The organism is Pseudomonas sp. JE3303 (assembly GCF_056312565.1).
The window spans coordinates 110,077-562,608 of the sequence record NZ_JBWGIF010000001.1; the positions used below are offsets into that span (position 1 = coordinate 110,077).

416 protein-coding genes, 1 tRNA gene, 6 pseudogenes and 2 riboswitches (2 of these 425 cut by a window edge) are annotated in these 452,532 nt (G+C 63.1%); of the genes and pseudogenes, 221 read left to right on the plus strand and 202 right to left on the minus strand.

Features of this window, described 5'->3' with window-relative positions; translation table 11 throughout:
• The 20 genes from rnpA to glmS all read left to right on the plus strand — a co-directional run.
• Positions 1-36: the end of a ribonuclease P protein component gene (gene rnpA, locus AC0ZZU_RS00550; RefSeq protein ID WP_191622473.1), read on the plus strand. It extends 369 nt beyond the left edge of the window; the window shows 36 of its 405 coding nt (coding positions 370-405); its start codon lies beyond the left edge, outside the window; its stop codon occupies positions 34-36.
• Positions 29-274 carry a membrane protein insertion efficiency factor YidD gene (gene yidD / locus AC0ZZU_RS00555; RefSeq protein WP_476338253.1) on the plus strand — a complete coding sequence of 82 codons (246 nt, stop codon included), beginning with the start codon at positions 29-31 and terminating at the stop codon, positions 272-274. The genes rnpA and yidD overlap by 8 nt, the downstream gene beginning before the upstream one ends.
• A 2-nt stretch (positions 275-276) precedes the next feature.
• A complete protein-coding gene (gene yidC / locus AC0ZZU_RS00560) occupies positions 277-1,959 on the plus strand; it encodes a membrane protein insertase YidC (RefSeq protein WP_476338255.1) in 1,683 nt (560 codons plus the stop codon).
• A gap of 86 nt (positions 1,960-2,045) precedes the next feature.
• Positions 2,046-3,416, plus strand: coding sequence for a tRNA uridine-5-carboxymethylaminomethyl(34) synthesis GTPase MnmE (gene mnmE / locus AC0ZZU_RS00565; RefSeq protein WP_476338257.1), 1,371 nt, complete (start codon positions 2,046-2,048; stop codon positions 3,414-3,416).
• Positions 3,417-3,968: 552 nt separating this feature from the next.
• The gene (gene mnmG / locus AC0ZZU_RS00570; protein ID WP_476338259.1) at positions 3,969-5,861 is read left to right on the plus strand and encodes a tRNA uridine-5-carboxymethylaminomethyl(34) synthesis enzyme MnmG; all 1,893 of its coding nucleotides are present in this window, start codon (positions 3,969-3,971) and stop codon (positions 5,859-5,861) included.
• Positions 5,858-6,508 (plus strand): 16S rRNA (guanine(527)-N(7))-methyltransferase RsmG, encoded by a 651-nt coding sequence (rsmG, locus tag AC0ZZU_RS00575; protein WP_476338261.1) that lies wholly within the window; start codon positions 5,858-5,860, stop codon positions 6,506-6,508. Before mnmG ends, rsmG begins: the two co-directional genes overlap by 4 nt.
• Positions 6,509-6,526: 18 nt before the next feature.
• Positions 6,527-7,318, plus strand: coding sequence for a ParA family protein (locus AC0ZZU_RS00580; protein ID WP_476338263.1), 792 nt, complete (start codon positions 6,527-6,529; stop codon positions 7,316-7,318).
• Between the two features lie 9 nt (positions 7,319-7,327).
• Positions 7,328-8,200 carry a ParB/RepB/Spo0J family partition protein gene (locus tag AC0ZZU_RS00585; RefSeq protein WP_476338265.1) on the plus strand — a complete coding sequence of 291 codons (873 nt, stop codon included), beginning with the start codon at positions 7,328-7,330 and terminating at the stop codon, positions 8,198-8,200.
• A 149-nt stretch (positions 8,201-8,349) separates the two neighbouring features.
• Positions 8,350-8,757 (plus strand): F0F1 ATP synthase subunit I, encoded by a 408-nt coding sequence (locus AC0ZZU_RS00590; protein ID WP_476338267.1) that lies wholly within the window; start codon positions 8,350-8,352, stop codon positions 8,755-8,757.
• A gap of 16 nt (positions 8,758-8,773) precedes the next feature.
• Positions 8,774-9,643 carry a F0F1 ATP synthase subunit A gene (gene atpB / locus AC0ZZU_RS00595; RefSeq protein ID WP_476338269.1) on the plus strand — a complete coding sequence of 290 codons (870 nt, stop codon included), beginning with the start codon at positions 8,774-8,776 and terminating at the stop codon, positions 9,641-9,643.
• Positions 9,644-9,785: 142 nt separating this feature from the next.
• Positions 9,786-10,043, plus strand: coding sequence for a F0F1 ATP synthase subunit C (gene atpE, locus AC0ZZU_RS00600; protein WP_003097235.1), 258 nt, complete (start codon positions 9,786-9,788; stop codon positions 10,041-10,043).
• 61 nt (positions 10,044-10,104) lie between these two features.
• A complete protein-coding gene (locus AC0ZZU_RS00605; protein ID WP_158460828.1) occupies positions 10,105-10,575 on the plus strand; it encodes a F0F1 ATP synthase subunit B in 471 nt (156 codons plus the stop codon).
• A gap of 12 nt (positions 10,576-10,587) precedes the next feature.
• Positions 10,588-11,124: a F0F1 ATP synthase subunit delta gene (locus AC0ZZU_RS00610; RefSeq protein ID WP_158460827.1), complete on the plus strand. Its 537-nt coding sequence runs from the start codon at positions 10,588-10,590 to the stop codon at positions 11,122-11,124.
• Positions 11,125-11,145: 21 nt separating this feature from the next.
• A complete protein-coding gene (gene atpA, locus AC0ZZU_RS00615) occupies positions 11,146-12,690 on the plus strand; it encodes a F0F1 ATP synthase subunit alpha (RefSeq protein WP_324123175.1) in 1,545 nt (514 codons plus the stop codon).
• Positions 12,691-12,738: 48 nt separating this feature from the next.
• Entirely contained in the window at positions 12,739-13,599 is an 861-nt protein-coding gene (gene atpG / locus AC0ZZU_RS00620; RefSeq protein ID WP_324123174.1) for a F0F1 ATP synthase subunit gamma, read from the plus strand.
• A 27-nt stretch (positions 13,600-13,626) separates the two neighbouring features.
• Entirely contained in the window at positions 13,627-15,003 is a 1,377-nt protein-coding gene (atpD, locus tag AC0ZZU_RS00625; RefSeq protein ID WP_324123173.1) for a F0F1 ATP synthase subunit beta, read from the plus strand.
• A gap of 43 nt (positions 15,004-15,046) precedes the next feature.
• Complete coding sequence (locus AC0ZZU_RS00630; RefSeq protein ID WP_476338273.1) at positions 15,047-15,466, plus strand: F0F1 ATP synthase subunit epsilon; 420 nt, start codon at positions 15,047-15,049, stop codon at positions 15,464-15,466.
• 119 nt (positions 15,467-15,585) lie between these two features.
• Positions 15,586-16,953 (plus strand): bifunctional UDP-N-acetylglucosamine diphosphorylase/glucosamine-1-phosphate N-acetyltransferase GlmU, encoded by a 1,368-nt coding sequence (gene glmU, locus AC0ZZU_RS00635; RefSeq protein ID WP_476338275.1) that lies wholly within the window; start codon positions 15,586-15,588, stop codon positions 16,951-16,953.
• Positions 16,954-17,093: 140 nt separating this feature from the next.
• Complete coding sequence (locus AC0ZZU_RS00640) at positions 17,094-17,861, plus strand: DeoR/GlpR family DNA-binding transcription regulator (protein WP_476338277.1); 768 nt, start codon at positions 17,094-17,096, stop codon at positions 17,859-17,861.
• 12 nt (positions 17,862-17,873) lie between these two features.
• Complete coding sequence (gene glmS, locus AC0ZZU_RS00645) at positions 17,874-19,709, plus strand: glutamine--fructose-6-phosphate transaminase (isomerizing) (RefSeq protein ID WP_476338279.1); 1,836 nt, start codon at positions 17,874-17,876, stop codon at positions 19,707-19,709.
• Between the two features lie 243 nt (positions 19,710-19,952).
• Here glmS and AC0ZZU_RS00650 read toward each other — a convergent pair whose 3' ends face one another.
• Positions 19,953-20,714: a CbtA family protein gene (locus tag AC0ZZU_RS00650; protein ID WP_476338281.1), complete on the minus strand. Its 762-nt coding sequence runs from the start codon at positions 20,712-20,714 to the stop codon at positions 19,953-19,955.
• A gap of 14 nt (positions 20,715-20,728) precedes the next feature.
• On the minus strand, positions 20,729-20,947 hold the full coding sequence (locus AC0ZZU_RS00655) for a CbtB domain-containing protein (RefSeq protein WP_476338283.1): 219 nt from the start codon (positions 20,945-20,947) through the stop codon (positions 20,729-20,731).
• Positions 20,948-20,983: 36 nt separating this feature from the next.
• A riboswitch (cobalamin riboswitch) is annotated at positions 20,984-21,109 on the minus strand.
• A 14-nt stretch (positions 21,110-21,123) separates the two neighbouring features.
• On the opposite strand from AC0ZZU_RS00655, the gene AC0ZZU_RS00660 reads away from it, so the two are divergent.
• Positions 21,124-21,672: a histidine phosphatase family protein gene (locus AC0ZZU_RS00660; RefSeq protein ID WP_476338285.1), complete on the plus strand. Its 549-nt coding sequence runs from the start codon at positions 21,124-21,126 to the stop codon at positions 21,670-21,672.
• 101 nt (positions 21,673-21,773) lie between these two features.
• Here the strand turns inward: AC0ZZU_RS00660 and AC0ZZU_RS00665 are convergent, their stop codons facing one another.
• Positions 21,774-22,190: a DUF3597 domain-containing protein gene (locus AC0ZZU_RS00665; protein WP_476338287.1), complete on the minus strand. Its 417-nt coding sequence runs from the start codon at positions 22,188-22,190 to the stop codon at positions 21,774-21,776.
• 74 nt (positions 22,191-22,264) lie between these two features.
• Positions 22,265-23,632, minus strand: a complete 1,368-nt coding sequence (locus AC0ZZU_RS00670; protein ID WP_476338289.1) for a DUF2382 domain-containing protein — start codon at positions 23,630-23,632, stop codon at positions 22,265-22,267.
• Positions 23,633-23,821: 189 nt separating this feature from the next.
• Here AC0ZZU_RS00670 and cfaB point away from each other — a divergent pair, with 189 nt between their 5' ends.
• Positions 23,822-25,006, plus strand: a complete 1,185-nt coding sequence (gene cfaB, locus AC0ZZU_RS00675) for a C17 cyclopropane fatty acid synthase CfaB (RefSeq protein WP_476338291.1) — start codon at positions 23,822-23,824, stop codon at positions 25,004-25,006.
• Between the two features lies 1 nt (position 25,007).
• Here cfaB and cls read toward each other — a convergent pair whose 3' ends face one another.
• On the minus strand, positions 25,008-26,447 hold the full coding sequence (cls, locus tag AC0ZZU_RS00680; protein WP_476338292.1) for a cardiolipin synthase: 1,440 nt from the start codon (positions 26,445-26,447) through the stop codon (positions 25,008-25,010).
• A gap of 126 nt (positions 26,448-26,573) precedes the next feature.
• On the opposite strand from cls, the gene AC0ZZU_RS00685 reads away from it, so the two are divergent.
• From AC0ZZU_RS00685 to AC0ZZU_RS00695, 3 genes are all read left to right on the plus strand, one after another.
• Positions 26,574-27,101 (plus strand): DUF3617 domain-containing protein, encoded by a 528-nt coding sequence (locus tag AC0ZZU_RS00685; protein WP_476338294.1) that lies wholly within the window; start codon positions 26,574-26,576, stop codon positions 27,099-27,101.
• A gap of 179 nt (positions 27,102-27,280) precedes the next feature.
• Positions 27,281-28,420: a GTP-binding protein gene (locus AC0ZZU_RS00690; RefSeq protein ID WP_476338295.1), complete on the plus strand. Its 1,140-nt coding sequence runs from the start codon at positions 27,281-27,283 to the stop codon at positions 28,418-28,420.
• A gap of 77 nt (positions 28,421-28,497) precedes the next feature.
• Complete coding sequence (locus AC0ZZU_RS00695) at positions 28,498-29,469, plus strand: CobW family GTP-binding protein (protein WP_476338297.1); 972 nt, start codon at positions 28,498-28,500, stop codon at positions 29,467-29,469.
• Here the strand turns inward: AC0ZZU_RS00695 and AC0ZZU_RS00700 are convergent, their stop codons facing one another.
• On the minus strand, positions 29,470-29,862 hold the full coding sequence (locus AC0ZZU_RS00700; protein ID WP_476338299.1) for a DUF3301 domain-containing protein: 393 nt from the start codon (positions 29,860-29,862) through the stop codon (positions 29,470-29,472).
• Positions 29,863-29,960: 98 nt separating this feature from the next.
• Complete coding sequence (locus tag AC0ZZU_RS00705) at positions 29,961-30,446, minus strand: acyl-CoA thioesterase (RefSeq protein WP_476338300.1); 486 nt, start codon at positions 30,444-30,446, stop codon at positions 29,961-29,963.
• Between the two features lie 323 nt (positions 30,447-30,769).
• On the opposite strand from AC0ZZU_RS00705, the gene AC0ZZU_RS00710 reads away from it, so the two are divergent.
• A complete protein-coding gene (locus AC0ZZU_RS00710; protein ID WP_476338302.1) occupies positions 30,770-32,530 on the plus strand; it encodes a cation:proton antiporter in 1,761 nt (586 codons plus the stop codon).
• Positions 32,531-32,607: 77 nt separating this feature from the next.
• Here the strand turns inward: AC0ZZU_RS00710 and AC0ZZU_RS00715 are convergent, their stop codons facing one another.
• The 4 genes from AC0ZZU_RS00715 to AC0ZZU_RS00730 all read right to left on the minus strand — a co-directional run bounded on the left by AC0ZZU_RS00715 (position 32,608) and on the right by AC0ZZU_RS00730 (position 36,770).
• Complete coding sequence (locus AC0ZZU_RS00715; RefSeq protein WP_158460963.1) at positions 32,608-33,015, minus strand: SMI1/KNR4 family protein; 408 nt, start codon at positions 33,013-33,015, stop codon at positions 32,608-32,610.
• A gap of 113 nt (positions 33,016-33,128) precedes the next feature.
• Positions 33,129-33,977, minus strand: a complete 849-nt coding sequence (locus tag AC0ZZU_RS00720; RefSeq protein WP_476338304.1) for a Tim44 domain-containing protein — start codon at positions 33,975-33,977, stop codon at positions 33,129-33,131.
• Between the two features lie 166 nt (positions 33,978-34,143).
• Positions 34,144-36,327 carry a DNA helicase II gene (gene uvrD / locus AC0ZZU_RS00725; RefSeq protein WP_476338305.1) on the minus strand — a complete coding sequence of 728 codons (2,184 nt, stop codon included), beginning with the start codon at positions 36,325-36,327 and terminating at the stop codon, positions 34,144-34,146.
• Positions 36,328-36,446: 119 nt separating this feature from the next.
• Positions 36,447-36,770, minus strand: a complete 324-nt coding sequence (locus AC0ZZU_RS00730) for a hypothetical protein (protein WP_476338306.1) — start codon at positions 36,768-36,770, stop codon at positions 36,447-36,449.
• 283 nt (positions 36,771-37,053) lie between these two features.
• On the opposite strand from AC0ZZU_RS00730, the gene hexR reads away from it, so the two are divergent.
• Together hexR and AC0ZZU_RS00740 are read left to right on the plus strand one after the other, a co-directional pair.
• Complete coding sequence (gene hexR, locus AC0ZZU_RS00735; RefSeq protein ID WP_476338308.1) at positions 37,054-37,920, plus strand: transcriptional regulator HexR; 867 nt, start codon at positions 37,054-37,056, stop codon at positions 37,918-37,920.
• Positions 37,921-38,027: 107 nt separating this feature from the next.
• On the plus strand, positions 38,028-38,246 hold the full coding sequence (locus tag AC0ZZU_RS00740) for a PA3496 family putative envelope integrity protein (protein WP_476338309.1): 219 nt from the start codon (positions 38,028-38,030) through the stop codon (positions 38,244-38,246).
• Here AC0ZZU_RS00740 and AC0ZZU_RS00745 read toward each other — a convergent pair.
• On the minus strand, positions 38,188-39,150 hold the full coding sequence (locus tag AC0ZZU_RS00745) for a LysR family transcriptional regulator (RefSeq protein WP_476338310.1): 963 nt from the start codon (positions 39,148-39,150) through the stop codon (positions 38,188-38,190). The genes AC0ZZU_RS00740 and AC0ZZU_RS00745 overlap by 59 nt on opposite strands.
• A 189-nt stretch (positions 39,151-39,339) precedes the next feature.
• Between AC0ZZU_RS00745 and AC0ZZU_RS00750 the strand changes: the two genes are divergently transcribed.
• Together AC0ZZU_RS00750 and oadA are read left to right on the plus strand one after the other, a co-directional pair.
• A complete protein-coding gene (locus AC0ZZU_RS00750) occupies positions 39,340-40,755 on the plus strand; it encodes an acetyl-CoA carboxylase biotin carboxylase subunit (protein ID WP_476338312.1) in 1,416 nt (471 codons plus the stop codon).
• A gap of 10 nt (positions 40,756-40,765) precedes the next feature.
• Entirely contained in the window at positions 40,766-42,574 is a 1,809-nt protein-coding gene (gene oadA / locus AC0ZZU_RS00755) for a sodium-extruding oxaloacetate decarboxylase subunit alpha (protein ID WP_476338313.1), read from the plus strand.
• Positions 42,575-42,628: 54 nt separating this feature from the next.
• Here oadA and AC0ZZU_RS00760 read toward each other — a convergent pair whose 3' ends face one another.
• Genes AC0ZZU_RS00760 through AC0ZZU_RS00770 form a run of 3 tightly spaced genes read right to left on the minus strand, consistent with a single transcriptional unit; the run spans position 42,629 to position 44,403 of the window.
• Positions 42,629-43,300, minus strand: coding sequence for a GNAT family N-acetyltransferase (locus AC0ZZU_RS00760; RefSeq protein ID WP_476338315.1), 672 nt, complete (start codon positions 43,298-43,300; stop codon positions 42,629-42,631).
• 14 nt (positions 43,301-43,314) lie between these two features.
• The gene (locus AC0ZZU_RS00765) at positions 43,315-43,761 is read right to left on the minus strand and encodes an N-acetyltransferase family protein (protein ID WP_476338317.1); all 447 of its coding nucleotides are present in this window, start codon (positions 43,759-43,761) and stop codon (positions 43,315-43,317) included.
• A 12-nt stretch (positions 43,762-43,773) separates the two neighbouring features.
• A complete protein-coding gene (locus tag AC0ZZU_RS00770) occupies positions 43,774-44,403 on the minus strand; it encodes an FMN-binding negative transcriptional regulator (protein WP_476339090.1) in 630 nt (209 codons plus the stop codon).
• 107 nt (positions 44,404-44,510) lie between these two features.
• Here AC0ZZU_RS00770 and pdxR point away from each other — a divergent pair, with 107 nt between their 5' ends.
• The gene (pdxR, locus tag AC0ZZU_RS00775; protein WP_476338318.1) at positions 44,511-46,025 is read left to right on the plus strand and encodes a MocR-like pyridoxine biosynthesis transcription factor PdxR; all 1,515 of its coding nucleotides are present in this window, start codon (positions 44,511-44,513) and stop codon (positions 46,023-46,025) included.
• A 301-nt stretch (positions 46,026-46,326) separates the two neighbouring features.
• On the opposite strand, the gene AC0ZZU_RS00780 is transcribed toward pdxR, so the two are convergent.
• Positions 46,327-47,718 carry an alanine/glycine:cation symporter family protein gene (locus AC0ZZU_RS00780; protein ID WP_476338320.1) on the minus strand — a complete coding sequence of 464 codons (1,392 nt, stop codon included), beginning with the start codon at positions 47,716-47,718 and terminating at the stop codon, positions 46,327-46,329.
• Positions 47,719-48,007: 289 nt separating this feature from the next.
• Positions 48,008-49,432, minus strand: coding sequence for an aspartate ammonia-lyase (aspA, locus tag AC0ZZU_RS00785; protein WP_158464758.1), 1,425 nt, complete (start codon positions 49,430-49,432; stop codon positions 48,008-48,010).
• A gap of 179 nt (positions 49,433-49,611) precedes the next feature.
• On the opposite strand from aspA, the gene AC0ZZU_RS00790 reads away from it, so the two are divergent.
• The 5 genes from AC0ZZU_RS00790 to AC0ZZU_RS00810 all read left to right on the plus strand — a co-directional run bounded on the left by AC0ZZU_RS00790 (position 49,612) and on the right by AC0ZZU_RS00810 (position 53,230).
• Entirely contained in the window at positions 49,612-50,550 is a 939-nt protein-coding gene (locus AC0ZZU_RS00790) for a LysR substrate-binding domain-containing protein (protein ID WP_476338322.1), read from the plus strand.
• Between the two features lie 171 nt (positions 50,551-50,721).
• Positions 50,722-51,213: a 5-(carboxyamino)imidazole ribonucleotide mutase gene (gene purE, locus AC0ZZU_RS00795; RefSeq protein WP_158464759.1), complete on the plus strand. Its 492-nt coding sequence runs from the start codon at positions 50,722-50,724 to the stop codon at positions 51,211-51,213.
• Between the two features lie 10 nt (positions 51,214-51,223).
• On the plus strand, positions 51,224-52,306 hold the full coding sequence (locus AC0ZZU_RS00800) for a 5-(carboxyamino)imidazole ribonucleotide synthase (protein ID WP_476338323.1): 1,083 nt from the start codon (positions 51,224-51,226) through the stop codon (positions 52,304-52,306).
• Between the two features lie 94 nt (positions 52,307-52,400).
• The gene (locus AC0ZZU_RS00805) at positions 52,401-52,646 is read left to right on the plus strand and encodes a GlsB/YeaQ/YmgE family stress response membrane protein (RefSeq protein ID WP_476338324.1); all 246 of its coding nucleotides are present in this window, start codon (positions 52,401-52,403) and stop codon (positions 52,644-52,646) included.
• 50 nt (positions 52,647-52,696) lie between these two features.
• Positions 52,697-53,230, plus strand: a complete 534-nt coding sequence (locus AC0ZZU_RS00810; protein ID WP_476338326.1) for a DUF3299 domain-containing protein — start codon at positions 52,697-52,699, stop codon at positions 53,228-53,230.
• A gap of 30 nt (positions 53,231-53,260) precedes the next feature.
• Here the strand turns inward: AC0ZZU_RS00810 and AC0ZZU_RS00815 are convergent, their stop codons facing one another.
• Entirely contained in the window at positions 53,261-54,157 is an 897-nt protein-coding gene (locus AC0ZZU_RS00815; RefSeq protein WP_476338327.1) for a D-hexose-6-phosphate mutarotase, read from the minus strand.
• Positions 54,158-54,228: 71 nt separating this feature from the next.
• Positions 54,229-54,627, minus strand: coding sequence for an acyl-CoA thioesterase (locus tag AC0ZZU_RS00820; protein ID WP_101322846.1), 399 nt, complete (start codon positions 54,625-54,627; stop codon positions 54,229-54,231).
• 356 nt (positions 54,628-54,983) lie between these two features.
• On the opposite strand from AC0ZZU_RS00820, the gene AC0ZZU_RS00825 reads away from it, so the two are divergent.
• From AC0ZZU_RS00825 to AC0ZZU_RS00860, 8 genes are all read left to right on the plus strand, one after another.
• A complete protein-coding gene (locus AC0ZZU_RS00825) occupies positions 54,984-56,273 on the plus strand; it encodes an MFS transporter (protein WP_476338328.1) in 1,290 nt (429 codons plus the stop codon).
• 167 nt (positions 56,274-56,440) lie between these two features.
• Positions 56,441-57,439: a phosphate ABC transporter substrate-binding protein PstS gene (locus AC0ZZU_RS00830; protein WP_158460983.1), complete on the plus strand. Its 999-nt coding sequence runs from the start codon at positions 56,441-56,443 to the stop codon at positions 57,437-57,439.
• A gap of 137 nt (positions 57,440-57,576) precedes the next feature.
• Positions 57,577-59,865: an ABC transporter permease subunit gene (locus AC0ZZU_RS00835; protein ID WP_476338330.1), complete on the plus strand. Its 2,289-nt coding sequence runs from the start codon at positions 57,577-57,579 to the stop codon at positions 59,863-59,865.
• Positions 59,866-59,936: 71 nt separating this feature from the next.
• Positions 59,937-61,553 (plus strand): phosphate ABC transporter permease PstA, encoded by a 1,617-nt coding sequence (gene pstA / locus AC0ZZU_RS00840; RefSeq protein ID WP_476339092.1) that lies wholly within the window; start codon positions 59,937-59,939, stop codon positions 61,551-61,553.
• A gap of 97 nt (positions 61,554-61,650) precedes the next feature.
• Positions 61,651-62,484 (plus strand): phosphate ABC transporter ATP-binding protein PstB, encoded by an 834-nt coding sequence (gene pstB / locus AC0ZZU_RS00845; RefSeq protein ID WP_476338332.1) that lies wholly within the window; start codon positions 61,651-61,653, stop codon positions 62,482-62,484.
• Between the two features lie 122 nt (positions 62,485-62,606).
• Positions 62,607-63,377 (plus strand): phosphate signaling complex protein PhoU, encoded by a 771-nt coding sequence (gene phoU / locus AC0ZZU_RS00850; RefSeq protein WP_476338334.1) that lies wholly within the window; start codon positions 62,607-62,609, stop codon positions 63,375-63,377.
• Between the two features lie 80 nt (positions 63,378-63,457).
• Positions 63,458-64,336, plus strand: coding sequence for a response regulator (locus tag AC0ZZU_RS00855; protein WP_476338336.1), 879 nt, complete (start codon positions 63,458-63,460; stop codon positions 64,334-64,336).
• 95 nt (positions 64,337-64,431) lie between these two features.
• Entirely contained in the window at positions 64,432-65,076 is a 645-nt protein-coding gene (locus tag AC0ZZU_RS00860; protein ID WP_476338337.1) for a M23 family metallopeptidase, read from the plus strand.
• Between the two features lie 19 nt (positions 65,077-65,095).
• On the opposite strand, the gene AC0ZZU_RS00865 is transcribed toward AC0ZZU_RS00860, so the two are convergent.
• From AC0ZZU_RS00865 to phoB, 3 genes are all read right to left on the minus strand, one after another.
• Positions 65,096-66,436 carry a hemolysin family protein gene (locus AC0ZZU_RS00865; RefSeq protein WP_476338338.1) on the minus strand — a complete coding sequence of 447 codons (1,341 nt, stop codon included), beginning with the start codon at positions 66,434-66,436 and terminating at the stop codon, positions 65,096-65,098.
• Between the two features lie 113 nt (positions 66,437-66,549).
• On the minus strand, positions 66,550-67,824 hold the full coding sequence (gene phoR / locus AC0ZZU_RS00870) for a phosphate regulon sensor histidine kinase PhoR (protein WP_476339093.1): 1,275 nt from the start codon (positions 67,822-67,824) through the stop codon (positions 66,550-66,552).
• A gap of 84 nt (positions 67,825-67,908) precedes the next feature.
• Positions 67,909-68,598, minus strand: a complete 690-nt coding sequence (phoB, locus tag AC0ZZU_RS00875; RefSeq protein ID WP_324123096.1) for a phosphate regulon transcriptional regulator PhoB — start codon at positions 68,596-68,598, stop codon at positions 67,909-67,911.
• A 150-nt stretch (positions 68,599-68,748) separates the two neighbouring features.
• On the opposite strand from phoB, the gene AC0ZZU_RS00880 reads away from it, so the two are divergent.
• Positions 68,749-69,120, plus strand: a complete 372-nt coding sequence (locus AC0ZZU_RS00880; RefSeq protein ID WP_476338339.1) for a COG4315 family predicted lipoprotein — start codon at positions 68,749-68,751, stop codon at positions 69,118-69,120.
• A 36-nt stretch (positions 69,121-69,156) separates the two neighbouring features.
• On the opposite strand, the gene ubiA is transcribed toward AC0ZZU_RS00880, so the two are convergent.
• Both ubiA and AC0ZZU_RS00890 read right to left on the minus strand, forming a co-directional pair.
• On the minus strand, positions 69,157-70,047 hold the full coding sequence (gene ubiA / locus AC0ZZU_RS00885) for a 4-hydroxybenzoate octaprenyltransferase (protein WP_476338340.1): 891 nt from the start codon (positions 70,045-70,047) through the stop codon (positions 69,157-69,159).
• A complete protein-coding gene (locus AC0ZZU_RS00890; protein ID WP_476338341.1) occupies positions 70,047-70,607 on the minus strand; it encodes a chorismate--pyruvate lyase family protein in 561 nt (186 codons plus the stop codon). Before AC0ZZU_RS00890 ends, ubiA begins: the two co-directional genes overlap by 1 nt.
• A gap of 152 nt (positions 70,608-70,759) precedes the next feature.
• On the opposite strand from AC0ZZU_RS00890, the gene AC0ZZU_RS00895 reads away from it, so the two are divergent.
• The 4 genes from AC0ZZU_RS00895 (at position 70,760) to AC0ZZU_RS00910 (ending at position 73,104) form a co-directional block, all read left to right on the plus strand.
• A complete protein-coding gene (locus tag AC0ZZU_RS00895; RefSeq protein WP_023532601.1) occupies positions 70,760-70,927 on the plus strand; it encodes a rubredoxin in 168 nt (55 codons plus the stop codon).
• Between the two features lie 27 nt (positions 70,928-70,954).
• Positions 70,955-72,103, plus strand: a complete 1,149-nt coding sequence (locus AC0ZZU_RS00900) for an NAD(P)/FAD-dependent oxidoreductase (RefSeq protein WP_476338342.1) — start codon at positions 70,955-70,957, stop codon at positions 72,101-72,103.
• Between the two features lie 188 nt (positions 72,104-72,291).
• A complete protein-coding gene (locus tag AC0ZZU_RS00905) occupies positions 72,292-72,600 on the plus strand; it encodes an HU family DNA-binding protein (RefSeq protein WP_158460997.1) in 309 nt (102 codons plus the stop codon).
• Positions 72,601-72,729: 129 nt separating this feature from the next.
• On the plus strand, positions 72,730-73,104 hold the full coding sequence (locus AC0ZZU_RS00910; protein WP_476338343.1) for a helicase: 375 nt from the start codon (positions 72,730-72,732) through the stop codon (positions 73,102-73,104).
• Positions 73,105-73,110: 6 nt separating this feature from the next.
• Here the strand turns inward: AC0ZZU_RS00910 and AC0ZZU_RS00915 are convergent, their stop codons facing one another.
• From AC0ZZU_RS00915 to exbB, 6 genes are all read right to left on the minus strand, one after another.
• Complete coding sequence (locus AC0ZZU_RS00915; RefSeq protein WP_476338344.1) at positions 73,111-74,511, minus strand: HDOD domain-containing protein; 1,401 nt, start codon at positions 74,509-74,511, stop codon at positions 73,111-73,113.
• A 76-nt stretch (positions 74,512-74,587) separates the two neighbouring features.
• On the minus strand, positions 74,588-76,666 hold the full coding sequence (gene recG, locus AC0ZZU_RS00920; RefSeq protein WP_476338345.1) for an ATP-dependent DNA helicase RecG: 2,079 nt from the start codon (positions 76,664-76,666) through the stop codon (positions 74,588-74,590).
• Between the two features lie 9 nt (positions 76,667-76,675).
• Positions 76,676-77,596, minus strand: coding sequence for a LysR substrate-binding domain-containing protein (locus AC0ZZU_RS00925; RefSeq protein WP_476338346.1), 921 nt, complete (start codon positions 77,594-77,596; stop codon positions 76,676-76,678).
• A 93-nt stretch (positions 77,597-77,689) separates the two neighbouring features.
• Complete coding sequence (locus tag AC0ZZU_RS00930) at positions 77,690-78,424, minus strand: energy transducer TonB (RefSeq protein WP_158461002.1); 735 nt, start codon at positions 78,422-78,424, stop codon at positions 77,690-77,692.
• Positions 78,421-78,849, minus strand: a complete 429-nt coding sequence (gene exbD, locus AC0ZZU_RS00935) for a TonB system transport protein ExbD (RefSeq protein ID WP_476338347.1) — start codon at positions 78,847-78,849, stop codon at positions 78,421-78,423. Before exbD ends, AC0ZZU_RS00930 begins: the two co-directional genes overlap by 4 nt.
• 3 nt (positions 78,850-78,852) lie before the next feature.
• A complete protein-coding gene (exbB, locus tag AC0ZZU_RS00940; RefSeq protein ID WP_476338348.1) occupies positions 78,853-79,824 on the minus strand; it encodes a tonB-system energizer ExbB in 972 nt (323 codons plus the stop codon).
• A 190-nt stretch (positions 79,825-80,014) separates the two neighbouring features.
• On the opposite strand from exbB, the gene AC0ZZU_RS00945 reads away from it, so the two are divergent.
• Positions 80,015-80,869, plus strand: a complete 855-nt coding sequence (locus tag AC0ZZU_RS00945) for an NAD-dependent epimerase/dehydratase family protein (protein WP_476338349.1) — start codon at positions 80,015-80,017, stop codon at positions 80,867-80,869.
• Positions 80,870-80,900: 31 nt separating this feature from the next.
• Here the strand turns inward: AC0ZZU_RS00945 and AC0ZZU_RS00950 are convergent, their stop codons facing one another.
• The 5 genes from AC0ZZU_RS00950 to AC0ZZU_RS00970 all read right to left on the minus strand — a co-directional run bounded on the left by AC0ZZU_RS00950 (position 80,901) and on the right by AC0ZZU_RS00970 (position 85,590).
• Positions 80,901-81,635: a hypothetical protein gene (locus AC0ZZU_RS00950; RefSeq protein ID WP_476338350.1), complete on the minus strand. Its 735-nt coding sequence runs from the start codon at positions 81,633-81,635 to the stop codon at positions 80,901-80,903.
• A gap of 56 nt (positions 81,636-81,691) precedes the next feature.
• A complete protein-coding gene (locus tag AC0ZZU_RS00955) occupies positions 81,692-82,072 on the minus strand; it encodes a RidA family protein (protein WP_158461007.1) in 381 nt (126 codons plus the stop codon).
• Between the two features lie 23 nt (positions 82,073-82,095).
• Positions 82,096-84,204, minus strand: coding sequence for a bifunctional GTP diphosphokinase/guanosine-3',5'-bis pyrophosphate 3'-pyrophosphohydrolase (spoT, locus tag AC0ZZU_RS00960; protein ID WP_476338351.1), 2,109 nt, complete (start codon positions 84,202-84,204; stop codon positions 82,096-82,098).
• A gap of 60 nt (positions 84,205-84,264) precedes the next feature.
• Positions 84,265-84,528, minus strand: coding sequence for a DNA-directed RNA polymerase subunit omega (rpoZ, locus tag AC0ZZU_RS00965; protein ID WP_324123080.1), 264 nt, complete (start codon positions 84,526-84,528; stop codon positions 84,265-84,267).
• Positions 84,529-84,714: 186 nt separating this feature from the next.
• Positions 84,715-85,590 (minus strand): LysR family transcriptional regulator, encoded by an 876-nt coding sequence (locus AC0ZZU_RS00970; RefSeq protein ID WP_476338352.1) that lies wholly within the window; start codon positions 85,588-85,590, stop codon positions 84,715-84,717.
• Between the two features lie 288 nt (positions 85,591-85,878).
• Here AC0ZZU_RS00970 and AC0ZZU_RS00975 point away from each other — a divergent pair, with 288 nt between their 5' ends.
• A complete protein-coding gene (locus AC0ZZU_RS00975; RefSeq protein WP_476338353.1) occupies positions 85,879-87,426 on the plus strand; it encodes an APC family permease in 1,548 nt (515 codons plus the stop codon).
• 121 nt (positions 87,427-87,547) lie between these two features.
• Here the strand turns inward: AC0ZZU_RS00975 and gmk are convergent, their stop codons facing one another.
• Positions 87,548-88,168 carry a guanylate kinase gene (gmk, locus tag AC0ZZU_RS00980; RefSeq protein WP_476338355.1) on the minus strand — a complete coding sequence of 207 codons (621 nt, stop codon included), beginning with the start codon at positions 88,166-88,168 and terminating at the stop codon, positions 87,548-87,550.
• 12 nt (positions 88,169-88,180) lie between these two features.
• Complete coding sequence (locus tag AC0ZZU_RS00985; RefSeq protein WP_476338357.1) at positions 88,181-89,044, minus strand: YicC/YloC family endoribonuclease; 864 nt, start codon at positions 89,042-89,044, stop codon at positions 88,181-88,183.
• Between the two features lie 225 nt (positions 89,045-89,269).
• Here AC0ZZU_RS00985 and rph point away from each other — a divergent pair, with 225 nt between their 5' ends.
• On the plus strand, positions 89,270-89,992 hold the full coding sequence (gene rph, locus AC0ZZU_RS00990; protein WP_476338358.1) for a ribonuclease PH: 723 nt from the start codon (positions 89,270-89,272) through the stop codon (positions 89,990-89,992).
• Between the two features lie 68 nt (positions 89,993-90,060).
• Here the strand turns inward: rph and AC0ZZU_RS00995 are convergent, their stop codons facing one another.
• Positions 90,061-90,840, minus strand: coding sequence for an exodeoxyribonuclease III (locus AC0ZZU_RS00995; protein WP_476338359.1), 780 nt, complete (start codon positions 90,838-90,840; stop codon positions 90,061-90,063).
• An 81-nt stretch (positions 90,841-90,921) separates the two neighbouring features.
• Between AC0ZZU_RS00995 and pyrE the strand changes: the two genes are divergently transcribed.
• On the plus strand, positions 90,922-91,563 hold the full coding sequence (gene pyrE / locus AC0ZZU_RS01000) for an orotate phosphoribosyltransferase (RefSeq protein ID WP_476338360.1): 642 nt from the start codon (positions 90,922-90,924) through the stop codon (positions 91,561-91,563).
• 66 nt (positions 91,564-91,629) lie between these two features.
• Here pyrE and argB read toward each other — a convergent pair whose 3' ends face one another.
• From argB to coaBC, 4 genes and pseudogenes are all read right to left on the minus strand, one after another.
• A complete protein-coding gene (argB, locus tag AC0ZZU_RS01005; protein WP_476338361.1) occupies positions 91,630-92,535 on the minus strand; it encodes an acetylglutamate kinase in 906 nt (301 codons plus the stop codon).
• Positions 92,536-92,565: 30 nt separating this feature from the next.
• Positions 92,566-93,942: pseudogene (locus AC0ZZU_RS01010) on the minus strand (phosphomannomutase/phosphoglucomutase); the annotation flags it as partial.
• 133 nt (positions 93,943-94,075) lie between these two features.
• Positions 94,076-94,531 carry a dUTP diphosphatase gene (gene dut, locus AC0ZZU_RS01015; RefSeq protein ID WP_158461019.1) on the minus strand — a complete coding sequence of 152 codons (456 nt, stop codon included), beginning with the start codon at positions 94,529-94,531 and terminating at the stop codon, positions 94,076-94,078.
• A 9-nt stretch (positions 94,532-94,540) separates the two neighbouring features.
• The gene (coaBC, locus tag AC0ZZU_RS01020; protein ID WP_476338362.1) at positions 94,541-95,749 is read right to left on the minus strand and encodes a bifunctional phosphopantothenoylcysteine decarboxylase/phosphopantothenate--cysteine ligase CoaBC; all 1,209 of its coding nucleotides are present in this window, start codon (positions 95,747-95,749) and stop codon (positions 94,541-94,543) included.
• Between the two features lie 128 nt (positions 95,750-95,877).
• Between coaBC and radC the strand changes: the two genes are divergently transcribed.
• Entirely contained in the window at positions 95,878-96,564 is a 687-nt protein-coding gene (gene radC, locus AC0ZZU_RS01025; protein ID WP_476338364.1) for a RadC family protein, read from the plus strand.
• Here radC and AC0ZZU_RS01030 read toward each other — a convergent pair.
• Entirely contained in the window at positions 96,548-98,137 is a 1,590-nt protein-coding gene (locus AC0ZZU_RS01030; RefSeq protein WP_476338365.1) for an ABC transporter substrate-binding protein, read from the minus strand. The two genes, radC and AC0ZZU_RS01030, sit on opposite strands and share 17 nt — an antisense overlap.
• Positions 98,138-98,500: 363 nt before the next feature.
• On the opposite strand from AC0ZZU_RS01030, the gene rpmB reads away from it, so the two are divergent.
• Both rpmB and rpmG read left to right on the plus strand, forming a co-directional pair.
• The gene (rpmB, locus tag AC0ZZU_RS01035) at positions 98,501-98,737 is read left to right on the plus strand and encodes a 50S ribosomal protein L28 (RefSeq protein ID WP_150803776.1); all 237 of its coding nucleotides are present in this window, start codon (positions 98,501-98,503) and stop codon (positions 98,735-98,737) included.
• 11 nt (positions 98,738-98,748) lie between these two features.
• Positions 98,749-98,904, plus strand: a complete 156-nt coding sequence (rpmG, locus tag AC0ZZU_RS01040) for a 50S ribosomal protein L33 (protein WP_013793373.1) — start codon at positions 98,749-98,751, stop codon at positions 98,902-98,904.
• Between the two features lie 102 nt (positions 98,905-99,006).
• Here rpmG and AC0ZZU_RS01045 read toward each other — a convergent pair whose 3' ends face one another.
• Positions 99,007-99,369, minus strand: a complete 363-nt coding sequence (locus AC0ZZU_RS01045) for a cupin domain-containing protein (protein ID WP_476338367.1) — start codon at positions 99,367-99,369, stop codon at positions 99,007-99,009.
• 196 nt (positions 99,370-99,565) lie between these two features.
• Between AC0ZZU_RS01045 and AC0ZZU_RS01050 the strand changes: the two genes are divergently transcribed.
• Entirely contained in the window at positions 99,566-101,059 is a 1,494-nt protein-coding gene (locus AC0ZZU_RS01050) for an aldehyde dehydrogenase (protein ID WP_476338369.1), read from the plus strand.
• 63 nt (positions 101,060-101,122) lie between these two features.
• Positions 101,123-102,286: an MFS transporter gene (locus tag AC0ZZU_RS01055; protein WP_476339094.1), complete on the plus strand. Its 1,164-nt coding sequence runs from the start codon at positions 101,123-101,125 to the stop codon at positions 102,284-102,286.
• Positions 102,287-102,296: 10 nt separating this feature from the next.
• Here the strand turns inward: AC0ZZU_RS01055 and AC0ZZU_RS01060 are convergent, their stop codons facing one another.
• Both AC0ZZU_RS01060 and AC0ZZU_RS01065 read right to left on the minus strand, forming a co-directional pair.
• The gene (locus AC0ZZU_RS01060; RefSeq protein ID WP_476338370.1) at positions 102,297-103,850 is read right to left on the minus strand and encodes a phospholipase D family protein; all 1,554 of its coding nucleotides are present in this window, start codon (positions 103,848-103,850) and stop codon (positions 102,297-102,299) included.
• A gap of 60 nt (positions 103,851-103,910) precedes the next feature.
• Entirely contained in the window at positions 103,911-105,341 is a 1,431-nt protein-coding gene (locus AC0ZZU_RS01065; protein ID WP_476338372.1) for an aminotransferase-like domain-containing protein, read from the minus strand.
• A gap of 174 nt (positions 105,342-105,515) precedes the next feature.
• On the opposite strand from AC0ZZU_RS01065, the gene AC0ZZU_RS01070 reads away from it, so the two are divergent.
• Positions 105,516-105,725 (plus strand): DUF1127 domain-containing protein, encoded by a 210-nt coding sequence (locus AC0ZZU_RS01070; RefSeq protein ID WP_476338374.1) that lies wholly within the window; start codon positions 105,516-105,518, stop codon positions 105,723-105,725.
• On the opposite strand, the gene AC0ZZU_RS01075 is transcribed toward AC0ZZU_RS01070, so the two are convergent.
• Positions 105,722-107,005, minus strand: coding sequence for an NAD(P)/FAD-dependent oxidoreductase (locus tag AC0ZZU_RS01075; RefSeq protein ID WP_476338376.1), 1,284 nt, complete (start codon positions 107,003-107,005; stop codon positions 105,722-105,724). The two genes, AC0ZZU_RS01070 and AC0ZZU_RS01075, sit on opposite strands and share 4 nt — an antisense overlap.
• 132 nt (positions 107,006-107,137) lie before the next feature.
• On the opposite strand from AC0ZZU_RS01075, the gene AC0ZZU_RS01080 reads away from it, so the two are divergent.
• Entirely contained in the window at positions 107,138-107,491 is a 354-nt protein-coding gene (locus tag AC0ZZU_RS01080; RefSeq protein WP_476338377.1) for a YkgJ family cysteine cluster protein, read from the plus strand.
• 3 nt (positions 107,492-107,494) lie between these two features.
• Here AC0ZZU_RS01080 and AC0ZZU_RS01085 read toward each other — a convergent pair whose 3' ends face one another.
• Positions 107,495-107,983 carry an Lrp/AsnC ligand binding domain-containing protein gene (locus AC0ZZU_RS01085; RefSeq protein WP_158461032.1) on the minus strand — a complete coding sequence of 163 codons (489 nt, stop codon included), beginning with the start codon at positions 107,981-107,983 and terminating at the stop codon, positions 107,495-107,497.
• A gap of 155 nt (positions 107,984-108,138) precedes the next feature.
• Here AC0ZZU_RS01085 and dadA point away from each other — a divergent pair, with 155 nt between their 5' ends.
• From dadA to AC0ZZU_RS01110, 5 genes are all read left to right on the plus strand, one after another.
• On the plus strand, positions 108,139-109,434 hold the full coding sequence (dadA, locus tag AC0ZZU_RS01090; RefSeq protein ID WP_476338379.1) for a D-amino acid dehydrogenase: 1,296 nt from the start codon (positions 108,139-108,141) through the stop codon (positions 109,432-109,434).
• 66 nt (positions 109,435-109,500) lie between these two features.
• Positions 109,501-110,574 carry an alanine racemase gene (gene alr / locus AC0ZZU_RS01095; RefSeq protein ID WP_476338380.1) on the plus strand — a complete coding sequence of 358 codons (1,074 nt, stop codon included), beginning with the start codon at positions 109,501-109,503 and terminating at the stop codon, positions 110,572-110,574.
• Positions 110,575-110,680: 106 nt separating this feature from the next.
• Entirely contained in the window at positions 110,681-111,229 is a 549-nt protein-coding gene (locus tag AC0ZZU_RS01100) for a cupin domain-containing protein (protein ID WP_476338382.1), read from the plus strand.
• A gap of 156 nt (positions 111,230-111,385) precedes the next feature.
• A complete protein-coding gene (locus tag AC0ZZU_RS01105) occupies positions 111,386-111,790 on the plus strand; it encodes a c-type cytochrome (RefSeq protein ID WP_476339096.1) in 405 nt (134 codons plus the stop codon).
• A gap of 60 nt (positions 111,791-111,850) precedes the next feature.
• On the plus strand, positions 111,851-113,716 hold the full coding sequence (locus AC0ZZU_RS01110; protein ID WP_476338383.1) for an acetyl-CoA hydrolase/transferase C-terminal domain-containing protein: 1,866 nt from the start codon (positions 111,851-111,853) through the stop codon (positions 113,714-113,716).
• A 55-nt stretch (positions 113,717-113,771) separates the two neighbouring features.
• On the opposite strand, the gene xpt is transcribed toward AC0ZZU_RS01110, so the two are convergent.
• Together xpt and rep are read right to left on the minus strand one after the other, a co-directional pair.
• Positions 113,772-114,344: a xanthine phosphoribosyltransferase gene (gene xpt, locus AC0ZZU_RS01115; protein WP_476338384.1), complete on the minus strand. Its 573-nt coding sequence runs from the start codon at positions 114,342-114,344 to the stop codon at positions 113,772-113,774.
• Positions 114,345-114,407: 63 nt separating this feature from the next.
• Positions 114,408-116,417, minus strand: coding sequence for a DNA helicase Rep (gene rep / locus AC0ZZU_RS01120; RefSeq protein ID WP_158461038.1), 2,010 nt, complete (start codon positions 116,415-116,417; stop codon positions 114,408-114,410).
• 264 nt (positions 116,418-116,681) lie between these two features.
• Here rep and AC0ZZU_RS01125 point away from each other — a divergent pair, with 264 nt between their 5' ends.
• Positions 116,682-118,346, plus strand: a complete 1,665-nt coding sequence (locus AC0ZZU_RS01125; RefSeq protein WP_476338385.1) for a putative bifunctional diguanylate cyclase/phosphodiesterase — start codon at positions 116,682-116,684, stop codon at positions 118,344-118,346.
• Here AC0ZZU_RS01125 and AC0ZZU_RS01130 read toward each other — a convergent pair.
• Positions 118,336-119,706 (minus strand): NorM family multidrug efflux MATE transporter, encoded by a 1,371-nt coding sequence (locus tag AC0ZZU_RS01130; RefSeq protein WP_476338386.1) that lies wholly within the window; start codon positions 119,704-119,706, stop codon positions 118,336-118,338. The two genes, AC0ZZU_RS01125 and AC0ZZU_RS01130, sit on opposite strands and share 11 nt — an antisense overlap.
• Before the next feature lie 176 nt (positions 119,707-119,882).
• On the opposite strand from AC0ZZU_RS01130, the pseudogene AC0ZZU_RS01135 reads away from it, so the two are divergent.
• Both AC0ZZU_RS01135 and AC0ZZU_RS01140 read left to right on the plus strand, forming a co-directional pair.
• Positions 119,883-121,001: pseudogene (locus AC0ZZU_RS01135) on the plus strand (Cache 3/Cache 2 fusion domain-containing protein); the annotation flags it as partial.
• Positions 121,002-121,136: 135 nt separating this feature from the next.
• Entirely contained in the window at positions 121,137-121,865 is a 729-nt protein-coding gene (locus tag AC0ZZU_RS01140) for a methyl-accepting chemotaxis protein (protein ID WP_476339098.1), read from the plus strand.
• Between the two features lie 42 nt (positions 121,866-121,907).
• On the opposite strand, the gene hglS is transcribed toward AC0ZZU_RS01140, so the two are convergent.
• A complete protein-coding gene (gene hglS, locus AC0ZZU_RS01145) occupies positions 121,908-123,302 on the minus strand; it encodes a 2-oxoadipate dioxygenase/decarboxylase HglS (RefSeq protein ID WP_476338387.1) in 1,395 nt (464 codons plus the stop codon).
• A 101-nt stretch (positions 123,303-123,403) separates the two neighbouring features.
• Entirely contained in the window at positions 123,404-124,300 is an 897-nt protein-coding gene (locus AC0ZZU_RS01150; RefSeq protein ID WP_476338388.1) for a LysR family transcriptional regulator, read from the minus strand.
• 135 nt (positions 124,301-124,435) lie between these two features.
• Between AC0ZZU_RS01150 and amaB the strand changes: the two genes are divergently transcribed.
• The 8 genes from amaB to AC0ZZU_RS01190 all read left to right on the plus strand — a co-directional run bounded on the left by amaB (position 124,436) and on the right by AC0ZZU_RS01190 (position 132,557).
• On the plus strand, positions 124,436-125,926 hold the full coding sequence (gene amaB / locus AC0ZZU_RS01155; RefSeq protein ID WP_476338389.1) for an L-piperidine-6-carboxylate dehydrogenase: 1,491 nt from the start codon (positions 124,436-124,438) through the stop codon (positions 125,924-125,926).
• A 98-nt stretch (positions 125,927-126,024) separates the two neighbouring features.
• Complete coding sequence (amaA, locus tag AC0ZZU_RS01160; RefSeq protein WP_476338391.1) at positions 126,025-127,311, plus strand: L-pipecolate oxidase; 1,287 nt, start codon at positions 126,025-126,027, stop codon at positions 127,309-127,311.
• Positions 127,312-127,503: 192 nt separating this feature from the next.
• On the plus strand, positions 127,504-128,133 hold the full coding sequence (ycaC, locus tag AC0ZZU_RS01165; protein WP_476338393.1) for an isochorismate family cysteine hydrolase YcaC: 630 nt from the start codon (positions 127,504-127,506) through the stop codon (positions 128,131-128,133).
• An 89-nt stretch (positions 128,134-128,222) separates the two neighbouring features.
• On the plus strand, positions 128,223-128,789 hold the full coding sequence (locus tag AC0ZZU_RS01170) for an antibiotic biosynthesis monooxygenase (protein ID WP_476338395.1): 567 nt from the start codon (positions 128,223-128,225) through the stop codon (positions 128,787-128,789).
• Positions 128,790-128,844: 55 nt separating this feature from the next.
• Positions 128,845-129,663: an alpha/beta fold hydrolase gene (locus tag AC0ZZU_RS01175; RefSeq protein ID WP_476338397.1), complete on the plus strand. Its 819-nt coding sequence runs from the start codon at positions 128,845-128,847 to the stop codon at positions 129,661-129,663.
• A gap of 143 nt (positions 129,664-129,806) precedes the next feature.
• Positions 129,807-131,648 (plus strand): amidohydrolase, encoded by a 1,842-nt coding sequence (locus AC0ZZU_RS01180; RefSeq protein WP_476339099.1) that lies wholly within the window; start codon positions 129,807-129,809, stop codon positions 131,646-131,648.
• A gap of 396 nt (positions 131,649-132,044) precedes the next feature.
• On the plus strand, positions 132,045-132,290 hold the full coding sequence (locus tag AC0ZZU_RS01185; protein ID WP_476338398.1) for a hypothetical protein: 246 nt from the start codon (positions 132,045-132,047) through the stop codon (positions 132,288-132,290).
• Between the two features lie 15 nt (positions 132,291-132,305).
• Positions 132,306-132,557 (plus strand): DUF3077 domain-containing protein, encoded by a 252-nt coding sequence (locus tag AC0ZZU_RS01190; RefSeq protein ID WP_476338399.1) that lies wholly within the window; start codon positions 132,306-132,308, stop codon positions 132,555-132,557.
• 317 nt (positions 132,558-132,874) lie between these two features.
• On the opposite strand, the gene AC0ZZU_RS01195 is transcribed toward AC0ZZU_RS01190, so the two are convergent.
• Positions 132,875-133,786 carry a LysR substrate-binding domain-containing protein gene (locus tag AC0ZZU_RS01195; protein ID WP_476338401.1) on the minus strand — a complete coding sequence of 304 codons (912 nt, stop codon included), beginning with the start codon at positions 133,784-133,786 and terminating at the stop codon, positions 132,875-132,877.
• A gap of 123 nt (positions 133,787-133,909) precedes the next feature.
• Between AC0ZZU_RS01195 and AC0ZZU_RS01200 the strand changes: the two genes are divergently transcribed.
• Positions 133,910-135,697 carry a monovalent cation:proton antiporter-2 (CPA2) family protein gene (locus AC0ZZU_RS01200; protein ID WP_476338402.1) on the plus strand — a complete coding sequence of 596 codons (1,788 nt, stop codon included), beginning with the start codon at positions 133,910-133,912 and terminating at the stop codon, positions 135,695-135,697.
• 66 nt (positions 135,698-135,763) lie between these two features.
• On the opposite strand, the gene AC0ZZU_RS01205 is transcribed toward AC0ZZU_RS01200, so the two are convergent.
• The 3 genes from AC0ZZU_RS01205 to AC0ZZU_RS01215 form a co-directional block, all read right to left on the minus strand.
• Positions 135,764-137,065, minus strand: coding sequence for an Nramp family divalent metal transporter (locus AC0ZZU_RS01205; RefSeq protein ID WP_476338404.1), 1,302 nt, complete (start codon positions 137,063-137,065; stop codon positions 135,764-135,766).
• Positions 137,066-137,235: 170 nt separating this feature from the next.
• A complete protein-coding gene (locus AC0ZZU_RS01210) occupies positions 137,236-138,720 on the minus strand; it encodes a YifB family Mg chelatase-like AAA ATPase (RefSeq protein WP_476338405.1) in 1,485 nt (494 codons plus the stop codon).
• Positions 138,721-138,829: 109 nt separating this feature from the next.
• A complete protein-coding gene (locus AC0ZZU_RS01215) occupies positions 138,830-139,732 on the minus strand; it encodes a LysR substrate-binding domain-containing protein (RefSeq protein ID WP_476338407.1) in 903 nt (300 codons plus the stop codon).
• 241 nt (positions 139,733-139,973) lie between these two features.
• Between AC0ZZU_RS01215 and AC0ZZU_RS01220 the strand changes: the two genes are divergently transcribed.
• The 6 genes from AC0ZZU_RS01220 to AC0ZZU_RS01245 are packed head-to-tail and all read left to right on the plus strand — an operon-like array spanning position 139,974 to position 145,212.
• The gene (locus AC0ZZU_RS01220; protein ID WP_476338409.1) at positions 139,974-140,819 is read left to right on the plus strand and encodes a transporter substrate-binding domain-containing protein; all 846 of its coding nucleotides are present in this window, start codon (positions 139,974-139,976) and stop codon (positions 140,817-140,819) included.
• 13 nt (positions 140,820-140,832) lie between these two features.
• Positions 140,833-141,495, plus strand: a complete 663-nt coding sequence (locus AC0ZZU_RS01225) for an amino acid ABC transporter permease (RefSeq protein ID WP_476338410.1) — start codon at positions 140,833-140,835, stop codon at positions 141,493-141,495.
• A 7-nt stretch (positions 141,496-141,502) separates the two neighbouring features.
• A complete protein-coding gene (locus AC0ZZU_RS01230; RefSeq protein ID WP_476338411.1) occupies positions 141,503-142,222 on the plus strand; it encodes an amino acid ABC transporter permease in 720 nt (239 codons plus the stop codon).
• Positions 142,192-143,694 (plus strand): argininosuccinate lyase, encoded by a 1,503-nt coding sequence (gene argH / locus AC0ZZU_RS01235; RefSeq protein ID WP_476338413.1) that lies wholly within the window; start codon positions 142,192-142,194, stop codon positions 143,692-143,694. The genes AC0ZZU_RS01230 and argH (AC0ZZU_RS01235) overlap by 31 nt, the downstream gene beginning before the upstream one ends.
• Positions 143,691-144,431 carry an amino acid ABC transporter ATP-binding protein gene (locus AC0ZZU_RS01240; protein ID WP_476338415.1) on the plus strand — a complete coding sequence of 247 codons (741 nt, stop codon included), beginning with the start codon at positions 143,691-143,693 and terminating at the stop codon, positions 144,429-144,431. The genes argH (AC0ZZU_RS01235) and AC0ZZU_RS01240 overlap by 4 nt, the downstream gene beginning before the upstream one ends.
• A gap of 25 nt (positions 144,432-144,456) precedes the next feature.
• The gene (locus AC0ZZU_RS01245) at positions 144,457-145,212 is read left to right on the plus strand and encodes an amino acid ABC transporter ATP-binding protein (protein ID WP_476338417.1); all 756 of its coding nucleotides are present in this window, start codon (positions 144,457-144,459) and stop codon (positions 145,210-145,212) included.
• A gap of 17 nt (positions 145,213-145,229) precedes the next feature.
• Here the strand turns inward: AC0ZZU_RS01245 and AC0ZZU_RS01250 are convergent, their stop codons facing one another.
• Together AC0ZZU_RS01250 and AC0ZZU_RS01255 are read right to left on the minus strand one after the other, a co-directional pair.
• Positions 145,230-145,583 carry a gamma-glutamylcyclotransferase family protein gene (locus tag AC0ZZU_RS01250; protein ID WP_476338418.1) on the minus strand — a complete coding sequence of 118 codons (354 nt, stop codon included), beginning with the start codon at positions 145,581-145,583 and terminating at the stop codon, positions 145,230-145,232.
• A 5-nt stretch (positions 145,584-145,588) separates the two neighbouring features.
• Positions 145,589-145,864, minus strand: a complete 276-nt coding sequence (locus AC0ZZU_RS01255) for an accessory factor UbiK family protein (RefSeq protein ID WP_158458818.1) — start codon at positions 145,862-145,864, stop codon at positions 145,589-145,591.
• A gap of 362 nt (positions 145,865-146,226) precedes the next feature.
• Here AC0ZZU_RS01255 and glnK point away from each other — a divergent pair, with 362 nt between their 5' ends.
• The 3 genes from glnK to sutA all read left to right on the plus strand — a co-directional run bounded on the left by glnK (position 146,227) and on the right by sutA (position 148,735).
• Positions 146,227-146,565, plus strand: coding sequence for a P-II family nitrogen regulator (glnK, locus tag AC0ZZU_RS01260; protein WP_002555808.1), 339 nt, complete (start codon positions 146,227-146,229; stop codon positions 146,563-146,565).
• A gap of 43 nt (positions 146,566-146,608) precedes the next feature.
• Positions 146,609-147,931 (plus strand): ammonium transporter, encoded by a 1,323-nt coding sequence (locus AC0ZZU_RS01265; protein ID WP_476338420.1) that lies wholly within the window; start codon positions 146,609-146,611, stop codon positions 147,929-147,931.
• A 477-nt stretch (positions 147,932-148,408) separates the two neighbouring features.
• Positions 148,409-148,735 (plus strand): transcriptional regulator SutA, encoded by a 327-nt coding sequence (gene sutA / locus AC0ZZU_RS01270; protein WP_476338422.1) that lies wholly within the window; start codon positions 148,409-148,411, stop codon positions 148,733-148,735.
• Between the two features lie 66 nt (positions 148,736-148,801).
• On the opposite strand, the gene AC0ZZU_RS01275 is transcribed toward sutA, so the two are convergent.
• From AC0ZZU_RS01275 to lptM, 6 genes are read right to left on the minus strand one after another with little or no spacing between them, the layout of a single operon-like run.
• Positions 148,802-149,497, minus strand: coding sequence for an HAD family hydrolase (locus AC0ZZU_RS01275; RefSeq protein ID WP_476338423.1), 696 nt, complete (start codon positions 149,495-149,497; stop codon positions 148,802-148,804).
• Entirely contained in the window at positions 149,494-150,393 is a 900-nt protein-coding gene (gene xerC / locus AC0ZZU_RS01280; RefSeq protein ID WP_476338424.1) for a tyrosine recombinase XerC, read from the minus strand. The genes AC0ZZU_RS01275 and xerC overlap by 4 nt, the downstream gene beginning before the upstream one ends.
• Complete coding sequence (locus tag AC0ZZU_RS01285; protein WP_476338426.1) at positions 150,393-151,103, minus strand: DUF484 family protein; 711 nt, start codon at positions 151,101-151,103, stop codon at positions 150,393-150,395. The genes xerC and AC0ZZU_RS01285 overlap by 1 nt, the downstream gene beginning before the upstream one ends.
• Before the next feature lie 13 nt (positions 151,104-151,116).
• A complete protein-coding gene (gene dapF, locus AC0ZZU_RS01290) occupies positions 151,117-151,947 on the minus strand; it encodes a diaminopimelate epimerase (RefSeq protein ID WP_476338427.1) in 831 nt (276 codons plus the stop codon).
• A 4-nt stretch (positions 151,948-151,951) separates the two neighbouring features.
• A complete protein-coding gene (gene lysA / locus AC0ZZU_RS01295) occupies positions 151,952-153,199 on the minus strand; it encodes a diaminopimelate decarboxylase (RefSeq protein ID WP_476338429.1) in 1,248 nt (415 codons plus the stop codon).
• A gap of 9 nt (positions 153,200-153,208) precedes the next feature.
• On the minus strand, positions 153,209-153,346 hold the full coding sequence (lptM, locus tag AC0ZZU_RS01300; protein ID WP_158458810.1) for an LPS translocon maturation chaperone LptM: 138 nt from the start codon (positions 153,344-153,346) through the stop codon (positions 153,209-153,211).
• A 171-nt stretch (positions 153,347-153,517) separates the two neighbouring features.
• Between lptM and cyaY the strand changes: the two genes are divergently transcribed.
• The 3 genes from cyaY (at position 153,518) to rnk (ending at position 154,631) form a co-directional block, all read left to right on the plus strand.
• A complete protein-coding gene (gene cyaY / locus AC0ZZU_RS01305) occupies positions 153,518-153,850 on the plus strand; it encodes an iron donor protein CyaY (RefSeq protein WP_476338431.1) in 333 nt (110 codons plus the stop codon).
• Position 153,851: 1 nt separating this feature from the next.
• A complete protein-coding gene (locus AC0ZZU_RS01310) occupies positions 153,852-154,073 on the plus strand; it encodes a DUF1289 domain-containing protein (protein ID WP_476338433.1) in 222 nt (73 codons plus the stop codon).
• Positions 154,074-154,220: 147 nt separating this feature from the next.
• Positions 154,221-154,631: a nucleoside diphosphate kinase regulator gene (gene rnk / locus AC0ZZU_RS01315; protein ID WP_476338434.1), complete on the plus strand. Its 411-nt coding sequence runs from the start codon at positions 154,221-154,223 to the stop codon at positions 154,629-154,631.
• 50 nt (positions 154,632-154,681) lie between these two features.
• On the opposite strand, the pseudogene AC0ZZU_RS01320 reads toward rnk, so the two are convergent.
• From AC0ZZU_RS01320 to AC0ZZU_RS01330, 3 genes and pseudogenes are all read right to left on the minus strand, one after another.
• A pseudogene (locus AC0ZZU_RS01320) lies at positions 154,682-155,971 on the minus strand (class I adenylate cyclase); the annotation flags it as partial.
• A 106-nt stretch (positions 155,972-156,077) separates the two neighbouring features.
• Positions 156,078-156,323, minus strand: a complete 246-nt coding sequence (locus AC0ZZU_RS01325) for a TIGR02647 family protein (RefSeq protein ID WP_158458805.1) — start codon at positions 156,321-156,323, stop codon at positions 156,078-156,080.
• A 72-nt stretch (positions 156,324-156,395) separates the two neighbouring features.
• Positions 156,396-156,695, minus strand: coding sequence for a hypothetical protein (locus tag AC0ZZU_RS01330; protein WP_476338435.1), 300 nt, complete (start codon positions 156,693-156,695; stop codon positions 156,396-156,398).
• Between the two features lie 146 nt (positions 156,696-156,841).
• Here AC0ZZU_RS01330 and AC0ZZU_RS01335 point away from each other — a divergent pair, with 146 nt between their 5' ends.
• Positions 156,842-157,504, plus strand: a complete 663-nt coding sequence (locus AC0ZZU_RS01335) for a glutathione S-transferase family protein (RefSeq protein WP_476338437.1) — start codon at positions 156,842-156,844, stop codon at positions 157,502-157,504.
• A gap of 99 nt (positions 157,505-157,603) precedes the next feature.
• On the opposite strand, the gene argH (AC0ZZU_RS01340) is transcribed toward AC0ZZU_RS01335, so the two are convergent.
• On the minus strand, positions 157,604-158,998 hold the full coding sequence (argH, locus tag AC0ZZU_RS01340; protein ID WP_476338439.1) for an argininosuccinate lyase: 1,395 nt from the start codon (positions 158,996-158,998) through the stop codon (positions 157,604-157,606).
• Between the two features lie 218 nt (positions 158,999-159,216).
• Between argH (AC0ZZU_RS01340) and AC0ZZU_RS01345 the strand changes: the two are divergent.
• From AC0ZZU_RS01345 to rsd, 8 genes and pseudogenes are all read left to right on the plus strand, one after another.
• Positions 159,217-159,324, plus strand: a pseudogene (locus AC0ZZU_RS01345) (sensor histidine kinase); the annotation flags it as partial.
• Entirely contained in the window at positions 159,321-160,064 is a 744-nt protein-coding gene (locus tag AC0ZZU_RS01350; protein WP_476338440.1) for a LytR/AlgR family response regulator transcription factor, read from the plus strand. The pseudogene AC0ZZU_RS01345 and the gene AC0ZZU_RS01350, both read left to right, overlap by 4 nt.
• 107 nt (positions 160,065-160,171) lie before the next feature.
• Positions 160,172-161,113: a hydroxymethylbilane synthase gene (gene hemC / locus AC0ZZU_RS01355; protein WP_476338442.1), complete on the plus strand. Its 942-nt coding sequence runs from the start codon at positions 160,172-160,174 to the stop codon at positions 161,111-161,113.
• On the plus strand, positions 161,110-161,877 hold the full coding sequence (locus tag AC0ZZU_RS01360; RefSeq protein ID WP_476338444.1) for a uroporphyrinogen-III synthase: 768 nt from the start codon (positions 161,110-161,112) through the stop codon (positions 161,875-161,877). Before hemC ends, AC0ZZU_RS01360 begins: the two co-directional genes overlap by 4 nt.
• A gap of 45 nt (positions 161,878-161,922) precedes the next feature.
• On the plus strand, positions 161,923-163,020 hold the full coding sequence (locus AC0ZZU_RS01365) for a uroporphyrinogen-III C-methyltransferase (protein WP_476338445.1): 1,098 nt from the start codon (positions 161,923-161,925) through the stop codon (positions 163,018-163,020).
• Positions 163,017-164,255, plus strand: coding sequence for a heme biosynthesis HemY N-terminal domain-containing protein (locus AC0ZZU_RS01370; RefSeq protein ID WP_476338447.1), 1,239 nt, complete (start codon positions 163,017-163,019; stop codon positions 164,253-164,255). Before AC0ZZU_RS01365 ends, AC0ZZU_RS01370 begins: the two co-directional genes overlap by 4 nt.
• 242 nt (positions 164,256-164,497) lie before the next feature.
• Complete coding sequence (locus AC0ZZU_RS01375; protein ID WP_476338449.1) at positions 164,498-165,016, plus strand: disulfide bond formation protein B; 519 nt, start codon at positions 164,498-164,500, stop codon at positions 165,014-165,016.
• A 231-nt stretch (positions 165,017-165,247) separates the two neighbouring features.
• Positions 165,248-165,718: a sigma D regulator gene (rsd, locus tag AC0ZZU_RS01380; RefSeq protein ID WP_476338451.1), complete on the plus strand. Its 471-nt coding sequence runs from the start codon at positions 165,248-165,250 to the stop codon at positions 165,716-165,718.
• Between the two features lie 9 nt (positions 165,719-165,727).
• Here the strand turns inward: rsd and AC0ZZU_RS01385 are convergent, their stop codons facing one another.
• The gene (locus AC0ZZU_RS01385) at positions 165,728-166,345 is read right to left on the minus strand and encodes an FKBP-type peptidyl-prolyl cis-trans isomerase (RefSeq protein ID WP_476339101.1); all 618 of its coding nucleotides are present in this window, start codon (positions 166,343-166,345) and stop codon (positions 165,728-165,730) included.
• Positions 166,346-166,568: 223 nt separating this feature from the next.
• Here AC0ZZU_RS01385 and AC0ZZU_RS01390 point away from each other — a divergent pair, with 223 nt between their 5' ends.
• The gene (locus AC0ZZU_RS01390) at positions 166,569-167,492 is read left to right on the plus strand and encodes an AlgP family protein (RefSeq protein WP_476338452.1); all 924 of its coding nucleotides are present in this window, start codon (positions 166,569-166,571) and stop codon (positions 167,490-167,492) included.
• On the opposite strand, the gene AC0ZZU_RS01395 is transcribed toward AC0ZZU_RS01390, so the two are convergent.
• The gene (locus AC0ZZU_RS01395) at positions 167,468-167,950 is read right to left on the minus strand and encodes a TIGR02444 family protein (RefSeq protein ID WP_476338454.1); all 483 of its coding nucleotides are present in this window, start codon (positions 167,948-167,950) and stop codon (positions 167,468-167,470) included. The two genes, AC0ZZU_RS01390 and AC0ZZU_RS01395, sit on opposite strands and share 25 nt — an antisense overlap.
• Positions 167,951-168,000: 50 nt before the next feature.
• Between AC0ZZU_RS01395 and AC0ZZU_RS01400 the strand changes: the two genes are divergently transcribed.
• The gene (locus tag AC0ZZU_RS01400) at positions 168,001-169,911 is read left to right on the plus strand and encodes an ATP-binding cassette domain-containing protein (protein ID WP_476338456.1); all 1,911 of its coding nucleotides are present in this window, start codon (positions 168,001-168,003) and stop codon (positions 169,909-169,911) included.
• An 88-nt stretch (positions 169,912-169,999) separates the two neighbouring features.
• The gene (locus AC0ZZU_RS01405) at positions 170,000-170,632 is read left to right on the plus strand and encodes a LysE family transporter (protein WP_476338457.1); all 633 of its coding nucleotides are present in this window, start codon (positions 170,000-170,002) and stop codon (positions 170,630-170,632) included.
• A gap of 35 nt (positions 170,633-170,667) precedes the next feature.
• Here the strand turns inward: AC0ZZU_RS01405 and AC0ZZU_RS01410 are convergent, their stop codons facing one another.
• Positions 170,668-171,414, minus strand: coding sequence for a slipin family protein (locus AC0ZZU_RS01410; protein ID WP_476338459.1), 747 nt, complete (start codon positions 171,412-171,414; stop codon positions 170,668-170,670).
• A gap of 2 nt (positions 171,415-171,416) precedes the next feature.
• Positions 171,417-172,787: an NfeD family protein gene (locus tag AC0ZZU_RS01415; protein ID WP_476338461.1), complete on the minus strand. Its 1,371-nt coding sequence runs from the start codon at positions 172,785-172,787 to the stop codon at positions 171,417-171,419.
• Positions 172,788-172,881: 94 nt separating this feature from the next.
• Between AC0ZZU_RS01415 and AC0ZZU_RS01420 the strand changes: the two genes are divergently transcribed.
• The 3 genes from AC0ZZU_RS01420 (at position 172,882) to AC0ZZU_RS01430 (ending at position 174,352) form a co-directional block, all read left to right on the plus strand.
• A complete protein-coding gene (locus AC0ZZU_RS01420; protein WP_476338463.1) occupies positions 172,882-173,340 on the plus strand; it encodes an aminoacyl-tRNA deacylase in 459 nt (152 codons plus the stop codon).
• 62 nt (positions 173,341-173,402) lie between these two features.
• Positions 173,403-173,645 (plus strand): DUF2789 domain-containing protein, encoded by a 243-nt coding sequence (locus AC0ZZU_RS01425; RefSeq protein WP_476338465.1) that lies wholly within the window; start codon positions 173,403-173,405, stop codon positions 173,643-173,645.
• A gap of 68 nt (positions 173,646-173,713) precedes the next feature.
• Entirely contained in the window at positions 173,714-174,352 is a 639-nt protein-coding gene (locus AC0ZZU_RS01430; RefSeq protein WP_476338466.1) for an NADH:ubiquinone oxidoreductase subunit N, read from the plus strand.
• Here the strand turns inward: AC0ZZU_RS01430 and AC0ZZU_RS01435 are convergent, their stop codons facing one another.
• Entirely contained in the window at positions 174,353-174,790 is a 438-nt protein-coding gene (locus tag AC0ZZU_RS01435; protein WP_158458786.1) for a CBS domain-containing protein, read from the minus strand.
• 251 nt (positions 174,791-175,041) lie between these two features.
• On the opposite strand from AC0ZZU_RS01435, the gene AC0ZZU_RS01440 reads away from it, so the two are divergent.
• The gene (locus AC0ZZU_RS01440; RefSeq protein ID WP_476338469.1) at positions 175,042-175,788 is read left to right on the plus strand and encodes an SDR family oxidoreductase; all 747 of its coding nucleotides are present in this window, start codon (positions 175,042-175,044) and stop codon (positions 175,786-175,788) included.
• A gap of 62 nt (positions 175,789-175,850) precedes the next feature.
• Here AC0ZZU_RS01440 and AC0ZZU_RS01445 read toward each other — a convergent pair.
• The 3 genes from AC0ZZU_RS01445 to AC0ZZU_RS01455 all read right to left on the minus strand — a co-directional run bounded on the left by AC0ZZU_RS01445 (position 175,851) and on the right by AC0ZZU_RS01455 (position 178,494).
• Positions 175,851-175,927, minus strand: a tRNA-Arg gene (locus AC0ZZU_RS01445).
• A 132-nt stretch (positions 175,928-176,059) separates the two neighbouring features.
• Entirely contained in the window at positions 176,060-176,923 is an 864-nt protein-coding gene (locus AC0ZZU_RS01450) for an ABC transporter ATP-binding protein (protein WP_476338471.1), read from the minus strand.
• Positions 176,920-178,494: an ABC transporter permease gene (locus AC0ZZU_RS01455; RefSeq protein WP_476338473.1), complete on the minus strand. Its 1,575-nt coding sequence runs from the start codon at positions 178,492-178,494 to the stop codon at positions 176,920-176,922. Before AC0ZZU_RS01455 ends, AC0ZZU_RS01450 begins: the two co-directional genes overlap by 4 nt.
• Before the next feature lie 299 nt (positions 178,495-178,793).
• Here AC0ZZU_RS01455 and AC0ZZU_RS01460 point away from each other — a divergent pair, with 299 nt between their 5' ends.
• Both AC0ZZU_RS01460 and AC0ZZU_RS01465 read left to right on the plus strand, forming a co-directional pair.
• Positions 178,794-179,816, plus strand: a complete 1,023-nt coding sequence (locus tag AC0ZZU_RS01460; protein ID WP_476338475.1) for an ABC transporter substrate-binding protein — start codon at positions 178,794-178,796, stop codon at positions 179,814-179,816.
• A 68-nt stretch (positions 179,817-179,884) separates the two neighbouring features.
• On the plus strand, positions 179,885-180,790 hold the full coding sequence (locus AC0ZZU_RS01465; protein WP_476338477.1) for a TauD/TfdA dioxygenase family protein: 906 nt from the start codon (positions 179,885-179,887) through the stop codon (positions 180,788-180,790).
• A 43-nt stretch (positions 180,791-180,833) separates the two neighbouring features.
• Here AC0ZZU_RS01465 and AC0ZZU_RS01470 read toward each other — a convergent pair whose 3' ends face one another.
• A complete protein-coding gene (locus AC0ZZU_RS01470) occupies positions 180,834-181,748 on the minus strand; it encodes a LysR family transcriptional regulator (protein ID WP_476338478.1) in 915 nt (304 codons plus the stop codon).
• A 187-nt stretch (positions 181,749-181,935) separates the two neighbouring features.
• Here AC0ZZU_RS01470 and AC0ZZU_RS01475 point away from each other — a divergent pair, with 187 nt between their 5' ends.
• The 5 genes from AC0ZZU_RS01475 (at position 181,936) to AC0ZZU_RS01495 (ending at position 190,413) form a co-directional block, all read left to right on the plus strand.
• Positions 181,936-184,281 carry a TonB-dependent receptor gene (locus AC0ZZU_RS01475; RefSeq protein ID WP_476338480.1) on the plus strand — a complete coding sequence of 782 codons (2,346 nt, stop codon included), beginning with the start codon at positions 181,936-181,938 and terminating at the stop codon, positions 184,279-184,281.
• 17 nt (positions 184,282-184,298) lie between these two features.
• Positions 184,299-185,972, plus strand: coding sequence for an aryl-sulfate sulfotransferase (locus tag AC0ZZU_RS01480; RefSeq protein WP_476338482.1), 1,674 nt, complete (start codon positions 184,299-184,301; stop codon positions 185,970-185,972).
• Between the two features lie 203 nt (positions 185,973-186,175).
• Complete coding sequence (gene gabD / locus AC0ZZU_RS01485; protein WP_476338484.1) at positions 186,176-187,618, plus strand: NADP-dependent succinate-semialdehyde dehydrogenase; 1,443 nt, start codon at positions 186,176-186,178, stop codon at positions 187,616-187,618.
• A 182-nt stretch (positions 187,619-187,800) separates the two neighbouring features.
• On the plus strand, positions 187,801-189,081 hold the full coding sequence (gabT, locus tag AC0ZZU_RS01490) for a 4-aminobutyrate--2-oxoglutarate transaminase (protein ID WP_158458770.1): 1,281 nt from the start codon (positions 187,801-187,803) through the stop codon (positions 189,079-189,081).
• Between the two features lie 135 nt (positions 189,082-189,216).
• Positions 189,217-190,413: an HDOD domain-containing protein gene (locus tag AC0ZZU_RS01495; RefSeq protein ID WP_476338486.1), complete on the plus strand. Its 1,197-nt coding sequence runs from the start codon at positions 189,217-189,219 to the stop codon at positions 190,411-190,413.
• Positions 190,414-190,632: 219 nt separating this feature from the next.
• Here AC0ZZU_RS01495 and AC0ZZU_RS01500 read toward each other — a convergent pair whose 3' ends face one another.
• Together AC0ZZU_RS01500 and desA are read right to left on the minus strand one after the other, a co-directional pair.
• Positions 190,633-191,622 carry a GGDEF domain-containing protein gene (locus AC0ZZU_RS01500; RefSeq protein WP_476338488.1) on the minus strand — a complete coding sequence of 330 codons (990 nt, stop codon included), beginning with the start codon at positions 191,620-191,622 and terminating at the stop codon, positions 190,633-190,635.
• A 136-nt stretch (positions 191,623-191,758) separates the two neighbouring features.
• Complete coding sequence (gene desA / locus AC0ZZU_RS01505) at positions 191,759-192,943, minus strand: delta-9 fatty acid desaturase DesA (RefSeq protein ID WP_476339102.1); 1,185 nt, start codon at positions 192,941-192,943, stop codon at positions 191,759-191,761.
• 152 nt (positions 192,944-193,095) lie between these two features.
• Here desA and dibA point away from each other — a divergent pair, with 152 nt between their 5' ends.
• The 12 genes from dibA to AC0ZZU_RS01565 all read left to right on the plus strand — a co-directional run bounded on the left by dibA (position 193,096) and on the right by AC0ZZU_RS01565 (position 204,228).
• Entirely contained in the window at positions 193,096-194,991 is a 1,896-nt protein-coding gene (gene dibA, locus AC0ZZU_RS01510; RefSeq protein WP_476338490.1) for a phosphodiesterase DibA, read from the plus strand.
• A 156-nt stretch (positions 194,992-195,147) separates the two neighbouring features.
• On the plus strand, positions 195,148-195,330 hold the full coding sequence (gene oscA, locus AC0ZZU_RS01515; protein ID WP_016489716.1) for a sulfur starvation response protein OscA: 183 nt from the start codon (positions 195,148-195,150) through the stop codon (positions 195,328-195,330).
• A gap of 47 nt (positions 195,331-195,377) precedes the next feature.
• Positions 195,378-196,385 carry a sulfate ABC transporter substrate-binding protein gene (locus AC0ZZU_RS01520; protein ID WP_476338492.1) on the plus strand — a complete coding sequence of 336 codons (1,008 nt, stop codon included), beginning with the start codon at positions 195,378-195,380 and terminating at the stop codon, positions 196,383-196,385.
• 89 nt (positions 196,386-196,474) lie between these two features.
• A complete protein-coding gene (gene cysT, locus AC0ZZU_RS01525) occupies positions 196,475-197,293 on the plus strand; it encodes a sulfate ABC transporter permease subunit CysT (protein WP_476338493.1) in 819 nt (272 codons plus the stop codon).
• A gap of 12 nt (positions 197,294-197,305) precedes the next feature.
• Complete coding sequence (gene cysW, locus AC0ZZU_RS01530) at positions 197,306-198,178, plus strand: sulfate ABC transporter permease subunit CysW (RefSeq protein ID WP_476338494.1); 873 nt, start codon at positions 197,306-197,308, stop codon at positions 198,176-198,178.
• Positions 198,179-198,181: 3 nt separating this feature from the next.
• Positions 198,182-199,171, plus strand: a complete 990-nt coding sequence (locus tag AC0ZZU_RS01535; protein ID WP_476338496.1) for a sulfate/molybdate ABC transporter ATP-binding protein — start codon at positions 198,182-198,184, stop codon at positions 199,169-199,171.
• A 285-nt stretch (positions 199,172-199,456) separates the two neighbouring features.
• Complete coding sequence (locus AC0ZZU_RS01540) at positions 199,457-200,254, plus strand: energy transducer TonB (RefSeq protein WP_476338498.1); 798 nt, start codon at positions 199,457-199,459, stop codon at positions 200,252-200,254.
• Positions 200,255-200,290: 36 nt separating this feature from the next.
• A complete protein-coding gene (locus tag AC0ZZU_RS01545; RefSeq protein WP_476338500.1) occupies positions 200,291-201,013 on the plus strand; it encodes a MotA/TolQ/ExbB proton channel family protein in 723 nt (240 codons plus the stop codon).
• Position 201,014: 1 nt separating this feature from the next.
• Positions 201,015-201,416 (plus strand): ExbD/TolR family protein, encoded by a 402-nt coding sequence (locus AC0ZZU_RS01550; protein ID WP_324122966.1) that lies wholly within the window; start codon positions 201,015-201,017, stop codon positions 201,414-201,416.
• A gap of 249 nt (positions 201,417-201,665) precedes the next feature.
• A complete protein-coding gene (locus AC0ZZU_RS01555; protein WP_476338501.1) occupies positions 201,666-202,247 on the plus strand; it encodes an alpha/beta hydrolase in 582 nt (193 codons plus the stop codon).
• Positions 202,248-202,311: 64 nt separating this feature from the next.
• Positions 202,312-203,256 (plus strand): sigma 54-interacting transcriptional regulator, encoded by a 945-nt coding sequence (locus AC0ZZU_RS01560; protein WP_476338502.1) that lies wholly within the window; start codon positions 202,312-202,314, stop codon positions 203,254-203,256.
• A 186-nt stretch (positions 203,257-203,442) separates the two neighbouring features.
• Entirely contained in the window at positions 203,443-204,228 is a 786-nt protein-coding gene (locus AC0ZZU_RS01565) for a MetQ/NlpA family ABC transporter substrate-binding protein (protein ID WP_476338503.1), read from the plus strand.
• A gap of 71 nt (positions 204,229-204,299) precedes the next feature.
• On the opposite strand, the gene AC0ZZU_RS01570 is transcribed toward AC0ZZU_RS01565, so the two are convergent.
• Entirely contained in the window at positions 204,300-206,666 is a 2,367-nt protein-coding gene (locus AC0ZZU_RS01570; protein ID WP_476338504.1) for a penicillin acylase family protein, read from the minus strand.
• 143 nt (positions 206,667-206,809) lie between these two features.
• On the opposite strand from AC0ZZU_RS01570, the gene bipL reads away from it, so the two are divergent.
• Positions 206,810-207,730, plus strand: coding sequence for a phospholipase BipL (bipL, locus tag AC0ZZU_RS01575; protein ID WP_476338505.1), 921 nt, complete (start codon positions 206,810-206,812; stop codon positions 207,728-207,730).
• Here the strand turns inward: bipL and AC0ZZU_RS01580 are convergent, their stop codons facing one another.
• Positions 207,731-208,483 (minus strand): hypothetical protein, encoded by a 753-nt coding sequence (locus tag AC0ZZU_RS01580; RefSeq protein WP_476338506.1) that lies wholly within the window; start codon positions 208,481-208,483, stop codon positions 207,731-207,733.
• A gap of 114 nt (positions 208,484-208,597) precedes the next feature.
• Between AC0ZZU_RS01580 and AC0ZZU_RS01585 the strand changes: the two genes are divergently transcribed.
• Positions 208,598-209,230, plus strand: coding sequence for a 2OG-Fe(II) oxygenase (locus AC0ZZU_RS01585; protein ID WP_476338507.1), 633 nt, complete (start codon positions 208,598-208,600; stop codon positions 209,228-209,230).
• Positions 209,231-209,253: 23 nt separating this feature from the next.
• Here AC0ZZU_RS01585 and AC0ZZU_RS01590 read toward each other — a convergent pair whose 3' ends face one another.
• Together AC0ZZU_RS01590 and serA are read right to left on the minus strand one after the other, a co-directional pair.
• Positions 209,254-209,757, minus strand: coding sequence for a transporter substrate-binding domain-containing protein (locus AC0ZZU_RS01590; protein ID WP_476338508.1), 504 nt, complete (start codon positions 209,755-209,757; stop codon positions 209,254-209,256).
• 131 nt (positions 209,758-209,888) lie between these two features.
• Positions 209,889-211,118, minus strand: coding sequence for a phosphoglycerate dehydrogenase (gene serA / locus AC0ZZU_RS01595; protein WP_476338510.1), 1,230 nt, complete (start codon positions 211,116-211,118; stop codon positions 209,889-209,891).
• Positions 211,119-211,289: 171 nt separating this feature from the next.
• On the opposite strand from serA, the gene AC0ZZU_RS01600 reads away from it, so the two are divergent.
• From AC0ZZU_RS01600 to AC0ZZU_RS01615, 4 genes are all read left to right on the plus strand, one after another.
• Positions 211,290-212,687: an FAD-binding oxidoreductase gene (locus AC0ZZU_RS01600; protein WP_476338512.1), complete on the plus strand. Its 1,398-nt coding sequence runs from the start codon at positions 211,290-211,292 to the stop codon at positions 212,685-212,687.
• 30 nt (positions 212,688-212,717) lie between these two features.
• Positions 212,718-213,383: a fumarylacetoacetate hydrolase family protein gene (locus tag AC0ZZU_RS01605; protein ID WP_476338514.1), complete on the plus strand. Its 666-nt coding sequence runs from the start codon at positions 212,718-212,720 to the stop codon at positions 213,381-213,383.
• Between the two features lie 166 nt (positions 213,384-213,549).
• On the plus strand, positions 213,550-214,476 hold the full coding sequence (locus AC0ZZU_RS01610) for an SdiA-regulated domain-containing protein (protein ID WP_476338515.1): 927 nt from the start codon (positions 213,550-213,552) through the stop codon (positions 214,474-214,476).
• Positions 214,477-214,567: 91 nt separating this feature from the next.
• Positions 214,568-215,479: an SdiA-regulated domain-containing protein gene (locus tag AC0ZZU_RS01615; RefSeq protein ID WP_476338516.1), complete on the plus strand. Its 912-nt coding sequence runs from the start codon at positions 214,568-214,570 to the stop codon at positions 215,477-215,479.
• 57 nt (positions 215,480-215,536) lie between these two features.
• Here the strand turns inward: AC0ZZU_RS01615 and rpiA are convergent, their stop codons facing one another.
• Entirely contained in the window at positions 215,537-216,208 is a 672-nt protein-coding gene (gene rpiA, locus AC0ZZU_RS01620) for a ribose-5-phosphate isomerase RpiA (protein WP_476338517.1), read from the minus strand.
• A 144-nt stretch (positions 216,209-216,352) separates the two neighbouring features.
• On the opposite strand from rpiA, the gene ilvA reads away from it, so the two are divergent.
• From ilvA to ptsP, 4 genes are all read left to right on the plus strand, one after another.
• Complete coding sequence (gene ilvA / locus AC0ZZU_RS01625) at positions 216,353-217,867, plus strand: threonine ammonia-lyase, biosynthetic (protein ID WP_476338518.1); 1,515 nt, start codon at positions 216,353-216,355, stop codon at positions 217,865-217,867.
• A 38-nt stretch (positions 217,868-217,905) separates the two neighbouring features.
• A complete protein-coding gene (locus AC0ZZU_RS01630; RefSeq protein ID WP_476338519.1) occupies positions 217,906-218,331 on the plus strand; it encodes a DUF2269 family protein in 426 nt (141 codons plus the stop codon).
• 123 nt (positions 218,332-218,454) lie between these two features.
• Positions 218,455-218,934 carry an RNA pyrophosphohydrolase gene (locus tag AC0ZZU_RS01635; RefSeq protein ID WP_158458847.1) on the plus strand — a complete coding sequence of 160 codons (480 nt, stop codon included), beginning with the start codon at positions 218,455-218,457 and terminating at the stop codon, positions 218,932-218,934.
• Between the two features lie 22 nt (positions 218,935-218,956).
• Positions 218,957-221,236: a phosphoenolpyruvate--protein phosphotransferase gene (gene ptsP / locus AC0ZZU_RS01640; protein WP_476338521.1), complete on the plus strand. Its 2,280-nt coding sequence runs from the start codon at positions 218,957-218,959 to the stop codon at positions 221,234-221,236.
• 24 nt (positions 221,237-221,260) lie between these two features.
• On the opposite strand, the gene AC0ZZU_RS01645 is transcribed toward ptsP, so the two are convergent.
• The gene (locus AC0ZZU_RS01645) at positions 221,261-222,007 is read right to left on the minus strand and encodes an NRDE family protein (RefSeq protein ID WP_476338523.1); all 747 of its coding nucleotides are present in this window, start codon (positions 222,005-222,007) and stop codon (positions 221,261-221,263) included.
• A gap of 131 nt (positions 222,008-222,138) precedes the next feature.
• Here AC0ZZU_RS01645 and AC0ZZU_RS01650 point away from each other — a divergent pair, with 131 nt between their 5' ends.
• From AC0ZZU_RS01650 to AC0ZZU_RS01660, 3 genes are read left to right on the plus strand one after another with little or no spacing between them, the layout of a single operon-like run.
• Positions 222,139-222,921, plus strand: a complete 783-nt coding sequence (locus tag AC0ZZU_RS01650; RefSeq protein ID WP_476338524.1) for a sulfite exporter TauE/SafE family protein — start codon at positions 222,139-222,141, stop codon at positions 222,919-222,921.
• Positions 222,922-222,936: 15 nt separating this feature from the next.
• A complete protein-coding gene (gene lgt, locus AC0ZZU_RS01655; protein ID WP_476338526.1) occupies positions 222,937-223,746 on the plus strand; it encodes a prolipoprotein diacylglyceryl transferase in 810 nt (269 codons plus the stop codon).
• A 49-nt stretch (positions 223,747-223,795) separates the two neighbouring features.
• On the plus strand, positions 223,796-224,767 hold the full coding sequence (locus AC0ZZU_RS01660; RefSeq protein ID WP_476338528.1) for a thymidylate synthase: 972 nt from the start codon (positions 223,796-223,798) through the stop codon (positions 224,765-224,767).
• A gap of 23 nt (positions 224,768-224,790) precedes the next feature.
• On the opposite strand, the gene cadR is transcribed toward AC0ZZU_RS01660, so the two are convergent.
• The gene (gene cadR / locus AC0ZZU_RS01665; RefSeq protein WP_476338529.1) at positions 224,791-225,234 is read right to left on the minus strand and encodes a Cd(II)/Pb(II)-responsive transcriptional regulator; all 444 of its coding nucleotides are present in this window, start codon (positions 225,232-225,234) and stop codon (positions 224,791-224,793) included.
• 81 nt (positions 225,235-225,315) lie between these two features.
• Here cadR and AC0ZZU_RS01670 point away from each other — a divergent pair, with 81 nt between their 5' ends.
• Positions 225,316-227,616: a heavy metal translocating P-type ATPase gene (locus AC0ZZU_RS01670; RefSeq protein ID WP_476338531.1), complete on the plus strand. Its 2,301-nt coding sequence runs from the start codon at positions 225,316-225,318 to the stop codon at positions 227,614-227,616.
• 53 nt (positions 227,617-227,669) lie between these two features.
• On the opposite strand, the gene AC0ZZU_RS01675 is transcribed toward AC0ZZU_RS01670, so the two are convergent.
• The gene (locus AC0ZZU_RS01675) at positions 227,670-229,034 is read right to left on the minus strand and encodes a GTPase/DUF3482 domain-containing protein (protein ID WP_476338533.1); all 1,365 of its coding nucleotides are present in this window, start codon (positions 229,032-229,034) and stop codon (positions 227,670-227,672) included.
• Positions 229,027-230,406 (minus strand): DUF2868 domain-containing protein, encoded by a 1,380-nt coding sequence (locus AC0ZZU_RS01680; protein WP_476338535.1) that lies wholly within the window; start codon positions 230,404-230,406, stop codon positions 229,027-229,029. The genes AC0ZZU_RS01675 and AC0ZZU_RS01680 overlap by 8 nt, the downstream gene beginning before the upstream one ends.
• Positions 230,407-230,482: 76 nt before the next feature.
• Here AC0ZZU_RS01680 and AC0ZZU_RS01685 point away from each other — a divergent pair, with 76 nt between their 5' ends.
• Complete coding sequence (locus AC0ZZU_RS01685) at positions 230,483-230,995, plus strand: dihydrofolate reductase (RefSeq protein ID WP_476338537.1); 513 nt, start codon at positions 230,483-230,485, stop codon at positions 230,993-230,995.
• Between the two features lie 42 nt (positions 230,996-231,037).
• Here the strand turns inward: AC0ZZU_RS01685 and AC0ZZU_RS01690 are convergent, their stop codons facing one another.
• The 7 genes from AC0ZZU_RS01690 to AC0ZZU_RS01720 form a co-directional block, all read right to left on the minus strand.
• On the minus strand, positions 231,038-232,429 hold the full coding sequence (locus tag AC0ZZU_RS01690) for an L-cystine transporter (protein ID WP_476338539.1): 1,392 nt from the start codon (positions 232,427-232,429) through the stop codon (positions 231,038-231,040).
• 213 nt (positions 232,430-232,642) lie between these two features.
• A complete protein-coding gene (gene ilvD / locus AC0ZZU_RS01695; protein ID WP_476338540.1) occupies positions 232,643-234,484 on the minus strand; it encodes a dihydroxy-acid dehydratase in 1,842 nt (613 codons plus the stop codon).
• 387 nt (positions 234,485-234,871) lie between these two features.
• Entirely contained in the window at positions 234,872-236,062 is a 1,191-nt protein-coding gene (locus tag AC0ZZU_RS01700) for an MFS transporter (RefSeq protein ID WP_476339103.1), read from the minus strand.
• Positions 236,059-236,991, minus strand: a complete 933-nt coding sequence (locus AC0ZZU_RS01705) for a diiron oxygenase (protein ID WP_476338542.1) — start codon at positions 236,989-236,991, stop codon at positions 236,059-236,061. Before AC0ZZU_RS01705 ends, AC0ZZU_RS01700 begins: the two co-directional genes overlap by 4 nt.
• An 18-nt stretch (positions 236,992-237,009) precedes the next feature.
• Positions 237,010-237,378: a nitroreductase family protein gene (locus AC0ZZU_RS01710; protein WP_476338543.1), complete on the minus strand. Its 369-nt coding sequence runs from the start codon at positions 237,376-237,378 to the stop codon at positions 237,010-237,012.
• Positions 237,379-237,708: 330 nt separating this feature from the next.
• Positions 237,709-238,905: a class I SAM-dependent rRNA methyltransferase gene (locus AC0ZZU_RS01715; protein ID WP_476338545.1), complete on the minus strand. Its 1,197-nt coding sequence runs from the start codon at positions 238,903-238,905 to the stop codon at positions 237,709-237,711.
• A 78-nt stretch (positions 238,906-238,983) separates the two neighbouring features.
• Complete coding sequence (locus tag AC0ZZU_RS01720) at positions 238,984-239,523, minus strand: type 1 glutamine amidotransferase domain-containing protein (protein ID WP_476338547.1); 540 nt, start codon at positions 239,521-239,523, stop codon at positions 238,984-238,986.
• Positions 239,524-239,714: 191 nt separating this feature from the next.
• On the opposite strand from AC0ZZU_RS01720, the gene AC0ZZU_RS01725 reads away from it, so the two are divergent.
• Together AC0ZZU_RS01725 and mutM are read left to right on the plus strand one after the other, a co-directional pair.
• Complete coding sequence (locus AC0ZZU_RS01725) at positions 239,715-240,527, plus strand: HDOD domain-containing protein (RefSeq protein ID WP_476339105.1); 813 nt, start codon at positions 239,715-239,717, stop codon at positions 240,525-240,527.
• Position 240,528: 1 nt separating this feature from the next.
• Positions 240,529-241,341: a bifunctional DNA-formamidopyrimidine glycosylase/DNA-(apurinic or apyrimidinic site) lyase gene (gene mutM / locus AC0ZZU_RS01730; protein ID WP_476338549.1), complete on the plus strand. Its 813-nt coding sequence runs from the start codon at positions 240,529-240,531 to the stop codon at positions 241,339-241,341.
• Between the two features lie 18 nt (positions 241,342-241,359).
• Here the strand turns inward: mutM and AC0ZZU_RS01735 are convergent, their stop codons facing one another.
• Both AC0ZZU_RS01735 and coaD read right to left on the minus strand, forming a co-directional pair.
• Positions 241,360-241,611: a YfhL family 4Fe-4S dicluster ferredoxin gene (locus AC0ZZU_RS01735; RefSeq protein ID WP_476338550.1), complete on the minus strand. Its 252-nt coding sequence runs from the start codon at positions 241,609-241,611 to the stop codon at positions 241,360-241,362.
• Between the two features lie 109 nt (positions 241,612-241,720).
• Positions 241,721-242,200, minus strand: coding sequence for a pantetheine-phosphate adenylyltransferase (gene coaD / locus AC0ZZU_RS01740; protein ID WP_158458724.1), 480 nt, complete (start codon positions 242,198-242,200; stop codon positions 241,721-241,723).
• 125 nt (positions 242,201-242,325) lie between these two features.
• Here coaD and AC0ZZU_RS01745 point away from each other — a divergent pair, with 125 nt between their 5' ends.
• The gene (locus AC0ZZU_RS01745) at positions 242,326-243,180 is read left to right on the plus strand and encodes a sulfurtransferase (protein ID WP_476338551.1); all 855 of its coding nucleotides are present in this window, start codon (positions 242,326-242,328) and stop codon (positions 243,178-243,180) included.
• 4 nt (positions 243,181-243,184) lie between these two features.
• On the opposite strand, the gene AC0ZZU_RS01750 is transcribed toward AC0ZZU_RS01745, so the two are convergent.
• The 6 genes and pseudogenes from AC0ZZU_RS01750 to AC0ZZU_RS01775 form a co-directional block, all read right to left on the minus strand.
• Entirely contained in the window at positions 243,185-244,177 is a 993-nt protein-coding gene (locus tag AC0ZZU_RS01750) for a hydrolase (protein WP_476338552.1), read from the minus strand.
• Positions 244,178-244,241: 64 nt separating this feature from the next.
• Positions 244,242-245,615: a M16 family metallopeptidase gene (locus AC0ZZU_RS01755; RefSeq protein ID WP_476338554.1), complete on the minus strand. Its 1,374-nt coding sequence runs from the start codon at positions 245,613-245,615 to the stop codon at positions 244,242-244,244.
• Positions 245,608-246,918, minus strand: coding sequence for a M16 family metallopeptidase (locus AC0ZZU_RS01760; RefSeq protein ID WP_476338556.1), 1,311 nt, complete (start codon positions 246,916-246,918; stop codon positions 245,608-245,610). Before AC0ZZU_RS01760 ends, AC0ZZU_RS01755 begins: the two co-directional genes overlap by 8 nt.
• 100 nt (positions 246,919-247,018) lie before the next feature.
• On the minus strand, positions 247,019-247,609 hold the full coding sequence (rsmD, locus tag AC0ZZU_RS01765) for a 16S rRNA (guanine(966)-N(2))-methyltransferase RsmD (RefSeq protein ID WP_476338557.1): 591 nt from the start codon (positions 247,607-247,609) through the stop codon (positions 247,019-247,021).
• Positions 247,609-248,961 (minus strand): annotated as a pseudogene (locus AC0ZZU_RS01770) (M16 family metallopeptidase); the annotation flags it as partial. The pseudogene AC0ZZU_RS01770 and the gene rsmD, both read right to left, overlap by 1 nt.
• Before the next feature lie 118 nt (positions 248,962-249,079).
• The gene (locus AC0ZZU_RS01775; protein ID WP_476338559.1) at positions 249,080-250,435 is read right to left on the minus strand and encodes a M16 family metallopeptidase; all 1,356 of its coding nucleotides are present in this window, start codon (positions 250,433-250,435) and stop codon (positions 249,080-249,082) included.
• A gap of 231 nt (positions 250,436-250,666) precedes the next feature.
• Between AC0ZZU_RS01775 and ftsY the strand changes: the two genes are divergently transcribed.
• From ftsY to rpoH, 4 genes are all read left to right on the plus strand, one after another.
• Complete coding sequence (gene ftsY, locus AC0ZZU_RS01780) at positions 250,667-252,265, plus strand: signal recognition particle-docking protein FtsY (RefSeq protein ID WP_476338561.1); 1,599 nt, start codon at positions 250,667-250,669, stop codon at positions 252,263-252,265.
• A complete protein-coding gene (gene ftsE / locus AC0ZZU_RS01785; RefSeq protein ID WP_158458715.1) occupies positions 252,262-252,933 on the plus strand; it encodes a cell division ATP-binding protein FtsE in 672 nt (223 codons plus the stop codon). The genes ftsY and ftsE overlap by 4 nt, the downstream gene beginning before the upstream one ends.
• Positions 252,930-253,958: a permease-like cell division protein FtsX gene (gene ftsX / locus AC0ZZU_RS01790; protein WP_476338563.1), complete on the plus strand. Its 1,029-nt coding sequence runs from the start codon at positions 252,930-252,932 to the stop codon at positions 253,956-253,958. The genes ftsE and ftsX overlap by 4 nt, the downstream gene beginning before the upstream one ends.
• A 104-nt stretch (positions 253,959-254,062) precedes the next feature.
• On the plus strand, positions 254,063-254,917 hold the full coding sequence (rpoH, locus tag AC0ZZU_RS01795) for an RNA polymerase sigma factor RpoH (protein ID WP_158458713.1): 855 nt from the start codon (positions 254,063-254,065) through the stop codon (positions 254,915-254,917).
• A gap of 80 nt (positions 254,918-254,997) precedes the next feature.
• Here rpoH and mtgA read toward each other — a convergent pair whose 3' ends face one another.
• Complete coding sequence (mtgA, locus tag AC0ZZU_RS01800; protein ID WP_476339106.1) at positions 254,998-255,708, minus strand: monofunctional biosynthetic peptidoglycan transglycosylase; 711 nt, start codon at positions 255,706-255,708, stop codon at positions 254,998-255,000.
• A gap of 65 nt (positions 255,709-255,773) precedes the next feature.
• On the opposite strand from mtgA, the gene AC0ZZU_RS01805 reads away from it, so the two are divergent.
• The 4 genes from AC0ZZU_RS01805 (at position 255,774) to trmB (ending at position 258,023) form a co-directional block, all read left to right on the plus strand.
• Positions 255,774-256,145 carry a DUF423 domain-containing protein gene (locus AC0ZZU_RS01805; RefSeq protein WP_476338565.1) on the plus strand — a complete coding sequence of 124 codons (372 nt, stop codon included), beginning with the start codon at positions 255,774-255,776 and terminating at the stop codon, positions 256,143-256,145.
• Between the two features lie 102 nt (positions 256,146-256,247).
• Positions 256,248-256,448, plus strand: coding sequence for a sulfur carrier protein ThiS (thiS, locus tag AC0ZZU_RS01810; protein ID WP_324122920.1), 201 nt, complete (start codon positions 256,248-256,250; stop codon positions 256,446-256,448).
• Positions 256,449-256,496: 48 nt separating this feature from the next.
• Positions 256,497-257,291 carry a thiazole synthase gene (locus tag AC0ZZU_RS01815; RefSeq protein ID WP_476338567.1) on the plus strand — a complete coding sequence of 265 codons (795 nt, stop codon included), beginning with the start codon at positions 256,497-256,499 and terminating at the stop codon, positions 257,289-257,291.
• 9 nt (positions 257,292-257,300) lie between these two features.
• Entirely contained in the window at positions 257,301-258,023 is a 723-nt protein-coding gene (gene trmB, locus AC0ZZU_RS01820; protein WP_476338569.1) for a tRNA (guanosine(46)-N7)-methyltransferase TrmB, read from the plus strand.
• Positions 258,024-258,068: 45 nt separating this feature from the next.
• On the opposite strand, the gene AC0ZZU_RS01825 is transcribed toward trmB, so the two are convergent.
• The 9 genes from AC0ZZU_RS01825 to AC0ZZU_RS01865 form a co-directional block, all read right to left on the minus strand.
• Entirely contained in the window at positions 258,069-258,395 is a 327-nt protein-coding gene (locus AC0ZZU_RS01825; RefSeq protein WP_158458708.1) for a DUF3392 family protein, read from the minus strand.
• 10 nt (positions 258,396-258,405) lie between these two features.
• The gene (gene hemW, locus AC0ZZU_RS01830; protein ID WP_476338571.1) at positions 258,406-259,620 is read right to left on the minus strand and encodes a radical SAM family heme chaperone HemW; all 1,215 of its coding nucleotides are present in this window, start codon (positions 259,618-259,620) and stop codon (positions 258,406-258,408) included.
• Positions 259,617-260,213 carry an RdgB/HAM1 family non-canonical purine NTP pyrophosphatase gene (gene rdgB, locus AC0ZZU_RS01835; RefSeq protein ID WP_476338573.1) on the minus strand — a complete coding sequence of 199 codons (597 nt, stop codon included), beginning with the start codon at positions 260,211-260,213 and terminating at the stop codon, positions 259,617-259,619. Before rdgB ends, hemW begins: the two co-directional genes overlap by 4 nt.
• Complete coding sequence (locus AC0ZZU_RS01840; RefSeq protein WP_476338574.1) at positions 260,210-260,644, minus strand: DUF4426 domain-containing protein; 435 nt, start codon at positions 260,642-260,644, stop codon at positions 260,210-260,212. Before AC0ZZU_RS01840 ends, rdgB begins: the two co-directional genes overlap by 4 nt.
• Positions 260,645-260,668: 24 nt before the next feature.
• Positions 260,669-261,289, minus strand: coding sequence for a methionine biosynthesis protein MetW (gene metW, locus AC0ZZU_RS01845; RefSeq protein ID WP_476338576.1), 621 nt, complete (start codon positions 261,287-261,289; stop codon positions 260,669-260,671).
• Positions 261,290-261,296: 7 nt separating this feature from the next.
• Complete coding sequence (gene metX / locus AC0ZZU_RS01850; protein WP_476338578.1) at positions 261,297-262,436, minus strand: homoserine O-succinyltransferase MetX; 1,140 nt, start codon at positions 262,434-262,436, stop codon at positions 261,297-261,299.
• Positions 262,437-262,526: 90 nt separating this feature from the next.
• Entirely contained in the window at positions 262,527-263,117 is a 591-nt protein-coding gene (locus AC0ZZU_RS01855; protein ID WP_476338580.1) for a YggT family protein, read from the minus strand.
• 10 nt (positions 263,118-263,127) lie between these two features.
• Positions 263,128-263,946, minus strand: coding sequence for a pyrroline-5-carboxylate reductase (gene proC / locus AC0ZZU_RS01860; protein ID WP_476338582.1), 819 nt, complete (start codon positions 263,944-263,946; stop codon positions 263,128-263,130).
• A gap of 37 nt (positions 263,947-263,983) precedes the next feature.
• The gene (locus AC0ZZU_RS01865; protein ID WP_476338584.1) at positions 263,984-264,670 is read right to left on the minus strand and encodes a YggS family pyridoxal phosphate-dependent enzyme; all 687 of its coding nucleotides are present in this window, start codon (positions 264,668-264,670) and stop codon (positions 263,984-263,986) included.
• A 66-nt stretch (positions 264,671-264,736) separates the two neighbouring features.
• Here AC0ZZU_RS01865 and AC0ZZU_RS01870 point away from each other — a divergent pair, with 66 nt between their 5' ends.
• Positions 264,737-265,759 carry a type IV pilus twitching motility protein PilT gene (locus tag AC0ZZU_RS01870; RefSeq protein ID WP_476338586.1) on the plus strand — a complete coding sequence of 341 codons (1,023 nt, stop codon included), beginning with the start codon at positions 264,737-264,739 and terminating at the stop codon, positions 265,757-265,759.
• 12 nt (positions 265,760-265,771) lie between these two features.
• Here the strand turns inward: AC0ZZU_RS01870 and AC0ZZU_RS01875 are convergent, their stop codons facing one another.
• Positions 265,772-266,401 carry a C40 family peptidase gene (locus tag AC0ZZU_RS01875; protein WP_476338588.1) on the minus strand — a complete coding sequence of 210 codons (630 nt, stop codon included), beginning with the start codon at positions 266,399-266,401 and terminating at the stop codon, positions 265,772-265,774.
• Between the two features lie 168 nt (positions 266,402-266,569).
• On the opposite strand from AC0ZZU_RS01875, the gene AC0ZZU_RS01880 reads away from it, so the two are divergent.
• Positions 266,570-266,989, plus strand: a complete 420-nt coding sequence (locus AC0ZZU_RS01880) for an NINE protein (RefSeq protein WP_158458698.1) — start codon at positions 266,570-266,572, stop codon at positions 266,987-266,989.
• Positions 266,990-267,037: 48 nt separating this feature from the next.
• Here the strand turns inward: AC0ZZU_RS01880 and AC0ZZU_RS01885 are convergent, their stop codons facing one another.
• The 3 genes from AC0ZZU_RS01885 to AC0ZZU_RS01895 all read right to left on the minus strand — a co-directional run bounded on the left by AC0ZZU_RS01885 (position 267,038) and on the right by AC0ZZU_RS01895 (position 271,827).
• A complete protein-coding gene (locus AC0ZZU_RS01885) occupies positions 267,038-267,733 on the minus strand; it encodes an SPOR domain-containing protein (RefSeq protein WP_476338590.1) in 696 nt (231 codons plus the stop codon).
• 1 nt (position 267,734) lies between these two features.
• On the minus strand, positions 267,735-269,471 hold the full coding sequence (argS, locus tag AC0ZZU_RS01890; protein WP_476338592.1) for an arginine--tRNA ligase: 1,737 nt from the start codon (positions 269,469-269,471) through the stop codon (positions 267,735-267,737).
• A 136-nt stretch (positions 269,472-269,607) separates the two neighbouring features.
• Positions 269,608-271,827 (minus strand): primosomal protein N', encoded by a 2,220-nt coding sequence (locus AC0ZZU_RS01895; RefSeq protein ID WP_476338594.1) that lies wholly within the window; start codon positions 271,825-271,827, stop codon positions 269,608-269,610.
• 168 nt (positions 271,828-271,995) lie between these two features.
• Here AC0ZZU_RS01895 and rpmE point away from each other — a divergent pair, with 168 nt between their 5' ends.
• The 3 genes from rpmE to AC0ZZU_RS01910 all read left to right on the plus strand — a co-directional run bounded on the left by rpmE (position 271,996) and on the right by AC0ZZU_RS01910 (position 274,533).
• Entirely contained in the window at positions 271,996-272,211 is a 216-nt protein-coding gene (gene rpmE, locus AC0ZZU_RS01900; protein ID WP_158458694.1) for a 50S ribosomal protein L31, read from the plus strand.
• Between the two features lie 2 nt (positions 272,212-272,213).
• Positions 272,214-273,029, plus strand: a complete 816-nt coding sequence (locus AC0ZZU_RS01905; protein WP_476338596.1) for a thermonuclease family protein — start codon at positions 272,214-272,216, stop codon at positions 273,027-273,029.
• Between the two features lie 235 nt (positions 273,030-273,264).
• The gene (locus AC0ZZU_RS01910) at positions 273,265-274,533 is read left to right on the plus strand and encodes a malic enzyme-like NAD(P)-binding protein (RefSeq protein ID WP_476338597.1); all 1,269 of its coding nucleotides are present in this window, start codon (positions 273,265-273,267) and stop codon (positions 274,531-274,533) included.
• A gap of 84 nt (positions 274,534-274,617) precedes the next feature.
• Here the strand turns inward: AC0ZZU_RS01910 and AC0ZZU_RS01915 are convergent, their stop codons facing one another.
• The gene (locus tag AC0ZZU_RS01915; RefSeq protein ID WP_476338599.1) at positions 274,618-277,068 is read right to left on the minus strand and encodes a penicillin-binding protein 1A; all 2,451 of its coding nucleotides are present in this window, start codon (positions 277,066-277,068) and stop codon (positions 274,618-274,620) included.
• Positions 277,069-277,250: 182 nt separating this feature from the next.
• On the opposite strand from AC0ZZU_RS01915, the gene pilM reads away from it, so the two are divergent.
• From pilM to AC0ZZU_RS01970, 11 genes are all read left to right on the plus strand, one after another.
• Entirely contained in the window at positions 277,251-278,156 is a 906-nt protein-coding gene (pilM, locus tag AC0ZZU_RS01920) for a type IV pilus biogenesis protein PilM (RefSeq protein WP_476338600.1), read from the plus strand.
• Entirely contained in the window at positions 278,156-278,692 is a 537-nt protein-coding gene (locus AC0ZZU_RS01925; RefSeq protein WP_476338602.1) for a PilN domain-containing protein, read from the plus strand. Before pilM ends, AC0ZZU_RS01925 begins: the two co-directional genes overlap by 1 nt.
• Positions 278,689-279,714 (plus strand): pilus assembly protein PilP, encoded by a 1,026-nt coding sequence (locus AC0ZZU_RS01930; protein ID WP_476338603.1) that lies wholly within the window; start codon positions 278,689-278,691, stop codon positions 279,712-279,714. The genes AC0ZZU_RS01925 and AC0ZZU_RS01930 overlap by 4 nt, the downstream gene beginning before the upstream one ends.
• On the plus strand, positions 279,653-280,906 hold the full coding sequence (locus tag AC0ZZU_RS01935) for a type IV pilus secretin PilQ (protein WP_476339108.1): 1,254 nt from the start codon (positions 279,653-279,655) through the stop codon (positions 280,904-280,906). Before AC0ZZU_RS01930 ends, AC0ZZU_RS01935 begins: the two co-directional genes overlap by 62 nt.
• A gap of 4 nt (positions 280,907-280,910) precedes the next feature.
• The gene (gene aroK / locus AC0ZZU_RS01940) at positions 280,911-281,429 is read left to right on the plus strand and encodes a shikimate kinase AroK (protein ID WP_476338605.1); all 519 of its coding nucleotides are present in this window, start codon (positions 280,911-280,913) and stop codon (positions 281,427-281,429) included.
• 99 nt (positions 281,430-281,528) lie between these two features.
• Positions 281,529-282,626, plus strand: a complete 1,098-nt coding sequence (gene aroB, locus AC0ZZU_RS01945; RefSeq protein WP_476338607.1) for a 3-dehydroquinate synthase — start codon at positions 281,529-281,531, stop codon at positions 282,624-282,626.
• A 15-nt stretch (positions 282,627-282,641) separates the two neighbouring features.
• Positions 282,642-284,243, plus strand: coding sequence for an AAA family ATPase (locus AC0ZZU_RS01950; RefSeq protein WP_476338609.1), 1,602 nt, complete (start codon positions 282,642-282,644; stop codon positions 284,241-284,243).
• 373 nt (positions 284,244-284,616) lie between these two features.
• On the plus strand, positions 284,617-289,062 hold the full coding sequence (gene gltB / locus AC0ZZU_RS01955) for a glutamate synthase large subunit (RefSeq protein ID WP_476338610.1): 4,446 nt from the start codon (positions 284,617-284,619) through the stop codon (positions 289,060-289,062).
• Between the two features lie 123 nt (positions 289,063-289,185).
• Entirely contained in the window at positions 289,186-290,604 is a 1,419-nt protein-coding gene (locus AC0ZZU_RS01960; protein ID WP_476338612.1) for an FAD-dependent oxidoreductase, read from the plus strand.
• A gap of 118 nt (positions 290,605-290,722) precedes the next feature.
• Positions 290,723-291,787: a uroporphyrinogen decarboxylase gene (gene hemE, locus AC0ZZU_RS01965; protein ID WP_476338614.1), complete on the plus strand. Its 1,065-nt coding sequence runs from the start codon at positions 290,723-290,725 to the stop codon at positions 291,785-291,787.
• Positions 291,788-291,897: 110 nt separating this feature from the next.
• Positions 291,898-292,245, plus strand: a complete 348-nt coding sequence (locus AC0ZZU_RS01970; RefSeq protein ID WP_476338616.1) for a YgiW/YdeI family stress tolerance OB fold protein — start codon at positions 291,898-291,900, stop codon at positions 292,243-292,245.
• A 36-nt stretch (positions 292,246-292,281) separates the two neighbouring features.
• On the opposite strand, the gene AC0ZZU_RS01975 is transcribed toward AC0ZZU_RS01970, so the two are convergent.
• The 22 genes from AC0ZZU_RS01975 to AC0ZZU_RS02080 all read right to left on the minus strand — a co-directional run bounded on the left by AC0ZZU_RS01975 (position 292,282) and on the right by AC0ZZU_RS02080 (position 312,170).
• Positions 292,282-293,532 (minus strand): MFS transporter, encoded by a 1,251-nt coding sequence (locus AC0ZZU_RS01975; RefSeq protein ID WP_476338617.1) that lies wholly within the window; start codon positions 293,530-293,532, stop codon positions 292,282-292,284.
• 147 nt (positions 293,533-293,679) lie between these two features.
• Positions 293,680-294,126 (minus strand): excinuclease, encoded by a 447-nt coding sequence (locus tag AC0ZZU_RS01980; protein WP_476338619.1) that lies wholly within the window; start codon positions 294,124-294,126, stop codon positions 293,680-293,682.
• An 81-nt stretch (positions 294,127-294,207) separates the two neighbouring features.
• On the minus strand, positions 294,208-295,434 hold the full coding sequence (locus tag AC0ZZU_RS01985; RefSeq protein WP_476338621.1) for a beta-ketoacyl-ACP synthase: 1,227 nt from the start codon (positions 295,432-295,434) through the stop codon (positions 294,208-294,210).
• The gene (gene fabG / locus AC0ZZU_RS01990) at positions 295,434-296,162 is read right to left on the minus strand and encodes a 3-oxoacyl-ACP reductase FabG (RefSeq protein WP_476338622.1); all 729 of its coding nucleotides are present in this window, start codon (positions 296,160-296,162) and stop codon (positions 295,434-295,436) included. Before fabG ends, AC0ZZU_RS01985 begins: the two co-directional genes overlap by 1 nt.
• The gene (locus AC0ZZU_RS01995; protein WP_476338623.1) at positions 296,155-296,625 is read right to left on the minus strand and encodes a hotdog family protein; all 471 of its coding nucleotides are present in this window, start codon (positions 296,623-296,625) and stop codon (positions 296,155-296,157) included. Before AC0ZZU_RS01995 ends, fabG begins: the two co-directional genes overlap by 8 nt.
• Positions 296,622-297,815, minus strand: a complete 1,194-nt coding sequence (locus AC0ZZU_RS02000; protein WP_476338624.1) for a beta-ketoacyl-[acyl-carrier-protein] synthase family protein — start codon at positions 297,813-297,815, stop codon at positions 296,622-296,624. The genes AC0ZZU_RS01995 and AC0ZZU_RS02000 overlap by 4 nt, the downstream gene beginning before the upstream one ends.
• The gene (locus AC0ZZU_RS02005; RefSeq protein WP_476338625.1) at positions 297,812-298,297 is read right to left on the minus strand and encodes a hypothetical protein; all 486 of its coding nucleotides are present in this window, start codon (positions 298,295-298,297) and stop codon (positions 297,812-297,814) included. The genes AC0ZZU_RS02000 and AC0ZZU_RS02005 overlap by 4 nt, the downstream gene beginning before the upstream one ends.
• Positions 298,294-299,034, minus strand: a complete 741-nt coding sequence (locus AC0ZZU_RS02010; RefSeq protein ID WP_476338626.1) for a class I SAM-dependent methyltransferase — start codon at positions 299,032-299,034, stop codon at positions 298,294-298,296. Before AC0ZZU_RS02010 ends, AC0ZZU_RS02005 begins: the two co-directional genes overlap by 4 nt.
• The gene (locus AC0ZZU_RS02015) at positions 299,031-300,278 is read right to left on the minus strand and encodes an NAD(P)/FAD-dependent oxidoreductase (protein ID WP_476338628.1); all 1,248 of its coding nucleotides are present in this window, start codon (positions 300,276-300,278) and stop codon (positions 299,031-299,033) included. The genes AC0ZZU_RS02010 and AC0ZZU_RS02015 overlap by 4 nt, the downstream gene beginning before the upstream one ends.
• The gene (locus AC0ZZU_RS02020) at positions 300,265-301,425 is read right to left on the minus strand and encodes a sodium:proton antiporter (protein WP_476338630.1); all 1,161 of its coding nucleotides are present in this window, start codon (positions 301,423-301,425) and stop codon (positions 300,265-300,267) included. The genes AC0ZZU_RS02015 and AC0ZZU_RS02020 overlap by 14 nt, the downstream gene beginning before the upstream one ends.
• The gene (locus AC0ZZU_RS02025) at positions 301,422-303,743 is read right to left on the minus strand and encodes an MMPL family transporter (protein ID WP_476338631.1); all 2,322 of its coding nucleotides are present in this window, start codon (positions 303,741-303,743) and stop codon (positions 301,422-301,424) included. The genes AC0ZZU_RS02020 and AC0ZZU_RS02025 overlap by 4 nt, the downstream gene beginning before the upstream one ends.
• Entirely contained in the window at positions 303,733-304,335 is a 603-nt protein-coding gene (locus AC0ZZU_RS02030) for an outer membrane lipoprotein carrier protein LolA (protein WP_476338632.1), read from the minus strand. Before AC0ZZU_RS02030 ends, AC0ZZU_RS02025 begins: the two co-directional genes overlap by 11 nt.
• On the minus strand, positions 304,332-304,757 hold the full coding sequence (locus tag AC0ZZU_RS02035) for an acyl-CoA thioesterase (protein ID WP_476338634.1): 426 nt from the start codon (positions 304,755-304,757) through the stop codon (positions 304,332-304,334). The genes AC0ZZU_RS02030 and AC0ZZU_RS02035 overlap by 4 nt, the downstream gene beginning before the upstream one ends.
• A complete protein-coding gene (locus tag AC0ZZU_RS02040; RefSeq protein WP_476338635.1) occupies positions 304,750-306,294 on the minus strand; it encodes an HAL/PAL/TAL family ammonia-lyase in 1,545 nt (514 codons plus the stop codon). Before AC0ZZU_RS02040 ends, AC0ZZU_RS02035 begins: the two co-directional genes overlap by 8 nt.
• Entirely contained in the window at positions 306,275-307,213 is a 939-nt protein-coding gene (locus AC0ZZU_RS02045; RefSeq protein WP_476338636.1) for an LpxL/LpxP family acyltransferase, read from the minus strand. Before AC0ZZU_RS02045 ends, AC0ZZU_RS02040 begins: the two co-directional genes overlap by 20 nt.
• Entirely contained in the window at positions 307,210-307,944 is a 735-nt protein-coding gene (locus AC0ZZU_RS02050) for a glycosyltransferase family 2 protein (RefSeq protein WP_476338637.1), read from the minus strand. Before AC0ZZU_RS02050 ends, AC0ZZU_RS02045 begins: the two co-directional genes overlap by 4 nt.
• Positions 307,937-309,616: an ApeI family dehydratase gene (locus AC0ZZU_RS02055; RefSeq protein ID WP_476338639.1), complete on the minus strand. Its 1,680-nt coding sequence runs from the start codon at positions 309,614-309,616 to the stop codon at positions 307,937-307,939. Before AC0ZZU_RS02055 ends, AC0ZZU_RS02050 begins: the two co-directional genes overlap by 8 nt.
• Positions 309,613-310,158, minus strand: a complete 546-nt coding sequence (locus AC0ZZU_RS02060; protein ID WP_476338641.1) for a COG4648 family protein — start codon at positions 310,156-310,158, stop codon at positions 309,613-309,615. The genes AC0ZZU_RS02055 and AC0ZZU_RS02060 overlap by 4 nt, the downstream gene beginning before the upstream one ends.
• A complete protein-coding gene (locus AC0ZZU_RS02065) occupies positions 310,155-310,409 on the minus strand; it encodes an acyl carrier protein (RefSeq protein WP_476338642.1) in 255 nt (84 codons plus the stop codon). The genes AC0ZZU_RS02060 and AC0ZZU_RS02065 overlap by 4 nt, the downstream gene beginning before the upstream one ends.
• Positions 310,410-310,418: 9 nt before the next feature.
• On the minus strand, positions 310,419-310,691 hold the full coding sequence (locus AC0ZZU_RS02070; protein ID WP_476338644.1) for a phosphopantetheine-binding protein: 273 nt from the start codon (positions 310,689-310,691) through the stop codon (positions 310,419-310,421).
• A 1-nt stretch (position 310,692) separates the two neighbouring features.
• Positions 310,693-311,478 (minus strand): lysophospholipid acyltransferase family protein, encoded by a 786-nt coding sequence (locus AC0ZZU_RS02075; RefSeq protein WP_476338646.1) that lies wholly within the window; start codon positions 311,476-311,478, stop codon positions 310,693-310,695.
• Positions 311,454-312,170 carry a beta-ketoacyl synthase chain length factor gene (locus tag AC0ZZU_RS02080; protein ID WP_476338648.1) on the minus strand — a complete coding sequence of 239 codons (717 nt, stop codon included), beginning with the start codon at positions 312,168-312,170 and terminating at the stop codon, positions 311,454-311,456. The genes AC0ZZU_RS02075 and AC0ZZU_RS02080 overlap by 25 nt, the downstream gene beginning before the upstream one ends.
• 314 nt (positions 312,171-312,484) lie before the next feature.
• Between AC0ZZU_RS02080 and AC0ZZU_RS02085 the strand changes: the two genes are divergently transcribed.
• Positions 312,485-313,258: a ParA family protein gene (locus AC0ZZU_RS02085; protein WP_476338649.1), complete on the plus strand. Its 774-nt coding sequence runs from the start codon at positions 312,485-312,487 to the stop codon at positions 313,256-313,258.
• Positions 313,259-313,284: 26 nt separating this feature from the next.
• Here the strand turns inward: AC0ZZU_RS02085 and selO are convergent, their stop codons facing one another.
• From selO to betI, 6 genes are all read right to left on the minus strand, one after another.
• On the minus strand, positions 313,285-314,745 hold the full coding sequence (selO, locus tag AC0ZZU_RS02090; protein ID WP_476338650.1) for a protein adenylyltransferase SelO: 1,461 nt from the start codon (positions 314,743-314,745) through the stop codon (positions 313,285-313,287).
• Positions 314,746-314,803: 58 nt separating this feature from the next.
• A complete protein-coding gene (gene mscK, locus AC0ZZU_RS02095) occupies positions 314,804-318,106 on the minus strand; it encodes a mechanosensitive channel MscK (RefSeq protein WP_476338651.1) in 3,303 nt (1,100 codons plus the stop codon).
• A 40-nt stretch (positions 318,107-318,146) separates the two neighbouring features.
• Entirely contained in the window at positions 318,147-319,889 is a 1,743-nt protein-coding gene (locus tag AC0ZZU_RS02100) for a potassium/proton antiporter (RefSeq protein ID WP_476338652.1), read from the minus strand.
• Between the two features lie 154 nt (positions 319,890-320,043).
• On the minus strand, positions 320,044-321,741 hold the full coding sequence (betA, locus tag AC0ZZU_RS02105) for a choline dehydrogenase (RefSeq protein WP_476338654.1): 1,698 nt from the start codon (positions 321,739-321,741) through the stop codon (positions 320,044-320,046).
• Between the two features lie 76 nt (positions 321,742-321,817).
• Positions 321,818-323,290 (minus strand): betaine-aldehyde dehydrogenase, encoded by a 1,473-nt coding sequence (gene betB, locus AC0ZZU_RS02110; RefSeq protein ID WP_476338655.1) that lies wholly within the window; start codon positions 323,288-323,290, stop codon positions 321,818-321,820.
• Positions 323,291-323,319: 29 nt separating this feature from the next.
• Positions 323,320-323,982, minus strand: a complete 663-nt coding sequence (gene betI / locus AC0ZZU_RS02115; RefSeq protein ID WP_476338656.1) for a transcriptional regulator BetI — start codon at positions 323,980-323,982, stop codon at positions 323,320-323,322.
• A gap of 326 nt (positions 323,983-324,308) precedes the next feature.
• Here betI and betT point away from each other — a divergent pair, with 326 nt between their 5' ends.
• On the plus strand, positions 324,309-326,312 hold the full coding sequence (betT, locus tag AC0ZZU_RS02120) for a choline BCCT transporter BetT (RefSeq protein WP_476338658.1): 2,004 nt from the start codon (positions 324,309-324,311) through the stop codon (positions 326,310-326,312).
• Between the two features lie 147 nt (positions 326,313-326,459).
• Positions 326,460-331,154 (plus strand): hypothetical protein, encoded by a 4,695-nt coding sequence (locus AC0ZZU_RS02125; protein ID WP_476338660.1) that lies wholly within the window; start codon positions 326,460-326,462, stop codon positions 331,152-331,154.
• Between the two features lie 13 nt (positions 331,155-331,167).
• On the opposite strand, the gene AC0ZZU_RS02130 is transcribed toward AC0ZZU_RS02125, so the two are convergent.
• The 4 genes from AC0ZZU_RS02130 to gpmI form a co-directional block, all read right to left on the minus strand.
• Complete coding sequence (locus tag AC0ZZU_RS02130; RefSeq protein ID WP_476338662.1) at positions 331,168-331,941, minus strand: divergent polysaccharide deacetylase family protein; 774 nt, start codon at positions 331,939-331,941, stop codon at positions 331,168-331,170.
• An 8-nt stretch (positions 331,942-331,949) separates the two neighbouring features.
• Positions 331,950-333,257: a S41 family peptidase gene (locus AC0ZZU_RS02135; protein ID WP_476338664.1), complete on the minus strand. Its 1,308-nt coding sequence runs from the start codon at positions 333,255-333,257 to the stop codon at positions 331,950-331,952.
• A gap of 89 nt (positions 333,258-333,346) precedes the next feature.
• Positions 333,347-334,630, minus strand: a complete 1,284-nt coding sequence (locus AC0ZZU_RS02140) for a murein hydrolase activator EnvC family protein (protein ID WP_476338666.1) — start codon at positions 334,628-334,630, stop codon at positions 333,347-333,349.
• 224 nt (positions 334,631-334,854) lie between these two features.
• Complete coding sequence (gpmI, locus tag AC0ZZU_RS02145) at positions 334,855-336,390, minus strand: 2,3-bisphosphoglycerate-independent phosphoglycerate mutase (protein ID WP_476338668.1); 1,536 nt, start codon at positions 336,388-336,390, stop codon at positions 334,855-334,857.
• Between the two features lie 204 nt (positions 336,391-336,594).
• Between gpmI and AC0ZZU_RS02150 the strand changes: the two genes are divergently transcribed.
• Genes AC0ZZU_RS02150 through secB form a run of 3 tightly spaced genes read left to right on the plus strand, consistent with a single transcriptional unit; the run spans position 336,595 to position 337,792 of the window.
• A complete protein-coding gene (locus tag AC0ZZU_RS02150) occupies positions 336,595-337,008 on the plus strand; it encodes a rhodanese-like domain-containing protein (RefSeq protein ID WP_476338670.1) in 414 nt (137 codons plus the stop codon).
• A gap of 1 nt (position 337,009) precedes the next feature.
• Positions 337,010-337,264 carry a glutaredoxin 3 gene (grxC, locus tag AC0ZZU_RS02155; RefSeq protein ID WP_476338672.1) on the plus strand — a complete coding sequence of 85 codons (255 nt, stop codon included), beginning with the start codon at positions 337,010-337,012 and terminating at the stop codon, positions 337,262-337,264.
• 39 nt (positions 337,265-337,303) lie between these two features.
• The gene (gene secB, locus AC0ZZU_RS02160) at positions 337,304-337,792 is read left to right on the plus strand and encodes a protein-export chaperone SecB (RefSeq protein WP_158458661.1); all 489 of its coding nucleotides are present in this window, start codon (positions 337,304-337,306) and stop codon (positions 337,790-337,792) included.
• A 112-nt stretch (positions 337,793-337,904) separates the two neighbouring features.
• Here the strand turns inward: secB and trmL are convergent, their stop codons facing one another.
• A complete protein-coding gene (trmL, locus tag AC0ZZU_RS02165; protein WP_324122868.1) occupies positions 337,905-338,360 on the minus strand; it encodes a tRNA (uridine(34)/cytosine(34)/5-carboxymethylaminomethyluridine(34)-2'-O)-methyltransferase TrmL in 456 nt (151 codons plus the stop codon).
• Here trmL and AC0ZZU_RS02170 point away from each other — a divergent pair.
• Positions 338,359-338,796, plus strand: coding sequence for a hypothetical protein (locus AC0ZZU_RS02170; protein ID WP_476338675.1), 438 nt, complete (start codon positions 338,359-338,361; stop codon positions 338,794-338,796). The genes trmL and AC0ZZU_RS02170 overlap by 2 nt on opposite strands.
• A 209-nt stretch (positions 338,797-339,005) precedes the next feature.
• Here the strand turns inward: AC0ZZU_RS02170 and ntrC are convergent, their stop codons facing one another.
• From ntrC to glnA, 4 genes are all read right to left on the minus strand, one after another.
• On the minus strand, positions 339,006-340,442 hold the full coding sequence (ntrC, locus tag AC0ZZU_RS02175) for a nitrogen regulation protein NR(I) (protein WP_476338677.1): 1,437 nt from the start codon (positions 340,440-340,442) through the stop codon (positions 339,006-339,008).
• A complete protein-coding gene (gene glnL, locus AC0ZZU_RS02180; protein WP_476338679.1) occupies positions 340,439-341,524 on the minus strand; it encodes a nitrogen regulation protein NR(II) in 1,086 nt (361 codons plus the stop codon). Before glnL ends, ntrC begins: the two co-directional genes overlap by 4 nt.
• Positions 341,525-341,778: 254 nt before the next feature.
• Positions 341,779-342,321 carry a chorismate mutase gene (locus AC0ZZU_RS02185; protein ID WP_476338681.1) on the minus strand — a complete coding sequence of 181 codons (543 nt, stop codon included), beginning with the start codon at positions 342,319-342,321 and terminating at the stop codon, positions 341,779-341,781.
• Between the two features lie 150 nt (positions 342,322-342,471).
• Complete coding sequence (glnA, locus tag AC0ZZU_RS02190) at positions 342,472-343,878, minus strand: glutamate--ammonia ligase (RefSeq protein WP_476338683.1); 1,407 nt, start codon at positions 343,876-343,878, stop codon at positions 342,472-342,474.
• 333 nt (positions 343,879-344,211) lie between these two features.
• Between glnA and thiI the strand changes: the two genes are divergently transcribed.
• Entirely contained in the window at positions 344,212-345,666 is a 1,455-nt protein-coding gene (gene thiI / locus AC0ZZU_RS02195) for a tRNA uracil 4-sulfurtransferase ThiI (protein ID WP_476338684.1), read from the plus strand.
• 128 nt (positions 345,667-345,794) lie between these two features.
• Positions 345,795-347,615 (plus strand): translational GTPase TypA, encoded by a 1,821-nt coding sequence (gene typA / locus AC0ZZU_RS02200; protein ID WP_476338686.1) that lies wholly within the window; start codon positions 345,795-345,797, stop codon positions 347,613-347,615.
• A gap of 233 nt (positions 347,616-347,848) precedes the next feature.
• Here typA and AC0ZZU_RS02205 read toward each other — a convergent pair whose 3' ends face one another.
• Positions 347,849-348,253 carry a YkgJ family cysteine cluster protein gene (locus AC0ZZU_RS02205; RefSeq protein ID WP_158458653.1) on the minus strand — a complete coding sequence of 135 codons (405 nt, stop codon included), beginning with the start codon at positions 348,251-348,253 and terminating at the stop codon, positions 347,849-347,851.
• Positions 348,254-348,435: 182 nt separating this feature from the next.
• On the opposite strand from AC0ZZU_RS02205, the gene AC0ZZU_RS02210 reads away from it, so the two are divergent.
• The 5 genes from AC0ZZU_RS02210 to AC0ZZU_RS02230 all read left to right on the plus strand — a co-directional run bounded on the left by AC0ZZU_RS02210 (position 348,436) and on the right by AC0ZZU_RS02230 (position 353,637).
• A complete protein-coding gene (locus AC0ZZU_RS02210; RefSeq protein ID WP_476338689.1) occupies positions 348,436-350,886 on the plus strand; it encodes a glycogen/starch/alpha-glucan phosphorylase in 2,451 nt (816 codons plus the stop codon).
• Positions 350,887-351,030: 144 nt separating this feature from the next.
• Positions 351,031-352,041 carry a class 1 fructose-bisphosphatase gene (locus AC0ZZU_RS02215; protein ID WP_476338691.1) on the plus strand — a complete coding sequence of 337 codons (1,011 nt, stop codon included), beginning with the start codon at positions 351,031-351,033 and terminating at the stop codon, positions 352,039-352,041.
• A 3-nt stretch (positions 352,042-352,044) separates the two neighbouring features.
• The gene (locus AC0ZZU_RS02220) at positions 352,045-352,641 is read left to right on the plus strand and encodes a DUF924 family protein (RefSeq protein WP_476338693.1); all 597 of its coding nucleotides are present in this window, start codon (positions 352,045-352,047) and stop codon (positions 352,639-352,641) included.
• 178 nt (positions 352,642-352,819) lie between these two features.
• Positions 352,820-353,074: an outer membrane protein assembly factor BamE domain-containing protein gene (bamE, locus tag AC0ZZU_RS02225; protein WP_476338694.1), complete on the plus strand. Its 255-nt coding sequence runs from the start codon at positions 352,820-352,822 to the stop codon at positions 353,072-353,074.
• Positions 353,071-353,637 carry a lipocalin family protein gene (locus AC0ZZU_RS02230; protein ID WP_476338696.1) on the plus strand — a complete coding sequence of 189 codons (567 nt, stop codon included), beginning with the start codon at positions 353,071-353,073 and terminating at the stop codon, positions 353,635-353,637. The genes bamE and AC0ZZU_RS02230 overlap by 4 nt, the downstream gene beginning before the upstream one ends.
• Before the next feature lie 30 nt (positions 353,638-353,667).
• Here the strand turns inward: AC0ZZU_RS02230 and AC0ZZU_RS02235 are convergent, their stop codons facing one another.
• On the minus strand, positions 353,668-355,032 hold the full coding sequence (locus AC0ZZU_RS02235; protein ID WP_476338698.1) for a formimidoylglutamate deiminase: 1,365 nt from the start codon (positions 355,030-355,032) through the stop codon (positions 353,668-353,670).
• A 188-nt stretch (positions 355,033-355,220) separates the two neighbouring features.
• On the opposite strand from AC0ZZU_RS02235, the gene hutC reads away from it, so the two are divergent.
• The 12 genes from hutC (at position 355,221) to AC0ZZU_RS02295 (ending at position 370,197) form a co-directional block, all read left to right on the plus strand.
• Complete coding sequence (gene hutC, locus AC0ZZU_RS02240) at positions 355,221-355,889, plus strand: histidine utilization repressor (protein WP_476339109.1); 669 nt, start codon at positions 355,221-355,223, stop codon at positions 355,887-355,889.
• 78 nt (positions 355,890-355,967) lie between these two features.
• Entirely contained in the window at positions 355,968-357,647 is a 1,680-nt protein-coding gene (gene hutU / locus AC0ZZU_RS02245) for a urocanate hydratase (RefSeq protein ID WP_476338700.1), read from the plus strand.
• A 17-nt stretch (positions 357,648-357,664) separates the two neighbouring features.
• Positions 357,665-359,215, plus strand: a complete 1,551-nt coding sequence (hutH, locus tag AC0ZZU_RS02250; protein ID WP_476338702.1) for a histidine ammonia-lyase — start codon at positions 357,665-357,667, stop codon at positions 359,213-359,215.
• A gap of 31 nt (positions 359,216-359,246) precedes the next feature.
• On the plus strand, positions 359,247-360,470 hold the full coding sequence (hutI, locus tag AC0ZZU_RS02255; protein ID WP_476338704.1) for an imidazolonepropionase: 1,224 nt from the start codon (positions 359,247-359,249) through the stop codon (positions 360,468-360,470).
• Positions 360,455-361,255, plus strand: a complete 801-nt coding sequence (gene hutG, locus AC0ZZU_RS02260) for an N-formylglutamate deformylase (protein ID WP_476338706.1) — start codon at positions 360,455-360,457, stop codon at positions 361,253-361,255. The genes hutI and hutG overlap by 16 nt, the downstream gene beginning before the upstream one ends.
• Positions 361,256-361,356: 101 nt before the next feature.
• Complete coding sequence (gene pip / locus AC0ZZU_RS02265) at positions 361,357-362,328, plus strand: prolyl aminopeptidase (protein ID WP_476338708.1); 972 nt, start codon at positions 361,357-361,359, stop codon at positions 362,326-362,328.
• On the plus strand, positions 362,325-362,762 hold the full coding sequence (gene dtd / locus AC0ZZU_RS02270) for a D-aminoacyl-tRNA deacylase (protein WP_476338710.1): 438 nt from the start codon (positions 362,325-362,327) through the stop codon (positions 362,760-362,762). The genes pip and dtd overlap by 4 nt, the downstream gene beginning before the upstream one ends.
• A gap of 262 nt (positions 362,763-363,024) precedes the next feature.
• The gene (locus AC0ZZU_RS02275) at positions 363,025-364,746 is read left to right on the plus strand and encodes a glucan biosynthesis protein G (protein ID WP_476338712.1); all 1,722 of its coding nucleotides are present in this window, start codon (positions 363,025-363,027) and stop codon (positions 364,744-364,746) included.
• A complete protein-coding gene (gene mdoH / locus AC0ZZU_RS02280) occupies positions 364,739-367,312 on the plus strand; it encodes a glucans biosynthesis glucosyltransferase MdoH (protein WP_476338714.1) in 2,574 nt (857 codons plus the stop codon). Before AC0ZZU_RS02275 ends, mdoH begins: the two co-directional genes overlap by 8 nt.
• A gap of 317 nt (positions 367,313-367,629) precedes the next feature.
• Complete coding sequence (locus AC0ZZU_RS02285) at positions 367,630-368,427, plus strand: transporter substrate-binding domain-containing protein (protein ID WP_476339111.1); 798 nt, start codon at positions 367,630-367,632, stop codon at positions 368,425-368,427.
• A gap of 80 nt (positions 368,428-368,507) precedes the next feature.
• On the plus strand, positions 368,508-369,470 hold the full coding sequence (locus AC0ZZU_RS02290; RefSeq protein ID WP_476338716.1) for an amino acid ABC transporter permease: 963 nt from the start codon (positions 368,508-368,510) through the stop codon (positions 369,468-369,470).
• Positions 369,463-370,197 (plus strand): amino acid ABC transporter ATP-binding protein, encoded by a 735-nt coding sequence (locus tag AC0ZZU_RS02295; RefSeq protein WP_476339112.1) that lies wholly within the window; start codon positions 369,463-369,465, stop codon positions 370,195-370,197. Before AC0ZZU_RS02290 ends, AC0ZZU_RS02295 begins: the two co-directional genes overlap by 8 nt.
• 57 nt (positions 370,198-370,254) lie before the next feature.
• Here AC0ZZU_RS02295 and AC0ZZU_RS02300 read toward each other — a convergent pair whose 3' ends face one another.
• From AC0ZZU_RS02300 to ubiE, 10 genes are all read right to left on the minus strand, one after another.
• A complete protein-coding gene (locus tag AC0ZZU_RS02300; RefSeq protein WP_476338718.1) occupies positions 370,255-371,850 on the minus strand; it encodes a methyl-accepting chemotaxis protein in 1,596 nt (531 codons plus the stop codon).
• Between the two features lie 98 nt (positions 371,851-371,948).
• Entirely contained in the window at positions 371,949-372,656 is a 708-nt protein-coding gene (locus AC0ZZU_RS02305) for a 16S rRNA (uracil(1498)-N(3))-methyltransferase (protein WP_476338720.1), read from the minus strand.
• Positions 372,653-373,444 (minus strand): twin-arginine translocase subunit TatC, encoded by a 792-nt coding sequence (gene tatC, locus AC0ZZU_RS02310; protein ID WP_476338722.1) that lies wholly within the window; start codon positions 373,442-373,444, stop codon positions 372,653-372,655. The genes AC0ZZU_RS02305 and tatC overlap by 4 nt, the downstream gene beginning before the upstream one ends.
• Positions 373,441-373,815: a Sec-independent protein translocase protein TatB gene (gene tatB, locus AC0ZZU_RS02315; protein WP_476338724.1), complete on the minus strand. Its 375-nt coding sequence runs from the start codon at positions 373,813-373,815 to the stop codon at positions 373,441-373,443. Before tatB ends, tatC begins: the two co-directional genes overlap by 4 nt.
• A 3-nt stretch (positions 373,816-373,818) precedes the next feature.
• Complete coding sequence (locus AC0ZZU_RS02320) at positions 373,819-374,109, minus strand: twin-arginine translocase TatA/TatE family subunit (RefSeq protein ID WP_158458630.1); 291 nt, start codon at positions 374,107-374,109, stop codon at positions 373,819-373,821.
• A 25-nt stretch (positions 374,110-374,134) separates the two neighbouring features.
• Positions 374,135-374,470 (minus strand): phosphoribosyl-ATP diphosphatase, encoded by a 336-nt coding sequence (locus AC0ZZU_RS02325; RefSeq protein WP_476338726.1) that lies wholly within the window; start codon positions 374,468-374,470, stop codon positions 374,135-374,137.
• 1 nt (position 374,471) lies between these two features.
• Positions 374,472-374,864, minus strand: coding sequence for a phosphoribosyl-AMP cyclohydrolase (gene hisI / locus AC0ZZU_RS02330; RefSeq protein WP_476338728.1), 393 nt, complete (start codon positions 374,862-374,864; stop codon positions 374,472-374,474).
• Between the two features lie 70 nt (positions 374,865-374,934).
• Entirely contained in the window at positions 374,935-376,542 is a 1,608-nt protein-coding gene (ubiB, locus tag AC0ZZU_RS02335; RefSeq protein WP_158458627.1) for a ubiquinone biosynthesis regulatory protein kinase UbiB, read from the minus strand.
• Positions 376,539-377,168 (minus strand): ubiquinone biosynthesis accessory factor UbiJ, encoded by a 630-nt coding sequence (locus AC0ZZU_RS02340; RefSeq protein WP_476338731.1) that lies wholly within the window; start codon positions 377,166-377,168, stop codon positions 376,539-376,541. The genes ubiB and AC0ZZU_RS02340 overlap by 4 nt, the downstream gene beginning before the upstream one ends.
• Positions 377,168-377,938, minus strand: a complete 771-nt coding sequence (gene ubiE / locus AC0ZZU_RS02345) for a bifunctional demethylmenaquinone methyltransferase/2-methoxy-6-polyprenyl-1,4-benzoquinol methylase UbiE (protein WP_158458625.1) — start codon at positions 377,936-377,938, stop codon at positions 377,168-377,170. Before ubiE ends, AC0ZZU_RS02340 begins: the two co-directional genes overlap by 1 nt.
• Positions 377,939-378,064: 126 nt before the next feature.
• Here ubiE and AC0ZZU_RS02350 point away from each other — a divergent pair, with 126 nt between their 5' ends.
• The 3 genes from AC0ZZU_RS02350 to AC0ZZU_RS02360 all read left to right on the plus strand — a co-directional run bounded on the left by AC0ZZU_RS02350 (position 378,065) and on the right by AC0ZZU_RS02360 (position 379,625).
• Complete coding sequence (locus AC0ZZU_RS02350; protein WP_476338733.1) at positions 378,065-378,340, plus strand: polyhydroxyalkanoic acid system family protein; 276 nt, start codon at positions 378,065-378,067, stop codon at positions 378,338-378,340.
• Positions 378,341-378,436: 96 nt separating this feature from the next.
• Entirely contained in the window at positions 378,437-378,877 is a 441-nt protein-coding gene (locus AC0ZZU_RS02355; protein ID WP_476338735.1) for a phasin family protein, read from the plus strand.
• A 10-nt stretch (positions 378,878-378,887) separates the two neighbouring features.
• Complete coding sequence (locus AC0ZZU_RS02360) at positions 378,888-379,625, plus strand: phasin family protein (RefSeq protein WP_476338737.1); 738 nt, start codon at positions 378,888-378,890, stop codon at positions 379,623-379,625.
• A gap of 29 nt (positions 379,626-379,654) precedes the next feature.
• Here AC0ZZU_RS02360 and AC0ZZU_RS02365 read toward each other — a convergent pair whose 3' ends face one another.
• From AC0ZZU_RS02365 to gshB, 14 genes are all read right to left on the minus strand, one after another.
• Complete coding sequence (locus AC0ZZU_RS02365) at positions 379,655-380,269, minus strand: TetR/AcrR family transcriptional regulator (protein ID WP_476339114.1); 615 nt, start codon at positions 380,267-380,269, stop codon at positions 379,655-379,657.
• A gap of 13 nt (positions 380,270-380,282) precedes the next feature.
• A complete protein-coding gene (gene phaC / locus AC0ZZU_RS02370) occupies positions 380,283-381,965 on the minus strand; it encodes a class II poly(R)-hydroxyalkanoic acid synthase (RefSeq protein ID WP_476338739.1) in 1,683 nt (560 codons plus the stop codon).
• A 49-nt stretch (positions 381,966-382,014) separates the two neighbouring features.
• Positions 382,015-382,866: a poly(3-hydroxyalkanoate) depolymerase gene (gene phaZ, locus AC0ZZU_RS02375; RefSeq protein ID WP_476338741.1), complete on the minus strand. Its 852-nt coding sequence runs from the start codon at positions 382,864-382,866 to the stop codon at positions 382,015-382,017.
• Between the two features lie 58 nt (positions 382,867-382,924).
• Positions 382,925-384,604, minus strand: a complete 1,680-nt coding sequence (gene phaC / locus AC0ZZU_RS02380; protein ID WP_476338743.1) for a class II poly(R)-hydroxyalkanoic acid synthase — start codon at positions 384,602-384,604, stop codon at positions 382,925-382,927.
• Between the two features lie 296 nt (positions 384,605-384,900).
• Entirely contained in the window at positions 384,901-385,278 is a 378-nt protein-coding gene (locus tag AC0ZZU_RS02385) for a gamma-butyrobetaine hydroxylase family protein (RefSeq protein ID WP_476338745.1), read from the minus strand.
• 50 nt (positions 385,279-385,328) lie between these two features.
• On the minus strand, positions 385,329-386,672 hold the full coding sequence (hslU, locus tag AC0ZZU_RS02390) for an ATP-dependent protease ATPase subunit HslU (RefSeq protein ID WP_476338747.1): 1,344 nt from the start codon (positions 386,670-386,672) through the stop codon (positions 385,329-385,331).
• A 76-nt stretch (positions 386,673-386,748) separates the two neighbouring features.
• A complete protein-coding gene (gene hslV, locus AC0ZZU_RS02395; RefSeq protein WP_158458616.1) occupies positions 386,749-387,279 on the minus strand; it encodes an ATP-dependent protease subunit HslV in 531 nt (176 codons plus the stop codon).
• Positions 387,280-387,547: 268 nt separating this feature from the next.
• The gene (locus AC0ZZU_RS02400; protein ID WP_476338750.1) at positions 387,548-388,819 is read right to left on the minus strand and encodes a dihydroorotase; all 1,272 of its coding nucleotides are present in this window, start codon (positions 388,817-388,819) and stop codon (positions 387,548-387,550) included.
• Positions 388,816-389,820, minus strand: a complete 1,005-nt coding sequence (locus tag AC0ZZU_RS02405) for an aspartate carbamoyltransferase catalytic subunit (protein ID WP_476338752.1) — start codon at positions 389,818-389,820, stop codon at positions 388,816-388,818. Before AC0ZZU_RS02405 ends, AC0ZZU_RS02400 begins: the two co-directional genes overlap by 4 nt.
• A gap of 12 nt (positions 389,821-389,832) precedes the next feature.
• The gene (gene pyrR / locus AC0ZZU_RS02410) at positions 389,833-390,351 is read right to left on the minus strand and encodes a bifunctional pyr operon transcriptional regulator/uracil phosphoribosyltransferase PyrR (RefSeq protein ID WP_476338754.1); all 519 of its coding nucleotides are present in this window, start codon (positions 390,349-390,351) and stop codon (positions 389,833-389,835) included.
• 46 nt (positions 390,352-390,397) lie between these two features.
• Complete coding sequence (gene ruvX / locus AC0ZZU_RS02415) at positions 390,398-390,829, minus strand: Holliday junction resolvase RuvX (protein WP_476338755.1); 432 nt, start codon at positions 390,827-390,829, stop codon at positions 390,398-390,400.
• Positions 390,829-391,398 (minus strand): YqgE/AlgH family protein, encoded by a 570-nt coding sequence (locus AC0ZZU_RS02420; RefSeq protein ID WP_476338756.1) that lies wholly within the window; start codon positions 391,396-391,398, stop codon positions 390,829-390,831. The genes ruvX and AC0ZZU_RS02420 overlap by 1 nt, the downstream gene beginning before the upstream one ends.
• 50 nt (positions 391,399-391,448) lie before the next feature.
• Entirely contained in the window at positions 391,449-392,351 is a 903-nt protein-coding gene (locus AC0ZZU_RS02425) for a TonB family protein (RefSeq protein ID WP_476338758.1), read from the minus strand.
• 84 nt (positions 392,352-392,435) lie between these two features.
• Positions 392,436-393,389: a glutathione synthase gene (gene gshB / locus AC0ZZU_RS02430; RefSeq protein WP_476338760.1), complete on the minus strand. Its 954-nt coding sequence runs from the start codon at positions 393,387-393,389 to the stop codon at positions 392,436-392,438.
• A 264-nt stretch (positions 393,390-393,653) separates the two neighbouring features.
• On the opposite strand from gshB, the gene AC0ZZU_RS02435 reads away from it, so the two are divergent.
• From AC0ZZU_RS02435 to trhA, 7 genes are read left to right on the plus strand one after another with little or no spacing between them, the layout of a single operon-like run.
• A complete protein-coding gene (locus AC0ZZU_RS02435; RefSeq protein ID WP_476338762.1) occupies positions 393,654-394,055 on the plus strand; it encodes a response regulator in 402 nt (133 codons plus the stop codon).
• A 45-nt stretch (positions 394,056-394,100) separates the two neighbouring features.
• Positions 394,101-394,466: a twitching motility response regulator PilH gene (gene pilH / locus AC0ZZU_RS02440; protein ID WP_324122818.1), complete on the plus strand. Its 366-nt coding sequence runs from the start codon at positions 394,101-394,103 to the stop codon at positions 394,464-394,466.
• Positions 394,463-395,017, plus strand: coding sequence for a chemotaxis protein CheW (locus AC0ZZU_RS02445; RefSeq protein ID WP_476338765.1), 555 nt, complete (start codon positions 394,463-394,465; stop codon positions 395,015-395,017). The genes pilH and AC0ZZU_RS02445 overlap by 4 nt, the downstream gene beginning before the upstream one ends.
• A gap of 14 nt (positions 395,018-395,031) precedes the next feature.
• Positions 395,032-397,080 carry a methyl-accepting chemotaxis protein gene (locus tag AC0ZZU_RS02450; protein WP_476338767.1) on the plus strand — a complete coding sequence of 683 codons (2,049 nt, stop codon included), beginning with the start codon at positions 395,032-395,034 and terminating at the stop codon, positions 397,078-397,080.
• Positions 397,081-397,090: 10 nt separating this feature from the next.
• On the plus strand, positions 397,091-401,644 hold the full coding sequence (locus tag AC0ZZU_RS02455; RefSeq protein ID WP_476338769.1) for a hybrid sensor histidine kinase/response regulator: 4,554 nt from the start codon (positions 397,091-397,093) through the stop codon (positions 401,642-401,644).
• Positions 401,637-402,143, plus strand: coding sequence for a chemotaxis protein CheW (locus tag AC0ZZU_RS02460; protein WP_476338771.1), 507 nt, complete (start codon positions 401,637-401,639; stop codon positions 402,141-402,143). The genes AC0ZZU_RS02455 and AC0ZZU_RS02460 overlap by 8 nt, the downstream gene beginning before the upstream one ends.
• Positions 402,144-402,146: 3 nt before the next feature.
• The gene (gene trhA / locus AC0ZZU_RS02465) at positions 402,147-402,764 is read left to right on the plus strand and encodes a PAQR family membrane homeostasis protein TrhA (protein ID WP_476338772.1); all 618 of its coding nucleotides are present in this window, start codon (positions 402,147-402,149) and stop codon (positions 402,762-402,764) included.
• On the opposite strand, the gene AC0ZZU_RS02470 is transcribed toward trhA, so the two are convergent.
• Together AC0ZZU_RS02470 and AC0ZZU_RS02475 are read right to left on the minus strand one after the other, a co-directional pair.
• A complete protein-coding gene (locus tag AC0ZZU_RS02470; protein WP_476338774.1) occupies positions 402,761-403,480 on the minus strand; it encodes a 16S rRNA (uracil(1498)-N(3))-methyltransferase in 720 nt (239 codons plus the stop codon). The genes trhA and AC0ZZU_RS02470 overlap by 4 nt on opposite strands.
• A gap of 63 nt (positions 403,481-403,543) precedes the next feature.
• Entirely contained in the window at positions 403,544-404,950 is a 1,407-nt protein-coding gene (locus AC0ZZU_RS02475) for an adenosylmethionine--8-amino-7-oxononanoate transaminase (RefSeq protein WP_476338776.1), read from the minus strand.
• Positions 404,951-405,142: 192 nt separating this feature from the next.
• On the opposite strand from AC0ZZU_RS02475, the pseudogene AC0ZZU_RS02480 reads away from it, so the two are divergent.
• From AC0ZZU_RS02480 to AC0ZZU_RS02490, 3 genes and pseudogenes are all read left to right on the plus strand, one after another.
• Positions 405,143-406,717, plus strand: a pseudogene (locus AC0ZZU_RS02480) (flavin monoamine oxidase family protein); the annotation flags it as partial.
• 160 nt (positions 406,718-406,877) lie between these two features.
• A complete protein-coding gene (locus tag AC0ZZU_RS02485; RefSeq protein ID WP_476338778.1) occupies positions 406,878-407,429 on the plus strand; it encodes a cytochrome b in 552 nt (183 codons plus the stop codon).
• 31 nt (positions 407,430-407,460) lie between these two features.
• Entirely contained in the window at positions 407,461-408,039 is a 579-nt protein-coding gene (locus AC0ZZU_RS02490) for a YceI family protein (RefSeq protein ID WP_476338780.1), read from the plus strand.
• Positions 408,040-408,099: 60 nt separating this feature from the next.
• Here AC0ZZU_RS02490 and AC0ZZU_RS02495 read toward each other — a convergent pair whose 3' ends face one another.
• From AC0ZZU_RS02495 to ahcY, 4 genes are all read right to left on the minus strand, one after another.
• The gene (locus AC0ZZU_RS02495) at positions 408,100-409,998 is read right to left on the minus strand and encodes a DEAD/DEAH box helicase (RefSeq protein ID WP_476338782.1); all 1,899 of its coding nucleotides are present in this window, start codon (positions 409,996-409,998) and stop codon (positions 408,100-408,102) included.
• A gap of 222 nt (positions 409,999-410,220) precedes the next feature.
• Positions 410,221-411,006, minus strand: coding sequence for a substrate-binding periplasmic protein (locus AC0ZZU_RS02500; RefSeq protein WP_476338783.1), 786 nt, complete (start codon positions 411,004-411,006; stop codon positions 410,221-410,223).
• 116 nt (positions 411,007-411,122) lie between these two features.
• Positions 411,123-411,968, minus strand: a complete 846-nt coding sequence (metF, locus tag AC0ZZU_RS02505; protein WP_476338785.1) for a methylenetetrahydrofolate reductase [NAD(P)H] — start codon at positions 411,966-411,968, stop codon at positions 411,123-411,125.
• 114 nt (positions 411,969-412,082) lie between these two features.
• Entirely contained in the window at positions 412,083-413,492 is a 1,410-nt protein-coding gene (gene ahcY / locus AC0ZZU_RS02510) for an adenosylhomocysteinase (protein ID WP_476338787.1), read from the minus strand.
• A 21-nt stretch (positions 413,493-413,513) separates the two neighbouring features.
• Positions 413,514-413,609: riboswitch (S-adenosyl-L-homocysteine riboswitch) on the minus strand.
• 179 nt (positions 413,610-413,788) lie between these two features.
• Here ahcY and AC0ZZU_RS02515 point away from each other — a divergent pair.
• Complete coding sequence (locus tag AC0ZZU_RS02515; protein ID WP_476338789.1) at positions 413,789-414,187, plus strand: acyl-CoA thioesterase; 399 nt, start codon at positions 413,789-413,791, stop codon at positions 414,185-414,187.
• Positions 414,188-414,191: 4 nt separating this feature from the next.
• Here AC0ZZU_RS02515 and AC0ZZU_RS02520 read toward each other — a convergent pair whose 3' ends face one another.
• Positions 414,192-415,448: a cation:proton antiporter gene (locus tag AC0ZZU_RS02520; protein WP_476338791.1), complete on the minus strand. Its 1,257-nt coding sequence runs from the start codon at positions 415,446-415,448 to the stop codon at positions 414,192-414,194.
• Between the two features lie 168 nt (positions 415,449-415,616).
• On the opposite strand from AC0ZZU_RS02520, the gene AC0ZZU_RS02525 reads away from it, so the two are divergent.
• Both AC0ZZU_RS02525 and AC0ZZU_RS02530 read left to right on the plus strand, forming a co-directional pair.
• Positions 415,617-416,450, plus strand: coding sequence for an EamA family transporter (locus AC0ZZU_RS02525; RefSeq protein WP_476338793.1), 834 nt, complete (start codon positions 415,617-415,619; stop codon positions 416,448-416,450).
• A 27-nt stretch (positions 416,451-416,477) separates the two neighbouring features.
• Positions 416,478-416,864 (plus strand): MAPEG family protein, encoded by a 387-nt coding sequence (locus AC0ZZU_RS02530; protein WP_158458590.1) that lies wholly within the window; start codon positions 416,478-416,480, stop codon positions 416,862-416,864.
• A gap of 1 nt (position 416,865) precedes the next feature.
• Here AC0ZZU_RS02530 and mltA read toward each other — a convergent pair whose 3' ends face one another.
• The 5 genes from mltA to AC0ZZU_RS02555 all read right to left on the minus strand — a co-directional run bounded on the left by mltA (position 416,866) and on the right by AC0ZZU_RS02555 (position 422,720).
• Positions 416,866-418,023 (minus strand): murein transglycosylase A, encoded by a 1,158-nt coding sequence (gene mltA / locus AC0ZZU_RS02535; RefSeq protein ID WP_476338796.1) that lies wholly within the window; start codon positions 418,021-418,023, stop codon positions 416,866-416,868.
• Positions 418,024-418,067: 44 nt separating this feature from the next.
• The gene (locus AC0ZZU_RS02540) at positions 418,068-418,463 is read right to left on the minus strand and encodes a DUF1090 domain-containing protein (RefSeq protein ID WP_476338798.1); all 396 of its coding nucleotides are present in this window, start codon (positions 418,461-418,463) and stop codon (positions 418,068-418,070) included.
• Positions 418,464-418,529: 66 nt separating this feature from the next.
• Positions 418,530-420,257 (minus strand): NAD-dependent DNA ligase LigB, encoded by a 1,728-nt coding sequence (gene ligB, locus AC0ZZU_RS02545; RefSeq protein WP_476338800.1) that lies wholly within the window; start codon positions 420,255-420,257, stop codon positions 418,530-418,532.
• A 258-nt stretch (positions 420,258-420,515) separates the two neighbouring features.
• A complete protein-coding gene (metK, locus tag AC0ZZU_RS02550; protein ID WP_476338802.1) occupies positions 420,516-421,706 on the minus strand; it encodes a methionine adenosyltransferase in 1,191 nt (396 codons plus the stop codon).
• Between the two features lie 12 nt (positions 421,707-421,718).
• Positions 421,719-422,720 (minus strand): ArsR/SmtB family transcription factor, encoded by a 1,002-nt coding sequence (locus tag AC0ZZU_RS02555; protein ID WP_476338804.1) that lies wholly within the window; start codon positions 422,718-422,720, stop codon positions 421,719-421,721.
• 257 nt (positions 422,721-422,977) lie between these two features.
• Between AC0ZZU_RS02555 and tkt the strand changes: the two genes are divergently transcribed.
• The 9 genes from tkt (at position 422,978) to AC0ZZU_RS02600 (ending at position 432,351) form a co-directional block, all read left to right on the plus strand.
• On the plus strand, positions 422,978-424,975 hold the full coding sequence (tkt, locus tag AC0ZZU_RS02560) for a transketolase (protein WP_476338806.1): 1,998 nt from the start codon (positions 422,978-422,980) through the stop codon (positions 424,973-424,975).
• A 146-nt stretch (positions 424,976-425,121) separates the two neighbouring features.
• On the plus strand, positions 425,122-426,204 hold the full coding sequence (epd, locus tag AC0ZZU_RS02565) for an erythrose-4-phosphate dehydrogenase (RefSeq protein WP_476338808.1): 1,083 nt from the start codon (positions 425,122-425,124) through the stop codon (positions 426,202-426,204).
• Positions 426,201-427,364: a phosphoglycerate kinase gene (locus AC0ZZU_RS02570; RefSeq protein ID WP_476338810.1), complete on the plus strand. Its 1,164-nt coding sequence runs from the start codon at positions 426,201-426,203 to the stop codon at positions 427,362-427,364. The genes epd and AC0ZZU_RS02570 overlap by 4 nt, the downstream gene beginning before the upstream one ends.
• Positions 427,365-427,395: 31 nt before the next feature.
• Positions 427,396-427,614 (plus strand): hypothetical protein, encoded by a 219-nt coding sequence (locus AC0ZZU_RS02575; protein ID WP_476338812.1) that lies wholly within the window; start codon positions 427,396-427,398, stop codon positions 427,612-427,614.
• 64 nt (positions 427,615-427,678) lie between these two features.
• Positions 427,679-428,011 (plus strand): MliC family protein, encoded by a 333-nt coding sequence (locus AC0ZZU_RS02580; RefSeq protein ID WP_476338814.1) that lies wholly within the window; start codon positions 427,679-427,681, stop codon positions 428,009-428,011.
• Positions 428,012-428,113: 102 nt separating this feature from the next.
• Positions 428,114-429,178, plus strand: a complete 1,065-nt coding sequence (gene fba / locus AC0ZZU_RS02585; RefSeq protein WP_158458579.1) for a class II fructose-bisphosphate aldolase — start codon at positions 428,114-428,116, stop codon at positions 429,176-429,178.
• A gap of 197 nt (positions 429,179-429,375) precedes the next feature.
• Positions 429,376-431,505 (plus strand): putative bifunctional diguanylate cyclase/phosphodiesterase, encoded by a 2,130-nt coding sequence (locus tag AC0ZZU_RS02590; protein ID WP_476338816.1) that lies wholly within the window; start codon positions 429,376-429,378, stop codon positions 431,503-431,505.
• A gap of 30 nt (positions 431,506-431,535) precedes the next feature.
• On the plus strand, positions 431,536-432,036 hold the full coding sequence (locus tag AC0ZZU_RS02595) for a M48 metallopeptidase family protein (RefSeq protein WP_476338818.1): 501 nt from the start codon (positions 431,536-431,538) through the stop codon (positions 432,034-432,036).
• A gap of 18 nt (positions 432,037-432,054) precedes the next feature.
• Positions 432,055-432,351, plus strand: a complete 297-nt coding sequence (locus tag AC0ZZU_RS02600) for a winged helix-turn-helix domain-containing protein (RefSeq protein ID WP_476338820.1) — start codon at positions 432,055-432,057, stop codon at positions 432,349-432,351.
• 42 nt (positions 432,352-432,393) lie between these two features.
• Here AC0ZZU_RS02600 and yccS read toward each other — a convergent pair whose 3' ends face one another.
• From yccS to putA, 8 genes are all read right to left on the minus strand, one after another.
• Positions 432,394-434,574: a YccS family putative transporter gene (yccS, locus tag AC0ZZU_RS02605; protein WP_476338822.1), complete on the minus strand. Its 2,181-nt coding sequence runs from the start codon at positions 434,572-434,574 to the stop codon at positions 432,394-432,396.
• 120 nt (positions 434,575-434,694) lie between these two features.
• On the minus strand, positions 434,695-435,876 hold the full coding sequence (locus AC0ZZU_RS02610) for a BaiN/RdsA family NAD(P)/FAD-dependent oxidoreductase (RefSeq protein ID WP_476338824.1): 1,182 nt from the start codon (positions 435,874-435,876) through the stop codon (positions 434,695-434,697).
• A 46-nt stretch (positions 435,877-435,922) separates the two neighbouring features.
• Entirely contained in the window at positions 435,923-437,260 is a 1,338-nt protein-coding gene (gene dbpA, locus AC0ZZU_RS02615; RefSeq protein ID WP_476339116.1) for an ATP-dependent RNA helicase DbpA, read from the minus strand.
• 106 nt (positions 437,261-437,366) lie between these two features.
• Complete coding sequence (gene mdtD, locus AC0ZZU_RS02620) at positions 437,367-438,794, minus strand: multidrug transporter subunit MdtD (RefSeq protein WP_476338826.1); 1,428 nt, start codon at positions 438,792-438,794, stop codon at positions 437,367-437,369.
• 46 nt (positions 438,795-438,840) lie between these two features.
• The gene (locus AC0ZZU_RS02625) at positions 438,841-440,172 is read right to left on the minus strand and encodes a TldD/PmbA family protein (protein ID WP_476338828.1); all 1,332 of its coding nucleotides are present in this window, start codon (positions 440,170-440,172) and stop codon (positions 438,841-438,843) included.
• The gene (locus tag AC0ZZU_RS02630) at positions 440,172-441,614 is read right to left on the minus strand and encodes a TldD/PmbA family protein (RefSeq protein ID WP_476338830.1); all 1,443 of its coding nucleotides are present in this window, start codon (positions 441,612-441,614) and stop codon (positions 440,172-440,174) included. The genes AC0ZZU_RS02625 and AC0ZZU_RS02630 overlap by 1 nt, the downstream gene beginning before the upstream one ends.
• 159 nt (positions 441,615-441,773) lie before the next feature.
• Positions 441,774-442,814 carry a cell division protein ZapE gene (gene zapE / locus AC0ZZU_RS02635; protein ID WP_476338832.1) on the minus strand — a complete coding sequence of 347 codons (1,041 nt, stop codon included), beginning with the start codon at positions 442,812-442,814 and terminating at the stop codon, positions 441,774-441,776.
• A 153-nt stretch (positions 442,815-442,967) separates the two neighbouring features.
• Positions 442,968-446,921, minus strand: coding sequence for a trifunctional transcriptional regulator/proline dehydrogenase/L-glutamate gamma-semialdehyde dehydrogenase (gene putA, locus AC0ZZU_RS02640; RefSeq protein ID WP_476338834.1), 3,954 nt, complete (start codon positions 446,919-446,921; stop codon positions 442,968-442,970).
• A gap of 353 nt (positions 446,922-447,274) precedes the next feature.
• On the opposite strand from putA, the gene putP reads away from it, so the two are divergent.
• The 4 genes from putP to AC0ZZU_RS02660 form a co-directional block, all read left to right on the plus strand.
• Positions 447,275-448,756, plus strand: a complete 1,482-nt coding sequence (putP, locus tag AC0ZZU_RS02645) for a sodium/proline symporter PutP (RefSeq protein ID WP_476338836.1) — start codon at positions 447,275-447,277, stop codon at positions 448,754-448,756.
• Between the two features lie 126 nt (positions 448,757-448,882).
• Positions 448,883-449,719 (plus strand): 23S rRNA (adenine(2030)-N(6))-methyltransferase RlmJ, encoded by an 837-nt coding sequence (locus AC0ZZU_RS02650; RefSeq protein ID WP_158458563.1) that lies wholly within the window; start codon positions 448,883-448,885, stop codon positions 449,717-449,719.
• Positions 449,720-449,837: 118 nt separating this feature from the next.
• Positions 449,838-451,595, plus strand: a complete 1,758-nt coding sequence (locus AC0ZZU_RS02655) for a carbamoyltransferase family protein (RefSeq protein ID WP_476338838.1) — start codon at positions 449,838-449,840, stop codon at positions 451,593-451,595.
• On the plus strand, positions 451,579-452,532 hold the 5' portion of the coding sequence (locus AC0ZZU_RS02660) for a glycosyltransferase (protein ID WP_476338840.1). Its footprint extends 177 nt past the window's final position; only the first 954 of its 1,131 coding nucleotides appear in the window; its start codon is at positions 451,579-451,581; its stop codon lies off the right edge, out of view. The genes AC0ZZU_RS02655 and AC0ZZU_RS02660 overlap by 17 nt, the downstream gene beginning before the upstream one ends.

The window sequence follows — 452,532 nt, forward strand, 5'->3', positions numbered from 1 at the left end:
GCCGATTCTGCAGGGGTAGACAGTCACGATGCGTAAACTGGCACTCGTTCCGATCCAGTTTTACCGTTACGCCATTAGTCCACTGATGGCCAGTCACTGTCGTTTCTACCCCAGCTGCTCCTGTTACGCCCAAGAAGCCATCGAATTGCATGGCCTTCTGCGTGGCGGGTGGCTAGCCGTTCGTCGCCTGGGGCGTTGCCATCCGTGGAACGCGGGCGGTTTCGATCCGGTTCCGCCAGCTCCTTCCTCCCGAAATTCTTCGATAGCCGAGTAATCATGGATATTAAACGCACGATCCTGATCGTCGCCCTGGCAATCGTGTCCTACGTCATGGTCCTCAAATGGAACCAGGACTATGGGCAGGCTGCCCTGCCGACTCAGCATGCTGCCGCCAGCAACGGTGCCCCGGCACTGCCGGACACCGCGCGGGCCGGCAATTCCGGTGCAAATGCCGATGTGCCCAGCACCAATGCTGATTCCAGCCCAGCGGAGCTTGCGCCAGTTGCCGTAAGCAAGGACCTGATCCGGATCAAGACCGATGTCCTGGACTTGGCTATCGACCCTGTCGGCGGTGATATCGTCCAGCTGAACCTGCCCAAGTACCCACGCCGCCAGGATCATCCGGACATTCCGTTCCAGTTGTTCGACAACGGCAATGAGCGTACCTACCTGGCGCAAAGCGGCCTGACCGGCACCAACGGTCCGGATGCCCGGGCCGGTGGCCGTCCGCTGTACACCGCCGAGCAGCGCAGCTATCAGCTGGCCGATGGCCAGGAGCAGTTGGTCGTCGACCTGAAGTTCAGTGACAACGGCGTCAACTACATCAAGCGCTTTGCCTTCAAGCGCGGTGAATATGACCTGACCGTGTCGTATCTGATCGACAACCAGAGCGGCCAGGCCTGGAGCGGCAACCTGTTTGCCCAGCTCAAGCGTGATGCCAGCTCCGATCCGTCGTCGAGCACTGCCACCGGCACCGCCACCTACCTCGGCGCGGCCCTGTGGACAAGTTCGGAGCCGTACAAGAAGGTGTCCATGAAGGACATCGACAAAGGTAGTCTGAAAGAAAATGTGTCCGGCGGCTGGGTCGCCTGGTTGCAGCACTACTTCGTGACCGCCTGGATCCCGAAAAGCTCGGACAACAACGTCGTCCAGACCCGCAAGGACAGCCAGGGCAACTACATCATCGGCTTTACCGGTCCAGCGCTGAACGTAGCGCCAGGCGCCACGGCCGAAACCAGCGCCATGCTGTACGCCGGTCCGAAAAGCCAGGACAAGCTGAAAGAGTTGTCCCCAGGACTGGAATTGACCGTCGACTACGGCATTCTCTGGTTCATTGCCCAGCCGATCTTCTGGCTGCTGCAACATATCCACAGCCTGCTCGGTAACTGGGGCTGGTCGATCATCGTTCTGACGATGCTCATCAAAGGTCTGTTCTTCCCGCTGTCGGCTGCCAGCTATCGCTCCATGGCGCGCATGCGTGCCGTTGCACCGAAGCTCGCTTCGCTCAAGGAGCAGTTCGGTGACGATCGCCAGAAGATGTCCCAGGCGATGATGGAGCTGTACAAGAAAGAGAAGATCAACCCATTGGGCGGCTGCCTGCCGATCCTTGTGCAGATGCCGGTGTTCCTGGCGCTGTACTGGGTACTGCTTGAAAGCGTGGAGATGCGCCAGGCGCCGTGGATGTTCTGGATCACCGACCTGTCGATCAAGGATCCGTTCTTCATCCTGCCGATCATCATGGGCGCGACCATGTTCATCCAGCAGCGTCTGAACCCGACTCCGCCGGATCCGATGCAAGCCAAGGTGATGAAGCTGATGCCGATCATCTTCACCTTCTTCTTCCTGTGGTTCCCGGCTGGTCTGGTGCTGTACTGGGTTGTGAACAACTGCCTGTCGATCACCCAGCAGTGGTACATCACCCGCGGTATCGTGGGAGCGAGTAAAAAAGCTTCTGCGTGACGGGCTGATCCACTAGCCTGTGTATAAAAACGCCCCCTAGTGGGGCGTTTTTGCTATCTGTCGTTTTATTTGTTGAGGCATCCAGCATGAACATTGTGCGTGAAACCATTGCCGCGATCGCTACCGCTCAGGGACGTGGGGGTGTGGGTATCGTGCGCCTTTCCGGTCCTTTGGCGACCCAGGCGGGCCTTGCTCTTACCGGACGTACCCTGACCCCGCGGCATGCCCACTACGGGCCGTTTCGGGACGAGGCCGGACGTGTGCTGGACGAAGGCATCGCGTTGTTCTTCCCCGGGCCCAACTCATTCACCGGCGAAGATGTGCTCGAGCTGCAGGGTCATGGTGGGCCGGTAGTGATGGACATGCTGCTGCAGCAGTGCGTACAGCTTGGGTGTCGACTGGCGCGCCCTGGCGAGTTCAGCGAACGCGCGTTTCTCAATGACAAGCTCGACCTGGCGCAGGCCGAGGCCATCGCCGACCTCATCGAGGCCAGTTCCACCCAGGCTGCCCGCAACGCATTGCGCTCGCTCCAGGGGGAGTTCTCCCGACGCGTGGATAAACTAACCGAGGCGCTGATTGCCCTGCGGATCTATGTGGAAGCGGCGATCGACTTCCCGGAAGAGGAAATCGACTTTCTCGCTGACGGCCATGTGTTGAGCATGCTTGATGCCGTGCGCAGCGACTTGTCCACAGTGCAGCGCGAAGCCGGGCAGGGGGCCCTGCTACGTGACGGCATGACCGTGGTCATAGCCGGCCGTCCGAATGCGGGCAAGTCAAGCCTGCTCAATGTGCTGGCAGGGCGGGAGGCGGCCATCGTCACTGATATTGCCGGCACCACGCGGGATATCCTGCGCGAACATATCCACATCGACGGCATGCCGTTGCACGTGGTGGACACGGCCGGGTTGCGTGATACCGAGGACCATGTGGAAAAGATCGGTGTCGAGCGCGCCCTCAAGGCGATCGGCGAAGCGGACCGAGTGTTGCTGGTCGTTGACTCGACCGCACCCGAAGCATCCGATCCATTTGCCTTGTGGCCAGAATTCCTGGACCAGCGCCCAGACCCTGCCAAGGTCACTCTGATTCGCAACAAGGCAGACCTCAGTGGCGAACAGGTCGCGCTGGAACAGAGCGAGGACGGCCATGTCACGATCACCCTGAGCGCCAGGGATGCCGACACCGGGCTGGAGCTGCTGCGCGACCACCTCAAGGCCTGCATGGGCTTCGAACAGACAGCCGAGAGCAGCTTCAGTGCACGCCGACGGCATCTGGAGGCCCTGCGCCAGGCTAGCACGCATCTGGAGCACGGGCGTGCGCAGCTCACCCTTGCAGGCGCCGGCGAGCTGCTGGCGGAAGATTTGCGTCAGGCGCAACACGCGCTCGGTGAGATCACAGGCGCGTTCAGCTCCGATGATCTGCTTGGACGTATCTTCTCCAGCTTCTGCATCGGAAAATAGCAAAACCCGTCCACCGGCACGTCACGGCCGGTGGATAACCCTCCCTCGAAGCGGTTTCATGCCGTTTTCGCGAGTTTCATCCACAGGCGTATTGTCCGCCTGACCCCCAAATCCCAGTTTAACTCCCGTCGAGGCTTTTCCGAGCGCGACTCCGTTCGCCCGTGCACGGGATAAGCCCTGTGGAAAAGTCTATCTGAGCTCAGTTGATAACCACGCTCCAAAGTTGGAGATAAATCTGCCTGTGGGTAAATAGCCGTTTCATCCACAGGCTTAATCCGCTTATCCAGAACCCTCATCCAGGGTGCTGCACAGGGTTTTGAAACTCTGTACATCACGTAAAATACGGAGTGTAGAGATTTATCCACAGAATTGTGCCTGTGTAAGAATAAACATAAAAACAAAGCTTTTATAAATTTCTCTCTTTTTGTTTCTATTGCTCCACTCATCCACAGGCTGGTCAAATTTTGCGCAAAAGGTTCCTTTGAAGGGGGGTAAGTCCCTATACTTGTCGGCTTACCTTCTCTATTCGCAAAAACAGGCACGAGGTGCGTGGTGGATTTCCCTTCCCGTTTTGAAGTGATCGTCATCGGCGGCGGCCATGCCGGTACCGAGGCTGCGCTTGCGTCAGCACGCATGGGTGTGAAAACCCTGCTGCTGACCCATAACGTGGAAACGCTCGGTCACATGAGCTGCAACCCGGCTATCGGTGGCATCGGCAAGAGCCATCTGGTCAAGGAGATCGATGCGCTCGGGGGCGTCATGGCGCTTGCCACCGACAAGAGCGGCATCCAGTTCCGCGTGTTGAACAATCGCAAGGGCCCGGCCGTGCGCGCTACCCGCGCCCAGGCGGACCGGGCCATCTACAAGGCGGTCGTGCGCGAGATCCTCGAGAACCAGCCCAACCTGTGGATATTCCAGCAATCCTGTGATGACCTGATCGTCGAGCAGGACCAGGTACGCGGCGTGGTCACGCAGATGGGTCTGCGTTTTCTGGCCGACTCCGTGGTGTTGACTACAGGGACCTTCCTGGCCGGACTTATCCACATCGGGATGCAGAACTATTCCGGTGGCCGTGCGGGTGATCCTCCGGCAATGGCCCTGGCTCACCGCATGCGTGAACTGCCGCTGCGCGTGGGTCGGCTGAAAACCGGGACTCCGCCGCGGATCGACGGCCGCTCGGTGGACTTTTCAGTCATGACCGAACAGCCAGGCGATACTCCGATCCCAGTGATGTCCTTCATGGGCTCGAAGGAGATGCACCCGCGTCAGGTCAGTTGCTGGATTACCCACACGAACGCGCGCACCCACGAGATCATTGCCTCGAACCTGGACCGTTCGCCGATGTACTCCGGCGTCATCGAAGGGGTGGGGCCTCGGTATTGCCCGTCGATCGAGGACAAGATCCATCGCTTCGCCGACAAGCAGAGCCATCAGGTGTTCATCGAGCCCGAAGGCCTGAACACCCATGAGCTGTACCCCAACGGCATCTCCACCTCCTTGCCTTTCGATGTGCAGCTGCAGATCGTGCGGTCCATCCAGGGCATGGAAAACGCGCATATCGTGCGTCCGGGCTACGCCATCGAGTACGACTACTTCGATCCGCGCGACCTGAAGTACAGCCTGGAGACCAAGGTCATCGGCGGCCTGTTCTTTGCTGGCCAGATCAACGGCACCACCGGCTACGAAGAAGCTGGCGCCCAGGGCCTGCTGGCCGGCACGAACGCGGCGCTGCGCGCCCAGGGCCGTGACAGCTGGTGCCCGCGGCGTGACGAGGCGTACATCGGCGTGCTGGTGGACGACCTGATCACTCTGGGTACCCAGGAGCCGTACCGCATGTTCACCTCGCGTGCCGAATACCGGCTGATCCTGCGCGAAGACAACGCCGACCTGCGCCTGACCGAGAAAGGCCGCGAACTCGGCCTTATCGATGACCAGCGCTGGGCGGCCTTCTGCGCCAAGCGAGATGGCATCGAGCGTGAGGAACAGCGCCTGAAGTCCACCTGGGTTCGCCCGGATACCGCCCATGGCCAGGCCATCACCGAGAAATTCGGCACGCCGCTTACCCATGAGTACAATCTCCTGAGCCTGCTGACCCGGCCAGAAGTCGACTATGCAGGCCTGATCGAGGCGACCGGCGGTCAGCCCGCCGATGCGCAGGTGGCCGAACAGGTCGAGATCAAGACCAAGTACGCCGGTTACATCGACCGCCAGCAGGACGAGATTGCCCGGCTACGCGCCAGCGAAGATACCCGCCTGCCCGTGGACATCGACTACACCGGGATATCGGGGCTTTCCAAGGAAATCCAGGGCAAGCTCGGCCAGACCCGCCCGGAAACCCTGGGCCAGGCCTCGCGAATTCCTGGCGTCACTCCGGCGGCGATTTCCCTCTTGCTGATTCACCTGAAAAAACGCGGCGCTGGCCGCGAGTTGGAGCAAACCGCTTGAGTTCTCTGGTTTCCCCGCAACATGCCGAAGAGTTGTCCACAGGCGCCCGCCAGCTCGGCGTCGAGCTGACCGCCGTGCAACATGAACAACTGCTGGGCTACCTTGGCCTGTTGATCAAATGGAACAAGGCCTACAACCTGACCGCCGTGCGCGATCCCGACGAAATGGTTTCACGCCATCTTCTCGACAGCCTCAGCGTCATGCCGTTTATCCACAGCGACAGCAAAAGTTGGCTGGATGTTGGCAGTGGTGGTGGCATGCCCGGGATTCCATTGGCTATCCTGCATCGGGACAAGCAGGTGACCGTGTTGGACAGCAACGGCAAGAAGACCCGTTTTCTCACCCAGGTAAAAATGGAACTCAAGCTGGACAACCTTCAGGTTATCCACAAGCGGGTCGAGGAGTTCCAGCCAGCCCAGGCATTCAGCGGTATCGTCTCCCGAGCGTTCAGCAGCATGGAGAACTTCACCAACTGGACGCGGCACCTGGGCGACAATCAAACAGCATGGCTGGCAATGAAAGGCCTCCATCCTGCCGACGAACTGGTAGCATTGCCGGCAGACTTCACAGTAGAGAGCGAGCGTGCCTTGACCGTTCCGGGTTGCCAAGGCCAGCGCCATCTGCTGATACTGCGCCGCACGGCTTGATGGGGAACACACGCAACAATGGCTAAGGTATTCGCAATAGCGAACCAGAAAGGTGGTGTGGGCAAGACCACCACCTGTATCAATCTCGCCGCATCGCTGGTCGCGACCAAGCGACGCGTGCTGCTGATCGATCTCGATCCACAGGGCAACGCCACCACGGGTAGTGGCGTGGACAAGCACGACCTGGACCATTCGGTCTATGACCTGCTGATCGGTGAATGCGATCTCGCCCAGGCCATGCACGTCTCCGAGCACGGTGGTTATCAGCTGCTGCCCGCCAACCGGGACCTCACGGCCGCGGAAGTGGTGCTGCTGGAGATGCAGATGAAGGAAAGTCGCCTGCGCACGGCGCTGGCGCCTATCCGCGAGAACTACGATTTCATTCTCATCGACTGCCCGCCGTCGATGTCGATGCTGACCCTCAACGGCCTGGTCGCCTCCGATGGAGTGATCATCCCGATGCAGTGCGAGTACTACGCGCTGGAGGGCTTGAGCGACCTTGTGGACAACATCAAGCGAATCGGCGAACGGCTCAACCCGGAGCTCAGGATCGAAGGCCTGCTGCGGACGATGTTCGACCCGCGCCTGAGCCTGAACAACGACGTGTCCGCGCAGCTGAAGGAACACTTCGGCGAGCAGCTCTACGACACGGTGATCCCGCGCAACATCCGCCTTGCCGAGGCGCCGAGCTTCGGCATGCCTGCCCTGGCCTACGACAAGCAATCGCGTGGTGCGCTGGCCTACCTGGCCCTGGCCGGTGAGCTTGTACGCCGTCAGCGTCGACCCACTCGCACTGCGCAGACAACTTAAGGAATCCGCATGGCCGTTAAGAAACGAGGTCTCGGACGTGGGTTGGATGCACTGCTCAGTGGTCCTACCGTCAGCTCACTCGAAGAGCAGGCTGACAAGGTCGACCAGAAAGAACTGCAACATCTGCCGGTCGAGCTGATCCAACGTGGCAAGTACCAGCCGCGCCGCGACATGGACCCGGAAGCGCTCGAAGAGCTGGCTAACTCGATCCGCTGCCAAGGCGTGATGCAACCGATCGTGGTTCGTCCGATCGGCGACAACCGCTTTGAAATCATTGCCGGTGAGCGTCGCTGGCGGGCCACCCAGCTGGCTGGCCTGGATACCGTTCCGGCCATGGTCCGCGAAGTGCCCGACGAGGCCGCCATTGCCATGGCCCTGATCGAGAACATCCAGCGCGAAGACCTCAACCCGCTGGAAGAGGCCATGGCCTTGCAACGCCTGCAGCAGGAGTTCGAATTGACCCAGCAGCAGGTGGCCGACGCCGTGGGCAAGTCGCGGGTGACCGTGGCCAACCTGCTGCGACTGATTTCGCTCCCCGAAGAGATCAAGACGCTGCTCGCCCATGGTGATCTCGAGATGGGTCACGCGCGCGCTTTGCTCGGTCTGGGAGAAGATCAGCAGGTCGAAGGGGCGCGTCATGTTGTCGCACGTGGACTGACCGTGCGCCAGACTGAGGCACTTGTGCGCCAGTGGCTCAACGGCAAGCCTGAGCCGGTCGAAGCGGGCAAACCTGATCCGGATATCGCACGCCTTGAACAGCGTCTCGCAGAGCGCCTGGGCTCGGCTGTACAGATACGTCATGGGAACAAGGGCAAGGGCCAGCTGGTTATCCGCTACAACTCTCTCGATGAGTTGCAAGGTGTCCTTGCACACATTCGCTGAAACACTTCCTGTTGTAGCGCGCAGTCGGAAATCACTACCTGATAGTTGAATAGGGGTTAATCCACCCCTATACTCTGCGCGCATTTTGTCGGCACAAATTATGCCAAGTCATTGCTGACTGGAAGGTCGACTTACGAGGAGCAGTAGTGATGGAAACCCGCACGCCAAACCGCCTGCCTTTCCATCGCTGGGCAGTTTTCCCGGTACTGCTGACTCAATGCGTGGTATTTCTGCTGGCAACTTTGGTGTTGTGGCAGTGGCAAGGGGTGGTCACTGGTTATTCAGGTCTCTGCGGAGGGCTGATTGCCTGGCTACCCAATGTGTATTTCGCCTGGAAGGCATTTCGCTTCAGCGGGGCCAAGGCAGCACAGGCCATCGTCAGGTCGTTCTACGCAGGCGAGGCAGGCAAATTGATTTTGACGGCAGTGCTGTTCGCACTGACCTTCGCAGGAGTGAAGCCACTGGCGCCGTTAGCAGTCTTCGGCGTCTTCGTGCTGACCCTATTGGTCAGCTGGTTCGCGCCCCTGCTGATGAATAAAAGACTTTCGAGACCTTAGGGCGTTTGAGGCAACCATGGCAGAAGAAACCGCTTCGGGCTATATCCAGCACCACTTGCAGAACCTGACCTACGGTCAACTACCAGACGGCGGCTGGGGCTTTGCCCATTCGGCTGCAGAAGCCAAGGCAATGGGCTTCTGGGCGTTCCACGTGGACACCCTGGGTTGGTCCGTCGCACTGGGTCTGATCTTCATCCTGTTGTTCCGCATGGCGGCGAAGAAGGCGACCTCCGGTCAGCCTGGCGGCCTGCAGAACTTCGTCGAGGTGCTGGTCGAATTCGTCCACGGAAGCGTCAAGGACTCGTTCCACGGCCGTAGTGCCGTCATCGCTCCGCTGGCGCTCACCATCTTCGTCTGGGTGTTCCTGATGAACGCCGTCGACCTGGTACCGGTTGACTGGATCCCACAGCTGGCGATCATGATCACCGGTGATCCGCACATTCCATTCCGTGCGGTATCGACCACCGATCCGAACGCAACGCTGGCCATGGCCTTCAGCGTGTTCGCCCTGATCATCTTCTACAGCATCAAGATCAAGGGCCTGGGCGGCTTCCTGGGTGAGCTCACCCTGCACCCGTTCGGCAGCAAGAACATCTTCGTGCAGATCCTGCTGATCCCGGTCAACTTCCTGCTCGAGTTCGTTACCCTGATCGCCAAGCCGATCTCGCTGGCACTGCGTCTGTTCGGCAACATGTACGCCGGCGAACTGGTGTTCATCCTGATCGCAGTCATGTTCGGCTCCGGCCTGCTGTGGCTGAGCGGCCTGGGTGTGGTGCTGCAATGGGCGTGGGCCGTGTTCCACATCCTGATCATCACCCTGCAAGCTTTCATCTTCATGATGCTTACCATCGTCTACCTGTCGATGGCTCACGAAGATAACCATTAAGACCGCCTGGCGTGTCTGATAGCCTTCCCGCCCACATGGGGGAGGGCTTAAAAAGTCCGCAAGGGCAGTTGTACAAAACGATTTGTTTTACCGCTTCAAATTAAAAAACCTAACCAATACGACGTAAAAGTCGGGAGGAAAGATGGAAACTGTAGTTGGTCTTACCGCTATCGCTGTTGCTCTGCTGATCGGTCTGGGTGCTCTGGGCACCGCCATTGGTTTCGGCCTGCTGGGCGGCAAGTTCCTGGAAGGCGCTGCTCGTCAACCAGAAATGGTTCCGATGCTGCAGGTCAAGATGTTCATCGTTGCCGGCCTGCTCGACGCCGTAACCATGATCGGTGTTGGTATCGCACTGTTCTTCACCTTCGCGAACCCCTTCGTCGGTCAAATCGCTGGCTAATCACTCGTTTCCAACGAGTTGATTTGCGGTGTGATGGACTAAGAACGAGCGAGGTGTTGGCGTGAACATTAATGCAACCCTGATTGGCCAGTCCGTTGCGTTCTTTATCTTTGTGCTGTTCTGCATGAAGTTCGTGTGGCCTCCGGTCATCGCGGCTCTGCAAGAACGCCAGAAAAAGATCGCAGATGGATTGGACGCTGCCAACCGAGCAGCTCGCGACCTGGAGCTGGCCCAAGATAAAGTGGGTCAGCAACTGCGCGAAGCTAAAACTCAGGCAGCCGAAATCATTGAGCAAGCCAAGAAACGCGGTGCCCAGATCGTCGAGGAAGCCCGTGACCAGGCCCGCGTCGAAGCTGACCGTGTGAAGGCTCAGGCTCAAGCCGAGATCGAACAGGAAATCAACAGCGTCAAAGACGCGCTGCGCGCCCAAGTGGGTAGCCTGGCCGTCGGCGGTGCCGAGAAGATCCTGGGTGCCACAATCGATCGAAACGCGCATGCGGAGCTGGTTGACAAACTGGCCGCTGAAATTTAAGCGAGGGCGATCATGGCAGAACTGACCACGTTGGCCCGACCTTACGCTAAGGCAGCCTTCGAGCACGCCCAGGCCCATCAGCAACTGGCCAATTGGTCAGCCATGCTCGGCCTGGCTGCTGCGGTGTCGCAAGACGGCACCATGCAGCGCCTGCTCAAGGCCCCGCGACTGACGAGCGCAGAAAAGGCCGCCGCGTTTATTGACGTGTGCGGTGACAAGTTTGATGTACAGGCACAGAATTTCATTCATGTCGCCGCGGAAAACGACCGTCTCCTGCTATTGCCGGAGATTGCCGCCTTGTTCGACCTGTACAAGGCCGAGCAGGAAAAATCCGTGGACGTGGAAGTCACCAGTGCTTTTGCGTTGAACCAAGAACAGCAAGACAAACTCGCCAAGGTTCTCAGTGCACGGCTCAGCCGGGAAGTGCGCCTGCATGCGACGGAGGATGCCAGCCTGATCGGCGGCGTCGTTATCCGCGCCGGCGACCTGGTAATCGATGGCTCTGTTCGCGGCAAAATCGCGAAACTGGCCGAAGCATTGAAATCTTGAGTTTGAAGGGGCAGCAGAGCAATGCAGCAACTCAATCCTTCCGAAATAAGTGAAATCATCAAGGGTCGCATCGAGAAACTCGATGTCACCTCTCAAGCCCGCAACGAAGGTACCGTCGTCAGCGTTTCTGACGGTATCGTGCGGATTCACGGTCTGGCCGACGTCATGTACGGCGAAATGATCGAGTTTCCGGGTGGCGTGTTCGGTATGGCCCTCAACCTGGAGCAAGACTCCGTTGGTGCGGTAGTACTGGGCGCATACGACACCCTCGCCGAAGGCATGAGCGCCAAGTGCACCGGCCGCATCCTCGAGGTTCCTGTTGGTAAGGAACTGCTGGGTCGCGTTGTCGACGCACTGGGCAACCCAATCGACGGCAAAGGCCCACTGGGCAACACCGAGACCGATGCGGTCGAGAAAGTTGCTCCGGGCGTGATCTGGCGTAAGTCGGTAGACCAGCCTGTACAGACTGGTTACAAATCCGTCGACGCCATGATCCCTGTCGGCCGTGGCCAGCGCGAGCTGATCATCGGTGACCGTCAGATCGGCAAGACCGCCATGGCGATCGACGCCATCATCAACCAGAAAGACAGCGGTATTTTCTGTGTTTATGTAGCCGTCGGCCAGAAGCGTTCCACCGTAGCCAACATCGTTCGCAAGCTGGAAGAAAACGGCGCAATGGCCAACACCATCGTGGTGGTTGCCAGTGCTTCGGAATCCGCCGCACTGCAATTCCTGGCGCCTTACGCCGGTTGCACCATGGGCGAGTTCTTCCGTGACCGCGGTGAAGATGCGCTGATCGTCTACGATGACCTGTCCAAGCAGGCCGTTGCCTACCGTCAGATCTCCCTGCTGCTGCGCCGTCCACCAGGACGTGAAGCGTACCCAGGCGACGTGTTCTATCTCCACTCCCGTCTGCTGGAGCGTGCATCGCGCGTTTCCGAAGAGTACGTAGAGAAGTTCACCAACGGTGCAGTCACTGGCAAGACCGGTTCCCTGACCGCTCTGCCGATCATCGAAACCCAGGCTGGCGACGTTTCGGCGTTCGTTCCGACCAACGTGATCTCGATCACCGACGGTCAGATCTTCCTGGAATCGGCCATGTTCAACTCGGGCATCCGCCCAGCAGTGAACGCCGGTGTTTCGGTATCGCGTGTAGGTGGTGCCGCTCAGACCAAGATCATCAAGAAGCTGTCCGGTGGTATTCGTACCGCACTGGCTCAGTATCGTGAACTGGCTGCATTCGCCCAGTTCGCGTCCGATCTGGATGAAGCGACCCGCAAGCAGCTGGAGCATGGTCAGCGCGTTACCGAGCTGATGAAGCAGAAGCAGTACGCGCCGATGTCCATCGCGGACATGGCCCTGTCGCTGTACGCCGCTGAGCGTGGCTTCCTGACTGACGTAGAAGTCTCCAAGATCGGCAGCTTCGAGCAAGCACTGATCGCCTTCTTCAACCGTGATCACGCTGAACTGATGGCGAAGATCAACGTGAAGGGTGACTTCAACGACGAAATCGACGCAGGCCTGAAAGCCGGTATCGAGAAGTTCAAGGCCACCCAGACCTGGTAAGCCGCAGCGGGGGCCCAGGCCCCCGCTTGCTAACCTCATAGGTGATACATGGCAGGCGCAAAAGAGATTCGCAGTAAGATTGCGAGCATCAAAAGCACGCAAAAAATTACCAGCGCCATGGAAAAAGTGGCGGTCAGCAAAATGCGCAAGGCTCAAATGCGCATGGCTGCTAGCCGTCCTTATGCGGAGCGTATCCGCCAGGTTATCGGTCATCTGGCCAACGCCAACCCGGAATACCGCCACCCGTTCATGATCGATCGCGAAGTAAAGCGCGTCGGTTATGTCGTGGTGAGCAGTGACCGTGGTCTGTGCGGTGGCTTGAACACCAACCTGTTCAAGGCCCTGGTCAAGGACATGAACGCCAACCGCGAACAGGCCGTCGAAATCGACCTGTGCGTGATCGGCAGCAAAGGTGCGGCGTTTTTCCGCAGCTTCGGCGGTAACGTCGTCGCGGCAATCAGCCACCTGGGCGAAGAGCCATCGATCAACGATCTGATCGGCAGCGTCAAGGTCATGCTGGATGCCTACCTGGACGGTCGTATCGACCGCCTGTCCGTGGTGTCGAACAAGTTTATCAATACCATGACGCAACAACCGACGGTCGAGCAATTGGTACCGTTGGTGGCAACCCCGGATCAAGAACTCAAGCACCACTGGGACTACCTCTACGAACCCGATGCCAAAGAGCTGCTGGACGGCTTGATGGTCCGTTACGTGGAGTCGCAGGTCTACCAGGCGGTGGTCGAGAACAACGCTGCTGAGCAAGCGGCCCGGATGATCGCCATGAAGAACGCCACAGATAACGCCGGTGATTTGATCAAAGAGCTCCAGCTGATCTACAACAAGGCGCGTCAGGCTGCGATCACCCAGGAGATCTCGGAAATCGTCGGCGGCGCAGCCGCGGTTTAACGGTTCAAATATTCAGAGGATCCAGCTATGAGTAGCGGACGTATCGTTCAAATCATCGGCGCCGTCATCGACGTGGAATTTCCACGTGACGTCGTGCCGAGTGTCTACAACGCGCTGAAAGTACAAGGCGCGGAAACCACTCTCGAAGTCCAGCAGCAGCTGGGCGACGGCGTGGTTCGTACCATTGCCATGGGTTCGACCGAAGGCTTGAAGCGCGGTCTGGATGTCGTCGACACCGGCGCTGCCATTTCCGTTCCGGTTGGTAAGGCCACCCTCGGCCGTATCATGGACGTACTGGGCAACCCGATCGACGAAGCCGGCCCGATCGGCGAAGAAGAGCGTCGCGGTATCCACCAGCCAGCGCCTTCGTTCGCTGATCAGGCAGGCGGCAACGACCTGCTGGAAACCGGCATCAAGGTCATCGACCTGGTTTGCCCGTTCGCCAAGGGTGGTAAGGTTGGTCTGTTCGGTGGTGCCGGTGTCGGCAAGACCGTAAACATGATGGAACTGATCCGTAACATCGCCATGGAACACAGCGGTTACTCCGTGTTCGCTGGTGTGGGTGAGCGTACTCGTGAGGGTAACGACTTCTACCACGAGATGAAGGACTCCAACGTTCTCGACAAGGTAGCGCTGGTCTACGGTCAGATGAACGAGCCACCAGGAAACCGTCTGCGCGTAGCGCTGACCGGCCTGACCATGGCCGAGAAGTTCCGTGACGAAGGTAACGACGTTCTGCTGTTCGTCGACAACATCTATCGTTACACCCTGGCCGGTACTGAAGTATCCGCACTGCTGGGCCGTATGCCTTCGGCAGTAGGTTACCAGCCGACCCTGGCTGAAGAGATGGGCGTTCTGCAAGAGCGCATCACCTCCACCAAGGAAGGTTCGATCACCTCCGTCCAGGCCGTATACGTACCTGCGGACGACTTGACCGACCCGTCGCCAGCAACCACCTTCGCCCACTTGGACGCCACCGTCGTTCTGTCCCGTGACATCGCCTCCCTGGGGATCTACCCAGCGGTCGATCCACTGGACTCGACTTCGCGCCAGCTGGACCCGAACGTGATCGGCAACGAGCACTACGACACCGCTCGTGGCGTTCAGTACGTGCTGCAGCGCTACAAAGAGCTGAAGGACATCATTGCGATCCTCGGTATGGACGAACTGTCCGAAGCCGACAAGCAGCTGGTATCCCGCGCTCGTAAGATCCAGCGCTTCCTGTCCCAGCCGTTCTTCGTGGCAGAAGTCTTCACCGGTTCTCCAGGCAAATACGTTTCCCTGAAAGACACCATCGCAGGCTTCAGCGGCATCCTCAAAGGTGACTACGACCACTTGCCAGAACAAGCGTTCTACATGGTCGGCAGCATCGAAGAAGCGGTCGAGAAAGCCAAGAAACTGTAATCCCGGCGCCCCGCAAGGGGCGCTATCAGGTTGAGGCAAGCAGATGGCTATGACAGTCCATTGCGATATCGTCAGCGCGGAAGGGGAAATCTTCTCCGGTCTGGTCGAGATGGTGGTTGCGCACGGTAACCTGGGTGATCTTGGTATCGCTCCGGGCCACGCGCCGCTGATCACCAATCTCAAGCCTGGTCCGATCACGCTGACCAAGCAGGGTGGCGCCCAAGAGGTGTTCTACATCTCTGGTGGTTTCCTCGAGGTCCAGCCGAACATGGTCAAGGTGCTTGCCGATACCGTGCAACGTGCTGCAGACCTGGACGAAGCTCAGGCTCAGGAAGCCCTCAAGGCTGCCGAGAACGCCCTGAATGCAAAAGGCGCGGAGTTCGACTACGGCGCCGCTGCCGCACGACTGGCCGAGGCCGCAGCCCAGCTGCGTACCGTCCAGCAAATACGCAAGGGCAAGTAATCTGGCCCCGGTCGGATACTTTCATTGCGATTGAGTTAAAGGGTAGCCTCGGCTACCCTTTTTCTTTTCCGAATTTCATCCGGTCACTCAACTGACCGCCCAGGATTGGTAGCCAGTCAATGTCACTCGATATCGTTATTCTTGCCGCTGGCCAAGGGACTCGCATGCGCTCCGCGCTGCCCAAGGTACTGCACCCGGTTGCCGGCAACTCCATGCTCGGTCATGTTATCCACAGCGCGCGTCAACTGCAGCCTCAGGGCATCCACGTTGTGATCGGCCACGGTGCCGAGCGTGTGCGTGAGCAACTGAGCGCCGCTGACCTGAATTTCGTCCTGCAGGACAAGCAACTGGGCACTGGCCATGCCGTGGCCCAGGCACTGCCCGCATTGAGTGCCGAGACGGTATTGATTTTGTACGGCGATGTCCCCCTGATCGAAGTGGAGACCTTGCAGCGCCTGTTGGCCAAGGTCAATGACGAGCAGCTGGGCCTGCTGACCGTCACTCTCGCCGACCCTACCGGCTACGGCCGTATCGTGCGTGACGGGCAGGGCAACGTGGAAGCGATCGTCGAGCACAAGGACACCAGTGATGCCCAGAAGGCCATCAAGGAAGGCAACACCGGCATCCTCGCCGTACCGGCTGCGCGCCTGAGTGACTGGCTGGGCCGCCTGTCCAACAACAACGCCCAAGGCGAATACTACCTGACCGACGTGATCGCCATGGCGGTGGCCGATGGCCTGGTGGTGGCGACCGAACAGCCGCTCGATCCGATGGAAGTGCAGGGCGCCAACGACCGCCGCCAGCTCGCCGAGCTCGAGCGCCACTACCAGTTGCGCGAAGGCCGCCGCCTCATGGCACAGGGCGTGACCTTGCGCGACCCGGCGCGCTTTGACGTTCGCGGCGAAGTGATTGTGGGCCGCGATGTACTGATCGACATCAACGTCATTCTCGAAGGCAAGGTCGTCATCGAGGACGACGTGCAGATCGGTGCCAACTGCGTGATCAAGGACAGCACCCTGCGCAAGGGCGTGGTGATCAAGGCCAACAGTCATATCGACGGCGCCGTGCTGGGTGAAGGCAGCGACGCGGGCCCGTTCGCCCGTATTCGTCCTGGCACCGTACTGGAAGCCAAGGCCCATGTGGGTAACTTCGTCGAGCTGAAGAACGCCCATCTGGGCGAGGGTGCCAAGGCCGGACACCTGACCTATCTGGGTGACGCCGAGGTTGGCGCACGCACTAATATCGGTGCCGGTACCATCACCTGCAATTACGATGGCGCCAACAAGTTCAAGACCATCCTGGGCGAAGACGTATTCATCGGGTCGAACAACTCCCTGGTAGCACCTGTGGATATCCAGGCCGGAGCTACGACGGCGGCGGGATCGACCATCACGGAGGATGTTGAAACCCAGCAGTTGGCAGTGGCGCGGGCGCGTCAGCGCAATATCGACGGATGGGCACGGCCTGTGAAGATCAAGAAAGACTGAAGTTATCCACAGATCCAACCGGCCGGCTTATGAGAATAAGCCGGCTTTTTTGTACTCGCTGACTACCTCTCGACTTGACGAACTGCCCTGCATAGGTTTTGATTGCAACTATTATCTTTCGAAACGAAACTTAGCGCGCCATGTCGAAGCGTAACACCCCCCAACGTCGTCACAATATCCTCGCTCTGCTCAATGAACAGGGCGAGGTGAGCGTTGATGCCTTGGCCAAGCGCTTCGAAACTTCCGAAGTGACAATTCGCAAGGATCTGGCGGCGCTCGAAACCAATGGCCTGCTGTTACGCCGTTACGGAGGCGCTGTGACCATGCCTCAGGAGCTGATCGGTGATGCGGCCCAGCCTGTGTCTCTCTACAAGCAGGCCATCGCCAAGGCGGCGGTGGGGCGCATCCGCGAGCACGCGCGAATCATCGTCGACAGCGGCAGTACCACCGCCGCCATGATTCCCGAGTTGGGCCACCAGCCGGGGCTGGTCGTCATGACCAACTCGCTGAATGTCGCCCGCGCGCTTGGCGACCTGGAGCATGAGCCCGTTTTGCTGATGACCGGTGGTACCTGGGATCCGCATTCCGAATCCTTCCAGGGCCAGGTCGCCGAGCAGGTACTGCGCTCATACGATTTCGACCAGTTGTTCATCGGCGCTGACGGCATCGACCTGGACCGCGGCACCACCACCTTCAACGAGCTGCTGGGCCTGTCACGGGTGATGGCAGAGGTCGCCCGCGAAGTAATCGTCATGGTCGAGTCCGACAAGGTGGGGCGCAAGATACCCAATCTCGAGCTGCCGTGGAGCAGCGTGAACACCCTTATTACAGATGAACGCCTGTCCGCCGAGGCACGCGAACACATTCAAGCCCGCGGCATCAACCTGATCTGTGCCGCTATCAGCTAGGAGCAACATCATATGTGTGGAATCGTTGGTGCCGTCGCCGAGCGCAACATCACAAGCATCCTGATCGAAGGCCTGAAGCGCCTGGAGTATCGGGGTTATGACAGTGCTGGCCTGGCTGTCTTCAGCCAGCAAGGCGAGCTGGAACGCCGCCGCCGTATCGGCAAGGTCAGCGAGCTGGAAGCGGCCGTTGCCGCCGATCCCCTGACAGGCCAGCTGGGCATCGCCCACACTCGTTGGGCCACCCACGGCGCACCGAGCGAACATAACGCCCACCCGCATTTCTCCGGTCACCAGGTCGCCGTTGTGCACAACGGTATCATCGAGAACCATGAAGCCTTGCGCCATGAGCTCAAGGACCTGGGCTACGTGTTCAGCTCCGAGACCGATACCGAGGTCATCGTTCACCTGCTGCACCACACTCTCAAGTCCGTACCTGACCTGACCGAGGCCCTCAAGGCAGCGGTCAAGCAGCTGCACGGTGCCTACGGCCTGGCTGTCATCAACCTGGAACAGCCAGATCGCCTGGTCGCCGCCCGCAGCGGCAGCCCGCTGGTAATCGGCCTAGGTCACGGCGAGAACTTCCTGGCCTCTGACCAGTTGGCGCTGCGCCAGGTCACCGACCGCTTCATGTACCTGGAGGAGGGCGACATCGCCGAGATCCGCCGTGACCAGGTCACCATCTGGGACCAGGCCGGCCAACTCGTCCAGCGCGAAACCGTGCAGTACCACGAAGGTGCCGAAGCGGCCGACAAGGGCGCCTACCGTCACTTCATGCTCAAGGAAATCCACGAGCAGCCTGCGGTCGTCCAGCGCACCCTGGAAGGGCGCCTCGGCAAGGACCACGTGCTCGTCCAGGCCTTCGGCCCGCAAGCCGCCGAGTTGTTCGCCAAGGTGCGCAACGTGCAGATCGTCGCCTGCGGCACCAGCTACCACGCGGGCATGGTCGCCCGTTACTGGCTCGAAAGCCTGGCTGGCATTCCTTGCCAAGTCGAAGTAGCCAGCGAATTCCGCTACCGCAAGGTGGTCGTGCAGCCTGACACCCTGTTCGTCTCCATCTCCCAGTCCGGCGAAACCGCCGATACCTTGGCTGCATTGCGCAACGCCAAGGAGCTGGGCTTCCTCGGCAGCCTGGCGATCTGCAACGTTGGCATCAGCTCGCTGGTGCGTGAATCCGACCTGACCTTGCTGACCCTGGCCGGCCCGGAGATCGGTGTCGCCTCGACCAAGGCCTTTACGACCCAGCTGGTGTCTCTGATGCTGCTCACCCTGGCCCTCGGCCAGGTCCGTGGCACTCTCGAAGCGGGCGTCGAAGCCGAGCTGGTTGAAGAACTGCGCCGTCTGCCTACCCGCCTGGGTGAAGCGCTGGCCATGGACACCACGGTCGAGAAGACCGCCGAGCTGTTCGCCGACAAGCACCACACCCTGTTCCTGGGCCGTGGCGCCCAGTTCCCGGTGGCCATGGAGGGCGCTCTCAAGCTCAAGGAGATCTCCTACATCCACGCCGAAGCCTATCCGGCCGGCGAGCTCAAGCATGGTCCGCTGGCGCTGGTCGACAACGACATGCCGGTGGTGACCGTCGCGCCAAACAACGAGCTGCTGGAAAAGCTCAAGTCGAACCTGCAGGAAGTCCGTGCGCGTGGTGGCCAGCTGGTAGTGTTTGCCGATGAGCAGGCCGGTCTGTCCAACGGCGAGGGCACCTACGTCATCGAGGTCCCGCACATAATCGACGCCTTGGCGCCGATCCTGTACACGATTCCGCTGCAGCTACTGTCGTACTACGTCGCCGTGCTGAAGGGGACCGATGTGGACCAGCCGCGTAACCTGGCGAAGTCTGTGACGGTGGAGTAAGTCTCGGGGCAGCTGGAAGCGCGCTTTGGATTTCGACAATGAAGTCGGTACAGGCACACTGAAAACGGTCACCGGTGGGAGCCGATAGCGGCTCCCTACCTCGTCCTCCATTGCGGATCAGCGGCTACGGGTACCAACCCGAGGGCATTTTGCCGTGTCGAAGCATGTCTGGGTGAACCTGAATGAAAAAGGCGCCTGATGTTTCCATCAGGCGCCCTTCGTTTCTCCTTGGAAACTATGTAGTCAAGATTGCAGCCTGGCGTTGTGAAGGTTGCGAGGCGTCAGTACCGGGCCTTGGGCCAGCAAGCCGAACGCCAGGCCGAGGACTGTCCATAGCACCACGTGGATGCCAACCGAGGCGACACGGAAGTTCCACAGTAATGAGGCTGAGAACCCGGTTGGTACCTCGTTGATCGCCGGGAACAGCTTGCCGGCCACCGCCATGATCACCCCATAGAGCACGATGGCAAACATGGCTGCGCTCCAGCCGCCGTGACGGGCCAGCAGTTTGCGGAACAGGTTGATCGCCACCACAAGCGCGGAGATCGACACAATCATCATCAGGAAGAACAGCTTGGTGCGCTGGCGGATTGTTTCAGGATCACCCACGGCCGGCGGGTTGGCGGGATACTTGAGCCCTGGCACCAGAAACACACTGATGAATGCCAGCACCGCGAGGATCGCTGCCAACCCCCGTGGACCGACTTTCAAGCCGCCCATGCGTCCCATGGCAAACGCGAAGACCAGGGCGAAGATGCCTCCTATGGACACGCTGTAAATCACCACACCCGTGAATAGCCCTACGGTGCTCTGTACTTCGCGGCTGACCAGCTCTTCTTCCACGTCCGAGGTGCCGTCGCCATGATGATGGCTGTGGCCCATGCCTTCCTCGAACGCAATGGCTTGTTCCACCGAAGGTTCGCCGAACACTTTGGCAAAACCAAAGGCGAGGATGCCCGCCAACAGCCCGGCAAGCATGCCGCGCAGCAGGAGTTTTCCTATCATGTCACGCTCCTCGGTCAGTGGCAGGGGAAGCCCAGCAGGTGGCGGCCGTCATGCACGAACTCGTGCACATGGGTACCCGAGATCAGCGCAGTTGCGCCTTGTTCGGCACCGACGAAGTAGAGGGCCAGCAGCAGAAGCAGACCGGCGAAGATCGCCCATGGCAGGATCTCGCTGAGTGGAAGTGAGGGCAGCGACAGATCGCTTTCAGGGGTAGTGACAACGGTGGTGGACATGCGAAGCTCCTGGAGAATGACGCGTTCGGTCAGGATATTGTGATTGTTGACGAAACTGGGGGTCTGGCTCTCGATTGTCGATTACAGTGGCGCGACCGCGCCGGGCTTTCACCGGCTTCCCCATTCGTAAGAAAATGATACACCTAGTCGGCACTTCCGCTCACCAAGAGTCACCCATGAAGGCTACTCATCTCACGCTGATCAGCCATGCACCCACCGAAGCGCAGCGGTTGGGCCGGTTCCATGTCGATGCTGATGGAGTGCTCGGCTGTGCGGTCAAGTCCCTTTTATTCGAGAACGATACACATCTGCTGGCCGGCCCAGAGTTGCGTACTACCCAGACGGCGAGCATGCTGGGGCAGTGTCATACCGTTGAGGCTGCTTTGCGCGATTGCGATTTTGGTCGGTGGGACGGCCTGTCGCTGAAGGCGCTGCAGCGAGAGGAGCCGGTGCTTTTGGAGGAGTGGCTGACCAATCCTCACGCCGCACCCCATGGGGGTGAGTCAATTGCTGACGTTTGCCGGCGCGTTGCCCTCTGGCTGGACAGCTTTACCGAATCAGGGCACTGGCGGGCGGTGACACACCCGATGATTGTTCGTGCGGCGATGATGCATGTACTGCAAAGCCCATTAGCAGCATTCCGTCACATCGACGTTCAACCTCTGTCGCAGCTGCATCTCGCGCGATACGGTATGTGGCGAGTCAAACTGACAAGCATTGACTGAATGGCATGCCATTCCCGCTACGGACCGATGAAAAACGCCCCGCAGTTTGCGGGGCGTTTTCTATTCTGCGAGGTGCTTGAGACGCTCAAGCACGCTCAACTTCAGTCGAGCAGATCCTGCGGCACCTGCCCACCGTTCTGGGAAAGCTTGGTCAGAACCGCTTTATGCAGCCAGATGTTCATGGCGGCAGAGTCTTCGGTCGAGCCGGTGTAGTTGAGCTCTTTCGCCAGCTCTTTACGATTGGCCAGGCTGCTGTCGATATTCAACAGCTTCAGAAGATCCACGATCGAAGTTTTCCAGTTCAGCTTCTCCGCGCTTTGCGCCGCCAGACCGTCGAGCTTCGCACTGACATCCACTGGCGCAGCCGCAGTTTGCGTGGCCGCTGGCGCCGACGCGGGAGCAGCAGGGGAGGCGGGCGCTGTCCCAGCAGCGGTTGGCGCACCGGCCGGAGTTTGTGTGTCAGCCTTGGCGTGGTTGCCGATGCCGAGTTTGCTCAAGATGGTTCCGAAAAGACTCATGGGATGTTCCTCAAATTATCGGTTATGAACGGCCGCTTGCGTCATACGGTGACGCGGGCCCATTGGCTTTGCGATTAACGATTTCTCAGCGGATCGTTAGGGTTTTTAACGAGGGTCTCATGGTGCGTCACCGACCCAGGTTCGTTTTGCACATCGACATCGGTGCGGCGCACGGTGTCACGCACCGTTTCCTTGTGATCCGAAGACTGCTTGCCCACAGTCACTTCTTCGACCACGCGTGCCGACTTCTCGACCACGACTTCTTCAGCGGTTTCCTGGATCTCGATCGACCCTTCCTTGAAGCTGTTCAGCTCGCCTGGGGTAGCTGCACGATCCACCGGGCGGCGCTCGATGTGTGCATGTTCTTCGTGCAGATTGACGGTCTCTTCCACGGGGCGTTCGCTGATGCGTGACACAACTCGAACGCGACCGGTGTTCAGCTCGCGTTTGCCCACGCGCAGGTTTTCCTCGATCACGGGAATGGCGGTACGCCCGGTCAGGTCATCCGTCCGGCGATCCACTACCTCAGCGCGATCGGCACCCAGGTGGGTCCCCGCAACATGCATCGAACCCGTCTCCTCATTACCCCAGGCGGCAACGCGTTCGTCGATATCGATCGCACCGTTTCGCTCGAGGATCTCTTCGACGAGCTCTGCCTGCACTTCGGTCGCGGCAGTCACCGTCAACACCGCAGCGCCCCGGCGATACGCTTCAGGATAGGCAGTGGCGTAGCGGTGAGGCTTGTCACTGTCATCGTCATCGCTGCCAAAGAGGGAGCCGAAGAAGTGGCTGACCTTGTGCATGAACGAGTCATCGTGCGGCTCGGTGCGCACGGCAGCGCCGGCGCCCGATGCATGCAACTCGGACGATGACAGTTGAATATCGCTTTCCAGTACGCGCTGAGCCAGCAGCTGTGTCTTCGCGGTTTGTGCTTCAGCCAGGGTGTCGAATGCTGCAACCAGTGTATGAGTCATGGGTATCTCTCTCTCGTTGCTAAGGGGAAAAGGTTGGTCGTTAAGATCAGGAGTGTCCTCGGTTCGGTCAGCGGCACGTACTTCAAGGTGCTTCAGCACTACCGATTCAGACCGCAGTGTGACTACCTGAGCAGAAGGCGCTTCCTCCACATGTTGCCGAATATGCAGCTCTTCCTTGAGAACCAGACGCTTCTCAACGACAAGGATTTCTTCAAGGACAGGAATTATGGTGAGGCCATTTTCAGTTCGGACCTGAGGCGGGTTCGAAGCGTCCACCTCGGTACCGATTGGCACTCTTTCAACGGATGCGCTGTGAGTCCGCAGACTCTCGGACACCACATAGTCCTGAGAGTGAACCTGCTTTTCGACAGTGGTCACGCCTGTCGTGACAGTACGCTTCACGACAGTCGCGACTTCTTCCAGGACGGGTATGGGTTCGTCGCCAGGAGGGGTGTTGAAGTTGTCCATAAACCGCTCGTTACCTTTGATGAATCTCGGCTGCTATTAAGCTGAGTGGCACGCAAGCGGATCAGTTCCAACGAATTTCGGCTGCCCTGCGCAGCGGGCATGTGACATAGCCCGTCGACTCGCCCGGAAAGCTTTCCGGGATGGGCTACCATTCCTGCATACGTCCGAGATCGATGGGAGGGTTCATTGATGCTTGCGCAACTTCCCCCTGCGTTGCAAAGCTTGCAACTGCCACTGCGTCTGAAGCTATGGGATGGCAATCACATCGACCTCGGTCCTAGCCCGCAGGTGACAATCCTGATCAAGGAGCCGCAGCTCATTCATCAGCTGACACATCCAAGCCTTAACGAGCTGGGTGCTGCCTTCGTCGAGGGCAAGCTTGAGCTCGAAGGCAGCATCAGCGAAGTCATCCGCGTCTGCGATGAACTCAGCGAAGCGCTGCTCAAGGGTGAAGCCGATTCGAATCCGGAGCGCAAGGCCCACGACAAGCAGACTGACGCTGAGGCCATTTCCTATCACTACGACCTCTCCAACGAGTTCTACCAACTGTGGCTGGACCAGGACATGGCTTATTCCTGTGCCTACTTCAAGGAACCCGACAACACCCTCGATGATGCGCAGCAAGACAAGTTTGACCACCTGTGCCGCAAGCTGCGCTTGCAGGGCGGGGAGTACCTGCTGGACGTGGGCTGCGGCTGGGGCGGGCTGGCGCGTTTTGCCGCGCGTGAGTATGGCGCCAGGGTGTTTGGCATCACGCTTAGCAAGGAACAGCTCAAGCTCGCACGCCAGCGAGTCGAAGATGAAGAACTGACCGGCCAGGTCGAGCTGCAGATTCTTGATTACCGGGACTTGCCGCAAGATGGCCGCTTCGACAAGGTCGTCAGCGTGGGCATGGTCGAGCACGTTGGGCATGCCAACCTGGCGCTCTACTGCCAGCGCCTGTTTGGCGCCGTGCGCGAAGGTGGCCTGGTGATGAACCACGGCATCACCGCCAGGCATGTGGATGGCCGGCCGGTAGGGCGGGGAGCGGGGGCGTTCATTGGCCGCTATGTCTTCCCCCACGGCGAGCTGCCTCATCTGTCGATGATCGACGCGCAATTGTGCGAGGCGGGTCTGGAGGTGGTCGATGTCGAGAGCCTGCGGCTGCATTACGCCAAGACTCTGAATCTCTGGAGCGAGCGATTGGAAAACCAGCTGCACAAGGCAGCCGGGTTGGTTCCGGACAGGGCCCTACGCATCTGGCGTCTGTATCTCGCAGGCTGCGCCTACGCCTTCAGCAAAGGCTGGATCAACCTGCATCAGATCCTGGCCGTCAAAACCTACGCCGATGGGCATCACGACCTGCCCTGGACTCGCGAGGACCTGTACCGCTAGTTCAGAGTATCGGAGAAATCAGCCGGGCAACACGCATGCCCAGCTGCTGCAGGCGGTGAGTATCACGGGTGTCTTCGTGGGTTATTTCCCTGGACTGGTTGAAATCATGCAGGAGCATGGCTTCGACCTGATCGGCAAAAACTCGGTCGACGGTCAGCAGCATGATTTCGAAGTTGAGCCGGAACGACCGGTTATCCAGGTTGGCACTGCCGATCGCGCTGACTTCATCATCGATCAGCACCACCTTCTGATGCACAAAGCCGGGACCATAGCGGAACATGCGCACGCCAGCCCGCACCGCTTCGAAAGCGAAGAGACTCGAAGCCGCGTAGACAATTCGGTGGTCAGGACGTGATGGGATCAGAATCCTTACATCAACGCCGCGCAGCACCGCGAGGCGCAGGGCGGCGAAAACGGCTTCATCCGGAATGAAATAGGGGCTGGTTATCCACACCCGGCCAGTGGCTGAATGAATCGCTTCAACGAAGAACAACGCACAGGTTTCCTGAGGGTCAGCCGGACCGCTGGCGAGTACCTGGCAAAGGACGCCATCATCAGGATAAGTGTCCTGAAGTATCAGCGGGGGCAGTTGGCGAGTCGCCCAATACCAGTCCTCGGCAAAGGACTCCTGCAGGCAGGCGAGCACTGGCCCGCTCACTTGCACATGGGTGTCCCGCCATGGCGATAATTTCGGATTGCCGCCCAGGTACTCATCACCCACATTGAGCCCGCCAAGGAACCCCACCAGGCCATCGATCACGACGATCTTTCGGTGATTGCGGAAGTTGACCTGGAAACGATTGAACCAACCCCGCCTTGTGGAGAAGGCCCGGGCTTCGACGCCGCCTTCGCGCAGTTCCTGGACGTAGCGGCCTGGCAGGGCGTGCGAGCCGATGCTGTCATAGAGTACGAATACCCGCACGCCTTCGGCTGCCCGGCGCAGTAGTAGCTGCTGCAGCTCCCGGCCAATCGCATCGTCGTGGATGATGAAAAACTGCACCAGCACGGTTTCCCGCGCACTGGCAATCGCCTTGAAGATCGCGCCAAATGTTGCATCGCCGTCTATCAACAGTTGCACTTGATTATTGGCGAGGCAGGGCATGCGTCCAAGCTTGGGCATCGCACGCAACGCGGCATAGGAACTGGATTGCCTGGCCGCTAACGCTTCCTCTACCCACGGCCGCCAATTTAGGCTGGCCATGGCGACGTGCATTTCCTGGTTTGCCTGTCGCCTGGCCTGAATATAGGCATTGAACGACCGGGCGCCAAAAACCAGGTAGGGCACCAGCGTCAGGTAGGGAATGAATAGCAAGGACAGTGCCCACGCGATCGCACCTTGAGCGGTGCGCACGGTGAACACGGCATGCAGGGCGGCGACGCCCCCTAGCAGGTGAACCAGGCCTACGAGGTAACCGAAGAAGTAGGGGCTGTGGTAATCCATACGCTTCCTGCTGTCGATGAGCACTGCCGCTAACAGAGCATGTTCCTGATACCCGTTGCAACCGAAAGCGAAAATACTCGTCTAAGTTCCTGTCCGGCTTGGGGCCGGTATATCGAGGAGCTTCAGATGAATATTCGCCGTCCAGTGCTTGCCCTGATGATTGGTCTCTGCAGCCCATTGGTGAACGCGCAGATGTTGCAGCCGGGGCTTTGGGAGTTGACCACCAGCAACATGGAAGTGGACGGCAAGCCTTTGCCTGACATGGCGTTCATGTTGGGCCAGTTGAAGAATCTTCCGCCGGAGCAGCGGGCCAAGATGGAGAGCGTCTTGTCCAAGCAGGGGATCACGCTCGCCGGTAATGGTGTTCGCTCTTGCCTGACGCCTGAACAGGTGAAAACCAACGACATACCGCTGCAGGACCCGCAGTCGGGATGCACTCAACGCATCACCGAGCGCAAGGGCGATGTGTGGAGATTCGAGTTCAGCTGTCCCAAGGCTCAGGGAAATGGTGAAGCCACTTTTCTCAATGACCGCGAATTCAATACCCGGGTCAATGGCACTTTCAACGTGTCCGGCGTTCAGCAGCAGGGCAGCATGAACACTCGAGCTGTCTGGCTTGGGTCGGACTGCGGTGCAATCAAGCCACGCACCTGAGCTGGATCTAGCAGTTCCATCAACTTGTTGCGACAGCATCGTGGGCATGCAGACTTTCAGCATGTTCCACGTGGAACACTCTGATCATTACGCTTTTTCTCTCTTGGTAGACGTGTTTAGTTATAGTATAACATCCTAAAGCGCACCGCTCGTATGCGTTGCCCTGATGAGGATCCGCCATGCCACACCGTCTTCCCGTTACCGTGCTTTCTGGCTTTCTAGGAGCCGGGAAGAGCACGCTGCTCAATTACGTGTTACGAAACCGCGATAACCTGCGGGTAGCCGTTATTGTCAACGACATGAGCGATATCAATATCGATGCTAGTGAGGTTCAGCGCAACGTCCGCCTCAACCATGCCGAGGAAAAACTGATCGAAATGAGCAACGGCTGCATCTGTTGCACCTTGCGCGAGGACCTGCTCGAAGAAGTGGCGCGTCTGGCCAAGGAAGGCCGGTTCGACTACCTGCTGATTGAATCCACGGGTATCTCCGAGCCGCTGCCGGTCGCTGAGACATTCACCTTCCGTGATGACCAGGGGCGCAGCCTGTCGGACCTGGCGCGCCTGGACACCATGGTCACCGTGGTCGACGGGCTGAATTTCCTGCGCGACTTCAGCGCGGCTGACAGCCTCGCCACCCATGACGAAACAGTGGACGAAGCTGATGAGCGGTCAATCACTGATCTTCTCATCGAGCAGGTCGAATTTGCCGACGTGATCCTGCTGAGCAAGATCGACTTGATCAGCCAGCACGACCGCGAGGAGCTCATGGCTATCTTGCGTAGGCTGAATGCCAAGGCTCAGATCCTGCCCATGGTGATGGGTGAGGTCGCGCTGGGGCGGATCATCAACACCGGGCTGTTTGACTTCGAGGAGGCTGCCGCTGCTCCGGGATGGCTCAAGGTGCTGCGCGGAGAGCACGTGGCTGAGAGCGAGGAATATGGGATTGTGGCGGGTACCTGGCAGGCGCAGAGGCCGTTGCATCCGCAGCGTTTCTTCGAGTTTATCCACAGGCCCTGGGTCAATGGACGATTGCTGCGATCCAAGGGATTTTTCTGGCTCGCCAGCAAGCACAAGGATGCAGGCAGTTGGTCCCAGGCTGGCGGCATGATGCGTTATGGCTTCGCCGGACACTGGGCGCCTGACTTCAGTGATCGCCGGCAGGAGCTTGTGTTTATCGGCCAAGGTATCGTTTTTCAGACCCTTCATGACGAGCTCGAAGCCTGCTTGCTGAGCGATAGCGAGCTGTCCCAGGGCCAACAGGCCTGGGAAGCGCTAGCCGACCCGTTCGGGCCGTGGCAACTCGAGGATGCTGCCTGATGCATGCTGTGGCGCGAGGAGTCTTGACTGGCTGGCCTGAGGCGGCATAGTTAAACAAATCCCGAAGAATCCCCCTTATGCTGAAGCACATCCCGACTCATGTCATCGCCGGACCGCTCGGCGCGGGCAAGACCAGCCTCATCCGGCAATTGCTGGCGCAACGGCCTGAGGGCGAGCGCTGGGCAGTCCTGGTCAACGAGTTTGGGCAGATTGGCCTTGATGCGGCATTGCTGAGCCGCGATGCCGATGGCATTACCATCAGCGAGGTGGCTGGGGGGTGCCTGTGCTGCGTCAATGGCGTTCCGTTTCAAGTCGGACTAGGCCGATTGTTGCGCAAGGCCCGGCCGGACCGATTGTTGATCGAGCCCTCTGGTCTGGGGCATCCCGCTGAGTTGATCAGCCAGCTGGGGCAGTCGCCCTGGACGGATGTTCTCGACCTGCAGCCCTTGGTGATGGTGCTCGATGCCATGGCATTGGCAGCTGGCAGATCGCTCTCCGAGGCTCAGCGGCAGGCACTGGAACTCGCGGAACTGATAGTTATCAACAAATCGTCATCTGTTGATAAGTCTCAACGCGCGTTGATAAGTCGGCCACTACCTGAGGTTGCCAGTCTGTGGACAAATGATGGCTATCTGAATGTGGATAATTTGCCTCGCAATAAATATCAACAGACTGTTTTATCCACTGTTGATAAGTTGCCATGGTCCAGCGAAACGGGAGCTAAAGGAAGCCTGTGGATAAATCCCCAGATTCCAATGTGTGTTTTCCACCTCGGTGACGGTGGCTGGAGCATTGGGTGGCGATGGTACCCGTCCCAGCGTTTCAAATCCGCATCTGTGGATAACTTTTTGAAGCGTTGGAAGTGGCGGCGCGCAAAAATGGTTATCCACAGTACGGAGGGCTGGCGATCCCTCAATGCTCTGGATGGCCAGGCATCGAGCTGGCAATCCAGTGAGTGGCGGAAAGACTCGCGAATCGAGCTGATCTTCGACCAGCCCCAGGCGCCAGAGGCCTTGCAACAGGCCCTGCAAGGCTGTCTCGCCGACTGATCAGTGGCGCCAGCGGTTATGTTCCTGGCGCCACTGGTTCATTTCGATGACGTTATCGGTCCGTGGCGGCGTCTTGATCTCGAACGGGTAGGGCGCCAGCTCTATCTGCATCGTGTGAGCGCCGAACTGAGTGACGGTGCCCGGATGGCGTTGCTCGCCAGTCACGGTGAACTCGAACCCATAGATTCGGGCCAGGCGCTTGCGGCCATTGGCATCGCGGACAAGGCCGATGCGCTTGAGCGCCACGTTGCCATCGAGCAGCTCGAGTTCAAGCTTGGCGCAGTGCTGCTTGACCCTCTCCAACGCTTTTTCACGCAGCCCGTGGCTATGCCACAGCCAGGCACCCACTGTCGCCAGCACCATCAGCACGGAGAGATTCTCGAGGGTCAACATTTGCGTATGCTCCAACCAGGTCGATCCAGCTTAACTGCGTTGTCGGCCTGTCGTACAGGCCGCATTTGACCAGATGTCATGGGGCAGCGGCTGGCTTTCTAGAGTGTGTCGGTCTTGAGGTCCCGGTAACGCTTTTCCAGTTCCTGGCGAATCAGACGGCGTTGCTTGCCTTGCACGAAACGGCGCTTTTCCTCGCTGGTTTCGGGCTGACGCGGCGGTACTGGAACCGGCTTGCGGTTGTCGTCCACGGCGACCATGGTGAAGAAGCAGCTGTTGGAATGGCGCACCGAGCGCTCGCGGATGTTCTCGGTGACCACCTTGATGCCAACCTCCATCGAGGTGGTACCGGTGTAGTTGACCGATGCCAGAAACGTCACCAGCTCGCCGACATGCACCGGTTCGCGGAAGATCACCTGGTCGACCGACAGGGTCACTACATAGGTGCCGGCATAGCGGCTTGCACAAGCGTAGGCGACCTCGTCGAGGTATTTCAGCAAGGTGCCCCCGTGTACGTTTCCAGAAAAGTTGGCCATGTCCGGGGTCATCAGGACGGTCATCGACAACTGGGCGTTTCCAGGTTCCATAGTGTGCTCACGGTAGGGTTGCGCGGGTATGGGGCTGGCATCTGCGGACACTTCTATTCCCCTTGTTGATGCTTGCATCCAGAAACGGGACGCCGACCGACGCACTGTCGTCACTTGCATCGCGCCATTGCCTGAGACGGAACCGGCCGATCTGTTTCTGCATATTGCACCGGACATATGTAACAGGACGCGATGTTAACCTGAGTACGCCCACGTAGCAGGGCATTTACTACATTCAAAACAGTATGTACTCGCTGGCAGCCGGGGGTCTGGCTTACAGAGGAGCGGTCTGTCCCGTGCATTGAGACAAGGAGTACCACGCCGTGCATGCCATCAGCTTTATCCAGGACCTGGCAGTGATCATGCTGGTCGCCGGGGTGGTCACAATCCTCTTTCACCGTTTCAAGCAACCGGTGGTGCTCGGGTACATCGTGGCCGGCTTCATCATAGGCCCGCACACCCCACCGTTTGGCCTGATCCATGACGAAGACACGATCAAGACCCTTGCCGAGCTCGGGGTGATCTTCCTGATGTTCTGCCTGGGGCTCGAGTTCAGCCTGCGCAAGTTGTTCAAGGTGGGAGCCACGGCGTTTATCGCGGCATTCCTGGAAATCATCCTGATGATCTGGATTGGTTTCGAGATCGGCCGCTGGTTCGAATGGAGCACCATGGACTCGCTGTTTCTCGGCGCGATCCTGGCGATCTCCTCGACCACCATCATCGTCAAGGCGCTCAACGACCTGAAGATGAAGAACGAACGTTTTGCCCAGCTCATTTTCGGCGTGCTGATTGTCGAAGACATCCTGGGTATCGGCATCATTGCCCTGCTGTCGGGTATTGCCGTCAGCGGCACGGTCAGCTCCGGCGAAGTCTTTTCCACAGTCGGCAAGCTGTCGCTGTTCATGATCGTGGCGCTGGTCATCGGTATCTTGCTGGTTCCCAGGCTTCTCGCCTACGTGGCGAAGTTCGAGAGCAACGAAATGCTCCTGATCACCGTGCTGGGCTTGTGCTTTGGCTTCTGCCTGCTGGTGGTCAAGCTGGAGTACAGCATGGTGCTGGGTGCCTTCCTGATCGGCGCGATCATGGCCGAATCTCGGCAGTTGCTGAAGATCGAGAGCCTGATCGAGCCGGTTCGCGACCTGTTCAGCGCCATCTTCTTCGTTGCCATTGGCTTGATGATCGACCCGCAGGTATTGGTCGACTACGCCTGGCCGATCGTGGTGATAACGTTGGCGGTGGTCCTGGGCAAGGTGCTTTCCTGCGGTCTGGGGGCGTTTATCGCGGGCAATGACGGACGCACTTCGCTGCGGGTCGGTATGGGACTTTCGCAGATTGGCGAGTTCTCGTTCATCATCGCGGCGTTGGGGATGACGCTGCAGGTAACCAGCGACTTTCTTTACCCTGTGGCGGTGGCGGTGTCGGCGATCACCACCTTGCTCACGCCTTATCTGATCCGAGCGGCAGATCCGCTTTCGATCAAGCTTGGCCGGGCCATGCCGGGGCGGCTGTCCCGAGTGCTCTCGCTGTACGGGGAGTGGTTGCGCAGTATCCAGCCGCACGGTGAAGGGGCCATGCTGGCATCCATGATCCGGCGTATTCTGCTGCAGGTCGGGGTCAACCTGGCTCTGGTAGTCGCTATTTTCTTCAGTGGTGGCTATTTCGCCGAGCGACTCGGCACGTATCTGAGCGAATGGGTGACCGATATCAGCCTGCAGAAGGCGCTGATCTGGGGTGCTGCGCTGCTGCTGTCGCTGCCTTTCCTGATCGCTGCGTACCGCAAGCTCAAGGCGTTGTCCATGTTGCTGGCCGAGATGGGGGTGAAGCCGGAGATGGCCGGGCGCCACACGCAGCGTGTGCGCAGGGTGATCGCCGAAGTGATCCCTTTGCTGTCGCTACTGGTGATTTTCCTGCTGTTGTCCGCGCTGTCCGCAAGCATCTTGCCGACCAACGAGCTGCTGCTGGTGATCGCGGTCGTGGCGGCGGGCGTGGTGGCGCTGCTGTGGCGCTGGTTCATCCGCGTGCACACGCGCATGCAGATCGCGCTGCTGGAAACGCTTGAAAACAATCGGGACCAGACTCACTGAGGGACGCTGTGCATCGAGTAGCCAGGCTCGCGGAGCCTGGCTACTCTGATGTTCATCAACCGGCCTGGATCAGGCTGTCAGCTTTCCAGCCACACATCCCGCACCCAGTGCCATACCGATTCCCAGCTTTCCTCGGTGACGATTTCTTCTTCGCCCGACCACAGCACCACGGTGCCGTCTTCTTCCACGCAGTAGTAATCGTCGCCGTCCTGGCAGATCGGGATCAGGTCCCGAGGCACACCGGCATCCCAGGCGTTGGCTGCCACGTCGGGCAGGTGCGTATGGGCCTGGGGGTCGGTTACCGTTACCGGCTCCAGGCTGCCATAGACCACGTCGCTGACGGTCAGCAGGTATTCCTTGAAGACGAACGGAATATTGATGAACAGCTGCTCTTCGATTTCCACCAGCTGATCTTCGTCTGGAAGCTCAAGGGGAACCGGCACGGGTTCATTGGCTTCACGCAGTTGTTCGATCACTTCTTCCACGGTTCACGTCCTCTCTACCTAGATCACACGGGGCGGGTTATACCCTAGTAGCCCAGTCTGCTAAAAGCAAAAACCCCAGGCAGGCCCGGGGTTTTTTGTGCAACGCCTCAGGATCAGCCGTTCTGGCGGATACCTGCAAGCATCCAGGGCTGGTTTTCGCCTTGTGCACGTTCCATGTTCCAGCTTTCGCTGAATGGCTCGCCCTGGTCGAAGCGCGAAGTCTTCGACACACCATGGAAGGTCAGGGTAGCGAGCGTCTTTTCGGCACGGTCGTCGACGCCGTCCAGTTGTACCTGGAGGTTGTCGATATAGGTGGACTGGAAGCCGTCGCCCAGCTCGGCGCGCTCACGCTTGAGGAAATCAAGCATCTGCGGGGTAACGAACTCGGAGATCTTGTCCATCTCGTTGGCATCCCAGTGCTGCTGCAGCGACTGGAAGTGGTTGCGCGCGGCTGCCAGGAAGTTCTGCTCGTTGAACCAGGCCGGGGCATTGATCACCGGGGCAGCGGCAGGTGCGGCGGAGCCTCCGAAGATCGACGGCTGGGCCTGTGGGGCATGGGCTTCACGCTGGAACGGCGCGTGACCGGCAGCGGCCATCTTCGGCTGTTGCTGGCGACGGCGCGCGGCAATGAAGCGGAACACCAGGAAGGCGATCAGCGCCATGATCAGGATGTCGAAGATCTGCATGCCTTCGAAACCGTCGCCCATGAACATGGAGGCGAGCAGACCACCCGCGGCGATGCCTGCCAGTGGGCCCAGCCAGCGCGAAGCACCGCTGGCGGCAGCGGGGGCACGGCCAGGAGCAGTTGGAGCAGCGGCAGGAGAAGCCGGTGCAGCCTGGCGAGTCTGATGGGTCGGCGCGGCGCCCGAGCTCTTGCCGCCGCCGAAGCGCTTGGCGTTGGCGTCGATGCTCAGCGTCAAGCCGATGCACAGCGCCATGGCGATGCTAAGAAAACGTTGCATAGAAGGGTATTCCCGTTTTGTGGATTGCACGCGCGTCATGGTGCACAGGTTGTATGACACATGACCAGCAACATAATGTTTCCAGCTTTTGCCTGGATAGTGCTGGAGATGCTGAGGGCCTTTCCGCAATGGGTGTAGGAAAGACCCTGAAACCTAGTATGAAAAGTCAGATGGCTTCGAGCTTGGCGTAACCCAGCATCAGCCACTTGCTGCCCTCATCGAAATTGACCTGCACCCGTGCCTGGGGACCTGAGCCTTCGAAGTTGAGAATCACGCCCTCGCCAAACACCGAATGCGAGACACGCTGGCCCAGGTTGAATGCCGTCTGTGGAATGTTGGCATTGGCGAACAGGCTGCTGGCTTTCGTCTGGGTATTGCTGAAGGGGCGGCTGACGCTGTTGGACAGGCGCACTTCCTGCACCAGTCCAGGCGGAATCTCACGTACGAAGCGCGACACCTTGTTATAAGTCTCGCTACCGTATAAACGGCGCGTCTCGGCATAGGTCATCACCAGCTGGCGCATGGCCCGGGTAATGCCTACATAGGCCAGCCGGCGTTCTTCCTCGAGACGCCCCGGCTCTTCGAGGCTCATCTTGTGTGGGAACAGGCCTTCTTCCATGCCCACCAGGAACACATAGGGGAATTCCAGGCCCTTGGCGCTGTGGAGGGTCATCAGCTGGATGCTGTCTTCATGCTCGTCGGCCTGAGTGTCACCGGCTTCGAGCGAGGCATGGCCAAGGAAGGCGGAAAGCGGCGTCAAATCGGCGTCTTCCTCGGTGGTCTCGAAGTTGCGCGCGGCGCTGACCAGTTCCTCAAGGTTTTCTACCCGCGCCTGGCCCTTTTCACCTTTTTCTTCCTGGTGATAGACAATCAGGCCCGATTGCTCGATGACCGTCTGGGTCATCAGGTGCAAGGGCATGTCCTTGACCTTGGCCGAGAGATTATCGATCAGCTCGATAAAGGCGCCCAGCGCGCTGGCGGCGCGGCCCTTGAGGGCTTTGTTGGCCAGCAGCTGACACATGGACTCCCACATGGAGAGGCGGCCGTGACGAGCATGTTCGCGAAGGGCCTCGACGGTCTTCTCGCCAATGCCGCGCGGCGGCACATTGATCACACGCTCCAGGGCGGCGTCGTTGCCACGGCCTTCGAGCAAACGCAGGTAAGCCATGGCGTTCTTGATCTCGGCCCGCTCGAAGAAGCGCTGGCCGCCATAGATGCGGTACGGAACGCGTTCGCGCAGCAGGGCCTCTTCGAGCACCCGCGACTGGGCGTTGGAGCGATACAGGATCGCTATGTCATTGCGGGTGGCGCCGGCCTTGATGACGCTCTCGATGGTTTCCACCACGTAGCGGGCTTCGTCGTGCTCGTTGTAGGCCGCGTACAGGCTCAGTGGCTCGCCATCGCCGACGTCGGTCCACAGCTCCTTGCCCAGACGCCCGCTGTTGTTGGCAATCAGGGCGTTGGCAGCCTTGAGGATACCGGCGGTAGAGCGGTAGTTCTGCTCCAGGCGGATCAGCTCGGCGTCAGGGAAGTCTGCCGTGTACTGGTGAATGTTCTCGATCTTGGCGCCGCGCCAGCCGTAGATGGACTGGTCGTCGTCGCCCACGGCCATCAGGCTGTCGCCCCCGGCGGCAAGCAGGCGCAGCCAGGCGTATTGCACGGCGTTGGTGTCCTGGAACTCATCGACCAGCAGATGGCGGAAGCGCCGCTGATAGTGCCTGAGCAGGTCAGGCTGGTCTCGCCACAGGTCCAGCGCACGCAGCAGCAGCTCGGAAAAGTCGATGACCCCGGCGCGTTGGCACGCGTCCTCGTAGGCCTCGTAGACGCTGCGCATGGTGCCCAGGAACAGGTCGCCGTTGACCTGGATATGTTTGGGGCGCAGGCCCTCGTCCTTCTGCCCATTGATGAACCACTGGGCCTGGCGGGCCGGCCAGCGCTGCTCGTCAAGGCCCAGCTCGCGCATGACCCGCTTGACCAGGCGCTGCTGGTCGTCGCTGTCGAGGATCTGGAAGTTCTGGCTCAGGCCGGCTTCCTGCCAGTGCGCCCGCAGCAGGCGGTGGGCCAGGCCGTGGAAGGTGCCGACCCACATGCCCGCTGGGTTGATGCCCAGCAGTTGCTCGATCCGGTGGCGCATCTCGGCCGCCGCCTTGTTGGTGAAGGTCACCGACAGGATCGAATGGGGCGAGGCATGCTCGACCTGGATCAACCAGGCGATACGGTGCACCAGCACCCGGGTTTTACCGGAGCCGGCACCAGCCAGTACCAACTGACGCCCGACCTTGGCAGCTACTGCCTGGCGTTGGGCATCGTTGAGGGAGTTAAGGAGTAAGGAGAGGTCATCATCGCGCATCTCGCCATTCTATGGCGGGGGGCAGGGCAGGGGCAAACATCCCTCGGGAAAATCTTGCAGTGCAGGCAGGCCGCTCATCGGCTTGCCTGGCGTCGCGCCAGGCAAGTCACAAGGCGGTTTCAGTGGGTGGTCTGGATATCGGTGATCCGAACCAGGACCTTGCCGTCATGGATGACCGTTACCCAGGGGATGTTGCCGTGGTTTCCCTGGAGTTCGAGCACCACTTCCTTCTCAGTCACGACCTGCAGGAAAAAGCCTTCCTTCGTTTCCAGATTCAGGTCGACGTTCAGTGCTGCAGACTTGTCCTGGATCTTGCTCAGCGCAAGTACCGGTACGATACCTGGATGCGCGACCATCACGGTCCCGCGAAGGCGGAAAGTGCCGCCTTCAGGGCCCGGCATCAGATCATTTTGCGCGGTCCAGTTCTTGGTTTCGATGATCATGGTTCTGTTCCTTGAATGATGGGATGGAAACCGATGTTGCACTCCCATCTTCGGCGCGCCGGGATTGCCCTGGCAGTCAGAAAGCTTTCAGCTAGGCTGCGGGCTTCCCCGGCGCGCTCACAAGCGGCCCGCTCAGTGTCCGATAGGCCAGGACCATGACCCCCACGGCAGTGCGGTCAAACCACCCTGTTCCTGGATCGTTTAGCTGGGCGGGTTGTCGGTCATGTAGTATAACTACAAGAAAGCTACAACCCGGCCAGTCGAACATAACCGAGTCCAGCACGTGAATCTGTTGCAACACATCACCCAATCGCGCCACCTGCTGCGCAAATCGGAACTCAAAGTCGCCGATCACGTGCTGTTGGACCCGGCTGCGGTCATGCACAGTTCAATGGCTGATCTTGCCCATAACGTGGGTATCAGCGAGCCCACCATCGTGCGCTTCTGCCGTGCCATCGGCTGTACCGGGTTTCAGGATCTGAAGCTCAAGCTGGCCCAGAGCCTGGCCGCTGGCGCCAGCTTTGGCCAGTTCGCGATCCACGAGGACGACTCGGTCGCCGACTACAGCCTGAAGATCTTCGACACCACGTTGCACACTCTGATGGAGGTGCGTGAGCAGCTCGATGCCGCCGCCCTGCAACGGGCGGTGACTGCCATGGCCCAGGCGCAGCGCGTGGAGTTCTATGGTTTCGGCGCGTCGGGCGCGGTCGCGGCCGACGCCCAGCACAAGTTTTTCCGCCTTCTGCTCACTGCGGCGGCCTACTCGGATCCGCACATGCAGGCCATGTCGGCGGTCACTTTGAAACCGGGCGATGTCGCGGTCTGTATTTCCCAGTCGGGCCGATCCAAGGATCTGCTGATCACTGCGAACCTGGTGCGTGAAAGCGGCGCTACGCTGATCACTCTCTGCCCAAGCCAGACTCCATTGGCGGAGCTCTCGAGCGTCAACCTGGCGATAGATGTGCACGAAGACACCGAGATCTATACCCCACTGACCTCGCGTATTGCCCACCTGGTCGTGATCGACGTGCTGGCGATGGGCGTGGCCATGGCCCGTGGCCCGAGCCTGGTCAACCACCTGAAGAGCGTCAAGCGCAGCTTGCGCAGCCTGCGGCTGTCGCCCAAGTCGATCAAGGCGATGGACGACTGACCTGTCACGTAGCGCTTATATTTCACGGATTTGTCACCGGGTTTGCACCAAACCGTAAAATCCCCGCGCCAGTCTGAAGCTCCCGCACTCGACCAGGGAGACAGGCAATGGCTCGTGAATTCGATGGCTCGTACCAACCCGGCGCCAAGGCGCGCAAGCAACAGGAAAAAGACCAGCGCCGCATGGAATATCGCCGCGCGATAGAAACTTACTGCGAGCAACGCCAGCTGCTGCGAGAGCTGGCGGATTATTCGGAGTTCCGGGACTTCACGGTGTGGCAGGTATCGGCGGCAACGTCCCCGAAAAGCGCTCGACCAGCGCACTGATCCTTGCTCGTTCGTTACGAATGAAAGCCAGAAACGCCAAGGCCACCGGCGACTGCCGCTTGGCCTTGGACTGCACAACGCACCAGCTCCGGTACAACGGCAGCTCCTCGACCGGCAGTTCGCGCAGCATGCCGGTCGCCAGCTCCAGGTTGAGTGCATGGCGAGTAAGCAGTGCGATCCCCAGCCCTGCGATCACGCACTCGCGCTGTGCATCGGCCGAGGCCACCTCCAGCGTCTGGGTGAAATGCACGCGCTTGTCCTTGAAGTACTCCTCGCATGCCTTGCGCGTCCCCGAGCCTTGTTCCCGGATCAGCAGGGTATGAGGCTCCAGGTCTTGCAGGCGCAGGCGTTCGAGCTTGCACAGCGGATGATCGGGGGGCGCCACAGCAACTATGGGGTTATTGAGAAAGGGCAGGAATTCCAGGCCCATGTCCTGGGGCACCATGGACATGATGATCAGGTCGTCACGGTTGTCCGAAAGCCTGCGAATCGCCTGGGCACGGTTCACTACGGTAAGGGTGAGATTGACCTCAGGGTGAAGCTGCTTGAAGGCGGCGAACAGGTGTGGCACGAAGTACTTGGCGCTGGATTCGACCGCCAGTTTTAGCTGACCCTGCAGTGATCCCTGCATGTCCGACAACTGCATGTCGAGGTTCTCGAGCCGGCCGAAGATATCCCGGCTGGCTCGCTGCAGCGCTTCCGCGGCCTCGGTGAGGTACAGTTTCTTGCCGACATATTCGAAAAGGGGCTGCCCAACCAGCTCTTCGAGCTGGCGGATCTGTAGACTTACGGCCGGTTGTGTCAGCGACATCTCCTCCGCCGCACGGCTGTAAGAGCGTAAATCACACACCTCATTGAAGATCTGCAATTGACGCAATGTCATACGCATCAATGACTTACGCATTTTCCTCACTCTCCAGCAAAACTTTGTAACACCAGTATAAGTTTTTGCTTATGCAGCCTCTAACAAATATTGATTTTTGTTTATCCATCTTCAGCGCTAGGGTGAATATGCGACTGGCCAGCGACGTCTGGTCCCGCGCCGACCGGTGTTGCCGGCTCGTGTGTTCCATCGGCTTTGGGAAGAATCCAAGTGATAAAAAAAATCCTGATCGCCAACCGGGGTGAAATTGCAGTTCGGATCGTGCGCGCTTGCGCCGAAATGGGCATTCGCTCTGTTGCGATCTTTTCCGACGCCGACCGTCATGCCTTGCACGTCAAGCGTGCCGATGAGGCATACAGCATCGGGGCGGAGCCGCTGGCCGGCTACCTCAACCCGCGCAAGCTGGTGAACCTCGCGGTGGAGACGGGTTGCGATGCACTGCATCCGGGGTATGGCTTCTTGTCGGAAAACGCTGAACTGGCGGACATCTGTGTAGAGCGCGGGATCAAGTTCATCGGCCCGGCCGCCGAAGTCATTCGCCGCATGGGCGACAAGACCGAAGCGCGCCGCAGCATGATCAAGGCCGGTGTACCGGTGACCCCAGGCACCGAAGGCAACGTTGCCGACATCCACGAAGCCCTTCAAGAGGGGGAGCGCATCGGTTATCCGGTGATGCTCAAGGCTACCTCGGGCGGCGGTGGGCGCGGTATTCGCCGCTGCAACAGTGCCGAAGAGCTGGAGCAGGCCTTCCCACGGGTCATTTCCGAGGCCACCAAGGCCTTTGGCTCGGCCGAAGTGTTTCTCGAAAAATGCATCGTCAATCCCAAGCACATCGAAGCGCAGATCCTCGGTGACAGCTTTGGCAACGTGGTGCACCTGTTCGAGCGTGACTGCTCGATCCAGCGGCGTAACCAGAAGCTCATCGAGATTGCCCCGAGCCCCCAGCTGACCCCCGAACAGCGCGCCTACATCGGCGACCTGTCGGTGCGCGCGGCCAAGGCAGTCGGGTACGAAAACGCCGGTACCGTGGAGTTCCTGCTCGCTGATGGCGAGGTGTACTTCATGGAGATGAATACCCGTGTGCAGGTGGAACACACCATCACCGAGGAAATCACCGGCATCGATATTGTCCGCGAGCAGATCCGTATTGCCTCGGGCCTGGCGCTGTCGATCAAGCAGGAAGATATCCAGCACCGCGGCTACGCCCTGCAGTTTCGTATCAATGCCGAGGACCCGAAGAACAACTTCCTGCCAAGCTTCGGCAAGATCACCCGCTACTACGCACCCGGCGGCCCCGGGGTGCGTACCGATACCGCGATCTATACCGGCTACACCATTCCACCGTACTACGATTCGATGTGCCTGAAACTGGTGGTCTGGGCACTGACCTGGGAAGAAGCCATGGACCGCGGCCTGCGGGCCCTGGACGACATGCGTGTGCAGGGGGTGAAGACCACCGCTGCCTATTACCAGGAAATCCTGCGCAACCCGGAATTCCGTAGCGGCCAGTTCAATACCAGCTTTGTCGAAAGCCATCCCGAACTGACCAACTACTCGATCAAGCGCAAACCCGAAGAGCTGGCCCTGGCCATCGCCGCCGCCATCGCCGCCCACGCAGGCCTGTGAGGAACCCATAATGTCCAAGAAAATTTTCGTAACCGACACAATCCTGCGCGACGCCCACCAGTCCCTGCTGGCCACCCGCATGCGTACCGAAGACATGCTGCCGATCTGCGACAAGCTCGACAAGGTCGGCTACTGGTCGCTTGAATGCTGGGGGGGCGCGACCTTCGACGCCTGCTTGCGCTTCCTCAAGGAAGACCCGTGGGAGCGCCTGCGCAAGCTGCGCGCGGCCTTGCCCAACACCCGCCTGCAGATGCTCCTGCGCGGCCAGAACCTGCTCGGCTACCGCCACTACAGCGACGACGTGGTCAGGGCATTCGTAGCCAAGGCAGCGGTCAACGGCATTGACGTTTTCCGTATCTTCGACGCCATGAACGACGTGCGTAACCTGCGCGTGGCCATCGAAGCGGTCAAGGCCTCCGGCAAGCATGCCCAGGGCACCATCGCCTATACCACCAGCCCCGTGCACACCATCGACGCTTTTGTCGCCCAGGCCAAGCAGATGGAAGCCATGGGTTGCGACTCGCTGGCGATCAAGGACATGGCTGGCCTGTTGACCCCTTACGCCACCGGCGAACTGGTCAAGGCCCTGAAGGCCGAGCAGTCGCTGCCGGTATTCATCCACTCGCATGACACTGCTGGCCTGGCCGCGATGTGCCAGCTCAAGGCAGTCGAGAACGGCGCCGATCATATCGACACCGCCATTTCCAGCTTCGCCTGGGGCACCAGCCATCCGGGTACCGAGTCGATGGTCGCCGCGCTCAAGGGCAGCGAGTTCGACACCGGCCTGGACCTGGAGCTGCTGCAGGAAATCGGCCTGTACTTCTACGCAGTGCGTAAGAAGTATCACCAGTTCGAAAGCGAATTCACCTCCGTTGACACTCGCGTGCAGGTCAACCAGGTGCCGGGCGGGATGATTTCCAACCTCGCCAACCAGCTCAAGGAGCAGGGCGCGCTCAACCGCATGGGCGAAGTGCTCGCGGAGATTCCACGGGTGCGCGAAGACCTCGGTTTCCCGCCGCTGGTGACCCCCACCTCGCAGATCGTTGGCACCCAGGCGTTCTTCAACGTGCTGGCCGGCGAGCGCTACAAGACCATCACCAACGAAGTGAAGCTGTACCTGCAAGGCGGTTACGGCAAGGCGCCAGGCGTGATCAACGAGAAACTCCGCCGCCAGGCCATCGGCAGCGAAGAGTTGATCGACGTACGCCCGGCCGATCTTCTCAAGCCAGAGATGAGCAAGCTGCGCGGCGACATCGGCGAGCTGGCCCGTAGCGAAGAAGACGTGTTGACCTACGCCATGTTCCCGGACATCGGGCGCAAGTTCTTCGAAGAACGTGAAGCCGGCACCCTGGTCCCCGAAGTGCTGCTGCCGATTCCCGAGGCTGGCGCCGTGGCGTCGGCCGGTGGCGAAGGTGTACCGACCGAGTTCGTCATCGATGTGCACGGCGAAACCTACCGCGTCGACATCACCGGTGTCGGCGTCAAGGCCGAGGGCAAGCGTCATTTCTACCTGTCGATCGACGGCATGCCTGAGGAAGTGGTGTTCGAGCCGCTCAACGAGTTTGTCAGCGGCGGCAGCAGCAAGCGCAAGCAAGCCAGCGCGCCGGGGCACGTCAGCACCACCATGCCAGGCAATATTGTCGATGTGCTGGTCAAGGAGGGCGACACGGTCAAGGTCGGCCAGGCGGTGTTGATCACCGAAGCGATGAAGATGGAGACCGAGGTCCAGGCGGCCATTGCCGGCAAGGTCACTGCCATCCACGTGGCCAAGGGTGACCGAGTCAACCCAGGCGAGATCCTGATCGAGATCGAGGGCTGATCGAAGATCTCACCTGGAAATGTTTTACCTCTGGGGAGCGAATGCTCCCCTTTTTCATGGCTTGCGGCAACTTTCCAGAGACTTCAGCTGGCCCCCGGCAGCCTGGTTCTCCGGGCTCAGCCATGCTTCAAACCGTGCCGCGATTGCTGGCCACTCATCATCGGTAATCGAGTACCACGCGGTGTCGCGGTTACGGTCCTTGATGACCATGTGCTTGCGGAACACCCCTTCAAGAGTGAACCCACACCGCTCGGCCGTACGCTTTGAGCGGGCATTCTCGTTGTTGCACTTCCATTCCAGGCGCCGGTTGCCCAGCTCGAAGGCCAGCTTGCCGAGCAGGTAGATGGCTTCGGTCCCCTTGGGGGTGCGCTGCATGGCAGCGCCGAAGGTGACATGACCGATCTCGATCCGGCCTTGTTCCGGTACGATCGACATCAGGCTGAGTATGCCTTGGGCCTTGCCGCTCGCCAGGTCGATGACGCTGAAAAAAAGCGGATCACGGCTGGCAGCGTTGCTATCGATCCAGTCGCCGAAACCTTCCCGCTCGGTGAAGGGCCCATAGGCCAGGTACTTCCACAGCGCGGGGTCGGCATCCTCGCCCTGGAACACCTCCCACAACGCATCGATGTCGCGCCGCGGGTCGAGCTTTTCGAGACGGATGAAACGGCCGGCGAGGGTCTGTGGCTGAGGCACCTTCGCGGGTTTCCACTGTAACGCATCATTCATGATTGGCTCCTGGCTCAGATAGCTTTGCGAAACTGGATGAAGCCTGGGCGTTCGGCCACCTGTTCATAGAGTCCGATCGCCGTGGCATTGGTCTCGTGGGTCAGCCAATGCACCTTGGTGCACCCGAGGTCCTTGGCCTGCGCATAGACATGTTCGATCAGCTGACGGCCGATCCCCAGGCCCCGCGCCTGGCTGTCGACATAGAGATCTTGCAGATAGCAGGAGTTCTCGATGCTCCAGTTGGAACGATGATAGATCCAGTTGACCATGCCCACCGCCTTGCCATCGACCCAGGCCAGAGCAGAGTGGGTCGGTTCCGTGGGATCGAGCAGGCGTTGCCAGGTGCTGGCGCTGACTTCGTCCGCCAGGCGGGTTTCATAAAAGCGCAGGTAGGCTTGCCACAGCGGCAGCCAGGCAGCGTGGTCGTTGATATTGACCGGGCGGAGAGTGACTTCTGGCATTGGGTGGTTCCTTCACAGCGGGCGCATATGCGCCGAAAGTTGGTTGTCCAGTGGATCGGCGCTGGCGGCCAGCCCAGCGCGCACGCCTCCGATGTCGGCCGCAGAACGGTTCTGGCTGAGCTTGCGCGCGCCCTGCAGACGTTCGATGGGCAACCGCACGCCGACGATGGCGCGCAGCATTCCTTCAATGTAGTCGGTGGGCGCATCGCTGACCTGCCATGGATCGGGGCGGCCTTGCTCGTGGCGGTCGGTCAGGCGGTGGACGATATCCAGCAGGCGCGGGCCCTCCTGGATGACCTCGGCGTGGCCATAGGCGTGCACCGCCAGGTAGTTCCAGGTAGGCACTGTGCGTGGGTCCTGGGCTTTGCTGGGGTAATAGGCGGGGCTGACATAGGCGTCCGGGCCGGGAAACACCAGCAAGGTCTCGCCACCGCCTCCCAGTTCCAGCCACTGTCGATTGGCGCGGGCCAGATGAGCGTAGACCGTGCCATTGGGACCCTCATCGGGAACCAGCAGGACCGGTATATGGCTTGCCAGCAAGCCTTGCCCGCCATGGGTTACCAGTACGGCAAGTCGGGTCTGCAGCATCTGCTGGTGCAGGCTTTCGAGGTTGTTCTCTTTATGGGCCTTGGCGTTGTACATGAGCGTGTCCTTGTCGAATCGCTCCATGCTAGGCACGCTATTGGTTCTGGGTAAGATCCATTTACCGCTAATTTCATAGATCCAATGTCGTGACTGAGGCTTCCATCATGCTGCCGTTCGATCCTGCGGGTATCGTGCTGGACCGTCGCCGTGGCTTGAGCAACCAGCTGTATCAAGCTCTCCGCTTGCGGATTCTGGATGGGCGGCTGAGCAGTGGTACCCGTCTGCCTGCCACGCGCGACCTGGCGGCCATCCTGGGGTTGTCTCGCAATGGTGTGGTTCGCGCTTACGAGCAATTGTATGCAGAAGGCTTTGTCGCGAGCCGGGTAGGGGATGGCACCTATGTGAGCCAGCTGCCAAAACTATCCACACAACTGTCCACAGGGTTATACCCTGGGTTATCAACAAGTTTATCCACAATTTCTTCAGGCAATACTGAGGATTTATCCAGCTCAGTGGCATTCTGTGAGCCACTCGAGCGTCTGAAAAATCACCATTTGCCGTCACCTAAATCAGGTAGTCCCCGGGCATTCCGGGTGGGTGTACCTGCCTTCGATCTGTTTCCCTTTTCGATATGGGCCAGGCTACAGGCGGCTTACTGGCGAAATCCGGATCCTGCGCAGTTGGGTTATGGGGACCCGGCAGGGGAGCGGCTGCTGCGCGAGTTGATCGCCACGTACATGCGGCGATCTCGTGGCCTGTCATGTACCGCTGAACAAATTGTGATCACCAGTGGCGCACAGCAGGCCATCAGCCTTTGTGCACAGATGCTGCTGGTGCCCGGGGACCGGGTGGCGGTGGAGAATCCCGGCTATCGCGCTGCGGGCAATGCATTCGCAATGACAGGTGCGCACGTAAACGGTGTGCCTGTGGATAACGAAGGGTTGGACTGTGAGCGGTTGGCTGAACTGGGCGGGTGCCGGCTGGCGTATGTCACCCCGGCTCACCAGTACCCGACCGGGATAACCATGAGCCTGGGCCGGCGCCTGGCGCTGCTGGCCTGGGCCGAGCGCAACGATGGCTGGATCATCGAGGACGACTACGACGGCGAATATCGCTATACAGGCGCACCACTGGCGCCACTGGCCGCGCTCGATCGGCAGGGGCGAGTGATCTATGTCGGCACCTTTGGAAAAATCGCCTTCCCAGCGTTACGCCTCGGCTATCTGGTCCTGCCGCCGCAGTTGGCACAGCCTTTCTCCCAGGCACGGGCGTTGGCGGTCAGGCATTCAGAAGTCAGTACCCAAGTGGTGATGGCGCAGTTCATGGCCCAGGGGCATTTCCAGCGGCATATTCGCCGCATGCGCCGTGCGGCCTTGGCGCGGCGTGATGTGCTGAAGGCGGGATGGCCTACGCATATTACTGGGGTTGGGCCGATGCCGGCGGTAGACGCTGGACTGCACGTGAAAGTGGATGTGGATAACTTCAGCCGCGAAAAGGAGCTTGTGGCGAAGGCCGAAGCCGCAGGCGTGGAGATCAACCCGCTGAGCAGCTACTGGCTGGACAGCCCCGAGGCCCCTGTGGATAAGCGCGCCGGTCTGGTCCTCGGCTTTGCTGCGGTACCTGAGCGCGATATAGCCGAAGCTCTCCTGCGGCTGCGTAAAGCCTGGAACAAGGTGTAGAAAAATCCTCTATTGATTGACGAATTTTCCATGTTGTCAGAGGTGCCCTTCAGGCTTAACTTTCTGAAATTGGCAGATTTTAGGAGCAGCCTTGTGCCGGGACGCCGGGACGCCGGGACGCCGGGACGCCGGGACGCCGGGCCGCCGGGACGCCGGGCCGCGCGAACCGGGCCCGCGGGCGCCGTAAAACTTGCCAATTTAGTGTGTCAGGCACTCCGCGGGGGCAGGTTATACGGCCCCTAGGGCGCCGCTTCGCGCGGTCCGGCGTCCCGGCACGAGGCCGCTCCTACACAGGCCGCGCTTACCGCTCCGGCCAGGCGCGCTTGTCGAGGTCCAGGTCGCGGAACTGGGCCGCATCGAACACCGGCACCTTGATCCCGGCGGCACGCTGGTTGTCGTAGTCTCGCAGCACGCGCATGGCGATGCCGAACAGCAGCGCCAGGGCGATCAGGTTGACGAACGCCAGCATGGTCATCGTGATGTCGGCGAAGGCGAATACCGTGCCCAGGTCTTCCACAGCACCCCAGCAGATCAACACCAGCACCAGGGCGCGGAAACCGATCAGCGCCATGCGGTTTTCACCAATCATGAACCGCAGGTTGCTCTCGCCAAGGTAGTAGTTGTAGAGAATCGAGGTGAACACGAACAGCGCCAGGGCGACGCTGATGAAGATCCGGCCCCAGTCACCCACTACCGCCGCCAGGGAATTCTGGGTCAGGGCGATGCCGTCCCCTTCGAAGCCTGGAGTGTAGAAGCCCGACAGCAGGATCAGCAGCGCCGTGCAGGTGCAGATGATGAACGTGTCGAGGAACACGCTGAACGCCTGGATCACACCCTGGGCCACCGGATGCTCGACCTGGGCCACCGCCGCGACGTTGGGCGCGCTGCCAAGGCCGGCTTCGTTCGCGAATACACCGCGCTTCACGCCCATGACGATGGCAGCACCGATAAGGCCGCCAAACGCCTGGTCAAGACCGAAGGCGCTCCTGACGATGGTCATGAGCATGGCCGGCACCTGGTCGAACTGCAGCACGATGACGTACAGGGTGACGGCGATGTACGCCAGCGTCTTGATCGGTACCAGCAGGTCGGCCACTGCGGCGATGCGCTTGATGCCGCCAACGAAGACCAGCCCCAGCAGGACAGCCAGGCCAATGCCGGTATAGGCGGTGGGCAGGCCGAAGGCGTCGTTAAGCGAATGAGTGACGGCATGAGCCTGCAACCCGTTGAAGGCGAGGCCGAAGGTCACCAGCAGCAGGAACGCCATGACCAGGCCCAGCCAGCGCTTGCCCAGGCCATGCTGGATGTAGAACGACGGACCGCCGCGATACTGGCCATCACTGTCGCAGCGCTTGTAGAGCTGGCCGAGCGTGCATTCGAAGAAGCTGCTGGACATGCCGACGAGTGCCGTGACCCACATCCAGAAGACAGCCCCTGGCCCGCCGAGGGTCACGGCGATGCCCACCCCGGCGATGTTACCTGCGCCAACCCGGCCGGCCAGGCTCAGCATCAGCGCCTGGAACGAGCTCACCTGGTCGCTGCTGCTGCGCAGACTCTCACGAAAAACCGAGAACATGTGGGTGAAATGACGCAGTTGTACGAAACGCGAGCGGATCGTGAAATAGCTGCCCAAACCGACAATCAGCACGATCAGTACCTTGCCCGAGAGGAAGTCGTTGATGACTTCAAGCATGGAGTTTTCCTCGCTTTAACCGCTGGCGAACGGCGTTGTTCGCCGCTTGAGTGCATAGAAGTGTGCGTCTGGCCCGGTATGCATGCGCCTGGCGCAGGTCTCCCCAGGCGAGAGGGCGGGCACTATACGCACCAAAGATGCGCAAGTCTGTAGGGATTGACCGATTCAGCACGGGTTGCAGGTATGAAGTCGCCTGGAAATAAAAAAAGGCCCGAAACTTTCGCTTCGGGCCTCAAAGGGTCGAGAGGTGTCTAGTCCCTCAAACCTGGTGAGCGTTCACAACAGTCGGTTACGCCTTCAGCGGAACCAGACGTGGAGCAATCATGTTTTCCGGACGCAGGATGTCATTGAGCATCGCTTCGTCCAGCAGGCCTTCCTCGCGTACCAGTTCCAGCACACCGCGGCCGCTTTCGAGCGCGATTCGGGCGATACGGGTAGCGTTTTCGTAGCCGATGTACGGGTTCAGGGCGGTGACCAGGCCGATCGAGTGCTCGACCAGTTCACGGCAGCGCTGTTCGTTGGCAGTGATGCCGACGATGCAGTGCTCGCGCAGCATGTCCATGGCGCGTTGCAGCAGGCGGATCGAGTCGAAGATCTTGTAGGCGATCAGCGGCTCCATGACGTTCAGCTGCAGTTGGCCGCCTTCGGCTGCGAAAGTCAGGGCAATGTCGTTGCCGATGATGGCGAAGGCCACCTGGTTGACGGCCTCCGGGATCACCGGGTTGACCTTGCCTGGCATGATCGAGCTGCCCGGCTGGCGTGCTGGCAGGTTGATTTCGTTGATGCCGGTGCGCGGGCCGCTCGACAGCAGGCGCAGGTCGTTGCAGATCTTCGACAGCTTGACCGCGGTGCGCTTGAGCATGCCGGAGAACAGCACGAAGGCGCCCATGTCGGAGGTGGCTTCGATCAGGTCGGCAGCCGGGACCAGCGGTTGGCCGCTGATCAGTGCCAGGCGCTGGACGGCCAGCATCTGGTAGCCAGGGTCGGCGTTGATGCCGGTTCCGATGGCGGTGCCGCCCAGGTTGATTTCGGTCAGCAGCTCAGGCGCCAGGGTGCGCAGGCGGTTCAGGTCTTCGGTCATGGTAGTGGCGAAGGCGCGGAATTCCTGACCCAAAGTCATTGGCACGGCGTCCTGCAGCTGGGTACGGCCCATCTTCAGTACGTGGTCGAACTCCTGGCCCTTGGCAGCGAAGGCCTGGATCAGGCTGTCGAGGCTGGCCAGCAAGGCGTCGTGACCGAGCAGCAGACCCAGGCGGATCGCCGTCGGGTAGGCGTCGTTGGTCGACTGCGCCATGTTCACGTCATTGTTCGGATGCAGGTACTGGTATTCGCCCTTCTGGTGGCCCATGGCCTCCAGCGCGATGTTGGCGATGACTTCGTTGGCGTTCATGTTGGTGGAAGTACCAGCACCGCCCTGGATCATGTCGACCACGAACTGCTCGTGGTAGTCACCGCGGATCAGACGGGCACAGGCCTCGCTGATGGCAGCGTGCTTGGCATCGCTCAGGTGACCCAGCTCCCGGTTGGCGTCAGCAGCCGCCTGCTTGACCATGGCAAGCGCCACGACCAGCTTGGGGTAGTGCGACAGCGGCACACCGGAGAGGTGGAAGTTGTTGGCAGCGCGCAGAGTCTGGATGCCGAAGTAGGCATCGGCAGGGACTTCAAGGGTACCAAGCAGGTCTTTTTCGACGCGGAACGATGCAACGGAGGACATGACGGATATCATCTCGGTTTTGGCCCGGCACATGCCGGAATGCCGCCAATGCTAGGCCTGGGCCGTTTTTGCGGCCAATGCTGTTAGTCGCTAACCTATGCGCAAACGGCATAATGATTAATGTGACGCCAACTGATATTCGTGCGTGTTCCATTTTGGTGCATTCCTGGAGAAGTGCAGTGAACCTCGAGAGCAAATGGCTGGAAGATTTCAGCGCCCTGGCCGCTACCCGCAGTTTTTCCAAGGCGGCCGAGCGGCGTTTCGTGACCCAGCCGGCTTTCAGCCGCCGGATACGCAGCCTCGAAGCAGCGTTGGGGCTGACGTTGGTGAATCGTTCCCGCACTCCGGTCGAGCTGACCGAGGCAGGGCAGCTGTTTCTGGTCACGGCCCGTACCGTTGTCGACCAGTTGGGCGAAGTTCTACGGCATCTTCATCATCTTGAAGGCGGGCAGGGCGAGGTGATCCAGGTCGCCGCTGCGCACTCATTGGCGCTGGGTTTTTTCCCCCGCTGGGTGGCGCAGTTGCGCAACGACGGCATGAATCTGGCGACCCGCCTGGTAGCAACCAACGTCGGTGATGCCGTGCACGCCCTTCGCGAAGGTGGCTGCGACCTGATGCTGGCTTTCTATGACCCGGACGCTGCGCTGCAGATGGACTCGGAGATCTTTCCCTCGCTGCACATGGGCCACACCGAGATGGTGCCGGTGTGTGCAGCCGATGCCGAAGGCCGTCCGTTGTTCGACCTGGAGGGCGAGGGCAGCGTGCCACTGTTGGCCTACAGTGCCGGAGCCTTCCTCGGCCGCTCGGTCAACTTGCTGCTTCGCCAGCGCAATCTGCGCTACACCACTGTCTATGAGACCGCCATGGCCGACAGCCTCAAGAGCATGGCGCTCGAAGGCCTGGGCATCGCCTGGGTGCCGCGCCTGTCGCTGCGGGGCGAGCTCGAGCGGGGGGAGCTGGTGATCTGCGGTCAGGGCCAGTGGCACGTGCCGCTGGAGATTCGCCTGTACCGTTGCGCTCTGGTACGCAAGGCGAACGTGCGGTTGCTCTGGCGCAAGCTCGAAGGCAACGCTGCCGGCACGCCTGACCTGAAAGTCAGCCAAAGCCCCGAAAAATAAGGCCTGACAGTTGGTCGCCGGGGTGCCTTAAATGCACTTCGTTACGTTATACTGCGCGGCCTTCGGTCGGCTCGCCCGACCTCGAATTAGCATAACAAGCCACGCCGGTCATCCCGCGTGGCTTGTTGTTTTTTGACGCGCCTGCGGGCGCACAAGCGAAGAGGCTCGACGATGAGTGCACTGGTTGGCGTGATCATGGGCTCCAAGTCCGATTGGTCCACCCTTAGCCACACCGCCGATATGCTGGAAAAGCTCGGCATTCCCTACGAGGTGAAGGTGGTTTCCGCCCACCGTACCCCGGACCTGCTGTTCCAGTACGCCGAAGAGGCCGAAGCGCGTGGCATCGAGGTGATCATTGCCGGTGCCGGTGGCGCTGCCCACCTGCCAGGCATGTGCGCCGCCAAGACTCACCTGCCGGTGCTGGGCGTGCCGGTGCAGTCGTCGATGCTGTCGGGCGTCGACTCGCTGCTGTCGATCGTGCAGATGCCCGCCGGCGTGCCGGTTGCCACGCTTGCCATCGGCCGTGCAGGTGCGATCAACGCCGCGCTGCTTTCGGCGAGCATCCTGGGTGCCAAGTACCCCGAGTATCACGCGGCGCTCAAGCAGTTCCGCACCGAGCAGACCGATACTGTTCTGGACAATCCAGATCCGCGTCAGGCTTGAGGTCAAGAGCATGAAAATCGGTGTAATCGGTGGTGGCCAGTTGGGCCGCATGCTGGCCTTGGCGGGCACCCCGCTGGGCATGAACTTCGCTTTCCTCGACCCCGCGCCGGATGCGTGCGCAGCGCCCCTGGGCGAACACCTGCGCGCTGATTACGGCGACCAGGAGCACCTGCGCCAGCTGGCCGACGAAGTCGACCTGGTGACCTTCGAGTTCGAGAGCGTCCCGGCTGAAACCGTGGCCTTCCTCTCCCAGTTCGTCCCGGTGTATCCAAGCGCCGATGCACTGCGCATCGCTCGCGACCGCTGGTTCGAGAAGAGCATGTTCAAGGACCTGGGCATTCCGACCCCTGAATTCGCCGACATCCAGTCCCAGGGAGATCTCGACGCCGCCGTGGCCAGCATCGGCCTGCCGGCCGTGCTCAAGACCCGCACCTTGGGTTATGACGGCAAGGGCCAGAAGGTTCTGCGCACCGCCGAGGACGTCGTCGATACCTTTGCCGAGCTTGGTAGCGTGCCATGCCTGCTTGAAGGCTTCGTGCCCTTCACCGGCGAGGTCTCCCTGATCTCGGTGCGTGCCCGTGATGGTGAAACCCGCTTCTATCCGTTGGTGCACAACACCCATGAGAGCGGCATCCTGCGCCTTTCGGTGGCCAGCCAGTCACATCCGCTGCAGGCCTTGGCCGAAGACTACGCCGGCCGCGTGCTCAAGCAGCTGGACTATGTCGGCGTCATGGCGTTCGAGTTCTTCGAAGTCGACGGCGGCCTCAAGGCCAACGAAATCGCCCCGCGAGTCCACAACTCGGGTCACTGGACCATCGAAGGCGCCGAGTGCAGCCAGTTCGAGAACCACCTGCGCGCCGTTGCCGGCCTGCCGCTGGGCTCGACCGCGAAGGTGGGCGAAAGCGCCATGCTCAACTTCATCGGTGAAGTGCCAGCGGTGGACAAGGTCGTAGCTATCGACGAGTGCCATCTGCACCACTACGGCAAGGCCTTCAAGGTCGGCCGCAAGGTTGGCCACGCCACCCTGCGCTGTGCGGACATGGCCAGCCTCGAGCAGAAGATCGCCGAAGTCGAACGTCTGATCGCAGACTGATTGAACCTCTGGCGCCGACCAACCCTCTGAATGGCAGTATGGCCAAGCGCTTACCACGCTTTGGCATGTTCCACTTCCATTCAGAGGGATAGCCATGGGAATCATCGGAACCATCTTCATCGGCCTCATCGTCGGCCTGCTCGCGCGCTTCCTCAAGCCCGGGGACGACAGCATGGGCTGGATCATGACCATCCTGCTGGGTATCGCCGGTTCGCTGGTGGCGACCTACGGTGGACAGGCGCTAGGGATCTACCGCGCCGGTGAAGGCGCAGGTTTCCTCGGAGCCCTGATCGGCGCCATCGTGCTTCTGGTGATCTACGGTCTCATCAAGAAACGCTGATAGCACGCTAGAATGCTCGGCAACCTTTCCGTGTTGCCGAGCATTTTTTTATGCGTGCGTTTTTTATCATTCCCCTGCTGTTAGCCAGCAGCCTGGCCTGTGCCGAGCTTCCTGAAACCGACTGGCTCGAGCTGATGCCCATGTCGGACCAGCGTGCGCTGGAGCAGATGCCCGAGATCGACCACGATTCCCCGGAGGCCATGGGCACCTTTACTGACAAAGGCGGGCTCAAGCAGAGCAAGGGCCTGCCGGCGGTGATGTATTCGACCAAGACCGTGGCTGCCATGAACGGCAAGCAGATCCGCCTGGGCGGCTATCCGGTGCCGCTGGAGAGTGATGCCAAGGGCAACAGCACGCTGTTCTTTCTGGTGCCGTACCCGGGCGCCTGCATCCACGTCCCGCCACCGCCGCCCAATCAGCTGGTGCTGGTGCGCTATCCCCGGGGTTTGAAGATCGACGACATCTATACCCCGCTGTGGGTCAGCGGAACGCTGAAGGTGGAAAAGGTCAGCAATGACCTCGCCGATGCGGCGTACGCGCTGGATGCGGGGAAGGTGAGGGTGGTGGAAGAGGCAGACCTGTAGCGGCGGCGTCCCCGCCGCCGCTACAGGGGGTCAGAGCGGCTCGCTGCCGATCGTCACGCTCAGCGCATGTGTTGCACCAGGCTTGAGCGTCACTACGTCATCCCACACGTTCGCCGTCTCGATGCACAACATCCGCTGCCAGCCATCGTCCGCCATGTCCGGCAGCTCCCGGGCGCGGTCGGTCCAGGGGTTCCAGATCACCGCCGAGCGCGAGCCGGTACTGTTCAAGGTGATCCGCCGGTTCCAGTGCGGGTCGACAATCGCCAGGCCAGCTGGCGCTTGCAGGTAGATCCGGTCGGTTTCCCCGGCAAAATCCAAGTCCCCTTGCTGCTCACGCTGCTCCCAGTCTGCCAGGGTCTCGATGTAGCCAAGCCCGTCCACACCCTCGACTCGCGCATGGCGCACGTCGCTGACCGCGAAGTAGCTGTGCAGCGCCTGACTGATGGTGACGAGGTCATTGCCCAGGTTGTAGCTGGTGAGCGTGAGGGTGAGCCGCTCGCCCAGCTCGATCACCAGCTTCAGCTCGACGTTGTATGGCCAGCCAGGCAGGTCGCCCTGGGCCTGGGGAAGACTGAACTCGATGCGCACCGCATCGCCGTCGCCATCGATACCCTGCAACTGCCAGTCGCGGCCGCGAACCAGCCCGTGGGCCGGGGCCTGCTCGCCACGGAACATGGCCTGCACGGCTGGAGGGTTGCGCTGCAGGTTGCCAAACCAGGGCCAGCACACCGGTACCCCGGCACGCACGGATTTGCCCTGCTTGAAGATAGCCTCGTCGCTCAACCACAGCAGCGGTGGCTCCCCCAGTCGCTGATAACTCAGCACCTGGGCGCCCTGCTGAGCGATCAGCAGTTCGGCATGGTCGCTGGTAATGCGCCAGCAGTTCAGTTCGCCGTGTTTTTCCGTTTCGACCTTGGGGGTAGCCATGCGCGTGTCTCGTTGGTTTGACGTAGGGCCTTGGACCTTGTGCCTGGCAACGAGTTTACCGCGCCCACCGCTCAGCGACGAGGGACAGAACGGGTGCGGCCACTGCCGTCGATGGCGACGAAGACGAACACCGCCTCGGTGACCTTGCGCCATTCGCTCGACAGCGGGTCGTCGCTCCACACCTCGACCATCATCTGGATCGAGCTGCGGCCGATCTCCACGGTCTGGGTGTAGAAGGACAGCTGCGCACCGACCGCAACGGGTACCAGGAACGCCATGCGATCGATTGCCACGGTGGCAACCCGGCCGCCCGCGACTCGGCTCGCCATGGCCGTACCGGCCAGGTCCATCTGGGCGACCAGCCAGCCGCCAAAAATGTCGCCGAAACCATTGGTTTCACGAGGCAATGCGGTGATCTGCAAGGCCAGGTCGCCTTGGGGAATCGGATCTTCTTGTTCGAGTTCAATCATGCCGAGGGGCCTCTGACCCGTGACGCTTTTTGAGTTGGCGTTAGGATCACGCCGTGAAAAACGATTCAGCCGCACCATACTACGCTGTTTTCCCTTTGCCGCAGGCCCAAGGAAAACATTGCGAGCCTGCCTGAGCATACCGACCGGCGCTTTCGCACTACATCCCACCCGGGACGCAACATTTTCCTGCAAAGCGCCAGTATATAGTCCCGTGTCGGCAGCGACGACCGTGCCAGGACGAATAACTGTCCGGTTTTGTATCGCTATGAGCCTTGGCGGGCAATTTGTTATCTTCACCTGCCCACAAGCCAGAAGCCGCGCCCCAAGCGGCCCGCATGACCTAAAAGAGATCACCGATGACCTCCGTGCCCAGCAGTACCGAACAGCCATCGCGGCCATTGACCCGCAGTGACTACAAGACGTTGTCGTTGTCCGCCCTCGGCGGGGCGCTGGAATTCTACGACTTCATCATCTTCGTCTTCTTCGCGACCGTGGTCGGCAAACTGTTTTTCCCGGCGGACATGCCTGAATGGCTACGCCTGATGCAGACCTTTGGCATCTTCGCCGCCGGATACCTGGCGCGACCGCTCGGCGGCATCGTCATGGCGCACTTCGGCGACCTGCTCGGTCGCAAGAAGATGTTCACCTTGAGCATCTTCATGATGGCCGTGCCGACGCTGATCATGGGCCTGCTGCCTACCTACGCGCAGATCGGCCTCTGGGCACCGTTGCTGCTGCTGGTGATGCGGGTCATCCAGGGCGCGGCGATCGGTGGTGAAGTGCCGGGGGCCTGGGTGTTCGTGTCCGAGCACGTGCCGGCGCGCAATACCGGCTATGCCTGCGGCACACTCACGGCGGGGCTCACCTCGGGCATCCTGCTTGGCTCGCTGGTGGCCACGTTGATCAACTCGGTCTACAGCGCCGAAGAGGTCGCCGACTACGCCTGGCGTATCCCGTTCCTGCTGGGCGGCGTGTTCGGGCTGTTCGCGGTCTACCTGCGGCGCTGGCTGCACGAAACCCCGGTGTTCGCCGAGATGCAGGCACGCAAGGCCCTGGCCGATGAAGTGCCGCTGCGCGCGGTGTTGCGTGATCATCGTGGCGCCATCGTGCTGTCGATGCTGCTGACCTGGCTGCTGTCGGCGGGCATCGTGGTTATCATCCTGATGACCCCTGCGCTGCTGCAGAGCCTGTACAAGGTAAGCCCCACAGATTCACTGCTGGCCAACAGCCTGGCCATCGTGCTGCTGAGCATCGGCTGTATCCTCGCCGGCTCCCTCGCCGACCGCTTTGGGGCAGGCAGGATCTTCGTGGTCGGCAGCCTGGCGCTGCTGGCTTCGTCATGGACCTTCTACCACACCCTGGGGAGCCATCCCGAACTGCTGTTCCCGATGTATGCGCTGACCGGCCTGTGCGTCGGCATCGTGGGCGCCGTGCCCTACGTGATGGTCAAGGCCTTCCCACCGGTGGTCCGGTTCAGTGGCCTGTCGTTTTCCTACAACCTGGCGTACGCCATCTTTGGTGGCCTGACGCCGATGGTGGTGACAGCCCTGCTCAAGTTCAGTCCGATGGCGCCCGCTTATTATGTGGCGGGTATCTGCACCATTGGTCTGTTCGTAGGACTGTTCCTGCTCGCCAAAAAACGCTGACACCCCCTCTGCCATCGCCCTCGCAACATCCTGTAAAGGCCACCTCACTTTAGTGGTGATGGCCTTTCATCCAATTGTCACATTCGAGTCATAGAGTCTTCATACGGCCTGCAGATACTTGGGCCCGTTCTATCTTCACACCCAATTATCTGTGCTAGGAGCAAGGCATGAAACTGAAGCGTTTGATGGCGGCCCTGACCTTTGCCGCCGCTGGCGTTGCTACCGCCAATGCGGTCGCCGCTGTCGACCCAGCCATCCCGACCTACACCAAGACCACCGGTGTATCGGGCAACCTCTCCAGTGTCGGTTCCGACACCCTGGCCAACCTGATGACCCTGTGGGCCGAGGCCTACAAGAAGGAATACCCGAACGTAAACATCCAGATCCAGGCTGCCGGCTCTTCCACCGCGCCACCCGCGCTGACCGAAGGCACCGCCAACCTGGGCCCGATGAGCCGCAAGATGAAGGACGTCGAGCTGCAGGCGTTCGAGCAGAAGTATGGCTACAAGCCTACCGCCATCCCGGTTGCCGTCGACGCCCTGGCTGTGTTCGTGCACAAGGACAACCCGATCAAGGGCCTGACCATGGCCCAGGTCGACGCGATCTTCTCCGTTACCCGCCTGTGCGGCGCCAAGGCTGACGTCAAGACCTGGGGTGACCTGGGCGTGACCGGCGACCTGGCCAACAAGCCAGTGCAGCTGTTCGGCCGCAACTCGGTGTCGGGCACCTACGGCTACTTCAAGGAAGAAGCCCTGTGCAAAGGCGACTTCAAGCCTAACGTCAACGAGCAGCCTGGCTCGGCTTCGGTCGTGCAGTCGATCAGCAGCTCGCTGAACGGCATCGGCTACTCGGGCATCGGCTACAAGACCGCCAGCGTCAAGACCGTGCCTCTGGCCAAGAAGGAAGGCGCCGAGTTCGTTGAAGACAACGAATCCAACGCCCTGAACGGCACCTACCCGCTGTCGCGTTTCCTCTACGTCTACATCAACAAGGCACCGAACAAGCCTCTGGCCCCGCTGGAAGCCGAGTTCGTGAAACTGGTCCTGTCCCAGGCAGGCCAGCAAGTCGTGGTGAAAGATGGCTACATCCCACTGCCAGCCAAGGTTGCCGCCAAGGCACTGGCTGACCTGGGCCTGGAGCAATCGGCGAACATCGCCAAGCACTAAGCGTCATCGGGCGATGGCTGGCCGAAACCAGTCATCGCCTACAAATTGCAGTCCGTGGCCAGGTCCCCTGAGCGGCGGGCTTTCTTGCGTCACTGCATTGTCATGTTTTTGTAATACGGGACCGCTAGGGTGTGCGCATGAATGATCTGGCCAACTCCACCATGACCCAAAATTCTCCTCCCGCGCGGATTGATTTCAATACGCCGGAACTTCAACGCAAGCGCCGCATACGCGCGTTCAAGGATCGCTTCACCCGCTGGTACGTGCTGGTGGGCGGGCTTGCCGTGCTGGCAGCCATTACCCTGATCTTCTTCTACCTGGCCTACGTGGTGCTGCCGCTGTTCCAGGGCGCCGAGTTGACCAGCAAGAAGGCCCTGGAGCCAACCTGGCTGCAGCAGGATGCCGGCAAGCCGCTGCTGATTGCGCTTGAAGAGCAGAATCTTGTGGGGATGCGTGTGTCCGACAAGGGACAGGCATTGTTCTTCGATACCAAGACTGCTGCCGAGATCAAGCGAGTCGACCTGCCGCTGCCAACTGGTACCCAGGTCAGCTCGATCGGCACCGACCAGCCGGGCAGCTCGCTGGTGGTCCTGGGCCTGAGCAACGGCCAGGCGCTGGTGTTCAATCACACCTACAAGATCACCTACCCCGACAACAAGAAGACCATCACCGCCGACATCGGCTACCCCTACGGCCAGGAGCCCTTCAACCTGGACGAGCAGGGCCGCGCGCTTGAGCACGTGAGCCTGAACGTCAACGGCGAGACCCTGGTGGTCGCCGGCTCCACCGGCTCGCACCTGCAGGTCATGTCGCTGGCGCGCGAAGAAAACATGATGACCGGCGAAGTCAGCACCGAGCAGAAGCGTATCGACCTCCCGCAGATGACCGAGACCGTGAAGTCGATCTTCATCGATCCCCGCCAGCAGTGGTTGTACGTGGTCAACGGCCGCGCCCAGGCAGACGTGTTCAGCCTGCGCGACAACAGTCTCAATGGCCGCTACAAGTTGCTGGACGACGGCCAGGCACAGATCACCGCCAGCGGTCAGTTGGTGGGCGGCATCTCGCTGATCTTCGGTGACTCCAAGGGTGGCCTGCAGCAGTGGTTCATGGCCCGCGACCCCGATGGCGAGCAGCGCTTCAAGCATATCCGCTCGTTCCAGATGGGCAACGCGCCGATCGCCCAGATCGATGCCGAGGAGCGTCGCAAGGGTTTCATTGCCCTGGACAACGACGGCAAGCTCGGCGTGTTCCACAGCACCGCCCACCGTACCCTGCTGGTCGAGCAGGCCACCGAAGGCGCTGGCGTACTGGCGTTTTCGCCGCGTGCCAACCGCATCCTCATCGAGGAAGGTGGCAAACTGCAGCCGCTGAGCCTGCGCAACCCACACCCTGAGGTGTCCTGGAGCGCGCTGTGGAGCAAGGTCTGGTACGAGAACTACGACGAACCCAAGTACGTCTGGCAGTCGACCGCCTCCAACACCGACTTCGAACCCAAGCTGAGCCTGTCGCCATTGACCTTCGGCACGCTCAAGGCCGCGTTCTACGCGATGATTCTCGCAGCGCCGCTGGCCATCGCCGCCGCCATCTACACCGCCTACTTCATGGCCCCCGGCATGCGCCGCAAGGTCAAGCCGGTGATCGAGCTGATGGAAGCCATGCCAACGGTCATCCTCGGATTCTTCGCCGGTCTGTTCCTGGCACCCTATCTTGAAGGCCACCTGCCGGGCGTATTCAGCCTGTTCATGCTGATGCCGATCGGCATCCTCGTGGCTGGCTTTGCCTGGAGCCGCCTGCCAGAGTCGCTGCGCCTGCGGGTACCGGACGGCTGGGAAGCGGCGATCCTGATCCCGGTGATCCTGTTCACCGGCTGGTTAGCGCTGACCATGAGCCCGTTCCTCGAGACCTGGTTCTTCGGCGGTGACATGCGCCTCTGGATCACCAACGACCTGGGCATCACCTACGACCAGCGCAACGCATTGGTGGTGGGTATCGCCATGGGCTTCGCGGTCATCCCGAATATCTACTCCATCGCCGAAGACGCCGTGTTCAGCGTGCCGCGCAGCCTGACCCTGGGCTCCCTGGCATTGGGTGCCACGCCTTGGCAGACCCTGACCCGCGTGGTCATCCTGACCGCCAGCCCGGGCATCTTCTCTGCACTGATGATCGGCATGGGCCGCGCAGTCGGCGAAACCATGATCGTGCTGATGGCCACCGGCAACACCCCGGTCATGGAGATGAACCTGTTCGAAGGCATGCGCACCCTGGCCGCCAACGTAGCAGTGGAAATGCCTGAGTCGGAAGTCGGCGGCAGCCACTACCGCGTGCTGTTCCTCGCAGCGCTTGTGCTGCTGATGTTCACCTTCGTGATGAACACCTTGGCCGAGCTGATTCGCCAGCGTCTGCGCAAGAAATACTCGTCGCTTTGATAGAAAGGTAGAGATCCGTGAAAAAGGATTCCCTCAAGGGCTGGTTCAAGAGCGGCGCCCCCGGTGTCTGGATGAGCGGTGGCGCAGTCGCCATCGCCGTCATCATGACCGTGGGTCTGCTTGCTGTGATCGCCGTCCGCGGCCTGGGCCACTTCTGGCCCGCCGACCTGATCCAGGCCACCTACAAGGTGCCTGGCCAGGCTGACCATGTCGTCGTCGGCGAAGTGGTGCAGAAGGAGCAAGTACCGCTGGCGCGCCTGAAGGGTGCCGGCTTGCCGGTGCCTGATGACGGCCCGGAGTTCATGACCCGCGAGCTGGTCAAGGTCGGTAACCGCGACCTCAATGGCAGCGACTTCAGTTGGGTGGTCGGTGACTGGCTGGTCGATCAGAAGACCCCGGTCGACCTGATTGCCCTGGAGCGCCGCGAGTGGGGCAACTTCTATGGCTACCTGGTCAGCGTCAAGCAGAATGGCCAGGTGGTCGCCGAAGGGCAGGCCGCCTGGACCGAACTGCAGACGCGCCTGGCGCGCACCAGCAAGCTTGCGGGCGAACTGCAGAACCTCGAAAAGAAAGACATCGGAGCCATCAACCACGGCCTTGAACGCCTGCGCCTGAAGACCCGCAAGCTTGAGCTGGACGGCAAGCTGGATGCTATCGCGCAGGCTGATATCGAAGCCGAGCGCGCCGCGCTCAACAGCCGCTACAAGGCCATCGAAGAGCGCCTGGGTGACCTGCACAGTGACTTCAGCCGCGACAGCCTGGTGGCGCGTGATGGCAACGGCCGCGAGATCGAGATCAACCTCGATAAAGTGGTCCATGCCTACCAGCCGAATGCCATGGGCAACTTCACCAAGCTTGGCACCTATTTCGCCAAGATCTGGGAGTTCCTGAGCGACGATCCACGTGAAGCCAACACCGAGGGCGGTATTTTCCCCGCTATCTTCGGCACGGTCATGATGACCCTGATCATGGCTGTCATCGTCACCCCGTTCGGCGTGCTGGCCGCGATATACCTGCGTGAATATGCCCGCCAGGGCCCGGTTACCCGCCTGATCCGCATCGCGGTCAACAACCTGGCCGGTGTCCCTGCGATCGTATACGGCGTGTTTGGCCTGGGCTTCTTCGTCTATGTGCTGGGCGGCTCGCTCGACCGGTTGTTCTTCCCTGAAGCCCTGCCGGCACCGACCCTCGGTACTCCAGGTCTGCTGTGGGCCTCGCTGACCCTGGCGCTGCTGGCGGTACCGGTGGTGATCGTCGCCACCGAAGAAGGCCTGGCACGGATCCCGCGGACCGTACGCGAAGGCTCCCTGGCCCTCGGCGCGACCAAGGCGGAGACCCTCTGGAAAATCGTGCTGCCGATGGCAAGCCCGGCAATGATGACCGGCATGATCCTGGCCGTGGCCCGCGCGGCGGGCGAAGTCGCTCCGCTGATGCTGGTGGGCGTGGTCAAGCTGGCACCTTCGCTGCCGCTGGACGGCAACTACCCGTACCTGCACCTTGACCAGAAGATCATGCACCTGGGCTTCCACATCTACGACGTCGGCTTCCAGAGCCCGAACGTCGAGGCCGCGCGGCCGCTGGTATACGCCACTGCGCTGTTGCTGGTGATGGTCATCGCCACGCTCAACCTCTCGGCGGTCTGGATCCGTAACCACCTGCGCGAGAAGTACAAGGCGCTGGACAGCTGATCCACAAGCTATAAGCCACAAGCGGCACCCTGCACGCCGCTTTGCCCCAACTTGCAGCTTGCAGCTCGAAGCTTGCAGCTACGAACGGAGTAAGACCATGCAACACGACACTCATACCCACGGCATCGACATGTCTGCCCTGGGCCGCGACAAGCAGAGCCTGCGCCTGGCCGAAGAAACCGTCGCCATCGAAGTGCCTGGCCTGAGCCTGTACTACGGCGACAAGCAGGCGCTGTTCGACGTCAGCATGAACATCCCCAAGCAGCGCGTGACCGCCTTCATCGGCCCGTCCGGCTGCGGCAAGTCGACCTTGCTGCGGACCTTCAACCGCATGAACGACCTGGTCGATGGCTGCCGCGTCGATGGTGCGATCAACCTGTATGGCCACAACATCTACCGCAAGGGCGAAGACGTGGCCGAGCTGCGTCGCCGGGTGGGCATGGTGTTCCAGAAGCCCAACCCGTTCCCCAAGACCATCTACGAAAACGTGGTCTACGGCCTGCGCATCCAGGGCATCAACAAGAAGCGCGTGCTCGATGAAGCCGTGGAGTGGGCACTCAAGGGTGCGGCGCTCTGGGACGAGGTCAAGGACCGTCTGCATGAGTCGGCGCTCGGTCTGTCCGGTGGCCAGCAGCAGCGTCTGGTGATCGCCCGTACCATCGCGGTGGAGCCCGAAGTGCTGCTGCTCGACGAACCCTGCTCGGCACTCGACCCGATCTCGACCCTGAAGGTCGAAGAACTGATCTACGAGTTGAAATCCAAGTACACCATCGTCATCGTGACCCACAACATGCAGCAGGCGGCGCGGGTCTCGGACTACACCGCGTTCATGTACATGGGCAAACTGATCGAATTCGGCGACACCGATACGCTGTTCACCAACCCGGCCAAGAAGCAGACCGAAGACTACATCACCGGTCGCTATGGCTAGGGGCAGCAGCAAGCGTCAAGCTGCGAGCTGCAAGAACGGCGGCGAGCACGAATTCCAGGCACGACACGGACAAACTTGAAGCTTGAAGCTTGCACCTTGAAGCTTCTTCGCGGAGCGAAAGCATGATCAACAAAGACAGCCTTACCCATCACATCTCCCAGCAGTTCAACGCCGAGCTCGAGGAGGTGCGCAGCCACCTCCTGGCGATGGGTGGCTTGGTCGAGAAGCAGGTCAACGACGCGGTCACCGCGCTGATCGAGGCCGACTCGGGCCTGGCGCAGCAGGTGCGTGATGTCGATGAACAGATCAACCAGATGGAACGCAACATCGACGAGGAATGCGTGCGCATTCTTGCCCGTCGCCAGCCAGCGGCCTCCGACCTGCGTCTGATCATCAGCATTTCCAAGTCGGTGATCGACCTGGAGCGCATTGGCGACGAGTCGACCAAGATCGCCCGCCGCGCCATCCAGCTCTGCGAAGAGGGCGAGTCGCCCCGTGGCTATGTCGAAGTGCGGCATATCGGCGACCAGGTACGCAACATGGTCCGCGACGCGCTGGACGCGTTTGCCCGTTTCGATGCCGACCTGGCCCTGTCGGTGGCTCAGTACGACAAGACCATCGACCGCGAGTACAAGACTGCCCTGCGCGAGCTCGTGACCTACATGATGGAAGACCCGCGCTCGATCTCGCGTGTGCTCAGCGTGATCTGGGCACTGCGCTCCCTGGAACGTATCGGCGACCACGCGCGAAACATCTCGGAACTGGTGATCTACCTGGTGCGCGGTACAGACGTACGTCACCTGGGCCTCAAGCGAATGAAGGCCGAAGTTGAAGGCACCCGCGAAACAGATGCCGAAATCGCTAATGTTCCTGCGTCTCCGGACGATAAATAGAGCTGCCCCCCGAGCATCGACGCCCGGCCTTTGGCCGGGCTTTTCGTTTGCGCTGCAGTCGGGATTCAAGAGGAGTGGCGATGAGTAAAGTCAATGTGCTGGTTGTGGATGATGCGCCCTTCATCCGTGACCTGGTGAAGAAGTGCCTGCGCAATGCCTTCCCGGGCATGGCGCTCGAGGACGCCGTCAACGGCCGCAAGGCCCAGGCCTTGCTGTCCCGCGAAAGCTTCGACCTGGTGTTGTGCGACTGGGAAATGCCAGAAATGTCCGGCCTGGAGCTGTTGACCTGGTGCCGCGAACAGCCCTCGATGAAAGCGCTGCAGTTCATCATGGTGACCAGCCGTGGCGACAAGGAGAACGTGGTGCAGGCAATCCAGGCCGGTGTCTCGGACTTCGTCGGCAAGCCGTTCACCAACGAGCAGTTGCTGACCAAGGTCAAGAAAGCCCTTGCCCGTGCTGGCAAGCTCGACAGCCTTGTCGCCCACGGCCCGGCGCGGATCAACTCGGCGTTTGCCAACGATTCGCTCAATGCACTGACCGGCGGGCGGGCGGAGACCGTCAAGGCAAGTCCGACTGTTGCGGCCCCGCGCGCTGCAGTCAGGCCTGCAGCTGCAGCGCCAGCCGGCCGGGGACAGGGGCAGCTGCGCTTGTCCAGCGGCACACAGCCTTGCGTGATCAAGGCCCTGAGCCTCAAGGAAGCGCTGTTGGTGGTGCGTCGCGGCGAAGTACTGCCCCAAGTGCTCGAAGGTGCCGTGCTGGATCTTGAGCAGGGCGAGCAAGCGGAAATCGCCCGGCTCAACGGTTACCTGCATGCGGTCGCGGCGCTCGAACCCAAGCCTGATAGCGATTGGTTGCAGCTGACCTTCAAGTTTGTCGATCAGGATGCGCAGAAGCTCGATTACCTGTCGCGCCTGATTGCCCGCGGAACCGCGCAGAAGCATTTCGTACCAGGCGCGTAATCCAGAGTACGCAAGCGCCGCCGATCACTTGCTGTCCTGCCGGGAAAATCGCCTGCTAGGCTTCGAAAGATCGAATCCGCCAGGCAGCTACGACCATGCCAGCACCTGCGCTGCTGTTCTGTCTGTTGCTCATGGCCTCGGCGCCAAGCCTGGCCGTGACTATCTACAAGACCACAGACGCGCAGGGCGTGGTGACCTATTCCGACAAGCCCGCCCCTGGCGCCAAGGCATTCTCCTTTCGCCCGGCGATCCCGGGCGGGTCGGCCAAACGGCCACATGGGTTCCGTTATCGCTACCCATGGCGCGGCGGGCCGTTTCGGCTGTCCCAGGGCCCCCTGGGTGGCTACAGCCATTTCACCCGCGAGGGACGCTACGCAATGGACATCGCCATGCCCGAAGGCACGCCGATCATCGCAGCGCGTGGCGGCGTGGTGATCAAGACGGAGAACCTTCAGGTCGGGCGCGGCACGCACCCTTCAGGCAACTTCGTGAGGATCCTGCACCCCGACGGCACCATGGGCGTGTACCTGCACCTGATGCAGGGCTCGGTGGCGGTAGGCGAGGGCCAGCGGGTAGCGCAAGGGGAGTTGCTGGCGAGGTCGGGCAATACTGGCCGCAGCAGCGGGCCGCACCTGCATTTCGTAGTGCAACGCGCTGTCGGCCTGGCGATGGAGTCGATCCCCTACCAGTTCGAGCGGCCCCTGGCCCCATTGCCGGACTTTACTGCCGGCAATCCATGACACCTGCAGGAGCGACCGGTCAGTCGAGCTTGAGCACCTTGGCCAGCACGATCTTCGGTCCTTTCATCTTCTTGATGATGATCCGCAAGCCTTCGACCTCCAGCACTTCCTCTTCCTCGGGTACGCGCTTGAGCGTTTCGTACACCAGGCCTGCAAGGGTTTCTGCCTCGATATGGTCCAGGTCCAGGCCCAGCAGACGCTCGACCTTGAACAGCGGCGTGTCGCCACGCACCAGCAGCTTGCCCGGCTGGTACGCCAGGATGCCCCGCTCGGCCTTGCGGTGTTCGTCCTGGATGTCGCCCACCAGCACTTCGAGCACGTCTTCCATGGTCAGGTAGCCGATGACCTTGCCGTCGGCTTCCTCGACCAGAACAAAGTGCGCGCCGCCCTTGCGGAACTGCTCAAGCAACTGCGACAGCGGCATGTGCCGGGACACGCGCTCAAGCGGGCGGATGAGCTCGCCCAGGTCCAGGGTCTGTGGAACATGGTCGGGTTCGGCCAGTTCCAGCAGCAGGTCCTTGATGTGCAAGAGACCTGTGTATTCGCCACGTACGTTGTCGAACACCGGGTAACGGCTGAACTTGTGCCGACGGAACATCGCGAGGATCTCCTTGAGCGGCGCATGAGCGTCCAGGCTGATCATGTCCTCGCGGGAGTTGGCCCAGTCGACCACCTCGAGCTCACCCATCTCGACGGCCGAGGCGAGCACGCGCATGCCTTGGTCGCTCGGGTCCTGGCCACGGCTCGAATGCAGGATCAGCTTGAGCTCATCCCGGCTGTAGTGGTGCTCGTGGTGTGGCCCTGGCTCGCCTTGACCGGCAACACGCAGGATGGCGTTGGCGCTGGCGTTGAGCAGGTAGATGGCCGGGTACATTGCCCAGTAGAACAGGTACAGCGGCACGGCCGTCCACAGTGACAGCAGCTCGGGCTTGCGGATCGCCCACGACTTGGGCGCCAGCTCACCGACCACGATGTGCAGGTAGGAGATCACGAAGAACGCGGTAAAGAACGAGACGCCCTTGATCACTTCCGGTGAATCCACCCCCAACGCTGCGAGCAGTGGCTCGAGCAGGTGGGCGAAGGCCGGCTCGCCGACCCAGCCCAGGCCCAGGGAGGCGAGGGTGATACCCAGCTGGCAGGCCGAGAGGTAGGCGTCGAGCTGGTTGTGCACCTTGCGCAGGATGCTGCCGCGCCAGCCATGCAGCTCGGCGATCGAGTCCACCCGGGTCGAGCGGAGCTTGACCATGGCAAACTCGGCCGCAACGAAGAATCCGTTGAGCAGCACGAGGAGAAGTGCAAAAAGAATCATGCCGAAATCGGCAAAAAGCGAGGAGAAGCTGATACCAGGGGAAGGGTCCATGATGGAGTTTTACGGGGTCCGTCTTCAGGAAAAGGGAAAAAAGCGGTGCCAGCATCCGCTGGCACAAGAGCGCCAATGTAGCGGCTGGCGCCGCAATTGCAAAGGGCTGTGGATCAGGCGGTCTTGTCGCCAACTATCTGCACGGGGGCGAAGTGGCAGGTAAAGGTGCTGCCATGGCCGGGCACGCTGCTGATCTCCAGGCGCCCGCGGTGGCGCAGCAGCACATGCTTGACGATGGCCAGGCCCAGGCCCGTGCCGCCGGTATTGGAAGCGCGGCTCGAATCGACCCGGTAGAAGCGTTCGGTAAGGCGCGACAGGTGCTTGGCATCGATGCCCATGCCTGAATCCTGCACGCTCAGGTGGGCGCCCTGGCCGTCGGTCCACCAGCGGATACGAATCTGCCCTTCGTCCTGGGTGTACTTCACGGCATTGAAGACCAGGTTCGAGAAGGCGCTGCGCAGCTCCGCCTCGCTTCCCTTCAGGCGGATGCCGGGTTCGGCGTCCAGAGTAATGCGCTGATTGCGCTGCCCGGAGAGGGCCTGAGCATCGCTTTTTACCGACTGCAGCAGCGCGTCGATGACCACGGGCTGGTTGTCGGAGGGGTAGTCGGTGGCTTCGAGCTTGGCCAGCAGCAGCAAGTCGTTGAGCAACGTCTGCATGCGGTCGCCTTGCTGGTGCATCTGTTGCAACGCACGGACCCAGCGCGGATTGACCGCTTCGACGTTGTCCAGCAGGGTTTCCAGGTAGCCGGTGATCACCGTCAGCGGTGTACGCAGCTCATGGGACACGTTGGCGACGAAATCCTTGCGCATCTGCTCGAGCTGGTGGATGCGGGTCACGTCACGCACCAGCATCAGGTGCTCGTTGTTGCCGTAGCGGGTTATATGCAGCTGCACCCGTAGGCGGTCGTTGATTGGCGATGGGATTTCCAGGGGCTCGACATAGTTTTCCTGCTCGAAATACTCCTTGAAGCGCGGGTGGCGCACCAGGTTGGTCACGGGCTGGCCACCATCCTGAGGAGTCTTCAGGCCCAGCAGGGTTTCCGCGGCGCGGTTCCACCATTCAAGGTTGCCGTCGCTGTCGAGCATGATCACCGCATCGCGCAGGGCCGCGGTGGACTCCTGTACGCGGTCGATCACAGCCTGCAGGCGCCCACGCACACGTTGGTCGCGGCGCTGCAGGTGGTAGATGCTGTCGAATACCTCGCCCCAGAGACCGTAGCCGTCGGGCGGAGGCTGGTCGGGCTTGTGATGGCGCAGCCATTCGTGCAGGCGCAGCAGTTGCTTGAGGGTCCAGCCCAGGTAGAGCGCCAGGCCTGCGGTGAGGCTCCAGCCATAATGGCCAGTGACCAGCCCGCCCAGCAAGCAGACAGTGATCAGCAGCAGCATGTGACGAATCAGGGTCGCGTGCCAGTTCTGGTTCAATTTACGGTCCTTGTACAGCGGCTTGCAGCGTATCGCTCGCAGCTATGATCAGCTCTTGGTCGAAAAACGGTAGCCCGTGCCCCGGACGGTTTGTACCAGATTCTCGTAGGCCTCACCCAATGCCTTGCGCAAGCGACGGATATGCACGTCCACCGTGCGCTCCTCGACATACACGTTGCCGCCCCAGACCTGGTCGAGCAGCTGCCCACGGGTGTAGGCCCGTTCCTGGTGGGTCATGAAAAACTGCAGCAGACGGTACTCGGTGGGCCCCATCTCGGCCGGCTTGCCATCGATGGTCACGCGGTGGCTGATCGGATCGAGCAGCAGGCCGCCCACCTCGATCGGCGCTTCGGTGTCGCTAGGACCCGCGCGGCGCAGCACGGCCTTGAGACGGGCCACCAGCTCGCGGGGCGAGAACGGCTTGGTGATGTAGTCGTCGGCGCCGACTTCCAGGCCCTGGATCTTGTTGTCTTCCTCACCCTTGGCAGTGAGCATGATGATCGGGATATCACCGGTCAGCTCGTCGCGCTTCAAGCGTCGGGCCAGCTCGATGCCCGAGGTGCCCGGGAGCATCCAGTCGAGCAGGATCAGGTCAGGCTTGCGGTCGACGATGATGGCGTGGGCCTGTTGCGAGTTCTCGGCTTCCAGGCAGTCATAGCCGGCCATTTCCAATGCAACGGCGATCATTTCGCGAATGGGCGCTTCATCGTCAACGATCAGAATGTTCCTGCCTACCATGCTCGATACCTCTCCTGGAATCTGGGTCTTTGGCCCGCATTAGATAACGGAATTATTGCAGTCGTGTGACAGGTCAGGTGACGTTGTAGCAACTATCGGTTACTGAGCTAGGCTTGAAAATCCCACCTCCCGAGAAAAACGGTGAATCCAATGGCTCGAAATTCGCTGAACTGGTTGGCTCTTTTCGCGGTGCTGGCATTACCGGGGGTGGCCTCGGCCCACCACGCCGAGGAAAAGAACGGCATGTGGGTCGATCATGCCGGCATGGCCTTGTATACATTCGACAAGGACGCCGAAAACAAGTCGGCGTGCAACGGTGAATGCGCCAAGAACTGGCCACCGCTGCTGGTCAAGCCGGGTGACGAGGCCGCCAAGGGCAAGTGGACCCAGGTACGGCGCGACGACGGTGTGATGCAGTGGGCCTATGGTGGCAAGCCGCTGTATACCTTCATCAAGGACAAGAAGGCGGGCGATACCACGGGCGACGGCATGAAGGATGTGTGGCACCTGGCCAAGCCGTGAGGTGAGGTGTCTGGGGGTGCGGTGCGCCCCCAGCATTCAACTCAATGCGTAGTCGAGCACTACTCCTGCAAAAATCAGCAATCCTGCCCAATGGTTGTGCAGGAACGCCTTGAAGCACGAATCCCGGTCCAGCCCGCGCGTCGACCAGAACTCCCATGCAAAGCATGCGGCCGCAGCAAGCAACCCCAGATGGAACCACCCACCCAACTCGAACTGGCTGCCCGCGAGCAGCAGGCACCCCAGCGAGAGCATCTGCAAGCTCAGAATGATGGCTCGGTCGGCCTCGCCAAACAGGATCGCCGTGGATTTCACGCCGATCTTGAGGTCGTCGTCGCGGTCGACCATCGCGTAGTAGGTGTCGTAACCCACTGTCCACAGCAGGTTGGCGATGTACAGCAGCCAGGCGCTGGCCGGCAGTTCGCCGCCCGCCGCCGTGAAAGCCATGGGGATTCCCCACGAATACGCGGCGCCAAGCACCACTTGCGGGTAATAGGTGTAGCGTTTCATGAAGGGGTAGCAAGCGGCCAGCGCCACGGCGCCGAAAGACAGCAACACCGTACGGCTATTGGTGCACAGCACCAGCAGGAAGCTCATCCCCAGCAGGATCGCGAACAGCACCAGCGCCTCGCGCGGCTTGATCCGGCCGCTCGCCAGGGGCCGGTCGGCGGTGCGCTTGACGTGGCCGTCGACCTTGCGGTCGGCGAAGTCATTGATGGCGCAACCTGCGGCGCGCATCAGCACCACGCCGAGGCCGAAGATCAGCACGTTGGCCAGGGTTGGTGCCCCGCCACCGGCGATCCACACGGCCGAAAGGGTAGGCCACAGCAGCAGGTAGATGCCGATCGGGCGGTCCATCCGGCTCAGCTGGATGAAGTCCCAGGCGCGGGGATGCAGGCGGCTGAGCGACTTGAGCAGTTGCACGTACATCAGCGGATCTCCGGCAAGGACGCCGTCTGCCACAAGGCAGGCAGGAACACTTCTGCCACCAGCAGGCTCAAGCCTTCGCGTTCGAAGCGCGAGCGGCGCCCCCAAAGCCCTTCGCGGCGCGCATCCGCGGGTAGCCAGGGCTGTGGATAACTGCACACCTCGATAGGATGGCGGGTGAACGCCTGATCGCAGAACAGCAGCTCGCCCAGCGACCGGCTGCCCAAGGCCTCGAGGTCCAGGCCGCCACGCAACAGCGCGCTGCGGGCCGCCACGCTGCGGGCGAAGATCCACGGCTGGCCATCGCCACGCAGGTACACTTCGCGTACCCAGCCTTCCTCGCCTGGTAGCAGGCCGAGCGTCAGGCACTCGTCATCACGCAGCGGCTGCCAGCCCTCGCAGAGCGGGGTAACCGAGAAACGATCATTGGACAGGCGCGTCAGGCGGCGGGTCAGGGAGCCCTCGTCGAACAGCCAGTCGAGGGTCGGCTGGTCGACGTCGGCAGCCAGCTCTGAATACGGCAGCCACGCGACAGCGGCTGCTTGCGGGGTTTCGTACGGCACGTTAGGTATGCTGTTACAGGCCAGAGAGGCGGCGAGCTTAGCATGTTGCCTCGACTGCTTGCATACTGGGGGCAGGGTCAGTACAAAGCCCAGGTGATGGCCCCCCGGTAGAGCGGCCACGCCCAAGCCTGAGTCGTTCGAGGAAATATGTGATGAAGAAGTGGCAGTGCATTGTCTGTGGCCTGATCTATGACGAAGCCGATGGCTGGCCGGACGACGGTATCGCGCCCGGTACTCGCTGGGAGGATGTACCCGAGGACTGGCTGTGCCCGGACTGCGGTGTCGGCAAGAGCGATTTCGAAATGATCGCCATCGGCTGATTCCCAAACGTACAGAGGAAGCGCGACATGACGTCCCCCGTGGTAATCATTGGTACCGGCCTTGCGGGCTACAACCTGGCCCGGGAGTTTCGCAAGCTCGATGGCGAGACACCGCTGCTGTTGATTACGGCCGACGACGGTCGCTCCTACTCCAAGCCCATGCTCTCCACCGGCTTTTCCAAGCACAAGGACGCCGACGGCTTGTGCATGGCCGAGCCAGGTGCGATGGCCGAGCAGCTCAAGGCCGAAATCCGCACCCATACCCGCATCAGCGGCATCGATCCTGGCCACAAGCGCTTGTGGATTGGTGAGGAAGCAGTGCCGTACCGCGATCTGGTGCTCGCCTGGGGCGCGCAGACCGTGCAGGTGCCGCTGGAGGGCAATGCTGCCGATGCGGTGTTCCCGATCAACGACCTAGAGGACTACGCACGCTTTCGCACTGCCGCCGCCGGCAAGCAGCGCGTGCTGATCCTGGGCGCCGGCCTGATCGGCTGCGAGTTCGCCAACGACATGTGCCTGGGCGGTTATCAGGTCGAGATGGTCGCACCCTGTGAGCAGGTCATGCCGACCTTGCTCCACCCTGCGGCCGCAGGGGCCGTGCAGCGCGCACTGGAAGATCTGGGGGTGCGCCTGCATCTCGGGCCGGTGGTGACACGCCTCCAGCGCGAGCCTGAGGGCCTGGAAGCCCACCTGTCCGATGGCAGCGTGATCAACTGCGACCTGGTGGTCTCTGCCGTCGGCCTGCGGCCGCGTACCGAGCTGGCGGCTGCCGCCGGGCTGCTGGTCAATCGCGGCGTGGTCGTCGACCGGCAGCTGCGTACCTCGCACGCCAACATCTATGCCCTCGGCGACTGCGCCGAGGTCGACGGCCTGAACCTGCTGTATGTCATGCCGCTGATGGGCTGCGCGCGGGCCCTGGCGCAGACCCTCGTCGGCAAGCCGAGCAGCGTGGCCTATGGGCCCATGCCGATAACCGTCAAGACCCCGGCGTGCCCATTGGTGGTGTCGCCGCCTCTGCAAGGACATGACGGCACCTGGCACATCGAAGGCGAAGGTGCGGACCTCAAGGTCCTGTGCCACGACGCCAATGGCCAGTTGCTGGGCTACGCGCTGACGGGCACGGCGGTCATGGAAAAGCTGGCGCTGAACCGGCAGCTGCCACCCTTGATGGCCTGATCCACAGGCGTTCTGTCGGATTTCCTCTGTTCTGGCAGCGACATTGGCCGGCCAGAGACTGGCGCGGCCCTTGGCGGCATGCCATTCTCACTCCGGTCTGCCGCAGTTTAGAGCCTGCGGTGCCTGAGCGCTGCTCCGCTGGGCAGCACGGCAATAACAACAAAAATTCCGTCCAAGAGGCTTCACTCATGCGTAAACCAGAACTCGCCGCAGCCATCGCTGAAAAAGCCGATCTCACCAAGGAAAAGGCCAATGCCGTACTCAACGCCATCCTGGATGAAATCACCGGCGCGCTCGGCAACAAGGACAGCGTAACTCTGGTCGGCTTCGGCACATTCGTCGGCCGTCACCGTGGTGCCCGTACCGGCAAGAACCCGCAAACCGGCGAACCGGTACAGATCCGCGCCTCGAACACCGTTGCGTTCAAACCCGGCAAGTTCCTGAAGGACAGCGTCGGCACCGCGAAACCCGCAGGCAAGAAAAAAACCGCCAAGTAATCGCTCGCGTTTGCGTAACGGAAAAAACGAACGGGCACCTGGAGTGCCCGTTGTATTTTTCGGCGTGAGCTCTCGTTCGATAAAAGGATAAACTGCCCGCTTTAGTCACTTTTGTATCGAGGCGCGTGCATGAAGTTTCGCTTTCTCCTCTGGGCCATGGGCCTGCTAATGGCCAGGGCCAGCCGCAACAACCCGGCATTCCAGCAGCAGCTGAAGGACAAGGACCTCGTGTTCCAGATGCAGACGCTCGACGGCAAGGTCGCCCGGCATTTTTTCGTGCGTGACCTGCGTGTCACCAGCAAGAGCGGCCTGCATCCGCAGCCAGCCTTTGCCATCGCCTTCAAGGATGCCGCGTACGGCTTCGCCACCCTGCAGGCCAGCAACAAGCAGCTGGCCTTCATGCAGGGCATTCAGGAAAAGCATATCCAGATCAAGGGCAACTCCGCACTGGTGATCTGGTTCCAGGGCCTGATGAAGTATCTCAAGCCAAGAAAGAAAGCCTGACAGCCGTCAGTGCGTATTGAACTGGGAAGCCAGTTCACGCAGCAACGTCTCGGCCTCGAGCACCTTGGTGACGACGCTCTCGGCCTTTTCGCGAGTCAGGTTCAGGCGCTCGAACAGCTCGTCGGGGATTGGCATGTCCGGCCCCGAGCCAATACCGCGTGAGCGAAGCAGGCTTACTGCCAGGCAGACCAGGTTCGGGAACACAGCATGTTCGCCGTCATAGGACGGATCGTGCTGGAAGCGCAGCGCAGTGGTGAGCTCCTGGGGCATGTCCCAGAGTCCCATGAGCCAGGCGCCGATCTGCTCGCGGCTGATACCCAGCAAGTGCTGCTCAACGTAGCTGTGGCCCAGATGCGGGTTGACCTCCAGGTGACGGCAGATCAACGAAAAATGCGGCGGAAATACGTGCGCGAGCAGCAGGTAGCCAAAATTGTGCAGCAGGCCGGCAAGGTAGGTGAGCCCTGCTTCGGGGCGTTCGGCACGGGGAATGGCGCGGGTCAGCCCCTCGATGACTGCGGCGGTGTAGATCGACTGGTGCCAGTAGGGAGTGGCCTGCTGCGGATGGTCCTTGGGCAACGCGAGGGTCTTGCCCAGCGCCAGGCCCAGGGCCAGGTTGATTACCAGATCGAAACCCAGCACGCGCACGATCGCGTCTTCGACCGAGCGTATCTTGCCCGGTGAGGCGTAGTAAGGCGATGCGGCCCAGCTGACCACCTGGGCCGCCAGCGCCGGATCGGTTTCGACCACGCTGGTGATGTCATCGATGCTGGCGTTGGGGTCGACACGCAGCTTGATGATTTTTTGCGCAGTGTCGGCCAGCGGCGGGATCTCGATGGTCTGCTCCAGGCGCTGCTGGATGCGCCGGGCGGTAAACGCGCGGACGGCCTGGGTGATTTCCGCGCGGTCGTCGTGCGGGCGGTCGAGGTTGGGACGAATGTCCATGACCTTCTCCCCAAAGATGCCGGCGCTGGCCTTGCTGAGCATCCTGCGGAAGGCATCACGCTCGATCTCGAGCAGCAGATCTGCCTGGCCCGACTGGATCAGCAGCTTGTCGGCCTTGAGCAAGGATTCCTCGTACAGGCAGGGCGAACTGGTGAGCCCCGGAATAGCTGGCAGGTTCTTGAGCCCGTGCTTGTCGAGCATCTGTTTCAGGCGTGCCAGCGGCACTGCCACCAGCGTGCGGCCGGTCAGTTCGGCCAGGCGCTTGAGGTCCAGTAACTGGCTTTGCGGAAAGAGCACCATCAATGCCCCCACCTCGTCGTCAAGCAACACCGCCTGCACCTTCGCGGCGGCGGGCAGTTGCGCATGCGCGGGTATTTCGCGATAGGCGACCCCGAGCTTTTCGAGCAACAGCCGAATGACTGACGGAGCGTGTGGGGTTGCGGCGTCCAGGGCAACTTCAGTCATGGTCTGTATCCATATTTCTCAACGTTCGCAAGTAGTATCAGCTCCGCCGGGGAACTGGTCCGTTCAGGGGCAGGCATCACACCTGGCCGTATTGCTGGCCATGGCGAAGCCAGCGGTCAAGCAGCGGGCTGACATGCTCGGGCCAGCGGGCGAGCAGGGCCTGGGCGGCATCGCGCACTGCGGGGAGCAAGTCGGCGTCGCGCATCAGGTCAGCGACCTTGAACTGTAGCAGGCCTGTCTGGCGTGTTCCGAGCATTTCACCGGGACCACGCAATTGAAGGTCTTTCTCGGCAATGACGAAACCGTCGTTGGTCTCGCGCATGATCCCTAGCCGCTCGCGGCCGATCTGCGACAGAGGCGGATGGTAGAGCAGCACACAGTGGCTGACCGCGCTGCCCCGGCCGACACGTCCGCGCAACTGGTGCAGTTGGGCCAGGCCCAGGCGCTCGGGGTTCTCGATGATCATCAGGCTGGAGTTGGGAACGTCCACGCCGACCTCGATCACCGTGGTGGCTACCAGCAACTGCAGCTCGCCGGCCTTGAATTCGGCCATGATGGCGGCTTTCTCGGCCGGCTTCATACGCCCATGGATAAGGCCCACCCGCAGCTCGCCAAGGGCGCTGCCCAGCTCCTCGAAGGTGCTCTCGGCCGCTTGGCAGGTCAGCTCTTCGGATTCTTCGATCAGCGTGCACACCCAGTATGCCTGTCGGCCCTCGGCACAGGCAGCGCGAACTCGCTCGACCACTTCGAAGCGGCGGCTGTCGGCGACCAGCACGGTATTTACCGGGGTCCGTCCAGGCGGCAGCTCGTCGAGGACGGAAGTGTCCAGGTCGGCATAGGCGCTCATCGCCAGGGTCCGGGGGATGGGCGTGGCAGTCATGATCAGCTGGTGGGGGCAGAGACGGCCGTCCACGCCCTTCTGGCGCAGGGCCAGGCGTTGCTGGACGCCAAAACGGTGCTGCTCGTCGATTATCGCCAAGGCCAGACGCTTGAATCTGACTTCTTCCTGGAACAGCGCGTGCGTGCCTACCACCATGGGCACGCCGCTGGCGATCTGCTCCAGAGCACTCGCGCGTGCCTTGCCCTTGAGCTTGCCGGCCAGCCACGCGACTTGAAGACCCAGCGGCTCGAGCCAGCGCTTGAAGGTGATGTAATGCTGTTCGGCGAGAATCTCGGTCGGCGCCATCAGCGCCACCTGGTAGCCGGCTTCCAGTGCCTGCAGGGCCGCCAGGGCGGCCACCACCGTCTTGCCAGCGCCAACGTCCCCCTGCACCAGCCGCATCATCGGCTCTGGCTGGCTGAGGTCGTAGGCGATCTCGTTACCGACCCGTTGCTGGGCACCGGTCGGGCTGAAGCCGAGATTGGCCAGGTACTGCGCGGGCAGGCGGCTGGCCTTGGGCAGCACGGGCGCATGCAGGCTGCGCAGGCTCTCGCGCAGGCGTTGCTGCGACAGCTGGTGGGTCAGCAGCTCTTCGAAAGCCAGGCGGTACTGCGCCCAGTGCTGGCCTTCGGCGAGTTCGTCGACATCGGCGTCGGCAGGCGGGTTGTGCAAGTAGCGAATGGCGTCATCCAGCGGCGCCAACTGGTAATCATTGGCCATCTCCGCCGGCAACCAGTCGGGCAGGCTGCGAGGGCCGAGCATCGCGAGGCTTTGCTGACACAACAGACGCAGCCGTTGCTGGGTCAGTCCTTCGGTGGTCGGGTAGATCGGGGTCAGTGTCTGCTCGACCGGCGGCGCCGGCTCCTCGCCATTGAGGGCTCGGTATTCGGGGTGATAGATCTCCAGCCCCGACGCTCCTGGACGGGCTTCGCCGTAGCAGCGCACGTGGGTACCGCGCTTGAGGCCATCCTTTTGCGCAGTGCTGAAATGGTAGAAGCGCAGGCTGAGCACGCCAGTCCCGTCACCCAGCCGTACCACCAGGCTACGGCGCTTGCCCATCACCACGTCAGCGCCACTCACCACGCCTTCGATCACTGCGTCCTGCCCAGGGCGCAGCGCGCCAATGGGAACCACGCGGGTGCGGTCCTGGTAACGCAGGGGCAAATGGAAGAGCAGGTCCTGGAGATTCTCCAGGCCTACCTTGGCGAGCTTTTCGGCCATGGCCCCGCCAACACCCTTGAGCTCGGTGACGGCCACCTTCGACAACTCGGTCATGGGGCGGGCCTACTGGTCTGCCGGTGGCTTGGCGACCGAGCACAGGCGGATCGAGTCGGCAAGGATCTCGATGGCCTTGGGCCGCGGGAAGCTGGCGCGCCAGGCAATGGCGACGGTGCGGAACGGCGCGGGCGACGTCAGCGGGCGCACCTCGATCACGCCTGGGGCATAGTGGTGGCTGTGCACCGCCGACAGCGGCAGGATCGACACGCCCAGGCCGGACGCCACCATGTGGCGGATGGTTTCCAGCGAGCTCGACTCGACCGTGGTGTGCCGCGCGCCCTCGCTGCCCTTGGTCAGGGTCGGGCAGGCTTCCAGCACCTGGTCGCGGAAGCAGTGGCCCTCGCCGAGCAGGAGCAGGCTCTTGTCGTTGAGCAGCGCCGCATCGATGCTTTCCTTTCTGGTCCATGGATGCTCGCTCGGCATCAGCACGTAGAAGGGTTCGTCGTAGAGCGGCAAGGTCAGGACATCGGCTTCGTTGAACGGCAGCGCGATGATCACCGCGTCCAGTTCACCGTTGCGCAGCTTGTCGCGGAGCACGTGGGTGAAGTTTTCCTCGATGTACAGCGGCATCTGCGGGGCGACCCGGTGCAGCTGCGGGATAAGGTGCGGGAAGAGGTAGGGGCCGACGGTATAGATGGCACCGACTTTCAGGGGGGCCGTCAGCTGGTTCTTGCCAGCTTGGGCGAGCTCGCGGATACCTTGAGCTTGCTCCAGTACCTTCTGCGCCTGGGCAACGATGCCTTCGCCGACCGGGGTCAGGCGCACCGCGCTCTTGCTGCGCTCGAAGATCAGTACGCCAAGCTCGTCCTCAAGCTTCTTCACCCCGACCGACAGGGTCGGCTGGCTGACGTGGCAACGTTCGGCGGCATGGCCGAAGTGCTGCTCCTGGGCGAGGGTGACGATGTAGCGTAGTTCTGTGAGGGTCATAACGTGCGTCCATGAAGTTGCGGCCCCAGCATAGCGGCTGCAATCGATAGACGCACGTTATCAGACTTGCCGTTACGTGACAGAAGCAATGTATCAGCGTCTGTCCAGCGAGTAGACGAAGGGTGCTACCACTTCAATACTGCCGTTGTTCAACAGCTCCTGCGGCGGTTTGGGTACCGGCTGGGCCTTGCGGATCATTTCAAGCGTGGCCCGGTCCAGCGCCGCACTGCCTGAGCCACCGGCGAGTGAGTACGACAGGATCTTGCCTTCGCCGTCGACCACGAATCGCAGACGGTTGATACCCTGCAGGCCGCGGCGACGCGCGTCTTCGGGGTAACGCTTGTACTTGCTCAGGTGACGCAGCAGATCGCTCTGCCAGGTTGGCAGGGCCTTGCTGTTGGACGCAATGCTCGGTGCCGGTGCCTGGGATTTCTGTGGTGGCGCGGTGCTTGGGGGCGTATCGACCACTTCTTCGGCCGGTGGCTTTTCCTGCGGCGGCTCAGGCTTTTTCTCGGGCTTGGGCGGCTGCGGTTTGGCCTTGGGCTTTACTGGCTTGGCGACAGCGATCTTCGGCTTCGGGGCCTCCACCAACTTGGGCAGCGGCGGCTCTTCGACCGGCGCGGGTGGTTGAGGCGTGACGACCTTCGGTGGCGGAGGCGGCGCGGGCTCCGGGAGCGGTGCCAGTTCGACCATCATGGCTGCCGGAGGCAGTTCGACAGCCTGGGGCACCGACCAGTTGAGCGCGAGCAGCACAGCGACGGCATGAAGACCCAGCACAATCGCCAGGCTACCGCTATAACGCGCCAGAATATGCCGCGACTTTGTCATTTCTTGGCTGCCGTCTCGAGTCCGACCAGACCGACCTTGAGGTAGCCGGCCGCACGCATGGTGTTCATCACTTCCATCAGGTCACCGTAGTCCACGCCCTTGTCGGCCTGGAAGAAGATGGTGGTTTCCTTGTCGCCCTTGGTCTTGGCATCGAGCATCGCGCCAAGCTGGCTGGCTTGCGGAACCTGGTCATCGCCGACATACAGTTTCTGGTCGGCCTTGACGCTGACGAACACCGGTTTTTCCGGCCTTTGCGCGGGCTTGGCCGTCGAGGCGGGCAGGTCGACCTTGATGTCGACCGTGGCCAGCGGGGCGGCGACCATGAAGATGATCAACAGCACCAGCATCACATCGATGAAGGGCGTAACGTTGATCTCGTGGTTTTCGGCGAGGTCGTCGCCACCTTCGTTCAGATGCAGGCCCATGGCTTACCCCACTTTCACCATGTGCGGAGCGGAGCGCTCGCTGGACTGATGGTCCAGGTCGCGGCTGACCAGCAGCAGCACCTGCGCCGAAGCGTCGGACACCTGTGCCTTGTAGCCGGCGATGGAGCGGGCGAAGACGTTGTAGATGACCACGGCAGGGATCGCGGCTACCAGGCCCAGGGCGGTCGCCAGCAGGGCTTCGGCGATACCGGGGGCGACCACGGCCAGGTTGGTGGTCTGGGTCTTGGCGATGCCGATGAAGCTGTTCATGATGCCCCATACGGTACCGAAGAGGCCGACGAATGGCGCGGTGGAGCCGATGGTAGCCAGCACCCCGGTGCCGCTGCTCATGTTGCGGCCGCTCGCGGCGACGAGGCGTTCCAGGCGGAAGCTCACACGTTCCTTGATGCCTTCCTTCTCGCGGGCATTGACCGACAGACGCATCTCTTCCAGGGCGTCATGGACCAGCAAGTGCGCCAGGGTGCCTTCCTTGTTGGAGACTTCGCTGGCTTGCTTGAGACTGGCGGACTTCTTCAGCACGGCGATCTCGCCACGCAGACGGCGCTTGGCACCCATCAGTTCGAAGCCCTTCGCGATCCAGATGGTCCAGGTGATGATCGAGGCAATAGCCAGGCCGATCATCACGATCTTGACGACGATGTCAGCGTTTTTATACATGCCCCATGGCGAGAGGTCATGAGCCATGCCCAGGGTGGTATCTTCGACCAGGGCTTCAACGTTCTCGCCTGCTGCAGGTGCTGCGCCGTCCACGGGGGCGGCGGGAGCAGCGGCCGTCACAGGTGCAGCAGCAGTGGCGGCAGCTGGCGCTGCGGCTTCGGTCGGTGCATTGGCTGCCGGCGCGACTGGCTCTTCGGCCATCGCAGCGGGGGCCAGCACCAGGCTGAACATCAGCGCGGCGATGGCGCGCCAGGCGCGCGATGTGGTTGGCGAAGCGGAGGGTTGAGTACGTGTCATGCTGGCCGGACCTGATGAAGAGAAAGAGTGGATGTCCTTCAAGGCCTCGAGGCAGGCCGAGAACAAAATGAGGGCGCCATTATTGCAATTAATTCTTGTTAGCAGAAGTAATAAAGTTACTTTTTTTACCAATGACAGGCCGTACATCGTCTGATCAGGTCAGTCCGGATGGAAGGATCGGGAGTTTTTAATGTCAGAGATTTCTGCACTAATTGTGGGATGTGGCGATGTTGGCGGTCGGCTAGGCCAACTCTTGTTGGCGGAAAACTGGCATGTCAGCGGCATGCGCCGGTCCGTCGGTGAGCTGCCGGAGGGCGTCCAGCCGATTCGCGCCGACCTCGCCAATGCTTCCTGCCCCGAAGCGTGGCCGGTGAAGGCACCTGACTATGTCGTGTATTGCGTTGCCGCCAGCCAGCATGATGAGGCGGGCTATCAGGCCGCTTATGTCGACGGGCTGCGCAATGTGCTGCGCTGGCTGGAGGAGAAGGGTCAACGGCCGCGGCGCTTGCTTTTCGTCTCCAGCAGCAGCGTGTTTGCCCAGCAGGGCGGGGAGTGGGTCGATGAGACCTCTGCCACCGAGCCTGTGGGATATTCGGGCCGACTCATGCTGGAAGCGGAACAGCTCGCTTTGCACAGCGGTTTCCCCGCCAGCTGGGTCCGTCTGACGGGCATCTACGGGCCAGGCAGGGAGTGGCTGCTCGGTCAGGTGCGGCAGGGCTACAGAGTCGCTGAGGATCCTCCCCTGTATGGCAATCGTATTCACGCGCAAGATGCGGCGGGGCTGCTGGCCTATCTGCTGCAGGCCGATGCTCGGGGCGTGGTGCTGGACGACGGCTATATAGGCGTGGATGACGCGCCGGCACCGCTGGCCGAGGTTGTAGGCTGGTTGCGCGAGTACCTGGGCGTTACCGAATGGTCAGACCAGCAACGGGTGCGGCGCACGGGCAGCAAGCGCTGCAGCAACGCAAGGGCTCGTGCGCTGGGATGGGCGCCGCAGTATCCGACCTACAAGGAGGGTTACGCAGCGATCCTCAAGTGTCTTTGAAGTGGCTTTGTGTGCAAGCGACAGTGACGGATCAGTCCCGTTCCAGCAACCACTGCCGCGCACCGGGCTTCAGCTGCGGCATTTCGTCGGGTTGCGCGGCGTTTAGCGCCTGGAAGATCTCCAGGGTGTCTCCATCACGGGTGAAAATCCACGGATTGCCTTGTTGGTTACGCTCCAGCCACAGACTGTCGTGCGGGCCGCTGATGCTGGCGCAATCGCCCGCCAGGCACAGGGCATAACGGGTCAGGTCTGGAAGTCCATCCACGCTGCCGTTGTCGGCGAAACGTACCATGCCACCCTTGCCCGGCCCCTCTACGATCTCCCAGTCACCGCCCAGGTAGGCGCCGTAAAGCGCCTTCTCGAAACTGCTGCCCACCGGTGCACCTGCAGGCGCCAACACCGAGGCTTTCTCGAATTGCTGCTTGGGCGTGCTCTGCCCGGCCGCCTGGACCAGTTCGTCACCGTCAAGCGCAAGCTGTTCGCTGTGCTCGCCTCCGAACGCTACCTGCCATTGTTTATCAGTGGCGCTCAACTGGCCTTCGACAACCTCGAAGCCATTGCTGAAGATGGCGCGCTGGTTGGCCGTGTCCACCTTCCATTCGAAATTGGGACCGTTGCTGGCCAGGGCCTGGCGCAGGCCTACGCCCTTGGCGGCAGCATCGATGGCGCCCTGGTTGATCCAGGTGCCATTGTAGTCTTCGGGCTTGTGGCTGGCGCAGCCGCCCAGGAGCAGGGCTGCCAGCGAGAGGGTAAGTGCTTGGCGCATGAGGGGGCCTTAAGGGGAGGGCGGCAGCGGGCATCCAAGCCCGCTGCCCAAGGGCTTTACTCGAGGACCAGGATGGCGTCCATTTCGACTTGCGAACCACGTGGCAGGGCTGCCACGCCAATGGCGGCGCGTGCCGGGTAAGGCTGCTCGAAGTAGCGGCCCATGACCTCATTGACCTTGGCGAAGTGGCCAAGGTCGGTCAGGAAGATGTTCAGCTTGACGATATCCTTGAACGAACCGCCTGCGGCCTCGGCCACTGCCTTGAGGTTCTCGAAGACCTGCACGGTCTGGGCCTCGAAGCCCTCGACCAGCTCCATGGTTTTCGGGTCCAGCGGGATCTGGCCGGACATGTAGACGGTGTTGCCGGCCTTGATCGCCTGGGAATAGGTACCGATGGCGGCAGGTGCCTTGTCGCTGGTGATGACGGTCTTGGTCATGTTGACTCCTTGCGGTTGGCGGACTACGTACGCATCCGGGTGATGCGGATCACGCCGGTCAATGTACGCAGTTTCTTGATCACGCGGGCCAGGTGCACGCGGTCGTGTACGCTGACCACCAACTGGACCACGCTTATTCGACCATCGCGTTCGTCCATGCTGATCTTTTCGATGTTGCCGTCGGCGGCATTGACACTGCTTGCCAGCAGGGCAATCAGGCCGCGCTGGTGTTCAAGCTCGACGCGCAGCTCGACATTGAACTCTCCGGTGACGTCCTTGGCCCATGAGAGCTGCAGGCACTTTTCCGGATTGTGTCGGATTTCGCTGATATTGCGGCAGTTTTCGAGATGCACCACCATGCCTTTGCCCGCCGACAGATGACCGACGATCGGGTCACCCGGAATAGGCGTGCAGCACTTGGCGTAGCTGAGCACCAGGCCCTCGGTACCGCGGATGGCCAGCGGGCTCTCGGGACTCTGCAGCTGCTCGCCTTCGACGGAGAGCAGCCGGCGGGCAACCACATAAGCCATGCGGTTGCCCAGGCCGATGTCCTCGAGCAGGTCCTCGACCAGCTCCAGGCGGTATTCGATCAGAATGGCCTGGATGCGCTCGTGGGCGATCTTGTCCAGGTTGCTGTCGAAGCCCGTCAGCACCTTGTTGAGCAAGCGCTCGCCCAGGTTTATCGACTCTGAACGGCGCTGTTGCTTGAGCGCATGGCGGATATGCGTGCGCGCCTTGCCGGTGACCACGAAGTTGAGCCAGGCGGGATTGGGACGCGCGCCCGGTGCGCTGACGATCTCCACTGTCGAGCCGCTTTGCAGGGCTTCGGACAACGGCGCGAGGCGCCGGTTGATGCGGCATGCGATGCAGCTGTTGCCGACGTCGGTGTGCACCGCGTAAGCGAAGTCGACCGCGGTGGAGCCTTTGGGCAGCTCCATGATGCGTCCCTTGGGGGTGAACACGTAGACCTCGTCCGGGAACAGGTCGATCTTTACGCTCTCGATGAATTCGAGGGAGTTGCCCGCGCGCTGCTGCATTTCCAGCACGCCCTTGACCCACTGGCGGGCACGGGCATGACTGCTCTTGGGCTGCTCGTCGTCGCTGGACTTGTACAGCCAGTGCGCGGCGATACCGTTGTTGGCCATCTCTTCCATCTCGCGGGTGCGGATCTGGATTTCGATGGGCACACCGTGCATGCCGAACAGCGTGGTATGCAGTGACTGGTAGCCGTTGGCCTTGGGAATCGCGATGTAGTCCTTGAAGCGGCCCGGCAGCGGCTTGTACAGGTTGTGCACGGCGCCGAGCACGCGATAGCAGGTGTCGACCTTGTCCACGATGATGCGGAACGCATACACGTCCATGATTTCGTTGAAGGCACGGCGCTTGCCGCGCATCTTCTTGTAGATGCCATAGAGGTGCTTCTGCCGGCCGCTGACCTCGCCCTCGATGCTGTCCACGGCCAGGCAATGGGCCAGGGACTGCTCGATCTTGTTGACGATTTCCTTGCGGTTGCCGCGGGCGCGCTTGACCGCCTGGTAGATGCGCGCGGAGCGCATCGGGTGCATGGCCTTGAAACCCAGGTCCTCGAATTCGACACGCACGCTGTGCATGCCCAGGCGGTTGGCGATGGGGGCGTAGATCTCGAGGGTTTCCTTGGCGATGCGACGGCGCTTTTCGCCCGACAGCACTTCAAGGGTGCGCATGTTGTGCAGGCGGTCGGCCAGCTTGACCAGGATCACGCGGATGTCGCGCGCCATGGCCATGGCCATCTTCTGGAAGTTCTCGGCCTGGGCCTCGGCCTTGGTCTCGAAGTTCATCTGGGTCAGCTTGCTGACCCCGTCGACCAGTTCGGCAACGGTTTCGCCAAACTGCGAGCAGAGAGCCTCTTTGGCGATGCCGGTGTCTTCGATCACATCGTGCAGCATGGCGGCCATCAGGCTCTGATGGTCCATGTGCATGTCGGCGAGGATGCTGGCCACCGCCAATGGGTGGGTCACATAGGCTTCGCCGCTGCGGCGGCGTTGGCCGTCGTGGGCTTGTTCAGCGTAGAAATACGCCCGGCGCACCAGGTTGACCTGGTCGGCGCCGAGGTAGGCCGACAGACGATCGGCGAGGACATCTATGCTCGGCACAGGATCACCTCCAGCCGAGGAACGGGGACCTGCGCCGCACAACGTCGACCAGGCATAGACTTAGACGGCCTCGTTGGCCTCGTCCTCGAACGCGGCGAATACCGGATCTTCGGTGACGATGTCTTCAGCGGCAATGAACTCTGGTGTCACGATGCCTTCGGCGATTTCGCGCAGGGCAACAACGGTAGGCTTGTCGTTTTCCCATGCCACGCGTGGCTCTTTACCACCGGTAGCCAGCTGACGGGCACGCTTGGTAGACAGCATGACCAGCTCAAAGCGGTTATCCACGTGTTCTAGGCAATCTTCAACGGTTACGCGGGCCATGGTCTTCCTCGTAGCAAATACAATATGCGCAGTACCCAGAATGGGCGGGCGGACTCGACAGTTTAAAAAATCACCAGCCATTAGGGAAGGGCTGATTTCAGTTCCGCCGTCGCCCTGGTGCTGCCGTGCACAGCGTGAGGCCGACAATACCGGCTTCCAGGGCCGCAGCACAACCACTGCCGAGCGCTATCGAGTCATCGCGTCGCGCAGCCTCGGGGTGAGCTCTTCGAACAGCGTCTGCACCGAGCGCAGCGCGCGGCAGTCTGGGCGCGTCAGCAGCCACAGCTGGGTATCGCAGCCGGGCAGCGGCTCGCTCAGCGCCTCCACGCCCGGCAGGCCCTGCACCATGTAGTCGGCCAGCGCCGCCACACCCATGCCCGTTGTCACGAGCTGGGCAATGGTGGACATGCCGCTGCAGTGGTAGCGCGGGATCAGGCCAGGGAACTGCCGGTTACGCCAGACCACCGTCGGGTGGTCCTGCATGGCGTCGTCCGGGCCGATCCACGGCACGCTGGCGGGTGACTCGGCCAGGCGCTGACGAAACTCCGGCCTGCCGCAGATCACATAGGAGGTCGAGCCCAGGCAGCGGCCTACCAGATGCTCGGGCGGCGTGTTGGTCAGGCGCAGGGCGATGTCGGCATCGCGCCGGCTGAGGTTGGCGAAGGTGTTGGAGGTGCCCATTTCCAGCGACAGGGCAGGGTAGCTGGGCATGAAGCTCGCCAACGCGGGCAGCAGCAAGCTGTGCAGCACGGCTTCGGTGCAGGTCACGCGCACGGTGCCGCTGACCACCTGCTCGCCGCAGGTGAGGGCGATGCGCGCGGCATCCAGGGCCTGCTCGGCGCGCTCTGCCTGTTCTGCCAGCGCCTTCGCGGTATCAGTCGGCAGGTAACCCTTGCGGCTCTTGACGAACAGCGCCGTGCCCAGGGCCGACTCCAGCCGTCTGATCGAGCGGAAAACCGTCGAAACATCGACCTTCAGCAACTCGGCGGCCTTGGCCAGGGAGCGGCCGCGCTCTAGGGCGAGGACGAGAGAGAGGTCGGCATGGGTGATCTGGTATTGCATGGGCGCACGCTCTGCTTGCCTAAATGCCAATGTCTGTTGCGTTAGGGCCATTTTATAGTGAAACGGCATCCGGTAATCAATTCATACGGATGTCACAGGTTTGTGCAGGTGTCCGCACCTGGGCAAGCATTCCCCACGATGGGAATCGCCAATAACAACAGCATCAGCCATCATTGCGCGCGAATCGCAGGCCTCACCTCCTCACCCCTTGCAGCAAGCTTTCAATGAGTGAAAGCGCCTTCCCTGGGAGGCCTTTGAAAACAATACCAATATCGATGGCAAATACTCATGAGCGAATACACTGAAGCCGCCCGACCTCCCGATGCGGGTGGGCAGGAGGGCATTACTGGCCAAGCCTCCGGCAAAGGCCTGGCCAAGGGCCGCCTTGGCCTGCTGGCCAGCGTGGTGCTGGGCATTTCCACGATTGCACCGGTCTACACCCTGACCGGCGCCCTCGGCCCCACCGTGCGGGAGGTCGGCGCCCACTTGCCGGCGGTGTTCATCGTCGGCTTCCTGCCGATGCTGCTGGTCGCCCTGGGCTACCGCGAACTCAATGCGGCCGAGCCTGACAGCGGTACTTCTTTCACCTGGTCGGCAAGGGCCTTCGGGCCAATGATCGGCTGGATCGGGGGGTGGGGGCTGGTAACCGCCACCACGATCGTGCTGTCGAACCTCGCGGGCGTCGCGGTCGACTTCTTCTATCTGTTTCTCGGGCAGATCACCGGCAGCCACGAGGTGGCTGCGCTAAGCGACAACCTGCTGGTCAATATCAGTACCTGCTGCGTGTTCATCGCCCTGGCAGTGTGGATCTGTTGTCGCGGCATGGGCACGACGATGACGGTGCAGTACGGCCTGGTCGCACTGCAGCTGGTGGTGCTGATCGGCTTTGCCATGGCAGCGTTCGGTGAAACCAGCGCGCCGCCGCCGCTGCAGTTCGATCTCGACTGGTTCAACCCCTTTGGCGTCGAGTCGTTCTCGGCCTTTACCGCAGGCCTTTCACTGTCGATCTTCATTTTCTGGGGCTGGGACGTATGCCTGACCGTCAGCGAAGAATCGGTGGGCAGCGAAGAGGTGCCAGGCAAGGCTGCCACCATGACCGTGTTGCTGATCCTTGGACTGTATCTGGTCACCGACATCGCCACGCTGCAGTTCGCGGGCATTGGTGACATGGGGTTGGGGCTCGGGAATCCGCGTATCCAGGAAAACGTCTTTGCGCACCTGGCGGGGCCGGTCATGGGGCCGCTGGCGATCCTGATGTCCATCGCTGTGCTGGCAAGTACCGCAGCCTCGCTGCAGTCGACCTTCGTCTCGCCTGCGCGCACGTTGCTGGCCATGGGTTATTACGGCGCCGTTCCGCAGCGTTTCGCCAGGGTCTGCCCGCGTTCGCAGACCCCGCGCTACGCAACGATCTGTGCCGGTGTCGCGGCCGCAGTGTTCTACGTGACCATGCGTACCCTCAGCGAAAACGTGCTGGCCGACACCATCACGGCGCTGGGCATGATGATCTGTTTCTACTACTCGCTGACGGCCTTTGCCTGCGTCTGGTACTTCCGCCGCAGCTTGTTCGACAGTGTCCGCCACTTTCTGATGCGCGGCGTGTGCCCGCTGGTGGGAGGCGCGATCCTGTCGGTGATCTTCCTGCAGACGGCCATCGACAGCGCGTCACCGGACTTCGGCAGCGGTTCGCATGTAGGCGGTCTGGGGTTGGTGTTCGTGATCGCGCTGATCATCTCGCTGCTGGGTATCGTGCTGATGGTGCTGTCCCGCTGGCGGGCGCCGGCGTACTTCCTGGGAGCGACGCTGCATCAGCAAGCGACGGTGCCGGTAAGGGCGTAGGTATCCCATACCGCGGCGCCCCATCGCGGGCAAGCCCGCTCCTACGGGTACCTGTAGGAGCGGGTTTGCCCGCGATGGGGCCGACCGGACAGAGCAGGTATAGCGTCCGAGCGCCTCGGAATCAGGCCAACAGCTCACCCAGCAGCGCGCGATGCCGCTGCTGCTGAACCTTCTGCTCCAGGCGATTGGCCCGGAACACCGCTTTCAGGTCCTCGAGCGCATCGGCGAACTCGTCATTGATGATGAGGTAGTCGTACTCATCAAAATGCGCCATCTCGCTGACCGCTTCCTTCATGCGACCTTCGATGATCTCGTCGCTGTCCTGGCCGCGGTTGTTCAGGCGCTGGCGCAGGGCCTGCTGGCTGGGCGGCAGAATGAAGATCGAGCGGGCCTGGGGCATCAGCTTGCGCACTTGCTGGGCGCCTTGCCAGTCGATTTCCAGGATCAGGTCGATGCCCTGGTCAAGGGTCTGCTGCAGCGCGCTGCGGGAGGTGCCATAGAAGTTGCCGAACACCTCGGCGTGTTCCAGGAAGTCGCCCATCGCGATCAGCGACTTGAACTCCACGTGCTCGACGAAGTGATAATTCACCCCGTGCGCCTCGCCCGGGCGCATGGCGCGGGTGGTATGGGAAACCGAGACGCGGATGTTCCGGTCGGCGTCGGTGAGGGCCTTGACCAGGCTGGTCTTGCCGGCGCCCGAGGGCGCGGAGACGATGTAGAGAGTACCGCTGCTGTGATTCATGAGGGGGTGGCCTTACTCGATGTTCTGTACTTGTTCACGCATTTGTTCGATCAGCACCTTGAGGTTGACCGCCGCCTGCGTGCTGCGTGGGTCAAAGGCCTTGGAGCCGAGGGTATTCGCTTCGCGGTTGAGTTCCTGCATCAGGAAGTCCAGGCGCCGTCCGGCAGCACCGCCGGACTTGAGTACCCGGCGTACTTCGGTGACGTGGGTGCTGAGGCGGTCGAGCTCTTCGGCAACGTCACTCTTCTGCGCAAGCAGGACCATTTCCTGCTCCAGGCGCTGCGGGTCCAGCTCGGCCTTCAGGTCGCCGAAACGGTCGATGATCTTCTGCCGCTGGGCCGCCAGCATCTGGGGCACCAGGGCGCGCAGGGTGGTGACCTCGGTGGCCATGTTGTCGAGACGCTCGTTGATCAGCCGGGCAAGCTCCGCGCCTTCACGGCTGCGGCCCGCCTTGAGCTCTTCGAGGGCTTCCTCGAACAGCGCGACCGCCTCGGCATTGAGTGCCTGCGGGTCGCTGGCGTCGGCCACCAGCACGCCGGGCCAGGCCAGCACTTCCAGCGGGTTGAGCGCGGCGGGCTGCTTGATCAGGCTGGCCACGGTCTCGGCGGCGGCGACCAACTGCGCGGCGCGCTCACGGTCGACCTGCAGCGGCTTGCCGGTGCTGTCTTCGTTCAGGCGCAGCGTGCATTCCACCTTGCCGCGCGACACGCCCTGGCGCAGGCCTTCGCGAACCGCGCCCTCCAGCTCGCGCAGAGCCTCGGGCAGGCGCAGGTGGGGTTCGAGGTAGCGATGGTTGACCGAACGGAGCTCCCAGACCAGGGTGCCTTGGCTGCCAGCGCGCTCGACACGAGCAAAAGCGGTCATGCTGTGCACCATGGGGATTACCTCGCGAAGTCGATGAACAGGGTGAGCCCTTCGGGCTGCAAGGCGCAGGATTGTAGCGCAGTGCGGCGCCAGCGCCCAATCATGGGGCGCCACAAACCTGCCGAAAGGCTACGCAAAAGCGCCTTCAGGCAAGACCCTGCGACAATAGGCATGTCCTCACGGCACCTGGGGCTTTATACTGGCGGGCAGATTCAAGTCCCAGTACAGGTATCCCAAATGAAACGTCCAAGTGGTCGCGCCGCCGATCAGCTCCGCTCGATCCGCATCACCCGCAACTACACCAAGCACGCCGAGGGGTCGGTACTGGTCGAGTTCGGCGACACCAAGGTCGTCTGCACGGTCAGCGTCGAAAATGGTGTTCCACGCTTCCTCAAGGGCAAGGGCCAGGGCTGGCTGACGGCCGAGTACGGCATGCTGCCGCGCTCCACTGGCGAGCGTAACCAGCGCGAAGCCAGCCGTGGCAAGCAGGGCGGCCGCACCCTCGAGATCCAGCGCCTGATCGGCCGTTCGCTGCGCGCCGCTCTCGACATGAGCAAGCTGGGCGAAATCACACTGTACGTCGACTGCGACGTGATCCAGGCCGACGGCGGTACCCGCACCGCCTCGATCACTGGCGCCATGGTCGCCCTGGTCGACGCTCTGCGCGTGGTCAAGAAGCGTGGCGGCCTCAAGGGCGGCGATCCGCTCAAGCACATGATCGCTGCCGTTTCGGTAGGCATGTACCAGGGTGAGGCGGTACTCGACCTCGACTACCTGGAGGACTCGGCTGCGGAGACTGACCTCAACGTGGTCATGACCAGTGCTGGCGGCTTCATCGAAGTCCAGGGCACCGCCGAGGGCGCCCCGTTCCAGCCTGAAGAGCTCAACGCCATGCTGGCGCTGGCGCAGAAAGGCATGACCGACCTGTTCGACATGCAGAAAGCGTCGCTGGCCGACTGATCGACAAGGTCACGCCAGACATGAAAAAGCCGACGCGAAGTCGGCTTTTTTGTGCCCGTTGCCCATCGTCAGATGGTCAGCGTCCAGTCGTAGTCCACGATCAGTGGCGCGTGCTGGGAGAATCGCGGCTGACGCGGCAACCGGGCGCTACGCACGAAGCGCCGCAGGCCTGGTGTGAGCACCTGGTAGTCGAAGCGATAGCCCAGGTTGAGCATTTCAGCCTGTTCGTTGTCCGGCCACCAACTGTACTGATCGCCTTCACGGCTGACTTCACGCAGGGCATCGACATAGCCCATTTCGCCAATGATCGCGTCCATCCAGGCACGCTCCGGCGGCAAGAAGCCTGGCGACTGCTGGCTGTCGCGCCAGTTCTTGATGTCGAGTTTCTGCTGCGCCACATAGAGCGAGCCGCAGTAGATATATTCGCGACGCTTGCGTCGCTGCTTGTCGAGGTACTTGGCGAAGTCGTCCATCAACTTGAATTTCTGGTTCAAGTCGTCGTCGCCGTTCATTCCCGATGGCAGCAGCAAGGTTGCGATGCTTACCTTGTCGAAATCGGCCTGCAGGTAACGCCCGTAACGGTCGGCTGTCTCGAAGCCCAGGCCTGTGATGACTGCCTTGGGCTGCAACCGCGAATAAAGAGCCACGCCCCCTTGGGCAGGCACTTCCGCATCGCAGGCATAAAGGAAATAGCCATCTAGCTGAAAAGCTGGGTCGTCGAGTTCAAAGGCCGAGGCGCGGGTATCCTGAAGACAGATGACGTCGGCATTCTGGGCTTGTAGCCAGCTGAGCAATCCACGCTCGGCCGCAGCCTGAATGCCATTTACGTTCACACTGATGATCCGCATAAATGGCCCCAAAAATCACGTGCGTGTATGATACCCGAGCTCAACTCATTTAGCTAAATCCGTGGTTATCCGGGACTTCTCATGCAGCCGTATCAGCGCGACTTCATTCGTTTTGCCATCGATCGCGGTGTTCTGCGCTTCGGTGAGTTCACCCTCAAGTCGGGGCGCACCAGCCCATACTTCTTCAATGCCGGCCTGTTCAACAGCGGTTCGGCACTGGCCCAGCTAGGACGTTTCTATGCCGCGGCCATCGTCGACAGCAAGATTCCCTTCGATGTCCTGTTCGGCCCGGCCTACAAGGGTATTCCCCTGGCGGCAACCACCGCCGTTGCCTTGGCCGAGCACCATGACCTTGACCTGCCATGGTGTTTCAACCGCAAGGAAGCCAAGGCCCACGGCGAAGGCGGCAGCCTGGTCGGCGCACCGTTGGAAGGCAACGTACTGATCATCGACGACGTGATCACTGCGGGTACCGCGATCCGTGAGGTGATGCAGATCATTGGCGCCCAGCAGGCCAAGGCCGCCGGCGTATTGATCGCGTTGAACCGCGAGGAGCGTGGCAATGGCGAGCTGTCGGCGATCCAGGAAGTGGAGCGTGACTTCGGGATTCCGGTAGTCAGCATTGTTTCGCTGACCCAGGTGCTGGAATTCCTGGCGGACGATCCGCAGCTCAAGCAGCATCTGCCGGCAGTGCAGGCGTATCGCGAGGAGTACGGGATCTGAGATTCCGAAAATAAAAAAGGCGACCTGGAGGTCGCCTTTTTTTTGCCGTGTCCGGGCGGGCCTCGATCAGTGCCGCTTCCGATTGCTGATCAAGGTACCCACACCGCTGTCGGTGAAAATCTCCAGCAGAACAGCATTCGGCACGCGGCCATCGATGATGTGCGAGCTGTTGACCCCACCCTGCACCGCCTCGAGCGCGCACTTGATCTTCGGCAGCATGCCGCCGTAGATGGTGCCGTCCGCGATCAGCTCGTCGACCTGCTCGGTGGTCAGGCCGGTCAGCACCTGGCCCTGCTTGTCCATCAGGCCGGCAATGTTGGTCAGCAGCATCAGCTTCTCTGCTTGCAGCGCCTCGGCCACCTTGCCCGCTACCAGGTCGGCGTTGATGTTGTACGACTCACCGTTGGCGCCCACGCCGATAGGCGCGATCACCGGGATGAAGTCGCCACGCACCAGCATGTTCAGCAGCTCGGTGTTCACCCCCACGACTTCGCCCACATGGCCGATGTCGATGATCTCAGGCGTGGTCATGTCCGGGGTCTGACGCGAGACGGTGAGTTTCTTGGCGCGGATCAGCTCCGCGTCCTTGCCGGTCAGGCCGATGGCGCTGCCGCCGTGGCGGTTGATCAGGTTGACGATGTCCTTGTTGACCTGGCCCCCCAGCACCATCTCGACCACGTCCATGGTCTGCGCGTCGGTGACACGCATGCCATCGATGAAGTGGCTTTCGATCGACAGGCGCTTGAGCAGATCACCGATCTGCGGGCCGCCGCCATGCACGACCACCGGGTTGATACCCACGGCCTTCATCAGCACGATGTCACGGGCAAAGCCGGTCTTGAGCTCTTCGCTCTCCATCGCGTTGCCGCCGTACTTGATCACCAGGGTCTTGCCGACAAAGCGGCGAATGTATGGCAGCGCTTCGGACAGTACCTGGGCGACATGGGAAGCGGCATCGCGATCGAGGGTCATGCAGGGCTCCAGTGAGCAACAGTTAATCGGTCAGAACGGCAGTTGCAGCTCAGGGGCAACCTTGAGCAACTGTTCGCGGAAAACATCCTTGATACGTTGCAGCTCGGCGTCGCTGTCGGCCTCGAAGCGCAGCACCAGCACCGGCGTGGTGTTGGACGCGCGGACCAGGCCCCAGCCGTTGGCGTAGTCAACCCGCACACCATCGATGGTGGTCAGGCTGGCATCACCCCAGGCGGCGTCGCGTTGCAGCGCATCAATGATGCTGAATTTACCCTCGTCGGTCACATCAATGTTGATTTCGGGTGTGGAAATATCGTTCGGGAAAGCGGCGAACAGGGTTTCGGCGTCCTGGTTGGCCTTGCTGAGGATCTCCAGCAGGCGCACGGCGCTGTAGATACCGTCGTCGAAACCGTACCAGCGCTCCTTGATGAAGATGTGCCCGCTCATTTCACCGGCCAGCAGCGAGCCGGTCTCTTTCATTTTCTTCTTGATCAGCGAGTGACCAGTCTTCCACATCAGGGCGCGGCCACCGTACTGCTCGATCAACGGAGTCAGGCGGCGGGTGCATTTGACGTCGAAGATGATCTCGGCGCCGGGGTTGCGCTCGAGTACGTCCTGGGCGAACAGCATCAGCAGACGGTCGGGATAGACGATGTTGCCGGTGTTGGTCACTACGCCCACGCGGTCGCCGTCGCCGTCGAAGGCCAGGCCGATATCGGCACCGGTCTCCTTGACCTTGGCGATCAGGTCGACGAGGTTTTCAGGCTTGCCCGGGTCGGGATGGTGATTAGGGAAGTTGCCATCGACGTCGCAGAACAGCGGGATGACCTCGCAGCCCAAGGCTTCGATCAGCTGGGGGGCGATGACCCCGGCGGCGCCGTTGCCGCAGTCGACCACGACCTTCAGCGGCTTGGCCAGCTTGATGTCGGCGGTGATCTGCTGGAAGTAGCGCTCGAGAATCTCGACCTTTTCGACACGGCCTTCGCCGCGGGACAGGTCGTTGGTGCGCAGACGGGTAAGCAGGGCCTGGATCTGCTCGTTGGCGAGCGTGTCGCCTGCGATGACGATCTTGAAGCCGTTGTAGTCAGACGGATTGTGACTGCCGGTCAGCATCACCCCGGACTTGCCCGCCAGCACGTTGGCGGCGTAGTACAGGGCAGGCGTCGGCACCAGGCCGACATCGCTGACCTGGCAACCGGCTTCGACCAGGCCCTTGATCAGCTGTTCGACCAGCATGGGGCCCGAGAGGCGGCCATCACGGCCGACCGAGACCTGGGGCTCGCCCTGGGCCAGGCTTTGCGCGCCAATGGCACGGCCGATCCAGTAGGCCGTCTCGCCGGTCAGGGTCTTGCCGACCACGCCGCGGATGTCATAGGCGCGGAAGATGCTGTCAGGCAGCGCGGATGCCAGGTGGGCCATGTCGTTCATCTCGGGTGCTCCAATAGTCAAAGGCTGTCTGGGCGGAACAAAAACTGAACGCTTGGACGGCGATTTGGCCAGAGAGTTCGCCATCCATGGCCCCAACGGTCGTGCAATCGGCTCAGTGGCTGCCGGAGTGACCGAAGCCGCCAGCACCACGCTGGCTTTCGTCGAAGGCCTCGACGATGTCGAAATGCGCCTGTACCACGGGTACCAGCACCAGCTGCGCGATACGCTCGCCGACGGCGATGGTGAACGGGGTCTGGCCGCGGTTCCAGCAGGAGACCATCAGTTCGCCCTGGTAGTCCGAGTCGATCAGGCCAACCAGGTTACCCAGCACGATGCCGTGCTTATGGCCGAGCCCCGAGCGCGGCAGGATCAGCGCGGCAAGGCCGGGATCGCCGATGTAGATCGACAGCCCGGTGGGGATGAGCAGGGTCTGGCCTGGCTCGAGCACGGTGTCCTGCTGGAGCATGGCGCGCAGGTCGAGGCCGGCAGAGCCGGGGGTGGCGTACTGCGGCAGCGGGAAGTCGCCGCCGATGCGCGGGTCGAGGATCTTGGCTTGTAGAGCGTGCATGTAAACGTATCAGACCTGATTGAGCCGTTCGGCGATGAAGGCGACCAGTTGGCGGGCGATCTTGCCCTTGCTGGTCTGCGCAAAGAGGGTTTCGTGCTGCTGGCGGTCGATCACGGTCAGGGCGTTTTCCTCGCTGTTGAAGCCGATGCTGGGGTTGGCCACATCATTGGCGACGATCAGGTCGAGGTTCTTGTCCTTGAGCTTGCGCGTTGCGTAATCGAGCAGATGTTCGGTCTCGGCGGCAAAGCCGACGCTGAACGGACGGTCGGGGCGGCCAGCAATGGTGGCAAGGATATCCGGATTGCGCACCATCTGCAGCAGCAAGCCGTCGCCGGTCGTAGGGTCTTTCTTGAGTTTCTGCGAGGCGACGACCTCGGGGCGGTAGTCCGCGACTGCCGCAGAGGCGATCAGCAGGTCGCATGGCATGGCCGCTTCGCAGGCTGCGAGCATATCCCGCGCGCTCACCACGTCGATGCGGTTGACCCGGTCAGGGGTCGGCAGGTGTACCGGCCCCGTCACGAGGGTCACCCGGGCACCGGCCTCGGCGGCCGCTTCGGCCAGGGCAAAGCCCATCTTCCCGGAGCTATGATTGGTGATGTAGCGCACCGGATCGATGTTTTCCTGGGTAGGCCCCGCCGTGATCAGCACATGCTTGCCGGTCAGTGACTGGCGCTTGAAGCTTTCGGCCGCGCACCAGGCCAGGTCAGTGGCCTCGAGCATGCGGCCCAGGCCGACGTCGCCACAGGCCTGGCTGCCGGAGGCCGGGCCGAATACCTGGATGCCGCGGCTTTGCAGCAGCTCCAGGTTGGCCTGGGTAGCCGGGTCGCGCCACATGGCCTGGTTCATGGCCGGAGCGACGGCCACGGTGGCGTCGGTGGCCAGCACCAGGGTTGTCAGCAAGTCGTCGGCCATGCCCTGCGCCATGCGCGCCATGAGGTCGGCGGTGGCAGGGGCGATCAACACCAGGTCGGCCCACTTGGCCAGCTCGATATGCCCCATGGCCGCTTCGGCGGCCGGGTCGAGCAGGTCCATGTGGACTGGGTGCCCGGACAGCGCCTGCAGGGTCAGCGGGGTGATGAACTCGGCGCCGCCACGGGTCATGACGACGCGCACTTGCGCGCCATGTTCAAGGAGCCGGCGGATCAGCTCGGCGCTCTTGTAGGCGGCAATGCCGCCACCCACGCCGAGAACGATGCGTTTGCGATACAGCCGCTGCATAGGCTTTGCCTTTTGTTCAGTGAAAGCACGCGACGACAAGCGCTACCTGCGGCAGATCGTCGCTGTAAACGGGACGAAGTAGATTAACACAGCGCTCAAATGCGCCGCAGTAACCCAAAGGAGCGTGTATGCAGATCAGGGAGTGGCCGTCGACCGAACGGCCGAGGGAAAAGTTGATGAAGCAAGGCGCGTCGAGCCTGTCGGACGCCGAATTGCTGGCGGTGTTCCTGGGGTCGGGGGTGCCGGGGCTGAACGTGGTGGACCTGGCGCGCGGACTGCTGGCGCGATTTGGCGGGCTGAGGCAGTTTCTCGAGGCCGGCAGGGCCGAGGTGCTGCGCGAGCCGGGGGTGGGACCGGTGAGGTACAGCCAGTTGCAGGCCGTGATGGAGATCGGGCGGCGGCAGCTGGATGCCACCATCAATCGGGAGTCTGCCCTGGAGAGCGCGACTGCCGTACGGCGCTATCTCAAGTCCATGCTGCGGCACGAGCCCAGCGAGGCCTTTGGCTGCCTGTTCCTGGACAACAAGCACCGGCCGCTGCACTTCGAGATCCTGTTCCGGGGCACCATCAATCACGCCAGCGTCCACCCGCGCGAGGTGGTCCGGCGCTCGCTCGCGCACAACGCGGCAGCGGTGATCCTCTGCCACAACCACCCCTCGGGGGACGCGAGCCCCAGTCAGGCCGACGTGGACATCACGCGCGTGCTCAAGAAGGCCTTGAGCATCGTCGACGTGCGGTTGCTCGACCACATCATCATCGGCGACAGCGAGCCGCTGTCGATGGCCGAGCGTGGGTGTTTCAGCGCGGCGTCCTGACCGTGGAAAAGTCCTGGCGCCCAAACGGACTCACCTTGTACCCCTCGACGCCCTGGCGAGCCAGGACGGCCGCGGTCGGGTGCGCCAGGGGGAGCCACAGGGCCTGCTGCTGGATCAGCGCCTGGGCCTGCTGGTACAGGCGGCTGCGCACGCTCTGGTCGTTGGTGGTACGGCCGGCGCTGATCAGCTGATCGAGCCGGCTGTCGCAGTAGCGGGCGAAGTTGGTGCCTGACTTGACGGCCGAGCAGGCGAATTGCGGGGTCAGGAAGTTGTCCGGGTCACCGTTGTCGCCCGCCCAGCCCATGAACAGCAAGTCATGCTCGCCGGCCTTGGCACGGCGGATCAGCTCGCCCCATTCGATCACGCGGATCTCGGCCTTGATGCCGACCTTGGCAAGGTCTGCCTGCAGCAGTTGCGCCCCGAGATTGGGGTTGGGATTGAGCAGGCTGCCCGACGGACGGGTCCAGATCGTGGTGCTGAAGCCATCGGGCAGGCCGGCCTTGGCCAGCAGCGCCTGGGCTTTTTTCAGGTCGGTGCTGTAGCCGTGAAGGTCCTTGGCATAGCTCCACGTATTGGGCGGGTATGGGCCGCTGGCCGCGGTGCCGGTGTCCTCGAACACGGCCTTGAGGTAGCTCGGCTTGTCGAACGCCAGGTTGATTGCCTGGCGCACCTCGGGTTTGTCCAGCGGCGGGTGCTGGCTGTTGATGGCGACGAATGCGGTCATGAAGGCCGGGGTGCTCTCGACCTTCAGGTTGCCGTCCTTGCCGGCTTCGGCGATGTCCAGCGGCTTGGGCGAGAGCGCGATCTGGCACTCGTTGCGCTTGAGCTTCTGCAGACGCACGTTGGCGTCCGGAGTGATGGCGAAGATCAGCGGGTCGACCGCGGGCTTGCCGGCAAAGTAGTCCGGGTTGGCGCGGTAGCGCACCACGGCGTCCTTCTGGAATCGCTGGAACACGAACGGGCCGGTGCCGATCGGCTGGCTGTTGAGTTTTTCCGGAGTGCCGGCCTTGAGCAACTGGTCGGCGTACTCGGCGGAGTAGATCGAGGCGAAGCCCATGCTCAGGGTTGCGAGGAAGGTCGCATCGGCATGATCCAGGGTAAAGCGCACGGTCTGCGGGCCGGGCGCCTCGATCGACTTGATCAGGCTCGGCAGTTGCAGGGACTGGGCATGCGGGTAGCCGGCCGCGGCGAGTTTATGCCAGGCGTGGGCGGGGAACAGCATGCGCTCGAAGCTGAACAGCACGTCGTCGGCGTTGAGCGCGCGAGACGGCTTGAAGTATTTCGTGGTGTGGAATTTTACCTCCGGACGAAGCTTGAAGTCGTAGACCAGGCCGTCGTTCGACACCGTCCAGCTCTCCGCCAGGCTGGGTACCACCTTGCCTTGCCCGGCGTCGAACTCGACCAGGCGGTTCATCAGCACATCGGCCGAGGCGTTGGTGGTGGTCAGCGAGTTGTACTGGACCACATCGAACCCTTCGGGGCTGGCCTCGGTGCAGACGCTCAGGGGGCCGGCGATGGCGGCCGCAGAGGCGAACAGGGTAGTGAACAAGAGGGGAAAGGCGGCGGCACGCATGGTGGCTCCTTGGCTGATCAATGGCCCATCTGCCAGTGCAGTCTGGAAACGTCCTACCCTAGAGTGCGCATTGGCAAATGACCACACCCTTTTTTACAAATCCTGCGACGAGCGGTCGACAGTCCTGCAGCCGTGTCGCTATGCTGGCCGGGCGCGTCCTGCCTCTGGGCAAAAACAGATATTCTGTTGTTGTGACGTAGTCTTTCTGGTATAAAGCAGCGCTCTTTTCTAGGGGCTCGGCCTGTCGCTTGCGCGAATCCGGTCGATAAGACCCCAACGAAACACGGCGCCTGGCGCCAAAGACTGAGAGATTAAGCGGCCAACCCATGCCGGGTTGGGCATGTGGTTTTAGAGGGCTGAGGCATGTCGAGAGTCTGTCAAGTTACCGGTAAGGGTCCGGTAACTGGGAACAATATTTCCCACGCAAACAACAAAACCCGTCGTCGTTTCCTGCCGAACCTGCAGCATCATCGCTTCTGGGTCGAGTCTGAGAAGCGTTTCGTGCGTCTGCGCGTTTCCGCCAAGGGCATGCGTATCATCGACAAGCGCGGCATTGATGTCGTACTGGTCGAAATTCGCCGTAACGGCGCCAAGGTTTAAGGGAGACAATCATGCGTGAATTGATCCGTCTGGTATCGAGTGCTGGCACTGGCCACTTCTACACCACCGACAAGAACAAGCGCACTACTCCGGACAAGATCGAGATCAAGAAATATGATCCGGTCGTCCGCAAGCACGTGGCGTACAAGGAAGCCAAGATCAAGTAATTGATCCGGCGACCAGAAAAAACCCGCATCCATTGGATGCGGGTTTTTTTTTGCCTGTGACTAGCCCGGGCAAGGCTGCAGAGATCGGTCGGCGAGGGGGCCTTATTGGTTCTGCTCGAACATCGCATAGATCTTGCGGCAGGGCTCGAGCACTTCCCAGGTGCCCTTGAACCCCGCCGGGATGACGAAGCGGTCGCCGCTGCGCAAGGTCTTGGCGCCACCAGCCTCATCGCGCAGGACCGAAACGCCCTGGACGATCTCGCAGTACTCGTGCTCGGTGTAGTTGACCGTCCATTGGCCCACCGCGCCTTCCCACACGCCTGCGGCGAACTGCCCACAGGGACTGGCGTAGTGGTTGTAAACGACTTGGTCCGGCTCGCCCTTGAGGATCTTTTCGGCAGCCGGGCGGTAGCGTTCGGCTTCGGTGAGGGCATGGGCGAAGTCGATAATGGTGTCGATGCTCATCGGAGCGTCCTCGTATTGTTTAATAAAATGAACATATGACGGCTTTTCAGCGGTTTATGTCAAATATATTGATAGTTCACACAGGGTGGTTTAGGGTAGCAGTGGCCTGTTGCGCGTTCGTCGCCGGGCCCGAATTTCTGCCAGCGCCCGTGAGTCCTCAGTGCGGCGTTGCACCTTCATGACAGAGGAGTTTCGTATGACCACCCTGACGCGAGCGGACTGGGAACAGCGTGCCCAACAATTGAACATCGAAGGCCGTGCTTTCATCAATGGCGAGTACACCGCCGCCGCATCCGGTGAAACCTTCGAGTGCGTCAGCCCGGTCGATGGCCGCTTCCTGGCCAAGGTCGCCAGCTGTGACGCCGCCGACGCCCAGCGCGCTGTCGAGAACGCCCGCGCTACCTTCGATTCCGGTGTGTGGTCACGCCTGGCACCGGCCAAGCGAAAGGCCGTGCTGATCCGCTTCTCCGACCTGCTGCGGCAGAACGTCGAAGAACTCGCGCTGCTCGAAACCCTCGACATGGGCAAGCCGATCGGCGACTCCTCGTCCATCGACATCCCTGGCGCTGCCGGCGCCCTGCGCTGGAACGCAGAAGCCATCGACAAGGTCTACGACGAGGTCGCGCCGACCCCACACGACCAGCTAGGCCTGGTGACCCGCGAGCCGGTGGGCGTTGTCGCGGCTATCGTTCCCTGGAACTTCCCCTTGCTGATGGCCAGCTGGAAACTCGGCCCGGCCTTGGCCACCGGCAACTCGGTGGTGCTCAAGCCGTCCGAAAAATCCCCCCTGACCGCCATCCGCATCGCCCAGTTGGCCATCGAGGCGGGTATCCCAGCGGGTGTACTGAACGTGCTGCCTGGCTACGGCCACACCGTTGGCAAGGCCTTGGCCTTGCACATGGACGTGGATACCCTGGTGTTCACCGGCTCGACCAAGATCGCCAAGCAACTGATGATCTACGCCGGCGAGTCGAACATGAAGCGCGTCTGGCTCGAAGCCGGCGGCAAGAGCCCGAACATCGTGTTTGCCGACGCCCCCGACCTGAAGGCCGCTGCCGAGGCCGCTGCCAGCGCCATCGCCTTCAACCAGGGCGAGGTCTGCACCGCGGGCTCGCGCCTGCTGGTCGAGCGTTCGATCAAGGACAGGTTCCTGCCTATGGTGGTCGAGGCCCTGAAAGCCTGGAAACCAGGCAACCCGCTGGATCCTGCCACTACCATCGGTGCACTGGTCGATACCCAGCAGATGAACACCGTACTGTCCTATATCGAAGCGGGCCACAGCGATGGCGCCAAGCTGCTGATCGGCGGCAAGCGTGTCCTTGAGGAAACCGGTGGCACCTATGTCGAGCCGACCATCTTCGACGGCGTGAGCAACGCCATGAAGATCGCCCAGGAAGAAATCTTCGGCCCGGTACTTTCGGTACTGACCTTCGACACCGCCGAAGAAGCCATCGCCATCGCCAACGACACCCCCTATGGCCTGGCCGCTGGCGTGTGGACCGCCGACATCTCCAAGGCTCACCTGACCGCGCGCGCCCTGCGGGCCGGCAGCGTCTGGGTCAACCAGTACGACGGTGGCGACATGACCGCGCCGTTCGGCGGCTTCAAGCAGTCTGGCAACGGCCGCGACAAGTCGCTGCACGCGCTCGACAAGTACACCGAGCTCAAGGCCACCTGGATCAAGCTGTAACGCTGATCGCTGGAGGCTGATACAGCCGGGCCGGCATCTGCCGTCCCGGCTGTTCTGTTTCTGCTGCGCAAGGTCTGGGAGGCTTTGATGCGTTGGGGAAGCTATTTTGCCGTGCTCGCGTCGGTGCTCAGCGTCGGCCTGGCGCTTGGCGTGAGCATGCCGCTGGTGTCGTTGCGCCTGGAGAACTGGGGCTACGGCAGCTTTGCGATCGGCGTGATGGCGGCCATGCCGGCCATCGGCGTCCTGCTTGGGGCGAGTCTCGCCAGTCGCCTGGCCGCTTGGGTTGGCGTGCCCAACGCCATGCGCTTGTGCCTATGGGGGGGTGCACTGGCGATCGGCCTGCTGGCGGTAGTGCCCAGCTATCCTGTGTGGCTGGGCTTGCGCCTGTTGATCGGCATGTCCCTGACGGTGGTGTTCATCCTCGGGGAAAGCTGGATCAACCAGCTGGTGGTGGAGCACTGGCGCGGACGGCTGGTGGCGCTGTATGGCAGCAGCTACGCACTGAGCCAGCTGGCAGGTCCGCTGGTGCTGGGGTTTCTAGGCTCCGAGGATGACTTCGGCTTCTGGGCGGCGACCAGCCTGTTGATCTGCGCGCCCTTGCTGCTGCTGGGACGCGGCGGCGCCCCCAGTACCGAGGCCTGCAGCGTGACTTTGCGCGACCTGGCCGGCTTCTGCCGACGCTTGCCAGTGATCGCCTGGGCCATTGCCCTGTTCGCCGCGTTCGAGGCCATGATCCTGACGTTGTTGCCGGTGTACTGCCTGCAGCAAGGGTTCACCACGGAAGTGGCGCTGTTCATGGTCAGCACCGTAGTGGTGGGGGACGCGGTGCTGCAACTGCCGATTGGCGCGCTGGCCGACCGCATGTCGCGGCGCACGCTGTTCAGCGGCTGTGCGCTGACGCTGCTGGTCTCTAGCCTGATGATTCCGGTACTGCTGTACACGCCTGGGATCTGGCCACTGTGGGTATTGTTTGGCGCGAGTGCCGGAGGATTGTTCACCTTGTCACTGGTGCTGATTGGCGAACGATACCGGGACGACGCTCTGGTACGGGCCAATGCGCACGTAGCGCAGTTGTGGGGGATTGGATGCTTGCTTGGGCCCTTGTTGGCGGGAGCAGGCAGCCAGTGGATCAGCGGGCACGCCCTGCCGCTGCTGATGGCGGCAGGGGCGTTCGGCCTGGTGCTGCTGACAAGGCGGCGTGATGCATTCGAGCCTGCGCCTGCCTGAACCGGCGCAGCTACAGCATCTTCTCCAATCCCACTGCCTTGCTCACCCAGGCATTGAACCGCCGCCACAACCCACCCGGCTCGGTGACAAGGGTGTGCATCCGTTCATTGTCCTCGGTCACCCAGACCAGCTTGTCGCCGATCAGCTGTGGCTGATAGCTCAGCGCCGGCGCCATGCCCTGGAACGCAAGCTCGCGGGTGTACTCGGACAGCTTCGGGCTGTCCACCATCACCCCGACCTCGGTATTCCACAGCACCGAGCGGGGGTCGAAGTTGAAGGAGCCGATAAACGTCTTGCGTCGGTCCAGCACGATGGCCTTGCTGTGCAGGCTCGAATCGGAGCCTCCCTGGAAATTCAGGTTGCCCGCGCTGGGATCACCTGGCTGGCGGCGCAGCTCGAACAGCTTCACGCCATGTTTCAGCAAGGCCCGGCGGTACGGCGCGTAACCGCCGTGCACGGCGGGCACATCGGTCGCTTCCAGCGAATTGGTCAGAAGCCTGACCGAGACACCGGCGTCGGCATGACTGGTCAGGTACAGAAGGCCCGGCTCGCCCGGCACGAAATACGCCGACACGAGGATCAGCTCATGCTCGACGCCGTTGAGGTCGGGCGCCAGTTGCCGGGTCATCAGCAGCTGGGGGTCCGGTTCGTCGCCGGCGAGCACTTTGCTGGGTGCGTCCCAGAGGGCCTTGCCATGAGCCCAGATCAGTTCGTTGCGCCACACGTCCAGACGCGGTTGCGTCTGGTACGCCATCAGCCGGTCATACAGTGCCTTGCGCTTGATCCGGGCCTCGGCCAGAGAGACTTCCAGGCGTCGGCGTCTGTCGCGCAGGTCCTTGGCATCTGGCTGGCGCCAGAGAAAATCGCCGATCGGGCGGCTCAGGGCGCTGTTCCAGTACTGGTCGAAGCTGTGTCCAAGTTGCTCGGCCACGGGGCCAATGCCCAGCAGGTCGATATCGGTGAAATTCAGGTTGGGCTCGGCGTCGAAATACTCGTCGCCCAGGTTGCGGCCACCTACGATGGACATACTGTTGTCGACCAGGAACAACTTGTTGTGCATGCGCCGGTGCTGGCGCGACAGGTTGAACAGGCGTCCCATGGCCCGGGTCGCACCCGTGGCCCGGCCCAGGTGCAGCGGGTTGAATACCCGGATGTCGATGTTCGGGTGGACGGCAAGTGTACCGATCAGGGTGTCCAGGCCGTCGCTGGTGGTGTCGTCGAGCAGGATGCGCACGCGGACGCCGCGATCGGCCGCAGCCAGGAGCTCATGCACCAGCGCGCGGGTGCTCAGGCCGTCGTGGACGATGTAGTACTGCACATCGATGCTCGTCTGCGCGTGCCGGATCAGCTCGGCACGCGCCCTGAAAGCCTCGTTGCTGTTGGGCAGCAAGCGGAAGCCGGAGCGGCCTTCGTGAGGCTCGGCCTGGTGCTGTACCGAGCGGCCGAAGGCGGATTGACTGGCGGGTAGGGCCTGGCTGACCTCGCGGGGGCCGCTGACGCTGGCGCAGCCGTTGAGGCCGAGCAAAAGCGCCAGCAGCAGGGGCAGAGCGCGCTGGAATCTCAAGAGTGGATTGTCCTGTACGGCAGAGGCGTTGGGATATGGACCACAGAGGGCCGCGCAAAGTTACCCGCCGTTTTCAGCCTCGACCAGTAGACGAGCGGCGGTTTCCCCGACCTTGCGCACCGCGGCTTCGATGTCCGCTGTCGGCTGGGCAGCGAAATTCATGCGCAGGCAGTTACGGTACTTGCCCGAGGCCGAGAAAATGCTGCCCACGGCGATCTGTACCCCCTGCTCCAGCAAGGCGCGGTTCAGGCGCAAGGTGTCGAAGCTTTCCGGCAATTCGACCCACAGCAGAAAGCCGCCCTGGGGCCGGCTGGCGCGCGTGCCAGGTGGAAAGTACCGCGTCACCCAGTCGCTCATCTGGTCGCGGCCGCGCTGGTACTGGCTGCGCATGCGCCGCAGGTGCGGCTGGTAGTGGCCGCCCTTGATGAAGTCGGCGATGGCCAGCTGCGGTTGGCTGGCGGTGCAACCGGTGCTGATGTACTTCATGTGCAGCACCCGTTCCAGGTAGCGGCCGGGCGCCACCCAGCCGATACGCAGACCAGGCGCAAGGGTCTTGGAAAACGAGCTGCAGAGCAGCACGCGGCCATCGTCGTCAAAGGACTTGATGGTGCGGGGCCGCGGGTAGGTGTAGGCCAGGTCGCCGTAGACATCGTCCTCGATGATTGCGACGTCGAAGCGCTGGGCCAGGGTCAGCAGCGCCTTCTTGCGGGCCTCGGGCATGATGTAGCCCAGCGGGTTGTTGCAGCTGGGGGTGATCTGGATGAGCTTGATCGGCCACTGTTCCAGCGCCAGTTCCAAAGCATCGAGGCTGATACCGGTGATGGGGTCGGTGGGGATTTCCATCGCCTTCATGCCCAGGCCCTTGAGCGTCTGCATGGCGCCATGAAAGCTTGGCGAATCGACCGCGACGATGTCGCCTGGCTGGCACACCGCGCGGATGCTGGTGGACAGCGCCTCGTGGCAGCCGGTGGTCACCACCAGGTCGGCGGGAGTCAGGTGACAGCCGGAGTCGAGCATCAGCCGAGCGATCTGTTCGCGCAGGGCCGGGGTACCGTGGATATTGTCGTAATACAGGCCCGGCATGTCCTGGCGCCGGCTGAGCTGGGCCAGGCTGCGCAGCAGGGGCTTGAGGGTCGGGCTGTCGATGTCGGGCATGCCGCGTCCGAGCTGTACGACATCAGCCCGCGGCGTACTGCGCACCAGCTCCAGCACCTGTTCCCACTGCGAGATATCCACAGGGCGCTGCGCCGGGCGGCTGATATCCGGCAGGGCAGGCAGGTGGCGTGGTTCGAGCACGAAGTAGCCACACTTCGGCCTGGGCGAGACCAGGCCGTTGTCTTCCAGCAGGCGATAGGCTTGCTGTACGGTGCTCAGGCTGACCCCATGCTCAACGCTCAGGGCACGCACTGACGGCAGGCGCTGGCCGGGGCGGTACAGGCCCTGCTCGATACGGGCGCCAAGCAGTTCGGCCAGGTTGAGATAAAGTGTCATGGCATACTCCCGAGCTGCCTCACCCAACGACCAGTACAGATGTGGCAAAAATACTCCATTCAGCTGGCAGGATGCCAATTCTGTATGGAAATAATAAGCCGTCGTTGAATCTGTATTGTAGTGCGTGCCCGCACGCATCATTACTCCAGACAAAACTGTGTGGAGACTCTGCAAATGAACAGCCTCACTGATCTGCAACTGCCTTTACCTGTCGGCGAGCTTGAAGCCAACCCCGCGGCCGTGCCTGGTCGTTGGGCGATGATGCGGCGTCACTGGCAAACCCGCCCGGCCTTGCTCACGCTCGACAGTGCGCAACTGCGCGATATCGGAGTTAGCCGCGAAGAAGCGCGCGCAGAAGCGCACAAACCTTTCTGGAAGGACTAGACCAGCTCCTTCAACCGGTGCCACAGCATGCCGAGCGCCAGCAGCGGCGAGCGCAGGTGCCTGCCGCCCGGGAAGGTCACGTGGGGCACCTTGGCGAACAGGTCGAAACGCCCGCTGGCCTGCCCGCTGATAGCCTCGCCGAGCAGGCGTCCGGCCAGGTGCGTAGCGTTCAGGCCATGGCCTGAGTAGGCCTGGGCAAAATAGACATTGGGCTGATGGGCCAGCCGACCGATCTGCGGCAGGCGGTTGGCGCCGATGCCGATCATGCCGCCCCATTGGTAATCGATCCGCACGTTGGCCAGTTGCGGGAAGACCTTGAGCATCTTTGGCCGCATGTACGCCGCAATGTCCTTCGGATCGCGGCCCGAATAGTGGCAGGCACCGCCGAACAGCAGCCGGCGGTCGGCCGAGAGGCGGTAGTAATCCAGGGCCACGCGCTGGTCGCAGACCGCCATGTTCTTCGGCAGCAACCGATGCGCCAGGGCTTCGTCCAGGGGCTCGGTGGCGATGATGTAGCTGCCGGCAGGCAGCACCTTGCCGCCGATCTCGCGGTTGAGGTCGTTGAGATAGGCATTGCAGCACAGCACCAGCGTCTTGGCCCGGACCCGGCCCTGAGCAGTGTGGACCTGCACCTGGCTGCCGTAGTCGATGCGCGTGACGGCCGATTGCTCGTACAGCTGCACGCCCAGGCGACTCGCCACGATGGCCTCGCCCAGGGCAAGGTTGAGCGGGTGCAGGTGGCCGGAGCCCATGTCGATCAGGCCGCCGACGTAGCGGTCGGAGCCGACCACGCTGTGGATCTCTCCGGCCTTCACCAGGCGCAGCTCATGACGATAACCCAGGTTGCGCAGCTCCTCGGCGTCGCCTGCAAAGCTCTCGAGTTCAGCCGGCTTGTTGGCCAGGTCGCAGTAACCCCAGGTGAGATCGCAGGCAATGGCGTGGCGTTCGACCCGCTCGCGGACGATGTCCACGGCTTCCAGGCCCATCAGCTTGAGGCTGCGTACTCCTTCCTCGCCGAGCAGGGGCAAGAACTGCTCCAGGCCATGGCCCACTCCGCGGATCAACTGCCCGCCATTGCGGCCACTGGCGCCCCAGCCAACCTTGTGCGCTTCGAGCAAGACAACCTTGAAGCCGCGCTCGGCCAGCTCGATCGCGGTATTGAGCCCGGAGTAGCCGCCGCCGACGATGCACACGTCGCAGTTGAGCTCGCCTTGCAAAGCCGGATAGTCCGGTTGCGGAGCGCTGCTGGCGGCGTAGTAGGACGCGGCATGTACGGTCATCGGAAATCCTGGGCTGGAGAAAATTCGATGCAGGATAAGTCGGGGCACCCCCCCAGGCAACCGGCCTCGCGGTCACAAGGATTCGTGGTTTCAGGCAGAATAGGGCTCGATTTGCCGACCGTAGCGCCATCCATGTCCTGCAACAGCCACAAGATCCACTTCCTGCGCGAGCTGATCCCGTCATTCGATTGCGTGCCCGGTTGCCATGACTGCTGTGGCCCGGTCACTACCTCGACCGATGAAATGTCTCGCTTGCCGCGCAAGACCGAGGCCGAGCAGCAAGCGGCGATGGACCATCTGGACTGCGTGCACCTTGGCCCGCAGGGCTGCACTGTCTATGAGGAGCGGCCGATGATCTGCCGCCTGTTCGGCACCACTGCGCGCCTGCCGTGCCCGCGCGGTCAGCGGCCGGTGCAGATGATCGAACCCGAGGCCGAGCAACTGGTGCACCAGTTCATCGCGACCACCCGCCAGGTGCTGGTCTGATCCTCAGTCGGGAATCGGCAGGTTGAGGCTCTCTTTCACTTCTTCCATCACGATGTAGCTCTTCGACTCGCGAACATGCGGCAGCTTGAGCAGGATGTCGCCCAACAGCTTGCGATAGGAGGCCATTTCCGAGATCCGCGCCTTCACCAGATAGTCGAAATCGCCCGAGACCAGATGGCATTCCAGCACGTGCGGCAGCTTGAGCACGGCCCGGCGAAACTCTTCGAAGGTATCCCCGGACTTGTAGTCCAGGCTGATCTCGACGAACACCAGCAGGCTGCCCTTGAGGTGTTGCGGATTGAGCCGGGCGTTGTAGCCCATGATGATGCCCTCGCGCTCCAGGCGCCGGACGCGTTCGGTGCAAGGGGTAGTGGAAAGCCCGACTTTCTCGCCAAGCTCAGTGAACGAAATCCGGCCATCTGCCTGCAGGATCCGCAGGATATTACGGTCGATCTTGTCCAGTTCACGTTTGGTTTGATGCTGGGTTCTCATAGTGGATGCCCCTCCATAAAAGGCCACTTTGCCGAGAATTCTCGCCAAATATAGGCCTTTATATAGTGAAAAGCACTGGTGTGTCGTCCTTATACTGCGCGCATCCATGCCATTTCAATAAAAGTCTGCGGTGCGCCGCGTGCGAGGGATACAACATGCGAGTTCTGGTGCTTGGCAGCGGTGTGATCGGTACCGCCAGTGCTTATTATCTGGCCAGGCAAGGTTTTGAAGTGGTCGTCGTGGACCGCCAGCCGGCGGTCGCCATGGAAACCAGTTTTGCCAACGCTGGCCAGATCTCGCCGGGCTATGCCTCGCCCTGGGCTGCCCCTGGCGTGCCCCTGAAGGCCGTCAAGTGGCTGCTCGAACGCCACGCCCCGTTGGCCATCAAGGCCACCGGTGATGTCGACCAGTACCTGTGGATGGCGCAGATGCTGCGCAACTGCACCGCCAATCGCTACGCCGTGAACAAGGAGCGCATGGTCCGGTTGTCCGAATACAGCCGCGACTGCCTCGACGAGCTGCGTGCCGAGACCGGCATCGCCTACGAGAGCCGCACCCTGGGCACCACGCAGATCTTCCGCACCCAGGCCCAGGTTGATGCGGCAGCCAAGGACATCGCCGTGCTGGAGCAGTCCGGTGTTCCCTACGAGTTGCTCGACCGCGACGGTATTGCCCGCGTCGAACCGGCCCTGGAGAGCGTCAAGGGTATTCTTGCGGGTGGCCTGCGCCTGCCCAACGACCAGACCGGCGATTGTCAGCTGTTCACCACCCGGCTTGCCGAAATGGCCCTGCAACTGGGTGTCGAGTTCCGCTTTGGACAGAACATCGAGCGCCTGGACTTTGCCGGTGACCGCATTAACGGCGTGTGGATCGACGGCAAGCTGGAAACCGCGGACCGCTATGTACTGGCGCTCGGCAGCTACTCGCCGCAGCTGCTCAAGCCGCTGGGCATCAAGGCCCCGGTCTACCCGCTCAAGGGCTATTCGCTGACCGTGCCGATCACCGACCCGGCCATGGCACCGACCTCGACCATTCTCGATGAAACCTACAAGGTTGCAATCACCCGTTTCGACAACCGCATCCGCGTGGGCGGCATGGCCGAAATCGCAGGTTTCGACCTGTCGCTGAACCCACGTCGACGCGAAACACTGGAGATGATCGTCAACGATCTTTATCCTCGCGGCGGTGACCTGAGCGAAGCCAGCTTCTGGACCGGCCTGCGCCCGGCCACGCCCGACGGTACGCCGATCGTGGGCGCCACGGCGTTCCGCAACCTGTACCTCAATACCGGCCACGGCACGCTCGGCTGGACCATGGCATGCGGCTCTGGCCGCCTGCTGGCCGACCTGATCGCCCGGCGCACGCCACATATCAGCGCCGAAGGGCTCGATATTTCGCGCTATGGGCAGCACCACGAGACGGCCAAGCAGGCCAAACCTGCGACTGCCTGAAGCCGCAATCAGCGAGCCTCCAGCTGCAAGTTCTACTTATAACCCGACTGCCAGAAGGCTGCCGTCATGCGTCCTGCCCGTGCCCTGATCGACCTACAGGCCCTGCGCCACAACTATCGACTTGCCCGTGAACTGACCAGCGCCAAGGCGTTGGCCGTGATCAAGGCCGACGCCTACGGCCACGGCGCGGTGCGCTGCGCCCTGGCGCTGGAAGCCGAGGCAGACGGGTTTGCCGTGGCCTGCATCGAGGAGGCGCTGGAGTTACGCGCAGCGGGCATCAAGGCCCCGGTACTGCTCCTCGAAGGGTTCTTCGAGGCCAGCGAGCTGCCGCAGATTGCCCAGCACGACCTGTGGTGCGTGGTGCACTCCTTGTGGCAGCTCGAGGCGATCGAGAAAATGCAGCTGCACAAACCCCTGACGATCTGGCTCAAGCTCGACACCGGCATGCACCGCGTCGGGCTGCATCCCAAGGACTACCACGACGCCTATCAGCGCCTGCTGGCCAGCGGCAAGGTGGCGCGCATCGTGCTGATGAGCCACTTCGCCCGCGCCGATGAGCTCGACAGCCCTGCCAGCGAGGAGCAGGTCGCGGTGTTCGAGGCTGCGCGCCAAGGCCTGGCCGCCGAATGCAGCCTGCGCAACTCGCCGGCAGTGCTTGGCTGGCCGCAGGTACCCAGCGACTGGGTGCGTCCCGGCATCATGCTCTACGGCGCCACGCCCTTCGAGGTGCCGCAGGCCCAGGCCGCACGCCTGCAACCGGTGATGACCCTGCAGTCACGGGTCATCAGTATTCGCGAACTGCCTGCAGGCGAACCCGTGGGCTACGGCGCCCGCTTCGTCAGCCCCAGGCCGACCCGCGTGGGTGTGGTTGCGATGGGCTACGCCGACGGTTATCCGCGCCAGGCCCCGACCGGCACGCCCGTGATGGTGGCGGGCAAGCGCGCGTCGCTGATCGGGCGGGTGTCGATGGACATGCTATGCATCGACCTGACCGATGTGCCCGAAGCCGGCCTCGGCAGTCCGGTGGAGCTATGGGGCAAGCAGGTGCTGGCCAGTGATATTGCGCTCCAGGCCGGCATGATCCCCTACCAGATGTTCTGCAATCTCAAGCGAGTACCCCTGGACTACTGCGGCGGCTGAACGCGGCAGGCGAATGAGCTGGGGTCGTGTGTTGTAAATTCTGAACGCTGTTGCCATGATATCGTTCACACCCGACCCCACCCGTTCGTATCAGGAGGCTCATGCTTTGGACGTCGGTGAACGACTACAAGCCATCCGCAAGCTCAAGGGCCTGTCCCAGCGTGAACTCGCCAAGCGCGCGGGAGTGACCAACAGCACCATCTCGATGATCGAGAAGAACAGCGTGAGCCCTTCGATCAGCTCCCTGCGCAAGGTGCTGAGCGGTATTCCAATATCGATGGTCGAGTTCTTTTCGGCCGAGATCGAGCCCGAGGGTGTCGCCCAGGTGGTGTACAAGGCCCACGAGCTGATCGACATCTCGGACGGCGCCGTGACCATGAAACTGGTCGGCAAGGCCCACCCCAGCCGCGCCATCGCGTTCCTCAACGAGATCTATCCCCCCGGCGCCGATACCGGCGAAGAGATGCTTACCCATGATGGCGAAGAGACCGGCATCCTCCTCGAGGGTCGGCTTGAGCTCGTGGTGGGTCTGGAAACCTTCATTCTCGAGGTAGGCGACAGTTATTACTTCGAGAGCACCCGGCCGCATCGCTTCCGCAATCCCTTCGACGAGCCGGCCCGGCTTATCAGCGCCGCGACACCTGCCAACTTCTGAGGCGTGACGCGACGGATTGCCGCGCCAATACCCATTCAGAGTATAGGGTTGTTCCACCGCTTCCGGCTTCTCGCTATACTTCTCAACGCCCGCAAAACCGTGGTCGCGGGCGTGATTAGCCACCATGAGGGTGTACGCGTGAACCAGATCAAGAACATGCTGGCCATACCAGCAGCGGTAGTTGCCCTTTGGGCCTTCAACACACACGCAGCGACCAATGACGAGATTGCCAAGCGCCTGGAGCCGGTGGGGCAGGTGTGCGTCCAGGGGCAGGAGTGCAAGGGCATTGCGGTGACCTCCTCGGCCTTGGCCGGCGCTGCCAGGACGCCGGACGAGATCGTCGCCAAGCACTGCAATGCCTGTCATGGGCCCGGGCTGCTGGGGGCACCGAAGGTGGGTGATACCGCTGCCTGGAAAGAACGCGCCGACCACCAGGGCGGCCTCGACGGCATCTTGGCGAAGGCCATTACGGGCATCAACGCCATGCCGCCCAAAGGTACCTGCGCGGACTGTTCGGACGAGGACCTCAAGGCCGCGATCCAGAAAATGTCCGGGCTTTGAATTTAGCGCCCCATATTCCGGTCCAACCCCCTGCACGCACGGATGTCAGGGGAGACCAAGATGGCCAAGAGCTGCTCGATCGAACACGCGGTAGATGAGGTCCTGGCGCGTCTGCCCGCGCATATCCACATGGGCCTGCCGCTCGGGCTAGGCAAGCCCAACGCCTTCGTCAATGCGCTGTATGCCCGCATCCGCGCGCTGCCCGAACGGCGCCTGACCCTCTATACCGCCTTGAGCCTGGGCCGTCCTGCGCTGGGCGACGGGTTGCAGCGGCGTTTTCTGGAGCCGTTTGTCGAACGGGTCTTCGCCGATTACGAAGAGCTCGACTATCTCGCCGACCTCCAGCGCGGCACCCTTCCAGCCAATATCCGTGTCGAGCAGTTCTTCATGCAGCCGGGCAGCCTGCTCAACAGCGAGGCCGCGCAACAGGACTACGTCAGCAGCAACTACAGCCACGCTGCCCGCGACATCAACGCAAAGGGCCTGAACCTGGTCGCCCAGCTGGTCGCCGAAACCCCCGAGCGGCCCGGTTTTCTGAGCCTGAGCTGCAACCCGGACATCACCCTCGACTTGCTGCCGATGCTCGCCCGTCGCCGTGCGGCAGGCGAGACCCTTCTCGTGCTGGGCCAGGTGCATGCCGAACTGCCCTACATGCCGGGCGATTCGGAGCTGCCGCGAGAGGACTTCGACATTCTCATCGACACCCCCGAACACCGCCGCCTGTTCTCGACTCCGAACATGCCGGTAACCACCCAGGACCATTTCATCGGCCTGCATGCCAGCGCCCTGGTGCGTGATGGCGGCACGCTGCAGATCGGCATTGGTGCAATGGGCGATGCAGTGGCGGCGGCCTTGCTTGCCCGCCAGGGGGACAACCCGGGCTACCGCGCCCTGCTCGACGAGATGGACCTCAGCCCTTGGCAAGGCCTGGTCGAGCGCGAGGGCGGCCTCGAGGCATTCGCCCAGGGCTTGTACGGCTGCAGCGAGATGTTCGTCAACGGTCTGCTGGCCCTTGTCGAGGCGGGCGTCGTACGCCGCGCTGCGGACGAGCAGGGCGTGCTGGTGCATGGCGGGTTCTTCCTGGGGCCTCAGGCGTTCTACCAGCGGCTTCGTGAGATGCCCCTGGAAAAGCGCCGCGTGTTCGCCATGACTGGCATCAGTTTCATCAACGAGCTGTACGGCCACGAAGCATTGAAGCGCCGCCAGCGCCGTGATGCGCGTTTTCTCAACACGGTATTCAGCATGACCATGCTTGGCGCCGGGGTGGCAGACCAGCTAGAAGACGGTCGCGTGCTCAGTGGAGTGGGCGGGCAGTACAACTTCGTCGCCCAAGGTCATGCGCTGGAAGGCGCCCGCTCGATCCTGCTGCTGCGCAGCTGGCGCGAATCCGGCGGCGACGTCAGCTCGAACCTGCTCTGGACCTATGGCCACTGCACCATCCCACGGCACCTGCGCGACATCGTCATCACCGAGTACGGCATTGCCGACCTGCGCGGGCAGACCGACAGCGAGGTGATTGCCCGGTTGCTGGCGATCACCGACTCACGTTTCCAGAACGGGCTGATGGAGCAGGCCAAGGGCGCCGGCAAGCTGCCGCGCGACTTCGTGCTCGACGCGCGCTTCACCCACAATACGCCCCAGCGGCTGGAAGCGCTGCGCACGCGTCATGCACGATTGTTTGCCGAGTATCCGCTAGGGAGTGACTTCACATCCGAAGAGCGCGACCTGCTGCGGGCGCTGAACTGGCTCAAGAGCAAATTCAAGCTCAGCGAGGTGCTGGAGCTGGGCAAGGCCGCGCTGGATGCACCGCCACCCGAGGAATACTCCCGGCAGCTGGCGCGCATGGGGCTGTGGCAGCCCCAGGGACTCAAGGACGAGCTGTATCAACGGCTGTTGCTGGCGGGACTGCAGGCGACACGCCAGTGACAAGGCCTGCAGGAGCGCCGAACCGCCGCTCCTGCAGGAGCGGCCTATGCCCCGATCAATCGATGAACGTGACTTCCCCGCCCACCAGCGACTTCACCCGGGCCAGCGATTCGACGCGATAGCCCTGGGCATCCAGCTCGGCACGGCCGCCCTGGAACGACTTCTCGATGACGATACCCAGGCCCGCGACTGTGGCGCCGGCCTGCTTGATGATCGAGATCAGCGCCTGCGACGCCTTGCCGTTGGCCAGGAAGTCGTCGATCACCAGCACGCGGTCGCTGCTGTTGAGGTGACGCGGCGATATGGCGATGGTGTTTTCGGTCTGCTTGGTGAAGGAATACACCGACGCGGTCAGCAGGTTTTCAGTCAGGGTCAGCGACTGGTGCTTGCGGGCGAAGATCACCGGCACGCCAAGCTTGAGCCCGGTCATGATCGCCGGGGCAATGCCTGAGGCTTCGATGGTGACGATCTTGGTCACGCCCGAGTCGGCGTACAGGCGAGCGAACTCGTCACCGATCAGCTGCATCAGCGCCGGGTCGATCTGATGGTTGAGAAACGCATCGACTTTGAGAACCTGATCGGAAAGCACGATGCCTTCTTCGCGAATCTTCTGGTGCAGTGCTTCCACTGTGGTAATTCCTCGATGTAGCAAAGGTCGCCACGGCACAGGACCGCGGCAAAGGTTGATGTTCTAGCGTTTGAGCATGGCCCGGATATCGGCCAGTGCGTTGTTGCCGCGTGCGGCTTTTACTTCGACCGGTGCATCGTCAAGGCCTTCCCACGCCAGGTCGTCCGGCGGCAGTTCGTCGAGAAAACGGCTAGGGGAGCAGTCGATGATCTCGCCGTACTGCTTGCGCTTGGCGGCAAAGGTGAACGCCAGGGTCTGGCGCGCGCGGGTAATGCCCACATACGCCAGCCGGCGCTCTTCCTCGATGGTGTCGGCCTCGATACTGGAGCGGTGCGGGAGGATTTCCTCTTCCATGCCCATGATGAACACGTAGGGGAATTCCAGGCCCTTGGAGGCATGCAGGGTCATCATCTGCACGCCTTCGGCGTTTTCTTCCTCTTCCTGCTGGCGTTCGAGCATATCGCGCAGCACCAGCTTGCCGATGGCGTCCTCGATGGTCATGTCACCCTCTTCGTCTTTCTCGAGGGTGTTTTTCAGGGCATCGATGAGAAACCAGACGTTGCTGATACGAAAATCGGCGGCCTTGTCGCTGGAGGTATTCTGACGAATCCAGTTTTCGTAGTCGATATCGGCGACCATGCCGCGCAGCGCGGCGATCGGGTCTTCCAGGGCGACACGCTGGCGTACCCCGTCGAGCCAGTGCTTGAAGCGCTGCAGGCGTTCGGTGAAACGGCTGTCGAGAAACTCGCCCAGGCCCAGCTCTTCACTGGCGGCGTACATCGACACACCCCGTTCGGTCGAATAGTTACCGAGCTTTTCGAGGGTGGTCGAGCCGATTTCCCGACGCGGCACGTTGATGACGCGCAGGTAGGCATTGTCGTCATCCGGGTTGACCAGCAGGCGCAGGTAGGCCATCAAGTCCTTCACTTCCTGGCGTCCGAAGAAGCTGTTGCCGCCCGACAGGCGATACGGCACCTGGTGATGCTGCAGCTTCAGCTCGATCAGCTTGGCCTGGTAGTTGCCCCGGTAGAGAATCGCAAAATCGCTGTAGGGCCGGTCTGTGCGCAAGTGCAGGCTCAGGATTTCCATGGCCACCCGCTCGGCCTCGCTGTCCTCGTTCTTGCAGCGGATCACGCGGATTTCGTCACCATGGCCCATGTCGCTCCACAGCTGTTTCTCGAAAGCATGCGGGTTGTTGGCAATCAGCACGTTGGCACAGCGCAGGATACGGCTGGTGGAGCGGTAGTTCTGCTCCAGCATCACCACCTTCAAGGAGGGGTAGTCGTCCTTGAGCAGCATCAGGTTCTCGGGGCGCGCGCCACGCCAGGCGTAGATCGACTGGTCGTCATCGCCCACCACGGTGAACTGGTTGCGCTGGCCGATCAGCATCTTCACCAGCAGGTACTGGCTGGCGTTGGTGTCCTGATACTCGTCCACCAGCAGGTACCGCACGCGGTTCTGCCATTTTTCGAGGACGTCGGGGTTTTCCTCGAACAGCTTCACCGGCAGGAGGATCAGGTCGTCGAAATCTACCGCGTTGAACGCCTTGAGCGTGCGCTGGTAGTGGGTGTAGACGATGGCGGCGGTCTGCTCGCGAGGGTTGCGGGCCTTTTCAAGGGCCTCAGGCGGCAGGATCAGGTCGTTTTTCCAGGCACCGATCATGTTCTTGATCTCGTCGACGCCGTCGTCGCCCGAGTATTCCTTCTGCATGATGTCGGTGAGCAGGGCCTTGATGTCGGTCTCGTCGAAAATCGAGAAACCCGGCTTGTAGCCCAGGCGCTTGTGCTCCTTGCGGATGATGTTCAGGCCCAGGTTATGGAAGGTGCACACCGTCAGCCCCCGGCCTTCGCCGGCGCGAAGCAGGGTGCCGACTCGCTCCTTCATTTCCCGCGCGGCCTTGTTGGTGAAGGTCATGGCCACGATGTACTGTGCGCGGATGCCGCAGTTCTGGATCAGGTGCGCGATCTTGCGGGTGATCACGCTGGTCTTGCCGGAGCCTGCACCGGCGAGCACCAAAAGAGGGCCGCCGACGTAGTTCACGGCTTCTTGTTGCCGGGGATTGAGTCGGGACATGCTGGAAACCGGGGGTGTGCAGAAAATAGCCGGGCATTTTAGCAGGCATGGGCCCATTGTGGCGCGACCGTCTGACCGCGTGTCGCGGGCTCATCCGGATTTGCCGGACAGGCAACTTTCGATCAGGATGCACGACATGATCTGTCGTAGCTGCTGGCATTGAGATAGCATGTGTGCTGAGAATCATTTGCACTCATGCGGCAGGGTGCCCGGCTTTGGTCCCGTAACGTCAATGTGACTCTGTTCACGTTCTAAGGAGCTTGTTTGTCAACGCCCGTCGAACCCTTGCGTTTGCTGCTGTTGGCCGATGAGCCGGAGTGGACCGCCGTGCTGCGCGAGTGCCTGGCGCCGTTGAGTGGCGGAGCGGTCCTGCTGACTGCCCCCAACTGGGAGGCGGTCGACAGCCTGTTTGCCCACGACCAGCAAGCGATAGTGCTGGCAACGCCCGCCCTGCAGCCGGCACCGCAGCGGTGCCTGCTGCCAACGGTGCTGCTGCTCGAGCAGGAACCCGAGCAGTCGCCGCCCGGCGCCAGCGACTGGCTGGTACGTTCGCAACTGGGGACCGACATGCTGCGCCGCTGCCTGCGCCATGTGCGCGAGCGCGGCGTGCTGGAGGCGACCTTGCAACGCCTGGCCGAGCAAGATCCGCTGACCGGTATCGCCAACCGCCAGGGTTTCCAGACCCTGCTTGCCGCGCGGCTGGCCGACCACGATGGGCGCGGTGTCGCGCTCGGCCACCTGGACCTCGACAACTTTCGCCATGCCAATGATGCCCTGGGGCACCAGGCTGGCGACCGGTTGATCCTGCAGGTGGTCGCGCGCCTGAAGAGCCAGCTGGAGGCGGGCGATCAGGTCGCTCGCCTGGGCAGTGACGAATTCGCCCTGCTGATCGACACGCGCCGCGACCCGCAGCGGGCCGAATGGATGGCAGAGCGCATCGTCGAGGCGTTGGGCGAACCCTACTGGATCGACGGCGAAAGTCTGTTATTGGGCTGCAGCCTGGGCGTAGCCCATGCCCGTGCGAGGTGCGGCGCCGACCCGTTGATGTGGCATGCGCACATTGCCATGCAGCAGGCCAAGGGAGCCGAAGGTTGCACCTTTCACGTCTTCAATGAGCGAATCAACCACAGCGCGCGCAGCCTGGCGGACCTTGAAGGCGAGTTGCGCCGGGCGCTGCGCCGCGACGAGCTCGAGCTGCACTACCAGCCGCGCCTGGACCTGGCCAACGGGCGTATCGTCGGCCTCGAAGCGCTGGTGCGCTGGCGCCACCCCGAGCGTGGATTGCTGCCACCGTGCGATTTCGTGCCCCTTGCCGAGCAGAGCGGGTTGATCGTGCCGCTGGGTTACTGGGTGATCTCCCGTGCCTTGCGCGACATGCAGACGCTGCGCGAACGCGGCCTGGCGCCGCTGCACATGGCCGTGAACCTGAGCTTTCGCCAGTTCCAGGACAGCCAGTTGCTGGCGACCCTGAGCCGTTTGATCATCGAGCATGGAGTCGATGCCCGCTGGCTGGAGTTCGAACTTACCGAAACCGCAGTGATGCGCCGCAGCGATCTGGTTCAGCAGACGATGGATGCCCTGAGCCGCCTGGGCGTGCGCTTTTCGCTGGACGACTTCGGCACCGGGTTTTCTTCATTCGTGCATCTGGACAGCCTGCCCATCACACTGCTCAAGGTCGACCGCAGCTTTGTCGGCGGCATGGAAAAACGCGAAGAAAACTGCAAGCTGGTGCACGCCATGATCAACTTGGCTCACAACCTCAACCTGCAGGTCGTGGCCGAAGGTGTCGAGACTGCCGAGCAGATGGCGCTGCTGCGGGCCTACGGGTGTGACCAGGTGCAGGGGTTCCTGATCAGCCGTGCATTGCCAGTGGATGAGTTGCTGGCGTTTCTGCGGGCTGATGCGCAGGGGCGGGTGGTCAGCTGCTGACCGGGGCGGATGCCAGCAGCCGGCGCATACGCCACTCGAACGCGAGCGTCAGGCTCACCGCCGCGCACGCCAGCCCCAGTGCCAGACCCCACCACACGCCAACCGCACCGCCGCCCAGGTTGAAGGCGAACAGCCAGGCGCAAGGCGCGCCGACCAGCCAGTAGCAACCCAGTCCTACCAGGAAGGTGGTCTTGGCGTCCTTGAGCCCGCGGATCGCCCCCATGGCGATCGTCTGCATGCCATCGAACAGCTCGAACCAGGCCGCGACCATGATCAGGCTCACGGCCAGCGTGATGATGTCGGCGAACGCTGGGTCATCCTTGTCGAGGAACAACCCCACCAGCGTCTCGGGCTGCAGCCAGAACAGCGCGGCGAAGGCAGACATGATCAGAGCGCCGAAGACAATGCCTACGCGTCCCGCGCTACGCGCCGCCAGCAGCTTTCCAGCGCCGTAGTACAGGCCTACGCGCATGGTTACGGCATACGACAGGCCGGTCGGTACCATGAAGGCGGTCGAGACGATCTGCAGGGCGATCTGGTGCGCCGCAAGCTCGGTGCTGCCCAGCACGCCCATGAGCAGCGCGGCAAAGGCGAACAGGCCGACTTCCACCATGTAGGTACCGCCAATCGGCAGGCCGAGGCGCCACAGGTCGCGCAGCGCGGGCCAGCAAGGGCGGCTCAGGCCCTGGCGGATGGGGTAGGGTGCGTAGGCCGGGTGCCAGCGGATGTACAGCGCCAGCGCGATCGCCATGCCGGTCGAGACCAGCGCCGTGACCAGGCCGATCCCCATCAATCCCAGCTTCGGCAGCCCGAACATGCCTTCGATCAGCGCATGATTGAGCAGGTAGTTGAGCACCGTGCCGACCATGCTGATGATCATCACCGGCGTCGAGCGGCCCAGGGCACTGGTGAAACCGCGCAAGGCCATGAAACTGAGGTAGCCGGGCAGCGCCAGGGGCAGCAGTATCAGGAACTGGCCCGCCAACTCGACGTTTTCCGGACTTTGCCCCAATTGCAGCAACACCGGCTGGATGTTCCACAGCACCAGCCCCGCGCCCGCCGCCAGCCCCCATGCCAGCCACAGCCCGGCCTGGGTCAGCCGGGTGGCGCCGTCACGGTCGCCAGAACCCTTGCGAATCGCCACCAGGGTGCCCACCGCTGCGATCACGCCCAGGCAGAAAATCGACACGAAGGAATAGCTCGCCGCGCCCAGCCCGCCCCCCGCCAGGGCCTGCGGGCTGATGCGCGCCATCATCAGGGTATCGGTCAGCAGCATCAGCATGTGCGCCAACTGCGAGGCGACCAGCGGCCCGGCCAGGCGCAGCAGGGCCTTGAGTTCGGTGGCGGGTGCGACGTGCATCGGGGAAGTCCTTGTGCTGGGCAGAGAGAGGATTCTGAGGCTTTGGTCAGGTATTAACAAAGCTTCTGTCCAGTGGATTGCCGCGGATAACCGCACTCGCCACTCAAGTATTCCCCTTCCAGGCCGACTCAGAGACACCAGCGCCCCCCAAGAGGCGCCCCTTGCCTGGAGCCTGCATGTCCCGATCACCTGCCCGAATTGCCTCGCAGCTCGGTGTCGCCCTTGCCGCCGTATTGGCGGTGGTCATCACCGGCAGCACCTTGTTCGCCCTGCGCTCGCTCGACAGCGCCAACCTCACCACCCGCCAGGAGCACCTGGCCAGTGAAGCAAGGCTGCTGGCCGACCAGCTCGATACTTTCCACACTTCGCTCAAGGACAACACCCAGCGCCTGAGCGGACTGTTCGAGCGGCGCTTTGCCTCGAACCTGCGGGTGGATGCCAGCCAGAGCGTGACCGTGGCCGGGGTGCCCACACCGGCTCTGTATCTGGGCGATCGCCTGCTCAACAATGATTTCGAGCAAGTCGACGACTTCCAGCAGATGACGGCCGGGGTGGCGACATTGTTCGTGCGCAGCGGCGACGACTTCGTGCGCATCAGCACCTCGCTGACCAAGCAGGACGGCAGCCGTGCCATCGGCACCCAGCTCGACCACCAGCATCCGGCCTACCCGCGCCTGATGGCTGGCCAGGCCTATGTGGGTCGGGCGCTCCTGTTCGAGCGCAACTACATGACCCGCTATGTGCCAGTGCGCGACGGCGGCGGGCGAGTGATCGCGGTGCTGTTCGTCGGCTTCGACTACACCGATGCGCAGAACACCCAGTTCGCCAATCTCGAGCGGTTCCGTATCGGCCATACCGGCTCGCTGGCGCTGCTCGACGAGCAAGGGCACTGGCTGGTGAGCCCAGCCGGGGCAAGCGACGAAGCGGCAGCGGGGCTCACGGTCAAAGGCCTTGCCGGTCGGCCTGGCCAGGGCAGCTTCTGGGACAACGCCGGCAGCACGCTGTACAGCGTCACCATGCCGTTCGCCGAAGGTCCATGGACCGTGGTGGCGAGCATGCCCGAGGCCGAGATCCGCGCGGTCACGTGGAGCGTCGGCTTGCGCCTGGCTATTGGCAGCCTGCTGGCGATGCTGCTGGCGGTCGCCGCGACCCTCTGGCTGCTGCGGCGCAGGCTGCGCCCGCTGGGCGACCTGGTACGCCAGGCGCAGGCCCTTGGCGCAGGCGACCTGCAGGCGCGCCTGGCGGTCTCCAGTAACGACGAGATCGGCCAGCTGGCGCGCAGCTTCAACCAGATGGGCGATGCCCTGGCGACCATGGTCGAGCACATCCGCGGCGCCTCCGAGCAGGTGAGCGGGCGGGCCCGCTCGTTATCCGGGCTGTCTTCGGGGGCGTGCGAGGGCATGGAGCAGCAATCCGGCGAGATCACCAGCATGGCCGGCGCTGTCGAGGAGTTCAGCGCCACCTCGATGAACATCGCCGACAACATGGGCAGCACCGAGCGCATGGCCCGTGACAATGTGCAGCAGACCCGCATCGGCCGCAGCGCCATGGACGAGGCGTCGGCCTCGCTGCAGCAGATCGCCGAAGCGTTGGGCGGCACCGCGCAAGTGATGGACACCCTGGGAGCACGTTCGCAAGAGATTGGCGGCATCGTCGGGGTGATCACGGCGATTGCCGACCAGACCAACCTGCTGGCGCTCAACGCCGCCATCGAAGCGGCGCGTGCGGGCGAGCAGGGCCGTGGCTTCGCCGTGGTCGCCGATGAAGTGCGCAGCCTGGCCTCGCGCACCCGCCAGGCGACCGAAGAAATCTCCACCATGATCGCCAGTATCCAGCAGCAGACCGGCCACGCCATCAGCACCATGGAGCAGGGCAACCGCCTGATGCAGGAAGGTCTTGAGCGCAACGCCAAGGTCGCCGCCGCGCTGGCGAGCATCGACGAGCAGAGCCGCTCCGCAGGTGAGCAGTTTGCGGCGATCAGCACCGCGACTCAGGAGCAGAGCAGCACGGCGACGGTGCTCAGCCGTAATCTGCAGAGCATCGCCCTGGCCAACAGTGAGCAGCGTGACGTGGCCAATGAGCTGGCGGCCACGGCGCAGGAGCTGGAAGGATTGGCAGGACAGCTGCGGCAGGAAGTGGACCGGTTCCGGGTTTCCTGAAGCCGCCAGGATCCGCTCCTGCACGAGGAGCGGATCCTGTCGTCAGGCGAAGCTCAGGTCGAGGGCCTGTGCACAGCTCTGCAGCGACCGCTGCTCGCTTTGCGCATACAACTCCAGCTCATCCTGCACCTTGAGTCCCAGCGCCTGCTCGAACGCATCGCGGTTGGCATTGCTGCCGTAGTCGTGCGCCTCACCCCCCAGGTTCGACTGGAAAATGCCTGCCGCGCTGACGGGCAAGAAGTCCTCGTACACCAACGCCTCGTAATGCACATGCCCGGCATCGATCAATGCCCGAAGGCTGTCCGGGCGTTCGGCCAGTTCGCGCGCCGCCAGGCCCTTGTCGGTGGCAAAGTAGCGGAAATACGCCAATCCTTGCTCACGCATCTGCGCCAGGTCATCAGGGAACGCTGCGAAGTGTTCCTTCAGCAGCATACTGTAGTGCTCGGCATTGGCCTCGGTCGGCGCGCCGCCCAGGCTCACCCGCGTAGCATCGAGCAGTTGGTCGTACAGCGCCCGGCCCTTGGGCGTCAGCGCCGCGCCGCGCTGTTCGATCTCGCCGAAGCGGGCGGTATGACTGCCACCTGCGCCCGCTTGCTGGTCGCTGAAAGCGACCTTCTCCTGCAGGGCCTTGAAGCTGGTCTGGCGCAGCAGGATCGGATGACGACGGGTAGGCGGGCCTTCGACCACCGCCTTGGGCGGGATGTTCTTGGCCGGCATGCCCTGCTGGATCGCATCGATGTCCAGGGTGCGCGGGGTCAGGTGATTGATGTGCGGGCCCCTGAAAGCCACTACGTCGGCGATCAGGCGGTGCTGGTCATGCAATTGCTGGTACTGCGCGGCGGTCACCGTGGCGTCCTGGTGCCAGCGGAATGTCTGCAAGGCCTCTGCTACGAAGCGCTGTGCATCTGCTGCATTCAGGCCACCCTCGCGCTCGTGCTGGGCGATCAGCTCAAGCGCTGTGGGGGTGAAGATCTGCCGTCTGGCCAGGATCTCGCCGGCCAGATCGCGCAGTTGCGGGTTATCGATCAGCTCCAGGCGCAGCAGCGAGGTGAACACGCGGAACGGGCTGATGTGCAGCGACTGCTCGTGCACCGCGCGAAACGCGGTGGAGTGCACCGGCACACCTGCCGAGCTCAGGTCGTAGTAGCCCACGGGTTGCATGCCCATGACCGCGAAGAGGCGGGCAATGGTCGCGAGCTCTTCGGGGGTGCCGACACGGATGGCGCCGTGACGTTCCTGGTCGAGGCGCTCGATCTCGCCGGTCCAGCGCAGGGCGCGGGCAACTTCCGGTTGCTGGGTCATCACCTGCTGGTTGATCTCGCTCACCAGCTCCAGCAGCGTGCCGTAGAGCGGCACTTCCTGTTTGTACATGAGCGACATGGCGGCAGAGAACTGCGCGCGAATGCTGTCGGGGCTGACGAAATCATGGGCGGGCATCGCTAGCTTCCTGAAGTAAATTGGGACATTTACATGAAAGCGAGGAATGGACTTGCGGCGCAAGCGAAAAAAAGTAGAGGTGTCATTCCTTTTTCTATCAATTATTCGCCCATCTGCAGTTGCTGACCCATCCAGTCGACCAGCGCCCGTACCTTAGGCACCTCTGCCGCATGCTCGGCAAAGGCCACGTAGTGCGCGCCACTGCTGCGCATCGCGTGATCCCACGGCACGATGAGGCTGCCATCGGCCAGTTCCCGCGCCACCAGGTAACGCGGCACCAGCGCCACGCCGCAGCCGGCCTCGGCTGCACTCAGCGCCATGTAGAAGGTGTCGAAGCGCGGCCCGTGATAGCTGTTGGCGGTATGCAGGCCCTGTTCCAGAAACCATTCATGCCAGGCCTCCGGGCGCGACGTACTCTGCATCAATACCAGCTCGGCGACCTCGCTGGCGCTTTGCAGAGCGCGGCCCTGCAGCAGTTCCGGGGCGCACACTGGCACGACCTCTTCGCGGAACAGCTCGATGCAGGCCGCTCCGGGCCATGTCCCCTGGCCGTAGAAGAACACCACGTCCGCTGTTGCCTGGAGCAGGGCGAAGGGCTCCATCTCGTTGCGGATGTCCAGGTGGATGTTCGGGTAGCGCTTGCCAAATCCCTTGAGGTGCGGGATCAGCCAGCGGACACCAAAACTCGGTTGAGTGGCTACCTTCAATACTTCGGTCTGCTCGCCGTACGAGAGGATGTAGCGGCTGGACATGTCGACCTGGGTAAGGATCTTGTTGACCTCGGCCAGGTACAGGGCCCCGGCCGGAGTCAGCTGCAAGCGGCGGCGGATGCGCAGGAACAGGTGATGACGCAGCATGTCCTCCAGCTGCGCGACCTGTTTGCTCACGGCGCTCTGGGTCAGGTGCAACTCTTCGGCGGCGCGGGTGAAGCTCAGGTGGCGGGCTGCGGCCTCGAAGCACTGCAGGGCGGCCATCGACGGAACCAGGCGTTTGGACATGTGAGCTTCTCTTACGAAAGAATCATTACCTGGCGGAATGATATGCGGAATAAAGGTCGTTTGTTGAGCGTTAGTGATCGGATTAATACTGACCCCATCGGGATTTCACTTATTCACACGATGTAGGAGACGAACATGGTTGCGGCATTGCTCGAGCGCCTTGGTGTACCGGCCCAAGCCTTCACCCAGGGTGACTACCCTGTACATACTCCGATCGACGGCAGCCAGATCGCCTCGGTGACACTGGAAGAGAAGGCGAAGGTCGTCGCCCGCATCGAACAGGCCCATCAAGCCTTCGAGGCCTGGCGCACCGTTCCGGCCCCGCGTCGTGGCGAGCTGGTGCGCCTGTTCGGCGAAGTGCTGCGTGCGCACAAGGCCGACCTGGGCGAACTGGTGTCGGTCGAAGCTGGCAAGATCACCCAGGAAGGCCTGGGCGAAGTGCAGGAAATGATCGATATCTGCGACTTCGCCGTCGGCCTGTCGCGTCAGTTGTACGGCCTGACCATCGCCTCCGAGCGTCCTGGCCACCACATGCGTGAAACCTGGCACCCGCTCGGTGTTGTGGGCGTGATCAGCGCCTTCAACTTCCCGGTCGCCGTGTGGGCCTGGAACACCGCCCTGGCACTGGTGACCGGTAACGCTGTGGTGTGGAAACCGTCGGAAAAGACCCCGCTGACCGCACTGGCCTGCCAGGCGCTGTTCGAAAAAGCCCTGAAAACATTCGGCGACGCTCCAGAAGGCTTGGCCCAGCTGGTGATCGGCGGCCGCGAAGCGGGCGAAGCACTGGTCGACGACTCGCGTGTGGCACTCGTCAGCGCCACCGGCAGCACCCGCATGGGCCGTGAAGTGGGCCCGCGGGTGGCCGCGCGCTTTGGCCGCAGCATCCTGGAGCTGGGCGGCAACAACGCCATGATCCTCGCCCCGAGCGCCGATCTGGACCTGGCCGTGCGCGGCATCCTGTTCTCGGCTGTCGGCACCGCCGGCCAGCGCTGCACCACACTGCGCCGCCTGATCGCGCACAGCTCGATCAAGGACGAGGTGGTTGCCCGTGTAAAGGCGGCCTACGCCAAGGTGCGCATCGGTGACCCGCGCAAGGACAACCTGGTCGGCCCGCTGATCGACAAGCAGTCGTTCGACGCCATGCAAGGCGCGCTGGCCAAGGCCCGTGACGAAGGTGGCCAGGTGTTTGGCGGTGAGCGCCAATTGGCTTCAGAGTACCCGAACGCCTACTACGTCTCGCCGGCCATCGCCGAAATGCCTGCGCAGAGCGATGTGGTCCGCCACGAGACCTTCGCGCCGATCCTGTACGTGCTGGCCTACGATGATTTTGAAGAGGCCCTGCGTCTGAACAACGAAGTACCACAAGGCCTGTCTTCGTGCATCTTCACTACCGACCTGCGTGAGGCCGAGCGCTTCCAGAGTGCCTCGGGCAGCGACTGCGGCATTGCCAACGTCAATATCGGCACCAGCGGCGCCGAGATCGGTGGTGCCTTTGGTGGCGAGAAGGAGACCGGTGGCGGTCGTGAGTCCGGCTCCGATGCCTGGAAAGGCTACATGCGTCGCCAGACCAACACGGTCAACTACTCGCGCGAGCTGCCGCTGGCTCAAGGTATCGTGTTTGACTGATTGACGCGTCGTTCCAGTCGCGGCCAGGTCAGGACGCGATTGGGGGCGACACTTTGCTTGGATCTACCTGCTAAAAAGAACAACAGCTGGAGCCGGCCATGCCCGAACTGCGACAAGAATGTCTGTGGGAACACGTTACCAAGCCGTCCATCGCCACCCTGGCGCTCGCCGGTGAGCACAAGGCCGATGTCTGCATCATCGGCGCCGGCATCACTGGCCTTTCGGCAGCCATCCATCTGCTCGAGCAGGGCAAGTCGGTGATCGTGCTTGAGGCCTGGAAGGTCGGGCAGGGTGGATCGGGGCGCAACGTGGGATTGGTCAATGCCGGCACCTGGATACGCCCGGACGATGTCGAAACCACCTTGGGACAGCAGCACGGCAGCCGCTTGAACAAGGTGCTCGGCGAAGCGCCGGGCGAGGTGTTCGCGATGATCGAGCGCTTGGGCATCGACTGCCAGGCGCAGCACAAGGGCACGCTGCACATGGCGCACAATGCCACGGGTCTTGCCGACCTGCAGGCACGCCACGAGCAGTGGAGCCGACGCGGTGCGGACGTCGAGCTGCTCACCGGCGCCCAGTGCCAGGAATATTGCGGCACCGACAAGATTTCCGCCGCGCTGCTCGACCGCCGCGCCGGCACCATCAACCCCATGGCGTACACCCAGGGCCTGGCCGCTGCCGTAGTGCGCCTGGGCGGACGGCTGTTCCAGCAGTCCGCGGTGCAGGGACTGGCGCGCGAGAGTGATGCCTGGCGGGTCAACACCGCCCGCGGATCGGTGAAGGCCGACAAGGTGGTGATCTCCACCGGTGCCTACACCGAGGGTGACTGGAGCAACCTGCAAAAACACTACTTCCGCGGCTACTACTACCAGGTGGCATCGGCGCCATTGTCGGGCGCCGCCGCCGACGCGGTCCTGCCCCATGGCCAAGGCTCGTGGGACACCCGCACCGTGCTCAGCAGCATTCGCCGTGACGACCAGGGCAGGCTGCTGCTGGGAAGCCTGGGCCGCGTCGACAACAAGCCGGCATGGTTCGTGCGCAGTTGGGCCGACCGCATCCAGAGCCACTACTTCCCGAAATTGGGCAAGGTCGAGTGGCAGATGCACTGGACCGGTTGCATCGACTTTACCCCCGATCACCTCATGCGCCTGTTCGAGCCGGCGCCTGGGCTGGTCGCGGTGACCGGCTACAATGGTCGCGGCAATACCACGGGCACGGTGATCGGCAAGGCCTTCGCCGAGTTCCTGCTCAAGGACGACCCGGACACGCTGCCGGTACCGTTCTCGCCGATGAAGGTGGTCAGCAGGACGTCGCTGCGCACGGCGTTCTACGAGTCGGGCTTCTCGCTGTATCACGTCGGGCAGTGCTTGCGCGTAGTGCTCTAGAGCCAGGGGCCGATTCGTGTCGCAAGGCCCCCAGCCTCCAACGCTATTCCCTGCCTGAATCCATCGTTCATAAAATGGAACGCTAAAGCTGAATTTTGCTATCTAGTGCGACAAAGGTGTTGGTTTTAATCTTTACTCATCAACGCGAAACACCCACTTGATGAAAACGACCTCACCTTCAGGAGCACTGACATGACCAACTTCAAATACAACCGCCTCGACGTCAACAACGCCGCTGTCCTGCTGGTCGACCACCAGGCTGGCCTGCTGTCCCTGGTTCGCGACATCGAGCCGGACCGCTTCAAGAACAACGTGCTGGCCCTGGCGGACCTCGCCAAGTTCTTCAAACTGCCGACCATCCTCACCACCAGCTTTGAAAGCGGCCCCAACGGCCCGCTGGTGCCAGAGCTCAAGGCACTGTTCCCGGACGCGCCCTACATCGCTCGTCCTGGCCAGATCAACGCCTGGGACAACGAAGACTTCGTCAAGGCAGTCAAGGCGACCGGCAAGAAGCAGTTGATCATCGCCGGGGTGGTGACTGAAGTATGCGTGGCGTTCCCGGCACTGGCGGCCCTGGAGGAAGAGTTCGAGGTCTTCGTGGTCACGGACGCCTCCGGCACCTTCAACGAGATGACCCGCGACGCCGCCCACAGCCGCATGATCGCCGCCGGTGCGCAGATGATGACCTGGTTCGGCGTGGCCTGTGAGCTGCACCGCGACTGGCGCAACGATGTCGAGGGCCTGGCGGCGCTGTGCTCGAACCACATCCCTGACTACCGCAACCTGATGACCAGCTACAACGCTCTGACCACTGGCCGCTGATTCCAGCGCACACAGCACAACCGTCCAATCCAGCGCCTGCCCACTGCTGCACAGTGGGCACTGGCCAGCTCCGGCTCCAGGGAAAGCAGATGAACACCAGCCCCCAAGACAACCGCAACGTAGTGACGTTGGTCATCCAGCACAAAGTGCGTCCCCAGGCGCTCGGCGAATACGAGCAGTGGCTCAAGCGCACGGTGCATGCCGCTCGCCAGCAGCCGGGCCATCTGGATGTGAACGTGATCCGCCCGGACGACGGCGGCCGCCACTTCACTTCGGTCGTACGGTTCGTCGATGCGGGGCAGTTGCAGGCCTGGGTCAACTCTGCCGAGCGTCAGTCCCTGGTAACGGAAGTGTTGCCGCTGCTGGAAGACGGGGACCATACCCAGGTGCACAACGACCCCGAGTTCTGGTTCACCCCGCCCGACAACAGTGCGCCGCCACCGCCGCGCTGGAAACAAGCGGTGCTGACGTACCTGGTCATCTGCCCCATGACGCTGGTGATCCCCCACCTGCTGGGCCCGCTGTTCGCGCGTTTCCCGCTGTTGGGCGGGATGCCGGCCAGCAATCTCATCGTCAACCTGTTCGTCATCCTTCCCGTGGTGTTCTTCATCATGCCCTGGCTGACGCGCCGCTGTGCCAACTGGCTACGCGCCTGACCCGGCCCGGCCGTGACCTAGAATCAGAATTCCCATTTTTTCAGGAGATACCGAGATGAGCACCTTCGTCACCCCCGATGGCACCTCGATCTATTACAAGGACTGGGGCAGCGGCAAGCCCGTACTGTTCAGCCACGGCTGGCCACTGGACGCCGACATGTGGGACGTGCAGATGGAGTTCCTGGCCAGCCGCGGCTACCGCGCCATCGCCTTCGACCGCCGCGGTTTCGGCCGATCGAGCCAGCCCTGGAGTGGCTACGACTACGATACCTTCGCCGATGACATCGCCCAGCTGATCGAACACCTCGACCTGCGCAACATCACTTTGGTGGGGTTCTCGATGGGCGGCGGTGACGTCAGCCGCTACATCGCCAGGCATGGCAGCGAGCGAGTTGCCGGGCTGGTGTTGCTGGGCGCGGTAACGCCCGTGTTCGGCAAGCGTGAGGACAACCCCGAGGGGGTAGACACGTCGGTCTTCGAGGGTATCAAGGCCGGCCTGCTTGCCGACCGGGCGCAGTTCATCGCCGATTTCTCGACTCCGTTCTATGGACTCAACCATGGCCAGAACGTGTCCCAGGGCATCCAGACCCAGACCTTGAACATCGCCCTGATGGCGTCTCTCAAGGCCACGGTGGACTGCGTGACTGCTTTCTCCGAGACCGATTTCCGCCCGGACATGGCCAAGATCGATGTGCCTACCCTGGTAATTCATGGCGATGACGACCAGATCGTCCCGTTCGAGACCACGGGCAAGAAGGCAGCGGAGCTGATCCGTGGCGCCGAGTTGAAAGTGTACAGCGGTGCGCCGCATGGCTTCGCGGTCACCCATGCGCAGCAGTTGAACCAGGACCTGCTCGCGTTTCTGGAGCAGTGATCATGAGCCAGGATCCCAACGGCAAGAGCCGTCGTGAGTTCCTGGCCGCCAGCACGGTGCTCGGCGCCGCTGGTGCGCTCTGGTCAGCCCTGCCTTTCACCGGCGCCGCCGGTTCCGCCCACGCATCCACCCAAGGACGTTCCATGACCGCCGACCTCATCCTGTTCAACGGCCGCCTGCACACCGTCGACCGCGAGAAGCCCAACGCCAGCGCCGTCGCCATCAAGGATGGACGTTTTCTCGCCGTCGGCACCGATGCCGAGGCCATGGCCCACCGCAGCGACGCGACCCAGGTCATCGACCTCAAGCAGCGCACCGTGATCCCGGGCCTGAACGACTCGCACCTGCACCTGATCCGCGGTGGCCTGAACTACAACCTGGAACTGCGCTGGGAGGGCGTGCCATCGGTGGCCGATGCCCTGCGCATGCTCAAGGACCAGGCCGCACGCACGCCGACCCCGCAGTGGGTGCGCGTAGTCGGTGGCTGGAACGAATTCCAGTTCGCCGAAAAGCGCATGCCGACCCTGGAAGAAATCAACCAGGCTGCCCCCGATACCCCGGTATTCCTGCTGCACCTGTATGACCGCGCGCTGCTCAACCGCGCTGCGCTCAAGGCCGTCGGCTACGACAAGACCACGCCGAACCCGCCGGGCGGCGAGATCCAGCGCGACAAGTTAGGCAACCCGACTGGCATGCTGATCGCCCGTCCCAACGCGATGATCCTCTACGCCACCTTGGCCAAAGGGCCGAAGCTGCCGCTGGAGTACCAGGTCAACTCCACCCGCCAGTTCATGCGTGAGCTGAACCGCCTGGGCCTGACCAGCGCCATCGACGCCGGCGGCGGCTACCAGAACTTCCCCGACGACTACTCGGTGATCCAGGAACTGGCAGACAACAACCAGCTGACCGTGCGCATCGCCTACAACCTGTTTACACAAAAACCCAAGGAAGAGCTGGACGACTTCCGCAAGTGGACCTCCAGCGTCAAGCTGCACAGCGGTACTGACTTCCTGCGCCACAACGGCGCCGGCGAAATGCTGGTGTTCTCCGCCGCCGACTTCGAAGACTTCCTCGAGCCGCGTCCGGACCTGCCGCAGACCATGGAAGAAGAGCTGGAGCCGGTGGTGCGCCACCTGGTGGAACAGCGCTGGCCGTTCCGCCTGCACGCCACTTACAACGAATCGATCACGCGCATGCTAGACGTGTTCGAGAAGGTCAATCGCGACATCCCGTTCAATGGCCTGCCCTGGTTCTTCGACCACGCCGAAACCATCACTCCCGAGAACATCGAGCGCGTGCGCGCCCTGGGCGGCGGTATCGCCATCCAGGACCGCATGGCCTTCCAGGGTGAGTACTTCGTCGACCGTTACGGCGCCAAGGCCGCCGAGCAGACCCCGCCGGTCAAGCGCATGCTCGAAATGGGCGTGCCGGTGGGCGCCGGTACCGATGCCACCCGCGTGTCCAGCTACAACCCGTGGACTTCGCTGTACTGGCTGGTCAGCGGCAAGACGGTCGGTGGCATGGAGCTGTATCCGCAAGGCCTGGACCGCGACACCGCGCTGCAGCTGTTCACCCAGGGCAGTGCCTGGTTCTCGAGCGAGCAGGGCAAGAAGGGTCAGATCAAGGTAGGCCAGCTTGCCGACCTGGCGGCGCTGTCACTGGACTTCTTCAGTGTCGAGGAAGAAGCGATCAAGGGCATCGAGTCGGTGCTGACCATCGTCGATGGCAAGGTGGTGTATGCAGCGGGCGAGTTCGATCGCCTCGGCCCGCCGCAGGTGCCGGTACTTCCCGAGTGGTCCCCCGTGGCCAAGGTGCCCGGGCACTGGCGCGTGGGCACGCCGTCGCTGGCAGCGGCCGTGCACCAGTGCTCGGGGCCGTGCGGGGTGCATGCGCACAGCCATGAGAAAGCGCGCCATTCCAGCGTCCCGGTCAGTGATTTCCAGGGGTTCTGGGGGACGATGGGCTGTTCCTGCTTTGCGTTCTGACTGACGCAGGGGACGTCTAAACCTCTTGCCCGGTTTCATCGGGCAAGGGCACTCCTACAGGTGCCGCGCTGATATGGCGTAAGACAAATCTGAATCTCACATCAAAAGCTTTAGCGCTGATTACCTTCGGAAGTATCCTACAGCCGCTTCGGAAGCTTCCGTCTTGGCAGGGAAATACCACAGGGTTAACGTCGCCGGGTCGCCATTTTTGGCGATCGGGTGTGAGAAGCCCGAGCACGTCCAGACAAGTTTCCATTTATGGCAGCCGCGCGCGAGCAGACTTCGGTCTGGCCGTGCTTGCTCTGGACACGGTCTTCTCACCTCGCGTTCGGCTGCCACCCTATCTGTGAGAAGGAAGGGTGTGTTGCTCCCAACAGCCACATCTGGAGTTCCACAATGAAAAAGATCGTCCCCGATCCACCCGCAAACCTCATCACCACCCCCTACTTCTCCATCCACTCCGAGATGATCCCCCCAGACGCCCTGGCCCACGCCAGCGAGCTTTTGCGTGGCGTCGAAGACACCCTTGACCAGTACCGCCGCGGCCATGCAGCGGAACCTCGCCTGAACATGCTGGCCAACGTGCTGCACTCGACCGAGATGGCCCGAGTGCTCGTCGAGCATGCCCTGCAGAAGATGTGATCAAGGAGTAACGGAATGACCAACGCCGCAATCACCTGCACGACCGTAGGCGAGACAAACTTCCTCGAGCTGTTTTGCATCCAGCCCGGTATCCCGTTCGATCGCGCCTTCGACGAATTGTCGGTGCTGCTCGGCTGCATCCGGCACCTGACCTTCGAAGCCGAGATGGAAAAGGACGCCATCGCAATCAGCTCCGCCCATTACCTGAGCGCATTCGCCAAGGCGCTCATCAACGACATGGAGCTCGCCCGACAGCGGAGTCGCTGAGTCAGTACCGGTCTTCGCGGCGGTTCAGCTTCACCGGGCAACGCGGCTCGGCTTCATCGGGCAATGCGGATGTAGGAGCGGCCTTGTGCCGGGACGCCGGACCGCGCGAAAGGGCCGCGCAGCGGCCCCAAAATCGCAAGGCCGATGCATCTTCATCAGGGTGAAGCCAGTCATCCCCTCCACTTTCGTGCTGCTAACATTTCCGCGTACCGGCGAGGGCTACGCCCTCGTTTCGCGCGGTCCGGCGTACCGGCACAAGGCCGCTCCTATACGGGCTTGCGCCTCGGTGCTCCTTTTTCCCATAGGCGCGACGGCCTTCAGGCCATGTCGCTGACCGTGAATTCCTCCGCCAGGTGGTCGATCAGCGAGCGTACCGAGGGCAGCAGGCCACGGCGCGAGGGGAAGATCGCATGGACGATACCGCAACGGGGATGCCAACCCGGCAGCAATTCCACCAACCGTCCTGACGCCAGGTCCTCGCGCACCGCGACGCGCGGCAGGTGCGCGATGCCTACGCCCGCGATGACGAAGTGGCGCAAGGCGAACAGGTCGTCGGTGACCATGCGTGGCGTATGCGGGATCACGATGCTGGTGCTCATGTCCTCACCCTGGAACAGCTCCCAGTGGTATTCACGTTGGGCGCCACCCCAGTGCACGCTGGGCAGTTGGCCAAGCTGGCGCGGCTCGAAGCCTTCGGGTAGCTGTGCAAGCAGCGACGGCTCGCCAACCAGGCACTGGGTACTGTTGCTCAGCACCTTCATCACCATGTCGGTATTTTCCAGCGGCGGGAAGCGTACGCGCAGTGCCACGTCGAAGCCTTCGTGCAGCAGATCGACACGGCGGTTGGTGCTCTCGATGAACAGCTCTACCCGCGGATACTTGAGCATGTAGCGGGTCAGCATCGCTCCGACCCAGGCGTTGAGCAGGGTCGTGGGGCAACTGATGCGCACCAGGCCCCGCGGCTCGCTGAGGTTGCGCTCGATGATCTCGGCCGCGCCTTCCGCCTCCACCCGCATGGCCAGGCAACGCTGGTAATAGGACTGGCCGATCTCGGTCAGCGAACAGTGCCGGCTGGTGCGGTGCAGCAGGCGCACGCCAAGCCGCTCCTCGAGCTCCGCGATGCGCCGGCTCAGCTTGGACTTGGGCATGTTCAGCGCTCGGCCTGCCGGGGCGAAGCCGCCGTGCTCCACCACCTGGGTAAAGAAGTAGAGGGAATTGAGGTCTTCCAACGAATCGTTCTCCAAATGGAACGCTAAGACTGTTTTTTGCCGTCTACCCTACCAAAAGTGATGAATTTAATCTGTACCCCTCAATGCGACACTCAACTAAACGCCGCTCATGGAGTACGAGCAATGCCACACGAAGGCAGCCTTCTACAGACCGCAGTCATCTTCCTGCTAGCAGCCGTCATTGCGGTTCCACTCGCCAAGCGCCTGCAGCTAGGCGCTGTCATCGGCTACCTGCTGGCCGGCGTGGCCATCGGGCCCCAGGCCCTGGGGCTGATCCACGATACCGAGAGCGTCTCGCACATCTCGGAACTGGGTGTGGTCCTGCTGTTGTTCATCATTGGCCTTGAACTCTCGCCGAAACGGTTGTGGCTGATGCGCAAATCGGTATTCGGCGTCGGCCTGGCCCAGGTGCTGCTGACCGGCGCGCTGCTGGGTGGCATTGCCTTGTTCGGCTTTGGCCAGTCAGTGCCTGCCGCCGTGGTCGCCGGCCTGGGCCTGGCCTTGTCGTCCACGGCCCTGGGCCTGCAGAGCCTTGCCGAAAGCAAACAGCTCAATGCACCGCACGGGCGCCTTGCCTTTGCCATCCTGCTGTTCCAGGACATCGCAGCCATTCCATTGATCGCCCTGGTGCCACTGCTGGCGGCAAGTGGTGCGAACGCGAGCGATGGCGACAGCCTGGAGCACGGGCTGAAGATTTTCGCCAGCATCGCCATCGTCATCGTCGGCGGCCGCTACCTGCTGCGTCCGGTATTTCGCATCGTGGCCCGTACCCGCCTGCCCGAGGTCTCCACCGCCACCGCATTGCTGGTGGTGATCGGCACTGCCTGGCTGATGGAGCAGGCCGGGATCTCCATGGCCCTGGGCGCGTTTCTGGCCGGCCTGCTGCTGGCCGACTCCGAATATCGTCACGAGCTGGAGTCGCAGATCGAACCGTTCAAGGGCTTGCTACTGGGCCTGTTCTTCATGAGCGTCGGCATGGGTGCCAACTTGCGCCTGCTGCTGGAGACACCAGGCCTGCTGCTTGGCCTGACGCTGTTGCTGGTACTGGTAAAACTGCCCGTGCTGATGCTGGTCGGTCGCCTCGCCGGCGGCCTGAACACCAGCAATGCATTGCGCCTGGGCGTGGTGTTGGCCGCAGGCGGCGAATTCGCTTTCGTGGTCTTCAAGCTGGGCAAGGACCAGGGCCTGTTCGACGCCCATGCGTATGACCTGTTGCTGATGGCCATTACCCTGTCGATGGCTGCTACCCCGCTGTTGCTGCTGGGCTGCGCCCGCCTGTTGAAGCGCTCGCAGCCGGCCCGCGAAGTCCCTGAGCAGTACAAGGCGATCGAAACCGATGCACCCCGGGTTGTGATCGTAGGCATGGGACGCATGGGCCAGATTGTTTCGCGCATCCTCCGGGCGCAGAAGATTCCCTTCATCGCGCTCGACACCTCGGTGGACGCGATCGAGATGACCCGCACCTTCGAACAGGCTCCGGTGTTCTACGGTGACCCGCTGCGCCCCGAAGTCCTGCATGCTGCCAAGGTGGGCGAGGCTGAGTACTTCGTGATCACGACCGATGACCCCGACATCACTACCCGGACCGCCGAACGGGTCAAGCGCCTGTACCCACACCTGAAGGTCCTTGCCCGGGCGCGTAACCGACAGCATGTGCACAAGTTGATCGACGTCGGCGCCGAGCCCATCCGCGAGACATTCCATTCAAGCCTCGAGATGACCCGCCTGGCCCTGATCGGCCTGGGGCTTTCCACCGAACAGGCGGCCGATCGAATCCAGCGATTCGCCGAGCATGACGAACAGGTGCTGGAGGCCCAGGGCCGTGTACGCGACGACCGCGCCAAGGTGATGCAGAACGCCCAGGAGGCGCGGGTGGAGCTGGCGCGGCTGTTCGAGTCGGATACGAACTGAAGCAGGAGGAAACCGCACAGCGTCCAGAAGGCTGACAGGCGGCTCTGGACGCTGTTGTACGATGACTCAGATGAACAAGTCGACTGCAAGCTGGAAGGCAACCCACAGTGCCAGGCCGGTGGCGAAGGCCAGCGCCAGGTTCTCGAACAGGTTGTTGCGGTATTCCTTGCTCAGCAGCGACTTCTGGTTGGACATGATCAACAGGCCCAGCGAGATGACCGGCAAGCCGACGATATTCAGCGCGCTCACGCCGATGGTCAGGGTCACGAAGTCGGGCATGCCCGGAATCGACCAGACCAGCGGCGTCACCAGGATGAACAGCATGAACCACCTGTGCATCGGGTCCTTGTGGAACTCCTTGCCGAAGCGCTCGCGACGCTCTGGACGCACGTGCTGGAAGGCATCGGTGATGAGCATGGGGAACGCCGTGGTCTTGCCCGAGATGCTCGCGAACAGCGTGGCGAAGACGCCGATGAAGAAGATGTACCAGCCGATCGGGCCGAAGAACATCTCCAGCGCCTTGCCAAGGTCACCCAAGGTATTCACCTGGATGCCATTGGGCCGCAGGATTTCCGCGCCGACGATCCAGATGGCCAGGTTGATGACGATACCCACGAATACGGCGAACAGCAGGTCGTTGCGTTGCACGCGCTTGTGCTGGGGGCCGATCCAGCCTTTCTGGCGCATCACGTACGGGTGCACGAAGTTGGCCACGGAGCCAGCCACCGCGCCGATCACTGAGACCGCCACCAGCATGGCGCCGTGCATGCCTTCGTCGGCAGGGATGCTGAAGCCGATGGTACCTTTGACGATACCGACGACGTCCGGGCCAGACATGACCGCCAGGGCCAGGAAAGCCAGGGTCATGACCGCCAGCAAGACTTTCATCACGCCTTCGATCATCGAGTAGATGTTGCGACCGACCAGCATCCACACCGCCAGGACCACCGCCATCGAGCACAGGAGCGGATAGTCGATGCGCAACAGCATCGCCAGGGACTCGCCGGCCCCCTTGATCATGTAGGCGTTCATCAGGTGGCCCATGATCAGCGCGTATCCCAGCATGAACCAAGCGAACACCGGATGCAGCTGGGCATAGCCCTGCAGGATGGTCATGCCCTGGTTATTGCACAGCTGGAAGCGGGCAATGATGTTGACGATCAGATAGCGCAGCAACAGCGAGACCGCCAGTACCCACATCATGGCGTAACCGTAGTTGGCGCCGGCGACGGAGGAAGTAATCAGATCACCTGCACCCAGCCAGGACAGCACGGCGATGATGCCTGGTCCAAGCAGTTTCACCGCCCGGGAGAGGCGGCTTTGGGAAGGCATGACAGTCTTGCCCTCGGCAGAAGGAATGCTCGTCATCGAGGTGTCTCCGTTATTTTTGTAGTGAGAGCGGGGTGAAGTCGACCACAGTAGGTAGGACGTCGTACAACTAAATTATCACGTAAACGTTGCAAGATGTTTCATAATTTCCTCAGCGCAGGGTGCTTGCCTGGTGTGGCCTGTCTACGGCGCTGGAGCGAGCATGCCACTCAGCCAGGACGGTATCGCAAGGCCTCGGCAAGATGACCGCGGCCGATGGCATCGACCTGCTCCAGGTCCGCCAGGGTACGGGCCACCTTGAGCAGGCGATGGGCTGCGCGCAAGGATAGCGTCAGCCGCTCGCAGGCCGTCTCCAGCCATTTCTGGTCCTCGGCAGTCAAAGGACAATGACGTCGTAGCGCCTTGAGATCGAGAAACGCATTGGCGCAGCCTTGCCGCGCTTGCTGCAGCTCCCGCGCCGCGGCCACCACCTTGGCGACACTGATACTGGTCTCGCCGCTGGGCTGCTCCGAGAGGACAGTGCTTTCCCGAGCCACGGTCAGGTGCAGGTCGATGCGATCGAGCAGCGGGCCGGACAACTTGTTGCGATAGCGCTGCACTTGCTCGTTGCTGCAGCGGCAGCGGCCGGTAGGGTCGCCCAGGTAGCCGCACGGGCATGGGTTCATCGCCGCCACCAGTTGGAAACGGGCTGGAAAGCGGACCTTGTCCCTGGCCCGAGCCACTACGATTTCACCGCTCTCCAAGGGCTCGCGCAGCACCTCCAGCACGCGCCGTTCGAACTCCGGCAGTTCATCGAGAAACAGCACGCCGTGGTGGGCGAGGGTGATCTCTCCAGGCTGCGGACGGCCTCCGCCGCCCACCAGCGCCGCGCCTGAAGCCGAGTGGTGGGGGTGACGAAACGGCCGCTGAGGCCAGCTGTTCAGCGGCGCGTGCCCGCTGACGGACTGGATGGCCGCCACCTCCAGCGCTTCATGCTCGCCAAGGGGCGGCAGCAGCCCTGGCAGGCGACTGGCGAGCAAGGTCTTGCCGGTGCCGGGCGGCCCTGTGAACAGCAGGTTGTGCGCCCCGGCCGCAGCCACCAGCAGCGCGCGCTTGGCAGCAAGCTGGCCCTGCACTTCACTGAGGTCGGGATAGGGCCGGCTGTGCAGTACCAGACCGTTGGATGCGAAGGGCTGCAGCGGCGTATGCCCGGTGAGATGGGTAACCAGCTCCATCAGGCTGCCGACCGCATATACGACCAGGCCCGAGGCCAGGCAGGCTTCCTCAGCGTTCTCCTTGGGCACCATCAGCGCTCGCCCAGCCTCCCGCGCGGCGAGCGCTGCGGGCAGTACGCCCTGCACTGGCCTGAGTACTCCCGACAGCGCCAGCTCGCCAAGGCACTCGAACTCGCACAGGCTACCGACCGGCACCTGGCCGCTGGCGGCAAGAATGCCCAGGGCGATGGCCAGGTCGTAACGGCCGCCATCCTTGGGCAGGTCCGCGGGCGCCAGGTTCTGCGTGATGCGCCGTGCCGGGTAGTTCAGCCCTGAGTTGATGATGGCGCTGCGCACCCGGTCCTTGCTTTCCTTGACCGTGGTCTCTGGCAGGCCGACCAGGGTCAGGTGGGGCAGGCCATTGGCCAGATGGGTTTCAACGCTGACAGCAGGGGCCAGCACGCCCAACTGGGCGCGGCTGTGGACAAGGGCAAGGGACATGAACACTCCATGATCGGGGAAAAGGACCGCGTCCTGCGGTCCTTGAAGGGTAGGGGAACGGCTGCCTCGCGTATGGAAAGACTGCGTCCGGATCTTTCATTGCTGCTTCCTACCCCAACGCCCCCGCAGCCGTTGTCATCATCTCGTGTATCAACTGCCCGAACCGTTGCGTCAGCAGGCTTTGCGGGCGGTCCGCAGGCAGCAGCATGTAAGTCGTGAAGCGGATCTCTGGCAGGAACGGCCGCGTTTCGATTCCGACATGCCGATACTCGGCGGCCACCAGCGGGCTGACGATGCTTACCCCGAGCCCTAGCCCCACCAGGGAGCACACCGTGGCGGCGTGGTGCGTTTCCAGGTTCATCTTGCGGTACAGCCTGTCGTCCGGAAAACACCGGTCGATCCGCTTGCGCGAACCATCGTTCTGCGAGAGCGAAATGAATTCCTCGCCTTTCAGATCTTCCGGCTTCACGGCGGACAGCGCGCCAAGTCGATGACCAATGGGGAATACGCACACCCCCGGCACGTCGCAGATGACCTGGGTCTCGACGCCTGGCATGGCTTCGCCCACATACGACGCCAGCCCCAGGTCGCAGAACTGCGAGGCGGCCCAATGGCCGACCGTCGGCGAGTCGTTGGTGTGAATGGAAATTGCTACATCGGGGTTCTGCTGGCGAAAACGCTGGATCACTCGCGGCAGCACCGTCAGCGTCAGCGAAGGCACCGCTCCGATACGCAGGCGCCCGGTGCCGCCGCGCCGGATGTTGCGAGCGGAGGATTCCAGGCTCTGCAGCCCGATGAATGCCCGCTCGACATCGGCGAACAACGCTGCGCCTTCGTCAGTGGGCAACAGCCTGCCGCCAATGCGTTCGAACAGCTTGAAACCGCTGCTGCGCTCCAGCTGCGCGATCAGCCGGCTGATATTGGGTTGTGAGGTATGCAGGTGCTCGGCAGCGGCCGTCATCGAGCCACTGAGCATCACCGCGCGGAACGCTTCGACTTGCTTGAAATTCATGGGCTCCCCATATCAATCCGGTATGGCCGATTGTCGAACTGTCATTTGTTTGCATGAGCTGAACGCTTTATAAGATATCACATCGACGTCACCGCACAGACGGGCGCGATGCAATTCGAGCACCAGGCAGTGAAGAATCACAAGAAACACTGCTGCTCATCACTCTGTCTCTGCCCTTGTATTCATGGTGTCGCGAAGCGATTCGCGCTGATCGACGCTGATATGTAAACCGGGAGGCATCATGTCGTTTACTTTCAAGATCCTTGGTAGTGCGTTGGCGTTTTCGTGCGTAGCGATGACGGCTTCGATGCAGGCTTCTGCCGTCGAGCTTCCAGCAGTACCTGAAGAGATAAAAGAGGCAGGCCAATTGCGCGCCGGTGTGCGCTGTGACCAGCCACCGTATGGGTTCCAGGATGGCAGTGGCGAATTCGCCGGCGTCGAAGTGGAGATGGCCAAGCAGATCGCGCTGTGGGCCCTGGGCTCAAAGGACAAGGTGACCTTCACCTGCGTCACGGCCGAAAACCGCGTGCCTCAGTTGCTTGGCCGCAAGGTCGACTTTCTGATCGCGACCCTCGGTGTCACCCCGGAACGCCTGCGGGTCATCGACTTCACGACCCCCTACCGCTGGGGCGCGAGTGATGTGGTGGTCAAGAAGGACAGCCCGGTCCGCAAGATCGCCGACCTCAACGGCAAGACCCTCGCCACCCTCAAGGGATCGGTGCAGGCCAAGTGGTTCGAGGACCACATGCCGGAAGTCAAGACACTGCGCATGAACAGCGCCGCCGATGCGCTGCAGACCTTCCGCCAGGGCCGCGCGGATGCCTATACCCATGATGCGGCGACGCTCGTGGTGGTAGCGGACAACGACAAGGACGCGCGCCTGCTGAACGAGCCGTTCCAGATTTCCGATGCGGCGATCGGCGTGCGCAAGAACAGCGAAGCCTGGCGTGATTTCCTGAGCGCCTCGGTATCCAGGATGCGCGAAGAGCATCTGTTCCGCGGCTGGGTGCAGCAGTTCGTGCCGCAAAACATCCAGGGTTACTACCTCAGCGTCTTCGAGCAGGCAAAACCTGCCGAAGCCCTCTGAGCGGGCGCCGCGCATGGACTTCGATATCGACTACCTGGCGGCGCAGTGGCCTGCGCTGCTCGATGGCGTGCTGATGACGTTGCAGGTCACGCTGCTGGCGATCATCTGCTCACTGCTCATCGGTGTGCTGGGCGGTGCGGCCCGGGTGCTCAAGGTTCCGGTGCTGAGCCAGTTCGTGGTGGGGTACGTCGAGCTGATCCGCAATACCCCGATCCTGGTGCAGCTGTTTTTCATTTTCTACGGCCTGCCAGCGGTGGGGATGGAACTGTCGCTGTTCTGGTCCGGGGTGCTTTGCCTGTCGCTGTGGGCCGGGGCGTACCAGATCGAGAACATGCGCGGCGGCCTGGCAACGGTGGAACACGGCATGCGCGAGGCCAGCAATGCCTTGAGCCTGAAGACCAGCCATTACTTCTGCCTGGTCGCCATGCCGATCGCCTTTCGGACCAGTTTGCCAGCGGTGCTCAACACGTCCATCTCGTTGTTGAAAAACTCTTCGTACCTGCAAGCGATCGGGCTTGCCGAACTGACTTTCGTCGCGGTCGATCGCATTGCCACGGATTTCAGGGCGATCGAGATGTTCAGTGCGATCTGCGTGATGTACCTGGTGCTGGTAGGGGTTCTGGCGCTGTTGACCGGTCGGCTTTCGGCCCACTTGCAACGCCCTTTCCGGCAGTGAGGCGAGCATGAATTTTCTAGTCGAGAACTGGGCCTTTGTCGGCAAAGGCCTGTGGATGACCCTGCGCCTGGCGTTGGTGGTGCTGCTGTTCACCACAATCATTTCAACCGTTCTGGGGGTGCTGGCCACCCTGAAGAACCGGCTGCTGTGGTGGACGATCCATGGCTACGTCGAGCTGTTCAGATCGATCCCGCTGATCGTCAACGTGTTCTTCATCTTCTTCGGTGCTCCCATGTTCGGGCTGGACCTCAGCCCCTTCGCTGCGGTCACCACGGGACTCACCTTGTGGGGCAGCGCCAACGGCATCGAGATCGTGCGGGGCGGCCTGGAGTCGGTGTCGCGGCATCAGTGGAAGAGCGCATGGGCGTTGGGCCTGCGGCCGTGGCAGATCTACCTGCACATCATTGCCCCGCAGTCGATGCGAGCGATCCTGCCCGCCTACACCGGCCTGCTGACCATGCTGGTGCAAGCCACATCCCTGGGGGCGCTGGTAGGGGTGAGCGAGTTTCTCAAAGTTGGCCAGATCATCATCGAACGCGAGACGGTGATGACTGGCGTCAGCCCCGCCTTTGCCGTCTATGGCGTGGTCCTGCTGGTTTATTTCGTTATCTGTTCATTGCTGAGCTGGTTCAGCCGTTATCTCGAACGTCGGCTGGGTCGCCCGGTGACGCGAGCCACAATTGATGAGGGGGCAACATGCAAGAATCCAAAGTCAGCCGGCGCCTGAAGGAAACCACGGCCCCGGAAGTCAACGAGTTCATCTATCGGCCGCGATTGCAGGGTTTTTCGGAAGGCTTCGGCCTGCTGGGCGACATCAACAAGGCTCACATCGTCATGCTCGCCGAACGGGGGCTGATCCGCAGCGAGCATGCGGCCACGTTGGCCAGGGGCGTGCTGGACATGGAGGAGGCAGGACCCGACGTGGTCCCGCTCGATCCCTCGCGCGAGGACGCCTACTTCAACTATGAAGCGCATTTGATCGAGCAGATCGGTGCCGACGTTGGCGGCCGCCTGCATACCGGGCGCAGCCGTAACGACCTGCTGGCGACCCTGGACCGCATGCGCTGCCGCGAGGTCCTGATGGACCTCGTCGACGAGCTTGTCCAGGTCCGGGCAACCGCCATCAGCCAGGCGGCTCTTTATGCCGAAGTGGTGATGCCCGGCTATACCCACCTGCAGCCGGCGCAGCCGATCACCTATGGCTACTACCTGTCGGCGGTAGAGCAGGCGCTGGAGCGCGATTGCAGCCGTCTGAGCCACACCTTGGAAACGATGAACCAGAGCCCGATGGGCGCTGCCGCCTTCGCGGGGACCCCGTTCGATATCGACCGGGCACGTACGGCGCAGCTTCTGGGTTTCGATGGCTACCTGGATAACGCCCTGGATGCGGTGGGCTCGCGCGACTTCATCCTGGAGAGCCTTTCGCACCTTAGCCTGCTGTCAGTGTTCTGGAGCCGGATCGCGCAGGATTACTTTGTCTGGAGCACTCATGAGTTCAGTCTCATCGATTTCCCCGACAGCGTCGCGGCGACGTCGAGCATCATGCCCCAGAAAAAGAATCCGACGGTGCTCGAGTACCTCAAGGGCCGCAGCGGGCACATCCTCGGGCTGCTGATGGGCGCAAGCGTGTCCATCAAGGGCACCAACTTTTCTCATACCGGAGACGCCAACCGCGAAGGCACCCGTGGCTTCTGGGAGGCCGCAGAGGAGAGCCTGCGCTGCTTGAAGCTGCTGAACCTGGTGCTGCGCACGGCAGTGCCCAACGCCACCTTGGCCGTCAAGCGCGCGGGTGAGGACTTCTCGACCGCGACCGGCCTGGCCGACCTGATCGTGCGTGAGGCGGACCTGTCATTTCGCGAGGCGCATCACGTGGTCGGCGGCGCGGTACGCATGGCCATGGACGCCGGGCTGCTGGCTCACCAGATCGATACCAGGATGGTCGATGCCTGCGCCATCGAGCAGCTCGGGCACGCACTCAACCTGCCCGCGCAGAAGGTCCGCGACTGTCTCGACCCGACCGCCAACGTGCAAGCCCGGATGTCTTCGGGTGGTCCCTCGCTGTCATCCCTGAAACCGAGCCTGGCCCGTGCCGAACAGCGCATCGCCACCGACCGCAAGGCCAACCTGGAGCGTCGCGAGCGCTTGAGCGCAGCCAATCGCACCCTGCAGGAACTGACTCGCGCGCAGGCCGACTCATGAGCACCATGCTGACCGTCCGCGGCCTGCACAAGCGCTTCGACCAGCATGAAGTGGTCAAGGGTGTGGACCTGGACGTACGCGAGGGCGAGGTGGTGGTGATCATTGGGCCCAGTGGATCGGGCAAGTCCACGTTCATCCGCTGCCTTAACAGTCTCGAGGAGCCCAGTGCGGGGAGCGTGGTCATCGGCGGCGGCGAGTCGATCAAGGCGGGAGACCGCAAGGCCCTGGCCAGGCTGCGGGAAGAGGTGGGCATGGTGTTCCAGGACTACACCCTGTTTCCCCACATGACCGTGATGGCGAACATGACGCTGGCGCCCGTCAAGCTCAAGCGCTCTTCCAAAGATGAGGCGCAACGCACTGCGCTGGCCCTGCTCGACCGCGTCGGGCTGCGTCACAAGGCTGAAGGCTATCCCTCGGAGCTATCGGGCGGCCAGCAGCAGCGGGTGGCGATCGTCCGTGCGCTGGCGATGAAGCCCAAGCTGCTGCTGTTCGATGAGCCCACCTCGGCCCTCGACCCGGAAACCGTGGGTGATGTACTGAACGTGATGAAGGGCCTGGCTGCCGAGGGCATGACCATGATCATCGTCACCCATGAGATGGGCTTTGCGCGGGAAGTGGCCGACCGGGTGGTGTTCTTCGATGGCGGCCGGATCGTCGAGATGGGGCCGCCGGCGCAGATATTCACGGCACCCAGGGAAGCGCGTACCCGGCAGTTCCTGCAGAGCGTCCTTCATTAGCCTTCATGTATTGGGGAAACGGATCATGAAAGAGCCAGGCAACGGTGTCGACGGGATTATCCGGATGGAGGGCGTGCACAAGTGGTACGCCGATTTTCATGTACTCAAGGACATCAACCTCAGCGTGCGCCAGGGCGAGCGCATCGTGCTGTGCGGGCCATCGGGCTCGGGCAAGTCGACGACCATCCGCTGCCTCAACCATCTGGAGGCTTACCAGCAAGGGAAGATTGTCATCGACGGCACCGAACTGACTGCTGACAAGCACAGGATCGAGACCATCCGCCGTGAAATCGGCATGGTGTTCCAGCACTTCAATCTGTTTCCGCACCTGACCATCCTGCAGAACTGCATGCTGGCCCCGACCTGGGTGCGCAAGCTGTCGAAAAAAGAGGCTGCGCAGACGGCGATGCACTACCTGGAGCGCGTGCGCATCCCCGAGCAGGCGCACAAGTATCCAGGGCAGCTTTCCGGAGGCCAGCAACAGCGGGTAGCGATCGCCCGAGCGCTGTGCATGAAGCCCAAGATCATGCTGTTCGACGAGCCGACGTCAGCGCTGGATCCAGAGATGGTCAAGGAAGTGCTCGACACCATGGTCGGCCTGGCCGAAGACGGCATGACCATGGTCTGCGTAACCCACGAAATGGGCTTCGCGCGAACCGTGGCCAACCGGGTGATCTTCATGGACAAGGGCGAGATCGTGGAGCAGGCGCCGCCGGACACGTTCTTCGATAGCCCCAGGAATGAGCGCACGCGGCTGTTTCTGGGGCAGGTGTTGCATTGACCGTAGAGCGGGCCCGCTTACGCCTTTACGTAGACCCAAGCCGTCAGACCAGACCCGAGTCCCACCGCTACCCGCTTGTAGTCCGCCACCTCATACCGGTCAGCCGCCGCCAGTTCTTCTTCAGTGAGCTGGAACACCATCCCGTCGACACCATCGGCTGCATCGCCGCTTGGTGACACGATGGGGTGGTGGCTTTTGCCACTGGTGGCGAGGACGGTGGGGTCGGTGATCTCGACCCAGTCCTGGCGGTAGCCGGGCATGCGGTCGGCCCGGCCAGTCAGCTCGCGGCCGAAGCTTGCCAGTTGCACGGCCTTGTCCTGCAAGGTGCCGTAGGAGAACAGCAGCACCGGGTAGTCGCGTGACGCTTGCATGGGGGTCACTCCGAAGCGGGCGGGGTGGCAGGCGGGTTCATCCGCGCGTCGAGCTCGGCGACCTGGGCCTCCAGGGCCTCCAGTCGAGCGCGAGTGCGCGCCAGGACGACCATCTGGCTGTCGAATTCTTCGCGGCTGACCAGGTCGAGCTTGCTGAAGGCGCTCTGCATCAGGGCCTTGAACTGGCCTTCGAGCTCGGCGCGCGGTTGGGCGGTTTCACCACTGAACAGGCGCGACGCCTGGTCGCTCAGGGCGTCGAGAAGAGCTTTGGGCGCAAGCATGTTCGGCATTCCGATAATCAGTGAAAGGCCCAGATTGTAGCACGGGGTCACCCGGGCCCCAGGCTGCACACTTTTTGCGCATGCCGCTCTGAGGGCGCGCACCGAAGTTGTGCGTGTTGCGCATGCTGGCGAGTTGCCAAACCAGAGCATCCAGCCCAACTCGTTGTTTTTGAGCGGTTTATGCAATCTGGCAAGCTTTCTGCAAAGACCGGAAGGAGCCATGCACTGATGCAGTCCGCCGTGACCAGCGCGCTTCGGCAAGGGATTGCAGCCGACGATGCGTTACAAAGCCAGGCGCTGCGCTTAGACTTGAGACGGGTTTGTTTTCCTGGGGCAAGTCCACCATTTCGGGAGAGAGTTTCATGAAGCTAGTCACTGCCATCATCAAGCCGTTCAAGCTGGACGACGTGCGCGAGTCGCTGTCGGAAATCGGCGTGCAGGGCATTACCGTTACCGAGGTCAAAGGCTTCGGGCGGCAGAAGGGTCATACCGAGCTGTATCGCGGCGCCGAGTACGTGGTCGATTTCCTGCCCAAGGTCAAGATCGATGTCGCTATCGATGACAAGGACCTGGACCGGGTGATCGAGGCCATCACCAAGGCAGCCAACACCGGCAAGATCGGTGACGGCAAGATTTTCGTGGTCAATCTGGAGCAGGCGATCCGCATCCGTACCGGCGAAACCGATACCGACGCGATCTGATAACACAGCCTCACCAAACCCCAACGCCCCAGGAGAAAACAACATGACTCTGCGCAAGCTCGCAGGGCTAGGAGCCCTATTGTCCCTCGCATTGCCCGGCCTTGCCCTGGCAGAGGAGGCAACCCCTGTGCTGAACTCCGGCGACACCGCCTGGATGCTGACCGCGACAGCGTTGGTGCTGTTCATGACGATTCCCGGCCTCGCCCTGTTCTACGGCGGTATGGTGCGGTCCAAGAACGTGCTCTCGGTGATGATGCAATGCTTCGCCATCACTGGCCTGATGAGCATCCTGTGGGTGGTCTACGGCTACAGCCTGGCGTTCGATACCACCGGTATGGAACAGGGCGTGATCAACCTCAATTCCTTCGTGGGCGGGTTTTCCAAGGCGTTCCTGAGCGGCGTCACGCCGGACAGCCTGACCGCAGCGTTCCCTGAAGCGGTCTTCATCACCTTCCAGATGACCTTCGCCATCATCACCCCGGCGCTTATCGTCGGTGCCTTCGCCGAACGCATGAAGTTCTCGGCGATGCTGGTCTTCATGGCCATCTGGTTCACCCTGGTATACGCACCGATCGCGCACATGGTCTGGAGCGGCGACGGCGCACTGATGTGGGACTGGGGCGTGCTGGACTTCGCTGGCGGCACCGTGGTGCACATCAACGCGGGTATTGCAGGCCTGGTGGCATGCCTGGTGCTGGGCAAGCGCAAGGGCTACCCGACCACCCCGATGGCCCCGCACAACCTGGGCTACACCCTGATGGGCGCCGCCATGCTGTGGATCGGCTGGTTCGGCTTCAACGCAGGCTCCGCCGCAGCGGCCAACGGCACCGCAGGCATGGCCATGCTGGTCACCCAGATCGCTACCGCCGCCGCTGCCCTGGGCTGGATGTTCGCCGAGTGGATCGGCCACGGTAAGCCAAGCGCTCTGGGCATCGCCTCGGGGGTGGTCGCCGGCCTGGTCGCCATCACTCCGGCCGCCGGTACCGTGGGCCCGATGGGCGCCCTCGTGATCGGCCTGTCGTCGGGCGTGATCTGCTACTTCTGCGCCACCAGCCTCAAGCGCAAGCTCGGCTACGACGATTCGCTGGACGCCTTTGGTGTACACGGTGTCGGCGGTATCGTCGGCGCGATCCTCACCGGCGTGTTCGCGGCACCCGCCCTGGGCGGCTTTGGTGAAGTAGTAGACATCGGCGCGCAGGTCTGGATTCAGACCAAGGGCGTGATCTTCACCGTGGTCTACACCGCGATCGTCACCTACGTGATCCTCAAGGTGCTCGACAAGGTGATGGGCCTGCGGGTCAACGACGAAACCGAGTCGGTGGGCCTCGACCTCGCTCAGCACAACGAGCGCGGCTACAACCTGTAACCTTCCTTGAAAAACATGCCCGGTTCGCCGGGCATTTTTTTGCCTGGATTTTGTCTTCGGGGCCAAGGGCAAACGGTTTCCTGCATCCATTTGCGTGTGGCGCGCGAGACTTCGTGGCAGTAGGTAGAAAACTTACAAGCGGGAGTGCGTTTTAGGGACTTTGCTTTTTCTGCGGGCACGCTAGAATGCGCGCCGAAGGGTGTTGATGACCTGTCCGCACACTTCGCCACCCGTTTGCTAGGCTTGCCGCTGGGCGCTCCGCCCAGATGCGCGCAGCCAGCGTGTCGCGGCCGGTGGCGCTGATCTTTTTCGTCGGGCCTTGCCAGGAGCAGGGCCTGCAAGGTACTCCCTTGGTACACGAGGGAAACGCCCCAGGCGGTGGCCACCCCACAGCCTTTGAATTTTCGCTGGTGGCTGTCGGTCTACGGCAACACTGGTCTATAACTAATCTGCTTTTCGCAAGTCATGAGGTAGAACATGAGCGACGATGATCTGGAAAATGATGACCTCGAAGTAGGCGACGAAGACGATGGTGATGAGGGTCTCGAGAGCGCGGCTGACGACGTAGCGTCGGACGCAGGCGACGACGACAGCCCCACCCCGGTTGCCAAGGGCAAGGCCAAGGCTGCTGTCTCGGTTGACGAGATGCCCAGCATGGAAGCCAAGCAGAAGGAGCGCGATGCGCTGGCCAGGGCAATGGAAGAGTTTCTGAACCGCGGTGGCAAGGTTCAGGAAGTCGAGGCCAACGTCGTGGCCGATCCGCCCAAGAAGCCGGATAACAAGTACGGCAGCCGCCCTATCTGAGTGGTGCCGCACGCAAGGAAGCCCGCCGTCGCTGCGGGCTTTTTTGTGCCTGCTCCACTGGCCTTGTCAGCGCCAGCGGGCAAGGACGTCGGGCAGCTGCGAGAGCCGCTGGATCTCGGCGTCTGGCGGGGTCTCGGTGGTCCAGGCCTTGCGCTGCGGGTTGAACCACACTGCGCGCAGCCCCGCCCGCTGGGCGCCGGCGATGTCGTCACCCGGGTGGTCACCGATGTGCACGGCAGCGCCAGCGTCCACGTCGGCACGCCGGAGGGCCTCGCGGAACGGGGCGGGATCAGGCTTGCCGATGCCCAGGTCCTCGGCGCACAGGGCAAACTTGAAATAGTCCGCTAGCCCAAGCCGGCCTACGTCGGCGTTGCCGTTGGTGACCACGCCCAGAATGTAATGGTGGCGCAGGATTTCCAACACAGGCTGCACCTCAGGGAAGACTTCGACCTGATGACGGGCATGCAGGAATACCTCGAAGCCTTCGTTGGCCAGCTCCTGAGCGTGTTTCTCGCTGTAGCCGACCTCTTCAAGCGCATGGAACAGCACGCGCCGGCGCAGGGCGCTGATGCGGTGCTTGAGGCCTGGCTCGGCCTGCACCAGGCGCTCGCGAATGGCGTACAGATGCTCGACAGGCACGCCGCCGAGGGTCGGTGCATTGGCCTCCAGCCAGTCGCGCAGCACGACCTCGGCGCTGGCTATCACTGGCGCGGTGTCCCACAGGGTATCGTCCAGATCGAAGGTGATCAGCTTGATGGTCATGAGTCGCTGCCTTTGCTGCGTTTAGCCCGTGGATGGGCACTGTCGTACACCGCGGCCAGGTGCTGGAAGTCCAGGTGAGTGTAGAGCTGCGTGGTGGCGATGTCGGCGTGGCCGAGCATCTCTTGCACGGCGCGCAGGTCCTGGGACGACTCCAGCAAATGGCTGGCGAAGGAATGGCGGAGCATGTGCGGGTGCAGGTGCTGTCCGAGCTCGCGCTCGCCAGCTGCCTGCACGCGCAGTTGAATGGCACGCGGCCCGAGGCGGCGCCCCTGGCGGCTGACGAATACCGCGCGATCCTGCGGGGCGCTGGTACCGCGCAGCTTGAACCACTGCTCCAGTGCCTCGCGGGCCTTGCGCCCCACCGGCAGGACGCGTGTCTTGCTGCCCTTGCCATGCACCTGGACCAGGCCGGCGGCGAGGTCGAGCTGGTCCAGGTCGAGACTGGTCAGCTCCGACAGGCGCAGGCCGGATGAATAGAAGAGCTCGAGAATGGCGTGATCGCGGCGGGCGATGAAGTCATCGTCCACGCCGCCGTCGAGCAACTGCAGGGCGCGGTCGGTGTCCAGGGTCTTGGGCAGGCGCCGCTCGCCCTTGGGCGGCGACAGGCCATTGGCCGGATCGTGCTGGCAGTGGCCTTCGCGATTGAGATAGCGGTAGAACCCGCGCACCGCCGACAGCAGCCGGGCAAGGCTGCGCGAGGACTGGCCATGATGGTGCTGGCGCGCCACCAGCTGGCGCAGCTGTTGCACCTGCAAGTCGCTCCAGCTGGCAATGCCTTGTGTGTCGCAGTAGTCGACGACCTTGTCGAGATCGCGGCGATACGCCAGTTGGGTGTGCACGGACACCTGGCGCTCATTGCGCAGATGAGCGCAATAAGCCTCCAGCTGGCCTTTCATCAGCGCACCGAACGCAGGGTCTGGGTAAAGCGCGGTACCACGCGGCCCAGGACTTCGGCGATGTAGCTCAGAAACAGTGTGCCGACGCTGCTCTTGTAGTGCTGCGGGTCATGGCTGCCGATCGCCAATACTCCGTGCAAGCCCTGGTAATCCAGCGTTGCGACGGCACTTGAGCCAACCTCCTTGCGTTGATCGGCACCAAACAGAAAGTCCAGTTCGTGGTCACGCAGGTTGCCGCTGACCGTCTTGCCGCTGCCCAGCAGCCCGCCGATGGCCTGGTGCGCCTCGGCGCTGTTGACCCAGCGGCCGACCGGGGTGGCGTTTTCACCGAACAGTATCAAGCTGACGAAGGGCACCTTGAACTCCTGGCGCAGGCTGTCTTCGACGGCCATTACCACCTCTTCGAGGCTGTTGGCGTCAAGCAGGTCGAGGATCAGCCGACGGGTCTTGTCGAACAGCCGGTCGTTGTCGCGGGCCACGTCCATCAGTTGCGACAGGCGATGACGCATCTCGATGTTGCGATCACGCAGCAGCTTGAGCTGACGCTCCACCAGCGACACGCTGTCGCCGCGCTGGTGGGGGATGTGCAGCTCGCCGAGCAATTCGTCATGCCCGGCGAAGAACTTCGGGTTGGCCCGCAGGTAACGCGCCACCGCCTCGTCATCGAGGTCGCTGGCCTGCGCGTTTGTAGCCTGGTGCTGATCGGTCATGGCGGAGCCTCGTCTAGAGTCGAACCTGTCCTTCGAACACGCGTACCGCTGGGCCTGTCATCAACACCGGCTTGCCGGGACCTCCCCACTCGATGGACAAGCGTCCACCGGGCAGTTCGATCGACACGGGCGACTCCATCCAGCCCTGGCTGATCGCCGCCACCGCTGCCGCGCAGGCGCCGGTGCCGCACGCCTGGGTTTCACCGGCACCGCGCTCCCACACACGCAGATTGGCGCGATGGCGGTCGATCACCTGGAGAAAGCCGACGTTGACCCGCTGCGGGAAGCGCGGGTGGTGTTCGATTTTCGGCCCGAGCTCGTGCACCGGGGCAGTGATGACGTCATCGACGCGCAGCACGGCATGGGGGTTGCCCATGGAGACCGCAGCCAGCTCGACGCGTTGACCGGCAACGTCCAGTGGATAGCTCAAGGCCTGGGCTGGCGCGTCGAACGGCACCTCTGCGGGGACCAGGCGGGGAGGGCCCATGTCGACACAGATCTGGCCATCGTTGCGCACGTCCAGCTCGATGATGCCACCCTTGGTTTCCACGCGGATGCGCTTCTTCGCGGTCAGGCGCTTGTCGAGCACGAAGCGCGCGAAACAGCGCGCACCATTGCCGCACTGTTCCACTTCCGAGCCGTCCGAGTTGAAGATCCGGTAGCGGAAGTCCACCTCCGGATTGCTTGGCGCCTCGACGATCAGCAGCTGGTCGAAACCTATGCCGGTATGACGGTCGCCCCATTGCTTGGCGTGCTTGGGCTGGATATGAGCGTGCTGGCTGACCAGGTCAAGGACCATGAAGTCGTTGCCCAGCCCGTGCATCTTTGTAAAACGCAGCAGCATGGACTCACTCCGGCAGCAGGCTTTCGCCAGCGTACAGCTCGGCCACGGACTCGCGGCGGCGTACTTCGAAGGCCTGGCCGCCATCGACCAGTACTTCGGCGCAGCGGCCACGGGTGTTGTAGTTCGAGCTCATGACAAAGCCGTAGGCACCGGCAGAGTGAACGGCCAGCAGGTCACCTTCGGCCAGGTTCAGCACGCGGTCCTTGGCCAGGAAGTCGCCGGTCTCGCAGATCGGGCCGACCACGTCATAGGTGCGGCCTTCGCCTTCGCGCGGCTGCACGGTGCTGACGTCCATCCACGCCTGGTAGAGCGCCGGGCGGATCAGGTCGTTCATCGCCGCATCGACGATGGCGAAATCCTTGTGCTCTGTGTGCTTGAGGTACTCGACGCGGGTCAGCAGGACACCGGCATTGGCCACGATGTAGCGGCCCGGTTCGAATACCAATGCCAGGTCGCGGTCGCCGACGCGCTCGCGGATGGCCTTGATGTAGTCGCCCGCCAGCGGTGGCTCCTCGTCGCGGTAGCGCACGCCTACGCCGCCACCCAGGTCCAGGTGACGAAGGTGGATGCCGCAATCGCCAAGGCGGTCGATCAGGTCTAGCAGGCGGTCGAGTGCATCGAGGAAGGGCTCGAGGGTGGTCAGTTGCGAACCGATGTGGCAGTCGACGCCGACTACTTCGAGGTTCGGCAGCTGTGCCGCGCGGATGTACACCTCTTCGGCATCGGCGATGGCGATGCCGAACTTGTTTTCCTTCAGACCGGTGGAGATATACGGGTGCGTACCGGCATCGACGTCCGGGTTGACGCGCAGCGAGACCGGGGCGCGCAGGCCCATCTCGGCGGCAACCACCTGCAGGCGCTCGAGTTCGTCGGTGGACTCTACGTTGAAGCAGTGCACACCCACTTCGAGGGCGCGGCGCATGTCTTCACGGGTCTTGCCGACGCCGGAGAAGACCACGCGGTCGGCACGCCCGCCAGCGGCGAGCACACGCTCGAGCTCGCCGCCGGACACGATGTCGAAACCTGCGCCCAGGCGGGCCAGCACGTTCAGCACGCCGAGGTTGGAGTTGGCCTTGACGGCAAAGCACACCAGGTGCGAAACACCCTGCAGGGCATCGGCGTAGCTGCGGTACTGGGCTTCGATGTGAGCGCGCGAGTAGACATAGGTCGGCGTGCCGAATTGTTCGGCGATGGCCGACAAGGCCACGCCTTCCGCGAACAGTTCACCGTCGCGGTAGTTGAAAGCGTCCATGGGTATCCCTTATTGGTGCTGGTGCTGTTGCGACTTCTTGCCGTCCTTGCTGTCGTCAGGCAGGTACAGAGGGCCCTTCTGGCCGCAGGCCGAGACAAGGCAGGCAACCGCGACCAGCGCCGCGAGGGAGGAAATCAGGCGCTTCATGGCGAAATCCTTTGAAATAAGCAGTATTGCGCCCGAGTATACCGAGCGCCTGCCTGCTTGCCTATGCAGCCACCGGCCCGCCGGGCGGCGGGTGTTATCCTTTGCAATCGTGGCCTGGCGCTCGTATCGTGCCGGGCTTGCGTGTGTGAAGTCATTTTCGAGGTTCTTGCAATGAGTTTGAGCGAAGCGCGTTTTCACGACCTGGTCGACGCGACCCAACAGGCCCTCGAAGACCTGTTCGACGAGAGTGATCTGGACCTGGACATGGAAAATTCCGCCGGGGTGCTGACCATCAGGTTCGAGAACGGCAACCAGTTGATCTTCAGTCGCCAGGAGCCGTTGCGCCAGTTGTGGCTGGCTGACCGTTCGGGTGGTTTCCACTTCGACTACGACCAGGAAAACGGCAAGTGGACCTGCGAGAAGACCGAGGAGCTGCTTGGCGAAATGCTCGAGCGCATCGTCTGGGAGCGCGCGGGTGTCAAGCTGGACTTCGAAGAGATCTGAGATGACGACTCCGGCACGGCCACCCAAGCCGCTCTACAGCAACGTCAGCCCTGCGGTGCCTTCGCCTTGCATCAATGTCTGCCGGCTGGACGAGCACAAGGTCTGCACGGGCTGCCAGCGCCCGGTCGAGCATATCCGCGAGTGGCGTTCGGCCAATGACCAGCGCCGCCGTCAGATCTGCCAGGAGGCACAGGAGAGGCGCGGCGAGGCCTCGCTGCACTGAACCGCGGGCCCTTGTGTATTTGTCGCGCTGTGGTAGTGTCGAGTCTGCATCGGCGCCGCCGATAGCCCTGCAAACCCCGCCCTTGGGCGGGGTTTTGCTTTATATGCCCGGACATTTCACACCTTTGCAAAGGAGCCTGACTGGATCATGAGCACCAAGCCTTCCCTTATCCTCACCCGACTGGACGTACAGCGTCTTGAGCACCTGATCGAAAGCCTCGGCGAAGAGACGCCGGGTGTCCTCGCCCTGCAGGACGAGCTGGACCGCGCAGAGCAGGTGGTCGGTCATGAGGAGGTCCCGGCTGGCGTGGTGACCATGAACTCGCGCGTGCACTGCCGCGAAGAAGCCAGTGGCAAGGACTACCACCTGACCCTGGTCTATCCGAAGGATGCGGGGGGCGAGGGCAAGGTCTCGATCCTGGCCCCGATCGGCTGCGCGCTGCTGGGGTTGTCGGTGGGCGAGCAGATCGACTGGCCGGCCCCGGGTGGCAAGACTCTGAAGCTCAAGTTGCTTGAGGTCGAGTACCAGCCCGAGGCTGCCGGGGATTTTGACCTCTAAGAAGGCGCGGTGCCTTCAGCCTGGGTACGCAGGCAGCGCGTGGTCCAAGCATCGAGGTCACGCTGGGCAGCGCGGTGGCTGGCATTCAGGTTGCGGGCGAACTGATTGAGAAACTGGTAGCTGCGATTGAGCTCGGCCACCAGTTCGCCGCGCTCGATGGCCACCTTCCGCTGGCAGCGGCTGTCGAGCATGGCCAGTTGGTTGTCATCCCATCCCCATTCGCAAGTCAGGCGGCGCAGCAAGCGGCGCTGCCAGCAGTTGTCGTGTTGCCGGCCCAGGCTGCTGAGTTTCTTGCCCACTTTCAGATACAGGCTGCGCCGCACCAGCTCAAGGCGCTCGGGCTGATCATGGTGCTTGAGGTACTGCTCGATACGCCGGTAGACCATGATGTAGGGGTCGAGCGCGTCCAGATCCAGCTGGTTGCCGAACACGGCCTCCTTGAAGGCCAGACTCAGGCAGTACACGCGAGGGTGCTCGCTCGCATAGACCTCGGTCAGCAGCAGCTTGAGCACCGACTTGTGGGGCGAGTGGACGCCTTTGAACAACTGCCAGAGTCCCGCGCCGACGAACTCGCCCGGCGGCATGTGCGCCAGGTGTCCCAGGTCCAGGTTGTCTTCGGCGCGAATCAGGCGCCTGGACAGCAGGGTCTGCGTGTAGGTGTGATAGTCCTTCTCCTGATACACCGGCACCAGCCACCACAGCGGCGTGCGTCCCGCCAGCCAGATGGCGGTGCGGTAGAACTCGTCGAGCAGCAGGCAGTGCCGGGTGGTACGGCAATCGTCCGCGCTCATCTCGCCATCGCGCTCCCCCAGCACCAAGCCATGCGACTCGATCAGGTACAGGTGGGCCTCGGCACCCTGACTCGCGGCCCAGGCCTCAAGGAGCAGGCATTTGCGGCGCAGTTCATCGAGCTCCGTATCGCTCAAGTCCGCACCATGGCAGACCCACAGGTCCATGTCGCTCTGTTCGGCCTGGGCGAGGGTGCCCAAGCTGCCCATCAGGTACAGGCCATGGATCGGCCCAGGGTGGTTGTGATGGCGGGATCTGTAGGTAAACGAGCAGTTCAGGCGCCGCGCTTCGGCCAGCGTCCCGGCTTCGGGTTCGAATCCCGAGACCCCGGCGGGCGTTGCGCCGGACACATAGCCCGGTAGCAACGGATGATTGATATGGAAAAACAGTGGCAGCAGCATCAGCACCTGTTGCTGACGGCTGGACAACCCTTCCAGGGCCCGCGCAAGCCGTCCTTGATTGAGCTGCAGGAAACGCCCACGCAGTTGGCCAAGCACCTGGCGATCGATGTTTTCATCCAGGTCGGGACGGATTTGATGGGGGTGTTTCATCGCACACTCAGGCAGGGCGGGACAGCTGTCGCGAGTCTAGCCTGAGTGGCGGGGTCGGATTAAGCGGAATTTGATCGTTGACGCCAATTTACAAGCGTCATCAACCTCATGCCGTTTCGGCCACATTGAGGATGATCAGCAGCTTCTGTGCCTGCTCGGCCGCATCCTGGCCCAAGCTGGTCAGATAGCCGCCATCGGGCTGGTCGGTCAGTTCTTTTTCGTACAGCCGCCGGGCAGCGGCCACCAGTTCAGGTGAGGCGGTCGCGTGCACCTTGATGCCCTCCTGGTGGTTGTCCAGGTTGAACAGGGCAAGCACTTCGAGTTCGGCAATCAGTTCGGGGGTGAAGGACATGATGACTCCTGACTTCCAGACAAGGACGGGGCACCGATACCGGTGCCTGGTCTTGCAGTGTAGACAGGGTTTTCAGGCGTTGCCTTGATCTTCCTCAGGAGGAAGCTCCGGCAGATTGCGCAGTGCGGTTTCGTACCAATCGGTGTTGAATGCCCGGTCTTCCTTGAGCATCGCGTCGATCTCGAACGCCAGCACATGAGCCATCAGGTTGATGATGTCCTCTTTTTCATAGCCCACCAGGGTGAGCTTGTTGAACGTGGCCTTGGCAGCGGGCGGGTTGTCGCTCTCTATCTGGTTCTCGATGGCTTCGGTCAGGGTCGCCTCGGCGAAGGCTTCTTCATCGTCGTTGTCGATATCGGTGGGCTCGCTCATGGCGCTACTCCTTGGAATGGACGCACAGTTTGCCACGCCTTGCCCGGCAATGCCTGGGCATCGACCGCACGCATGAAGCTGGCCAGCGCAGGGCAACCGGTCTATAACTGGCCGGCCATCCCCGTACGGCCTGGAGGCTGTCTCACATGCTCAAGCTTCATGGATTCGCGGTCAGCAACTACTACAACATGGTCAAGCTGGCGCTGCTGGAAAAAGACGTGCCTTTCGAGGAAGTGCTGTTCTTCGCCGAGCAGACCCCGCAAGCACTGGCGATCAGCCCGCGCGGCAAAGTGCCGGTGCTGGAGACCGAGCATGGTTTCCTCAGCGAGACCAGCGTGATCCTCGACTACATCGAGCAGACCCAGGGCGGCACGCCGCTGTTGCCCGCGGATGCCTTTGGCCAGGCGAAGGTGCGTGAGCTGCTCAAGGAAATCGAACTGTACATCGAGCTGCCAGCGCGCACCTGCTATGCGGAAGCGTTCTTCGGCATGCAAGTCGAGCCGCTGGTGAAGGAGAAGGCCCGTACCGACCTCTTGGCAGGTTTTGCCACGCTCAAGCGTAACGGAAAGTTCGCGCCCTATGTGGCAGGGGAGCAGCTGACCCTTGCAGACCTGATGTTCGGCTTCTCGGTGGACCTGGCAAGCGCGGTCGGGAAGAAGGTACTGGGGGTTGATCTGCTCGATGGGTTCCCGGAGGCCCGGGAGCTGCTGGAGAGACTGGCGGGGAACCCGCACATGAAGAAGATCCTGGCGGACAAGGAAGCGCTGATGCCGAAGTTCCTGGAGATGATGCGGCGCAAGCACGGCTGATGCGGGCGGAGGGCCGCTTCGTGCCCCATCGCGGCACAAGGCCGCTCCCACTGTGGGAGCGGCCTTGTGCCGCGATGGGCTGCAAGGCAGCCCCAAGTCTCAACGCAAGCCCAGCAACTCCCGGCCCCGCACCACCGCCGCCCGCACCTGTGCAGGTGCGGTACCACCAATGTGGTCACGCGCATTGACCGAACCTTCCAGGGTCAGCACCGCAAACACATCCTGCTCGATCTGATCGCTGAACTGGCGCAGCTCGTCCAGGCTCATCTCGGCCAGATCCTTGCCGGTGTCCACGCCGTACTTGACGGCATGGCCGACGATCTCGTGGCAATCGCGGAACGGCAGGCCACGGCGGACCAGGTAGTCGGCAAGGTCGGTGGCGGTCGAGAACCCACGCAGCGCAGCCTCACGCATGATGGCATGGCGCGGCTTGATCGCCGGGATCATGTCGGCAAAGGCACGCAGCGAGTCACGCAGGGTGTCTGCGGCGTCGAACAGGGGCTCCTTGTCTTCCTGGTTGTCCTTGTTGTAGGCCAGCGGCTGGCCTTTCATCAGGGTCAGCAGGCCGGTCAGGGCGCCGAACACGCGGCCGCTCTTGCCACGCACCAGCTCCGGGACGTCCGGGTTCTTTTTCTGCGGCATGATCGAGCTGCCGGTGCAGAAACGGTCAGGCAGGTCGACGAACTGGAACTGCGCACTGGTCCACAGCACCAGCTCTTCGGAGAAGCGCGACAGGTGCATCATGGCAATGCTGGCGGCAGCGCAGAATTCGATGGCGAAGTCACGGTCCGAAACGCCGTCCAGCGAGTTGCCGGCCACTGCTTCGAAGCCCAGCAGCTCGCAGGTGAGCTGGCGGTCGATCGGGTAGGTGGTGCCTGCCAGCGCGGCGCTGCCCAGGGGCATGCGGTTGGTGCGCTTGCGGCAGTCGACCAGGCGCTCATGATCGCGGCTGAGCATCTCGAACCAGGCCAGCAGGTGGTGGCCGAAGGTCACGGGCTGCGCGGTCTGCAGGTGGGTGAAGCCAGGCAAGATGGTCTCGGCTTCACGCTCGGCCTGCTCCAGCAGGCCCTGCTGCAAGCGGGTGATTTCGGCCAGGATCAGGTCGATCTCGTCGCGCAGCCACAGGCGGATGTCGGTGGCTACCTGATCGTTGCGGCTGCGGCCGGTGTGCAGCTTCTTGCCGGTGACGCCAATGCGGTCGGTCAGGCGCGCTTCGATGTTCATGTGCACGTCTTCGAGATCGACGCGCCAGTCGAAGTTGCCGGCCTCGATCTCGGCCTGAATGGTGTTCAGGCCGTCGATGATGGTGTCACGTTCGGCATCGGTGAGGACGCCGACCTTGGCCAGCATGGTGGCGTGGGCGATCGAACCCATGATGTCGTGGCGGTACAGGCGCTGGTCGAAGTTGACCGAAGCGGTGAAACGGGCGACGAAGGCGTCGACGGGTTCACTGAAGCGGCCGCCCCAGGACTGATTGGTCTTGTCGGTGCTCATGGGTTCACTCGTTGAAGGCGTGAGAAAAAAGTGGCGTCGATAATAGCAGGGTTGGGATGCCCGCCGCAGGACGCCGGTCGATAGAAATACAGGCCCATTGTGCGGGCGTGACACAGCCAGGGGCTCTGCAAAAGGATATTTGCCGATTGAACGGCAGCGCTCTGGCAACCGTCTACAGTTGGACAGAGGCTCAGCGGTATTTGCCGCCGAGCCAGTGAATCTTTAGCTATCGCGCGAGTCTCAGCGTGGACCGCCGTGAGCGTCGAACCCTCACCTGTCTACGCTATCCTTGTGCGAGACTCACTCAGGAATCCAGCGCAATATGAATGTCCTGATCGTTGATGACGAACCCCAAGTCCGTGAGCGCCTGAGCCGTCTGCTCGGCGAACTGGAGGGCTACACCGTGCTGGAGCCCAGCGCCACCAATGGCGAGGAGGCCCTCGCGCTGATCGACAGTCTCAAGCCCGACGTGGTTTTGCTGGATATCGGCATGCCCGGCCTCGATGGCCTGCAGGTAGCCGCCCGGCTATGCGAGCGTGAAGCCCCGCCAGCGGTGGTGTTCTGCACCGGTGACGAATTTACCGACGAGTCCTTCAAGGACAGTACCATGAGCCATGTAGCCAAGCAGGCCCAGCCCCAACACTTGCGCGATGCCCTGCGCAAGGCCGAACGACCCAACCGTACGCAACTGGCGGCCCTGACCCGTCCCGCCGTCGAAAGCGGCGCCGGACCGCGCAGTCATATCAGCGCGCGAACGCGAAAGGGCATCGAATTGATCCCCTTGCCCCAGGTCATCTATTTCATCGCCGACCACAAGTACGTCACTCTGCGCCACGAGGGGGGCGAAGTGCTGCTGGATGAACCGCTCAAGGCCCTGGAAGACGAATTCGGCGACCGCTTCGTGCGCATCCATCGCAACGCCCTGGTCGCCCGCGAGCGAATCGAGCGCCTGCAACGCACTCCGCTTGGGCATTTCCAGCTATTTCTCAAAGGGCTTGAGGGTGATGCCCTGACAGTCAGCCGGCGCCATGTCGCCGGTGTGCGCAAGATGATGCAGAGTCTCTGACCGAACCCCCGCGAAAGGCCATGGATGGCCATCCTCTGACCTTGATCTGCTGAGCGCGCCTTTGGAGCTGTTATCATCGGCGGCATTTCTCTCGTTCGGGGCTGTTCATGTCCACTCGCGAAATCCGTATCGCCACTCGCAAAAGCGCCTTGGCCCTGTGGCAGGCCGAATACGTCAAAGCCCGCCTTGAGCAAGCCCACCCTGGTCTCAAGGTCAGCCTGGTACCCATGGTCAGCCGCGGCGACAAGCTGCTCGACTCGCCGTTGTCGAAAATCGGCGGCAAGGGCTTGTTCGTCAAGGAGCTCGAAACCGCGCTGCTCGACCAGGAGGCCGACATCGCCGTGCATTCGATGAAGGATGTGCCGATGGACTTCCCCGAAGGCCTTGGGCTGTTCTGCATCTGCGAGCGCGAAGACCCTCGCGATGCATTCGTTTCCAATACTTTTGCCAACCTTGCCGCCTTGCCTGCGGGTAGCGTCGTCGGCACCTCCAGCCTGCGTCGCCAGACCCAGCTGCTGGCGCGTCGGCCTGACCTGCAGATCCGTTTTTTGCGCGGTAACGTCAATACCCGCCTGGCCAAGCTCGATGCCGGCGAGTACGACGCGATCATCCTGGCGTCTGCTGGGCTGATCCGCCTTGGTTTCGAAGACCGGATCACCGATAACCTCAGTGTCGATGACAGCCTGCCAGCGGGCGGCCAGGGCGCGGTGGGCATCGAGTGCCGCACAGCCGACACCGAGATCCATGCCTTGCTGGCGCCGTTGCACCATGTCGATTCCGCTGACCGGGTGGTCGCCGAGCGAGCTCTCAACAAGCGCCTGAACGGCGGCTGCCAGGTGCCGATCGCCTGCTATGCGGTGCTCGAGGATGACCAGCTCTGGTTGCGCGGCCTGGTGGGACACCCCAGTGGCGGCACCGTCCTGGTCGCTCAGGCGCGCGCACCGCGCAGCCAGGCGCAGGCCCTGGGCGTGCAGGTTGCCGAAGACCTGCTGGCGCAGGGCGCCGAGGCGATCCTCAAGGAAGTCTACGGCGAGGCCGGTCACCCGTGAGCGGGTGGCGCCTGCTGCTGACCCGGCCTGCCGAGGAGTGTGCAGTGCTGGCGCAGACGCTGGCCGGCGCGGGGATCCAGAGCAGCAGCCTGCCCCTGCTGGAGATCGAACCCCGTCCCCTGGCCGAGCACGAGCTCGACAGGGTCCGCCAGCTCGATCGCTACCAGGCTGCCATCGTGGTCAGCAAACCCGCGGCGCGGGCATTGCTCGACCTGCTGGCGCGTTTGCGCCCGCAGGCGCCGGGGCTGGCCTGGTTCACGGTAGGAGCGGCATCTGCCCAGGTGCTGAGCGATGAGGGTCTCGAGGTGAGCTTTCCCCAGGGCGGTGATGACAGCGAAGCCCTGCTGGCATTGCCCGCACTGGGCCAGGCTATTTCCGGTCCGGCCGCGCGCGTATTGATCGTGCGGGGCGAGGGAGGTCGCGAATGGCTGGCCGAGCGTCTTGCCGAGCAAGGTGCTAGTGTCGATTATCTGGAACTGTATCGCCGTCGACTGCCGAGCTACCCGGCCCACGCTCTAGTGCGCACCATCGAGGTGGAACGCCTGAACGGCCTGGTGGTCAGCAGTGGGCAAGGTCTTGAACACTTGCAACAATTGGCTGGCGCCGATTGGCCACGGCTGGCGCGATTGCCGCTGTTCGTGCCCAGTCCGCGAGTCGCCGACCAGGCTCGGGCCGGTGGCGCGCAGCATGTTGTGGATTGCCGTGGCGCGAGTGCCGCGGCCTTGCTGGCAGCCGTGCAGCAGACTGCTGCACCTGCCCCTTAAGGCGTCGGGCCCAGAAGCCGGCGCCCCAATGCAAAGGATGGATACGTGAGCGAAACTGTCTTGTCCAACAATGAACAGCACACGGCGCCCGAGGCGCCCGAACCGATTGTCGCCGCGCCTGCCCGGCGCTCGGGCAACGGCCTGGCGATCCTGGCACTGCTGCTGGGCGCCGCCGGTGTCGCCGTCGGCGGCTGGGGTGTCTGGCAGGTGCGCCAGCTGCAGGGCAGCGAACAAGGGCAGGGGCAGCATCTGCAAGTGCTCAATGAGCGCACCGAATTGCTGCAGCAGCGCGAACAGCAGATGACCGCGCAGCTGTCCTCGCTGCCAGCGGCCAGCGAACTCGAAGACCGCCGCCGCCTGGTCGCGCAGCTGCAAGGCGACCAGCAGCGCCTCAGCCAGCGGCTGGAAACCGTCCTGGGTGCAAGCCGCAAGGACTGGCGTCTGGCGGAGGCCGAGCACCTCCTGCGCCTGGCGACCTTGCGTCTTTCGGCATTGCAGGACATCAGCAGTGCCCGTGCACTGGTCGAGGGTGCCGACGAGATCCTGCGCGAGCAGAGCGACCCTGGCTCGTTTGCCGCGCGCGAACAACTGGCCCGCAGCCTGGCCACGCTCACCAGCGTCAAGCAGCCCGACCGCACCGGCCTGTTCCTGAGGCTGGCCGCCCAGCGTGAGCAAGTGCAGCAGCTCAACGCCGTGGCCCCCGAGTTCGACACCAATGCCGACGCCCTGGGTGCCCTGACCGCCGACGGCGATGGGCCGACCCGCCTGTCGCAGTGGTGGGCCGAGATCTCCAAGTACTTCGAAATCGACTTCAACGCCGACGACAACGTGCGGCCGTTGCTGTCCGGGCAGTCGCTGAACCAGCTGCGCCTGGCCCTGAGCCTGACCATCGAGCAGGCCCAGTGGGCCGCTCTCAATGGCGAGGCCAAGGTCTATACCCAAGCCCTGGACGACGCGCGCAGCGTGCTGCTGGCGAACTTCAACGCCGACAACCCGCAGAGCAAGGCCATGCTCGACAGCCTCAACGCCCTGGCCCAGGAACCGGTCTCGGTAGTGGTGCCCGACCTGAGCGAAAGCCTGAATGCGGTACAGGCGTACATCGAGCGGCGTCACCTGCGGGTGGAAGAAGGGGCCAAGCCATGAAGCGCGTCTACCTCCTTGCGGTGGTGGCGATCGCCGTGGCGGCCGCGCTGGGTATCGCCATCGCCAAGCACAGCGGCTACGTGCTGATCGCCTATGGCGGCTTCCGCTATCAGTCCGGGTTGTGGGCAGCGCTGGGTGCGTTGCTGGTGATTGTCCTGGGGCTGTTGCTGGTACGCTACCTGATCGGCCTGGTATTGACCTCCACCGGCGTGGTCAACCCCTGGTCGCGGCGCAATCGCAGCCGCCGCACGCGCATCGCCATCGAACAGGGCCAGCTGGATCTGGCCGAAGGCCGCTGGGCCAGTGCCCAGCGTCACTTGCAGCGTGCCGCCGAGCATGAACGCCATCCCCTCCTGTACTACCTCGGTGCCGCCCGCGCGGCCAACGAGCAAGGCCGTACCGAAGACAGCGACCACCTGCTCGAGCGTGCGTTGGAGCGCCAGCCCGAGGCCGAGCTCGCGGTTGCACTGACCCATGCCCAACTGCAGATGGAGCGCGGCGACACCGATGCAGCGCTGGTGACCTTGCAGGCGATGCAGGAACGCTATCCGCAGAACGGCCAAGTGCTGCGATTGCTGCAGCGCCTGCATCGAGAGCGCGGCGAATGGCCTGCGCTGATCCGCCTGATGCCCGAGCTGCGCAAGGGCAAGGTACTCTCGGCGGATGAACTCACTACACTCGAAAAGCGCGCGTGGGGTGAAAACCTGAGCCTGGCGTCGACCCGTGGCGAGGACGTGCAGAGTGCCCGCCAGTCCTTGGAGCGGGCGTGGCAGCAACTGACCTCGGCCCAGCGCCAGGAGCCGCAGCTGGTGCTGGCCTACGCCGAGCAACTGCGTCAGCTGGGCGCGCAGGCCGAGGCCGAAGAGGTATTGCGTACCGCGCTCAAGAAGCAGTACGAGAGTCATCTGGCGCGCCTCTACGGTCTGGTTCGTGGCAACGACCCCGCACGCCAGCTGCAAACCGCCGAAGGCTGGCTCAAGGACCACGGCACCGACCCTAGCCTGTTGCTCACGCTTGGCCGCCTGAGCCTGCAGAACCGCCTGTGGGGCAAGGCCCGTGACTACCTGGAAAGCAGCCTGCGCCAGCAGCGCGATCCCGAGACGTGCGCCGAGCTTGCACGCCTGCTCGCCAGCCTTGGCGATACCGAGCGCAGCAACCAGCTGTTCCAGGAGGGTCTCGGGCTGCTCGACGAGCGCCTGCTGGCCCTGCCGTTGCCTGATGGCACCCCTGCCTGAACGACCCTCGGCCCGCGTCCCCGACGCGGGCTGCAGTCCCCTGTATCACCCGTTCGAAACACTCCCTGGAAGCCCCGTGATTGTGCGCTTTCAGAGATGCCCGCGCTCAGGGCGGAAACTTCCTACAAACTCCTCATCCGTTTCCCCTTTCAGACAGGGACGTGTCTCAGTTGTAGTGCCTTGAAACAAAGCCCGGCTTTCCACTACCGTCTTTAGCCCTGCCAACCTGACCGGGACACGCTATGCCCTCGGCGCGCTTGTACTCACCGTTTCTTCCAGCTTTCGTGGCCTCGATATCAATACTGGCCGTGGTGCACGCCGTCGAGCTCGGCTTCGGGCTGGCGCCGTGCCCGCTTGGCTATGGTCAGCAGTTTTTCCTCGCGGGCTTTTCATTGGTCAGCCTGTGCGCGGTCTGCCATGCGCCGGGTGGGCTGGGGATGCGGATCTATGCGCTGTTGTCCTTGCTGCTCGCAGCTGCCGGTGCGCTGGTGGCGGGCCGTCAGGTGTGGCTCCAGGGGGCGCTGCCGATCGCGGATACCTGCACCCCGAGCTTTGCCCACGTGCTTGACAGCATGCCGTGGTGCCAAACCATCAAGGCCATGCTGATCGGCAGTGCCGACTGCATGTCCATTCACTGGAGCTTTCTCGACCTCACGCTGCCCGAATGGACCCTGCTGGCCTTCCTGGTGCTGGCCATCGTGCCGGTGACACGCTTGCTGACGTATCGATTCAGCGCGTTGGCTCATCCGGGCAAGGACTGACCTGGCTCAAGCCCCCCGGGCTTCTCACGACAAGCGGCACCCCTTGGGGGGATTAAACGCTTGTACGAACTTAGTCCTCTGCGTACCTTGAAGGCCGAGGCGCACGGGAATACTCTCCCTGCACGCATACTAAAAACGCAACTGCCCGATGCCGTTTCGCGCACGCATCCTCAGTGCTGCAGTGTCAGGAAGCGAGTTGCAGCGGCATTACCAAGAATGGAAGATATCGCCATGCTCGATAGTTGTCAGAATGCACAGGAACGTTGGGGTGGGGTTCATCAACTGATCGATCGCTGGCTCAAGGAACGCGAAGAGCTGGTACAGGCTTTTGCCCTCTTGCGCGACGCCAAGCCTGCCTTCGCCGACAAGGACAAGAACCGCGATTTCTGCGCGGTACTGGTGGACTACGTATCTGCCTGGCATTTCGAGATCAGTGAACAGCTCGTCAGCGAGGCCAAGGCATTTGGGGACCAGCGCGGCCTGGAGCTTGCGACCCAGATCAGCCCGCGCATCGACGACATCACTCAGATCGCCCTGGCGTTCAACGATCATTGCGACAAAGGCGATTGCAGCGACACCGAGCGTTTCGCCAAGAAGCTCAACGAATTGGGCAGCCTGCTGCACGAACGTTTCGAGCTGGAAGACTGCCTGATCGAAGTGCTGCACAACGCGCACAAGGAAGAAGACACTGTTGACGCCTGACAGTCGATTTCAGTCGGCTACGGCGACCAGTTCTATCTCGAACACCAGCGGGGTATAGGGCGCGATCAGGTCACCAGCGCCCTCGGCACCATAGGCTTGCGCCGACGGGATCACCACTCGCCACTTGTCCCCGGCTTTCATCCGTGGCAATGCCACCTGCCAGCCTTCGATCACCGAGTTCAGCTTGAACCACTGGGGTTGCAGGTTCTGGTCGAATACCGTGCCGTCCGGCAGTTTTCCCACGTACCGAACCTGCACCTTGCCCTCAACACGTGGCTGCGCGCCGTTGCCGCTCGCCAGTTCGCTGTACAGCAGTCCGCCCGGCAATTCGTGCACCCCGGCGCGGCCCCGCTCATTGGCCATGAACCGCGTTTCGGCGCCCTGCATCTTCTCGATCTGCGACTGTGTGATCGCTGCGCTGGCTTGCTCGTCGTGTTGCTGGAGAATGGCCTGACGGCGCGCGGCGTCGATTTTCAGTGGCTCTTTACGGTAGGCCTCCCGCAGGCCTTCGACCAAGGCATCGAGCTCAAGACCGGGCACTTCTTCGCGCAGGCGTTCGCCCAGGCTGGCACCGACGCTGTAGGAAAGATCGTGCTCATTGGCGGGCGCCGGCGGCGCCTCAGCCATCGCCAATGGCGCGGCCAGGCTCAGCCCGACAAGTACAAAACGGATCACGGTGAACTCCTGGACGATGATGACGAACTGCGCCAACTACACTTGCAGGCGAGTTGCACGATAACAACTTTGCCCAGGCATGCAACGCGGCGCCCCTCGTACGGTCCCATGCCCTAGCGGCGATCTCAGCACAAGCATAGTATGACCCGCATTCTCGTCAGCCAGGAGGTAAACCATGTCGGCCAAGAAGAAGCCAGTAAGTACGCCGTTACACCTGCTCCAGCAACTTTCGGGCAGCCTGCTCGAACATTTGGAAGAGGCCTGCTCGCAAGCGCTGGTTGATGCAGAAAAACTGCTGGCCAAGTTGGAAAAACAGCGGGGCAAGGCGCAGGAAAAACTGCACAACTCCCGCACCAAGTTGCAAGATGCCGCCACTGCCGGCAAGTCCAAGGCCCAGTCCAAGGCCAAGTCGGCTGTGGGTGAACTTGAAGAGCTGCTCGATACGCTCAAGGATCGTCAGTCGCAGACCCGCACCTATATTCAGCAACTCAAGCGCGATGCCCAGGAAAGCCTGAAGCTGGCCCAAGGGGTAGGCAAGGTGCGCGAAGCAGCCGCCAAGGCGCTGGAGCAGCGCTCGACCAAGGCGCCTGCCAAGGCTGGCGTTGAAACTCCGATCAGCAAGCCTGCCAAGGCTGCCAAGGCCGCGAAACCTGCCAACTCCACAGCAACGGCTGCCGCTAAACCAGCGGCGCCGGCCAAGGTTGCCGCTGACAAGCCGGTCTCGTCACGCGCCCCGTCTGCCAAGCCAGCCGCGAAGCCCGCTGCTGCCAAGGCCCCGGCCCGCACCGCTGCGGCCAAGCCTGCTGTGGAAACAACGCCGGCGAAAACCACCGCCGCGAAAGCTGCCGCCAAGCCAGCTGCGACCAAGGCTCCAGCCAGGGCTGGCGCTGCCAAGCCTGCAGCCCGGGCTGCCACCGCCAAGCCTGCGGCTACCCGAGCGGTCAAGCCGGCAGCCAAGCCCGCAGCGGCGAAAGCGCCCGTCAAACCCGCTGTTTCCAGCGACGATTCGCCAGCGGCAAACTCCCACTCCGCAGCGCCGGCCTCGACGGGCGCCACGCCCTCCAGCACCCCGGCTCAGCCAACGTCCTCTTCTTCCTGAACCCCTTGAGCCGAGACGCGCAGTTCCTGCAGCGCGTCGTCGGCCCCGGCAGGGCCCGGCATGAGCCGGGTCAGCCAATCCCCGCGCTCCTCGCCCAAGTCCCCAGGCCATCCAGCCGCCAGCTGTTCAAGCCGATTCAACAGGCCGCGTTCGGCCTCAAGTTCCAGCCCCTTCACTTGCTCGCGTAGCGCTGTCAGCTGCGGGTCGGTTCTTGCCAGCTCGCGCCATTGCTGGCGCAGTCGGCGCAACGGGGCAACCACCTCGCGCTGCCAGGGTCCGGCGATCGCGCACAGGGACTCTGCCCGCGCCTCACTGACACCCACTCGCCGCGCCTGCAGCCATGCGCCGCAGAGCAGCAGGCAGACATCCCCACCCTTGTCCTGCAAGCGCAGGCAGGCAGCCTCGACGCCTGGACGGGCGTACACGGCCAAGGCGTAATTCCACAGGTCGGTGTGCATGGTTCAACTCGCGCCAGTGACCGAGGAAGCTGGTAGACTCCGCGGCCATTATGATCAGACTATCGAACCTCACTTTACAGCGTGGTCCACAGCGCTTGCTAGACGGCGCCGAGATGACCCTGCACGCTGGCCACAAGGCCGGCCTGATCGGTGCCAACGGCGCCGGCAAATCCAGCCTGTTCGCCATGCTGCGCGGTGAGCTCACGCCTGATGGCGGCGACTGCAAGCTGCCGGCTGACTGGCGTATCGCCCACATGCGGCAGGAGATCGAGACACTGGATCGCCTGGCGGTCGACTACGTGCTCGACGGCGATATCCGTCTGCGCAAGGTCCAGGCAGAGCTTGCCGCCGCCGAAGCCGCCCATGACGGCAGCGCCCTGGCGCGCCTGCACATCGAGCTCGACAGTGCCGAGGGCTACACCGCCGACGCCCGCGCCCGCAAGCTGCTGGCCGGCCTTGGCTTTTCCAACGAGCAGATGGACCGCCGCGTCGGCGACTTCTCCGGTGGCTGGCGAATGCGCCTGAACCTGGCCCAGGCCCTGATGTGCCCGTCTGACCTGCTGCTGCTCGACGAGCCCACCAACCACCTCGACCTGGACGCTATCCTCTGGCTCGAAGAGTGGCTGAAGGGCTACCCGGGCACCTTGCTGCTGATCTCCCACGACCGCGACTTCCTCGATGCCGTGGTCGACCATGTCGTCCATGTCGAGCAGTGCAAGCTGAATGTCTACCGCGGCGGCTACAGCGCCTTCGAGCGCACCCGTGCCGAACGCCTTGCGCAGCAGCAGCAGGCGTACGAGAAGCAGCAGGCGCAGCGCGCGCACATGGAAAAGTACATCGCCCGTTTCAAGGCCCAGGCCACCAAGGCCCGCCAGGCACAGAGCCGCATCAAGGCCCTTGAGCGCATGGAAGAGTTGTCGGCGGCGCACGTGGATTCGCCGTTCGACTTTGTCTTCCGCGAGTCGCAAAAGATCTCCAGCCCACTGCTGGACCTTTCCGAAGGCCGCCTGGGCTACGGCGACAAGGCGATCCTCGAGAAGGTCAAGCTGCAGCTCACCCCCGGCGCGCGGATCGGCCTGCTTGGCCCCAACGGCGCGGGCAAGTCGACCCTGATCAAGAACCTCGCCGGCGAGCTGGAACCAATCTCCGGGCGTCTGGTACGCGGCGAAAACCTCGCCGTCGGCTACTTCGCCCAGCATCAACTCGACTCCCTGGACGACAAGGCCAGTCCGCTGCTGCATCTGCAGCGCCTCGCGCCGTCCGAGCGCGAGCAGACCTTGCGCGACTTCCTGGGCGGCTTCGATTTCCGTGGCAACCGCATCGACGAGCCGGTGCTCAACTTCTCGGGGGGTGAAAAAGCCCGCCTGGCGTTGGCGCTGATCGCCTGGGAGCGGCCGAACCTGCTGCTGCTCGACGAACCGACCAACCACCTGGACCTCGAAATGCGCCTGGCCCTGACCATGGCGCTTCAGGAGTTCAGTGGCGCGGTGGTGGTGGTTTCCCACGATCGTCACCTGCTCAAGAGCACCACCGATGACTTCCTGCTGGTCGCTGATGGCAAGGTCGAAACCTTCGATGGCGACCTGGAAGACTACAGCCGCTGGCTGATCGACTACCGTCAGCGCAACGCCCCGGTCAGCAGCACCCCGGTCAACCCCGACAAGACCGACAAGAAGGCCCAGCGCCAGGCTGCTGCGGCCTTGCGTCAGCAACTGGCCCCGCACAAGCGCGAAGCCGACAAGCTCGAACGCGAACTGGGTGAGGTTCATGTCCAGCTCGCGCAGGTTGAAACATCGCTGGGTGACAGCGGGCTGTATGACGCCGCGCGCAAGGACGAGCTGCGTGATCTGCTCGGGCGCCAGAGCAAGTTGAAGGTGCGCGAAGGGGACCTGGAAGAACGCTGGATGGAGGCGCTGGAAACGCTCGAGTCGATGCAGGCGGAGTTGGAAGCGCTATCCTGAGGCTCCGTTCCCTCAAGGCATGTCTGTGCTGGTCATCACCCTCGCTCTGGCTTATATTTTTCAAGATATTTACTAGGCGAGGTGTGTGATGTCGATGGAAACCTGGTTGGCCTTTTTTGCCGCGTGCTGGGTGATCAGCCTGTCGCCGGGTGCCGGGGCCATCGCTTCGATGTCCTGCGGCCTGCAATACGGCTTCTGGCGCGGTTACTGGAACGCCCTGGGCCTGCAGCTGGGGCTCCTCCTGCAGATCGCCATCATCGCCGCAGGCGTGGGCGCCATTCTGGCGGCCTCCGCGACTGCGTTCCAGGTCATCAAATGGTTCGGCGTTGCGTACCTGGTCTACCTCGCGGTAAAGCAGTGGCGTGCGTTGCCTGCCGACGTCACCGACGAAACGGCCGTGCGTCCGATTGGCAAGCCATTGAGCCTGGTGTTTCGCGGATTCCTGGTCAACGTCAGCAACCCCAAGGCGCTGATCTTCATGCTCGCGGTGCTGCCGCAGTTCATCAACCCTCATGCTGCCCTGGTGCCCCAGTACCTGACCATCGCCGGCACCATGGTCGCCGTCGACCTGCTGGTGATGGCGGGCTATACGGGGCTGGCCGCCCGCGTTCTGCGCCTGTTGCGCACACCGAGACAGCAACGGCGCATGAACCGTACCTTTGCCGGGCTGTTCCTGGGTGCCGCGACATTGCTGGCCACCATCCGCCGCGCGCCGATGTGATCGAGTGGGCGTCCTCGGGACGCCCCGTTCTGCGGTTATTTCTCCCCCAGGCCCTTCAGCAGGTCCACCGGTAGCGGAAACACGATCGTCGTGGTCTTGTCGCTGGCAATGCTCCCCAACGTCTGCATGTACCGCAGCTGCATCGCCCCGGGCTCCTTGCCGAGCATCTGCGCGGCCTGCATCAGCTTCTCCGACGCCTGCAGCTCACCCTCGGCATGGATCACCTTGGCCCGCCGCTCGCGCTCGGCTTCCGCCTGACGGGCAATGGCGCGGATCATCGACTCGTTCAGGTCGACATGCTTGATCTCGACATTCGCGACCTTGATGCCCCATGCGTCGGTCTGCGCGTCGAGTACCTGGCGGATGTCCATGTTCAGGCGTTCGCGCTCCGCCAGCAGCTCATCCAGCTCATGCTTGCCCAGCACTGCCCGCAGCGTGGTCTGCGCCAGCTGGCTGGTGGCGTTGAGAAAATCCTCGACCTGAATGATGGCTTTCTGAGGGTCGAGCACGCGAAAGTACACCACGGCATTGACCTTGACCGAGACGTTGTCGCGGGTGATCACATCCTGCGTCGGCACGTCGAGCACCACCGTACGCAGGTCCACCCTGACCATCTGCTGCACCACCGGGATCAACAGGATCAGCCCCGGCCCCTTGACCTGCCAGAAGCGGCCAAGCTGGAACACCACCCCTCGCTCGTATTCGCGCAGGATACGAAACGCGGAGAGCAGCACTACGCCGATCAGCACCAGCAGGGCGCCAAAACCGAATTGCATGAACATCGTCATTCTCCTCGCGATACGGCTGCCGTTAGGGCGCTGACGTCCAGCAACACGCCACGTCGGGCGACCACCTGCACATGCTGGCCAGATTGCAGCGGCGTCGCGCACTGGACTTGCCATTGTTCGCCCTGCGCCTGAACCGAGCCGCAGAACGGATTGCCGGGCATCACATCGGTGACGGTCACCAGGCTGCCGACCAGCCCCGCATCGCCACTGACCAGGGCACGCTTGCGCGCTTTCAGCGCCATGCCGAGCAAGCCGCCGAGCAGCAGTGCTGAAAGCACCGCCAAGGTGATGATCAGCGGCAGCGGAATGCCGTAGCCGGGGACGTCTGTGTCCATCAGGATCACTGCCCCGACTACAAAGGCGACGATGCCGCCAAAGCCGACCACCCCGAAGCTTGGCAGGAATGCTTCGGCGACCATGAACGCCACCCCGAGCAAGATCAACGCGACCCCGGCATAGCTCACCGGCAGCAGCTGCAAGGCATAGAGCGCCAGCAGCAGGCAGATGCCCCCCACCACGCCACCGACGCTGGACCCCGGGTTCAGGAACTCGAACAGCAGGCCATAGATACCGATCATGATCAGGATCAGTGCCACGCTAGGGTTGGTGATAACCGCCAGCAGGCGTGTGCGCCAGTCCGGGGCGTGTTCCACCAGCATCGTGCCGTCGGTCTGCAACCGGCGAGGCTGGCCGGCGGCGACCAAGGTCTTGCCGTCGACCTGGCGCAGGAGTTCGGGAAGGTCGCCCGCGATGTGGTCGATCACCTTCAAGCGCAGGGCCTCGGTGGCGGGTACGCTGACCGATTCTCGCACGGCCTGTTCGGCCCATTCGGCATTACGCCCGCGCAGCTGCGCAAGCCCGCGGATATAGGCGGCGGCGTCATTGACCTGCTTGCGGGTCATGGTGTCCTGATCGTCGGGCGTGGTCTGCTTGTCGGCCGAAGGCTCGGCGGGGGAGGTGGGCTTGGCGCCTGGCCCACCCATCTGCACCGGGGTCGCTGCGCCGAGGTTGGTGCCGGGCGCCATGGCCGCCACATGGCTGGCGTATAGGATATAGGTGCCGGCACTGGTGGCCCGCGCGCCGCCCGGCGCCACGTAGCTTGCCACCGGAACGGGGCTGGCGAGGATCGCCTTGACGATCTGGCGCATGGAACTGTCCAGCCCGCCTGGCGTGTCCATGCGGATCACCACCAGCTGCGCCTCCTTCGCGGCAGCCTGTTCCAGCCCGCGCACCACGTAATCCGCGCTGGCCGGGCCGATCGCGTCATCGATTGCCAGCACCCACACGCTGCCACCCGCCGCCGCATGGCCGGGCGGTATGGCGCCGAGCAAGAGCATCAACATCAGAAAGCAGCAGCGAGCGATCACCTGGAGGTACCGGTCAGTAGGCTCTCCCTGAAGTTTAGCCGTGCAGCGCCGCAGACGGCCTAAACTTGATGAGGGGGCAAACTGGAGGTGCATCATGCGAATCGCAAGCAACCTGCAGCAGCGCCTGGACCAGGCGCGCTGCGACTATGACATCGTTCCTCATCCCCACTCGGCCACCAGCCTTGAGTCGGCGCGTACGGCCGGGGTACCCGCCGACCGCGTCGCCAAGTCTGTAATGCTCGACGACCGGCGTGGCAATTACCTGATGGCCGTGCTGCCGGCCAATCGCCATCTGGACATGAGCAAAGTGCGCATGACCGGTGCCTGGCAACTGACCCACGAAAGCGGCCTGCCACAGCTGTTCGAAGGCTGTGAGCGTGGTGCCATTCCGGCGCTTGGGGAAGTCTACAAAATAAAAATGCTCCTTGACCCGACCTTGACCCGCCAAGGTGATGTCTACCTTGAGGCGGGTGATCATGATCACCTGATCCACATGAGCATGGAGCAGTACCTGAAGCTGGTACCCCACGCCGAAGTGCGCGAACTCTGCTGATGATCGTCAACCACCTGCCGGGCCGGCGTCGTGGACGTCCGGCCAGGCCCGAGGAGTGAATCATGGAACCAACGAAACACGAGTTTTCCGACCTGTTCAAGCAACTGGGCCTTGATGATGATGCCACGAGCATCGATCAATTCATCACCAGTCACTCGCCGCTCAAGAACGAGATCAAGCTGGTGGACGCGCCTTTCTGGTCCGAAGGCCAGCGGGCCTTTCTCAAGGAAGCCATCATTGAAGATGCTGATTGGGCAGTACCCTTCGATCAACTCAACGAGGCATTGAGACGTCCGAAAAAATAATCGCCGAGCGGCACCTGATGGGTGATTTCGGCGCAGCTATGCTCAGGGAAACAACAGGGGATAGCGCAATGAAAGATCCCTATGCACCCGCGTTCTGGTGCTCCGTGACGATCCTGGGAACCTTGACCACCGGTTACTTCTACGGTATCCGGCACACCCACCAGATGGGCCAGGCGCTGCACTTTCTGTACGCCGCCGCGGCATTGGTCGCGGCGGCGTCGCTGGCGATACTCACCTGGATAGCCTGGCAGCAGCTGCACCTGAACCGGCGCGAAGTGGTCCAGGGCCGCACGCTCGTGGCGATCTGGAACACCAAGGTCGCCTTGCGACGTGTGGAAACGGTCTTCGACCGTTATTTCTGGGGAAGTTACTGGCAGCCCGGCCGCACGTTCCAGGAGGTCATGGGGGAACTGCAGGGCACGCCTCTCGAGCAAAGCCTGGAGGCCCTCAAACGCCAGTGCCGCGAGCTTGACCGCAAGATCCACGACCATCACCACCGCTGGGTGGGCAATGCCCGTGAACTGTCCAATGTCGCCACGGCCATGGCCCGCGAGCGCTATCAGCTCGACCTGTGCGACTCACAGCAAAGCGGCGGCCACGGCACCGCGGTGCTCAACCGCGACCTGGAGGTGCTGGTGTACACCTGGTCGGCCCGGTTGCGCACGTTTGACCATCAGCTCGACGAGCTCGAGCGTCAGTACCACTGATCATTCGCCGCGGATGTACTGCTCCAGCTGCAGGATCAGGTTGGCCTGTTCGGCGATGGTTTCCTTGACCAGGTCACCGATCGACAGCAGGCCGATCAGCTCACCGTTCTTCACCACCGGCAAGTGGCGCAGGTGGCGGTTGGTCATGAGGCTCATGCAGTATTCGAGGTTGTGCTTGGGTTCGACCGTGATCACCGGCGCGCTCATGATCTCGCGCACTGGCGTGGCGGCGGACGAACGGCCCTTGAGCACCAGCTTGCGCGCGTAGTCGCGCTCACTGACGATGCCGACCACTTCGCCGTTTTCGATCACCGGCAGGGCACCGATATTCACCTCGGCCAGCAATTTCAGCGCATCGAGCACCGAGTCGTCCGGGCTGATGGTGTAGACCTCGTGGTGCTGGGATTTGGTCTTGAGCAGTTCTTCCACGTTTTTCATACAGGCCTCTGCAAGCGGTGGGTGCGGGGGGTGACGGCACATGCGTACAGAATCGTGCAAGGACAGCCGCTCGGCAAGAATGAAAGCGGCATCGATGCGATTGAAAAACGTCATGACCCCGGCTGCTGTCAAGCAGCGGGGCTCGTCATCCCACGCCGGCCGTAAGCCTGTCAACGCTCCTACAAAGCGCCGGTTGTACAACCAGTCAGCCTGGCGCTAGCCTTGGAAAATCCATTTCCAAGGGGAAGCCGATGGACAGGGTTATCGTCATCACCGGCGCAAGCCGGGGCATTGGCGCTGCCACCGCGCTGCTGGCGGCACGCCAGGGCTATCGTATCTGTATCAACTACCATGCCGACGACACTGCGGCCCAGCAGGTACTGGCGCAGGTTCGCGAGCTGGGTGCCGAGGCCATCGCGGTGCGCGCCGATGCCAGCGTAGAAGACGAGGTGGTACAGCTGTTCCAGCGCATCGACCACGAGCTCGGTCCGCTGACCGCGCTGGTCAACAATGCAGGTACCATCGCCCAGCAGAGCCGGGTCGAGGACATGTCGGAATTCCGCCTGCTCAAGATGATGAAGACCAATGTCGTCGGCCCGATGCTCTGCGCCAAGCATGCGTTGCGGCGCATGTCGCGTCGCCATGGCGGACTGGGTGGCGGTATTGTCAACGTCTCTTCGGTCGCCGCGCGCCTGGGTTCACCCGCCGAATATGTGGATTACGCCGCATCAAAAGGCGCTTTGGATACCTTCACGATCGGTTTGTCCAAAGAGGTCGCCGGCGAAGGTGTACGCGTGAATGCCGTGCGTCCCGGCTACATCCACACCGGCTTTCATGCGCTGAGTGGCGACCCTGATCGAGTCAGCAAGCTGGAACCGGGCATTCCCATTGGCCGGGGCGGTCAGCCGGAAGAGGTAGCCGAGGCGATCATGTGGTTGCTATCGGACCAGGCATCGTACGCCACCGGCACCTTCATCGACCTGGGGGGCGGGCGCTGAATTCAGGACAAGACAGCGCCCACAAAAAAGCCCAGGCATCTGCCTGGGCTTTTTCATCGATATGGCGCACTCGGCGGGATTCGAACCCACGACCCCTGCCTTCGGAGGGCAGTACTCTATCCAGCTGAGCTACGAGTGCAACGGGGCGCAATGATACCCATCTCCGCAGGCGTCGTCCATCGCCTTGAACTGTAGGTATTTTTGCTACCTGGTGGGCGGAGGAATGATGCTGGCTGGAGGAGTAGTTTTTCCGATTCCTACAGCGGGTTTTTCATAACGCGATGAACTCGCGGCGTACGCCCTCTATGCGGCGCACTGCCGGCGGCAAGTGATGCCCATCACCCGTCAGTTGATGCAGCAGCTTCTCGCGCAGCGCATGCAGTGCCACTCCGGTGCGCTGGCGCGGATGGGGCAGGTCAATGTCGACCACTGATTTGATCCGCCCAGGACGCGGTTCCAGCACCACGACGCGGTCGGCCAGGTAGGTGGCCTCCTCGGCATCGTGGGTGACGAGCAAGATGGTCACGCCCGAGCGTTCGCGAATGTCCAGCAACTCATCCTGCAATTGCTGGCGGGTGAGTGCGTCAAGGGCGCCAAAGGGCTCGTCCAGCAGCAGGATCCGTGGATTCGCCACCAGGCCCCGAGCAATCGCCACCCGCTGGGCCATGCCCCCGGACAGCTGGTGCGGATACGCTGATTCAAAGCCCGTCAGCCCTACCAGCACCACGAACTCATGAACCTTGCGGGCGCGCTCGCCCTGGGTGAGCGCTTCATTGACCAGGCCCAGCTCGATGTTCTGGGTGACGGTCAGCCACGGGAACAGCCGAGGCTCCTGGAAGACGATACCGCGCTCGCCACCAATGCCGGCCACCGCCGCGCCGTCCACCCGGATACTGCCGCTGTAGTCGGTATCCAGGCCGATCAGCAGGCGCAGCAGGGTGGACTTGCCACAGCCGCTGGACCCGACGATGGCGATGAACTCGCCTTCGTTGATGGCCAGGCTGAAATCATGGATGGCCTCGAAGGCCTGGCCGTCCACGGTAAACACTTTGCCGATCCGGTCGAAGCTGACCAGGGGCGGAGTCGGGTCGGGCTGGTTGGCCGCTTGCAGGGCCGAGGTATTGAAGGCATTCATGCGTGTCTCCAGCGCGTGGCGCGCGATTCGATGCGTTGTCCGAGGTTGCCTAGCAGGGCGCCGATCAGGCCGATCAAGACCATCGCGGCCATCACCTGGTCCATGCGAAACAGCTGCTGGGCGCCGATCATCATGCTGGCGATGCCGCCGTCCGATGGCATGAAGTATTCGGCGCCGATGGTGCCCAGCCAGGCGTAGATGAGCGACAGGCGCAGGCCGGCGAAAATGGCCGGCGCGGCTCCGGGCAGCACCAGCAGGCGCAGGCGGTCGGGCAGGCCCAGGCGCATTGCCCGCGCAGCTTCCTCCAGCTGCGGCGAGAGACTGGCGATACCGCGCTGGGTGGCGATGAACAGCGGGAAGAACGCCGCCAGACTGACAAATGCCACCTTGGCGCCTTCACCAAGGCCGAACCAGGCCGTGAGCAATGGCACCCAGGCAAAGATCGCCACCTGGCGCAACGCCGAGAGGCCAGGGCCGAGCACCCGCTCGGCTGTCCCCGACAGTCCTAGCAGCAGGCCCAGCACAAAGCCCGCGCCGGCGCCGACCAGCAATCCGGTCAGGGTGCGTTGAAGGCTCATGCGCAGGGCCTCGGGCAGCGAACCGTCGGCCAGCCCGGCTGAGAGGCTGCGTGCCACTTCAAGCGGCGAGGTGAGGATATTGCCGTCGATCCAGCCAAGACTGTTGCACGCCTGCCACAACCCCAGCAGCGCCAGCGGCAATAGCAGGCCCTGCCAGCCTTGAGGACGGGTGCGCTGGCGCTGCTCTCCGGTAGCTGGTTGCGGCCAGAACAGCAGGCGCTTTTCCAGGAGGCCGAAACCACGGTCCATGAAGGCACCGACCAGGCCAATCAGCAAGATGCACAGGAACACCAGGTCGAGCATGAACAGCTGGCGGCCCCAGACCATCAGGTAGCCAATCCCTTCGCTGGATGCCAGCAGCTCCACGGCCAGCAGCGAAGTCCAGCCGGCTGCCAGGGCCAGGCGCACACCGGCCAGAAAAGCGGGCAGGGCAGCCGGCAGCAACAAGCGCCAGAACAGCAGGTGACGCGGCAGGCGCAGGGTGGCGGCCGCCTCTCGCAGCTTCGGCTGCGCATCACGAACGCCCACCAGCGTATGAAGGGTGACCGGCACTACTACCGCCTTGACCAGCACCACCAGCTTGAGGAGTTCGCCGATCCCGAAGAACAGCATGAACAAGGGAATCCATGCCAGGGTAGGGATCTGTGCCAGGGCCACGAAAGTCGGGTAGACCAGGGTCTCGGCGCGTTTCGAGGCGCCCAGCCAGGTGCCTAGCAGCAGGCCTCCAACGATACCGGCCAGCAGCCCGAATACCAGGCGCTGAAGACTTATCCACAAGTGACTCCCCAGTTCCCCAGAGCCGAATTCCACGGCGCTGTCCCAGACAAGCGACGGCGCTGGAAGAATCTGTTCGCTCATCCAGTGCAAGCGGCTCGCAGTGACCCAGAGCGCCACCACGGCCAGCGGCAGCAGCCAAGGTAGCAGCAGCTCCGTATGCAGGCGCAAGCGCGGCAGGTCAGGAAGGGCACGCCCTGGTACCAGGATTCGGCTCATCGGGAATCTCTCGAATTATGGTTGTTTGGTTATTCATTTATGGAATAAAAAATCACCGTTAATGACTTCAAGAGATAAGAGCATGGGGTAGGGCGCTTCGAAAAGGCTTGAGCGTTGCGTTTTCCTCATATTTCGAATGCGTTTCGTGCAACCCATGGCAGAAGCCACGTCACTGCTGGTTTATTCCAAACGGTTACTAAAAAATTCATTTTTAATATTTTGTAGCGCCGTGCCGCAGGCCTAGTTTTCAGCCCATAGCGCCGGTCATTGCCGGTGGCAGCCTGCCAAGGAGCCTCCCCATGAAAACCCTCTTCAATCATTTGCTCAGAGCGTCCCTGACGATCGGCCTGCTGGGCGCTGTGCCTCTGACCGCCCAGGCAGCGCAACCCGAATCCATCCGCATTGCCGTGCCCGACCTCAGCGCAGGAAGCCAGCACAGCGCCGGTGGGGTCGTGGATGTGTTACGCAGCCAGCAACTGCTGGAAAAGGAGTTTGCCAAGGACGGCATTCGCATCGACTGGCACTTTTTCAAGGGCGCGGGGCCGGTGATCAACGAAGCATTGGCCAATGGACAGGCAGACTTCGCTTACCTGGGTGACCTGGCCGCCATTGTCGGCAAGGCCAATGGCCTGGACACCCGCGTGCTGGCGGCGGGCGTGCGTGGGGTCAAGAGCTACCTGGGGGTGGTGCCGGGCTCGGGGATAAAGACCCTTGATGACCTGAGGGGCAAGCGCGTCGCCGTGTTCCGCGGCACCGCCAACCAATTGTCGTTCGCCAGCGCCCTGGCCAGCCAAGGCCTGAGCGAGCGAGACCTGAAAGTCATCAACCTCGATTTCAATGCCGCCAATGCCGCCATCGCCGCGCGGCAGATCGATGCGACCTGGGGCCTGTCGAGCCTGCTGTCGCTGCGTGAGCGCGGGCTGGTCGAGCTGCCGGTCAACTCCCGCGACCTTGAAGGGGCGGGCAGCACCCAGGCGATGCTGCTCGGCACTGGCGAATTCATTCGCCAGCATCCGGATCTCGTCGGGCGCCTTGTCAAGGTGCAGCAACAGGCCGTGGCCTGGCTGCGCGACGAGAACAACCGCGAGGCCTATGTCGATCTGGTCTCGGGCCTTGCCAGCTATCCCAAGGTGATCCTGGCCAATGACCTGGCCCAGGAAGACCTTTCGCGCTATTTCAATCCGCAGCTGGATGCCGAGTTTGTCGGCCTGCTGCAGCAAGGCGTGGACCTGGCCGCCAAGGAACGCCTGATTCGCCGCGGGTTCCAGGTATCGGAATGGATCGAACCGCGTTTTCTCGATGCCGCATTGCATGGCGAATAGGCCGTGCACGCTGCCCGTTGAACCCCTGACCGCTTCTGTACCCATCCCCCGACTTTGAGGACCACAGCATGAGCACTGCCGCACTGGCTACCCAGCTCCACCCCGCCGCGCTGGACATTCAGCCGATTGCCGGACGCATCGGCGCCGAAATCCACGGCGTCACGCTTTCAGCCGACCTGGATGCAGCCACCGTCGAGGCTATTCAGGCCGCGCTGGTCGAGCACAAGGTGATCTTTTTCCGGGGGCAGTCCCATCTGGACAACCACTCCCAGGAAGCCTTCGCCAAACTGCTCGGAGAGCCTGTCGCCCACCCCACCGTGCCCGTGCATGAAGGCAGCAGTTTCCTGTTGCAGCTCGACGGCGCCGAAGGCCAGCGGGCCAACTCCTGGCACACGGACGTCACCTTCGTCGATGCCTACCCCAAGGCCTCGATCCTGCGCAGCGTGGTGGCGCCGGTCTCGGGCGGTGATACGGTCTGGGCCAACACCGCCACCGCTTACCAGGAGCTGTCCGCGCCTTTGCGTGAACTGGCGGACAAGCTCTGGGCGGTGCACAGCAACGAATACGACTACGCCAGCCTCCGGCCTGACGTGAGCCTCGACAAGCAGGAGCGGTACCGCAAGGTCTTCACCTCGACCGTGTATGAAACCGAGCACCCTGTGGTGCGCGTGCATCCCGTCAGTGGTGAGCGCAGCCTGCTGCTGGGGCACTTCGTCAAACGTATCAAAGGCTATTCATCTAGCGATTCGACGCACCTGTTCGCGTTATTGCAGAGCCATGTGACACGGCTGGAGAACACCGTGCGCTGGCGCTGGCAGGCGGGTGATGTGGCAATCTGGGACAACCGCTCGACCCAGCATTACGCGGTGGACGACTACGGCACCCAACCGCGTACTGTGCGCCGGGTGACGTTGGCGGGTGAGGTGCCAGTAGGCGTGGATGGGCAGTTGAGCCAGACGACTCGCAAGGGATGAGACGAGATACGGGTTTCACGATCACGCTGTAAATGCGCACGGCTCAACAGCCGTGCGTATCACACGCAATCAGCTGGCGTACCAGACCCTGCGCCAGCGGCGACAGTCCATATCCCACCCGGCTGACAATCCCGTACCGGGTATAAAAAGCATCCTGCTCCACCGGAAGATCCACCAGCTCAAGGGCCACCAGTCCACCTTCGATCTGATAGGGCCGCAAGTTCCCGCTGCAGGCGATACCGATGGTGTCCGAATGCAGCACCACGTTCAGCAGCGCATACCCGTGCTCGCACTCCACGCTCGGCGCAAAGTCCTGACGGCCGCTGAGGTCGGCCAGCACCTTGCGAATGTTCGGCGGGCGGAATGTGGCCGCCAGGGGATAGTCGAACAGGTCGATCGCCCGCACCTGGCCGAGCCTGGTCAACGGGTGCCCGGCACGGCAGCAGAAGTGCCAGCGCTGGGGTGTCAGCTTGTGCACCTGGTAGTCGGGATCGGCCTCGAACTGGCGCGTGTCGGCAACGAAGAATTCTATCTCCTCGGCGATCAGGCGCCGGTTCAACACCTGCCAGTTGTCCACCTGGAAGCACGTCCGCGCTTGCGGGTACTCACCAACGAACCGCGCCACCGCACGCGGTACCAGGCCGCCTGCGGGCGCCGGCCCAGAGCCGAAGCGCACCACGCCCGTGGTCGCTCCATTGAACTGGTTGATCTCGTTGGCGAGGTTATGTGCGCCGTGCACCAGGCGCCGCGAATGCTCGAGCACCAGAAGGCCCTGGCGAGTGGGCTGCAGCTCTTTGCTGGCGCGGTCGACCAGGCGGCAGCCGACGTTGTGTTCAAGCGTCTGGATGCTGCGGCTGAACGCCGATTGCGAGAGGTTCACGGCCGTTGCCGCCGCAACGAAACTGCGGTGCTCGACCAGCGCGATAAAGTGGCGGAGTTGCCTTAGGTCTATATGCATTTTCTACATTTATTTATTCGGTGAAATGCAATTGCTGCTCAGGGTCTGCACCCTTATAAAGGGATCTTCTTATTCCACAAAATATGAATAAAACATATTTATATTCTTATAAAGAATAAACATCTGCCGCGCGATTCGGTTCCGCCAACGGAAATGCTCGCCAAGGCTCATGCCCAAGGAGCGTTTCATGCCTCGACTGTCCACCCGGCCGGCACGTGTGTCGGTGTTTCCCCTGCAACCCTTGGCCATTGGCGTGCTGCTGGCCGCTGCGGGTGCCAGCTTGCCCAGCGTCGCCGATGAAGCTCCGGTGCAATCAGCCATCGCCGAGCAGGACGCCAAACTCGGCACTGTGACGGTCAACGCCCGGCGCCGCGAAGAAACATCGCAGAGCGTCCCCACCCCTATCAGCGTGCTCAGCAGCGAAACGCTGGAAACCCAACGCATCTATCGCGTGCAAGACTTGCAGCAGCTGGTGCCCAGCACCAACGTCGCCTATGTGCATGCACGCCAGTCGAGCATCTCGATCCGTGGCCTGGGCAACAATCCGGCCAGCGACGGCCTGGAGGGCAGCGTCGGCATCTACCTGGACAACGTCTACCTCGGGCGCCCGGGCATGGCCGTGTTCGACCTGCTCGACGTAGAGCAGCTTGAAGTACTGCGCGGCCCGCAGGGGACGCTGTTCGGCAAGAACACCACCGCCGGGGTGCTCAACATCACCACGCGCAAGCCGACCTTCAACACCGAAGGCAGCGTGCAGTCTTCCCTGGGCGAAGACGGTTACTGGCAGACCCAGGGCAGCTTCTCCGGCCCGCTTACCGATACCCTCGCCGGGCGTATCAGTGCCTATCGCACCGAGGACGACGGCTATGTGAAAAACATCCATGACGGTGATGACCTCAACGGCGGCAAGCGCCAGGGCTTTCGTACCCAGCTGCTGTTCCAGCCGAGCGACACCTTCAACCTGCGCTGGATCGGCGAGTACAACGAGGAGGACTCCAACAACGGTATCCTCAGCCTGTACAGCACCGGGCCGACCATCAATGGGGTGAACCGCTACGAAAACCTGGCCTCCGCCGCAGGGGCGACGTTGGTGTCCGGCAAGGACCGCAAGGTCAATTTCGATGCCGACCAGCAGGTGACGGTGTTCCAGGGCGGCACGTCGGTCGAGGCCAACTGGACCCTGCCCAACGACTTCACCCTGACCTCCATCACTGCCTACCGCTGGTGGGACTTCACCCCGAGCAACGATGATGGGCTGGATGTGCCGGCGTCCTACAACGCCGGGGTGGCGGTACGCGACAAGCAATACTCGCAGGAGATCCGCCTGGCCTCGCCCACGGGCGGTGCCTTCGACTACGTGCTGGGCGCCTACTACTTCAAGCAGGACCTGGATAACCACTCCTTCAATGAATACGGTCCCCAGGCTGATATCTGGAACGTCACTCCGGCAGGCGCGCTGGCCAATGTCACCAGCCTGGGCGAGGGGCACATCGATACCGACAGCTATGCGCTGTTCGCCCAGGGCACCTGGCACCTCACCGACAGACTCGATTTCACGGCGGGCGTGCGGGGCACCTATGAAGAGAAGAACGCCTGGATCGAACGCGACGCCCCCGCGGGTGGCGTCGCGGTCACCGGCGCGGCAGCCACGGCGCGCCAGGGCAGGGTAGGGGCCTATGACTCCGGCGACCTGACCCAGTACAGCTTCAGCCCCTCCGGCCTGCTCAGCCTCAGCTACCGTTTCAACCCCAACGTGCTGGGCTACGCCTCGCTTTCCCATGGCGAGAAGTCAGGCGGCATCAACCTCACGGTTGGCGCTGCCCCGCGGCTGGGCACCGATTCGCTGCTGGTCGGCACCGAGCGCATCAACAACGCCGAGCTTGGCCTGAAGACCACGCTGCTCGAAAGCCGCCTGCTGCTTAACGCCAACGTGTTCTGGGCCGAGGTGCACGGCTACCAGGCCAACGTCTACGACCAGGTCAACCGCGTGCAGTACCTGGCGAACGCCGGCAGCGTGCGCTCGCGTGGCGTCGAGTTCGAGGCCACCGCGCTGCCGGTTCATGGCCTGACCGTCAACTTCAACGGCTCGTGGAACGATGTGCGCTACACCGAGTACGACGACGCGCCGTGCCCGCCCGAGGTGAGCCTGGCCAACGCGACCGCTACCTGCGACCTGTCCGGCCATCAAGTGGTCGGCGCCTCCAGGTACATCGCCAACCTCAACGCCCAGTACCAGTGGCAGCTGACCGACCGCATCGAACCTTACCTCACCGCCAGCTACGCCTTCCGCTCACGTGCGGTGGGCACGGTGGATGATTCCGACTTCGGGCAGATCCCCAGCTACGCGCTGGTCAACCTTTCGGCCGGCGTGCGCCTTGACCAGGGCGATGGCCTGTTCGACCTGTCGCTGTGGGTGAAGAACGCCGGCGACAAGACCTACTTCACCAGCCTCTGGAACTCTGCCAACGGCGGCTATGCCGGCGTGCTCGGCACCCCTCGCACCGTGGGCGCCACCGCCCGCTACGACTTCTGATCACAAGGAGCTTTGCCATGAATGCCAAGACCGAAACCCCCGAGCTGCCGGAAGGCGCGTGCATTACCGCCAAGGTCCCGGAGCGCAGCCAGGCTGTGCTTGGCGATGTGGTGGTCAACCCTTACCGGCTGGCGCCGCTGACGGCGATCATCCGCGACGGTGGGCGCGTCCTCGGCGCCGTCCATGTGCGGGTACTGGGCCGTGGCGAGCACGGGGTCGATATCAGTTACGAGGTGTCGGACCGCTCGCTCTGGACCTACGGCGGTATCCCGGTGTTCGGCCTGTATCCGGACCACGTCAACCAGGTGGAAGTCACCTACAAGCTGGACGGCGAACGCCTGCGCGAGCAGTACGAGATCTACGCACCGGCCGTGCGGCTGCCGGTGGTGGCGCGCCAGACCGCGGCGCTGCCCGAGGTGGAGCCGGTGAAAGTGGCGCCAGGCTTCGAGAAACGCCTGTACCTGTTCAATCACCTGCTCGGTGATATTCCCGGTGGCCGTGCCTTCAAGTGGAACGCGCTGGGTGGCGCCGCCGAGTGGGACCAGGTCGGGAACAACTGGATCACCGACACCCAGGGCGATGTGCGCTGGTACCTGGACATCGAACAGATCCACGACTCCAACCGCCGGGACAGCCTGGGCGGCACCATGGGCTTCCAGCAGACCCGCGATGGCAAGCTGATCTGGGGGCAGGGCCAGACGTACTCCAAGTTCGACCTGCTGGGCCGGCGCATCTGGCAGCGCAACCTGCCCGACAAGTTTGCCGACTTTTCCCACGAGATCCGCGAGACCGGCAACGGCACCTACCTGCTGCGGGTCGGTACCAGCGACTACCGCCGCCCTGACGGCAAGCGCGTGCGCTCGATCCGTGACCACATCATCGAGGTCGACGAAGCCGGAGACGTGCTCGACTTCTGGGACCTCAACCAGATCCTCGACCCTTACCGCGGTGCCCTGCTCGAAACCCTCGGCAAGGCGGCCCTCCAGCTGCCCGATGGCGTGCAGAAACAGGACAGGCTGCTGGCCAACGAACTGCTCGAAGGCGACCTGCCGTTCGGCGATACCCCAGGCGTGGGCACCGGGCGCAACTGGGCGCACGTCAACGCCATCGACCATGACAGCAGTGACGACAGCATCATCATCTCGGCCCGACACCAGGGTGTGGTGAAGATTGGCCGGGACAAGGAAGTGAAATGGATTCTTGCCTCGCCCCAGGGTTGGCCTGCGCACCTGCAGGCCAAGGTGCTGACGCCAGTGGGGGAAGGCTTCGAGTGGTCGTGGACCCAGCACACCGCCTGGCTGACCGGGCGCGGCACCCTGACCGTGTTCGACAATGGCTGGGGCCGTGATTTCGAAGCGACCAAGCTCAACGGCAACTACAGCCGCGCGGTCGAATACCGTATCGATGAAGCCCAGGGCACGGTCGAGCAGGTGTGGCAGTATGGCAAGGAGCGCGGAGACGAATGGTACAGCCCGATTACCTCCGTGGTGGCGTACCGGGCGGATACCGACACGCAGTTCATCTATTCTGCCTCGGTGAATTACCTGACGCCCGAGAAGCTAACCACCACCGTGCTCAATGAAGTGAAGCGCGGCACTCAGGACGTGCAGGTGGAGCTGAAGGTGCACAGCCGCCAGCCGGGGAGCGTCGGCTACCGGGCCTTGGTGATCGACCTCGACCGGGCGTTCTAGAACGAGACGCCGAACGTGGTCGGCCAGCGTGCGCTTGACCACCGTTCGTTCTTTTTTTCGAACAGACTATTGTCCTTTACCCCTGCAGACCCTAGGATTCGTTTGAGATTTCAAACGGGTGCTGAACACTTCAGCCCGGTGTGTGACTTTCAACAATCTATAATTCGCTCCGTGCCGGCACGGGGCTGTTAAGGGAAGCCGACATGCAGCTTAAAGACGCTCAGTTGTTCCGCCAGCAAGCCTTCGTCAACGGTGAATGGCTGGATGCGGACAACGGTCAGACCATCAAGGTCACCAACCCGGCCACCGGTGAAGTCATCGGTACCGTGCCGAAGATGGGCGCCGCCGAAACCCGCCGCGCCATCGAGGCGGCCGACAAGGCCCTGCCGGCCTGGCGCGCGCTGACCGCCAAGGAGCGTTCGAACAAGCTGCGCCGCTGGTTCGAGCTGATGATCGAGAACCAGGACGACCTGGCCCGCCTGATGACCACCGAGCAGGGCAAGCCGCTGGCCGAAGCCAAGGGCGAAATCGCCTATGCCGCCTCGTTCATCGAGTGGTTTGCCGAGGAAGCCAAGCGCGTCTATGGCGACACCATTCCAGGTCACCAGCCAGACAAGCGCCTGATCGTCATCAAGCAGCCGATCGGTGTTACCGCGGCCATCACCCCGTGGAACTTCCCGGCGGCAATGATCACCCGTAAAGCCGGCCCGGCCCTGGCCGCTGGCTGCACCATGGTGCTCAAGCCTGCCTCGCAGACTCCGTACTCGGCCCTTGCCCTGGCCGAGCTGGCCACCCGCGCCGGTATCCCGGCTGGCGTGTTCAGCGTCGTCACCGGCAGCGCTGGCGACATCGGCACCGAGCTGACCGGCAACTCCATCGTGCGCAAGCTGTCCTTCACCGGCTCGACTGAAATCGGCCGCCAGCTGATGCAGGAATGCGCCAAGGACATCAAGAAAGTATCGCTGGAGCTGGGCGGCAACGCTCCCTTCATCGTGTTCGACGACGCTGACCTGGACAAGGCAGTCGAAGGCGCGATCATCTCCAAGTACCGCAACAACGGCCAGACCTGCGTCTGCGCCAACCGTATCTATGTGCAGGACGGCGTCTACGACGCGTTCGCCGAGAAGCTCAAGGCCGCAGTGGCCAAGCTGAAGATCGGCAACGGCCTGGACGATGGCACCACCACCGGTCCGCTGATCGATGGCAAGGCAGTCGCCAAGGTCCAGGAGCACATCCAGGACGCGGTCAGCAAGGGCGCCAAGGTGCTGTCTGGCGGCAACCTGATCGAAGGCAACTTCTTCGAGCCGACCATCCTGGTCGATGTGCCGAAGACCGCCGCCGTCGCCAAGGAAGAGACCTTTGGCCCGCTGGCGCCGCTGTTCCGCTTCAAGGACGAGGCCGAAGTCATCGCCATGTCCAACGACACCGAATTCGGCCTGGCTTCGTACTTCTATGCCCGCGACATGAGCCGTGTGTTCCGTGTTGCCGAAGCCCTGGAATACGGCATGGTGGGTATCAACACCGGCCTGATCTCCAACGAAGTCGCGCCGTTCGGCGGTATCAAGGCTTCGGGCCTGGGCCGCGAAGGTTCCAAGTACGGCATCGAGGACTACCTCGAGATCAAGTACCTGTGCCTGAGCATCTGATCGCACACTAAGGTTTCACCTCTGCCAGCGGGGCGCGAGAGCGACGTCTCGCTGGCCTTTTTTATACCGCGTCACCAGGTGGCAAGGGCCATTGCGCCGGTCGATCAACGCATGCTGCGTGCAATCGAATCCCAGCTACCCCCGAAAAAAGCGCTGCCGAGTCGTGGCGCAATGAGGGCATTATGAGCAAGACCAACGAATCCCTGATGCAACGCCGTGTCAACGCCGTCCCACGTGGCGTTGGCCAGATCCACCCGATCTTCGTCGATACTGCGAGCAACGCCACCGTCATCGACGTCGAAGGCCGCGAGTTCATCGACTTCGCCGGTGGTATCGCGGTGCTCAACACCGGTCACCTGCATCCAAAAGTCGTTGCCGCCGTGCAGCAGCAGCTGACCAAGGTCAGCCACACCTGCTTCCAGGTGCTGGCCTACGAGCCTTACGTCGAGCTGTGCGAAAAGATCAACGCCAAGGTGCCAGGCGACTTCGAGAAGAAGACCCTGCTGGTCACTTCCGGCTCCGAAGCTGTTGAAAACGCCGTCAAGATCGCCCGTGCCGCCACTGGCCGCGCTGGCGTGATCGCCTTCACCGGCGGCTACCATGGCCGTACCATGATGACCCTGGGCCTGACCGGCAAGGTCGTCCCGTACTCGGCCGGCATGGGCCTGATGCCAGGCGGTGTGTTCCGCGCACTGTTCCCGAACGAGCTGCATGGCATCAGCATCGACGACTCGATCGCTTCCATCGAGCGCGTGTTCAAGAACGATGCCGAGCCGCGTGACATCGCTGCGATCATCATCGAGCCAGTGCAGGGCGAAGGTGGTTTCATCACCGCGCCAAAAGCATTCATGCAGCGCCTGCGCGCCCTGTGCGACCAGCACGGCATCCTGCTGATCGCCGACGAAGTACAGACCGGCGCTGGCCGTACCGGTACCTTCTTCGCCATGGAACAGATGGGCGTCGCGCCTGACCTGACCACCTTCGCCAAGTCCATCGCTGGCGGCTTCCCGCTGGCCGGTGTCTGCGGCAAGGCCGAATACATGGACGCCATCGCTCCAGGCGGCCTGGGCGGCACCTACGCGGGTAGCCCGATCGCCTGCGCCGCAGCCCTGGCCGTGATCGAAGTGTTTGAAGAAGAGAACCTGCTCGATCGCAGCAAGGCTGTTGGCGAGCACTTGATCGCTGGCTTGAAGCAGATCCAGGACAAGCACCCGATCATCGGTGACGTGCGTGGCCTGGGTTCGATGATTGCGGTTGAAGTCTTCGACGCCAAGGGTTCCTTGACCCCCAACGCCGCTGCCGTCAACCAGGTTGTCGCCAAGGCGCGTGAAAAGGGCCTGATCCTGCTCTCCTGCGGTACCTACGGCAACGTCCTGCGTATCCTGGTGCCGCTGACCGCGCCAGACGAGCAGCTGGACAAAGGCCTGGCGATCATCGAAGAGTGCTTCGCTGAGCTGGCCTAAAGTGTGACGTGTCAGAAAAAACCCGCTTCGGCGGGTTTTTTTTGTGCCCAACGAAAGCCCGTGGCGCTAAGGTTATCGCAGGATTTATCTTGGAAGTGCACAGGAGTGCACGTTGAGGCTTGCCGGAGATCGACCATGAGCGCTGCGGACCCCGTTCCCCCTTGCGTACTGATAGCCGAGGGTGACCCCTGGGTGCGTGACATGCTGAGCCAGATGTTGCTCAGCGTGCGTTGCGATGCCCGCGTGCAGGTCTGCGCCGATGGCTCCCAGGCCCTCGCCGCCCTGGCCAGCCAGCCCGACCTGATCATTGCCGCCCGCGAGCTTCCCGGCATCGACGGCCTCGACCTGCTGCGCAGCGTGCGCGGCAAAGGCCGCAAGCCAGCGCTGCCTTTCATCCTCATGAGCAACCGCAGCGACAGCGCCAGCGTGCGCGAGGTGCTGCCGCTGGCGCCGACTGCCTACCTGAGCAAGCCGCTCAACATGGATTCCCTTCGCCAACGCCTGGAAACACTCCTGGTGCATGTGGGTGAGCAGATCGCCTGTCCCGTGCCGCCCTTGCAGCCCGGCATCACGTTGCCGCGTTTTCTTGAACAAAAGCGCGCGACTGCCGATGGCGGGCCGCTGTTTGCCGACGTCCAGACCGCGCTCAAGCGTGCGCTCAACCCCCAGGGGCTCGATCTCAGGGTGCTTGAAGCCGAGGTGCGCGACGACCCTCAGATCACCGCCGTGCTCATCGCCGCCGCCAACAGCGCAGCCCTGCATCGCGAAGGCTCGGTGACAGGCCTGCTGCAGGCGCTGAACAAGCTCGGCACCGTTCAGAGCATGAACCTCATCCTCGGCCTGACCCTCAAGCGCAGCGCCCGGCTCAACGATCCGGAGCTGGCCCGGCATGCCGAGCATTACTGGAATCTCTCGTTGCGCACTGCAGAGTTCGCCAGCAACCTGGCCCGCCAGCTCGGCCTCGACCAGGAGCGCTGCTACTGCGCCGGGTTGCTGCATTGCCTGGGGGACCTGGCTGTGCTGCGCTGCCTGCAAGAGTGGCAACTGGCGGGTAGTGAGCTGGAGGAGCGGGATATCAAGAAATCCCTCGAAGACTTCGGCGCGGCATTCGGCTCGGCGTTGCGTACCCGCTGGCGATTGCCGTTGACCCTGCGTGAGTTGATCGCGGCGATCTATCAGCTCGGCGGAGGGGTGTATTCGCGTGAGATCCTGGCAATGAACCTGGCGGGGCAGATGGCCCGGTTGCCGGAGGGAGTGGGGGTCGAGCGGCTGGCTGAGGGGAAGACGGCGCGGTTGTTGAAGCTGGAGGCGGGGGTGTTGAAGCGGCTGTAGGATACTTCCGAAGGTAATCAGCGCTAAAGCTTTTGATGTGAGATTCAGATTTGTCTTACAGGATCGGGGTATTGGGGCGGTCAGGAAGGATTGTGACGGGCTTGCGATTTTGGGGCCGCTGCGCGGCCCTTTCGCGCGGTCCGGCGTCCCGGCACAAGGCCGCTCCTACACAGGCGGTGTGCACCGCGCAGAGCCCGGCTCGCCGGGCTTTTGTCCGCCTTACCCCCGAACGATCTGATTTTTCCCCTGCCGCTTGGCGCTATACATCGCCGCATCGGCCCGCGCGAACAGGGCATCCAGGTCGGCGTCGTCATCCTTCAACCCGGTCAGCCCCTGGCTCACCGTGACGCCATACACCTGCTGCCCGTGGCTGAAGCTCAACCGCTGGATCTCGCGCTGCAAACGCTCGGCGATCTGCTCGGCGACGGGGGCGGTGCAGCCTGGGAACACGGCGGCGAATTCCTCACCGCCAATACGCCCGAACAGATCACCACGGCGCAAGACGGCCTTGCCACTGTCGGCGATCCGCTGCAACACCTGGTCTCCTTCCTGATGGCCATAGCTGTCGTTGATCTGCTTGAAATCATCGATATCCAGCAACAGGAATGACAAGGGCTCGCCCTCTTCACGGGCTTTGTCGAAGGCTTGGCGGGCGCAGTCGAAGAAGTGCCGGCGGTTGCTGCTCTGGGTCAGTACGTCAGTGGTGGCCAGGCGCTGAAGTTCACCTTCGAGCTGCTTCTTCTCGGTGATGTCCTCGGCGATACCGACAATGATCACCCGCTGGCCTGGCTCGTTCTGCTGGTTGATGAAGCACTTGTCGCTGAGCCAGCGCACTTGGCCGTCGGGGGTAATGATGCGGTACTCGCGGTCTTCGACGGCGCCGGTGACCAGCACCTGGGCCATGCTGCGCTCGGCATGATCGACATCGTCAGGGTAGATGCTGTCGCGCCACTCGTTGAAGTCGGCCAGCACCAGGCTGGCCGGACGGCCGAAGATGCGCTCGTACGCCGGGCTCACGTAGAGTACCTGGCGGCTTTCCCAGTCGAAGGCCCAGAGCACGGCGTTGACGCTGTCGAGCAGCGAGCTGTACAGCTGCTCGCGCTCGCTCAGGCGGGCCACTTCGCCTTGGGCATGCAGCAGCGCGAGCAAGGTCTGCGCGGCTTCGGGTGGCTGGGCGCCGGTAAACGAGGGGGAATCGATCTTGACCATGTGCACGGTATTTCTCTCGGCGAGGGAGCGTGCGGCGCGATTCGCCCGCCACGCGGGCGATAAGCGGTTTGAGTAAATACGCTAGCCGAAAGTTCCAGGCCACATGCCCCATTGCGGAGCATGTCGATCAACGGCGTCAGGCGTTGGCTGGACGCAGGGAGTAGGTCTTGAGCTGGCCGGCAAAGTCTCGCAAAGACTGGATGCCGCTGGCCTCGGCCTCGTGAATCCAGTCTTTCATGGCGGCCAGCAGGTCGTGGCCGTTGGCGCTGGTACGGGCCCAGATCTGCTGCAGTGCCAGGCGCTTTTCGTAGATGGTCTTGAGTGCCTGGCTGTGGGCAAGCATCGATTCGATGCGCACATGATGCCGGTCTTCAAGCAGACTGGTCTCGCGCGACAGCAGCCGCTTGGCACGGCGGAACTGGTGCCGCACCGAATCATCGACCCGCGCCAGCTCCTGCTTGACCAGGGGACCGATCACCAGGTTGCGGTACTGGGCCATGATCTGGAAGCGGTTGTTGAGGATCGCCATGGCGGTGTCCATGTCCAGGCTGCCCTTGCCTTCGACCCGGTGGGCGATGGGCGCGACGCGCTGCACCTTGGCCAGGCGTAGCAGGCAGAACAGGCGTATCCAGGCCCATCCCATGTCGAACTCCCAGCGCTTGACCGAGAGCTTGGCCGAGTTGGGGTAGGTATGGTGGTTGTTGTGCAGCTCTTCGCCGCCAATGATGATGCCCCATGGCACCAGGTTGGTGGCGGCGTCGCGGCACTCGAAATTGCGATACCCGACCGCATGGCCGAGGCCGTTGACCACGCCGGCTGCCCAGAAGGGAATCCACATCATCTGCACGGCCCAGATGGTGATGCCGATGGTGCCGAACAGCAGCAGGTCGATCACGGCCATCAGCACGATACCGGCGTGCTTGTAGCGCGAGTAGAGGTTGCGCTCGATCCAGTCCTCGGGGCAGTTCTTGCCATAGATGCGCAGTGTGTCAGGGTTGCGCGCTTCTTCGCGGTACAGCTCGGCGCCCTTGCGCAGCACCGTGGACAAGCCCTTGATGACCGGGCTGTGCGGGTCGTCGACGGTTTCGCACTTCGCGTGGTGCTTGCGGTGGATGGCAGTCCACTCACGGGTGTTCTGCGCCGTGGTCAGCCACAGGCAGAAGCGGAAGAAGTGCTTGAGTCCCGCATTCAACTCCAGGGAGCGGTGCGCGGAGTAGCGGTGCAGATAGACGGTGACACTGACAATGGTCACGTGCGTCATGACCAGCGCGACGGCGAGGAGCTGCCAGGCCGACAGATCGAGCAAACCGTTGTACCACATAGGCATTGGGGCCCTCGCAGGCAGGGTAGGGAAGCAGCCTGGGCATTATCCTCCCATGAGGAAATAAAACCAGTCAGCCCGATTCATGGGAAGTCACGGAATGTTTCAGCCTTTATAATGCCCTTTATTTTTCAGGGGCTTATCCACCCGACATGTCTGTATCCGTTCGCGACTCCCTGCGCATGGCCGCGCTTTACCTGGTGCTGTCGATATCCTGGCTGATCGTTTCCGACCAGTTCCTGCGCAACCTCACAGCTGAACCGGCGGCGCTGGCCCTCGGTCACCAGGTCAATGCCTTCGTGTGGGTGATGCTCAGCGCCGTGCTGATATTTGTCTCGCGCGCCCGCTTGCTCAAGTCGATTGGCGTGGGCGCCCGCCTTCGCAGCGCCGACCGCGAACGCCTGCGCATGGCAGCGGCAGTGTTCGACAGCACGCTGGAAGGGGTACTGGTGACGGGGCTCGACGGGGTGATCGTGCACGTCAACCGGGCGTTCATGCGGATCACCGGGTATAGCGAAGACGAGGTCCTGGGCCATCGGCCGAACAAGTTCAAGTCCGGGCGCCATGGCGTCGACTTCTACCAGCAGATCTTCGCGGCGCTGGGCGACAAGGGTGAGTGGAGCGGCGAAATCTGGAATCGCCGCAAAAGCGGCGAAATCTATCCACAATGGCAGACCATCCGCACCATTCGTGATGACGACAATGCCGTCAGCCACTACGTGGCGGTGTTCAGCGACATCAGCGCGATGAAGCATTCGGAACGCGAGCTGGCCTACCTTGCGCACCATGACCCGCTTACCGGCCTGCCCAACCGCCTGCTGTTCAACGACCGTGCCGAACAAGCGCTGGCCGCGGCCCAGGCCAGCAAGCGTGGGTGCACCCTGCTATTGCTCGACCTGGATCATTTCCAGAGCATCAATGACAGCCTGGGGCACAACATCGGCGATCAGTTGCTCAAGCAGGTAGGCGAGCGTCTGCACACTCAGCTCGGCACAGGCATGACCCTTGCGCGCCTGGGCGGCGACGAATTCGGGGTGCTGGCCGAGAACTGCCAGCAGGTCGGCCAGGCGGCTACCTTTGCCCAATCCATCATTGAGCACCTGCGGGAGCCTTTTGTCCTCGAGGGCAATCGCCTGTTCATCAGCGCCAGCATCGGCATCAGCCGCTTCCCCAGCGATGCCCTGAGCGCCGAGCAGCTGCTGCGCAATGCCGATTCGGCGTTGTTCAAGGCCAAGGGCAACGGCCGCGCTGGATACGCGCTCTACACCGAAGAGCTCACGGCCCACGCCCAGCACCGCGTCGAAACCGCTGGCGAGCTGCGCCGCGCGCTCGAGCAGGACGAGTTGCGGGTGTTCTATCAGCCCGTGCATGACTTGCTCAGCGGGCGCATGGTCGGCGTCGAGGCGCTGGTGCGCTGGCAGCACCCGCAGCGCGGGCTGGTGCCGCCGGGCGAGTTCATCCCGATCGCCGAGCGCACCGGGCTGATCGCCGAGATAGACACCTGGGTACTGCGCGAGGCTTGCCAGCAGATGGTCCGCTGGCAAAGCGAGGGGCGTGCGCTGGAGTTCGTCGCGGTGAACATCTCCAGCCGTCTGTTTGGCCATCGCGAGTTGTACCAGCAGGTAGGCACGGTGTTGCATGACACCGGCATGGACCCCGGCTTGCTGGAACTGGAGGTCACCGAAAGCGCGGTCATGGAAGACCCCGAGGTATCGCTGGAGCAGATGCACCGCCTGCGCGAGCTTGGGCTGCGCCTGGCGATCGACGATTTCGGCACGGGCTACTCGTCGCTGCTGCGGCTAAAGCGCCTGCCGGTGCAGAAGCTCAAGATCGACCAGGGATTCGTCGCCGGCTTGCCCGGCGATGAGGATGACATCGCCATCGTCCGGGTCATCATCGCACTGGCTCGAAGCATGAACATGCAGGTGCATGCCGAGGGGATCGAGCAGGCGGAGCAGGCGTCGTTCCTGCTTGAGCATGACTGTCAGCTGGGACAGGGATACTGGTTTGGCAGGCCAGTGCCGGTCACAGCGTTGCAGCAGTCCTGAAGAAACGGGCCCACGGCAGCAAAATTATATTTTGGTTATATAAAAATTCTTAAACAGTATTTTTAAGAATATCCGCGTCTCTCTACTATGGCTCTCACGCCAGGCGCCGTCCCTCCACCTATTTTGCCCGGCACCCTATCTCACAGGAGAACGAGCATGAGTGCATCTCTGCGCAGCATCGACGGTCAGGACGAAGCCACCATTCTGCGCGAAATCCAGAGCGCACTCCGCGACCTGCGTTTCGGCGCGGTGGAAATCACCGTGCATAACGCTCAGGTCGTGCAGATCGAACGCAAGGAGAAGTTCCGCCTGCAACAGCCCGGCAACAAGTCCGGCTGAGAACGCATCACTTCCAACTAGAAAAAATGCCAATCGGGAGCTTCACCATGTCCATCCGCCGTTATGCGCTTGCCGCTCTGGCCAGTGCCGTTTTTGCCGGTTCCGCCATCGCCAAGGACTACGAACTGCTGAACGTGTCCTACGACCCAACCCGTGAGCTGTACCAGCAGTACAACGCCGAGTTCGTCAAGCACTGGCAGGCCAGCCATCCGGACGACAAGGTGAAGATCCAGCAATCCCATGGTGGTTCGGGCAAGCAAGGCCGTGCGGTCATCGATGGCCTGCGTGCCGACGTGGTGACCCTGGCCCTGGCCGGCGATATCGACGAGATCGCCAAGCTCGGCAAGACCCTGCCCGACAACTGGCAGGCTCGCCTGCCGGACGCCAGCACTCCCTACACCTCGACCATCGTGTTCCTGGTGCGCAAGGGCAATCCGAAAGGCATCAAGGACTGGGGCGACCTGATCAAGAAAGACGTGTCGGTGATCACGCCCAACCCGAAGACCTCCGGAGGCGCCCGCTGGAACTTCCTCGCCGCCTGGGCCTATGGCCTGAAGGCGGGCGGAAGCGAAGCCAAGGCCCAGGAGTACGTGCAGGAGCTGTTCAAGCACGTGCCGGTCCTGGACACCGGGGCGCGTGGCTCGACCATCACCTTCGTCAACAACGGGCAGGGCGATGTGCTGCTGGCGTGGGAAAACGAAGCCTTCCTCGCGCTCAAGGAAGACGGCGGCAACGACAAGTTCGACATTGTCGTCCCATCGCTGTCGATCCTGGCCGAGCCGCCTGTGGCGGTGGTCGACAAGAACGCCGAGAAAAAGGGCAACACCGCGATCGCCACCGAATACTTGAAACATCTGTACAGCCCGGCCGGTCAGAAGATTGCCGCAGAAAACTTCTACCGTCCGCGTGACGAGAAGGTCGCCGCCGAATTCGGCAAGCAGTTCCCGAAACTGGACCTGGTGACCATCGACAAGGACTTTGGCGGCTGGAAGACCGCCCAGCCGAAGTTCTTCAACGATGGCGGCGTGTTCGACCAGATCTACACGGCGCAGTGAGCGGGTGCCCCTAGGGCCTAACACTCTTTCGTAGCCTGCATGGGCCCGGGACTTGCTCCCGGGCTTCGTGCGTTCAACCAGGGACTTCTATGTCACGTCGTATCTCCCCTGTCATACCCGGCTTCGGGCTGACACTGGGCTACACCTTGGTGTACCTCAGCCTGATTGTGCTGATCCCGCTGGCAGCCATGTTCGTGCATGCCGCCCAGCTCACCTGGGATCAGTTCTGGAACATCATCAGTGCCCCGCGGGTGATCGCCGCGCTCAAGCTGAGCTTCGGCACCGCGCTGTTCGCGGCAATCATCAACGGCGTGATCGGCACGCTGCTGGCCTGGGTCCTCGTGCGCTACACCTTCCCGGGTCGCAAGATCATCGATGCGATGATCGACCTGCCATTCGCACTGCCTACCGCCGTGGCGGGTATCGCATTGACCGCGCTGTACGCGCCGGCCGGCTGGGTCGGGCAGTTTGCCACCGACCTGGGCTTCAAGATCGCCTACACCCCGCTGGGCATCACCCTGGCGCTGACCTTCGTCACCTTGCCGTTCGTGGTGCGTACGGTGCAGCCGGTGCTGGCCGATATTCCGCGCGAGGTCGAGGAAGCCGCCGCCTGCCTGGGCGCCAAGCCGCTGCAGGTGTTCCGCCATGTGCTGGCGCCAGCGCTGCTGCCGGCGTGGCTGACGGGCTTTGCCCTGGCCTTCGCCCGTGGGGTCGGTGAGTACGGTTCGGTGATTTTCATCGCGGGCAACATGCCGATGAAAACCGAGATCCTGCCGCTGCTGATCATGGTCAAGCTCGACCAGTACGACTACACCGGCGCCACCGCCATCGGCGTGCTGATGCTGGTGGTTTCCTTCATCCTGCTGCTGCTGATCAACCTGCTGCAGCGGCGCATCGAAACCCCTTGAAGGAGGCCTTGAATGTCTATGTCTAGTCTGGGCGCGGCCGCTTCGGCCAATGCCGCCCGCCGTGGCAGCGCCACTTCACGCCGTGTGCTGATCGTTTCAGCCTGGCTGGTGTTCGCGCTGTTCCTGTTGTTGCCCCTGGTCATCGTGGTGTCCCAGGCCCTGAAGATGGGCTTCGGGACCTTCTTCGAGGCGATCTTCGAAGCCGACGCCCTGTCGGCGTTGAAGCTGACGCTGCTCGCCGTGGCCATCTCGGTGCCGTTGAACCTGCTGTTCGGGGTCAGTGCGGCCTGGTGCGTGAGCAAGTACGATTTTCGTGGCAAAAGCATCCTGGTGACGCTGATCGACCTGCCGTTCTCGGTCTCGCCAGTGATCGCGGGCCTGGTCTATGTGCTGATGTTCGGCGCACAGGGCTTCTTCGGCCCGTGGCTGCAAGACCACGATATCCAGATCGTGTTCGCCTTGCCGGGTATCGTGCTGGCGACCATCTTCGTGACAGTACCATTCGTTGCACGCGAGCTGATCCCGCTGATGCAGGAGCAAGGCACCCAGGAAGAAGAAGCCGCGCGGCTGCTGGGCGCAAATGGCTGGCAGATGTTCTGGCACGTGACCGTGCCCAACATCAAGTGGGGCCTGATCTATGGCGTGGTGCTGTGTACCGCGCGGGCAATGGGCGAGTTCGGCGCGGTATCGGTGGTGTCGGGGCATATCCGCGGCGTCACCAACACCTTGCCACTGCACGTCGAGATCCTCTACAACGAGTACAACCATGTTGCGGCCTTCAGCGTGGCCAGCTTGCTGCTGATCCTGGCGCTGTTCATCCTGCTGCTCAAGCAGTGGAGCGAATCCCGCATTGACCGCCTGCGCCATAGCGCAGCGGAGGAATAATTCATGTCGATCGAAGTTCGCAACGTCAGCAAGCGTTTCAACGCCTTCCAGGCCCTGAACACCATCAACCTGGATATTCATAGCGGCGAGCTGGTGGCCCTGCTTGGCCCGTCGGGCTGTGGCAAGACCACCTTGCTGCGCATCATTGCCGGGCTCGAGACACCCGACCAGGGCAGCATCGTGTTCCATGGCGAGGATGTGTCAGGGCATGATGTGCGTGACCGAAACGTCGGTTTCGTGTTCCAGCACTACGCACTGTTCCGCCACATGAGCGTGTTCGACAATGTCGCCTTCGGCCTGCGCATGAAGCCCAAGGGTGAGCGTCCGAGCGAGAGCAAGATTGCCGAGAAGGTCCATGAGCTGCTGAACATGGTCCAGCTCGACTGGTTGTCCGACCGCTATCCCGAGCAGCTTTCCGGTGGCCAGCGCCAGCGTATCGCCCTGGCCCGTGCCCTGGCGGTAGAGCCCAAGGTGCTGCTGCTCGATGAGCCGTTCGGCGCCCTCGATGCCAAGGTGCGCAAGGAGCTGCGCCGCTGGCTGGCGCGCCTGCACGAGGACATCAACCTGACGTCGGTCTTCGTGACCCACGACCAGGAAGAAGCCATGGAAGTCGCCGACCGGATCGTGGTGATGAACAAGGGCGTGATCGAGCAGATCGGCTCGCCGGGCGAAGTGTACGAGGAGCCGGCCAATGACTTCGTGTATCACTTCCTGGGCGACTCCAACCGCCTGCACCTGAGCGAAGGCCACCACGTGCTGTTCCGCCCGCATGAGGTGTCGCTGTCGCGGCATGAGGTCGAGGGCCATCATCCAGCTCAGGTACGGGATATCCGGCCGCTGGGGGCTACCACGCGGGTGACGCTCAAGGTCGAAGGGCAGAGCGAGCTGATCGAGGCCGAAGTGGTCAAGGACCATGACAGCCTGACCGGGCTGGCGCGGGGAGAGACGTTGTTCTTCAAGCCGAAGGTGTGGCAGAAGGTTCAAGACCTCTGATTCGAAAATCCCGGGCCGGTCCCGGGATTTTTTTGCCTGTACGACATGAGCCAATGCCTTGCGCGAATATTTCTGATGCCTGTGCGGCATGTCTTTCGCCACGCGCCGCTGCATCCCTTGAACAGCAAGGGTTGGACATGATCAGCAGAATTGAATATTCCAAAAAACACTAACTACAAAGATAAACATTACTTTATGAGATAAGCGTCTGGCGCCGATGATTCAGCCATGCGAAGGGCTCCGTGAGCCCGTCATGACTCGCTTCACGACCCCAGGAGTTGATCAATGGGTAATGTCCAGACGACCGTCAAGGCCTACGACCCGCCATGGCGCCAGGCGCCGGGTGGCGATCTGGTCGACCTTGGCCGCACGTTACGTCTGCCACTGGCGCAGCTGCGGCTGCAGCGCACGCCACTGAGCGGCCTGAGACGGCGCGACAAGGCCGTGCTGGGGCTGCTGGTGCTGGCCCTGCACGGTGCGGTGGCCTACTGGGTCAGCCAGACACCAACCCCGCCGTTGCCGGTGGTTCCGCCAGAAATCCCACCGATGACCATCGAGTTCGCCGCGCCCGCGCCGCCGCCTCCCGAACCTCCGCCGCCAGCACCGGCACCGCCCGTGGTGGAGCCGCCACCGCCACCCGTTGTCGACGAGCTGGCCGCCAAGCGCGCGCCCAAGCCGGTGCCGAAACCCAAGCCTGCGCCCAAGCCCGTCGCCAAACCGGTGCCTCAGCCCAAACCGGTCGAGGCTCCGCCGCCACCGGTTGCAGCGCCGGCACCGCCCGCGCCACCTGCTCCGGCACCGGTGACACCGGCTTCGGCCAACGCCGCCTACCTTAAGAACCCAGCACCGGACTACCCACAGATGGCCCAGCGCCGCGGTTGGGAAGGCACTGTTCAACTGCGTGTCCAGGTCCTGCCGAGTGGCAAGCCGGGGCAGATCGAGATCCAGAAGAGCAGTGGCCGCGCTGCCCTCGATGACGCCGCCCTGGCGGCCGTCAAGCGCTGGAGCTTCGTGCCTGCCAAGCAGGGTGAGGTGGCCCAGGTGGGCTGGGTCAGCGTGCCGATCGATTTCAAGCTTCGTTAATTCGCGACAAACGACCGAACCTGGAGAGTATTCATCATGAGCTTACTGGCATCCCCACTCGAATCCGTTGAAAGTGCGGTCATCTGGCTGCTGATCGGTTTTTCCGTTGCGACCTGGGCGCTTGCCCTGGTCAAGGCCGTGCAGTTCGTACGGCTCAAGAATCAGGACAAACGCTTCCACCAGCATTTCTGGGCCGCCTCAAGCCTGGACTCGGCAGCGGAAATCAGCCATGAGCAGCCTGGTCCTGCAGCGCGGGTGGCACAAGCGGGCTACGCCGCCATCGCGGTCGGCGAGCCTGGCCATGCCGCTGATCTGGCCCATGCGATCAACCATCAGGACCGCCTGGAACGCGCCCTGCGCCAGCAGATCGTGCGTGAACGCCGCTCACTGGAAACCGGCCTGGCCGTGGTCGCCAGTATTGGCAGCACCTCTCCCTTCATCGGCCTGTTCGGTACCGTGTGGGGAATCATGGAAGCGCTCAAGGGCATCAGCGCAGCGGGCTCGGCGAGCCTTGAAACCGTGGCCGGCCCGATCGGCGCGGCTCTGGTCGCCACCGGCGTCGGTATCGCCGTCGCGGTGCCTGCGGTGCTGGTCTACAACTACTTCCTGCGCCGCCTGAAACTGACGGCTGCCGACCTTGACGACTTTGCCCATGACTTCTACAGCCTGGCGCAGAAGAGTGCCTTCCGCGTACTGGTCCACCCGGCCGTGAACAAGGCCCAGGCCGGCTTCACCCAGCCTGTGAAGGAGGCGTCCTGAGATGGCCTTCTCGACACAGGACAACGATGAAGTCCTCAGTGAAATCAACGTCACGCCCCTGGTGGACGTCATGCTGGTGCTGCTGGTGGTGTTCATCGTCACCGCGCCGCTGCTGACCAATGCCATCCCGATCAACTTGCCCAAGACGGAGGCTGTGGCCCCCGTGGAGCAGAAGGACCCGCTGGTGGTGAGCATCGACGGCGAGGGCAAGCTGTTCATCAACAAGGATGAGATCCAGCCCGACCTGCTGGAAACCAACCTGCAGGCAGCCAAGGCAAAGGATGCCGAACTGCGCGTGCAACTGCAGGCTGATGACGGCGTGAACTACGGCGAAGTGGCGCGCGCCATGGCAGCCATCGAGCGGGCAGGGATCACCAAGCTGGCGGTGATCACGGCGCGTTGAGCAACAGTTCTCAGGCAAGTGCTTCAGGCCGTTTCTCCTTGGCAGGGGGATAGCCTTTTTTTTTGGATTCAAGAAAGACCTGCCTGGCCGCAATCAATTTGACACACCGAGGTGACAGGATTCACCACCGATCGTGGAGGGGCGTGTATGTAAAAAGGTTATTAATAAATAGCTTCTTATTCCTTTACGAATATAACCCGCTCCCTAATACTTGTTTCCAAGCACGCAAACCTCACAGGAGGCGTCCCCATGCGCAATGAATCCATTCGTTACCTGATTGTGCCGGGCTGGCAAGGATCGCCAGAAAATCATTGGCAGAGTCACTGGCAGCGCAGCCTGCCCAACAGCGCCCGTATCGAACCGCACGACTGGTTGACGCCGCAACGTCAAGACTGGGTGCAGGCGCTCGAGCAGGCCATCGCGGCAGAACACACGCCAGTGATCCTGATTGCCCACAGCCTGGGCTGCATCACGGTTGCCCACTGGGCTTCCCAGGCCAGCCCGGCCTTGCTTGACCTGGTGCGCGGCGCGCTGCTGGTGGCGCCTGCCGACGTCGAGCGGCCAGCCTGCCCGGCAGCGCTGCGCAACTTCGCGCCAATTCCGCTGCAGGCATTGCCGTTCCCAAGCCAGGTGGTCAGTTCCGACAACGACCCGGCCGTCAGCGTGCCGCGTGCGATGCACTTGGCGCGTGTCTGGGACGCCGAGGCCGGGATACTGGCGAGTGCAGGGCATATCAACGTCAAGTCCGGGCATGAGCGCTGGGAGCAGGGTTTCGCCTACCTGTTCCGCCTCCAGGGCCGAATCGAACAGCGGGCGCTGCGCCGTGCCTGAGCCGGCCGTCCATCCGCTTCACTGATAACGCCCGGCCCTGCGCGGTACGGGGCGGGAGTTCGTCATGAGTTTTCACAGTACCTTTGGCCAGCCTCTGCTGACTTTCCCTGAGCTGGACAAGAGCCCGCTGAGCATCCGTGCCAAAGCCCTGGTGTTCGTCGACCCGCGCTCGCAGCAATTGCGCCTGGCGCTTGAACGGCTGGCACCGCAGCCCTTGCCCGTGCTGATTCGCGGTGAGACCGGCACCGGCAAGGAGTTGCTCGCGCGCCAGATTCATCGGGCCAGCGACCGTGGCGGGCTGTTTGTCTCGGTCAACTGTGCGGCCATCAGTCCGACCTATGCCGACGCCGAACTGTTCGGTTATAGCGCCGGTGTCCACAGCGGCACCGCCAGCAGCCGAGCCGGCTGGTTCGGCTCGGCCAACGGCGGCACGCTCTATCTGGACGAGATTGCCGATCTGCCACAGGCCATTCAGGTAAAACTGCTGGCGGCACTGGAAAACCGCGAGGTCACCCGCGTCGGTGCCCATCACCCGCAAGCGGTGGATGTGCGACTGGTGGCCGCGTCGAGCATCGACCTGGCCCAGGCCGTGCAGGCGGGGCGTTTCAACGAGCGCTTGTACCTTTACCTGCGCGAGGGCCAGCTGGAGCTGCCGGCTCTGCGTGAGCGGGTGGGCGATATCCTGCCGCTGGCCGAATACTTTGTCGGCATCTACAGCCCGCGCCTGGACCGTCCCGTACCGTTTATCAGCGACGCGGCGCAACTGGCGCTGGAAGCTCACAGCTGGCCGGGCAACACACGCGAGCTGGAAAACGTGATTCATTTCGCCTTGCTGGTGGGCCAAGGCGAAGAAGTGCGGCCAGAGCACCTCAATCTTCCCGATACCGACCCGCTCGCAAGCCTGGCAACGCAACTGCAACAGCTGAGCATGGGAGGTCCCGAGTCGCGTTCGGCCCTGCGTGAGGTACTGGAAAATGCACTGGGTCAGTTGGCCAATCCTGTGCGCTAGAGCCTGCCGCGGGTGCTCACTGGCAGATCACTTGGCTTATAGTGCGTTTTGGAATAATTAGCTAAGTAAAAGATATTGTTACGGCATAAAAAATCCCGGTATCGTCCGCTTCACGCCCACCGCGACGCCGGTTGGCATCGACTTCGCCGTCCTCCGATGGCCCCCGCTTTCAAATTAAGGAATTCCATGAAAAAGGCTCTGTTGTTGACTGCCTTGGCTGCCGCTCTGTCGATGACAGGCTTCGCCCAGGCGGCTGAGAAACTGGTCGTGGCCGCGACTCCGGTGCCGCATGCCGAGATCCTCGAGCTGATCAAGCCGACCCTGGCCAAGCAGGGCGTGGACCTGGAGATCAAGGTTTTCACCGACTACGTGCAGCCCAACGTGCAGGTCGACCAGAAGCGTCTGGATGCCAACTACTTCCAGACCCTGCCGTACCTCAAGAGCTTCAATGAAGGCAAAGGCACGAACCTGGTAACCGTGATCGGCGTTCACGTCGAGCCGTTTGGGGGTTACTCGAAGAAGGTCAAGAGCCTGGACGAGCTGAAGGACGGCGCCACCGTGGCCATCCCGAACGAAGGCAGCAACAGCGGCCGTGCCCTGATCCTGCTGCAGAAGGCAGGCCTGATCACCCTGAAGGATCCGAGCAACGCCCTGGCAACGCCGAAAGACATCGCCGAGAACCCGAAGAATCTCAAGTTCCGCGAGCTGGAATCGGCCATGCTGGCGCGCGTGCTGGACCAGGTTGACCTGGACATGATCAACACCAACTACGCCCTGGAAGCCGGCTTGAACCCGGCCAAGGACGCCCTGGTGATCGAAGGCAGCGACTCGCCATACGTGAACTTCCTGGTGGCCCGTCCTGACAACAAGGACAGCGAAGCCATCCAGAAACTGGCCAAGGCCCTGACCAGCCCTGAGGTCAAGGCCTTCATCGCGAAGAAATACAGCGGCGCGGTATTGCCGGCGTTCTGATGCACTTCGCTTCATGAAAAAGCCGGCGTCCTGCGCCGGCTTTTTCATGTGTGCTCGATCACTGCAGGGTGTTACCGCTCCGGCACGAGCCGCAAGCCAACGCGGGCCGAGTCCGCGCCCATTTGTGCCGTGTGATACCTGCCCTCGATGTAGTCGCGGGCCTGGTCGCCATAGTGCGGGTCGAACAGCACTCCGCTTTGCCCGACCGGGTTGATGGTCAGCGCCTGCCCGGCGTCGGCGAAATCGATCAGGCGGCGGGTGGAGGGGCCATAGGTCACCGGCCAGGGCGCCGGGCCCATCTTCGCCGACAGGTTGTTGGGCACTTCATGGCTGCCAGGTGCCGCGAAGGAACCAACGTTGAACAGCAGGTTCAGCGGCTTCTGCGTGCCAAGCGGATGATTGTGGGTCAGGGTATGGGCTTTGCCCCATTGCCACGCCGCAGGGTCGTCGCCAAACCGCTCGCGCAAGTGCGCCAGGCTGCGCTGCCAGGCCTCGCGTACCACCTGGGTGCGGTCGCTGCGCTCGGTGCTGCCCTGCTGGTTCCACCAGGGCGACCCTGCATCCGCCGCGAGGCGAGGCAACGCGGCATCGATGGCGCGGGTATTGATCAGCACGCCAAACCAGGTATCGCCGAGCTCATCGTGCAGGGCGGTGTAGGCCAGGTCGTACAGAAACTGGTTGAACAGCGTGGCGCTGATCGAGTCCAGCGGGTAGTCGCCCTGCCAGGCGGCAAGCTGCTCGACCAGCTCCTTCTCCTGATCGTCCCGGGCGATGTCGCGCAGAGTGCCCAACAAGGGTGCCAAGGTGCGGGGGCCATAGTCGGTGCCGGTGTCCAGTTGCAGCGCCTGGCTGTTCTGTACGTCCCAGCGGATCTCGGGATTGGCCAGCTGGCGGTCGAGCTGGCGTCCCCGGTCAGGCAGGTTGTAGTAGCCCGGTACGGGGATGGCCGCGGGCGGCTGGAAGTTGGCCGAGACAATATACCCGCTGGTTGGGTTCTCCTGCTGCGGGTTGGCGCTGAAAGGCTGGAAGCCTGCCTTGTGTGGCTGATCGCTGGCACCGTCGAGGATGAACGCCGGGTTGACCCCGGCAGGCCGCACCGGCAGTTGCGCCGCCGCCCACCACCCGATATCGCCAGCGGCGCTGGCCCAGACCAGATTGAGGCCCGGTGCCTGGATCTTCGCCGCCGCGGTGCGCATCTTGGCCAGGGTGTCGGCGCGATTGACCTGGTAGAAGCCTTCGAGGATCGGGTTCTCGGTCTCCAGGAACGCCCACCACAAGGCAACAGGCGTGGGCCCGGCGGCATCGCCGATCACTGGGTTGACGATCGGACCATGGGGCGAGCGGCGCAGGGTAATGCTGACAGGAGCCTCCCCCTTGACCGCGATCTGCTGCTCGACCCGCTCGAGGTCCTGCCACTGGCCATCGACCATGACCTGCTCGGAGTTGTCTGGGTTGACGCGTTCGGCAATCAGGTCGACGTCATCGTTCTGGAACATCGTCAGGCTCCAGCCGAAGTCGCGATTATGCCCCAGGGAGGCAAAGGGGTTGAGCGCCTGGTGATAGCCGTACAGGTTGAAGCCCGGCGCGCTCAGTTCCGCCTCGTACCATACGGCAGGCACGGCGAAGCCGATGTGCGGGTCGCCCGCGAGCAGCGGCTTGCCGCTGCGGGTACGGCTGCCCGACACAGCCCAGGCGTTGCTGCCTTCGAACTGCGCCACACCCGCATCGCGCAGTGCCTCGTGGCTCAGTCGCGCCAGCTGTTCCAGCCAGCGCCAGTCCTCGGCTGCCAGGGCGGTGGACTGCAAGGCGCCTTCTGGCTGCCAGTCGAGGTCGAAGATGCGCAGGTACTCGGCTCCCAGCTGGTCGCGAATGAACGTCAGCGCAGGCTCGGTCCGAAAGGCCGCTGCAAAGCTGTAGGCCAGGTAGCCGGCGACGCTGAAGGTGTCCTGGGCAGTGAAGGGACGAGTATTGATGCCCAGCAGATCGAATTCCATGGGCTTGGGATGGCTGGCCTGCCAGGCATTGATGCCCTCCAGGTAAGCCTGCAGGGCCAGCCAGGCGGGAGATTGCCTGTCCTGACGCTCGACCATGCGCTCGGCCTGATCGCGGATGCGCAGGCTGCGGAACAGAGTATCGGTGGGCACCAGCTTGCTGCCCAGCACCTCGGCCAGCTCGCCCCGGGCCAGGCGCCGGACGATCTCCATCTGGAACAACCTGTCCTGGGCGTGCACGTAGCCCAGCGCGCGGTACATGTCCGGCTCGTTGCGCGCCTCGATATGCGGCACTCCGCGAGAATCGAAGTGTACGCTCACGGGCTCCTGCAGGCCGGCGATGGCCGTCTCGCCCTCACGCTGTGGCAGCTTGCCCTGCACATACCAGGAGCCGGCCCCGGCAATGACGGCCACAACCAGTGCCATGAAGATCAGACTGCGTTTCATCGAGAATCCTTGTGCATTCGAGCTCCACCCAGGGTCTGCATCCTATTCGCGCTCACAGAAATCACCGTGTTGAACCGCTCGCCAGCTTGCCACGGCGGAGCTCAGAGCTGAATATTCCCGTTCATTCGATCCGGATTCCACCGATGCCTGCGTCTTTCCATCCCGACCTGCTGCGCGCCAGCCTTGCGCCACTGGCGGCGCGCCAGCCGTTGTCGGTCCAGGCGCTGAACTACCAGCGTTTCTACAGCCTTCCAGGCCAAGGGTGGCTAGGGAGCCTGCACATCGACGGATTCGACCTGGCCGGGCAGGTATGGCTGCCCGAAGCACCGGTGGCAACGCTGTTTCTACTGCATGGCTTCTACGACCACATGGGCCTCTACCGGCATGTCATCGAGTGGGCGCTTGGCCAGGGGTTTGCGGTCATCGCCTGCGACTTGCCTGGACATGGCCTGTCCAGCGGCGAGCGGGCCAGCATCGACGACTTCCTGGTCTACCAGCACATGTTGCAGGCGCTGTTCGAGCAAGCACGGCTGCTCGACCTGCCGCGGCCTTGGCACCTGTGCGGGCAGAGCACCGGCGGAGCCATCGTGATCGATCACCTGCTGCATGAAGGGGAGCGCAGCCCGGCGGACGGCCAGGCGATCCTGCTGGCGCCGCTGGTGCGGCCTCGGGCCTGGTACTGGTCGAAGCTGAGTTACCGGGTGTTGCGCCACTTCGTCAACGGCATCGACCGGCGCTTCAGTGAGAACAGCAACGACCCGTTGTTTCTGCCGTTTCTTCAGGCCGATCCGCTGCAGCCGAGGCGCCTCCCGACGGCCTGGGTCGGGGCTCTGGTGAACTGGGTCAAGCGAATCGAATCGGCGCCGAGCAGCTTGCGGCGGCCGCTGATCGTGCAAGGCGAGGCGGATGGAACGGTGGACTGGCCCTACAACCTCAAGGTGCTCAGGGCCAAGTTCGCTGATCCGCAGATATTGATGCTGCCCGACGCACGGCACCACCTGGCCAACGAGCTGCCCGATATCCGTGAGCGCTACTTCGCCTTTATCGACCAGCGGCTGGGCTGATCACCTGAGGTCGGCAGCGTTCTGGCCGACCGCGAGCCCCGCGCGGATCGCGGCCAGGGCGGCCTTGTAGTACGCCTCGCCCTGGGGCGATTCGGCAAAGGTGGCGAACTCTTCGAGCTCGGCGTCGGACAGGTCGCGGTAGACATACAGCAGTGTGTTGGAGAGGTCATCGCCGATCTGCTGCATCAGGCGCTGGCGCTGGCCTTCGAGCATACCCTGGGCCTGGCCGCCGCCGAACAGGCCGGGGAGCATCGAGCTGAGGCTGTCTGCCGCGACGCCTGCGATCGCAAGGCTGACCTCGGCGCCGGCTTCGCGGGCTGGCAGGGCCTGGGCCAGGTGGCCGATGGTCAGCAGGCGGTTGTCGCTCGCGGCGATCTTGGGCAAGCCCTCGGCATGCTTGGCCAACTGGTCGCGGCGGGTCGCCAGCAGTTCGGCGGCGACCACCTTGCGTCCCAGCGGCGACTGGAAGAAGCCCAGCGCGGGCTGCGGGTCCTTGAGATTGGCGCGCAGTTGCGCCAGGGCGCGGCGGTCTATTGCCTGGGCCTGGAAGCGCTGGTTGCTGTTGTTGACCAGCGCCTGGTAGACCGCAGGCGGCAGGCTGTTGCGATAGCGCTGCTGGGCGGCGCCAAGAGCATCGATGAAGTGGGCGCGCTGGTCGGGCCAGCCGGCGGCCTTGTACAGTTGATCAAGGCTGTCTGCCCAGACAGGCATGGTGCAGCACAGCATCAGCAGCAAGCAAAACAAACGGCGCATTCAAGACTCCTGTCGGCAGGCCGCCATTGTCCGTAACAGGGCCCGCCTTTGTCGAGATACCATTGCACACTCTCGGCCAAGTGGCGCTGTCGGTTTGACTGGCGGATGGATACTATGCGCGCCATGCACATCTCCCCCGATCACCCCTCGCTGTTGCGTATCGTCGATGACCTGGCCACCCGTGGCTGGGCGCAGCACGACGTGTTTCTGCCCCAGGACCTGAGCCTGGCGCTTGCGGCCGAGTGCCTGCAACGCGCCGCGGAGGGCGAGCTGGCGCCGGCCAGTGTCGGGCGCGGTGCTGCCCAGGAGGTGTTGGAGCGTATCCGGGGTGACCACATCCAGTGGATCGAGCCCGGCCAGGCCGAGGTCTGCGACCGCTACCTCGGTGTCATGGAGAGCCTGCGCCAGGCGCTCAACCGTGGGTTGTTCCTGGGGCTCGAAGACTTCGAATGCCATTTTGCGATGTACCCGCCGGGGGCCTTCTATCGCCAGCACCTGGACCGCTTTCGCGACGATGACCGGCGCATGGTGTCGGCGATCATCTACCTCAACGAGGGCTGGCAACCCGACGATGGGGGCGAGCTGCGCATGAGCCTGGCCGATGGCGTGGTGCACGATGTGCAGCCTTGCGCCGGTTGCCTGGTGGTCTTTCTCTCTGGCGACATTCCCCATGAAGTGCTGCCGGCGCAGCGTGACCGCCTGTCACTGACGGGCTGGTTCCGGCGTCGTGGCAATGAGCCGTTCTGAGCGATCGACCCTGACGGGCCAGGCTACGGCTGCGCTGGTGTATCGTCTTTTTTCTCAAGCCACTTCTGTTGCAGGGCGGTCAGGCGGCCGTCGTCCTTGATGCGCTGCAAGGCGTTGTCCACGGCGCTGCGAAACGCAGGGTTACCCTTCTGGAAAGGAATCACCAGCGACGGCTTGCCGTCTTCAGCGGTCTTCCAGGGCTGACTCACGTCGACGCGCCCATCGAATTGCTCGCTGGCGTTCACCGGGTCGAGAGCGATGTCGTACTTGCCGCTTTCAACACCCGGCACGACCTCATCGGCAGGTATCTCGATGAACTCGGCGCGCACATCCAGTTCACCGGCCAGCACTTGTCCCAGCTCGATTGCAAAGCCGGTCAGGCGGTCATTTTCCTTGAAGCTGAACGGCGGAGTATCGGCCTGCACCGCGATGCGCAGCTCGCCGCGGTCGTTCACTTCGTCGATCAGCTCTGCCTGGGCCCAGGGGCTGGCAATCAGAGCGAGGATGATGAGCAGGGTCGAACGCATGGCTATACCTTTTTCTTCTTGGCGGTGGATTCTGAACGCAGGCTCTGACCCCGGGTCCCTCACAATGTTTAGCTGAAGGCAAAAAAAAGGGAGACCCACCAGGGCCTCCCTTTTTCAGGCTGCAACCGGAATCAGAACAGCACGCGGGACCGGATGGTGCCCTTGACCTGCTGCAGCTTTTCCTGCGCCAGGTCCGAGTAGTCGGCATCGACGTCGATCACGACGTAGCCCACTTTCTCGTTGGTCTGCAGGAACTGACCCGAGATGTTGATCCCGTTCTCGGCGAAGACCTTGTTGATCTCGCTGAGCACGCCCGGGATGTTTTCGTGGATGTGCAGCAGGCGGTGCTTGCCCGGGTGGGCCGGCAGGGCCACCTCTGGGAAGTTGACCGACGATACCGAAGTACCGTTGTCGCTGTACTTGACCAGCTTCTCGGCGACTTCCAGGCCGATGTTGGCCTGGGCCTCGGCGGTGGAGCCACCGATGTGCGGAGTCAGGATGACATTGTCCAGGCCGCGCAGCGGGCTCTCGAACTCTTCATCGTTGGAGCGCGGCTCGACCGGGAACACGTCGATGGCGGCGCCGATCAGGTGCTTGTCCTTGATGGCGTTGGCCAGGTGATCGAGTTCGACCACGGTGCCGCGGGCGGCGTTGATCAGGATGCCGCCCTTTTTCATGGCGCGGATTTCCTTCTCGCCGATCATCCACTGGGTGGATGGCAGTTCAGGCACGTGCAGCGAGACGATGTCGGCCAGGCCCAGCAGCTCGTGCAGGTTGCCCACCTGAGTAGCGTTGCCCAGCGGCAGCTTGGTGATGGTGTCGTAGAAGTACACCTGCATGCCCAGGCCTTCTGCCAGCACCGACAGCTGGGTGCCGATCGAGCCGTAGCCGATGATGCCAAGCTTCTTGCCACGGATCTCGAAGGAGTTGGCCGCGCTCTTGATCCAGCCGCCACGGTGGCAGGAAGCGTTTTTCTCGGGGATGCCGCGCAGCAGCAGGATGGCCTGGGCCAGTACCAGCTCGGCGACCGAACGGGTGTTGGAGTACGGGGCGTTGAACACAGCAATGCCGCGCTCACGGGCCGCATCCAGGTCGACCTGGTTGGTGCCGATGCAGAAACAGCCGACAGCGACCAGTTTCTTGGCGCAATCGAAGATCTCTTCGGTCAGCTGGGTGCGCGAGCGGATGCCGATGAAGTGAGCGTCGGCGATCTTTTCCTTCAACAGGGCTTCCGGTACGGAACCCGTGAGGTACTCGATGTTGGTATACCCGGCAGCCTTGAGGGTATCCACTGCGTTCTGGTGGACGCCTTCAAGAAGAAGGAACCTGATCTTGCTCTTGTCGAGAGAAGTCTTGCTCATCTGCGTAAACCTGTGTCCCGGAGAAAAAATGGCAGGGAAGTAAAGCGTCGCGGCATCGGCCTGTAGCACGAATGGCGGGGTCGCTATGCTAGCATAGGCGACTCCCGATCAGCTCGATCCGACAGGTGAAGAGTGCTCAGGGTGACTATGAATCATTCGAGAGTTCAAGCGATGACCCATACCGCGGTACTTGATGAGCTGATGACCCTGGTCGACCCTGGCAAGGTCCTTACCGACGCCGCTTCACTCGAAGTCTACGGCAAGGACTGGACCAAGCATTTTCCCCCTGCGCCCAAGGCGATCGTCTTTCCCAAGAGCACCGAACAGGTGCAGGCCATCGTCCGCTGGGCCAACGCCCACGGGGTGGCGCTGGTGCCGTCGGGCGGGCGTACCGGGCTGTCGGCCGCCGCCGTGGCCGCCAATGGCGAAGTGGTGGTGTCGTTCGACTACATGAACAAGATCCTCGACTTCAACGCATCCGATCGCACCGTGGCCTGCCAGCCAGGCGTCGTGACCCGGCAGCTGCAGCTGTTCGCCGAGGAGCAGGGCTTGTACTACCCGGTCGACTTCGCGTCTTCGGGCTCAAGCCAGATTGGCGGCAACATCGGCACCAACGCCGGCGGCATCAAGGTGATCCGCTACGGCATGACCCGCAACTGGGTCGCGGGGCTCAAGGTCGTGACCGGCAAGGGCGACCTGCTCGAGCTGAACAAGGACCTGATCAAGAACGCCACCGGTTACGACCTGCGGCAGCTGTTCATCGGCGCCGAGGGCACCTTGGGCTTTGTGGTCGAGGCGACCATGCGACTCGATCGCGCGCCGCGCAATCTCACGGCCATGGTGCTGGGTACGCCTGACTTCGACTCGATCATGCCGGTGCTGCACGCCTTTCAGGACAAGCTCGACCTGACGGCCTTCGAGTTCTTTTCCGACAAGGCGCTGGCCAAGGTCCTGGGTCGCGGCGACGTGCCAGCACCGTTCGAGACGAACTGCCCGTTCTATGCGCTGCTGGAATTCGAAGCCAGCAGCGAAGAAGTCGCAAGCGACGCCCTGGCCACCTTCGAGCATTGCGTCGAGCAGGGCTGGGTGCTGGATGGCGTGATGAGCCAGAGCGATACCCAGCTGCAGAACCTGTGGAAGCTGCGCGAGTACATTTCCGAGACCATCTCGCACTGGACGCCCTACAAGAACGACATTTCGGTGACCGTCTCGAAGGTCCCGGCCTTCCTGCGCGACATCGATGCGATCGTCGCCCGTCATTACCCTGATTTCGAAGTTGTATGGTACGGCCATATCGGCGACGGCAACTTGCACCTGAACATCCTCAAGCCCGAGGGGATGGACAAGCAACTGTTCTTCGCCACGTGCGCCAAGGTCAACAAGTGGGTGTTCGAGATCGTCGAGCGCTACAACGGTTCGATCTCCGCGGAGCACGGCGTGGGCATGACCAAGCGCGATTACCTGGCATACAGCCGCTCGCCCGCTGAAATCGACTACATGAAGGCCATCAAGCAGGTGTTCGACCCCAACGGGATCATGAACCCAGGGAAGATCTTCGCCCCGGAATAACAGCAGTTTCTACAGCGCCAGGAGTCGGCAATGAGCTATCAGCACCAGTATCTGGACGGCACGCATATTCACTTTCCCCTGGGCAAGGTGGTGTGCATAGGCCGCAACTATGCCGAGCACGCCAAGGAGTTGGACAACCCGATCCCGAGCGAGCCGCTGCTCTTCATCAAGCCAGGCAGTTGCGTGGTGCCACTGGTGGGCGGCTTCAAGATTCCGACTGACCGTGGTTCGGTGCACTATGAGGCCGAAATCGCCGTGCTGCTGGGCAAGCCACTGTCGCAGCACCCCACCGAGGAAGAAGTGCTCGATGCCATCTCGGGCTTTGCACCGGCACTCGACCTGACCCTGCGTGACGTACAGGCCAGGCTCAAGGAGAAAGGCCTGCCGTGGGAGCTGTCCAAGTGCTTTGACGGAGCTTGCGTGCTGCCGCCCTTCGTCGCCGCCGGTACCTTCGAGGACCTGACCGACATCGGCATTCGCCTGACCATCAATGGCGAAGTGCGTCAGGATGGTAACAGTGCGCTGATGCTCAATCCGATCGTCCCGATCATCCAGCACATTGCCGCGCACTTTTCCCTGCAGCCCGGTGATGTGATCCTGACCGGCACGCCGGTGGGCGTCGGCCCGCTGAATCCGGGCGATGAACTGGTGCTGGAGCTGCCAGGCGCCAGCCGTTTCGAGAGCCAGGTTCTCTGATCTGACAAGGGTGACAGCCTTGCGCTGTCATCCCTTTTCCCTGCCTGCTGACGTTTTTGCCACTTTTTTCACAAACTAGCCGGATAATACTCTGGTTGTTTCACGTGCCCATGCCGGCGCAGTGCTGTGAACAGACCGGCAAGAACCCTCAGGAACACTCTTCATCATGGCTTTCCCTTCCAGTGCTTCCAGGCCTGACGCGCAGAAGCGCCGGCTCTTTCGACGCTGGCCGCTCTGGCTGGCAGCTGCAGCGGTCATCGGCTACGGCGTGGCAATTGCCATGCACTGGGACGACCGCGGATTGCTGTGGGTGAAAGAAGGTTTCGAAAACCCCGTGACCCAGAAAGAGAGCATCTGGCTGCCCGACTATCATGTCGATATCGACGCCAAGGTGCTTCCGGGCATGGAGGACGACGAGGCTTCAGACCTTTCCTACAATCCACAGACCCGCACGCTGTTCGCTGTCATGGGCAAGAACCCGTTTCTGGTCGAACTGACCCTGGACGGCGACGTGCTGCGCAAGGTCCCGCTGATCGGCTGGAGCAATCCCGAAGGTGTGGCCGTGCTCGAAGGCGGGCAACTGGCGATCGTCGATGAGCGCACCCACGACATGACCCTGGTCAAGGTCGATGCCCAGACCACCACGCTCAACCGCGCCGACTACAAGCCCTATGACCTGGGCGAGTCGGTCAAGAAGAACAAGGGCTTCGAGGCCGTGGCATGGGACCCGGTGCGCCAGCGTATCGTGATCGGTGAAGAGCGCCCGCCCAAGCTCTATGTACTGGACAGCGATGGCCGCAGCCCGCTGACGGGCGAGAAGCGCCATCTCCCTAGCACCGAGCTGGACCTGCGCAATCTCTCGGCGCTGAGCGTCGATCCGCGTACTGGGCACCTGCTGGTGCTGTCGGCCGACTCGAACATGCTGCTCGAACTCGATGAGCACGGTGAGCAGGTCAGCTTCATGACCTTGCTGGGCGGTTTCAATGGCCTGAGCGACACCCTGCCGCGTGCCGAAGGCGTGGCCATGGACGGGCAAGGCGACCTCTATATGGTCAGCGAACCGAACCTGTTCTACCGTTTTCGCAAGAACTGACAGTGCTATCAGGCTTTTCGCATAGTGGCATTAAGCTTTGTTTCAGCTGATTCGTGGTTAGATTCGCCTTCTTCCAGCCGAGTCTGCCTTCATGCGCCGTGTGCTCCGTCTGCCTCTTGTCCTGCTCTTCGTCGTTTTGCTCGCCCTGGTGCTGGGTGGGGTGGCCGGGCAGGAATTCCGCTTGTTCGAACGGACCTGGTTCAATCTCAAGACCTGGTGGCAGCCTGCTGAAAACAGCATGGCACTGGACCGCTACCAGGTAGTGATCGAAGCGCAGGTCGTCGACGGGCTGGATGACGATATCTCCGCGCTGACCTACGATCCGGACCGCAAGAGCCTGTTTACCGTCACCAACGCCCGTTCCGAACTGATCGAACTGTCCCTGGACGGGCGCATATTGCGCCGCGTGCCGCTGACCGGCTTCGGCGACCCGGAGGCGGTGGAGTACGTGGGGCCCGGTACCTATGTGATTACCGACGAGCGTCAGCAGCGTCTGATTCGGGTACGGCTGCAGGACGACACCGCCCTGCTCGATGCCAAGGATGCCGAGCAACTGACCCTGGGTATCGGCCTGAACGGCAACAAGGGTTTCGAAGGCCTGGCCTACGATTCAGCGGGCAAGCGCCTGTTCGTGGCCAAGGAGCGTGATCCGATGCTGATCTACGAGGTGCATGGTTTCCCCCATGACAACCCCGGGCAACCCTACGCCGTGAACGTGGTGCAGGACACCAGGCGTGATTCGCGGCTGTTTGTGAGGGACCTTTCGAGCCTGCAGTTCGATGAGCGCAGCGGGCACTTGCTGGCGCTGTCGGATGAGTCGCGGCTGGTGCTGGAGCTTGATGTGAAGGGGAGGCCGCTGAGCACCCTGTCGTTGCGCCAGGGTTACCAGGGGCTCAAGCGGACTGTGCCGCAGGCCGAAGGCATCGCGATGGACGAGGCGGGAACGATCTATCTGGTGAGCGAGCCGAACCTGTTCTACGTATTCAGGAAGCCCGCCGAATGATCATCGACTCTCGGTGATACCTGTGTGAGCCGGCTCGCCAGCTCACACAGGTACTGATCAGACCTTCAGGCTCTTGACGCCCTCGGGGGTGCCCAGCAACAGCAGGTCCGCCGGCCGCGCTGCGAACAGGCCGTTGGTCACCACGCCGACGATACCGTTGATCTGGCTCTCCAGCCTTACCGGATCGGTGATCTGCATGTTGTACACGTCAAGAATCACGTTGCCGTTGTCGGTCACCACGCCCTCACGGTAGACCGGGTCACCGCCCAGCTTGACCAGTTCGCGTGCGACATGGCTGCGGGCCATCGGGATCACTTCGACCGGCAGCGGGAAGGCGCCCAGTACCGGTACCAGCTTGCTGGCGTCAGCGATGCAGATGAAAGTCTTGGCCACGGCCGCGACGATCTTCTCGCGGGTCAGGGCTGCGCCACCGCCCTTGATCAGGTTCAGACGCTCGTCGCTTTCATCGGCGCCATCGACGTAGAACTCCAGGTCGCTGACGGTGTTGAGCTCGTAGACCGGGATGCCGTGGCCCTTGAGGCGGGCGGCGGTCGCTTCGGAGCTGGCGACCGCGCCGTCGAAGGCGGTCTTGTGCTGGGCCAGGGCGTCGATGAAGCAGTTGGCGGTCGAGCCGGTGCCGACGCCGACGATGCTCTTGGCATCGAGCTTGGGCAGAATGTAGTCGACAGCAGCCTGGGCGACAGCCTGTTTGAGTTGGTCCTGGGTCATGCGGGCTCCGGAAGGGGCGGGAGTACTGAAAGCGGCCTAGTATACCGGCAAGTGGCGGCAAAACCTCGGCTTTGCTGTGGTCGCCCGACGCGGCGCTGGGGTAGACTCGCAGGCCTCGTTCCGCGGCCCAGTGATGCTTTCCCGATGCTCGAACAGTACGTCAAGAAGATCCTCACCTCGCGCGTCTACGACGTAGCCGTCGAAACCCCGCTGCACGCCGCCGGGCAGTTGAGCAAGCGTCTGGGCAACCAGGTGCTGCTCAAGCGCGAAGACCTGCAGCCGGTGTTTTCCTTCAAGATCCGCGGCGCGTACAACAAGCTCGCGCAGCTGAGCCCCGAGGAACTCGCCCGCGGCGTGGTCACCGCATCGGCCGGCAATCACGCCCAGGGCCTGGCGCTGGCGGCCCGTGAGCTGGGCATCAAGGCTACTATCGTCATGCCCAAGACCACCCCCGAGATCAAGGTCGAGGGCGTGCGTTCACGCGGGGGCAAGGTACTGCTGCATGGCGACTCCTTCCCCGAGGCGCTGGCCTATTCGCTCAAGCTGGTCGAGGAAAAGGGCTTTGTCTACATCCATCCCTACGACGACCCGCACACGATCGCCGGCCAAGGCACCGTGGCCATGGAAATCCTGCGCCAGCACCCTGGCCAGCTGGACGCGATCTTCGTGCCGGTGGGCGGCGGCGGGCTGATCGCCGGTATCGCGGCCTATGTGAAGTACCTGCGTCCCGAGATCAAGGTGATTGGCGTCGAGCCGGACGACTCCAACTGCCTGCAGGCGGCCATGGCCGCAGGCGAGCGCGTGGTACTGCCGCAGGTCGGGCTGTTCGCGGACGGCGTGGCGGTGGCGCAGATCGGACACCACACCTTCGAGATCTGCAGGAACCATGTGGATGAAGTGATCACCGTCAGCACTGACGAGATCTGCGCGGCGATCAAGGATATCTACGACGATACCCGCTCTATCACAGAGCCTGCTGGCGCATTGGGTGTCGCCGGCATCAAGAAGTATGTCGAGCTCCAAGGTGTGAGCGGCCAGACGCTGGTCGCCATCGAGTCGGGCGCCAACGTCAACTTCGACCGCCTTCGCCATGTGGCCGAGCGCGCCGAACTGGGCGAAGGCCGCGAGGCGATCATCGCCGTGACCATCCCCGAGCGTCCCGGAAGCTTCAAGGCTTTCTGCGAGGCCATCGGCAAGCGCCAGATCACCGAATTCAACTACCGCTACCATGCCGAGGGCGAGGCGCACATCTTTGTCGGCGTGCAGACCCATCCGGAAAACGACCCGCGGGTGGCGCTGGTCCGGCAGTTGACCGAGCAAGGTTTCCCGGTGATCGACCTCACCGACAACGAGCTCGCCAAACTGCACATCCGGCACATGGTGGGTGGGCATTCGGAAGGCGCGGTCGACGAGATCGTGTTGCGCTTCGAGTTTCCCGAGCGACCTGGCGCGCTGTTCAACTTCCTCAACAAGCTCGGCGGGCGCTGGAACATCTCGATGTTCCACTACCGCAACCATGGCGCGGCCGATGGGCGTGTGGTGGCGGGCCTGCAGGTGCCCGACGACGAGCGTCACCTGGTGCCCGCGGCACTGGAGGCGATCGGCTATCCATACTGGGACGAGACCGACAACCCGGCGTACCGGCTGTTCCTGGGCTGAGCGGCTACGCTTGCTGCAACGCATCAGGACGCGATGACATGGACCTGCTCACCACGCTGAAGACCTTGCACGTACTCAGCCTCGTGCTGCTGCTCGGCAGCGCACTGGGCCTCGCCCTGTGGGTCTGGCGCGCGCGCCGGGCAGGCGCTGCCGGCGTCTGGGGCCGGTTGCTGGATCGGCCGCGGCTGTTCTGGTGGCTGCTGATGGGGCTGTGCATCGTCGGCATGCCCTTCACCGGCTGGTGGCTGGTGCATCTGGTGGGCTGGCCGCTGGGGCAAGCGTGGATCCTGGGGTCCAGCGTGCTGTACACGATCGGTGCGTTCAGCCTGTGGTGGCTGGTGGTCAGGTTGAACCGCCTGCGGCGGGGCGAGCCCCTGGGGTTGCGGTTTACCCTGGTGCTTGCGGTGATCAGCGCGCTTTGCTTCCTTGCCATTGCCGGGCTGATGGGCTTCAAGCCAGTCTGATCCGGCAGCAGACGCGGACATTACGGTCTTTTCACCTCGCTGCACATAAGCTGTGGCGGTGCGTTGCTGCGCTCGCAGGCTTTGTGGAACAATGCGGTGACATGCGTTTTCGAGATTGCTGCCGTGATCGACCCGGATGGTTTTCGCCCAAATGTCGGGATCATTCTGACGAATGATGCCGGACAGGTGTTATGGGCTCGGCGGATCAACCAGGATGCCTGGCAATTCCCGCAAGGGGGGATAAACCCCGAGGAATCGCCGGAAGATGCCCTGTACCGCGAGCTGAACGAAGAGGTGGGCCTGGAGCGCGAGGACGTCGAGATTCTTGCCTGCACCCGCGGCTGGTTGCGTTATCGTTTACCCCAGCGTCTGGTGCGCACGCACAGCCAGCCGCTGTGTATCGGCCAGAAACAGAAGTGGTTCCTGCTGCGCCTGGTGTCCAACGAGCAGCGAGTGCGGATGGACCTGACGCCAAAGCCCGAGTTCGATGGCTGGCGCTGGGTCAGCTACTGGTATCCGCTGGGCCAGGTGGTGACATTCAAGCGCGAGGTCTACCGACGCGCCCTCAAAGAGCTTGCCCCGCGTCTTCTGACGCGCGACTGACGACGGAGTTCGACCCCGAGCCATGCTCAATACGCTGCGCAAGATCGTCCAGGAAGTGAACTCCGCCAAAGATCTCAAGACGGCGTTGGGGATCATTGTCTTGCGCGTGAAGGAGGCCATGGCAAGCCAGGTCTGCTCGGTGTACCTGCTCGATCCCGAGACCAACCGGTTCGTGCTGATGGCCTCCGAAGGCCTCAACAAGCGTTCGATCGGCAAGGTGAGCATGGCGTCCAACGAGGGTCTGGTGGGCCTTGTAGGAACACGCGAAGAGCCGCTCAACCTCGAGAACGCCGCCGGTCACCCGCGTTACCGTTATTTCGCCGAAACCGGCGAGGAGCGTTTCGCCTCCTTCCTGGGTGCACCGATCATCCACCACCGCAGGGTGGTGGGCGTGCTGGTCATCCAGCAGAAAGAACGCCGCCAGTTCGACGAAGGTGAAGAAGCCTTCCTGGTGACCATGAGCGCGCAGCTCGCCGGGGTTATCGCCCATGCCGAGGCGACGGGCTCGATTCGTGGCCTGGGACGCCAGGGCAAGGGTATCCAGGAGGCACGTTTCGTCGGGGTGCCGGGCTCGCCGGGTGCCGCCGTGGGCCGCGCCGTGGTCATGCTGCCGCCCGCCGACCTCGATGTGGTGCCGGACAAATCCGTTGACGACATCGACGCCGAGCTCACGCTGTTCAACACGGCACTGGAAGGCGTGCGCGAAGACATGCGCAAGCTGTCGGCCAAGTTGGCCACCCAGCTGCGGCCCGAAGAGCGTGCGCTGTTTGATGTCTACCTGATGATGCTCGAAGATGCCGCCCTCGGTGGCGAGGTGGTGGAGGTCATCCAGACTGGCCAGTGGGCCCAGGGCGCCTTGCGCCAGGTGGTGACCGAGCACGTCAACCGCTTCGAACTGATGGACGATGCCTATCTGCGCGAGCGGGCCTCCGACGTCAAGGACCTGGGCCGGCGCCTGCTGGCCTACCTGCAGGAGGCCCGCCAGCTGTCGCTGGTCTATCCCGACAACTCCATCCTGATCAGCGAAGAGCTGACCCCCGCCATGCTTGGCGAAGTGCCCGAGGGCAAGCTGGTCGGCCTGGTCTCGGTGCTCGGTTCAGGCAACTCCCACGTCGCGATCCTGGCCCGGGCCATGGGTATTCCCACGGTGATGGGCCTGGTCGACCTGCCGTATTCGAAGGTCGACGGCATCGACATGATCGTCGACGGCTACAAGGGCGAGGTCTTCACCAACCCCAGCGAAGCGCTGCGCAAGCAGTACAGCGAGGTCGTCGAGGAAGAGCGCCAGCTGGCCCAGGGCCTGGACGCGCTGCGCGAGCTGCCATGCATCACTCCCGATGGCCACCGCATGCCGCTATGGGTCAATACGGGCCTGCTCGCCGACGTAGCCCGCGCCCAGCAGCGCGGCGCCGAGGGCGTTGGCCTTTACCGCACCGAAGTCCCCTTCATGATCAACCAGCGCTTCCCGAGCGAGAAAGAGCAGCTGGCGATCTACCGTGAGCAGTTGGCGGCTTTCCACCCGCTGCCGGTCACCATGCGCAGCCTCGATATCGGCGGCGACAAGGCGCTGTCGTATTTCCCCATCAAGGAAGACAATCCCTTCCTCGGCTGGCGCGGTATCCGCGTTACGCTTGATCACCCGGAAATCTTCCTGGTGCAGACCCGTGCGATGCTCAAGGCCAGCGAAGGCCTGAACAACCTGCGTATCCTGTTGCCAATGATTTCGGGCATCCACGAGCTCGAAGAAGCCCTGCACCTGATCCACCGCGCCTGGGGCGAGGTGCGCGACGAGGGTACCGACGTGCCGATGCCGCCGGTCGGAGTGATGGTCGAGATTCCCGCCGCGGTGTACCAGACGCGCGAGCTGGCGCGCCAGGTGGACTTCCTGTCGGTGGGCTCGAACGACCTGACCCAGTACCTGCTGGCCGTCGACCGTAACAATCCGCGTGTCGCCGACCTTTACGACTACATGCACCCTGCGGTTCTTCAGGCTCTGCAGGCCGTGGTTCGCGATGCACATGCCGAAGGCAAGCCGGTGAGCATCTGTGGCGAGATGGCCGGCGATCCTGCTGCCGCCGTGCTGTTGATGGCCATGGGCTTCGACAGTTTGTCGATGAACTCGACCAACCTTCCCAAGGTGAAGTGGATGCTGCGCCAGATCAACATGAGCAAGGCCCGGGATTTGCTGGCCGAAGCCATGAGCCACGACAACCCGCAGGTTATCCACAGCTCGCTGCAGCTGGCGCTCAAGAACCTGGGGCTGGCGCGGATGATCGGGCCTGGGGCGGACAAGCCTGTCTAGCCCAGCCGTACACGATGCATAGCGTCACACCGTCAGCTCTATCTCGCCCAGATGACCGCCGAATGGCCCGAAGCTGCGCTCGATCAGCCGCCGGCGTCCCTGGGCATCGACAATCAGCACCGTGCTGGCCCGCGTCCCATAATTCTGGCTGGCAATGAACACGCTCGAAAGCAACCGCTCGGTCGCAAGGCCAACGCCGGTCTGCGGCAGCTCGGCGTCGGACGCCTGTGTGCCATCGGCCAGCAGGTCAATCAGCCGCTGGGGGAGGGGATCGTCCAGTACTTCCCGCAAGCCTTCGCGGGCCTTGAGCAGCTTGGGCCAGGGCGTGTCGAGCCCGGCGTTCGACAGCCCATGCACGCCTGGCTCCAGCAGCCGTGGCGCCTCTTCCTGCGCGTGCAGGAAGCCCAGCTGCCGCGTATCCCCGATCAGCAGGTTGAACCCGGAATACTGCGCACGGCGGCGGGCGACGTCTTCAAGATAGGCTTGAACCCCCCACTCCCCGCGCAGATAGGCCGCCACCAGCTCGCCACGTGACCGCGCGCCCTGCGGCTGCTTGGGGTCACGGATATTGGTCAGAGCAGCGAAGCGCCCGCCTGGGCCGACCCCGAGCCAGGTACCGCCCGCCTCCAGGTCGCGCCCGGCATATACACCGGGCGCATCTTCCCAGGCCGCCAACGCCTGGGTGGGTCGCGCATGGAACTCGTCGCGGTTGGCCGCGACCACTAGCGGCAGGGCATTCCCGGGCCGCCAGGCAAAGACGATCAGGCACATAGGTTGGCCTCTGTGTTTTCGCTCACTCTACCCATAGCCGACACATCCATCCATACGCTGTCCGACTCTTCACTAGAGGCCCGGTGCCCGCTTCCGTTACCATGCCGGATCGTTTTTCCAGGGGACGCCGAATGGAGTTCGTACTCTACGTGCTGTTGGGAGCCTGTGCCGGCGTGCTGGCCGGGCTGTTCGGCGTGGGCGGCGGCATCATCATCGTCCCGGTACTGGTGTTCAGCTTCACCTTGCAGGGCTTCGAACCCTCGGTGCTGACTCACCTGGCAGTGGGCACATCGCTTGCGACCATCGTCTTCACCTCGATCAACGCCATCATCGAGCACCATCGGCGTGGCGCGGTGCAATGGCCGGTCTTTGTCTGGATGACCGTGGGCATTCTTGTCGGCGCGGGCATCGGCGCCAAGACCGCTTCGCTGATCCAGGGCCCGATGCTGCAGAAGATCATCGGCGTGTTCGCCCTGATTGTCGCCGTGCAGATGGCGCTGGATCTGAAGCCCAAGGCGAGCCGTGGTATTCCCGGCAAGCCTGGGTTGACCCTTGCGGGCGTGGTCGTGGGCTGGGCCTCGGCGATCTTCGGCATCGGTGGCGGCTCGCTGACCGTGCCCCTGCTTACCTGGCGCGGCCTGCCCATGCAGCAGGCCGTGGCGACCTCTTCGGCCTGTGGCCTGCCGATCGCCCTGGCCAGCGCCCTGAGTTTCATGATCCTGGGCTGGCACGAGCCGCGACTGCCGGACCATAGCCTGGGGTTTGTCTACCTGCCGGCACTGGTCGGCATTGCTGTTACCAGCATGTTTTTCGCCCGCTTTGGCGCGCGTCTGGCACACAAGCTGTCGCCGCGCCTGCTCAAACGTCTGTTCGCCGCGCTGCTGTTCAGCGTCGGCCTGAGCTTTCTGCTTTAAACGAGAGGAATCACCATGCTGCCTTACCCGCAGATCGACCCCGTGGCCCTGGCCATCGGGCCGCTGAAAATCCACTGGTACGGGTTGATGTACCTGATCGGCATCGGCGGCGCCTGGCTGCTGGCCTCGCGTCGGCTCAACCGGTTCGATCCGACCTGGAGCCGCGAAAAACTGTCCGACCTGGTGTTCTGGCTGTCCATGGGCGTGATCGTCGGCGGGCGCCTGGGCTATGTGCTGTTCTATGACCTGCATGCCTACCTGGCCGACCCAACCCTGATCCTGGAAGTCTGGAAGGGCGGCATGTCGTTCCACGGCGGTTTCATCGGCGTGATGCTGGCCGCACTGTGGTTCGGCAAGCGCAACAACAAGTCGTTCTTCGAGCTGATGGACTTTGTCGCGCCAATGGTGCCGATCGGACTGGGTGCCGGGCGTATCGGCAACTTCATCAACGCCGAGCTGTGGGGCAAGGCCACCGACGTGCCGTGGGCCATGGTCTTCCCGCCGTTCAGCGACCCCGCGCAGCTGCCGCGTCACCCCTCGCAGCTGTATCAGTTCGCCCTCGAGGGCGTGGCGCTGTTCGTGATCCTGTGGGCGTTTTCACGCAAGCCACGGCCTACCATGGCGGTGTCGGGCATGTTCGCGTTGTTCTACGGGATCTTCCGCTTCATCGTCGAGTTCGTACGGGTTCCAGACGCGCAGCTGGGGTATATCGCCTTCGGCTGGCTGACCATGGGTCAGCTACTTTGCCTGCCGATGATCATCGGCGGCCTGGGCCTGATCTGGTGGGCTTATAATCGCAAGCCAACGGCGACGCCCGCCGTCTGATTTTCCACGGCAGGGGCAACTCCCCTGCCGTCTTCGTTACAGGTAAAGCATGAAACAGTATCTAGATCTGGTTCGCGACGTCATCGAGAACGGCACCCTGCAGGGTAACCGCACCGGCGTGCGCACCATCAGCCTGCCCGGCGCCATGCTGCGTTTCGACCTGCAGAAGGGCTTTCCGGCGATCACCACCCGCAGGCTGGCGTTCAAGTCGGCGATCGGCGAAATGGTCGGTTTTCTGCGCGGCGTGAAAAACGCCGGTGAGTTCCGTGAGCTGGGCTGCAAGGTCTGGGACCAGAACGCCAACGAGAACGCCCAGTGGCTGGCCAACCCGTTCCGCCAGGGGCATGACGACCTGGGCGAGATCTACGGTGTGCAATGGCGCCAGTGGCCCGGTTTCAAGCGTGTCCCGCTGAGCAACGCGGCGGCCATCGCCCTGGCCGAGCAGCAAGGTTTCCGCAGGATCGCCCAGGACGAAGAGGGCGGTGAAGCCTTTGTCGTGCTGTACAAGGCCATCGACCAGGTACGCCAGTGCCTGGACACCATCATCAACGATCCGGGCAGCCGCCGTATCCTGTTCCACGGCTGGAACTGCGCCCAGCTCGATGAAATGGCCCTGCCGCCGTGCCATCTGCTGTACCAGTTCCACCCGAATGTCGAGACGAAGGAGCTATCGCTGACCCTCTACATCCGCTCGAATGACCTGGGTCTTGGTACACCTTTCAATCTCACCGAAGGCGCGGCACTCCTGTCGCTGTTCGGGCGCCTGACCGGCTACACGCCGCGCTGGTTCACCTATTTCATCGGTGATGCGCACGTGTACGAGAACCACCTGGACATGCTCAACGAGCAGCTCAAGCGCGAGCCGCTCGAGGCGCCGAAGCTGGTGATCAGCGACCGGGTGCCGGCGTTTGCCGAGACGGGCGTATACGAGCCGCAGTGGCTGGAGCAGATCGAGCCGAGTGATTTCAGTCTTGAAGGGTACGAGCACCACGCTCCGATGACCGCGCCGATGGCGGTTTGAGAAGCTCCCAGGGGGTTGGGCATTCAGTGCCCGTGGCTTCTCCCCACATGTGAATGCTCTGCCTCCGGCGTCGTCACGGCGCCGTTCACTTCCAGGTGCTGCAGGATCGAGCACTGCGTTTCCCTGGGATGGCAATGCTGGCGTAGCTCGACCAGTTGCGTCTGCAGTGCGAGCAACCCGTCGATACGGGCCTGCACATGCTCGATATGCTCGTCGATCAGTGCGTTGACGCTCTCGCACTGGTCATCAGGGCTGTCGCGAAGCCTCAGCAGGCTGCGGATCTCATCCAGCGTCATGTCCAGCGTGCGGCAGTTGCGGATGAACGTCAGCCGCTCCACGTGGGCCTGGGTGTAGAGCCGGTAATTGCCCTCACTGCGCGCCGGTTCCGGCAACAAGCGCTCACGCTCGTAATAGCGGATGGTCTCCACGGCGCAGTCGGTTGCCTTGGCCAGTTCTCCAATCTTCATGAGTTATCCTCCACGAGTGGCTTGACCCTATAGTGGCTACAGGGTGTTCACTTGGCAACAGGCACTCTTAAGGACGAACCCATGAACCAGCCTGTCAGCCACGACCCGCACAAGCATTCCCATGACCATGACCATGACCATGACCATGACCATGACCATGACCATGACCATGACCATGACCATGACCATGACCATGACCATGACCACGCCCACGCCCACGCCTGCTGCTCCGGTGAGGCCCCGCCAGCGCTGGTGCAGCTGAGCGAGTCGGCCAGCAGCGACGCGCGCCTGAGCCGCTTTCGCATCCAGGCCATGGACTGTCCCACCGAGCAGATGCTCATCCAGGACAAGCTGGGCAAGCTGGCCGGCATCGAGCAGCTGGAGTTCAACCTGATCAACCGCGTGCTGGGCGTGCGTCATACCCTGGACGATACCGTCGGCATCGAGAAGGCGATAGGCGATCTGGGCATGCACGCCGAGCCCCTGGCCGATAGCGACACTGCCTCTGCTGCGCCACCCGCGGCTAAGACGCGCTGGTGGCCGCTGGTACTCTCGGGCCTGGCGGCAGTAGCGGCCGAGGTGGTGCATTTCACCGCGCTGGCCCCTGAGTGGCTGGTAGCGCTGCTCGCCCTCGCGGCGATCCTGGGTTGCGGCCTGGGCACCTACAAAAAGGGCTGGATCGCGCTCAAGAACCGCAATCTCAATATCAATGCCTTGATGAGCATCGCCGTGACCGGCGCCGTGCTGATAGGCCAGTGGCCCGAGGCGGCCATGGTCATGGTGCTGTTCACCGTCGCCGAGCTGATCGAGGCCCGCTCGCTGGACCGGGCGCGCAACGCCATCGGTGGCCTGATGCAACTGACTCCGGACATGGCCACCGTGCAGCAGGCCGATGGCCAGTGGCATGAGGTCGAGGTTCGCGAGGTGGCACTGGGTGCCCTGGTGCGTCTGCGCCCGGGTGAGCGCATCGGCCTGGATGGCCAGGTGGTCGGTGGACAGTCCAGTGTCGATCAAGCGCCGATCACCGGCGAAAGCCTGCCCGTGGAGAAAGCGGCAGGCGACAAGCTGTTCGCTGGCACCATCAATCAGGCAGGTGCCCTGGAGTATCGCGTCACTGCGGCGGCGGGGCATTCGACCCTGGCGCGTATCATCAAGGCCGTCGAAGAGGCCCAAGGCGCGCGCGCGCCCACTCAGCGCTTTGTCGACCGTTTCTCGCGCATCTACACCCCGGCCGTATTTGCGGTAGCCCTGGCGGTGGCGATCCTGCCGCCGCTGTTCATGGCCGGTGCCTGGTTCGACTGGATCTACCGCGCCTTGGTGCTGCTGGTAGTCGCATGCCCTTGCGCGCTGGTGATCTCGACGCCGGTGACTATCGTCAGCGGCCTGGCGGCAGCTGCGCGCAAGGGTATTCTGGTCAAGGGTGGCGTCTATCTGGAGGGTGGGCGCAAGCTGGATTTCCTGGCCCTGGACAAGACCGGCACCCTGACCCACGGCAAGCCTGTGCAGACTGATTTCAAGGTGCTGGATCCCGCGTTCGAAGGCCGTGCCCAAGCGTTGGCCGCAAGCCTGGCGGCGCGCTCCGATCATCCGGTATCGGGTGCCATCGCGGTGTTGGCGGCCGAGCAGGGCGTGGCTTTGAGCGAAGTCAGCGAATTCGCAGCCTTGCCCGGGCGCGGCGTGCGTGGCGACATCGACGGCCGGGCCTTTCATCTGGGCAACCACCGCCTGGTCGAGGAACTGGGACTCTGCTCGCCCAAGCTCGAAACCGAGCTCGACCAACTGGAACGGCAAGGCAAGACTGTCGTCCTCCTGCTCGACAGCTCGGGCCCGCTCGCTGTGTTCGCGGTGGCCGACACGGTCAAGGACAGCAGTCGTCAGGCGATCGCCGAACTGCACGCGCTGGGCATCAAGACCGTCATGCTGACCGGCGACAACCCGCACACCGCCGAGGCGATTGCCGCCCACGTGGGCATCGACCACGCCCGTGGCGACCTGCTGCCCGCTGACAAGCTGCAGGCCATCGAATCGCTCTACGCCCAAGGTCACCGGGTCGGCATGGTCGGTGACGGCATCAACGACGCGCCTGCCCTGGCCCGCGCCGAAATCGGCTTTGCCATGGCCGCAGCCGGCACCGACACTGCGATTGAAACGGCCGACGTGGCGCTGATGGACGACGATCTGCGCAAAATCCCTGCGTTTGTCAGGCTGTCGCGCCAGACGGCGGCAATCCTTACCCAGAACATCGTGCTGGCGCTGGGCATCAAGGCGATTTTCCTGGGCTTCACGTTCGCAGGCATGGCGACCATGTGGATGGCCGTGTTCGCCGACATGGGCGTGAGTCTGCTCGTGGTATTCAACGGCCTGCGCCTGCTGCGCAAGTAGGGAAGCTGACAAGAGGCCCGGCGCTTGGCAGGCCGGGGCCGTTCGGGCATGGATCAGAGTTCTTGCGCCAGCGCCTCGACCTGTTCCTGGCGCTCCGCCTGATTGACTCTCGCGCCCTCGTTGAGCGAGGACCACTGGGGGTGCGCGCGGGCTCTGGTCAGCGCCTCGGGAAGCTTGCCCTTGCGCCAGGTCTGCTCTTGCGGCGCCTCAAGGCGGATGCTGTCCTGCGCGGCGTGGCCACGCGCGTCGAGCGCATGCATCAGTTGCTGCTGGCGCAGGGCGAGCAGGCGCAGCACGGCGTCATCCACGGTCAGTTCGCGCTGGCCTTTGAGCTTGCCCATCAGCCGCGAGCCGTAATTGCGCGCGGTTTGCAGCGCCCCACCCGCCAGCGCGCCGGCCAGCGCGGCAGCGCCGAGGGTAAGTCCGCCGACGAGCAGATCGACTCCGGCCCCGGCTGCTGCGCCCGCTGCCACGCCGCTGCCCAGGCGTACGCCGAGCAGCTTGAGTGTCTCGGGGTTGAACAGGTCGTCACCCCAGCGGCCATCGAGCAGCGGGAGGTCGCCCGCGTTGGCGTCTTCGCGGCGAAAGCCGTGAAGTTTCAACAGTGCTTCGACGCACCGCTGCTCGCGCTGGCGCACTTCGCTACGCAAGGTTTCAACCGCCTTGGCTTCGGCGGCGGGCTCGGCTACGACACTGCGCCGGCATGCGGCGCAGTCGAGCAACAGCTCGGCGATCAGGTGCTTGCCGCTCTGGCGCCGGGCCAGGCGCTGGGCCTGTTGGTCGTCTATCAACCGTTGCAGTGCTGGGCGGGCAGTTTCCAGCAGCAGGGCGAGGCTTTCATACAGGCGCCGCTCGCCGTCCTCCGGAGGGGCGACACTGTCGAAACGCACCAGCGCGTGCAGGCCCAGGCGGGCCAGGGCATCACGCCACTCGGGCTCACGGTGCTGGCTGCTGGCGACGAAGTTGAGCACCGGCAGCAGCGGCTTGCCGCACCCAGCGAGCACTTCGAGTTCGTCGCGGTATTTGGCCAGCACCGGTTCGCGGGCGTCGATCACGTACAGTCCGGCGTTGCTGGCCTGTAGCTGGCGCAGCACCTTGGCTTCCTGTTCGAAGCGCTGGCGCGCTTCGCTGCCGTTGAGAAAACGCTCCAACCGTGCCGGACCGTCGAGCCGTTCGCCGGGTTGCTCCAGGCGCTCGAGGTAGTCGAGCAGCGCGATGGCGTCTTCAAGGCCCGGTGTGTCGTAGAGCTCAAGCAGCGGTTGGCCGTCCACGGACAGACGCGCGCCCTCGACGTGGCGCGTGGTGCTGGGTCGATGCGACACTTCGCCAAAGCCGACGTCGCGGGTCAGGGTTCGCAGCAGCGAGGTCTTGCCAACGTTGGTATGGCCGACCACGGCCAGTTTCAGCGGCTCAGTCATGGCCGTGCTCCAGCCAGCTCAGCGGCGCCGTGTCCGCATGGGCGAGGCCCAGTTGCTCCAGCGCCTGGCGCCAGTCGCCAAGGCGTGCGCTGTCCAGTGCCTGGCCTGGCGCGGCCTGCAACAGCCAGATCCGGGTGGATCCGGCGTTGCGCGCCAGCTCGGCGAGCAGCGCCAGGCTGCCACGATCAGGCGAGCGCAGCGGGTCGCAGGCGATGGCCAGGCGAGCCGGAGGAAAGCGGCTGAGTTGTTCCAGCAAGCGGTTGCGCGACTCGCGGCTGTCCAGGATACCGGCATCCTTGACGGACTCGGGCAAGGCCGGTGGCCAAGGACGTTGGTCGTCCAGCTCCAGGCCTACCAGCAACGCGCCACTGTTGCCGTTTTCATGCTGCCCGGCCTGGAAATGTGGCAGGGTCTCGGGGGCGGCGTCCTGCACACCGAGGCGTTCGCTACTGGGCATCAGGCTGCCCCGCAGCTGGCTGTAGCCAGGCAGGCTGAGATCGAGGGTCAGGCGCGTGTGGCCCCGGCGCCAGCGCCACAGGCACAGCAGCGCCAGGATCACCCGGGGCAGGATGCCGTACACCAGCAGCACGCCGAGCAACCAGCCGGCCCAGGCCTGGCGAGCGGCATCGAGCGCGGGCAGGCTGTCGCCGCTGGCGCGGATCATTGCCACGTCAGGTACGCTGAAACCGAGCAGGGCAGGCAGGACGCCGAGGGCCTGGGTCAGGCCGATGAAAGTGTCGGCGCCCAGAATGGTGGTTTCCCAGACAAAGCCATAGCGCCGGGTGGCGAGCAGCGTCAGCAGCATGATCAGCGCCGTGCCCAGTGCCAGTACCCACAGGCTGTGGACCAGCAAGCCGAGCAACCATCGGTTCAGGCGGCGGCGCTGTAACAGCACCAGCAGGGCGGGCGCCAGGTGCACGGCCTTGGCGTCGCGGGCGAAGCGTTCGCTCAGCCACAGCCACAAGCGGCCGAGGCCGCCGCCGTGCTCTCCCGCAAGGAAAAACCCCAGGCCCCAGCCCAGCAAGAGCAACAGATTCAACCCAAGCAGACTGCCCAGGGCCCAGAACACATTGACCGGACGCAGCCCATCGCCCAGCGCGGCGAAGGCCAGGCCCGCTCCGCTGAGCAGCGCGAGCAGCATCAAGGCCAGTACGGCGAGCCGCGCGCCTTGTTTCCAGTGGCGCAAGGCGATGGTCATGCCATCGCGGTCGGCCAGCGCCAGGGCGCGGCGTTGAATGCGTGCCGCCAGGTCGCCGCCCTGCTGACGTGCGTGGCGGTTGGCTTCCTGGTCTTCCAAGGGGCCTGCATGTTCCTCGCGCAGGCGCACCGCTTCGGTGAGCCAGCGCTTGTCGAGTTCAGTCAGTCCAGTCACAGGGTCTTCCGTTGGGCTGTTCAATGGGAAAGCATAACCCAGGCATCCAGGGGCGGGCTTTGCTATCCTCGCCGGCATGAAAACATCTCTGCCCCTCAGCCTGATCGCGGCCCTCGCCGAGAATCGCGTCATCGGCATCGACAACAGCATGCCCTGGCACCTGCCGGGGGATTTCAAGTATTTCAAGGCCACCACCCTGGGCAAGCCGATCATCATGGGCCGCAAGACCTGGGACTCGCTCGGCCGCCCGTTGCCGGGGCGGTTGAACATCGTGGTCAGCCGTCAGCCTGGATTGGTGCTCGAGGGTGCCGAGGTGTTCGACTCGCTGGAGCATGCACTCGTTCGCGCAGAGCAGTGGGCGCTGGAGCAGGGTGTGGGCGAGCTGATGCTGATCGGTGGCGCGCAGCTGTATGACCAGGCGCTGGAGCGGGGTCTGGTCAGCCGCATGTACCTCACGCGGGTCGAGCTGAGCCCGGAAGGGGACGCGTGGTTTCCCGAGTTCGACAAAGACTCTTGGGAACTGATGTCGAGCGAGGCGCAGGCATCTGAAGGGCCTGCCTATCATTTCGAGGTCTGGGACAAGCGCTAGAAGGTGGACCACCGCCCCCATCTGGGGCGGCGGTCAGCAGAATCAGGTCCGGCTCAACTCCGCATGCTCCTCGGACCCCATCACCTCATGGTCCGTCTGCTTGAGCAACTGGCTTGTCACCACCCCCGCCGTCATCGAGCCGTTCACGTTCAACGCGGTACGGCCCATGTCGATCAGGGGCTCGACCGAGATCAGCAGCGCCACCAGCTCGACGGGCAGGCCCATCGCCGGCAGCACGATCAGCGCCGCGAAGGTCGCGCCGCCACCTACGCCAGCCACACCTGACGAGCTCAAGGTGACGATGGCCACCAGGGTGGCAATCCACAATGGGTCAAAGGTATCGATGCCCACCGCCGGGGCGACCATCACCGCCAGCATGGCAGGATAGAGACCGGCGCAGCCATTCTGGCCAATGGTGGTGCCAAATGATGCGGAGAAGCTGGCGATCGACGGCGGCACGCCCAGTCGCAGGGTCTGCGCTTCGATGTTCAGCGGGATGCTGGCGGCGCTGGAGCGGCTGGTGAATGCAAAGGTCAGCACCGGCCATACCTTGCGCAGGAAGCGCAGCGGGCTGACGCCGGTCGCCGCGAGAATCACACCGTGGACCACGAACATCAGTCCAAGCCCCAGGTAGGACACCACCACGAAACTGCCCAGCTTGAGGATGTCGTCCAGGTTGGAGCTGGCCACCACCTTGGTCATCAGGGCCAGCACGCCGTACGGCGTCAGTTTCATTACCAGGCGCACCAGGCGCATTACCCAGGCTTGCAGGGTATCGATGGCGGCGAGCACGCGGTTGCCCTTCTCGGCATCATCCTTGAGCAGTTGCAACGCGGCCATCCCCAGGAACACGGCGAAGATCACCACGCTGATGATCGAGGTCGGCTTGGCGCGGGCCAGGTCGCCCACGGGGTTGCTCGGCAGGAACGACAGCAGCAGCTGCGGGATGTTGAGGTCGGCGACCTTGCCCGCGTAATCGCTCTGGATGGCCTGCATGCGGGCCACTTCCTGGGTCCCGGCGACCAACCCTTCGGCACTGAGGCCGAACAGGTTGGTCAGCACGATACCGATCAAGGCCGCAATGGCGGTGGTCAGCAGCAGCGTGCCGATGCTCAGCACGCTGATACGTCCCAGCGAAGAGGCGTTGTGCAAGCGCGCCACTGCGCTGAGAATCGAGGCGAAGATCAGCGGCATGATGATCATCTGCAGCAGTTGGACGTAGCCCACGCCAACCAGGTCCAGCCAGCCGATGGTAGCCTTGAGCACCGGATGGCCGGCGCCGTAGATCGCATGCAGCACCGCACCGAAGGCAACGCCGAGGATCAGGCCCAGAAGGACCTTCTTCGCCAGGCTCCAGTCGGGACGCGGGAATTTCGCCAGGCCCAGCAACAAGGCCAGGAACGCTAGCAGGTTAAGTGACAACGGCAGGTTCATTGAAGCTCCGGAAAAGCAGAAAGGTGAGCATCGCCTCTGTGTGCGATTGCGAACACAAATGCTAACAGCCTGAAAACGAACGAATTTATATCTAGATGGAATTTGCTTATAGCATCTAGGAATAACCAGCACTGCGCCCAGGGTTCAAGCCTACATCCCACCCCATAAAAAAACCGGCGCACGAGGCGCCGGTTTTTGTTTTTCAGACGTTTCCTACAAACCGTCCAACATTGCCTTGTTACGCACCGCGCCTTTGTCGGCGCTGGTTGCCAGCAGTGCGTACGCCTTGAGGGCGGTCGTCACTTTGCGGGGACGTACCTCGACAGGCTTCCAGCCCTTCTTGTCCTGCTCGATGCGGCGATGCGACAGCTCTTCATCGCTGACCAGCAGGTTGATGGTGCGGTTGGGGATGTCGATAAGCACCTTGTCGCCATCACGCACCAGGCCGATAGCACCACCGGCTGCGGCTTCCGGAGAGGCATGGCCGATCGACAGGCCCGAGGTTCCGCCCGAGAAGCGGCCGTCGGTGAGCAGGGCGCAGGCCTTGCCCAGGCCCTTGGACTTCAGGTACGAGGTCGGATAAAGCATTTCCTGCATGCCCGGGCCGCCTTTCGGGCCTTCGTAGCGGATGATCACGATGTCGCCGGCCTGCACTTCATCGGCAAGGATGCCGCGCACAGCGCTGTCCTGGCTCTCGAAGATCTTCGCGTTGCCTTCGAACACGTGGATCGACTCGTCGACACCGGCGGTTTTCACCACGCAACCATCGAGCGCGATGTTGCCGTACAGCACGGCCAGGCCACCTTCTTTCGAATAGGCATGCTCGAAGCTGCGGATGCAGCCCTTTTCGCGGTCGTCGTCCAGGGTTTCCCAGCGGGTCGACTGGCTGAAGGCGGTCTGGGTCGGAATGCCCCCAGGGCCGGCCTTGAAGAAGTGATGCACTGCTTCGTCGTCCGTCTGGGTGATGTCCCATTTGGCGATGGCTTCTTCCATGCTGCGGCTGTGCACGGTCGGCAGGTCGGTGTGCAGCAGGCCGCCGCGGGCCAGCGAGCCGAGAATGCTGAAGATGCCGCCAGCGCGGTGGACGTCTTCCATGTGGTACTTCTGGATGTTCGGCGCCACCTTGCACAGCTGCGGAACGCTGCGCGACAGGCGATCGATGTCGCGCAGGTCGAACTCGATCTCCGCTTCCTGGGCCGCGGCCAGCAGGTGCAGGATAGTGTTGGTGGACCCGCCCATGGCGATGTCGAGCATCATGGCGTTCTCGAATGCCTTGAAGTTGGCGACATTGCGCGGCAGCACCGACTCGTCGTTCTCGCCGTAGTAGCGCTTGCACAGCTCGACGATGGTGCGGCCTGCCTGCAGGAACAGCTGCTCGCGGTCGGAGTGGGTCGCCAGGGTCGAGCCGTTGCCCGGCAGGGCCAGGCCCAGGGCTTCGGTGAGGCAGTTCATCGAGTTGGCGGTGAACATGCCGGAGCACGAACCGCAGGTCGGGCAGGCGCTGCGCTCGTACTCGGCGACTTTTTCGTCGCTGGCGGTGGAGTCGGCGGCGATGACCATGGCGTCGACCAGGTCCAGGCCGTGGCTCGCCAGCTTGGTCTTGCCGGCTTCCATCGGGCCGCCGGACACGAAGATCACCGGGATGTTCAGGCGCAGGGCCGCCATCAGCATGCCGGGGGTGATCTTGTCGCAGTTGGAGATGCACACGATGGCGTCGGCGCAGTGGGCGTTGACCATGTATTCGACGGAGTCGGCGATGATCTCGCGGCTCGGCAGCGAGTACAGCATGCCGTCGTGGCCCATGGCGATGCCGTCATCGACCGCGATGGTGTTGAATTCCTTGGCCACGCCACCGGCGCGTTCGATTTCCCGGGCGACCAGCTGGCCCAGGTCCTTCAGGTGCACATGACCCGGGACGAACTGGGTGAACGAGTTGGCGATGGCGATGATCGGTTTCTTGAAATCGTCGTCCTTCATGCCGGTGGCGCGCCACAAGGCACGTGCGCCGGCCATGTTGCGGCCGTGGGTGGAAGTCTTGGAACGATAATCAGGCATGAAGCACTCCTGGCGGCTGAATCAGGTCACAAAAAGGGGAGTGAGCTTCTCTTGTCCTTTGCACCGAAGGCCGGTTGCCACTGGCACGGATGAGGCCGAAGTACCGCGGGATCGCCGCGTGTTCGACCAGAGCTCATAAACCCGCCGGGGATGTCTGGCGATGAATAGCCCGATTCTACACCGCTGGCGCGGTGAAGGAATGCCGATGTGGATGGCTGGCCGCTTTACGCCGGTGGATCGTGTGGCGCTCGAACGACCCTATCGTCCCATTACGGTCTTGCCGCGGCATCATTCTCCCCTATGCCAAGCGCAGCCAAGCACCTGTGAGAGTCGGCCTCCTGTAGCAAAAGGACGGCGAAGCCCTCGCCGGAACATCACTTCAGCAGGTTACCTAGCCGCGGGACAAGCGCGGGATGACAGCCACTTGAGCATCAATCCCCCGCACAAGCTTACCCCCATGAAACCGAGCCCTAGACTCATTGAGAGGCTGTCCTCTATCAAAGCAATCAGCCCACTCGCCAAGCCGCCGATTGCGAAGAGCATGGTGTTGTTGAGCGCCGCTGCAGCACCTGCGCGTGCAGGATGGCGCTCTAGGGCTGATGAGGTGGCAGCGGGCCTTGTTATCGTTGTGCCGGCGGTGCAGATAATCATAGGCACTAGGAGGGTTGCTACAGACAAAGTTCCAAGCGTGAGCCAGATCACGAGCACCATGCCCGCGAAGCCGATGAGTCCCAGGCCAACCCCGATCTGCGAATGGGAGGACACCCTTCCATTGATCAAGCTGGCGATGACTCCACCCGTTACGTAAGCTCCTCCGTAGCCGAGAAATACAAGCGAGAATTCATATTCGGAAAGTTCTAGGCGATCCATGAGCAATAATGGTGAAACGACGATAAATGAGAAATGGCATGTAAAAGCGAGAGCAGAAAGCGTTGAGTAGGATAAGAATATATAATCGTGAATTAAAATGCCGTAGCTCTGCAGGCCGATATTTGAGAAGGTATCTGAGGGTTTTTCCGTCAGTAGCCTACAGCAAATAACTGCGGCCAATAGAGCCAAGCCGAAGAATACATAAAAGCTGCCCTGCCAGCCCAGCAGGTGTTGCAGTGCGCTTCCCGCAAGCGGGGATAGTGAAATAAATAACCCGCTAGCTGTCGTTAAAATTATCCGCATAGCATTGCGTTTATGTCCGGCGTATATATCCTGGACTAGAGCTTGAGTAAGTACAAAGCAGCCGCATCCCAGCGCCTGTAACATCCGGAAAGCCATGAACTCTGCATAGCTAGAGGCTAGACAGCATCCGGCTGCCCCCGTCATCGATAAATAAAGTCCCGCTAGTAAGAGTTTCTTGCGGCCTATGCGGTCTGAGAGCGGTCCGATAAAGCACTGTGATATGGCTACACCCATGGCAAAAAGACTTACAGAATAAGAAATTTCGCTACTTCCTACAGAAAATTCTCGCCCTAAAGCTTTAAAGGAAGGTAGTACGACGTCTACTGGAAATACGCCGAGCAAGTTCATTAGTGTCAGTAATGTAACTAGCGGTCGGCTATTTTTGCTTGCTTTGCCAGATGTCATGTAAGTATTCCACTGGCTCTGAACAGGCATAGTGTTTCATGGTCCTGAAAGAACGTGGTGCGTCTCAAAGCTTGCATAGTAGGTATGGCTAATACTGAGATACGCTCTTTTGCCCGAGCTTCTAAGTCCGACAATATTTGATTTTCTTGCGTTGAATCGAAGTCGAGTAAAGAAGATACAAATTTTTTATCAGGACGGCCGAAAATAAGAATAACCTCCAGCAGGAGGCGCGCAGTGAAATCTTGCTGTGACTTTGAAAGCTTTGGCCATAGTCTTTCGAAGCAGTTGGAAAAGTAGACTGAGTGTTTTCCCTCGTCATTGAGGTGGTCTCGCAACAAATGGTATATCCCGGGTATCAGCATTTGACGAGAAAGATTAAATAGCTCTTTGGTGATCAGGGTCTCTGATACAAAAGCGATAATGAAGCGTGTTAGCGCTCGATGTGACGATGGCGCTGTAGCCACAATTTCAGACAATGCCTTGAGTCGTGCCGAGTTTGTGCGCTCGAGTCCAAAATGGGTTTTCAGTTGGTCAGCAAGTTCCCGAGAGAAAAGGGCGTGATATCCCTCATCAACGTAAAGTTTCAGAGCTGCCCGATGGTCGGCAGGGGTAAAGTGCTCTTTTAATGCGCCATGCGTAATAGATTTTACAGCTTTATTGACATGGATTATTTCCAAATCGGTGGTGTAATCTAAAAAGTAGGTTAGATGATTGATATGAAGAAGTAGACGCTCTGGTGAATTAAGGTTTGCTATACAGGGATGAGCAAGGGCGGGAGCCATGGAGCTCGGAAACCATCGGTCTGGATCGGCTTCCTGAAGATCTTGCTCTGATAACAGGTAATGATACGGTCGGCAGCGTACCGTACTTGAGGTGTACCAATTCCGGAATACTGCCGCAGAGCGACCTTGAGGAGGCGCACTTTTCATTAGGCTTGTGCTCCATCGTTAATCGGTGCGTGAGTTCAGCAAATCCTTTAACGCTGCAGGCGTGTCCGATCCGTCGGTGTAACCTGCGCCGACAAAAAATAACGTCTGCTCAGCAGGATTGCTAAGATTCAACATCGCCTCAATCGACGCTTCATTCAGGGCTCCGGTTAGCCATGTTCCGAGGCCGAGATCGGTGGCCTCTAATTGAAAAGTCTGGGCAACGTGCCGGTCAATCGAATTTCCATGATTAATTTGGCTATCACCACTGACAAGGCTGACTAGCCGTAGCGCATAGTCTCTGCCTAATGCAAACTGCCTGTGCTCTTCAAAATTCCAGCAAACAAATCCATCTTCAGTAGCGAGAAAAAATACGTCGCTATTTATCATCTTGTCCTCCATTACCTGTGTTTGAAGCGCAGGCCGGCTCTGCGCTTCATGTCCTGGAGACTACTTGGCTTTCACCAGTTGATTGAGGTTGGCCAGCTTTCTTGATTCAAGTTGGATTTCTTTCATCTTTGTATCTCCTCAATTTACCGCGTCATTGCGACATTTCTTAGGTTAGACAAAGTTTCTAGAAGTGCAATTGATTTTTATGGTGGAAATTTCCCACTGACATGTAGGAAATTTCGTGATTAATTGCAGGTATTTAAACATCATGTAGAGAGTCCGATGCTGGGCATCTAACACCGGACGTCTTTCTATTGTCTTTTCCCGCAATCAGCTATTAGGCAACAACCGGCAAGTAATGCTCTTGATATACCGAGTCTCTGCAATCGCCGGATGCACCGGATGGTCCGGGCCCTGGCCGCCGCGCTCGAGCAGCTGCAGGTTGCGGTCCAGGTGACGGGCGCTGGTCAGCAGGATACCGTTGAGGTCGTCTTCGGGCAGGTGCATCGAGCACGAGGCGCTGACGAGGATGCCGTCCTTGGTCAGCAGGCGCATGGCCTGTTCATTGAGGCGGCGGTAGGCGGCCTCGCCGTTTTTCAGGTCTTTCTTGCGCTTGATGAAGGCGGGAGGGTCGGCAACGATGACGTCGAAACGCTCTTCGGCAGCCTTGAGCTCCTTGAGAGCTTCGAAGACGTCGCCTTCGATGCAGGTGAGCTTGTCGGCAATGCCGTTGAGCCCGGCGTTGCGCTCGACGCCGTCAAGGGCGAAGGCCGAGGCGTCGACGCAGAACACTTCGCTGGCGCCGAACGCGCCGGCCTGCACGCCCCAGCCACCGATGTAGCTGAAAAGGTCGAGCACACGCTTGCCTTTGACATACGGGGCCAGGCGCGCGCGGTTCATGCGGTGGTCGTAGAACCAGCCAGTCTTCTGGCCTTCGCGTACCGGGGCTTCGAACTTGACGCCGTTCTCTTCCAGCGCGACCCAGTCCGGGACTTCGCCGTAGACGGTCTCGACGTAGCGGCCCAGGCCTTCGGCATCACGGGCGGCCGAGTCGTTCTTGAACAGGATGCCGCTTGGCTTGAGCACCTGCACGAGGGCGGCGATGACGTCGTCCTTGTGCTGCTCCATGGTCGCCGAGGCCAGTTGCACCACGAGGATGTCGAAGAAGCGGTCGACCACCAGGCCTGGCAGCAGGTCGGAATCGCCGTACACCAGGCGGTAGCATGGCTTGTCGAACAGCCGCTCACGCAGCGACAGGGCAACGTTCAGACGGTGCACCAGCAAGGATTTGTCCAGCGCAAGCTTGGCATCACGCGACAGCAGGCGGGCGCAGATCAGGTTGTTCGGGCTCAGGGCAACGACGCCCAGGGCCTTGCCGTTGGCCGCCTCCAGGATCGCCTGCTCACCGGCGCGGAAGCCTTGCAGCGGGGTCGCGGCGACGTCGATTTCGTTGCTGTAGACCCACAGGTGGCCGGCCCGCAGGCGGCGGTCGGCGTTGGCTTTGAGGCGAAGGCTGGGCAGGGACATGACGTCGCTCCGGGAAAAAAGAGCGGGAGTATAGCGCGTTGGCCACGCGCCAGGCGCGGCCAACGACAAACAGCGGTATCAGCCTGAGAGGGCTTCGATGAGCTTCTTGTTGAAGGCCGGGATATCATCGGGTTGGCGGCTGGTAATGAGGTTGCCATCCACTACCACTTCTTCGTCGACCCACTCGGCACCGGCATTTTGCAGGTCGTCCTGCAGGGTCTTGTAGCTGGTCAGGCGACGGCCCTTGACCAGTTTGCAGGACACCAGTAGCCAGCCGCCGTGACAGATCACGGCCAGGGGCTTGCCCTCCGAGTCATGGGACTTCACCAGCTTCTGCGCACCCGGGATCAGCCGGATGGTATCGGAATTCTGCACGCCGCCCGGCAGGACGATTGCGTCGTAGACATTCTGGCTGGCCGCATCGAAGGTAGCGTCCACCTCGAATTCATCAGCTGGCTTGTCATGGTTCCAGCCGCGCACCTTGCCGGTTTTTTCACTGAGGATATCGACAGTGGCGCCGCTTTGCTTCAAGGCATCGCGTGGACCAGTCAGCTCCACCTGCTCAAAACCGTCAGTGACCAGTATCGCGACACGCTTGCCGCTCAGAGATGTGCTCATGGGTGTACTCCTTTTCTGAATAGGCCTGAGAAAGGAGGCCCCTGAACATAAGGGAAAGTTCCTGCGGGCTACATCAGTGGTTGCTGCCCGAATGGACTAAAGGGTTAAAATTGCCGCTCATCCCCGAGTGTGCACGTATGTCCCAGGAACTCACCGCCGAACAGATCCAGCAAGCCTTGCAAGGGATCAGTATTCCTCCGCAGCCGCAGATCATGGTCGACCTGCAGTTCGAGCAGTACATGCCCGATCCTGACCTGGAAACCATCGCCAAGCTGATCTCGCAGGACCCTGGGCTGTCTGGCGCCTTGCTCAAGCTGGTGAACTCGCCGCACTTCGGGCTGAGCAACAAGATCGGTTCGATTCAGCGGGCCGTGAATCTGCTGGGTAGCCGCTCGATCATCAACCTGATCAATGCCCAATCGATCAAGGGCGAGATGAGCGACGAGACCATCGTGACCCTCAACCGCTTCTGGGACACCGCCCAGGACGTGGCCGAGACCTGCCTGACCTTGGCCAAGCGCACGGGCCTGCAGGCGGTCGATGAAGCGTACACACTGGGGCTGTTCCACGACTGTGGCGTGCCACTGATGCTCAAGCGCTTCCCCGAATACATGAGAGTGCTGGAAGACGCCTACGCCAGCGCAGGCCCCAACCACCGCGTGGTCGATACCGAGAACCAGGTGTTCAACACCAACCACTCGGTAGTCGGCTATTTCACCGCGAAGTCCTGGCGCCTGCCCGAGCACATCACGGCGGCCATCACCAACCACCACAATGCCTTGGCGGTGTTCCGTGATGAATCCTCGCGCAATACCCAGCTGAAAAACCTGCTTGCGGTGCTGAAAATGGCCGAGCACGTCTGTGCATCCTACCGGGTGCTGGGCAGTCAGAGCGTGGATCACGAATGGAACGCGGTGGCTCCTTATGTGCTCGATTACATAGGGCTGTCGGAGTACGACTTCGAAAGCCTCAAACAGACCCTTCGAGACATGAGCGGGCACTGATATGCCAGAGTTGCCAGAAGTCGAAACCACCCGCCGGGGCATCGCACCCTACCTGGAGGGACAGCGCGTCAGCCGCGTGATCGTGCGCGACAGCCGCTTGCGCTGGCCGATCCCGGAAGACCTTGATGTGCGCCTGTCGGGCCAGCGCATCATGACGGTCGAAAGGCGGGCCAAGTATCTGCTGATCAATGCCGAGGCTGGCACTTTGATAAGCCATCTGGGCATGTCGGGCAACCTGCGACTGGTCGAACTTGGGCTGACGCCGGCCAAGCATGAGCATGTGGACATCGAACTGGAGTCGGGCCTGGCCCTGCGCTACACCGATCCGCGGCGCTTCGGCGCCATGCTCTGGAGCCACGACCCGCACAACCACGCGCTGCTGGCGCATCTCGGACCGGAGCCTCTGACCGATCTGTTCGACGGCGAGCGCCTGTTCCAGCTGTCACGCGGCCGGGCGATGGCCGTCAAGCCGTTCATCATGGACAACGCAGTGGTGGTCGGGGTCGGTAATATCTACGCCACCGAAGCACTGTTCGCGGCGGGTATCGACCCGCGACGAGCGGCAGGCGGTATTTCGCGGGCGCGGTATCTCAAGCTGGGCGTCGAGATCAAGCGGATCCTGGCCTATGCCATCGAGCGCGGCGGCACGACACTGCGGGACTTCTTTGGCGGCGATGGACAGCCTGGCTACTTCCAGCAGGAATTGTTCACCTACGGCAGGGGAGGCCAGCCTTGCAAGGTATGTGGAACCGAACTTCGGGAGGTCAAGCTGGGGCAGCGGGCCAGTGTGTTCTGCCCGCGCTGCCAGCGCTAGGCGCAGAGGCGCAGCGCATCAGACCTTGCCGGTGATACGCCGGTACTTGGCCATCAGCTCGTCCTCGCTTTCGGGATGAGCTTCATCCAGGGGAATGCAGTCGACCGGGCAGACTTGCTGGCACTGTGGTTCGTCGTAGTGGCCGACACATTGGGTGCACAGGTTTGGGTCGATCACGTAGATCTCTTCGCCCTGGGAGATGGCGGCGTTCGGGCACTCGGGCTCGCAGACGTCGCAATTGATGCAATCGTCGGTGATGATCAGGGACATGGGGACTCCGGCCGGGGCTGGGAGCCCGGGCATTTCAATACCAATGAGCACAATTGTGCCGCATTCGCGCCCGCAGTGCACGCGGGCGCTTCGCGTTGGCGCGAACAGGCTACTTCTTGAAGCGCTCGGTCAGGGCTTCAGCCACCACCGGGTGCACGAACTTGGCGATATCGCCACCCAGCGCGGCGATTTCCCGGACCAGGGTCGAGGAAATGAATGAATAGCGCTCGGACGGCGTGAGGAAGAGGCTCTCGACGTCGGGTGCGAGTTGCCGGTTCATGTTGGCCAGCTGGAACTCGTACTCGAAGTCGGACACCGCACGCAGCCCCCGCAAGAGGACATTCGCGCCTTGCTCCTTGGCGAAATGCGCCAGCAGGCTGGAGAAACCGATGACCTCGACGTTGGGCAGGTGCTGGGTGACCTCGCGCGCCAAGGCTACCCGTTGCTCCAACGGGAACAGTGGGTTTTTCTTGGGGCTGGCCGCCACGGCAATGATCACATGGTCGAACAGTCGCGAGGCACGCTCGACCAGATCGCCATGGCCTTTGGTAATGGGGTCGAAAGTACCCGGGTACAACACTCGGTTCATACGTCATCCTGGCTGGAGTGCGTTGGCGACTCGGATGGTAGCGCAGCGACCGCGCCCGGCCAAGTCACGCATGCCGACTCAAGGCACTATAGACTCAGGACAGGTTCTTTCATCAGGAGATTGTCATGCCCCTTGCGCAATTGATCACCCCCCAGCAGTTGGCCGAGCGCCTGGATACGCCCGGCCTGGTGATCCTCGACTGTCGGTTTGCCCTGGAGGACGTGGATTACGGCCAGCGCAGCTATGCCGAAGGGCATATCGCTGGCGCCCATTTCGCAGATCTGGAGCGGGATCTGAGCGGCCGAGTGATCAAGGGCCATACCGGCCGGCATCCTTTGCCAGCGCCTGAACGGCTGGTCGAGCGCTTGCGCGGCTTTGGCCTGGACAACGACAGCCAGGTAGTGCTCTACGACGACGCCCCGGGTGCATTCGCTGCCCGGGCCTGGTGGTTGCTGGCCTGGCTGGGCAAGCGCGATGGCGTGAGCATTCTCGATGGCGGCCTGAAGGCCTGGCATGCCGCGCACCTTCCCTTGAGTCTTGATTCGCCGCAAAAGCGTGAGGGCGCGTTTGCCGGCAAGCCGGACATGGACCTGCTGATCGATGCCAAGCAACTGGAAAAGCGTCTCGGCAGACCTGACCTGACCCTGCTCGACGCACGTGCCCTGCCGCGCTTTCGCGGTGAAGTCGAACCGATCGATCCGGTGGCGGGGCACATCCCCGGTGCCCAGTGCGCCGCCTTTACCGACAACCTGGGGCCTGACGGCCGGTTCCTGCCCGCCGCAGAGCTGCGCCAGCGCTTTGCCGAGAAACTGGCGGATCGCTCACCCGAACAGGTCGTGGCGTACTGCGGCTCGGGCGTAACGGCCTGCCATGACCTGTTTGCGCTGTGTCTCGCCGGATACCCGCTCGGCCGCTTGTATGCAGGCTCCTGGAGCGAGTGGATCAACGATGCGGCGCGCGGGGTGGCGAAAGGCGACTGATGGCTCAGACGCCTTCGACCAGCCACTGCGGAATGCGCCGCTCCAGGTAATAGCTGGGGTTGCGCATGCTCCCATCGACGAATCCGACATGGCCTCCACGGCGGTGCAGCTCCAGGTGAGTCAGCGGCGCCAGCTCGTCCGCGCTGGGCAAGCTGTGGTTGAACACAAAGGGATCGTCGTTGGACTGGATGATCAGTGTTGGCGTGCGGTTGTCGCCCAGGAAATAGCGGCTCGATGAACGCCGGTAGTAGTCATGGGCGTCCTGGAAACCGTTGAGCGGCGCAGTCACCCGGCCATCGAAGTCCCAGAAGTTGCGCAGGTTGCGCAGCTCGCCCAGACGCTCGAGGGTGGCGAGGTTCTCGTGGTGGCCCAGGTGCTGGAAGTGACGCTGCTTGTCTTTGACATAGGCCAGCATCGCCCGCATGAAGTGCGCCTGGTAAACCCGGGAAAATCCCAACCCGATACGGTCGGCGCATTCATCCAGGCGAAATGGCACCGACACCGCGACCGCAGCCTGCAACTGGCTGGCCGAGCCGCTTTCGCCCAGGTACTTGAGCAGAATGTTGCCACCCAGCGAATAGCCGACCGCATACAGCGGCGCCAGCGGGCGCTGGGCGCGCAGATGGCTGACGACTTCGGCAAGGTCTTCGCTCGCGCCGGAGTGATAGCTGCGGGGCAGCAGGTTCGGCTCGCCAGAGCAGCCGCGCCAGTTGACTGCAACACTGGCCCATCCGCGTTGCTGCAGGGCCTGCTGCAGCCCTTTGACGTAAGGGGAGCTGGATGACCCGGTCAGGCCATGCAGCACCATGACCAACGGCGCATCGGGCTGGTGCGGGCCGTGCCAGTCAAGATCGAGGAAGTCCCCATCGCTCAACCACAGGCGCTCGCGGGTACGGGGGAGATCGGGTAGCTTGCGCCACAGAGGCCCCCACAGGGTTTGCAGGTGGGGGTTGGCAAGGCCGATGGCGGGGCAGAAGGCGGTGGTAGAGCTTGGCATGCTAGGCGACTCGAGATGACCCTCCTAGCTTGCCATGGAACCACCGACGGTGCATCGGTGCTCTTCAAGGTGCCGGAACGTCCGGCAAGGGTAGCTGAAGCGTGGTCGGCCCCACGCTTGTGAACACCATGCGTGTCGGGTCGAGGTAGCTCTGCAAGACCTCACACACCGCCTGCGGCGTGATCTCATGGAGGTGACGGAGATAGGTATCGAATTGAATGAAGGGCTGCTGACTCAGCTCGACCAGTACGGCAGCCAGCGACTGGTTGCGCGCCACCCCACGTAACAGTCTGCCTGCAATCTGCTCCCGGGCGTATTGCAATTCGGCCTTTGTCGGTCCGCGCTCGATGAACTCGCGCAGCACACTGGCCACCAAGTGTTGCGAACCTTCTACGTACTGCGGGGCGATCTCCCAGTCGATGCTCAGCACGCCGCCCGCCTCGTACGGGAGCAGCTCAGAGCGTATGTCGTAGGTAAGACCTCGACGCAGACGCAATTCCTGCATCAGGCGAGACTCGAAGCCCGACCCCAGCACCACGTGCGCCAGCATCAAGGCCGGATAGTCCGGATCTGCGAGGACAATCCGCAGGGGCATGGCCAACGCCGCTGCCGAGTTCATTCCCGCTTGGTCCACATGCAGGGTTCCGGCTGGCGCGAATGGCGCCTGAGGAGGGGGCGCGGCAGCCCAGCGCTGGGGCAGCGCGCCGGTGATACGCTCGACGATGGCCTCGGCTTGTTCGCGCGATAGATCGCCGACCAGGGACAATCTCAGGTTGTTGGCGCTATAAGCGCGTTGGTGAAACCTTCTGAGGTCGCCTGCGGTGATGGACTCGATGCCCTCCGCTGTGCTGCCTAACGCATTGGCATAAGGGTGGCCGGCAAAGAGGTGGGCATGAGCCTCAAGGCGGGCTCTGGTCCCTGAGTGGGCTTTGCGAGCGGCATGATAAGCCAGCAGCCGGGGCTTGATGACAGCCAGGTCAGTGGCGTGGAGGGCGGGATGCCCGAGCATTTCAGTGAACAACTCGATGGCTGGGTCGAGCAGCGTCTGTTGGCTCCGGGCGCGCAAGCCCAGCGTCGCGTGGGTCAGCCGCACGCGCTTGTGTATCCGCACGCCCAATTGCTCGATGCGCTCGGCGAATTGCTCCGCGTTCAGGTGGCGGGTGCCGTGCCCGAGCAAGTGCAGTGTCAGGGCCGCCAACCCGCTGGTATTGCCGTCGAGCTCGGTGCCGGCGTTGAAGCGCGCTACCAGGTCGATGATCGGCTGATCACGCGACTGTACGAAGGTGACCCAGGTGCCAGCGGCGGTTTGCCAAGACTCTACCTGCGTGCCAATGGGCTCGAGCTGATCAAGGTCGATGCCTTGGGCGGAGGCAAGGTTCGCGAACAGAGCTTGCTCATCGATGGCGGTGGGCTGGATGGTGCGGGTCGAGTCATTCATGCGAGCGCTCCTTGTCGTGCATGTAGGTAACCGTCAGACGGCGTCGGGTGAAGTAGTCGTGCGCCGCTTGCCGCAGGTGCTCACCCGTGAGAGTTTCGATCGCTTGTAGCTCGGTACCTGGCAGATCCGGGTCCAGGCCGCTGGTGGCATAGGTACCGATGGTCGATGCCTGCTGGGCGATATCGTCCTGTTCGAAGATCTGGGCGCTCAGCAGGATGGCCTTGGCCCGCTCGAGCTCTTGTTCGGCGGGCGGCATCTGGCGAAGCACCTCAAGCTCATGCCAGATCAGGGTGGCCATCTCTTCGGGTGCGCCGCTGGAAAACACGCTGATCATGAACAAGCCGTCGCCACGTTGCAGGTAGTCATATTCAACTTTGACGGCCAGCGCTTTTGCACCGCGTACGAGACGGCGGTAAAGCCGCGAGCTGGCGCCAATCGCGAGCACCACGGCCAGCAGACGCAGCGCCAAGGCTTCTTCAGCGGTGCGGGCGGTGGCCTGGCTAGGGGTATTGAAGGTCATGATCACCCCCGGACGCATGCCGGGCGCGGCGACTGTCTGGCTGCGCTGTTCCAGCGAAGCGTTTTCCCTGGGCGTTTCACGGGGTGGCAGGCGATTGGCCTGCAGCCCGGCAAAATGGCGCTCGACCAGGATTCGCAGGCGCTCGGGGCTGATAGCGCCGACCACTACCAGGGTGGCGTTGTTTGGGTGGTACCAGCTTTGGTACCAGACCCGCGCGTTCGCGTAGGTCATCTGCTCCAGGTCTTGGGGATGACCAATGATGGGTGTCGCGTAACGGCTGGCCCCGTGAGCGAGCAACCGGGCCCGTTCCAGGGCCAAGGCATAAGGCGTGCTATCAAGCCTTGTCCGCCGTTCAGCCTTGATGACTTCGAGCTCGCGGGTGAACGCTGCTTCACCAAACCTGGCACTGGCCATGGCATCGGCCATGACCTCGAGCACGATTTCCACACGACTGGCCGGCAGGGTGACCGGAAAAACCGTGGCGTCGCGGTTAGTAAAGGCGTTGGGTTCGCCACCCAGGCGGCTGATCAGGGCGGAATATTGCCCAGGCGCGAGTTTGCTGCCCCCCTCGAATATCACGTGTTCCAAGGCATGGGAAAGACCGGTGTGCCCGTCAGGTTCGTCGCTTGAACCCACGTGGTACCACATTTGTGCGCTTATCAAGGGTGCTCGGCGATCTTCGCGCAGGTAGACCTTCAGCCCATTGGCAAGACTGAAGCGATGCAAAGAGGGTGGGGCAGCGGAAGGGGCAGGGGGTGGATTGTCTGACGGATGTGAAGGCATGGCGAGGCTGCTCTTGGACTATGGGTCGGAGCAGTTTCGATGGAAGTGGGTACCTGCCTGCGGTATTTAGAGCTGCAGGCAGGCTTTTGGAAAATGGCGGTCAGCCCCGCTGCCACAAGGCGTAATGGACCTGCCCGGTCTTCTTCTCCCGGTGCAGGCGCCAGCTGCCCGGCATCTGCAGCGAGGAAGGCGCGGCTTCGCTTTCGGTGTAGATCCAGGCGTTGTCACGCAGCCAGCCGCGGTCCTCGAGCAGGCTGCAGGTGGTGGCCAGCAGGTCCTGGTGGAAGGGCGGGTCGAGGAACACCAGGTCGAACTGCTGCTTCACATCGCCTTGCAGGTAACGCAGGGCGTCGCTCTGGATCACCTTGCCGCGCGGGCAGCGCAGCACTTCGAGGTTGTCACGCAGGTTGGCGATGGCGGCAGGATTGCTGTCGAGGGCGACGGCATCGGCCGCGCCGCGCGACAGGGCCTCGAGGTACAAGGCGCCGCTGCCGGTGAAGGCGTCCAGCACATGGGCGCCCTCGATATGGGGAGCGAGCCAGTTGAACACGGTCTCGCGGACCCGGTCCGGAGTCGGGCGCAGCCCCTCCCCGGCAGGAACCGGCAGGCGGCGGCTGCGCCATTCCCCGGCGATGATGCGCAGGTGACCCTGGCCCTGGCTGGGTCGGGCGGGTTGGGATGGCTTGGCCATTAATGCTCCGGTACGCCAAGCGGCTGCTCGGCGGGTTTGTCAGTTGGCGGTGGGAGGGGTTTCTGCGCCACCTTGGGGCCGGCCGTGACGATCACCAGCTTGTCGGCCGCCAGGTGTTTGTTCAGCGCGCTCTTGACCTGCTCGGCGGTCAGGCTCTGGGACTGCTGCATGAAGTCTTCGATCCAGGTCAGCGGCAGGTTGTAGAAGCCGATGGCACCCAGTTGGCCGACGATGCTGGCGTTGCTGGCATTGGACAGCGGGAAGCTGCCGGCCAGCTCGCGCTTGGCATCGTCGAGCTCTTGCTGGCTCGGGCCGGTCTTGAGGTATCCGGCGAGAATATCCTGTACCAGCTTGAGCGTGCCTTCGCTGAGCTCGGCGCGGGTCTGCAGGTTGATCATGAACGGGCCGCGTACCTGCATCGGGCTGAACACCGAGTAGACGCCGTAGGTCAGGCCACGTTTTTCACGCACTTCGGTCATCAGGCGGGTGCCGAAAGCGCCACCCCCGAGGATCTGGTTGCCGAGCGACAGCGCGGCGTAGTCCGGGTCGGTCCGGTCGATGCCGAGCTCGGCGAGCATCAGGTGGGTCTGCTTGGACGGGAAATCGATATGCGTGAGACCTGCCTTGGGCTCGACAGGCTGCGCCGGCTTGGCCAGGGCGGGGCCTTTGGGCAGTGCGGACGACACTTGCGAGGCGATAGCCTCTGCGTCGATGCGGCTGAGGTCGCCGACCAGCGCGATAACTGCGTTGCCCGCCGCATATGCCTTGGCGTGGAAAGCGCGTAGCTGGTCAAGCGTGATCGGCGGGATGCTTTCGGCGGTACCTTCGCTTGGGCCTGCGTAGGGGTGGTCGCCGTAGAGCCGCGCGAACAAGGCCTTGCTGGCGAGCTTGGCAGGGTTCTGCTTCTCGTACTCGAAACCTGCCAGCAGCTGATTCTTGATGCGCTTGAGGGCGTCCTCGGGGAAGGTCGGCTTGCCCACGACTTCGGCGAACAGCTTGAGCGCGGGCTCGCGCTTGTCGGCGGCGCTGAGGCTGCGCAGCGTAGCCACGGCCATGTCGCGGTAGGAACCGTTGCCAAAGTCGGCGCCCAGGCCTTCGAAACCCTGGGCGATGGCGGTGACGTCCTTGCCTGCCACGCCTTCGTTGAGCATCGCGTTGGTCAGCGTGGCGAGGCCTGGCGTGCCGCCGTCCTGGCTGCTGCCGGCGGCGAAGGTCACGCGCAGGTCGAACATCGGCAACTCGCGGGCCTCGACGAACAGTACGCGGGCGCCCTCGGCGGTGTTCCAGCTCTGGATGTTCAGCTGGCGGCGGCTGGGGGCCTTGCCGTCGAGCTCGGCCAGCGATTGCAGGGTGTTGGCCGGGCGGGCGGCGACGTCATCGGCGAGCGTCGGCCGCGAAATGAACAGGGCCACCGCGAACACAGGCACCAAGGTGCCGAGGCCCAGCAGGGGGTGGCGTGATGCGCGGCGATCACTCATGAGCGGACTCCTCGGGCAAGACGTGGGCAACGCTCAGGCGTTCACGGGTGAAGTAGGTGCGGGCTGCGTTCTGGATGTCTTGCGGGGTCACCTGTTTGAGCTCGTCCAGTTCGCTGTCGATCAGTTTCCACGACAGGCCGACGGTTTCCAGCTGGCCGATGGTGGTGGCCTGGCTGCTTATAGAGTCGCGGTCATAGACCAGCTCGGCGATCACCTGGGCGCGCACGCGCTCGAGTTCCTCGGCTGACGGCGGGGTGGTCTTCAGCTCGTCGAGGAGAGTCCAGAAGCCTTTTTCGACGTCGGCCAGGGTCTTCTGCTTCTGCACATTGGGGGTCGCCGAAAGCAGGAACAGGCTGTCGCCGCGGGTGAAGGGGTCGTAGCCGGAAGAGGCGCCGGCCACCAGTTCCTGGCCGCGTTCGAGCCGTGCTGGCAGGCGTGCGCTGTAGCCGCCATCGAGCAGTGCCGAGATCAGCCGCAGGGCGTGCACGCTGCGCGGGTCCTTGGCGGTGGCCAGGCCCGGGACGTTGAAGCCGTAGATCAGGCTCGGCAGTTGCGTCTGCACGTGCAGGGTGAGCTGGCGCATGCCAGGCTCGGCCAACTCCAGAGGCAGCTTGGCTGGCGGTACGGCGCGCTTGGGGATGGCGCCGAAGTATTTCTGTGCCAAACCCTTGATCTCGTCGACGGTGACATCGCCGACCACCACCAGGGTGGCATTGTTGGGGGCATACCAGGACTCGTACCAGTGGCGCAGCTCCTCGACCTTCATGCGTTCGAGGTCGGCCATCCAGCCGATGGTCGGGGTGTGGTAGCCGCTGGCGGGGTAGGCCATGGCGCGGAACAGCTCGAACGCCTTGGCGTTGGGCTGATCGTCGGTGCGCAGGCGGCGCTCCTCCTTGATGACTTCGATCTCGCGGCTGAACTCGTCGGCGGGCAGGCGCAGGCTGGCCAGGCGGTCGGCCTCGAGCTCGAAGGCAACGGGCAGGCGGTCGCGGGCGAGGACCTGGTAATAGGCGGTGTAATCGTCGCTGGTAAAGGCATTTTCCTCGGCGCCCAGGTCGCGCAGGATCCGCGAGCCCTCGCCAGGGCCGACTTTGGCGCTACCCTTGAACATCATGTGTTCGAGTGCGTGGGACAGGCCCGTCTGGCCCGGGGTCTCGTAGCTGGAGCCGACCTTGTACCAGATCTGCGAGACCACCACGGGTGCGCGATGGTCTTCGCGCACGACCACCTTGAGGCCATTGTCGAGGATGAACTCGTGGGTGGGTTGCTTATCGGCGGCAAAGGCCGCGAACGGCAGACAAAGTGTGCTGAGCAGCAGGCCAGCAGCGCGGCGGGCTAGAGCATTCATACAATTGTTAACCTGTAGGACGGCCCGCGTGGATTTAGCGTCGGCGGGCCTGGAGGTGCTAGGATACTGATCCGGTTGCCTGCCGACCATGCCTGTCGCGGATCTGGCCCGCAGGCCTCACGACAAATTATTGCGCATGAACCAGCCGGATTCGAAATAGTCTGTTCTGCGTTGAAAGAATTCCCGGTGCGCCGCTGGTGGCGCATCGCTAGCCTGAGATAGCCGTCCTCCATGTTTGGTTCCAACGACGACAAGAAAGCGCCGGCCGCGGCTGGCGAGAAGAAAGGCCTGTTCAGCTGGTTTCGCAAGAAGCCGCAGGAACCTGTCGCCGAACAGCCACAGACCCCCGCGCCGCTAGCCCCCGAGGCCCCGGCCGAGCAGGCGTCCGCCCCTGCCGAGGTGGTGCGCGAAGGTGCTGTGCCGGAGCTGCAGCCAGAGCCGCAGCCGGAGCGCGTGCCAGAGCCGGTACACGTCCCCGCCCCCGAGGCCGCACCAGCAGCGCCGAGCCCGGTGGTCGAGGTGCCTGCTGCTGCGCCAATCCCCGCGCCTGTGCCTGCACCCGTTCCAGTAGTCCCGCCAGCAGTCCCGCCTGCGCCTGCGGCTGCCACGCCGGTCCCGCCGCCGGTGGTCGAACGTGTCGAACCGGCTCCTGCCGCCTACACGCCATCGCCTGCCGTTGCCACCGTTGCGGAGCCGGTCGTCCCGACTGTGGTCGAGCCGCCTGTCAGCAACCTGGTACTGCCGGTCGAGGAAGAGCCGGTCGCGTTGGTTGAAGACCTCGAGCCCCACACACCGCCTGCTATTCCAGAGCGTCCGGCACCCGCTCCCGAGGCTGTCGTCCCTGCCGTGGCCCCGACGCCCGAGCCTGTGAAGGCCCCGGTCATTGCCGAAGAGAGCAAGGGTGGCTTCTTCGCCCGTCTCAAGCAGGGCCTGTCCAAGACCAGCGCCAGCATCGGCGAAGGCATGGCCAGCCTGTTCCTGGGCAAGAAAGCCATCGATGACGACCTGCTCGAGGAAATCGAGACCCGTCTGCTGACCGCCGACGTTGGCGTCGAGGCCACCACCGCCATCGTCCAGAACCTGACCCAGAAGGTCGCGCGCAAGCAACTGGCCGACAGCGACGCGCTGTACAAGTCCTTGCAGGATGAGCTGGCCGGCGTGCTGCGCCCGGTGGAGAAACCGCTGCAGATCCACTCCCAGACCAAGCCATTCGTGATCCTGGTGGTGGGCGTCAACGGTGCTGGCAAGACCACGACCATCGGCAAGCTGGCGAAGAAGCTGCAGCTCGAGGGCAAGAAAGTCATGCTGGCGGCGGGCGACACCTTCCGTGCCGCAGCGGTAGAGCAGTTGCAGGTATGGGGTGAGCGCAACCACATCCCGGTCATCGCCCAGCACACCGGCGCCGACTCCGCGTCGGTCATCTTCGATGCCGTGCAGGCTGCCAAGGCCCGGGGTGTGGACGTGCTGATCGCCGACACTGCCGGTCGCCTGCATACCAAAGACAACCTGATGGAAGAGCTCAAGAAAGTCCGCCGGGTCATCGGCAAGCTCGATGCGGATGCACCTCATGAAGTGCTGCTGGTGCTGGATGCCGGTACCGGGCAGAACGCCATCAACCAGGCCAAGCATTTCAACCAGAGCGTAGAGCTGACCGGTCTTGCCCTGACCAAGCTCGATGGCACCGCCAAGGGCGGAGTGATCTTCGCCCTGGCCAAGCAGTTCGGCTTGCCTATCCGTTATATCGGCGTGGGCGAGGGCATCGATGACCTGCGCACGTTCGAGGCCGAGTCCTTCGTCAAGGCCTTGTTTGCCGAGCGGGAGCATCCATGATCCGATTCGAACAGGTTGCCAAGCGCTACCCCAATGGCCACGTCGGCCTGCATGAGTTGAGTTTTCGGGTGCGCCGGGGCGAGTTCCTGTTCGTGACCGGCCATTCCGGCGCGGGCAAGAGCACGTTGCTGCGCCTGCTTCTGGCCATGGAACGACCGACCAGCGGCAAGCTGTTGCTGGCAGGGCAGGACCTTGGCCAGATCAGCAATGCTCAGATTCCGTTTCTGCGACGCCAGATCGGTGTGGTGTTCCAGAACCACCAGTTACTGTTCGACCGGACTGTGTTCAACAACGTAGCCCTGCCCCTGCAGATTCTCGGCCTGTCCAAGGTAGAGATCGCCAAGCGTGTCGACTCGGCGCTGGAGCGCGTGTCGCTGGCCGACAAGGCCGAGCTGTTCCCGGGCGATCTGTCGACTGGGCAACAGCAGCGCGTTGGCATCGCCCGCGCTATCGTTCACCGTCCGGCGCTGCTGTTGGCGGACGAGCCGACCGGTAACCTCGACCCGCGCCTGGCGGCGGAAATCATGGGCGTCTTCGAAGACATCAACCGCCTGGGCACCAGCGTGCTGATCGCCAGCCACGACCTGGCCCTGATCGCACGCATGCGCCACCGCATGCTGACCTTGCAGCGCGGCCGACTGATCGGCGACGGGGAGGCCGGGCAATGAGTACACGCAGTCCCAAGGTGTCCGAGCGCGTCGCGCCCAAGGCCGCCGACGAGCAACCGCAGAAGCAGAAGAAGCGCGGCGGTCATGACGACGACGGTCCGGATTTCCGCACCCTGTTGAATGCCTGGCTCGAAAGCCACCGCGCCAGCGTGGTCGACAGTCTGCGCCGCCTGGGCAAGCAGCCCATCGGCAGCTTCTTTACCTGCCTGGTGATGGCCGTGGCCCTGAGCCTGCCGATGGGCTTGTCGCTCCTGCTCAACAATGTCGAGCGCCTGGGCGGATCCTGGCAGCGCGCAGCGCAGATTTCCCTCTACCTCAAGCTCGATGCCAGCAGCCGTGATGGCGAGGCGCTGCGTGAGCAGATCAAGGGCATGCCGGGTGTTGCCGAAGCTGATTATGTCAGCCGCGAGCAGGCGCTCGAGGAGTTCCAGCAGCAATCGGGCCTCGGCGAGGCATTGCGTGAACTGCCCGAGAATCCGCTGCCCGGTGTGGTGGTGGTTACCCCGAGTGAAGTCGACAAGCCTGCACTCGAAGCACTGCGCCAGCGCCTGGCGGAGCTGCCCCGGGTAGAAGTGGCACAGCTGGACCTGGTGTGGGTCGAGCGTCTGGCGGCCATTCTGAAGCTGGGTGACCGCTTTGTGTTCGGCCTGACCGTGCTGCTGGTTTCCGCGCTGCTGTTGGTAATTGGTAACACCATTCGTCTACACATCGAGAACCGCCGGACCGAGATCGAAGTGATCAAGCTGGTCGGGGGTACGGACAGCTATGTGCGGCGGCCTTTCCTCTACATGGGCGCGCTCTATGGCCTGGGTGCCGGAGTACTGGCCTGGGGGATCCTGGCGTTTGGCCTGAACTGGCTCAATGATGCCGTGATAGGGCTGTCGGGACTGTATGGCAGCGATTTCGCACTGGCAGGCGTGCCAGGGTCCGATGGTCTGTCCCTCTTGATTGGGGCAGTATTGTTAGGGTATATCGGTGCATGGATTGCGGTAGCCCGCCATTTGAACGAGCTGGCACCACGATAATGTTTTTTGGCCAGCATTGGCCTGTTCCGGGAACTTGCCTGGTGCAGCCCGGTCAATGTTGGCAGTGCCTGAGGGCACGAGTTCAGTGAGTCGGAGGTTTTCGCATGACCACTTCGTTGCAACCTGCCTATGCCTTGGTTCCCGGTGCAAACCTGGAAGCCTACGTGCACACGGTCAACAGCATTCCACTGCTGACGCCCGAGCAGGAGCGTGATCTGGCCGAGCGTCTTTATTACGAGCAGGATCTTGGGGCCGCTCGGCAAATGGTAATGGCCCACCTGCGTTTCGTCGTGCACATCGCCCGCAGCTATGCCGGCTATGGCCTGGCACAAGCCGACCTGGTGCAAGAAGGCAACGTTGGCCTGATGAAGGCCGTCAAGCGCTTCAACCCCGAAATGGGCGTGCGCCTGGTGTCGTTCGCCGTGCACTGGATCAAGGCCGAGATCCACGAGTTCATCCTGCGCAACTGGCGCATCGTCAAGGTCGCGACCACCAAGGCGCAGCGCAAGCTGTTCTTCAACCTGCGCAGCCAGAAAAAACGCCTGGCCTGGCTCAACAACGATGAAGTCCATCGTGTGGCCGAGAGCCTGGGGGTCGAGCCCCGTGAAGTGCGCGAGATGGAAAGCCGCCTGAGCGGTCACGACATGGCGTTCGATCCAGCCGCCGAAGCCGATGACGACAGCGCCTTCCAGTCGCCTGCGCATTATCTGGAAGACCATCGCTACGACCCGGCCCTGCAGCTGGAGGATGCCGACTGGAGCGACAACTCCAACAGCAACCTGCACGAGGCACTTCAAGGCCTGGATGATCGCAGCCGCGATATCCTGTACCAGCGCTGGCTGGCCGAAGAGAAGGCCACCCTGCACGAGCTGGCCGAGAAGTACAGCGTGTCGGCCGAGCGGATACGTCAGCTCGAGAAGAATGCGATGAACAAGGTAAAGGCGTTGATCGCGGTCTGATCTTCGCGCCTGCAAAAAAGCCGCTTGTCCCGTGAGGGCCAAGCGGCTTTTTCATGGTTGCAAGCAGCGCCGCGCCGGCCTCATGGCCCGCGGGCATGCTCCAGCTGCAGCAGATAACCGGTCCCACCCAACTGCCGCATCTGCTGTCGAATCCAGCTGGCCCGCCGCGCCACATAAGCGCTGGGCCGGCTGGCGCTCCAGTTCAACGGGCTGGGCAGCACCGCCGCCAGTTGGCTGGCCTGTCGCAAGCTCAGGCGACTGGCATCGACGCCGAAGTGATGCTGCGCCGCAGCTTGGGCGCCAAACACACCCTCGCTCCATTCGGCGCTGTTCAGGTAGACCTCAAGTATCCGTTCTTTCGACCAGAACAGCTCGATCAAGCCGGTGAACCAGGCCTCCAGCCCTTTGCGCAGCCAACTGCGGCCCGACCACAGGAACTGGTTCTTGGCGACCTGCTGGCTGAGGGTGCTGGCGCCGCGCAGGTTGCCGCCACGTTCGTTGTGGGCAAAGGCCGCCTGGATGGCGGGAATGTCAAAGCCCCAGTGAGTGGCGAACTTCTGGTCCTCGCCCGCGATGACCGCGACCTTGAGCTCATCGGAAATCTGCTCCCAGGGTTCCCAGTCGCGCTGGAGATCGATGGGCTGGCGATCGATCCAGGACTCGATCTTGCGTTCGACCATCAGCGCCGTGCCGGGTGGCGGCACCCAGCGCAGTACCAGGACCAGCACGATACTACCGGCGGCAAACCAGGCCAGAGCAAGGACAAGGCGGCGGAGAAGGGATGACAGCATGGGCAATCGCTTGGCCGGACTGATGGAACGGGCCATTATACAGACCCCTTCCCCGGAGTCGTCCCATGCTTCGCAGCTTCCTGATGCTTGCCGCGTTTTTCGCTTTTACCGGGGTCGCTCTTGGCGCCTTCGCCGCTCACGGCCTGAAGAGCCGCCTGAGCGCCGACTACCTGGCGATTTTCCAGACCGGCGTCACTTATCAGCTGGTGCATGCCTTGGCGCTATTCGGCGTCGCATTGCTCGCTGCCCATCTGCCAGGCCGCCTGGTTGGCTGGGCCGGCGGTCTGTTCGTGCTGGGCATCGTGCTGTTCTCCGGTAGCCTCTATCTGTTGACCCTCAGCGGCATCGGCAAGCTCGGCATCATCACCCCGATCGGTGGCCTGTGCTTCCTCGCGGGCTGGCTGTGCCTTGGCCTTGCGGCCTGGCGCCTGGGCTGACCGTACGGTCCATTATCGGGACGAATGGTGTTGGCCACCCTTGGGTTCGAGCCGTGATCGGGGCTAGAATGCGGGCCCCAAAGAACAACGGTGGCCGTGTGCATGCGCATTCAACTGAACGGTGAACCCTACGAAGTGCCCCAGGGCGAGAGTGTCGCCGCGTTGCTGGGCCGGCTGGAGCTGGTCGGGCGCCGTGTGGCGGTAGAGCTCAACCTGGATATCGTGCCGCGCAGCCAGCACGACAGCACCCTGTTGAACGAAGGCGACCAGGTCGAAGTAGTACACGCCATCGGCGGCGGCTAGGCCCTGCCGAACGACCTGCAACCCCTTCAACCTTACAGAGGATTACCGATGAGCAACGTTCCTAGCGACAAGCCCTTCATCCTGGCCGGACGCACCTTCCAGTCGCGCCTGCTGGTCGGCACCGGCAAGTACCGTGACATGGAAGAAACCCGCCTGGCCATCGAAGCCTCGGGTGCCGAGATCGTCACCGTCGCCGTGCGCCGCACCAACATTGGCCAGAATCCGGGCGAGCCGAACCTGCTCGACGTGTTGCCCCCAGACCGCTACACCATCCTGCCGAACACCGCCGGGTGCTTCGACGCGGTCGAAGCCGTGCGCACCTGCCGCCTGGCCCGTGAACTGCTCGACGGTCACAACCTGGTCAAGCTCGAGGTCCTGGCCGACCAGAAGACCCTGTTCCCCAACGTGATCGAAACGCTCAAGGCCGCCGAAGTGCTGGTCAAGGACGGCTTCGACGTGATGGTCTACACCAGCGATGACCCGATCATCGCCCGCCAGCTGGCCGAAGCCGGCTGCATCGCGATCATGCCGCTGGCTGGCCTGATCGGTACCGGCCTGGGCATCTGCAATCCGTACAACCTGCAGATCATCCTTGAAGAGTCCAAGGTGCCGGTGCTGGTCGATGCCGGCGTCGGTACTGCCTCCGATGCCACCATCGCCATGGAAATGGGCTGCGAGGCCGTGCTGATGAACTCTGCGATTGCCCACGCCGGGCAACCCGTGATGATGGCCGAGGCCATGAAGCATGCCATCGTCGCCGGCCGCCTGGCCTACCTTGCCGGGCGCATGCCGAAGAAACTTTATGCCAGCGCCTCTTCGCCGCTGGATGGTCTGATCAAGTAAGAGCCCCTGATGACTGAATCGCAAGAAACGCCGATCACCCCCGAGGGCGAAGCGCGCCCACAGCGCCGCATCAAGAGTTTCGTGATGCGCGCTGGGCGCATGACCGAAGGCCAGCAGCGCGGCCTGGACCAGGGTGGCCCCCTGTTCATCCTGCCCCTGGTCGACAGTCCGGTGGATTACGACCAGGTGTTCGGCCGCTCGGCACCGCGCACCCTGGAAATCGGATTCGGCATGGGACATTCCCTGCTGGAGATGGCTGCTGCTGCCCCCGACCAGGACTTCATCGGTGTCGAAGTGCACCGTCCAGGTGTCGGCGCGCTGCTCAATGGCGTGCTGACCCAGGACCTGAAGAACCTGCGGGTGTATGACTGCGACGCGATCGAAGTGCTCAATCGCTGCGTGGCCGACAACAGCCTCGACCGCCTGATGCTGTTTTTCCCGGATCCATGGCACAAGAGCCGTCATCACAAGCGCCGCATCGTCCAGCCGGGCTTTGCCGAGCTGGTGCGCAGCAAGCTCAAGGCCGGCGGCGTGTTCCACATGGCGACCGACTGGGAGCAATATGCCGAGCACATGCTTGAAGTGATGAACGCCGCGCCCGGTTATCGCAACCAGTCCGCGGACGGTGCCTACGTGCCGCGTCCCGAAGAGCGTCCGAACACCAAGTTCGAGCGCCGCGGCGAGCGCTTGGGGCATGGGGTCTGGGATCTGAAGTTCGAGAAGGTCGACTGACCCTCTGCAAGGCGCCGCCGTCCGTTCAGGGCGGCGGCTCTTGAATCACCCCCGGCGGTCAGCCACGACGCCGATCAACACCAGCACCACCAGCAAGACCGGGCCCAGCGCATAGTTGTTGAACTGGCTCAGCCCCTTCACCACCCACGGCGTCGCATGAATGAGCGCCGCACCACTGCCGATGGTCACCAGCAAGGCCATGAACGGCACCCTCAGGGCGCCTGTCAGCCCTCCCATGCGCTGTTCTGCCCAGCCCTTGATGTCGCTGCCAAACAGCACCAGCACACAGCCTACCAACGCCAGCGAAATCTCCGACAAGTTGCCGCGGCTCCAGCGGGAAGCGGTCGCGAGCAGATCAAAAACCATGTCCATGGGTCGTCCTTCAGGTCAGGAAATACTGCAGCAAGTCATTGAGGAACAGCTGGCCGCGCGGCGTGGCCACCAGTCGATCCGCTTCGACCTGCAAAAGACCTCTTTGTTCGGCCTCGCGCCGTGCGGCCGCGAGTTGCTCCATGGGCAGGCCGGTGCGCAAGGTGAACAGTTCGGCGTCTACGCCTTGGGTAAGGCGCAGGGCGTTCATCAGGAACTCGAACGGCAGCTCGTCCACTGGTAGCAGCTTCTCGCCGGCCTTGAATGGCTTGGCCGGGTTGAGATAGTCCTTGGGCAGGCGGGTTTTCCAGGTGCGCAGGATGCGTCCGTCCGGATGGCTGAGCTTGCCGTGGGCGCCGGCGCCGATGCCGATGAAGTCGCCGAAGCTCCAGTAGTTCAGGTTGTGCCGTGCGGCGCGTCCTGGCTGGGCGTAGGCGGACACTTCGTACTGGCTGAAGCCATGCTGGGCCATCAGCGCCTGGCCGGCCTCCTGGATGTCCCAGAGGATGTCATCTTCAGGCAGCTCGGGCGGCTGGCTCCAGAACACCGTGTTCGGCTCCAGGGTAAGCTGGTACCAGGACAGGTGGGTCGGCCCCAGGTCGATGGCCTGGCGCAGGTCGCCCAGTGCGTCGTCCAGCGACTGGTCCGGCAAGCCGTGCATCAGGTCGAGGTTGAAGTTGTCGAAGCCGGCGGCGCGAGCCATGCCGGCTGCTCGCACGGCCTCATCGCCATTGTGGATGCGCCCCAGGGCCTCGAGCTTGGCCTGCTGGAAACTCTGCACGCCGATCGACAGCCGATTGATGCCCAACTGCCGGTACGCCTTGAACTTCTCCTGCTCGAAGGTCCCCGGGTTGGCTTCCAGGGTGATCTCGATGTCGGGCGCGAACGGGATACGCTGCTCGACACCCGCCAGCAGGCGACCCAGCGCGCGGGCGCTGAACAGGCTGGGCGTGCCGCCGCCGAAGAAGATCGAGCTGATCGGCCGGCCATACACCGCAGGCAGTTCCTCGTCGAGGTCGGCCAGCAGCGCATCGACGTAGGCTTCCTCAGGTAGCTCGGGCGTTGCTGCGTGTGAATTGAAGTCGCAGTACGGGCACTTGCGCACGCACCACGGGATATGGATGTACAGCGACAGCGGCGGCAGCTGTGGCAGGGCCACGCGCGGTGCTTGCGTGCTGAAGCCAGCCGCGCCAGGGTGCAGCTGCTGGATGGCGGGGTGCTCGGTCATGCCAGTCCCAGTCGCTGGCGCAGCAGCGCCATGGCACGGGCGCGGTGGCTGAGCTGGTTTTTCTCGACCGGATTCAGCTCGGCGCTGGAGCATTCGCGCTCGGGCACCCAGAACAGCGGATCGTAGCCAAAGCCGTGTTCGCCGCTGGCCTGATGGAGGATACGGCCATGCCAGAGGCCTTCGCAGAGGATCGGCAGCGGGTCGTCGGCATGGCGCACCAGGGCCAGCACGCAGACGAACTGCGCGCCACGCTGGTCTTCAGGCACGTCTTTGAGCACGTCGAGCAGCTTGGCGTTGTTGGCGGCGTCGCCCTGGCCGTCGGCATAGCGCGCGGAGTAGATGCCGGGCGCGCCGCCGAGAAAGTCCACCGCCAATCCCGAATCATCGGCCAGTGCCGGCAGGCCAGAGATGCGCGCGGCATTGCGCGCCTTGAGGATGGCGTTCTCGACAAACGACAGGCCGGTTTCTTCAGGCTCGACAGCGCTGAATTCGCCAATCGAACGCAATTGCACGGACGCGCCCAGCATGGCCTGCAGTTCTTTGAGTTTGCCAGCGTTGTGGCTGGCCAGTACGAGTTGCTGAAGAGTGATCATTGGCCTGGGAAAACTTCCTGGTTGAAGCTGAATTGATGGCCGAGCCCGCCGGTTTCGACATTCAGGTCGAAGGTCAGAACCTGCGGCTGCTCGATCTTGAACTGGGCGATGTAGTACACGGCGCCGTGATCGGTAATCTGTCGGAACGACAGCGGGCTGCTGCGTCCGGTGAGCTCCTTCACCGTGCCGCTGACCACTGCCATGCCGGGCTTGCCATCCTTGACCACGGCGATGTTGAGCACACCCTGGTTCTTGCTGCGCACCAGGCCCGTGGCCGTGGCCACTTCGGGTTGCAACATGCTGGAGGTGAAGGCGCTGTAGTGGACGGTGACGTCGCCGAAGACTTCCTTGCGATCGGGCCGGGCGGCATCGGCCGCCACCACCGGTACGGCCAGGCACAGGCTGAACAGAAACAGGGCTAGACGACGCATGATCCGATTCCTCCGACAGGCGCGTCAGACTGCGACCTGATGCTCCTGCAAGCCAGGGCTGCTGACGCGATAGATGCCGATTTCTCCAAGAAGATTAGGCCAAAGCCGGCCGCCCCACCCATTACGGTGCAGGCGGTCGACGGCCAGGCGATCCATGACCTGGGCGTGACGCTCGCTGCAGAGAGCCTCGAAGTCCTCAAAGGTGCAGAAGTGGATGTTCGGCGTGTTGTACCAGGTGTATGGCATGAAGTCAGACACCGGCATGCGCCCCTTCGTCGCCAGGTACCAGCGGCAGCGCCAGTGGCCGAAGTTGGGGAAGGTGATGATGCACTGGCGGCCCACGCGCAGCATCTCGTCGAGGATCCGGTCAGGGTACTCCACGGCTTGCAGGGCCTGGGTCATGACTACCACGTCGAAGCTGTTGCTGGCGAAGTTGCCCAGGCCCTTGTCGAGGTCCTGCTCGATGACATTGACGCCCTTGGCGACGCAGGTGGCGATGTTCTCTGCGTCGATCTCCAGGCCGTAGCCCGTGACCTGCTTGCGGTCGCGCAAGGAGGCCAGCAGTTCACCGTTGCCGCAGCCCAGGTCGAGTACCCGGCTGCCGGCGGGGATCCATTGTTGGATGATTTCCAGATCGGCTCTCATGCTGTCCTCAAAGTGCGATGCGGTTCATGTAGTTCGAGAAACCCTGCATGTAGCGTTGTGTGGGAATCAGGAAGGCATCGTGGCCATAAGGCGAGTCGATCTCCAGGTAGCAGACGTTCTTGCGCGCCGCCATCAGGGCATCGACCATCTCCCGGGAGCGGGCAGGCGAAAACCGCCAGTCGGTGGTGAACGACATGATGCAGTACTGGGCGGTGACGCCGGCCAGGGTCGCGGCCAGGTCACCGTCGTGAGTGGCGGCCGGGTCAAAGTAGTCCAGGGCCTTGGTCATGAGCAGGTAGGTATTGGCGTCGAAACGCCCGGAAAACTCTTCGCCTTGATAGCGCAGGTAGCTTTCGACCTGGAACTCAACACTGTGGAAGTCGTAGTTGAGCTTGTCGCTCTTGAGCTCGCGGCCGAATTTCTCGCCCATCGAGTCATCGGACAGGTAGGTGATATGACCAACCATGCGCGCCAGCATCAGGCCGCGCTTGGGAATCACGCCCTGATCCTGGAACGAGCCGCCGTGAAACTCCGGGTCGGTGAGGATCGCCTGGCGGGCAACTTCGTTGAACGCGATGTTCTGCGCCGAGAGCTTGGGCGCGGAGGCGATGTCCACGCAGTGGCGCACGCGGTCCGGGTAGGTGATGGTCCACTGCAGGGCCTGCATGCCGCCCAGGCTGCCCCCCACCACGGCGGCCCACTGGCCGATGCCCAGGCGATCAGCCAGGCGTGCCTGGCTGTGTACCCAGTCTTCGACGGTCAGGACCGGAAAATCGGCGCCGTAGGGCTTGCCGGTCGCGGGGTTCGGGCTGCTAGGGCCCGTGCTGCCGTTGCAACCGCCAAGGTTGTTCAGGCTGACCACGAAGAAGCGGTTGGTGTCGATCGGTTTGCCAGGACCGATGCAGCTGTCCCACCAGCCGGGCTTGCGGTCGGTGACGCTGTGGTAGCCCGCGGCGTGATGGTGGCCCGACAACGCATGACAGATCAGCACGGCGTTGCTCGCCGTACTGTTGAGGGTGCCATAGGTTTCGTAGATCAGCTCGTAGGAAGCCAGCGACCGTCCGCAGGCCAGGGCCAGCGGCTCATCGAACTGCACTAGCTGAGGTGTTACCAGACCGACGGAATCTTCGGGAAAGACAGTGGACATCGACCCTGCTCACGCGTGAATGAGGCGTAAGTCTAAAGACCGCTACCCCCAGCGGCAAGCAACAGCTTGCCGCTGGGGGTAAAGGCAGGATCAGATCATCCGCCACAGTTCTTGCGGCATGCCGGCATAGGCTGCCAGCGGCGGCATCACGAACGACTGGATCACCTGGATCGCCAGGAAGGCGAAGATCGGCGAGATGTCCATGCCGCCCAGGTTGGGGATCAGCTTGCGGAAGGGCGCGAGCACCGGCTCGCTGATCTGGTAGGCGAGCTCGGCAGCCGGGTTATGGCTGTTGGGTGCGACCCACGAGACGATCACCATGACGATCATCGCCACCCAGAAGATCTTCAGGAACAGCGAGGTGATGCCGATGATCGCCCACATCAGCAGGGGCAGCACGTTGCCGAAGGTGCCATAGGTGACCATCAGCACGAAGGCCATCAGCAGCGCCTGGATGATGATCGCCAGCAACAGGGATGAGGTATCGAGGCCGGCGATGCTCGGCACGATGCGCCGGATCGGCTTGAGCAGCGGCTGGGTCGCGCGGACGGCGAACTGGCTCAGCGGGTTGTAGAAGTCGGCCTTGACCAGTTGCAGCACGAAGCGCAGCAGGACGATCACCAGATACAGGCTGACCAGGGTTTGCACCACGAAAATCATGGCGCCAGACAGTGCATTCATCTAGAGCTCCTTATTTGCCCAGTTGTTCGGCCAGCTCGGCGGAGCGCCGCGCGGCGGCTTCCAGTGCCTGCTCGACCAGATGTTCGAATCCGTTGGCCTGGAACGACTTGATCGCCGCTTCAGTGGTGCCGGCCGGCGACGTCACGCGGCGGCGCAGCTCGGCTGCATCGACGTCGCTGGCCACCGCCATGTTCGCAGCGCCCAGGGCGGTCTGCAGGGTCAGTTGCGAGGCTGTCTCGCGGGGCAGGCCGAGTTTCTCGCCTGCCGCAGTCATCGCCTCGATCAGCAGGAAGAAATACGCCGGGCCACTGCCCGAAACCGCGGTCACTGCGTCCAGTTGCTGCTCTTGCTCCAGCCACAGGGCCAGGCCCACGGCGGTCAGCAGTTGCTCGGCCTGCTCGCGCTGGGCCGGGGTTACTTCTGCGGTGGCATACAAGCCGCTGACGCCCTTGCGCAGCAGCGCCGGGGTATTGGGCATGCAGCGCACGATCGGCTGGGCTCCGAGCCAGGCGTTCATGCTGGCGCAGGTGATGCCGGCGGCAATCGAAACGATCAGCTGGTTGGGGGCAAGGTGTGGTTGCAGGGCCAGGCACACGGCTTTCATGACCTGCGGCTTGACCGCCAGAACGACGACGTCTGCGCCGTCGATGGCCTGGGCGTTGTCTTCGAATACCTCGATACCGTGTTCGGCCTGCAGCCTGGTGCGGGTGTCTGCACCTGGATCGCTGGCGCGGATCTGCGAAGCATCCAGGCCCTGGGCCCGCAGCCCGCCGATCAGGCTGGCGGCCATGTTGCCGGCGCCAATAAAGGCAATACGCGTCTTGCTCATGTCAGGTCCTTGAGGGAAAGAGTGAGTAAAGCATGGTTCAGGCAGGGCCGTAGTCACGCGCACCGAACAGGGCGGTACCAATGCGGACCCAGGTCGCCCCTTGAGCAATGGCGGCTTCCAGATCGTGGCTCATGCCCATGGACAAGGTGTCCAGGCCCAGGCCGAGGTGCTCCTGCAGCTCGCGCAGGGTGGCAAACGCGGCTTCCTGGGTGGCGCGGTCATCCGTGGGCTCAGGAATCGCCATCAAGCCGCGCAGACGCAGGCCGGGCAGGGCGGCAACGGCGCTGGCGAGCGCAGGCAGCCCGGCAGGCTCGCAGCCTGACTTGCTCGCTTCACCACTGACATTGACCTGCAGGCAGATGTTGAGCGGCGCAAGATCGGCTGGGCGCTGCTCGGAAAGGCGTTGGGCGATCTTCAGGCGGTCCACGGAATGTACCCAATCGAAATGTTCGGCGATCGCTCGCGTCTTGTTCGACTGAATGGGGCCGATGAAGTGCCAGATCAAGGCCAGGTCGGACAATTCTTCCTGCTTGGCCAAGGCCTCTTGCAGGTAGTTCTCGCCCACATCGCGCACGCCGGCAGCAAAGGCTTCGCGGACCGCGCTCGCGGGTTTCGTCTTGCTCACGGCCAGCAGCCGGACTGTGGACGCGTCGCGCCCGGCCGCTTTCGCCGCGCTGTCGATGCGGGCGGCAAGGGCAAGAATATTGTCTGCTATGGTGGACATTGATCGCTGCCGAGGGCTTCTGGAGACTCCGGCATTCTACCTGCTTGGCAGCCTTTGGGGAGCCTCATGGACGTGACCGAACTCTTGGCCCAGGCGGTTGGGGCGCAGGCTTCGGACCTGCACCTGGCCGCGGGCGAAGCACCGATGCTGCGCCTGGATGGCGAGCTGCGGCGCCTTGACCTGCCGCCACTGGAGGCGACGGCCCTGCGTCAGGGACTGGCGCAGTTGCTCGAACAGGCCGGGCAGCCCTGGGCAGGAAAGGGTCGGGAGCTTGATATGGCGCTCGAGCTTCCCGGCCTTGGGCGCTTTCGCCTGAACCTGTATGAGCAGCTCAATGGTCCGGCGGCCTGCTTGCGGGTCATTCCCTCGCGGGTGCCCAGGCTGGATGAGTTGGGCCTCGAAGAAGTGTTTCGACTCGTTGCACGGTTCAGCAGTGGCCTGGTGCTGGTGGGTGGGCCCACCGGCAGCGGCAAGAGCACAAGCCTGGCGGCGCTGGTCGATCAACTGAACCGGGCGCGGCCTCTGCATATCATCACGCTCGAGGACCCCATCGAAGTTATCCACAGCAGGCGCCGCGGCCTGGTCAATCAGCGTGAGATCGGCCGCCATAGCCAGGACTTCGCCCAAGGCCTGCGCAGTGCCCTGCGCCAGGACCCTGATGTGGTCATGATCGGCGAGCTGCGCGACCTGGATACCATCCGCCTGGCTCTGCGCGCCGCCGAAACCGGCCACCTGGTGCTGGCGACCGTGCACACGCGCTCGGCGGTAGGCAGTATCGATCGTCTGGTCGAAGTCTTTGCCGCCGAAGAAAAGGCGCTGGTGCGGGGGATGCTGGCCGAATCGCTGCGTGTGGTGGTGTCGCAACAGCTATTGAAGCGCATCGGCGGCGGCCGGGTAGCGGCCAGGGAGGTGCTGGTAGCCACGCCCGCCGTGCGCAACCTGATCCGCGAAGGGCGGTTGGCGCAGTTGCCGTCGGTGATGCAGGGTGGGGCAGCAGCGGGTATGCAGACACTGGAGGCGGCCTTGCAAGGCCTGCTTGCCCAGGGGCTGATCGGCCCGGAACAGGTCCAGGCGCTCAGGCCAGGCTAGTGAGTGGCCAGGCTAGCGATTGGCCAGGCGAATCCCGCCCGGCTGCTCCTTGGGCAGCACGCGCTTGGCGACCACGTAGTGCTTGTTCCAGTACGGCTTGTTCAGCGTGTCGATGCTGACGCGCTTGCCACGGCGCGGGGCATGGATGAAGCGGTCGTTGCCCAGGTAGATGGCAACATGGTTGACCCTGCGGCTCTTGATGTTGAAAAAGATCAGGTCGCCAGGCCTCAGGTCCTTGCGTGCTACCTTGACGCCGTGGCCCTGGGCCATCGCGTTGGAGGTGCGCGGCAGGTCGACGTCCTGGACGTCATTGAAGGCATACTTCACCAGGCCGCTGCAGTCGAAGCCCTTGGCCGGCGTGCTGCCGCCCCAGCGATAGGGCGTGCCGAGCATGTTCACGGCGCGGCTGAGCACGGCGCTGCTCTGCTTGGCCGATGCCGAGGCAACCGGCAGGTTCGCCGCCTTGGCCGCATTGGCCGGACGAGCGCGTTGGGTGACTTGCTGCGCAGGTGCACGCTTCACCGTGACGTTGGTGCTGTAGGCGGTGAAGCCGTTGGGAAGACGTTGCTCACGATTGGTGGCGTGGGCGGCCAGGGGCAATAATAGGCAGAGGGTCAGCCATGTCTTGAACAAGGGTGGCATAGGCGAAGCTCTTGATTGTTGTGTTGGTCTGTTGGCGCGCAACTTTATAACAGCTTTTTGATCAAAAAATGATCCGTCTGTCGATTGGATGGCTGTCAGCCGTCGCTACATCAACGAAAAGTCACATATTTCTTTAGAAAATTTTGAGCTAACCCGCGAGGGGCATCAATGAATACGTACCAACCAGCGGCACCGCAACACGACACTCACAGCAAGATCATCGGTTATCTGCTGTGGATTTTCGGCTTCACCGGCTCGCACCGCTTCTACTACGGCAAGCCTGTGACGGGGACCCTCTGGTTCTTCACCTTCGGTCTGCTGGGTATCGGCTGGCTGATCGACCTGTTTCTGATCCCCGCGATGGATCGCGAGGCAGACCGGCGTTTCCTGCCGGGCCGTCTGGACTACAACGTGGCGTGGTTGCTGCTGACCTTCACCGGGATCTTCGGCCTGCACCGCTTCTATCAGGCAAAATGGATTTCCGGCGTTGTCTACCTGTTCACCGGCGGGCTGTTCCTGGTGGGGGTGCTGTATGACTTCCTTACCCTGAACACCCAGATATCGGAGCGCAACAACCAGTACCGCTGAATGCACAAAGGCCCTGTCGCCTTGAGGCGACAGGGCCTTGTCCCGCCGCTATTGCCGAATCTGCCGCTGTTGCAACAGCAGGTTGCTGAAGCCGCTGCCGGCCAGCTGCTTCTGCGCCACGGTCAGTTGTTCACGGTTGCTGAACGGTCCGACAAGCACGCGGTACCAGGTTTCATCCTTCACTGTTCCCGACTCTACCTTGACCGCCTGGCCGAGCAGGATGATCTGCGCACGGACCTTGTCGGCATCGGCCTGCTTGCGGAACGAACCGGCCTGCAGGAAGAACTGCGTGGTCGCGGCTGGCTTGATCACCGGTGGTGCGGGCGCCGGTGTCTCGCCCATCAGCGCCGCCTGGGCGCGCGCAGTGTCGATCTTCGCGGCTTCGGCTTGCGTGACCGGGGTAACAGGCTGCGCAGGCACGGGCGGGGTCTTCTCCGGAACCGCTTCGGGCGGCACGATGACCTCGGACTCAGGCAGCAATGTATAGAAGTCGTACTTGGGCTTGACCGGCTGCTGGGGGCTGGGCGCGGTCTTGTTGGCCTCGGCGATCTTCTCGGCCTTCTGCTGCTCGGGCTTGGTGCGCTGGATATCGGTGCTGCCAGGTTCCAGCTTCATCAGGAAGACGATGAAGGCGCCCACGGACAGGCCGACAGCCAGCCAGATCCAACCAGGGATCGGCGCTTTGGCCGGGGCCTGGTGCCGGCTGGCGCCGCGTTTGGGGGCAGGTTTTTTCTTGGCGGCCAACTTACATGCGCTCCAGGGTTTCCAGGCCGAGCAGTTCCAGGCCTTGCTTGAGGGTGCGGCCGGTCAGGGCGGCCAGGCGCAGGCGGCTCTGCTGTTGCTCGGGGGTTTCGGCGGCAAGAATCGGGCAGTTCTCGTAGAAGCTCGAGAACAGGCCGGCAACATCGTACAGGTAGGTACACAGCACGTGCGGGGTGCCCTTGTCGGCGACGTTGTTCAATACTTCGCCAAACTGCGCCAGGCGGGCCGCCAGGTCCTGCTCATGGGGCGCCTGCAGGACGATCTGGCCGTCAACCTCGTCGAAGCCTTTGCCCAGCTTGCGGAAGACGCCGGCAACGCGGGTGTAGGCGTACAACAGGTATGGCGCGGTATTGCCTTCGAAGTTGAGCATCAGTTCGAAGTTGAAGCTGTAGTCACTGGTGCGGTGCTTGGACAGGTCGGCGTACTTGACCGCGCCGATGCCGACCACTTCGCCAATGCTGCGCAGCTCGTTTTCGGCCAGCGCAGGGTTCTTTTCCTTAACCAGGGCGTAGGCCCGCTCCTTGGCTTCGGTGAGCAGGTCGACCAGCTTGACGGTGCCGCCATCACGGGTCTTGAACGGGCGGCCGTCGGCGCCGTTCATGGTGCCGAAGCCCATGTGCTCCATCTGCATCGGATGGCCGACGAAACCGGCGCGCCGCGCGACCTCGAACACCTGGTTGAAATGCAGGGCCTGGCGCTGGTCTACAAAGTAGAGGGCGCGATCGGCCTTCAGGACGTTGCTGCGGTAGCGCACGGCAGCGAGGTCGGTGGTGGCGTACAGATAGCCGCCGTCGGCCTTCTGCACGATCACTGGCAGCGGCTCGCCTTCGGCGTTCTTGAACTCGTCGAGGAACACGCACTGGGCGCCCTGGCTCTCGACCAGCAGGCCGGTGGCCTTGAGGTCGGCGACTACATTGGCGAGGTCGGCGTTGTAGGCGCTTTCACCCATGACGTCGGCCATGGTCAGCTTGACGTTGAGCAGCTCGTAGGTCTTCTGGCAGTGCGACAGGGAAATGTCCTTGAAGCGCGTCCACAAGGCAAGGCAGTCTGGGTCGCCGGCCTGCAGCTTGACCACCAGGCCGCGGGCGCGGGTGGCGAAGTCTTCCGACTCGTCGAAACGCTTCTTCGCCGCGCGATAGAAATTCTCGAGGTCCGACAGTTCGTCGCTGGTGATCGGGTTTTCTTCGAGATAGGCCAGCAGCATGCCGAACTGGGTGCCCCAGTCGCCCACGTGGTTCTGGCGGATCACCGTATCGCCCAGGAACTCCAGCACTCGGGCGACGCTGTCGCCGATGATGGTCGAGCGCAGGTGGCCAACGTGCATCTCCTTGGCCAGATTCGGGGCGGACAGGTCGACCACCACCTTCTGCGCGGCACCCGCCTTGCGTACGCCCAGCGTGGCATCGGCCAGGGCTGCGTCGAGACGGTTGGCCAGGGCCTGGGTGTTCTGGAAGAAGTTGAGGAAGCCCGGGCCTGCGATCTCGACCTTGGTGATGTCGTCGCTGGCCGGCAAGGCGTTGATCAGTTTTTCGGCCAGGTCACGCGGCTTCATCCCGGCCGGCTTCGCCAGCATCATCGCGATGTTGCTGGCGAAGTCGCCGTGGGTCTTGTCCCGGGCGTTTTCCACCTGGATCGCCGGCGTCAGCCCTTCAGGCAGCACACCATCGGTGACGAGTTGGGTGAGGGCTTGCTGGATCAGCTGGCGAATGGTGTCTTTCATGGGATTCTCTTTTCAACCGCAAGCGCGGCAGCGCTTTGATGCGCAGGTGGAAAAACTGGGCATTATCCGTTGCTGGGGGCGGGTTGCCAACCTTTGGGCGCCTGCGAGCTGCAAGTAGCAGCTCGCTGCTGCCCCCTCAGTAAAGATCCACCGGATCCACATCCACCGACCAGCGGACCTGCCGTCCTGACGGCATCTGCTCCAGCAGCAGCAACCAGGCACTGATAAGGCGGTGCAAAGGCGCGCGGGCGTTGGCCTGCAGCAACAGCTGCGCGCGAAACTTGCCAGCGCGCCGTTCCATGGGGGCAGGCACCGGGCCGAGCAGCTCGATCCCGCTCAGCCCGTGCTCGACCAGCAATCGCTCGGCGGCGGCGCAGGCTTCGTCCAGGAAGCCTTCGGCCTGGCCGGGCTTGTGGGCCTCGGCGCGCAGCAGGGCGAGATGCGCGAAGGGGGGCAGGCCGGCGGCGCGGCGCTCGCTCAAGGCCTGCTCTGCAAAGGCGAAGTAGCCCTGCTCGGTCAGTTGCACCAGCAGCGGATGATCGGCCAGGTGGGTCTGGACAATGACCTTGCCGGGCTCTTCCGCACGACCAGCCCGGCCCGCTACCTGGACGATCAGCTGGGCCATCCGCTCGGCGGCGCGAAAATCCCCGGAAAACAGCCCGCCATCGGCATCCAGGACAGCCACCAGGGTGACCCGGGGAAAATGGTGACCCTTGGCCAGCATCTGGGTGCCGACCAGGATGCACGGCTGGCCGCGCTGGATAGTGGTGAACAGGTTTTGCATCGCGTCCTTGCGCGAGGTGCTATCACGATCGACGCGCAGCACCGGAAAGTCCGGGAAAAGGATCTGCAAGCGCTCTTCGGCGCGCTCGGTACCGGCGCCCACGGGCCTCAGGTCTACATGATTGCACTGCGGGCACTGACGCGGCAGGCGCTCGTCGTACCCGCAGTGATGGCAGCGCAGCACGCCGGAACGTTGATGCACGGTCATGCGCGCATCACAGCGAGGGCATTCGGAAAGCCAGCCACAGTCGTGGCACAGCAAGGTCGGGGCAAAGCCGCGGCGGTTGAGGAATACCAATACCTGCTGGCCGGCCGCCAGTGTCTGGCCGATGGCCTGCTGCAAGGGACCGCTGATGCCGCTGTCCAGGGGACGGCTCTTGACGTCCAGGCGCAGGAAGCGTGGCTGGTGCGCCCCGCCAGCGCGCTGGTTCATGCGCAACAGGCCGTAGCGTCCGGTGTGGGCGTTATGCAGGCTTTCAAGCGAGGGAGTGGCCGAGCCCAGCAGGATCGGGATGTTCTCCTGGTGAGCCCGCACCAGCGCCAGGTCCCGAGCGTGATAGCGCAGGCCTTCCTGCTGTTTATAGGAGCCGTCGTGCTCCTCGTCGATGATGATCAGTCCAGGGTTTTTCATCGGCGTGAACAGCGCCGAACGGGTGCCGATGATGATGTCGGCCTCACCGTCGCGCGCTGCCAGCCAGGCGTCCAGGCGCTCACGGTCGTTGACCGCCGAGTGCAGCAAGGCGATGCGGGCGTTGAAGCGCTGCTCGAAGCGCGCCAGGGTCTGCGGGCCGAGGTTGATTTCCGGGATCAGTATCAGCGCCTGCTTGCCTGCCTCGAGTGTTTCACGGATCAGCTGCAGGTAGACCTCGGTCTTGCCGCTGCCGGTGACGCCGGCCAGTAAAAAGGCATGGAAGCTGCCAAAGCTCGAACGCACTGCACTGAACGCCGCTTGTTGCTCCTCGTTCAGCCGCAGTTCCGGCTGGGCCAGCCAGCGTTCGTGACGAGCCTGGGGCAGGTGGCGGCGCACCTCGACCTGTACCAGCTCCTTGGCCAGCAGCAGGTCAAGGCTGTCCTTGCTCAGGCCCAGCTTGGTCAATACAGCGTGGGCGACACCGTGGGGATGCTGGCCCAAGGTCTGCAGTGCTTCTCGCTGGCGGGGCGCGCGGGCGATGCGTGGGTCGTCCATGCGTGCGCCAGGGGCGATCTGCCAGAACCGCTCCTGCCGCGCCTCGGCCGGTTCGCCCTGGCGCAGCAGCGTCGGCAAGGCCCAGCTAAGGGTATCGCCGAGGCTGTGCTGGTAGTACTGGGCGGTCCACAGGCACAGCCTGAACAGCGCCGCAGGCACCGGCGAGACGGGGTCCAGCAAGGCCACGGCCGGCTTGAGCTTGTCGGCCGGCACTTCGCTCTCGGCGCACACCTCCACCAGCACGCCGATCATCTCGCGGCGGCCAAACGGCACGCGGATACGCATGCCCGGGGTCAGGGCCTGGCGCGCCATGCTTGCCGTGGCCCGGTAGTCGAACAGGCGACGCAGGGGCGAGGGCAGGGCTAGGCGCAGGATGACGTCGGACACGCGGGAGGTTCTCTGGCAGGGTTGTCGGGAACCCGGCGAGCCTAGCAGACGACGGTCGGTGCAAGCGACAACTTGCGCTGACGGCAAGCTCTGGTATTATTCGCCGCCTGATTACGTGCGGTATTCAACAATGGTGTTGGATGGCGGCACGCAGCTGAGGAAGCGACCATGAAAGACAATATTCACCCGAATTACGAAGTAGTTGCAGTCACCTGCAGCTGCGGCAGCAAGTTCGAAACTCGTTCGACCCTGGCCAAGCCTCTGTCGATCGACGTGTGCTCGCAGTGCCACCCGTTCTACACCGGTAAGCAGAAAGTGCTGGACACCGGCGGCCGCGTACAGAAGTTCGCAGACCGCTTCGGCATGTTCGGTGCCAAGAAGTAAGAATGCGCAGGGCGAATCCTTCGGGCTTCGCGTTGTTGCTGAAAAAAGCGCCCCTTGTGGGCGCTTTTTTTATGGGCGCAATCTGGCACCTGCCGGCCCAGGCCTTCTGTCCGCTGCCCGAGCGGGCGCAGCAGGTGGCGGTGCGCCAGGTGATCGATGGCGATACGGTGCGCCTGACAGACGGCCGCAGTATTCGGCTGATCGGTATCAATGCCCCAGAGATCGGCCGTAATGGACGCACCAGCGAACCGTTTGCCGACGCTGCCCGGCGAAGACTCCAGGCGCTGGTCAAGGCCAGTGACGGCAAGGTGGGACTGGTACGTGGCGTCCAGGGCAAAGACAAGTATGGCCGGACCCTGGCCCATATCTACGGGCGCAATGGCGCCAATCTCGAAGCGGTCTTGCTCAGCGAAGGGCTTGGCTATCGCGTGGCAGTGGCGCCAAACGTGCGGCTGGCGAGCTGTCAGCACTCCGCCGAACAGGCAGCACGCAAGGCGAGGTCAGGGCTCTGGCGGCAATCGCCTGTGCAGCGTCCTGCCGACATACGGCAGTCAGGCTTCGCCGTGGTTGCAGGTCGGGTGCAAAAGATCGAGCGAAACCGGGGTGGCATCTGGCTCGAACTCGATAACTCGATGGTCCTTCAGGTGCCTTCACGTTTGCAGCGCGCTTTCCCTGCGCAGTCCATGAATGACCTCAAGGGGCGGCAGGTCGAGGCCCGCGGTTGGGTGATAGATCGCTCGCGCAAGGGTGGCCTCAAGCCAGGCCAGCGACGCTGGCTGTTGCCGCTTACCGATCCCAGCATGCTGCAGCGCTACTAGAATCAATGTCGCTGGTTTCTTCTGGCTGCGCTGCATGCACGTCCGAACGTCGCACAAAACATGTAGACATTATGGATTGTAATTGTACACAATAAGCTTGTTATGCCGCATGGGTAATAGCGTAAAGTCGTAGGTCCAAGGCCTTGACACAAGTGACCGGGCAGTCTTGTCGCTCCCGGGCACTTTGCGTATCCTCGGCGGTCCGTCAGAACAGATAAATAGCGGAATGCCCACCATGTCAGACTTGAAAACCGCCGCTCTCGAATATCACGCCCAGCCTCGTCCGGGTAAACTGAGCGTCGAGCTCACCAAACCGACCTCCACCGCACGCGACCTGTCGCTGGCCTACAGCCCAGGCGTTGCCGAGCCTGTACGCGAAATCGGTCGTGATCCTGAGCTCGCTTACAAATACACCGGCAAGGGCAACCTGGTCGCAGTGATTTCCGACGGTACCGCCATTCTGGGTCTGGGTAACCTCGGCCCACTGGCTTCCAAGCCGGTCATGGAAGGCAAGGGCGTTCTGTTCAAGCGTTTCGCCGGCATCGACGTTTTCGACATCGAAGTCGAATCCGAAAGCCCGCAAGCCTTCATCGACACCGTGCGCCGCATCTCCATCACCTTCGGCGGCATCAACCTCGAAGACATCAAGGCGCCAGAGTGCTTCGAGATCGAGCGCACCCTGATCGAGCAGTGTGACATCCCGGTTTTCCACGATGACCAGCACGGCACCGCGATCGTCACCGCCGCCGGCATGATCAACGCCCTGGAAATCGCAGGCAAGACCCTCGAAGACGCGAAAATCGTCTGCCTGGGCGCTGGCGCTGCCGCCATCTCCTGCATGAAGCTGCTGGTCAGCATGGGCGCCAAGGTCGAGAACATCTTCATGATCGACCGCAACGGCGTGATCCACGCTGGCCGCGACGACCTGAACCAGTACAAGGCCGTGTTCGCCCATGCCACCGACAAGCGCACCCTGGCTGACGCCCTGGACGGTGCCGATGTGTTCGTCGGCCTGTCCGGCCCGAACCTGCTGAGCGCCGAAGGCCTCAAGTCGATGGCGCCGAACCCGATTGTCTTCGCCTGCTCCAACCCGGATCCGGAGATCTCCCCGGAACTGGCTCACGCCACCCGCAGCGACGTGATCATGGCCACCGGTCGTTCCGACTACCCGAACCAGGTCAACAACGTCCTGGGCTTCCCCTTCATCTTCCGCGGTGCCCTGGACGTACGTGCCAAGCGCATCAACGAAGAAATGAAGATCGCCGCCGCCAACGCCCTGAAAGACCTGGCCAAGCTGCCGGTACCGAAGGAAGTCTGCGAAGCCTATGGCGTTGACTCCCTGGAATTCGGCCGTGAGTACATCATTCCGAAGCCGATGGACGCACGCCTGATCACCCTGGTATCCGATGCAGTGGCCAAGGCCGCAATCGAGACCGGCGTGGCCACCCTGCCATATCCGAAGAACTACCCGCTCAAGAGCGTGGATGACGTGTTCAACGGCTGAGCCGTTGCAGCATGAAATGAAAAGCCCCGGCTTGTGAGAGCCGGGGCTTTTTTGTGCTTGCTGGTTGGCTTATGCCGCTGAGGCCTAGAACAGGTCTATCGGCGCCGCTTCATCCGCTGGCAGGGGGCTGCCCGGCGCTGCGCCATTGCCGAGCTCGTTCACCGATGGCGGGGAGTCCTCGGCCTTGAACAGCTCGAAGTAGGCGTTCGGGGTGCTCGGTGTGGCGGCGCGGCCGCTGATAGGGTCGACGCGCAGGCTGAGGATGCCTTCTGGCTCTGCCGGGGTATGGGCGGGCTTGTCCTTGAGGGCAGCGCCCATGAAGCTCATCCAGATCGGCAGGGCCACGGTGCCGCCGTATTCGCGGCGGCCGAGTGTCTCAGGCTGGTCGAAACCGCTCCACACGGTGGTGACGTAGTCAGCGTTGTAGCCGGAGAACCAGGCGTCCTTGGACTCGTTGGTGGTACCGGTCTTGCCCGCCAGGTCGGTTCGGCCCAAGGCCATGGCGCGGCGGCCGGTGCCACGCTTGATCACGTCCTGCAGCATGCTGGTGAGGATGTAGGTGGTGCGTCCATCGACAATGCGTTCGGCAACAGCCGGGACCTGGAACGCGGCGCCTGGCTGATCGGCCGTGGCCGGTGCTTCGCCTGGAAGCTGGGTGCCGATCGGCTGCTCCGGCGCGGCGAGACCTGCCTGGTCCTGGGTACCCTGCGGCACGCTCGGCGGGTTGGCGGTGAAGAGGTTCTCGCCACTGCGACTGTCGATGCGGTCGATCAGGTACGGGGTGACCTTGTAGCCCCCGTTGGCGAACGTACTCCACCCCGTGGCGATTTCCATCGGGGTCAGCGTGGCAGTACCCAGTGCCAGGGACAGATTGCGCGGCAAGTCCTGCTTGTTGAAGCCGAATTTGGAAATGTAGTCGATGGTGCGGTCGACACCCATGGCCTGCAACAGGCGGATCGATACCAGGTTGCGCGACTTGTACAGTGCCTCGCGCATGCGAATCGGACCAAGGAAAGTGTTGGTGTCGTTCTTCGGGCGCCAGACCTTGTCCAGGTACTCGTCGACGAACACGATCGGGGCGTCGTTGACCAGGCTCGAGGCGGTGTAGCCGCTGTCCAGCGCGGCGCTATAGACGAACGGCTTGAAGCTCGAGCCCGGCTGGCGCTTGGCCTGCATGGCGCGGTTGTAATTGCTCTGCTCGAACGAGAAGCCACCGACCAGGGCACGGATCGCGCCATTATTGGGGTCAAGGGTCACCAGCGCACTTTGGGCACCCGGCACCTGGCTGAATTTCAAACTGCCGTCATCAAGGCGCTGCAAGCGTACCAGGTCGCCAACCTGTGCGACGTCGGAAGGTTGCTGGGGCGCGCGGCCCTGGCTGTTGTTGTTGAGGTAGGGGCGAGCCCACTTCATGGTTTCCCAGGCGACGGTTTCATCCTTGCCCGAACGGGTCAGGACCGTGAGACCGGCCTTGTCCACCTGGGTAACGATGGCAGGCTCCAGGCCGCCGAGCGGACGCTGGCGAGTCATTTCCTGCAGCCAGGCCTCGCGGGTCTTGCCTGGGAAGCGGGTTTCCGGACCCCGGTAGCCGTGGCGTTCGTCGTAGGCGGTAAGGCCGTCGAGCACCGCGCGGTTGGCCATGTCCTGCAGGTTGCTCGGCACCGTGGTGGTGACGCGGAAACCTTCGGTATAGGCGTCGCTGCCATAGCGGCCGACCATTTCGGCGCGGGCCATTTCGGCGATGTATGGAGCGTTCACCTCGGGGGCAGGCACGTGGTAGCTGGCATTCAACTTTTCCGCCAGCGCAGCCTTGTAGCTCGCCTCGTCGATCTTGCCGAGCCTGTACATGCGGCCGAGGATCCAGTCGCGACGTTCTTTGGCGCGTACCGGGTTGGCGAGGGGATTGAACCGCGAGGGCGCCTTGGGCAGGCCGGCGATCATGGCCATCTGCGCGAGGCTTACGTCGCGAATCGACTTTCCGTAGTACACCTGCGCCGCCGCATCGATGCCGTAGGCGCGGTTACCCAGGTAGATCTTGTTGACGTAGAGCTCAAGGATCTCGTCCTTGGTCAGCTGGCGCTCGATCTGCAGGGCCAGGAGTATTTCCGTGGTCTTGCGTGAGAAGCTTCGCTCGCTGCTGAGGAAGAAGTTCTTCGCCACCTGCATGGTGATGGTGCTGCCACCGGTCTGGATATGCCCGGTCTTGACCAGTTGCGTGGCCGCCCGCATCAGGCTGCTCGGGTCGACGCCGTAATGATTGAGGAAATTATCGTCCTCGGCTGACAGAAGCGCCTGAATGAACTGTGGGGGAATTTCCGCGAATCGAATCGGCGAGCGGCGCATCTCGCCAAACTCGGCAATCAGCTTGTCGTCGCTGCTGTAGACCCTAAGCGGAATCTGCAACTGGATGCTTCGGAGCGAGTCGACGGACGGCAGGGTGGGGCTAAGATACAGAAACGCGCCGCTCACACCGAGTACGAGCGCGCAGATGACTGCGACGAAAGACCACCAGAAGAACTTCAGCAGGCGTATCAAGGCTTTTGGGTGTCCAGGTTGAAGAGTGGGTTGCACGCGGTCCGGCGGACAGGGAAAAAACGCTGGGCATTATAAGCATTTTTGCCCCCTCCGGGTGACCGGCGGGGAGGTGCTTGGATCGCGACAGCCTCCAAGGCGCTTGGCGATCGATGGCTATCTGCGGTGACTAAAAGGGATAAACGATGCTTGGACGCCTCGGCAAGGATGCCGGTTCACTCCTCGGGCTGGAAATAGCCCCGGACTCGATTCGAATGCTTCAATTGCAGCGCCGACGCGGGCATTGCCAAGTCAGCGCCTGGGTGCTGGAACCGCTCGCTGGCGAACCGCTGACGGGCGCTTGGACCAGCGACCCGGCACCCGTGGTAGCCGCCTTGCGCAGGGCTCACCAGCGCACGGGGAGCAGGCAGCGGCGAGTGGCCATTGCGATGCCTGGGTCACAGGTGATAAGCAAGGTTCGCCGTTTGTCGGCAGGTCTCAACGATGTGCAGATGGAAGCGCAAGTGCTGGCCGAAGCTGACCAGTTCATTCCTTTTCCCCTGGACGATACCGCGCTGGATTTCCAGGTGCTGGGGCCTAGCCTCGATCAGCCAGGCTGGGTTGACGTAGCGGTCGCCGCCTGTCGGCAAAGCCATCTTGACCCGCTGGAGCAGATACTTGCGGAGGCTGGCCTGCAGGCGCGGCTGGTGGACGTCGACAGCCTGGCGCTGCAGCGCGTCCTGCCGGCTTCGCCAGGTGCGCGGGCTGTGGTGCAAGTGGAGATGGACCGGGTGGTACTGCATGCCTGGCACGCAGGCCCGATCCCCGTGCGCCATGAGCTGCACGCAGTGTCGGCGACACCGGAGAGCATCGAGCAGTGGCTCGGATGTGTGTTGCAGGGTGCTCGGGTCGATGTCCTGCTGTTGGCCGGTGCGGGGGGCGCTTGCGGAGATTTGCGCGGATACCTGCAGGACCGCCTGCGCATCTCCACGCAAAGGCTTGAGCCGCTGACCGGGCTCGATCTGACGGCCTTGCCAGACGCCGCTGACCTCACGCTAGCGCGGGGGGCAATGGCCATGGCCTGCGGTCTGGCCATGGGAGGGCTGCGCTGATGCTGCGACTGAACCTGTTGCCTTGGCGGGAGCGCCGACGCCTGGCAGCAGTCCGCCGCCTCCAGGCTTCGCTGGTGGGCGCCGCGCTGTTGGCGCTCTGTGGTGTCCTGATGCTTGACCAGATCGGGCGCCAGCGCTTGCAGCTACAGGCTCTGGCCCACGATCGTGCCCAGGCAGAGCTGGTAACGCTGGATCGGCGGTTGTCTGAAATGGCCGGCCTCGAACAGACCCTTTCCGACGTGCATGAGGAGCAAGCAGTGCTTGCTGGCTTGCGCGCTGGGGAGGGCAATGCGTTGGCCTTTTTCGAGCAGCTTGAGCAAGTGTTGCCCGAGGGGGTCTATCTGACGGGCCTGGCACTCAAGGGCGCTGACGTGCAGTTGCAGGGCATCGCCACGTCGGGGAGCCTGGTAGCCCAGCTGATGCGTAGCCTGCAGACCGCACCGTTGCTGCATGAGGTCGATCTGCAGCAGTTGCGTAGCGAACCCAAGGGCGAGGCTTTCCGCTTGTCGGCCAGGATGCTGGCGCCCGGATCATGAGCTTCAGTCTGCTTCCCGACTGGCAAGGGCTTGCCGAGCGTTCAACACTGTTCAAGGCCGCTTTGCTGGCGTTGGTAATGCTAGGTGTGCTGGGGCTCGGGTACTGCGTGCGGCTTGATGCATTGCGCGTAGAGCTGGGCATAGGTGCCGGCCAGGCCCGGGACCTTCACGCGGAGCGGGTGGGCAAAGACCAGCAGGCACATCGGTTCACCGAGTTGCAGGCCGCACTGGAGTGCTCACGCCAGCAGCTGCAGGACACCCGTTGGCGGCTGGCGGCCGGCGGAGACATGGCCGAGGTGCTTGAAGACCTCTCCAGGCTGGGGCGTGAGCATGGCCTGCTGTTCGAACAGGTTGACGCGCTGGAGTCGTCTGACGGCCCTGGGTATCGAACGGTCCCCCTGACCTTGCAAGTGGTCGGCCGCTACCCGGCCCTGCGCCTGTGGCTTGACCAATGGCTGGGCCAACTGCGTCTGCTGCGCGTGCAGCACTTGCGAATGGTCGCGGTGGAAGGGGGGACGGGTCGGCTGCGCATGCACGTGGCCGTCAATGCCTACCATGCGGACCAACAGGGTCCCGGAATCCCGCGGTCACTGGCTGCCGAGACCGCTCGTGGCCAAGGTCGGTTGCCGGTCATCGACCCGTTCCGGCGCAAAACCGGGCAGGTCGTCGCCAACCTCCTTGCGAGCGTTCCGCTCGAACAGCTGGAGATGGTCGGCAGCCTTGCCCGGCACGGCGAGCACCAGGCGTTGCTGCGCTTGGCCGGCGCGGTGCATCGGGTGCGGGTAGGGGACCCCGTCGGACGTGCCGAGGGCCGGGTCAGTCGAATAGACGAACAGCAGGTAGAGGTGCTTGAACCACGGTTTGTCGATGGCCAGGGCTGGCTGGAGCAAGCGCGGTATCTCATTCTCAAGAAGAGAACGGTCATGGAGGTCACGGATGAGCTTGAAGGGCATGGCGATAATGGTGTTACTGGCAGCCTTGCCGATGCGGGCGACGACGGCAACACAGGTCACAGCGGATGAGCGGCTGTCGTTGAACTTCCAGGACGTGGAGGTGCGTTCGGTGTTGCAGGTACTTGCAGACTTTGCCGGAATCAACCTGGTAGCCAGTGACTCGGTGCAAGGCAATATCACCCTGCGCTTGCAGGACGTGCCCTGGGAGCGAGCGCTCGACCTGGTGCTGCGCAGCAAGGGGCTTGGCAGGCGGGAGGAGGGCAACGTGATGCTGGTCGCGCCCGCTGCCGAGCTGGCCGAACAGGCGCGGGAGGCGCGGCTCGGCCTCGAACTGGATGCCCAGTTGCAGCCGCTGCAGCGCGAACTGCTGCCTATCCATCACGCCAACGCCGGTGACCTCGCCGAACTGCTGCTCGCCGCATTGGCCGACGATGGCATTCTTGCCGGGCGTGGCAGCCTGAGCGTCGACGCGCGTACCAATACACTGGTGGCCACCCAGCCCGCCGACCGGCTCGCCGAGTTGCGCCAGCTTGTGGCTCGATTGGACGTCCCGCTGCGCCAGGTGATGATCGAGGCGCGCATCGTCGAGGCCAATGTCGATTATGAGCGCAGCCTGGGTGTGCGCTGGGGGCGCTCGCTCAAGCCTGAGGGTAGCGGCCTGGGCGGTGATGTGTTCGTCGACCTGGGCGCCGAACGGGCCACCGCCAGCCTCGGAGTCGGGCTGCTGCGCAGCGATGTCTTGCTGGATCTTGAACTCAGCGCCATGGAAAAAAGCGGCAATGGCGAAATCGTCTCCCAGCCCAAGGTGGTCACCGCGGACAAGGAAACCGCCAGGATCCTCAAGGGCACCGAGGTGCCGTACCAGGAAACCAGCGGCAGCGGCGCCACGTCGATCTCGTTTCGCGAAGCGTCTCTGTCCCTTGAAGTGACGCCGCAGATCACCCCGGGCAACGGGGTGATCATGGCGGTGAAGGTGACCAAGGACGAGCCTGACTACCTCAATGCACAGGGCAACGTACCGGCAATCCGCAAGAACGAGGTCAATGCCAAGGTCAGCGTGGGCGATGGCCAGACCATCGTCATCGGCGGCGTCTACTCGACGGTGCAAAGTAATGTGGTCGACAAGGTGCCATTTCTGGGCGATCTGCCGTATGTTGGGCGGCTGTTTCGACGCGATGCATTACAAGAGAAAAAATCTGAGCTGCTGGTCTTCCTGACTCCGCGTATCATGGGTGACCAGGCGATTGCTGTGAGTCGTTGATTCTGTGCGAAATTTGATACTTGTAGGGCCGATGGGCGCTGGCAAAAGCACCATTGGGCGCCTGTTGGCCAAAGAGCTGCGCCTGTTGTTCAAGGATTCCGACAAGGAAATCGAACTGCGAACCGGCGCCAATATCCCGTGGATCTTCGACAAGGAAGGCGAACCGGGCTTTCGCGACCGCGAGGAGGCAATGATTGCCGAGCTGTGCGGCCTCGATGGCGTGGTGCTGGCCACCGGGGGTGGAGCCGTGATGCGTGAGGCCAATCGCCGTGCGCTGCATGCCGGTGGACGGGTCGTGTACCTGCACGCTTCGGTCGAGCAGCAGGTGGGGCGTACTGCCCGCGACCGCAACCGGCCCTTGCTGCGGACCGCCAATCCAGAAGCCACCTTGCGCGCCTTGCTAGAGACGCGCGACCCGCTATACCGCGAGATCGCCGATCTGGTGGTGGAAACCGACGAGCGGCCGCCACGCATGGTGGTGCTCGATATCCTGGATCGCTTGCAGCAGTTGCCCCCCCGATAAGCCGGGACTATCCTCGGCGGCCTGCCAGGCCGAGGCGGGGTTCAACGTTACCGCGCGGGTCGAGCGTCGATGCCGCGCCCTAGTTCATTGTGGGGATACATGCAGACACTTAAGGTCGACCTGGGCGAACGTAGCTACCCGATCTACATTGGCGAAGGCCTGCTGGACCAGTCCGAGTTGCTGGCCCCGCACATTGCCGGGCGGCAGGTTGCCATCGTCTCCAACGAGACTGTCGCGCCCCTCTATCTCGAACGTCTGTCCCGTACCCTGGGCGCTTATTCGGTGCTGCCCGTGGTGCTGCCTGATGGCGAGGCCCACAAGAACTGGGAAACCCTGCAACTGATCTTCGACGCGCTGCTGACCGCGCGGCATGACCGGCGCACCACGGTCGTCGCCCTTGGCGGCGGCGTCATCGGTGACATGGCGGGGTTCGCGGCGGCCTGTTATCAGCGTGGCGTGGACTTTATCCAGGTGCCGACCACCCTGTTGTCCCAGGTCGATTCGTCGGTGGGTGGCAAGACCGGCATCAATCATCCGCTGGGCAAGAACATGGTCGGGGCGTTCTACCAGCCCAACGCCGTGCTGATCGATACCACCAGCCTGGCCACCTTGCCGGAGCGCGAGCTGTCGGCCGGCCTGGCGGAAGTCATCAAGTACGGCCTGATCTGCGACGAGCCGTTCATGGGCTGGCTTGAAGAACACATGACAGCACTGCGCGGGCTCGATACCACTGCGCTGACCGAGGCCATTCGCCGCTCCTGCGCCGCCAAGGCGGCTGTGGTTGGCGCGGACGAACGTGAGTCGGGCGTGCGGGCCACACTGAACCTGGGCCACACTTTTGGCCATGCCATCGAAACCCACATGGGCTATGGCGTCTGGCTGCACGGCGAAGCGGTGTCGGCAGGCACCGTCATGGCGCTGGAGATGTCGATGCGCCTGGGCTGGATCGACCAGCAGGCGCGTGACCGCGGTATCCGCCTGCTCAAGGATGCAGGTTTGCCGGTGGTGCCGCCCGAGGAAATGACCCCGGCGCACTTCATGGAGCATATGGCAGTCGACAAGAAGGTGCTCGATGGCCGCCTGCGCCTGGTGCTGTTGCGCCAGATGGGCGAGGCCGTGGTCACCGACGACTATCCGAAAGAGATTCTTCAGGCCACCCTGGCCGCGGATTACCGCGCGATTGTGGCCCAGCTTTGAGGTTGTGACAGCGCGATGACTAGTTTGCATGCCGATGAGGCCTTTCTTGGGCACTACCAGTTGAACCACGACCCCTTCGCGGCTCGGGTACCAGGTTTCAAGTTCTTTCCGGCCCAGCGCAAGCCGGTGCTGGGGCAATTGCATCACCTGGCACGCTACAGCCAGCTGATGCTGGTGGTCACCGGCCCCTTGGGCAGCGGCAAGACGCTGTTGCGCCAGGCCCTGGTGGCCAGCACCAACAAGCAATCGGTGCAGAGCGTGGTGGTATCCACCCGTGGCGTGACCGATGCGGCCAGCGTCCTGCGTCAGGTGGCCCAGGCGCTCAAGGTCGCCCAGGCGGAGGTTACCCCCATCCTCAGCCAGGTGGTCCAGCTGGCGCTGACCGGCCAGGAAGTCTATTTGCTGGTAGACGATGCGGAACAACTCGACGAGTCGGCACTCCAAGCGTTGCTGGAGCTGGCGGCGGGCACTCCTGAAGGGCGTCCGCACGTGTTCCTGTTTGGCGAACCCTCACTGATCGCTGAACTGGATGAGCTCAATGCGGATCAGGAACGTATCCATGTCATCGAGCTTGCCCCATACAGCGAGGAAGAGACCCGCGAGTACCTCGAACAGCGCCTGGAAGGCGCCGGGCGGGGACTCGAGGTGTTCACGCGTGAGCAGATCGCCGAGATCCACGAACACTCCGATGGCTGGCCTGGTGCAATCAACCAGGTCGCCCGTGATACCTTGATCGAAGCCATGCTCGCCAGCCGTAACTCGGCCAAGCGACCATCCATGGGGTTCAATATGCCTAAGAAACACGTACTGGCACTGTCCGCTGTCGTTGTCGTCGCTGTTGCCGCAGCGGTGCTGATGCCCAAGAAAGGTGACCAGGCGCCGACCGATGCTCCCGCGCAGCAGGCCCAGCTGCCGCTGGGCGAGGGCAAGCCTGGCAATGCGCAGTCCAACAACGGCAATCCGGCCATCGAATTTTCCGGCTCGTCCCAGCCGCGGCCGCTGCCCCTCGAGGGTCAGTCGCAGCCGGTGATGCGCGAGCCGCTGGCCCAGGCTGCGGGCATGGGCGAGGGTGAAGAAAGCAGCCCGGCTGGCGATACCGCGCTGCAGCCACCCACCGTCACCACCACCGCGCCGCCCCAAGGTGTGGCGGCAGGTCCTGCTCCTACGCAGGCCCAGGTGCCTGCGGCCGAGCCTCTGCAGCCGGCAGTACCTGCCGAGAAACCGGCAGCGGCGCCGCCAGCCAAACCGGTAGCACCTGCTGCCAAACCCGCACCGGCACCAGCCCCGACTCAAGTTGCCAGCGCCAAGCCAGCCCAGACCGGGGCTGCCGGTGGTGGCTGGTATTCGGCTCAGAAACCGGGCAACTACGTGGTGCAGATCCTGGGCACCAGCTCGGAAACATCGGCACAGTCGTATGTCAAGGCGCAGGGTGGCGAGTATCGCTATTTCAAGAAGACCCTGCAGGGCAAGCCGCTTTACGTGGTCACCTATGGCAGCTTCGCCAGCCGTGATGCGGCACTGGCTGCAATCAAAAACTTGCCAGCGAAGGTCCAGGCTGGTAAACCTTGGCCTCGTACTGTCGCCAGCGTCCAACAAGAGCTGGCAACAGCTCGCTGAGATCCCTTCCGGGCGGCATTACCCCCGCCGCCCTGTTGCTGAGCGACTCCTGAATTTCGTCAAGCCTGCTGCGCCAACGCGCGGCAGGCTTGTCTGTCCCAGACTGCCGGCCACAAGCCTCTGTTGCAGTCCAGGCTGAAACGCTTCAGACTCCGGCTGGTCCGTAACACGGCATAGGCCCAAGAACATTCAAAATTGCGACATAAATTTTTAATGATGCGTCATGAAAATTTGTGAGCGCACCTTTCGCTGTGCAACAATGGTTGCCCATGACCACCGCAAAAAGCTGGCATTTGATCGGCGTGGATGGTAAGTGGTTGTACTAAAAGAAGATTTGCCTTCGTCGAGAGGCGAACCTGGTGAGAAAGTGTCTATGAAAACAGGTCTGTACCATCCCGAAGAATTCAAGGATAACTGTGGTTTCGGCCTGATTGCCCACATGACGGGCGAACCGAGCCACCACCTTTTGCAAACCGCCATGCAGGCGCTGACGTGCATGACCCACCGTGGTGGGATCAATGCTGACGGCAAGACCGGCGACGGCTGCGGCCTGCTGATGCAAAAGCCTGATCAGTTCCTGCGCGCCAAGGCCCAGGAGCACTTTGCCGTCGAGCTGCCCAAGCAGTACGCCGTCGGCATGGTGTTTTTCAATCAGGACCCGGTGCGTGCCGAAGCCGCCCGCGCCAACATGGACCGCGAAATTCTCGCGGCCGGCCTGCAACTGGTGGGCTGGCGCAAGGTGCCGATCGATACCAGCGTCCTCGGCCGCCTGGCCCTTGAACGCCTGCCGCAGATCGAGCAGGTGTTCATCGCGGGCCATGGCCTGAGCGACCAGGAATTCGCCATCAAGCTGTTCAGCGCCCGTCGGCGCTCCTCGGTGGCCAATGCCGAAGACAGCGATCACTACATCTGCAGCTTCTCGCACAAGACCATCATCTACAAAGGCCTGATGATGCCGGCAGACCTTGCCGCCTTTTATCCAGACCTGGGCGATGAGCGCCTGCAGACCGCGATCTGCGTGTTCCACCAGCGCTTCTCCACCAATACCCTGCCGAAATGGCCGCTGGCGCAGCCATTCCGCTTCCTCGCCCACAACGGCGAGATCAACACCATCACCGGTAACCGCAACTGGGCGGTGGCCCGTCGCACCAAGTTCACCAACGAGCTGATCCCCGACCTCGAGGAACTCGGCCCGCTGGTCAACCGCGTTGGCTCCGACTCCTCGAGCATGGACAACATGCTCGAGCTGATGGTCACCGGTGGCATCGACCTGTTCCGCGGCGTGCGCATGATCATTCCGCCAGCGTGGCAGAACGTCGAGACGATGGACGCGGACCTGCGCGCCTTCTACGAATACAACTCCATGCACATGGAACCGTGGGACGGCCCGGCTGGCGTGGTCATGACCGAAGGCCGCCACGCGGTCTGCCTGCTTGACCGCAACGGCCTGCGCCCGGCGCGCTGGGTCACCACCACCAACGGGTATATCACCCTGGCGTCGGAAATCGGCGTGTGGGACTACAAGCCCGAGGACGTCATTGCCAAGGGCCGCGTCGGTCCGGGGCAGATCTTTGCCGTCGATACCGAAACCGGCCAGATCCTCGACACCGATGCGATCGACAACCGCCTCAAGTCGCGCCATCCGTACAAGCGCTGGTTGCGCCAGAACGCCATGCGCATCCAGGCGACCCTGAGCGACGACCAGGGCCCGGCGAGCTACGACGCCGACCAGCTCAAGCAGTACATGAAGATGTTCCAGATCACCTTCGAGGAGCGTGACCAGGTGCTGCGCCCGCTCGGCGAGCAAGGCCAGGAAGCCGTAGGCTCGATGGGCGATGACACGCCGATGGCGATCCTGTCCCAGCGCGTGCGTTCGCCTTACGACTACTTCCGCCAGCAGTTCGCGCAGGTCACCAACCCGCCGATCGACCCACTGCGCGAAGCGATCGTGATGTCGCTGGAAATCTGCCTGGGTGCCGAGCGCAACATTTTCCAGGAGTCCCCGGAGCATGCGTCACGGGTGATCCTCAGCTCGCCAGTCATCTCGCCCGCCAAGTGGCGCTCGCTGATGAACCTGGAGCGAGAGGGTTTCGAACGCCAGCTTATCGACCTCAACTACGAGCAGGGCCTGGGACTGGAAGCGGCCATCCGCAACATCGCCGACCAGGCCGAAGAAGCGGTGCGTGCCGGCAAGACCCAGTTGGTACTGAGCGACCGCAACATTGCCCCGGGCAAGTTGCCGGCGCATGCGTCGCTGGCCGTTGGCGCGGTTCACCACCGCCTGACCGAAAAGGGCCTGCGCTGCGACAGCAACATCCTGGTCGAGACCGCCACTGCCCGTGACCCGCATCACTTCGCCGTACTGCTCGGCTTTGGTGCTTCGGCTGTCTACCCCTACCTGGCCTATGAAGTGCTGGCCGACCTGATTCGTACCGGGGAAGTGCTGGGCGATCTGGATGAAGTCTTCAAGTACTACCGCAAAGGCATCTCCAAGGGTCTGCTGAAGATCCTTTCGAAGATGGGCATCTCTACCGTCGGCTCCTACCGGGGTGCGCAGCTGTTCGAAGCTGTCGGCCTGTCGGATGAAGTGGTCGGCTTGAGCTTCCGCGGCGTTGCCAGTCGCATCAAGGGTGCGCGTTTCGTCGACATCGAGAACGAGCAGAAACTGCTCGCCACCGAAGCCTGGAGCGCGCGCAAGCCGATCCAGCAAGGCGGCCTGTTGAAGTTCGTGCACGGTGGCGAGTACCACGCGTACAACCCTGATGTGGTCAACACCCTGCAGGCTGCCGTGCAGCAGGGCGACTTCGCCAAGTTCAAGGAATACACCACGCTGGTCGACCAGCGCCCGGTATCGATGATCCGCGACCTGCTCAAGGTCAAGGTGGCCGACCAGCCGCTGGCCATCGAAGACGTCGAGCCGCTCGAAGAGATCCTCAAGCGTTTCGACTCCGCCGGTATTTCCCTGGGCGCGCTGTCGCCGGAAGCCCACGAGGCCCTGGCCGAGGCCATGAACCGCCTGGGCGCGCGCTCCAACTCCGGCGAGGGCGGCGAAGACCCGTCCCGCTATGGCACCATCCGCAGCTCCAAGATCAAGCAGGTGGCGACCGGCCGCTTTGGCGTCACGCCTGAATATCTTGTCAACGCCGAAGTGCTGCAGATCAAGGTTGCCCAAGGCGCCAAGCCAGGCGAAGGCGGCCAGCTGCCGGGCGGCAAGGTCAACGGGCTGATCGCTCGCCTGCGCTATGCAGTACCGGGCGTGACGCTGATCTCGCCGCCGCCGCACCATGACATCTACTCGATCGAAGACCTGGCCCAGCTGATCTACGACCTCAAGCAGGTCAATCCAAAGGCACTGGTATCGGTCAAGCTGGTGGCGGAGGCCGGTGTCGGTACCATCGCCGCGGGCGTTGCCAAGGCCTACGCCGACCTGATCACCATCTCTGGCTACGACGGTGGCACCGGCGCCTCGCCGCTGACGTCCATCAAGTACGCCGGCGCGCCGTGGGAACTCGGCCTGGCTGAAACCCACCAGACCCTGCGCGGCAACGACCTGCGCGGCAAGGTCCGGGTACAGACCGATGGCGGCCTGAAGACGGGGCTCGATGTGATCAAGGCGGCCATCCTTGGCGCCGAGAGCTTCGGCTTCGGCACCGCGCCAATGATCGCCCTGGGCTGCAAGTACCTGCGCATCTGCCATCTGAACAATTGCGCCACAGGCGTCGCGACCCAGAACGACAAGCTGCGCAAGGATCACTACATCGGCACCGTCGACATGGTGATCAACTTCTTCACCTTCGTCGCAGAAGAGACCCGCGAGTGGCTGGCCAAGCTGGGCCTGCGCAGCCTGGGCGAGCTCATCGGGCGCACCGACCTGCTGGAAATGCTCCCTGGTGAAACCGAGAAGCAGCAGCACCTGGACCTCAGTCCGCTGCTGGGCAGCCCCCACGTGCCGGCCGACAAGCCGCAATTCTGCCTGGTCGAGCGCAATCCGCCGTTCGACAAGGGCGAGCTGGCCGAGAAGATGGTCGAGATGGCCCTGCCGGCCATTCGCGACCGTTCCGGTGGCGAGTTCAGCCTGGATATCTGCAACTGCGACCGTTCGATCGGCGCGCGGATCTCCGGCGAGATCGCCCGCCTTCACGGCAACCAGGGCATGGCATCGGCGCCTGTCACCTTCCGCTTCAACGGTACTGCCGGTCAGAGCTTTGGTGTGTGGAACGCCGGTGGCCTGAACCTGCACCTGGAAGGCGATGCCAACGACTACGTCGGCAAAGGCATGACCGGTGGCAAGGTGACGATCGTACCGCCTGCCGGCAGCCCGTTCGAAACCCAGCACAGCGCCATTATCGGCAACACCTGCCTGTACGGCGCCACAGGCGGCAAGCTGTTCGCTGCTGGTACCGCAGGCGAGCGATTCGCCGTGCGCAACTCAGGTGCCCATGCCGTCGTCGAGGGCACGGGCGATCACTGCTGTGAATACATGACCGGTGGCTTTGTCTGCATCCTGGGCAAGACCGGTTACAACTTCGGTTCTGGCATGACTGGCGGCTTCGCCTACGTGCTCGACATGGACAACAGCTTCTTCGACAAGCTCAACCACGAGCTGGTGGAAATCCAGCGTATCAGTGGTGAAGCGATGGAGGCGTACCGCAGCCACCTGGCGCGTGTCCTTGGCGAATATGTGGAAGAGACCGGCAGCGAGTGGGGGCGTGAGCTCTTCGAAAACCTGGACGACTACGTGCGGCGCTTCTGGCTAGTCAAGCCCAAGGCGGCCAATCTGAAGCAACTGCTGTCCAGCACCCGTGCCAACCCGCAGTAAGAACAGCTGCAAGTGGCAAGCCTCGAGCTGCAAGTAAACGCAGTACGAGGTTTGCCGGGCTTACGTGATCGTCTTGCAGCTGGAAGCTAGAAGCTTGCAGCTGCTGTTAAGAGGTTTTGAAAAATGGCTGAACGTCTGAGTAACGACTTCCAGTTCATCGAGGTCGGGCGTAAAGACCCGAAGAAGAAGCTGCTGCGCCAGCGCAAGAAAGAGTTCGTCGAGATCTACGAGCCCTTCAAGCCGCAGCAGTCGACCGAACAGGCGCACCGCTGCCTGGGTTGCGGCAACCCGTACTGCGAGTGGAAGTGCCCGGTACACAACTTCATTCCCAACTGGCTCAAGCTGGTGTCGGAAGGCAACATCCTGGCCGCGGCCGAGCTGTCGCACCAGACCAACACCCTGCCGGAAGTCTGCGGCCGCGTGTGCCCGCAAGACCGCCTGTGCGAAGGTGCCTGCACCCTCAACGACGGTTTTGGCGCAGTCACCATCGGTTCGGTCGAGAAGTACATCACCGACACCGCCTTCGCCATGGGCTGGCGTCCGGACATGTCCAAGGTCAAGCCGACCGGCAAGCGCGTTGCGGTGATCGGTGCAGGCCCTGCAGGCCTGGGCTGCGCCGACGTGCTGGTGCGCGCCGGCGTGACCCCGGTAGTCTTCGACCGCAACCCCGAGATCGGTGGCCTGCTGACCTTCGGCATTCCCGAATTCAAGCTGGAAAAGACCGTGCTGAGCAATCGCCGCGAAGTCTTCACCGGCATGGGCATCGAGTTCCGCCTCAATGTCGAAGTGGGCAAGGACATTACCCTGGAGCAGCTGCTTGCCGAATACGATGCCGTGTTCATGGGCATGGGTACCTACACCTACATGAAGGGCGGCTTCCCTGGCGAAGACCTGCCAGGCGTGCATGACGCACTGGATTTCCTGGTGGCCAACGTCAACCGCAACCTGGGTTTCGAGAAGTCGCCGGAAGACTTCGTCGACATGCAGGGCAAGAAGGTGGTGGTTCTGGGCGGTGGCGACACCGCGATGGACTGCAACCGCACTTCGATTCGCCAGGGCGCCAAGCAGGTCACCTGTGCCTATCGCCGTGACGAGGCGAACATGCCCGGCTCGCGCAAAGAGGTGAAGAACGCCAAGGAAGAAGGCGTGAAGTTCCTCTATAACCGCCAGCCGATCGCGATCGTGGGTGAAGACAGGGTCGAAGGCGTGAAAGTGGTCGAGACCCGTCTCGGCGAGCCGGATGCCCGTGGCCGTCGAAGCCCCGAGCCGATCCCCGGTTCCGAGGAGATCCTGCCGGCCGATGCCGTGGTCATTGCCTTCGGTTTCCGTCCAAGCCCGGCACCGTGGTTCGACCAGTTTGGTATCCAGACTGACAGCCAGGGCCGCGTGGTGGCACCGGAGAAGGGCACGTTCAAGCACCAGACCAGCAATCCGAAGATCTTTGCCGGCGGCGACATGGTTCGCGGTTCGGACCTGGTCGTGACGGCGATCTTCGAAGGACGCAATGCGGCCGAAGGCATTCTGGATTACCTCGAGGTCTGAGCGGTTCTCCGCCAAATCTATTGATCCAATGCACTCGATAGACAAAAGGCACGGCTACTCCCGTGCCTTTTCCGTTGGTGTCTGAGAAAATGCCCGCACTTTTTTTCCGGATGCCGACATGACTGCCCTGAAGAACGATCGTTTCCTGCGTGCACTGCTCAAGCAACCCGTGGACGTGACCCCGGTGTGGATGATGCGCCAGGCCGGCCGCTACCTGCCGGAATACCGCGCGAGCCGCGCCAAGGCCGGTGACTTCATGAGTCTTTGCATGAACCCGCAGTTTGCCTGCGAGGTCACCCTGCAGCCGCTGGACCGCTACCCGCTGGACGCAGCGATCCTGTTCTCCGACATCCTCACCATTCCCGATGCCATGGGCCAGGGCCTGTACTTCGAGACCGGCGAAGGCCCGCGCTTCAAGAAGGTCGTCAGCACCCTGGCCGACATCGAAGCCCTGCCGATTCCCGATCCGCACAAGGACCTGGGCTATGTCATGGACGCCGTCAGCACCATTCGCCGCGAACTCAACGGCCGCGTGCCGCTGATCGGTTTCTCCGGCAGCCCCTGGACCCTGGCCACCTACATGGTCGAAGGCGGCTCGTCGAAAGACTTCCGCAAGACCAAGGCCATGCTCTACGACAACCCCCAGGCCATGCACCTGCTGCTCGACAAGTTGGCGCAGTCGGTAACCAGCTACCTCAATGGGCAGATCCAGGCGGGCGCGCAAGCGGTGCAGATCTTCGACACCTGGGGCGGCAACCTGTCGGCCGCGGCGTACCAGGAGTTCTCGCTGGCCTACATGCGCAAGATCGTCAGCGGCCTGATCCGCGAGCATGACGGACGCAAGGTGCCGGTGATTCTCTTCACCAAGAACGGCGGCCTGTGGCTTGAAAGCATCGCCGAGGCTGGCGCCGATGCCCTGGGTCTCGACTGGACCTGCGACATCGGCGACGCTCGCCGCCGCGTGGGCGACAAGGTCGCGCTGCAGGGCAACATGGACCCGACCGTGCTCTACGCCAAGCCCGAGGCGATCCGCCAGGAAGTCGGGCGCATCCTCGAGAGCTATGGCCAGGGCAGTGGTCACGTGTTCAACCTCGGCCATGGCATCACCCCGGAAGTCGATCCTGAGCACGCCGGTGCGTTCATCAATGCCGTGCATGAATTATCGGCGCGGTATCACTCGTAAGCAGGTGACCGATGAAAAAACCGGCCTCGGCCGGTTTTTTTTGCATTAAGTTTCAGTTCAGCGGTGGGTACTAATCTGGCTCCAACGAAACCGACCCAGGACCAGATCCCATGAAAACCCGTTACCTCGCCCTCCTGCTTGCCCCCCTGTTCAGCACTGCTGCCCTGGCCGCCAGCTACACCGGCCCCGGCGCCCAGCCGGTGACCAACGTCGCCGCCGCCAATGAAGCCGCCGACGATACGCCGGTACAGCTGCAAGGCTTCGTGACCAAGAAGATCAACAACGACGACAAGTACGAGTTCAAGGACGACACCGGCACCATCACCGTCGAGATCGACAACGAAGACCTGCCGGCCACGCCGTTCAACGACAAGACCAGGGTCAAGCTGACCGGTGAAGTCGAAAAGAACCTGATGAGCCGAGAGGTGGATGTGGATGTGGTCGAAATCCTGAAGTGATGCGAATGCCGCCCCTCCACGGGGCGGCGAAACGCCTTAGCCTTTCGGCGGCAACCGGCTCAGGTGCAACGCCACCAGCAGCGCCACCGTCAGCAGCGCGCCGATGAACATCCCGATCCCATTCCAGCCACCGTAATGCCAGAACACCCCGCCCACCGTCCCGGCCACGCTTGAACCCGCGTAATAGCTGAACAGATACAGCGACGATGCCTGCCCCTTGGCCTTCAGCGCGCGGCGGCCTATCCAGCTGCTCGCCACCGAATGCGCACCAAAGAAGCCGAAGGTGAACACAAGCATGCCGATCACCACCACCGCCAGCGGAGTGGCAAGGCTCAGCAGCATGCCGCCCGCCATCACCAGGATGCTCGCCCAGAACACCTTGCGGCGGCCCAGCCTGTCGGCCAGCGAACCCACCTGCGCCGAGCTGTAGATCCCCGCCAGGTACACAACCGACAGCAGGCCGACCCAGGCCTGGTCCATGTGGTAAGGCGCGGCCAGCAGGCGGTAGCCGATGTAGTTGAACAGGGTGACGAAAGCACCCATCAGCAAGAAGGCCTCAAGAAACAGCCAAGGTAACCCGGCATCGCGAAAGTGCACGGTGAAACCGTCCAGCAGGCTGCGTGGGTTCATCGCCTGCGCACGGAAGTTGCGCGACTCGGGCAGGACCTTCCAGAACACCACCGCCGCGGCGAGCGCGAGGCTGCCAATCACCAGCATCGCCGTGTGCCAGCTGACAAAGTCGATCAGCACCCCGGCGATCAGCCGCCCGCTCATGCCCCCGATTGCATTGCCGCCTATGTACAGGCCCATGGCCAGGCCGATGTGCTGGGGATGGATCTCTTCGCTGAGATAGGTCATGGCCACCGCCGCAAGGCCGCTGAGCGACAGGCCGACCAGCGCGCGGGTGGCGAGTACCAGCTCCCAGGTCGGCATTACCGCGCTGACCAGGGTGCTCAAGGCTGCGCAGACCAGTGCGAAGACCATCACCGGCTTGCGCCCGATGCGATCCGAGATCGGTCCGGTGATCAACAGGCCGACCGCCAGCAGGCCGGTCGAGATGGACAGCACCAGGCTACTCTGCGCGGCATTGATGGAAAACTCCTGCGACAGCAGGGGCATCATCGGTTGCACGCAGTAGAGCAGGGCAAAAGTGGCGAAGCCGCCGCTGAACAGTGCCAGGACCGTCTTGAGAAAGGCGGGAGTGCCTTTCTCGATCCAGAGGTCGTTCAGGGGAGGCCTTGCTGCGGCTTCAACGGTGGCGGGAAGCGGCGCTACAGCAGTTTTCACAGGGATACCTTGGCACGGCGGCCAGTCATGCAATGGAAAAATCATATAGCTAGCTAATGATAAGTTCCATTATATCGTTCGACCTCCGGCCTCGCACCCGCTGGCGCAGGAGCGTGGACAGGGCATGCTCTCGCCACGCCGTAGGGGTCAGTCCACGCGCGACAGATCGCCCTTGAGCGCCACGCCAGCGATCACCGCACCGGCATGGCATTCATAGGTGGCGGCGTCCTTGCGCTCGTTCTTCTTGTAGTAGCTGGCGATATTGGTCACCGCGTTTGCACTGACCTTGCGTGCAGCATCCTGCATGGTCAGCAACGCTGATTGCAGGGCCCATTCGCAGGCCGCCTCGTCGGTCTTGTTGAAAGCGTTGGTCTTCTTGTTGGTGACCGCGGCGGGGCTCACCACGCTGATCTTGCCCCGGGGCTGAACGCCAGCCAGATAGAACTTCACCGAGCCATCGAGCTTCTTCTCGGCGAGCATCTGCTTCACTACTTTGTCGAACGGCAGGTACAGGGCCGTATCACGGGCCTGGCTCAGGCCGGGAAGGGCGCAGAGCAGAAGGGCAGTGGTTGCGGTCCAGGTCTTCAGACGCATGGGAGTCGTTCCTTGATCAGTTGAGGCTTGGGGCGGGCCGGCCGCAAGAAGGCACGGCCCGGTTCGGGAAGATTGAAGGATTCAACGCCAGCGGCGCAACACCAGCGAGGTGTTGACGCCCCCGAAGGCAAAATTGTTGTTCATCACGAACTCGTTGCTCATGGTGCGGAACTCACCCCGCAGGTAGTCCAGCTCACCGCAGCGAGGGTCGATGTGGTCCAGGTTCAAGGTGTGCACATAACGGTCACTGTTCATCATTTCGATGCTGAACCAGGTTTCCAGCGCGCCACATGCTCCCAAGGTGTGTCCCAGGAAGCTCTTCTGGGAGCTGATCGGCATGCCTTGGCCGAACAGGCTGCTGGTGGCCAGGGTCTCGGCGATGTCACCTTGCTCGGTAGCCGTGCCGTGGCCGTTGACGTAGCCGATTGCCTGCCGGGCCAGGCCCGCATCCTCGAGGGCGAGCTCCATGGCTCGACGCATGGTCACCTGCTCGGGCCGGGTCGTGTGCTGGCCATCGGCATTGCTGCCGAACCCCACGATCTCGGCATGAATCCTGGCGCCGCGGGCCAGGGCATGCTCCAGCTCTTCTAGGACCAGCATGCCCGCGCCTTCACCGATCACCAGGCCGTCACGGTCCGTGTCATAAGGGCGCGGACTGAGGTGTGGGGTGTCGTTCTTGAGGCTGGTGGCGTAGAGCGCATCGAACACCATGGCCTCGGTCGGGCAAAGCTCTTCGGCTCCGCCTGCCAGCATCATGGGCAAACGGCCGAACTTGATGGCCTCGTACGCATAGCCAATCCCCTGGCTGCCGCTGGTACAGGCGCTGGACGTGGGAATAAGGCGCCCTGTCAGGCCGAAGAAGATACTGATGTTGGCGGCAGTGGTGTGCGGCATCATGCGCACGTAGGAATTGGCATTGAGACCGTCGGCCACCGAGTTGAGCAGCATGTTGCCAAAAGCCTTGATCTCATCGGTACTACCGGTCGAGGAGCCACACGCCACCCCCATTCGGCCGTCGCGGATACTCGCATCGCCCAGCAGCCCGGCGTCGGCCAGCGCTCGCTCGGCCGCCGCGACGGCCAGGCGTGATACCCGACCCATGCTGCGCAACTGCTTGCGGGTCCAGTGGCCCGGTACCTGGAAAGTGTCGATGGGGCCAGCCAGGCGAGTATTTAACTCTTCGAAGCGGTCCCATTCGTCCATGCGCCGGATACCGCTGCGGTTGCTGGCAAACTGTCCGGCGATGGTCGGCCAGTCGCTGCCCAGGGAGGTGATGCCGGCCATGCCGGTGACGACTACACGCCTCATCAGCACAACCCCCCGTTGACCGCCAGCACCTGCCTGGTGATGTAGGCTGCCTCGGCAGACATGAGGAAGTTGACCGCCCCCGCGACTTCTTCTGGCGTGCCCATGCGCTGGGCGGGAATCATCTTCATGAGCTCCTCGACCGGCACATGCTCATCCAGCATGGCTGTATCGATCAAACCGGGTGCAACGCAGTTGACGGTGATGCGCCGTTTGCCCAGTTCGATGGCCAGGGACTTGGCGGCGCCGATCAGGCCGGCCTTCGACGCGCTGTAGTTGACCTGCCCGCGGTTGCCTATGAGCCCGGACACCGAGGTGATGCAGACGATCCGGCCCGGCGCACGACGGCGGATCATCGGCATCATCACCGGGTGCAGCACGTTGTAGAAGCCATCGAGGTTGGTGCGCATCACATGGTCCCAGTCATCCTCGCTCAATGCGGGAAACGCACCGTCGCGGGTCACGCCGGCATTGCACACCACGCCGTAGTAGGCACCGTGGGTTTCGACATCAGCACTGAGGACCTCCGCGCAGGTGGCACGGTCGGCGACGTCGAACTGCAGCACGCGCGCCTGTCGGCCCAGCCCCCGCACTTCTTCGGCGACGCTGTCGGCTTCGCTGCGCCCGCTACGGCAGTGCAGCACCAGGTCGTAGCCTGCGCGGGCCAGGCGCAGGGCGATCGCCCGGCCGATGCCACGGCTTGAACCGGTTACCAGGATGGTGTCAGTCATGGGGGGACTCCTCAGGGTTCGCTTCGGTCAGGTAGCTGGCTGCCTGAGGCGGGCGATAGACATTCAGGCGGGCGCTGGCAAGGATGCCGGGCCCGCGCAGGTGACATTCGAACACACCCATGCCGTTCTCGTCCTCAAGGGAACGCAACGCATGGATGTGGAGTTCGGCGCCGACAGGGAAATGCTCCACGTTGCACGTGAACGCACGGGTACCCAGCAAGAAGCCCAGTTCCACGGGCTGTCCGAGCCGCCGCGCGCGACAACCGGCATACGCGGCCACGCTTTGCGCCATCAACTCCACCCCAAGCCAGGCAGGCAGGGTGCCGTCGCCGCGGTTGAACAGGCCGCCGGGCCGTACAGTCAGGCGCGTATGGATCTGTTCGTCGTCGCAGCTGTCGATCTGATCGATCAGGATCATGTCGCCAGCGTGCGGTATCAGTTCGGCCAGGGGCCAAGTGATCATTGGGTCTCTCCAAGAATCAGGCTGACGTTGTTGCCACCGAAGGCAAAAGAGTTGCTCATCAGCCGCCGCGGTCCTTTGGCGGGCAGGCATTGCCCACCCTCGTTCAGGTTCAGCGGGGACAGTTGCGGATCTGCCTGGCCATCCCAGATGTGCGGTGGCAGCTGTCGGCCTGGGTTGTGAGCACTCAGGCACAGCCAGCAGAAGGCAGCTTCCAGGGCACCCGCGGCGCCAAGGGTGTGGCCGGTCATCGGTTTGCTCGACGAGCACGGCAGGCTGTCACCGAACAACCGGGCAACGGCCAGGCTTTCCATGGAGTCATTGTGACGAGTGGCCGTACCGTGCAGGTTCAGGTAGTTGATCTGGCAAGGGGCCAGCGCCGCATTTTCCAGCGCTTTGGCCATGGCCTGGAATGCGCCTTCGCCATTGGGCTCGGGTGCCGAGATATGGTGGGCGTCGGAGCTGGCACCCGCGCCAAGCAGGGCGATGGATGCGCCTGTGGCATCGGCTTGGCGGCTCATGAGGAACAGCGCTGCCCCTTCGCCGATGTTGATGCCGTCGCGATTGACCGAGAAGGGGTTGCAGCGCTGGGTACTGATCGCCTCCAGCGCGCTGAAGCCGTTCAGGGTGAGACCGCACAGGCTGTCGACGCCTCCGCACACCACCGCATCGCACAAGCCCAGGTCAAGCAGGCGGCGAGCGCTGACCAGTGCTCGCGCACCTGACGTACACGCGGTGGAGATGACGTAGGCCGGCCCGCTCAATTGCAGCCAGTGCGCCAGGAAATTGGCCGGCGCGCTCAGCTCTTGCTGGTCGTAGCGATAGTCCTGAGGAAATTCCCGGGTCTGCAGATAGTGGCCGATGCCGTCGCTGGCTTCGGCAATGCCCGAGGTACTGGTGCCCAGGACTATCCCGATGCGGTGTGCACCATGGCGTTCGATGGCCTCTCGCACCTGAGCTTCGATCTGCAGTGCGGCGGCATGCAGCAACTGATTGTTGCGGCTGTGCTGGTCGGGCAAGGGTACGGCTGGCAGCGGGCCAGCCACGGCCCCGACCGGCAGGTCGCGCCCGGGCACCCAGCCCGCTTGCGCCTGCATCGCGCTGCAGTCACCTGCGAACAGACGGTTGGCCACCTCGGCCTGGTCCCGCCCGAGCGCGCAGATCAGGCCTAGCGCATTGAGGTAGACGGTCATGGAGCGTTCTCGCTGAGCAGTGGGCTGACCAGATAGCGCAGGCCTTGCGGCATGCTCAAGCTGAATTCGTCGGTCGACTGGTACGTGACCTGCCAACGCTCCCCGAGCCAGCGCCGCTGGCCTTCCTGACGTGCCTCAGGATAAAGCTGCCCAAGCGTATCCCCGGGCGTCAGGGCGAACAGTATGGCGGCGAACAGTTCGCGGGCGGCGGGATTGGGTGGCAGCAAGCCGTCGGCCTGCCAGTGCTGGTGATCCAGCAACTGGCGCGCCTGGGGCATGCCCAGCAGGTCGAGCAATGACCAGCGCAGGCGGTCGTCCTCGCGCTGGATCACCAGTAGCCAGTCCACCCGCTGGCCGTGATGCTCTTGTTGCACATGCAGCTGTCTGGGCAGGTCCAGGGCTGGCAGTTCGGCGGGCAATGGCTGCTGACCCACGCAGCCACTTACCAGCAGTGCAGCCAGCAGCATCAGCAGGCTTTTCATGGCTGTGGAACTCCCGACGCCAAGGGTTTGCGGGCCACCACATTGACCAGGGTTTCGTCGCGCTGGCCCACCGGTGGCGGGGTGCGCAGTCCCAGGCGCTCGAGCAGGCCGAAGTCCCGTGCCCGGCTCCACCACAAGTACGGGTAGGACACGTTCCGAGCCCCGAATTCGAAACCTTGGCCGCGCAGCATCTGCAAGTACTGCTCGGCACTCTTCTGCACATGCATGGGGTGACGGAACAGCCAGCGGATCACCCAGGTATCGATGTAGGCTTGCGTCGATTCGGCGAACAGCAGGTATCCGCCGGGCTTGAGCACCCGGTAGAACTCGGCCAGGGCTTTTTCCTGCTCGACCAGATGATGGAACGTCTGGTGGCAGAACAGGATGTCGACACTGGCGTCTGCGAACCGCAGATCCGCGCAGTCGCTCCCGCGAAGCTCAACGGCGAGACCCTGGCGCTGGGCCTCGGCCGCGCTGAGCTGCAGGCTGTGAGGGTCGGCGTCGGTACCCAGCAATTGGGAGGGAGCAAATACCTGCTGCAGATACTTGAATGACTTGCCCTGGCCGCATCCAGCGTCGAGCACCACTGGAGCCTGGGGAAGCTCGTGGTCGAACAGGCTGCGCAGGTCGTTGATCGCGACACGCAGCACGTGATGCTGCCAGGTATGGCTGCGCAGGAACCAGAAGCCAAAACGCGTTTCTTCGACATAGCTGTCGCTGAGGTAAGGCTGGCTCATGCCGGGGACCTTGCGCAGAGTTCCGCCAGCGTGCGCAGACGCCGCTTGGGTTCGGCAACGAACGGATTACGCGGGTCCCAGGCATACCCGGCCAGGATCGAGCTGATCATTGCGCGGATCTCGGGCGAACTGGAAGGGTGATAGATGACGTCCTGGAAGCTGCCGTCGTACCAGCCTTCGACGTAGGCGCGGAACGTGTCGACCCCACGCTTGAGCGGCGCGGCAAAATCAGCCTGCCAGTCCACCGCTTCGCCTTGCAGCTGACGGTGCAGCAGGCCAGCCGCCATGCTGGCCGAACGCATGGCGATCGTCACGCCTGACGAGAACACCGGATCAAGAAATTCCGCAGCGTTGCCCAGCAGCGCGAAGCCAGGGCCGTGCAGTGCCTTGACGTTGGCCGAGTAGCCGCCGATGGTCCGCGCGGGGGTGTCCCATACTGCGTCTACCAGCACCTTCGACAGGCTTGGTGTCTGAGCGACGAACTGCTTGAGGCATGCGTCCAGGTCCTGCGGTGCGGCCTGGAAATGCTCATCTGCGGCGACCACCCCCAGCGAGCAACGTCCATCGCTGAAGGGGATGGTCCAGAACCAGATGTCCCGGTGCTCTGGATGGGTGGTGATGAGAATCTTGTCGCGGTCGAAAGACGGGTGGGTGATGCGGTCTTCGATGTGGGTGAAGACGGCGCGGCGCACCGGGAAATTCGAGGGTGCCTCCAGATCGAGCAGCCGGGGCAGCACGCGGCCGTAGCCGCTGGCGTCCAGTACGAACGCGGCGTTGACGAGGTACTCGCTGCCATCCGGACGGCGGGCGCGCAACAGCGGTTGCTCGCCGCTCATGTCGGCACTGACGATTTCGTGTTCGTAGCGGATCTCGACACCCTGGGCAGCGGCCTGGTCGGCGAGCAGCTGGTCGAAGCGTGCACGCTGCACCTGGAACGTGCTGGGCTTGCCCTGCGAGAACGTCTTGCCGAAATCGAACTCGGAATACTCTTCACCCCACGCGAAGGCGGCGCCATTCTTGTGCTGGAAACCCTCAGCCTCGAGCGCTTCGAGCATGCCCGCCTCCTCGACGAAGTCCAGGCAGTGGCACAGCAGGCTTTCACCGATGGAAAAGCGCGGAAAGCGCTGCCTTTCCAGGATGAGCACGTCATGCCCGTTGCGCTTGAGCAGCGCCGCTGCGATGGCCCCAGAAGGACCGGCGCCGATGACCAGTACCTGGCGTTGTTGCAGTTCAGTGTTCGGCATGAGGCCTCCTTGCCGGTTGTAGAGTCTTCAGGGGAATACGGTGCAGGCCAGCCACGGCAGGCATCAAGGTGGCGACCAGGCTCATCAGCATCAGCGCGAAGTACAGCGCAGGGCTGATCAGCTGTTGTTGCAGCAGCATGTTCAGAAACACGATCTCACTGAGCCCGCGGATGTTCAGCAGCAGGCTCTCGCGCCACTTGCTCGCGCCAGGAAACGAGGGGGTTGCCCAGCTCAGGCCAAACCAGCTGCCGATCAGCTTGCTGAGGATCGGCAGCACCAGCAGGGCGCCGAGTTGCAGCAGGTCGAAACCTTGCAGGGCGTGTTGGACGTCGATTTGCACGATGCCGTAGGTGAGTATCAGTGGGACGGCCAGCGTCTGCTGCAGGTGCCGCATCAACCCTGCCGGGAATGGCAGTCGCAGTGGCACCTTCAGCCAGGCCATGCAGAACAGATAGCCGATGCCCATGATCAGCGCGTTGAGTCGATAGTGCTCGGCCACCACCAGCAGTACGAAAAACAGCAGGCTGTAGACTCTGGGTGCGCGCAAGCCGAGGACATGCAAGGGCAGCGGCGCCGCGGCGCCCAGCAGCAGAAGCAGCAGACTGCTCGGCTGCAGGCTGCCTTGGCCAAGCCCGAGCAGCAGCCAGCACACCAGGTCGATGAGGATAGCCGACTGCATCAGCCGGCGGCTGGCCACTGCCGGGTAGTCGATCGCACGCAGGTACAGATAGAGCACCGGGATCGCCGTGATCGCAAAGACCAGGCCCAAGGCCAGGCTCGCCAACGGCGCTTGTCCTGGCAGCAGCCAGAGGGCGCAACCCAGTCCACAGGCGAACGGCAGCAGGAAACTGGGTAGCGCGATCTTCAGGCTCTGAGGGTCGAACCGCAGCTCGATCACATCGGTGAGAATGTGCCCGAGCAACAACGCGAAGCTCATGCCGTACAAGGCTTTCAGCCAGGCCGGTGCGACCAGTGCCGCGCCGCTGACCTGCCAGTGTGGCTCGACCCACAGGACCATCAGCAACGGCAGACCCAAGGTCGCCAGCAGCAGCGGACTGACGATGGGGATCAATCCCAGGCGCTTGCCCAGTGTGCTGGATACCTGGAACAGCACCAGTGCACAGGCCCAGAACAAGACGACGGTCATGGGCTGTGTGGCGCTCCATCGCGGCTGGCGGCCCAGGGGGCCAGGACAAAGCTGAAGACCAGGCCAAGGCTTACAGCCAAGCCGAAGTTGCTGACTGCCGGGGTCCCCGACAAACCCAGCAACCCGAACGACAGCCAGGTCGTGAGCGCCGCCAGCAGCGTGCCAAGCAGGCTGACGGCGGCGCCACCGATCTGCTCGTACATGAGAATGGCGTAGTCGACACTGATCGCCGTGACCAGCAACAGGCCAAACAGGCTGAACAGGGTCAGCGGCTGGCCCAGCCAACCTAGGCAGGCCAAGCTGCACAGCGCTGCCAGCAGCGGCAGCGCGACAATGCGCATCGCGCTGCCCAGGCCGAACGGCACCATCAACAGCACCACGATCAGCACGCATGACAACAGCTTGAGCTCGGCAGCGCTGATCTGTGTGGCCGCGAACAATCGGTTCAGTTCGCCCAGACGGTCGACCAACTGCACGCCGGCAAGGCCTGCGGCCTGCGAGCGCAGCACCGCGGGGTCGCTCAGCCCTTGCAGGCTGACTATCGCGGCAACCCCGTCATCGTCCACACCTAGCCAGAGCGGCCGCCAAGCCTCGCCCAGCGGCCCGCTCAACACCTCTTCGATACCTGACAGCGGTAGGCTGCCGAGCTGCGCCAGTTCGGCCCTCAGTGCCTGTTCGGGGACTCCCAGCGCAAGCAGCGGTTGCCAATGCTCAGGCAGGGCGCCCAGCGCCTGTCGAAGTTGCGACTGCTGGGCAGGGCTCGCGGCCAACTGGCTGAGCGACCGGTAGCCCTTGAGTTTGCCCAGGCCGATCAGCTCATCCAGCTTTTCACCCAGCACTTGCAGGCGCTCGAGCAATTGTGCCTGGTCCGCTCCGCGCACCAGATAGAACTGGCTGGTCGGTTGGTAGCCAGTGATACGCGCCACCGCCTGCGCTTCCTCGACCAGTTGTGGCGGGCTGGCGACCCACTGGCGCAAATCATTTCGACTGTCCAGCTGCCACAGTCCGCCTGCGCAAAACAGCATCAACAGTCCCAGTAGTGCCGCGCTAGGGACCCGTTGCAGCAGTCGCTGCCGACAGGCGACCAGGTGCTCGGCGATGCGCAATGGCCATTGCATGGGCTGCAGTTCGGCCCCGCCCAGCAAGGCAGGCAACAGGCATACCGCGCAGAGATAGGCGCCGACCAGCCCTGCGGCCGAGAACACCGCGATCTGCGTCAGGGCCGGAAATGGCGTGAAGGCCAGGGCCAGGTAGCCGATGCAACTGGTACCCAGGCTCAGGCTCAGGCCGGGCAAGGTCAGGCGCAGCGCCTGCCAGCTTCGCCAAGGGCGCAAGCTCCAGCTTTTGGACAGGTAGTGCAGGGGGTAGTCCACGGCCACGCCGATCAGGCTTGATCCCAGCACCAGCGTCATGACGTGCATCTGGCCGAACAGCGCCACGCAGGCAACACTGCCGAACAGCATTCCGACCAGCACCGGCATGAACGCCAGCAGCACACGCCACGAACGAAAAGCGAGCAGCAATACTGCCAGGATGCCAAGCGTGGCACCCCCTCCAACCCAAGTGATCTCCTGGCTGGCCTGGCGCTGGCCGTTGGCGGCATACAGCAGGCCACTGGCGGCCAGCAAGCGCCCGCCAGCCTGCTGGGCTTGGACGCGGCTTTGTGCGAGCAGATCGGCGACCTGCAACGGCAACCGCATGTCGAATGCATTGCCCTGTGTGCGTGCACGCACCAGCACCCAGTGCTGGCCATCGTCCTCGGCAACGAGGGCGCCGCTGCCTGTGTCCAGCTGTACGTTGGCCGGTTTGGGCAGGCTGTCCTGGATGCGTCCGGTCAGGCCCAGCCAATCGTCCTGGCTGGGTACCAGGCTGACGCTGGCGAACGGGTCGAACAGGCTCTGCATGCGTTGCTCGATGAAGCGGTCAGGATGCTCCAGCAATTGCTGGCGGTCCTTGCTCGCGAGCATCGCCAGCCGGTTGTGCAACAGTTGCCCGCGCAGCGCCTGCAAGTCGGTCTGCACACTCCACTGAACCTTCTCGAACAGGCCACTGGCCTGCCACTGCGAGCTCAACTGCTGTGCCAGGGCAAGGGCCTGCTCGCGGTCAGGATGGCCGACGAGCACCAGCATCTCGCGGTTCAGCGGCTCTTGCATGCGCTGTTCGGCCCGCTCAGCCAGAGGGTCGTGGGTGGCGCCGGGGACCAGGGTCATCAGGTCGGCGGACAAGGGCGCGGCGCGGTGCCACTGCCAGCCTGCCACGGCCAGCACAGCCAGCAACAGCAGAGTAAAGAGGTGTGGCAGCCAGCGGTTACTCGTCAAAGTCGCTGCGCTCCGCATCGGTCAGGCTGTCGGCGCTGCTGCTCTCGGGCATGCGCAGTACGGTACTGTCGCCTTGGGTTTCCAGCAGTTCGATGCGCTGGACATACCGTGCACCGGTGATGTCGATCCGCGTGAAAATCTGCTTGAGCAGCAAGGAGCGGGGCGTCAGGCGCAATTGCCATTGCCTGGCATCACCTTGCAGGTCCAGGTCGAAATCACGCTGCAGGCCGGTACTGTCGCCTTGCAGCACGGCGAAGAACAACCGGTTCTGCTCGGACCCGGCACTGCGTCCCGGCAACCGTTGCCACCCACTGGCATCGCGGCGGGCGATGCCGCTGGCGTCAAGCCGGTAGTCCTGCTGCAGCGGGGCCTGCAGCAGCCAGAGCAGGCCATGATCGCGGGCAAGCACGAAACGGCCCTTGCTCAAGAGCGGCTGCGGCAGGGCGCGCAGGTGCTTTTCCTGGATGAAGGGTCCCTTGATCACCGCCGGTTCGCTCAGCTGCTGTCGCAGGTCATCCAGGCCGAATGCCAGCGTCAGCGGACTCACGGCCAGCAGGGCCAGGCACAGCAGGCCACGCCATGTGCGGCTCATGCCAGTACCTTCTGCACGGCGTCGAGCATGACCTGGGGCGAGACCATCTGCATCTCGCCGCTGTCGATGTGCACCGCGACCTGCACCGAGCTGGCACGGGTCATGCGCTCGCCCGTCTCGGCGTCGGTGATCAGGTAGTTGATCTTCAGGCGGTTTTCCCACTCCACCAAGGCAGCACGTACGTTCAGCCGCTGGCCAAAGGTGGCTCCGCGGATGTAACGCACTTGCAGGTCGATCACAGGCCACGCGTAGCCACATGCCTGCATGCTCAGGTAGTTGTGCTGCAGGCGGTCGAGCAGGGCACAGCGGGCGACCTCCAGGTACTTCACGTAGTGGCCATGCCAGACGATGTGCATGCTGTCGACATCGAAGAACGGTACGCTGATCTCGCAATCGATGTGGAATACGCCCGGATTACGCATGCAGCCTCCAATGGCGCGCTGCAATGCGCTCCAGGCACAGGCGCAGATCGCTTTCCAGGGCGCGGTCTTCGATGACCGGGGCAAAATCTTCGAGCAGCTGCTCGTGCATGTACGAAAGGGCTGGCGGCAACGCGCGCGCTTCGGTCTCCTGGCCGCGCAGCCATAATCCCTGGCTGGCAGCCAGCAAGGTGGCCGCAGCGACTTGCTCGGTCAGTTCCAGCACTCGCAGGGCATCACGCGCGGCGATGGTGCCCATGCTCACCTTGTCCTGGTTATGACACTCGGTGGAGCGCGAGAACACGCTCGCGGGAAGGGTGTTTTTCAGTGCTTCGGCGGTCCAGGCACTGGCGCCGATCTGCACGGCCTTGAATCCGTGATTGAGCATGGCCCGCTCGGCGCTCGCGCCAGACAGATTGCTGGGCAATCCGTGGTTGTAACGCACGTCCACCAGCAAGGCCAGTTGCCGGTCAAGCAGATCGGCGACGTTGGCCACCAGGTTCTTCAGGCTGTCCATGGCGAACGCGATGTGGCCGCCGTAGAAATGCCCGCCATGAAGCACACGCTCCGCATCGCCGTCGATGATCGGGTTGTCGTTGGCGCTGTTGAGCTCGGTTTCGATGAAGGCGCGCAGCCAGCCCAGGCTGTCGGCCAGAACGCCAAGCACATGGGGGGCGCAACGCAGCGAGTAGCGGTCCTGCAAGCGGTGGAGCGGTGCGGCCGGTCCTTCGATGGCCAGGTCCTGGCGCAGCCACGCGGCAACCTTGACCTGGCCCGGGTGAGGCTTGGCAGCAAACAGACGCTCGTCGAAATGCTCCGGGTTGCCCTGCAAGGCCATCACATTCATGGCCGTGATGCGGGTGGCCAGTTGCAACAGGTAGTCGGCACGAGCGAAAGCCAGGCAGGCCAGACCGGTCATGACCGCGGTGCCGTTCATCAGCGCCAGTGCTTCCTTGGGGCGCAGCACCAGAGGCTGCCAGCCCAGCTCACGATGAACCTCGGCTGCGCTTCGCCGTTGCCCCTGGAAAAGCACATCGCGCTCGCCGGACAGTGTCGCGGCCACGTAGGAAAGTGGTGTCAGGTCACCGCTGGCGCCCACCGAACCTTCCTCTGGAATCAGCGGCAAGATATCGTGATCCAGAAAAGCCTGCAGGCGTTCGAGCAGTTCCACCCGTACCCCCGAAACCCCATGGCACAGCGACTGCAAGCGTGCTGCCAGGACCGCGCGGGTCGCGGGTGCATCGAGCAGCCGGCCCAGGCCGCAGCCATGGAAGGTGTACAAGTGGCGGGGGAGTGCCTGGACATGCTCCAGCGGCACCGCGACCACGCAGGAATCGCCGTAGCCCGTGGTCACGCCATAGATCACCCCTTCCTTGTCCAGCAGCGAGTCGAGAAACTGCGCGCCGCGCGCGATCCGCTGGCGATAAGGCGCATCGTCCTGCAGGCGTGGGCGGGCCTGGCGCTGGGCCAGCGTCAGGATGTCCTCGATCGAAAGCGGCGACTCGCCGAAAGTTACAGGCTCATGCGGATGCATCGTCATCGGTCTTCCAGAAAGGGTAGAAATTGAACCATTGCTGCGGTGCTTGCAGGCAGTAGTGAGCAAGACGTTCGGCATAGCGCGCGGCAGCGCCGTTGATGACCTGATCACGTTGCGCCCGGCGCCATGGCAGCCGTTCGATAAAGGGCTCGAGGGTGACCTGATAGCGGCCGTTTCGCTTGAGGCAGAACAGCAGATTGACCGGGCAGCCGAGCAGGCCGGCGAGCAGCCAGGGCCCTTGGGGAAAAGCTGCGCGATGCCCGAGGAAATCGACCTCCACCGTGCGCCCACCGTGCAGCGGCACACGGTCGCCGGCGATCGCCAGCCACTCGCCGCGCTCCAGGCGCTGGCTGAGCTGCAGCATGATGGCAGGGTCCAGCTCGCTGACCTGGATCAGCCGCAGGTTGCTCGCCCCCGCCTCGCCGAGCAGACGGTTGAACTGCTCGGCATGGCGGGTATGCACCAGTACGTTCATGGTCACCTGCTCGCCAAGCTCGGCCAGGGCGCGGCAGACCTCGAGATTGCCCAGGTGCGCGCCGACCAGCATCTGGCCCCGCTCACCGCGCAATTGCGGGCGCAGGTTGCCGGGATCGATGATCTGGATATGCTCGATGCGCAGCTTGCCGTTCCAGACGTCGAGCTTGTCGAGCAGCGCGTCCGCGAATGCCATGAACTGCCGGAATACCCGCCATTGGTTGGGCGCGGGTGTCGCACCGGCGCTCCAGTCGGCAAGATAATGCTGGTACTGCCAGATACTGAGGCGGGCACGCCGGCCAAAGATGAAGAAGTACAGCACGATGCCGTGCAGCACCGGGCTGAGCAGTCGCCGGCCAAGTACGCGCACCAGCACGGCGGTCAGTTTCATCAGCCAGAAGCTGCCACGTTCCTTGTGCGCTGCCCAATGTTGGCGCTGGCTGCTCATGTCCGCCACCGCCGCCAGAGGATCCGCGGTGCGCGCGCGAGCATGCCGAAGAACAGCTTGGCGTGCATTTTCGAGATCAGCGCGTTGTCGTGCAGCAAGCGGAAGTGCGAGAGGCCGTCCAGAGGGTAATGCACCCGCGTCGGCAGCCAGCGCATGGGCTGGTTTCGCCACGACAGACGGACGAGAATCTCGGGGTCGAAGTCCATGCGTCGGCCCAGCGGCACCGTATCTATCACTGCCAGGGTCGCTGGCAGCGGGTAGACCCGAAAGCCGCACATCGAATCCGGAATCGCCAGCGACAGGCTGTTGATCCATACCCAGACGTGGGTCAGGTAGCGGGCGTACAGACGGCCCTTGGGCACACTTTCGTCGTACTGTGGATAACCGCAGATCAGTGCCTGCGGATAAGTCCTGGACTGCTTCAGGAAGTGCTGCACATCACCCAGGTCATGCTGGCCGTCGGCGTCAACCTGCAGCGCATGGCTGAAGCCAAGCCGAGCTGCTTCGCGCAGGCCGGCCATGACCGCACCGCCTTTGCCTTGGTTGACTGCCAGCGTGACCAGGAAGACCTGTGCCTGTTCGGCCAACTGCCTGAGCACCTGTGCGCACTCCGGGTCGCTGGCGTCATCGACCAGCACGCAGGGCAGGCCTGCGCGCAGCAACTCGGCGACGACGCTGGGCACTGCGTGCTCATGGTTGTACACCGGGATCACCGCGCAGGGCTTATGCACAGGATTTCTCCAGCAAGATGCGGCCGCTGGAGCAGGGCTCGCCCGCGCAGGAGTAGGTGAAGTACAGCTTGCCGCGTACCGGGTCCAGGCGCAGGCCCAGATCCAGGACGTCGCCGGGGCGTACCAGACGCTGGAACTTGAGTACTTCCATGCCCGCGAATGTGCGCGGTTGATCGAGCAGCGCAGCGGCCAGAGCGATGGCCCAGTCCACCTGCACCACTCCCGGCAGCACGGGTGTCTGCGGGAAATGGCCGGTAAAACAGGCGAGGTCGACCGGCACGACGAGGCGAAGGTGCAGTTCGCTGTCGCCGGGTCTTTGCTCCAGTACCTCTGGCATCATTCCCCGGGGCGCATCGAGCAATGCCTGCAGATCCGCCTCGGGCAGTTTGCCCTGGCTGTTGAAGGGGAGTTGCCGCAGAAGGCGCCAGCGGCGAGGCAAGGCGAGGATTTCACAATGCGCGGCCAAATGCTGGCGCAGGGTTTCGAGCAGGCTACGGCGGCCGTTGTTGCGCAGCGCATGCAGCCCGGCAGGGCTCAGCACCAGCAGGGCGCCGAGCGAGGCGCGGCGTTGTTGCATCACGCCCAGCCGGGCTTCGGTCACCCAGGCATGAGTGCACAGCGCGTGCTCGAGCATGGGCAGGGAAATACGTTTTTCTTCGAGTTTGACGATCCGGTCTAGACGTCCCAGCAGGCGGAAGCGCCCGTCGCGGTGGATAGTTGCGGCGTCGGCGCTTTGTTCCACGTGGCCTGCGGGCAGGTACGGCGAGGCAATGCGCAGCGCCCCTCGTGGGTCCAGGCTCAGCTCGATGCCAGCAAAGGGTTGCCAGGAGTCGTCGCCCTGGCGCCATGCGATGCCGCCTGTCTCGGAGCTGCCAAGGATTTCCAGCGGCCACTGTCCCAGGCGTTTTTCCAGATCCTGTGATGCCGCGAGCGGCAGCTCCCCACCGGACGAGAATATCCGGCGCACCGTGCTCAGCGCCGGCCAGTCGAGGTTATCGCCCATGCGCTTGAGCAGAGCGGGGCTGGCGACCCATGCGAAAGCTGGATGTTCACGGCTCGCGCGCTGCAGGTCTTCGGGAAACGGCAGCTGCCGCCGACTGAAGCCGCGGCCCGCGCACAATGGCCAGAGCACGCGGAACAACAGCCCATAGATATGTTGTGTCGCGACGCTGCCGATGATCCACGCATCGCCCAGGTCGTCACCCCAAAGCTGCTCCAGGGCGGCCACTTCATTGGCCAGCTGACAGAGCTGCTTGTCGATGCGCTTGGGCTCGCCACTGGAGCCGGAAGTGCACAGGCTGATGCGGCACGTGTCGAGATCCAGGTCGGCCGCTTCAAGCGGTTCGGCGCAGAGGCCTTGCACGGTCTCATCGCCCGGCTGGGCGCTGAGCCAGACATCAACCTGGTCACTCCAGCGCTGCCGGGTCTGTGGTTGAAGATCGGCGGGCAGCAGGACCTGCACACCGGCGCGCCAGGCGCCCAGCAGGGCAATGGCCAGATCGCCCGCATCCTCCAGGTAAACCGCCAGGCGCCGCACACGCCGCTGGCGCAGTCCGCCCGCGAAGCCGAGGGCCTGCCTGCACAACTGGGCATGGTCAAGCGCCGGAGCATGAGTCACCGGGCGCGGGCCATCCTGTGGGCGCAGCAGGTGCTCAAGGGGAATCCATTTCATGAGCGTCCTCGCACACGTTGTCTAATCAGCCATTCGATGGCGAACAGCAGGCCCATCGCGATATACGCGATCAGGCCGTTGTACAGGGTCCACCAGTCCAGCGGTGCCCACAGCGTCAGGCCGGCGGCAATCAGGCCATTGAGCAGGAAGAACAGGCTCCAGGCCTGTGTCACACGCCGGGTGTAGCGGATGGCGATGGGTGGCAGATCCGGTTCGTGCAGGCGCGCCAGCCGTTCGGCCACCGGTGGTCCATAACACAGGCTCGAACCGAACAGGGCGAGCATGAACGCGCTGATCAGCACGGGATACCAGCGCAGTAGCTGCGGGCTGTTCGATAGTACCAGTACCCCGCAGAAGGCCAGGGCGGCTACGTTCATCCCTGCGCTGCCCGTGCGGCGCGGAACGCTCAGAACCCGGGCCAGCCACAATGCGCCGAGAAGCACGCCAAACTGCCAGGGCGGGAAATGCGCCATGCCAAAATGGACTGCAAACGGATACAGCAGACCGGCCAGCAGCAGGCCCGGGCCGACCAGGCGCTTCATTCCGCTGGGTTGACCAGTCGATAGACGGCTTCGACCACGTCATTGACGGTGCGCACCGACTTGAAATCATCGGCGGCGATCTTCTTGCCGGTCTGACGCTTGATGTGGTCGATCAGGTCGACGGCGTCGATGCTGTCGATTTCCAGGTCCTGGTAGAGATTGGATTCCAGGCTGATGCGTGCCGGGTCCAGTTCGAACAATTCGACCAGGGCATCGCGCAGGATGTTGAAGATGTCTTCGCGGGTTTGCATGGTACGGTCTCAGGCTTCCTGGCGGGCGGTGACGAAAGCCGCGAGGCTGGCCACGTTGTTGAAGTGATTCCGGGTGTCCTTGGCATCGGCATCGATCTTGATGCCGTATCGTTTCTGGATGGCCAGGCCCAGCTCCAGAGCGTCCACCGAATCCAGGCCCAGGCCTTCGCCAAACAGAGTCTGCTGGTCGTCGATGTCTTGTACGCTCATGTCTTCGAGGCCCAGGGCATCGATGATCAGTTGCTTGATGTCACGGTGGAGGTCTTGCTGTGAATCGCTCATCTCAGGCGAGCTCCTTGATGAAGTACTGATGCAGAAAGGCATTGAGTTTGCGTGACGCCTGCGGGGCCGGACCGAGGGCGGCGAAGGCCTGCGGGTCGATGTCGGTGCCCACGCTCAGGCTGAAATGAACGCGCCGGAAGGGGATGCAGTACCACGGCTCGTTCTTGGTAAGGGTGGTCGGGCTGACTTTGATGGTCACAGGGGTGATGATTCTTGCACCCCGTAGCGCGATTGCGGCCGCGCCGCGATGAAAGGCTGGCGCCTGACCGGGCTGGGTCCGCGTGCCCTCGGGGAAAATGATCAGCGGCTGGCCTTGCTGGAGGGCGCTGACGGCGGTGTCGAGCATGTCCATGCTGCCATCGTTGCCGATGTACTGGGCCTCACCCAACGGGCTGCGCGTGAAGGGATTGTCGAACAGGCTCTGCTTCACCACGCAGTTCGCCTGGCGCACCAGGCCGATCAGGAACACCACGTCGATCAGCGAGGGGTGGTTGGCAATGATCATCTGCCCCGGTCGCCCCAGCCGTTCGACACCGCTGATCTCATAGGTCAGAACGCCGGTCACGCGCATGAAGCGGATAAACCGCCAGAACAGCCAGCTGATGGTGTGGCGGGCGCGCTGGCGGTGGCGTACGACGCCACCGGGCAGGCAGGCCAGCAGCGGAAAGACCAGCAGGCGCAGGGAAAGGCCGCCCAGGCCGAAGAGGATGAAGCTTATGCCCGTCGCCAGCAGGCGCCAGTAGTAAGCATCGCGTGGTCGGTTCACGGCCGGTGTCGCCAGTTCCATGTCCGATGCTTTCCTGTATGGGTGAAGTTATCCTGGCCTTTCAGCAGGGCGCGCAGCCAGCTCAGGGCGTTTGGCAAACCGCCAGAGGACGGAGTTGCCGCCGCGCCGGGGCTCAGTTGCCATTCCTTTCCCGGCGTCAGCAGCATGCCCACGGCGTAGGCGAAGGGCACGTCGTCGATCCAGGGGCCATAGGCTGCAGGAGGTTGATCCTCTGCAATGATCAGCAACACCGCAGGTGCGCCGTCGTGCAGCAGGCCCGCCGCTTCCACCACACCTTGCTCGAAACCATCGCCGGTGGCCGCGATGGCGGTCATTTCGCTGGTCTCCCCGCGCAGAATCGACCACAGGCCGATCACCGCGTTGTGTACCGAGAGGCTGAACTGTGTCGGAGACAAGGGCTCACCCTTGGCCAACTCGTTCAGGATCGCAAAGGTGCGTGGCGTTTCACCGTGGCGTGAAACGAACACCAAGGGCAGATCGACGCGGCCTTCGGCAAGTGGCCAGCCCACGGCGAACGCCATGCGCGCCAGGTTGCTCAGACGACGGCGTTGCATCGCCGGCAGGAAAGACACATCAGGCGCTGGCCCGATCGTCGGGAGTGAAGCGTTGCCGTCGGCCCAGTGCTGCCATTCGGCAGGAAGGTTCAAGCCAGGGGCCCAGGCGCGCCAATGGCTGATATCAAGGGTGATCACAATGTTCTACTTCCCGCCCTGATGGACTTCGTTGCCGAGGGGGTGACTCGGAACAACGACCCACAGGGTGTGGTGCGTTCGCGCAGTGGCGCGCATTATCCCGGTGGCGGGGGCGGGTAGCAAATACTGCTTAAATATAAAAGCGCTCGCCAACGCCTGGCCCGAGGGTTGCGCTGTTGTCGCGATCGGAGTAATCCGATGAGCGGCGGCAATGCGAGTGGGCGCATGGTGTGCTTTCCTGCTGGATCAACACTGGCCATTGGTCTCTGGCCACCACATACTCCTGCATCCCTGACACACACGGAGGTCTTTCCATGCGGCGCGTTGTGTTCAATCAGAAAGGTGGCGTGGGCAAGTCGAGCATCGCCTGCAATCTTGCGGCGGTGAGTGCGAATGAAGGCTACCGGACCCTGCTGATCGACCTGGATGCCCAGGCCAACTCGACCCAATATCTGACCGGGCTCACCGGCGACGATATTCCCATGGGTATTGCCGACTTCTTCAAGCAGTCGCTGTCCAGCGGGCCTTTCTCCAGGAAGGCCAAGGTCGACATCTACGAGACCCCGTTCGACAACCTCCACGTGGTCACCGCCACCTCCGAACTGGCCGACCTGCAGCCCAAGCTCGAAGCCAAGCACAAGATCAACAAGCTGCGAAAGCTGCTCGATGAGCTGGACGAAGACTACGACCGGATCTACATCGACACCCCGCCCGCGCTGAATTTCTATGCGGTATCCGCATTGATCGCCGCGGACCGAGTGTTGATTCCCTTCGATTGCGACAGCTTTTCCCGCCAGGCGCTGTATGGCCTGCTCGCCGAGATCGACGAGCTCAAGGATGATCACAACGAAGCGCTTCAGGTCGAAGGGATCGTGGTCAACCAATTCCAGTCCCGCGCCAGCCTGCCCCAGCAGATGCTCGACGAACTGCTTGCGGAAGGTCTGCCGGTGCTGCCCGTCTACCTCGGCACTTCGGTGAAGATGCGCGAATCCCACCATGCCAGCAAACCGCTGATCCATCTGGAGCCGAGGCACAAGCTGACGCAGCAGTTTGTGGAGTTGCATGCCTTGCTGGAAGAGAAGGACTAGACAGGGCTAATGCATGAAAAACCACCTCAAGACGAACAACTGATCTCCAGATGCTTGCCCCACTCCGGCGGCCGTTGGGCATAGGCCGCCATTCCTGATTGCTCTTCGAACGGCCGGCGCAGCACTTCATGCAGCTGCCGGACTTCGCTGTAGTCGCCACGCTCTGCCGCCTCGATGGCGCGCTGGGCGAGATAGTTGCGCAGGATGTACAGCGGGTTGACGGCATGCATGCGCTCGCGGCGGCCGTCGGCGTTGCCGGGTTCGCGGGCGCAGCGGGCTTGGTAGTCCGCGCCCCAGCGGTCGAAACCGGCGAGATCGATGAAGTCGTCGCGCACTACGTTCAATGCGGCATCCACCGACTGCTCGCCCAGCTTGCGGAAGAACAGGGTGTAGTCCACGGAGCCTGGTTGCATCAGTTGGAGCAGGCGTTCGATCAGTTGCTTGTCGTCCGCCTCGGCCGTGGTGAAGCCCAGGCGACGGCGCATCAGGTCAAGGTACTGGGCCTCGTAGAGCGGCAGGAAGAGTCCCAGTGCTTCTTTCAACGCTTCGACTTCGATGAACGGTGTCAGCGCCTGCGCCAGTGCGCTGAGGTTCCAGTGGGCGATGGGCACCTGGTTGCTGTAGCTGTAGCGGCCGCTGTCGTCGGAATGGTTGCAGATGAAGTTGGCATCGAAGTCGTCAAGGAAGGCAAACGGGCCGAAGTCGAAGGTGATGCCCAGAATGGACATGTTGTCCGTGTTCATCACGCCGTGACAGAAACCGTAGGCCTGCCAGCGGGCGATCAGTTCGGCATTGCGCTCGACGATGGTGCGGAACATTGCCAGGTACGGCTGCTCGGCGTCGGCACATTCGGGGTAGTGCAGGGTAAGCACGTGGTCGATCAGCAGTTGCTGCTGCTCGGGCTGACGGGTGTAGTAGAAGTACTCGAAGTGACCAAAGCGGACATGACTCCGGGCCATGCGCAGCAGCATGGCGGCACTTTCACGCGTCTCGCGCCAGACCGGGGTGCTGGAGCCGATGACGCACAGGGCCCGGCTGCTGGGAATGCCCAGGGCATGCAAGGCTTCGGAGGCGAGGAACTCGCGGATCGAAGAGCGCAGCACGGCGCGGCCGTCGCCCATGCGCGAGTACGGGGTTTGCCCGGCACCCTTGAGGTGCAGGTCCCAGTGCTCGTCGGCATCGTTCAGCACTTCACCCAGCAGCAGGCCGCGGCCGTCGCCCAGGCGCGGGCTGTAGCCGCCGAACTGGTGTCCCGAGTACACCATCGCCCGAGGGTCGGCTTCCTGCCACAGCTTGTGGCCGCCAAAGATCTCGGCGAAGAGCGGGGTCTGCGCCTCGATGGATTCAAGGTCGATCAGCGCCATGGCCGACTCGCTGACCACCACCAGGCGCGGCTCGGCGATCGGCTCGGGCAGCACCTGGGTAGAGAAGGCATCGCCCAGAAGAGCGAAGCGGTTGTCGAAGATCAGTTCATCGAGGGCTTTCAAAGGCCGTCTCCTAAGTGCGAGATCCGCAGGCTGGGGCGCATGACTCGTTTGATCGCGGTCATGCCGGTCGAGTGCCATCTGTTTTCTCAAGCGGAATCAGCTGCTCCTTGTTGCCCAGCTTGTCCATCAGGAATACCTCGACCTGGCGCACGGAAATCTTGATGTCGCGCGCCTTGAACTCTTTGTTGATGTACCGGTTGATCTCGTCCAGCACCGGGTTGCGGTCGCCAAGGTCGCGTACGTGCATGCGCAGTTCATGGTCGAGGGAGCTCTCGCCAAAATTGAGGAAGTACACCAACGGCTCCGGATCCTTGAGCACCCGCGGGTTCTCATGGGCGGCCTTCAGCAGCAGCTCGCGCACCAGCTCGAGGTCCGAGCCATAGTCGATGCCCAGCTTGAGCGTGACTCGTGTGACCGTGTCGGTCAGCGACCAGTTGATCAGCTGGCCGGTAATGAACGTCTTGTTGGGGACAATGATGTCCTTGCGGTCGAAGTCGGTGATGGTGGTGGCGCGGATGCGGATCTTGCTCACCGTGCCCGACAGGTTGCCGATGGTGATGGTGTCGCCGATGCGCACTGGGCGCTCGAACAGAATCATGATGCCCGAGATGAAGTTGGCAAAGATTTCCTGCATACCGAAGCCCAGGCCCACCGAGAGTGCGGCGACCAGCCACTGCAGCTTGTCCCAGCTCACCCCGAGGGTGGACAGCGTGCTGACGAAGCCGATGCCCGCGATGGCGTACGACAGCAGTGTCGTGGTGGCGTAGGCACTGCCCTGGGCCAGGTTCAGCCTGGACAGCACCAGCACTTCGAGGAGCCCAGGCAGGTTGCCGGCCAGGGCGAAGGTAATGCCGATGATCACCAGGGCGCCGAGGAAGTCGCCAAGGCTGATCGGCACCATGCTCGCCGCCGCGCCTGTGCCGCTGGTGTACTCGTAGAGGATGATGTTGTTGAGATAGGCGAACACGCTGATCAGGTCGGACCAGACCCAGTACAGCCCGCCGATGAAACCGCCAAGCAGCGCCAGGCGGATCAGCCGCAGGGATTGCTGGTTGACCTGCTCGATGTCCAGCGTCGGTTCTTCACTGAGTACCTCGCCATCGAGGCCTTCCTTGGTCGCCTGGCGCTTGCTCAGCGCCCGCTGGTAGGCCAGGCGCCGCGCCGCAACGGCCAGGCCGCGGACGAACGCGGCTTCGGTGACCAGCCAGAAAAGCAGCAGGTAAAGGGTATAGATCAGGCGGTCGGTGAGCTTGAGCGCGGTGTAGTAGTAGCCGAAGCATACCGCCACGAACAAGGCGATGGGCAAGGCAGTGAACGCCACCCCGACCGCCCTGCGGAACAGCGAGGTATCGCTGTGCGCCGGGCTGCTGAGCAGCAGGCGGCTGAGCAGCCAGGCCATCAGCGCGTAGCACGTCAGCACCACCCCGATGCCTAGCACATCTTCGGCCAGCGCCGAGGGCTGATGCTCGGCCACGGCCACCACGCCCACCAGCGCCAGCACCACGGTACCCAGGCGGCGCACCCAGCCACGCAGGAACTCCACCTGCGGCTTGTGCCAGCGGAAATGCAGCTCCGCCACCCCGCCTGGGGCGAGGATGCGGTAAGCGGTGTAGAACACCAGCCAGGCCTGGGAGATCTGCCACAGCGCGGCGCTGAGATTGGCGTTCTGCCCACGCGCATCGCTTTGCAGGATATAGCTGCACAACGCCAGGGCCAGGCTCAGGGGCATGGCCAGCAGAATGTTGATCAGGATCGCCTGGGGCGTGTGCCACTGGCTGTCACGCTTGAAGTGGCCGATATCCTGGTGAACCTTGCTCAACCGCTCGTACAGGTAGCTGCGCCGCCACAGCAGTGCGCCGATCAGCAGCAGCAGGGGCAGGAACAGCAGCGGACGCTGGCCCAGGCCCTGGGCCAGCTCCTTGATACCCGAAACCCACGGCAGGCTCGCCACCTGGGTCGCCAGACGCTGCGGCACGGTGCTCAGCCATTCCCAGTCCAGCGGCTTGTTGCTGGGGATCCAGAACATCTGCTCGTCCAAAGTGGTACGCAGGTTCTGGGCGGTGCTGAGCAGTTGCTTCTGGTTCAGTTGCAGGGTGATGGATTCGTTGAGCAGCCCGCTGAGCTCTCGGTTCAGGCGTTCCAGCAGGTCGCTGCGGGTAATGGCGACTTCGAGCAAGGCCTTGCGCAGCTGCGGGGTGACGTTTTCCTCTGGCTGGCTGGCCAGAAGCTTGTCGACGTAGCTGCTGGGGCTGGTGATCTGCTCGCGCTGCTGGTTGACCTCGAACTGGTACAGGCGGATGTCCGCGATCTGGTCGGCGAGGTCGCGGTCGAGCTTCAGGTGCGGCAGGCTCTGCTTTTGCTTGTAGAGGATCTTGGACAGCAGCAGGCTGCCCTTGAGCACGTTGATCTGCTCGTCCAGGGCGCTGTCGGCCTGGGTCAGACTGTCGAGTTGCTGCTTGGTGCGCAGGTTCTGCTGGGTCAGTTCGTTGAGCCGGTCGGTGCTCCTGAGCAGGTAGTCCGAAAGCTTGAGGTTGGCCGAGCTTTCATTGGCCAGCAGCGTGCTGCCGCCAGCCTTCTGCGCTTCGATGGACTGCTCGGTGACGGTCTGCTGGGAATGGGCCAGGCGCTTGCTGTTGATCAGCGTCTGCAGGTCCTGGATCTCTTGCTCGAGGCGGGTCGCGCGCTCGATCAGCAGGTCGTGCTGGGCATTGCCCATGTCCTGCAGCAGGGTATTGCCGGCCAGTTCCTGGCGACGCAGCAAGGTCTGGGCGCTCAGCGCGGCCTGCTCGGCATTGAGCTGGTTGCGCAGGTCGGCGGTCAGTGCCTTGCCGTTGTCCTTGCCAAGCTTCAGGGTGTTGTTGATCTGCTGGATGCGCGTCTGGTTATTGCTGATCTCGGCCTGGGACCGCTCGGGGCGGGTCTGGGCGTTGATGATCAGGCTGTTGGCCTCCGACAGCGCCTTTTGCAACTCGCCCTGCTGGGCGCTGCGCTCGCTGAGCATCTGCTCGAGCTGCGGAATGTTGGTGGTGGCGTAGCGCTGGGCCACCAAGACGCTCTTGCTGTCCTTGAGCTTGGTCAGCTCGCGCTGGCTCTCGGTGATCAGCCTCGGGGCATCGCTGAGCTGCTGCTTGAGCGTGGCGAGCTTGCGCTCGCTGTCTTCCTTGCCGGCAAGCAGCGCCAGGGTCTGTTCAAGGACCTGCTGCAGGGCCTTCTGTTCGGCTTCGGGAAGCTTGCGCTCGGCTATTTTGTCGAGGCTTTGCTGGATGCTGGCGCTGGTGGGCGGTTCGGCCGACCAACTGGCGAAAGAGACGGACATGCACAGCCCGAGCAGGGCTGCACAGAGATACACACGCAGGGACATAGGCGAAAAGTTCTTGGACGCTGGGGCGAAAAAACGGAGTTTAAAGGAACAGCCCCGGGCCGGGTCGAGTACCTTCGGGGAATTTGACGCCGACTTTGAGGATCTTGTTCCCGTCCATGACGGCCACGGTCCACAAGGTGTTGTTCCACTCGATCTGGTCGCCAACGATCGGCGCGCCGCCGACCTTCTGCCGAATGAACTGCGCCAGCGGCATTTGCGCATCCTGGCCATCGAGCTTCAGACCGTACAATGCGGCTACGGCGCCCAGTTCAGCGTCACCTTCGAGCACAAAGTCACCAAAGAAGCGCAGGTCCAGACCGCGCTGTGGAGGTTGGCTGAACAGCTTGCCAAGCGCAGAAAGGTCATGTTCATGACCGATCACGCAGAGCAGATCACCGACCTCCAGTACGGTACTTCCCGACGGGTGGAGCAATTGCTGGCCCCGGAACAGTGCCGCGATGCGGGTGCCCTCGGGCATTTTCAGCTCGCGCAGGGCGGCGCCGATGCACCACTTCTCAGCGCCCAGGCGATAGACGAACAGCTCCCACTCACTGGTGACATGCACCTCCAGGGCTGAGCGGGAAATCGGCGCGGGGTCTGGCGGTACCGTAACCTTGAGCAGCTTGGCCATCCACGGCAGGCTGGTGCCTTGAACCAGCAACGACACCAGCACGATGAAGAACGCCAGGTTGAAGAAAAGCTGGGCATCGGGCAGGCCGGCCATCAGTGGGAATACGGCCAGAATGATCGGTACCGCGCCGCGCAGGCCGACCCATGAGATAAAGCCTTTTTCGCGGCCGTGGAACGCCTTGAACGGCAACAGGCTGACCGCCACCGAGAGCGGGCGAGCGATCAGGATCATCCACAGCGCCAGGCCCAGGGCGGGCACGGCGATCGGCAGCAGGTCATGCGGCGTGACCAGCAGGCCCAGCACCAGGAACATGCCGATCTGCGCCAGCCAGGCCATGCCGTCGAGCATGTGCAGGATGCCATGGCGGCTGCGAATCGGCCGGTTGCCCAGCACCAGGCCGCACAGGTAGACAGCGAGGAAGCCGCTGCCGTGCAAGGCGTTGGTCAGGGAGAACACCACAAGGCCTCCCGCGACCACCAGGATCGGATAGAGCCCGCCCGCCAGGTTGATGCGATTGACCAGCTGCAGCATCACCCAGCCGCCGCCCAGGCCCACCACGCCACCGATGCCGAACTCGCGCAACAGGTGTGTCAGCAGGCTCCAGTGCAGGCCGGTCTGGCCGCTGGCGATCATGTCGATCAGCGTCACGGTGAGGAACACCGCCATCGGATCGTTGCTCCCCGACTCGATTTCAAGCGTGGCGGTGACCCGCTCGTTCAGGCCTTTGCCGCCAAGCAGCGAGAACACCGCCGCAGCGTCGGTCGAGCCGACGATGGCGCCGATCAGCAGGCCCTGGATCATGCTCAGGTCGAACAGCCAGGCAGCGACCATGCCCGTCAGCCCGGTGGTGATCAATACTCCCACCGTGGCAAGCGACAGCGCCGGCCACAACGCCACGCGAAAGCTCGCCACCCGCGTGCGCAGGCCACCGTCGAGCAGGATCACGGCCAGGGCGAGGTTGCCTACCAGATAGGCGGTCGGGTAATTGTTGAAGATGATGCCGCCGCCATCGACACCGGCGACCATGCCCACGGCCAGGATGATCACCAGGATCGGTATGCCCAGGCGGGATGACAGCGAGCTGACCAGGATACTTGCACCCACTAGCAATGCACCGATCAAGAACAGACTGTTGATGGTGCTCGCATCCAAGGGCAGTACTCCGGAACAACGGGGAGGAAGAGGACCTGGACTAGCAGGTCGCGTGCCAACTGATTCTAACCTGATGAATTGGCAGGCTGTAAAGCGTTTCTGCAGATGTAGAAAAGGCACCCGCGCGGGTGCCTTCGAGACCAGGGAGTACAGATCAGCCCTGCTTTACCTCCCGCATCGGCTTGCCCTTCACCGGCGCGCCGTTGGCCACGTAGTACTTCGCAGTGCTACGTGCCAGCGGCTGGCGGCCGCGGATCCTGTCGGAGATTTTCTCGGCGATCATGATCGTGGTGGCATTGAGGTTGCCGGTGATGATGATCGGCATGATCGACGCATCGACCACGCGCAGGCCTTGCATGCCATGCACGCGGCCTTCGCCATCGACTACAGCCATGTCATCGTCGCCCATCTTGCACGAGCAGGACGGGTGGAATGCGGTTTCGGCGTGCTCGCGGATGAAGGTGTCCAGCTCTTCGTCGCTCTGCACGTGCTCGCCCGGGCTGATCTCGCGGCCACGGTACTGATCCAGCGCCGGCTGGGCCATGATCTCGCGGGTCAGGCGGATGCCGTCGCGGAATTCTTGCCAGTCCTGCTCGGTGGCCATGTAGTTGAACAGGATGCTCGGGTGCTGGCGCGGATCCTTGGACTTGGCCTGGATGCGGCCACGGCTCGGCGAGCGCATGGAGCCCATGTGCGCCTGGAAACCGTGCTCCTTCACACCGTTGCTGCCGTTGTAGTTGATGGCTACCGGCAGGAAGTGGTACTGGATGTTCGGCCATTCGAACTCAGGACGGGTACGGATGAAGCCGCCCGCCTCGAACTGGTTGCTGGCGCCGATGCCGGTGCCTTTGAACATCCATTCGGCGCCAATGGCCGGCTGGTTCCACCACAGCAGCGATGGATACAGGGACACGGGCTGGGTGCACGAGTACTGCAGGTACAGCTCCAGGTGGTCCTGCAGGTTCTCGCCAACGCCTGGCAGGTCGTGGACCACCGGAATATCCAGGCTTTCGAGCAGCTCACGGGCGCCGACGCCGGAACGCTGCAGCAGCTGCGGCGAGGCGATGGCGCCACTGCAGACGATGACTTCCTTGCGTGCACGGGCTTCGACGCGCTCTTCGCTGTCGCCTACCAGGTAGGTCACGCCGACGGCGCGCTTGCCTTCGAACAGCACGCGGTCGCTCAGGGCGTGGGTGACGATGGTCAGGGTCGAGCGCTTCTTGGCCTGGTCCAGGTAGCCGCGGGCGGTGCTGGCGCGGCGGCCCTTGGGCGTCACGGTGCGGTCCATCGGGCCGAAGCCTTCCTGCTGGTAGCCGTTGAGGTCTTCGGTGCGCGGGTAGCCCGCTTGAACCCCGGCCTCGACCATGGCGTGGAACAGCGGATTGTTACCGGCCTTGGGCGTGGTCACGCTGACCGGACCTTCGCCACCGTGCCAGTCGTTGGCGCCGATGTCGCGGGTTTCTGCCTTGCGGAAGTACGGCAGGCAGTCGAGGTAGCTCCAGTCTTCGAGGCCTGGCAGTTTTGCCCAGCCGTCGAAGTCCATGGCGTTGCCGCGGATGTAGCACATGCCGTTGATCAACGAAGAGCCACCCAGGCCCTTTCCGCGGCCACATTCCATCCGGCGGCCGTCCATGTGCGGCTCCGGGTCGGTCTCGTAGGCCCAGTTGTAGCGGCGGCCCTGCAGCGGGAAGGCGAGGGCGGCTGGCATCTGGGTGCGGAAGTCGGCGCGGTAGTCCGGGCCGCCAGCTTCGAGCAGCAGGACAGTGACACCGGCGTCTTCGGTCAGGCGAGTGGCAATCGTGTTACCGGCCGAGCCGGCGCCGACGATGATGTAATCGAATTCATGAGCCATGACGAGTTTCTCCTGGCGGTGGTCGGGGAGCGGGAACGCCCGTGCGCAAGGGCACGGGCGTGACTACAGCCGGTGCTTAGAAGACCGACGCGTAGCCACCCAGCTCGACCTGGACCGATTTGATGCGAGTGTACTGCGCCAGCGAGCTGATACCGTTTTCGCGGCCGACGCCCGACTGCTTGTAGCCACCGACCGGCATTTCGGCCGGCGACTCGCCCCAGGCGTTGATCCAGCAGATACCCGCTTCGAGCTGATGGATGATGCGGTGGGCGCGGCTGATGTCGTTGGTGCACACGCCTGCGGCCAGGCCGTATTCGGTGTCATTGGCGCGGCGGATGACTTCTTCCTCGGTCTCGTAGGACAGAATGCTCATCACTGGGCCAAAGATCTCTTCCTGAACGATGGTCATGTCGTCGCGGCAGTCGGTGAACACGGTCGGCGCCACGAACGCGCCCTTGGCGAAGTCGCCTTCGGTCAGGCGCTCGCCGCCGCACAGCACGCGGGCGCCTTGCTCTTTGCCCTTGGCGATGTAGCCCAGCACGCTTTCCATGTGGGCGAAGCTGACCAGCGGGCCGAAGTTGGTGTTCTCGTCTTCCGGGTTGCCAGCGCGGATACGTGCCACGCGCTCAACGATCTTGGCCTCGAAGGCGGCTTTCATGGAAGCCGGGACGAACACGCGGGTGCCGTTGGTGCAGACCTGACCGGAGCTGTAGAAGTTGGCCATCATGGCGATGTCGGCGGCGCGGTCGAGGTCGGCGTCGTCGCAGATGATCAGCGGCGACTTGCCGCCCAGTTCCATGGTGACTTCCTTGAGCGAGGAGCTCGAGGCGCTGGCCATGACTTTCTTGCCGGTGGTGGTGCCGCCGGTGAACGAGACTTTCTCGATGCGCGGGTGCTCGGTCAGCCAGGTGCCGACTTCACGGCCGCTGCCGGTCAGCACGTTGAATACACCATCAGGCAGGCCGGCCTGGGTGTAGATCTCGGCCAGCTTGAGGGTGGTCAGCGACGTGACCTCGCTTGGCTTGAAGATCATCGCGTTGCCGGCGGCCAGGGCCGGGGCGGATTTCCACAGGGCGATCTGGATCGGGTAGTTCCAGGCGCCGATACCGACAGTCACGCCCAGAGGCTCGCGGCGGGTATAGACGAACGAGCTGTCACGCAGCGGGATCTGCTCGCCTTCGATGGCCGGCACCAGGCCTGCGTAGTATTCGAGCACGTCGGCACCCGTGACGATGTCGACATAGCGGGTTTCGGAGTACGACTTGCCGGTGTCCAGGGTTTCCAGCATCGCCAGCTCGTCGTTGCGCTCGCGCAGGATGTCGACGGCGCGGCGCAGGATGCGCGAACGCTGCATGGCGGTCATGGCGGCCCAGACTTTCTGGCCGCGCTCGGCGCTTTCGACGGCGCGTTCGACGTCGGCCTGGGTGGCACGCTGCACCTGTGCGAGGACTTCGCCAGTGGCCGGGTTGATGGCCTCGAAGGTGGCATCGGTGCCAGCGTCGACGTAACCGCCATCAATGTAGAGTTTTTGCGTTTCAAAACGGGCCATAGTGTCCTCGCAAGTGCAGTGTGTTTTGGCTATCCGCGCCGTGCTGCTGCCTGTTGGGCCAAGGCCGCACGCGGTGGTTCAGAGGCGTCCAGACCGGTGTCCGAACGCTGCTTCGCCAGTTGTAGTTCCATGTATTCGTAGGCGATCCGTATCGCCTGTTCGGTGTCGAACGCGTCTCCCGACAGCGCTCCGCGCAACCACAGGCCGTCGATCAGGGCGGCCAGCCCGCGTGCTGCCGTGCGTGCCTCGCTGATCGGCAAGACCCGGCGAAACTGCCAGCACAGGTTGGAAAACAAGCGGTGATCGTTGATCCGCTGCAACCTGTGCAGTGACGGCTGGTGCATGCTGGAAGCCCAGAAGGCCAACCAGGTTTTCATTGCCGGGCCGTTCACCTGGCTTGCATCGAAGTTGCCCTCGATGATCACGCCGAGGTGGGCACGCGGGCTGTCGTCGGTCAGTGCCTGGCGTCGTGCCGCCACACCTTTGTTGAGCATGCTCATGATGTGGCGCATGGTCGCTGCGATCAGGCCGTTCTTGTCCCGAAAGTAGTGACTGATGATGCCATTCGACACGCCGGCCAAACGGGCTATCAGCGCAATGCTGGCATCACCCAGCCCGACCTGGTCGACAGCCAGCAGGGTGGCTTCGATCAACTGCTGGCGGCGTATGGGTTGCATACCGACCTTGGGCATTTCTTGCATCTCCTCAGGCCTTCGGGCAGTCGACGTGCGGCTGACTCGGCGAAGACCAGTCTATTTTGTTTTGATTGAACGTTCAATCAACAAAGAATATGCTCTGCGACAATTTGCACCATTGACATCGCCCGAGGCGGTATCGACAGGGCCGAATTGTCACTCCGGAAAATCGTGAAAATTCCTGCGTCTCGCAACGTTTCGATTCGGGATCACGATTTTCGAGGTGTCTTTATAACACCTGGCGCAGTAGGGCTATTGCTCCGATTGCACAGGACAGAGATCGATTGGCCTCCACTTTCCGCACTGCCCGGAGCATTTGCGCAATGAGTTCTGCTTCCCTGACCAAGACCCCCACAGAGCGGGTCCGGGTCAACAACACGGTGTTCTACACTTCCGCGTTGCTGATCCTGTTGTTGACTGCCTTGCTGATCGCTGTACCCGAAACCGCGGGCCAGGTGCTGGGTGTCGCCCAGGCCTGGCTGACGCGATCCTTCGGCTGGTACTACATGCTGGTGATCTGCGGATATCTGGTATTCGTCATCGCATTGGCCTTCTCGGACTTCGGCAAGCTCAAGCTTGGCGGAAAGGAAGACCAGCCCGATTTCAGCTACGGTGCCTGGGCCGGCATGCTGTTCTCTTCGGGCATCGGCATTTCCTTGCTCTACTTCGGTGCGTCCGAGCCACTGGACCATTACTTCAACCCCCCGGAGGGCGGCTCCGCCAGCCTTGAGGCCGCGCGCCACGGCATGCAGCTGACCTTCCTGCACTGGGGCCTGCACGGCTGGGCCATCTATGCCCTGGTCGGCTTGTCGGTGGCCTACTTCGCCTACCGCCACAACCAGCCGCTGGCATTGCGGTCGGCGCTGTATCCACTGATGGGGGAGCGCTGGGTGAAAGGTGGCGCAGGGCATGCCGTCGACATCTTCGGCATGTTCGTGACCCTGCTGGGCCTGGTGACCAACCTTGGCATCGGCTCGATGCAGGTGTCCTCGGGCCTTGAGTACCTGTTCGGCATGGACCACAGCAAGACCAACCTGCTGATGGTGATCCTGGTGATGAGCACCGTGGCCACCATCGCGGCGGTGTCGGGGGTGGAAAACGGCATTCGGCGCCTGTCCAACCTGAACATCCTGCTGTTCAGCGGCCTGCTGCTGTTCGTGCTGATGTTTGGCCAGACCCTGGACCTGCTCAACGGCTTCGTGCAGAACGTCGGCGACTACCTGAACGGCTTCGTGCTGAAGACATTCGACCTGTATGTATATGAAGCCGATGGCGCCAAGTCCGAGCGATGGCTGGGTCTGTGGACCGTCTTCTACTGGGCCTGGTGGATTTCCTGGGGCCCGTTCGTGGGCATGTTCATTGCCCGGATCTCCAAGGGCCGCACCGTACGCGAGCTGGTGGCCGGCGTATTGCTGATCCCCCTGGGCTTCACCCTGGCCTGGCTGTCGATCTTCGGCAACACCGCGTTGGACCTGGTGATCAACCAGGGTGCGGTGGAGCTGGGCAGGACCGCGCTGGAACAACCCTCCATGTCGATCTACCAGCTGCTCGAATATTTCCCGGCGGCGAAGATCGTCGTGGGTGTGGCGGTGTTTGTCGGTTTCGTCCTGTTCCTGACCCCTGCCGACTCTGGCGCGGTGATGATGGCCAACCTGTCGTGCAAGGGCGGCCACGTCGACGAAGACGCGCCGCACTGGCTGCGCATCTTCTGGTCTGTGGTCATCACTCTGGTGACCATCGGGCTGCTGTTCGCCGGTAATTTCGAAGCCATGCAGACCATGGTGGTGCTGGCTGGCCTGCCATTCTCGGTGGTGCTCGTACTGTTCATGTTCGGCTTGTACAAGGCCATGAAGCAAGACAGCCAGGTCGAGCAGGAGCGTGCCGAGCTGGCCGCCCGTGGCCGCCGGGGCTTCAGCGAGCGACTGACGCAGATGGACCTGCAGCCCACCCAGGCGGTGGTCCAGCGCTACATGGACAAGCATGTCAGCCCGGCCCTCCGGGAAGCCGCGGCGCAACTGCAGACTCAGGGCTTCGTGGTCGAAAGCCAGCTTGGCCAGTCGCGTTCCTCCATGGGCCTGCGGGTGATGATGGAAGAGGGCAACCCCTTCGTCTATGAAGTGAGCCTGGACGGCTATATGGCCCCGCCGAGCGAAGCCCCGGGAGACGGCGAGTCCGAAGTGCGCCAGCGCTTCTACCGCGCCGAGGTGTACCTGCACGACGGCAGTCAGGAGTACGACCTGATGGGCTTTGCGCCTGAGCAGATCGTGCGGGATGTGATGGATCAGTTCGAGAGCCATCGCCAGTTGCTGGGACGGGTGTATAGCTGACAGCAGTCAGGTGTACGAATGAGGTCCTGCGTGTAGGCGCAGGGCCTTTTTTCTTCTCCATCCGCGCGCAGGTATCGCTTATGTAACACCGCGAGCCTGGGCCAGGTGCCTACCGTATCGACCCCTTTCACGATACGAGCACAGCCCATGACCCTGTTCCCTTCCACCGCGCCGACAGCCCGTAGCGCCGTGGCTTCGCATTTCGCCTCCCGTCCGACCCTGCGCCAGGTGGCCGCGCAGGAACTGTTCAGGATCCTGACTGAATACTACCCGGCAATCGCCAGTGCCTTCGCGGAATTCGACTCGGCCGAAGCCTTCACCCTGATCACGCCAACCGACGATAACCACGTCAGCGTCCACTCGCTGACCGATGCGTTCCTGCACGCGCTACTCACTACCCAGACGATCGACTGGCGCGACCGGCGTCTGAGCCTGCATCCACCCACCGGCACCGTGGAAGACATCGTCGAAGAATCGCCCCTCAAGAGCCTGCACGTACCGCTTGAGCCGCTGCACAACGACCTGGATGACCTGCTGGTGACATTGGTCCCGCGCTTCCAGGATGCGCAGGTCCGCTACTGGAGCGAGTCTGCCCCCGGTGCGGCCGACGATCACGGGGTCAGTCGAGAGCGTTGGCTGCAGCACGCAATCAAGGCTGCTCTGCTCTGTAATCTCGGGTGGCAAGCACTGAGCCAGGATGAACGCGATTGCCTTTACGCGCTGCTGCGTGGCGGGCGCTCGCAGCCTCCTGCCTATGCAGTCGAGGCGCAGATGAAAGCAGGCGAGGCGTGGCATTCGGAGTTGCAGGGCAGTCTGTTGATCGACGCCGAACGCGACGAGGGGCGAGTGCTGTTGTGGTGTGCGCCCTCGGGAGTCGTCAGGGGCTTTGAAACGGTCGAGACATTTGCCGAGCACCTTGAGGGTCAACTCGCGGAGGTCTATCGGTTCGATGAGATCACCTGGACACGGCATGCGCTCGACGACGACGCCATCGCCCAGCTTTGCGGCCTGCAGCTCAACGCGATCCTGGATACGGCAAGCCGCGTGCGGCTTGGCCTGGTCGGCAGCATCGCTGAGCTGGAGGAAACTTTTCACGCACTCAGCGACCCCTCCGCTGCCTTCCTGGACCAGCCGTGGCTCGATACAGCGCAGCCAACGCTCCCGGCCCCGGCATGGTTGGCGGCCGGCACTGAGCGCGACCACTTCGAGTACCAGACTGCGACCCTCGACCTGTCGATCGAGCAGGCGGCTTCGGCGGGCGCCACGGCGCTGGATGATATCGAGAGCCTGCACGACTACGCCGCCCGGCGCCTGCGCGAAACCCTGCTGGCCGATCACCCGGTCGATGCCAACTACTTTCCCGACGACCTGAACCTCACGGTCATGGTCCCAGACCCCACCCAGGACAAGGACTTGCCCGTCAGGCTGATCGATGCCGGCCAGCTTACCCTGACCGAGTTGGCCATCGGCCATCTTGATACATTGCATGGCGGCATCATCACCGCCATCACTCACCGTGAAGATCAGCTGATCATGGACTGGATGAACCCGGTGTACATCACCGGACTCATCGAAGAGGTGAACGTGGGCGGCAGTTATCCCGCCTACGTTACGTCCAGGCTGGACGATCCCCTCAAACAGCCGGCACGGATCAGGCGCTTTGGCCGCGAATGGCGCAGCGCGCTGTTGTTCGACAGCCTCAAGGCCAAGGTCGTAGGCGCGCTTGACGACGTGTTCTGGGAGTCCCTGGCCGAATTCTGCCGCAGTGGGCGCGACCTGCGCTCGGAGGTCGCCATGGCCCCGTTGGCGCTTCGCCGCGCGCCAGGCACCGAGGTGTGCGATGAAGTGACCTGCATGTTTGTCATAGGCTTTCAGGCGCAAGAAACAGTGCTGCTGTACCGGCCCCTGTACCCGGACCAGCCGCTGATGCAGTTCAGCGACTTGCGCCAGATGATGGCGTCGATCAGCCAACCTGGCGAGTTGCAGGATAGCGTGTTGCTTTGGCTGGACGACGCTGTGCGGCCCGTCTACGACAATGGTGGCTTCATCCGGCCGCATCTGGACCTCGGCTGGCAGGGACTGATCCTCGACATCCTCGCGCCGGGCGCAGCCGCTTTGCTCGACAGCATGGCTCACCCAGTGCAGGCGGCTCCCAGGTTCTGGCTGGCCGATCTCGATACGCGGGTCTTCCTCGCCCGGCGTCAGGCGATGATAGAGCTGGCTGAGCGCCAGTCGGTATCCAATGCCGAGCATCGCTGGGCCGTGCTGAAGACCTTCGCCTGGCTGACTTTCAACCTGGTGGCGCCTTTGCTGCCAGGACCGGTCGCGAGCGTTGCGTGGCTGACAACCGCCTTGGCAGGACTGCGCGATGACGTACAGGCGCTGCGCACCGGCGATGACGTCCAGCGCTCACAGGCTGTCGCCGATCTACTCGCAAATGCTGCCATGGCGCTGATTCAACTGGATTCAGCGCACGCCGCGCCCTCCCTTGGACGCGTGCGCCACGCCGCGATGCGCCTCGAAGGGCCACCGTTGCGGGGTGCCTTCCCACTGGCTGAAAGCACGACCCCGCTCAAGGCGATGGAGGCCAGGCCAGGCCAGGCACACCCGGCGCCGGATTACGGCTTCGAAGGCCGGCACGGCCTCAACTACCTGACGGCCGAACGTCGCAGGGATTTGCTGGGCTATCGTGCCGCGGTGTCGCTGGACAATGTCCCGTTGGAAAATCGAGGTTGGACTCGCGGGTTATATGAGGTGGACAATCGTTACTACGTACGTCTGGATGAACATCCCTTCGAGGTCAGCCTGGACGCGGATGGCGTACGCATCATCGGTCCCGAGGGCGAGACGGGATGCTACCTCCGCTACCGACAGGGCGAGTGGCGGATCGACCTCAGGCTGCAGGGCGGTGCCCCCAGGAAAGCCGCGGATATCCGTCGTGCCAACCGGGCCGAAATGGAGGCGCTGCAAGCTCAGATCGATACACTGGTCGAGCAGGGCAACAAGGCCGTCGCGCTGTATACCCTCAGCCAGACCAAGGTCGAGCACTTGCGCCAGGCACTCTCCTCGCTCGAGGAGCAACTCCAGGCACTGGAAGTCCTGCCTGTTGCGCAGCGAACTGCAGAGCAGAATGAAGCCTGTCTTCGTTTGGGTGGTGAGGTTGCCAGGGCACAGAAGAGTCTGGCGCAAGGCAACGAAGTGGTATTGCGTACGCTGGAGCGGATCGTCGAGGACGATAGCAAGACCGACCGGTTGCTCGACCGGATGCTTGAGCCGAAATTCAACGGAGTGCGTCTCAACGATGCGCTGCAGCAGCGCCGTGGTGTCTATCGCCAGCGCATCATCAACAACAGCGTATTGATCAACAACATCACCTCCGGGCTGCTGGACTATTCCGAGCTGGATCGCCTGGGTGCCAATGTTGCGGTACGCCCTGAAGGCTTTTTCCAGACGCAGTGGTACGAGCATTTCAAGGCCAAGCTGAACGACCTGGTGCAGGCTCAGGAACGCACCCTGCGGGTGTGGGAAACCTTTGACGATTATCTGGTGCGCACTCGGGGCGACGACACGGTGCGTTATGACAACAAGACCGTGTCCATTGACGCAATCATTCAGAGCCGCGGCTTCACCACCGTCGACTTGCGTTTCAAGCAGCTCTTCGATCTGGCCGAATTGTGCATCGACCGCTTGAGCCCATACGATGACAGCACGCTGGTGCTGTACAAGGAATACCTGGCCGGCGATGCCCTGTTCAGTGCAGGCTTCAGCCACGGCAAGCTGGTCACCAGCGACCTTCCAAAGGCCGAGCGCATCGAGATCCTGGGCGAGATCATCGAGGAGTATCAAGCCGCCGCGGCCATGGTGACTTACCTCAGGAGCGTGGGCGGGCCCGTGATCAGGCCCGAGATGCTCAAGCGCTATAGCGCGCAGCTCGATGCCCTCACCGGCGCGGCGGAGCACGCCCTGAATGCCGCGTTGCGCGAGCAGGACTGGGACGTGCCGCAGGTCCCCGTGCCTTCGGGCTATCCCGCACGGGAGGGCGCGCGACGGCTGGCCAGGACCCGGGGCGGGCGTGTCACGCTGGCCGATGAGGTGACGGTGGACGGCCAGACCCAGGTACTCCAGCGTGACCCGGTCAGCAAGACCCGGTCGAAGACCTTCCGCCAGGAGGGAGACCAATGGGTGGAGGCGCCGATCGAAACGCCGCCGCCTGTTGCCTTGCCCCCCGCGCCCGACCTGGGGGCTACCCGGCAGCAGGCGCAGCGGCTGCTGGAGGAGATCGACGCGGTGCAATTCCTGGCACGCCGCTATGTGGCTTCCGAGGAGCCGGCCAGCCTGGCCTCGGTCATCGACTGGCACATCGAAAAAATCGAGCAGACCCGCACATCCCTGGCAAGAGCGGGCGAAGAAGAGACGTTGCTGGCGCCGCTGCAACAGGGTGTTACACGCTTGCGGGGCATTCGACAGGAGCTGCTGACCACCCTGCATCTGTCTACCCGGCATCCCAACGCCAGCAGTCTTCGGTATCTGGTCGAACATGGCCTGGTCACGGTGCAGCGGGTCGGTGCGCGGCGTCAGTTGGCGGCCAATGATCACCTGGACGTCTATCAGGTGCTTCGCACCGCGCCCGGCGGCAGTGGCTTATGGGAAGCGCACTTCCACTACCCCAGTACGCAGGCGGCCAGCCGTGCGTTCGTCAAGGGCCACCTCAAGCTGTGGGCGCAGCGCAAGCTGGGCCGACGGGCCGAACTGGATGCGGCGGCAACGGGGCGCGAGCGCATCGCTATCCACCGCGGCGACCTGCGCATCAAGCAAGTGCATGACCTGATCCCTTTCGACTGACTTCGAACGGTCTTCAGCGATTGTGGTAGAGGCCGTGCTCGCCGTGTGCGGGCATGGCCAGGTTGCTGCGTTCGGCGATCATCTGCGGCAGGGCAATGAGTTCGATACCCAGGTGCTTCAGGCGAGGAATCTCGCGCTCGAGCACTTCCAGGGTTTGCGGGTAGGGATGTCCGATGAGCACGGCCGATCCCTGCCTGCGGGCCAGCTCGATGCCCAGCTGCAGTTGCCCGGCAATCGCTTCGGGGGTGCGCACATCATCGAGAAACACATCCCGCGAAACTTGCGCCAGGCCAATGGCCTGCGCCCGGGCCGCCGCCACGGTGGCAGCGCTGGTGCGGCTGTCGACAAAGAACAGGTGGCGACGCTGCAGCTCGGCCATCAGCCAGGCCATGGGCGCAACCTGCGAGGTCATCCGGCTGCCCATGTGATTGTTGATGCCGGCAGCGTAGGGAACCTTGGCCAAGGCGGCTTCCAGGCGCCGTGCGAGCTCAGGCACCGGAGTGCCGGGATGCCAGGCGTAGGGTCCGGTGGCCGGGTCCATGGGCATGTGCAGGATGACTGTCTTGCCGGCACGGTGGCCCTGACGGGCGAAGTCGCTGGCGTGAGGGGTGTCGGGCATGATCGCCAGGGTGACCGGGCCGGGCAGGGCGAGCACACGGTTGTCGCGCTCGGTGTTCTGGCCCAGGTCGTCGATGATCACCGTCATGTAGGCTTTGGCTGGCTGCGCCGGCGCCGCCAGGGCGACACCGGTACAGACCAGGCCAAGCAATAACAGCAGATACCGCATTCCAGGCATCACTTGTTCTGGGTGATGCTCAGGCCCTTGAGCAGGCTCAAGGCCTGGCTCAGCTGGAAGTCGTCATCCTGCGGGCGTTCCTTGCGCTTGGCGCCGCTGGTCGGACGTTCGGCGCCGCCATTGCCGTTGCCCAGGTGCCCTTGCAGGTCGGCTTCCTTGAATGTCTCGCTGTCCGCTTCGGCAGTCAGCTTGGCCGGGCGCACCTCGATGTCGGGCACGATGCCCTGGGCCTGGATCGAGCGGCCGTTGGGGGTGTAGTAGAGCGCAGTGGTGAGCTTGAGCGCCCGGTCATTGTTCAGCGGCAGCACGGTCTGCACCGAGCCCTTGCCAAAGCTGTCGGTGCCCATCAGCACGGCGCGTTTCTGGTCTTGCAGGGCGCCGGCGACAATCTCCGAGGCCGAGGCGCTGCCACCGTTGATCAGCACCACCAGCGGCACGCCTTCGCTGGCGTCGGCCGGGTCGGCGGAGAAGCGCAGTTCGGAGTTGGCGATGCGGCCCTTGGTGTAGACGATCAGGCCCTTGGTCAGGAAGTGGTCGGCCACTTCCACGGCGGTCTGCAGCACGCCGCCCGGGTTGTTGCGCAGGTCGAGCACCAGGCCGCGCAGCTTCTTGCCGTTGTCCTTGCGCATCTTCGCCAGGGCCTTGCCGACTTCTTCGCCGGTCTTGACCTGGAACTGGGTGATGCGGATGTAGCCGTAGTTGTCTTCGAGCAGCTGGCTCTTGACGCTCTTGACCTGGATCACCGCGCGGGCGAGGGTCACGTCGAACGGCTGGCCGCCATCGCGCACCAGGGTCAGTGTGATCTTTTCGCCGATCTTGCCGCGCATCTTGTCGACGGCTTCGGTCATGGACTGGCCACGGGTCGGCTGGCCGTTGATCTTGACGATCAGGTCACCGGCTTCGATACCCGCACGCGAGGCCGGCGTGTCGTCGATGGGCGAGACGACTTTGACGAAGCCGTCTTCAAGACCGACCTCGATGCCCAGGCCGCCAAACTCGCCACTGGTGCTTTCCTGCAGCTCCTGGAAGTCTTCAGGGCCAAGATATGCCGAATGCGGGTCGAGGTTGCTGAGCATGCCCTTGATGGCGTTTTCCAGCAGGGTCTTGTCATCCACAGGTTCGACGTAGGCTGCCTTGATCCGGTCCATGACTTCGGCAAAAGTACGCAATTCCTCCAGTGGCAGCGGGCCTTGTGCGCTTGCGGCCGGGGCGGGCGCAGCGGCGGGCTCGGCCGCGAGGGCCAAGGGCGCGCCGACGACCAGGGCGATGGTCAGGGCCAGTGAGGTGAGGCGGGGCGATTGCAGCATGTCGAACGAACTCCTGATCCTATAGACGCTCCGCGTGGAGCCCCGGCGCAGTAACGGACTGCGCTACGCCGTCAAATGTAGGAAAGTACCTATCCCTGGGCACGGCACCACTGTGCGGGGTCGCTGGGGCGGCCCTGCTGGCGGATGGCGAAGTACAAGCCTGCGTTGTCTTGCCCACCGCTGTCGCCAACGGTGGAGATGGCATCGCCTGCCTTGACGATGTCACCAGCGCGCTTGAGCAGGCTTTGATTGTGACCGTATAGGCTGAGGTAACCATTGCCATGGTCGAGAATGACCAGAAGTCCGGCACCGCGCAACCAATCGGCGAAGACCACCCGGCCACCATGCACCGCACGCACCTGGCTGCCAACTGAGGCGCTGATCATCACGCCGTCCCACTTGGCCCGCGAATCATCCCCGCGTGTTTCACCAAAGCGTGCAAGCAATCGACCATTGACCGGCCATGGAAGTTTGCCCCGTGCGGCAGAAAAAGCTCCGCCGTAGGTTTCACCGCTGCTCGAAACCACCGGGCCAAGCGTGACCTTCGGTTTCTTCGCAGCCTGATCATTGCTGGCCTGGGCCTCGCGCTGGCGTTGCTTCTGGGCCTCTTGTTCGGCGAGCAAGGCACGCTTGCGGGCTTCCTCTGCTTCGCGGGCCTGGCGCGCCAGGGTTTCCTCGATGGTCTTGAGCACACGGCCCAGCTCGGCCTGGTCTTGCTGGCGCGACTGCAGCTTCTGGTCGCGGGCCTTGAGGTCGGTATTGAGCTTGGCCAGCACTTTCTGACGCTCCTGGCGCACGGCTTCAAGCTCCTGGCGGCGGCTGTCGAGATTGCCCTGCTGGGCCAGCAGCCCCGCCTGTTGCCGGGCGATATCCTGCTCGACGCCGGCCAGCCTGGTCAGGGTTTCGTTGAAGCTGCGCAGTTGTTCCAGGCGGGCCTGGCTGAGGTAGTCGTAGTAGGTGAGGGTACGGGCGAACTTCTCGGGGTTCTGCTGGTTGAGCAGCAGCTTGAGGTATTCCTCGCGACCATTCTGGTAGGCCGATCGAGCCTGGATGGCGATCAGTCGTTGCTGTTCAATGCGGGCGCTCTGGAGTTTTTTTTTCTCGTTATCGAGGCGCTCCAGCTCGCCCTCGGTCTTTTTTAGCTCCTGTTGCAGGGCCTCCACCTGCTTCTCCAGCGTGCCGATGTCGGTTTCGGTTGCGCGCAGGTCTTTCTGCACGCCGGATTTTTCGTCCTGGAGCTTGCCCAGTATCTTCTGCAGCTCGGCGATGTCCTGACGGGTGGCGTCGAGTTTCTGCTGGGTCTGCACCCGCTCGTCGGCGAAGGCCGGGCTGAGCAGGCAGGACAGGGCTAGGAGGATCAAGGCGCGGAGCATGGAATGGGGATACCCGGGATGGAGACTGACCTAGTATGCCCGCCCGCGACTGCAAAAAAAATGGCTGGGGGCAGTGTAGGAGCGGCCTCGTGTCGCGGAAGGGCCGCAACGCGGCCCCTCGCTAAAACAACACCGTGTGTCGGACACACCGGTGGGGCAGACCCAGCGGGCCCTTCGGGCCCGTTTCGCGACACTAGGCCGCTCCTACATGGAGCGGTGTTGATTCAGGCGTCGACCAGTATCGAAGTGCCGGTCATTTCCGCCGGCACATCCAGCCCTAGCAGCTTGAGCATGGTAGGCGCCACGTCCGCCAGTACGCCGCCTTCGCGAACTTTCAGCGCCCGCTTGCCCACATAGATGAACGGCACAGGCTCGGTAGTGTGCGCGGTATGCGCCTGGCCGGTGCACTCGTCTTCCATCTGCTCGACGTTGCCGTGGTCCGCGGTGATCAAGGCTTCGCCACCGACCTGCTCCAGTGCATCGACAATGCGGCCGACGCAGTGGTCCAGCGCCTCGACGGCCTTGACGGCTGCCTCGAATACACCGGTGTGACCGACCATGTCGCCGTTGGCGTAGTTGACCACGATCACGTCATAGCGCTGCTGCTCGATGGCCTCGACAATCCGGTCGGTGACCTCTGGCGCGTTCATCTCGGGCTGCAGGTCGTAGGTAGCAACCTTGGGCGACGGGATGAGAATGCGCTCTTCGCCTTCGAACGGTTCTTCACGCCCGCCCGAGAAGAAGAAGGTGACGTGGGCGTACTTCTCGGTCTCGGCAATGCGCAGCTGGGTCTTGCCGTTCTTGGCCAGGTATTCGCCCAGCACGTTGTCCAGGCTCGACGGTGCAAAGGCGGCTGGCGCTGCGATTTTTGCCGAATACTGGGTCAGGCCGATGAACGCCGCGACCTTGGGCAGGCGGGCCCGCGGGAATTCACTGAAATCTGGCTCGACGAATACCCGCGACAATTCGCGGGCGCGGTCGGCGCGGAAGTTCATGAACACCACCGCGTCGCCATCCTCGACCTTGACCGCTTCGCCAATGCGCGTGGCCTTGACGAACTCGTCGCTTTCGTCCCGCGCGTAGGCCGCTTCCAGACCTGCCACGGCGGTGTCTGCAGTGTGCTCGGCAACGCTGTCGACGATCAGGTTGTAGGCCGCGCTGACGCGATCCCAGCGGTTGTCCCGGTCCATGGCGAAGTAGCGGCCGATGATGCTCGCGATACGGCCCTTGCCAAGACGGGCGAAGGTGCTGTCGAGCAGCTCGATGGACGACTGGGCGCTGCGGGGCGGGGTATCACGGCCGTCCAGGAATGCGTGCAGGTAGATCTTCTCGGCACCCCGTTGCGCGGCCAGTTCGGCCATGGCGACAAGGTGATCCTGATGGCTGTGCACGCCGCCGTCGGACAGCAGGCCGAGAATGTGTACGGCCTTGCCAGCGCCAACGGCCTTGTCGACCGCGCCGGTGAGGACCGGATTGTTGAAGAACTCGCCGTCACGGATAGCCTTGGTCACCCGCGTGAAGTCCTGGTACACCACGCGCCCGGCGCCGAGGTTCATGTGACCGACCTCGGAGTTGCCCATCTGCCCATCCGGGAGGCCTACGTCCATGCCGGAACCGGAGATCAGGCCGTGCGGCCGAGTGGCGCGCAGGCGGTCGTAGACCGGCGTGGTGGCGGAATAGATGGCGTTGTACTCGGGGCTTTCGCTGTGACCGAAACCATCAAGGATGATCAGGACCAGGGGTTTGGGCGTGCTCGTCATCAATCCCTCTCACGGTTGCTCAAGATGATAAAGACACGCATTTTAGGGCAATTCCGCCAGCTGTGACGAATAATCCTCATGCCGCCTGCCAGGCGGGGGGACGGGCAGCAACCGGCAGCGGCCTCAAGGCCGTCGGCCAGACTTTGGCCGACCTTTGGGGCTGTGTATACTGGCCAGCATTTTCAATGGCCTGGAACACCCCCGATGGTTGATAACCTGATTCGATTTGCGACAGAACACTACATTCTGGTAGCCATCTTCGTCGTTCTGCTGGTGCTGCTCATTCTCAACGAAGCCCGCAAGGGTGGCCGCAGCCTGAGCAACGGCGAACTCACCTCGCTGGTCAACAGCGACAAGGGCCTGGTCGTCGACATCCGTCCGGCCAAGGAGTACGCGGCAGGTCATATCGTGGGTGCCGTGAGCATCCCGCAGGACAAGTTGACCAACCGCATGGGCGAGCTCGAGAAGCACAAGGCCAAGACCCTGATCATCGTCGACAACATGGGCCAGCATTCGGGCGGCGTCGCCGGTGAGCTGATCAAGGCAGGCTTCACCGCCGCCAAGCTGAGCGGTGGCGTTTCCAGCTGGAAAGCCGATAACCTGCCGCTGGTGAAGTGACATGAAGCACGTCATCGTCTACTCCAGCGACTACTGCCCGTACTGCTCGCGCGCCAAGTACCTGCTCCAGAGCAAGGACGTGGCCTTCGAAGAGATCAAGGTCGACGGCAAGCCGCAGCTGCGTGCCGAGATGAGCCAGAAAGCAGGCCGCACATCGGTGCCGCAGATCTGGATCGGCGACACCCACGTCGGGGGTTGCGATGACCTGTTTGCCCTGGAGCGCGCCGGCAAGCTCGATGCGCTGCTCAAGGGTTGATTTCACACTAATCAAAGACCTTAGAAAGAAGGATCTGCCATGACTGAGCAACAGAACAACGGCGCGGCCGCAGCCGACGACACCTCCCCACAGTTTTCGATGCAGCGCATCTACGTGCGTGACCTGTCGTTCGAAGCCCCGAAAAGCCCGGCGATCTTCCGCCAGCAGTGGGAGCCAAGCGTCGCGCTGGACCTGAACACCAAGCAGAAAGCCCTGGAAGGCGACTTCCACGAAGTAGTGCTGACCCTCTCGGTGACCGTCAAGAACGGTGAAGAAGTTGCCTTCATCGCTGAAGTGCAGCAGGCCGGTATCTTCCTGATCAAGAACCTCGATGCTTCGTCGATGAGCCACACGCTGGGTGCGTTCTGCCCGAACATCCTGTTCCCGTACGCGCGCGAGACGCTGGACAGCCTGGTGACCCGTGGCTCGTTCCCGGCGCTGATGCTGTCGCCGGTCAACTTCGACGCCCTGTACGCGCAGGAAATGCAGCGCATGCAGGAAGCGGGTGAAGCGCCTTCGCTGCAGTAAGCGGTATTGCGGTGATCAAAAAAGCGCCTTCACGGCGCTTTTTTTGTGCTGTTTGTTCCGGCCCTTTCGCTGGCTTGCCAGCGAAAGGGCCCGAGTGGACACTACTGGACCATCAGGCAAACCCCTGCTGCCGCCACGCCTCGTATACCGTCACCGCCACGGTATTGGACAGGTTCAGGCTCCGGCACCCTGGCTGCATAGGCAAGCGCAAGCGCTGCTCCGCGGGCAGGCTGTCCAGCACTTCGGCAGGCAAGCCCCGGCTTTCCGGGCCGAACAAAAACGCATCTCCCGGCTGGAACGCTACCTCGTGATAAGGATGCGAAGCCTTGGTGGTGAACGCGAACAGTCGAGGCTGTCCAAGGCTTTCCAGGCATCCGGCCAGGCTCTCATGGCGCTTGAGCGTGGCATACTCGTGGTAGTCCAGGCCTGCCCGGCGAAGGCGCTTGTCATCAAGTTCGAACCCGATGGGTTCGATCAGGTGCAGGTCGCAACCGCTGTTGGCGCAGAGCCGGATAATGTTGCCGGTATTCGGCGGAATCTCTGGTTGAAAAAGGATGACGTGAAACATGCACGGCTCCGAGCGTGAAGATGGCGAGCATTCTACCCCTGAACCGGACCCGCGTTCTAAGGCCTGGCCACGCATGCTGTTCTCGCTGGCCCTGTTCGGACTGCTGGTCGGCCTGATGATCGGCCGGCTGACCGCGCCGGAGGAACGGGTGTTGGAGCAGGTGGAGGTGGTCGAGGCGGGGTTGGACCTGTGGTTCAACGAAGAACCCAAGCTGCATGGCGAGAATCTCGACGGTACGCTGGCGTTGCTGTTCGAGGCCGAGGGCAAGGTTCAGCGGGGTCAGCTGCGGATGCAGGGCAAGCCGGTCAGCTGGCGGGTGCAGAAGAGCGATGGCGGGCTGTTGGTGACCCTTGTCGCCGCGCGTCCCCTGCGCGGTGAGTGGACCGCTGCCGAGGACGCTGGGCGTTGGCGGGTGCAGGTAAGACTGCACGAATAAAAGAGGGGATTCCCGGCCTGCCTGTACCGAGGTCCCCAAAACTGGATGTACCAAGGTTATTGCAGGTGTCGTGCCAGGTTTGCGAAAGCCGGGAAATGGGCGCTCTGGGAGGTTTTCAGCAAGGTTGCGGGTGGATTCGTGCCTTGCGGCAGTGCACCGGGCACAGGAACGGTGCATGGGCCAGGGCCGCGGTGCGGCCCCGGTGCTCATCAATGATCTTCGCCCTCGTCATCATCCCCGCCGTCGACCTTCATCCCCAATTCCTTGATCTTGCGGGTCAAGGTATTACGGCCCCAGCCCAGCAGCACGGCGGCGTCACGGCGCCGGCCAGCGGTGTGCTTGAGGGCGGTTTCAATCATGATGCGCTCGAAGCTCGGCACCGCGCTGTCGAGCAGGTTCGACTGTCCGCGTGCCAGGGCCTGATCAGCCCACTGACGCAGGGCCTGCTCCCAGTTGGTGACCGGGGCCGCGTCCTGAGGCAGGTTGAGCAACTCGGGCGGCAGGTCACCGACCAGCACCTCTCGGCTGGACGCCATCACGGTGATCCAACGGCAGGTGTTCTCCATCTGGCGCACGTTGCCGGGCCATGGCAAGTTGCGCATGAACTCTTCGGTTTCCGGCTTGAGCAGCTTCGGCTCTACCGACAATTCCTGCGCGGCACGGCCCAGGAAGTGCCGGGCCAGGGTCGGAATGTCTTCACGGCGATCGGCAAGGCGTGGGATGTGGATGCGGATCACGTTCAGCCGGTGGAACAGGTCTTCCCGGAACTTGCCGGCCTGCACCAGCGTCTCGAGATTCTGGTGTGTGGCAGCGATGATCCGAACGTCGACCTTGACCGGCACATGGCCGCCCACGCGGTAGAACTCGCCGTCAGCCAGTACGCGCAGCAGGCGGGTCTGGGTGTCAGCCGGCATGTCGCCGATCTCGTCGAGAAACAGCGTACCGCCGTCGGCCTGCTCGAAGCGCCCCCGTCGCAGGTTGGCCGCGCCGGTGAAGGCACCTTTTTCATGACCGAACAACTCGGATTCCATCAAGTCCTTGGGAATCGCTGCCATGTTCAAGGCGATGAACGGCGAGGCCGCGCGCGGGCTATGGCGGTGCAGGGCGTGGGCGACCAACTCCTTGCCGGTGCCCGACTCACCGTTGATCAGCACGGTGATGTTCGAGTGGCTCAGGCGGCCGATCGCGCGAAAGACTTCCTGCATCGCCGGAGCTTCGCCAATGATCTCCGGGGTACGGGTGAGGCTCGGCGCCGTGTGCAGGCCTTGTTGCTCCTGGGCGTGCTGGTTGGCGCGCTTGACCAGTGACACGGCTTCGTCGACATCGAACGGCTTGGGCAGGTACTCGAAAGCGCCTCCCTGGTAAGAGGCCACGGCACTGTCGAGGTCCGAGTGGGCGGTCATGATGATGACCGGGAGGCGCGGGTGCTGTTCGCGGATCTGCGCGAGCAGGTCCAGGCCGCTGGCGCCGGGCATGCGGATATCGGAGATGATCACGTCTGGCTGCTGCCGGGCCAGGCGGCCCATCACGCCGTCGGCGCTGTCGAAGCTCTGGGTGGTCATGCCTTCCTGTTGCAGGGCTTTTTCGAGTACCCAGCGGATTGAGCGATCATCGTCGACGATCCAGACGGTTTCACTTCGGCTCATGAGGCAGTGGCTCCTTGTTCCAGAGGCAGGAAGATCGAGAACGTGGTGTGGCCGGGGTGGCTGTCACATTCGATCAGACCCTGGTGCTGGCTGATGATGTTCTGGGTAATGGCCAGGCCGAGCCCGGTACCGTCGGGACGTCCGCTGACCATGGGATAGAAGAGGGTGTCTTGCAGTTCCGCCGGGATGCCGGGGCCGTTGTCGATCAGCTCGACGCGGGCCACCAGGCGATGCCGGATGTGGCCGATGGTGAACTGGCGCATGGCACGGCTGCGCAAGGTGATGCGGCCCAGGCGCAGCTCGTTCTGGCTGCTGATGGCCTGCATCGCATTGCGCACGATGTTGAGCACCGCCTGGATCATCTGCTCGCGGTCGATCAGCACGTCGGGCAGGCTCGGGTCGTAGTCGCGTACCAGCGTGATGCAGCCCTGGCTCTCGGCATCCACCAGGCTGCAGACGCGCTCCAGCACCTCATGGATATTGGTCATTGCCAGCGAGGGCAGCTTGTTCGAGCCCAGCATGCGGTCGACCAGGTTACGCAGGCGGTCAGCTTCCTCGATGATGACGTTGGTGTAGTCGCGCAGCTCTTCCTCAGGCAGTTCGCGCGCCAGCAACTGTGCCGCGCCGCGGATCCCGCCCAGCGGGTTCTTGATCTCGTGGGCGAGGCCCCGCACCAGCATCTTGGTGGTTTCCTGCTTGGACAGCTGGGCTTCTTCCTTGGTGATGCGCAGCAACCTGTCGCGCGGATGAACCTCCAGCAGCAGCAAGGTCTGACCGTGATTTGGAATCGGCGTGACGGCGTAGTCGACGATCAGGCTCTGGCCGGTCAGCGAGGTCAGCTGGGCTTCACGCTTGGTGAATGGATGCGCCTGTTCCACCGCCTGGCGCAAGGAGTTGAGTGCCTCTGCCGACTCGGTGAACAACTCGCTGATGAACTGCCCATGGCTACGCTGGCCGCTGATGGCGAGCAGCATCTCGGCCGCCGGATTCATGTATTCCAGGCGCAGGTCGGCGTTGAGCAGAAGTGTGGCAGTGGTCAGGTTGTCGAGAAGCAGACGGTGCTGAGCGTCGCTGATGGTCATGGGGCGTCGTTGACCTCTTTTGGCACATGGGCGCCCCGGGCTGGGCCAAGGGCGGGCGCGCTTAAATCCGCTGATACGAAGAAAATGCAAAAACCAAACCAAGGCTCCGAAAAGAAGCGGGATTTGCGCATTAGGACCTGTATTCGCGCGGATCGGCCCAATAGAGCCCCGCTTTACCGATTTATGTGAACCAAATTGGGGTTTCAGCGCGTGGTATCAGTCTGCCTGTGCACCAACATAGAGCATAGGGCGGATCAGGGTTTTTCGCACAGCTGACCCGTTGCACGGACCAACGCCATAAAGCGAGCCGGGTCGTTGGTTCGCTGGGCAAGGTCATGCGCAAGCAAGTCGGCACAACGGGGCAAGGACGCTTGATCGAAGTGGGCCAGGCGCTCGAGCAACTGCCCCTGCAGATGGTCGAGACGGGGGCGCAGTTGCCGATGCAGGTCCTGGCGGGGTGTGGCGGGCGCGCGTTGCGCAAGGTGCCAGTGCGAGAGGGCGTTGTACTGAAGCAGCTTGTTCGCCTCCATCTGGTCTGAAAAGAATGCCTCTGCGCGGTCGGGACTCAATCGATGACCGGGTGCAGCCTGACGCACAGTTTCGATCACCTGACGTTCTCGGCCACTGGCCTGGACGGGCTGGCGCTGATCCCATTTGTGAAGGGCCACGGCTTCGGCAACGTCAAGGCGCTGTTCGATGCTATCGAGCAATGAGGCAAGCGGGGTGGCTGGCTGGCCTGGCGATGTGCAGCCCTGAAGGGCGGCTATTACAAGCGGGGCGAGGTAGAACGTGCGCATGGGAAATCTCCTTGGGGGCGAGGAGGGAGTGTGTCTTTATCCCCGCGATCCACCAGTCAGATAATTCCCAATATCCTGTAGGACAAAAGAAAAATGGCCTCACTAGGAGGCCATTTCTATATGAAGCGGATGACGCCAGGCGTCAGCGCATCAAACGCTGTAGTACAGGTCGTATTCCAGCGGGTGGACGAACGTACGTACGCGGATTTCTTCTTCCGATTTCAGGTCGATGTAGGCATCGATGAAGTCGTCGGAGAACACGCCGCCCTTGGTCAGGAACGCACGGCCCTTGTCCAGCTCTTCCAGGGCTTCTTTCAGGCTGCCACAGACCTGCGGGATTTCCTTGGCCTCTTCAGGCGGCAGGTCGTACAGGTTCTTGTCGGCGGCATCGCCTGGGTGGATCTTGTTCTGGATACCGTCCAGGCCAGCCATCAGCAGGGCGGCGAAGCACAGGTACGGGTTGGCTGCCGGGTCCGGGAAGCGCGCCTCGATACGGCGGGCTTTCGGGCTGGAAACGTAAGGGATACGGATCGAGGCCGAACGGTTACGGGCCGAGTAGGCCAGCATGACCGGGGCTTCGAAGCCTGGCACCAGACGCTTGTAGGAGTTGGTGGCCGGGTTGGTGAAGCCGTTCAGGGCCTTGCCGTGCTTGATGATGCCGCCGATGAAGTACAGGGCGGTTTCCGACAGGCCGGCATAGCCTTCGCCAGCGAAGGTGTTCTTGCCTTCCTTGGAGATCGACATGTGGACGTGCATGCCCGAGCCGTTATCGCCGTACAGTGGCTTCGGCATGAAGGTAGCGGTGCGGCCGTAGGCATCGGCGACGTTGTGCACGCAATACTTCAGCGTCTGGACTTCGTCAGCCTTGGCAACCAGGGTGTTGAAGCGAACGCCGATCTCGTTCTGGCCGGCAGTCGCCACTTCGTGGTGGTGAACTTCGACGACCTGGCCCATTTCTTCCAGGGCGTTGCACATTGCGGTACGGATTTCGTGGTCGTGGTCGACCGGCGGCAGCGGGAAGTAGCCGCCTTTGACGCCTGGACGGTGGCCTTTGTTGCCGCCTTCGACGTCCTGGTCGGTCATCCACGAACCCTGTTCGGAGAAGATCTTGAACATCGAGCCCGAGATGTCGGACTTGAACTTGACGTCGTCGAAGATGAAGAACTCAGGCTCTGGGCCGACGAAGACGGTGTCACCGATACCGGTAGTCTTCAGGTACTCTTCAGCGCGGCGTGCGATGGCGCGCGGGTCGCGGTCGTAACCTTGCATGGTGGACGGCTCGATCACGTCGCAGACCAGGATCAGGGTCGGCTCTTCGGTGAACGGGTCCAGCACGGCGGTGCTGTCATCCGGCAGCAGGATCATGTCGGAAGCTTCGATGCCTTTCCAGCCTTCGATCGACGAGCCGTCGAACATCTTGCCGGCTTCGAAGAACTCATCATCCAGCGCATCGCGAGCTGGCATGGTGACGTGTTGCTGCTTGCCTTTGGTGTCCGTGAAACGCAGATCAATCCACTTGACGTCATGATCTTTGATGAGCTGAACCGACTTCGACATGTTGTCCTCCGGATAGTCTAGGGCACGGTGGGCCGTTGCCCTGCAAAAAGGGTGACGCTGGGCGCGCATAGTCGGCCAAGCTTACCTGCCTCACAAGGGAGCAAATTGCATGCCAGTGCCCAAAAATGGCCAACTTGCGCCAAGCATGGTGCTTTCAAGGGATGGTGGGGCTGCAGCGTTCCATTTTCTGCACCTATAAGAGGCGCGCGATGCCGTAGGCGCACCAAAATAGAGCGGGTAAAACCTTCTGTACAAAAGTTGCTCAAACCTTGAGCAATTTCCGCTATAATTCGCGCCCTTCTTTTTCAGCTGGCCATTCGCGCGCTGTAGACCATGAAACTAATCGTCAAAGTCTTTCCAGAAATCACCATCAAGAGCCGGCCGGTGCGCAAGCGCTTCATCCGTCAATTGGGCAAGAACATCCGTGTCGTGCTCAAGGATCTGGATCCGGAGCTGAAGGTCGATGGCGTCTGGGACAATCTCGAGGTGGTCACCCACATTGAAGACGAGAAGGTCCAGCGCGAGATGGTCGAGCGCCTGAGCTGCATGCCGGGCATCGTCCATTTCCTGCAGGTCGATGAACACCCGCTGGGCGACTTCGACGATATCGTCGCCAAGTGCAAGGCCTACTTCGGCCACCTGCTGGCTGGCAAGCGCTTTGCCGTGCGCTGCAAGCGCGGCGGTCATCATGACTTCAGCTCGATGGACGTCGATCGCTATGTCGGCAGCCAGCTGCGTCAGCAGTGCGGCGCCGCCGGTATCGACCTGCGCAATCCTGAAGTCATGGTGCGCCTGGAGATCCGCGATCAGCGCCTGTTCATCATCCACAACCAGCACCAGGGCATCGGCGGTTACCCGCTGGGCTCGCTGGAGCAGACGCTTGTGCTGATGTCCGGTGGCTTCGACTCCACCGTCGCCGCCTACCAGATGATGCGCCGCGGGCTGATGACCCACTTCTGCTTCTTCAACCTCGGTGGCCGTGCCCACGAGCTGGGCGTGATGGAAGTCGCGCACTACCTGTGGAAGAAATACGGCAGCAGCCAGCGGGTGCTGTTCATCAGCGTGCCGTTCGAGGAAGTGCTCGGCGAAATCCTGGGCAAGGTCGACAACAGCTATATGGGCGTGACGCTCAAGCGCATGATGCTGCGCGCCTCGGCCAAGGTCGCCGAGCGCCTGCAGATCGATGCGCTGGTGACCGGCGAGGCGATTTCCCAGGTGTCGAGCCAGACCCTGCCAAACCTTGCCGTGATCGACCAGGCCACCGACAAGCTGGTCCTGCGCCCGCTGCTGGCCAGCCACAAGCAGGACATCATCGACACGGCCTACCAGATCGGTACCGCCGAGTTCGCCAAGCACATGCCGGAGTACTGCGGCGTGATCTCGGTGAACCCGACCACCTGCGCCAAGCCGCACCGCGTCGCGCAGGAAGAGAACAAGTTCGACATGGCCGTGCTGGAGCGCGCCCTGGAGCGCGCCCGCTTCATCTCGATCGACAATGTCATCGATGAGCTGGGCCAGGATATCCATGTCGAGGAAGTCGCCGAGGCCATGCCTGGGCAGATCGTCATCGACATCCGCCACCCCGATGCCCAGGAAGACGAGCCGCTCGTGCTCGACGGCGTCGAGGTGCAGGTTTTGCCGTTTTATGCGCTCAACAGCCGCTTCAAGCACCTCGATGGCAACCGGCAGTACCTGCTGTATTGCGACAAGGGTGTGATGAGCCGCCTGCATGCGCATCACCTGCTCAGTGAGGGACATGCCAATGTGCGTGTTTATCGTCCGACATAAGACGCCGGGGCTGTATGGCGGCAGTATCCGCCATCGCCCTCCCGACCGACGGGCCCGCTGAGCCTTGTTCATTCATATTGGCCGCCTAGAATGGGCGGCAACCCGAATCCTCTGATCGAGATACATTTGTGATCGAAAATCTGCGTAACATCGCCATCATCGCCCACGTTGACCATGGTAAAACCACCCTGGTCGACAAACTCCTGCGTCAGTCCGGCACCCTGGAGCGTAACGAGCTCAACGACGAGCGCGTCATGGACTCCAACGACCAGGAAAAAGAGCGCGGTATTACCATTCTGGCGAAAAACACCGCCATCAACTGGAATGGCTACCACATCAACATCGTCGACACCCCCGGCCACGCCGACTTCGGTGGCGAAGTTGAGCGTGTAATGTCGATGGTCGACTCCGTGCTGCTGCTGGTCGACGCCCAGGACGGCCCGATGCCGCAAACCCGCTTCGTGACCAAAAAGGCTTTCGAAGCTGGCCTCAAGCCAATCGTTGTAATCAACAAGGTTGACCGTCCGGGCGCGCGTCCTGATTGGGTTCTGGACCAGATCTTCGATCTGTTCGACAACCTCGGTGCTACCGACGAGCAACTGGACTTCCAGGTTGTCTACGCCTCGGCCCTGAACGGCATCGCCGGTCTCGACCACACTGCCATGGCCGAAGACATGACCCCGCTGTACCAAGCGGTCGTCGACCACGTTCCGGCCCCAGCCGTTGACCGTGACGGCCCGTTCCAGATGCAGATCTCGGCTCTGGACTACAACAGCTTCCTCGGTGTTATCGGCGTTGGCCGTATCGCCCGTGGCCGCGTCAAGCCGAACACCCCGGTCGTTGCCATCGACGCCGACGGCAAGCGCCGCAACGGTCGTATCCTGAAGCTGATGGGTCACCACGGTCTGCACCGCGTTGACGTCGAAGAAGCAGCTGCCGGCGACATCGTCTGCATCAGCGGCTTCGATGAGCTGTTCATCTCCGACACCCTGTGCGACCCGTTGAACGTCGAGGCGATGAAGCCGCTGACCGTTGACGAGCCAACCGTTTCCATGACCTTCCAGGTCAACGACTCGCCATTCTGCGGTAAAGAAGGCAAGTTCGTGACGTCCCGCAACATCAAGGACCGTCTGGACAAAGAGCTGCTGTACAACGTTGCATTGCGCGTTGAAGAAGGCGACTCGGCTGACAAGTTCAAGGTTTCCGGCCGTGGTGAGCTGCACCTCTCGGTACTGATCGAAACCATGCGTCGCGAAGGCTTCGAGCTGGCCCTGGGCCGTCCTGAAGTGATCATCCGCGAAGTGAACGGCGTGAAGCAGGAACCGTTCGAAAACGTCACCATCGACATCCCTGAAGATTCGCAGGGCAAGGTCATGGAAGAGATGGGCCTGCGCAAGGGCGACCTGACGAACATGGTGCCGGATGGCAAGGGCCGTGTTCGTCTGGAATACAACATCCCTGCTCGCGGTCTGATCGGTTTCCGTAACCAGTTCCTGACCCTGACCAACGGTGCTGGCATCCTGACCTCGATCTTCGATCGCTACGACACCGTCAAGTCGGGCCACATGTCCGGCCGTCAGAACGGCGTTCTGGTTTCGGTTGAAACCGGCAAGGCACTGACCTACTCGCTGGAAACCCTGCAGGCGCGCGGCAAGCTGTTCGTCGAGCACGGCCAGGAAATCTACAACGGTCAGATCGTCGGCCAGAACAGCCGCGACAACGACCTGGGCGTCAACCCTACCAAGGGCAAGAAGCTCGACAACATGCGTGCTTCGGGCAAAGACGAAACCATCGCACTGGTTCCGCCTGTTCGCTTCACCCTGGAACAGGCTCTGGAATACATCCAGGAAGACGAGCTGTGTGAAGTCACGCCTAAGTCCATCCGTCTTCGCAAGAAGATCCTGGACGAAAGCGAGCGTACCCGCGCCGCCAAGAAAGCCAAGGCTTGATGTAACAGCCTAGGTTGAACAAAAACGCCCCCGGTCGAGAGACCGGGGGCGTTTTTGTTTGTCGAGAGATTGTCAGGACCGCCGCAAAGCCGCGTCGTACAAACAGGGCGGCCAACCCGAACCTGTCAGGCCATGGCACGTTGCAACAAAATGTAGGAGCGGCCTTGTGTCGCGATGCGCCGCGCGGGCGGCGCTCGATATCTACAGCGCTGCAAGGCCACAGGCATGCGCCTTCATCGCACAGCCATCTTCGGCTTATACGCGCAATACCCAGGCCTAGGCCCTACCCGCGGATGATTCCGGCACGTATCCGGCCGCTTCTCATAAATCGTGCACAACCGGCTCTTGCGATCCAGGTACAGGCAATCATCGTTGCTCATCCGGGTCAGGGTGAAAATTCCCGACTTCTGGTTGAAGCGCTCGATGATGCCGTCCTTCTGCAGGCGCTTGGCAATATTCTTCGGCGGTTCGTCCTTCTCGAAGTCATCCACCACCCCGATGCGGATCAGGTCCTTGATCTTGACCTCGACCGGCAAAGTGCAGCAGGTCGAGTGACAACCCCCGCAGTTGTGGCTGGCATAACGTTGCCAGGTGTCCAGGCGGTCGACTTCGGCGGCGGCGATCAGGGTGGTTTTCATTTATATACAAGGCTAGTGACGGTCGGTGGGCGCGCGATGATACCGGAGTTGCTCAATTTGTGAACAACCTTTTGCCGGTTTCACCCGCCAGCCAATAAATCCGCGAACGCGGGCTGTCGCTCTGTGTCGAAGCGTCTAGGCTGAAACTTTTCCATCCGCTTATGTACACCCGAGGACTGCGCATGTCTCAGGAATCCACCGCCCGTGAAGTCGAAGTGGCCGAATTTCGTGCCGCCGTACTGGCCAAGCTGACCTACGCCGTGGGCAAGGACCCCGAGCACGCCTTCGAGCATGACTGGTTCGAAGCCGTTGCCCTGGCCGCCCGCGACCATATGGTCGACCACTGGATGGACCACACCCGCCAGGTTTACCGAAAGAGCCAGAAGCGGGTCTATTACCTCTCCCTGGAATTCCTGATCGGCCGGCTGCTCTACGACAGCCTGAGCAACCTGGGCCTGCTCGATATCGCCCGTGAGGCGATGGTAGGCCTCGACGTCGACCTTGACCGCATCCGCCTGCTCGAGCCCGACGCGGCCCTGGGCAACGGCGGTTTGGGGCGCCTCGCGGCCTGCTTCATGGAAAGCATGTCGACCCTGGGCATCGCTGCCCACGGCTACGGTATCCGTTACGAGCACGGCCTGTTTCGCCAGGCGGTGGTCGATGGCTGGCAGCAGGAGCAGACCGAGAACTGGCTCGACTTCGGCAACCCCTGGGAGTTCGAGCGCGCCGAGGTGATCTATCCGATCAGCTTTGGTGGCAGCGTCGAGACCGTGGACGATGGCAACGGCCAGCAGCGCCAGGTCTGGTGGCCCGGCGAGACGGTACGGGCGGTGGCCTACGATACCCCAGTGGTCGGCTGGCGAGGCTCCAGCGTCAACACCCTGCGGCTGTGGCGTGCACGGGCGCTGGAAGAGCTCCATCTCGAGCGCTTCAACGCCGGTGATCACCTGGGCGCCGTGGCGGAGGTCGCCCGCGCCGAGAGCATCTCGCGAGTCCTGTACCCGGCTGACAGCACCGAGGCTGGCCAGGAGCTGCGCCTGCGCCAGGAGTACTTCTTTGTCTCGGCTTCCCTGCAAGACCTGCTGCGCCGCCACCTGAACATGCACGACTCGCTGCTCAACCTGCCTGACCAGGCGGCCATCCAGCTCAACGACACACACCCCTCGATCGCCGTCGCCGAGCTTATGCGCCTGCTGGTCGACCAGCACGAAATCCCGTGGGAGACCGCTTGGGAGCTGACCGTCAACACGCTGGCCTACACCAACCACACCTTGCTGCCCGAAGCGCTGGAGACATGGCCGGTCGGCCTGATGGAGCGCATGCTGCCGCGGCACATGCAGATCATCTATCTGATCAATGCTTTCCATATCGATGCCATGCGGGCCAAGGGCATACACGATTTCGATGTATTGCGCGCGGTATCGCTGATCGAGGAAGACAACGGCCGTCGCGTGCGCATGGGCAACCTGGCGTTCCTGGGCTCGCACAGTATCAATGGCGTCTCGGCGCTGCACACCCGGTTGATGCGCAATACCGTGTTCAGCGAGCTGCACAAGCTCTATCCGCAGCGGATCAACAACAAGACCAACGGTGTCACGTTGCGCCGCTGGTTGTACCAGGCCAACCCGGCTTTGACCTCCATGCTGGTCGAGGCCCTCGGCGCTGAGGTGCTCGACGACCCGCAGGGCTTGTTGCCGCGTCTGGCACCCTTTGCCGAGAGCCGCGATTTCCGCAAGCAGTTCGCCGCCCAGCGGCTGCAGAGCAAGCGCGCCCTGGCCATCATCATCCAGGAGCGCCTGGGCATCACCGTCAATCCCGAGGCGATGTTCGATGTCCAGGTGAAGCGTATCCACGAATACAAGCGCCAACTGCTCAACCTGCTGCATACCGTGGCCCTGTACCAGGCCATCCGCGCCGAACCCGGCACCAACTGGGTACCGCGGGTGAAGATCTTCGCCGGCAAAGCCGCCGCCAGTTACCACCAGGCCAAGCTGATCATCAAGCTGTCCAACGACATCGCCCGGGTGGTCAACAACGACCCGACCGTGCGCGGGCTGCTCAAGGTGGTGTTCCTGCCCAACTACAACGTCAGCCTGGCCGAAAGCATCATTCCGGCGGCGGATCTCTCGGAACAGATCTCGACGGCCGGCTACGAGGCTTCCGGCACCAGCAACATGAAGTTCGGCCTCAATGGAGCGCTGACCATCGGCACGCTCGATGGCGCCAACGTCGAGATGAGCGAGCAGGTCGGCGTGGACAACATGTTCATCTTCGGCCTGACCGCCCAGCAGGTTGAAGCACGCCGGCGCGGTGGCGATTTTGGCGCCAGCGCGGCGGTCAGCGCTTCGCACCGGCTCAATGACGTGCTGCAGGCAATCCGTGGCGGGGTATTTTCGCCAGACGATCCGGCGCGCTATACCGGGCTGGTGGACTCGCTGGTGGCGCATGACCGCTTCCTGGTCTGCGCGGACTTCGACGCGTACTGGGATGCCCAGCAACGGGTGGAGGACCTGTGGCATGACACCGAGGCATGGTGGCGCATGGCGGTGCTCAATACCGCGAACATGGGCTGGTTCTCGTCGGACCGGACGATTCGTGAATATGCCACTGACATCTGGAAAGCTTTGGACTAGTCCTTGAAATAGCGGCAGACCGCCGGGCCTGAACCAACGACCTATCTGGCCGTCTGATCGGCCAGGCGCGTCTCTTTGCTCGCTAGCCTTGAACTCTCACTGTAAACTGCGGGGGTTTTCTCCCCCATGCCTTCGGAGCCATACATGTCCCGCGTTACCCTGAGTCGCTATTTGATTGAGCAGACCCGTAGCAACAACACCCCTGCCGATCTGCGCTTCCTGATCGAAGTGGTGGCGCGTGCGTGCAAGGAAATCAGCCACAACGTCTCCAAAGGTGCCCTGGGCGGTGTCCTGGGCAGCATGGGCACTGAAAACGTGCAGGGCGAAGTGCAGAAGAAGCTCGACGTGATTTCCAACGAAATCCTGCTCGAAGCCAACGAGTGGGGCGGCCACCTGGCCGGCATGGCTTCCGAGGAAATGGACAACGCCTACCAGATCCCGGGCAAGTACCCCAAGGGTGCCTACCTGCTGGTCTTCGACCCCCTGGACGGCTCGTCAAACATCGACGTCAACGTCTCGGTCGGCACCATCTTCTCCGTGCTGCGCTGCCCTAACGAATACCTGAGCCAGAACGAAAGCCTGGACGAGAAGGCCTTCCACCAGCCAGGTACCCAGCAGGTCGCCGCCGGCTACGCCATCTATGGCCCGCAGACCATGCTGATCCTGACCCTGGGCAACGGCGTCAAGGGCTTCACCCTGGACCGCGAGCTGGGCAGCTTCGTGCTGACCCACGAGAACATCCAGGTGCCTGAAACCACCGCCGAGTTCGCCATCAACATGTCCAACCAGCGTCACTGGGAAGCCCCGGTGCAGCGCTACGTGGGCGAGCTGCTGGCGGGTGAGACCGGCCCGCTGAAAAAGAACTACAACATGCGCTGGATCGCCTCGATGGTTGCCGACGTGCACCGCATCCTGACCCGCGGCGGCCTGTTCATGTACCCGCGCGATGCCCGCGATCCGTCCAAGCCGGGCAAGCTGCGCCTGATGTATGAAGCCAACCCGATGTCGTTCATCATCGAACAGGCCGGCGGTGCCTCCACCGACGGCAACCAGCGCATCCTCGATATCCAGCCAGACAGCCTGCACCAGCGGGTGTCGGTGATCCTGGGCTCGAAGGAAGAGGTCGAGCGCGTCACTGCGTATCACAAGGAGTAAGCCATGCTCGCACCTTGGCAGCCGTTGCTTGAATGGTGGTTCGGTTGGGGCCGCAGTGCCCAGGCCGTGACCGACGAGAAAAGCACCTTGTGGTTCGGCAAGCAGCACGACGCCGAAGCTCAGGCGCTCTTCGGCGACCTGGTCGAGCAGGCGCTGGCGGGTGGTCTGGACGAGTGGCAGCATAGCCCGCAGGGCTGGCTGGGCTTGATCCTGCTGCTTGACCAGCTGCCACGCATGATCCATCGCGACACCTCGCGCGCCTTCGAAGGCGACCGGCGTGCCCAGGTGGTGGCGATGCAAGGGCTGCAGAAAGACTGGGACTTCCAGCTACTGCCGATCCAGCGGGTGTTCATCCTGCTGGTGCTGGAACATGCCGAGGTACTCGACTGGCAGAATCTGTGCGTCGAGCGTTACCAGACCTTGCTGGACGAACAGCCGGAGTTCAACCGCCGTCTGTTCGAAGGCTTCCTCGATTACGCCGAGCAGCACCAGCGGGTAATCGAGCGCTTTGGACGTTTCCCGCACCGCAACCTGGTGCTGGACCGCCCGAGCACCGATGAAGAAATGGACTTTCTGCTGGAGCCAGGTTCGCGCTTCTAGAACGTCGAACTGAAAACGGGGCAATCCGGGGGCGCTCAACCGCTACCTCCGGATTGCCCCGTTTTCGTTTCGTCTGGCGAAAAAAAGCTTGCCCCTCTGGGGAACCTGGGAGCCTTTTCCCCCTCCAAGGGCTCTGCAGGTCTCCACGCCTGCGTTTACAACCCCAGGAGTGACTCTCATGTCGTTGCGATCCCTCGCCCTGTTGTCCTTGTGCGTATTTCTGGCTGCCTGCAGCAAGATCAACCAGGAGAACTATTCCAAGCTCAAATCCGGCATGACCAAGGCCCAGGTCGAGCAGTTGCTCGGCGCGCCTACCGAATGTTCGGGCGCCCTCGGCATGAGCAGCTGTACCTGGGGCGACGAGAAGAGCTTCATCAGTATCCAGTACGCGGCTGACCAGGTACTGATGTACTCGGGGCAGGGCCTCAAATGACGCGGCTGCACCTGTTGCTCGGAATGTGCGCGGCGCTGCTGGTGGGCGGCTGTGCCAGCTCCGGCGGCGATTCGCTGGCGCCGAAGACGGCGGGCGAGATCAACCTCAAGCGCTATCAGGGCAAGTGGTTCGAGCAGGCTCATCTGCCCATGTACTTCCAGAACGATTGCGCCCAGTCCGAGGCGCACTACAACGTCAAGCCAGATGGCAGCCTGGGCGTACTCAACCGCTGCCGCACCCTCGACGGCGAGTGGCTTCGCGCGCAAGGCAACGCTCGCCCGCAGGAACCGGGTCATACCGACAAGCTGTGGGTCGAGTTCGACAACTGGTTTACCCACCTGATGCCGGGCGTGGCCAAGGGCGAGTACTGGGTCTTGTACGTGGATGACCGTTACCAGACCGCACTGGTCGGCAACCCGAACCGCAAGTACCTGTGGATTCTGACGCGTAGCCCGACGGTCACGGCCGTGGTGCGTGAAGGCCTGCTGGCCAAGGCACGCCAGCAAGGCTATGACACCTCTCGGCTGGTGTGGCGGGTGTCGGACCGGGATATCGCGCGATAGGGACGAATCATCCAGGGCGCCTCAAGGTATCTACCCGATCAGCTCCCGCAAGACCCCTGCAAATGCCTGCGCGCTGTCTTCCTCATCCGCATGCCGTCCTTGGCGTACCACCCATTGCCCGTTGACCATCACATCCCGAACCTGGCGGTCGCTGCCCGCGAACAGCCAGCGGTTGAGAATGGCGTCTTCAGTGGCCGTCGCGAGATAAGGGTCCTGGCCATCGAGCACCAGCCAGTCGGCGCGCTTGCCCACCGCCAGCGCGCCCACCGGCTGGCCCAGCGCCTGGGCGCCACCGCTCAGGGCGGCGTCGAACAAGGTGCGCCCGATCATCGGCTGGTCACTGCGGTGAAGCCGGTTTCGCCGCTGGTCGCGCAGCCGCTGACCGTACTCCAGCCAGCGCAGCTCCTCGACCACGCTCAGTGAGACATGGCTGTCTGAGCCAATCCCCAGGCGTCCGCCCTGGGCCAGATACTCCACCGCCGGGAAGATCCCGTCGCCCAGGTTGGCCTCGGTGGTCAGGCACAACCCCGCGACCGCACCGCTGCGCGCCATGGCGCTGACCTCGTCGGCCTGCGCATGGGTGGCATGGACCAGGCACCAGCGGGAGTCCACCTCGATATGCTCATGCAGCCACTGCAATGGGCGAAGGCCGCTCCAGGCCAGGCAGTCGTCGACTTCCCTCTGCTGTTCTGCGATATGGATGTGCACCGGGCAGGCGGCGTCGCTGGCCTGCAGTACTTCGCGAACCTGCGTCGGGGTGACCGCGCGCAACGAGTGGAAGCACAGTCCCAGCCGTTGCGCCGGTTGCCCGGCGAACAGGGGTGCGAGGCTGTCCTGGAGGCGCAGGTACTGCTCGCTGCTGTTGATGAAGCGGCGCTGATCCTGATTGGGCGGCTGGCCGCCGAAGCCGGCATGGCTGTACAGCACCGGCAACAGAGTCAGGCCGATGCCGCTGGCACTGGCGGCGGCGCTGATGCGCTGCGACAGCTCGGTCCGGTCGGCATAGGCATGGCCATCGCTCTGGTGATGGACATAGTGGAACTCGGCCACCGAGGTGTAGCCTGCCTTGAGCATCTCGATATACACCTGGCGGGCAATGACCTGCAGTTGCTCTGGGCTGATCTTGCCGACCATGCGGTACATCAGCTCACGCCAGGTCCAGAAGCTGTCCAGGGGGTTGCCGGCAACCTCCGCAAGTCCCGCCATGGCGCGCTGGAAGGCGTGGGAATGCAGGTTCGGCATGCCTGGCAGCAAGGGCCCGCCCACGCGCTCGGCGCTCTCGGGAGATCCATCCGCTTTAACTGCGGCCAGGGTACCGTCGGCGGCGATCTCGAGTCGGACGTTGGCAGCCCAGCCCGTGGGCAGGAGGGCACGTTCGGCAAAAAAAGCACGCATCACGGTCAATCCTGGTTCTGGGAGTGGTTGTATATACATATACAGAGGTTCAGCTGGCCGGTAAACTCCGCCAAGCTACCGTTCATTCAGCCGATCAAGGATCACACGCCGTGCCGACACCTCCTGTCCCTGCGCTGGTTGCCCCCTCGGGCGAGGGGCCGGCGCCGCTCTATGCCCGGGTCAAGCAGATGATCACCCAGCAGATCGAAAGCGGTAGCTGGCCGCCCCACCAGCGGGTGCCGTCAGAGAGCGAACTGGTCAGCCAGCTGGGTTTCAGCCGCATGACCATCAACCGCGCCCTGCGCGAGCTCACCGCCGAGGGTCTGCTGGTACGCATGCAGGGCGTCGGCACCTTCGTTGCCGAGCCCAAGACACGCTCGGCGCTGTTCGAGGTCAACAACATCGCGGACGAAATCGCCGCGCGCGGCCATCAGTACAGCTGCCAGGTGATCATCCTCGCCGAAGAAGCCGCTGGCTCAGAGCGCGCCCTGGCGCTGGACATGCGCGAAGGCCAACGGGTTTTCCACTCCCTGATCGTGCACTTCGAGAACGGCATGCCAGTGCAGATCGAGGACCGCTACGTCAACGCCCAGGCTGCCCCTGACTACCTCAAGCAGGACTTCACCCGGCAGACGCCCTATGCCTACCTGACCCAGGTCGCACCGCTGACCGAAGGCGAGCACGTGGTCGAGGCGATCCTGGCCGATGCGAACGAATGCCGCCTGTTGCAGATCGAGCGCGGCGAGCCCTGCCTGCTGATCCGCCGCCGCACCTGGTCCGGGCGCCAGCCGGTGACTGCCGCGCGGCTGATTCATCCCGGATCCCGGCATCGTCTCGAGGGGCGGTTCAGCAAGTAAATCGCTTGGCTGTACTTGTACATACAAGTTCGGCTGTGCTTGTATTACCTCACCGACTCGATCGCTGAGGTCTCTTCCGTGACTGACAACAACAAATACCGTGACGTCGAAATCCGCGCCCCACGAGGCACCCAGCTGACCGCCAAGAGCTGGCTGACCGAAGCGCCACTGCGCATGCTGATGAACAATCTCGACCCGCAGGTCGCCGAAAACCCCAGTGAGCTGGTGGTCTACGGCGGGATCGGCCGCGCCGCCCGCAACTGGGCCTGCTACGACCAGATCGTCGAGTCGCTGACCCATCTCGACGACGACGAAACCCTCCTGGTGCAGTCGGGCAAGCCGGTAGGCGTGTTCAAGACCCACGCCAATGCACCGCGGGTGCTGATCGCCAACTCCAACCTGGTGCCGCACTGGGCCACCTGGGAGCATTTCAACGAGCTGGATGCCAGGGGCCTTGCCATGTACGGCCAGATGACCGCCGGCAGCTGGATCTATATCGGCAGCCAGGGCATCGTCCAGGGCACCTATGAAACCTTCGTCGAGGCCGGCCGCCAGCACTACTCGGGCAGCCTCAAGGGCAAGTGGGTATTGACCGCGGGCCTGGGCGGCATGGGCGGCGCCCAGCCGCTGGCCGCGACCTTGGCCGGGGCCTGCTCGCTGAACATCGAATGCCAGCAGAGCCGTATCGATTTTCGCCTGGGCACCCGCTACGTCGACGAACAGGCCACCAATCTGGACGACGCCCTGGACCGCATCGCCCGCTACACCGCCCAAGGCAAGGCCATCTCCATCGCCTTGCACGGCAATGCCGCCGAAATCCTGCCCGACCTCGTCAAGCGCGGCGTGCGCCCGGACCTGGTTACCGACCAGACCAGTGCCCACGACCCGCTCAATGGTTACCTGCCCGCCGGCTGGACCTGGGCACAGTACCGCGATCGAGCGCAGACCGACCCGACAGCCGTGGTCAAGGCGGCCAAGCAGTCCATGGCCGTACACGTGCAGGCCATGCTCGACTTCCAGAAACAAGGCATCCCGACCTTCGACTACGGCAACAATATCCGCCAGATGGCCAAGGACGAGGGCGTGAGCAACGCCTTCGACTTCCCTGGCTTCGTCCCGGCCTACATCCGCCCACTGTTCTGCCGTGGCATCGGCCCGTTCCGCTGGGTGGCGCTGTCGGGCGACCCCGAGGACATCTACAAGACAGATGCCAAGGTCAGACAACTGATCCCGGACGATACGCACTTGCACCGTTGGCTGGACATGGCCCGCGAACGCATCAGCTTCCAGGGACTGCCCGCGCGGATCTGCTGGGTCGGGCTGGGGCAGCGCGCCAGGCTGGGCCTGGCATTCAACGAAATGGTACGCAGCGGCGAGCTGTCGGCACCCATTGTCATTGGCCGCGATCACCTGGATTCAGGTTCTGTTGCCAGCCCCAACCGCGAAACCGAAGCGATGCGCGATGGCTCCGACGCCGTCTCGGACTGGCCACTGCTCAATGCGCTGCTCAACACCGCCAGTGGCGCCACCTGGGTCTCGCTGCACCATGGTGGTGGCGTGGGCATGGGCTTTTCCCAGCACGCCGGGATGGTGATTGTCTGCGACGGTACCGATGCGGCCGCCGAGCGCATCGCCCGGGTCCTCCACAACGACCCGGCTACGGGGGTCATGCGGCATGCCGATGCCGGTTATCAGGCCGCCATCGATTGCGCCAGCGAGCAAGGCCTGAACCTGCCGATGATCGATACTGAACAATAAGAAGGGGCCTGGAGCCCATGAGACGGAGCATCGACGTGACTGAACTGACTCTCAAGCCTGGCACATTGACCCTGGCCCAGCTGCGCGCCTTCTACCATCAACCGCAGCGGCTCAAGCTGGATGCCAGCGCCGACGCGGGCATCGATGCCAGCGTTGCCTGCGTCGAGCGTATCCTCGCCGAAGACCGTACTGCCTATGGCATCAATACCGGTTTCGGGCTGCTGGCATCGACCCGCATCGCCAGCCGCGACCTGGAAAACCTGCAGCGTTCTCTGGTGCTGTCCCATGCCGCCGGTATCGGCGCGCCGCTGGACGACGCGATGGTGCGGCTGATCATGGTGCTGAAGATCAACAGCCTCAGCCGCGGCTTTTCCGGCATCCGGCGCAAGGTCATCGACGCGCTGATCGCCCTGGTCAATGCCGAGGTTTACCCACACATTCCGCTCAAGGGCTCGGTGGGGGCCTCCGGCGACCTGGCGCCGCTGGCGCACATGTCGCTGGTATTGCTCGGCGAAAGCAAGGCACGCCACCGAGGCCAGTGGCTGCCGGCAAGCGAGGCGCTCGCTGTCGCTGGCCTCGAGCCGCTGACCCTGGCCGCCAAGGAAGGCCTTGCCTTGCTCAATGGCACACAGGCCTCCACAGCCTACGCCTTGCGGGGACTATTCGAAGCCGAGGACCTGTTCGCGGCTGCCATCGCCTGCGGCGGCCTGACCGTCGAGGCGGTGCTGGGCTCGCGTGCGCCATTCGACGCGCGTATCCATGACGCCCGCGGCCAGCGTGGGCAGATCGATGCCGCCGCCTGCTATCGCGACCTGCTGGGCGAAGGCAGCGAGGTATCGGCCTCGCATGAGCATTGCGGCAAGGTCCAGGACCCTTACTCCCTGCGTTGCCAGCCGCAGGTCATGGGCGCCTGCCTGACTCAGTTGCGCCAAGCCGCCGAGGTGCTGGCGGTCGAAGCCAACGCGGTGTCGGACAATCCGCTGGTATTCGCCGAAGAGGGCGACGTGGTGTCTGGTGGCAACTTCCATGCGGAGCCCGTGGCCATGGCATCGGACAACATGGCCTTGGCCATTGCCGAGATCGGCGCGCTCAGCGAGCGGCGCATTTCGCTGATGATGGACAAGCACATGTCGCAGCTGCCGCCCTTTCTGGTCGAGAACGGCGGCGTCAACTCAGGCTTCATGATCGCCCAGGTCACCGCCGCCGCGCTGGCCAGCGAGAACAAGGCGTTGTCCCACCCGCACAGCGTCGACAGCCTGCCGACGTCCGCCAACCAGGAAGACCATGTGTCCATGGCGCCTGCTGCCGGCAAGCGGCTGTGGGAGATGGCCGAGAACACCCGCGGCGTGCTCGCCATCGAATGGCTTGGTGCCTGCCAGGGGCTGGACCTGCGCGAAGGGCTCAAGTCCTCGGTCAAGCTGGAGCAAGCGCGGCAGATCCTGCGGCGCGAAGTCTCGCACTACGACAAGGACCGGTTCTTCGCGCCGGATATCGAGGCGGCGGTGCGGTTGCTGGATGAGCGGCGACTGAGCGAGTTGTTGCCAGCGGGTGTGTTGCCCAGCCTGTGAATCCGCCTCGGCCCTATAGCGGGAGATACACATGAAAACCCTCTGGTATCACTGCCACGCCGCGACCATGGCCGGTGGCAGCTACTCGATCATCGAGGACGCTTCCATTGTCACCCATGCCGGGCTGATCGAATGGATCGGCCCGCGGCACAGCCTGCCGCATATCGGCTTCGACGAACAGGTAGACCTCGGCGGCGCCTGGGTCACGCCTGGCCTGATCGACTGCCACACCCACGCGGTCTTCGGCGGCAACCGCAGCGGCGAGTTCGAGCAGCGCCTGCAGGGCGCCAGCTATGCCGAGATCGCTGCCCAGGGCGGTGGTATCGCCAGCACGGTGCGGGCGACGCGCGCGGCCAGCGAAGACGAACTGTTCGCCAGCGCCCGGCAGCGGGTGCTGGCGCTGATGCGCGATGGCGTCACCACGCTGGAGATCAAGTCCGGCTACGGCCTGGACCTTGCCAGCGAGCGCAAGATGCTGCGGGTCATCCGCCGACTTGGTGAAGCCCTCCCGCTGACCGTGCGCAGCACCTGCCTGGCCGCGCACGCGCTGCCGCCGGAATTCGCCGCCAGGTCCGACGACTACATCGAATACATCTGCACGCACCTGCTCCCGGCCTTGGCCGCAGAAGGGCTGGTGGATGCGGTGGATGCCTTCTGCGAACACCTGGCGTTTTCCCCCGCGCAGGTCGAACGGGTATTCGTCGCCGCCCGCGGTCTGGGCCTGCCGGTCAAGCTGCATGCCGAGCAGCTTTCATCGCTGCATGGTTCGAGCCTGGCGGCGCGCTACCAGGCGCTGTCCGCCGATCATCTGGAATTCATGACCGAGGAAGACGCCATCGCCATGGCCAAGGCCGGGACGGTTGCCGTGCTGCTGCCTGGCGCTTTCTATTTCCTGCGCGAAACCCGGTTGCCACCCATGGATGCCCTGCGCAGCCATGGGGTGAAGATCGCCCTGGCCAGTGACCTCAACCCAGGCACCTCGCCAGGGCTCTCGCTGCGCCTGATGCTCAACATGGGCTGCACGTTGTTCCGCTTGACCCCCGAGGAAGCCCTGGCCGGGGTCACGCTGCATGCCGCCTCGGCGCTGGGGCTTGGCGCCAGCCATGGCTCGCTGCAACCGGGCAAGGTCGCGGACTTCGTGGCCTGGCAAATCGAGCGGCCGGCCGATCTTGCCTATTGGCTTGGCGGCGAGCTGCCTAAACGGGTAATCCGCAGCGGCGATGAACTGAGCGAGGCGTCATGGACAAGGTTCTGAGTTTTCAGCAGGGTCACCTGCCGCTGCTGGTCAGCATGCCCCATGCCGGTCTTCGGCTGACCCCCGCGGTTGAGCGAGGGCTGGTGGCGGCTGCGCGCAGCCTGCCGGATACCGACTGGCACATCCCGCTTTTGTATGACTTTGCCCGCGGGATGGGCGCCAGCGTGGTGGCGGGGGAGTATTCACGCTTCGTCATCGACCTGAATCGCCCGGAGGATGACCAGCCGCTGTATGCCGGCGCGACCACGGGCCTCTACCCGGCGACGTTGTTCGACGGGCAGCGGCTGTTCGAGGAGGGACTGGAGCCTGGAGCTGAAGAGCGGGCCATGTACCTGGAGCAGATCTGGCGGCCTTACCACGATGCCGTCCGTGACGAACTGGCGCGCCTGCGCGGTATTTTCGGCTATGCGCTGCTCTGGGATGCCCACTCGATTCGTTCGCGTGTGCCACGTCTGTTCGACGGCAAGCTGCCCGACTTCAACTTCGGCACGTTCAACGGAGCGAGTTGCGATCCGGCGTTGGCCGAGCGGCTGTCAGGCGTGTGTACCGAATCAGGTGGCTGCAGTCATGTGTTCAATGGCCGCTTCAAGGGTGGGTATATCACTCGGCATTACGGTGATCCGCTGAACCACGTGCATGCGGTGCAGCTGGAGCTGGCGCAGAGTGCGTACATGGAGGAGGCGCCGCCGTTTGCCTACCGGGAGAACCTGGCGCGGGGTACACAGGTGGTCCTGGAGCGGTTGTTGACCAGGATGGTGGAATGGGGGAAGGCGCGATACAGGTGAATGCAGCTCCGACCGCGATGCCGCCCACACAGATACATGCTCAAAGCGCAATTCAGGTTTATGATGCCATCGGCAGATTAAATCCCCACACGGAGTGCGCAATGCAGACCTTGTACCCGCAGATCAAACCCTACGCCCGGCACGATCTGGCCGTGGAAGCGCCGCATGTGCTGTATGTCGACGAGAGCGGCTCGCCCGAGGGTCTGCCGGTGGTGTTCATCCACGGTGGTCCGGGTGCCGGTTGCGATGCCCAGAGCCGCTGCTACTTCGACCCCAACCTCTATCGCATCATCACCTTCGACCAGCGTGGCTGCGGGCGCTCGACGCCACACGCCAGCGTCGAGAACAACACCACCTGGCACCTGGTCGAAGACCTCGAGCGTATCCGCAAGCACCTGGGGATAGAAAAGTGGCTGCTGTTCGGCGGTTCCTGGGGCTCGACCCTGTCGTTGGCCTACGCCCAGGCCCATCCTGACCGGGTCCATGGGCTGATCCTGCGCGGCATCTTCCTGTGCCGCCCGCAGGAGATCGAGTGGTTCTACCAGTTGGGCGCCAGCCGGCTGTTCCCTGACTACTGGCAGGACTACATCGCGCCGATCCCGCCAGAAGAGCGTGGCGACATGCTCAAGGCCTTCCACAAGCGGCTGACCGGCAACGACCAGATCGCCCAGATGCACGCCGCCAAAGCCTGGTCTACCTGGGAAGGCCGCACCGCGACACTGCGTCCCAACCCGCTGGTGGTCGACCGCTTCTCCGAGCCGCAGCGGGCGTTGTCGATCGCACGCATCGAATGCCACTACTTCGTCAACAATGCTTTCCTGCAACCCAACCAGCTGATCCGCGACATGCCAAAGATCGCCCACCTGCCGGCGATCATCGTGCACGGGCGGTACGACGTGATCTGCCCGCTCGACAATGCCTGGGAACTGCACCAGGCCTGGCCGAACAGTGAGCTGAAGGTGATCCGCGACGCGGGCCACGCGGCCTCCGAGCCGGGTATCACCGATGCCTTGGTGCGTGCTGCAGACCAGATGGCGCGCCGCCTGCTCGACCTGCCTCTGGAAGAAGCATGAAGGGGCTGCTGCAGCGCGCGCGCGGCGCGCGCGTGGAAGTAGACGGCGAGATCGTCGGCGCCATCGACCAGGGCCTGCTGGTGCTGGTGGCGGTTGAACCCGGCGATACCCGTGAGCATGCCGACAAGTTGTTGCACAAGCTGCTCAACTACCGGGTGTTCAGCGATGCCGAGGGGAAGATGAACCTGTCGCTCAAGGATATCGGCGGTGGCCTGCTGCTGGTGTCCCAGTTCACCCTGGCGGCGGACACGCGCAGCGGCATGCGCCCAGGCTTCTCCACGGCCGCGCCTCCCGCGTTGGGCGCCGAGCTCTTCGACTACTTGCTCGACAAGGCCCAGAACCACCATGCCCCGGTTGCCAGTGGCCGCTTTGGTGCCGATATGCAGGTTCACCTGATCAATGATGGTCCTGTGACATTTATGTTACAAATCTGAGGTTCGAAACCTCTCGGGGATAATGAAAAGTCCTGATTTTCAGGATAAATAGTTATGCCTGCCTGATGCGTTGTCACGCAGCCTGCTGGATAATCGCGGGCTGCTTGAGCCCGCGTTCGCGGGTTCGTATCACCCTGAATTGAGCACCGTCCGGCACCCCGTGGGGAATCATTACGCCCAAATGGGGTCCGAACAGTGCTCGCCAACCCGGCATTTGTCGCTGGCCGTTGGTTCTATGATCTGTTTTCGGCGAGGGTTGCTCGTGATTGTAAGTCCCCATACCGCACCAAGAATCCCCGGCAAACGGCTGCGCAGAGCCTTGTTGGCAAGCGCGACCCTGCTCGGCCTGTTGAGCGCGGGCCAGCTGTGGGCGTTCAATCTTGATGATGTTGCCGCCAAGGCGAAGGATCTGGCCGGGCAGAAGTTCGAGGCGCCCAAGAGCAATCTGCCTGCCGTCTTCCGCGACATGAAGTACGCCGATTATCAGAAGATCCGTTTCCTCCAGGAAAAGGCCGAATGGGCGGGCGAAAAGACCCCCTTCAAGCTGTCCTTCTATCATCAGGGCATGCACTTCGACACGCCGGTGAAGATCAACGAAGTCACCGCGACAACGGTCGAAGAAATCAAGTACGACCCGAGCCGCTTCGACTTCGGTGATGTACCGCATGACGCCAAGACCACTGAAAACCTCGGCTATGCCGGTTTCCGCGTGCTCTACCCGATCAACCAGGCCGACAAGCAGGACGAAATCATGACCCTGCTTGGGGCCAGTTATTTCCGCGTTGTGGGCAAGGGCCACGTGTACGGCCTGTCCGCCCGTGGCCTGGCCATCGACACCGCGCTGCCATCGGGTGAAGAATTCCCGAGGTTCACCGAGTTCTGGGTCGAGCGCCCGAAACCCACCGACAAGCACCTGGTGATCTACGCGCTGCTCGACTCGCCGCGCTCCACCGGTGCCTACAAGCTGACCCTGCGCCCAGGCAGCGACACAATCGTCGACGTCAAGTCGCGGGTCTACCTGCGTGACCACGTCAGCCGCCTGGGTATCGCGCCGTTGACCAGCATGTTCCTGTTCGGCAGCAACCAGCCGTCCAAGGTGCTCAACTACCGTCCAGCGCTGCATGACTCCGAAGGCCTGTCGATTCATGCGGCCAACGGCGAGTGGCTGTGGCGCCCGCTGAACAACCCCAAGCACCTGGCCGTGAGCAATTTCAGCGTCGAAAACCCCCGTGGTTTCGGCCTGCTCCAGCGCCAGCGCGAGTTCAGCCAGTACGAAGACCTGGATGACAATTACCAGAAGCGTCCGAGTGCCTGGATCGAACCGCGTGGCGACTGGGGCAAGGGTACCGTCGATCTGGTCGAGATCCCGACCGCCGACGAGACCAACGACAACATCGTTGCCTTCTGGAGCCCCGAGAAGTTGCCAGAGCCAGGCCAGCCGGCCGAGTTCGACTACCGCCTGCACTGGACTATCGACGAGTCGGCGTTCCACTCGCCTGACCTGGGCTGGGTCAAGCGCACCATGCGCTCGACCGGCGACGTCAAGCAGTCGAACCTGATCCGCCAGCCTGACGGCAGCGTAGCCTTCCTGGTCGACTTCGAAGGCCCGGTGCTGGCCAAGCTGCCAGAAGATGCCGCCGTGCGGAGCCAGATCAGCCTGGACGACAATGCCGAGCTGGTCGAGAACAACCTGCGCTACAACCCTGAAACCAAGGGCTGGCGCCTGACCCTGCGGATGAAGCTCAAGGACCCGGCCAAGTCGGTCCAGATGCGCGCCGCGCTGGTGCGTGACGTACCGGTCGAGCCGGCCAAGCCGGCTGTCCAGGACAAGCCTGCGGCCAAGCACGCCAAGGTTGAAACCGCCAAGGCGCAGAAAGCAGCCGAGCAACCCGCCGCAGACGCGGCATCCACCACCGGGGCCCCGGCCACCACCGAACAGGTGCTGACCGAAACCTGGAGCTACCAGTTGCCTGCCGATGAGTAATTCAAGTCCGCGGCCAGAATCGCTTGTCGAGTACCTGGCCCACCTCCCTCTGAGCGATGAGCAGCGCGCCGAACTGGCGAGCTGCAACTCGTTCAGCGAGCTGCACCAACGTCTCTCGGCCCAGGATGCTTCCGATCCCGCCGATGCCGTTCAGGCATCGGTAGGCAGCCGCCTGACCCTGGGCAGCGCCCGCGAGCTCGAGGACGCCGAGATGCTCGGTGTCGACGGCAGCGGGCGCCTGTGCCTGAAAATCGCGCCGCCGATCCAGCGCACGCGAGTGATTCCCGAGCCGTGGCGGACCAATATCCTGATCCGGGCCTGGCGCCGCATGACCGGCCGCACCAATCCGGCGCAACCGCCCAAGCGCGAGCTGCCTTCGGCACGCTGGCGCTGGGTCGGGTCGATGCGTCGGTATATCCTGCTCGCTCTGATGCTGGGGCAGACGGTGGTGGCCGGCTGGTACATGAAAGGCATCCTGCCGTACCAGGGCTGGTCCTTCGTCGACCTGGACGAAATCACCCGTCAGCCGGTATTGGACACCATCATCCAGGTCTGGCCGTATGCCTTGCAGACCAGCATCCTGATCTTGTTCGGCATCCTGTTCTGCTGGGTCTCGGCAGGCTTCTGGACGGCGCTGATGGGCTTCCTCGAGCTGCTTACCGGGCGTGACAAGTACCGCATCTCGGGCAGCAGCGCGGGCAACGAGCCGATCGAGCCTGGTGCCCGCACTGCCATCGTCATGCCGATCTGCAACGAAGACGTTCCGCGGGTGTTCGCCGGCCTGCGCGCGACGTTCGAGTCGGTGGCCGCCACGGGCGACCTGGACCGCTTCGACTTCTTCGTGCTCAGCGACACAAACGACACGGATATCGCCGTGGCCGAGCAGCAGGCGTGGCTCGAGGTCTGCCGTGAGTCCAAGGGCTTCGGGCGCATCTTCTATCGCCGCCGCCGCCGCCGGGTCAAGCGCAAGAGCGGCAACCTCGACGACTTCTGCCGTCGCTGGGGTGGCGAGTACCGCTACATGGTGGTCCTCGACGCCGACAGCGTGATGAGCGGTGAATGCCTGACCAGCCTGGTTCGCCTGATGGAGGCAAACCCGGATGCCGGTATCGTCCAGACCGCGCCAAGGGCGTCGGGCATGGACACCCTGTATGCGCGCATGCAGCAGTTCGCTACCCGTGTGTACGGCCCGCTGTTCACGGCCGGCCTGCACTTCTGGCAGTTGGGCGAGTCGCACTACTGGGGCCATAACGCGATCATCCGCATGAAGCCCTTCATCGAGCACTGCGCCTTGGCGCCGTTGCCGGGCAAGGGTGCCTTCGCCGGTGCGATCCTCTCCCACGACTTCGTCGAAGCCGCGCTGATGCGCCGTGCCGGCTGGGGCGTGTGGATCGCCTACGACCTGCCGGGCAGCTACGAAGAACTGCCGCCAAACCTGCTTGACGAACTCAAGCGCGACCGCCGCTGGTGCCATGGCAACCTGATGAACTTCCGCCTGTTCCTGGTCAAGGGCATGCACCCGGTACACCGTGCGGTGTTCCTTACCGGGGTGATGTCATACCTGTCGGCGCCGCTGTGGTTCTTCTTCCTGGTGCTGTCGACCGCGCTGCTGGCGACCAACACGCTGATGGAGCCGCAGTACTTCCTGGAGCCGTTCCAGCTGTATCCGCTGTGGCCTCAGTGGCACCCGGAAAAAGCGATTGCGCTGTTCTCCACCACCATCGTGCTGCTGTTCCTGCCCAAGCTGTTGAGCATCATCCTGATCTGGGCCAAGGGCTCCAGGGAGTTTGGCGGGCGGATCAAGGTCACCCTGTCGATGCTGCTGGAGATGCTGTTCTCCATGCTGCTGGCGCCGGTGCGAATGATCTTCCACACCCGTTTCGTACTGGCCGCTTTCCTGGGCTGGGCCGCGACCTGGAACTCACCGCAACGTGACGATGACTCCACGCCGTGGGGCGAAGCGGTGCGCCGCCATGGCCCGCAGACCCTGCTGGGTGCTGCCTGGGCTCTGCTGGTGGCGTGGCTGAACCCAAGCTTCCTGTGGTGGCTGGTACCGATCGTAGGCTCGTTGATGCTGTCGATCCCGGTTTCGGTGATCTCCAGCCGCACCAAGCTGGGGCTGCGCGCCAAGGACGAGAAACTGTTCCTCATCCCCGAGGAATACGCGACGCCGCACGAGCTGCTCGCCACGGACCAGTACACCCATGAAAATCGCTGGCATGCGCTCAAGGACGGCTTTGTCCGCTCGGTCGTCGACCCTCGGCAGAATGCCCTGGCCTGCGCCATGGCCACTGCTCGTCATGGTCTTGCCGAGCCGATCGAGAAGATGCGTGCCGAGCACGTTGCCAAGGCGCTGGAAGTGGGTCCGCAAGGTCTGGACGGGGCTGCACGCCTGGCCCTGCTGAGCGACCCGGTCGCCCTGGCGCGCCTGCACGAGCGGGTCTGGGCCGAGCAGAAGGCCGAGTGGCTTGATGTATGGCGCAGTTCGATCAGCAACGACCCTCACTCGCCGCTGCTGCCTCTCCACCCGGAGGGTCAGGCGCAACCGGCGTTGGTCGGCGCCTGACGCCTCCCTCCTGTGGGAGCGGGCTTGTCCCGCGATCGGGCCCGCAGGGGCCGTGAAACCTGCAAATGCGATTGCGCAATGCATCGCGGTTGCAGACTTTACGGCCCCTGCGGGCCCGATCGCGGGACAAGCCCGCTCCCACAGCGGGTCTGGATTTGCAGCAAGGCAGTTGTCTCCACAGTTTTTTCTGCGTCCTCCAGCTAGGTCACAGCCCCCCGCATGCGTTAGCATCCCCTCCGATATTTCGCATCGGCCTGCCGGCCGTTCGCTGCCAACAATAAAATGCGTACTCTTTCTTGTTAGGGGACCTGGTGATGATGAAGAAATACCTGTCGCGACTGCTGGTCGCTGCCACTGCGCTGCTCGCGGTGAGTGCCGCCCAGGCGGGCGCCATCGATGAAGCGGTCAAGCGGGGCACGCTGCGGGTGGGCATGGATCCTACCTACATGCCGTTCGAGATGACCAACAAGCGTGGCGAGATCATCGGCTTCGAGGTGGATATCCTCAAGGCCATGGCCAAGTCGATGGGGGTCAAGCTCGAAACCGTCTCCACTGCCTATGACGGCATCATCCCGGCCCTGCTGACCGACAAGTTCGACTTCATCGGCAGCGGCATGACCCTGACCCAGGAACGCAACCTGCGCCTGAACTTCAGCGAGCCTTTCATCGTGGTCGGCCAGACCTTGCTGATCCGCAAGGAGCTGGCGGGCGAGATCAAGTCCTACAAGGACCTGAACAGCGACAAGTACCGCATCACTTCCAAGCTGGGGACCACTGGCGAAATGGTCGCCAAGAAGCTGATCAGCAAGGCCAAGTACCACGGCTATGACAACGAGCAGGAAGCGGTCATGGACGTGGTCAACGGCAAGGCCGATGCCTTTGTCTACGATGCTCCCTACAACGTGGTCGCGGTAAACAAGGCAGGTGCTGGCAAGCTGCTGTTCCTCGACGAGCCGTTCACCTACGAGCCGCTGGCGTTCGGCCTGAAGAAAGGCGACTACGACAGCATCAACTTCATCAACAACTTCCTGCACCAGATCAAGCACGACGGTACCTACGATCGAATCCACGACAAGTGGTTCAAGAACACCGACTGGCTGAAGGAAATGGAATAAAGGCTTCGGGCCATCCGCCCAGGCTTTGACCCCGACGCGCAGGCCATACCTGCGCGTTCGCATTTACGGAACTACCCGACGTGATCAAACACAAGAAAGCCCAGTGGCCCTGGCACGGGCTGACCGCCCTGGTCCTGGTGGGCCTGGCGCTGAGTCTTTACTTCGCCACCTCGATGATTTCCTACGAGTGGCGCTGGAACCGCGTTCCGCAGTATTTCGCCTATCAGGCCGAGGATGCCCAGCGTGCTGCCAGTTACGGCACCGTGCAGGACATCGTCAGCCAGGGCGATACTGCCCGCGTCACACTACGGGACGAGGACGGCGGCGAGCAGGTGCTCGATGTCGCGCAGGACAGCCTGCAGATCAGCAGGGGCGACGATGTCGCCGAAGGCGATGTAGTGGGCGTCACCCGTCACTGGGCTGCGGGGCCGCTGGCCTGGGGGTTGTGGACCACGCTGTGGCTGTCGGTGGTCTCCGGTGCGTTTGGCCTGTTGATCGGCCTGTGCGCCGGGCTGTGCCGGCTGTCGAACAACCCCACGGTGCGCGACCTGTCGACGGTCTATGTCGAACTGGTGCGTGGTACGCCGTTGTTGGTGCAGATATTCATTTTCTACTTCTTCATCGGCACCGTGCTCAACCTGTCCCGCGAGTTCGCCGGTGTGGCGGCGCTGGCGCTGTTTACCGGTGCCTATGTCGCCGAGATCGTGCGCGCGGGCGTGCAGTCGATCGCCAAGGGGCAGGGCGAGGCGGCCCGGTCGCTGGGCCTGAACAGCAGCCAGTCGATGCGCCATGTGATCCTGCCGCAGGCGTTCAAGCGTGTGCTGCCGCCATTGGCAGGGCAGTTCATCAGCCTGGTCAAGGACACTTCGCTGGTGTCGGTGATCGCCATCACTGAGCTTACCAAGAGCGGCCGCGAAGCCATCACCACCTCGTTCTCGACTTTCGAGATCTGGTTCTGCGTGGCAGGCCTTTACCTGCTGATCAACCTGCCGCTGTCGCACATCGCCAGCCGGCTCGAGCGGAGGCTTGCGCAAAGTGATTGAAGTCCGTGACCTGCTGAAAGTGTTCGACACCCGCGGCCAGGTAGTGCGCGCGGTCGACAATGTCACCACGCAAGTGGCCAAGGCCGAAGTGGTGGTCGTGCTGGGGCCTTCGGGCTCAGGCAAATCGACCTTCCTGCGTTGCCTGAATGGACTGGAGGATTTCGACCAGGGCCATGTGTCCATCGATGGCCTGCAGCTTGACGATCCAGCCACCGACATCAACGCGTATCGGCGCGAAGTCGGCATGGTGTTCCAGCACTTCAACCTTTTCCCGCACATGACCGTGCTGGAAAACCTGTGCCTGGCGCAGAAGGTGGTGCGCAAGCGCGGCAAGGCCGAGCGCGAAGCCAAGGCACGCGCGCTGCTGGAAAAAGTCGGCATCAGCCAGAAGGCCAATGAGTACCCCTCGCGCCTGTCTGGAGGTCAGCAGCAACGCGTGGCCATTGCCCGGGCGCTGGCGATGGACCCCAAGGTCATGCTGTTCGATGAGCCGACTTCGGCGCTCGACCCGGAGATGGTCGGCGAGGTGCTGGATGTCATGAAGACCCTGGCCCAGGAAGGCATGACCATGGTCTGCGTGACTCACGAAATGGGCTTCGCCCGGGAGGTGGCCGACCGGGTGCTGTTCTTCGACCACGGCAAGCTGCTGGAAGACTCGCCGCCGAAGGAGTTCTTCACTGCGCCCAAAGACCCCCGTGCCCAGACTTTCCTGCGCCAGGTCTTGTAACGCCGACACACGTCTGGCGCGGTCTGCTCCAGATAAGCACGGAGCAAACCGCGCAGCTTAGAGCTGGAATTTCCCGACCAGTCCTTGCAGATGCGTGCCCAGCCGCGCCAGCTCCACGCTCGACGCGGCGGTCTCCTCACTCGCGGCCGAGGTCTGGTCGGAGATGTCGCGCACATTCATTACGCTGCGGTTGATCTCTTCGGCCACGGCGCTCTGTTGTTCGGCGGCGGTAGCGATCTGCTGGTTCATCGCCTGGATCGACGACACGGTAGTGGTGATGGTGTGCAGCGAGCTGCCGGCGCGACGGGTCAGCTCGACGCTGCTGTCGGTCAGGCTGCGGCTGCTGTCCATCACGCTGGCCACCTGCTGGGTGCCATGCTGCAGCCCGGCGATCAGCTCCTCGATTTCCTCGGTGGACTTCTGCGTGCGCTGCGCCAGGCTGCGCACCTCATCGGCGACCACGGCAAAGCCTCGGCCCGCCTCGCCCGCCCGGGCGGCCTCGATGGCGGCATTGAGCGCCAACAGGTTGGTCTGCTGGGCGACCGACTTGATCACGTCCAGCACACTGCCGATCTTGGTGCTTTCATTCTTGAGCTGGGCCATGGCTTCGGTGGAATTCGCCACCTCGTTGGCCAGCCGCTCGATCTGGGCGATTGCCTCGCCAACCACGCGGTCGCCCTCGCGGGACTGCTGGTCAGCCATCAACGCGGCCTCCGAGGCCTGCTCGGCGTTGCGCGCGACTTCATGCACAGTAGCGGCCATCTGATTCATGGCGGTGGCCACCTGGTCGGTTTCGACCTTTTGGTTGTTGACCCCAGCGCTGGTCTGCTCGGTGACGGCGGACAGCTCTTCCGCGGCGCTGGCGATCTGGGTGACACCGTCGCCGATCCCGCCAATCAGCTCACGCAGGTTACGGGTCATGCGCTGCATGCTGGCTTGCAGCTGGCCCAGCTCGTCGCGGCGCTCGACCGCCACGTCCAGGCGCAGGTCGCCATTGGCCACGCGCTCGGCGGCGGTGAGGGTCTGGCGTAACGGCAGGACAATCTGTCGGGTAATGACCCAGGCGGCGAGCATGCCCAGCAGCAAGGCCAGCGCGGTGACCCCTGCCAGCAGGGTCTTGGCCTGCCGGGTGTCAGCATCGCGCACCTGGGTCTGCGAGAGGGTCAGAGCCTGACTGTTGTCGATGAGCACCTGGCCTTGCGCGGCCATCTGTTGCAACGCCTGGTCAATCAGCGGGTTCGACTGAGTGGCGCTGGTGTCCGGCGTAACCTGGCGCAGTGCAACGAAGGCCTCGCGGTACTGGCTCACGGCGTCTCGCTGGAGCTGCACGCGCTGTTGGTCTGCAGGTTGCTCGATCTGCTGGGCGATGCTTTGAAGTCGGCGGTCGAGCTGTTCCAGCGCCTGCTCCATCGCGGTCAGGCTGGCAGCGTCACGGTTGCGCTCGTACTGCTGGCGCGCAATGCGCAGCTCTTGAGTGCCCTGATGCACCACGGAGATACTGCCAAGCTTGTCGCCACGGCTGATCACCCCATTGAGGCCTGTCCAGCCGGTAGCGGTGATGGCGAGCGTCAACAGCAGGACCAGGCCGAAACCGAAGCCCAGTTTTCGATTGACGCTCATGTTACCCAAAAACTGATTCAACCCACGAGACATGGTGTACTCCCTGGCGCCCGGCATGGCCGGCTATTGCTGTATGGCCAGCATATCGGCGCCAGGAGAGGAAACTTGACAGGGAGCAGTTGATCGAGTGGTCAAAAAATCCGCGACAGCAGCGCGGTGACGGCAGTTTCCACCCGCAGGATGCGTTCACCGAGCTGCACCGGCTGCAGCCCCGCCTTGCCCAGCAGCTCGACTTCATAGGGAATCCAGCCGCCTTCAGGACCGATCGCCAGGGTGACAGGCTCATCCACTGCACGGGGACAGGCCGGGTAGGGACCCGGATGACCGACCAGGCCCAGGGTGCCGTCGGAGATGGCGGGCAGGCGGTCTTCGACGAAAGGCTTGAAGCGCTTCTCGATAAGGACCTCCGGCAGCACCGTATCGCGGCCCTGCTCGAGGCCGAGCACCAGCTGTTCACGTATGGCCTCTGGGGTGAGGAAAGGCGTTTGCCAGAAGCTTTTCTCGACCCGGTAACTGTTGACCAGGACCAGGCGCGGTACGCCCAGGGTCGCCACGGTCTGGAACACCCGGCGGAGCATCTTCGGGCGGGGCAGGGCGAGCACCAGGGTCAGGGGCAGCTTGGCGGGCGGTGGCTGGTCGAACGCCACCTCCAGCTCCGCTTCATGGCCCTCGAGCCGCAACACCGTGGCCTGGCCCATCTGGCCGCCCAGGCGGCCGATACGCAGGCTGTCACCCACTGCCACGCGGTGGATCTCCTGCATGTGGGTAAAGCGCCGGTCAGCCAGCACCACACGGTCGGCCGCGATGAAATCGGCCTGTTCGAGCAACAGCAGATTCATGGTTGGGTCGCTGGCGGCTGGTCGTTGTGGTCATCGGCAGCGTTGTCATTCGACTCGCTGCGCTTGCGGATCAAGCCGCCGAAGAGCACGCCGATCTCGAACAGCAGCCACATGGGAACGGCCAGCAGGGTCTGCGAGAAGATGTCTGGCGGGGTAAGGACCATGCCGACCACGAAGCAGCCGATGATCACGTACGGGCGGATCTTCTTCAGGTACTTCACATCGACCACGCCGATCCACACCAGCAGCACGACCGCCACGGGGATCTCGAACGCTACGCCGAAGGCGAAGAACAGCGTCATGACGAAGTCCAGGTAACTGGCAATGTCCGTCATCATCGAAACGCCCTCAGGCGTTGCGCTGGCAAAGAAGCCGAAGATCAACGGGAACACCAGGAAATACGCGAAGGCCATGCCGGCGTAGAACAGGATAATGCTGGAAATCAGCAGCGGGATCGCGATGCGCTTTTCATGACGGTACAGCCCCGGCGCGATGAAGCCCCAGATCTGCTGAAGGATGACCGGCATCGCCAGGAACAGCGAGACGATCATGGTCAGCTTGAACGGCGTCAGGAACGGCGAGGCCACATCGGTGGCGATCATCGTCGCGTTCGGCGGCAAGTGCTCGCGCAGCGGTTGCGACACCAGGGTGTAGATCTGCTGCGCGAAGGCGAAGAGCCCGATGAATATCAGGAAGATGGCGGCCACGCAGCGCAACAGGCGGGTGCGCAGCTCGGTCAGGTGCGAGACCAGCGGCATGGGCTGGTCATGTTCCGGGATTTCGCTCATGGGGCTCTTGGCGGTTGGGGCTGCTCGGGGGCATTGGCAGGCGGCGTTGCCGGCGTGCCGCTGGCATGTTCAGCCGCAGGCGCAGGGGTGGCCGGTGTTTGGCTGGCTGGCGTCGTTGGCGTGGCCTGGGGATCGAGAATGCGCCGCGCCTCCTGCTCCATGGAGAGGATGTGCTCGTTGTGCAGCTGGCGGCGGATGTCATCGGCGCCGATTTCGCGCTCGACCTCCATCTTGATACTGTTGAAGCTGCGCTTGAGGCGGCCGATCCACAGGCCCGCAGTGCGGGCGGCGCCGGGCAGGCGCTCGGGACCGAGCACCAGCAGGGCTACCAGGCCGACGAGCAACAGCTCGCTGAAGCTGATCCCGAACATGGGTCAGTCTTTCCGGAGCGGGTCTTGGACCGGCGTCGCCTGGCCGTCGATGGTGTGCGGCTGGCTCAGCGGCGCGGTGTTCTGCGCTTGTGGCTGGGCGTGCACGGGCGGCACTGGCTGGGCTGGCGGCGCGGTCGGCTCGGCAGGCTTGGTCTCTTCATCGCTCATGGCCTTGCGAAAGCCCTTGATCGATTCGCCCAGGTCGCCGCCAAAGTTCTTCAGCTTCTTGGTGCCGAAGACCAGGACCACGACGACCAACAGGACGATCCAGTGTTTCCAGTCGAAAATTCCCATGATGCTTTCCTCAGTGTCTGATCAGTCACGCCGACGGCTGGCGTGCGGCTTTTTCGTCGTGGCCTGACAGGCCGAAGCGGCGTTCAAGCTCGTCGAGCACGGCTTGTGGGTGCTGGCCCAGCGCGCTGAGCATGACCAGGCTGTGAAACCACAGGTCAGCGGTCTCGTAGATGACATCGCTGCAGTCGCCACTGTGGGCGGCGTCCTTGGCGGCAATGATCGTCTCGACCGATTCTTCGCCGAGCTTTTCGAGAATCTTGTTCAGGCCCTTGTGGTACAGGCTGGCCACGTAGGAGCTGTCGGGCGCCGCGTTCTTGCGGCCTTCGAGCACTTCGGCGAGGCGGGTAAGGGTGTCGCTCATGTCAGTGTCCTGCGCTGTAGATGGCATCCGGGTCCTTCAGGACCGGGTCGACGGTTTGCCACTGGCCGTTCTCGTAGACACGGTAGAAGCAGCTTTCGCGGCCGGTGTGGCAGGCGATATGACCCAGTTGCTCGACCATCAGGATGATCACGTCGGCGTCGCAGTCCAGGCGCATCTCGTGCAGTTTCTGCACATGGCCCGACTCTTCGCCCTTGCGCCACAACTTGCCCCGCGAACGCGACCAGTAGATGGCACGTTGTTCGGCGGCGGTCAGGGCCAGGGATTCACGGTTCATCCAGGCCATCATCAGTACGCGCCCGGTCTTGTGGTCCTGGGCGATGGCCGGTACCAGGCCATCGCTGTTCCACTTGATCTCGTCCAGCCAGTCTTTCATCGTCGACTCCAAAACCGGGCCCTGGTCTGCCGGGCCCTTGCGCTAGTGTGCCAGCCAGCAGCCCGGCTGGCTATCGGCGCACGATCAGGTATAGCCCGGCCGCGAGCATCAGCCACGCGGGCCAGGCAGCCGGGGCGCTGAGGCTCGCGGCGGCGGTGGCCAGCGTCGCGCCACCGGCGAGCAGGCTGCCACCCAGCAGGCGCAGGGCCCAGCCGTCGTGGTCTCGGCGCCGTGGCATCTCGGGATCGTTCAGGTGGGGCTGCGACAGGCGTTCGAGCAGGTCGCGGGTCATCCCGGCCAGGTGCGGCAGTTGCTCGACCTGGCTGTGCAGGTTGCCCAGCACGGTGCGCGGGCTCATGCGCTCGCGCATCCAGCGCTCGAGAAACGGCTGCGCGGTGCTCCACAGGTCGAGGTCCGGGTACAGCTGGCGGCCCAGCCCCTCGATGTTGAGCAGGGTCTTCTGCAGCAACACCAGCTGGGGCTGCACTTCCATGTTGAAGCGGCGGGCCGTCTGGAACAGGCGCATCAGCACCTGGCCGAAGGAGATGTCCTTGAGCGGCTTCTCGAAGATCGGCTCGCACACGGTGCGGATCGCCGCCTCGAACTCGTTGAGCTTGGTCTGCGCCGGTACCCAGCCCGAGTCGATGTGCAACTGGGCGACGCGCCGGTAGTCGCGCTTGAAGAAAGCGAACAGGTTGCGCGCCAGGTAGTCCTGGTCCTCGGGGGTGAGGCTGCCGACGATGCCGCAGTCGATGGCGATGTACTGTGGGCTCCAAGGCCGCACGGTGCTGACGAAGATGTTGCCCGGGTGCATGTCGGCGTGGAAGAAGCTGTCGCGGAACACTTGTGTGAAAAACAGTTCCACGCCGCGCTCGGCAAGAATCTTCATGTCGGTACGCTGGTCGGCCAGGGCGGCGAGATCAGTCACCGGCACGCCGTAGATGCGCTCCATCACCAGCACCTTCGGACGGCAGAGGTCCCAGTAGACCTGGGGCACGTAGAGCATGTCCGAGCCTTCGAAGTTGCGCCGCAGCTGGCTGGAGTTGGCAGCCTCGCGGAGCAGGTCGAGCTCGTCGAATATGGTCTTCTCGTAGTCCTTGACCACCTCGACCGGGTGCAGCAGGCGCGCATCGGCGGACACTCGCTCGGCACCCTTGGCGATCAGGAACAGCCAGGCGAGGTCCTGGGCGATGACCGGCTTCAGGCCGGGACGCACCACCTTGACCACTACCTCTTCACCGGTCTTGAGCCGGGCGCCATGTACCTGCGCCACCGAGGCGGAGGCCAGAGGCTCGACGTCGAAGCGGCTGAACACCTCGCCGACAGTCGCCCCGAGCTGCTCCTCGATCAGCGCCACCGCCTGTTTCGAGTCGAAGGGCGGGACCCGGTCCTGCAGCAGCATCAGCTCGTCCGCGATGTCCGTGGGCATCAGGTCGCGACGGGTCGAGAGCAACTGGCCGAACTTGATGAAGATTGGCCCCAGGTCCTGCAAGGCCAGGCGCAGGCGGGCGCCGCGGTTGAGCGGGGAGGGCTTGCGCGGCAGCCAGCGCCAGGGCATCAGCAGGCGCAGGCTCCTCAACCACCAGGGCAGGGGCAGGTCGAACAGCAGGTCATCGAGACGGTAGCGGATCACGACGCGCTGAATGCGCAACAGACGGCGGACGGCGAGCAGCTTCATGCGTTATCGCTGGTATCAAGTGAGCGGGATCGGGCCAGGCGCTGGATGCGCGCCTCAAGGCGTTCAATGTCGAGCTTTAGCGAGTCAAGTTCGCGGAAGGCCGCTTCGGCCTCGCGCTGGCCGACCAGGGTACGGGCTTCTTCGGCAAGGTACTCGGACAGGTTCTGGCTGAAACGCGCCAGCCCTTCCCGCGTCCAGCGGGCGCGCAGGCGCAGGTGGCCGGCCAGCAGGGCAGTAGGCACCGGCCCCAGCCAGCGCGACAGCTCGTATTCCCAGTCCAACTCCAGGTCCTGGAGGATACCGAACAGGTCGAGGAGCACCGCGCTGTCACCATGCAGTTCGACCTGCGGACTGTGCAGCACGGCGTTCTTGTCGCTGGCAAAGGCCAGTTGCACCAAGCTGCCCGCGGGCGCGCGCAGGGTGCAGTCGACCTCGCCTTCCCAGTGGGCGGCGAGCATCAGGCCGTCTTCATCGGGCAGGATGAAGACCGAGAGCGACGGCTGGCGGCAGTCGATGGCAATCACCTTGCCCTCCAGCGCGGCCAGGCGCGGCATGGCCGTGCTGTCCATGCGCAGCACACGGTTGAGCCCGTGTTCGACGCTTGCGAGAAGGCCGGCCAGCAGCATCAGGGCTTGATACCCCGGTGCAGCGCGACGATGCCGCTGGTCATGTTGTGGTAGGTGACACGGTCGAAGCCGGCCTGGACCATCATGGCCTTGAGGGTTTCCTGGTCGGGGTGCATGCGGATCGACTCGGCCAGGTAACGGTAGCTTTCCGAGTCATTGGTGATCAGCTTGCCGGCCAGGGGCATGAAAGCGAACGAGTAGGCGTCGTAGGCCTTGGACATGAAGGCGTTGGTCGGCTTGGAGAACTCCAGGACCAGCAGGCGGCCGCCAGGCTTGAGTACGCGCAGCATCGAGCGCAGGGCGTCTTCCTTGTGGGTGACGTTGCGCAGGCCGAAGGCGATGGTCACGCAGTCGAAGTGGTTGTCCGGGAAGGGCAGCTTTTCGGCATCGGCCTGGACGAACTCGATATTGCCCGCAACGCCGCGGTCGAGCAGGCGGTCGCGGCCTACCTTGAGCATCGACTCGTTGATGTCGGCCAGCACCACCTGGCCGGTCGGGCCTACCAGGCGCGAGAACTTGGCGGCCAGGTCACCCGTGCCCCCCGCGATGTCCAGCACTCGGTTGCCGCTGCGCACGCCGGAAAGCTCGATCGTGAAGCGCTTCCACAGCCGGTGCATGCCACCGGACAGGACGTCGTTCATCAGGTCGTACTTGGCGGCTACCGAGTGGAAGACCTCGGCGACTTTCGCCGCTTTCTCGCTTTCACGAACGTTCTTGTAGCCGAAATGGGTGGTAGGTTCGGCCTGGTCGCCTTTGCGCTGATCGGTCATTTCGCTTCACCGGGAAAAAATTACCGCCATTCTAGGGTGAACGGGCGGATTTGTCTTGGCGGGGTGTGTCGCCGGCGCGGGCGCGGGCATAATGTGAGCATTGTCTTAGCCTTCAGGATTACCCCCATGACCCAGATCAGCGTTGAACGCAAACACAGCCTCGGCCGCGAGGCCGCGCGCGCCAAGGCCGAGTCGCTGGTGGAGAAGCTGTCGCAGGAATACGACCTCAAGGCCGAATGGCAGGGCGACCGTGTCGACGTATCGCGCAGCGGCGCCAAGGGCAGCGTACTGATCGGCGACGACAGCATCCGTGTCGAACTCAAGCTGGGGATGATGCTGTCGATGATGAGCGGCAGCATCAAGAGCGGAATCGAGCGCGCGCTGGACAAGGCGCTCGCCTAGACCCCATCCGTTAGCTGCTCTTAGGGTGATCATTCTAATTTTTCGTCCTACCTTGTGCTCAAGCCCGACATTCCCTACGAGCGTGAGGTGCAGAGCATGGCCAACAAGACGACCCTGAAGAAAAAAGTCGACACCGCCCAGGACAGTACCCTGGGCGAGGTGCGCGGCTACGCGCGCAAGATCTGGCTGGCAGGCCTGGGTGCCTACACCCGCGTCGGCCAGGAAGGCACGGAGTACTTCAAAGAGCTGGTCAAGGCGGGTGAGGTCGTGGAAAAACGCGGCGAGCAGCGTATCGAGGAGGCTGTCGATCAAGGCCTCGACGCTGCCAACAGCCAGCTGCACGACGCCGAGCGTGAGCTCACCGTAGTACGCAGCCGGTTCGAGGTTCGCCTCGACAAGATCGAGAGAGCATTCGATGCGCGCGTCGGCAGCGCCTTGAATCGTATCGGTATTCCGTCTAAACATGACGTTGAGGCACTGTCCATCAAGCTCGATGAGCTGACGGCGTTGCTCGAGCGCGTCGCTCGCAAACAATAAGGAGAGCAGGATGGCTGGCAAGAAGAACACCGAGAAGGAAGGCAGCTCCTGGGTTGGCGGGATCGAAAAGTATTCCCGCAAGATCTGGCTGGCTGGCCTGGGTATCTACTCCAAGGTTGATCAGGACGGTAGCAAACTGTTCGATTCCCTGGTGAAGGATGGCGAAAAGGCCGAGAAGCAGGCCAAGGATGCTGTTGAGTCCGCAAAGGACAGCGCGAAGGCCAGTACCTCGCGGGTATCGGACGTGAAGGAGCGCGCCAAGGGCAAGTGGGGAGAACTCGAAGAAGCGTTCGACAAGCGCCTGAACAGCGCCATCTCCCGCCTGGGCGTGCCTAGCCGCAACGAGATCAAGGCTCTGCACCAGCAAGTCGATACGCTCACCAAGCAGATCGAGCGTTTGACCGGCGCCTCGGTCAAGCCGGTATCGGCCAGGTCCGCCGCTGCCAGCAAGGCCACCGCCCAGCCACTGGCCAAGGCCGTGACCAAGGCAGCGGCCAAGCCGGCGGAAAAAGCGGTTGCGACGGCCAAGTCGGCAGTTGCCAAGACCGAGAAGAAAGCTGCGGCGGCCAAGCCTGCAGCGGCCAAAAAGCCTGCGGCGCCTAGAAAACCTGCGGTGAAGAAGGCGCCGGCCAAGTCCGAGGCACCGGCCTCGAGCGCGGCCTCGTCGGGTAATTCGGCCTCCGGCTCGAACAGCGCGACGTCCAGCGCACCGGCAGCCGAGTCGGCGGGTCAAGCCAGCCAGGCGTGATTTGCGCGATGGTGTCCGCAAGGACACCATCACCCCTCCAGATACCGCACCGCCATCTGCTCCGCCGCCTGGCGCGAGGGCTGCCGCAAATGCGGCGCCACCAGCATCATCACCTGATAGACCACCACTCCCACATCCCCCTGCCGGGCCAGCACTCGCTGGTAATCCAGGGAGAACAGCAGCGTCAGGGTTATCTGCTCGACCAGTTGCCCCAGCGCCTGGGTGTCACTCTGCACCTGACCCTGCGCCTTGAGGCTGGCGAGCAGCGCGGCCAGGGTGCGCTTGACGGCGTTGATCAGGTTGCGCACGCCACGAGCCAGCTTGGGCAGGCGCCCCGTAAGGTTCGACAGGTCCTGGAAGAGAAAACGGTACTGGGCCATGCGCTCGACGATCAGATGCAGGAACAACCAGTAATCCTCGGCATCCAGCCGCACGTCCATGGGCGGATCAAGCAGCGGCAGCAGCGCTTCCTCGAACCGCTCGAACAGTCCCAGCACCACCGGTTCCTTGCCATGGAAGTGGTAATACAGATTGCCCGGGCTGATCCCCAGCTCATTGGCGATCTCCAGGGTCGAGACATTCGGCTCGCCCTGCTGGTTGAACAGCTGCAGCGCACAATCGAGGATGCGGTCGCGGGTCTTTATCCGGGTCATGCGCTCAGCGGGCCATCACGTAGGTGCCGGGCGCCGCGTCTGCGGGCGGATACACCTTGTTGCCGAGCTCGGCGCGCGCTTCCTTCAACGCACCTGAACGCTGGCTGATCCATTCCAGCCACAGCGGCCACCAGCTGCCGTCGGTGCGCTTGGCATCATGGAACCAGGCGCGCGGGTCGCTGGAAAGCTTCAGGTTGTCCAGGTAGTACGCCTTGGGATTGCCCGGAGGGTTGATGATGCTCTGGATGTGCCCGCTGTTGGCCAGCACGAAACGGCGGTTGCCGCCCAGCAAGAGCGCCGAGCGGTAGACTGCGTCCCACGGCGTGATGTGGTCATTGCTGCCCGCCACGTTGAAGGTGTCGAGGTCGACCTGCTTGAGGTCGATGGGCGTGCCGCAGACCTCGAGGCCGGTTGGGTGGGTGAGCGGGTTGTGCTTGAAGAAGTCCAGCAGGTCGCCATGCAAGGCGGCGGGCAGGCGTGTGTGGTCTGCGTTCCAGTAGAGGATGTCGAAGGCCGGGGGCGTCTTGCCGAGCAGATAGTTGTTGACCCAGTAGTTCCAGATCAGGTCGTTGGGCCGCATCCAGGCGAAAATTCGCGCCACCTCGCCGCCATCCAGCACTCCGCGCTGGTAGGAGCGGCGCTTCGCCGCCTCCACTGTCTGCTCGTCGGCGAACAGACTGGCGGGGCTTTCGAACTGGCTGTCGAGCAGGCTGACCAGATAAGTGGCACTGCGCACCCGGCGCAACTGGTGCTTGGCCTGCAGGTGTCCTTGCAGTGCCGCCATGGTCAGGCCGCCGGCGCAGGCGCCCAGCAGGTTCGGGTCACGGCTGCCGGTAATGCTCCGGCAGGCATTGAGGGCCTCTTCCAATGCCTGCACATAGCTGGACAGACCCCACTCTCGATGACGCGGCTCGGGGTTGCGCCAGCTGACCATGAACACCTGCAGGCCGTTCTTGAGCATGTACTGGACATAACTGTTGGTCGGCCGCAAATCGAAGATGTAGTACTTGTTGATCTGTGGCGGCACCACGATCAGCGGCCGGGCATAGTGTTTCTCGCTCATCGGCCGGTACTGGATCAGCTCCAGCAGGTCATTGCGAAAGACCACGGCGCCAGGGGTCGCGGCCAGGCTTTCACCCACCTTGAATGCGTCCTGATCGACCTGCCGCGGCAGGCCGTCGTTGTGCCGCAGGTCGTCCAGCAGATTGCCCGCGCCGCGCACCAGGCTCATCCCGCCGGTATTGAGCAGCTCCTTGACCGCCAGCGGGTTGAGCAGTGAATTGCTCGGCGCCAGGGCGTCGTTGAGCAGGTTGGCCACGAAATGGGCACGGGCCCGGTCATCTGGCGACAGCTGGCTTTCCTCGATCCACAGGCGGCTTTGCTTCTGCCAGGCCAGGTACGCTTGCAGGCCGCGGCGGTAGAGCGGATTCTGGCTCCACGTCGGATCCTGGAATCGATTGTCACGGGCATGCGGCTGGTACGGCGTGTCGCCAAGCATCACCCGGCCCAGCTGACCGCCCAGGGCCAACATGTGGCGGGCGGTGTGCAAGGGGTTGAGCAAACCGTGGCGGCCGACCTGGCGCAGGGTCGAGATCAGGTCGCGGCCGCGCAGGCCGGTGATCGCGTTTTGCACGTTCATTGTCGTGACAGGGGCGGGTCGGGCCCCTTTTGCCGGTCTCTCGTTCATCAGGCAACACTCCCTCGTCAGGCCTTTCCACGATCAGATCAATACGGCATCAGCCACCCGTGGCAGGCCGTGGGTGCATGACCGCGCGTTGGCGCTCTTGCTGGAGGAACTTCATGATGATCGGGGCGACGGCCTCGGCTCGGGTGATCAGAAACAGGTGGCCGTCGTCGATTATGTGTAGCTGGGCATTGGGAATTCGCCAGGCCAGCAGGCGCATGTTGATCAGCGGAATCAGCGGGTCATCGTCGCCGGCGAGCACCAGGGTGGGCTGATGGATCTTGTGCAGCCAATGGATGCTGGTCCAGCCAAGGCCCGCGAACAGCTGCCAGTAGTAACCCAGCTTGCCCCCGGAGCGCACCTTGGATGCATGTGACAGGGCCAGGTCAGGGTCCCTGCGAAAGCCGCCGCCATAGATCTCTGGGGCGATGCGGATCACATGCGAAGGCTGCACGTACCGCCGGGGACTTGCCATCATCCATAGCACCCTGGGCTTGCCCGGGACCATGAAGGCGCCGGCCGCCGTGGCCGCCAGCACCAGCTTGCGGCAGCGCTCGGGGTAATCGAAGGCGAACTGCTGGGCCAGCGCACCGCCCCAGGACACGCCGATGGCGTTGACCTGCCCATAGTCAAGGTAGTCGAGCATTCGCGCGGTCAGCTTGGCCAGGCCAGGAAAGCGGTAGGGTTGCCTGGGTGTCGAGGAGCCGCCGACGCCAGGGACGTCAAAGGCGATCACCTCAAGGTCTGGGTCCAGGGCTTCGATGAACGGATAGACCAGCTCCAGGTTGGCGCCGATGCCATTGAAGATCAGCAAAGGCGTCAGGTGCGGCTTGCCGGGGCGGACAGCGGTCCGGATGGACTGGCCATCCAGCTCGACGGTCCTGAGAATGTACGGATGCGGCATGCGCGAAACCCTGTGGTGGATAAGTCGCCGTGGGGCCGGGGCCACCACGGCGTGACACTCAACGCTCGTGAACGTAGGTCCCCGGTGCGGCCTCCCCGGCTGCGTAGGTGCGATTTCCCAGGCGTGTCGGCGCTTTCTTCATCTCGCCAGCGCGCTCACCTAGCCAGGCGTGCCAGTGCAGCCACCAGGAGTCAGTGTGCTTGATGGCGCTTTCCTGCCAGGCCAGCGGATCGGCGGGCTGCTCGGTGCCCGTCATGTAGCGGCCCTTGGGGTTCCCGGGGGGGTTGAGGATGCTCTGGATGTGACCACTGTTGGACAGCACGAATTCGACTTTGCCGCCGAACAGATGCGCCGAGCGGTAGCACGAGTGCCACGGGGTGATGTGGTCCGCGGTGCCGGCGACGCTGTAGATGTCGCAGGTGACGTTCTTCAGGTCGATGGAAGTGCCGCAGACTTCCAGGCCGTTGGAGCGGATCAGCGGGTTGTTCTTGAACATCTCGATCAGGTCGCCATGGAAGGCGGCCGGCAGGCGCGTGGTGTCGTTGTTCCAGAACAGAATGTCGAAGACCGGCGGCTCATTGCCCAGCAGGTAGTTGTTGACCCAGTAATTCCAGATCAGGTCATTGGGACGCATCCAGGCGAACACCTTGGCCATCTCGCTGCCTTCGAGCACTCCGGCCTGGTAGGAATGCCGCTTGGCCGTTTCCAGGGTCTGCTCGTCGACGAACAGCGCGACCTGGGTGTCGATCGTGGTATCGAGCACGCTGACCAGCAGGGTCAATGCATTGACCTTGTTCTCGCCGAGGGCGGCGTAGTGCCCCACCAGCGCCGTGCAGGTAATGCCGCCCGAACAGGCACCGAGCATGTTCAGGTCCTTGCTGCCAGTGATCGACAGCACCGCGTCGACGGCTTCCTTGAGAGCGTCGATGTAGGTCGACAGGCCCCACTCGCGCTGCGCCTTGGTCGGGTTGCGCCAACTGATGATGAAGGTCTGCTGGTTGGAGCGCAGGCAGAAGCGCGCCAGGCTCTTTTCCGGGCTCAGGTCGAAGACGTAGAACTTGTTGATCTGCGGTGGCACCACCAGCAGCGGGCGCTGGAACACCTGCTCGGTGATCGGCTGGTACTGGATCAGCTCCAGCACATCATTGCGGTACACCACCGAGCCTTCGCTGGTGCCCAGGTTCTTGCCGACCTCGAAGGCGTCCATGTTGACCTGACTGGGCATGCCACCATTGTTGACCACATCCTTGGCCAGGTTGGACAGTCCGTCGAGCAGGCTCTTGCCGCCGGTCTCGAAAAAGCGTTTTACCGCTGCGGGGTTGGCCGCAGTGTTGGTGGGCGCCATGGCCTCGGTCATCAGGTTGATGACGAAGTGACCGCGATTGATGTCCTGCTCCGACAGGTTGCTGTTGCCGATCCAGTCGTGCAGCTCCTTGCGCCAGGCGAGGTACGTCTGCAGGTACCGGCGGTACATCGGGTTCTGGCTCCAGGCCGGATCGTTGAAGCGCCTGTCGTCGCTCGCCGGTGCCAGGGACGACTTGCCGAGCAAGACGTTTTTCAGCTCCAGTCCGAAGTGCGCTACGTGCTTGGCGCTGTGCAGCGGCTGGCGAATTGCCTGGCGCAGCACCGTGCGCGCCGAGGTCAGCAGATCTTTGCGACGGATGCCGATGACCGGGTTCAGGCCCAGGGTGTTCTCCGAGGCCTGGCGCTGCAGTTCATCGTTGTTCTTGTTACTCATCTACGACGCTCCATTGTCCTGAGACGAGTACCGGCGCTGTGCTCTCCGGCACAGGCAGATGCCCGGTACTACTGCTCGGGTGACCAGTGATAACGAACAGCGGTGGCGCGACCGGACGCCCATGCCGGCCTGGCCCCACCCGCTCTTGAAAACCGCGGAAACAACGCAGGGAACTTGCCAGCTCCATTGGTTACCCGACTTTCATGTAATGCGCAAGACAGCCAGTCGTTGGCTGTCAAGACGACATTCAAGCAGATGAGATTAGAAAATGCGCTCTAACCCTTGGAAATCGTAGGTTAGAGCATGAGCTTGACGGCCGATTCTGAGGGATCGCGGGATTTCCCGGCCTTGTGCAGTTCGCCGAGATACTCGTTCCACAGCTGCTGCTGGCGCAGGCACAACTGCTCGAGGTACTCCCAGATAAACAGGCCGCTGTCGTGGCCATCGTCGAAGGTCAGCTTGAGTGCGTATTGCCCAGCGGGCTCGACACCGACAAGGCCAACGCCGAGTTTGCCGAACTGCAGGATGGGGTTGCCGTGGCCCTGGACCTCGGCGGAGGGGGAGTGCACGCGCAGGAACTCGGCGGGCAGGTCATAGGATTCGTCGGGGCCGTAGGTGAGACGAAGGGTCTTGGAGGCTTTGTGAAGGTTGATTGCGGTGGGGAGTCTGGGCATGGCTTGGTGTTCTCTGCAGGTAGAAGGGCCGCAAAGCGGCCCCATACGATCTACAGAATATACCGCGAGAGATCCTCGTTCTGCGCCAGCTCGCCCAAGTGGCTGTTGACGTACTCGGCATCGATGCGGATCGGCGCTTCGCTGTGCGCGCTGGCCAGGTCACCGGCACTGAACGACACCTCTTCGAGCAGGCGCTCGAGCAGGGTGTGCAGGCGGCGGGCACCGATGTTCTCGGTCTTCTCGTTCACCTGGTAGGCGATCTCGGCCAGGCGCTTGATGCCCTCTGGCATGAACTCGATGTCCAGGCCCTCGGTCTTGAGCAGCTCGCGGTATTGCTCGGTCAGCGAGGCATGCGGCTCGCTCAGGATGCGCTCGAAGTCGCCCGGGGTCAGGGCCTTCAGCTCGACGCGGATCGGCAGGCGGCCTTGCAGTTCAGGCACGAGGTCGCTCGGCTTGCTCAGGTGGAAGGCGCCCGACGCGATGAACAGGATGTGATCGGTCTTGACCATGCCCAGCTTGGTGTTGACGGTGCAGCCCTCGATCAGCGGCAGCAGGTCGCGCTGCACGCCTTCACGGGACACATCGGCGCCGCCGACATTGCCGCGCTTGGCGACTTTGTCGATTTCGTCGATGAACACGATGCCGTGCTGCTCGACCGCTTCCAGGGCCTTGGCCTTCAGCTCGTCTTCATTGACCAGGCGGCCCGCTTCTTCGTCGCGGACCATCTTCAGCGCTTCCTTGACCTTGAGCTTGCGCGCCTTGCGCTTGCCCTTGCCCATGTTGGCGAAGAGGTTCTGCAACTGGCTGGTCATCTCTTCCATGCCAGGCGGCGCGGCGATCTCGACGCCGACGGACTCGGCCACTTCGATCTCGATTTCCTTGTCATCGAGCTGGCCTTCGCGCAGGCGCTTGCGGAACAGCTGGCGGGTGTTGGTATCGCTGCTGGAAGCCGCGGCCTCCTCGGCGAAACCGCTGGTGCGCGCCTGGGGCAGGAGGGCATCGAGGATGCGGTCTTCGGCGGCATCTTCTGCGCGGTGACGCACGCGAATGATCTCTTGCTCGCGGAGCATCTTGATCGAGGCATCGGCCAGGTCGCGGATGATCGACTCGACGTCACGGCCGACATAACCGACTTCGGTGAACTTGGTGGCTTCGACCTTGATGAACGGGGCGTGGGCCAGCTTGGCCAGGCGCCGGGCGATCTCGGTCTTGCCGACACCGGTAGGGCCGATCATCAGGATGTTCTTCGGGGTCACCTCGACACGCAGCTCGGCAGGGAGCTGCATGCGCCGCCAGCGGTTGCGCAGGGCAATGGCGACGGCGCGCTTGGCGTCGTCCTGGCCGATGATGTGGCGGTTGAGTTCGTGGACGATCTCGCGGGGGGTCATGGACATGGTAATGATGGTCCTCGGACGCAGTGGGTCAGCGTGGAAAAGCCCGGCCGTCGGGGCCGGGCGCCAGAACAGCTGATCACTCGGCCAGGTCCTGCTCCTCGATGGTCAGGTTGTGGTTGGTGAACACGCAGATGTCACCGGCGATATTCAGGGCGGTCTCGGCGATCTCGCGGGCCGACAGATCGGTCTTGTTCAGCAGGGCGCGCGCGGCGGCCTGGGCGAAGGCGCCACCGGAGCCCATGGCGATCAGGCCGTCCTCGGGCTCGACCACGTCACCGTTGCCGGTGATGATCAGCGACGCGTCCTTGTTGGCTACGGCCAGCATGGCCTCGAGGCGGCTCAGGGAGCGGTCGGTACGCCACTCCTTGGCAAGCTCGACGGCGGCGCGGACGAGGTGGCCCTGGTGTTTTTCCAGCTGGCCTTCGAAGCGCTCGAAGAGAGTGAAGGCGTCGGCGGTGGCACCGGCGAAGCCTGCGATGACCTGACCGTGGTACAGGCGGCGGACCTTCTTGGCGTTGCCTTTCATCACGGTATTGCCGAGGGAAACCTGGCCGTCGCCCGCCATGACGACTTTGCCGTGGCGGCGAACTGAAACGATGGTGGTCAAGGGAGAGTCTCCACGCAGCGGGGCGAAAATGCCTGATGCAGACTCATATGGGGGAGGGGGGGAAGGATTTCAACTGTTGGTAAGCGCATCAGCCGCTGCGATTGCGTAGGAGCGGCCTCGTGTCGCGAAGCGGGCCCGGAGGGGCCGTGAGACCATTCACCGCGGTGCTTCAGGTATAACGAGGTGAATGGTTTTACGGGCCCTTCGGGCCCGCTTCGCGCGGTCCGGCGTCCCGGCACGAGGCCGCTCCTACGGGGGGGGGCGGCGGTCAGGCCTCGTGGCAGACGTGGCCGTCGACGAGCGTGTAGCGCACCGCGCTCGGCAGGCAGTGTCCGATGAACGGGCAGTTGTCTCCGCGCGAATACCAGTGCTCACCGGCCACGGTGGACGCATTCGGGTCGAACAGCACAAGGTCCGCCGCGCCATTCACCCTCAGCTCGCCCGCCGGCAGCCGCATGGCCTCGGCGGGGCCGCTGGAAAGCCGTGCCAGCAAGGTCGGCAGGTCGAGCAGGCCGTCTTCCACCAGGGTCATGGCCAGCGGCAGCAACAGCTCGACGCTGCTGATACCGGGCTCCGTGGCGCCGAACGGTGCCAGCTTGGCATCCCGCTCGTGGGGCTGGTGATGGCTGGAGATCGCCTGGATGACGCCCGACTTCACTGCCTCGCGCAGGCCGTCGCGGTCGGCCTGGGTCCGCAACGGTGGTTGCACGTGGTACAGGCTGGAGAAATCGCGCAAGGCCTCGTCGGTGAGGATCAGCTGGTACAGGGCGACGTCGGCGGTCACCGGCAGGCCGAGTGCCTGGGCCTGGGCGATCAGGCGCGCGCCGCGGGCGCTGGTCAGCTGGCTGAAGTGCGCGCGCACGCCGGTCTGCTCGACCAGCAAGAGGTTGCGCGCCAGGGCGACGGTCTCGGCGGTTTCCGGGATACCCGGCAGGCCGAGGAAGCTCGCCATCGGGCCTTCATGGGCGAGGCCGCCCTGGGAAAGGTCGCGGTCCTGGGAATGGAACACCACGGTCAGGTCGAACGTGGCGGCGTATTCCAGGGCGCGGGCCAGGGTACGGTTGTTGCCGATGCTGTTCAGGCCGTTGCCGAAGGCCACGCAGCCGGTGTCGCGCAGGGCAACCAGCTCGGCCAGTTGCTCGCCTTCCAGGCCCTTGGTCAGGGCGCCGATCGGGTAGACCTTGCTGTGGCCCGCTTCACGGGCGCGGTCGAGGATCAATTCGGCCACGGCCGAGGTGTCGAGTACCGGGCGGGTCTGCGGCGGGCAGCACAGGCTGGTCACGCCACCGGCGGCCGCGGCGCGGGTCTCGCTGGCGATGTTGCCCTTGCGGCTGTAGCCCGGCTCGCGCAGGGCGACGTCGAGGTCGACCAGGCCGGGTGCTGCCACCAGGCCATGGGCGTCGAGGGTACGGCTGGCGCTGAAGCCGGCCGGGGCCTCGCCGATGGCGATGATCTTGCCGCCATCCAGGTGCAGGTCGCTGACCTGGTCGAAGCCGCTGGCAGGATCGATGACCCGGGCGCCGAGAATACTGATGCTCACTGGGCGTTCTCCTGGTCCAGTTGTCGTTGCGCGGTCTGTCCGCTCATGGCCATGGACAGCACGGCCATGCGCACGGCGATGCCGTAGGTCACCTGGTTGAGGATCACCGAATGGGCGCCGTCGGCGACGGCCGACTCGATCTCCACGCCGCGGTTGATCGGTCCCGGGTGCATGACGATGGCGTCCGGCTTGGCCCCGGCAAGGCGCGCGGTGGTCAGGCCGAACAGGCGATAGAACTCGCCTTCGCTGGGGAGAAGGCCGCCGGCCATGCGCTCGCGCTGCAGGCGCAGCATGATTACCACGTCGACGTCCTTGAGGCCCTCGGCCAGGTCGGTGTAGACCTTGACCCCGTACTGCTCGATGCCGATCGGCAGCAGGGTCTTGGGGCCGATCACACGGATGTCCGGGCAGCCGAGCGCCTTGAGCGCGAGCATGTTCGAGCGCGCGACCCGCGAGTGCAGGATGTCGCCGACGATCGCCACTGACAGGTTCTCGAAGCTGCCCTTGTGCCGACGGATGGTCAGCATGTCGAGCATGCCCTGGGTCGGGTGCGCGTGGCGGCCATCGCCACCGTTGATGATGGCCACGTCCGGGCAGACATGCTCGGCAATGAAATGAGCGGCGCCGGAGTCGGCATGGCGCACGACAAACATGTCGGCGGCCATGGCTTCGAGGTTGCGCAGGGTGTCGAACAGCGTTTCGCCCTTGCTGGTCGAAGAGGTCGACACGTTCAGGGTGATCACATCGGCCGACAGACGCTGGGCGGCCAGTTCGAAGGTGGTGCGGGTGCGGGTGGAGTTCTCGAAGAACACGTTGCAGACGGTCTTGCCGCGCAGCAACGGGACTTTCTTCACGGCCCGGGCGCCCACTTCGAGGAAGGAGTCAGCGGTGTCGAGGATCTCGGTCAACAGTTCGCGAGGCAAGCCGTCGAGGGAGAGAAAATGGCGTAGCTGGCCCTGATCATTGAGCTGCAGCGGGCGCTTGGCGTCGATTGGCGTCATCGCGGGGGACTCTTAAAGGGCGGAAGCGGAGGCGAGGTCCTGGTGCTCGAGGGCGAGCGGTGCGGGTCCGGTCAATTTTACCCGTTCATGGGCGGCCAGCGACAGGGTGGCACCGAGCACGTTAGGCCGGATTGGCAGTTCACCGGCGTCCAGATCGAGCAGGCAGACCAGGGTCACGCTGGCCGGACGGCCGTAATCGAACAGTTCATTGAGCGCGGCGCGGATGGTGCGCCCGCTCATCAGCACGTCATCGACCAGCACCAGGTGCTGGCCCTCGATCTCGAACGGCAGCTGCGAAGGGCGCACTTGCGGGTGCAGGCCATTCTGGCTGAAGTCGTCGCGGTAGAAGGAGACGTCCAGGGTGCCCAGCGGGCTGTCGCTGCCGAGTGCTTCGAGCAGGGCCTGGGCGACCCAGACGCCACCCGTGTGGATACCGATGAAGCGTGGCTCGGCAATATGTCGCCGGGCCAGGTGCGCGCGCAGGTCGACGGCCATCTGCCGGATCAGCTCGGCGGGGTTGGGTAGGCTCATGCTTGCTCCTCGAGACGCCGGGTGACCCCGGCTTGAAACCGATGGGTTACTGCCCGCCGTTGGCATCCAGCCAGCCTTGCAGGAGCAGGGCGGCGGCGATGGCATCGACCGGATTGTCCCGGTAGCTGCCACGCTGGCCACCGCGGGCCAGGCGTTCGCCCTTGGCCTCGAAGGTGGTCAGGCGTTCGTCGTGGGTGTGCACGGGCAGGTTGAAGCGGCCATTGAGACGGCGGGCGAACTTTTCAGCGCGGGCGCTCATCTCGCTGGGGGTGCCGTCCATGTTGAGCGGCAGGCCCACGACAATGGCGTCGGGCTGCCACTCCTTGATCAGTTTTTCAACCTGGTCCCAGTCCGGTACCCCGTTCTGTGCCTTGAGGGTGCACAGCTCGCGGGCCTGGCCGGTGATCATCTGGGCGACGGCGACGCCGATTTGCCGGGTGCCATAGTCAAAGCCCAGTAACAGGCGCAATTGAGCCATCAGGCGTGACCCGCCTGGCTGGTCAGCAGGCTCAGGTTGATACCCAGGCTGGCGGCGGCTGCGTCAAGGCGCAGGCCGCTGGCCGTTGCGAAGAGAATCTCGGGGTCGAAAGGGCAGTTGAGCCAGGCGTTGTCGGCCAGCTCCGCTTCAAGCTGGCCCGCCTCCCAGCCGGCATAGCCGAGGGTGATCAGGCTCTTTTTCGGGCCCAGGCCATCGGCGATCGCAAACAGCACATCCTGCGAGGTCGACAGCGACAGCCCGCCCAGGTCGACCGTCGCCTGGAAGCTGCATTCGCTGGAATGCAGCACGAAGCCACGGTCGGTCTGCACCGGCCCGCCACCGTAGATCGGCACACGCAGGCAACTGGCCGGCGGCTCGGTATCGGGGCGCAGCTGCTCGAGGATATCGGCCAGGTTCAGTTCCTGCGGCCGATTCACCACCAGGCCCATCGCGCCATTGGCGGTGTGCTCGACGATGTAGGTGAGGGTCTGGGCAAAGTTCGGATCCGCCATGTGTGGCATGGCGATCAGGAACTGATGCTTGAGGTAGCTCGGGCTGAGGGTCTTCATGCCTGATAGTGTGGCGTCGACTGGCGAGGCTGACAAGATGGCAGTAGACGCTAGTTGCTCGATAGCCGGTCGCCGCGGGCGAAGCGCCAGGTGCGGATGATCTCCAACCGGTCAAACTCGGCCAGGTCTCCAGTGAACGGCGCGAACGGGGCGGCCAGGCGCACGATGCGCTGGGCCGCCTGGTCCAGCAGGGGCTGGCCGGACGACTCAAGCACCAGTACTTCGAACAGCGAGCCGTCGCGGTTGATCGACACCATCATCCGCAGGCTGCCGTAGATCTGCTGGCGGCGCGCTTCGTCGGGGTAGTTGAGGTTGCCCACCCGCTCGACCTTCTTGCGCCATTCCTCCTTGTACCAGGCGCCCTTGTCGCGCATGGTCGAGGCGGCGTTCAGGCGGTGGATGCGCGGGCGCTTGGCGTACATCTGCTGCTCGTTCGACAGCTCCGCCTCAAGGCTGGCGATCTGGCTGGACAGCTGCGAGCTGTCGAATTCAGGTACGGCCGCCTGGGGCTTGGGTTGCGGCTTGCTTTCCTTGGGCGTGGTCTCGACCTTGTGCGCCTTGGGCGCCTGGGTCGTCACGGCCGACTTGGCGTGGGCCGGCGTGCGCACGTCGGGCCGGGCGGCCGGTGGCGGGGTGACCTTGTTGATCTTGCTGTCCTGGAAGGGTGCGACCTCGGTGGTAGTGGGCACGGCCTTTTTGTCGAGGGTGCCGCTGCCTTGCTGGTTTTCCTGCGCCTGGAAATCGGCTTTCTCCGGCGCCTTCTCGCTCTTGAAGGTAGCCAGGGTGATCTCCATGGTGCGGCGGATCTCGGTGGGCTTGGTGAACGAAAAACCAACCCCCAAGATCAGCGCCAGGTGCACCAGGGCCGCCAGAAACAGGGTAAAGCCGAGCCGGTCCACCGGGCGTACGCGGGGTGGAGTCAGTTCGGCGGGGATGTCAGCAGGCAGGGTCATCAGTTATCCAGCAACCGGCAGGGCGGGCAGGTCGAAAACGACCGGCATCATACCCCACTCCGCGCGGTAGCTCCGGGTCGGTGGTCAGCGCGCCTTGAGCTGGCGATCAATGGCGTCCATCAATTGCGCGCCGATGCGCGTGCCGTAGGCGTTGTCGATTTCGCGGATGCAGGTCGGGCTGGTCACGTTGATTTCGGTGAGATAGTCGCCGATCACGTCCAGGCCGACGAACAGCAGGCCCTTTTCACGCAAGGTCGGGCCGACCTGGGCGGCGATCCAGCGATCACGCTCGCTCAGCTCGCGCGCCTCGCCACGCCCGCCCGCAGCCAGGTTGCCGCGGGTTTCGCCGCTGGCCGGAATACGTGCCAGGCAGTAAGGGACCGGCTCGCCGTCGATCATCAGGATGCGCTTGTCGCCGTCCTTGATCGCTGGCAGGAAGGCTTGCGCCATGATCTGCTGCTGGCCGTGCTGGGTGAGGGTTTCGAGGATCACCGAGAGGTTGGGGTCGCCCTGGCGGTGGCGGAACACCGACGCGCCGCCCATGCCGTCCAGCGGCTTGAGGATCACATCGCCATGGGTGGCGGCGAATTCACGCAGGATATCGGCGCGGCGGCTGACCAGGGTCGGCGCCATGCACTGGGGAAAACGCGTGGCGAACAATTTCTCGTTGCAGTCGCGCAGGCTCTGCGGGCGGTTGACCACCAGCAGGCCCTCGGCCTCGGCTTGCTCCAGCAGGTAGGTGCTGTAGACGAACTCCATGTCGAAGGGCGGATCCTTGCGCATCAGGAGGGTATCCAGCTCGCTCAGCGCGCTGTCCTGCTCCTCGCCCAGATCGAACCAGCGTGCCGGATCGGCGAACACCTTCAGTGGGCGCATGCGGGCGCGGGCCTGGCCGGCGCCCTGGTAGAGGTCGCGCTGCTCCATGTAGAACAGCGACCAGCCGCGTTCCTGGGCGGCCAGCAGCATGGCCAGCGAGCTGTCCTTCTTGTAGGAGATGCCCGCAATGGGGTCCATGACAATCCCGAGGCGAACGCTCATGGGTGATTCCTCTGGGCGGCGTGGGCCGCGGTAGTTCGAATGAAAAGTGGCGTCAGGGTGGCGCTCGCGGCGCGGATGGTCAAGGGGCAGCGCGTCACGGGCCCGTGGGCCAATGGAATGCCATCCCGGAGTATGCTAAAAAGGCCCAATTCAGCGGCAAGCCTCGAGCCGCAAGCTGCAAGGAAAGCCTGGCCTGCACCGGCCTGCTTTTCTCCTGCAGCTTGAGGCTTGCAGCTCGCAGCGGGCAGCGATGGTAGCGCACATATGGAACAGCCACTGAAGGTGATGGTGATCGACGACTCGCGCACGATCCGCCGCACCGCCCAGATGTTGCTCGGCGAAGCAGGCTGCGAGGTGATCACCGCCTGCGACGGCTTCGATGCCCTGGCCAAGATCGTCGACCACCAGCCCCGGATCATCTTCGTCGATGTGCTGATGCCGCGCCTGGATGGTTATCAGACTTGCGCGCTGATCAAGCACAACAGCGCCTTCAAGGATATTCCGGTGATCCTCCTGTCCTCGCGTGATGGCCTGTTCGACAAGGCCCGAGGACGGATGGTGGGTTCCGATCAGTTTCTCACCAAACCCTTCAGCAAGGACGAACTGCTCGATGCGATCAAGGCCCATGTGCCCGGGTTCACCGCGCAAGAACAACACGCACCCTGACATCGCCCACCCAGGCGACGTCCTTTTCCTTCATGGGGAAACAGCATGGCCCGAGTTCTGATTGTCGACGACTCGCCGACAGAAATGTACAAACTGAGTGCGATGCTTGAAAAGCACGGGCACCAGGTGCTCAAGGCGGTCAACGGCGCCGATGGAGTTGCCCTGGCACGCCAGGAAAAGCCCGATGCGGTATTGATGGACATCGTCATGCCCGGCATGAATGGTTTCCAGGCCACCCGCCAGCTCAGCAAGGACCCGGACACCAAAGGCATCCCGGTAATCATCGTCACCACCAAGGACCAGGAAACCGACAAGGTCTGGGGCGAGCGCCAGGGTGCGCGCGACTATCTGGTCAAGCCGGTCGACGAAGACACCCTGATCAAGAAACTCAAAGGTGTGCTCCCAGCTTGACCACCCGCCCACAGGGCACGTCGCTGACGGCCTTTGAGCTGCTGCTCGACATCGACCGGCGCTGCCGCCTGCTGGTGGCCGACCAGCCCCATCACGAAACACGCCTCGAGCACTGGAGCGGCATCGGTTTCCGCGTGGCTGGCCAGTGGTTCGTGGCACCCATGGGCGAAGTTGCCGAGGTGCTGCACGAACCACGCAGCAGCCGGGTTCCCGGGGTTCAACCTTGGGTCTGTGGGGTCGCCAACCTGCGAGGACGGCTGCTGCCGGTGATGGACCTGAGTGGCTTCTTTGGCCTCGGCTCGTGTGCCCCAGGCAAACAGCGCCGGGTGCTGGTACTCGATACCGAAGGGCTGTTCGCCGGTCTTCTGGTGGACGAAGTGCTGGGCCTCCAGCATTTTGCCCTGCAGAGCCTGGAACTCTCGCCGCCGCGCCTGTTGATCAGCGCAGCGGCGCCGTTCGTGCAGGGGCATTTTGCCCGCGAGCGCAACTGGGCGATCTTCAGCCCGCTGGCCCTGGCCCAGGCGCCGGGCTTTCTCGATGTGGCGTTGTAGAGGACTAATCGACCGTGAGCCAACCCCCCAGCCCGTCCGCCAACCCGCGCCTGCGCAGCACCGCGCAGATTGCCGTGCTGTTCATCGTGCTGATCCTGTCGATCATCCTGCTGTTCGCCAATTTCGCCTACCTGAACACCCAGTCCAACTACGACAAGCAGTACATCGGTCATGCTGGCGAGCTGCGCGTGCTGTCCCAGCGCATCGCCAAGAACGCGACCGAGGCGGCGGCCGGCAAGGGACTGGCGTTCAAGCTGCTGAGCGACGCACGCAACGACTTCGAGCGTCGCTGGGGCTACTTGCGCCAGGGCGACCGGGCGACCGGGCTGCCAGAGGCACCAGCAGGGGTGCGCGACGAAATGGACGCAGTCAAGCGCGATTGGGAAAACCTGCGCAAGAATACCGATACCATCCTGGCGAGCGAGCAGACCGTGCTGTCCTTGCACCAAGTGGCGGCGACCCTGGCCGAGACCGTGCCGCAGCTGCAGGTCGAGTACGAAAAGGTGGTCGAGATCCTGCTGAAGAGCGGCGCGCCTGCCAATCAGGTGGCTGTCGCCCAGCGCCAGTTGCTGCTGGCCGAGCGCATTCTCGGCTCGGTGAATACCGTGCTGGCCGGCGACGATACCTCGGTGCAGGCCGCCGACGCGTTTGGCCGCGACGCCAACCGTTTCGGCCAGGTACTCGAAGGCATGCTGGGAGGCAGCCCGACGATTCAGGTGACCCGTGTCGAGGACGCCGACGCCCGGGCGCGCCTGGCCGAGATCGCCGAACTGTTCCAGTTCGTTGCGGGCTCGGTCGATGAAATCCTCGAGACTTCGCCCGAGCTGCTGCGCGTACGCGAGGCCGCCGGAAACATCTTCAGCCTCTCGCAGACCTTGCTGGACGAGGCCTCGCACCTGGCCAACAGCTTCGAGAACCTGGCCAGCGGACGCACCCTGGATACTGTCGGCGGCTACGCGCTGGGCCTGCTGGCGCTGGCATCGATCATCCTCATAGGCCTGGTCATGGTGCGCACTACCCGCCGCCAGCTGCGCGAGACGGCCGAGAAGAACGAACGCAACCAGCGGGCGATCATGCGCCTTCTCGACGAGATCGAAGAACTGGCTGACGGCGACCTGACCGTCACCGTGTCTGTCACCGAGGAATTCACCGGCGCCATTGCCGACTCCATCAACTACTCGGTCGACCAGTTGCGCGACCTGGTGGCGACCATCAACCACAGCGCCGTGCAGGTGGCCAGCGCCGTACAGGACACCAAGAACACCGCGCGCTTGCTGGTCAAGGCTTCCGAGCATCAGGCCGAGCAGATCAGCGAGGCTTCGGTGGCCGTCGGCGATATGGTCGAGTCAATCGACCGGGTATCGGCGCATGCCTACGAGTCGGCGAAGGTGGCCGAGCGTTCGGTGGCCATCGCCAACAAAGGCAACGAGGTGGTGCACAACACCATCAACGGCATGGACAACATCCGCGAGCAGATCCAGGACACCGCCAAACGGATCAAGCGCCTGGGCGAGTCATCCCAGGAGATCGGTGACATCGTCAGCCTGATCGATGACATTGCCGACCAGACCAACATCCTCGCGCTCAACGCCGCCATCCAGGCCTCGCTGGCCGGTGAAGCGGGGCGCGGTTTTGCCGTGGTCGCCGACGAGGTGCAGCGCCTGGCCGAGCGTTCGTCCTCCGCCACCCGGCAGATCGAGGCCCTGGTGCGGGCCATCCAGGCCGACACCAACGAGGCGGTGATCTCCATGGAGCAAACCACGGCCGAAGTGGTTCGCGGTGCACGCCTGGCGCAGGACGCCGGGGTCTCCCTGGCCGAGATCGAAGGCGTCTCGCAGACGCTCGCCGAACTTATCCACAGCATCTCCGATGCTGCCCAGTTGCAGACCTCTTCGGCCGGGCAGATTTCCCATACCATGGCGGTGATCCAGCAGATCACCGCGCAAACCTCCGCAGGCTCCACCGCGACAGCCGACAGCATCCGTCACCTGGCGCGCATGGCCAGTGAAATGCGCCGTTCGGTGTCTGGTTTCACTCTGCCGGCCCCGGCCGAACGCACTTGAGGAATTGAGCATGGCCAATGCAGCACAGCTCCCGGTGCGGCACGACACGGTGGCCCTGGCGTGGACCAAGCCCGCCATCCTCGAGTGCCTGGCGCAGGCCCGTCATGCCCTTGAACAGTTCGCTGGCGAGCCTGCGGACACGGCCGTGCTGGAGGTCTTCCTCGACAACCTGCATCAGGTGCACGGGTGCCTGCGCATGCTGGAGCTGCCTGGCGCAACGTGCCTTGCCGAGGAAATGGAACTGCTCGGGCGAGCATTCGCCGAGGGACGGATCATGCCCCGTGGCGACTGCCTGGGCGCGCTGTTCCGTGGGCTTGAACAGCTGCCGGCATACCTGGAGCGACTGCGCAGCGCCCGCCATGACCTGCCTCTGGTGATGCTGCCGCTGCTCAACCAGCTACGGGGCTGCCGAGGCGTCGAGCCCCTGGCCCAGGCCAGTCTCATGGGGGGCGTACAGCCTGGCCAGGTGCTGGCCGGTGCCGAAGACCTGGCCAACCTCGACCTGCCATTGGGCGGCTGGCGTGAGCACATGGAGGCAGGGCAAGGACGTGATGCCTTGAGGTCGGTAGTGCGGGCGCTGTGCGATGACCTGATGCGCATCAAGGAGCGCCTGGACGTGTACGGACGCGGTGATCGCCAGCAGCACGGCCAGTTGGAACCGTTGCTGGCCCCGCTGCGGCAGGTGGCCGATACCTTGGCGGTGCTGGGCTTTCAGCAGCCACGGCGGGTGATCATCAACCAGGTGCTCGCCGTGCAGAGCCTGGCCCAGGGCCAACGCACCCCGGACGATGCCCTGCTGATGGACGTGGCCGGTGCCTTGCTGTACGTCGAGGCGACACTCAACGGCATGGTGGGACCGCTGGAGGAGGGTGGGCAGTTGCCAGGCACCGATTTGGCCGAGATCCGTCAGCTGGTGCTGGCCGAGGCCCTGACGGTACTGCAACAAGGGAAGGAGCTGATCGGCGATTGCCTGGAGTCGGGCTGGTCGCGGCAGCGTCTGCAGGCACTGCCAGACTTGCTGCAGCAGATCCGCGGGGCCATGGCCATGCTGATGCTGCCTGGCGCAGCCGCCGTCCTGGGAGGTTGTGCCCACTATGCCCGCAGTCAGTTGCTCGGCCGCGCCGAGGCGATCACGGCACAAGAGCTGGAGCACCTGGCGACCGCCATTAGCGCCAGCGAGTGCTGCCTGCAATGGCTGATCGCCGACCCGCTCGCCGATACCGCAGGCTTTGTCGAACAGGCGCGCCAGGCGCTTTCGGCGCTCGGCGTGAGGTGTGAGCTGAGGAAAAGTACCAGCGTGCTCTCCAGCAACTTGCAGGCGCTGGCGATCAGCGATGCCGGGCTCGTGGTCGAAGGCGAGCCAGGGCTTGACCCGCAACTGCTGGATATCTTCCACAATGAGGCAAACGGGCACCTGGCCACGCTGGAAGGCGTCCTGGAGGAAGCCGGCAAGCATGGCCTGTCCATCGTCACAGACAACCTGCAGAGGGCCTTGCATACCCTGAAGGGCAGCGCGGCCATGGCGGGGGTCGTGCCTGTTGCCGAACTGGCGGCCGCCCTCGACCGTCTGGCCCGCGAGTACAAAGCGCATCAGCTGAGCCTGATGCCGGACGACATCGAGTTGCTGGAGGCGTCGCTCAGCTTGCTGCGGCGAGGACTGGCGCAGCTCGATAGCACGCCACTGGCTCCGATTGCCGGGGCCGAGCGCTTGATCAAGCAGATCGGCGAGGCCGTCGACGCGCGCCTGGTGATGCTGCAGGACACTCCTGACCAGGCCCGACGCCCCCGGCGCGACCCGCAGCTGATCGCAAGCTTTCTGGCCCAGGGCATGGACATCCTGCTCGATGCCGAGTCGTTGCTATCGCGCTGGCAGGAGCACCCGGGCGAGCGTCAGGAACTCGATGCCCTGCTCGACGAGCTGACCACCCTCGGCCAAGGCGCGCACCTGGCCGACCTGTGGCAGGTGGACGAAGTCTGCGAAGCCTTGCTGGACCTCTATGGCGCGGTCGAGGAGGGCAGCCTGGGTGCCAGCGCCAAGTTTTTCGTGCAGGCACAACAAGCCCACGAAGCGCTTATCGACATGCTCGACGAAATTGCCGCAGGCCAGGAGGTGACGGCGCGGCCTGAGTGCCTGCAGGCCCTGCGCGGCTTGCTGGACGAGGGCCTGGCGCCGTCTGCCACCGGCCTGGTCAGCCGCGACAACGGCGTTACCGAACTGAGCCGGGCAAGCGCAATGGCGCTGGGCGTGCCGTTGCCGGAGGACAGCAAGGCCCCCGGCGACAACGAGCTGCTGGAGATCTTTCTCGAAGAAAGCTCGGACATCGTCGAAAGCGCGGGCGCCGCGCTGGGGCGTTGGCAGGCCGAGCCGCGCAACCTGGTCGAGGTCGAAAACCTGCTGCGCGACCTTCACACTCTCAAGGGTGGCGCGCGCATGGTCGAGATCGCCGCCATCGGCGACTTGGCCCATGAGCTGGAATTTCTCTACGAACTGCTGGCCGCTGGGCAGTTGCCGCCCGGCCCGGCCCTGTTCAGCCTGCTGCAGAACTGCCATGACCGCCTGGCGCAGATGCTCGACGCTGTGCGCCTTGGGCAGCCGCTGCACGGGGCCACGGCGCTGATCGACTACATCCGCAACTTCAGCAGCGCGGCGCTGGCCGACACCGCCGCGGGCCAGGGAAAGCGCGATCCCGCGCCCGCCGAGGCCCCCGCCGCAGTACCCGAACGGGCGCCGGGCGACATGGTCAAGGTGGCTGCCGAGCTGCTCGACAATCTGGGCAACCTGGCGGGCGAGCACTCGATCATCCGTGGGCGTATCGAGCAGCAGGTGAACGATGCCCAGGTCGCTCTCGGCGAAATGGAAACCACCCTGGAGCGCATGCGCGACCAGCTGCGCCGCCTCGACACGGAGACTCAAGGACAGATCTCCAGCCGCCAGCAGACCGAGCGCGATGCCTACGAAGACTTCGATCCACTGGAGCTGGACCGCCATTCCCAGTTGCAGCAGCTGTCGCGAGCCTTGTTCGAATCGGCCTCCGACCTGCTCGATCTAAAGGAAACCCTGACCCAGCAGGCGCAACAATCCTACAGCCTGCTGCAACAGCAGGCGCGTGTGAACAGCCAGCTGCAAGAGGGGCTTACCGGCACCCGCATGGTGCCGTTCGAGCGGCTGGTGCCGCGCCTGCAGCGGGTAGTGCGCCAGGTGGCGAGCGAGCTGGGCAAACAGGTCGAGCTGGTGGTGGGCAACGCCGAGGGTGAACTGGACCGCAGCGTGCTCGAACGCATGGTCGCCCCTCTCGAGCACATGCTGCGCAACGCCGTCGACCATGGCCTGGAAACGGGCGTGACACGTCTGGCGGCAGGCAAGCCCGAGCAGGGTACGATCAGTCTCAATCTGCTGCATGAAGGCGCCGACATCGTCATCGAGATGACCGACGATGGCGCCGGCGTACCGCTGGAGGCTGTGCGTCGCAAGGCGGTCAAGCGCGGTCTGCTCGATCCCGAGGCCCACCTGTCCGACCACGAGATCATGCAGTTCATCCTGCGGCCCGGGTTTTCCACCGCCGAGAAGATCACTCAGATTTCAGGGCGCGGCCTGGGCATGGACGTCGTTCACGAAGAGGTCAAGCAGTTGGGCGGCTCGATGAGTATCGAGTCGAGCCCGGGCAAGGGCGCACGCTTCCTGATCCGCCTGCCGTTTACCGTGTCGATCAACCGGGCGTTGATGGTCAACCTGGGCGAGGAGCAGTTCGCGATCCCGCTCAATACCATCGAGGGCATTGTGCGGGTACCGCCAGGCGAGCTGCAGGCCTGCTACCAGCGCGAGGCGCCGTACTACACCTACGCGGGCCACCGTTACGAGCTCCGCTACCTCGGTGAGCTGGTGCAGGGCACCACCTCACCGCGCCTGCTGGGACAGAACGTGCCGTTGCCGGTGCTGCTGGTCCATTCCCAAGAGCAGTCTTTCGCTGTGCAGGTCGACAGCTTTTCGCCGAGCCGCGAGATCGTGGTCAAGAGCCTGGGACCGCAGTTTGCCGCGGTGCCGGGCTTGTCTGGCGCAACCTTGCTCGGTGACGGCCGGGTGGTGCTGATCCTTGACCTGCTTGGCCAGCTGCGCGGACTGCAGCGGCGGCGTACGCACCTGCCGGGGCGCACGGGCGCACCCACCCTGCTACTTGGCCAAGCGCCGCGCCGTCCCTTGCTGGTGATGGTGGTCGACGACTCGGTGACCATGCGCAAGGTCACCGGGCGCCTGCTCGAAAGGCACGGCATGAACGTGCTCACCGCCAAGGACGGTGTCGATGCGATGGCGTTGCTCGACCAGCACCGTCCCGACGTGCTCCTGCTGGACATCGAAATGCCGCGCATGGACGGCTTCGAGGTAGCCACTCGCGTGCGCAGCGATGAGCGCTTCAAGGATCTGCCTATCATCATGGTCACCTCGCGCACCGGGCAGAAGCACCGCGAGCGGGCGATGGCCATTGGTGTCAACGATTACCTCGGCAAGCCCTATCAGGAGTCGGTCCTGCTGCAGAGCATCGCCCAATGGAGCAACGCCAATGCTTGATCATCTGGCTGGCCAGCGCGTCAGCCTCACCGGCCTGCTGTTGCCATTGGGCGACCGCACGCTGGTGCTACCCAACGTCGCCGTGGCCGAGCTGATCGGCCAGCGCGCGATCAGCTGCGAGCCCGGGGAGACCCCTTGGCACCTTGGCTGGGTCGACTGGCGCCAGCAACGCCTGCCGCTGATAGGCTTCGAAGCCGCCTGCGGCGGGCATACCCCGTGTGGTGAGCGGGCCCGCATCGTGGTGCTCAACGCGCTTGGCGATACCGGCCTGCGCTACCTGGCCCTGCTTGTGCAGGGCATCCCGCGCTCATGCAAGGTCGACAGCCAGCTCAACTACGTCGATGTCCCCCTGGCGCCGCTGGAACTGGCGGCTGTCCAGGTCGGCGATCAGGTGGTCCGGGTACCGGATCTGCCCGGCCTTGAGCGCCTGGTACGTGAAGCGGCGTTGGCATCACCGCTCATTCCGGGGGAACCCAGCTCGACCGCAGAGGGTCAGTAACGCATGTATCACGGTGAACGCTTCAATGCCTGGACGCACCTGGTCGGTGCGGTACTGGCTGCCATCGGTGCCATCTGGCTAATCATTGCGGCCGGATTGCAAGGCGATCCGTGGAAGATCGTCAGCTTTTCCATCTACGGCGTCACGCTGCTGACGCTCTACAGTGTTTCGACCCTTTACCACAGCACGCGCGGGCGGGCGAAGGTGATCATGCGCAAGCTCGATCACCTGTCCATCTACCTGCTGATCGCCGGCAGCTATACCCCGTTTTGCCTGGTCAGCCTGCGCGGCCCCTGGGGGTGGAGCCTGTTCGGGGTGGTCTGGGGGCTGGCATTGATCGGCATGCTGCAGGAGATCAAGCCGCGCTCGGAGGCGCGGGTGATGTCGATCGTGATCTATGCCTTGATGGGCTGGATCGTGCTGGTGGCGGTCAATCCTCTGCTGCACACCTTGGGCACCGCCGGCTTCGGCTGGCTGGCCGCGGGCGGTGTGCTCTACACCGTCGGCATCATCTTTTTCGCCTACGACCGGCGCTTTCGCCACTGGCACGGCATCTGGCACCTGTTCGTGATCGCCGGAAGCGTGCTGCACTTTATTGCCATCTTTTTCTACGTGCTCTAGAAATCACCCCACAGTTGCTGCGCTACCGACAACGCCACCACGGGCGCGGTTTCGGTGCGCAGCACGCGTGGGCCAAGGCGGGCGGCGTGGAAGCCGGCGGACTTGGCCTGTTCGACTTCAGCATCGCTGAGACCGCCTTCCGGGCCGACCAGGAAGGCCAGTGTGTCGGGGCGCGCGTGGCTGACCAGTGGTTCGGCAACCGGGTGCAGCACCAGCTTCAGCGCGGCGTCGGCCCCCTTGATCCACTCGGCCAAGGGGACGGGCGGATGGATCACTGGCAGGCGTGAGCGCCCGCATTGCTCGCAGGCGCTGATGGCGACCTGGCGCCAATGGGCCAGGCGCTTGTCGGCGCGCTCGTCCTTCAGGCGTACTTCGCAGCGTTCACTGACGATCGGCGTGATCTCGTTGGCGCCAAGTTCCGTGGCCTTCTGGATGGCCCAGTCCATTCGTTCGCCCCGGGAGAGACCCTGGCCGAGGTGGATGTGCAATGGCGATTCGGCCTGGCCGGGCAGCGCCTGGTCGAGGCTGACGCGTACGGTTTTCTTGCCGACCTCGAGCAACTGGCCGAGAAACTCCTGGCCGCTGCCGTCGAACAGTTGCACGGCGTCGCCCGGCGCCATGCGCAGGACCCGGCCGATGTAATGAGCCTGGGCCTCGGGCAGGTCGTGCTCGCCAAGGCTCAGGGGGGCGTCGATGAAAAAGCGGGATAGTCGCATAGGTGGCTCAAAGATTTGATTGACTGCGTGTGCGCGGTGCTTTGTGTGCGTGGTGGATCACGCTTAACCCGGATCTCGGAAGTCGGGGTGGAAGTCCTTCGGCACCGCGACGCTGACGCTGCTGCGCGTGGCGATATCGATGCCTTCGGTCGCCACCTCGGCCAGAAAATCGATCTGCTCGGGGGTAATCACGTACGGCGGCAGGAAGTACACTACGCTGCCCAGCGGACGCAGCAGCGCACCGCGGGTCAGGGCGTGCTCGAACACCTTGAGGCCGCGGCGTTCCTGCCAGGGATAGGCGGTCTTGCCGGCCTTGTCCTTGACCATCTCGACGGCCAGGGCCATGCCAGTCTGGCGCACTTCGGCCACATGCGGGTGGTCGGTCAGGTGCGCGGTAGCGCTGGCCATGCGCTGGGACAGGGCCTTGTTGGCCTCGATCACGTTGTCCTGTTCGAAGATATCCAGCGTCGCCAGGGCCGCGGCGCAGGCCAGCGGGTTGCCGGTGTAGCTGTGCGAATGCAGGAAGGCGCGCAGGGTCGGGTAGTCGTCATAGAAGGCCTGGTAGACATCCTCGGTGGTCAGGCACGCGGCCAGAGGCAGGTAGCCACCGGTCAAGGCCTTCGACAGGCAGAGGAAGTCCGGCCGGATGCCGGCCTGCTCGCACGCGAACATCGTGCCGGTACGGCCGAAGCCGACGGCGATCTCGTCATGGATCAGGTGCACGCCATAGCGGTCGCAGGCCTTGCGCAACAGCTTGAGGTAGACCGGGTGGTACATGCGCATGCCACCCGCGCCCTGGATCAGCGGCTCGACGATCACGGCGGCGATGCTGTCATGGTGCTCGGCCAGGGTCTGCTCCATGGCGGCGAACATGTTGCGCGAGTGCTCTTCCCAGCCCATGCCCTCGGGGCGCAGGTAGCAGTCCGGGCTCGGCACCTTCAGGGTATCGAGCAACAGAGCCTTGTAGGTTTCGGTGAACAGTGGCACGTCGCCTACCGACATCGCGGCAATGGTCTCGCCGTGGTAGCTGTTGGTGAGGGTGACGAAGCGCTTCTTCTGCGGCTGGCCCTTGTTGAGCCAGTAGTGGAAGCTCATTTTCAGCGCCACTTCGATGCATGACGAGCCGTTATCGGCGTAGAAGCAGCGATCCAGGCCTGCCGGAGTCATGCTGACCAGGCGCTCGGACAGCTCGATGACTGGCTGGTGGCTGAAACCGGCAAGGATCACGTGCTCGAGCTGGTCGACCTGGTCCTTGATGCGCTGGTTGATGCGCGGGTTGGCATGGCCAAACACGTTGACCCACCAGGAGCTGACGGCATCCAGGTAGCGCTTGCCCTCGAAGTCCTCCAGCCACACGCCTTCGCCGCGCTTGATCGGGATCAGCGGGAGCTGTTCGTGGTCTTTCATCTGGGTGCAGGGGTGCCACAAGACCTTGAGGTCCCGTTGCATCCACTGATCGTTGAGGCCCATGGGCACTTCTCCTGGCGACGCGGCGTGTATAGACCGCGTAAGCCTAAGCAATGCTGCCGGGCAGGACAACCTGCCGTGTTTGATGTCAGTACGCTGGCACGGCACTGGAGGGTGACGTATTCTTGATGCATTACCCCCTGGGATGTCCATCCCCTTCTTTTATCGGTTTTTTCTGATCCGGAGTTCGCCGAAATGGCTGCTGCTTGGCTGCGCCTGTGCGCGTTGGTAATGATTGGTGGTTTGTCCGGCGGCGCTGCGCTGGCACAGGGCAAGACGCCTGCGGCGATCGTGGTGGGCGGCGGCCTGGCGGGGCTGACCGCAGCCTATGAGCTGCAGGCCAAGGGCTGGCAGGTCACGCTGCTCGAAGCCAAGGGCGGGATGGGTGGCCGCTCGGGGCTGGCGACCAGCGAGTGGATCGGCAACAGCAAGGCGCAGCCGGTGCTCAACCAGTACCTGGACCAGTTCAAGCTCACGACCTTGCCTGCGCCCGAATTCGTACGTACCCCGAGCTACCTGATCGATGGCGACTACTTCAGCGCCGCGGACCTGGCGACCAAGCAGCCGGCCACCGCCGAGGCGCTCAAGCGCTATGAGACAACTCTCGACGACCTGGCGCGATCGATCGATGATCCGCTGACCCCTGCGGCCAACAGCACGCTGTTCGCCCTCGACCAGATCAACGTATCCGCGTGGCTCGACAAGCTGCAGCTGCCGTCCACTGCGCGGCAACTGATCAACCAGCAGATCCGTACCCGTTATGACGAGCCGTCGCGCCTGTCGCTGTTGTATTTTGCCCAGCAGACCCGTGTCTACCGAGGCGTCAGCGACCGCGATCTGCGGGCCGCGCGCCTGCCCGGAGGCAGCCCGGTGCTGGCCCAGGCCTTCGTCAAGCAGCTGAAAACCATCAAGACCAGCTCGCCAGTCACGTCTATCGTGCAGGACAAGGACGGGGTCACGGTGAAGGTCGGCAGCGTCGGCTATCAGGCCGATTACCTGGTGATGGCCGTGCCGCTTCGGGCGCTGGCCAAGATCCAGATGACGCCCGGCCTGGACAACCAGCACCTGGCGGCGCTCAAGGGCACCAACTACGGGTGGCGTGACCAGTTGCTGCTCAAGTTCAAGACCCCGGTGTGGGAGAGCCGCTCGCGCATGTCTGGCGAGATTTACAGCAATACCGGCCTTGGCATGCTGTGGATCGAGCCTGCACTCAAGGGGGGCGCCAACGTGGTGATCAACCTGTCGGGTGATAACGCTCGGCTGCTTCAGGCCTTTGGTGACAAGCAGATGGTCGACCAGGTGCTGATCCGCATGCACAACTTCTATCCGAAGGCGCGGGGCGCGTTCACCGGCTACGAGATCCGCCGGTACAGCACGGATGCGGGCATGGGGGGGGCATACCTTGCCTACGGTCCCGGCCAGATCAGCAAGTACTGGCGCCTGTGGGAGCGTCCAGTGCAACGTGTGGCCTTTGCGGGTGAACACACCGACGCGCTGTATCCAGGCACGCTCGAAGGCGCGCTCCGTAGTGGCCAGCGGGCTGCAGGCCAGGTGCAGGATCTGGCTGCGGGCAAGTCTTTCGAGCCTGCCAAGGCGGTCGCTGCCAAGGCGCCCACTGCGGTCGAGAAAGAGAAGGGCGGATTCTTCTCGAATCTGTTTGGAGGCTCTTCTGACAAGGCCCCGGTCAAGGCAGAACCTGAAAAGCAGGGCACGCCTGGCTTCTTCGCACGGTTGTTCGGAAAGGATGAGGAGCCAGTTGCCAAGGCGAAGTAAGCGGCTCGGCCTACAACGCGCGTTGACGTTAATGTCTGCTTAATTGACGAATTCCAGAATATCCATCTGATAGTTCGATATTCCAGAGCAGTTTTTTCCGCTTTTTTTCGATACGTTTCGCGTTAGTCTTGTGGGCAGTTCTTAAGGGGAAACAGGCATGCAACTGCGCAACTCACCCACTCGGTATGGTTCGGTCAGCATGCTCCTGCACTGGAGCGTGGCGCTTGCGGTCTATGCCCTGTTCGCCCTGGGCCTGTGGATGGTCGGTCTCGACTACTACAGCCCGTGGCGCAAGGAAGCTCCAGACCTGCACAAGAGCATCGGCCTGATACTGCTGGCGGTGATGTTGGCGCGGGTGGTCTGGCGATTTGTCAGCCCGCCACCCCCGGCACCTGCCACTCACGGCTCATTTACCCGAGTGGCCGCCAAACTTGGCCATGCTGTGCTGTACTTCGGGCTGTTTGCCGTGATGATCGCCGGTTACCTGATCTCCACCGCCGATGGCGTGGGCATCCCGGTGTTCGGCTGGTTCGAGGTGCCGGCCCTGGTCAGCAACCTGCCTGACCAGGCAGACCTTGCAGGTGTGATCCATTTCTACCTGGCCTGGGGGTTGGTGATTTTTTCCGGCCTGCATGCCCTGGCAGCCCTCAAGCACCATTTCATCGACCGTGACGCGACCCTGACACGCATGCTGGGCCGCAAAGCTTGACTCTCAACCTCAATTGCAAAGGAATCGAAGGATGTTGAAAAAGACTTTCGCCGCGCTGGCACTGGGTACCGCACTGCTTTCGGCCGGCCAGGCCATGGCAGCGGACTACCAGATCGACAAGGAAGGCCAGCACGCTTTCGTCGACTGGAAGATCAGCCACCTGGGCTACAGCTTCATCCACGGCACGTTCAAGGACTTCGACGGTACCTTCTCGTGGGACAAGGCTCAGCCTGAAGCCAGCAAGATTGCCGTCGACCTGAAGACTGCCAGCCTGTGGTCCAACCATGCAGAGCGTGACAAGCACATCGCCAGCGCCGACTTCCTCGATGTGAAGAAGTATCCCGACGCCAAGTTCGTTTCCACCGCAGTCAAGTCGACCGGTGAGAAAACCGCCGACGTGACGGGTGACCTGACCCTGCACGGCGTGACCAAGCCAGTGACCTTCAAGGCCGAGTTCAACGGCGAAGGCAAGGATCCGTGGGGCGGTGAGCGTGCTGGCTTCAATGCCAAGACCACGCTGAACCTCTCTGACTTCGGCATCAAGGGCCCAGGCCCGACTTCCCAGACACTCGACCTGGACATCAGCCTCGAAGGCGTCAAGCAGAAGTAATTCGCTGACCGTAGACAACAACGCCGCCCCTAGGGGCGGCGTTGTTGTCTACGCGGCTGGTCAGCGATTGCGGGTCAGCAGCGCAGGGCGCTCACCGCGTGGGCGGCTTGGCAGGTCTTCAAGTTGCTCGGCGGTCGGGAAACGGTCGAGCTTGGATTCCTTGTGCACGATCTTCGGCTGGGCCTGGCCCTGGCCGTCGCGTGGTCCGCGAACAGCGGGTTCCTGGCGCGACTGGTCAGTGCGCGACGACTGGCGGCCACCGCCACCTGCGTCACGACGTCCACCGCCGTTGTTGCTGCGCGGACGCTTGTCACCACTGCCGGCAGCAGCACCACTACCACCACCACCGGTACGCGGCTGGCCACCACGGGGCTGGCTAGCGCCGGTGCCGGATCCCTGGCGCTGGCTGCCGCCTTGGGTCTGCTGGCCAGCACTGCCACCTGGACGACGATTACGACCCTGGTTCTTGTTCTGGTACGGGCTGACGTAGTCGGCACGGTTACCAAAGTTGTCGACTTCGTCGTCCAGGAAGGTTTCAGGGTCGCGATTGGCGGGAGCCGACGCAGTGCCTTGCTGAGCCGACTGCGGCTGGCTCGGCTTCCTGTTGCGGGGCTTGCGCTCTGGACGGGGCTGCTGGCCGGCAGCTTTTTCCGCCGGTTTCTCGGCTGCTGTCTTTTCGCGGCCTTTGTCCTTGCCCTTGTCCTTGCGGCCACCGCTGCCGGCATTGCTGCCTTCGCTGCGCGGGCTACGCGCGCCGCGGCCGCTGACCTGGGGGCGCTCGCGCACTTCAGGCTTCTCGGCTTCGACCTTGCTCGCATCAAAGCCCATCAGGTCGCCGTCGGCGATCTTCTGGCGAGTGACGCGCTCGATGCTCTTGAGCAGTTTTTCTTCGTCCGGCGCCACCAGCGAGATGGCTTCACCCGAGCGACCGGCACGGCCGGTACGGCCGATACGGTGTACGTAGTCTTCCTCGACGTTTGGCAGCTCGAAGTTGACCACGTGCGGCAGCTGGTCGATGTCCAGTCCACGGGCAGCGATGTCGGTCGCCACGAGGATGCGTACGCTGCCGGCCTTGAAGTCGGCCAGGGCCTTGGTGCGGGCGTTCTGGCTCTTGTTACCGTGAATCGCGGCGGCGGTCAGGCCGTGTTTTTCAAGGTATTCGGCCAGGCGGTTGGCGCCGTGCTTGGTACGGGTGAACACCAGCACCTGTTCCCAGGCACCGAGGGTGATCAGGTGAGCAAGGAGCGAACGCTTGTGGCTGGAGGCCAGCCGGTAGACACGTTGCTCGATGCGCTCGACCGTGGTGTTGGGGGGCGTGACCTCGATTCGCTCCGGGTTGCGCAGGAGCTTGTCGGCGAGGTCGGTGATGTCCTTGGAGAACGTCGCCGAGAACAGCAGGTTCTGGCGCTTGCTCGGCAGGCGGGCCAGGACCTTCTTCACGTCATGGATAAAGCCCATGTCGAGCATGCGGTCGGCTTCGTCCAGTACCAGGATCTCGACGTGGGACAGGTCGACATTGCCTTGGCCGGCGAGGTCGAGCAGGCGGCCCGGGCAGGCCACCAGGACATCGACGCCCCGGGACATGGCCTGGATCTGCGGGTTCATGCCGACGCCGCCGAAGATGCAGGCGCTGACCAGTTTCAGGTCACGTGCATAGACCTTGAAGCTGTCATGGACCTGGGCTGCCAGTTCACGGGTCGGGGTCAGGACCAGCACGCGCGGCTGGCGCGGACCATGCCGGTGGGATTTGTCCGGATGACCGCCCGGAAACAGGCGCTCGAGGATCGGCAGGGCGAAGCCGCCGGTTTTGCCAGTACCTGTCTGGGCGGCGACCATCAGGTCGCTGCCCTGCAACACGGCGGGAATGGCCCGCTGTTGCACCGGAGTGGGCTGGGTATAGCCCGCTGCCTCGATAGCGCGGACTAAAGCCTCGGAGAGACCGAGGGAAGCAAAGGACATGGGCAATCCTGTTCTAGTGTGGGCTGGGCCCGATGGGATGATCGTGCCTGGCGCGACAAGCATCGGAGGGATGCGATCGCGTCCGGTCCAGCAGGGCTTTGACGTGCATCCGGGAAGCGGCGGGCGGGCACTTGGCGCGCCTTCATACCGGTCGGGATGCCTGCTGCAAGGCCGAGCGTCCGGGTGTGAGCCTGGCGGGAAGGCCCGAGTATAACAGAGCAATCACGGCGTGCCGCTTTCCTGCTGCTCAACGGCGTGAGGAATGTTCGCGGCACCCCCGGCGTAGCGGGCACCGAGTTCGGCGTAGGCTGGCTCCTGCTTGAAGCGGCGCAACTCGGCTGTGAAGCGCTCGGCCAGCACTTCACGGCCGGGCTTGCGGGTCAGTGCCAGGTACTGCGGCTTCCGGCTGACCACCAGCGGCAGGTCTTCGACAAGGTCCTGCAGTCCCAATTGCCTGCGCAGATGCAGGCCAACGCGGCGATCGGTGATCAGCAGGTCGATGCGCCCGCGCTGCAGCTTGCCCAGGTTGGCTACATGGGTGGGGGCCGCCTCGCTCCGGAAGAGCGTCGACCCAAGGAACGCTGCGCCATAGTCATAGCCTGGAGAGGTCCCCACGGTCAGTCCGGCCAAGTCTTCCAGGCGTGTTACCGGGTGAGGGCGGGCCTTGGCCTGGAACAGCACGAATTCCACTGTCGACATGGGCTCGTCCGGGTAGACCATCAGTGCCTCGCGCGCGGAGGTCTGGAAGATATCCAGGATGCCATCGGCCAGGCCTTGCTCGACCATTGCCAGGCAGCGTTTCCACGGCAGGATCTCCCAGTGCACCTGGACCCCCAGGCGCTTGAACACCTGGTTGGCCACCTCGTAGTCGATGCCTTTGAATTGGCCGTTTTCCTGGTAGAAGTAGGGCGACCATTCGTCACTGACAATACGCAGCCGTTCGCCATGGGCCAGGAAACTCAGGCTGGCGAGCAGGAGTGTGCAGAGGAGGCGGAGGAAATGTGGCATGGAGCAAGATTACGACGCGGGGCGGGGGGTTCGCCATAGTTTTGCAGCGACCATCAGATCGAGCGCCGCGCATGCGGCGCTCGATCTCAAGGGCGATGAAACCCCGGGGGATACTCTTACCGCGGCAACTTCAGGTTATTCCACACCGCCAGACTGGGCTCAGCCTGGTTCAGCGTATAGAAATGCAACCCCGGAGCCCCACCTTCCAGCAGTTGCTCGCACATGCGGGTGATCACTTCTTCGCCAAAGGCCTGGATGCTGTTCACGTCATCGCCATAGGCTTCGAGCTGCTTGCGGATCCAGCGTGGAATCTCGGCGCCGCATGCATCGGAGAAGCGCGCCAGCTTGCTGTAGTTGGTGATCGGCATGATCCCCGGGACCACAGGAATATCCACGCCCATCTGCTGCACGCGCTCGACGAAGTAGAAATAGCTGTCGGCGTTGAAGAAGTACTGGGTGATGGCGCTGTCGGAACCGGCCTTGACCTTGCGCACGAAATTGGCGAGGTCGTCCTCGAAATTGCGCGCCTGCGGGTGCATCTCGGGGTAGGCGGCGACTTCCAGGTGGAAATGGTCACCGGTTTCCCGGCGGATGAACTCGACCAGGTCATTGGCATGGCGCAGCTCGCCGCTGGCCATGCCCATGCCCGATGGCAGGTCGCCGCGCAGGGCGACGATGCGCTTGATGCCGGCTTCCTTGTACTGGGCCAGCAGGCTGCGCAGGTCTTCCTTGCTGTCACCAACGCACGACAGGTGCGGGGCGGCAGGGACCTTGATCTCGTTTTCCAGCTGCAGCACGGTGTTGAGCGTGCGGTCGCGGGTCGAGCCGCCCGCACCATAGGTGCAGGAGAAGAAGTCAGGGTTGTAGGTGGCCAGTTGACGGGCAACGCCCATCAGCTTTTCGTGGCCAGCGTCGGTCTTGGTTGGAAAGAATTCGAAACTGTAACGGCGTTCTTCAGACATCAGGCATTCCTCGGAGCTGCAAGCGTCAAGCGTCTAGCATCAAGCTGCAAACCTCGGCCAGGCACGGACTGCCCTGGCTTGCGGCTTGCAGCTTGCAACTTCCCGCGTAGCGGCTTAGTACCGGTAGGCGTCCGGCTTGAACGGGCCTTCGACAGTCACGCCGATGTACTCGGCCTGCTGCTGGGTCAGCTGGGTCACCACGCCACCGAAGCCGCGGACCATTTCCAGGGCCACTTCTTCGTCAAGCTTCTTGGGCAGCACTTCGACGGTCAGCCGTTCGGCTTTCTGCGCGGCTGGCAGGGTGGCGAACTTCTGTTCGAACAGGAAGATCTGTGCCAGCACCTGGTTGGCGAACGAACCGTCCATGATGCGGCTCGGGTGACCGGTCGCGTTGCCCAGGTTGACCAGGCGGCCTTCGGCCAGCAGGATCAGGTAGTCGTCGTTCTGCGGGTCGAAGTCGCCATGGCCGGTGCGGTGGATCTTGTGCACCTGCGGCTTGACCTCTTCCCATGCCCAGTTCTTGCGCATGAAGGCCGTGTCGATCTCGTTGTCGAAGTGGCCGATGTTGCAGACCACTGCACGCTTCTTCAGGGCCTTGAGCATGTTGGCGTCGCAGACGTTGACGTTACCGGTGGTGGTGACGATCAGGTCGATCTTGCCCAGCAGGGCCTTGTCGACGCTGGCCTCGGTGCCATCGTTGATACCGTCGGTGAAGGGCGAAACCAGCTCGAAGCCGTCCATGCAGGCTTGCATGGCGCAGATCGGGTCGACCTCGGAAACCTTGACGATCATGCCTTCCTGACGCAGGGACTGGGCCGAGCCCTTGCCCACGTCACCGTAGCCGATCACCAGGGCCTGCTTGCCCGACAGCAGGTGGTCGGTACCGCGCTTGATGGCGTCGTTCAGGCTGTGACGGCAGCCGTACTTGTTGTCGTTCTTGCTCTTGGTGACCGAGTCGTTGACGTTGATCGCCGGGACTTTCAGCTCACCCTTGGCCAGCATGTCGAGCAGACGGTGCACACCGGTGGTGGTTTCCTCGGTGACGCCGTGGACGTTTTCCAGCACGGCCGGGTACTTCTTGTGCAGCAGCTCGGTCAGGTCGCCGCCGTCGTCGAGGATCATGTTGGCGTCCCATGGCTGGCCATCCTTGAGGATGGTCTGCTCCAGGCACCACTCGTACTCTTGCTCGGTCTCGCCTTTCCAGGCGAATACCGGGATGCCGGCAGCGGCGATGGACGCAGCGGCCTGGTCTTGAGTCGAGAAGATGTTGCAGGACGACCAGCGCACTTCGGCACCCAGGGCAACCAGGGTCTCGATCAGCACGGCAGTCTGGATGGTCATGTGGATGCAGCCGAGAATCTTGGCACCCTTGAGCGGTTGCTCTTGCAGGTACTTGCGGCGCAGGCCCATCAGTGCCGGCATTTCGGACTCGGCGATGATGGTTTCGCGACGGCCCCAGGCAGCCAGGGAAATGTCAGCGACTTTGAAATCGGTAAAATCTGCAGGCGTGTTTACAGCGCTCATGATGAGCCTCCATTCGTAGTGTGCGAATGGGCGCCGTTGTGCGTTAAGCGTCCGCGAGACGGACAACGCCCCATCCGAGCCTGACAGGTCGAGCCTGCTGCAGCGCCCCTCGGACAGGTGGCGGGCATGGCCCCGCTGGGGGCGGCCATGTGAAACGTGGGCGATTATAGCTGTGCTGAGCGCTTGGGCCCAAGGTTTTCTGTCGATTAATCGAGACGATAGTCGATGGCCAATGGAGTGCCACGAACGGCTCTGCCATCATGTCTGCACGATTGGCAAACCGGTCAGGAGCAATGATGAACTTCCACACCCGCAAATGGGTAAAACCCGAAGACCTCAATCCCAATGGAACGCTGTTCGGCGGCAGCCTTCTGCGCTGGATCGACGAAGAAGCGGCGATCTACGCCATTGTCCAGCTGGGCAACCAGCGCGTAGTGACCAAGTACATCTCGGAGATCAACTTCGTCAGCGCCTCGCGCCAGGGCGACATCATCGAGCTGGGCATCACGGCCACCGAGTTCGGCCGCACCTCGATCACCCTCAAGTGCGAAGTGCGCAACAAGATCACCCGCAAGAGCATCCTCACCGTGGACAAGATGGTCTTCGTCAACCTCGGCGAAGACGGCCTGCCCGCGGCGCACGGGCGGACCGAGATCAAGTACATCCAGGATCAGTTCGACATCGTTCCCGAGTAATGCGCTAGCCGTGTGTGACCGGGGCCTCTGTCTGCCCGGTCACCCCGCGCACCACCCGGCCGATGCTCAGGCCCTGGATCAGGATCGACAGCAGCACCACGATGTAGGTGATGCTCAACAGCAGATCACGCTCCTCGCCGGCAGGCAGCGACAGGGCCAGGGCCACTGACACACCACCGCGCAGGCCGCCCCAGGTCAGCACGCGGATCGTGCCGCTCGGCACCGGCCGCCAGCGGCGCAGCAGCACGATGGCAGGGGCCACGGTCAGCAGGCGCGACAGCAGGATCGCTACCGCCAGGCTGGTCGCGGCCGCCACATGTAGCCAGTTGAAAGGCAGCAGCAACAGCTCCAGGCCGATCAGCGCGAACAACAGGGCATTGAGCATGTCATCGATCAGCTCCCAGAAGCCGTCGAGGTACCGGCGGGTCATGTCGTTCATCGCCAGGTTGCGCCCCAGGTTGCCGATGATCAGGCCCGCCACCACCATCGCGATCGGTGCCGAAACGTGCAGCTCGTAGGCCAGCGCCGAACCGCCGATGACCAGCGCCAGGGTCAGCATGACTTCGACCTGGTACTGCTCGATGCTCTTGATCATGCGGTATATGGCATAGCCGATCACCGCGCCAAACGCCACGCCGCCAACCGCTTCACGCACGAACAGCATGGCCGTGTCGGCAACGCTCGGGGTTTCGCCCAGCTGTGCGATGCCCAGGAGCACGGTGAACACCACGACCGCGGTGCCGTCGTTGAAAAGCGATTCGCCGACGATGGTGGTTTTCAGCGGTTTCGAGGCGTTGGCGGTGCGAAGCGCGCCGAGTACCGCGATCGGGTCGGTGGGCGAGATCAGCGCACCAAACAGCAGGCAATAGAGCATGCTGACGTGCCAGCCGAAGAGCGCGAAGATCCAGTGCGCCAGATAGCCGATCACCACGGTGGCGATCAGTACACCCACCGTGGCCAGCAGCCCGATTGGCCAGCGATAGCTGCGCAGGTCGCTGAGGTTGACGTGCAGCGCACCGGCGAACAGCAGGAACGACAACATCCAGTGCATCAGCAGGTCGTTGAAGTCGATCTGGTTCATCAGGCCTTCGACCCGGGCCTCGAGGCCGGGGTAGCCGATCAGGCTCAGGCCCTGCAGCATCAGGGAAAACAGCAGCGCGGTAACCATCACGCCGATGGCCGGCGGCAACCCGATGAACCGGTAGTTGACGTAGGTAAGGAGGGTGGTCAGGCAAATAAAGACAGCAACAATCTCAAGCATCCGAGGTCCTGTAGCAAAGGGAATCCAAGCCGGTACCCGAAAAGCTCGGGCAGGTGTTTGATGACTGCAGATGCGTTTCGGGACACAGTTTTTGACCGTGTTCATTGAATTCGTTCGATGAGTACCCGATAGTCCCGCCGATTCCGCGTCACCGAAAAGGACCTACGCGTGTTAGCCACTTCGCTCGTACTGATCGCTGCCTTGCTGCATGCCACGTGGAACACCCTGATCAAGTTCAGCGGCGAGCGCCTCCTGGTGATTGCCAGCATGGATACGGTGGCGCTGGTGTTCGCGGTGGCGGCGGTGGCTTTCGTCGAGCTGCCGCCTGAGGCCGTCTGGCCATGGCTGATCGCCTCGGCATTGGCAGAGCAGTTGTACCGGGCGCTGTTGATCCGCGCCTATCGGGTTGGCGACCTGGGGCTGGTCTATCCTCTGATGCGCGGTCTGTCGCCGCTGGTGGTGTTGGGGCTGACCCTGGCGTTTGCAGGTGAGCCGCTGAGCGGCCAGCAGATCATCGGTATCCTGCTGATCCCATGTGGCATGGCGTGTCTGCTATGGCAGGGCGGGGGCGGCGAGCGGCTGCCGTGGTCGATGTTGCCGGTGGTGGCGCTGATCGGGCTCTGCATCGGCTGCTACACGTGGTTCGACGGCCAGGCCGTGCGCCTGTGGGGCAAGCCGTTCGACTACCTGGTCTGGTTGACCCTGCTCAGTGCCTGGCCGTTCCCGTTGTTGGCAGGCGTGGCGCGACGGACGCCGTTCGTGCTGTTCTGGCGCCTGCAATGGCGGCTGGGGCTCGCGGTGGGAGTATGCGTGTTGCTCAGCTATGCGCTCGTGCTGTGGGCCATGCACCTGGGTTCGGTGGCCGAAGCGGCGGCCTTGCGGGAGCTGAGCGTGATCCTGGTGGTGCTGCCGGGCATGCGTTACCTCAAAGAACCTTTTGGCGGCCCGAGGCTCATAGCCTGCGGGCTGGTACTGGCAGGCATGCTGGTGATGAAGCTCTGAAACCGACTCTCTGACAAGGAAATCTCCATGACCGTTGCCCTGTGGTGTGTACTGATCGCGATCTTCCTGCCGCCGCTTTGCGCGCTGACCGCCAAGCTCAGCAGCGGCAAGTTCCGCATGGGCCATAACCATGACCCGCGTGCCTTCCTGGAAAAGCTCGAAGGCCTGCCGCGCCGGGCCCATGCCGCCCAGCAGAACGGCTACGAAGCCTTTCCGGCGTTCGCCGCCGCCGTGCTGGTCGCCGATCTGGTCGGCAATGCCGATCAGGTAACCCAGGATGTACTGGCGGTCCTGTACATCACCAGCCGTCTGCTCTACATCATCTGCTATCTGGCCGACTGGGCCGCACTGCGTTCGCTGGTGTGGTTCGCCGGCCTGGGCCTGATCGTTTCGTTCTTCGTGATCTCGGCGTAGATCACAGCACCTTGGGTACGTCTGGCAGCGCCGCGCCTTTTGGCCACAGCAGCCAGATCTGCCCCTGCTGCTTCATGTCCCCTGCAAGCTGGCCGGCTTCGCTGCCGGTGCCCCAGAACAGATCCGCGCGGACTTCGCCGGTAATCGCGCCGCCGGTGTCCTGCGCCGCCACGGGGCGTACCACCGGGCTGCCGTCAGGCCGCGTGGTGGAGAGCCAGAGCAGGCTGCCCAGCGGAATGACCTTGCGGTCGATGGCCACGCTGTAACCTGCGGTCAACGGCACGTTCAGCGAGCCACGCGGACCCTCGTTGCTGTCCGGACGGGTGCTGAAGAACACGTAGCTGGGGTTGCTGGCCAGTAATTCCGGAACCCGTACCGGGTTGGCCTGTGCCCAGGCATGGATGCTGCCCATCGTGACATCTTCCTTTTTCAGCTGGCCCTGCTCCACCAGCCAGCGGCCGATAGGCCGGTATGGATGGCCGTTCTGGTCGGCGTAGCCAATGCGCAGCTGGCGGCCATCGTCCAGCTGAATGCGGCCAGAGCCCTGGATCTGCAGGAACTGCAGGTCCATGGGGTCGGTCAGCCAGGCCAGCACCGGGGCCTTCGCGCCCTCGCGGTTGATCACTTCGGCGGTGTCATAGGGTTTGAGTACCCGGCCATCCAGCCTGCCGCGCAGGCGCTTGCCCTTGAGTTCGGGGTAGACGCTGTCGAGCGCGACCACGACCATGTCGTCCGGCACGCCGTAGACCGGGACCTGTGCAGCATCGGTGGCCGTGAGGCTGCCGGGGTAGACCGGTTCGTAGTAGCCTGTGACCAGCCCGTTGGCGTTGTTCTGGGCCGAGCGCAGGCCGTAGACCTGAAGCTGCTGCTCCAGGAAAGCGCGCACCTGGCTTGCATCAGCCGGGACTTGCTCCGCCGCTTGGCACGTACCCGCCCAGACAGCATCGCGCTTGAGACGCTCGCAGGCGCTGCGCCAGGCCTCGAAACCTGCCAGCAGGTCGCTGTCGCTGACAGTGGGCAGGTCTTTCCAGTCGGCGCTGGCGTAGGTGGCCACTGCATGGGGTTCGGGTTTTGCGGCTTCCTTGTCCTTGCCGTTGCAGCCGACAAGCAGAGCCAGTGCCGGGAGCGCCCAGGCGAGTTGGCGCAGTGCAGATTTCATGAGGGGCGAATCCTTGTGGGCGTGGGCGTTACTGACACAGGGTGTTACTTGTCCAGTTCATCCTTGGCGTCCTTCAGTTCCTTGCGCGACTCGGCCAGCTTGTCCTTGCGCTTGTTGATCTTCTCCGAGTCGCCCTTTTTCATGGCTTTTTCCAGATCCCGCTCACGTTGGGAAACCTCGTGCCGCGCATCCAGCACTTTTTGCTCACGCTGTTTGCGCAGGCTACTGTCGGTGCAATGCTCGGTCTGTTCCTTCAGGGCGGTTTCCAGGCCATCGACCTGGCCCTTGTTGTTGTGCGCCCGGGCTTCCTTGAGCTGATTTTCGATGGCGCTGCGCTTGGCGGCGCACCCGGTCAGGCCAGGATCAGGCTGCGCGGCCTGGAGCGGGCCAGCGGCGAGGCCGAACGCGGAAAGCAAGGCGAGAGTGGAAAACAGTTTCATGAGGGGTTCCTCAGTGGGGCAGGGCAGCAAAAATAATGGGGCAAATCCTGCCCTGATTCGTGCGATTTATAAACCCTTCGCAGTATTTTCCCGGACACGATCAGAAAACGCCTCGGCTGCCTTGAAGCCATCGATGCCCTCCGAATGCAGTGTATGCGCCAGTGCCTGAACAGCCGTGTCATGGAAAAAGCGCCCTAGTTGTTCAGCCCGGTGCGCACCAATGCCGGGTTCGTTTTTCCATTGCGAGGTATTTCTGGCCTCCAGCTCCGCCCAGCGGCCAGGCAAGACGAGACCGCGGGGCGCGGGAACTCCGATAGCGCGGAGCCACTGTGCGAACGGGCGCGACCGGGCTTCGGCGAAGCTTTGCAGTACTCGGCTCGCGCGCGCCGGGCCGAAGTCGCTCAGGGGCAGCAGGTCTTCTTCGCGTAGCTGCAGCCAGTCGGCCAGGGAGTTGACTCGTCCAGCCTGCACCAGACTGCGCCAGATGCCTGGGCCTACGTGGGGCAAGGCCAGCCCCTGCTTGCCGCCGAGCCAGGTCAGCCGCGCGATGAATTGCTCCTCGCAACCGGGGGTCGCCTGCCAGCAGCTCAGCGGATGAAAGCGCCCTGGCGCCGGTGGGTCCACGGGAACTCGCTCGCGGCTGCGGTGCACCACATGGTCCAGCCGAGGGATGGTCAGGCCGGCCAGGCTGATGGCAACCTGGTCGCCCGGGCGGATATCAAGGCTGCGCCAACGCGCCAGGGAGCCCAGGCTGACCTGGGTGACGCGACGATCATCCAGGGTGAACGGCTGCAGGCGCAGCAGCAGGGTGATCCGGCCGGTCCGCCCGACCTTGAAATGGACCTCCCGGACTTCAGCCATCGCCGTTGCGAATGGATGTTTCCATGCGGCGATCCAATAGGGCGCCTTCGCCTTCCAGCGGGTCGCCGGCGGGCGCTGGCCCTGGCGCAGGACGACCCCATCGGTGGCGAAGGGCAGGGGCGAGCGGTACCAGTGGGCACGCCACTTTGCGGCCTCATCGACGCCCGGCACCGGCAGGCTGAAACGCGCACTGTCGCCGAATCCCAGTGCTTGCAACTGCGCCAGACGCTCCTGTTGGGTGGGCGGGCCTGCCGGCCAGTCCCAGATGAACAGGCCGACCCCCTCGCCCTGAGCGGCGGTCACCTCCCTGCGGGCCATCAGGCCGGCAATGATGCCGCGCGCGCTGACGCTCCCCGCAGTGGCTTGCACATGGTCGTCGAGGCGCCAGTAGAGCTCGCCCTGCAGAACCAGGTCGAGTGGCTGCGGCAGTTGTGCCGGGATGGCCTGCAATCTCGGCAGATGCCGGCTCCAGTCATGGCCATGGACGCCATCGCCCCGGCTGAGCAGACGCACCGGGCGGCCCTCCTGGTACACCAGCGAAACCGCGACCCCATCGACCTTGGGCTGGATCCACACGTCCTGTTTTCCACTCATCCAGGCCTTCACGGCGCTTTCATCGGCCAGCTTGCCGACGCCGGTATGTGGTATGGGGTGCGCGACCGGGCCGGCAGCGGTTGCAAGGGGGTTGGCTTCGGCCTTGTCGGAGAAGCAGCCCTGCAGGCGTTTCAGGCGTGTGCGGCTCTGGTCGTAGATGTCGTCGGGGACCTGCGATACGCCGAGGCGGTGGTACTGGTCGTCCCATTGGGCGAGGGTCTTGCGTAATTGGTCGAGTTCTTCGCGGGCCCGCTCGGATGGCCAGGGTGGGCACGGTTGGGCCTGCAGTGTCGGCAGACAGAGGATCAGTGAAACAAGGGCGAGAAGGCGTCGAATCATGGCCGGCTTCCTTGCCTGGCTGTAAGGAAACTCAAGCCTAGGCAATGTTGCGGCGGGTGGCGGGGGGAGTTGTCAGGGCGTGTGTCGGTTAAGTGCATGCCTTGAAGTTTGCAGCGCTCATGAGATCGAGCGCCGCCCGCGCGGCGCCCGATAGCCGCGGCGCTGCAAGAATCAAGCGCACACAGCGGCCCACATTCACCATCCGCCCAAAAAAAAGCCCCGCCCGATCACCCGGGCGGGGCTTTCAACGCAGCGTTCTTACATCCCGGCCGCAGCGCGCAGCGCGTCGACCCGGTCGGTGCGCTCCCAGGTGAACGTGGTGAACGTATCGTCACCCACGGTCTTCTGCTGCGGAGTACGGCCGAAGTGACCGTAGGCAGCAGTTTCCTGATACATCGGGTGCAGCAGGTCGAGCATGGTGGTGATGGCGTACGGACGCAGGTCGAAGCATTCGCGTACCAGCTGGATGATCTTGTCGTCGGAGATCTTGCCGGTGCCAAAGGTATTCAGCGAGATCGACGTCGGCTGCGCCACGCCAATGGCGTAGGAAACCTGGATTTCGCAGCGCTCGGCGAGGCCTGCGGCCACGATGTTCTTGGCCACGTAACGGCCAGCGTACGCTGCCGAACGGTCGACCTTGGACGGGTCCTTGCCCGAGAACGCGCCGCCACCATGACGGGCCATGCCGCCGTAGCTGTCGACGATGATCTTGCGCCCGGTCAGGCCGCAGTCACCCACTGGGCCGCCGATGATGAACTGGCCAGTCGGGTTGATGTGGAACTGAGTGTCCTTGTGCAGCAGCTCGGCAGGCAGGGTGTGCTTGACGATCAGCTCCATCACCGCTTCCTGCAGGTCTTTTTGCGCGACCTCGGGGTTGTGCTGGGTCGACAGCACCACGGCGTCGATACCCACGACCTTGCCGCCTTCGTAACGGCAAGTGACCTGGGACTTTGCATCCGGGCGCAGCCATGGCAGCAGGCCCGACTTGCGCGCTTCAGCCTGGCGCTCGACCAGACGGTGCGAGAAGCAGATCGGCGCTGGCATCAGCACGTCGGTTTCGTTGCTGGCGTAGCCAAACATCAGGCCCTGGTCGCCAGCGCCCTGGTCTTCCGGCTTGGAACGGTCGACGCCTTGGGCGATGTCCACCGACTGCTTGCCGATGATGTTCATCACAGCGCAGGTCGCGCCGTCGAAGCCGACGTCGGAGCTGTTGTAGCCGATATCGACGATGACCTTGCGCACGATCTCTTCAAGGTCGACCCAGGCAGAGGTGCTGACTTCGCCGGCGATGATGGCGACACCGGTCTTGACCAAGGTTTCGCACGCCACGCGGGCATACTTGTCCTGGGTGATGATGGCGTCCAGGACCGCATCCGAAATCTGGTCGGCGATCTTGTCCGGATGGCCTTCAGACACGGACTCGGAGGTGAAAAGGGAGTATTCGCTCATCTCGACGGGTTCCTAAAATTTACCGATGGTGATGTCGCCAGCAGGTCGCTCGAAATGGCGTACCTGAATCTGGAAACCGTTACGCAAGCCTACATAGAGGCTGTCCCCGGGGGTCAGTCCGGCAGCCGTGGCCCAACTGGCCAGGTCTTCCTGTTCGAAGCCCAGCCACAGGTCGCCACAGGCTTCCCGGGCCCAACCCTGGTCATGGCTGCACAGCTCGGTGACCAGCAGGCTGCCGCCTGCCCTCACACGGGTGGCCAGCCGCCGCAGGGCTTCGGCCGGGTCGCTGAAATGGTGCAGGACCATGTTCAGCACTACGCAGTCGGCTTCCACATCCGTTGCACTCAGTGCATCGGCCAACTGCAGGTTCACATTGGCAAGCCCCTCGCGCAGGCAGACCTGGTGGGCCAGGTCCAGCATCGTCGGGCTGTTGTCCAGCGCGGTGACGCGGGCAAAGCGCCGGGCCAGCTCAGGCAGAAACTCACCATCGCCGGGACCGACTTCCAGCGCGCTTGCCCTGTTATCGAAACTGAGCTTGTCGAGCAGGGCCAGCAGGCTTTCGCGGTATTGAGGCAGGCCAGCGATCAAATCTTGCTGGGCGCGGAATTTTTCTTCCACGCGCAGGAAAAAGTCCTGGCTGGTGGCTGCGCGCCGCTGCTGCACCAGAGCGATCCGCGTCTGCACCTCGGCCGGCAGCGACAGGCTGTCGACCTCATCGAGCAATGCCATGTGCAGGCGGCCGCCCAGGCGCAGGCTGTCGGGGAGGGCGCGGCGGTAGAAAATCGCGTTGCCTTCGCGTCGCGTGGCCACCAGCTCCGCCTGGGCCAGCACCTTCAGGTGATGGCTCATGCCGGACTGGCCGATATCGAAAATCTGCGCCAACTCAAGCACGCCATAGGAGTCGCTGGCCAGCGCGCGCAGTACGTTCAGGCGCAGCGGATCGCCGCCGGCCTTGCACAGGGCGGTCAGGTCATCGTTTGGCTCTTGACGTATCGAAGGGGCGCGCAGGTTCATGGTCGGGCAGTCTAGACAGGGTGCCCGCACCTCGCAATAGCAATATCAAAAAGTTTTGATATTGCGCGATGAGTGGGAGAATCCGCTAGCCTGGGGCTGGCAGGCGAACGGTTTGACAGCGCAATGCCCCGAAATTGCCTCCAATTGCAGGAAAATCGCTCGGCTGCGACCATCCGTCATTGCCCCCAGGCCGCCTGTGGGCGAAAATGGCCGCCTTTTTTCGTCTCATTACTTTTTCAAGCCCCAGGAGATCAGCGATGCCCAGCCGTCGTGAACGTGCCAACGCCATTCGTGCACTCAGCATGGATGCCGTGCAAAAGGCCAACAGCGGCCATCCCGGTGCCCCCATGGGCATGGCGGATATCGCCGAGGTTCTTTGGCGCGACTACCTGAAACACAATCCGAGCAACCCGAAGTTCGCCGACCGTGACCGCTTCGTGCTGTCCAACGGCCATGGCTCGATGCTGATCTATTCGCTGCTGCACCTGACCGGCTACGACCTGTCGATCGACGACCTCAAGGCTTTCCGTCAATTGCACAGCCGCACCCCGGGGCACCCGGAACTCGGCTATACCCCAGGTGTGGAGACCACCACCGGTCCTCTGGGCCAGGGCCTGGCCAATGCCGTGGGCTTCGCCATTGCCGAAAAGGTCATGGCCGGTCAGTTCAACCGTGACGGGCACAAGGTCGTCGACCACAACACCTACGTGTTCCTGGGCGACGGCTGCATGATGGAAGGCATCTCCCATGAGGTGGCTTCGCTGGCCGGTACCCTGGGCCTGAACAAACTCATCGCCTTCTATGATGACAACGGTATCTCCATCGACGGCGAAGTCGAAGGCTGGTTCACCGACGACACCCCGAAGCGTTTCGAAGCCTACAACTGGCAGGTGATCCGCAATGTCGACGGCCATGACGCCGACGAGATCAAGACTGCCATCGACACCGCTCGCAAGAGCAACCGTCCGACTCTGATCTGCTGCAAGACCATCATCGGTTTCGGCTCGCCGAACAAGCAGGGCAAGGAAGACTGCCACGGCGCTCCGCTGGGCAATGACGAAATCGCCCTGGCACGCAAGCAACTGAACTGGAACCACGCTCCGTTCGAAGTACCTGCCGACATCTATGCCGAGTGGGACGCCAAGCAAGCGGGCGCCAAGGCCGAAGCCGACTGGAACCAGCGCTTCGACGCCTATGCCAAGGCCTTCCCTGAACTGGCCAGCGAGCTCAAGCGCCGCCTGAACGGTGACCTGCCTGCCGATTTCGCTGAAAAGGCCGCTGCCTACGTCAGCGAAGTCGCCGCGAAGGGCGAGACCATCGCCAGCCGCAAGGCCAGCCAGAACACCCTGAACGCCTTCGGCCCGCTGTTGCCTGAACTGCTGGGCGGCTCCGCCGACCTGGCCGGTTCCAACCTGACCCTGTGGAAAGGCTGCAAGGGCGTCAGCGCTGAAGACGCCAGCGGCAACTACATGTTCTACGGCGTGCGTGAGTTCGGCATGACCGCCATCATGAACGGCATTGCCCTGCACGGTGGCCTGACGCCTTACGGCGCAACCTTCCTGATGTTCATGGAATATGCCCGCAACGCCGTGCGCATGTCGGCACTGATGAAGCAGCGCGTCATCCACGTCTACACCCACGACTCCATCGGCCTGGGCGAAGACGGTCCGACGCACCAGCCGATCGAGCAACTGACCAGCCTGCGCAGCACCCCGAACCTGGACACCTGGCGCCCAGCCGACGCAGTCGAATCGGCCGTGTCCTGGAAGCACGCCCTGGAGCGCAAGGACGGCCCATCGGCGCTGATCTTCTCGCGCCAGAACCTGCAGCACCAGGACCGCGACGCCCAGCAGATCGCTGACATCAGCCGCGGCGGCTATGTACTCAAGGATTGCGCCGGCGAGCCTGAACTGATCCTGATCGCGACCGGTTCCGAAGTGGGCCTGGCCGTGCAGGCCTTCGACAAGCTGACCGGGCAGGGCCGCAAGGTACGTGTGGTTTCGATGCCTAGCACCAGCGTGTTCGATGCCCAGGACGCTGCCTACAAGCAGGCCGTGCTGCCACTGGAAGTCGGTGCGCGGATTGCCATCGAAGCCGCCCACGCGGACTTCTGGTACAAGTACGTCGGCCTCGAAGGCCGTGTCATCGGCATGACCACCTACGGTGAGTCGGCCCCGGCGGCGGCGCTGTTCGAGGAGTTCGGCTTTACCCTGGAGAATATCCTGGGGACGGCTGAAGAACTGCTGGAAGATTGATGTAGCTGCAGGCGAGGGCTTTGCCCTCGATCGCGGCACAAGGCCGCTCCCACATGGAGGTGCAATACCTGTGGGAGCGGCCTTGTGCCGCGATTGCCGCACCACAAATCCCTGAAATGCCAACACTGGATCTTGTGAGTACCCGAATGCCCCACCCACGCCCTTTCAAGGTTGCACTCAACGGCTACGGCCGAATCGGTCGTTGCGTACTGCGCGCACTCTTCGAGCGGGGGGCGAGGGCAGGTTTCGAGATCGTCGCGCTGAATGACCTGGCAGACCTTGCCAGCCTGGAATACCTGACACGCTTCGACTCTACCCACGGGCGTTTTCCCGGTGAGGTAAAGGTCGACGGCGATTGTCTGCATATCAACGGCAACTGCGTGAAGGTCTTGCGCAGTGCCACCCCTGAAGGCATCGACTGGGCCGCCCTCGGCGTCGACCTGGTGCTGGAATGCTCCGGCGCCTACAACACCCGCGCCGACGCCCAGCGTTTTCTCGATGCCGGCGCCCCACGCGTTCTGTTTTCCCAGCCCATGGCCAGTGAGGCGGATGTCGACGCCACTGTGGTCTACGGTATCAACCAGCACTGCCTGACCGGTGAAGAGCGGCTGGTCTCCAATGCGTCCTGCACCACCAACTGCGGCGTGCCGCTGTTGCGTGTGCTGGACCAGGCGTTCGGCCTGGAGTACGTGTCGATCACCACCATCCACTCGGCGATGAACGATCAGCCGGTGATCGACGCCTATCACCACGAGGACCTGCGCCGCACGCGTTCGGCGTTCCAGTCGGTGATTCCGGTGTCCACTGGTCTGGCACGTGGCATCGAGCGGCTGCTTCCGGAACTTGCCGGACGAATTCAGGCCAAAGCGGTGCGTGTGCCGACCGTCAACGTGTCGTGCCTGGACATCACCCTGCAAACGGGCCGCGATACCACGGCCGAAGAGGTCAACCGGGTGCTGCACGAGGCCGCGCTGAGCGGCCCGCTGAAGGGCCTGCTGGCCTATACCGAGTTGCCGCACGCCAGCTGCGATTTCAATCATGACCCGCATTCGGCCATCGTCGATGCCAGCCAGACCCGGGTTTCCGGTCCAAGGCTTGTGAACCTGCTGGCCTGGTTCGATAACGAATGGGGGTTTGCCAACCGTATGCTTGACGTTGCCGATCACTTTCTGCACGTCGTCCACCCACCCGCACTACTTGCAAACAGCCCTGAAGGACTGCATTCATGACCGTGTTGAAGATGACCGACCTCGATCTGCAAGGTAAACGCGTACTGATCCGCGAAGACCTGAACGTGCCAGTGAAGGACGGCGTGGTCGCCAGCGACGCGCGTATCCTCGCTGCGCTGCCGACCATCAGGCTGGCCTTGGAAAAAGGCGCGGCCGTGATGGTCTGCTCGCACCTGGGCCGCCCGACAGAAGGTGAGTTTTCCGCTGAAAACAGCCTCAAGCCTGTTGCCGACTACCTGGCGAAGGCCCTGGGCCGTGATGTGCCACTGGTAGCCGAGTACCTGGACGGCGTCGAGGTCAAGGCTGGCGAACTGGTGCTGTTCGAGAACGTGCGTTTCAACAAGGGCGAGAAGAAGAACGCCGACGAGCTGGCGCAGAAATACGCGGCCTTGTGCGACGTCTTCGTCATGGACGCCTTCGGCACCGCCCACCGTGCCGAGGGCTCGACCCATGGCGTTGCCAAGTTCGCCAAGGCCGCTGCCGCAGGCCCGCTGCTGGCCGCCGAGCTGGACGCGCTGGGCAAGGCCCTGAAAGCCCCGGCCAAGCCGATGGCCGCCATCGTCGCGGGTTCCAAGGTCTCCACCAAGCTGGATGTGCTCAACAGCCTGAGCTCGGTGTGCGACCAGTTGATCGTGGGTGGCGGCATCGCCAACACTTTCCTCGCCGCTGCCGGCTACAAGGTAGGCAAGTCGCTGTACGAGCCTGACCTGGTCGACACCGCCAAGGCCATCGCCGCCAAGGTGAACGTGCCGCTGCCGGTCGACGTGGTGGTTGCCAAGGAGTTCGCCGAGAGCGCCGAAGCCACCGTGAAGGCCATTGCCGACGTTGCCGATGACGACATGATCCTGGACATCGGGCCGCAGACTGCCCAACAGTTCGCCGAATTGCTGAAAACCTCGAAAACCATCCTGTGGAACGGCCCGGTGGGCGTGTTCGAGTTCGATCAGTTCGGCAACGGCACCAAAGTGCTGGCGAAGGCGGTAGCCGAAAGCCCGGCGTTCTCGATTGCCGGCGGTGGCGACACCTTGGCCGCGATCGACAAATATGGCGTGTCCAAGGATATCTCCTACATTTCTACCGGTGGCGGCGCGTTCCTCGAGTTCGTCGAAGGCAAGGTTCTGCCGGCTGTGGAAATCCTGGAACAGCGGGCCAAGGCCTGACGCGTCCGGCGCTGGCAAAGGGAGCGACCTGATGGTCAAGCGAGTGCCTGTGGTGATCATGGCGGCGTTCCTGGGCGCATGCTCGAGCACGCCCGTACCCGAGGCACATACCTCGGGCGCGCCCAAGGGCGGTTGCTACCAGTCCGAGTGGCAAGCCGAGACAGTGCCTGTGATCAGCAAGCGCCTGGGTCCAGAGGGCCTGGAAAAGTACGATGACGAGCATCAGCGGCGGGCACCGGGCTGCCCCTGAACGGCGCCCTTGACCGCCAGGCAGGCACCTGGCGGGTGCTTCGTGGTCTTGAAGAGGATAATCGATGAAGGCGCTCATGGCCGTGATGGCCTTGGCGGCACTGGCAGGATGCTCAAGCTGGCACGCCTCCGAGCCTGAGCCTGCCGCGGCCAGCTGGACGCAGTGGGTGTGTGACACCCAGGCTCAGGTGCAGTGGCGGTTTACCGATGCCAGCCGCAAAGCGGTGGATGTGCGGCTCGGTGGCGGTGATCAGGTCTACCGTCTCCGGTCCGAGGCGGGTGCCTCGGGCGCGCTGTACAGCGATGGCGTGCTGGCCATGCACACCAAGGGTGATGAAGGCCTGGTGTACTGGGTAGCGACCAATGATCTGATAGGACGGGGCTGCAAGGCACCGTGACTGGCCGGGCCACCGATTTGTGGCTCACACTACTTGAACAGCAGCCGCCCTCATGGCGGGCTTGCATGATAAAAACGACGCTTGTCGGGAGAGAGATACACAATGGCACTCATTAGCATGCGCCAGATGCTGGACCACGCCGCCGAGTTCGGTTACGGCGTTCCAGCTTTCAACGTCAACAACCTCGAGCAGATGCGCGCCATCATGGAAGCGGCTGACAAGACCGACTCCCCGGTCATCGTCCAGGCCTCGGCCGGTGCGCGCAAGTACGCAGGCGCCCCTTTCCTGCGACACCTGATCCTGGCGGCGATCGAAGAATTCCCGCATATCCCGGTGTGCATGCACCAGGACCACGGCACCAGCCCGGATGTCTGCCAGCGCTCGATCCAGCTGGGCTTCAGCTCGGTGATGATGGACGGCTCGCTCGGTGAAGACGGCAAGACCCCGACCGACTACGAGTACAACGTGCGCGTCACCCAGCAGACCGTGGCCATGGCTCACGCCTGTGGTGTTTCGGTAGAGGGTGAGCTGGGCTGCCTGGGCTCGCTGGAAACCGGCATGGCCGGTGAAGAAGACGGCATCGGTGCCGAAGGCGTGCTGGATCACAGCCAGATGCTGACCGACCCTGAAGAAGCGGCCGACTTCGTCAAGAAGACCCAGGTCGATGCCCTGGCCATCGCCATTGGCACCAGCCACGGCGCCTACAAGTTCACCAAGCCGCCTACCGGTGACATCCTGGCGATCGACCGCATCAAGGAAATCCACAAGCGCATTCCCAACACGCACCTGGTGATGCACGGCTCTTCCTCGGTCCCGCAGGAATGGCTGGCGATCATCAACCAGTACGGTGGCGAGATCAAGGAGACCTACGGCGTGCCGGTCGAGGAAATCGTCGAAGGCATCAAGTACGGCGTACGCAAGGTCAACATCGACACCGACCTGCGTCTGGCCTCCACGGGTGCCATGCGCCGCCTCATGGCTCAGAACCCGAGCGAGTTCGATCCACGCAAATTCTTTGGCGAAACCGTCAAGGCCATGCGTGACGTCTGCATCGCCCGCTACGAGGCCTTCGGCACGGCCGGCAACGCCTCGAAGATCAAGCCGATCTCCCTGGAAGGCATGTTCCAGCGTTACGCCAAGGGCGAGCTGGTAGCCAAGGTCAACTGATTCACGCTGCCTGTGCGAGACCTCGAACCCGATGCCTGATGCATCGGGTTTTTTTTGCGCTTGAATCGTTGACCGTTGATCAGCTGCTGAAACATTTCGCCATGATGTCCATCTGATATCTTGCTTCTTCCTGCTTGCAGTCTAAAGTGTTCATCGGATCCAATTGCCTGTCGTAGTCGGCATTACAAGAGAAAAGCATGGATTGCGCTCACACACCGCCACTCGAGGGCGGGTCGGTAGTACTGATCGTTGATGATTATCCCGAGAACCTGCTCAGCATGCGGGCGCTGCTCGCGCGGCAGGACTGGCAGGTGCTGACCGCGAGATCCGGTCGGGAGGCTTTGAGCACCTTGCTCGCCCATGATGTCGACCTGGTTCTGCTGGACGTGCAGATGCCTGAAATGGACGGCTTCGAAGTCGCGCGGCTCATGCGTGGCAGCCAGCGCACGCGGCTGACGCCGATCATCTTCCTGACCGCCAACGAACAGTCCGACGCCGCGGTGCTCCAGGGCTATGCCAGTGGCGCGGTCGACTATCTGTTCAAGCCCTTCGATCCGAAGATCCTCAAGCCCAAGGTCCAGGCCTTGCTGGAGCCGCAGCGCAACCGGCGCATGCTCCAGCGCCTGAGCCGTGAACTCGAGACAGCCCGCGCTTTCAACGCTTCGGTGCTGGACAACGCCGCCGAGGGTATCCTGGTGGTTGGCGAGTGCGGCACCATCAGCTTCGCCAATCCGGCGATCTCGGAGTTGCTCGAGGCCACCGTCGAACGTCTGCAGGGGGCCGAGCTACTCGAGTTCGTGCAGCTTCCCGGTCATGGCGCCTGGACCGAATCGGCCTTCTACCAGGCCTATCTTGGGCGCGAGATCTTTCGTGTGCACGACGCGGTGTTGCGCGCGGCGAGTGGCCAACCCGTGCCGGTCGCGCTATCGTGCGCGCCGCTTTCATCAGAGCAGCACGCCATGGTGGTGACGGTCCTCGACATGTCCGTGGTGCGCAGTCTGCACCAACAACTGGCGCATCAGGCCGTGACCGATCCGCTGACTGGCCTGCTCAATCGGCGTGGTTTCCATCAGGCCGCCGAAGACGCCTTGGCGCGCAACGACCGTCCCGACATGGCCAAGGCCTTGATGTACCTGGATCTGGATGGCTTCAAGGGAATCAATGATTCGCTGGGCCACGAGACCGGTGACCAGGTGCTGCGTTATGTAGCCGAGCAGCTCAAGGAGTGCCTGGGTGCCCAGGCGTTGCTGGGACGCATCGGCGGAGACGAGTTCACGGTGCTGTTCGATGCCTTGCCCTTCCCCGAGCTGGCTGGACGCTTCGCCGAGACCCTGATCGAACGCTTGTCGATGTGCCATCAGTTCGAGGGTTTCGATGTCGGCCTGGGCGTCAGTATCGGCATTGCCACCTATCCAGACTGCGGCGCCACCATCGAGGGCCTGTTGCGCGCCGCCGATGCGGCGATGTACGCGGCCAAGCAGGCCGGCCGCCAGCAGTACCGTTTCTACGACGAGGAACTCAACGGCCGCGCGCGATCGCGGCTGATGCTTGAAGACAGCGTACGCGAGGCGATCGAGGACGAGGCCTTCAGCCTGGTGTACCAGCCCCAGGTGTCTTTCGCCGATGGCCGCCTGCGTGGCTTCGAAGCCCTCCTGCGCTGGCAGCACCCAAGCGCCGGAGACGTCCCGCCCGGGTTGTTCATTCCGCTTCTTGAAGAAGCACGCCTGATCAGCCGCCTGGCGGGATGGATCTACCGCAAGGGCGCCGCCCAGCGCCGCGCCTGGTTCGACCGGTTTGGCCCTGACCTCGTGCTGGGTATCAGCCTCAGCCGCGCGCAGTTCGCCATGCCCAACCTGGTCGAGGAGCTGGCGCGGGTGATCCAGGAGCAAGGCCTCGCACCCTCGCAGCTCGAGGTGGAAGTGGCCGAGACCTCGCTGATGTACAACATCGACGCGGCGGTCAAGCAGGTCCAGCGCCTGCGCGGACTGGGTGTGCGCGTGGCCCTGGATGATTTTGGCGCGGGAGACTGCTCGTTGCGCATGCTGCGCGACCTCCCCATCGACACCCTCAAGCTGGACCGCCATCTGGTTGCGCGCCTGCCGGACTCGGCAGCCGATGCGGCGCTGGCACGCAGCGTCATCCAGCTGTGCAATGCCTACGGCATCACGGTGATCGCCGAAGGCGTGGAGACCCCGGAACAGGCCCAGTGGCTGCGCGATAACGACTGCGAGTATGTACAGGGCTTTCTGGTGGCACGTCCCATGACGCCCGAGGATGCCGGCGCCTTTGCGCAGGAATTTCCCCTGCCCTGGTCATCGGTTGGTTAAACTCGGCTCTTCTTTGCCGAACGCCGTGACATGACCGCCCTACGTTATCTGCAAGCCTACCCTGTTCACCTGCAAGACCAGGTGCGCCAGCTCATCGCCAGCAACCGCCTGGGCGACTACCTGCAGCAGCGCTACCCTGAACACCATGCCGTGCAGAACGACAAGGCACTCTACAGCTATGTCCAGGGCCTCAAGCAGGAGCACCTGCGCAATGCGCCGAACCTCGACAAGGTGCTGTTCGACAACCGCCTCGACCTGACCCACCGTGCGTTGGGTCTGAATACCGCGGTGTCGAGGGTGCAGGGCGGCAAGCTCAAGGCCAAGAAGGAAATCCGCATCGCTTCGCTGTTCAAGGAAGCCGCGCCAGAATTTCTCAAGATGATCGTCGTGCACGAACTGGCGCACCTGAAGGAGCGGGATCACAACAAGGCCTTCTACCAGCTTTGTGAGCACATGCAGCCGGGCTACCACCAGATGGAGTTCGACCTGCGTATCTACCTGACGTACCGGGAACTGCCCGAACCGACCTGAGCCCCAAGGACTTTGCCGATGGAAGTGAGCAAGACCAAGACCAGTTTCTACCGCCGCCTGTATGTGGCCTGGCTGATCGACAGCCAGACCGCCAACAGCGTCCCGGCACTGATGACGGCCACCGGAATGCCCAGGCGCACCGCCCAGGACACTATTGCGGCGCTGGCGGACCTGGATATCGTCTGCGAGTTCGAGCAGGAGGAAGGCGCGCGCAATCATGCCGGGCAGTACCGGATACGTGACTGGGGGGCGGTGGACCGGCGATGGATCGAGCAGCACCTGAAGCAGATCCGCGCGGTGTTGGGCTATCCCTGAAAGCCGTCCGCGGCGCTGCACGCACTGCTCGCGCGCTGCTCGTCAAACCGGCGTGGCCTTGATCAAATGCGCGGCCAGCGTCCGCAACGGGCCCAGCTGGCGGCAAATCAACGCCAGCTGGGTCTGCACCAGCCTCTGGTTTTCATCCAGTTCCTCCGGCATCTGCTCCAGTGCATTGGCCAGCGCTTCCTCTTCGTCGCTGTGAATCGCCACTGGCAGCTTGGCTGACAGGCCATTGGCGATCTCGTCCAGGCTGCTGGCCAGGCTGCTGCCGACGCCGTCGATGAGATGCTCGTGCACCTCGGCCGGCAACGCCGTGTCGCGGTGCGCGCCCAGTCCCGAGAGGTAGCTGAGGAGGGTGTGCGACAGCACCAGGAAACGAAAGCCCACATCCGCTTCCTTACGAAAATGCCCCGGCTCCATCAGCATGTTGGCCAGCGTGGTGGAGAGCGCCGCATCGGCGTTGTGCGCGTTACGGCGGGCCAGGCGGTAGGCGAGATCGTCGCGCTTGCCGTGGGCGTACTGCTGCATGATCTGGCGCAGGTAGATGCTGTTGCAGGTCAGGGTGTTGGCCAGCGCCTTGTTCAAGCGGCGGCCCTGCCAGTCGGGCAGGAACAGGAACACCGCCAGGATGGCGATCAGGCTGCCCACCAGGGTATCGAACAGGCGGGGCAGGAACAGCCCGTAGCCGTCGCCGGTCTGGTTGAAGCAGAACAGCACCATCAGGGTGATAGCGGCCGTGGCCAAGGTATAGCGAGTGGTACGGTTGACGAAGAACACCACCCCGGCCGCCACGGCGAACAACGACTGCACTATAGGACTTGGGAACAGGTCGAACAGCGCCCAGCCCACGGTCAGGCCGATGGCGGTCCCGATGATCCGCTGCACCAGTTTGCGGCGCGTTGCGCCATAGTTGGGCTGGCACACGAACAGCGTGGTGAGGATGATCCAGTAGCCTTGAGTGGGGTGAATCAGGTGCACCATGCCATAACCGATCGACAGCGCCAGAGGCAGGCGCAGGGCATGACGGAACAGCAGTGAAGTCGGTGTCAGCTGGGTGCGCAGGCGGCTCCAGACGTCTTTCAGGCTTCGGGGTGAACGGTCCAGCAGGCTGCTGTCGCTGGCATCAGCCAGGCCGTCGGGGTTGCTCGCGGAACCCAGCAGGCGGTCGAGGGTGGCGAGGTTGGCCGCCAGCGCCCGCAGCGAGCGCAGCAGCCCGCGCCAGGCCGGGTTGCTCTGGATGCGCAGGTGCTCGAGCGAAGCGTGCAGGTCTTCAAGCGTTTCTGCGAAGCCGGTGCCGTAGGCAAACGGCTGACGCAGACGGATCGACTCGGACAGTTGCTGGCAGGCCGTGCCTTGCTGACGCAGCAGGCGCTGGCAACGGAACATCACGTCGCTGTGGAAGAAGGCTTCGGCCAGGGCGTTGTAGGGATAATGCGAGGCACTGACGCGTTCGTGGATGTCCTGGGCCAGGAAGTACAGCTTGAGGTAGCGGCTCACCTTGGAGTTGGGCTGGCTGTTGCCCACCCGGTGCAGGATGATTTCCTTGGCCGTGTTCAGCGCCGCCACCACCTTGCCGTTCTGCTGCGCCAGCTCCAGGCGCCGTGCCTCGATGTCGAGATTGCGCACCGGCTCGAACAGATTGGCCTTGAGCTTGAGGTAGCGGCCCAGCTCGCGGAATAATCGGGCCAGGCTCTGCTGCACCGGCTGGTTGGCGAACAGCGCCTGCCAGAGCACTGACAGCAAGCCGTACCAGGCTGCACCGGCCACCAGCAGCAAGGGCTCATGCCAGAAATCGGTAACCTGCCCGCCGCGCTGGTCCACACCGATCATGGTGTACACCGCCAGGATCAAGGTTGCCGAGGCAATCGCGCCGTAGCGTTCGCCCAGCGCACCGAGCATGGTCAGGCCAAAGGCGGATACCGCCAGCGCGCAGATGAACACCAGCGGATAGGGGAACAGCAGCTCCACCGACAGGGCCGCGATGGTGAAACACACCAGGGTCACGGCCAGGGCGTTGAGGCGGCCTTGCCAGCTGTCGTCGGTCTCCGCCAGGGCACTGGCGATAATGCCGAGGAACAGCGGAATCAGCAGGCTCATCTCGTCCTGGTACCAGCACAGCGCCATGCTGCCGGTAAGCGCGATCAGAACGCGGATGCTGTAGCTGAACTTGTCCTGGCCCCACAAACGACGCAAGGAATGGCGGAAAGACGACGATGACATGATGGGCAGAGGGCCTGCTTGGCTGGGGTCGAGAATGAACCATGCCCGGCGACGGTATGCCGCCAGGCGCCACGGACCAGCAAGAAGCGTTCCGTGGCGGGACGGATTCTAACGCGAAGCCTAGACGAACTGTGCGGCAGCGTTGGCGGAAGCCCAGGCCCACTGGAAATTGAAGCCGCCCAGGTGGCCGCTGACATCCACGACTTCACCGATGAAATACAGGCCAGGGCTTTTAAGCGACTCCATGGTCTTGGACGAGACCTCGCGGGTATCGACGCCGCCCAGGGTAACTTCGGCGGTGCGGTAGCCCTCGGTGCCTGCGGGGACCACTTGCCAGGCCGACAGTTTCTCGGCCACCTGCGCAAGCTCCGCTGGGGTGTACTGTTTCATAGGCTTGGAGACGAACCATTGCTCGGCGAGCAGGTTGGCCATCTTGCGCGTGAACAATTCACCGAGCAGGGTCTTGAGCTCGCTGTTGGGGCGTTCGGATTGCTGCTGTTGCAGCCAGGCCGACGCATCGTGGTCGGGCAGCAGGTTGATTTCAACTGCATCCCCGGCTTCCCAGAACGATGACACCTGCAGGATCGCCGGGCCGCTGAGGCCGCGGTGAGTGAACAGCAGGTTCTCGCGGAAACTCATACCGTTGCAGCTGGCCACACAGTCGAGCGAGGTACCGGACAGTTCGGTGCACAGCGCCTTGAGCTGAGGATCGGTGATGGTGAAAGGCACCAGGCCCGCGCGTGTCGGCAAGACGCTGTGGCCGAACTGGCGCGCGACCTGGTAACCAAAACCCGTCGCGCCCAGCGTGGGGATCGAGAGGCCGCCAGTAGCGATCACCAGCGACTGGCAACGCCAAGGTCCGGCGCTGGTCTCGAGCAGGTAGCCGTCCTCGGCCTTTTCGATCTGCTCGATGCGCGTGTCCATGCGCAGCTGGGCGCCTGCGCTGTCGCACTCGGCCAGCAGCATGTCGAGGATGTCGCTGGACTTGTTGTCGCAGAACAGCTGGCCGAGCTTTTTCTCGTGGTACGGCACGGCGTGCCTGGCCACCAGTTCGATGAAATCCCACTGGGTGTAGCGGGCCAGCGCCGACTTGCAGAAGTGCGGGTTCTGCGAAAGGAAGTTGGCGGGCTCTGAATACATGTTGGTGAAGTTGCAGCGGCCGCCGCCCGACATGAGGATCTTCTTGCCGGGCTTGTTGGCGTGGTCGAGCAGTTGCACCCGACGGCCGCGCCGGGCGGCGGTCAGGGAGCACATCAGGCCGGCAGCGCCGGCACCGATGATGATTACGTCAGTGCTTTGCACAGGGGTTCCTTGAAATTACCCGGTCTGTGGGGATGGCGAGGTGCCTTCAGACAATCCGCACCCGCAACGAGCGGCCCTTGATCTTGCCGCTGCTCAGACGGCTCAAGGCCTGCTTGGCCACGCCACGCTCCACGGCGACGAACGCCTGGAAGTCGAAGATGGCGATCTTGCCGACCTGCTTGCCCGGGATGCCCGCATCACCTGTCAGCGCGCCGAGGATGTCACCCGGACGCAGCTTGTCCTTGCGCCCGGCGCCGATGCACAAGGTGCTCATCGGTGGCAGCAACGGTTCGCCGCCCTTGTTCTTCAGGTTGTCCAGCTGCTCCCAGCGCAACGGGCTCTTCTGCAGCGCTTCGATAGCCTGTGCACGGTGGCCTTCGGCAGGCGCCACCAGGCTTACCGCGATGCCCTTCTCGCCGGCACGGCCGGTACGGCCGACGCGGTGCACGTGAATCTCGGCATCACGGGCCAGCTCGACGTTGATGACCAGGTCCAGGGCATCGATATCCAGGCCGCGGGCAGCGACGTCGGTGGCAACCAGTACCGAGCTGCTGCGGTTGGCGAACAGGGTCAGGACCTCATCGCGGTCGCGCTGCTCCAGGTCGCCATGCAGGGCCTCGGCGACGATCCCCTTGGACTTGAGGTGCTGGACGACGTCATCGCATTGCTGCTTGGTGAAGCAGAAGGCCACGCAGGACTGGGGACGATAATGGCCGAGCACGCGGGTGAGGGCTTCGAGACGGTTCTGCGGCTCGATCTCGATGAAGGACTGCTCGATCTGGCTGTCGGTGTGCAGCGACTCGACCTTCACCTGTTGCGGCTGGCGCATGAACTTGGCAGCCAGTTGCTCGATGCCCGCCGGGTAGGTCGCGGAGAACAGCAGCGTCTGGCGGCGCGACGGGGTGCGTCCGATGATCGCGGCGATGGCATCGAAAAAGCCCATGTCGAGCATGCGGTCGGCTTCGTCCAACACCAGGGTGTTGAGGCCGTCGAGCACCAGGGTGCCCTTGTCCAGGTGCTGCTGCACGCGGCCTGGAGTACCGACGATGATGTGCGCGCCATGCTCGAGCGAAGCGATCTGCGGGCCGAGCGATACACCGCCGCAGAGGGTCAGGATCTTGATGTTGTCTTCGGCGCGCGCCAGGCGGCGCAGTTCCTTGGCAACCTGGTCGGCGAGCTCGCGGGTAGGGCACAGCACCAGCGCCTGGCAACCGAAGTAGCGCGGGTTGATCGGGTTGAGCAGGCCGATGCCGAAAGCGGCAGTCTTGCCGCTGCCGGTCTTGGCCTGGGCAATCAGGTCCTGGCCGCGAAGGATGACCGGCAGGCTCTGGGCCTGGATCGGAGTCATCTGGGCGTACCCGAGGGTGTCCAGGTTGGCCAGCATGGCGGCGGACAGCGGCAAGGTGGCGAAGGCGGTAGCGGTGGTGGTCACGAGGCGGGCCTGAAGGGCAAAAATGCCGAGCAGTGTATCAGCCTCGTGGCCTTTGGCCCTAAGGTTCGATCTGTTCAACCGGACGAGGGACACGCCTTCCGTCTGTTGGCGCCAGTTGCAGGAAGATCGCCGCGGCCAGCATTGCCATCAGGCCGATGCTCAGGAACGTCAGCTGGAAGGCGCCCAGGGTACTTTCCACTCCCTCGGCGCTGCCAGCGGTGGTGAAGCCGCCCAGCAGTGCGCCCGCGCAGGCTACGCCCAGGCTCAGGGAGAGCTGCGCCACCACCGACAGCAGGCCGTTGCCGCTGCTGGCGCTGGCGTCGTCCAGGTCGATCAGGGTCACAGTGTTCATCGCGGTGAACTGCATGGAGTTCACCGCGCCCAGCAAGGCCAGCTGGGCCAGGAGCAGCGGATAGGGCGTGTTCTCGTTGACCAGCCCCAGGCTGCACAGCAGCACTCCTAGCAGCAAGGTGTTCGAGGTCAGAATGATCCGGTAGCCCAGGCGCTCGATCAACGGACGGGCGATGGACTTGGCCACCATCGCCGCGGCAGCCAGGGGAATCATGCTCATGCCGGCCTGGGAGGGTGAGTAGCCCAGCGCAACCTGCAGCAGCAACGGCACCAGGAATGGCAGGGCGCCGCTGCCGAGGCGGGCAAACAGGTTGCCCAGGATACCCACCGAAAAAGTCCGGGTACGGAACAGCCGTGGCGAAAACAGCGGATTCTCGATGCGCCCGGCACGCAGCCAGTAGGCCGCCAGGCACGCCATGCCGGCAAACAGCAGCAGCATCACCCTCAGATGAGGCAGGTGCAGCTCGCCCAGGCCTTCCATGGCAATGGTGATCAGCACCATTGCTGCGCCGAACAGCACGAAGCCGACGCCGTCGAACGCTGTGCGTTCGGCGCCGCGCAGGTCGGGGATGAATTTCCAGACCGCGTAGCATCCCAGCGCACCCACCGGCAGGTTGAGCAGGAAGATCCAGTGCCAGCTGAGAATCTCCACCAGCCAGCCGCCCAGCGTCGGGCCCAGCAGCGGGCCGAGCAGGCCGGGGATGGTGATGAAACTCATGATTCGTACGAGTTCGGAGCGCGGGTACGCTCGCAGCACCACAAGGCGTCCGACTGGCAGCATCAGCGCGCCGCCCAGGCCCTGGATGATACGCGCGCCAACCAGCAGGCCCAGGCTGTTGGCCAGGGCGCATAGCAGCGAGCCGAAGCTGAACAGCAGGATGGCGCTGAAGAAGATGCGCTTGGTGCCGAAGCGGTCGGCGATCCAGCCCGATGCCGGGATCAACAGCGCCACGGTGAGCATGTAGGCGATGATCACCCCTTGCATGCGCAGCGGGTTCTCGGCCAGGTCCAGCGCCATGGCTGGCAGGGCAGTATTGAGGATCGTGCCGTCCAGTGACTGCATGAAGAAGGCGATGGCCACCACCCACGGAATCCAGCGGGCGGTGGTCGGGTCCAGCGGTGTGCGTTCGGGCATGGAGTGGGCCTTTCAAAGCGTACGCATTTCCCGCGTCGGGGCGGCGTTACAGCGTCAGGGTCAATCCTCTGACCAGCGCCCCCGGCAAATGACTCGATCCGGTTTGCCTCTGCCCGTACGTACTGGTCGACAGGATCATCTCGCGCTCGCGTGTCAGCGCTTCGAGCTGGCTGCCAAGCAGGCTGTAGAGGCTGTCGTCGAAGCGCATGGTGCTGACGGGTGCCTGGATCCTGCCGTCCTCGACCCAGAAGGTCGCGAAGCGGGTCAGCCCGGTCATGCGCGCGGCAGGAAGGTCCGAGTAGTTGAGGTACCACAGGTTGCTGATGTACAGGCCAGTGTCCAGCCGGGCCAGCACGTCACTGCCGCCCAGGTCGCCGCCACCCAGGCTCAGCGCGCAGGGCGACTCGTAGCTGTCGGCGCCATTGGCCTCCAGGGCGAACTCGGCCGCGCTGCGAGCGCTCACCAGCCGCTCCAGTGCCCGACCTTCGCTGACCAGCCGCAGATCGCTGCGCGGCGAACCTTCATCGGAGAATGCCGGGCTCAGGGAGCCGCTGACCTGCTCGTCGATGTTCAGCAAGGGGCTGAGCTGTGCATCGCCGCTGTACAGCCGCTGCAAGGGGCTGTCGCCTGTGGCCAGTGACTGGGCCGAGAACCCGCCCCAGCACAGCAGGCCAGTGATTTCCTCGAGCGCGGCCGGTGCCAGGAAGGCGCGGTATTGTCCAGGACTGAGCACCCGCAACGGCCGGCCCAGGTAGTCGAGCTGCTCGCGGGCCTGCTGCAGGCGCGCCGCGAAAGCTTCGCTGTTCCAGCTCTCGCCCGCGTAGTTGGCCTTTACCGCCTGGCCGTTGGCATGGAACAGACTCCAGTCGAAGTTGAAACTGTTGGCCTGGTGCCAGCCAAAGGCGCCGAACGAGCTGGCAAAGCCCCGGCAGACCGGCCCGGCAGCATAGATCCCCACAAGGTCCAGCGCGGCCGCGCCCCGTTCGACTTCGGCCAGCACCTCGCCCAGATCGGGTAGCGGTGCTTCAAGCAGGCTATGGCTCTGCCACGGTTTCTCATCCAGCTTCAGGTAAGGATCGGCGGCAAGCAGCGGCAGGGTTTCGCGCAGTTGGACAAGCGCCTGGTCGAGCCGGTCGCGATCGACCTCCGCCTGGTCGCCGAGCGTGAACTGCATTTCGGCCTGGCGCCCATCCTTGACCAGCCGCAACAAGGCGCTGGCCTGGCTTACGTCGCCGGCCTGGCGCACGCGGCCATGATTGAAGCGGATGAACTGCGATTGCTCGGCGCTGTAGCTCAGGGTGAAGTGCTCGCCAGGGCCAAGCGCGGCGAGCAGGTTATCCACAAGTGTCTGGAAGCGTTGCAGGGGGGTGGCAGCCATCAGGCGTCTCCTCCGAATACGTCGATCTGGCTGAACACGCAGGCCGGCGAGGCGTGCCCGACCCGCACCACCTGGTTGGGTTCGCCCTTGCCGCAGTTGGGCGTGCCCAGTACCTGGAAGGTGCTGCGGTCGCCGACAGCGCTGAGGTTGCTCCAGAAGCGCGCGGAGATCCCCCGGTAGTTGGGATTCTTCACCACGCCCTTGAGCTCGCCGTTTTCGATCAGCTGGCCCCACTCGCAGCCGAACTGGAACTTGTTGCGCGCGTCATCGATGGACCATGAGCGATTGGTGCGCATCAGGATGCCGTGCTCGATGCCGCCGATCAATTGATCCAGAGACTGGTCGCCCGGCTCGATGTTGAGGTTGGCCATGCGGTCGATCGGTGCCCGGTTCCAGCCGCAGGCGCGGCTGTTGGCCACGCCATCCAGACCCGACCGATGCTGTGACAGTGCGCCGCCCAGTGGGCGCAGCAACAGCCCATCGCGAATCAGGAACTGCTTGCTTGCAGGGGTGCCATCGTCGTCATGGCTGTAGCTGGCGAGCTCTTCGCCGATGCTCGGGTCGAAGGTCACGTTGAGCAGGCGCGAGCCGTACTGCAGTTCGCCAAAATCGCTGGCCTTGACGAAGCTGGTACCCGCGTAGTTGCGCTCATCGCCAAGAATGCGGTCCATCTCGAGCGGATGGCCGATCGATTCATGGATCTGCAGCATCATCTGGTCTGGCATCAGCAGCAGGTCCCGCGGGCCGCTCGGGGTGTTGGGGGCGAGCAGCAGCTGGAGTGCCTGGTCGGCGACCCGAGCGCCCGAACCGACCAGTCCGCAGCGCTCGATGACCTCCAGACCGCCTTGCTGGCCGAAGTTCTCGCGGCCAAGGCTGCGGCTCTGGCTGTCCCGCCCGTCGCTCGCGGTGGCGCTGAAACCGGGAAACAGAAAGCGCTGGGCATGGCGCAATTGAGCGCCGGCGTTGTTCAGGTACACCTGCTCGACCGTGCTGATACTCAAGCTGGCCTGCCAGTTCACTAGGCGGCTGTCGCGCGGGACGCTGGCCGACTCCGCAGCCAGCAGCGCCAGGCACTCGGCCAACGGTGGCAGGGGCTGATCAAGATTGGGCGAGTAATGATCGTGGCGCTCGCTGGCCACTGCCTGCTCGCTGAGGTCAAGCAGGGCAACACCGCTGACCTGCCGGGCCAAAGCCTCGGCGCGCTCCAGCGCTTGTTGCAAGCCGGACTGGGAAAGATCGGCGGTGGCCGCATAGGCCTCGACGCCCTTGATGCGCACGGTCAGCATCGCGCCCTGGTCCTCATGCAGGAACGGCGGCTCGGCCACATCGCGGCGCACCGACAGCGACTGCGAAGACTGCCTGACGTGCCTCAGTGAAAAGAACTCGGCCGTGCTGCGCAGCGCGGCGAAGCGCTGGCGCAGCAAGGCGCTGGAATCGAACATGCGGTGACCTCCGGGTACGCGGTGGTTCCCCCTCAGAACCACCCGTCTTTTACGTGCTCAGGCAGGTTTCGTCCCCGGCCCGAAGCGATGCGCGCTCAGTATGGCAGTCTCGCACCTCCCAGGTCAGAAAAAGCCAAGTCGCGCAACATATGATGCCGCTTAATGGACCGGCTCATGGTCCAGCTGCCTCATCTGTGACAGGCGGCTGCGGGTCCTGACGATGTCGGCGATGTCGCTGTGGTCGATCGCTTCGACCAGAGGCAAGGCGCTGATCATGAACACGGTGCAGCGTTTGTCGTAAAGCACGTCCACCAGATTGAGAAACCGTTGCTGGGCGGCTGCCGAGGCCTCTGACAGGCGGGGGACGTCTTCGATGATCCAGCAGGGGTACTGCTTGACCAGCGCCAGGTAGTCCATGGTCGCCGTGGGAGCGTCACAGATGTCGCTGAAGCTCAGGTGCAGCCGCGTGTCCGATGCCGCGATCGCATGCAGCGGGCGATGGTTTACCTGGAGTACCGTTCTCTTGGCCCCAGGATCCGAAAGACCCAGCTGCTTGCGCTGCGACGAGGAGCCGGGGGAGATGAACGCGCCGCGTCCGAAGGTATCGGAGCCTTCAGTGGACAGGCTGCGGTAATCGATGTCGCCGGCAATCGATACGATGTCCATGTGCGCTTCGATCAAGCGGATCGTGGGCAGGAACCGCTCGTGATAAAGCGGGTTGGGCAACAGGCCTTCGGGTGCATAGTTCGAGGTGGTCAGCAGCAGGCAGTCGCGGGCGAAGATGGCCTTGAACACACGGCTGATCAACATAGCGTCGCCGATATCGTGCAAATGGAACTCGTCGAAACACAGCAGCTTGCAGTCCCTGAGCATGTCGTCGAGCGCATCGTCCATGCCACGGTCGCTGGCAGACAATTCGAACAGACGCTGATGCAGTTCCCGGAAGAACTCGTGAAAGTGAACGCGCTTCTTTTCCTTGAACGGTAACGCGTCGAAGAAGGTGTCGAGCAAGAAGCTCTTGCCCCTGCCTACGGGCCCCCACACATAAAGCCCCTTGGGCTTGCGGAGTTGAATCAGGGGTTTGTGCAGGACATCGTCCGCCAATTGGCCGAGTCGGATGGCGCAGGCGCTTTGGTGGGAGTCCAGCGTATAGCCGCGGGATGCCGCAACTGCCTCGATCCGGGAAACAATGTGCTGCATGGGACAGTCCTTGTTGTGATGATTCCCGGGGCCATGTTAGCGAGGTTTCGCTATTGTCGAAAGGCAAGCCCCGGGCGCATCACGCGAAGGAAAAGTGTCCGGTGCGGGTGTAACGCCGCGTTGCACGGCGCTCAAAAGGACCGGACATGGCTGTCAGCCGATAGTCATCAGGCTTGCGTTGCCCCCTGCCGCCGCGGTGTTGACGCTCAGTGCCCGCTCGATCACCAACCGCTCCAGCGCCACGTTGGTCTCCCCGGCAGACAAGCCGTGAACCCCCACGATCGCGCCCGCACGCTTGGCGATCTGCTCGCAGACGCCACGCAACTGGTCGGAATCACCATGGTGCAGGACGGCCTCGAAGACCACGTCGTCCTTCTGCCAGTCGGCAACGAGCTTGATCTTGGCCTGTACGTCTTTCGGCAGGCGGCCACGCAGGGCCTTGCCCGGTTCTGCATCCAGCCACACCGCCGAGCTGCCGACGGACAGGACCGCGGCCAGTTGGGTGAGCAGGTCCGCTTCACTGTCGGCCAGGCACAGCACGTGCTCGCGCGGCAGGATGGTGTAGCTGTTGCGCTCGCCGGTCGGGCCTGGAAGCACGCGGCTGATACCGCTCTGCGACTGCTGGGCAAACTGATCGCACAGGGTCGCGAGGTCGGCATGCTGGTTGCCGGCCGCCCAGGCCTTGAGGCCTTGCAGTGGCTTGAGCAGTGCGTCGCGCAGGGGGTTGCCGGTATTGGCGTCGCCGTCGGTGCGCTTGAAGTGCTGCTCGATGGCATCGGCAGGACGGGTCGACAGCAGGCGGTACAGGTACAGCGGACCACCGGCTTTCGGGCCGGTGCCAGACAGGCCTTCGCCGCCGAATGGCTGCACGCCGACGACCGCACCGACAACGTTGCGGTTGACGTAGACGTTACCGGCGTTGACGTTGTCCACCACCTTGGCGATGGTTTCGTCGATGCGGGTATGCACGCCCAGGGTCAGGCCGTAGCCGGAAGCGTTGATCTGCTCGATGAGCTGGTCGAGGTTACGACGGTTGTAGCGCACGACGTGCAGCACGGGGCCGAAGATCTCGCGCTTGAGCTCGTCGAAGCTGTCCAGCTCGATCAGGGTCGGCATGACGAAGGTGCCACGCTTGCACTCGGCGCCATCGGCGATGGCCACCTGATACACGGAGCGGCCTTTTTCACGCATGCCCTGGATGTGTTTCTCGATGCCCGCCTTGGCTTCGGCGTCGATCACCGGGCCGATGTCGACGGAGAGACGCTCCGGGTTGCCCAGGCGGCTCTGCGCCATGGCACCCTTGAGCATTTCGATGACGCGGTCGGCCGAATCTTCCTGCAGGCAAAGTACGCGCAGGGCAGAGCAACGCTGGCCAGCGCTGTCGAAGGCGGAGGACACCACGTCGATCACGACTTGCTCGGTCAGTGCCGACGAGTCGACGATCATCGCGTTCTGTCCGCCTGTTTCAGCGATCAGCGGGATTGGGCGGCCCTGGGCGTCGAGACGACCGGCAATGTTGCGCTGCAGCAGGCGCGCCACTTCGGTGGAGCCGGTAAACATCACACCCTTGACACGCTCGTCACCCACCAGGCGGGCACCGACGGTTTCGCCGCGGCCCGGCAACAGTTGCAGTACGCCTTCGGGAATACCGGCCTCAAGCAGCAGGCGCACGGCCTGGGCGGCGATGAGCGGGGTCTGTTCGGCAGGCTTGGCCAGCACCGGGTTGCCGGCGGCCAGGGCAGCGGCGACCTGGCCGGAGAAGATGGCCAGCGGGAAGTTCCAAGGGCTGATGCACACCACCGGGCCCAGTGGGCGGTGGGCGTCGTTGCTGAAATCGTTGCGCGCCTGTACGGCGTAGTAGCGCAAGAAATCCACGGCTTCGCGCACTTCGGCGATAGCGTTCAGGTAGGTCTTGCCAGCTTCGCGGACCAGCAGGCCCATCAGCGGCTGGATCTCGGCCTCCATCAGGTCGGCGGTACGCTCCAGGATCGCGGCGCGCTCGGCCGGCGGGGTGGCCTGCCAGATCGGTGCGGCGTTGAGGGCGCACTGGATGGCCTTGTCGACGTCGCCGACTGTTGCCTCCTGGACGTGACCGACAACATCGCGATGGTCCGACGGGTTGAGCACCGCGGCAGCAGGCTCTTGGCTGGAGGTGCAGCCCAGCAGCGGCGCGGCTTTCCACTCAGTGTGGGCAGTCGCCAGCAGGGCGCAGGACAGCGACGCCAGACGGTGTTCGTTGGCCATGTCGATGCCGGCCGAGTTGGCCCGCTCGCTTCCATACAGGTCACGCGGCATCGGGATGCGCGGATGAGGCAGGCCAACGCTGCCTTCCTGCGCGGCCATGCTCTCGATGCTGGCAACCGGGTCGGCGACCAGTTCCTGGATCGACAGCGAATGGTCGGCGACGCGGTTGACGAAAGAGGTGTTGGCGCCGTTTTCGAGCAGGCGGCGCACCAGGTAGGCCAGCAGGGTCTCGTGGGTGCCAACGGGCGCATACACGCGGCACGGACGGTTCAGCTTGCCTTCTGAAATCTTGCCTACAACCTGCTCGTAGAGCGGCTCGCCCATGCCATGCAGGCACTGGAACTCATACTGCCCAGGGTAGTAGTTCTGACCGGCAAGCTGGTAGATGGCCGACAGCGTGTGGGCGTTGTGGGTAGCAAACTGCGGGTAGATGGCCTCAGGCACCGACAACAGCTTGCGTGCACAGGCAATGTAGGAAACGTCGGTGTAAACCTTGCGGGTGTAGACCGGATAGCCTTCCAGGCCTTCCATCTGCGCGCGCTTGATCTCGCTGTCCCAGTAAGCCCCTTTCACCAATCGGATCATCAGGCGGTGACGGCTGCGGCGTGCCAGGTCGATCACATAGTCGATCACGTACGGGCAGCGTTTCTGGTAGGCCTGGATCACGAAGCCGATGCCATTCCAGCCGGCCAGCTGTGGCTCGAAGCACAGGCGCTCGAGCAGGTCGAGGGACAGCTCCAGGCGGTCGGCTTCCTCGGCGTCGATGTTCAGGCCGATGTCGTACTGCTTGGCCAGCAAGGTCAGCGACAGCAGGCGTGGATACAGCTCTTCCATCACGCGCTCGTACTGGGCACGGCTGTAGCGTGGATGCAGGGCGGAGAGCTTGATGGAAATGCCAGGGCCTTCATAGATGCCGCGGCCGTGGGAGGCCTTGCCGATCGAGTGGATCGCCTGCTCGTAGGAGGCCAGGTATTTCTGCGCGTCGTGCTCGGTCAGTGCGGCTTCGCCGAGCATGTCATAGGAGTAACGGAAACCCTTGGACTCGAAGCGGCTGGCGTTGGCCAGGGCTTCGGCAATGGTCTCGCCGGTGACGAACTGCTCGCCCATCAGGCGCATGGCCATGTCGACGCCCTTGCGGATCATCGGCTCGCCGCTCTTGCCAATGATGCGGCTGAGCGAAGAGGTAAGGCCGGATTCATTGTGGGTGGATACCAGCTTGCCGGTCAGCAACAGGCCCCAGGTCGCGGCATTGACGAACAGCGATGGGCTGTTGCCCAGATGCGGCTGCCAGTTGCCGGTGCTGATCTTGTCGCGGATCAAGGCATCGCGAGTACCTTTGTCGGGGATGCGCAACAGGGCTTCGGCCAGGCACATCAGCGCCACGCCTTCCTGGGAGGACAGCGAGAACTCCTGCAGCAAGCCCTGAACAATCCCGGCACGGCCGCCAGCACTTTTCTGGTTGCGCAGCTTGTCGGCGAGGGTCGCGGCCAGCTTGTTGGTCGCATCGGCCAGCGGCGCGGGGAGGCGGGCCTGCTCCAGCAGCATGGGTACGACTTCCTGCTCGGGGCGGCGGTACGCGGCGGTGATGGCCGAGCGCAGGACCGATTGCGGCAGGATGCTTTCGGCAAACTCCAGGAAACACTGGTGGTTATGATCGGCCTGCACTTCGACCACTTCGTCAGCGGCAATGCTGGCATGACCGTTGATTTCGGCCAGGGTGGCGCCACCCTCGAGCTTCTCCAGATAGTTGAAGATCGCCTGTTTGATCAACCAATGCGGCGTGCGGTCAATGGACTGCGCAGCTGCTTTGAGTCGCTCACGGGTAGGGTCGTCGAGTTTGACCCCAAGGGTGGTCGTCGCCATTTCTTATCCTCATTATTGCCACGGCTGTGGCTTAAGCTGGCGCCAAGATTAGCCGTCGGACAGTGAGGGTGCAACCGGGTGCAACCCATTTTTTGTAGGAAAAGGATGCAACTGGTCGGGCATCCAAAACCCCATGATGAAAATGGGTGCTCTCGGAGCACTTTTTTCCTAAAACGCTCACGCCGTGCTTCAAAACGGGGCAATAAGCGTCCATTTGTAAGAAAAATCTGAAGAGGTGCAACTGAGAGTGGAAAGTGGTTGCACCCGATTCGCTTTGTTGAATAGGATTCGCCGCCTGGGTGCAACCGATCTCCAGGTTGCTGCTACATAAAAACAAACGCCAGGGCACAACAATGGGTGTATTCAATCCAATCACGACTACGTTCGTGATCTACATCGCAATAATGGTGCTGATCGGCTTCATGGCCTATCGCTCTACCAATAACCTCTCTGACTATATTCTTGGCGGCCGCAGCCTCGGCAGCGTGGTGACCGCACTCTCGGCCGGTGCATCGGACATGAGCGGCTGGTTGCTGATGGGCCTGCCAGGCGCCATCTACATGTCGGGTCTCTCCGAAGCCTGGATCGCCATCGGTCTTACCGTCGGTGCCTATCTCAACTGGCTGTTCGTTGCCGGACGCCTGCGGGTGCAGACCGAGCACAACGGCGATGCGTTGACCCTGCCGGACTACTTCACCAGCCGTTTCGAAGACAAGAGCGGTCTGCTGCGGATCATCTCGGCCGTGGTCATCCTGGTGTTCTTCACCATCTATTGCGCATCCGGCATCGTTGCGGGCGCACGGTTGTTCGAAAGCACCTTCGGCATGTCCTACGAGACCGCCCTGTGGGCTGGCGCCGCTGCTACCATCGCCTACACCTTCGTGGGTGGTTTCCTGGCAGTGAGCTGGACCGATACGGTGCAGGCTTCGCTGATGATCTTCGCGCTGATCCTGACCCCAGTGATCGTGCTGATCTCCACGGGCGGCCTCGACACCACGCTCCTCGCCATCGAAGCGCAAAACGCGGCAAACTTCGACATGTTCAAGGGCGCTACCTTCATTGGCATCATCTCGCTGATGGGCTGGGGCCTGGGCTACTTCGGCCAGCCGCATATCCTGGCGCGGTTCATGGCCGCCGACTCGGTCAAGTCGATCGCCAACGCACGCCGTATCTCCATGACCTGGATGATCCTGTGCCTGGCCGGTACCTGCGCCGTGGGCTTCTTCGGTATCGCCTACTTCTCGGCCAACCCTGACCTTGCAGGTCCGATCACCGAGAACCCTGAGCGTGTCTTCATCGAACTGGCGAAAATCCTGTTCAACCCGTGGGTTGCCGGTGTGCTGCTGTCGGCCATCCTGGCGGCGGTGATGAGCACCTTGAGCTGCCAGCTGCTGGTCTGTTCCAGTGCGCTGACCGAGGACTTCTACAAGGCCTTCCTGCGCAAGGGTGCGTCGCAGCGCGAGCTGGTGTGGGTCGGCCGCATGATGGTCCTGGCGGTTGCACTGATCGCCATCGCCATGGCAGCCAACCCGGAAAACCGCGTGCTGGGCCTGGTGTCCTACGCCTGGGCCGGCTTCGGCGCCGCCTTCGGTCCGGTAGTGCTGCTTTCGGTCCTGTGGAAAGGCATGACCCGCAACGGTGCACTTGCTGGCATCGTGGTCGGGGCAGTGACCGTGATCCTGTGGAAGAGTCTTGAGACAGGTCTCTACGAGATCATTCCTGGCTTCGCCCTGGCTACGCTGGCCATTGTCGTGGTCAGCCTGATGGGGCGTCCGAGCGCCGGCATGGTTTCTCGCTTCGAAACCGCTGACGCGGCGTATCACGCCGACAAGTAAGGCTCTCAGAACCTTCGCCTGAGACGGCCCGCACCTCACCGAGGTGCGGGCCGTTGTCGTTTTGGCGGGCGTCACCTGACGGGCGCGATGCGACAGGTTAAACTTCACGGCCTTGCAGGAGTTGCCATGAACTATCGTCACGCCTTCCACGCCGGCAACCATGCCGACGTCTTCAAACACCTTGTCCTGACCCGGCTGATCGCCCTGATGTCACGCAAGGAGCAGCCTTTCGCCTATCTCGACACCCATGCCGGGTTGGGTCTGTACGACCTGCAGGGCGACCAGGCGAGCCGCACCGGCGAGTACCTTGAAGGTATCGCGCGCCTCTGGGGGCGCGATGACCTGCCGGCGCTCACCGCCGACTACCTGCGCATCATCCAGCGCCTGAACCCCGATGGCGAGCTGCGTTACTACCCCGGCTCGCCGGAGCTTGCGCGGCGCCTGGTGCGCCAGCAGGACCGTGTGCAGCTCAACGAGAAACACCCCGAAGACGGTCGCCTGCTCAAGGAAAACATGAAGAAGGATCCGCGGGTGACGGTGCACCTGGGCGAGGGCTGGCACGTGCCCCGGGCACTGCTGCCGGTGCAGGAAAAGCGCGCCGTGATGCTCATCGATCCGCCTTTTGAGCAGGCCGACGAACTCAAGCGCTGCAGTCAGTCGATGAAAGAGGCCATTGGCCGCATGCGCCAGACGGTGGCAGCGATCTGGTACCCGATCAAGGACCAGCGCCAGCTCGTGCGTTTCTATCAGGACCTCACCAGCACTGGCGCGCCGAAGCTGCTGCGGGTCGAGCTGTACGTGCATCCGCAGGACAGCCCGCAAGGCCTGAACGGTTCTGGCCTGGCCATCGCCAACCCGCCCTGGGGGCTGGAAGAAGAGCTGCGCGAACTGCTGCCGTGGCTGTCCCAGGTGCTGGCCCAGACCCGGGGCAGCTGGCGCATGGACTGGTTGATCGCGGAGTGAGGATGGCCGCCAGAGCATGCCATCCCGACTGGCCCGCTTTGCGTTATAATCCCGCTCTTTCGCTGCCTCCCGCCCACGCGGTCGAGGCGCATTTTCAAAGAATGAAGAGGCTAGACCCTTGGCATTGACGATTCTTGGCCTGTCCGGCGCCCTTAGCCATGATCCTTCCGCGGCCCTGTACATCGACGGCAAGCTGATTGCCGCCGCTGAAGAAGAACGCTTCGTGCGCGACAAGCACGCAAAGAACCGCATGCCCTACGAGTCGGCGAAGTTCTGCCTGGAGCAGGCCGGTATCAAGCCGTCGGACGTCGACGTGGTGGCTATTCCCTTTGCGCCGATCAGTCTGTTCGGCAAGGCCCGCTGGCACTACGCCAAGCGCTACTGGTATGCCCCGGACCGCGCCCTCGACGCGATCCTGATGGGCAACCGCCGCTACAAGCGCTACCGCAAGAAAATCGTATGGTGCCTGGAGCAACTGGGCTTCGACCCCAAGAAGGTCAAGATCGAACCGGTCGAGCACCACCTGGCCCATGCCTCCAGCGCCTACCACTGCTCGGGCTTCAAGGAAAAGACCGCGATCCTCGGCATCGACGGCAAGGGCGAGTACGCCACGACCTTCTTCGGCTATGGCGAAAACGGCAAGATCCACAAGATCAAGGAGTTCTTCGACCCGGATTCGCTCGGTGGCCTGTATGGCGCGATCACCGAGTTCCTCGGTTTCGAAATGCTCGACGGCGAGTTCAAGGTCATGGGCATGGCGCCGTATGGCGACGCCAGCAAATACGACTTCTCGCGCCTGGCCAGCTTTGAGAACGGCGAGCTGGTGATCAACACCGACTACGCCAACGTCATCGGCCTGCGCCGCTATAAAGAGAAGGGCAAGGGCTTCTACTTCTCGCCCAAGCTGATCGAGTGGCTGGGTCCCAAGCGCGAAGGCGACATCGCCGACGAGCCGTACATCCATTACGCGGCGAGCATGCAGGCGCTGTTCGAAAAGCTCGCCCTGCAGATGATCGACCACTACCTGGGCGACGTCCTGCGCGAAACCGGCAAGCTGGCCTTCGCCGGCGGCTGCGCGCTGAACGTGAAGCTCAACCAGAAGATCATCGCCCGTCCCGACCTCAAGGAACTGTTCGTCCAGCCGGCTTCCGGCGACGCCGGTACCGCAGTGGGCGCCGCGGCCTACGTGTCCCACGCGCGTGGCGTGCCGGTCGAGAAGATGGAGCACGTCTATCTCGGCCCGTCGTATTCCAACGAGGACGTTATTGCCGCCTGTGCCCGCCACGCGAGCCAGCCGAAATGGCGCAAGCTGGAGAACATGCCGCAGCAGATCGCCAAGATCATGGTCGACGGCAATCCCGTGGCCTGGTTCCAGGGGCGCATGGAGTTCGGTCCGCGCGCGCTGGGTGGCCGTTCGATCATCGGCTGCCCGAGCGTGCCGGGCGTCGCCGACCGCATCAACCACCAGATCAAGTTCCGCGAGCGCTGGAGGCCTTTCTGCCCGTCGATGCTCGACACCGTGGCCCCGCAAATGATCAAGATCGATCATCCGGCACCGTTCATGACTTTCACCTTCGAAGTTTCCGAAGAGTGGAAGACCCGCGTACCAGAAGTCGTCCACGAAGACGGTACCTCGCGTGCCCAGGTGCTCAAGCGTGAGTACAACCCGCGCTACTACGACATGATGAAGTCCCTTGAAGCGCTCACCGGCAATGGCGTGTCGCTCAATACTTCGCTCAACCGCCGTGGCGAGCCGATGATCTGCTCGCCCACCGACGCGCTGAACATGTTCTTCGGCTCCGACCTGCAGTACCTGATCATGGAAGACATCCTGGTCGTCAAGGACGGTGCGGACCTGTATGACCAGCCGCTCTGAACCGCGCATCCTGCAGTTCTGCCATGGCTATGACGGGCCCTTCCTGGATTGCGCCCGTCAGTACGCCAGCCTGTTCGCAGGCAGGGGCTACAAGGTCACCACGGTGTTTCTCACCGGTGCCGCCGACTCGCAGGTCGCTGCCGGCTGCGCGTCGGACGAGGTGCTGTTTCTCGAGTTCAGCTCCAAGGCCGTGCGCGGCCTGAAGCTCGGCGCCATCCGTGCCTTGCGCAAGATAGCGGCAGAGCGCGAGTTCAGCTTCTGCATCGCCCACCGTTTCAAGCCGATCCATGTCGCGCTGCTCGGTACCCGACTGCCGGTGATCGGCGTGCACCATGCGTTCGGCGATTACCAACGGGCTGGGCGACGGCTGTTTGCCAATCTCTTTCGCAAGCGCCTGAGCCTGCTGGGCGTTTCGGATGCGGTGCGCGACGACATGCGCCGCTGCTTGCCCCAATGGCCTGCCGAGCGTATCCAGACCCTCTACAACCGGATCGACATCGCCGCGCTGCGCGCCAGCCTGGTTCCCCCAGCCCAGGCGCGCAAGGCGTTGGGCCTGGACCCTGAGGCGTGGATCGTCGGCAATGTCGGGCGGCTTCATCCGGACAAGGACCAGGCCACGCTGCTGCGTGGTTTCGCCCAGGCGCTTGCGGGTCTTCCTGCCGGTGCGCGCCTGGCGCTGCTGGGCGAGGGCCGTCTTGAAGCGTCGCTCAAGGCGCTGGCTGTCGAGCTGGGCATTTCCGGGCAGGTGGACTTCCTGGGCCAGGTGCCCGATGCCCGCCGTTACTTCAAGGCGTTCGACGTGTTTGCGCTGAGCTCCGACCATGAGCCTTTCGGCATGGTCCTGCTGGAGGCCATGGTTGCCGGTGTGCCGGTACTGGCCACGGCCTGCGGCGGTGCCCGTGAGGTAGTCGAAGGCGTCGGCGTGCTGTTCCCGCTG

Coding starts and splice junctions, on each gene's coding strand:
- cadR (WP_476338529.1), bottom strand. CDS start 225,234: ATGAAGATTGGAGAACTGGCCAAGGCAACCGACTGCGCCGTGGAGACC.
- cfaB (WP_476338291.1), top strand. CDS start 23,822: ATGCTTGCGCAACTTCCCCCTGCGTTGCAAAGCTTGCAACTGCCACTG.
- AC0ZZU_RS01520 (WP_476338492.1), top strand. CDS start 195,378: ATGTCCATCCGCCGTTATGCGCTTGCCGCTCTGGCCAGTGCCGTTTTT.
- AC0ZZU_RS01840 (WP_476338574.1), bottom strand. CDS start 260,644: ATGCGTCGTCTAGCCCTGTTTCTGTTCAGCCTGTGCCTGGCCGTACCG.
- trmB (WP_476338569.1), top strand. CDS start 257,301: ATGACTGAATCGCAAGAAACGCCGATCACCCCCGAGGGCGAAGCGCGC.
- gabT (WP_158458770.1), top strand. CDS start 187,801: ATGAGCAAGACCAACGAATCCCTGATGCAACGCCGTGTCAACGCCGTC.
- purE (WP_158464759.1), top strand. CDS start 50,722: ATGAGTGCACTGGTTGGCGTGATCATGGGCTCCAAGTCCGATTGGTCC.
- ligB (WP_476338800.1), bottom strand. CDS start 420,257: ATGATTCGACGCCTTCTCGCCCTTGTTTCACTGATCCTCTGTCTGCCG.
- mltA (WP_476338796.1), bottom strand. CDS start 418,023: ATGAAATCTGCACTGCGCCAACTCGCCTGGGCGCTCCCGGCACTGGCT.
- phoU (WP_476338334.1), top strand. CDS start 62,607: ATGATCAACAAAGACAGCCTTACCCATCACATCTCCCAGCAGTTCAAC.
- AC0ZZU_RS02420 (WP_476338756.1), bottom strand. CDS start 391,398: ATGAAGACCCTCAGCCCGAGCTACCTCAAGCATCAGTTCCTGATCGCC.
- yidC (WP_476338255.1), top strand. CDS start 277: ATGGATATTAAACGCACGATCCTGATCGTCGCCCTGGCAATCGTGTCC.
- pip (WP_476338708.1), top strand. CDS start 361,357: ATGCAGACCTTGTACCCGCAGATCAAACCCTACGCCCGGCACGATCTG.
- xerC (WP_476338424.1), bottom strand. CDS start 150,393: ATGAAAGGCCAGCTGGAGGCTTATTGCGCTCATCTGCGCAATGAGCGC.
- AC0ZZU_RS00640 (WP_476338277.1), top strand. CDS start 17,094: ATGTCGAAGCGTAACACCCCCCAACGTCGTCACAATATCCTCGCTCTG.
- AC0ZZU_RS02185 (WP_476338681.1), bottom strand. CDS start 342,321: ATGCGCACGTTCTACCTCGCCCCGCTTGTAATAGCCGCCCTTCAGGGC.
- AC0ZZU_RS02300 (WP_476338718.1), bottom strand. CDS start 371,850: ATGTCTCGTGGGTTGAATCAGTTTTTGGGTAACATGAGCGTCAATCGA.
- yidD (WP_476338253.1), top strand. CDS start 29: ATGCGTAAACTGGCACTCGTTCCGATCCAGTTTTACCGTTACGCCATT.
- AC0ZZU_RS02495 (WP_476338782.1), bottom strand. CDS start 409,998: ATGTCCTTTGCTTCCCTCGGTCTCTCCGAGGCTTTAGTCCGCGCTATC.
- metK (WP_476338802.1), bottom strand. CDS start 421,706: ATGAGCGAATACTCCCTTTTCACCTCCGAGTCCGTGTCTGAAGGCCAT.
- AC0ZZU_RS02150 (WP_476338670.1), top strand. CDS start 336,595: ATGGTTGATAACCTGATTCGATTTGCGACAGAACACTACATTCTGGTA.
- AC0ZZU_RS02590 (WP_476338816.1), top strand. CDS start 429,376: ATGGATTGCGCTCACACACCGCCACTCGAGGGCGGGTCGGTAGTACTG.
- AC0ZZU_RS01690 (WP_476338539.1), bottom strand. CDS start 232,429: ATGAACCTGCCGTTGTCACTTAACCTGCTAGCGTTCCTGGCCTTGTTG.
- AC0ZZU_RS01605 (WP_476338514.1), top strand. CDS start 212,718: ATGAGCTATCAGCACCAGTATCTGGACGGCACGCATATTCACTTTCCC.
- ubiE (WP_158458625.1), bottom strand. CDS start 377,938: ATGACCGATCAGCGCAAAGGCGACCAGGCCGAACCTACCACCCATTTC.
- AC0ZZU_RS01240 (WP_476338415.1), top strand. CDS start 143,691: ATGAGCACCATGCTGACCGTCCGCGGCCTGCACAAGCGCTTCGACCAG.
- AC0ZZU_RS00700 (WP_476338299.1), bottom strand. CDS start 29,862: ATGTTGACCCTCGAGAATCTCTCCGTGCTGATGGTGCTGGCGACAGTG.
- uvrD (WP_476338305.1), bottom strand. CDS start 36,327: ATGCGCGATGATGACCTCTCCTTACTCCTTAACTCCCTCAACGATGCC.
- AC0ZZU_RS00690 (WP_476338295.1), top strand. CDS start 27,281: ATGCCACACCGTCTTCCCGTTACCGTGCTTTCTGGCTTTCTAGGAGCC.
- AC0ZZU_RS01400 (WP_476338456.1), top strand. CDS start 168,001: ATGATCAGACTATCGAACCTCACTTTACAGCGTGGTCCACAGCGCTTG.
- AC0ZZU_RS01085 (WP_158461032.1), bottom strand. CDS start 107,983: ATGAGAACCCAGCATCAAACCAAACGTGAACTGGACAAGATCGACCGT.
- AC0ZZU_RS01390 (WP_476338452.1), top strand. CDS start 166,569: ATGTCGGCCAAGAAGAAGCCAGTAAGTACGCCGTTACACCTGCTCCAG.
- trmL (WP_324122868.1), bottom strand. CDS start 338,360: ATGTTTCACGTCATCCTTTTTCAACCAGAGATTCCGCCGAATACCGGC.
- AC0ZZU_RS01410 (WP_476338459.1), bottom strand. CDS start 171,414: ATGTTCATGCAATTCGGTTTTGGCGCCCTGCTGGTGCTGATCGGCGTA.
- AC0ZZU_RS00630 (WP_476338273.1), top strand. CDS start 15,047: ATGGCTATGACAGTCCATTGCGATATCGTCAGCGCGGAAGGGGAAATC.
- AC0ZZU_RS01590 (WP_476338508.1), bottom strand. CDS start 209,757: ATGCGTTCGACCCTGCTCATCATCCTCGCTCTGATTGCCAGCCCCTGG.
- tkt (WP_476338806.1), top strand. CDS start 422,978: ATGCCCAGCCGTCGTGAACGTGCCAACGCCATTCGTGCACTCAGCATG.
- AC0ZZU_RS01215 (WP_476338407.1), bottom strand. CDS start 139,732: ATGAATTTCAAGCAAGTCGAAGCGTTCCGCGCGGTGATGCTCAGTGGC.
- AC0ZZU_RS00985 (WP_476338357.1), bottom strand. CDS start 89,044: ATGGTGCACAGCATGACCGCTTTTGCTCGTGTCGAGCGCGCTGGCAGC.
- AC0ZZU_RS00800 (WP_476338323.1), top strand. CDS start 51,224: ATGAAAATCGGTGTAATCGGTGGTGGCCAGTTGGGCCGCATGCTGGCC.
- mdoH (WP_476338714.1), top strand. CDS start 364,739: ATGAGTAATTCAAGTCCGCGGCCAGAATCGCTTGTCGAGTACCTGGCC.
- AC0ZZU_RS00970 (WP_476338352.1), bottom strand. CDS start 85,590: ATGCAATACCAGATCACCCATGCCGACCTCTCTCTCGTCCTCGCCCTA.
- AC0ZZU_RS02470 (WP_476338774.1), bottom strand. CDS start 403,480: ATGCGACTATCCCGCTTTTTCATCGACGCCCCCCTGAGCCTTGGCGAG.
- AC0ZZU_RS01430 (WP_476338466.1), top strand. CDS start 173,714: ATGAAAGATCCCTATGCACCCGCGTTCTGGTGCTCCGTGACGATCCTG.
- AC0ZZU_RS02075 (WP_476338646.1), bottom strand. CDS start 311,478: ATGGAACTGGCGACACCGGCCGTGAACCGACCACGCGATGCTTACTAC.
- zapE (WP_476338832.1), bottom strand. CDS start 442,814: ATGCAGCACATTGTTTCCCGGATCGAGGCAGTTGCGGCATCCCGCGGC.
- AC0ZZU_RS02350 (WP_476338733.1), top strand. CDS start 378,065: ATGACCCAGATCAGCGTTGAACGCAAACACAGCCTCGGCCGCGAGGCC.
- trhA (WP_476338772.1), top strand. CDS start 402,147: ATGTATCACGGTGAACGCTTCAATGCCTGGACGCACCTGGTCGGTGCG.
- AC0ZZU_RS01190 (WP_476338399.1), top strand. CDS start 132,306: ATGACCAACGCCGCAATCACCTGCACGACCGTAGGCGAGACAAACTTC.
- lgt (WP_476338526.1), top strand. CDS start 222,937: ATGCTGCCTTACCCGCAGATCGACCCCGTGGCCCTGGCCATCGGGCCG.
- hemW (WP_476338571.1), bottom strand. CDS start 259,620: ATGACCGAGCACCCCGCCATCCAGCAGCTGCACCCTGGCGCGGCTGGC.
- AC0ZZU_RS01440 (WP_476338469.1), top strand. CDS start 175,042: ATGGACAGGGTTATCGTCATCACCGGCGCAAGCCGGGGCATTGGCGCT.
- AC0ZZU_RS01870 (WP_476338586.1), top strand. CDS start 264,737: ATGGACGTGACCGAACTCTTGGCCCAGGCGGTTGGGGCGCAGGCTTCG.
- AC0ZZU_RS02085 (WP_476338649.1), top strand. CDS start 312,485: ATGCGGCGCGTTGTGTTCAATCAGAAAGGTGGCGTGGGCAAGTCGAGC.
- ftsE (WP_158458715.1), top strand. CDS start 252,262: ATGATCCGATTCGAACAGGTTGCCAAGCGCTACCCCAATGGCCACGTC.
- serA (WP_476338510.1), bottom strand. CDS start 211,118: ATGAGCAAGACTTCTCTCGACAAGAGCAAGATCAGGTTCCTTCTTCTT.
- bamE (WP_476338694.1), top strand. CDS start 352,820: ATGTCGTTGCGATCCCTCGCCCTGTTGTCCTTGTGCGTATTTCTGGCT.
- pstB (WP_476338332.1), top strand. CDS start 61,651: ATGCAACACGACACTCATACCCACGGCATCGACATGTCTGCCCTGGGC.
- AC0ZZU_RS01435 (WP_158458786.1), bottom strand. CDS start 174,790: ATGAAAAACGTGGAAGAACTGCTCAAGACCAAATCCCAGCACCACGAG.
- dapF (WP_476338427.1), bottom strand. CDS start 151,947: ATGCTGCTGCGTTTTACAAAGATGCACGGGCTGGGCAACGACTTCATG.
- AC0ZZU_RS01175 (WP_476338397.1), top strand. CDS start 128,845: ATGAGCACCTTCGTCACCCCCGATGGCACCTCGATCTATTACAAGGAC.
- AC0ZZU_RS01615 (WP_476338516.1), top strand. CDS start 214,568: ATGCGCCGTGTGCTCCGTCTGCCTCTTGTCCTGCTCTTCGTCGTTTTG.
- ruvX (WP_476338755.1), bottom strand. CDS start 390,829: ATGGCTCAATTGCGCCTGTTACTGGGCTTTGACTATGGCACCCGGCAA.
- AC0ZZU_RS00805 (WP_476338324.1), top strand. CDS start 52,401: ATGGGAATCATCGGAACCATCTTCATCGGCCTCATCGTCGGCCTGCTC.
- ubiB (WP_158458627.1), bottom strand. CDS start 376,542: ATGAAGCTGCTCGCCGTCCGCCGTCTGTTGCGCATTCAGCGCGTCGTG.
- rpoZ (WP_324123080.1), bottom strand. CDS start 84,528: ATGGCCCGCGTAACCGTTGAAGATTGCCTAGAACACGTGGATAACCGC.
- ilvD (WP_476338540.1), bottom strand. CDS start 234,484: ATGCCTGATTATCGTTCCAAGACTTCCACCCACGGCCGCAACATGGCC.
- AC0ZZU_RS02530 (WP_158458590.1), top strand. CDS start 416,478: ATGACCGTTGCCCTGTGGTGTGTACTGATCGCGATCTTCCTGCCGCCG.
- AC0ZZU_RS02065 (WP_476338642.1), bottom strand. CDS start 310,409: ATGCAAACCCGCGAAGACATCTTCAACATCCTGCGCGATGCCCTGGTC.
- glnK (WP_002555808.1), top strand. CDS start 146,227: ATGAAGCTAGTCACTGCCATCATCAAGCCGTTCAAGCTGGACGACGTG.
- ubiA (WP_476338340.1), bottom strand. CDS start 70,047: ATGTACGTGCAACTGCTCAAGTCGCTCAGCCGCCTGCATCCCCGCGCC.
- AC0ZZU_RS01630 (WP_476338519.1), top strand. CDS start 217,906: ATGGACCTGCTCACCACGCTGAAGACCTTGCACGTACTCAGCCTCGTG.
- atpB (WP_476338269.1), top strand. CDS start 8,774: ATGGCAGAAGAAACCGCTTCGGGCTATATCCAGCACCACTTGCAGAAC.
- AC0ZZU_RS01535 (WP_476338496.1), top strand. CDS start 198,182: ATGTCGATCGAAGTTCGCAACGTCAGCAAGCGTTTCAACGCCTTCCAG.
- AC0ZZU_RS01545 (WP_476338500.1), top strand. CDS start 200,291: ATGAGCTTACTGGCATCCCCACTCGAATCCGTTGAAAGTGCGGTCATC.
- AC0ZZU_RS01395 (WP_476338454.1), bottom strand. CDS start 167,950: ATGCACACCGACCTGTGGAATTACGCCTTGGCCGTGTACGCCCGTCCA.
- AC0ZZU_RS01675 (WP_476338533.1), bottom strand. CDS start 229,034: ATGACTGAGCCGCTGAAACTGGCCGTGGTCGGCCATACCAACGTTGGC.
- AC0ZZU_RS00780 (WP_476338320.1), bottom strand. CDS start 47,718: ATGCTTGAAGTCATCAACGACTTCCTCTCGGGCAAGGTACTGATCGTG.
- cyaY (WP_476338431.1), top strand. CDS start 153,518: ATGAGTTTGAGCGAAGCGCGTTTTCACGACCTGGTCGACGCGACCCAA.
- AC0ZZU_RS00975 (WP_476338353.1), top strand. CDS start 85,879: ATGAGCGAATACACTGAAGCCGCCCGACCTCCCGATGCGGGTGGGCAG.
- AC0ZZU_RS01265 (WP_476338420.1), top strand. CDS start 146,609: ATGACTCTGCGCAAGCTCGCAGGGCTAGGAGCCCTATTGTCCCTCGCA.
- amaA (WP_476338391.1), top strand. CDS start 126,025: ATGCCCGAACTGCGACAAGAATGTCTGTGGGAACACGTTACCAAGCCG.
- pilH (WP_324122818.1), top strand. CDS start 394,101: ATGGCCCGAGTTCTGATTGTCGACGACTCGCCGACAGAAATGTACAAA.
- AC0ZZU_RS01405 (WP_476338457.1), top strand. CDS start 170,000: ATGTCGATGGAAACCTGGTTGGCCTTTTTTGCCGCGTGCTGGGTGATC.
- AC0ZZU_RS02305 (WP_476338720.1), bottom strand. CDS start 372,656: ATGAATCTGCTGTTGCTCGAACAGGCCGATTTCATCGCGGCCGACCGT.
- AC0ZZU_RS00925 (WP_476338346.1), bottom strand. CDS start 77,596: ATGACCCTCACAGAACTACGCTACATCGTCACCCTCGCCCAGGAGCAG.
- AC0ZZU_RS02355 (WP_476338735.1), top strand. CDS start 378,437: ATGGCCAACAAGACGACCCTGAAGAAAAAAGTCGACACCGCCCAGGAC.
- AC0ZZU_RS02205 (WP_158458653.1), bottom strand. CDS start 348,253: ATGAAAACCACCCTGATCGCCGCCGCCGAAGTCGACCGCCTGGACACC.
- AC0ZZU_RS00995 (WP_476338359.1), bottom strand. CDS start 90,840: ATGCGGATCATCAGTGTGAACGTAAATGGCATTCAGGCTGCGGCCGAG.
- AC0ZZU_RS01555 (WP_476338501.1), top strand. CDS start 201,666: ATGCGCAATGAATCCATTCGTTACCTGATTGTGCCGGGCTGGCAAGGA.
- pyrR (WP_476338754.1), bottom strand. CDS start 390,351: ATGAGCCTACCCAACCCCGCCGAGCTGATCCGGCAGATGGCCGTCGAC.
- desA (WP_476339102.1), bottom strand. CDS start 192,943: ATGTGGTACAACGGTTTGCTCGATCTGTCGGCCTGGCAGCTCCTCGCC.
- AC0ZZU_RS02650 (WP_158458563.1), top strand. CDS start 448,883: ATGAACTATCGTCACGCCTTCCACGCCGGCAACCATGCCGACGTCTTC.
- AC0ZZU_RS01930 (WP_476338603.1), top strand. CDS start 278,689: ATGAGCTTCAGTCTGCTTCCCGACTGGCAAGGGCTTGCCGAGCGTTCA.
- coaD (WP_158458724.1), bottom strand. CDS start 242,200: ATGAACCGAGTGTTGTACCCGGGTACTTTCGACCCCATTACCAAAGGC.
- AC0ZZU_RS00880 (WP_476338339.1), top strand. CDS start 68,749: ATGGCTCGAAATTCGCTGAACTGGTTGGCTCTTTTCGCGGTGCTGGCA.
- AC0ZZU_RS00910 (WP_476338343.1), top strand. CDS start 72,730: ATGAAGTTTCGCTTTCTCCTCTGGGCCATGGGCCTGCTAATGGCCAGG.
- betT (WP_476338658.1), top strand. CDS start 324,309: ATGAGTTCTGCTTCCCTGACCAAGACCCCCACAGAGCGGGTCCGGGTC.
- AC0ZZU_RS02060 (WP_476338641.1), bottom strand. CDS start 310,158: ATGAAGCGCCTGGTCGGCCCGGGCCTGCTGCTGGCCGGTCTGCTGTAT.
- AC0ZZU_RS00660 (WP_476338285.1), top strand. CDS start 21,124: ATGAAGGCTACTCATCTCACGCTGATCAGCCATGCACCCACCGAAGCG.
- AC0ZZU_RS00730 (WP_476338306.1), bottom strand. CDS start 36,770: ATGATCATCGAAACCAAGAACTGGACCGCGCAAAATGATCTGATGCCG.
- AC0ZZU_RS01170 (WP_476338395.1), top strand. CDS start 128,223: ATGAACACCAGCCCCCAAGACAACCGCAACGTAGTGACGTTGGTCATC.
- metX (WP_476338578.1), bottom strand. CDS start 262,436: ATGTCCACTGTCTTTCCCGAAGATTCCGTCGGTCTGGTAACACCTCAG.
- AC0ZZU_RS01275 (WP_476338423.1), bottom strand. CDS start 149,497: ATGACCATCAAGCTGATCACCTTCGATCTGGACGATACCCTGTGGGAC.
- pdxR (WP_476338318.1), top strand. CDS start 44,511: ATGCTGCCGTTCGATCCTGCGGGTATCGTGCTGGACCGTCGCCGTGGC.
- AC0ZZU_RS02320 (WP_158458630.1), bottom strand. CDS start 374,109: ATGGGAATTTTCGACTGGAAACACTGGATCGTCCTGTTGGTCGTCGTG.
- AC0ZZU_RS01925 (WP_476338602.1), top strand. CDS start 278,156: ATGCTGCGACTGAACCTGTTGCCTTGGCGGGAGCGCCGACGCCTGGCA.
- sutA (WP_476338422.1), top strand. CDS start 148,409: ATGAGCGACGATGATCTGGAAAATGATGACCTCGAAGTAGGCGACGAA.
- AC0ZZU_RS02230 (WP_476338696.1), top strand. CDS start 353,071: ATGACGCGGCTGCACCTGTTGCTCGGAATGTGCGCGGCGCTGCTGGTG.
- mutM (WP_476338549.1), top strand. CDS start 240,529: ATGCCAGAGTTGCCAGAAGTCGAAACCACCCGCCGGGGCATCGCACCC.
- ycaC (WP_476338393.1), top strand. CDS start 127,504: ATGACCAACTTCAAATACAACCGCCTCGACGTCAACAACGCCGCTGTC.
- AC0ZZU_RS02360 (WP_476338737.1), top strand. CDS start 378,888: ATGGCTGGCAAGAAGAACACCGAGAAGGAAGGCAGCTCCTGGGTTGGC.
- AC0ZZU_RS01245 (WP_476338417.1), top strand. CDS start 144,457: ATGAAAGAGCCAGGCAACGGTGTCGACGGGATTATCCGGATGGAGGGC.
- AC0ZZU_RS00930 (WP_158461002.1), bottom strand. CDS start 78,424: ATGACAAAGTCGCGGCATATTCTGGCGCGTTATAGCGGTAGCCTGGCG.
- AC0ZZU_RS02220 (WP_476338693.1), top strand. CDS start 352,045: ATGCTCGCACCTTGGCAGCCGTTGCTTGAATGGTGGTTCGGTTGGGGC.
- AC0ZZU_RS02540 (WP_476338798.1), bottom strand. CDS start 418,463: ATGAAACTGTTTTCCACTCTCGCCTTGCTTTCCGCGTTCGGCCTCGCC.
- hslU (WP_476338747.1), bottom strand. CDS start 386,672: ATGTCCATGACCCCCCGCGAGATCGTCCACGAACTCAACCGCCACATC.
- AC0ZZU_RS02600 (WP_476338820.1), top strand. CDS start 432,055: ATGGAAGTGAGCAAGACCAAGACCAGTTTCTACCGCCGCCTGTATGTG.
- AC0ZZU_RS01050 (WP_476338369.1), top strand. CDS start 99,566: ATGACCACCCTGACGCGAGCGGACTGGGAACAGCGTGCCCAACAATTG.
- AC0ZZU_RS01760 (WP_476338556.1), bottom strand. CDS start 246,918: ATGCCTTCACATCCGTCAGACAATCCACCCCCTGCCCCTTCCGCTGCC.
- alr (WP_476338380.1), top strand. CDS start 109,501: ATGCGTCCTGCCCGTGCCCTGATCGACCTACAGGCCCTGCGCCACAAC.
- hemE (WP_476338614.1), top strand. CDS start 290,723: ATGACTGCCCTGAAGAACGATCGTTTCCTGCGTGCACTGCTCAAGCAA.
- AC0ZZU_RS00580 (WP_476338263.1), top strand. CDS start 6,527: ATGGCTAAGGTATTCGCAATAGCGAACCAGAAAGGTGGTGTGGGCAAG.
- argH (WP_476338439.1), bottom strand. CDS start 158,998: ATGAGCACCGACAAGACCAATCAGTCCTGGGGCGGCCGCTTCAGTGAA.
- ftsX (WP_476338563.1), top strand. CDS start 252,930: ATGAGTACACGCAGTCCCAAGGTGTCCGAGCGCGTCGCGCCCAAGGCC.
- AC0ZZU_RS02005 (WP_476338625.1), bottom strand. CDS start 298,297: ATGAAAAGCCTGCTGATGCTGCTGGCTGCACTGCTGGTAAGTGGCTGC.
- putA (WP_476338834.1), bottom strand. CDS start 446,921: ATGGCGACGACCACCCTTGGGGTCAAACTCGACGACCCTACCCGTGAG.
- hutG (WP_476338706.1), top strand. CDS start 360,455: ATGGACAAGGTTCTGAGTTTTCAGCAGGGTCACCTGCCGCTGCTGGTC.
- AC0ZZU_RS01815 (WP_476338567.1), top strand. CDS start 256,497: ATGAGCAACGTTCCTAGCGACAAGCCCTTCATCCTGGCCGGACGCACC.
- betB (WP_476338655.1), bottom strand. CDS start 323,290: ATGGCCCGTTTTGAAACGCAAAAACTCTACATTGATGGCGGTTACGTC.
- AC0ZZU_RS01950 (WP_476338609.1), top strand. CDS start 282,642: ATGACTAGTTTGCATGCCGATGAGGCCTTTCTTGGGCACTACCAGTTG.
- phoR (WP_476339093.1), bottom strand. CDS start 67,824: ATGCTGCTGCTGATCACTGTCTGCTTGCTGGGCGGGCTGGTCACTGGC.
- AC0ZZU_RS01350 (WP_476338440.1), top strand. CDS start 159,321: ATGAATGTCCTGATCGTTGATGACGAACCCCAAGTCCGTGAGCGCCTG.
- fabG (WP_476338622.1), bottom strand. CDS start 296,162: ATGACTGACACCATCCTGGTAACCGGTTCAAGCCGTGGCATCGGCCGG.
- lptM (WP_158458810.1), bottom strand. CDS start 153,346: ATGAAGCGCCTGATTTCCTCCCTCGCGGCGCTGGTCGCGGTTGCCTGC.
- ptsP (WP_476338521.1), top strand. CDS start 218,957: ATGCTCAATACGCTGCGCAAGATCGTCCAGGAAGTGAACTCCGCCAAA.
- pyrE (WP_476338360.1), top strand. CDS start 90,922: ATGCAGCCGTATCAGCGCGACTTCATTCGTTTTGCCATCGATCGCGGT.
- AC0ZZU_RS01825 (WP_158458708.1), bottom strand. CDS start 258,395: ATGGACATGGTTTTTGATCTGCTCGCGACCGCTTCCCGCTGGAGCCGC.
- AC0ZZU_RS01150 (WP_476338388.1), bottom strand. CDS start 124,300: ATGTCCAAACGCCTGGTTCCGTCGATGGCCGCCCTGCAGTGCTTCGAG.
- hemC (WP_476338442.1), top strand. CDS start 160,172: ATGTCCACTCGCGAAATCCGTATCGCCACTCGCAAAAGCGCCTTGGCC.
- gpmI (WP_476338668.1), bottom strand. CDS start 336,390: ATGACGAGCACGCCCAAACCCCTGGTCCTGATCATCCTTGATGGTTTC.
- AC0ZZU_RS01470 (WP_476338478.1), bottom strand. CDS start 181,748: ATGCATATAGACCTAAGGCAACTCCGCCACTTTATCGCGCTGGTCGAG.
- AC0ZZU_RS01285 (WP_476338426.1), bottom strand. CDS start 151,103: ATGACCGATCAGCACCAGGCTACAAACGCGCAGGCCAGCGACCTCGAT.
- AC0ZZU_RS01905 (WP_476338596.1), top strand. CDS start 272,214: ATGCGCAGGGCGAATCCTTCGGGCTTCGCGTTGTTGCTGAAAAAAGCG.
- AC0ZZU_RS02460 (WP_476338771.1), top strand. CDS start 401,637: ATGCTTGATCATCTGGCTGGCCAGCGCGTCAGCCTCACCGGCCTGCTG.
- AC0ZZU_RS02035 (WP_476338634.1), bottom strand. CDS start 304,757: ATGCGTAATCCGGGCGTATTCCACATCGATTGCGAGATCAGCGTACCG.
- hutI (WP_476338704.1), top strand. CDS start 359,247: ATGAAAACCCTCTGGTATCACTGCCACGCCGCGACCATGGCCGGTGGC.
- ftsY (WP_476338561.1), top strand. CDS start 250,667: ATGTTTGGTTCCAACGACGACAAGAAAGCGCCGGCCGCGGCTGGCGAG.
- gshB (WP_476338760.1), bottom strand. CDS start 393,389: ATGAGCGTTCGCCTCGGGATTGTCATGGACCCCATTGCGGGCATCTCC.
- coaBC (WP_476338362.1), bottom strand. CDS start 95,749: ATGCAGCGGCTGTATCGCAAACGCATCGTTCTCGGCGTGGGTGGCGGC.
- AC0ZZU_RS01560 (WP_476338502.1), top strand. CDS start 202,312: ATGAGTTTTCACAGTACCTTTGGCCAGCCTCTGCTGACTTTCCCTGAG.
- hutC (WP_476339109.1), top strand. CDS start 355,221: ATGATCACCCAGCAGATCGAAAGCGGTAGCTGGCCGCCCCACCAGCGG.
- AC0ZZU_RS01205 (WP_476338404.1), bottom strand. CDS start 137,065: ATGACGAGCATTCCTTCTGCCGAGGGCAAGACTGTCATGCCTTCCCAA.
- AC0ZZU_RS00900 (WP_476338342.1), top strand. CDS start 70,955: ATGACGTCCCCCGTGGTAATCATTGGTACCGGCCTTGCGGGCTACAAC.
- argH (WP_476338413.1), top strand. CDS start 142,192: ATGCAAGAATCCAAAGTCAGCCGGCGCCTGAAGGAAACCACGGCCCCG.
- AC0ZZU_RS02575 (WP_476338812.1), top strand. CDS start 427,396: ATGGTCAAGCGAGTGCCTGTGGTGATCATGGCGGCGTTCCTGGGCGCA.
- thiS (WP_324122920.1), top strand. CDS start 256,248: ATGCGCATTCAACTGAACGGTGAACCCTACGAAGTGCCCCAGGGCGAG.
- dtd (WP_476338710.1), top strand. CDS start 362,325: ATGAAGGGGCTGCTGCAGCGCGCGCGCGGCGCGCGCGTGGAAGTAGAC.
- AC0ZZU_RS01670 (WP_476338531.1), top strand. CDS start 225,316: ATGAACCAGCCTGTCAGCCACGACCCGCACAAGCATTCCCATGACCAT.
- AC0ZZU_RS01230 (WP_476338411.1), top strand. CDS start 141,503: ATGAATTTTCTAGTCGAGAACTGGGCCTTTGTCGGCAAAGGCCTGTGG.
- AC0ZZU_RS00865 (WP_476338338.1), bottom strand. CDS start 66,436: ATGGACCCTTCCCCTGGTATCAGCTTCTCCTCGCTTTTTGCCGATTTC.
- dut (WP_158461019.1), bottom strand. CDS start 94,531: ATGCACGCTCTACAAGCCAAGATCCTCGACCCGCGCATCGGCGGCGAC.
- AC0ZZU_RS00770 (WP_476339090.1), bottom strand. CDS start 44,403: ATGTACAACGCCAAGGCCCATAAAGAGAACAACCTCGAAAGCCTGCAC.
- AC0ZZU_RS01715 (WP_476338545.1), bottom strand. CDS start 238,905: ATGTCCCTGCCCAGCCTTCGCCTCAAAGCCAACGCCGACCGCCGCCTG.
- AC0ZZU_RS02140 (WP_476338666.1), bottom strand. CDS start 334,630: ATGCTCCGCGCCTTGATCCTCCTAGCCCTGTCCTGCCTGCTCAGCCCG.
- AC0ZZU_RS00855 (WP_476338336.1), top strand. CDS start 63,458: ATGAGTAAAGTCAATGTGCTGGTTGTGGATGATGCGCCCTTCATCCGT.
- AC0ZZU_RS02020 (WP_476338630.1), bottom strand. CDS start 301,425: ATGACCGTCGTCTTGTTCTGGGCCTGTGCACTGGTGCTGTTCCAGGTA.
- rep (WP_158461038.1), bottom strand. CDS start 116,417: ATGTCCCGACTCAATCCCCGGCAACAAGAAGCCGTGAACTACGTCGGC.
- ahcY (WP_476338787.1), bottom strand. CDS start 413,492: ATGAGCGCTGTAAACACGCCTGCAGATTTTACCGATTTCAAAGTCGCT.
- AC0ZZU_RS01455 (WP_476338473.1), bottom strand. CDS start 178,494: ATGAGCCGAATCCTGGTACCAGGGCGTGCCCTTCCTGACCTGCCGCGC.
- gabD (WP_476338484.1), top strand. CDS start 186,176: ATGCAGCTTAAAGACGCTCAGTTGTTCCGCCAGCAAGCCTTCGTCAAC.
- yccS (WP_476338822.1), bottom strand. CDS start 434,574: ATGTCATCGTCGTCTTTCCGCCATTCCTTGCGTCGTTTGTGGGGCCAG.
- atpE (WP_003097235.1), top strand. CDS start 9,786: ATGGAAACTGTAGTTGGTCTTACCGCTATCGCTGTTGCTCTGCTGATC.
- AC0ZZU_RS02215 (WP_476338691.1), top strand. CDS start 351,031: ATGTCCCGCGTTACCCTGAGTCGCTATTTGATTGAGCAGACCCGTAGC.
- rnk (WP_476338434.1), top strand. CDS start 154,221: ATGAGCACCAAGCCTTCCCTTATCCTCACCCGACTGGACGTACAGCGT.
- atpG (WP_324123174.1), top strand. CDS start 12,739: ATGGCAGGCGCAAAAGAGATTCGCAGTAAGATTGCGAGCATCAAAAGC.
- AC0ZZU_RS01375 (WP_476338449.1), top strand. CDS start 164,498: ATGCCCTCGGCGCGCTTGTACTCACCGTTTCTTCCAGCTTTCGTGGCC.
- glnA (WP_476338683.1), bottom strand. CDS start 343,878: ATGTCGAAGTCGGTTCAGCTCATCAAAGATCATGACGTCAAGTGGATT.
- AC0ZZU_RS02385 (WP_476338745.1), bottom strand. CDS start 385,278: ATGCCCAGACTCCCCACCGCAATCAACCTTCACAAAGCCTCCAAGACC.
- AC0ZZU_RS01540 (WP_476338498.1), top strand. CDS start 199,457: ATGGGTAATGTCCAGACGACCGTCAAGGCCTACGACCCGCCATGGCGC.
- AC0ZZU_RS01685 (WP_476338537.1), top strand. CDS start 230,483: ATGAAAACATCTCTGCCCCTCAGCCTGATCGCGGCCCTCGCCGAGAAT.
- AC0ZZU_RS02235 (WP_476338698.1), bottom strand. CDS start 355,032: ATGCGTGCTTTTTTTGCCGAACGTGCCCTCCTGCCCACGGGCTGGGCT.
- AC0ZZU_RS02500 (WP_476338783.1), bottom strand. CDS start 411,006: ATGCCACATTTCCTCCGCCTCCTCTGCACACTCCTGCTCGCCAGCCTG.
- AC0ZZU_RS01500 (WP_476338488.1), bottom strand. CDS start 191,622: ATGGTCAAGATCGATTCCCCCTCGTTTACCGGCGCCCAGCCACCCGAA.
- AC0ZZU_RS02210 (WP_476338689.1), top strand. CDS start 348,436: ATGTCTCAGGAATCCACCGCCCGTGAAGTCGAAGTGGCCGAATTTCGT.
- AC0ZZU_RS00740 (WP_476338309.1), top strand. CDS start 38,028: ATGGCTCGTGAATTCGATGGCTCGTACCAACCCGGCGCCAAGGCGCGC.
- hisI (WP_476338728.1), bottom strand. CDS start 374,864: ATGAAAGACTGGCTGGACGAGATCAAGTGGAACAGCGATGGCCTGGTA.
- cysW (WP_476338494.1), top strand. CDS start 197,306: ATGTCTATGTCTAGTCTGGGCGCGGCCGCTTCGGCCAATGCCGCCCGC.
- AC0ZZU_RS01385 (WP_476339101.1), bottom strand. CDS start 166,345: ATGGCTGAGGCGCCGCCGGCGCCCGCCAATGAGCACGATCTTTCCTAC.
- AC0ZZU_RS00835 (WP_476338330.1), top strand. CDS start 57,577: ATGAATGATCTGGCCAACTCCACCATGACCCAAAATTCTCCTCCCGCG.
- AC0ZZU_RS01330 (WP_476338435.1), bottom strand. CDS start 156,695: ATGAGCGAGCCCACCGATATCGACAACGACGATGAAGAAGCCTTCGCC.
- epd (WP_476338808.1), top strand. CDS start 425,122: ATGCCCCACCCACGCCCTTTCAAGGTTGCACTCAACGGCTACGGCCGA.
- rph (WP_476338358.1), top strand. CDS start 89,270: ATGAAACGTCCAAGTGGTCGCGCCGCCGATCAGCTCCGCTCGATCCGC.
- putP (WP_476338836.1), top strand. CDS start 447,275: ATGGGTGTATTCAATCCAATCACGACTACGTTCGTGATCTACATCGCA.
- AC0ZZU_RS01700 (WP_476339103.1), bottom strand. CDS start 236,062: ATGACATCTGGCAAAGCAAGCAAAAATAGCCGACCGCTAGTTACATTA.
- argB (WP_476338361.1), bottom strand. CDS start 92,535: ATGACCCTCGATCGCGATGCCGCTTCCCATGTCGCCCAGGTACTGTCC.
- AC0ZZU_RS00950 (WP_476338350.1), bottom strand. CDS start 81,635: ATGCGCCAAGCACTTACCCTCTCGCTGGCAGCCCTGCTCCTGGGCGGC.
- AC0ZZU_RS02520 (WP_476338791.1), bottom strand. CDS start 415,448: ATGCTTGAGATTGTTGCTGTCTTTATTTGCCTGACCACCCTCCTTACC.
- AC0ZZU_RS01425 (WP_476338465.1), top strand. CDS start 173,403: ATGGAACCAACGAAACACGAGTTTTCCGACCTGTTCAAGCAACTGGGC.
- mscK (WP_476338651.1), bottom strand. CDS start 318,106: ATGTCCCTGCGTGTGTATCTCTGTGCAGCCCTGCTCGGGCTGTGCATG.
- AC0ZZU_RS01960 (WP_476338612.1), top strand. CDS start 289,186: ATGGCTGAACGTCTGAGTAACGACTTCCAGTTCATCGAGGTCGGGCGT.
- AC0ZZU_RS01980 (WP_476338619.1), bottom strand. CDS start 294,126: ATGCGTCTGAAGACCTGGACCGCAACCACTGCCCTTCTGCTCTGCGCC.
- AC0ZZU_RS01210 (WP_476338405.1), bottom strand. CDS start 138,720: ATGTCCCTTGCCCTTGTCCACAGCCGCGCCCAGTTGGGCGTGCTGGCC.
- AC0ZZU_RS02455 (WP_476338769.1), top strand. CDS start 397,091: ATGGCCAATGCAGCACAGCTCCCGGTGCGGCACGACACGGTGGCCCTG.
- phoB (WP_324123096.1), bottom strand. CDS start 68,598: ATGGTAGGCAGGAACATTCTGATCGTTGACGATGAAGCGCCCATTCGC.
- glmS (WP_476338279.1), top strand. CDS start 17,874: ATGTGTGGAATCGTTGGTGCCGTCGCCGAGCGCAACATCACAAGCATC.
- AC0ZZU_RS00720 (WP_476338304.1), bottom strand. CDS start 33,977: ATGCAACGTTTTCTTAGCATCGCCATGGCGCTGTGCATCGGCTTGACG.
- hutH (WP_476338702.1), top strand. CDS start 357,665: ATGAGACGGAGCATCGACGTGACTGAACTGACTCTCAAGCCTGGCACA.
- gmk (WP_476338355.1), bottom strand. CDS start 88,168: ATGAATCACAGCAGCGGTACTCTCTACATCGTCTCCGCGCCCTCGGGC.
- AC0ZZU_RS00810 (WP_476338326.1), top strand. CDS start 52,697: ATGCGTGCGTTTTTTATCATTCCCCTGCTGTTAGCCAGCAGCCTGGCC.
- phaC (WP_476338743.1), bottom strand. CDS start 384,604: ATGAGTAACAAGAACAACGATGAACTGCAGCGCCAGGCCTCGGAGAAC.
- phaC (WP_476338739.1), bottom strand. CDS start 381,965: ATGAACGAGAGACCGGCAAAAGGGGCCCGACCCGCCCCTGTCACGACA.
- AC0ZZU_RS01600 (WP_476338512.1), top strand. CDS start 211,290: ATGACCCATACCGCGGTACTTGATGAGCTGATGACCCTGGTCGACCCT.
- AC0ZZU_RS01325 (WP_158458805.1), bottom strand. CDS start 156,323: ATGTCCTTCACCCCCGAACTGATTGCCGAACTCGAAGTGCTTGCCCTG.
- AC0ZZU_RS01610 (WP_476338515.1), top strand. CDS start 213,550: ATGGCTTTCCCTTCCAGTGCTTCCAGGCCTGACGCGCAGAAGCGCCGG.
- rpmB (WP_150803776.1), top strand. CDS start 98,501: ATGTCGAGAGTCTGTCAAGTTACCGGTAAGGGTCCGGTAACTGGGAAC.
- ilvA (WP_476338518.1), top strand. CDS start 216,353: ATGCTCGAACAGTACGTCAAGAAGATCCTCACCTCGCGCGTCTACGAC.
- AC0ZZU_RS00820 (WP_101322846.1), bottom strand. CDS start 54,627: ATGATTGAACTCGAACAAGAAGATCCGATTCCCCAAGGCGACCTGGCC.
- amaB (WP_476338389.1), top strand. CDS start 124,436: ATGGTTGCGGCATTGCTCGAGCGCCTTGGTGTACCGGCCCAAGCCTTC.
- AC0ZZU_RS01460 (WP_476338475.1), top strand. CDS start 178,794: ATGAAAACCCTCTTCAATCATTTGCTCAGAGCGTCCCTGACGATCGGC.
- AC0ZZU_RS01910 (WP_476338597.1), top strand. CDS start 273,265: ATGTCAGACTTGAAAACCGCCGCTCTCGAATATCACGCCCAGCCTCGT.
- AC0ZZU_RS01030 (WP_476338365.1), bottom strand. CDS start 98,137: ATGCGTGCCGCCGCCTTTCCCCTCTTGTTCACTACCCTGTTCGCCTCT.
- cls (WP_476338292.1), bottom strand. CDS start 26,447: ATGGATTACCACAGCCCCTACTTCTTCGGTTACCTCGTAGGCCTGGTT.
- AC0ZZU_RS01420 (WP_476338463.1), top strand. CDS start 172,882: ATGCGAATCGCAAGCAACCTGCAGCAGCGCCTGGACCAGGCGCGCTGC.
- grxC (WP_476338672.1), top strand. CDS start 337,010: ATGAAGCACGTCATCGTCTACTCCAGCGACTACTGCCCGTACTGCTCG.
- AC0ZZU_RS01875 (WP_476338588.1), bottom strand. CDS start 266,401: ATGCCACCCTTGTTCAAGACATGGCTGACCCTCTGCCTATTATTGCCC.
- AC0ZZU_RS02425 (WP_476338758.1), bottom strand. CDS start 392,351: ATGACCCTGCCTGCTGACATCCCCGCCGAACTGACTCCACCCCGCGTA.
- AC0ZZU_RS01570 (WP_476338504.1), bottom strand. CDS start 206,666: ATGAAACGCAGTCTGATCTTCATGGCACTGGTTGTGGCCGTCATTGCC.
- AC0ZZU_RS01970 (WP_476338616.1), top strand. CDS start 291,898: ATGAAAACCCGTTACCTCGCCCTCCTGCTTGCCCCCCTGTTCAGCACT.
- AC0ZZU_RS02015 (WP_476338628.1), bottom strand. CDS start 300,278: ATGCCGAACACTGAACTGCAACAACGCCAGGTACTGGTCATCGGCGCC.
- AC0ZZU_RS01475 (WP_476338480.1), top strand. CDS start 181,936: ATGCCTCGACTGTCCACCCGGCCGGCACGTGTGTCGGTGTTTCCCCTG.
- AC0ZZU_RS00815 (WP_476338327.1), bottom strand. CDS start 54,157: ATGGCTACCCCCAAGGTCGAAACGGAAAAACACGGCGAACTGAACTGC.
- AC0ZZU_RS01370 (WP_476338447.1), top strand. CDS start 163,017: ATGAAGCGCGTCTACCTCCTTGCGGTGGTGGCGATCGCCGTGGCGGCC.
- AC0ZZU_RS01140 (WP_476339098.1), top strand. CDS start 121,137: ATGGCCGGCGCTGTCGAGGAGTTCAGCGCCACCTCGATGAACATCGCC.
- phaZ (WP_476338741.1), bottom strand. CDS start 382,866: ATGCCGCATCCGTACATTCTCAGGACCGTCGAGCTGGATGGCCAGTCC.
- AC0ZZU_RS01105 (WP_476339096.1), top strand. CDS start 111,386: ATGCTGGCCATACCAGCAGCGGTAGTTGCCCTTTGGGCCTTCAACACA.
- AC0ZZU_RS01255 (WP_158458818.1), bottom strand. CDS start 145,864: ATGCTTGCGCCCAAAGCTCTTCTCGACGCCCTGAGCGACCAGGCGTCG.
- AC0ZZU_RS00585 (WP_476338265.1), top strand. CDS start 7,328: ATGGCCGTTAAGAAACGAGGTCTCGGACGTGGGTTGGATGCACTGCTC.
- AC0ZZU_RS01070 (WP_476338374.1), top strand. CDS start 105,516: ATGAACAGCCTCACTGATCTGCAACTGCCTTTACCTGTCGGCGAGCTT.
- AC0ZZU_RS01735 (WP_476338550.1), bottom strand. CDS start 241,611: ATGTCCCTGATCATCACCGACGATTGCATCAATTGCGACGTCTGCGAG.
- AC0ZZU_RS01650 (WP_476338524.1), top strand. CDS start 222,139: ATGGAGTTCGTACTCTACGTGCTGTTGGGAGCCTGTGCCGGCGTGCTG.
- AC0ZZU_RS00905 (WP_158460997.1), top strand. CDS start 72,292: ATGCGTAAACCAGAACTCGCCGCAGCCATCGCTGAAAAAGCCGATCTC.
- AC0ZZU_RS02000 (WP_476338624.1), bottom strand. CDS start 297,815: ATGACCGTCTACCTCAATGCGCTAGGCCTGATCTGCGCGCTCGGGCGG.
- AC0ZZU_RS02630 (WP_476338830.1), bottom strand. CDS start 441,614: ATGTTCGATTCCAGCGCCTTGCTGCGCCAGCGCTTCGCCGCGCTGCGC.
- aspA (WP_158464758.1), bottom strand. CDS start 49,432: ATGTCCTCCGTTGCATCGTTCCGCGTCGAAAAAGACCTGCTTGGTACC.
- AC0ZZU_RS02010 (WP_476338626.1), bottom strand. CDS start 299,034: ATGAGCCAGCCTTACCTCAGCGACAGCTATGTCGAAGAAACGCGTTTT.
- AC0ZZU_RS00945 (WP_476338349.1), top strand. CDS start 80,015: ATGTCAGAGATTTCTGCACTAATTGTGGGATGTGGCGATGTTGGCGGT.
- atpA (WP_324123175.1), top strand. CDS start 11,146: ATGCAGCAACTCAATCCTTCCGAAATAAGTGAAATCATCAAGGGTCGC.
- AC0ZZU_RS00610 (WP_158460827.1), top strand. CDS start 10,588: ATGGCAGAACTGACCACGTTGGCCCGACCTTACGCTAAGGCAGCCTTC.
- AC0ZZU_RS01580 (WP_476338506.1), bottom strand. CDS start 208,483: ATGCGCCGTTTGTTTTGCTTGCTGCTGATGCTGTGCTGCACCATGCCT.
- AC0ZZU_RS02490 (WP_476338780.1), top strand. CDS start 407,461: ATGTTGAAAAAGACTTTCGCCGCGCTGGCACTGGGTACCGCACTGCTT.
- AC0ZZU_RS01200 (WP_476338402.1), top strand. CDS start 133,910: ATGCCACACGAAGGCAGCCTTCTACAGACCGCAGTCATCTTCCTGCTA.
- AC0ZZU_RS01745 (WP_476338551.1), top strand. CDS start 242,326: ATGCCCCTTGCGCAATTGATCACCCCCCAGCAGTTGGCCGAGCGCCTG.
- gltB (WP_476338610.1), top strand. CDS start 284,617: ATGAAAACAGGTCTGTACCATCCCGAAGAATTCAAGGATAACTGTGGT.
- AC0ZZU_RS01130 (WP_476338386.1), bottom strand. CDS start 119,706: ATGCACGTCGCACCCGCCACCGAACTCAAGGCCCTGCTGCGCCTGGCC.
- AC0ZZU_RS01080 (WP_476338377.1), top strand. CDS start 107,138: ATGTCCTGCAACAGCCACAAGATCCACTTCCTGCGCGAGCTGATCCCG.
- AC0ZZU_RS01075 (WP_476338376.1), bottom strand. CDS start 107,005: ATGACCGTACATGCCGCGTCCTACTACGCCGCCAGCAGCGCTCCGCAA.
- AC0ZZU_RS02130 (WP_476338662.1), bottom strand. CDS start 331,941: ATGCGGTATCTGCTGTTATTGCTTGGCCTGGTCTGTACCGGTGTCGCC.
- tatC (WP_476338722.1), bottom strand. CDS start 373,444: ATGAGCGAAATCCCGGAACATGACCAGCCCATGCCGCTGGTCTCGCAC.
- AC0ZZU_RS01775 (WP_476338559.1), bottom strand. CDS start 250,435: ATGAATGCTCTAGCCCGCCGCGCTGCTGGCCTGCTGCTCAGCACACTT.
- cysT (WP_476338493.1), top strand. CDS start 196,475: ATGTCACGTCGTATCTCCCCTGTCATACCCGGCTTCGGGCTGACACTG.
- rdgB (WP_476338573.1), bottom strand. CDS start 260,213: ATGATCACTCTTCAGCAACTCGTACTGGCCAGCCACAACGCTGGCAAA.
- AC0ZZU_RS00650 (WP_476338281.1), bottom strand. CDS start 20,714: ATGATAGGAAAACTCCTGCTGCGCGGCATGCTTGCCGGGCTGTTGGCG.
- pilM (WP_476338600.1), top strand. CDS start 277,251: ATGCTTGGACGCCTCGGCAAGGATGCCGGTTCACTCCTCGGGCTGGAA.
- AC0ZZU_RS00860 (WP_476338337.1), top strand. CDS start 64,432: ATGCCAGCACCTGCGCTGCTGTTCTGTCTGTTGCTCATGGCCTCGGCG.
- argS (WP_476338592.1), bottom strand. CDS start 269,471: ATGAAAGACACCATTCGCCAGCTGATCCAGCAAGCCCTCACCCAACTC.
- AC0ZZU_RS01705 (WP_476338542.1), bottom strand. CDS start 236,991: ATGAAAAGTGCGCCTCCTCAAGGTCGCTCTGCGGCAGTATTCCGGAAT.
- pstA (WP_476339092.1), top strand. CDS start 59,937: ATGAGCGGTGGCGCAGTCGCCATCGCCGTCATCATGACCGTGGGTCTG.
- AC0ZZU_RS01935 (WP_476339108.1), top strand. CDS start 279,653: ATGGTGTTACTGGCAGCCTTGCCGATGCGGGCGACGACGGCAACACAG.
- oadA (WP_476338313.1), top strand. CDS start 40,766: ATGTCCAAGAAAATTTTCGTAACCGACACAATCCTGCGCGACGCCCAC.
- AC0ZZU_RS02135 (WP_476338664.1), bottom strand. CDS start 333,257: ATGCTGCAATCGCCCCGCCTCACCTCACTGGCCCTGACCATCGCCCTG.
- AC0ZZU_RS01065 (WP_476338372.1), bottom strand. CDS start 105,341: ATGACACTTTATCTCAACCTGGCCGAACTGCTTGGCGCCCGTATCGAG.
- rsmD (WP_476338557.1), bottom strand. CDS start 247,609: ATGGCCAAGCCATCCCAACCCGCCCGACCCAGCCAGGGCCAGGGTCAC.
- AC0ZZU_RS02625 (WP_476338828.1), bottom strand. CDS start 440,172: ATGGCTGCCACCCCCCTGCAACGCTTCCAGACACTTGTGGATAACCTG.
- AC0ZZU_RS00655 (WP_476338283.1), bottom strand. CDS start 20,947: ATGTCCACCACCGTTGTCACTACCCCTGAAAGCGATCTGTCGCTGCCC.
- metW (WP_476338576.1), bottom strand. CDS start 261,289: ATGAGAGCCGATCTGGAAATCATCCAACAATGGATCCCCGCCGGCAGC.
- AC0ZZU_RS01180 (WP_476339099.1), top strand. CDS start 129,807: ATGACCGCCGACCTCATCCTGTTCAACGGCCGCCTGCACACCGTCGAC.
- aroB (WP_476338607.1), top strand. CDS start 281,529: ATGCAGACACTTAAGGTCGACCTGGGCGAACGTAGCTACCCGATCTAC.
- AC0ZZU_RS00895 (WP_023532601.1), top strand. CDS start 70,760: ATGAAGAAGTGGCAGTGCATTGTCTGTGGCCTGATCTATGACGAAGCC.
- AC0ZZU_RS02595 (WP_476338818.1), top strand. CDS start 431,536: ATGACCGCCCTACGTTATCTGCAAGCCTACCCTGTTCACCTGCAAGAC.
- AC0ZZU_RS01220 (WP_476338409.1), top strand. CDS start 139,974: ATGTCGTTTACTTTCAAGATCCTTGGTAGTGCGTTGGCGTTTTCGTGC.
- AC0ZZU_RS01865 (WP_476338584.1), bottom strand. CDS start 264,670: ATGTCCACCATAGCAGACAATATTCTTGCCCTTGCCGCCCGCATCGAC.
- AC0ZZU_RS01185 (WP_476338398.1), top strand. CDS start 132,045: ATGAAAAAGATCGTCCCCGATCCACCCGCAAACCTCATCACCACCCCC.
- glmU (WP_476338275.1), top strand. CDS start 15,586: ATGTCACTCGATATCGTTATTCTTGCCGCTGGCCAAGGGACTCGCATG.
- rpmG (WP_013793373.1), top strand. CDS start 98,749: ATGCGTGAATTGATCCGTCTGGTATCGAGTGCTGGCACTGGCCACTTC.
- AC0ZZU_RS02555 (WP_476338804.1), bottom strand. CDS start 422,720: ATGAACCTGCGCGCCCCTTCGATACGTCAAGAGCCAAACGATGACCTG.
- AC0ZZU_RS00705 (WP_476338300.1), bottom strand. CDS start 30,446: ATGGAACCTGGAAACGCCCAGTTGTCGATGACCGTCCTGATGACCCCG.
- AC0ZZU_RS02580 (WP_476338814.1), top strand. CDS start 427,679: ATGAAGGCGCTCATGGCCGTGATGGCCTTGGCGGCACTGGCAGGATGC.
- AC0ZZU_RS02570 (WP_476338810.1), top strand. CDS start 426,201: ATGACCGTGTTGAAGATGACCGACCTCGATCTGCAAGGTAAACGCGTA.
- betI (WP_476338656.1), bottom strand. CDS start 323,982: ATGCCCAAGGTCGGTATGCAACCCATACGCCGCCAGCAGTTGATCGAA.
- AC0ZZU_RS02170 (WP_476338675.1), top strand. CDS start 338,359: ATGCACGGCTCCGAGCGTGAAGATGGCGAGCATTCTACCCCTGAACCG.
- AC0ZZU_RS01480 (WP_476338482.1), top strand. CDS start 184,299: ATGAATGCCAAGACCGAAACCCCCGAGCTGCCGGAAGGCGCGTGCATT.
- AC0ZZU_RS02030 (WP_476338632.1), bottom strand. CDS start 304,335: ATGAGCCGCACATGGCGTGGCCTGCTGTGCCTGGCCCTGCTGGCCGTG.
- exbD (WP_476338347.1), bottom strand. CDS start 78,849: ATGGGCCTGCATCTGAACGAAGGTGGCGACGACCTCGCCGAAAACCAC.
- betA (WP_476338654.1), bottom strand. CDS start 321,741: ATGGCTCATGAATTCGATTACATCATCGTCGGCGCCGGCTCGGCCGGT.
- atpD (WP_324123173.1), top strand. CDS start 13,627: ATGAGTAGCGGACGTATCGTTCAAATCATCGGCGCCGTCATCGACGTG.
- recG (WP_476338345.1), bottom strand. CDS start 76,666: ATGACCGAGTTGTCGAAGGTGGCCGTCACCGAGCTCAAGGGTGTTGGC.
- AC0ZZU_RS01710 (WP_476338543.1), bottom strand. CDS start 237,378: ATGATAAATAGCGACGTATTTTTTCTCGCTACTGAAGATGGATTTGTT.
- AC0ZZU_RS00665 (WP_476338287.1), bottom strand. CDS start 22,190: ATGAGTCTTTTCGGAACCATCTTGAGCAAACTCGGCATCGGCAACCAC.
- mdtD (WP_476338826.1), bottom strand. CDS start 438,794: ATGCCCGAACGCACACCGCTGGACCCGACCACCGCCCGCTGGATTCCG.
- AC0ZZU_RS00765 (WP_476338317.1), bottom strand. CDS start 43,761: ATGCCAGAAGTCACTCTCCGCCCGGTCAATATCAACGACCACGCTGCC.
- AC0ZZU_RS00670 (WP_476338289.1), bottom strand. CDS start 23,632: ATGGACAACTTCAACACCCCTCCTGGCGACGAACCCATACCCGTCCTG.
- AC0ZZU_RS00955 (WP_158461007.1), bottom strand. CDS start 82,072: ATGACCAAGACCGTCATCACCAGCGACAAGGCACCTGCCGCCATCGGT.
- AC0ZZU_RS01550 (WP_324122966.1), top strand. CDS start 201,015: ATGGCCTTCTCGACACAGGACAACGATGAAGTCCTCAGTGAAATCAAC.
- AC0ZZU_RS00685 (WP_476338294.1), top strand. CDS start 26,574: ATGAATATTCGCCGTCCAGTGCTTGCCCTGATGATTGGTCTCTGCAGC.
- dbpA (WP_476339116.1), bottom strand. CDS start 437,260: ATGCTGGCCAACCTGGACACCCTCGGGTACGCCCAGATGACTCCGATC.
- secB (WP_158458661.1), top strand. CDS start 337,304: ATGACTGAGCAACAGAACAACGGCGCGGCCGCAGCCGACGACACCTCC.
- AC0ZZU_RS01880 (WP_158458698.1), top strand. CDS start 266,570: ATGAATACGTACCAACCAGCGGCACCGCAACACGACACTCACAGCAAG.
- oscA (WP_016489716.1), top strand. CDS start 195,148: ATGAGTGCATCTCTGCGCAGCATCGACGGTCAGGACGAAGCCACCATT.
- AC0ZZU_RS00745 (WP_476338310.1), bottom strand. CDS start 39,150: ATGCGTAAGTCATTGATGCGTATGACATTGCGTCAATTGCAGATCTTC.
- AC0ZZU_RS02340 (WP_476338731.1), bottom strand. CDS start 377,168: ATGCTGCTGGCCGGCCTTCTCGCAAGCGTCGAACACGGGCTCAACCGT.
- AC0ZZU_RS00695 (WP_476338297.1), top strand. CDS start 28,498: ATGCTGAAGCACATCCCGACTCATGTCATCGCCGGACCGCTCGGCGCG.
- exbB (WP_476338348.1), bottom strand. CDS start 79,824: ATGACACGTACTCAACCCTCCGCTTCGCCAACCACATCGCGCGCCTGG.
- AC0ZZU_RS01495 (WP_476338486.1), top strand. CDS start 189,217: ATGAGCGCTGCGGACCCCGTTCCCCCTTGCGTACTGATAGCCGAGGGT.
- AC0ZZU_RS01465 (WP_476338477.1), top strand. CDS start 179,885: ATGAGCACTGCCGCACTGGCTACCCAGCTCCACCCCGCCGCGCTGGAC.
- AC0ZZU_RS02325 (WP_476338726.1), bottom strand. CDS start 374,470: ATGAGCGACACCCTTACCCGCCTCGCCGAAGTGCTCGAAGGCCGCAAG.
- AC0ZZU_RS01565 (WP_476338503.1), top strand. CDS start 203,443: ATGAAAAAGGCTCTGTTGTTGACTGCCTTGGCTGCCGCTCTGTCGATG.
- AC0ZZU_RS01450 (WP_476338471.1), bottom strand. CDS start 176,923: ATGAATGCCTTCAATACCTCGGCCCTGCAAGCGGCCAACCAGCCCGAC.
- AC0ZZU_RS02040 (WP_476338635.1), bottom strand. CDS start 306,294: ATGACGATGCATCCGCATGAGCCTGTAACTTTCGGCGAGTCGCCGCTT.
- rpoH (WP_158458713.1), top strand. CDS start 254,063: ATGACCACTTCGTTGCAACCTGCCTATGCCTTGGTTCCCGGTGCAAAC.
- proC (WP_476338582.1), bottom strand. CDS start 263,946: ATGAGCAAGACGCGTATTGCCTTTATTGGCGCCGGCAACATGGCCGCC.
- rpiA (WP_476338517.1), bottom strand. CDS start 216,208: ATGACCCAGGACCAACTCAAACAGGCTGTCGCCCAGGCTGCTGTCGAC.
- AC0ZZU_RS02435 (WP_476338762.1), top strand. CDS start 393,654: ATGGAACAGCCACTGAAGGTGATGGTGATCGACGACTCGCGCACGATC.
- mtgA (WP_476339106.1), bottom strand. CDS start 255,708: ATGCTGTCATCCCTTCTCCGCCGCCTTGTCCTTGCTCTGGCCTGGTTT.
- AC0ZZU_RS02515 (WP_476338789.1), top strand. CDS start 413,789: ATGAACTTCCACACCCGCAAATGGGTAAAACCCGAAGACCTCAATCCC.
- AC0ZZU_RS01335 (WP_476338437.1), top strand. CDS start 156,842: ATGCTCAAGCTTCATGGATTCGCGGTCAGCAACTACTACAACATGGTC.
- AC0ZZU_RS01250 (WP_476338418.1), bottom strand. CDS start 145,583: ATGCAAGCGTCACGCGACTACCCGGTGCTGCTGTTCTCCTACGGCACC.
- AC0ZZU_RS00915 (WP_476338344.1), bottom strand. CDS start 74,511: ATGACTGAAGTTGCCCTGGACGCCGCAACCCCACACGCTCCGTCAGTC.
- AC0ZZU_RS01645 (WP_476338523.1), bottom strand. CDS start 222,007: ATGTGCCTGATCGTCTTTGCCTGGCGGCCCGGGAATGCCCTGCCGCTA.
- AC0ZZU_RS01995 (WP_476338623.1), bottom strand. CDS start 296,625: ATGATCACTTGGCCCCTGGCCGAACTGATACCGCACGCTGGCGACATG.
- AC0ZZU_RS01310 (WP_476338433.1), top strand. CDS start 153,852: ATGACGACTCCGGCACGGCCACCCAAGCCGCTCTACAGCAACGTCAGC.
- AC0ZZU_RS00760 (WP_476338315.1), bottom strand. CDS start 43,300: ATGAATGATGCGTTACAGTGGAAACCCGCGAAGGTGCCTCAGCCACAG.
- AC0ZZU_RS02475 (WP_476338776.1), bottom strand. CDS start 404,950: ATGGGCCTCAACGATCAGTGGATGCAACGGGACCTCAAGGTCTTGTGG.
- AC0ZZU_RS01720 (WP_476338547.1), bottom strand. CDS start 239,523: ATGAGCACATCTCTGAGCGGCAAGCGTGTCGCGATACTGGTCACTGAC.
- rsd (WP_476338451.1), top strand. CDS start 165,248: ATGCTCGATAGTTGTCAGAATGCACAGGAACGTTGGGGTGGGGTTCAT.
- AC0ZZU_RS01045 (WP_476338367.1), bottom strand. CDS start 99,369: ATGAGCATCGACACCATTATCGACTTCGCCCATGCCCTCACCGAAGCC.
- AC0ZZU_RS01750 (WP_476338552.1), bottom strand. CDS start 244,177: ATGCCAAGCTCTACCACCGCCTTCTGCCCCGCCATCGGCCTTGCCAAC.
- AC0ZZU_RS02405 (WP_476338752.1), bottom strand. CDS start 389,820: ATGACGCCAATCGACGCCAAGCGCCCGCTGCAGCTCAATGATCAGGGC.
- lysA (WP_476338429.1), bottom strand. CDS start 153,199: ATGGACGCTTTCAACTACCGCGACGGTGAACTGTTCGCGGAAGGCGTG.
- AC0ZZU_RS00830 (WP_158460983.1), top strand. CDS start 56,441: ATGAAACTGAAGCGTTTGATGGCGGCCCTGACCTTTGCCGCCGCTGGC.
- AC0ZZU_RS01110 (WP_476338383.1), top strand. CDS start 111,851: ATGGCCAAGAGCTGCTCGATCGAACACGCGGTAGATGAGGTCCTGGCG.
- glnL (WP_476338679.1), bottom strand. CDS start 341,524: ATGACCATCAGCGACGCTCAGCACCGTCTGCTTCTCGACAACCTGACC.
- metF (WP_476338785.1), bottom strand. CDS start 411,968: ATGTCTGAAGAACGCCGTTACAGTTTCGAATTCTTTCCAACCAAGACC.
- mnmE (WP_476338257.1), top strand. CDS start 2,046: ATGAACATTGTGCGTGAAACCATTGCCGCGATCGCTACCGCTCAGGGA.
- AC0ZZU_RS02070 (WP_476338644.1), bottom strand. CDS start 310,691: ATGAGCGATTCACAGCAAGACCTCCACCGTGACATCAAGCAACTGATC.
- AC0ZZU_RS01585 (WP_476338507.1), top strand. CDS start 208,598: ATGCGCGCCATGCACATCTCCCCCGATCACCCCTCGCTGTTGCGTATC.
- AC0ZZU_RS02045 (WP_476338636.1), bottom strand. CDS start 307,213: ATGAGCAGCCAGCGCCAACATTGGGCAGCGCACAAGGAACGTGGCAGC.
- AC0ZZU_RS02285 (WP_476339111.1), top strand. CDS start 367,630: ATGAAGAAATACCTGTCGCGACTGCTGGTCGCTGCCACTGCGCTGCTC.
- AC0ZZU_RS02055 (WP_476338639.1), bottom strand. CDS start 309,616: ATGAAATGGATTCCCCTTGAGCACCTGCTGCGCCCACAGGATGGCCCG.
- dadA (WP_476338379.1), top strand. CDS start 108,139: ATGCGAGTTCTGGTGCTTGGCAGCGGTGTGATCGGTACCGCCAGTGCT.
- radC (WP_476338364.1), top strand. CDS start 95,878: ATGCAGATCAGGGAGTGGCCGTCGACCGAACGGCCGAGGGAAAAGTTG.
- AC0ZZU_RS01755 (WP_476338554.1), bottom strand. CDS start 245,615: ATGAATGACTCGACCCGCACCATCCAGCCCACCGCCATCGATGAGCAA.
- bipL (WP_476338505.1), top strand. CDS start 206,810: ATGCCTGCGTCTTTCCATCCCGACCTGCTGCGCGCCAGCCTTGCGCCA.
- AC0ZZU_RS01855 (WP_476338580.1), bottom strand. CDS start 263,117: ATGAATGCACTGTCTGGCGCCATGATTTTCGTGGTGCAAACCCTGGTC.
- dibA (WP_476338490.1), top strand. CDS start 193,096: ATGTCTGTATCCGTTCGCGACTCCCTGCGCATGGCCGCGCTTTACCTG.
- rpmE (WP_158458694.1), top strand. CDS start 271,996: ATGAAAGACAATATTCACCCGAATTACGAAGTAGTTGCAGTCACCTGC.
- thiI (WP_476338684.1), top strand. CDS start 344,212: ATGAAACTAATCGTCAAAGTCTTTCCAGAAATCACCATCAAGAGCCGG.
- AC0ZZU_RS01225 (WP_476338410.1), top strand. CDS start 140,833: ATGGACTTCGATATCGACTACCTGGCGGCGCAGTGGCCTGCGCTGCTC.
- AC0ZZU_RS01985 (WP_476338621.1), bottom strand. CDS start 295,434: ATGAGGCGTGTAGTCGTCACCGGCATGGCCGGCATCACCTCCCTGGGC.
- AC0ZZU_RS02485 (WP_476338778.1), top strand. CDS start 406,878: ATGCAACTGCGCAACTCACCCACTCGGTATGGTTCGGTCAGCATGCTC.
- AC0ZZU_RS00825 (WP_476338328.1), top strand. CDS start 54,984: ATGACCTCCGTGCCCAGCAGTACCGAACAGCCATCGCGGCCATTGACC.
- hglS (WP_476338387.1), bottom strand. CDS start 123,302: ATGCCCGCCCATGATTTCGTCAGCCCCGACAGCATTCGCGCGCAGTTC.
- AC0ZZU_RS01660 (WP_476338528.1), top strand. CDS start 223,796: ATGAAACAGTATCTAGATCTGGTTCGCGACGTCATCGAGAACGGCACC.
- fba (WP_158458579.1), top strand. CDS start 428,114: ATGGCACTCATTAGCATGCGCCAGATGCTGGACCACGCCGCCGAGTTC.
- AC0ZZU_RS02125 (WP_476338660.1), top strand. CDS start 326,460: ATGACCCTGTTCCCTTCCACCGCGCCGACAGCCCGTAGCGCCGTGGCT.
- AC0ZZU_RS00590 (WP_476338267.1), top strand. CDS start 8,350: ATGGAAACCCGCACGCCAAACCGCCTGCCTTTCCATCGCTGGGCAGTT.
- tatB (WP_476338724.1), bottom strand. CDS start 373,815: ATGTTCGGGATCAGCTTCAGCGAGCTGTTGCTCGTCGGCCTGGTAGCC.
- AC0ZZU_RS01805 (WP_476338565.1), top strand. CDS start 255,774: ATGCTTCGCAGCTTCCTGATGCTTGCCGCGTTTTTCGCTTTTACCGGG.
- ntrC (WP_476338677.1), bottom strand. CDS start 340,442: ATGAGCCGAAGTGAAACCGTCTGGATCGTCGACGATGATCGCTCAATC.